The following is a 461373-nucleotide window of genomic DNA, read 5'->3' on the forward strand; positions in this document are numbered from 1 at the left end:
TTTTTATACCTCTACTTGCACTTTTGGTTCGCGAGGCATTCCAAGACCCCTCTCGGAAATAATATTTTTTTGAATTTGGTTAGTTCCACCCCCAATAATTAATCCAAGAAAATACATGTAAGTAAATTGCCATGATCCTCCGCCTCTTACATTAGGGTCATCTTCATATAATGTTCCAAGCTCTCCCATGATGTCTATAGCAAGACCTTCCAATTCATGTCGCAGTTCAGTTCCAACCAATTTTTGGATCATACCACCAAGTTTTACATTTTGGCCCGGATTAATTTTTGCAGAAAGCAATCTTAACGAGTTTGCTTGCACAGCTAAAACTTTTCCCTGGATTTGGAGCAATCTATCACGATAAGAGGCAACATCGATTAATCTTCTTCCGTCAATAGTTTCTTCTTTCATCAGATTTATTAAGGTGTTGAGTCTATTCAAGGTTGCGTTTGGGTTCGCTAGAGAGCCTCTTTCATGACCTAGAACCGAATTAGCTACTGACCAACCTTCGCCTCTTTTCCCAACTATATTTTCTTCTGGAACCGTTACGTTATCAAAAAAGACTTCGTTGAAGCCGGCTTTTAAAGTCATGTCAACAAGCGGCCTAATTTCTATTCCAGGTGTATCCATGGGGATTAAAATAAAACTTATCCCAGCATGCTTTGAAGCCTGAGGTTCAGTCCTCACCAAACAAAACATCATTTGTGAATATTGAGCAGTACTGGTCCATATCTTTTGACCATTAATAACCCAATTTCCATCAATCAACTCTCCTTTGGTTTGTAAGCTTGCTAAATCACTTCCCGCATTTGGCTCAGAATAACCCTGACACCAAATTGTTTCACCTAGTAATGTAGATTCTATGTGTTGTTGTTTTTGATCTTCTGTTCCCCATTCAAGTAAGGTTGGAACTAGCATGTCAATACCTTGGCCACCCATTGCATTTGGAACTTTATACTTTGCGAAAGCGCCTGCAATGATTCTACTTTTTATAATGTCAGGTTCGCCACCATATCCGCCATATTCTTTTGGTATTGATCTTGCAAAATAACCTTTTTCTATTAAAATTTTTTGCCATTCAGATCTGCCAACAGATTTTCCTTTTGAGCTTGAGACATTTCCAGACAAGGCGTCATGCATTTCAAATTTTTTATCATTTGTTGTGATTGTCGCTCCACTGTATTCTTTGCAAAAAGCTTCAACTTCATTGGTGAATTCATCATATTCGCTTCCAAATTCTAGATTCATATTTCCTCCAAGCAGTAAATTTATACAATTATTTTAAATTAAATTAACTCAGATATATTAAAACTTTAATATTAATTAGTTAAAAAAATTTTGAAATTTATTTAGCTTTAACTAGAATTAGTCTGATTTTAGTTATGGATACATTAGTAAAGGTTGTAATGGTATTTTTGTTATTGTTCACAGTGCCATTCAGTTTAATAAATTTGTTTTGGACCGATCTAAATTCTGTTTTCCCTCTTTCTGGATTTAATCAAGAGCAAATGTCTCTTTGGAGATTAAAAGTTATAAATCCTTCGGTTTTTTTAACTGTTTCTTATTTTATATATAGATATTTTGCCGGTCTAAATCCAACATCTACTATTTGGCCAGTTTATGTTGTTTGTTTATTCTTTTGCTTATCTCAATTTATTGGTTTCTTTACCGGTATTCCTGTTTCTGGATTTAGTATTGGTTGTTTCGTGATTTCGCTTTTGTTTCTATTCGTTTTGAGACATGCCCACGAAAAGAGAAAAAGAGAAATATCAACTTTTTAGGATATACTTCTTCTTCAAATTATGATTTGCGGGCATGGTATAATGGCTATTACTTCAGCCTTCCAAGCTGACGATGCGGGTTCGATTCCCGCTGCCCGCTCCATAAAAATAATTTAAATATCTATGAAAAATATAATTACAGTAGTTGAAGAAGCTCTTCGAAAAGAAAACATTCCTTTTGCCTCTTACGCACTAACTGATAAAAATGAAACAACTCTTTATGAGCACTTCGGCACGCAAGATTTAACTAAAGAATTACCTCCTACTAACGAAACACGTTATCGCATAGCCTCCATGTCTAAAGCGGTGACTACTTTAGCTGCTTTAAAATTATTAGATGAAGGAAAACTTAAGTTAAATACCAATGCTAAAGAATATTTTCCGGAACTCGGTGAGGTAAAGGTAGCTAAATTGCATGAAAATAATATTACTTATGATGAAATTGAATCAGACATTACGATCCATCAACTTTTGTCGCATACGTCAGGATTTGGATATGATTTTCATGATCCCGCTTTAAGTCATTTAGTTGTAAATCAAGAGCTTGCGCCTTTGACGAGTAAAGATGGATCTCAGCTCAAAGCTCCTTTAGTTTATCAACCTGGTACGAGATGGGAATATGGTATAAGTCTTGGATGGATTGGAAAAATAATTGAAAAGATATCAGGTCAGAATCTTAACGATTTCATCACTGAAGAAGTTTTTTTACCTTTAGGAATGAATGATTCAACTTTTGATGCTTCAACTTTTGATAAAAAAAATATTGCGGTTCTTCACGCAATGGAAGCAGAAAATTTTATTAACGTAGATGATTTTGTTGACGATTCAACCGATGGGTTTTATTATGGCGGCGGTGGAATTTATTCTACACCTGACGATTATTGCAAGTTTATGAGACTTTTCCTTAATGAAGGAAAAATTAACGGAAATCCATTCATCACTACCAATACTTTAAATCTTATGATGAAAAACCAAATTGGTGACTTAAATTATCTTCATCAACCTACTTTCAACCCAAGTTTAATTCACCCCCATGAATGGTATCCCGAAATTAAGAAGAAATTTACTTATGGTTTTTTGACTAATCTAGAAGATATGCCAGGAAGAAGAAAATCTGGCTCTCTAGCATGGTCGGGAATTTGTAATACTTATTTTTGGATCGATCCTGCTTCAGGCTTAGGTGGGACTTTAATGATGCAATTGTCTCCGCATTATGACAAAAAATGTATCAACGTTTTAGAAGCCTTAGAAAAAGCTGCTTACTCAGAGTTAGAAGTTTTGAATAACTGATCCGCAACGTAAGGATTTGTTTGCCTTTCTTGCCCAAAAGTTGAAACAGGTCCATGACCGGGAACAAAAGTTACGTCATCTCCCAAAGGCCATAGCTTAGTTCTTATTGCATTAATTAGATCCTCATGGTTACCTCTGGGGAAATCTGTTCTACCGATGGAGCCTTGAAACAATACATCTCCGACAATAGCAAATTTGGCTTCTTTGTTATGAAAAATTACATGTCCAGGGGTGTGACCAGGACAATGATATACATCAAAATTTATCCCATCCAATTCAAGTTGATCTCCGTCTTCGAGCCATCTATCTGGCAAAAAGTTTTTAGAATCCGAGAGTCCATACATTTTTCCGTGTTCTTCAAGAGCAGAAATTAGAAATTCATCCTCTTTATGTGGACCTTCAATAGAAATTTTATATTTTTGAGAAAGATTAAATGCTCCGCCTGCGTGATCCAAGTGTCCATGTGTTATAAAAATTTTTTTTAGCTTTAAGCCATTTGTTTCAAGATAACTTTCAATCTTATCTAAATCTCCCCCGGGATCAGTTACTGCAGCATTTTTTGTCTCTTCGTTCCAAATCACGCAAGAATTCTGCATCAAGGGTGTAACTGGTATTATTTTTGCCTTAAGATTACTCACTAGTGTATTTTACTATAAATAATGGAATTTAAGTTTATTGAAACTAATGGAATTACTCTTCGTGCCGCAGTAGAAGGTGAAGGGCCTTTGGTGATTATGGTGCATGGATGTCCAGAGAGCTGGTTTAGTTGGAGACATCAAATTCCGGTAATCGCTGAGGCAGGATACAAAGTTGTTGCAATTGACGTTAGAGGTTATGGCGGTTCTGATAAACCCCACGCAATTGAAGAATACACTCTTAAGAAGTTAAGCGATGATGTTGTCGGCGTTATAGATTTTTTTGGCGAAGATAAAGCCATATTATTTGGTCATGATTGGGGTGCGCCAATAGTCTGGTACACAAGTCTTTTGAATGAGAAAAGAGTTTCGGCAGTTGCAGGGCTTTCAGTGCCTTATTTTCCTCAAGGCGATGTTTCTCCCATGGATGCTTTCGAAGCAATTTTTGAAGATAAATTTTTTTATATGATCTATTTTCAAGAAGAGGGAGTAGCTGAATCTGAATTTGAACCAAATTTAAGAAAATATTTGGAATCAACTTACTTTTCAGCAGATGGAAGAGGTATGAAGAAACAATTTGAAAGCCCCTTTAATGTCAGTGATAAAGGGCCAGAGGCTAAGTATCTAGATAATGTTATTCAATTTGACGATTATCCAAAATGGATTAACCATGATGAAATGAATTATCTAATTAACGAGTTCGAAAACAGTGGTATGAGAGGCCCTCTAAATAGGTATAGAGCGCAGAGAAAAGATTTTGATGATTTAAAAGCTTACAAAGATAAAAAATTAAAACAGCCTGCAGCTTTAATGGTTGGATCTTTAGATCCAGTCAATTTTTTTGTTGGCGAAGGTTACAAAGATACAGCTGATTTAAAAGCAAATTTTGATCCTGTCTATGAAAATTTAGTTTCAGTTGAATTAATTGATGATGTAGGCCATTGGACTCAACAAGAAGCTCCAAAACAAGTAAATGAATTTTTATTAAATTTTCTCAAACAGATCTAGACTCAATACTGCTTGGATTCGAAAATCTTTCCAGATTCGCCTCAAACTCATGAAGTCTTTTCCAAATACTTCTAAGTTCGGTTATTGTGGTCCAATTGAATAAAAATAATGCGAAACCACTATGAACTCTATCAAAGGCGTTAGAAATTTGTATAACCACACCTAAAAGCGCTGCCCCAGTAAAAAGGCTAGGTCCAATAATTAGAAATGGAACAATCACCATAAATTGACCATAACTTTCAATCCATATATCGAAATATCCGTAATGTAGATAAAGTCTTTGATAATTAAATCTTATGCCAGTGAAAAGATACCAAAGGGTATCGCTTTGCGCATAATTTACTTTGTCGTCTTCTCCTAAAACAAGATCCTTTCTGAAAGCTGCCTCAACTTTCTGGTTATTGTATTCCAACCCAGGCAACTTGTATCCAACAAACCAAGAAATTACTAAGCCGCCAATAGAAACTGTAAGAGCAGTCCAAACTAGCGAACCTTCTATATTACTAAAAAATGGAATTGTAACCGATTCACTCAAACCCCAAAGCACTGGGACAAACGCAACTAACGTCATAATAGCCCTTACAACTTGAAGTCCAAGACTCTCTACTATTCTTGCAAACCTATTGCAGTCCTCTTGAATTCTTTGGCTTGCCCCTTCAATTTCTTCTTCAACACTTTGCCATCTAGGAATGTAATTAAAGGTAATAGCTTGTCTCCATCTTAACCCATAGATTCTGGTAAACCATGCTGTAAACGTTGCAAGCACAACATAAGGCATCGCAATAACTAAAAAACTAGGAGAGCCTTGAAATCCATTAAAGAGATAATCCGTCGAGATTAAAAAATCATAAAAAATGTCAATTCCTTCTTGAGGATTATCAGAAAAATCTGCTGCTATTTGTAAATGATCATAGAAACCACCATACCAAGTATTTATGGCTACAGTCATTTGAACCTGCATCCACAAAGAAGTTATGAGGAGCGCAAGACCTCCATAAGCCCAGTACGCCCATTCTCTAGTTCCATAAAATGCTCTCAACATAAAAAAATAAATATAAAACAGAAAGAAGTTTAAACTATTATATCTTCATGACTAGAACTAAAGAAAAAATCAAGAAAAAGTCGAAATCTCCATTTCTGATAAATCGAAAAAGCATTTATGGAGTTCTAGAGATAATTTTTAGCGAATTGAAAAATAGTATTTATAAGTCTATAGATAAGGAAAGTTCTAAAGAAAAAAAAGTATTGAATTATGTCAAGGAAAAAGCGATTAAAAATGATCCAGAAAGCGTTCTAAAAATTATTGATGACTGCGGTTACAATAAATTTTTTTTGATGAATATTGGAGACCATAAAGGAAAAATTCTGGACGATTACGTTTTAGAGAGCAAAGCACAAAAGATTTTAGAGTTGGGGGTTTATTTAGGTTACTCGACAATTCGAATAGCTCGAAACTTGTCTAAAAATTCTCATCTTTATTCCATAGATGCGAACAAAGATTTTCTAAAAATAGCAAAAGAACATCTAGAATTTTCTGGACTGCATGACAAAGTGACTTTTTATAACGGTAAAGCATCAGAAGTAATACCTAGACTAAATGAAAAATTTGATTTTGTTTTTATCGACCACTGGAAAGAAGCATATCTATCCGATTTGAAACTATTAATTGAAAATAATTGTTTGAATGATGGCGCTATAATTTTTGCTGACAACATTGTTCTTTTTCACCTTGAAGATTACTTAGAGTTTGTTCGAACAAATCCAAATTTCGAAAGCAAATTTATTCCTACCCTAAGAGAGTATTCGAGCTCACATCCCGACGGTATTGAAGTCTCTTATTTTAGAAAATGAAATTAAATTCTCTTGATCTACATGGAATAAGACATCATGAAGTTGATTTACTAGTTGAAAATTTTGTTTACCTTAATCAAGAAGATGTGCCCTTAAAAATAATTTGTGGAAATAGTCATAAAATGATTTCACTAGCAAAAGTAGTTTTGGATAGGATAGATTGTGAATATGAAGAAGGCATGGGAAATAATTATGGTTTAATCATAGTTAGGAAAATTTAATGATATTGAAAGAGGTAATAGTTTTGAGCGAGAAAGGAGACTTTCTTGAAGATTTTAAAGAGGGAGAATCTTTTTCTCTAATTATAGATTTAGTTTCCTTAAAAGCTTTAACAAAGGAAATCTTCTCATTTCAATATAAAAAATTATGGTTTTTAGTTACTTTTCTTCTCACAGCAACTTATATAAGAAATGAATCTGGACTTTCTAAAATATATTCAAAATCAATCTTCGAAATCTATGATACTTTCGAATCCATGTCCTCTAGAGTAGAATTTGAAATAGACAATAAACTAATCAAGAAGAAAATCTTATTGCTGTCCAACCCATTAATAAATGAAAGCTAGTCTAGTTTTAAAAAATTGTAATCTTATTAACGAAGGGGAAGTAAAAATTGTTGATATTGCTATCAAAGACGATCGAATTGAAAAAATTGCTTCTTCAATAGATTGTGAAGCATCACAAGAAGTAGATTGTTTGGGAAAATATGTTGCTCCTGGAATAATAGATGACCAAGTACATTTCAGAGATCCTGGATTAACAGAAAAAGGGGACATACGTTCTGAATCTCTTGCAGCGGTGCATGCAGGTGTTACTTCAACATTCGATATGCCTAATGTTGATCCAAATATGACAACACTAGAGTTGATGAACGAAAGAAATCAACTAGGCGCAGAAAAATCTTGGACTAATTATTCTTACTATTTTGGTGCCACTGAAACAAATCTTGAAGAGATTAAAAAATTAGATCCCAAAGAGACTTGTGGTTTAAAAGTTTTTATGGGGACTTCAACAGGAACATTATTAGTTGAGGATGATTTTGCGCTTGAGCAAATTTTTAAGCATTGCCCTGTAACTATTGTGACTCATTGTGAAGACAATGAAACAATGAAAAATAATTTAGAGAGAGTAAAACTTGAAAATGAAAAAATCGATGCACGTTTTCATCCTATAATTAAGGATGATATTTGTTGTTATCGTTCCTCATCGAAAGTAATTGAGCTAGCTAAAAAATATTCTTCTGACCTTCATGTATTGCACCTCACAACTGAAAAAGAAATAGCATTATTTGAAAATATTGATCTTAAAAAAAAGAAAATAACTTGCGAAGTTTGTGTACATCATCTGTGGTTCGATGAGAGGGACTATGATTCTTTAGGAAATCTTATTGTTTGTAATCCTGCTATAAAAAAAGAATCCGATAGGAATGCACTTCGACAGGCATTAAAAGATGGTTATATAGACTATGTTGCTACAGATCATGCTCCACATGTTTATGAAGATAAAAAGCTTCCATATTTGCAGGCACCTGCAGGAATTCCTCTCATAGAACATTCATTTCAAATAATGATAGAGCTGCATAAACAAGGTCATTATACTTTAGATGAAGTAATTTCTTACATGAGTCATAGAGTAGCAGATCGATTTTCAATCATAGATAGAGGATATGTAAGAGAAGGTTATAAGGCAGACTTGATGATGTTTGATTTAGAAAAAGAGGTATCAGTATCTAACGAGACTGAATTGACAAAGTGTGGGTGGACTCCATTTGATGGAAAAACTTTTAGTTCTTCTGTAACAGGGACCATAGTCAATGGAAAAATTATTGTTCTGGACAATCAACTTGTTGCAGGTTCAACTTCAGTAGAAAAAATAACTTTCGATAGATAAGATGTTTAAAGAATACAAAGAGTATGATGCATTAGGCCTCTCTGAGTTGCTTCAGAAAAAAGAAGTCTCTGCTAAAGAATTATTAGAAGAGGCAATTTTTTTAACCGAGACATTAGACCCTCTAATAAACGCAGTACCCCAGAAACACTTTGAGCTTGCCATGGTTCAAGCAGAAACAAATCTTAAAGGGCCTTTCTTTGGTGTTCCTTTTTTATTAAAAGATTTACATTCTTCTTTAGAGGGCACAATTACTTCTGACGGCTCAAGGTCAAGTGCAAAGAATGTGGCTGATTTCACTGATACTCTAACTCAAAGATGTCTTGACTCTGGTTTGGTAATTTTCGGAAAAACCAATTCTCCTGAATTTGGTTTAACAGTCACAACCGAACCGGTACTGTTTGGCCCAACAAGAAATCCTTGGAATTTAAATCATTCGGCTGGCGGCTCAAGTGGCGGTGCAGCTGCTGCAGTTGCAGCGGGCATTATACCAATGGCTCAAGCAACTGATGGGGGAGGTTCGATTAGAATACCAGCTTCTTGCTGCGGTTTAGTTGGTTTGAAACCGACTAGAGCAAGAACTCCAAAAGGACCAAAAGTTTTTGAAGGATGGGCCGGTCAATCTATCGCTCATTGCGTATCAATATCAGTCAGAGATAGTGCACTCCTATTGGATGCAACCTCAGGTCCTGAAATTGGCAGTCCATACTATGCGCCTTATCAAAGAGATTCTTTTCTTTCATCTCTAGAAAAGGAACCAATAAATTTAAAGATTGCATATATTGTTCCTGAAAGTATTTCAATTGATGCTGAAGTCCAAGACGTAATGACCAAAACCATTTCCTTATTAGAAAGTCTTGGCCATTCTGTTGAGAGTAAATCAATTGATCTGCCAACCGATGAAATAATGACAACTATAGCGGCAGTTATTTCTTCAAGTCTGGCAAATAAGATTGACGAGATGGAAAAACAAATTGGAGAAAACTTAGACAATACGATGCTAGAAAACGTTACGCTCCAAATGCAAAAAAACGGTAAAGAGGTATTGGCTAAAGATTACATACAAGCTGTCAAGACCAATCACAAAATAGGTTATGAAGTTGAAAAGATGTTCTTAGATTATGACATCTTGCTCAGCCCGGTTTTGGCTAAGCCTCCGGTTGAAATTGGTAATATAGATTTAAATACCACTGATTTTGCTGACTACGCAGAAAAACTTTCTACTTATACTCCATTTACGGGTATTTTTAACCAATCTGGACATCCATCAATTTCTATTCCTTTATACCGTACGCCTAAGAATCTTCCAGTAGGAACAATGCTCACGGCTTCGTTTGGAAATGAATCGTTGTTGTTCGGTCTAGCTAGACAACTTGAAGTCGCAGAACCATGGGAAGCAGCTATAAAAGAGATGAGAACTCAAATCGGATAATTATTCTTTTAAGGATTCGCGTGTTTCTTCTTCGAGGTTAGCTCTAAAGTCAGACCCTTGAATATACATTCCCAGCCCAGCCAGTAATGCAGTAATCAATGCGATGACAACAAAAAAAATGAATAGATTTTTTGTTATTTGAGAATCATTAAGATCGTTCGACATGTATGCATTATACTAATTTTGTTGATAGAAATGAAAAGAGAAAAAAAAATACTAAGTAAAGAAGTTATCTCCTGGGCGTTTTATGACTGGGCAAATTCAACATTTGCCACAACTGTTATGGCTGGGTTTTTTCCTTTATTTTTTAAAAGTTTTTGGGCAAGTAATTTAACTGACGCGGAAAGTACAGGCATGCTTGGGATAGCAAATTCTTTGTCAGGATTCCTAATTGTTTTAATTGCTCCTTTCTTAGGAGCACTTGCCGATATCACTTTTAAAAAAAAATACCTGTTAGTTTTTTTTATGATCATTGGAACCGGATCAACGGCTTCATTTTTTTTAGTTCAACAAGGAAGCTGGATCCTAGCAATGAGTGCATATATTTTTGCTTGCATAGGTTTTTCAGGAGGAAATATTTTTTACGATTCTTTGATCATCAATGTTTCTAGTGAGCGATCAAGAAATAAAGTATCAGCTTTTGGATACGCAATGGGTTACCTTGGTGGAGGATTATTATTCGTTTTAAATGTCTTTATGTATTTGCAACCAACAGTCTTTGGATTAACTTCTCAAGAAGATGCGATTTTATTTTCTTTTTTAAGTGTAGCTGTTTGGTGGTCTTTTTTTACTTTGCCATTGATAAGATATGTGAAAGAGAAACCAGGCTTATTTGAAAAAACTTCTTTAATAAATTTAATAAAAAAGTCCTTTTTTAGAGTCCTCCAAACTTTTAAAGAAATAAAAGAATATAGAAATCTTTTTTACTTTTTAATAGCTTACTGGCTTTATATGGATGGGATTGACACTGTCGTTAGAATGGCCCTGGCATTTGGTGCTGACATTGGCTTAGCTACTTCCGAATTGATAGTTGCCTTGATAATTACTCAGTTTGTTGGATTTCCAGCAACTATCGGATTTGGGTTTTTGGCAGATAAATATGGGCTTAAGTTATTGCTATATGTTGGTATAGGGATGTACATATGCATATGTTTCGGAGGTCTAGTTATATCCACTATTTATGGATTTTATATAATGGCAGCAATAATAGGCCTGGTTCAAGGAGGAGTTCAGTCAGTCAGCAGAGCTGTTTTTTCAACAATGATTCCAGAAGGGAAAGATTCTGAGTTTTTTGGATTTTATAATTTAGTTGGAAAATCCGCTGTCATTTTTGGTCCCGCAATGGTAGGAATCGTAAATTATTTATTCAATGATCCTAGAGCGGGAATCATAAGTTTGTTGATTTTATTTATACCAGGATTACTCATGCTAAGAATGGTACAAATCAGAGAGCAATAGAGTTTTCTAAAAGCACTTCTTTAAGAAGTTCGGGTTCGTCTGTCATTAATCCATCCACTCCTAGATCGATAAATTTTTGTATTTCCTCTCTATTATTTACCGTCCAGACATGAACTTTGAAACCTAAAGAGTGACTTCTTTGCAAAAGTTTCTTTGTAAAAACTTTTATGCCGTTCCAATTTTCTGGTATTTGTAAAATTTTCGACCTTTTATTTGGGATGTTTAAAAATTTTATTTTTATAATATCTCTGATTCCCATTGAAGTTAAAACTCTTGAATTAGCTCGTTGAATTTCATCTAGACGATTTGAATGAAAAGAACCAATGCAAATTCTATCCTCTGCTTTCATATCTTTTATAATTTTTAAGACTTTTAAACCAATTTTTGAAACCTTAAGATCGATATTAAAAAAATTCATTGGAAATTCTTCAAGTAATTCGTTAAAAGTAGGAGTATGTCCAGGTTGGTAAAAACTCAATCTATTTAAGTCCTTATAGTTTATGTCGGTTAATTGAATATTCTTTCCAGATGTTCTTAAAAGACTAGGATCATGAAAGGTTATTATTTTATCGTCTTTTGTTATCCTTAAATCTGTTTCTAAATAATTGAAACCAATTTCTTTTGCAGATTGAAAAGCCTCAATTGTGTTCTCTCTGAAAAACTTTGCATTTCCCCTGTGAACAAAGGCTTGAAAATTGCTTGCTAGAAACTCCCCCATCGTGTGTGTTATTTCACCAATTTTTAGTTTGGAAATAAGGTAATATTTTAATTATAAATGATCAATCCAGTTTCCAGTAAATTAGGTATCACAGAAGTCGTCCTTAGGGATGGAAACCAATCCCTTCTTGCAACGCGGATAAAAACTGAAGATTTACTTCCAATAGCAAGCGCCCTAGATGAAATAGGTTATTGGTCGATTGAATCATGGGGCGGAGCTACTTTTGACAGCTGTTTGAGGTATCTCAATGAAAATCCATGGGAAAGGCTTCGCCTTTTTAAAACCGCAATGCCAAAAACAAAGCAACAAATGTTGTTGAGAGGTCAAAATCTTTTAGGTTACAAGCATTATCCTGATTCTGTGGTTTCAAAATTTATTAATAAGTCATCTGAAAATGGCATTGATGTATTCAGAATATTTGATGCTCTTAACGATATTGAAAATTTAAAATTTTCTATCAAACAAGTGAAGGAAAATTCTAAACACGCCCAAGCTGCAATGGCTTATACGGTAAGTCCAATCCATGATACTGATTATTGGATCGATTTGGCAAAACGCATGGAAGATTTAGGAGTTGATTCTATAGCTATTAAGGACATGGCTGGCATTTTGAAGCCTTATGTCGCTTTTGAATTGGTTTCTAAATTAAAAGGAATTCTTTCCATACCCCTGCATATGCAAACACATGCTACTGCGGGTCTATCTACGGCAACAAATTTGAAAGCAGTAGAAGCTGGCATAGACAACATTGATACATCTATTTCTTCCATGAGTATGACTTATGGACATTCTCCCACTGAAAGTATCGTCGCAAGCTTGGAAGATCTTCCACGAACAACGAACTTAGATCTAAAGAAATTTAAAAAGATTTCAAACTATTTTAAACAAATTAGAAAGAAGTATTCTCAATACGAGGGCAGCTTGAAAGGTGCAGATACTCAAATGCTTATTAGTCAGGTTCCGGGGGGCATGCTTTCTAACCTAGAGTCTCAATTAAAGGATTTAAATAAATCAGATCTCTTAGAAGAAGTAATTAAGGAGATTCCAAAAGTCAGAGAAGATTTTGGCTTTCCTCCTCTGGTGACACCAGTTTCTCAAATTGTTGGCGCGCAAGCCTTAATGAATGTATCTGAAAATAAACCTTATGAAACTTTATCTAAAGAAACCATAAATTTATTGACAGGGCACTATGGCAGAGTTCCAGGTAATGTTAACAAAGAGATTTTAAAAAAGGCTGAAACTGAACAAGATTCAAATAGCCAAAGACCCGCAGATTTTATTCATGATGATTATGAGGAAAGAAAAAAAGATTTAAAGAATTTTTGTAAGCAAAATAAATTAAACGATTTCAGTTTGAACGAGGAAATGTTGCTGTGTTTTATTCAATTTCCTTATAGCACAACTGACTATTTAAAGAGTATTAAATAAAAAAAAGCCTCTCAAGAGAGAGGCTTTTTTTTTGGAAGGTTTTTTACATTCCAATGGAAACTACAAATGCATCTTGATCAGTTCCGGCTGTGTCGCCTTCATAATCTGTGTATGCAAGTGATAATTCAAAGTCCCCGACTGGTATTGCGTATCCAATTACGTAGTTAGTTCCAGAATCTTCATAGTCTCCGTAAGAGAGGCCAATTGATCCAGGTCCTGCATCTATGCCGTAAGAGATTTCAGCGTAATCACCGAATTCGTCTCCAGCTGAGTAAAAGAGACCAACACCCATAACATCAAGTCCTAGGTAAGTTTCTGAGAAGTCGCCTGAAGAACCAGGATAAGTAACTTCAATAAAACCAACGTCGTAACCAATGTCACCGATAGATCCAGCATAACCACCGTAGTAGTCAAGTTCTAGAGCTCCAGTATCACCGAAGTTAGCTGATCCAGCCCAAGTTCCAAGATAGAAACCAGAGTCAGTCTCTAAATCAAGACCACCGGATACAGATACTTCACCATTGTTTTGAGTCATTCCACGCCAGATATAATCTGAAGTAAGACCCATGTTTCCAGACACTGAAACCGCACTAGCAATTCCAGAAGAAACGATGAGCACTAAACTAATGACTAGTGTTTTAAGTTTATTCATATCATCTCCATTTATAAATTTATAAACTGTGGCAATTATATACTTTTACAAGCGGTTCTAAGCAATATTTAAAAAACCCTATATATGTATTTTTTGCTCTTTTCAAGCACAAAATGTAGGTTTTTTTTCGTTTTAGGGTTCATTTTGGTGCAAAAAAGTGCACTAAAAAATAAAAAAATTGTATTTTTTTAGGTTTAAAGTTTTAATTAGCTCCATGAAATTTAATGCATTAGTTTCTTCTGAGTTTGATAAAGAGTTTTCTCTTGAAATAAAAGAAAGAGATCTAGAAGAACTTCCAGAAGGGGAAATACTCATTAGAGTAAATTTTTCTTCGCTAAATTATAAGGACGCGCTTTCAGCTACAGGTAATAAGGGCGTATCGAGAAACTATCCCCATACCCCAGGAATTGATGTTGCTGGAATTGTAAAATCATCTTCTGTTGCAGAATTTTCAGAGGGAGAGGAAGTTATAGTTACTGGATATGATTTGGGAATGAACACCTCGGGTGGGTTTTCAGAATTTGTAAGAGTCCCAAAAGATTGGGTAATAAAAAAACCAGAGAGCCTAACATTGTCAGAATCTATGGCTTTAGGAACAGCAGGACTTACAGCTGGATTATGTGTAAGAAGACTCATTAATCATGGCATTACTCCAGAGATGGGAAAATTATTTGTAACAGGTGCAACAGGAGGGGTTGGCATTATTTCTCTAATGCTTCTATCAAAATTAGGTTATGAAGTTTCTGCAATTACCGGAAAAAAAGAATCCGAACAAATGCTGAAAAATTATGGAGCCAAAGAAATAATGATGAGAGATCAATTTGATGAGCCTTTAAAATCCCCTTTGCAAAAGTCAATTTTTATCGGAGGTGTTGACGCAGTTGGAGGAAAAGTACTTTCAAATCTTCTTACCTTCACTGGGCAAAGAGCTGCTATAGCTTGTTGTGGCATGGTCAATGGAGCAGAACTTAATACTAGTATTTTCCCCTTCATTTTGAGAGGAGTAACTTTGTTTGGAGTAGATTCAGCAGAGACAGAAATTGAAGTTAAAGAAGAAATTTGGAACAATTTTGCAGATACATGGAAACTTAAAAATTTAGAAGACGAAATAAAAGAAATAAGCTTATCGGAATTACCTTCAGAAATTGATACCATACTTAAAGGAAAACAAATTGGTAGGGTCAGAGTAAAAATCTAACTATGGAACAAAAAGAAAATAAGTTTAATGAAAAAATAGCTAATTCGGATAGTAAAGCAGATGCAGTAGTTGCTGTCGCTGCAATAATTATTGTCACTGCTATAATTGTTTTCTGGGTCTCAACTCAGTAATTAATTATGACTAAAGCTTCTGATTTAAAAAAACAACTTAGACTACCAGTAATAGGAGCGCCTCTTTTTACTGTTTCTTATCCAGAACTAGTCACTGCTCAATGCAAAGCTGGAGTAGTTGGATCTTTTCCAGCCTTAAATGCCAGGCCTCAAGAAGAACTCGAAGTCTGGATTAATAAAATTTCTGAAGAACTTAAAAAATATCAAGATGAGAATCCTGATAAGAAAGTAGCTCCTTTCGCTGTTAACCAAATTTGTCATCATTCTAATGATCGGCTTCAACACGATGTAGATATTTGCGTGAAGCATGAAGTTCCACTTATCATTACGAGCCTTAGAGCTCCAAAGTTTGTTACCGAAGCTGTTCATAGTTATGGCGGGATAGTAATGCATGACGTAATTAACATTAGGCATGCGAAGAAAGCGATTGAGGAGGGCGCTGATGGATTAATTTTAGTTTGTGCAGGAGCCGGAGGGCATGCCGGTACCTTGAGTCCTTTTGCTTTGGTTAGAGAAGTTAGAGAATTTTTTGACGGCCCAATTGCTCTTTCTGGAAGTATTTCTGAAGGTTCTTCGATTTTATCTGCTTTAGCCTTAGGTGCTGACTTCGCATACGTGGGAACAAAATTTATTGCGACTTCTGAAGCCAATGCATCGCCTGGTTATAAACAGATGATTGTAGATAGTAAAGCTGATGACATTATGTACAGTGCAACTTTTACAGGGGTTCACGGAAATTATCTTCGACCTAGTGTTGAAGCTGCTGGCTTAAATCCTGAAGATCATATGACGGGAAGCAAAGATTCAATGAATTTTGGATCTTCTGCAACGAAAGCTTGGAAAGATATTTGGGGTTCTGGCCAGGGAATTGGAAACATCAATCAAGTTAAATCGGTTAGTGATGTAGTGGATGATTTAGAGCAAGAATACAACGCTGCTAAAACTAGATTATCTAAAGTTGGTTAACTAAATCTTCTCAGGACTCTTCTAGAAACTTTTGCGCATCTAGTGCCGCCATGCAACCAAATCCAGCGGAAGTTATAGCCTGCCTATAAATCGAATCTGCGACATCGCCTGCCGCGAAAACTCCGTCCACACTAGTTTGAGTTACATTTCCACTCAACCCACTATTGATCGAGATATAACCATTTTTCATATCTAGCTGATCAATGAACATGTCTGTATTTGGTTTATGGCCAATCGCAATGAAAACTCCTTCCAAATTTAGTTCTTTTCCGGAATCTAAAATTATTTTGTTTACCAACTCGTCACCGACCACTTCTTGAAGTTGTGAGTTCCAATGAATTTCAATTTTCTTTTCTTTTGCTTTATTAAAAATTCTATCTTGTAAGATTTTTTCGGCTCTGAGACTGTCTCTCCTATGAATCAGATGAACTTTTGAACAAATATTACTCAAATAAAGCGCTTCTTCTGCCGCTGTGTTTCCCCCGCCAATTACTGCCACTTCTTTATCTTTGTAAAAAAAGCCATCACAAGTTGCGCAAGCGCTTACACCTCTACCTAAAAATTTTTCTTCAGATTCAATCCCTAAGTACTGGGCGGATGCTCCAGTTGCAATAATTAAAGACTCAGTTAGATAAGTATCATTTCCTTTTAACTCGATTGGTTTATCTTTTACATTCACCTGCTCAATATGATCATTTATGATTTTGACATCAAACTTTTGGGCGTGATTTTTCATTCTTTCCATCAAATCAGGTCCTTGTAAATCATCATGATCGCCTGGCCAATTTTCAACATCTGTTGTGGTAGTGAGTTGACCACCGATTTCCAGACCAGTGATAAGAATAGGATTTAATCCCGCGCGAGCGGCATAAATTCCAGCACTGTATCCAGCAGGTCCTGAACCTAAAATAATTAATTTTCTTAATTCGCTCAAAGTAGTTTTGATTTTTTCACATTTTAAAGTAAATAAAGTGAAAGAGACAGTTGCTTTAAAAGCCAACTGTCATTAACTCAGAAGGGAAGATATAATAGTATTTTATTTGAAAAAATTGACTAAAAATAAATCAAATCTATTTTCAAAAATTTTCAATCCAGCTTTCTCGCTGAGCACTGCTACCAAAACTCTCACTTTAGACTTATTTAATCTTTTTTTAGTGATTTTAGGGATTATTCTTTTAATCTCTCTTTGGACGTTTGAAATTTCTGATCCCAACTGGAAAGAGATTTCTTCATCAGAGACTAATTTAACAAACAGCATTGGGATTGTCGGTGCTTGGTTGAGTAGTTTTCTTTACGAGTCTTTGGGAATTACTGCATGGGCAATGATTATTCTATTTTTTTATCCTGCCTTTATGTCTTATTTAAGGAACACGGAAGAAAAACCTGCCCAAAATAATTATTTTTTTTCTATCTTTGGATTTTTTATTTTTTGTTCTTCTTTATGTTTATTAATCGATCTTCACATTAATGCATTTGAATCTTATTTTCCTGAAACTAGTTCAGGGATTTTGGGCACTATTATTTCAGTAAATTTGTATCCTTACTTAAGCTTAGTAGGTTCAACTCTTTTCGGAATTTTCTTTTTGATGGTCAGTTTTAGTCTGATGGTCAATTTAAGTTGGAAAAACACTTTTATTGGATTGCAAGATAATTTTAAAAATCTTGTTTATGTTTTCGATAAATACTCTAAAAATGGATTTGAATATTTAAAAAAATTAAGACAAAAGAAACAAGATCAGAAAAATAGACAGGCATTTTTAGATTCCCATAAAGAAAAAATTAGGTCAATGCCTAAACCGGAAATAAAGAAGGTTGATAAACCGATAGTTGAGGGGAAAAAAGTTCACCAAGAAAAACAAGTTGAACTATTTGAGGAAAAAATTCCAGGAGAAATGCCAAAAATTTCACTTCTTGATGAGAAAAAAAATGATCCTCAAGTTATGAATTCACAGCAACTTTATGAGCTAGACATACTAAAAGAAGCATTAATTACAAAACTTGCCGAATTCAAGATTACTGGTCCAGAGGGAGAATACGCGATTGTAAGAGAGACGATGCGTGGACCAGTAGTAACGCGTTTCGAAGTTGAATTGCCAAAAGGAATCAAAGTCTCTCAAGTATCTAACTTAAACAAAGACCTTGCTAGGTCCTTAGGTGTTGGAAGTATAAGAATTGTAGAAGTCATTGAAGGAAGAGAAACTATAGGAATAGAGGTACCTAATGCTGACCGGGAGGATGTATTTTTAGGAGAAGTGATAGCTTCTAAATTATTTGAGGAATCAAAAAGTCCACTTACTTTAGCTTATGGTAAAGACATAGAAGGAAAGCCCGTTTTAGAAGATCTTGCTTCTTTACCACACCTACTAATTGCTGGAACAACTGGCTCAGGAAAATCTGTTGCATTGAACGCTATGTTGATGAGTATTTTATACAAAGCAACACCTCAACAAGTCAGATTGGTTTTAATTGACCCAAAAATGTTGGAACTTTCAGTTTATGAAGATTTACCACATTTATTGTGTCCCGTTATTACAGATATGGCTCAAGCTGCTTTTGGTTTGAGATGGTGTGTTAATGAAATGGAGAGGAGATATAAACTAATGGCGGCTATGTCTGTGAGGAATTTGAACGGTTTTAATGCAAAAGTTAAAAAAGCCAACGAATCTGGAAATCCTATTAAAGATCCAACTTTTAAAATAGATGAAGAAAAAGGCATTAGTGAAGCAGACATACCTAACCTCCAGGAGCTTCCTCAAATTGTTATCGCTGTTGATGAATTAGCTGACCTCATGATGGTGGTGGGAAAAAAAGTTGAGCAATTGATAGCAAGATTAGCTCAAAAAGCTAGAGCGGCAGGTATTCACATGCTTTTGGCTACACAAAGGCCTTCGGTTGACGTCATTACAGGACTAATAAAGGCTAACATCTCAGCAAGGATGGCATTTAACGTAGCATCATCGATGGACTCAAGAGTTGTGTTGGATCAAGTTGGGGCTGAGCAGTTATTAGGAAGAGGTGATATGTTGTACGTTGGTTCTGGTACTTCTGTTCCTTTGAGAGTTCATGGAGCTTTTGTTGGCGAAGAAGAAATAATAAGAGTAGTTAAAGATTGGAAAGATAAAGAAACTGTTAGCTATCTTGATGCTGTTACTAAAGCTCCAGAAACTGGTGAAGATTCAGAAGGCTCTGAAGATTCAGAAAAAGATGAATTTTATGATCAGGCAGTGGCGTTTGTCGTTGAATCAAGAAGAGCCTCTATTTCAGCTGTTCAAAGAAAATTTAGGATTGGATACAATAGAGCAGCTCGTTTAATTGAGGCTATGGAATCGGCAGGTTTAGTGAGCGAGATGAATTCTAACGGAAATCGAGAAGTGCTTGCTCCAAGCAATGCAGAATAGATTTCTAATTCTTGTTGTATTTTTTTCCAATTTATTTTTTGGAGAATGCAATTTAAATTCAAATTTGTTAAGTAATTTTTTTGAATCAAACTCTTCTTTTCAGTCCGAATTTATTCAAGTTTTTGAAGAAAAGGAAAAACCAAACGTTTCTGGTGAGATTTTAATTAAAAGGCCAAATCATCTAAAAATTTTTTTAAAACCACCTTTAAATTCAGAATTGATAATAAATCAAGATTATATTTTTCAAACAGATTTTGACCTTGATCAAACTATAAGATACGAGAAGGATGCAATGATTGATTTTATTCCAGCAGGATTTTTATTACTTTCAAAAGAAGAGTTCTGCGAGGGGTTTATAATGGATATTTGTGACAATAAAGAATGTGTAATTCGTCAAAAAAATAATGACAATAAAATTGAAATATTTTTTAAAGATTTAAAAATTGAACAATTAAATTTTAGCGGTCCTAAGTATGATGAAACTAAAATTTTGTTTGGAAACATGACCTTGATGAATGATATCAATGAGTCTGCATTTAGCTATAATCAAGAAGTTAATGATTTGCTAATAATAGATAAAAAATGATCGATTTAGATAATCTAAGAAATAATTTAAAAGAGGTAAGCTCTAACTTGATGAAAAGGGGTTTTAAGCTGGACGAAGTTTTATGGACCTCTTTGGAAGAAAATAGAAAGCACTATCAGGTAAAGATGGAATCTTTGCAGGCGGATCAAAACAAGATTGCTAAAGAAATTGCTCAACTTCAACAAGATGGCAAGGAAAGCAATGAGCTAAAATCAAAAGCCACTGAAATATCCAAAGAATTAAAGAAGGTTAAGGAAAAGTTTCAAGAAAATAAAGTTGAGTATGATAATTTCTTGCTTTCATTACCAAATATTTTATCTGATTCAGTTCCATCAGGAATTGACGAAAATGACAATGAAATAATTTTTGAAAGGGGAAAAATTCCGTCTTTTGATTTTTCTCCTAAAGATCATCAAGAGTTGGGTATTTTAAATGGAGGAATGGATTTCGAAGCCGCTGCAAAAATAGCTAAATCGAGATTTATTGTTTTTAAAAATTCCGTAGCTGAACTCAACAGGTCTTTGATTCAATTTATGATCGATACTCATACAAATGAACACGGATATTCAGAAATCTATGTTCCATTTATAGTAAATAAGGAATCTTTGATAGGGACTGGACAGCTACCAAAGTTTAAAGATGAGCAATTCCAAATTAAAGATGAAGAAAATGAAATGTATTTAATACCGACCGCAGAAGTTCCAGTAACCAATTATCATAGAGATGAAATTTTAGATGTTTCTGACTTAACTTTGTCTTACGTTTCACATACTCCTTGTTTCAGGTCTGAAGCTGGAAGTTATGGGCTAGATACCAAAGGCATTATAAGACAACATCAGTTTGAAAAAGTTGAATTAGTTAAGATTTCACATCCTGACGATTCTGACGAAGAGCTTGAAAAATTAACCTCTGATGCGGAAAAAATTTTAGATTTACTTGAACTTCCTTTTCGAAGGATAAAATTATGCGCTGGTGATATTGGATTTGGTGCAGCGTTAACCTACGATTTAGAGGTATGGATGCCGAGTCAGAGTTCTTATAGAGAGATTTCATCCTGCAGTAATTATCGTGATTTCCAATCACGAAGGTTAAAAATAAGAACAAAAGAAAATGAAAAAACAACTCTTTGTCATACTCTTAATGGCTCGGGCCTGGCTATTGGAAGAACAATCGCAGCAATTTTCGAAAACTTCCAAAATAAAGACGGAACAATTTCGATTCCTAATATCCTAAGACCATACATGGGAAATAAAGAAATTCTATGAGCTTTAGTCTCATTGCTGATAGAATCCACTTTCACAAATAATACAAGCCTATGGAAATGATAATAGAATTTGCTTTCTTTTTGCTAAAAGCACTAACAATAACTTTACTAATTTTTATTCCAATTTTTCTTATAGCTTCGTCACTTAAAGGTAAATCCGAAGCAACCGATACCTTGAGAATAAAAAATCTCTCTAAAAAATACATGTCCATGGCCGATTCCTTAAAAGTCTTAAGCTTGAATAAAGAAGAAACTAAAAAATTTGTTAAGGCCTCTAAAAAAGAATCAAAAATTTCCTCAAAGCAAGCATCTAAGACTAAAAAAAAGCCAGTTTATGTAATTGATTTTTACGGTGATATTGAAGCTTCGAATGTGGAGAGTTTAAAAGAAGAAATAAATGCAATTTTAAATAGTGAAACCAAATGTGAAGAAATTATCTTGAGACTTGAAAGTAGGGGCGGTACGGTCATTGGCTATGGATTATGTGCTGCACAACTGCAAAGACTAAGAGAAGCTAAAATTAAAGTAACAGCCTGTGTAGACAAAGTTGCTGCTTCTGGCGGTTATATGATGGCATGCGTCGCCGATAAAATTATTTCTGCACCTTTTGCTGTAATTGGTTCTATTGGAGTGGTCGCCGCAATTCCTAATTTTCATAAAATCTTGAAAAAAAATGATATTGATTATGAGCTTCATACCGCGGGCGAATTTAAGAGAACTATTACAACTTTTGGAGAAACTACTGAGGAAGGAAGAAAAAAATTTAAAAAAGACTTAGAAGATATCCATAGACTGTTCAAGGATCATGTGAGTAAATTCAGGCCAAATCTAGATATAAGTAAAATTGCCACTGGTGAAGTCTGGGAAGGTATTGAAGCTCTCGAAGTAGGCTTAGTAGATGAAATAAAAACAAGCGATGAATATATTTTAGAATTTATAAAAAAACACGACGTCTATAGTATAAAATTCGAACCGAAGAAAAATCTTCAAGATAAATTTAGTAAATTTTTTAAAGCACTTTTATTTGATTCTTTAGGATCGGTTGAGGACTTTTTTGATAGAAGAAAATACAAATAATTAACTTAAATTTATGAAACTTTTATCTTACGCGCCTTTACTTCCGGCCATCTTTTTAGCCCTAATTGCTCTCAATTGGATCTTTAACCCAGAGGCCGCTGCATCTTCTTTAGGATTGATAATTAGTGATCCTGTTGAGAAAAACACTTTAATCAGAGACTTTACAGCCTTTTTTCTAGGAACTAGTATTTTTTGTTTTCTTGGGTTTATTACAAAGAGACCTGAATGGTATTTTGCTTCAGCGATAATTTTTTTAATAGCTTTGCTATTTAATTTGTTGGCTTATATTTTTCATGAAGCTTCCTTTGTCTTGGAAACTTTCATAGTTGAACTAATTTTAGCTTTGGCGTGCTTCCTTTCTGGAAAATATACAAATAGAGTTTCGGGGAAACATAATGTTTAGTCATATTATGATCGGTGCAAATGACATAGAAAAATCAAAAATATTTTATGATAATTTATTAGGTGTTTTAGGCGCTAAAGAAGGGGTATTCGTTCCTAACTTAACTGGGCAAACTAGATATTTTTACTTTTTAAATAAGAATACTTTTTGCATAACTGAACCAATCGATGGTAATTCCGCTGTTCCAGGGAACGGCAATACAGTCGCTTTTAATGTTCCGGACGAGGAAACTGGAAATAAATGGCATCAAACTGGATTAGATCATGGTGGTGTTTCTACTGAAGATCCGCCGGGAATTAGAGAATATGAAAATATGAAAATGTATCTTGCTTATTTAAAAGATCCTTCTGGAAATAAAATTTGTGCTATTAAAGTTTTCTCTTAGTCATACGAAATTTATTTATGAAAGAAGACATTAGAATTTTTTCTTATCTCCCCAATCCTAGAGTGTGGAAGTCTTTGATCACCGCAAAATTGATTAGCGTAAACGTTAATGTAATTGGTGATAAACCCAGAAATTTACCAGAATGGCTTTGGGATTTTGATGCAAGAAAATTAAATGATATCGATTCCAAAGATTTAACTAAATTTAAACGTCAAAGCAAAAGAGGCTTCAAAGTAGACCTTTATAAAACCGACGACTTTTTGGTAAAGCATCCTTTTGGAACTGTTCCCGCAGGGTTTAACTTTGATGGTTCTGTTGGCATTTTTGAATCGAACAGCATTATGCGCGCGGTTGCTCGTTTATCAGATGATCATAATCTTTACGGCGGCAGTAATAGAATGCAACAATCAAGAATTGATAGTTTTTTAGATGCTAATCTTGGGTTTGCAAGAGAATTTCAAGTTTATGTCCTAGAGCTTGATGAGCTTAATGATTATTTATATAAAAGAATGACTTCTGCTTATCAGTTTTATTTAGACGGTGTTGAAAAAGCTCTTCTCTCGAGCGCTTATATAGTTGGTGATGAGATAACAATTGCTGATATTTCTTTCGTATGTGATTTAGCTCAATTTCTTAGAGAAAGAGACCACAAAAATCATTTAAGAAAACAAGGATTTGAGTTAATTTCAAAAAATTTCGAAAAAGAGTATCCTCTTTCGTTTAATCATTTAAAAAAACTTTATCAAACAAAAGAATTCAAAGATGTTATGCAAGATTATCTCGAAAAAGTATTAACATTAAAATAAATTGTAAAAAGATTAAAAAAGTATTTCTTTTTTCTTAAATTAGTATTCAATACACTCTTTGAAAATAATTAGGAAAAATTTATGAAATTATATGTAGGCAACCTTCCTTGGAGCATAGGCGATCAGGAATTAGAAGATCTGTTCTCTGACTATTCTGTCGTTTCAGCAAAAGTAATTAAGGATAGAAATACAGATAGATCCAGGGGTTTTGGTTTTGTTGAGCTAGAGTCAGGTGGCGAAGAAGCTATTGAAGCTCTCAATGAATCAGAAGTCGAGGGAAGACAGCTTAAAGTCAACGAAGCTAGGCCCAAATAAACTTTTTTTTTGAACAAATCCTTTTAAAATAGTATTTTTGGAGGGGTGGCAGAGCTTGGTTGAATGCACCGGTCTTGAAAACCGGCAAGTCAGAAATGGCTTCGTGGGTTCGAATCCCACCCCCTCCGCCAAAAAAAAACTTTTTAATTCTTTTTATAAATCAAAAAATTTTTTTTTATAAAAACTTAGTCTAAAAAAGCGCAATTTTGCTATTGATCGATTTCATATTTAGGTTAATATAAATTCATCTACTAGAGGACGTTTTAGCAACTCGAGACGATAAAAAAGAGAATAGTAGAAAGAAGGAGAAGGGTGAAAAGCTGAAAGAAATTTCACCACATGATGGACACGGGGTAAAGTCCAACACTAGGAAGCCCGCTAGGCCCCTTCAACTTCGCTAAAAAAGAAACACCACTCAGTGGTGTTTTTTTTTATACTTACCATATGTCTATACTACTTACAGGTATTACTACCAGCGGGACTCCGCATTTGGGAAATTATGTTGGGGCAATAAAGCCATCTATCAAAGAATCTAAAAAATTTAAAGATACCTTTCTTTTTCTTGCTGACTATCATTCATTGATTAAAAATCAAGATCCAAAACTGACTTTTCAATCTTCTTTACAAATTGCCTCCGCTTGGATTGCATGTGGTATAGATCTTGATAAAGTAAATTTCTACCGACAATCAAGTATTCCTCAGATTCTCGAGTTGAATTGGATCTTGTCTTCCGTGACACCTAAAGGCATTTTAAATAGAGCACATGCTTACAAAGCAGCTGTTGATACCAACGAAAGTAACGATCCAGATAAAGGCATTAACGCGGGTTTGTTCAATTATCCGATATTAATGGCTGCGGATATATTATTATTTGATGCAAAATACGTTCCTGTAGGAAGCGATCAAAAACAACATATCGAAATGACTCGAGATATTGCTGGAAGGTTTAATAATACTTATGGAAAAACTTTTGATCTGCCAGAGCCAATTATTTCTGAAGATATTTCTCTTCTTCCAGGGTTGGATGGAAGAAAGATGAGTAAATCTTATAATAATTTTATTGAACTCTTTTCTTCTGAAAAAAAATTACAAAAATCTTTAAACCAAATTATTACAGATTCATTACTGCCTGGTGAGCCAAAGGAGACAAAAGACTCAATTCTATTTGAATACTTCAACGCTTTTCTCAGTAAACATAAAATTTATGACATAGAAAAATCATTTAAGGAAGGTGCTGGATGGGGAGACTTGAAGAAAATGCTTTTCAACATCATTAACGAAGAAATTAAACCTCTTAGAGAAAAGTTTGATGAGCTCGTCAGCAAACCAGAACTTGTCGAAGAGATATTAATTGAGGGTGAAAATAAAGCTAGAAAAAAAGCTGAAATAAAAATAACAGAAATAAGAGAAAAAATAGGAATAAAAGCTTTAAATGGATAAAAAAAAAGAGCTCTTAAAATACCCAATCAAAAATAAGTACACCTTGCTTGGTATGGAGTTTTTGAGACTCCACAATCACGGCCAATCTTTAATTATAAGAACAAAATTTTCTGATTCGTTTAAGAAACATAACTATGATTTTTTAATAGACAGTCTTTTGAAAGAGGAATTCGTAAACTTTCAGTTGACGGATTTTATGTTTGCTAGGGCTAAAGGATTCCATGGTCCTTTTTCAACGAAGAAATTAAGTAGTAAATCCTATATTAAAATTCAATCAAACGATTTTTTGTCTTTTGTGACAGAAATCGTAACTTCTGAGAGACAACAAACCCCAAATATTTCAAAAGACATATATGAAAAATTAGAATCTTTTTTATCAATAATTTTACAAGAAAATTCAATCACCTTTTTTTTAAAACAGAACAAAATTAGAAAATCTAAAGACAAAAATGAATTTGATCATGAATGGTCTCATGCATTAAACGAATACTATGAATTTTTGATATTTAATCCTTCTTCTGATGAGTTATTTGTTTTAGTTTTAGCCTATGACTAATTTCTTACAAAAACCAGATAAATCTATTTGGTATTTAGCAGCTGCAGTTGCGTGTATTGGAGCTGGGCAATCAACAATCTTTATTTTGATTCCAGCAGAGGTAAGAGCAATGGGCTTTAACGAATTTCAAGTGGGTATAATTTTTTCGATCTCTGCAATCGCTTGGATGATTTTTAGTCCTTTTTGGGGGAGTTTGAGTGACAAGTTTGGCAGAAAGTGGATTTTTTTAATCGGAATTTTTGGTTTTTCTTTATCTATGATTTCTTTTGCTGCGATTATTTCATCCGCGAATAATAACTTGATACCCTTTGTGCTAATTTTACCACTTTTGATTGCTACTAGATTAATAAATGGATTATTCGGCAGTGCAGTGAGGCCGGCTGCTGGAGGAAGAATAGCAGACATAACTTCTCCTGAAACTAGAGCGGCAGGATTCGCAAGATTTGACGCTGGCTGGCAGCTTGGCGTTGTCACCGGACCCATTCTTATTGGCATTCTCTTATCAATTTTTAATAACAACCTTTTTATTCCGTTTCTTTTTGTAGCTTTGCTTGGAATTTTTATAGGTTTTTACAATTTCGCTCAAATGAGTGAAGCTGAAGAAGTTTTGAATGAAGAGAAAATCGAGTCACAAAAAAAAATAAATATGTTTGATCCAAGAGTCTGGCCTTCTCTTGTAGTTGCGTCTTTCATGGGATTATCAAACGCAGGATTGGTATTGACCAGTTCAATATTTGTTAAAGATGTAATTTTAACTAATCAATTAGAAATTTATTCTACTGTAGCCATTGGATTTTCAATCGTAGCTCTATCTTCTATGTTTTCGCAGTTAGTGATTGTGCAAAATTATCGAATATCTCCATTAAGTCTAATTAAGTGGGGGCTTTTTATAGTTTTTTTAGGATTTTTGACTCTTTCTCAAGCTTCTTCCATTCCCGGATTATACTTAGGATTAATGCTCAAGGGCCTTGGCATGGGGTTAGCTAGAGCCGGAAATGTAACGATGCTTTCCTTGTCTGTTTCAAAAGATGAACAAGGAACAGCAAATGGACTGTTAAATATGGTTTTTCCTATTGGGCATATTTTGGTTCCAATTGTAATCATGCCTTTATATATAATTTCTCCTGAATTTCCTTATCTTTTACTTTCTTCTCTGGCAATCCTTTTAATTATATTTATACTTTCTAATCAAAAAAAATATTACAGCGTGGAGAAAATTAATGTTTGATAAAAATTTATTTAGTGGAAAAAGAATCCTGGTAACAGGTGGCGGAAGCGGTTTAGGAAAGGAAATGTCAAAGCATTTTCTTAATCATGGTGCAGAGGTCATTATCTGTGGAAGAAGGGATGAGGTCCTACAAAATACTGTCAAAGAATTAACAGGTGAAACTAAAGGAAAAATTTCCTCTCACAGTTTAGACATAAGAGATTCTATGGCGATAGAAGACACAGTTAGTAATATTTTTGATGAAGCCCCAATTGATGGATTGGTTAATAACGCCGCTGGAAACTTTATTAGCAGAACTCAAGATCTTTCACCAAATGGATTTAATGCCATCGCTTCAATTGTATTTCATGGAACATTCAATATGACTAACACCGTTGGAAAAAAATGGATCGAATTGAAAAGACCTGGAACTATTCTATCAATTACTACAACTTGGGTTTGGACAGGCTCACCTTTTGTTGTGCCTTCAGCAATGTCCAAGTCTGGAATAAATGCAATGACCAAATCACTTGCAGTAGAGTGGGGTCCGCATAATATTAGGTTGAATTGCATAGCGCCTGGACCTTTTCCGACAGAAGGCGCCTGGTCAAGACTAAGTCCTGAAACAAAAAGTACAGAAGGTGCTATGGATCAAAGCTCAATGTCATCCAACCCAATGGGTAGAGTTGGGGAAATGAATGAATTAGGAAATTTAGCTACTTTTTTAATGGCAGATGGATGTGACTATTTGACCGGTCAAACCATTGCTATCGATGGAGGAGCTTACCTTTCCGCAGGAGGGACTTTCTCTAGTTTAGGGAAACTTGGCGATGAGGACTGGACAAATATAAGAGAAACCATTAAAAAAACTAATGAAAAAGACAAAAAAATGAGGTCTTAGAAAAAATAGGAGAAAAATCATGTCAAATGAAACAATTCAGGAAATGGAAAATATTCTCAAACTTCAAAAAAAACTTTATGTTGAAGAAGGAATTCCAAGCGCAGAACTAAGAAAAGATAGATTAGCTAGGTCTATAGACATGCTTAAAAAATACCATGAGGAAATACTCTCAGCAATTACAGCAGATTTTGGTAGCAGAGATCCCAGAGCGGGCTTCATGTCAGAAATTATGAGCACGATCGGTTCATTAAACTATGCTAGAGAAAATGTAAAAAATTGGATGAAAGACGAAAAAAGAAAAAGTAATCCCTCCCAACCGTTTGTTGTGAGAACTTTAATGGGATTGCTAGGAGCTAAATCAAAAATTAAGTATCAACCATTAGGTACTGTCGGTGTTATCAGCCCTTGGAACTTCCCTATAAATTTAGTACTAGCACCTCTTGGTACAATTTTTGCGGCGGGTAATAGAGTAATGATCAAGCCTTCTGAATTTACCCCAGAAACTTCTGAACTAACAAAAAAAATGTTTCAGGAGTATTTTGATCCTGCTGAAGCTGCAGTTTTTACAGGTGGAACAGACGTCGGGGCGGCATTTAGTTCTCTTCCTTTTGACCACCTTTTGTTTACTGGAAGTACTAATACAGGGAAACTGGTTATGAAATCTGCTGCCGAAAATTTAGTTCCCGTAACTCTAGAATTGGGTGGAAAATCACCTGTGATAGTTGACGATGATGCAGATATGAAATCAGCAACTACTAGAATAATGAGAGGAAAGACAATGAATGCTGGTCAGATTTGTTTAGCTCCAGATTACGTAATGGTGCCCAAAGGTAAATCAGAAGAATTTTACGAAAAATCGAAAGAAGCAATAGAAAAATCTTTTGAGACTTTAAAATATAATCCTGACTATACTTCTGTCATCAACGAAAAACATTATGAAAGGCTAAATGATTTAATTGAGGATGCAAAAGCGAAGGGTGCGGACGTAAAAGTAATTAATCCCGCCGATGAGGATTTTTCTCAACAAGAAGTTCACAAAATTCCTCCCACTCTCATCATGAACCCAACAGACGATATGCAAATCATGAAAGAAGAAATTTTCGGGCCAGTGTTGCCTGTAAAAGAGTACGAAAATTTTCAGGAAACAATTAATTACGTCAATTCCAAAGACAGACCGTTAGGGCTTTACTACTTTGGAAAGAATAAAGAAAGAGAAGAAAAGGTACTAAACAATACTATCTCTGGAGGAGTTACTATTAATGATGTAATTTGGCACATCGGTCAAGAGGACTTGCCCTTTGGAGGCGTAGGACCAAGTGGAATAGGTAACTATCATGGATTTGATGGTTTTAAAACTTTTAGTCACGCCAAAGCAATTTATCGACAGTTTTCAGCAGACCTCTTGGCTCCAATGATGCCGCCTTACTCTGGTAAGCAGTTTGAATCCACTAAAGAACAAACTCTGAAATAGTAGATTTAAAAAAATCTAATGATGTCGAAAGATTTATCTTTTTTCATAGCCATTAGATTTCTAAGATCTCGAAAGCAAGGATTTCTTTCTTTTGTTACAGCATTAGCATTTTCATGTGTTGCACTTGGAGTTGCAGTCTTGATTATTGTGACCTCTGTAATGAATGGATTTGAAACAGAATTAAGAGAAAGAATCTTAAAAACTATTCCACATGCTTCAATTGAGGGTATTCAGCCAATAAAAGACTGGCAATCTATATATTCAGAATTAAAAAAAAATGAAGATATTATTGGCTTGGCTCCCTATATTGAAAGCCAATCTTTGCTATCGAATAAAGGAGAAGTTTTTGGAACAAAAATCTTTGGGATTCTTCCAGAATACGAAACGTCGGTTTCAGTGGTCGAAGATTTCATGTTGCAGGGTTCTTTTGATTCATTAAAAGAAAATTCTTTTAATATTGTTTTAGGTCTTTCTCAAAGTAGAAAACTAAATGTAGGCATTGGCGACGAAATAGCTTTAATGATTCCAGACGCTAACGCAACATTTGCGGGGTATTTCCCTAAGATTAAAACTTTTACCGTTTCAGGAATTTTCAGAGTTGGTTCTCCAGAGTTGGATCAAACTAATTCATTTATAAATCTAAGTGATGCAGCAAAATTAATGTCATTGGACCAGAAGGTCCATGGAATAAGATTAAAGTTTAATGATTTATTTAAAGCAACTTCACTATCTTGGATCGCATTAGGAGAGGCCGAAACGCAAACGAACGAATTATTAATTTCTAAAGATTGGACTAATACTTATGGATCACTTTTTGAAGCAATTATGCAGGAAAGAGTTCTAGTGGGACTTCTTCTTTTTTTAATAATAGTTGTTGCTGCCTTCAACATCATTTCTATGTTGGTAATGATGATAAATGATAAAAGATCACAACTCGCTATTCTTAAAACAATTGGAATGTCGAATTATGAAATTCAAAAAATATTTGTTTATTTAGGTTCTATAATTTCTTTTATTGGTACATTCATTGGGTTGATTTTAGGGCTATTGCTTACCTATTTTCTTTCAACTGATTATATGGAAGCTTTAATGAGCTTTCTCATGAGAGATTCTTATTTTATAGATTATTTTCCTACAGATGTAAGGTGGTTCTGGGTATTTATGATTTTGTTAGCATCTTTGATAACCACAATTTCTGTTTGTTTGTATCCAGCTAGACTTGCATCAAAAATTTATCCATCTCAGGTATTGAGAAATGAATAAAGTATTTGCTGTGGAGCAATTAAGTAAAACCTTTGATCCAGATACATCTCCAATACATGCAGTAAAAGACGTAAGTCTTGAAATTTGTGAAAACGAAATAATCGTTTTAACCGGCAGATCTGGCTCAGGTAAATCAACATTGCTTCATCTTTTGGCTGGTTTGGAAAAAAAAACTTCTGGTTCTATATTCTTTAAAGAAAATGATTATGACAAACTAAAACCTTCTGAATTAACTGGTTTGAGGAGAACTGAAATGGGGTTTGTTTATCAATTTCATTATTTATTAAACGAACTTTCAGCTCAAGAAAATGTTTCTTTGCCTTTAAAATTAAATAACGTAAATCAAGACAAAGCAAACGCGGCCTCTATTGAGATTTTGGATTCACTTGGTTTGGGGCATCGAATAGATCATAAACCTAGTGAATTATCGGGCGGAGAAAAACAAAGAGTTGCAATAGCAAGATCACTAGTTCATTCGCCAAGTTTAGTAATTTTAGATGAACCTACCGGAGATTTAGACACGCAAACATCACTAGAAGTCATAAACTCCCTTAAAAAATTTGTTAGTGATAAAAAATCTTCTCTATTAATTGCAACTCATGATGACAATTTTCAAAAAATAGCCGACCGAAAATTAATGATGGATTCGGGCATAATAGAATAAATGAGCTATATAATTTTATCAGGTGGCGTAATAATTTGGCCTATTATTTTATTGTCAATAATTTCTTTAGCCATTGTTTTTGAAAAAACTTGGAATTTAGCTAGAGACATTATTTTGCCAAAGAATCTCAGAGAAAATTTAATATTTCAAATTTCTGAGAATGCTATTTCAGAAATAAAAATAAAAAAAATGTCAAACGACTCGGTCCTTGGAAATATTTTTGCAAGCTTACTGAATGAAAAGGTTAGAGATAAATCAAATTTGAGAATGAGAGCTGAGGAAGCTGGGAGGTTCGAGATAAACCGACTAGAGCAATATTTATCTCTTCTTGGAACTATTGCTACTGTCTCACCTATTTTGGGTTTATTGGGAACAGTTGTTGGCATGATAAATATTTTTAGTAATCTTTTGGAATCAAATATGGGATCTACTAGTCCATTGGCTGGAGGTATTGCTGAGGCACTTGTAACTACCGCAGCAGGTTTGATTGTTGCTATTCCCTCCTTGATCTTTTATAGACATTTCACTCGAATTATTGAAAATTATTCACTTGAGTTGGAAGAAGAGGCTAATAAATTTATTGATTACCTGATTAAAGAATGAAATTTTTAAGAAAGAAAAATTCAGAGATTTCTTTAGAAGTTACTCCATTGATAGATATAGTATTTTTGTTACTTATTTTTTTTATTTTAAATAGTCAATTTGAAAAGTTAACATCCTTGGAATTAAATCTTCCTAAGGTAAACAGTGAGCAACTTGATGAAATAAATGGTAAAAATCTTGTAATTGAAATCACTGCAATTGAGGAAATCATCCTCAACGGACAAAAACTTTCAGAAATAACTTTCAATTCTCTGAATAATTATATTAAAGAAAATTTTTCTCAATTTAGCTCGGCTGTGATTTCTGCAGATTCAAATACAAAATATAAATATTTGGTTACTATTATGGATGTTCTTAACAGAAACAACTTTGAAACAGTTGAAATAAACGCAACAGAACTCAGATAGTATTAATGGCTAAAAAAAAATCTAATTATTCCAGATTAATTGGTTATGTTTTACCTAGTTATGGTTTTTTTCTAATCAGTTTTATTGGATTTTTTATTTTTGCTGGCTCCCAAGTAGCAATTGCCGAATGGTTTAGACAAATAGTTGATTTCGTTTCAAACCCAAAATCGGATCAATATTTATTTTTGCCTATTGCCTTGGTGGCGCTGGCACTTATTAGAGGAATTGGATTTTATTTAGGCTCTTATTTTATGGCATTTGTAGCCACAAAACTTGTTCATGATTTAAGATCAGACTTATTTGTAACTTTAGTCAATTTGCCATCAAAATTTTTTGACTCAAATACTAGCGGTCATCTTTTATCTAGAATCACATTTAATGTCTCTCAAGTTAGTGAGGCAGGCACAGAAGCTATAAAAATTATTTTACGTGAAGGATTAATTGTAATCGGCTTACTCAGTTATTTAATTTATTTAAATTGGCAACTAACTTTGGTTTTAATTTTTACGAGTCCATTTATCGCAGGAATAGTATATTTGGCTGGAAGAAGACTAAGGAGAGTGAGCACTAGAATTCAAAACGCAATGGGCGATGTTACTCATTTAAGTTCAGAGTCTATTAGCGCCAATAAAGAAGTAAAGTTATTTGGGCGACAAGAATCAGAATTTAAAAAATTAGTCTCGGCCAGCGAACATAATAGGATTCAGACTTTGAAACTTGAATCGACGAATGCGATTTCTTCTCCTTTGATTCAAGTTATTTTATCAATTGCTTTAGCAACTATTACTTGGTTCGCCATTGACGCTTCTGTTATAACCAATATGTCTTCCGGAACGTTTATTGCATTTTTTGGAGCTGCTGCAATGCTAGCAAAACCCATAAGACAATTGTCTACAACTAACTCCATGATTCAAAGAGGTTTAGCAGCTGCCGAAGCAATATTCAGTCAAATAGATGAAAAAGACGAATTGGACGAGGGTAAGAATGAATTAAAAGACATAGATGGAGAAATTGAATTTAAAAATGTAAATTTTCAATACGATCAAGCGGACAAAAGTTCTCTTGAAGAAATAAATTTTTCTGTTTCAAAAGGATCTACTTTAGCAATTGTAGGATCATCCGGAGCGGGCAAATCAACACTTGTTAACTTGATACCAAGATTTTACGAAGTGACCAACGGAGAAGTCCGAATTGATGGAAAGAATGTAAAAGATTTTAGTCTTAAATCTTTGCGTTCTGAAATTTCTTTTGTCAGTCAAAATACAGTTTTATTTAATGATTCCATTTATAACAATATAAGTTTTGCTGATCCTGAAGCCAATAGAGATAAAGTTATAGAGGCCGCTAAAAAAGCACATGCAAATGAATTTATTGAGCGTTTACCACAAGGTTACGATACAAAAATAGGAGATGATGGAACCTTATTATCGGGTGGGCAAAAACAAAGAATAGCTATAGCCAGAGCTTTGCTAAAAAATTGTTCTATTTTAATTCTAGATGAAGCTACTTCAGCTCTTGATTCTGAATCAGAGAAATTAGTTCAGGCGGCAGTAGATAACTTAAAACAAGGAAAAACGACAATTGTTATTGCTCATAGATTGTCCACTGTGGAAAGTGCAGATGAAATTTTGGTGCTTGGACAAGGGAAAATACTTGAGAGAGGTTCACACGAATACTTAATTGAAAAAAAAGGCGAATACTTTGAACTATATAAAAATCAATTTGTTGATAAAGAGCCCTTAAAGGAAATTCAAAAACCTTTATTCATTCCTAAGTTAAAGATAGATGAATCTTCACATGCCAATTTTATTGAAACAGCTTGGTATAAAAATAAATTGTGGATTAAATTATTTTATCCTTTGTCAGTCATTTTTAATTTAATAAGTGGTTATAGAAGAAAGCAGTTATCAAAATCCTCTTGGAAACCAAAAATTAAGACTATTGTTGTCGGCAACATTACGGTTGGCGGTAATGGTAAAACACCTTTTGTAATCTGGCTAGCAAACTTGTTAAAAAAGAATGGTTATAAACCAGGAATTGTTTCAAGAGGGTATAAAAGTGCCTCAAAAAACTTCCCTTTAGAAATAGATTCTGAAACAGATGTTTATAGCTCGGGAGATGAGCCAAAAATTATTTTTAATTCAACTAAATGTCCTGTCGTAATAGGACCTAATAGAGTCAAATCTTCAAAATATTTATTAAATAAACATGAATGTGACGTATTAATAACTGACGACGGCCTTCAGCACTATTCTTTAGGAAGGGATGTAGAGATTGCTATGGTCGATGGAATAAAAAAGTTTGGGAATAAATTGACTCTTCCCTCAGGACCATTGAGAGAGCCAATCAATAGACTTGAAGAAGTTGATTTTGTTGTAAACACGAATTCTTTTTTAAAAAAAGAAGATGAAAGAAAAAATAATGAATTTTTAATGACTTATAAACCTATTTCGTGGATAAACATTAATTCAAAAAAACAAATTGAGATTCATGAATGGCCTTATCAAAAGATAGTTCATGCGGTGGCTGGTATATCGAACCCAGGCAATTTTTTTTCATCGTTAAGAAGCTTAGGGTTTGAGGTAGTCGAACATATTTTTCCTGATCATTACAATTTTTCAAAAAATGATTTTGAAAATCTTTTAGACTTGCCGGTCATAATGACAGAAAAAGACGCAGTAAAATGTGAGTTCTTGGATGACAACTTTTGGTATTTAAAAATCGAAGCTCAAATTTCTGAGGGTATGGAACAAAAAATTATTGAGCAAATAAAATCTTGAAGAAGGTTATTTTAATTCCCTCTAGACTTCAATCTGAGAGACTACCTGAGAAACCTCTTAAATTGATTGGAGACAAAACCATGATTAGACTGGTTTATGAAGCTGCTAAAAAGTCCAAAGCTGACAATGTTGTCGTTGCGACAGATGCTGAGAAAATATACGAAGAAGTAAAAAATTTTGGTGGCACAGCTTTGATGACAAAGTCAGACCATAGCAACGGAACTGAAAGAATTTTTGAGGCTTCCGAAATCCTTGGTTTGAAAGATGAAGATTTCGTGGTGAACCTGCAAGGTGACGAACCTTTCACTGATCCAATCGACTTAAATAAGATATTTTCCGCATTGGAGAACAGTGAGTGTGAAATAGTTTCGTTATTTACAGATTTTAAAAAAGAATCTGATCTTGACGATTTGAGTAAAGTGAAGGTTGAATTAAATGGCTATAGGGCAAAACTATTTTATAGAGCTTTTGATGATAGATCGGTTAATCCTTATCTTCATCTTGGAGTCTATGGATTTAGATATGAAGCGTTGAAAAAGTTTGTAGCTTTGCCCAAGACCGAAAATGAAGTGAATTTAAAATTAGAACAGTTGAGGGCTTTAGACAACAATATACAGATACACATGGTTAAATCAGAAGCTAAAATCCATCTAGGTATAGATACTGCTAAAGATTTAGAACAAGCAAACAAACTAATAGTAAATGATTTCGAATAAAAATTTAAAAGATCTAAATTCTTTGAAACTTGAATATTCATGTGAGAATTATTTTGAGTTAAACAACCATCAAGATTTATTTGAATTATCAAGAGAGATTAGAAACTCAAGCACCAGATTTTGGATACTAGGCGAGGGAACAAATGTGATTATTTTAAAAAACTTAGAAGGTTTAGTGATAAAAAATAATCTATTGGGAATTTCTTACCAAGATAATTTTGTTAATTGTGCCTCTGGAGAAAATTGGGATAATTTAGTAAAGAGATGTTTAGATCAAAAGTTGTATGGATTTGAAAATCTTTCTGGCATTCCTGGTAGCGTTGGAGCTGGGCCCATTCAAAATATTGGAGCCTACGGGGTAGAGATTTCAAGTTTTATAGAGTATGTGGAAGCGTTCAACTTGATGACGGGAAACTTTGAAGTATTTGATGTGAATGATTGTAAATTTTCTTATAGAAACAGTATTTTTAAAGATTTGCCTAATCATTTAATTACAAACATTAGATTTTCGCTTAGTAAAAATTTTCAACCAAATTTATCTTATGAATCAATTCCTAAAAACTTAGAGATAAGTTCTGCTGAGGAGTTAAGAGATGTAATTCTAAGTATTCGAAACGAACGACTAGTTAATCCTAATCAAGATCCAAATGTGGGTAGTTTTTTCAAAAATCCAGTAGTTTCTGAGTCTAAACTAAAAAAATTAAAGAATAGTTTTCCAGAAATTAAATTTTACGATGTCGAGCAAGATCTTTATAAGATTTCAGCTGCTTGGTTAATTGAAAATATAGGTATGAAAGGAAAACAAAATAAAAGTTGTGGGGTATCTAAAAAGCATTCCTTGGTGCTAGTAAATTTTTCTAATAAATCAGAAAGTATTGTCAATTTATCTAATAAAATAAAATCTATGATCAAAAGTAGATTTGACTTAGAACTTGAAATTGAACCAACCTTTATTCATTAATTATGGTGTCAACAGTTAGTCTTTTTCAAAGTATTTTAGAAGCCCAAGAGAAAAACGGAGGGCTTCCGCCAGTAGAAAAGTGGAACCCTCCACTTTGTGAAAATGTAAACATGCGGATATCTCGTGACGGCAAATGGTATTTCATGAACTCGATAATTTCTAGAGAGAAAATGGTTAATCTATTCAGTACGGTCATAAGATTTGATGATGATGGGTTTTATTATTTAGTAACACCTCATGAAAAGATTAAATTAGTTGTAGAAGATAAACCCTTTGTAGTAACAACTTACAATAAAGAAATTGTAGACGGTCAAGAGACTTTTCTTTTCAAAACGAATGTTGGTGACATAGTTCCGTTGAATTCAAGCCACCCTTTAAGAATAGAAATTTCTGAATCCGATGAGCCCTCTCCTTATTTATTGGTCAGAAAGAACTTAGAAGCACTATTGACTAGAAACGTTTTTTATCAGTTAGTAGAGGAAGCAAATTCAGACGAAATAAATAGAGAACTTTTCATTACAAGTTCAAAAGAGAGATTTAGTCTTGGAAGTTTCGAATAAAGAAACTAAATTTATTTAGTTCCGTTGAATTCAAGCCACCCTTTAAGAATAGAAATTTCTGAATCCGATGAGCCCTCTCCTTATTTATTGGTCAGAAAGAACTTAGAAGCACTATTGACTAGAAACGTTTTTTATCAGTTAGTAGAGGAAGCAAATTCAGACGAAATAAATAGAGAACTTTTCATTACAAGTTCAAAAGAGAGATTTAGTCTTGGAAGTTTCGAATAAAGAAACTAAATTTATTTACATATTAGGGTAGTTGGGACCACCCATGCCTTCTGGTGTTACCCAAACAATGTTTTGGCTTGGATCTTTAATGTCACAAGTTTTGCAGTGAACGCAATTCTGAGCATTAATTTGAAATTTGTTTTCACCATCTTTTTCTACGACTTCATAAACTCCTGCGGGGCAGTATCGTTGAGCAGGTTCGTCATATTCAGGCAGGTTCACCGAAATAGGTATAGAAGAGTCTTTAAGCGTTAAATGACAAGGCTGATCTTCTTCGTGATTAGTATTTGAGAGAAAAACAGAAGATAACTTGTCGAAACTAATTTTGCCATCAGGCTTAGGATATTCTATTTTCTCGCACTCAGAAGCTTTCTTCATGCAAGCGTAATCTGGAGTTTTGTGTCTCCAAGTGTAAGGAAATTTACCTCTAAAAAAGAACTGCTCTAAAGCCATAATTATTCCACCGACTAAGGCCCCATATTTGTGAAGTAAGGCAGTCATATTTCTTGATTTGTAAAGGTCAGTTTCAATCCAAGAAGATTTAAGTTTTTCCTCGAAATCTATTAGATCTTCACCAATCTTATTCTGACTAATCGCCTCGAATGCACTCTCAGCTGCGAGCATTCCCGATTTCATAGCTGTATGAGAACCTTTGATTTTAGTGAATACCATCAATCCTGCATCACAACCAACTAAAATTCCGCCAGGGAAAGTCATTTTTGGTCTTGAATGGTAACCGCCTTTAGTTAAGGCTCTTGCTCCGTAAGCAACCCTTGTACCGTTTTCTAAAAGTTTCTTAATGTCTTTGTGATGTTTCCACTGTTGAAATTCATCGAAAGGACTTAGGTGCGGATTAGAGTAGTCCAATGGCACTACAATACCTAAATAAACCTGATTATTTTCTCCATGATAGCAATAAGATCCAGAGTTCGATTTACTCGGCCAACCGAAAGAATGCATAACGGTGCCTTCTGAATGAACTTCTTTTGGTACATCCCAAACCTCTTTAAAACCAATGCCATAGTGTTGAGGGTCGCTATTAGCATCTAACGCATATTTAGAAATCAATTTTTTTCCTAAATGACCTCTGCATCCCTCTGCAAAGATAGTATATTTTGCTCTTAGCTCCATTGGCGGTTGGTAAGAAGGCTTTCTTTCACCTTCTTTGGTTACACCCATTTCTCCAGTTAAAATTCCTTTTACGGTATCGTTTTCGTAAATAACTTCTGATGCTGTGAAGCCAGGAAAGATTTCTACTCCTAGATTTTCTGCCTGAGTCGCAAGCCAACGACAAAAGTTGGCCAAGCTCATGACATAGTTTCCATGGTTATTGAAATTGGGGGCAAAGAAAGAGGCAAAAGGGATACCAAAAGAAAGTTTTTCGGTTAGAAAAAATTTAACAATATCCTTTTTGGCCGGAGTATTTAAAGGGGCTCCTTTCTCTTTCCAATCTGGTATCAGTTCGTCGAGCGCTGTCGGCTCAAAACAATTACCTGATAAAATATGAGCGCCAATCTCAGACCCTTTTTCAATCAAACATACGCTTAATTCTGAATTGTTCTCAGCCGCTAATTGCTTTAATTTTATTGCAGTAGATAATCCAGAAGGGCCTCCTCCAACGACTACAACGTCATATTCCATTGAATCTACAGCTACATCCTCACTCATTTTTTACCCTCAGGCTATATAATTATATATTCTAATGTTTTGATGTTACGCAGTATATCTTTTAGAATGCGGTTTTTTTGAATTAATTCAAATATAATATACTTATAAATATGAAGATTCTTATTCCAATTAAGAGAGTTGTCGATTACAACGTTAAAGTCAGGCCCACTTCCGATGAGTCAGGTGTTGATTTAAATAACGTTAAAATGGCAATTAACCCATTTTGTGAGATTGCTGTTGAAGAAGCAGTAAGACTTAAAGAATCAGGTGTAGCTGAGGAAATTGTTGCTGTAACTATAGGGTCTTCAGCCGCTCAAGAACAACTTAGAACCTCATTGGCTTTAGGAGCAGACAGAGCAATTTTGGTTGAATCTGAAACAGAACTAGAACCCTTAGGAATAGCAAAATTGCTAAAAGCAGTAGTTGAAAAAGAAAGTCCAGATCTAGTTATCCTTGGCAAACAAGCCATCGATGGCGATAACAACCAAACTGGCCAAAAATTAGCCGCACTATTAGGCTATCCTCAGGCAACTTTTGCTTCGGAACTTTCTATTTCTGACGGTAAAGCCACAGTTACAAGAGAAGTTGATGGAGGTTTGCAAACCGTGTCAGTTAATCTTCCAGCAATCGTCACCACAGATTTAAGACTTAATGAACCGAGATACGCGTCTTTGCCGAACATTATGAAGGCAAAATCTAAACCTCTTGATGTTATGCCTGTCGCTGATTTCGGAATTGATATTACTCCTAGAATTTCAACTTTAAAGGTTTCTTTACCTCCGGAAAGAGAAGCTGGAGTAATAGTTGAAACCGTTGACGAATTAGTCGACAAATTAAAAAACGAAGCAAAGGTGATCACATGACAGCGTTAGTAATTTCTGAACACAACAACGAAGAGCTAAAATCAGTAACTTTAAATACTATTTCGGCAGCAAAAGAACTCGACAGCGACATTCACGTTTTAGTGGCTGGAAAGGAATGTGCGGGAGTAGCTGAAACATCCAGTAAAATTGATGGAGTTACAAAGGTTCTTTTGGTAGATTCAGCAGAATATGAGCATTTTTTGGCTGAAAATATCTCTACTTTGATTTCAAAAATTGCCGATGATTATGATTTTATATTGGCTCCAACTACTACAAGTGGAAAAAATTTCATGCCAAGAGTTGCAGCTTTATTGGATGTAAGTCAAATTTCAGATATTTCTGCAGTTGAAAGTACCGACACTTTTCAAAGACCAATATATGCTGGAAATTGTATTGCTACTGTTAAGACTACTGACAAAAAGAAAGTAATTACGGTAAGAACAACTGCATTTGACGCTGCTCCATCCGAAGGTGGTTCAGCTGATATAGTTTCTTTAGAAGAGGTTCACAATTCAGGAATTTCCGAATTTATAAAAGAAGAGCTCGCCCAATCAGACAGACCTGAACTTACTGCTGCTGATGTTATTATTTCTGGCGGAAGAGGGATGCAAAACGGGGATAATTTTTCTCTCTTAGAAGGTATAGCAGACAAGTTAGGTGCTGCAATAGGCGCCTCAAGAGCAGCTGTAGATTCTGGTTTCGTCCCGAATGATTATCAAGTTGGTCAAACAGGAAAAATAGTAGCTCCAAATTTATACATTGCAGTAGGAATTTCAGGTGCAATTCAACATCTTGCAGGCATGAAAGATAGCAAAGTTATAGTTGCCATCAATAAAGACGAAGATGCACCTATTTTTCAAGTCGCCGATTACGGTTTAGTTGGAGACTTATTTGACGTTGTTCCAGAGCTAGAAAGTAAAATCTAAATAAGTCATGGATAAAATAGATATCACTGATTCTGCTCAGGAATATTTATCAGAACTTCTTTCAAAACAAGAAGATCCTACAAATATCAAGATCTTTGTCTCCGAACCCGGCACTCCTAAAGCTGAAACTTGTATTGTTTATTGCAAAGAAGGAGAACAAGAGTCAGACGACTTGTTCTTAGAATTGGAAAAAATTAATGTTTTTTTAGAGAAAGCTAGTTTACCTTTCCTTGAGGAAACCGTAGTTGATTATCATCCGGATAAATTTGGTGGACAGCTCACGATACGAGCGCCAAATGCCAAAATGCCGAACTTAGATGAAGACAGTTCAATTGAAGATAAAATAAATTATTTCTTATACAGCGAGATTAATCCTTCTTTAGCATCTCACGGTGGCGAAGTACACTTAGTTGAAGTTCTTGAGCAAACTAAGGCAGTGCTAAGGTTTGGCGGAGGATGTCAGGGTTGTGGAATGGTAGATTTAACTCTTAAGGATGGTGTTGAGAAAACTCTTAGGAACAATATTCCAGAATTGACTGAAATTATAGATTCTACTGATCACAGTCAAACAGAAAACGCTTATTACAAATAAAACCCTACGACAATCAACTATCTTTGATTCGAGTATAATTTACTGAATGAAAGATAAAGCTTTCGTATTTAACGACACTGAGACCACAGGCTTAAATACCTGGTTTTCTCAAATAATCCAAATAGGCTCAGTTCTGACCGATAGCGAATTTAATGTCGATGAAGAACTAAATATCAGTTCAAAAGTTTTACCTTGGGTTGTTCCCACTAAAGGCGCTTATGAAACTCATAAACAAGTTGAAAATTTATCGGATGGAATGTCTCATTACGAAATGATGCATTTTCTAAAAGACAAATGGTTAAATTGGGGAAAATCAAAAGAACTAGTGCACGTTACTTACAATGGCATGAGTTTTGATGAAGAATTATTCAGACGACAATTTTATTGGAATCTCATTGATCCTTATTTAACAACCAATAGAAACGGGTCCTCTAGAATTGATCTCATGGTGATACTTTTCATTATTGCCAATTTTTATCAAGAAAAAATCAATATGCCTAAAGATGAAGACGGAAACATTAGATACAAATTAGGAATGGTGGCCGAGGCAAATGGGATTTCATCTTTAAATGCTCACGACGCGGTAGTAGATTGTTATTTGATGATTAATCTAGTGAGATTAATCAATAAGGTAGCTCCAGAAGTTTGGCAGTCTGCTATACAGGCGTCTTCAAAAAAAGGTTTGATTTCAATGTTAAATGAAGGCCCGTTTTCGATGTTTGCAGAGATTGTTAAGGGGAAATGTTTTAATTATCCAGTTTATCCTTGTGCACAAAATCAAAAAAAACCAAACGAATTACTTTTAGTTGATCTTTATTTTGATCCAAACGAATTATTTGAGATGTCATACTCAGAATTGAAAGGACAATTTGGAAAATCTGGAGCCTTTAGAAAAATTGCTATTAATAAAACTCAGCCATTAATAAACGCAAGCGCAATTTCAAATGCAGACTCTTTTTTAGATTTATCAATTGAAGAATTAACTAAAAGAGCTGAGCAAATTAAGGGCAATGAAGATTTTAAAAACAATTTATCTCAAATTTTGGAAGATGATGATAAAACCTGGCCGGAAAAAACAATTGTTGAGCAAAAAATATACGATGGTTTTAGTTCTGATGCAGACAAATTATGGATGGAAAGATTTGAAATAAGTACTTGGGACGAGAAAGTTAAATTAGTAAATGGTTTTGAAGACGAGAGATATAGAGAACTTGCTGAAAGAATCATTTGCTATCAAAAGCCTGAATTCGCAAATGAAGAAATGTTAGAAAATTTTAATAATCTTGTTAGGTCTAGGCTCTATTCAAAGGGTCCCTGGAATAATCCTGGAGAGACTCTAGACCAAGCCATACACAACGTGGAAATTGCTCTAAAAGAATCTGAAGACGATGAGAAAAAAGAAATTTATAAAAAGTTATTAGAGCACTACAAATCTAAGACGGTTCAATTTTCTCAGTCTTGACTATTCGATAAATGATGCCAAATTTTGGATGGTCAATGTAATGCAATTCTCCTGATTTTAATTTTCTTGATTGATTAATCTGAAAAGTTACTTTCATTGAATCTTTTTCACTTAGTACCTCATAACCTTCATTAGTTTCTGCCTCAAGAGGGATCTTTAGAATTTGAAAATCTGAATCCATTGTTGTTTCCGCTAAGAAAAAATTAAAATCAGTGTGTAAAAATCTTTTTTTGTATATTTTGAGACTTCCGAATATTTTGTTGTCTTTGTAGACTTCGGAATCTATCAAAAGAGGCTTAGCTGATTCTTCAATTGAAACTGGTTGAAACCATGAATAATGCCCAATGACTCGGTAATCTCTACTTCTCTTAAATAAATCTACTTCTTCGCTGAGAGAGAACTTCTCTCCCGCGTCAATTTGAAAGAAATCTCTGTTTTTAGGTTTCCTAATAAGCTCTGATTCAATTTCTTCTTCTACTTCAACTTGCGGTGAGTTCACGTTTATAAAAAAATCTTGAAAGGGGTATTGCAAATCCAAAGCTGGCGGCTCAAGAAATTCTGGATATTGCAAAGAGGATAAAAATGCTAAATCGTTTCCCAAGTCTAAAACGGGTTCTTCAAAAATTTCATTGGAATCTAAATCAGGTAAAAATTTAAAAAGAATAATATCGATTCTGTAGATTTCTTCGTCGGTTGACAAAGAAAAGTTACTGAAAAGTAACAAGCTAAAAGCAAACCAGTAACTAGTCTTTTTTTTAAACACTAAATGATTTTAACTTATTTAAAACAAATTCTGATTTTGAATTTATTTCTTGAGGATAATTAAAGGAAATTTCTTTGATTTTTGAATTTTTGGAAACTAAATTTGAATTTTCATTCAGTGCCAAAGTACATTTAATCCCGTCGCCTTTAATTTTGTTTATAAGAAGGTTATTGGCTTCAATTCTTATAGAAGTCTGATTGATAAGGATTTGGAGATCTTCTGGAAGAGAGCCAAACCTGTCTTCTAGTTCTTTTATATACGTTTTTAGATTTTTTAGATCTTTGATTGCAGAAAATCTTTTGTATATCTCAAGCCTTACTTCAGCCTGAGGAATAAAAGCTTCGGGAATGAAACCATTTTCACCAATTTTTATTTCAAATTCTTCATGAGTCTCATCAAAGCCTTCGAGTAATTTTATTGATCTATTTATCATGGATGAGAATAAACTTAGCCCGACATGATCAATCAAGCCGCTTTGCTTTTCTCCGAGGATCTCACCGGCACCTCTTATTTCTAAATCTCTCATTGCTAAATTAAAACCCGAGTTAAGAGAGTCACTAAATTTTAGTGCCTCAAGGCGTGCAAGGGCATTTTTATTTAAACTCTTATCAGGGGAAATAAAAAAATATGCATACGCTTGGCGACTCGATCTGCCAACTCGTCCTCTAATTTGATGCAACTGAGACAAACCAAAATTTTCAACGCCTTCAATTATTAATGTATTGGCGTTAGCGATATCAAGTCCGTTTTCAATAATCGTTGTGCAAAGAAGGATATCAATTTTTTTGTTAGAAAAATTCACCATAATTTCCTTCAATGACTTTGGTGACATTTGACCATGAGCAATTTCAATTTTTGCGGCCGGAATAATTTGACTTAATTCTTTCTTTTTTTCTTCCAATTGAGCAACATTGTTTACTAAATAAAAAACTTGTCCGGATCTGATGAACTCTCTTTCCATCGCTTCTTTTGCTAAGGTTTTTGAATAAGTTGCAACGAGGGTTTCTACTGCTTTCCTACCGGGCGGAGGAGAGCTAATTATAGAAATATCTCTTACTCTGGATAGAGCAAGGTTCAACGATCTCGGAATAGGAGTAGCCGACAAAGAAATTGAGTTTATACCTTTTGAATATTTTCTAAGTTTTTCTTTCTGTCTTACGCCAAATTTATGTTCTTCATCGATGACTAAAAGACCTAAATTTTTAAATTCGATTTCAGCACCTAAAAGAGAGTGAGTTCCTATAATTATGGAAATTTTTCCTTTCTTTAAGTTTTCAAAAATTGAAGCTTTTTCCTTTTGAGTTTTTTCTCTTGAAAGAAACTCTACCTCGTGATCGGTTTGCAAAAATCTGTCTTTAAATAGCTCATAGTGCTGCCTTGCCAAAATAGTCGTTGGAGCGAGTACAGCAACCTGTTGTTCATTTTTTGCACAAATAAAAGCAGCTCTCAATGCTATTTCAGTTTTGCCAAACCCCACTTCGCCACAAATTAATCTGTCTTGAGGTTTTTCCGAAGCCAAATCGCTTATAACTTCATTGATCACACTGGCTTGATCATTAGTTTCTTGAAAACCAAATCCATTGGAAAATTCTTCAAAATCGTTTGCATTTACAATTAATGGAATTGATTTGTCTATCTTTCTTGTTGCTTCTGCTTCCAAAAGCTCAGCAGCAATATCAAAAGCTTTTTTTCTTGTTTTCTCCTTTTTTAACTTCCAATTGTTTTTGCTCAGAGAATCTAATTTAATTTCGCTATTACCTAAATATGGCGTAAGTAAATTCATTGAGCTAATTGGGACATAGAGGGTTTCGCCCTCGGCATACTCAATTGCAAAACATTCTGTATTACTTAGGTTTTTAAGACCTTTGAAGATGCCTATTCCAAAATTTGAATGTACAACTTTATTGTCTATCTTAAATTCATATTGATCTTCTTGAGAAAAGACTTTTTGAGAAGATTTTTCAAAAATATTCTTAGAAAGGTTTTGTTTTTTTTGTAGTTCTATATTTGACGATGCTTCTTTGTCTTCAACGATGATATGAATTTCTTTTTCTAGGAATTCTTTTGGCTCATTAAAAAGTTTCGAAGGAGGTAAGGGCGGTCTGTCTAAGTTGCTAATAAATTCTTCGTACCTTTCTTCGATTAATTTCCAATATGAATTAGATGAATCCTTTATATTTCCATATGAAAAAATATCAAAATCGTTAAAAAAAATATCAAAGTTTGGTTTTGATTCATAAAATAAAGGGAAATAGGATTCAATTCCCTCTGTAAATTTCCCTTTTGAAACAGCGTCAAAAATTTTTCCGTCGTTAGGAAAAACTGATCGCCAATTTTTTTTAAAAATAGAAATAGATTTTTCGTCAAGCACAAAACCTCTGGATGCTTTGCATTCATACTTATTTACTTTATGTTCACTTAGCTGAGTTTCTTCATTAAAAGTTCTAATTGATTCAACTATATCTCCGTCTAGATTAATCCTGATGGGCCTAGATGAATTAATTGGAAAAATATCTATAACAGAACCTCTAATTGTGAATTCACCTCTAGTTGAGACAAGTTCAACTGATTCGTATCCAGAAATAGTTAACTTTTGAATTAAATCATTTCTATCAATTTGGTCTGATAATTCAAATGAGTAAGAGAAATTATTAATTGAAGTCTTATTAAAAAGCGGCTGAATAAGAGCATTTGTTGTTGTAACTATAGTTACTTCTGCGTTTGAGGATTTTGATAAAGTTTCAATACGGTTGGAAAGATTGTCCATATGTGGAGAGAAATGATCATATGGAAGTGTTTCAAACTCTTTAAAAATACAAAAACTCTCTTTAGAGTTTCTTTCTAAGAAATCCGATATTTCAACTAATTTATAGTTATTTTCACAGATTATTAGGCTTTTTTTCTTATCTAAAATTCTATGCATATGAAAAAGATTCTACTTTTGATCGATTGAACTGAGTGTATAATACCTCTTTCATAAATATTTCAAATTGATAAGTAAGAGGTATAAAAAATGAATCTATCTTTTTCACCAGAAGATCTAAAATTTCAAGAGGAAGTGAGATCCTTCTTAAAAGAAAACTATCCAGCAGATACTAAAAGGAAAATGGACAACGGAATTCCGTTGCAGAAGGAAGACATCCAAGAATGGCAAAAAATCTTAAGTAAAAAGGGTTGGTTTGCTATCAATTGGCCGGAAGAGCATGGTGGGACTGGATGGTCTATCACTCAAAAACACATCTTCCAAAACGAATTAGCAGCATTTAATACGCCAACTATAGTTCCTTTCGGAGTGAGTATGTGTGGACCAGTAATCTATACCTTTGGTAACGAAGAGCAGAAAGAGAGATTTCTTCCCGCCATAAGAGATAACGACGTCTGGTGGTGTCAAGGCTATTCGGAGCCTGGTTCGGGTTCAGACTTAGCCTCGCTTAAAACTAAAGCAGAGAAAAAAGGTGACAAATATATCGTCAATGGAACCAAGACATGGACCACAATGGCTCAACACGCAGATTGGATTTTCTGTCTTGTTAGAACTGATTCTTCAGGAATTAAACAAGAAGGAATCAGCTTTTTGTTGATTGACATGAAAAGTCCAGGCGTTGAGGTAAAACCAATCATTACTATAGATGGATCTCATGAAGTGAATATGGTTTATCTAGACAACGTTGAAGTTCCAGCAGAAAATCTTATCGGAGAGGAAGGGGCTGGTTGGAGTATCGCTAAATTTCTTTTAGCGCATGAAAGAACTGGAATTGGTGGAATTCCGCACTTGAAAAGAGAGATCAAAAGACTAAGAGACATCGCCGGGGAGTTACCTCTTAACGACGGCTTCCTTAAGGACGATGATATGTTCATGGACAAGTTAAATAAACTTGAAATAGATCTTTTATCAGCTGAATTTACTGAGTTGAGAACTTTAGCTGCAATGTCAGCTGGAGGTCATCCTGGACCTGAGTCTTCCATTCTAAAAATAGGTGGTACTGATTTACAACAAGCTTTATCTGAACTATATGTTGAAGCATTGGGTTACTATGCACACCCTTTTATGAGCGAGTCAGACTTGGCTTCCAATGAAAAGAGAATCGGTCCTGATTTTGCTGCTAACGTAATGCCACATTATCTTAACTACAGAAAAGTTTCGATTTATGGTGGAAGTAATGAAGTTCAGAGAAACGTCATTGCTAAAGCAGTATTAGGCTTATAGTTTTCTAGCCATGGATTTCTCTTTATCCGAAGAACAAAAACAAGTTCAGGATTTGATCAATCAGTTCATTGCGAAAGATTATCCTTTTGACGTAAGAGAAAAACTTGTTAAGTCTGAAGATGGTTTTAGTAAAGAATTCTGGAAAACCTTTGGAGAGTTTGGGTTACTAGCTATGCCATTTCCTGAAGACGATGGAGGTTTTAACGGCGGACCAGTCGATCTTATGGTAATTCTTGAAGCTTTTGGAACGGGTCTAGTAGTTGAACCTTATATCCCAAACGTGGTTTTATCAGGAAATCTAATTAGTAAATTAGGAAATAAACAACAAAAAGACGAAATACTCCCAAAACTTTTCTCGGGCGAACTTCAAATGAGTTTTGCATTTACAGAACCTCAAAGTAGATTTGATTTAAACGACGTTACCACTTCGGCAAAATTAGAAGGAGATAATTACATAGTAGATGGCTACAAAGCAGTAGTTATGAATGGACCATCTTCAGAAAAAATTATCGTCACTTGCAGAACGTCTGGTAGTCAACTCGATGAGGATGGAATTTCTTTATTAATTATTGATAAAGATTCTGCCGGTTTAAGTTCCAGAGACTATTCAAATGTCGATGGATCCAAAGCATCTGAAATTACTCTTGAAAACGTTTCTGTACCCAAAGAAAATCTTTTAGGTGAAGAGGGAAAAGCTTTGAATACCGTCTCTGAGGTAATTGATTTGGCAACATTAGCAATTTCTGCTGAAGCAGTTGGCATTATGCAAAAAATGAATGAGTTAACTTTGGATTACACCAAAACAAGAGAACAATTCGGCCAGGCTTTAAGTAAGTTTCAGGCTTTGCAGCATAGAATGGTAGATACCTTCATGGTTCACGAGCAAACTAAGTCTTTATTGCTTATGGTCGCTGCAAAAATGAACGATAAGGCTGCAGATACGTCTAAATCTATATCCGCTTTGAAATATCAAATCGGAAGTGCAGCTAAATTAATTGGCGAAGAATCAATCCAGTTACACGGCGGCATGGGTGTGACCGAAGAGATGAGCATCGGCCATTATTTTAAGAGATTGACAACTATTAGAACTATTTTTGGGAATTCTGATTACCATTTGAAAAGATATTCCTCTCTTTAAAAAATGACAGAGATTAAGTCTGATTCTAATCCAGACAAAAGAATAAGATCTAAGCCAGACAATTATTTAGACAACTGGATTGAGCGCCAGTCTCTGATCGAGGCTGCCATTCCTATCATTGGGAAAATGCATAGGAAAAATATAAGAATATTGTTGTACGGCTCTCCACTCATGACACTTTCGGTCATAGAAATTATGCAACTGCATAGAAAAGTGAGGGAAGCAGAGGAAAATGAGTTAAGTGAATTTGAAACTTCAAAAGTTTTAGAATGCTTGGATAAAATTGATCTTGGCCCTTGTCAGTTGGACATAGGAATACTGGCTGCTGGCTACATGTTCGATTCTAAAGACTTGTCTTTAGAGGAATTTATCAAAGAACAGGTTAAAGAAGTTATTGGTTTACACAATCCAATCTTAAATAAATCTCAAGACTTAGTTTTGTATGGCTTTGGAAGAATTGGGAGATTATTCACAAGATTATTATTAGAGGATACTGGAGCAGGTGAAACTTTGTGTTTAAAAGCAGTAGTAACCAGAGCAAGCTCAAGTGAAGATCTCTTGAAAAGAGCCGAATTGATGAGAAAAGATTCTGTTCATGGAAGATTTAAGGGGACCATTAGAGTCGATGAGGAACAAAATGCTCTCATTATGAACGGTAACATAGTTAAATTTATTTCAGCTAAAAGCCCAGACGATGTTGATTACGCAAGTTGCGGAATATCTGATGCGATATTGATAGACAATACTGGAATGTCATCATCCAAGGAAGGTCTAGAAAAACATTTAAAGAATAAAGAAATAAAGAAGGTTTTATTTACCGCTCCTGTTGCTAAGGAATTGAAAAATATTGTCTACGGTGTAAATCATGATGACATCGACGATAAGGATCAGATAATTGGTGCGGCTTCTTGTACTACCAACGCAATTGTTCCGGTTTTAAAGGCGATCGATGATGAGTTTGAAATTGATAACGGTCACGTTGAGACGATCCACTCTTATACTAATGATCAGAATTTAATCGATAATTATCATAGTAAATCCAGAAGGGGAAGAGCTGCTGCACTTAACATGGTCATTACTGAAACTGGAGCTGCAAAAGCTGTTTCACAAATACTGCCAAATTTAGAGGGCAAATTGAGTGCCAATGCTATTAGAGTTCCAACTCCTAATGTGTCTTTAGCAATTTTAAGTCTTTTTTTGAAAAAGTCTTCTGATCAAGAAAACTTTATTGAGTTCTTAAGAAATGCTGCTTTCCATAGTTTATTGAAGGATCAAATAGATTTTACTAAATCTGCCGAAGTTGTTTCTTCAGATATAGTCGGAGGAAGATATGCTGGCGTAATTGACGGCCAAGCGACAAGGTGCAGTAATAGAAATGCTATTGTGTACTTATGGTACGACAATGAAATTGGTTACTGCGCTCAGTTGATAAAAGTTGTTAAAAAGATGGCTGGAATCAAATACAAAAAACTTCCAAATTTCTTATAAAAAAATTCTGCTCTGCATAAAATGATTTTTAAAATAAAGAAAGGTCTAGAAATTCCTATCCAAGGGAAACCTGATCCCACTAAGGTGTATTCTGTAAATACAAGTACCGTTGGTATTTTAGGAAATGATTTTCATGGAATGAAACCGACTATGTTGGTAAAAGAAGATGATTCCGTAGTAAAAGGTCAGCCATTATTTGAAGATAAAAAAAATCCTGGTGTTATTTTTACTGCTCCTGTGTCTGGAAAAGTTTCTTCAATTAACAGAGGAGATAGAAGAGCATTTTTGTCTCTGGTAATAGAAAAAAATTTTAATGATAACAATCAAATTGAATTTTCTACGTCGCAGCATTTATCAGATCTAAATGACGATAATATAGTTAACCTTTTGGTCAAATCAGGCACTTGGACAGCATTCAAGACTAGGCCATTTTCTAAAGTTCCTAAAATTGAAGATCGTCCAGATGAGATTTTTATTTCCCTAATAGATTCAAACCCTTTGAGTGTTGATCCCGAGCAAATAATTGAGTCCGAAATTGATATGTTTAATGAAGGATTAGCAGTATTGTCGCGCTTGCCAAGAAACTCTTTAAATATTTCAACTAAACCTGAATGCTCAATTAAGAAACTAGATAAAGATAATGTAACTTATTATGAATTTTCTGGGCCTCACCCAGTTGGCTTAGTCGGCACACAAATTCATAATATTTCTCCAGCATCACTGAGTAATCAAATTTGGACAATTGGTTATCAAGACGTTGTCATGATTGGAAAATTGTTCAACACAGGCATTCTCGATAATTCAAAGAAAATAGCTTTGACAGGACCAATGGTAAAAGATCCGTCTATTATTGATTCAGAAAATGGAGCAAATTTGGACGACATTCTGACAGATAAGGTTATTGGAGAGAATAATAGAATAATCTCAGGTTCCGTCTTAACTGGATCAGAATCTGTTAACCCAGTTAATTTCTTAGGAAGGTACCACAATCAAATAACAGTCTTAAGAGAAGTGACAAAAAACGATAGAGAGTTTTTAAATTTTTTAAGGCCTGGTCTCTTGAAACACTCTTTTTTAAGAATTTTCTTTACAAAACTTAATGAAAAAAAATTAAATTTAAACTATTCAACTGCAATGAATGGCTCTGATCGAGCCATAGTTCCATTAGGAATATATGAGGATATTTTTCCTTATAAGATAATGATTACCCAATTGTTGCGTAGTATAGTTATCGGCGATACAGAGGCTGCTCAAAAGCTTGGTGTACTCGAACTAGAAGAAGAAGATTTAGCACTTTGCACTTATTCTTGTCCAAGCAAATACGATTACGGCTCTTTGTTGAGAGAAATGCTTACTAAGATTGAAGAAGAAGGCTAAATGAGTGACCCGTTAAGAGAGCTATTTGACAAATCCAAGCCATCCTTTGAAGGCAAGGGAAGATTTGCTCGCTTTTTTCCACTGTTTGACGTCTTTGAAAATTTATTTTATTCATCGGATAGGAAAACTTCAGGTTTAACCCATGTGCGTGATGGAAGTGATATTCAAAGAGTTATGGCAATTGTTTGGATGGCAACTTTTCCAACCATGTTTTTTGGAATGTACAATATTGGGTTTCAGGCTTTATCAGCTTTAGAAGCAATAAATCTCTCTGGTGCTGAGCATGCTAAAGATTGGCATTGGCCATTAATTCAATTATTTTCAGGGCTAAATCCAAATAATATTTTAGATTGCGTTACCTATGGCGCGATCTATTTCATTCCCATATATTTAGTAACTTTTTTTGTTGGTATTGCTTGGGAAATGATTTTTGCTGTGGTGCGACAGCATGAGATCAGTGAAGGAGCTTTTGTCACTACGGTGCTATTTGCTTTGTCTTGTCCTCCAGATGCTCCTTTATGGCAAGTCGCACTGGGTATTAGCGTTGGTTTAGTGATTGGGAAAGAAATTTTTGGCGGCACTGGGAAAAACTTTCTAAACCCGGCATTAACTGGAAGGGCTTTTTTATATTTTGCTTATCCCGCCTCATGGTCTGGCGATATGTCTTGGGTTGCAGTGGATGGTTATACTGCCGCGACAATGTTGGGAATTTCAGCACAAGATGGGTACGCCAGCATGCCCGAGAGTTTTTCTTGGAGCAACGCTTTTTTTGGATTTGTTCCTGGATCAATTGGGGAAACGTCTACTGTAGCTATTTTGATCGGTTTAGCTATTTTGCTCTTTACAAGAATTGCGTCATACAGAATTGTCGGCGGAATAATCATTGGAACAATCGTTACTTCTTACTTATTCAATATTGTCGGTAGCGATACCAATCCAATGTTTGCAATGCCTTTTTGGTGGCATATGGTTATGGGTGGATATGCCTTTGGTTTGGTTTTTATGGCAACAGAGCCTGTTTCGGGTTCGCATACAAATACTGGTCGTTGGATCTACGGATTAGTTATTGGTTTTATGGTAGTAATGATAAGAGTTTTAAATCCTGCTTACCCTGAAGGCATGATGTTGGCGATATTATTTGGAAATTTACTTTCTCCATTAATAGATCATTTTGTCGTTTCAAGAAATATTAATCTTAGAAGTCGAGTCTTAAATGCAAAATAAAGACAGTATTCAAAATACCGTTATCATTGGACTCGGTTTGTGTTTCGTTTGCGCCGCAATTATTTCTTTTATTGCCGTGGGCCTTAAACAAACTCAAAAACAGAACGTAATTTTAGACCAGCAAAAGAAAATTGTTGCCGCAGCAGATTTAGAAAGTTTTTATGGAAGTGTGACTAAAGCTTACGATTCAATAGAAGAAATAGTTGTGGATCTTGATACGGGGAAATTAACAGAAATTGACCCAAAAAATTATGATCTTTCTAAAGAGCTACAAGATAATTCTAAATTTATAAATCTTACTTCTTCGGAAGACATTGCAACTATCAAAGTAAGAGAGAATTTTTCCAAAGTTTTTCTTGAATACAGAGACGGCGAGTTGAATACAGTAATTTTGCCGGTTAGAGGGTATGGTCTTTGGGGTATTCTTTATGGTTATTTAGCTATATCCAATGATTTAAATACAATAGTAGGGTTAGAGTTTTATGAGCATAAAGAAACGCCTGGCTTGGGAGCTGAAATAGACAACCCAGCTTGGAAAGCTTTATGGAATGGCAAAAAACTATTTGATGAGGAAGGAAATTTGCTTATAGAGGTTATTAAAGGGAAAGTAGCTGCCAACGACATGGAATCAACTTACAAAGTTGATGGCCTATCTGGTGCTACTCTTACCAGCAACGGAGTAACTAATTTACTGGCTTTTTGGTTGGGAGAATTGGGTTATTCTAAATTCCTTTCAAGCCTTAAAGAGGAAGCCCAAAATGTCTAAAACTTCCGAAGTTTTATTTTCTCCTTTGTTTAAAGACAATCCCATTGCCTTGCAAGTTTTGGGAATTTGCTCTGCATTGGCTGTAACGAGCAAACTATATCCAACTTTAATAATGTGTGTAGCTTTAACGGCTACAATAACTCTCTCTAGCTTCTTTATTTCTCTAATTAGGAATTTTATTCCAAACAACATAAGAATTATCGTTCAAATGACGATCATTTCTTCTCTTGTGATTATAGTGGATCAACTACTCAAAGCTTATGACTACGAAACCAGTAAGACTCTTTCTGTATTCGTAGGATTAATCATCACAAACTGTATTGTCATGGGTAGAGCAGAAGCTTACGCGATGCAAAATGGTCCTGGGATGAGCGCCTTAGATGGTTTTGGTAATGGGCTCGGTTACAGTCTAATCTTAATTATTGTTGGTTCAATTCGAGAGCTTATAGGCAGTGGACAATTGTTAGGTTATCAAATTCTTCATATGACAACCGATGGCGGTTGGTACGTCCCAAACAATTTCTTTTTACTTCCCCCGGCATCCTTTTTAATAATTGGATTATTCATTTGGGCTCTAAGAGCATGGAAGACTGAGCAAGTAGAAGAAGCTGAATTTTCTATGAAACAAAATGCACCAAAAGAAATAAAGGTGGAACATGCTTGAGCAATACTTAAGTATTTTAGTTAATTCAATTTTTATCGAGAACATTGCCTTATCAGTATTCCTTGGTATGTGTACTTTCATTGCAATATCAAAAAAAATTGAAGCTGCCATTGGGTTGGGAATTGCCGTGATAGTTGTTATCGGAATTACCGTGCCACTCAATAATTTAATTTATACTTATGTGCTCAAAGAGGGCGCGCTAGCATGGCTTGGCTACCCCGAAGTATCATTAGAATTCGTCGGGTTAATTAGTTACATTGGCGTTATCGCTGCCGTGGTTCAAATTCTTGAAATGTTTTTGGATCGATACGTGCCTGTTTTATACAACGCTCTTGGTGTGTTTTTGCCCTTAATAACTGTGAATTGCGCGATTTTAGGCGCCTCATTGTTTATGGTAGAAAAGAGCTTGGCCTTTGGCGAGAGTGTAGTTTACGGTCTAGGCGCAGGAGTTGGTTGGGCGCTGGCAATTGCAATGCTAGCTGGAATCAGAGAAAAATTGAAATACAGTGACATTCCAGAAGGGCTTCAAGGCTTAGGAATTACTTTTGTCACTGTTGGTTTAATGTCTTTCGGTTTTATGTCTTTTGGAGGTATAAGTCTGTGATAGATACCATTGAAATTATTTTAGGAATAGTCTCTTTCACTATCATTGTGAATTTAATGATTTTTATAATTCTATTAGCAAGATCTAGACTTGTTTCAACTGGAGATGTTTTAGTAGAAATCAACGGCGATCCTGAGAGAACGATAAGTGTTCCTGCCGGCGGTAAACTATTACAAACTCTTGCCGATCAAAACCTTTTTCTCTCTTCTGCTTGCGGCGGAGGAGGAACTTGTGCTCAATGTAGGTGCCAAGTTTTTGAGGGAGGTGGTTCAATTTTATCTACCGAGGAAGCACATTTTAACAATCGTGAAAAAAAGAATAATTGGCGACTGTCTTGTCAGGTTCCTGTGAAAAGCGACATGAAAATAAAAATTCCTGATGAAGTTTTTGGGGTCAAACGTTGGGAAACCACGGTTGTTTCTAACGACAACGTCGCTACTTTCATCAAAGAATTAGTATTGAAACTACCCGATGGGGAAGACGTAGGCTTCGATGCAGGAGGTTATGTACAAATGGAAATTCCTCCTTATGAGGCAAATTATAAGTCCTTTAACATTCAAGACATTTACAAAGGCGACTGGGAAAAATTCAAGGTTTTTGAAAACGTTTCAACCGTAGGAGTCCCTGTCATTAGGGCTTATTCAATGGCTAATTACCCTGAAGAGAAAGGGATTATGAAATTTAATATTAGGATTGCATCACCACCTCCAGGAACTAGTTTTCCACCAGGTGAAGCTTCATCTTATTTATTCAACTTAAAACCCGGAGATAAGCTAACAATATTCGGTCCTTTTGGAGAGTTCATGGCTAGAGATACTCTCAATGAAATGGTGTTCATTGGTGGAGGAGCCGGCATGGCACCAATGCGTTCTCATATTTTTGATCAATTGCTCAGATTAGACTCCTCAAGAAAGATCAGCTTTTGGTATGGGGCTAGAAGTCTTAAAGAAATGTTCTACGTTGACGATTTCAACAAATTACAAGACAAGTACGAAAACTTCTCTTGGCATGCTGCACTTTCAGATCCTCTGGAAGACGATAATTGGCAGGGCGATACAGGATTTATTCACCAAGTTCTTTTAGAAAATTATTTGAAAGATCATCCGGCCCCTGAAGATTGTGAGTATTACCTCTGTGGTCCGCCAATGATGATGGATGCTTGCTTCAAAATGCTTGACAGTTTGGGAGTCGAGCCTGAAAACATTATGTTTGATGACTTTGGCGGTTAAACATTTTCTAAAATTACTTCTTCCATTAGTCTTATTTTCCTGTTCGGCAAATGACGAGCTCTCAATATTTCAAGGCGAAGCTTACGGAACGACTTGGCAAGTAAAGTTCTATGAGACTGAAACTAAGGTTAATAAGGATTATCTTTTGAAAACAATTCAACAAGAACTTAAAAGAATCGACTCTATTTTTTCTTTGTACGATGAAAATTCCACTATTAGTAAAGTTAATAGCGGGGCTTGGCCCAGTTGGACTTTTTATCCAGGACAAGAAGATTATGAAAAGTTATCGGACATATCGAAGAGAATAAAAGAAAAGTCTAACGGAACATTCGAAGTCTACTTTGATGGCAAATGGGATTTTAATTCGATAGCTAAAGGTTATGCAGTTGATAAGGTCAGCGAGATACTAAGATTAAATAATCTTCAAAATTTCATGGTCGAGATTGGCGGTGAAATTAGGTTTGAAGGAAAAAAATTGGATTCTAGCTGGAAGTTTGCGGTAATAAACCCTACTTTAGAAAAAAAACTTTATGGTGAATTTTTTGTTCCAGAAAGTCTTTCTGTCGCAACCTCAGGTAACTACAGAAATCCCGGTCACATAATAAATCCAATCAATAAAGTCGCAGTAGAATCTGATTTATTGTCAGTTTCTGTAATTGATATTTTATCTACCGCTAAAGCAGATGCTTGGGCAACTGCACTTTACGCATCTGAAAATGACTGGTTGAAAAAAGCTAATAATGAAAAAATAGCAGCTTTTTTTATATACAAAGATACTAACGAGATTAAATCTATTAGTTCTGAAAAATGGTTGGAACTGATAAACTAACACCATGGCAACAGTTGTATTTTCACTTATAGTAATTAGCCTTTCGATAGGCGGAATGGCTATTGGCCTTATCCTTAAAAACAAACCACTTCAACCAAGTTGTGGTGGTATTTACTTAAACAAGGGTGATACTTGCGACGTTTGCGGTAAGATTAAGGAATAAGTCTTAAAACTGATTCATAGTATTATCTGCACCACCAGCTTTCAAAGCGTTGTCTCCAGAAAAATATTCCTTATGAGTATCCCCGACAGTTGATCCAGCAAGATCCTGATGTTTAACAGAAGACATATCTCTTCTAATTTCTTGTCTTTGGATTTCTTTCACATAAGCAAGCATTCCTTTTTCACCAAAATAGCCTTCAGTTAGCACAGCGGTTCCAAGAGCCGTTTCATGATAAGTCGGCAAAGTAATTAGGTGATGAAAGATTCCTGCCTCTCTAGATGCATCTTTTTGAAAATTTTGAATAAGTAAATCTGCTTCCGCAGCTAATTCACTGTCATCGAATTTTTCATCCATTAAACCTCTAGGATTTTCAGTTGGATTAGGATAATCGGTTAGATCTTTTCCAGCCTCAGTCCACTCGTTATAGACCTGTTCTCTAAAAGCAAGAGTCCAATTAAAGGATGGAGAATTGTTGTAGACTAATTTTGCACTGGGCTCAACTTCTCTAATTTGTTTCACCATAGAAGCAATTTGTTCGACGTTGGGTTTTTCTGTTTCAATCCATAATAAGTCGGCACCATTTTGCAGACTAGTGATACAGTCTAGTACTACTCGGTCCACTCCAGTTCCGTCTTTAAATTTATACAATCCGTTTGGCAGTCTTACCGGTTTGACTTGAACTCCTTTTTGGTGGATTGCAATATCATTTTCTGCAAGTTCTTCAAGATTATGTATTTCTTCAGTTTCTAAAAAAGAATTGTATTTATCCGCTAAATCACCTGGCTCTTTTGAGACTGGAACTTTTTGGGTAAGTCCAGCTCCTAAGGAATCAGTTCTGGCGACAATTAGGCCATTTTCAACGCCAAGTTCTAAGAATGCATATCTCACCGCGTTAATCTTTGATAGAAAGTCTTCGTGAGGAACGGTTACTTTTCCATCTTGATGTCCACATTGCTTTTCATCAGAAACCTGATTTTCAATTTGAATGCAACACGCACCGGCTTGAATCATTTTTTTAGCTAATAAATAAGTTGCTTCTTCATTTCCAAAACCTGCGTCGATATCGGCGATAATAGGTACCACGTGAGTTTCGAAGTTATCTATTTGATTGATGATTTCTTTCGTATCAGAGTTATTTTTGTAAGCTTCATCTAATTCGTTGAAGTGATGTTGAAGCTGAACTGAGTCGGCTCTCTTAAGAAATGTATAAATCTCTTTGATGAGATCTGGTACAGCAGTTTTTTCGTGCATGCTTTGATCGGGAAGTGGTCCAAACTGTGACCTTAGAGCCGCTACCATCCAGCCACTTAAGTAAACATAAGATTTGGAGGTAGTTTTTTGAGATTTCTTGATTTCCATCATCATTTGTTGAGCTGTAAATCCGTGCCAACAACCCAATGATTGAGTGTAGACTGCAGGATCATTATCGTAATCTTTCATGTCCTTGTGCATGATGTCTGCTGTATATCTAGCAATATCTAAACCACTGTGAAATCTGTTCTGTAAACGCATTCTTGCTGCGCTTTCAGCATTAATGTGTTTTAAAAGATTTGGTTCTTTTTCTCTCAGTTCTTTGTAATGAGAGATCATTTCTTCATATTTGAGCATTTCTTCTCCTAAAGTGGTCAAAAATTTTAAATTTCTTTCGCAAGTTTTTCTGCCAAGCCGACGTAGTCAAAAGGCGTTAATTTAGTGAGCTTGACCTTGTCCTCTTCTTTAATATCTAAAGCGGCTATCATAGCTAAATAGGAATTTTTATCAATTGATTTTCCTCTAGTTAATTTTTTTATTTTCTCGTAACTGTTTTCCACCTTATTCTTTCTTAAAATTGTCTGAACAGCTTCTGTAAGGACCTCCCAACTATTATTCAAATCATTTGAAATTATTTCTTTGTTTGGTTCAACTTTCGAAAGACCTGATCTGAGAGAATTGATAGCCAAATATGAATAAGAAAACGCAGACCCTAAATTACGCAGTGTTGTTGAATCAGATAAATCTCTTTGCAATCTTGAAATTTGAATTTTTTCTTTGATGGAAACTAAAAAAGAGTTGGCTAATTTAAAATTTCCTTCAGCATTTTCAAAGTCAATAGGATTTACCTTATGTGGCATAGTAGAAGATCCGACTTCATTTTTTTTCGTTCGTTGTTTTAAATAACCTTTTGAAATGTATATCCAGTTGTCTTGCGATAAATCAATCAACACATTATTTAGGTTTTCAAGGTGTGAAATAATGCTAGAAAAAACATCTTTAGGTTCGATCTGAGTAGAATATTTTGTCCATTCTAAGCCTAACGATTTTACAAATTTTTTTGAAAGGTCGGGCCAGTTAAGTTTTTCGCTAACGAATTGGTGTGCGTTGTAATTTCCTACAGCTCCATTAATTTTTCCAGAAGGCTTTATAGAATTTAATAAATCTAAATGGTACTCAAGTCTAGCGTAGAAATTTGCGAATTCCTTTCCTAGTGTAGTGGGAGAGGCAGACTGACCATGCGTATGAGAAAGCATAGATAACTTGGCCCATTTCTTGGCCAAGGACTTTAAATCTTTCTTTAAATCTGTCGTGATTTGTTTAAATTCGATTGATAGGTAATCTTTTACCATCAAGTTATAGGCTAGGTTATTAACGTCTTCTGACGTGCAAAACAAGTGAACAAACTCCTTGTAATTATTAAGTTTTAGCGAGTTTAACTTCTTGATTAAAAATAACTCAACAGCTTTAACGTCGTGGTTAGTAACCGATTCTATTTTTTTTACATCTTTAGCGTCTTTGAGTGAGAATTTTTCATAAAGTAATTTTAGATTAACGATACTTTTTTTACTGAGTGGTTTAATAAAATTTAATTCTTTTTTGGAACTCAAAAAAATAAGCCATTCAACTTCAACTTGAAGTCTATATTTTATTAAAGCGAATTCACTAAATCTGTCTTCTAGAATTTGAAGCTTCTTAGAATATCTGCCATCTAAAGGAGATATAGATCTGAGGTTGTCTTTAAGCATTAAGCTTAAGAATTATACATTAATTTATAATTCTATTTCGCCTCCGCCAAGACAAAAATCATCTTTATAAAAAGCAATTGTCTGTCCAGGAGTAACAGCTCTTTGCGGTTCATCGAATTGCACTAACCAAGCATTGTTTTGTTTCTTAACAGAGCAAACCTGATCTTTTTGTCTATACCTAATCTTCGCAGAAATATTTTCTAAGTTAGGTATTTCTTTTGTGAGCCAATTAATTTTTTTGACCAACAATTCAGATTTAAATAAAAGCGGATGATTATTATCTTGTACAACGGTAAGCGTGTTTTTTTTGTGATCTTTTTTAGCTACATACCATGGCTTTTCTTTAGCATCTTTGACGCCTCCAATACCCAAACCTTGTCGCTGTCCGATTGTAAAAAAATGAGTTCCTTTATGGACACCGATTTTTTTTTGATTCTCATCCAAAATTATTCCTTCTTCTTCAGGCACATATCTTGAAAGAAAATCAGGAAAGGGTCTTTCACCAATAAAACAAATACCAGTACTGTCTTTTTTGTTGAAGGTAATTAGATCTTTTTCCTGAGCTATTTTTCTTACATCTTCTTTCAATAGTTTGCCAAGAGGAAACAAACAATGATTCAGAACCTCTTTTTTTATATCGCATAAAAAATATGTTTGATCTTTATTTAGATCAGTCGCTTTACACAAAGCTAATTCTTCAGAGTCTGTAGTTTTTAAATCGCAATAATGTCCAGTAGCAATGTAATCGAATTTATTTTCTAAAGCGTATTGATAAAACTCTTTAAATTTTATGAAAGTATTACAAAAGATGTCTGGATTTGGAGTTCGACCATTTTCTAAACCATCAATAAAATGTGAAAACACATTTTCTCGGTACTCTTTCGAGAAGTTTAAATCAATCAAATCAATATCCAATTTTTGACATACAGAAGCAGCATCAAGGAAATCTTCTTTTACGCTGCAATAGGGAGTCCCATCATCGTCTTCCCAGTTTTTCATAAAAGCTCCAGTGACCTCATAGCCTTGATCTTTTAATAAAGCAGCAGCAACAGAGGAATCTACGCCCCCAGAAACACCGACCAAAACTCTTTTAGATTTGCCCATTTGTACTTACTCTTAAGTTAATCTCGTTAAAATGATACAATAGGATTTTCTCGAATTTTCAAAAATATGTAATGAAATATAAAAATATAATTACCCCTAAAGCTGGAGAAAAAATTTCCTTTGATAAAAATGGAAAAATTAATGTTCCTGACAACCCAATTATTCCTTTCATAGAGGGTGATGGCATTGGCACCGATATTTCGCCGGCTACAATTAAAGTCGTCGATCATGCGGTAAAAACAGCTTATGGCGATAAGAGAAAAATTGAATGGATGGAGATATATTGCGGTGAAAAGTCGGTCAAAACTTACGGAGATGATGTTTGGATGCCAGATGAGACAATTGCCGCTATCAAAGAATTTTCAGTAGCAATAAAGGGGCCTCTCACTACACCAATAGGTGGGGGGATACGTTCTTTGAATGTAGCGTTGAGACAAAAACTGGACTTATATCTTTGTCAGAGACCCATTAAATATTTTGAAGGGGTTCCTTCTCCAGTGAGGTATCCTCAAAATACTGACATGATTGTTTTTAGAGAAAACTCTGAAGACATTTACACCGGTATAGAGTTTGCAGCCGATTCGGAAGAAGCTAAGAAAATTATAGACTTTCTGACAAATGAAATGGGTGTTGAGAATTTAAGATTTGAAGACAATTGCGGCATCGGTGTTAAAAATATTTCTAAAGAAGGAACCGAAAGGCTCGTTAGAAAAGCCATTGACTATGCCATCGACCACGACAGGGCATCTGTCAGCATTGTTCATAAAGGCAATATCATGAAATTTACTGAAGGCGCATTTAAAAAGTGGGCTTACGATTTAGCCGAAAGAGAATATGGCGCTACCTCACTTGATGGCGGAGAGTGGATGTCATTCGTTAATCCAAATACAAAAAAACAAATAATCCTTAAAGATATTATTACCGATAATTTTTTACAACAGATTTTGATAAGACCCTTGGACTACGACGTCATCGCCACGATGAATTTAAATGGAGATTTTATTTCCGATGCCCTGGCTGCAAAAGTTGGCGGGCTAGGACTGGCTCCGGGAGCTAATATAGGAGACAAAGTTGCTCTTTTTGAAGCAACCCATGGAACGGCGCCAAAATACGCTGGGCAAGATAAAGTAAATCCTTCCTCTTTGATTTTGTCTGCGGAAATGATGATGAGATATCTGGGCTGGACAGAAGCCGCAGATAATATTCTTAAAGGAGTGACTTGGGCAATAAAGAATAAGTTAGTAACTTATGATTTAGAAAGATTGATGAAAGATGCGACTTTATTAAAATGTTCTGAGTATGCCGATGAAATAAATCATGGTATGACTACTGAATATTTTAAATATATGGAATCTTAATATGATTTTTAATGCGTCAAACTCAGAAGATAATGATTTTGAGGAAGGTTCATCATTAGCGACTAAGACCGCCGATCCAATAGTAAAAAAACCATCTTTGTATCGAGTGATACTTTTAAACGACAATTACACCCCAATGGAATTTGTGGTTCATGTTTTGCAAAATTTTTTTGGATTAGACAAAGAAAAGGCAACGCAAATCATGCTTGCTGTGCACACCAAGGGCAAAGGAGTTTGTGGTATTTTTACCAGAGAGGTTGCAGAAACAAAATCAATGCAAGTAAACAATTTTTCTCAGCAAAACGAGCATCCATTGATGAGTGAAATAGAACCTGTGGAGGAGGACGATTAATGTTAGAAAAAAACTTAGAAACTTGTTTGAACAACTCTTTCAAAAAAGCTCATGCCGATGGTCACGAATTTGTCACCACAGAACATTTACTATTGTCACTACTAGACAATGAAGATGCTCTGAATCTTTTAGCCTCTTGTGACGTTGACGTTGAATCGCTAAGAAAAGAATTAATTGATTTTATAGAAAATCATGCGCCAAAAGGAAAGACTGACGATAAAGAAATTCAGCCAACGTTAAGTTATCAAAGAGTAATTCAAAGAGCAGTTTTTCATGTTCAGTCGACCGGAACGAATGAAGTTTCTGGCGCCAATGTACTTGTTGCTTTATTTAGCGAAAAGGAAAGTCACAGCGTTTTTCTTCTAAAAAAACAGGGCATGACTAGGCTTGATGCAGTTTCTTATTTAAGTCATGGTGAAACTGGAAAGCTCAGCGAAGATGCAGCTAATACTAGCGAAGAACAGGTTAACGAAGAAAAAACTGAATCCAATATTTTAAAATTCGCACTAAATTTAAACGAAGAAGCGAAAAATGGAAGAATCGATCCAATTATAGGAAGAGAGAACGAATTAGTTCGTATTACCCAAATTTTAGCCAGAAGAAGTAAAAATAATCCAATTTTAGTTGGAGAATCTGGAGTTGGAAAAACTGCTCTAATCGAGGGCCTCGCAAAAAATATTGTCGAAAACAAAGTTCCAGAAACTCTAAAAGATTGCCAAATCTTTTCGCTCGATATGGGCTCGCTTTTGGCCGGCACTAAGTACAGAGGTGATTTCGAGAAAAGATTGAAAACAATTTTGCATGAACTCTCCAAGATAGAAAACTCGATTTTGTTCATCGATGAAATTCACACAATAATCGGTGCGGGTGCAACCTCTGGCGGAGTCATGGATGCTTCAAATCTACTTAAACCAGTGCTCGGGAAAAATTCAGTCAAATTTATTGGTTCTACAACCTTTAAAGAGTACCGAACAGTCTTTGAAAAAGATCGAGCGTTGTCAAGAAGATTTCAAAAAGTCGACTTAGACGAACCTTCTGTTGCCGAAACCATTAAAATTTTGGAGGGTTTGAAACCTAAATTTGAAGAGCATCACCAATTAAAATATTCAGGCGGTTCGATAAAAGCTGCTGCAGAACTTTCTGCTAAGCACATCCGCGATAAGTTTCTTCCCGACAAGGCTATCGATGTAATAGACGAGGCCGGAGCAAGAATTCGTCTGTCTTCGAGCAAAAGAAAAACTGTCTCTGAACAAGACATACAAAAAATTATCTCGCAAATGGCAAAAATACCTGAAAAGAGTATTTCCGTTAAAGATCGAGTTTCTTTAGGCAAACTCGAAGAGGATCTTAAAAGAGTAATTTTTGGTCAGGATACAGCGATTGAAAAACTCGCTAGCGCCATCGTGCTTTCAAGAGCCGGCTTAGGAAACGATGAGAAGCCCATGGGATCATTTTTGTTTTCTGGACCTACTGGGGTTGGAAAAACCGAAGTGTCAAGGCAACTGGCTTCTTTATTAGGAGTTGAGCTTATTCGTTTTGACATGTCCGAGTACATGGAAAGACACACCGTCTCTAGGTTGATTGGAGCGCCCCCAGGTTACGTTGGCTACGATGAGGGAGGGCTGTTGACTGAAGCCATCACGAAAAATCCTCACTCGGTGATTTTGTTGGATGAAATCGAAAAAGCGCATCCTGAAGTTTTCAACATTCTTTTGCAGGTCATGGACCATGGAACCTTGACCGATAACAACGGAAGAAAAGCCGGTTTTAGAAATTGCGTCATCATTATGACCACTAACTCGGGTGCACAAGAAATGGCCAGAGAGTCAATGGGTTTTCAAAAACAAGACAACACTTCGGATGGAACGGAAGCTATTAAAAAAACTTTTAGCCCCGAATTTAGAAATCGTCTCGACGCAATTGTTCAATTTGATGCTTTGAGTAAAGAGGTTATTCACACCGTTTTAGATAAATTCTTGACAGAACTTCAAGCGCAGCTCGACGAGAAGAAAGTAACTCTAGAAGTTGATAAAGACGCTCGAGAATGGCTCGCTGAAAATGGTTACGACTCCAAACTCGGAGCTAGACCTATGCAACGATTGATTCAAGATAAAATTAAAAAAAATCTTGCCGAATCAATTCTCTTTGGCGATCTTTCAAAATCTGGTGGGGTTGTTACGGTGAAACTTAAGGATAATGATATTAAAGTTTCTTTCTCTGAACACGAGAATCGAAAAGTACCAGTCAAACCGAAAAAGTAGGTTATTTGGATCTAAACGTAATCCTTCCTTTAGTAAGGTCGTAAGGAGTCATTTCTACTTTGACTTTATCTCCAGTTAGAATTCGAATGTAATTTTTTCTCATTTTTCCAGAAATATGGGCAGTAATTACATGGTCGTTTTCTAATTTAACTTTAAAAGTAGTGTTGGGCATGGTGTCGATAACCTCGCCTTCCATTTCAATCAAATCTTCTTTAGCCATATAAATATTTAATGTTAATGTAGTTCATTATGACAGATAGAAATGAGGATAAGAAATTTAACCTGAAGGGATTAATGATTTTATTGATTTCGGTGACAGTTTTTTTAGCTGTTATAAGCTACTTAATAGACTATTTTTTTTAATGCTCCTAACCTTAGTCAGGCATGCAAAATCTTCTTGGTCAGATCCTTCATTAAATGACTTCGATAGACCCTTGAACGAAAGAGGCAATAGGGATGCACCAAAAATGGCTCAGTGGTTTTTTGAGAATATTCATGAGACTCCCGTTCTTTTTACGAGCCCAGCCAATAGAGCTTTAGCAACCGCAAAATATTTTGAAAAAGAATTTTCTCCGATTGAATTAAACATAGTCGATAATTTGTATCACGCAAATTTACAAGATTACGAAAGTATAATTTTAGAAAATAATCATTTGAAACATATTGTTATTTTTGGACACAATCCAACAATTTCTTACGTTGCAGAAGAGATGCTTAAATTAAAGAGTATTTATTTAAAGACCTGTTCAATCTGTCAAATAGACTTAATTGATCCTGACGTTTTATCTGGGGAGTTAAATTTTATTAAAAGCCCGAAAGAGGTAATTTAGGTTCTAAAACTTATAGAAAAATTTTAGAATAAACTGTTTTAAACAATCGGAAAGTATTTCTAGTAAAATTCTAATAATGATTAAAGATCAAATACTATTAGTCGAAGACGAACCTGATTTACTTCAAACCCTTTCATTTAATTTTGAGAATGAGGGTTATAAAGTTTCAAAAGCAAGTAACGGTGAAAAGGCGCTGAAATTACTCGAGGAAAATAATTCCATTGGTTTAGTTGTTCTTGATTTAATGCTACCAGATATTAGTGGTTTAGATATTTGCAGACATATTAGATCTTCAGATAACTTAAAAGACATCCTAGTCATTATGGTGACTGCTAAGGGCGAGGAAGTAGACAGAGTGGTGGGTTTTGAAATAGGTGCTGACGATTATGTCGTAAAACCTTACAGTGTTAGAGAGTTAATGCTTCGAGTCGGCGGTTTGCTTAAAAGATCTTCGAAGAAAAAAGACGAAAGCAATGATGAAGTTCAGATTTATGAAAATTTAAAAATAGATACCAGTAAGCACAAAGTTTCCATAGCCGATAAAAAAATATCTTTAACTTCAAAAGAATTTAAACTTCTCAAACATCTTTTATTAAAAGCTGACAAAGTTCAGACAAGAGATAATCTTCTTGAAAAGGTTTGGGGTTATAACAACGACGTCACGACAAGAACAGTCGATACGCATATCAAAAGATTGAGATCAAAAATTGGAAAATATGGAGATAGAATAGAAACAATTAGAGGAGAAGGGTATCTCTTCAATAAATCAGACTAAATGAAATTAACCGTAAAAATAAGACTATTTTTAATCGTATTATTGGTTGTATGTCTAGTTACTTTGGTCGGATCTATAATTTATAGAGGAAATACTTTTCTAAGTGAAAACCTATTATTAGGATTTAGTTTATTATTTCTCACTTCAATTGTTACAACTTATTTCATTTATCAATACTTTAAAAGACTAGTAAATTCAGCTGCTCAGCTGATTGCAAAAAAAATTGTAGATGATCCTTCGGTTGCTTCTGAAGAAATTTTTGATGAGCTTATTAAGGAATCCAGTCAGGTTAAAAACGATCTAGCCTATTTTACTAAACAAACTGAACAATTTAGTTCCGTGTTATCAAAAATGGGACAGGGAGTTATTTTGGTTGATAAAAACTATCGAGTTTTGTTTGCGAATAAAACTATCAATTCAGAATTCTTTCCTGACTTAAATATCGGCGATAAGCTTTTTGAAAAAATCAGTTATCCTCAATTTAAAAAATTTATCGAAAAAGCCTGGAATAAAAAAGACTTAGTTAGAGAGATTTCCGGCCCTATATCAGTTAAGACTGTTTATCTGGTGAGTGCTAAAAAAGACGACTTTAGGGATGAAATGTTGATTGTTTTTAGCGACATATCTAAATCTAAAAATCTTGAAAAAATGAGAGAAGATTTTATTGGCAATGTCTCTCATGAATTGAGAACACCAATAAGTGTTATCAAAGCTAATGCTGAAACTTTGATTACAAATAAATTAATTAAAGATGATGAAAATGCTAAATCATTTACAGAAGCAATATCTTCTCAATCAGAACGTATGACAGCCATAGTTAATGATTTGCTTAAAATTTCAAGTATGGAAGCAGGGGAATATCCGATCTCAATTGAGTCTATAGATCCATTTTCAATTGCCAAAAGTTTAATTAAAGAATTCAAACCCGGTTTAGAAGAGAAAAAATTGGTTATTCAAAATAATTTGAATAAACAAACTAGGGTAATGGCTGACGGAGCAGCTTTGAAAATTATTCTGACAAATTTCCTAAGCAATGCCATCAAGCACTCACCTAAAAAAGCTTTAATAAATCTGGAAGAATCTTCCTCTTCTAAAGGTTTTATAAAAATATCCGTATCAGATCAAGGAAAAGGCGTGCCAAAAAAATATAAAGAAAGAGTTTTTGAAAGATTTTACAGAATAGACAAAGGTCGATCGACAAAACTAGGCGGTACAGGTTTAGGCCTCTCCATCAGCAAAAATTTAGCTTTGATGATGGGCTACTCGGTTGGAGTCGAGTCGAATGCGCCTAAAGGAGCAACTTTCTTTATTGATATAAAACTCGATGAAGCAAAATCCTTTCAAGCTGCTTGAATATTTTTATTTCCCTGCAATTCTTTTTCCATTACTCCATCAACAATATTCCAAGAACTATCAAATAGGTAAGAGTTAGGAAAAAATTCCATGATCTCTGCAAAAATAGCAATAGCGTATTCAAGAATGTCAGCTCTATCCTCGGGTAGAGAATAAAATGACACTTTTTCTTCAAAATTCTTGTTTTCCAGTTCTTTTTTTAAAGCTCTCAATTCATCTAGGGAAGATTTCCTATCTTGTTTATTGATAATCTCATTGATAAGTCTGGCATTACCTCCTACACCAATTATATTTTTTATATTTTTAGACGGAATTTTAGTGAGCCACTCTTTTAAATTATCCCAATGCTTGGGCGAGTCTTTTTTTTCTAAAATTCTAACCGCCCCAAGAGGAAAAGATTTGGCAAGATTTTTTCCACTGCCTTGATAAAAAATCTCAGTACTGCCACCGCCGATATCTACAACTACCGTTTCTTCTTTTTTAAAACTTTTGTAATTAAAAAAATTTAACAGCTGCGCCTCTTCGTTTCCGGATAATATTTTAATTTCTATATCAGTTTTTTTTGTTATTTTTTTACAAATTTTATGTCCATTAGAAACCGTTCTCATAGCGGAGGTAGCTACTCCAGATATTATTTTTATATCTTTTTTATCAGCTTTGTCTTTGAGTTTAATTATGCTTTCTAATAACTTCTGCTCAGTTTCGGAAGAAATTTTCTTGAATTTGAAGGCATCGGTGCCTAGCCTAACTGAGATTCTTTTAAAAGTATCCAATTCAGCAAAAACTTTTCTTTTTTTTGTTGCTATACGGTATTGACGATATTTAATCGCGTTTGAACCAATATCAATACAAGCTAGGCGCTGATTTTTATTCTTCATCTGCCAAAACTTTTAAAATCTTGTATTGCTGATAACTCAAGTTATTAAAAGGGACTTTATTTATAGTTAAAGAGTAATCGTTAATATTCTCCGTCCAAATTTTTGGTTTTGGCAGGTCTTTATTAGGATAATCAAAGGTTCCCAAAATGTAACGTAAAGCATGAAGCACTGCTATCTTTTTATCATTAGCATTTAAAACTATCCAAGGCGCTTCAGGATGGGAGGTTTTCTTAAACATTTGCTCTTTGTAAAGAGTAAAAATATCCCATCTGTCTAAACCTTTTAAGTCGTTTTCACTTATTTTCCAATACACCAATGGACTATTCTTACGTTTCTCTATTCTCATCTTCTGAGTTCCTTTTTCTATGGATAAATAAAACTTAAGTATTTTTGTGTCATTTTCCATAAATCTTTCTTCCCAAGGGATAACTTTTTTCATAAAAGATTTGTACTGTCGTTCTGTGCAATAGCCCATAGTTGCTTCTACTAAAGCCCTGGTATACCAAGATCTGTCAAAAAAAACTAACTCACCAGTCTCTGGCATTTGTTTTTCATATCTTTGAAACCAATTTTTAGATTCATTTTCAGTAGGAATGCCTAGTTTAACAAGCCGGCAATGTTTGGGTATTAGATACTTAGACAAAACGGAAATACTCCCAGTCTTTCCAGCTGTGTCTCTTCCTTCAAAGACAACTGCTATCTTCTTTTTCTCTTGTATGATCCAATCCTGGAGTTTGACAAGCTCAATTAAAAGCTTTCTCTTCTCTTTTTCATAAAGCTTAGAATCAATTCTTCTGTAGTTTGGTATATCAAATTCAATCATATTTTTTTGGCGAAAATCTATTCTAGCTAAGTTTTTATGGAAGATTAAATTATTTACTGTAAACAATTTTATTTTCTCTTCTCACAAATTAATAAGCTATTCTTAATGTTTATGGCCAAATAAATATGGCTGCTAATGACCGTAATGGCAATGGTGATTATTTTATCAATGCACCTAGATAAGGAGTAAAAGGAATTTTGGGTTTTAACGGATTGACTGAAATTTACTAAGTTCAATAAGAATTAAATTCTACCGATGGTTCTGTATGAGATGAAGTTAAAAATTCCAACGGTGTTGTAACGGACTAAGTTTGAAAAGATCTTATATATATAAAAGGGCTAAAACTTTGCCCTTTTATAACTTACTCATATCTATTAATTAAATGCCAAGAATTTATTTCGTTTAATTTCGTTACAATGATTAGAAAAAAGATCTGCGAGATCATTTTGCTTTTCCTCTATTAGATAGTTAACTTGCAAATCACAAGTCAAAGAACTGTCTATTAATCCAATATTTGAATGTTGAAGATAATCGCTATATAGACCAAAAATCACAACATCATGATACGTTTTCGATAAATCATTTTCTACAAATATTCTACCCATGTCAGCAGATATATAGCAGCCTACTGATTGTTTTGGACAAAAGTCTTTAACTAGATTTAAATCATATTCAATCTCTATATATTTTGAGTCTAAATTTAAATGGTTTTGAGCACTTTCGAAAATTACTTTATTAGCCATGACAGTTGTACTAGCTAAAATAATTGATAAAAAAATAATACTTTTAAAGTATTTCATAACAATTCTCCCTCTTTTAAATGTAACATAAATGTAACATTTATGTAACATTTACGTCAAATTAGATCTTTTTAGTAAAAGTTTTTAACCGTAACTAAATGTCTCATATTTCAAAACAAAAATTTTTTTTAAATAATTTTTTTTAGACTTTTTTTCGTAATAATTTTCATTATCTTCAAAAAGACGTAACGGTTTCGTAATATTTCTGTAACTATCCCTTTGTAAGATCTATTTTTTATTAGTTAAAGAGGAAATCTTATGAACCCAAAATCAATTAAATACTTATTGTCAGTTCTTTCAATCTTCGTTTTAGTCTCTTGTGGTGGTTCCGGTGATACCAATATTGCTTCGCCAGGTGAACTAGGACAACTAACTGCCCCAAGTGGTAATGATAATTTTGCAGCTACAACTAGCACCTTATTAACAGGAACGTGTCCTACTTCCCCGTTTATTGCTGATGCTGCAACTCTTGGTGGAAACACATTATGTGCAATCACGGGACCAATTACTTCAGATCTTACTTTGACAACTGATGTAATGTATACGTTGTCTGGTAAAGTTGATGTCGGAAATGATATGGGCGGAGATGGTACAAAAGCTGGAGGAGTTTCAGCAACATTAACAATTCCAGCCGGTGTAACGCTTGCTCAAAAAACAACTGATGATTACCTTGTTGTTCAAAGAGGTTCGAAAATTATTGCTAATGGAACAAGATCTGCACCTATCAGATTTACTGCAGCTTCTGCTATTGATGGATCTTTAACTAATCCGGAAACTGCAAATAGTCTTTGGGGAGGAGTAGTAATTTTAGGAAAAGCACCAATTAACAAGTGTGCTGCCGCTGATATAGGCTCTGCTGCTTGTGAAAGAGTGGTTGAGGGTTCGACTACTGCTATCATGGGTGGAAATACTCCAGCTGATAACTCTGGTGTTTTAAACTTTGTAAGAGTTGAATATGCAGGTAAAGAAATATTTAAAGACAACGAATTAAATGGTATTACTTTTGGTGGTGTTGGTTCTGGTACCTTAGTAGACTACATTCAAGTCCATAACAACAAAGATGACTGTGTAGAGTTTTTTGGTGGAACTGTAAATGTCAAACATTTAGTTTGCACTAATGCAGGTGATGATAATCTTGATTTTGATTGGGGTTATCAAGGAAAAATTCAATTTGTTGTTATTAAACAAAAAGTTGGCGCAGGTGATCACATTGTCGAATCAGATAACACAAACGCTGATGCGTCAGTAGGCTACCTTACAGAGCCTAGAACACAACCAATGGTTGCTAATTTTACCTTTATTGGTGGGACTGACGAACCATTTAAAATTAGAGAAGGTGTATCTGGAATTTATATCAATGGTATTGTTGCAAACCAACAAGCACAAAAGCTCATAGATGGTGCCAATTCAGAAACTGTGCAAGATGGGGCACTAACAGATAAAATTGCTTTTCATTCCGTATTTTTTGATTCAGCTCTAACAGGACAAACTGCAGCGGTTAATACTAACTTAGATAGCACACTATTAAATTATGATGACACAGTAACTGTTGCAGATTTTGCAACATCACTTAATTCAAGAAAAACTAATTTAACCGTTGGAACCAATACTTTGGTGGACACATATTTCTTGGGTACTGCAGAGTCTGCTGTTCCTAGCGCTTTTTCTGTAGGATCAAAGAACGCTATGTGTGAAATTGGAACTCATGATAAAGCAAACGGTGCTCAACCAAAATCAGGATTGTGTAGTGTAGGTAAAAACACTGCTGATGCAGGAGAAACTGCTGACTATACTTATACAGTCAATGGATTCTTCAATGCTACAGATTATATTGGTGCATTTTCACCTGGGTCTGATGCAGAAAATAACTGGGCTGCAGGTTGGACAATCGGTTTATTTACCGATCCTGCATGTCCAGCTGGAACTCTTGAATCAGAAATTCTCTTAGGTAGAAAAGTCTGCGACTTAAAAGGAGTTATAAAAGATGATCTAACTCTAGTTGCAGGAAACTATTATAAGCTTGATGGTAAAGTTGAAGTCGGTGTTGATGCAGGAGCTGATCCCTTAAACCCTGCTGCAAATGCTGATACAGCTATACTAACTATTAATCCTGGCGTTACAATTTTTGGTTTATCAGGTAATGACTATTTAGTTATCAACAGAGGATCTGATATTAATGCTGTTGGAACAAGATCAGCTCCAATTGTGATGACTGGAAAACAAGAGATTCTTGGTCAAGTAGATGTTGACCGAACACGAGGACTTTGGGGTGGATTAGTCATTCTTGGTCAAGCACCTATCAATAAGTGTACATACACAGGAACAGTAAAAGCTGTCCCTTGTGAAAAAGCCGTTGAGGGAACAGTTGGAAATGTAATGGGTGGTGAAGTTCCTGGTGACAGCAGTGGAGCACTCAAATATTTAAGAGTTCAGTATGCAGGATATGAGGTATTTTCAGGTAATGAGCTAAATGGAATTACTTTTGGTGGTGTTGGAAACGGTACTTCGGTTCAATATGTCCAAGTGCATAACAATGTTGACGATTGCGTTGAGTTCTTTGGTGGAACAGTCGATGTGAAACATTTGATATGTACTGGAGCAGGTGATGATAACTTGGACATTGATTGGGGTTATCAAGGAAGACTTCAATACGTAATAGTTCAACAGGCCAACGATAAAGGCGATCATATTGTAGAATCAGACAACGTTAGTACCACTGCAGTAGGCTACCTAACAGAGCCTAGATCAAACCCCATTGTTTCTAACTTTACTTTCATAAGTAGAGGCCATGACGAGATATTCAAGTTAAAAGAGGGTGTATCAGGTCAATATTACAATGGAGTTGCTGCAGTCCTTAACGCAGCTTCTGGCTTAACAAAGGGTTGTATTGAAACAACATACGCGGAAACTATTCAAGATGGAGCTAGCACTCCTAAGTTCTCAATGAATTCCGTTGCATTTGATTGTCCTACTTCAGGTAGTGCTGGAAGCAGCACTATGGTCACAGTAGATTCGGAGACTTCAGGAAGTGTAACAGTAGCAGATGTAGAAGCGATCGTTAAGGCAGGAACAAACAATCTCTATGCAGCTAGTTCTGGTGGAGGTTCATATGTAAATACACTTAGTGGAGTTGTTAATGGTTCTGCAGAGGCTGCAGCTACTCCGACATCAACTTTACCAGACAATGCCGATGGATTTTTTGACACTCCTACATATATAGGTGCAGTTAAAGATTCTACTGATGATTGGTACAAAGTATGGACATTACCTGGATCAATAAAACTTAACTAACACCTTTTTAAAACCTATTTTGGAGTCAAAATGAAATCTACAAAAAAAATAAACAAAAGCATGGGTTTTTTAAAGTTTGCTTTACCCTTCATAATAGTTCTTCCATTATTTATGAATGCTCAGGAAACTGAACAAGCTCAGGATACTGAAGAATTAGTTGTAAGTGGATCTTTTATACCAGATGCAAAAAGGAATACATCTGAGATTTCTGCAATATTAGATTCGTCAGATATCGAAAGAACTGGTGATGACAATATTGCTATCGCCCTTACAAGACTTGCGGGTCTTAGTCTAGTGCGAGGTAAATACGTATATGTAAGAGGTTTAGGTGATAGATATTCATCAGCTTCACTAAACGGTCTTACTCTTCCAAGCCCAGAACCTCTCAAAAGAGTTGTACCACTTGATCTTTTTCCAACAAGCATCATTGAATCGTCTGTAGTACAAAAAACCTATTCAGCTGACATGCCTGGTGAGTTTGGCGGAGGCATGGTTGAGATAAAAACAAAGACTGTGCCTTTAGATAGAATCTTTGAATTTTCAGCTTCAACAAGCTTAAACTCCGCTACTTCGTTAAAAGATGATGGGTTGATGTACGAAGGCGGAGAGGATAGTTTTGGGTACGATGATGGGATCAGATCAATTCCAAGTAGTGTTCAGGCCGCTATCAATAGCAACCTTAAACTTGATAGATCTAACTTTAATACAACACAATTGGCTAACTTTGGTCGAGAGTTTGAAAATTCAAAGCTATGGGTCATACAATCAGGAGAAGTTCCTCTAGATGAATCTTATAGTTTAACTTATGGAGATAGTCTTGACGGTTTAAGAATTGATCAAATCATTAATATTCCAAGTGCAACAATGGGATTTATGGTTACAGGAGGTTACAAAAATTCTTGGAATACACAAGAAGGACTTAGACAAACCGGTGATTTACAAAATCAGAGTGGAACTGTCAATGTAATAGTTCAAAATGACAAAACTTTTAGAAGCACAACGAATGACATTACAGCATATGCAATGGCTGTTCTTGGGGTTGAAACGGATTTATCTGAATTAAAATACACCGGATTATATATTCATAAAGGATCAAAAGAAGCTCGTATCTTGCAAGGGTATGATTCAAGTGATTCGGCTAATGTTCGAGAAGATTTTCTAGAATTTTATGAAAGAGAATTAACAAATCATCAGTTAAATTTTAATAAGACTTTTGTAAATGGCTGGAACTTAAATGTAGGTTTGAGTGATGGAGATGCAGAGAGAGATTCTCCATATGAAAGAGTTGCTTTCTATGAAGATGGAAATAATGACGGAGTTTACTTATACGATGTTAATACAGGTAGGAACCAAACCCAGTTTAGTATGGTCGAAGACCAAACTACAAATGTTATTATAGATTTAGAGATACCCTTTGGTTCTTCAACATTTTTAAGAGCTGGAGTTGAAAGTCTTGAAAATGACAGATCGGCTGAAGTTAGAAGTTATAGATTTCTGGATGCTGGCGGTTCCATACCTCGAGATGGTCTAGATAATAGAATAGATTATATTTTTGCTGATCAAAATTTTGATCCTAATAGATTGATGGTAATTGAGAATACGGCAAGTTCATCGCCAGCTGGGTACTTAGGATTATTGGAAGTTGATTCAGCATATATTAGCGTTGAATCTGAAATTGGAGATAATTTTGAAATTACTGCCGGAATTAGGCAAGAAGATGGCCTTCAGCAAGTTAATACATTTGATTTATTTACAGGCATTGACTCTACTATTGATAAATCAATAGAAGAAGATTATACGCTACCTTCAGCGACACTAACTTATCTTCCTGAATTTGATGAAAACCTTCAATTTAGATTGGGTCTTTCTCAGACAATTGCTAGGCCAACCTTCAGAGAGCTTTCTCCGACACTATTTATAGATGTTGATACTGACAGAGTAATAGCTGGTTCACTTTATTTGCAAAATAGTGAGATTGACAATATTGATTTAAGAGCTGAATACTATTTTGGTTTAAATCAATTTTTAACAGCTGGAATTTTTTATAAGGATATTCTTAATCCTATCGAAGAAACTGTTAATGAGTCAGGTGATTTAATTATTACTTCTTACCAAAACGTTCCTTCGGCTGAAATCACTGGTTTTGAAATTGAATATGAGCAAATATTTGAGGCGATTAGGGATTCTAGTAACGACTTAATCGTTAAGTTCAATTATACGGATACTGACTCTGAAGTAATTGTGAATCCTGGAGATACTTATATAAATAATCTTGGTACTTCAGTAAATGCTCAAAATCTTCTAGCGAATGGAAGAGATACCAGATTACAGGGTCAATCAGATACAATTGCAAACTTTCAAATTGGTTTAGATAATTTACAAGATCAATCTGAAGCCACCCTAATCTTTAACTACGTTAGTGATAGAGTAAGAGCTAGAGGTATTGATGTTTTACCAGATATTATTGAAGAACCTCCGTTATTGGTTGATTTTACATATTCAAGAGTTTTATCTTACTCCAATTACGATTTGAAATTGTCGCTTGAATTAAGAAATTTACTTGACGAGGAGTACTATGCTTCTATGAGAAATATTGCAATATATGATCAATATGATCTTGGTCAATCAGCTTCATTAGGATTTAAAGTCTCCTTTAAATAAGAGGTTTATTTCTATGAATCGAAGTTAAGTTTTTGTTTTTTCTCTGTTTATAATAAAAACACTTCAAAAAGGCCATATTTAAATATGGCCTTTTCTAATATGAGTATTAAATTAATTTAATTACTGTTAAAGATAAAGAGAGCTACTTAACGAAATGAATTTAAATAAAACACAAGAAGTAGTTTTCTTAATATTGATGTAAAAATATAAATTAAAAACAGGGAAATTGTATGAGCTTTTATATTAATTTAAAGAAAAAAGTTTGATTTAAGAATTAATGAAAATAAAAAAATACATTGCTGAATTTTTAGGAACCTTTTTTTTAGTGGCTACAGTCATTGGTTCCGGGATCATGGGTGATAATTTATCTTCTGGTAATGTGGCAGTGGCTTTATTAGGTAATACGATTGCAACCGGAGCAATTCTTTATGTCATCATTAAATCTTTTGAAGATTTATCAGGAGCTCACTTTAATCCAATTGTCTCAATAGTCTTTTATTTTTTAAAAGAGATCAACTTAAAAGATTTACTCTTCTATTTAATTATTCAATTCATTGCAGGATTTTTCGCAGTAATATTTATCCATTTCATATTTGAACTTAGTTTGCTTCAAATTTCATCCAAACCCAGGATGGGAATCAGTATGCTTTTAAGTGAAATAATTGCATCATTGGGATTAATTTTAACTATCTTAATGGTTAGAAAAAATAATAAGTCTAATGTAGCTATTTCAGTGGCTTTATTTATTACAGCGGGTTACTGGTTTACATCGTCTACCTCATTCGCAAATCCAGCAGTAACTCTAGCTAGGACATTTACGGATACTTTTACTGGAATTTCACCAGAGTCGATTATTTATTTCTTTTCAGGCCAATTAATTGGTCTGTTCATTGCTTTGTATATTTATAAATTTTTAAGATGAGAGAATCGAAGAAAATATTATTTCTCTGCACTGGAAATTCTTGTAGATCGCAAATGGCTGAAGGTTTTGCAAAAAAATTTACTACTTTTCAGGCTTATTCAGCTGGCACTAGAAAATCTAATTTAAATTCATATGCAATCAAAGTAATGTCAGAAGTCAAAATTGATATATCTGATCAATTCTCTAAAACCATAGACGAATTGGAAGACAAAGATTTTGATTATGTTTTTACTTTATGTTCAGATGCTGAAGAAAACTGTCCAGTCTTATTCAAAGGGAAGACCATACACAAAGGTTTTGAAGATCCTCCTATGCTCTCAGAAAATATAAATGACGATGAAAAAATATTAAATATTTACAGAAGGGTAAGGGATGAAATTCTTGATTTCATTCTAAATATCAATCATGACATTTAAATTTAGTCATTCTGGGACAATAGTTTCACAACAATTTTATCGTGTATTATTTTTCAATTTAGAGAAATAAAATATGGAATCTTTTTTTAAACTGCTTTCCAGCTAGAATGTTCTCATTAAGTTTTTTATTTGTAACATTTCTGTAACATTTTTTGTATACATTAACTCTAAGTTTATTGAGGGACTCCTATGAAAAAAATATATTTATTTCTTTTAATTTTTGCAAACCCTTTTGTATTTTCTCAAGAAGACTCAGAAAATATTGAGGAACTATTTGTAGTTGGAACAAAAGCTAGCATTATCTCTGCTATAGAAAAGCAAAGGGAATCCGATCAGATTATATCTGTTATAGATTCAGATGCATTAGGTGAATTTCCAGATACTACCGCTGCAGAGGCTTTAAGAAGAATCTCAGGTATTTCAGTTGAAAACGACCAAGGTGAGGGCCGTTATGTTACTGTTAGAGGTCTTTCTGGAGACTTAAACAATATTTCTGTCAATGGCGCAACTATTCCAGCACCAGAAGGTGGAAGAAAAGTGATGCTCGACGGTCTACCAACAGAACTTCTAGATTCTATTGAAGTATACAAATCTTTAACTCCTGATCAAGATCTTGATTCTATTGGTGGAAGAGTTGAGTTTAATACGAAAAGCGCTCTAGACTTGGATGGCACGTATTTCAAACTAAAAGCAAATACCCAATACAACGATCAAACATATAATAATGATAATCCTAAAATCTCCCTCACCTACGGAGATCTGATTAGTGAAAATGTGGGACATATAATTGGTCTTACTTATTCTAAAAAACAAGTAATTACTTACAACAATGAAACCGGTTTTCCTGCTTGGGCTGCCACTGGTGGAAACTATGCAATAGATGATGATTTTGAAAGCAGATATTATGATTTAACCAGAGAAAGATTAGGTATTACTTACGACATTGACTATAGGATCAATGATGAATCATCTATGTATGCAAATATTTTATGGAATGAATACGTGGATGATGAGCTCAGATATAAAGATGAGTACGGGAAGTTAAAAAACAGTAATGTTACTGCTGTAGGAAGCACTATTACAGAAATAAGAAGAGATGCAGAAGTAAGAGTTAGGGAGGAAGTTAGAACAATCAGAACATTCATTCTAGGTGGTAACACAATAGTCAACGGTTGGGATGCAGAGTTTGCATTTTCGAATTCTTTTGCTGAAGAAGATGATACAGACAATGTTGATGCAAAGTTTAGAAGCAGTACCTTTAAGGCAGCTGCTTGTGGAGGACCTTGTGGATCTTTTGATTATTCAAATCCTCAAATACCACGTATGACTCTAGCTACTGCAATTACTACTGGGGCTGGAAATATTTATGATCCAGCAAGCATGGGAGTAGATGAGATTGAAGAGGAAGATTCTGTAATTGATGACACAATATCATCATTTCAGGCTGATTTTACAAAAGAAGGTTTTACGGTTTCTGATATTCCAACGACTTTAAAATTTGGCTTCAAATATAGCACTCGAGAAAAAGAAAAAACTGTTTCAGGTTTCGCTTCGGATCCTGGTACTTCTCAATCAAATTACAATCCAATCACTACACCAGTTAACTGGCCTTGGCCAAATGTATTTGGTCCCATGGCAGATCCTGCAACAATCTTCGCTCTTCAGGGCACATTTGGTTCATTAACAAATAACTATGCAAAACCTAACTTTGACAAAGATTTTGTTTCTGAAGAAGATATCACAGCACTTTATTTAATGGGCACAATGGAATTTGAAAATGCAGTTGTGATTGCTGGTCTAAGGGCAGAGGACACTTCATTTGATACACTTGGATACAATAAAGAAGATGACTCTACTATTAGAGCATCTAAAAATTACACATTCGTATCACCAAGTGTAAACGTAAAATACTTCGTCAATGACGACACAATAGTTCGTGGTGCAATTTTTCGATCTTTATCTAGACCTGGATTTGGTGAAACTGCTCCCGTAGCAGACTTTAAATCGGATGGAACTGCAGCGGATGGAAGTACAATTTATAAGGGAGAAATGGGTAATCCTGACTTAGAACCATATGAATCTACAAATCTAGATCTTAGTTTTGAAAGATATTATGAAAATGGCGCAGTATCAATAGGTTATTTTAGGAAAGATGTTAAAAATGCTATTTATCCTCAAGTTACAGCAGGTGTTGTTGGAGGGATTAACTTTAGCGAATTAGAAACATACATTAACAGTGAAAAGTCAACAGTTGATGGAATTGAATTCAATTTTTTCAGTGAATTTGTGAATCTTCCTGAACCATTTGATGGTTTATTCATCTCATTAAATTTAACTGAAGTTGACGCTGAAAGTGATGTTCCTAGCGCTGCCGGTGTGTTTACCGTTCCATTTAGAAAACTCGCTGATAGCACAAGAAATTTATCAATTGGGTACGACAAAGGAAAAGTTGACATGAGACTCTCGTTAGCTCAAAGAAGCGATTACTTAGATTATCTTGCTGATGATGATATAGAAACTACTGTAGATAATCTAAATTATGACAATATCAGATTTACTGACGATCATTCGCAAATAGACTTTACAGCCAAATATTATTTGGATGATAATTTAACTCTTAAATTAGACTTAATTAATATAAATGACGAACCAGAATTCTATTATTGGGGCAATCCTTCAAGACTTTCTCAATATGATGAATATGGTAGAAGTGCGACAATTGGTTTCACTTATAAGTACTAAAAATTATTTTCCCCCAAAAAAGGCAAGTTTCATACTTGCCTTTTTCTTGTCTACTTTTGCTTTTGCAGATTATGTTGAGGTTGAGGCAATTTACGAGACACCGCCAGTTATAACTGAGGGAGATGCAGCTGATGATCCTGCAATATGGGTAAATAAAAATAATCCTTCAAATTCAATTATCTTTGGAACTGATAAAAAAAGCGGAATTTATAGTTACAATCTTCAAGGACAAGAGTTGAGTTATACAAATCTTGGCAGGATTAATAATGTTGATACAAGAAGTATGAATCTTGGAGACGATGAGAATGTCTCTGATTTTACTTTTCTTTTTGGGTCTAATAGAACATTAGGATCGGTAGATTTATGGGTATTTGAAGATAATAAAACAAGACAAAAACTTAAAAATAATTCATGGGAAGTCCCATCAAAACCATCATTTAGAGGTAAATCAAATATTATCGTATATGGTATATGCGCTGGAATCGATCCAAAGTATGGATTAGTTGCTTTTTTAACAGAAGACACTGGTCCGCGAGTTGAAGTATGGAACCTGACTGATAATGGCCTCGATCTTATAACAACTTTTAATAATGGTGGAGAATCGGAAGGGTGTGTTTATGATGATTTCAATAGAACTCTTTTTATATCAGAAGAAGAAGTAAGAGGGGTTTTAAAAGCTTATAGACTCGATGACAGTTTTGATTTCTCTGAGCCTTATATTGTCGATTCTAGAGAAGGTCAAATTGGTGGCGACCCAGAGGGAGTATCTTTATATAAAACATCAAACAATTCTGGTTATTTAATTTTGTCCTCTCAAGGCGATAGTAAATTTAATTTGTATGATAGGAATTATCCATATGATTATATAACCAGTTTTAGAATAGGTTCTTCAAAAAGTATAGACAATGTTACTGATACTGACGGTATAGAAACAATCAACTTTAAACTGAGTGATGAGTATCCAGAAGGTATTATGATTGCACAAGATGGTCTTAATAAAGATGGGTATAAAACTAAAAGGCAAAACTTTAAAATTGTCTCTTTCAAAGATGTACTTGATGCTTTAACTGTTCCTAGATAATATCTAGGGTTTATATCAAATAATTCAATCACTCATATGCATTAATTCTTACCTTTGCCTTTTATTGTTCTGGATAAATCTATTTCTTGTCAGCCTAAGGACTAAACTGAAATAGGAATCGAATTAAATTTTTAAATATTTAAATTTAAAGTTTTGAAAAAAATGCTAGTTTTTTTTATAAAATTCATCTATTGTGTCAATTATGTGACATAAAAGTGTCAATAATGTTACAAATAATATGAATACTAAAACCGTTCTTAAAGATCAAAGATTAATACCTGCAAAGTCTCAAGTGCAAGAGATGGTTATATTTGGTTTTATTTCTTTATGGATAGTTTTAGTGGCAGTTCTTTATTTTTCATAAATATCTCTGAAAAAAAAACCTAAGTCTTTTTATTTATCCATAAATTGCAAGGATTTGAATCATTCACTATTTCATCTAAATTTTACTTTTATATCTAAAATTAAGTTTCATTAAGGCAACAGTTTCTTAACAATCTTGTAGTAAAATTATTTTTAATTTAGAGACTCTCAATATGGAAACTTTGTTTTTGGATCCTTTTAACATACTTTTGATTGCAGGATTTATTGGTTTTTTTATGGCTTTCGGCATTGGGGCTAACGATGTTGCAAACTCCATGGGGACTTCTGTAGGAAGCAAAGCTATAACCCTTAAACAAGCAGTAATAATTGCGGCTATTTTTGAATTTTTAGGAGCTTTTTTAGCAGGTGGAGAAGTAACTTCTACAATTAGAAAAGGCATCGTAGATCCAAATCTCTATGCCAATGATGTAAATATATTTGTAATGGGCATGATATCAGCTCTTTTAGCAGGAGGTACTTGGTTGTTTATCGCGAGTTTAAGAGGCTGGCCTGTTTCTACTACTCACTCAATAGTGGGAGCTATTATTGGTTTCGTACTAATTTCTAAGGGAGTAGATGCCGTATCTTGGGGTAAGGTTGGTAATATAGCAATGAGTTGGGTAACTTCCCCTTTATTTTCTGGAACTTTAGCCTTTGGACTTTATATTTCTGCAAAAAAATTAATCTTAGACAGAGCCAATCCTGGAAAAGCAGCTATCACTTTTATTCCATTTTATAGTTTTCTAGTAGCAGTCGTTATTTCACTCGTCACAGCAAGGAAAGGTCTTAAACATGTAGGAATAGAATTTTCAGAAAATGAAATTTATTTATTTACTTTAATTTTTAGCATTATTGTTGCAACTGGAACAGCATTTTTTTTAAGAAGGAATAAAGATCAAATAATGAGAGAAGGCGGCATTGAATTTGCATTTGGATTGCTGATGATAGTTTCTGCTAGCGCCATGGCTTTTGCCCATGGTTCAAATGATGTTGCAAATGCAATTGGACCTTTAGCAGCAGTTGTAAGTGTTGTGGATACTGGCGAAATAGGATCTAAATCTTTAATCAGCCCATGGGTGTTACTTGTTGGAGGTATTGGGATAGTTTTTGGTTTAGCAACTCTAGGTTCCAGGGTCATCTCAACAGTCGGAAAAAAAATTACAGCTCTAACTCCTAGTCTTGGCTTCTCCGCTGAAATGGCCACAGCGTCTACTGTTGTTGCTGCAACTTATCTTGGGTTTCCTATTTCAACTACACATACACTAGTTGGTGGAGTTATAGGTGTTGGTCTAGCTAAAGGCGCAGAACACTTAGATTATGCTTCCATAAAGAGAATAATTGCTTCATGGTTAGTAACTATTCCAGCTGGAGCAGCTTTTACAATTTTATTCTATATTTTATTAAGAATAATTTTTAGTGTGTAAAGTCTTTTATTCAAAGAATAAATAACATCCAAATCCCAGACAAAGCTATGTGCGGACCAAAAGCAATTTCAAAGTTTCTTTTGTTTTTGATATACGTCATAACAACATAAAAAAAAATTCCTGACACTGATGAAAATAAAATCAGTAAAGGAATTTTTTCTAGTTCAAATAAACCAGATAAAAAAGAAATTAACAGTACATCGCCCATTCCAAGACCCTCCCTGGAACGAAGAATCTTAAAAACAATACTGACAAATAATAATGCTAAAAAGGTAATTAAAATAAATAATAGTGTTTGGAAAATAGTATCTGAATTAATTAAACAAACATTAAATAAGATCAATAAATTAAGAAAAAAGGGTATTTTAAAAAAATTTAGATCAATTTTTGAAATAAGTATGAGGTTCAAAAAAAGTATTAAGTGTAAATAAAAATTTATGCTTAATAAGCCAAATTTAAAATAAAGGGCGATAAATAGTAAAGAACATATAATTTCTGTGAAGGGATACTCTAGTGTTATTTTTTTTTTACAAAAATTACATGATCCTCTTTGCCTTAAAAATCCATAAACAGGTATTAAATTTATCCATGAGATTTGCCTTCCGCAACTTGAACAAAAGGATCTAGGCCAAAAAAGGTTTAACGACGGTAAATGAGGAGATTTTCTTTCATAATTGAGAATTAAGGGCAATCTGAAACCTATGCTATTTAAGGAGCTCCCAAAAATTAAGCCCAAAAGCATGACTAGTAAAATATCCATAAACACTTAAAAACTATAGAATATTTTTTTGAGTAATTAAAAAATAAATTCATAAAAGTTACAGATTCGTAACAAATCTTATTGAATGTTTTTAGTTAAATTGAGCAAATTAAAGTAAAATTTTCAAACTTTAATGAAAATAAACACGATTTACTTACAAAAAACAAAAGACTTAATCTTTTATATGGATCAAAAGAGAAGACTCGTCTTTGTTTCGATTTTATCTTTAGTTCTTGTCCTCGAGCTATCGAATCTAATTTTAAATATTTTTTTTTCTGAGAAGGTAAATTACCAGATCGCTCAAGGATCCGGAGCTTCAACCATTGAATTATTTAAAGATCCTTTTTCTTCTTCTCTTGATAGCAATGCCAACCAAATTTTGGATTTTATAAAAGCTCCCGAGACTAATCTTTCTTTGAAACTTTTTGGAGTAACTTCGTCAGACGATAAAAATTTTGCCACTATAGGGGTTAATAACAAAGATCAAAAAGCTTACGTTCCAGGCGATTTAATTCAAGACAACGTTTATTTAGAATCGATTCAAAAAGATTTTGTAACTATATCAAGGTCAGGAATTTCGGAGAGTCTATCCTTTGATAAAAGTTCTGTAATTACTGGAATTGAATTAGCAGAAACAAAGAAAGAAAAGAAAAATTTTGAAAATTGGCTTTCCGGTCAATCCGTTGACGATCTTTTATCATTCACTCCCATTATTGAGAACGGACTTTTAATAGGTTTAGAAGTTTCGCCTGGAGAGGATTCAAGATTGTATGATGAATTGGAGCTAATTCCTGGGGATATATTGATTTCAATAAATGGAATGAACATTTCCGAGCTAAATATTGAAGACAACGATTCAATTGAGTCATTTTTAGAATCAACGAATGCTTTAAATTTTTTGATCAAAAGAGGAGAAGATCAAATAAATTTAAATTTTGATGTAGGTAAAATATGAATTCCTTGGCAAGAAAATTTCTCGTTGTATGTTTTGTAACTTTGTTTTCCGCTCATTCACTTTCAGTGACAATAAATATGAGAGATGCAAATCTCAAGGCTTTTATAACCGACATATCTTCTATCACAGGTAAAACATTTATTATCGATCCTAGGGTGAATGCTAACGTTACGGTAGTTTCAAATGAGGATTTAAGTATCGACGAAGCTTATGAAGTCTTCCTCTCGGTTTTGAGTGTTCATGGATTTTCTGCAGTCGAGCAAGATTCCGCAGTAAAAATCATTCCTGAAATTAATGGTAGACAAAATTACACCGAATTACTTTCGACCACTACGCCAGACGATAAACTTGTAACAACCACTGTAAGACCTCAGCAGACATCATCAGTTGCATTGGTAACAATACTAAGACCTTTGATTAATTCTCAAGGTCATCTAGCGATTTATGAACCTTCAAATACATTAATCATTGCAGATCGAGCTTCCAACGTAAGAAGAATTGAGAAGCTTATCGCAGAGCTGGATAAAATTCCTGGCGACAGATATGAATTGGTTAACTTAAAACATACTTCGGCCTCTGAAATTTCTTTATTGGCAAAACAAATATTTAATGAAAACAATGCTGGACTAAACGCCAATCAGTTCAATGCTTACGCTATTGAAAGGAACAATTCACTTCTTCTTGTTGGGGAAGATTTTATTGTCGCTCGTATGCTCGATTTGATAAAAAGTTTAGACGTGGAACAAAAAGGCTCTAGCACCTTGAGAGTTTTCTATCTTAAATATGCTGAGGCCATTGCGCTTCAAGAGGTTTTATCTTCAATGTCAGCAAATATATTAAGCTCCAACCAATCCAATCAGATAAAAACTAGTATTACGGCTCATCAGGAGACAAATTCGTTAATCATTTCGGCGGAACCTGATGTCATGATAGCTATTGAAGACTTGATCTCGCAATTGGATATAAAAAGAGCTCAAGTATTGGTGGAGGCTATCATAGTAGAAATTTCGGATACTTTGTCTAAAGAATTGGGTGTGCAATTCTTATATTCTGGAGACGGTACAGATACACCCATTGCTTCTCAAAGATTTGGGAGCCCTTCACCTGATTTAACAGCCATCGTAGGCGGGGAAGTATACGATACAACTTCTGGTTCAACTTCAATTCCAACTGCGGCAGGATCTTTGTTAACACTGGATGGCTTCGCTGCTGGAGTCGGAAAATATACTAAAGGTCAAGAAAGCTTTGCACTAATTCTTAGCGTTTTAAGAAAGGATACCGACTCAAATGTCTTGTCCACACCTTCGATTTTAACTATGGATAATGAAGAATCCTCCATCATCGTTGGACAAGAAATACCGATTACAACTGGTGAATCTTTAGGTGCTAACAACACTAATCCTTTTAGAACCATCGATAGGCAAGAAGTTGGCGTGAAGTTGAGAGTGAAACCTCAAATCAACGAAGGCGATTCAATTAAGTTAGACATTCAACAAGAGGTCTCAAGTATATTGGGGCCAGTAGCGGTTGGTGCTTCTGAAATTGTTACCAACTTAAGATCTTTAGAAACGGTCGTAATGGTTGAAGACAACCAAACAATCGTCTTGGGAGGATTAATCGATGATGATGTGCAAGAAGCAGAAAGAAAAATACCTCTTTTAGGAGATATTCCGCTTTTGGGAAGACTCTTTAAATCAACTACAACTTCAAGAACCAAAAAAAACTTGGCTATCTTTTTAAAGCCTTCAATAATTCGAGACATTGGCGATATGTCTGAAATCACCAACAGTAAATATAATTTTTTAAAAGCTGAACAAATGTTAAGAGAAAATAAAGGAAGACCAACACCAAATTTAGATATTCTTGAAGACTTAATTTATCCAATTGAGAAAGATGAAGAATGACGAAACTTTTTTAGATTATAACTATTCTAAAGATCATCAAATTATTCTCAGTAAGAATAAAGAGTCTTCGGTTCTTTTTTATACCGAGGACGCCGAACTAAGTTTAATCGCCTATATACAAAAAAAATATGATGATTCATTCGTATTGAGCAAGCTTGAGTTTAGCGATTTCAATAAAAAACTTTCGGATATTTTTACTGAAAATTCATCTAATTCATCAGATTTAGTTCAGGGCGTTGATGAGAGTATTGATTTAGACACACTTGCCTCAGATTTGCCTAAAACAGAGGATTTATTAGACGACAGTAACGAAGCGCCTGTCATTAAACTTATTAATGCAGTTCTTGCTGAGGCTATCAAAGATGGAGCTTCGGATATTCACATAGAGCCATACGAAGAATACTTATCGATTAGATTTAGAGTTGATGGGATATTGAAAGAAAAATTAAAACCTAGTTCTAGAGTTTCCTCCCTTTTAAATGCTCGAATTAAAATTATGTCCAATCTTGATATCGCGGAAAGAAGGGTGCCTCAAGACGGAAGAATGTCTCTAAAACTTGGAGAGAAGTGGGTTGATATAAGGGTATCAACTTTGCCCTCAAGTTATGGCGAAAGAATTGTTTTGAGATTGCTAGATAAAGCAGAAGCAAGCTTAGATTTAAAAGAATTAGGGATGAATGATCAAATCATGCAAAATTATTTGGATCAATTAAAAAATACTAGTGGAATTATTTTGGTAACTGGGCCAACCGGCTCGGGCAAAACAACAACATTGTATTCAGGTTTGAGTTATTTAAATGACAACACAAGAAATATCCTTACAGTTGAAGACCCCATAGAATATGCTCTGAATGGCATTGGGCAAACACAAGTAAATCAAAAAGTAGGCATGTCTTTTTCTAAAGGATTAAGAGCAATTTTAAGACAAGACCCTGACGTGGTTATGGTCGGAGAGATTAGAGATAAAGAAACTGCAGAAACTGCCATTCAAGCAAGTCTAACTGGACACTTGGTTTTATCTACTGTTCATACCAATGATGCAGTAGGTGCAATTACACGATTGTATGACATGGGAGTCGAACCATATTTACTTGCAAGCACTTTAAAGCTGGTAATTGCACAAAGGTTGGTTAGAAAGTTAGACGAAAAAAATGAATTTTCAGGAAGAACAGGTATTTATGAATCTTTGGTAGTTGATGACGAAATTAAGAATTTGATTCATGAGAATAAAAGTGAAAATGAAATAAAAAAAATATCCAATAAAAAATTTGATTCCATTTATCAAGATGGATTGAAAAAAGTTGAAAAAGGAATAACGAGTGAAGTTGAGCTAAAAAGGGTGCTAAAGGAAAGCGAATAGACAATGGCAAATTTTTCTTATGATGCTTTAGACAATTCGGGCGAATCTGAATCGGGATACTTAATTGCCGATTCCGTCGAAGAAGCAAAAAATGAGCTTAAAAATAGAAAATTAATACCTTTAAAAGTAAAAGAAACTAAAAAATTTTTTCATTTTCCCTTTTTTAATTCGATAAGTCTTTCGCAGCTTTCTCTTTTTTCTAGACAGCTGTCTACCTTAATTAATAGTGGCATGCCGATTGATCAATCTTTGGATTCGGTGGCCTTACAAACAGGGTCTGCTAACTTTTCAAATGTTATAAAACAAGTTTCTAGTAAGGTGAAATCTGGATTTAAATTGTCTGAATCCTTAGGTGAACATCCCAAAGTATTTGACAATCTTTTTTGTTCTCTGGTAAAGGCTGGAGAAACTTCAGGAGAGTTAGGGTACATATTGAATAAGACTTCAGATTTTTTAGAGGGCAGAGCAAAAATGTCTCAAGAAATTCTTGGAGCTTTAACATATCCAATAATTTTATTTTTAGTTTCAATTGGTGTGATTGGTCTTTTGATGGTTTTTGTTGTGCCAGGAGTTGTCTCCCAATTTTCAGGACTAAATCAAGAATTACCTTTGATAACTAAAATTTTCATTGCAATATCAAATGCGCTTTCGAGCTATATTTTTTACTCATTCCTCGTTTTAATTGGCTTTGGTTTAGTAATTTTATCTAGAATTTATGGGCTAAAAAAAATCAAAAGAAGCTCAGACAAATTTTTTTTAAAAATACCTATTATTAAAAACTTTTTATTAGATGCCGATCTTTCTAGGTATACCAGTTCGCTTAGTATGTTGAGAAGTGGTGGAGTCTCAATAATAAATGCTTTAGAAATTTCTGCTGAAACCATTTCAAATTTGTATTTGAAAGATCAACTAAAAAAGATTTCAGATAAAGTTAAGGAAGGAGAATCCATTACAAGCTCTTTGACTTCAATACCAGAAATTCCTCCAATGGTTATTCACATGATTGATAACGGAGAAAAGAGTGGCAAGTTAGAAGAAATGCTTGAAAAAGTGTCTGAGTATCTCGAATCACGTTTCGAATCGTCAACAAAAATTGCAATGAATATGCTGGAGCCAATAGTGGTAATTTTTTTGGGTCTATTTGTTGCTTTAATTGTATTAGCTATTTTGTTACCTTTAGTTCAATTGAATACGCTTTCTTCGTCGTTATGAAAAAAATTAAGAATCTTAAAGTTTTAATCGAAAAAGGATTTAGCCTTATTGAAATCTTGGTAGTACTCATGATCATCGGTCTTTTAACCGCAGTAGTCGCAATAAATGTTTTGCCAAGCCAAGATAGGGCTAGAGTCGATAAAGCGACCGCAGACATAAGAATCATGGAGCAAGCATTAGAATTATATCGTTTGGATATGTATTCCTATCCAACTCAAAGAGAGGGTTTAGAGGCCTTGATATCGACCCCTGAAAATCACCGCTTCAAAGATAGATATCGCCAAGGTGGATATATAAAGAGACTCGAAGCAGATCCTTGGGGAAATCCTTATCAGTACAAACGACCGGGTAAAAATGGATCATTTGATCTTTTTTCCTTTGGAGCCGATGGCTCTATTGGAGGAGAAGGTTTGGATTCTGACATTACAAACTGGGACTAAAAGTAATGAAAGGCTTTACGCTAGTAGAGTTACTTATAGCTTTGCTCATTTTAGCTCTAGTTACCACGGCGGGTATAAGCAGTCTCAATTTTTCTACAAAAAACTCTATTGAACTGCAAAGCGATTTTTATCTTCGAACAGTTGCTGAAAATTTACTGTTGAAATCTTATTTAGATCAAAGTTTTCTGACCAACAATCAAACTTCTGGAGAAGTCAATATGATGGGTAAGCGAATAATTTGGAAGAGGGCTATCAGTTTAAATAAAAATCTTAATTCACTTAACATCAATTTAACTGCTGAGAATCCAGCAACTAAAAAAATAGTAAGTTTAGAAATATACAAAGCTGTCAAATGAATTTAAACAAAGGGTATAGCTTAATCGAGATACTTGTGGTCTTGTCAATTTTTAGTTTGATGAGCCTCTTAATTTTATCTTTTACAAATATATCGGTTAACAGCTCTTTGTTAGTTTCGGAAGAAACTAATAAGTTAAGAAGGTTAATAAATACTTCTGAAATTATCAAAGATGATTTGATTCATTCTATTAATAAGCCATTAAAAAATACTAATACTAATTATAGTTCGTCATTTTTTGCGCAGAATGATTGGCTTGAAGGAGAGCCTTTCTTAGAGTTTACAAGACATTCTGAAAGCGAAGGAGTTCAGGAAACTGGAGTGTATCAAAGAATTAAATACGTTCTAGAAGATGGGAGAATTGAAAGATATTCTACGGATAGTTTATTGTCAGAATACAATACCAGCCCCATTACACTTCTAGTTGAGGTAGATTCGGTAAATGTCATTGCATTCAAAGAAAGAAATTATAATTTTTGGCCAATTGATGAAAGTTTAAACTTACCAAAATTCCTTGAGATAACCTTGCAATTTAAAGACGATGTTTTTCAAAAGACTTTCTTAGTTGATGATTAAAAGAATATTTTTTTCCTCTCAAAATGGAGTTGCTCTGTTAATGGTGTTATTCATTACCAGTATTATTTCTATAGTAGGTTATGGATTGTTTTCTTTAATAATTAATACTTCCGAAGATCAAAAAAGATACGTTTCTGAGCAATCAAGTTTAATCACTATTTTAAGTCTTGAATCATTTGCGCTTAATTATTTGAACGATGAGGCAAATAGAAAAAAGTTATTGGTGACAAGCTCAGATAATTCTAGCCCGATTAACTTTCCTTTAGATAGAGGCGCGCTTGATGCCAGAATAAAAGACATGAGCTTCTGCTTTAATTTGAATTTATTGGTAACAAATGATTATTTATCCCAATCAAAAACCATTGATCAAGACGCGCTAAATATTTTTGAAAATCTATTGAAAAGTTTTAACATTGCAGAAATAACGATTTCAGAAATTTCATCGTCGCTAATAGATTGGGTCGATCTAGACAATTTCCCCGATAAATTTGATGGTGCTGAAGATGATTACTATCAACGTTTAGAAAAAAATATTCTTACCCCAAGTTCAGATTTAACTAATGTTGCTGAACTGAGGAAAATAAGAGGTGTTACTGAAGAAATTTTTAATTTAATCAAACCTTATATTTGTGCTCTGCCTAAGACAATTAACACCATTAATATAAACAGCATGAACGTTGGTAAGCCCAATTTACTAATAGCTTTAAGCAACAATGAACTTTCAACGTTTGAAGCCGAAATGATCATAAAGGAGATTCCTCTAGGCGGGTACCAAAAAATAGACCAATTTTTAAACCAAGAGATTGTTAACCAGAAGATAAACTCTAGTTATTCGAGGAAAATTTTATCCACTGAATCAGATGTTTTTTTATTAAAAACAAAAATTACTTACGATGAGTTCAGCTTTATAATGCGTAGTGAAATAATTGATGACGGAATAAATTTTAGTGTTGTATCTAGAAAAAAGGGTGAAGAGTTGTGAGTCCTGAAATAGTAATTTTCTATTTAGAGGAGCAAGACCGTTTTCTCTATTATATTTTTGATGGCAAGTTAAATCTCCTCGAAGATTTTGACTCTAAAAAATATGAAGATTTTAAAAAAAGTCTATATCTAATTTCTGATAAATTTAATTCGTTTAAAATTAATCTACCCGATACTTCAAAAAGAAATATATCGAAAGCCGCGCCTGTTTTATTGGAAGAAAAGCTTTTAGATAATGTTAATTCTTTCGTTTGGAATCTAAATAAAAATGGCAAAAATATTGTCTGTATTTCAAAGCATAACTTAGAAAGTTTTATAACGAAATTTGAGCATTTAAATTTATCTTCTTTAAAATCGTTTGAGAACATTGAGATCACCAATCCATCAGTTTTCATATTTGGAGAGAGCGTTATTCTCACAATTTCAGAAAACTATAACTTCAACACCAAGATTCATCAGTTAGAAAATTTTTTAATAGACATACAAAATAAAGAAAACTTCGACACGATAGATTGCTATTTAGATGAAAATTCAAAATTTGATGTTTCAAAATTTGAGATTTTGAATCCAAAGATATTTAAAAAAGAATCTGACATATTTTCTGATTTGAATATTAATTGGACAACGGCTACAAATAACTTTCTTGTAAACGAATACGAACCGAAGATCTTGTGGTCAAAGATATTTAATAAATTTAGTTTTTATTTTTATTCTGCTACTGCAGTAATTTCTATTTTTATTTTTTCTAACTTAATTCAAGTTTTCTCTTTGATTATTTCAAATAGCTATCTAGAGGAAGAGCTTCTAGCCTCGTTTAAACAGAAATTTCCGAATCAAGAAATTAAATCGGATTTAATTAGACAAGTGAATAGTTTGATAAATATTGAATCAACATCTGCCGACCAACTGAGAAAAATTGGAATTATTTCTGAGAGCATTACGCTGTCAGAGGACATCAATTTGGTATCGATTAAATTTGATAGAGATAATTTTAATCTTGAAGTTGAAACTTCTTCGTATGCAGAAATAGAAAATCTTATTAACTTAATAAGTTCTATGGGAGTAGAAAGTCGAGCGGGAGCATCGAGAAGGTTAAATAATAAAATTTTAGGTGAAATAAATGTTCAGCAATTTTAACCTTTCAAAAATACCAAATATTTACCAATTCTTTTTTGCAGGGTTTACGATTGCTGTCTTTTTTTACGTCATATTAGAATTTAATTGGTTTCTAGATAGACAAGCTAGTTTTTATGCAAACGAAAAATCTAATGTCATATCCAGAATTGAATTTCTAAATTCTATTCCAATGGATAATGGAGAAAATAGAAAAATTTTTTCCGGCAACTTAAGTTCATTTCTAAATGAATCTTCAAAAAGTTTTGATGTGATTATTGATAGAACACAACCCCTGCCAGATGGAAATATCTCTGTATTAATCAATCAAGTAAGATTTTTGGATTTATATAATTGGATAATTTCTATCAGTAAAAACGGCATAGACATTGACCAGCTAAACCTAAGAAAAAGCTCAAAAGATTTTATTTCAGCTCAAATAATTTTAGTTTCAGATTAAAGTGAAAACTTTTTTTTATTTATTTTTTGTAGTGATTGTTGTCACTTTAAGCATAATCTTAATTAATTTGCCTCTAAGAACAATTCAACCTCTTTTGACAAATTATTTCCCGCAAATTACTTATTCAGATGTAAGTGGGACAATTTGGTCTGGAAAAATATCAAACTTAACTTTTGCTAATGAGAAACTCGGAGATTTGATTACGGAAATGGATCTTAGAAGCCTTGAATTCAATTTAATTGATTCCCAAGTTAAAATTTCTGGGAAACTAAAATTAGTTGACTATCTTTTTACTAAAAAATTTGAAATGTATGACTTAGATTTTGAGATCGGCTCAAGAAGATTTATAAAAAATTTACCAACTTTGTCTAAAATAAATGGCGAAAAAATTAATCTAACATTTGACTTGAACGGTTGTTATGAAGCTTCAGGCAAAACAAGCGCAACCATTCTAAGAAAAAGCCCACTAAACATTCAATCCGACAGTAGCTTGGTAGCGGAGCTAGAATGCAGAGACGCTAAACTTTATGGTGAATTTGAAAGCTACCCTGATAAAAATTTCCTTTCAGGTTTTTTTTATATAGATAATGAATTGAATTATAATCTTTCTGCTAATTCAAAAAATATATTCTCTAGGCTTTCGAAAATATTTAAAGGCAATATTTCTGAAAATCCCGACGTTAAAATTAAGGGAAATATCTATGAATTATTTTATGAATAATAAAAATGTTAATCGGTAAAAATCCATTGAACGAAGCTCCAGAATGGTTCAAAGAATACATCGAAATAGAACCACAGAACAAATCTGTTGAAGTAGAAGGTGCAAAAATTAACTTTAATGTTTGGGGAGATACTTCTCTTCCAGGCTTAGTTTTGCTTCACGGATTCAACGCGCACAGTCTTTGGTGGGCTCATATTGCGCCAGCTTTTATAGAAGATTACTGCGTTGTAGCTCTTGATTTTAGCGGCATGGGAGATAGTGAAAAAAGAGACTTTTACTCTCAAGAAATTTATAGTAAAGAAGTAAAAGGCGTTATCAACGAAATGGGCTGGGATTCAGCAAAATGTCTTGCACATAGCATGGGAGGAGCTGTTTCAATTTACTCCACTTCTTTGTTTCCTAATCTATTTAAGAAACTTATTTTATTAGATTCCATCATTGTAATGCCTCCTGAAAAAGCGGCCTTGATGAGTTCAAGAAGACCTTCTTCAAGATTCGCCGTTCATTCTGAAGATTTAGAATCAGCAATTTCTAGATTTAGATTAATGCCGCCTCAACCTTGTGCCAAAGATTATGTTCTCAGATACGTAGCTAAAAATTCTTATAAAGAAACTACTGAGGGATGGGTTTTAAAATCAGATCCTTTAATTCCAAAAACTTATCAATACAATGATTTGCATGAAATGTTTATGAATGTTTCAGTAGATTTGGAACTTATTTATGGAGGTTCCAGTCAACTTTTTACGCCGGATGTATTAGAGTACATGAAATATGTTGGAAATCTTGAAGAAAATAAAGTGCATCGCTTAAACGGCGCTATGCATCATTTATTTTTAGACATGCCTCAAGAATTTATCGAATTAACAAAAACTGTATTAACAAATGATAGCACCTAAAGTAGAAGGACATTGCGATCCAAAATTTTCAAAATTGGCAGATATTTTTTCCGCTTCAATAAAATCCGGGTTTGATGATGGTGGGTCTCTATGCCTTGAAATAGAAAATGAAGTGGTGGTTGACATGTGGGGCGGTTTTAAAGATCAAGAACATACTAAATCATGGGATGAAAACACTATTGCGAATGTTTTTTCTGTAACGAAAGCCATGACTGCTACTTGCGCATTGAAATTGTTGGAGGACAAAAAGATCAATTTAGGAGATAGAGTTACAAGATATTGGCCAGAATACGACTGCAAGTCAAAAGGCGATACGACTATTAAAGATTTTTTTTCTCATCGTGCCGGCATGTTTGGGTTTCAGGAACCTTTGCCTTATGAATGTTGGGAAGATTGGGATTTGATTGTAAACCAATTAGCCAAACAAGAACCTTTTCATAAACCTGGAACCGCGCAAGGTTATCACGCAATGACTTTTGGATTTTTGCTGGGTGAAATCATTAGAAGGGTGGACGGTAGATCTGTCGGTACTTTTTTCAAAGAAGAAATAGCAGATATTTTCGATGTTGATTTTAAGATCGGATTGCAAGAAAGTGACTTTGAGCGCTGTGCTGATTTAATTATGCAAGAAGCTCCGATAAACGTAATAAATTTCTTCAGGAGAATACCAAGATGGCTGTTGCCAAGTCGAATAAGAATGATAGGCGATACTTTATCTAGCACGGAATATAGAAAAGCTTTTATCGAGATTCTTCGCACCGAAGATCAAAAAGTGCAAAACGTTACCGCGTTCCCAAATACACCCCAATGGCGAAAAGCGGAAATCCCTGCAGCCAATGGACACGGTACAGCAAGAGGGGTGGCAAAATTTTTCAGCATCTTGTCGAATGGAGGCTCTCGTGATGGAAAAAGTTTACTTAAACAAGAGACGATTGATCTTGCAACTACGGAGTTTTCTACTGGACCTGATAAGGTATTGTTCCAAGGACCCTATAAGTTTGGTTTGGGATATATGTTGGATGCACCGCTGTCACCAATCGGATTGGAAAATACCATGTTTGGCCACACAGGAATCGGTGGAGCAGCAGGATTTGGAGACAAAGTTAATAAAATCGGATTTGCCTTTGTAAATAACAGGCAACATGGAATTGGTAAACTTTACAAAACAGCCAATAATCTAACTAAAAGTCTTTATAAAAGCCTTTAATTCTAAAAATGATTTCAGACCCGTATTTTTACGTTGTTGCGGTTTTATCAGTTTTTTTTCATGGGATGGGGAAAGCTGGTTTTGGGCTAGGTTTGCCTATTCTTGCTATTCCTTTAATGAGTTTGTTTATTCCGCCATTGCAAGCATTAGCAATTCTAGTCATTCCTTTGATTTTTATGGATCTGGTGACCATAAGAAGATTCTGGCGTTTATGGGACATAAATTTAGTTAAATCAATTATTCCTTTAACTTTAGTTGGGGTAATTATTGGAACTATTACTTATAGTTTTTTATCTGATAATTCTATAAGAATTATTTTAGGCGTTATCGCTTGCTCTTTTGGGGCAGAATATTTTATTAACAGTGGAAAAGAAAACAGTGCTTCTACAAAAGTATCTGGGTCAATTTGGTCGACTTTAGCGGGATTTACTAGCTTTACGATTCATGCGGGTGGATTACCTTTAAGTTTTTACTTGTTACCGATGAAGTTGGATCGAAGAAGATTTGTTGCAACATTAGCAATTGTTTTTCTATCTTTAAATCTTTTTAAAATGGTTCCATATGCTTATCTAGGTCAGATAAATTTTGACAATCTAATCACTTCATTACTTTTGTTGCCACTTGCTCCGCTTGGAGTATATTTAGGCGCTTATCTTACGGAAAGGGTCGGTCAAGAAATTTTTTATTCTATTACTCATTTTTGTTTAATTTTAACCGGTACAAAATTAATTTATGATGGTTTAACTTTAGGAACTGTATGAAATGACAAACTTAAGTGTAAACGTAAATAAAATAGCGCTTTTGAGAAACTCTAGGTTGGGTAATAATCCGTCGCCAATTGAATTTGCAAGAAAATGTTTGGAAGGCGGGGCACAAGGGATCACAGTCCATCCAAGATCTGACTTAAGACATATTAGACCAGACGATCTTCCAGGATTAGCTAAATTGACTGCCCAGTTTCAAACCGAATTAAATATCGAGGGTAATCCTTTAGAAAACAAAAACAATAATTATCCAGGATTTAATAATCTTGTTTTGCTAAACAATCCAGATCAAGTTACTTTAGTTCCTGATCATTCTGAACAACTCACCTCAGATCATGGCTGGGACCTAACTAAACTTAAATCCGTGGTCATGGAAAATTTTGAAATTTTCAGAGAAAAAAATATCAGAACCAGTATTTTTTTGGATCCGGACATACAACAATTAGAAATTGCAAAATCAATGAGTATAGATCGAGTAGAGCTTTACACAGGCCCTTTTGCTGAAGCTTTTAAAAGCGCAGATAATAAAGAGCTTAAAAAATATCAGGAAGCTATTCTTTTCGCAAACGACATAGATCTTAGCTTAAATGCTGGTCATGATTTGAGTTTAACCAACCTGTCGTGTCTGTTAGATTATGGAAAAATTGAAGAAGTATCTATTGGCCATGCTTTGGTAGTTGAAAGCTTAGAATTTGGAGTTTCAGAGACTGTAAATAAATATCTTAAAATATTACAATAATATTATGAGTATTGAAGAAAACATAAGAAAACAGATAGAAGATAATAAAATCTTGTTGTACATGAAAGGATCACCAGACAAACCACAGTGTGGTTTTTCTCAAAGGGCTACGCAAATTCTCATGGCGTGTGGTAAAGAATTTTCTTTCGTCGACATTCTGTCTAATCAAGATATTCGAGAAACTCTGCCATCGGTCTCAAATTGGCCTACTTTTCCGCAACTCTATATTGAAGGAGAGTTGATAGGCGGTAGCGACATTATGATGGATATGTATCAAAGTGGAGAACTCAAAAAAATTATCGACGAAGTAGAAATATAAAAATACTTTTTTTTCGAGAACTTCAAACATCAAAAGCAGTCTTATAATTTATATCTTGAGCTCATAATTCTCATGATATTATTCTCTCGATTATGTCGCAAAAGAAAGTTGTATTAGCCTACTCAGGAGGACTGGATACCTCTGTTATTCTCAAATGGTTGCAGGAAGAAAAAAATCTTGATGTAGTGACTTATACAGCAGATATGGGTCAGGGAGACATACCTGATGATTTAGAAGAGAAAGCCAAGAGTTTTGGAGCTTCTAAAGTTATTATTGATGATTTATCAGAAGAATTCGTATCAGACTATGTATATCCAATGTTTCGATGCAACACTCTTTATGAAGGTGAATATTTACTTGGAACTGCGATCGCTAGACCACTAATAGCAAAACAATTGGTAAGAATTGCTGAATCCGAAAACACAAATATAATTTCTCACGGAGCTACGGGTAAAGGCAATGATCAAATAAGGTTTGAAATTGGCGCACATGCTTTGAACTCTGACATTCAAGTTATAGCTCCCTGGCGCGAATGGAATATGTCCTCTCGAACAGATTTGATGAATTATTGTAAGGAACATCAAATCCCTATGCCTGCCAGCAAAGCTGAGGAGCCACCTTTTTCGATGGATGAAAATCTATTGCACATTTCCTACGAAGGAGGAGTTCTGGAAGATTTATCAACTCCACCTCCTGAAGATATGTGGTTAAAAGTTAAATCCATTGAAGACGCAAAAGATGAAGCTGAAGAAATAAAAATTACTTTTGAAAATGGCGATCCTACAGCTGTCGACGATGAAAGTCTAAGTGCAGCTGAAATATTAAAAAAATTGAACTTACTTGGCGGAAATCATGGAATTGGTAGAATTGATATTGTGGAATCTCGAGCAACTGGAATGAAATCTAGAGGCTGTTATGAAACGCCTGGCGGAACTATCTTATTAAAGGCTCGAAGAGCCATGGAATCTTTATGTCTTTCCAGAGACGAAATAGTTAAAAAGGATAGTCTGATGCCATCTTATGCAAAACTTATTTATGATGGGCTTTGGTGGAGCAATGATAGGGTTAGTTTGCAAAAACAGATCGATAATTTTGCAACAAAGGTATCGGGCTCGGTAGTGATTAAACTCCTAAAAGGGAATGTAATTTCTTTGGGCAAAGAAAGTAAGAACTCTCTTTATGATGAAAATAAAGCTAGTTTTGAAGAAAGCGGAGGATTCTCAAATCAAGACATGGAAGACTATATAAAAGAGAATATTCTAAAATTTGATAGATAAATCAAACATCCAATAAGCTAGTTTTTTCAATATCCTTAATCTTTCTGGCCATGTTGATGATGGTTTTACCAGGACCTGAATCAAATACGTGTTGAACGTTATTTTCCAGCAAATAAGTCAGAGTTTCTCTCCATCTGACAGTACTAGTGAGTTGGTTTATCAAAGAACTTTTGATTACAGAAACATCATTAGTTGGCTTTGCTAGTACATTGGGAATGACAGGGATTTTAGGTTCTTTAAATTCAATTTTGTTAAGCAATTTCCCTAGTTCTTTTTGAGCGTCTTCAAGCAAATAACAATGGGAAGGAACAGACATTTGAACCTTTTGAGTTTTCACTCTTTTAAAATCATTTTTTGAAATGTAATCTTTACAAGCTTCTATCGCTGAATTTTTACCCGCTAAGACAGACACACCATTCGCATTGTCTGTAGAGAAATTAATTTCCTCATCCGAGGAGTTAATGATTTCAATCATTTTATAAACTTCTTTTAAGTCCATATTCAATACAACTAACATCCCTGCAGTGCCTTCTGGCACAGCGTTTTGCATTAGCTTGCCTCTATAATTTACAAGTCTTAAAGCATCTGAAAATTCAAGACAATCTGCGTACACCAACGCAGAATATTCTCCCAAAGACAACCCAGCCGTATAGTCTATTTTGTTATTAATTTTTTTCGACTTCGTAATTGCTATGCTCGCGGCAAGAATTGCTGGTTGAGCAAATTCTGTTAAATTTAATTTTTCTTCTGGACCACTCGTAATTAATTCAACTAAATCAAAATCCAAGTCATCAGCCGCGGATTTTATAAAATCTTTAGTTCCATCTTCGATATCAAATATTTCGCTGAGCATGCCAACTTTTTGTACACCTTGACCAGGAAATAAGAGGGCTTTCATATTTTTAAAGAAAAAGTTTTCTCTAGTTCTTCAATTATATTAGAGGTTTCTTGCATCGATTTAATCCCTCCGTAAACGTATCTATCAGGTCTAATCAAGATTAATTCATAGATATCAAAGATTTTCGCCATTCTTTTTTCTTCATCATCTTTGTCTTCGATTTTTATAATTTGAATTTCTAAACTAGTCACTATTTTCTGAGCTTTTTCACTTAATTCAGGGATTTCATTTTTGGTTAAAATACAAAACTTTGAACCCACAATTCGATCAGATAAAGTTTTTTTACCTTCTCTATAAAGCAATGGTTGAGGGCAAGGATAACCAGAGATATCATCTGAAGCATCTTGGCTTTCATATTTTTAAAGAAAAAGTTTTCTCTAGTTCTTCAATTATATTAGAGGTTTCTTGCATCGATTTAATCCCTCCGTAAACGTATCTATCAGGTCTAATCAAGATTAATTCATAGATATCAAAGATTTTCGCCATTCTTTTTTCTTCATCATCTTTGTCTTCGATTTTTATAATTTGAATTTCTAAACTAGTCACTATTTTCTGAGCTTTTTCACTTAATTCAGGGATTTCATTTTTGGTTAAAATACAAAACTTTGAACCCACAATTCGATCAGATAAAGTTTTTTTACCTTCTCTATAAAGCAATGGTTGAGGGCAAGGATAACCAGAGATATCATCTGAAGCATCTTTATAAAGACCCGAAGGTAGGTGAGGAAATTTCACTCCGTAACCATCTCCTTCATCTGGGATAAACTCTTTCCCTTCTTGTTGAGCACATAACCCTTCAATAATCTTACCTATTGAAACAGATTGAGCCACTGTCCATTTTGCGTGCGGATATCTCTCTTCTTGGTAAGTGTCTAGGATAGATTCTTTTGCTGTTCCAGATAAAATTAAATCCAATTTCCAAAATAAATTCATAGCGTCTCTAATGCCTGTTCCCATCCCTGCACCCATGAACGGAGGCATTTGATGTGCTGCATCGCCAGCAATTAAGCATCTTCCCACTCTCCAATCTTTAGCTAATGCGGCATGGAACTGATAAACGTCAGCTCGCTCCAGTTCAGCATTTTCTGGATTCACCCAGGGAGATAATAATTCCCAAACTTTTTCGTCCTTTTCAAGTTCCTCTTTTGTTTCACCCGGCATTAACTTAAATTCAAACCTTCTATGACCTCTTCGACCAGGTACATACGTAGCAGGCCTACTAGGATTACAAATTTGTTTGGCATGATGTTTTGGGATGTCGGTAGTTTTTGTTAAGTGCGCGTCAGCAACTAACCAATCTTGATCATAACCTAAGTCATCTCTTTCAATTTTTAAAATTTTTCTGACACTACTACTTGCTCCATCACATCCAATTAAATATTTTGCTTCAAATTCTAATGACGTACTTTCTTTTTTACATTTAATAAAAACTTTATCTTTTTCACTAGAGAAACCTTCGAGCACCGTAGATTCATGAATAGTTATGTTTTCTTTAGATTCAACGGAAGTTCTAATAATTGTTTCTAGCTCAGGTTGATAAAATAGCAATTGGGCTGGCCAACCCATTGCGCCTACTTCCAAAGGCTGATCTTGAGTGATAATTTCGTTTAATTCAGCATCAGTAAAAGAAACCTTATCAATATAACCAGTATTTTTTACGACTTCATCTGCAAAACCTAGAAGATCAAAGACCCTGCATTGCTCTCCATCGGTGTTAATGGCTCTAGCAGTTGGACTAGTTCCTTCGTTTTCATCAATTATGAGAACTTTATATCCTTTAGTGGCTATAAGATTAGCCATTACAGATCCCACTGGACCATAGCCAATTACCGCAACATCAAACATAAGTTTTGATTGTAACTTATTTTAATCTTAAGATTTATTGAAAATCTAGATCAAATATACTTACTTTTTGTCGGCTTAATTCTCTTGATTAACCATCCAAGACTGATTAAGATTTTTGCACTAGGAGGTTTTATGGATCCAATAATTAAAGCAGTAGATGTTCAATATTGTACTTTGCAATGTCCAGACTTAGATGTTCAAGAACAGTTTTTAATTCATTTCGGAATGCACACTGTAGAGAAAACAGACAACATGCTGTTGATGAGAGGCGAAGGCCCTCAACCATTTATTGAAAAATGTATTAAAGGTGAAAAGAAATTCTTATCGGCGTCTTTTCTAGCAGCGTCAATGGACGATTTGCACAAATTAAGTGAATCAGAAAGTTTCTCTAAAGTTGAAGAACTCACCACTCCTGGAGGCGGTTTTGTAACTAGAGCGATGGATCCTGATGGAATTGGCGTTGAAGTAGTTTATGGCATAGAAAATAGACCTGATTATGATGAGGTTGCCCCTTATCCAACCAACGAAGGCACGAACGTTAATAGAGTTAATCAAATCAAGAGATATCCTAAAGGCTCTTACCCAAAGATAATTAGATTTGCTCATTATGGTATTAATTCAAATAACATTTCTGCAGCATTAGAATGGTATAACAATCACCTTGGGATAATTCCAAGCGATAAATTATGGTTTGGAGATTCCGGAGACTCAAACACTCCACTAATGGGTTGTTTCGCACGTTTGGATAGAGGATCAACTCCAGCTGATCACCATTCCATATTTTGGCTTGACGCTAATAAGCAATCAGAAGGAATACCTGGTTTAAATCATGTTTCTTTTGAGATGTTAAATATTGATGATGTTTTCATGGGACATGAAATTCTTCAGCAAAAAAAAGATGAGTTTGATTATGAGCTTGAATGGGGCGTAGGCCGACATTATCAAGGCAGCCAAATTTTTGATTATTGGAGAAGTCCTTTTAAGCAAACTCACGAACATCAAACAGATGGTGATTTGTTAGACAATACGATTTCTTGTAACGATATTAATATGATTGAAAATACAGGAGGAATGCCAGGTGACGATCCTGGTCCATCTCAATGGGGGCCACCAATAAACTTAGGTACTTTTGGAGACAAAAGAGGAATCTAGTTGGATCTTAATATTTCGAAAAAAAAAGCAATTGTTTGTGCTTCTAGTAGAGGATTAGGCAAAGCTTGCGCAGAATCTCTTGCAAAAGAAGGGGTAGAAATAATTATTAATGGGGTAAACGAGGAAAATTTAAGAAAAACTGAAGAAGAGTTTAAATCTAAAGGATACAAAGTAAGCTCAGTCTTAGGAGCTATGGAAGACGAATCTACTAGAGAAAACTTATTAGAAGCTTGTCCCGAGCCTGACATTTTAATTAATAATAGTGGGGGACCCCCACCAGGAAATTTTTTTGATTGGAGTGAAAATGATTTTTTGGCTGCAATCAAATCTAATTTCACTCAATCAGCAATGCTTATGCAGTCAGTTTTACCTGGAATGAAAGAGAGAAACTTTGGCAGAATTGTTAACATTCTTTCGGCAATGGTGAAAAACCCTCATGCCATCATGGGTCTATCAACTTCTGCAAGATCAGGATTGCTAGGATTATCAAAAGGTCTTTCAAGAGAAATGGCACAATTTAATATTACGATTAACAATCTTCTGCCGGAAAGAATTGATACCGATCGTCAAACTAGAGTCATTGAATTTCAAGCAAAGCTCGCAAAAATTACTTTTGATGAAGCAAAGAAAAATATGGAAGATGAGTTAACTGCAAAAAGAATGGGTACCGTAGAAGAGTTTTCTGATTTAGCAGCTTTCCTTTGCTCAGAACAAGCAGCTTACATCTCAGGACAGAGTATATCTATTGATGGTGGGAATAGTACTAACTTTTATTAACTTTTAGTTTTTCTTGAAGACCTTTGTTGGAAGTTGTGTATCCAAAGGGTACTCGTTCTCCTGGATGAATTCTTTTGAAAGCTTCTTGCACTGCAAGAGTTGTTTCGTGAAATCCACATAATATTAAATCCAATTTGCCAGGATACGTATTAATGTCACCTACAGCAAAAATTCCTTCTTTATTAGTTTGGAAATTTTCAGTATTGACCAAAATTTTCTTTTCTTCTAATTCTACTTCCCAATCCAGAATTGGACCTAATTGTTTGTTAAGACCAAAAAAGAAAAGGGCTTCATCACAATTTATTGATTCTATTTCTTTAGATTCAAAATGCATTAAATCAACTCCATTAAATTTTTCGTCACCATTAATTGACTTAATAACATATGGAATTTTTAATTCAATTTTTCCTGATTTAACCAATTCTCTCATTTGCGATTCGGTATGTTTTGCTCCTCTAAACTCGTCGCGACGGTGAACTAGGTAAACTTTTTTCGCCGTTTTAGCTAACTCAACCGACCAGTCTAAAGCACTGTCACCACCTCCAAAAATTGCGATCTCTTTGTCTTTGTATTTTTTAATATCCCTTACGGCATATTCAATTCCATTTTCTAGGAATTTATCTGGATTTTCCACAGGAGGTCTTCTGGATTCAAAAGAGCCTGCACCGGCTGCAATAAAAATATTTTTTGTCAAAAAGCTTAGGTCATTGTTGGTTTTAACAATCCATTTATCTTTCTCTTTTTTAATGGATTCAACTCTAGTATTAAGGTTTACCTTATAATTGAAGGGTTTAATTTGAGCCAGTAATGCCTCAATGTGTTCACGACCAGTTTGATTAGCCACTCCTGGAATATCATATATCGGTTTATCGGGGTAAAGCTCAATGCACTGACCCCCAATTTTATCTAGGTTATCTACTAATTCGCATTCAAGACCTAACAATCCAGCTTCAAATACAGTGAATAGGCCCACAGGGCCTGCACCAATTATTAAAATATCTGTCTCTTTCATAACTAACTAATCTTGTCTCCCGGTTGACTTTCATTTGATGCGTCAATCAAAAAAACTCCTGAGTCACTACTGGAGGCTAGTATCATTCCTTCAGAGGTTCCGAATTTCATTTCTCTATGTTTCAAATTATTGACACAGACCACATGTTTACCAATTAAATTATCGGGCTCGTAGAATTTTTTAATTCCTGCAAAAACAGTTTTTTTTCCAACCTCTCCTAAATCTAAGTTAAGTTTCAATAACTTGTCTGCATCTTCAACATTTTCAGCATTAATAATTTTGGCAACTCGTAAGTCGATTTTTAAAAAATCTTCAATATTTATTTCATCCATTTTGACTTATTCCTATTAACTTATTGATTTCTTCATCTTCTATTCTTGTTAACAAGGGTTTAAATTTCTTAAGCTCATGATTTGTAAGATGTATAGACAATTCATTGAGATTGCAATCTGATTGTAAATAATTTTTGATCCTTTCAGAAGTCTCGGGAATTACTGGTTCTAAATATAGATTCAAAATCCTAAAAAGGTTAATAGAAGTCGAAGCAATTTTTTTTACTTTCAAAGAATTAGAAGAATCTTTATTTAATTCCCATGGTTTATGAGAATCGATATATTGATTTGCCTTATCTGCTAAAAGCATGATTTTTTGTATAGCTTTTGAATACTCTCTATCGACGTATAAATTGAAGATTACGTCCTTTTGTTCAACGAATTCATTAATAATAGTCTCGTCGAGTTCGTCACCAATTTTATTGTTATCTTTTTTTAAAAATCCTTGGCTTCGACTTGCAATGTTAATAAATTTTCCCACTAAATCAGTATTTACTTTTTTTTGAAAATCTTTGAAATCCATATCAAGGTCATCAACTCCCGCAGATAGTTTAGATGCTAAATAGTACCTAATGAGATCAGGTTTCATAATCTCTAAATAATCGTCTACAAGAAGAAAATTTTTTTTTGATTTAGACATTTTTTTTCCGTTTAAACTCATGAAGCCGTGAACAAAGACATTTGTAGGTCTTTTAAAACCTCCAGCTTCCAACAAACAGGGCCAGAATAATGTATGGAAATTCATTATATCTTTTCCGATGAAGTGGTAGATCTCTGTATTACTGTTCTTCCCCCATAATTCTTCCGAATTTTTTGATGAATTTACACGTTTCAAGTAATTTTCTAAGCTCGCAATATAACCAATGGGCGCATCCAACCATACATAAAAGTATTTGTCTTCATAGCCAGGAATCATAAAGCCAAAGTAAGGTTTGTCTCTGCTAATATCCCAAGGCTTTAAACCGTCGGTAAACCACTCTTTTATTTTATTTTTGACAGCTGATTGAAGACCGGTTTTATTGATCCAATCTTTAAGGCTTTTGCTACAAGACTCCAGATCAAAAAATAAATGTTCACTTTTTTTTACAGAAGGAGTGTTACCCGTAAAGATTGATACTGGTTCAATAAGTTCTGTTGCTTCATATGTTGCGCCACAAACTTCACAATTGTCCCCATATTGTTCTTTTGCCCCGCATTTGGGACAAATGCCTTGGACATATCTATCTGCTAAAAATAATCCTTTCTCATCATCAAAAAGTTGTTCTATTTCTTTTCTCAAGATTAATTTTTTAGAATCTGCTTTATTGAAAATTAACTCGCTAAAATATTTATTTTCTTCTGAGTGAGTCGTGTAGTAATTGTCATGAACTATATTGAAATTTATTAAAGATTGTTTTTGCTCACTTGTAATTTTCTTTATAAGAGTTTCCGGAGCTGTATTTTCTTCTTCAGCCTTAAGCATTATCGGAGTACCGTGCGCATCGCTTGCGCATAAGTAGATACACTCTTTATCAAGCGATCGATTTGTCCTTACCCAAATATCAGTCTGTATGTGTTCAAGCAAATGCCCAAAATGAAGTGGTCCATTCGCGTAAGGGAGAGCAGAAGTTACGATTAGAAGATTGTTATTATTTGACATATAATTTTGAGATGAAAATCTGCTTCTCAAGCATTAGATTTTACTTCTCTTGTTTACTAATCTCTACTCTAATTGGATGTGTTTCAACAACTAATATTGATGGAGAGATTTACGACCCCTATGAAAATTCCAATAGAAGAGTTCACGATTTTAACACTTCTCTAGATAATTTATTTTTTAAACCCATAGCAGAAATTTATGACACCGGAACGCCAGAGTTTATTCAAATTGGAGTATCAAACGTGTTTGGTAATTTAGCCGATGCTAGTTCAGCAGCAAATAACGTTTTGCAATTAAAACCAGTAGCTTTTTTTACAGATTTATCGAGATTCTTGGTAAATTCAACTATAGGAGTTTATGGTCTATTTGACGTTGCCTCTTCTTTAAATTTAGATAGCTCTAATGAAGACTTTGGTCAAACTTTAGGTTACTGGGGTGTTTCACCAGGAGCTTACGTTGTAATACCTTTTTATGGGCCAAGTAGCTTGAGAGATTCGTTTTCTATTGTTCCAGACTTGTATTTATATCCAAATGTTCCAAAAGATGATTCGGCTAGAATTGCGACCGGTGCGCTTAATTTGTTAGATACTCGATCTGATCTCTTAGGAGTTACCGAGATTACTGGTTCAGATCAATACACTTTTTATCGGGATGCTTATATTCAAAGAAGAGAATATCAGATTAATGATGGGCAACTAGATGATGAAGAGATCCTCTTTGATGATTTTGATTAATCTAAGAAAGCGCTATAAACCATCGACTGCATTTGCACTCTGATAGGGTAATATCCCGACGGCATAAGTTGCGTCATTAAAATACATATTAATTCTTCTTTTGGATCCACCCAAAAAAAAGTACTTGCTGCACCACCCCAATTATAACTTCCTGTTGAGCCACTATTTTGAGTTCCTGCCAAATCTATATTGACTCCGACACCTAAACCAAATCCCACACCACGATATCTGACTTCACTGAAACTTCCTTCCGAGCCCATTGAGATCATATCTTGATTTTCAGGAAGATGATTGATGGTCATTAATTCAACGGTCTTTCTGGATAAAATTCTTTTCCCTTCGAACATTCCCTTGTTCAGTAACATTAGACAAAAATTATGATAGTCACTGGAAGTCGATACAAGTCCTCCACCTCCTGAAAGAAAATTTGGTTCTTTTGAAAAAGAACTTTTTTCGCTAGCATCGTCATTAAGTTTTAAATAGGTTTTCGCTGTTCTCTCGTAACAAGACGAAAATCTTTTTAATTTTGATTTTTTTACGTAAAAATCTGTATCGACCATTTTTAAAGGCGTAAAAATATTTTTTTGAAAATACTCTGATAAAGACATGTTACTCAACACTTCAATAAGCCTTCCACAAATGTCAGTTGACACACTGTAATTCCATTTGTCGCCTGGACTGAATTCTAAGGGCAGCCCAGCTATTGTTTCAGAAAAGTTTTTCAAGTCCATTGGTGGAAAAGAAAAATCTGAATTTTCTCCTCTCGGACCACTCCAAACTTTTCTGTACGCATGATCAATATTTGTTCTGTAATGAAAGCCATAAGTTAGACCAGATGTATGACATAAAAGATCTCTAATTGTTATTTCTCTTTGAGGTGGCGTGGTTAAAAAATTTGGATAGCTACCAGATTGAAAAACAGAGCTTTTCTTAAATTCTGGTAAAAATTTACCAACTGGATCGGCTAACTGAAAAAGACCTTTTTCAAATAATTGCATCAAGGCAACACTAGTTACAGGTTTAGTCATTGAGTAAATCCTAAAAATTGTATCTTCAGTAATTTTCTTTGAGTTCTCTACGTCTCTGTAACCATGAGAATTGAAATGAATAATTTTTCCCTTCCTCGAGATAAGGGTTTGCGTACCAGCAAGCTTTCCTTTATCGGTGTAATTATCTTTAAAAAACTTTTCCATTTCGTTAAGTTTTTTTGAACTTAAACCTAATTTTTCTGCTTTGTTAATTTTCATTTTTTACTTCCAGTTTTGCTTTTATAAAATCTTCGTTAGAAATATAAATTAAATCTGATACTTTCCTGATAACGTATTCTTCGTATTTATCAATGTTTCCATCAGCAAAAGCAATTTCCCACATGGATTTAATTAATTTAAATTTTTCCTCAAAACTAAAATCATCATTAATTACTCTTGTGAAGTCATACAAAGAAGTAGATTCTTTTTGTGTTTCTTTACCCTCGTTAATCAGATTTTCAATTTCAGAGCCTTCGACATTAAATTTTTCTGAAAGGGTCCTTTTAAGACTTTCTATTTCTTCATCATTTATGGATTGATCTGCCATGCTAACCTCAATCATCAGCGATATACAAGCTGAGATTACTTTATCCGTCTCTTTTTCGAGCTGTTCTGTTTCTTTTTTAAAAAATTTGCTAAAAATATTTTTCATGCAGCTTTAATTATGTCTTTTTCTAAAATTGATAAGATTTGATTTTTAGATTCTTCTAGATAATTACTATTCGAAAGAAGAATTCTAATTTTTTTAGCATGTTTATGTCCTGTGTATAATCCATGCATGTGCAGAAGACCTTTTTTAATAGAAGAGGGTTTATTTAGAGTTTCAAAATAATCAAACATACTTTTCGTAACTTCGAAAAGGGAAATTTCAGGAAAAGTTTTATTTTTTACTATTGAATCAATATTCTTTAATATCATTGGATTCGAATAAGCCTCTCTTCCAATCATTATCCCGTCGAGTTTTTCTAAATTTTCTTTCTTTTGGAAAGTTAAGTCTTTGATGCCTCCGTTAATTATTATTTTAAGTTCAGGAAAACTTTCTTTAAGTCTTCCAACTCTTTGATGTTGCAGTGGTGGTATTTCTCTATTTTGTTTTGGGCTCAATCCATTAAGAATTGCCTTTCTTGCATGCACATAAAAAACATTTATCCCTGCAGATTTTACAATTTCAACAAACCTGTCTAAAGTTTCTTCGATATCGTTGTCGTCTACTCCTAATCTTATTTTTACTGATACTTCTTTATTGAAATTTTCTACCATTGCCTGGACGCATTCTTTCGTTAAGTTTGGCTCTTTCATTAATGAGGCGCCAAAACCTCCACTTTTAACTTTTGGGCTGGGACAACCAATGTTTAGATTTATTTCATCATAGTTAAATGAATTCATCATGTTTGATACTACGCCTAAACTTTCTGGATCATTGCCACCCAGTTGCAAAACAATAGGATTTTTATTGTTAGTAAATTCTTCAAATATTTTTTTATTTCCAAATAAAATAGCATTGGAATGGATCATTTCAGTAAAAAGCACAATTTCTTTTGAAATTTTTCTGACGAGATACCTAAATTGAGAATCAGTTTTTCCCATCATTGGCGCTAGTACGAAATCTCTATTCATTTTTATAAGAAATAAATCACAGAAAATAACCCTACAACTGTTAAAACGAAAGTGTATGGTAAAGCCATCAAAATCATTCTTAAATATGACAAATTAATCAAAGGAGCTATCGAAGAGGTTAGTAAAAATAAAAATGCTGCCTGACCATTCGGAGTAGCTACGCTGGGTAAGTTTGTTCCAGTGTTGATCGCTATAGCGAGTAAATCAAACTGATTTCTATCAATTATCCCAGAATCAAGAGCATTTTTTACTTCACTAATATAAATTGTAGCTACAAAAACATTATCACTAATCATCGAGAGTATACCGTTGGCTAAGAAAAACATCGGCACTTGCAAATCTAGATTTAGAGACAAAACGTAATTTATAACGGGACTAAATAAATATTGATCATGTATCACTGAGACAATTACAAAAAATACTACTAAAAGAGCTGTAAAAGGAAGGGCTTCCTCAAAGGCTTTTCCCAACTGATGTTCTTCAATAATTCCATTAAATGCAGTGAGAAGAATAATTACCATCAAACCAATTAGTCCTACTGCAGCTACATTAAATGCTAAAGAAAAAATTAATACTAGAGCAACTAGAAATTGAATAATTAGTTTTGTCTTTTGTGCAGAAGTTCTCTTAGCATCTTCTCTAGCACCATAATCATTTATAATATCTCTTATTTTTGGTGACAATTCAGCGCCGTAGCCAATAATTTTAAATTTCTCTATTAGGTAGCAAGTAAATATTCCAAAAATAAAAACTGGTAAAGAAATGGGCAACATTCTTATAAAAAACTCGATAAAATCCCATCCAGCCACAGAACCAATAAGTAAATTTTGAGGCTCACCAACAATAGTACTCACGCCACCTAGAGCAGTCCCAACAGCTCCATGCATCAAGAGATTTCTTAAAAATCTCTTGAACTCTTCAGTTTCTTGATTAATGTCATCACTTTCCAGAGAAGCTTTATTGTCCTGATAAAGAGAGTAAAAACCTACTGCAACAGCAATGAGAACTGCGGTTACCGTAAGTGCATCCAAAAAGGCTGACAATACTGCAGAACTAATTAGAAATAAGAGAGATAGTAGTTTCTTATTTTTTACATTAATTAAAAGCTTTGTAAAAATGAATAAAAGAAAATCTTTCATGAAATATATTCCGGCAACCATAAAGACAAGCAGTAAGATTACTTTTAAGTTAAGAACAACTTCTTGATAGATATGTTTAGAAGTTGTTAACCCTAAAATAACTGATTGAATTGCAATCAATCCTCCAGGTTGAAGAGGATAACATTCTAAAGCCATTGCAAGTGTCACAATGAATTGGCCTAGAATTATCCAACCCAAAATGAAGCCAGCATCCAAGTTGGTGTTTAGTAGAAAAAAGTAGAGGATTGGATTAATCACTAAAAACCCAATAATCAGATTCTTGTACCAATTTGCAGAGGATCCCAAAAAATTGTTATAAAGGTTATAAATCATGGAAATTAATCTTGAATATTTTTAATCCTGCTAATTCTATTGAAAAAGACACACAAGAGTCAAAATACTTTGTGATTAATTCGCAACAAATTTTGACTTTTAAAAATGAAAACTTCGTTAGACCAATCAGTGCAGATGAATTGAATTGGTCTGGACTTGAGATTAAAAAGAAACATTTTTTAGGCTATTTAAACGACAATGCTTGCTTTGCCGTCTCTACTCAGGGAGATTGTGTGCTTGAAGATACAGTTTTTAGTGATTTAAGATCTTTATTGGGACGAATACCTGATGATTTATTTTCTGTGATTTCTAGAGCAATTCAAATTCAGAATTGGCATGAAACTCATAAATTTTGCGGCAAATGCGGAGCGAAGTTGGTAGAAGACAAGAAGGAAAGGGCAATGATTTGTAATAGCTGCGACGCTCCACCTGCATACCCTAGAATTTCACCTTGCGTAATAACATTAATTCATCGAGATGATGAAATTTTATTGGCACATAATGTAAATTTTCCAGAAAATTTTTACAGTACTTTGGCAGGTTTTATTGAACCTGGAGAATCAGTTGAGGCAGCTTTGGAAAGAGAGGTTAAAGAAGAAGTAGGAATAGAAGTAAAAAATATTAAATACTTTGAAAGTCAGTCTTGGCCTTTTCCAAGTCAATTGATGCTTGGATATTTTGCTGAATACTCTAAAGGCAATTTAACTCCAGATTTAGTAGAAATAGACAAAGCAGATTGGTTTAACATTAATCAACTTCCTAATGTTCCTCCTGGAAGTATTTCTATTTCTGGAAAGTTAATAGAATATTATGTAAAAAATTATAGCTAATTTTTGTTTCTAGGGTCGTTAGAAGCCCTTTCTCCAGTTCTTCTGGGAGCTATCGTCTTTTCTTTTTGTTTTGTGCTTTCAACTTTTTTAGGCCTACTGAGTTTTCGAGGAGTTATTTTCTCTTCAATTTTATTAGTTGTTTTCTCAATAACTTTAGCATTCTGTTTCTTTTCAAAAGGCTTTTTATTTTTTTGATGGTTTTCTTTTTTAATATTTCCCTTGGGAGTATTTTTTCCTTTGTTATCAAATCTTTTATTTTTATTAGAATGCCTCGTATTTTTGGGTTGAGCCTTTTTTTTCTGTACCGATTTTTTTTTGGCGATTTTATTTATTTGACTCTTTGGTTTAAACAAATTCACTATTTTACTAAGCACACCTTTTTTTGGTTTTGCAGAAGGGATCAACTTAACTGCTGCTTCCTCATTAATTCTTTTTGTTTTTTTTGATTTCTTCTCAAATTGTTCTGCGGCAGAGATAGAAGATTTTGACTTGTCCGGGTCTTGAACTTTTCCATCTTTTATCCTGATTACTTCAAATCTGGAATCAGGTCTTGTTGCGTCAGATATAACTACAACTTTTACTCCTGATCTTGCTTCAATATCATTCAACCTGATTCTTCTTTCATTCAGAAGAAGCGCTGACATGTCTGGAGAGACAACTGCTCTCACTTCATTAGTATTGGACTTACTGGTTTCTTCCTCGAGCAACCTCAATACAGACGTAGATAATGTATTAACATCCTGCGTCCATCTTTCAGACAATGAGGATCTCATTCGCTGTCTTGAAAGCTCCATCAAACCAAATCTTGATATTCGTCCAATTTGAACTCTTGCTCTGTCCACAGAAAGAGCTTTTCTCATTTCTTCTTCTACAGCTCTTTTGTTTTCTAATTTCATCATGTCTATGAAATCAATGACCACTAATCCACCAATATCTCTGAGTTTAAACTGCCTAGCTATTTCCCTACTAGCTTCAAGGTTTGTGTTTACAGCTGTTTCTTCTATATCTTTTCCTTGAGTTGCTTGAGATGAGTTAATATCTATTGCAACGAGAGCTTCGGTATCGTCTATAACTATTGCTCCTCCTGAGCTTAATCTGACTTCTCTTTGATAGGCTGTTTCAATTTGTGATTCAATTTGATATCTAGTGAAAAGTGGGAGAGTATTTTCATACTTATTTAAAATTTTCAATTGCTCTGGCATTACACTGCTAATGAATCCCTCTGCTTGCTCATAAGCTTCATTAGTATCTATCCAGATTTCATTAATATCCTCTTTAAGATAATCACGAAGGGTTCTGATGATAATGTCACTTTCTTTGTAAATTAAAAAAGGTGCTGTTTTTTGTGCATTCGCCTCTAAAATGGCCTCCCAAACTTTTATAAGATAAGAAAGATCCCAATCTAAATCTTCTTGTTCTCTTCCTTCTCCTGCAGTTCTTACAATAACTCCCATTCCTTCTGGCGCATTCAAGTCTGATACTTTCCTTTTAAGCATCTCTCTTTGTTCAGGATTTAGTCTTCTAGAAATACCTGAAGCTTTAGGATTATTGGGCATTAGAACTAAAAATCTTCCCGCAATACTAATGAGGGTTGTAAGGGCTGCGCCTTTATTTCCTCGTTCTTCTTTCTCAACTTGAACAATTATTTCTTGATCTTTAGTTAAACAATCTTTTATTGAGATTCTTTCATTACCCTTTCTATCTTTGGGTAAAAATTGTGGAGCTAACTCTTTGAATGGTAAGAATCCATGTCGATCAGCACCAAAATCTATAAACGCAGCACCAAGGCTTGGTTCAATCCTGCTGACTTTTCCTTTGTATATGTTGCCCTTTCTTCTTACTTCGGCAACATTTTCTATATCAAGATCAAATAAGTCATTGCCATCAGTTATAGCTATCCGAACTTCTTCAGGTTGAGTGGCATTAACAAGCATCCTTTTCATGAGGATATCTCCAGTAATGCTTTTAAATAAAAATTGAACCAGTAAAGGTCCTTTTAAATTTTTTGAGTCAGGATTTACGTCTCTTTACCTGGCCAAAAATAAATTATGTATTAAAAGCTGTTATAAATTCTTAGTTAAATAGGGATTGTTTATTCATTCAAGAAACCTGTTTAACATTAACGAAAGCTATTCTAAATTAGAATATAGAAAAAAAACAAACTTTTTTTCAAATGTTTAATAAAAGCCACAAAATAAAAGTCTCAAAAGAAGTTTTAGGCCAAAGAATTGATAATTTTTTAATTAACTATCTCAAAGGCATCCCTAGATCTAAAATTTACTCAATTATAAGAAAAGGAGAGGTAAGAGTTAATGGGTCGAGAAAAAAACCTTTGTATAAAATATCTGAAGGAGATGAAATAAGAATTCCTCCCTTAAATATTGACGAAAAAAAAGAATTATTTATACCTGAAAACTTTATCAAATTGCTCAAAGAAAGAATTGTTTATGAGAACCAAAACTATTTAATTATCAACAAACCATCTGGTGTAGCTTCTCACGGTGGAAGTGGAATTAAACTGGGTTTAATTGAGTCTGTTAGAAATTTTGGAAAGTCTTATAGAGACTGCAAATTGATTCATCGATTGGACAAAGATACTTCTGGTTGTCAAATAATCGCAAAAAAACAAAGTTTCCTGAGAAAATGTAATGAAGAAATTAGATTGGGAAGAAGTTATAAAGAATATATAGCGATTGTGAATGGTAGATGGCCAAAAACTAAATCGAAAGTGGTAAGTTCAATTTTAAAAACAAAAAATGAGAGTGGAGAACACAAAGTTATATCAAGCTCTTTTGGAAAGGAATCGGTTACAAATTTTGAAGTTTTAACATCATCAAGAAATTATTCTAAATTGAGATGTGAATTGGTAACAGGGAGGACTCACCAAATTAGAGTACACGTATCACAAGAGGGTTATCCTATAGTCGGAGATTTAAAATATGGATACAGAGCAATTGAAAATAAACAAAAAAAAATAAAAAAGTTGTATCTTCATTCCCACGTATTAAAAATTCCTGATTTAAAAGTGTCTTTTAAAGTTGAAGAACCTGAAGAATTTGATATTTTATTAAAAAATGATGAAAATTTTTAATTTTTGAAATAGAATCCTCCTTCTCAAGTTATGGCAGTACAAAAAAGTAAAGTTTCTAGGTCAAGAAGAGGCGCAAGGCGTTCACACAATAAGTTGAAATCTCCTGCTTTGTCTATAGACCAAACCACTGGAGAGGTGCACTTACGTCACCACATGACAGAAGATGGTTTTTACAAGGGGAAAAAGGTCATGGAAGTAAAAACTAAAAGGGAAGATCCAGACTCTTCAGAAAATTAAGTGTCACTCAAAAAAAAAGTTCTTATTACTGGCGCTTCAAGAGGAATTGGCAAATCTATTTTAGAAGCATTTTCAGATGAAAACTGCTTCCTAATTGGCACGGCAACCTCGAAAGTTGGATTGGAAACAATACAAAATTTTCTTTCCGGAAATAAAATTGAAGGAAAAGCCTTAATCCTTGATTTATCAAAGGATGAATCAATAAATAATTTTTTTATTACCCTCAAAGATAACGATCTTTACCCAGATGTCCTAATAAATAATGCAGGTGTGACGAGAGATAATATTTTTCTACGAATGAAGGACGAAGAGTGGTCAGAGGTTTTAGACATCCATTTAAATTCTCAATTTAAAATTATTAAAAATCTTATCAGGCCAATGTTGAAAAAAAAATATGGAAGGATAGTAAATTTATCTTCGGCTGCTGCAGCAATAGGAAATAAAGGTCAAGCAAATTATGTTGCAGCTAAGTCGGGGATAGAAGCGATGTCTAAAACTCTCGCCAGAGAGTTTGGGTTAAAAAATATCACTATAAATTGCGTAGCCCCGGGGTTTATTGAAACAGATATGACAAAATCATTAGAAGAAAATTATAAAGAAGAAATAGCTTCGCAGATTCCTCTTCAGAGATTCGGTAGGCCAGAAGAAGTTGCTGATCTGATAAAATTTTTAACATCATCCGAAGCAGATTATATAACTGGACAAACCATTCATATTAATGGTGGGCTTTTTATGTAAAAAATTTCCTATCTAGTTTTTTTATAAATTAGATATATAATTAGCGAACTTTGGAGAGGTTCTTATGAGTAGTACTGAAGATAGAGTAAAGAGAATAGTTTGCGAACAATTAGGTGTTGGTGAAGAAGAGGTTACACTTGAAGCTTCATTCATTGACGATCTTGGAGCTGACTCTCTTGATACAGTTGAGTTAGTTATGGCTTTTGAAGAAGAGTTTGAAATAGAAATCCCTGACGAAGAAGCTGAAAAAATCGCTACTGTTAAAAATGCAGTCGATTATATTGATTCATCATCTTAAAATTATTTAATGGCTCAAGGAAGACGAGTAGTTGTCACTGGTCTTGGTACTGTATGCCCCAATGGAAATGACGTTTCCTCAGCTTGGAAAAGCGTGGTAAATGGAAAAAGTGGTGCAGAGTTAATAGATAAATTCGATACTTCTGAGTTTTCAACAAAATTTGGCGCCACTGTAAAAGATTTTGAAAACAACCCTAATATAGATGCTAAAGAATCCCGAAGAATGGATCTTTTCATTCAATTTGGTCTTGCAGCCTGCGCAGAAGCAATTACAGACTCAGGAATAAATTTTGAAGATCACGACGTTGATAGAATTGGTGTGTCTATAGGTTCTGGTATTGGCGGACTTGAAACAATTGAAAAAAATGCTTTAGCTCTTTCTCAAAAAGGGCCTAAAAGAATCTCACCTTTTTTTGTTCCTGGTTCTATCATCAATATGGCTTCAGGCACAGTTGCAATTAAATACGGGTTAAGGGGACCGAATTTATCAATGGTATCAGCATGCTCTTCCGCAGGGCACAGTATAGGCTACGCAGCAAGAAGTATAGCTTATGGAGAAGCCGATATTATGGTAACTGGAGGAGCTGAAGCGGCAATGAGCCCTTTGGGCATTGCTGGATTTAATGCAGCCAAAGCTTTGTCGACCAGGAATGAATCTCCAGAAGAAGCTAGTAGACCTTGGGATAAAGATCGAGATGGTTTTGTGCTTGGAGAAGGTGCTGGAGTTCTTATTTTAGAAGAATTAGAAATGGCAAAAAAAAGATCAGCTAAAATCTATGCTGAAATTATTGGATTTGGTATGAGCGATGACGCTTACCACATTACTGCTCCAGCAGAAGACGGGAAAGGAGCAAAGCTTGCAATGAAAAATGCGCTTATTGATTCTGAAATTAATTTTTCTGAAATTGATCACATTAACGCTCATGGAACATCAACTCCCTTAGGAGATGTTGTTGAGTCAAAAGCAATAAGAGAATTATTTCAAGAAAGTGCTGACAATATCTATGTATCATCGACAAAATCAATGACCGGTCATTTATTGGGCGCAGCTGGGGCGATAGAATCAATTTTTAGTGTATTGGCAATAAAAGATAAAGTTATTCCCCCGACAATTAATTTAAATAATCCTGATAATGAAGCAAAATTAAAATTAGTTGCAAATAATTCAATCGAAGAAAAAGTAAGCTTTGTTATGAATAACACTTTTGGCTTTGGTGGAACCAATGTTTCTTTGATATTTAAAGAATTTGAGTGAAAATTTTTTCTCTAATTATTTTATTCTTCTTTTTTTTCATTTTTTCAGTAGCTTTAGTAAATTTTAAAAATGATGAATTTATATTCAAAATTGAAAAAGGAGATTCTTTCTCTGACTTAGAAAAAAATCTCCTTAGAGAAGGCATTGCCCTGCCTGTAATTACCAGAATATTTTTTTTATTTTTTGGCAAAGATCAAGATTTAAGAGTGGGAGAATATTTTGTAGATAAATCAGTGAACCTTAAAGATATAACTTTTACTATCTTTTTTGAGAACGTTCATTACAGAACAATATCTATACCGGAAGGATCAAAAATCACTAATTTTTTGTCAAAAAGTCAGATTGAAAATTTTTGCAAATACAAAAATATTCCAAAATGTAATTTAGAGGGTTATTTCCACCCAAATACTTATAAATTTGAATTTTTTGATGATTTTAATGAAGTCCTAAATACGGCTTTTAATATGCAATTATTATATTTAGAAAAGTATTTTAGTGAAAAAGAAGATGACTCGATAAAAAGTGAGGCCGATTTTCTAACAATTGCATCAATTGTAGAAAAGGAGAGTTGTAAAAATGAAATGTCTCTGGTCGCAGGAGTTATCTATAATAGATTGCAGAAAAAAATGAAATTACAAATAGATTCAACTGTTATTTATGGAATAGATAATTTTAACGGAAACCTGACAAAAAAAGATTTAAGAAGAAAGTCTGTTTACAACAGTTATCTGAATTATGGGCTTCCTCCTACGGCAATTAGCAATCCTTCTGAACAGGCTTTAAAAGCAGTTGCTTTCCCAGATAAACATGACTATTTATATTTTGTGAAAAAAGATAAATGTTTGCATGAATTTTCAACTAATTATGAAGATCATTTAAAGGCAGTGCAAAAGTATCAATTAAATTAATGTTTATTACTTTTGAAGGAATTGAGGGATCCGGTAAAACAACCCAAATAAATTTTCTAAAAGATTTTTTTAAAGAAAAATCAATTAAAGCTGTATTTACAAAAGAACCCGGATCATCAAAAATTGGCGGTGAAATAAGAAATATCTTATTGAATAAAAATCTAAATTTATCACCCTACGCTGAACTATTTCTAATTTTTGCTGATAGATCACAACATGTTGAAGAAATAATTAAACCAAAATTAAGTGCAGACTTCTTAGTTGTCTCTGATAGATATATTGATTCGACATTTGCTTATCAAGGCGAGGGCAGGTCTATAGGACATGAAGAAATATCAAAAATAATCAAAAAAATGAATTTACCCTTGCCCGATAAGACCTTCTTATTAGATCTTCCTGTTTCTGAAGGCCTAAGGAGAGCAAAAAAAAGAGCGGAGTTTGACAGATTTGAGTCTGAGGAATTAGCTTTTCATGAGAAAGTTAGAAACGCTTATCTTAAAATTTATGAAGAAAATAAAAATAGAATTATAAAAATTGACGCTACGAAATCTCCAAATAAAATATTCGATGAAATCGAAAAAAATTTAGAAATTGAATGAATTAAAAGAAAAAATTAATCCTTTATTAAAAGAGTATTTAGATTTTTTTAATAAGGATTCACTTTCACATGGATACTTAATATCTGGTGAAAATGGACTAGGCAAAAAAGATTTAGTTAGAGTCTTAAGTGAGTCAATCCTTTGCAAGAATAGTAACGAGTTATTTGAGGCTTGTGGCGAGTGTAATGCTAGTAAATTAATGCAATCTGGCAACCATCCTGATTATCATTTTATTGAGGAGGAAGCTGGTTCAAAAATAATTAAAATAGGTCAGTTAAGGGGAAATAAGAAAAAAAATGATTCACATGAAGGAATTGTTAACTCAATATTTGAGACTCCTCTAGTATCATCATCAAAGGTATTCGTAATAAATAATGCACATTTAATGAATGACGAATCACAAAATTTTATCTTAAAAATTCTGGAAGAACCTCCAAAGGAATCATTTATTTTTTTGATCTCTTCAAATCCCTTTCTTTTGAAAAAAACTCTTCTAAGTCGTCTATCTCATTTACAAATTAAATTTCCAGATATATCAAACTTAAAAGAATATTTTTCTGAAAAAAGAATAGAAATTGACGAAAGAGATTATGAATTATTAAAAGGAGAAGATCTTGTTAATTTTTCCGCTGCCAAATTAGAAGATTTAAGAGAAAGTTGGGAAGATTTCACTAAGGATTTAGTAAATATAAGTTCGTATAAGGAGATCGAAAAAATTTCTTCAAAATGGGATGACGATTCAGTACAAGATAAATTAATTTGGCTATCAAAAATTATTTTAGAGTCATTTAAAAAAAGACTCGATTCAAATTTTAAAGCTACTTTTTTATCTTCTGATTTAAATCTAGACAGAAAGTCTTTGATCGATCTTTCAGAAATTTTTAAAAATATTCAAAATATATTGATTGATCTAAATTCAGGAGTAAATCTTAATAATAAAATTCAAATTAAAAGCTTACTTTCAAATCTAAATTAGATCGGATTTACCTTAATTATTTTTGCATTTGCTTTATCGGTTAGAAGGTAAATGTCGCCATCAGGAGATTCAAAAATATTTCTAATTCTAGAATTAAGTTCAGAAAAAAGAATTTCTTCATCCAAATTACCATCTTCAAGAAATTTTATTTTTCTTACATCTCTTGAAACAAGTGCTGATACGAACAAAGAATCAGTCCAACTTGGAAATCTTGTTCCTTTGTAGATCATCATACTTGATGGTGCTATTGAAGGAGTCCAATGCAAAAGGGGCTGTTCCATTCCTTTCATCTCTGTAAAAGGTGAAATTAATGCTCCTGAATAATCAATGCCATAAGTAATTACAGGCCAACCATAATTTTTTCCTGCTTCGATCAAATTAATTTCATCTCCACCTTGAGGCCCATGTTCATGTTCAATTATCCTTCCATCGGAAAGCACTACTAAACCTTGCATATTTCTATGACCAAATGAAAAAATATCTTTGAGATTTTCTGTCTCAAAAAAAGGATTGTCTAACGGAATTTGACCATTATCTTTGATTCTTACTATTTTACCAAAATGATTATCAAGATCTTGAGCCTGCTCTCTGTAATCAAAACCATCTCCACTTGTTATTAATAAAGAATTATCATCAAGAAATGCCATTTTTGCTCCGTAATGAACCGGCGGATTTCTCAGAGCTTTAGCTGAAAATATATTTTCTAAGTCTGTTACAGAATTATTTGTGATTCTTAGCCTATCAACAACGAGGGTATTTTGATCGTTGGCTACTTTTTTCGAATAACTAATGTATATCCAACCATTCTGCGAATAATTTGGATGCAAAACAATCCCAGAAAGTCCACCTTGTCCTCTAAATAAGACTTTTGGGACATTTTCAATTTCTATAATTTTTTTAGTCTTAAGATTTATTTTTTTTAATTTACCAGGAAGCTCTGTGAGTAAAATCTCTTCTTTTGAAATAAAAACTGCTTCCCATGGGAAGTCCAATTTCTCAATAACAGTTTCTAATTTATATTCGGCGAAAATATTTGAAGAAACAAATAAAATTAATAAGGCAATTGTCTTTTTCATATTAATATTATAAAAATAATTTAAATTTTTTATATTTTATGCTTTTTACAATTAAATTAGTTAGCATTTTTCTTTTTAGCACATTAGTAGCGGTTTTTTTATCTGTGCCAATCACAAGTGTTTCTTATTTATACTGGTTGAGCTCAAGGGAGATATCAATTGGCATAGATATTTTATTTAAAAGTTTATCTCATGATTGGCTATATTTTTCACCTATTCTTTTCATAGTTTATTCAGTAGGGTTTTTTGCAGCTTTTATTGTTTCTAAACTTGCTCTATCAGTAATAAAGATTGATAAAAGAATTGCTTATGGTCTGGCAGGCGCTGCTTCTGTCGCAACAGTTTTATATCTATCTGTAGCGTTATTGTTTGAAACACAGATCATCGCTGGCAATAGATATTTTTTTGGATGGATCTTCCATATAATCTTTGGTTTTTTTGGAGGATATATTTTTGCTTCTTTACTAAAAAAGATATAATTAAATAATGAGTAAAACAGCTAAATTTACAGAAATGACAAAAGGAACTGCTGAAGACTACGTTCCAATTGTTGAAGCAGCAATGGTTCATACATCTGAACTTCCACAAAGGATCTTAGAACATCTTGAAATGTTGAAAGGCGATCATGGAGGTTTCGCAGTTGATAGATATACCCATTGTCTTCAAACAGCAACAAGAGCTTATAGGGATGGAAGAGACGAGGAATATGTAGTCTGTGCATTGCTTCACGACATCGGAGATATTCTTGCACCTGCAAATCATGCTGACTTTGCTGCGACTTTACTTGAACCCTATATCTCAGAAAAAAATTTCTGGATTCTCAAACACCACGGCATTTTTCAAGGATATTATTTTTTTCATTTCTTGGGTCTTGATAGAGACATGAGAGATAAATATAAAGATCATGAATATTGGAGAGACTGTGCTGAGTTTTGCGCAAAATACGACCAAAATTCTTTTGACCCTAAATATGACACTCTTCCGATAGAAACCTTCATTCCAATGTTGGAAAGAGTTTTGTCTCAAACTAAGAAATCAATTTATAAAGCTGAATAAAGCTTTAATTTCTAGTTTAATTCTTCTGTGACGAAATTCGTTTCTAATCTATCTTTAATTTTATATTCTTCAGGCTCTGGAGTTATTGGAATTAATGCCGTAATTTTTGGAACTTGGGTCTTAATTTTTTATAACCAAGTTTTAGGTTTAAATCCTATTTTAGCCTCTTTGGCTTTGGGTATAGCTCTTGTCATCGACGCAATTTCAGATCCATTGATAGGAGCCTGGTCAGATAGGTTTAGGTCGAAATGGGGTAGAAGACATCCTTTTATTTACTCAAGCATCTTGCCTTTATGCATTAGTTTTTATCTTTTATTCACCGAACCAAATAGTTATTCACAATCTTATCTCTTTTGGAAACTTTTGATTTTAGTTTTAATTATTAGAATTTCTTTGACATTTTATGAAATTCCTAGAGCTTCTCTTGGACCAGAACTTACCAAAGATTATGATAAGCGAAACTTTGTAAATGGTTGGGCATATGTTGCCGCAGTGGTTGCAGGGACGACAGTTACTTTTGTTATGTATTCTTACTTTTTAATTGAAACTGAAGAGTTCACTGGCAATAAAGCTTTTTTAAACCCAGATGGATATAGGTACTTTGGTTTATTATCCGGATTTTTAATTGTAATTTTCGGTTTAATTTCTGCGGCGAGTACTCACCGTTTTATTCCTTATTTACACAAAGCTGAGTCACAAGCTAGCTTTTCTATAAATAATTTTCTAAAAGAATTATTTGAGTGTTTTTCTAATAGATCGTGGCTAGTGATGCTTTTAGCGGGCGGTTTTTATGGACTGAATATTGGTATTACCAGTGGAACCTCAACTTATGTAAATACTTATTTTTGGGAATGGACACCCTCAACTATCTCTCTTTTTCCAGTCATTGCAGGAGCTGCAACTATTGTAGGTGCAATTTTAGCAATTGTTATAACTGCTGGAAGAGAAAAGAAAAATATTGCTGTTACAGTCTTCTCACTTGGTTTGATAATTGATCCATTGCCAATTTGGTTGAGATTGCTTGATGGGGTTTTCCTTATAGATTTTTTTCCTCTAAATGGAACTGACTCATTATGGTGGATAATGATAATTCATACTTCGATAGTTGATGCATTGCGAGCAATGGGCTTTGTTTTGGTAATTTCAATGATCTATGACATTGTTGAAGACAGCCAAATTAATACAGGTAGGAGAGATGAGGGAGTTTTCATGTCTGGACCAAATTTAATCCAAAAAATTCTTTCTGGATTTGGAATTTTTCTCTTAGGAATAGTCATGCAATTTTTTGGCTTTGATAACACTAATATGTCTCAAATAGAGATTGCCCAACCTATAAGAGAATTGGTGATTTTCCAATCTATAATTGGACCAATTCTTTCATTGGCGGGTATTTTTTGTCTTTTATTTTATAATATTACTCGAGAGAAATTTCACAGAGCTATTGATGATTTAGGTTATAGAGATAATTAATGTTTTTTCCAATTTCTGACGAAAATCCAAGTAAAAATAAACCTTTTATAACTTATTGTTTGATAGGTCTCTGTATTTTCTCATTTGTTTTGCAATATCTAGCTCAGATGAACCAAGAGATGTTTGTAAATCTCGGGTTTGTTCCAAATACCTTTTTTAATTCAATTCTATCAATAGAAGCATATATTCCAATAATTACTTCTATGTTTCTCCACGGCGGTTTAGCTCATATTGGAGGCAATATGCTCTACCTTTGGATCTTTGGAGATAACGTAGAAGATTCTATGGGGAGGACTAGATTTATATTTTTTTATTTTTTATGCGGAGGTATTGCAGCAATTTCACAAGGCTTAGTTGACCCAACTTCTAACATACCAATGGTTGGTGCAAGTGGGGCTATTGCGGGCGTTCTTGGGGCATACTTAATTCTATATCCGAGAGCTAACGTAAAGTGTCTAATTTTTATAATAATAATTATTCAAATGATTAGAGTACCTGCTTTTATTGTTTTAGGTTTTTGGATATTTGGTCAATTTTTTAGCGCTCCTTTTTCTTTAGATTCCGAAGGTGGAACAGCTTATTTCGCCCACATTGGAGGATTTATTGCAGGTATGATCTTGATTCCATTTTTTAAAAAGAAAGAAACGAAACTATTTAATCATAAGGCTAGCCCAGCATGGACTGTTTTTAGTGACAAAGATAATATAAATAATTCAGGTAAAAATTTTTTACAAGACTTTATAAATAAATCAGAGAATGAGATAAAGAGAAGAAAATGATTAGAAGAATTTTATTAAGGTTTTTATTTTGGGGAGTAGGTTTGTTCCTCTCTTTTTTATTGATTGCCTTTTTATATTTTTTTGCTTTTTATTTTAATTTTTTTGGTTCTTTGGAAGACTCAGGTATGAACATCAAAACTTCTTATCCTGACGAATTAGTTCAATCGAGAATTCAGTCGCAAATAGAAGTGTCTCACAGCGATACTCAAATTTTATTTGGCGATACCCATGTACATTCTACTCATTCTCTTGATGCATTCTTGTGGAGCTTGCCGAACAGTCAAGGCGAAGGACCCCATTTAATGGCAGACGCTTGCGATTATGCAAGATTTTGTTCAGCAATAGATTTTTGGGTAATGACAGATCATGCTGAAGGAAGTACCCCAAGGAAGTGGGGTGAAACTATTAAAGCTGTTCAGAATTGCAACAAAGTAAATCAGAATAAAAATTTGAAAGATACTATAAGTTTTGTTGGATATGAATGGACACAAATCTCACCAGACATTGATGAGCATTATGGCCATAAAAACGTTCTCTTCTTAGAAACAGATAATGATTTATTGCCAGGAATTCCATATGGAGCTGCAGGTTATGCATCTGATGGATTTAGAGATAATGATAATTTACCCACGGTAAAACAAAATATGGTTGCTTCATCCGTGGTTGATTTTTCAAACAGACAAAGATACGCGGATTTTATTAGCTTTGTTGAAGAGGTACTTGCCCACCCAGATTGCGATATGTCGGATCCTGACCCAAGAAATTGTTACCGCTCTGTAAGATCTCCTAAAGAGCTATTTGAAGTATTAGATGACGTAAAATCTGATTCTATTGTTATACCTCATGGGAATTCTTGGGGATATTACACACCCGCTGAGTCAAATTGGGATAAACAATTATCTGATCAGCATGATCCAAATCGTCAAATTTCTATAGAAATTTTTTCAGGACATGGAAATTCAGAAGAATACAGACCTTGGTCGGCGACAAAAACCGAAAATTCTATTGCAATATGTCCACCACCATCTAAAAATTATTTACCTTCATGTTGGCGCGCTGGAGAAATAGTTTTAGAAAGGTGTCTAGCTGAAGATTTAGATGAGAGCCTTTGTTTAGAAAAATCTGAACTAGCAAAAAAAAATTATATTGACGGAGGTAACTTCGGACATTGGGCGCTTAGTGGTGTAGAACCTGAGGATTGGCTGAATTCAGGACAATGCAATGATTGTTTCGTTCCAGCATTTAACATGCGTCCAAAAGGATCAGTTCAGTATGCATTGGCTTCAAGAAAATTTTATGAAGATAAGATAGTGCAATTTGATTTTGGATTTATCGCTTCAAGCGATAACCATCGATCTAAACCAGGTACCGGTTACAAAGCGATTGATAGATTACTTACCACTGAAGCAAACGGTGCAGCTTCACCATTTGTAAGATCAAATTTCTTTCCTTACGAAGAAAAAACTATAGACTCCAGAAAAGTTATTCCAGAAGAAATTAACACTCCTAGCGAACTAACTATGTATGAAGCAGAAAGACAGTCTTCTTTTTTTACTACGGGCGGACTAGCTGCTGTGCATGTAAATTCAAGATCTAGAGAAGGAATATGGGAAGGATTTAAAAATAAAGAAACTTACGCTACAAGCGGCCCACGAATTCTTTTATGGTTTGACTTAATAACTACTGCAGAAACTTTTCCAATGGGAAGTAAAATAAGTTCTGAGAGAAACCCCGTCTTTGAAGTTAAAGCTGTTGGTTCATTTAAACAAAAACCAGGTTGTCCTGAATTCAATTTATCCAATGCTGATGCGACAAGATTAAAAAAAATATGTAAAGGTGAGTGTTATAACCCTTCTGAAGAAAGACGGAACATCACAAGAATTGAAGTAGTTAAAATTACACCACAAAATTATAATGATGAGCCAATTGGACCTTTAATCAAAGATGCTTGGAAGGTTTTCGAATGCGAGCCAAGTCAAGAAGGTTGTAAGATAAGATTTACTGACAAGGATTTTTTAAAGGATGGAAGAGATAGCGTTTATTATGTAAGGGCAATTGAAGAACCTTCTCTCAGAGTAAACGGAGATAATTTAAGATGTGAATACGATGATGAAGGAAATTGTGTCAAAGTAAATATTTGTCATGGAAGTTATTTAACAGATAAAAATGATAATTGTCTTGCCCCCTCTGAAGAAAGAGCTTGGTCTTCTCCGATATACGTGAATAGAATATAACTTATGAAAGATACAAAATTGCCAGTTTCCACCAAACTTTATTATGGTTTTGGATCAATGGCATTTGGAATTAAAGACAATGCTTTTGCTTATTTTTTACTTTTTGTTTATGTGCAAGTATTTGGATTGTCTCCAGATTTAGCCGGATTAGCTATTCTTTTGATGTTAATTTTTGATGCTATTTCTGATCCTCTCGTTGGTTATTTTTCTGATAATACAAAAACAAAATGGGGCAGAAGGCATCCCTACATTTATTTGTCAGCGTTACCAGTATGTATTTCTTTTTTTGTATTGTGGATTCCTCCATTGGATTTAACGCAGTTTCAATTATTTTCATACTTACTTTTAGTTGGAATTTTTATTAGAACGGCTATTACTTTTTACGAAATTCCTAGTATGGCCTTAGGACCCGAATTGTCTAAAGATTACATTGAAAGAAGTTCTTTGCTTGCTTATAGATATTGGTTTGGATGGTGGGGAGGTCTTGCAGTTTGGTGTTCTTTATGGATTTTTGTTGTTTATAGCAGCTACACGGGCACAACAGACGCCAGGTATCTACCTTCAACATGGCAATCATATGGGTTAGCTTGTGGAGTGGTCATGTTTATTGCAATCATGGTTACTGCTTTAGGAACTCACCGTCACATTAATGATTTATTCACGCCCGAGCCAAATAAACTTTCTTTAAGAAATACCTTGAGCCAGTTATGGGAGACCTTAACCGTAAGTAGAGATTACTTAGTTTTATTTTTGGCGGGAATTATTACTGCAGTTGCATCTGGAATCTCTACAAATCTTACTTTGTTCTATTACAGTTTTTTTTGGGAATTCACTCCCTTAAATATTTTGACAATAGGTTTAGCTTTATTTCTAACGCCTTTTGTAGGCATTTTAATTTCTCCTTATCTGGCTGGAAAATATGGAAAAAGAAACACAATAATATTTATGTTTTTAATTGCTTTCGTTGCAGAAAATATTGCAATTTTTATGAAAATCTTTGATTTGATGCCTTCTAACGATACTCCTTATGTTCTTTTTATTGTTCTAGCTTGTCACTGGATAGGTATTGCTGCTCAAATAATTTCATACACCACTTTAGGCTCGATGGTATTTGATACAGTTGAAGAAGTTGAAAAAATTACTGGAAGAAGAATGGAAGGTACTTTATTGGCTGCTAGATCTTTTGCAGCAAAATGTATGAGTGGAGCAGGAGCATTCTTAGCTGGAATAGTATTATCCTTATCTTCTTGGCCGTCAGGAGCCGTAGCTGGGGAAGTGGACAACAGCACAATAATTAGCGTAGGTATTTATGCTTTATCTATTTCAACTTGTTTATGGCTTTTAGCGCTATTTATTTTTTCCAAAGTTAAAATGACAAAGGCTTCTCATGAAGGAAATTTAGATAATTTAAATTACTCTGAGACATGATAAAAGACGATATAGAGCTAAATTTGAAAAATAATTTGGAAATTTACTTTTTAGAAGTAATAAACGAAAGCAATATGCATAACACGCCTGATGGAGCTGAATCGCATTTTAAAATAACAGTTGTTTCCGATTTTTTTGAAGAAATGCGAGCAGTTCAAAGGCACCAAAAAATATACCAAATTCTATCGGAAGAAATGAAGAAAATTCATGCCATCGCGATTCATCCATTTACACGCAACGAGTGGAAAGATATTTCAGGAGATGACTTAAAATCTCCAAATTGCCTTGGTGGAGAGAATGCAGAAAAGTAAAAAATTTTTTATAGCTACATTCTACAAATGCTTTAGCTTTGAACAGATTAAATTATTAGAAAATCTTTTAAAAAGGCAATTTAAAAAACTTAAAATTGTGGGCACTGTCATCCTCACCTCTGAGGGAATTAATTCTACAATTGCATCCCAAAATTCAGTTTCTTTAAAAAAAGGAATAGCATTAATTGAAAAATACTGCGGAAATTTAGAGATAAAAAATTCGATATCCGATAAGCAGCCTTTTAAAAAATTAAAAATAAAGCTTAGACAAGAGATTGTTCCATCCGGAATAAATCTAAGAATTGATAATCACAAAGGTAAATACGTTGATCCAGAAGATTGGCATGATTTTATTTCTCAAAAAGACGTTCAAACAATAGATGTCAGAAATGAATACGAAATTGAAGTTGGAACTTTCAAAAATTCTATTTCTCCAAAAACAAAAAATTTTAGAGAATTTAATAAATACATCGTAGATAACAAAAAGCTCTTGAATAGAAAAAAAATTGCTATCTTCTGCACGGGAGGCGTTAGATGCGAAAAGGCTTCTGCAATGTTTTTAGAAAACGGAGTGGAAAATGTTTTTCAACTAAAGGGCGGAATTTTAAATTATTTTGAAAAGTCTAAAAATACTGACAAATGGGAAGGAGAATGTTTTGTTTTCGATGATAGAGTTACACTTAAAACTAATTTGGAGCCTGGCAATTTTTATCAATGTTTTGCATGTAGAAGACCTTTGTCTAATAAAGATCTGTTAAAGCCTGAATATCTTAAAGGAGTTTCTTGTCACAAATGTTTTGATGAAAAAACAGATGAAGACAGACTCAGATATAAAGAGAGACATAAACAATATAAAAATCAGCAATTATGATATCCGCTAACTTAATTACTGAAAGCCCAAAATTAGTTTTATTTATTATTTTCTCTTTACTTATTCTAATTGGAGCAGGAGCTTCTAATTTCGATTTAGATGCATCTTCAGAGACTTTACTTTTAGAAAACGACCCTGATTTAAAACTTTATAGGGACTCAGCAAAAACTTATGGCTCAACAGATTTCTTAGTAGTAACCGTAACTCCAGACGAACCTATTTTTAAAAAATCTTCAATTGAAACCTTCAAAAAACTTATTTTTGAGCTATCCAACGTCGATGGTATTGAAAGCGTTCTAAGTTTGCTTGATGCGCCATTAATTGAAGCAAATAAAAATTTGTCGTTGTCTGAAGTTGCGGATCAAGTTTCAACTCTTGACTCAATTGATCCTGACATAGAAAAAGCTAAACGAGTTTTCAATACAAATGAGGTTTATAAAAACTTATTAATTAGCGAAGATTTAAAAACTACTGCCATACAACTTACTTTAAAAAGAAATATAACTTACGAAAATTTAATCAACGAGAGATATTCCATCAATGATCAATTAAATCCTGAATTTAATTCAAGGCTTGAAATAGTAAATGAGGAAATTCAAAAGGAAAGGGAGTTAATATCAACTAAAGAAGAAAAATTAGTTGAAGAAATAAGAAGCATTCTTAAAAATTATAGTTATTTTGGCGAACTCTTCTTAGGAGGGGCAGCCATGATAACCGTAGATACTATTAATTTTATTTCACAAGATTTATTAACTTTTGGGTCGGCTGTTTTTTTGATTTTTATTCTAGTTTTAGGCGTTATTTTTAAGCAATTTAGGTGGGTGGCAATTCCATTAAGCGCGGCTTTATTTTCTTCCATTATCTCAATAGGGGTAATAGGTTGGCTCGAATGGAAAGTAACAGTTGTATCCGCGAATTTTGTTTCGATAGTAATGATAATAAGCTTGTCTTTGGCTGTGCATCTTATTGTTAGATACCAAGAGCTAAACCATAAACTTGACTTAGATCAGAAAGCTTTGGTAAGTGAAACTTTGAGACAGATGTTCTTACCATGCCTTTATACAGCTTTGACGACCGTTGCTGCTTTTGCTTCACTTGTTATAAGTGATATCAAGCCACTTATAGATTTTGGATTCATGATGGTGATTAGTATTGTTTCTATTTTTATTTTTACATTTATTTATTTTGGATCTTTGAACGCTTTATTATCCAAAACTAACGTAAGTCTAAAACCAGTGTCTGAAAGCTTAACTAATAAGATATTTTCTTGGGTAGAAAAAAGAATCAATACAATTCTTATTCTTACATTTTTTGTAATTTTTTTATCTGTAGTTGGATTTAATAAATTAACCGTAGAAAATAAATTCATCGACTATTTCAAATCTTCATCTGAGATATACAAAGGATTATCCTTGATAGATAAAAAACTTGGTGGCACTGCTACTTTAGATGTAATTATTGATGCTCCAAGCATGGGTCAAGAAGCAGATTTTGCATTTGAAGATGATTTTGATGAGGGTTTTGGTGACTCCTTGGCGGATGAAATTCAGGAACAGGGTTATTGGTTTACCTCTGAAAACCTGATTTTTTTAGAATCGATTCATGATTATTTAGAAGGCAGAAATGAAATAGGAAAGGTCTTATCAGTTTCAAGTGGAGTAAAAATTGCTGAAATAGCAAATAATAATAATAGGCTTTCTGATGTTGAACTGGCTTTATTGAGAAGTTTATTACCAGAAGAAATAGAGTCTCAACTTTTAAGTTCCTATATAAGCAGTGATGACAATCAAGTCAGATTGACAGCTAGAGTTATAGAATCGCTTGAAGGATTGAATAGAAAAACTCTTATTGAATCCATAGACGCCGATTTACAAAACGTTTTTGGTCTAGACGTTAATCAATATTCTTTAACAGGCATATCAGTTATTTACAGCAATTTATTACAAAGTCTATTTGGTTCCTTGTTTGGGAGCATGAGCATAGTATTTGTATCAATTTTTTTGATGTTTTTGATACTTTTTAAATCCTTAAACTTAGCTTTATTAGGAATGGTTCCAAATTTTTTATCTGCTGGAGCAGTGATAGGGACAATCGGACTGCTAGGTATTCCGTTAGACGTTATGACAGTTACTGTTGCAGCTGTAAGTGTGGGAATGGGGGTAGATAATACAATTCATTATATTTTTAGATTTAAAAAAGAATACTTAGCATCAAATAATTATCTAATGGCGTCAAAAAATACACATACGACGGTAGGAAAAGCGCTTCTTTACACCTCTTTAACCATAATATTTGGTTTTTTATCTTTAACAATTTCAAATTTTAATCCAACAGTCTATTTTGGGCTTTTTACTGCATTAGCTATGATCATGGCTGTTATAAGTTCTTTAGTGCTTTTACCTGCTTTGCTGATTAAACTTAAACCTTTGAAAGTATAAATGGGACCTTTATCTGGAATAAAAATAGTTGAATTTGCCGGTCTGGGCCCAGGACCTTTTTGTGGAATGATTTTGGCTGATATGGGCGCTGATGTCATAGTAGTCGACAGAATCGAAAATTACGGCAAAGCAAAAACAAATGATCTCGCGAGCAGAGGGAAAAAATCAATTGCAGTCGATTTAAAAAATCCTGAATCAAAGGATTTGATTCATTCTCTTGTAAAAAATGTAGATGCACTGTTAGAAGGTTTGAGACCAGGAAAAATGGAAAAACTAGGTTACGGACCAGATGATTTACTATCAATAAATCCAAAATTAATTTACGGCCGAATGACAGGGTGGGGTCAAACAGGAAGTTTTTCTCCCGAAGCAGGTCATGACATTAATTATATTGCTCTCACAGGAGCTTTGGGAGCCATGGGCTCAAAAGACACACCACCTTTCCCTCCATTGAATTTAGTCGGAGATTTTGGCGGCGGCGGAATGTTATTGGCTATGGGTATATGTGCAGCTTTAGTTGAGAGTTCTAAATCGGGAAAAGGCCAAGTGATTGATGCAGCAATGACCGATGGATCTGCATTGCTTATGACAATGATGTATGGAATGTATAGCGCTGGCCAATGGAAAGATCAAAGAGATTCAAATTTATTGGATGGAGCTGCACATTTTTATGGTTGTTATGAATGCAAGGATAATAAATACATATCAATCGGCTCTATTGAGCCTCAGTTCTATGCTGCTTTAATTAGATGCATGCAATTAGATGAAACTACTTTTAATAATCAATTTGATCAAAAACAATGGCCAGAACTAAAAAAAATAGTTTCTGAAAGATTTAAAACTAGGACTAGAGACGAGTGGTGTGAAATTTTTAAGGGAAATGATGTTTGTTTTGCTCCAGTTCTTTCTTTACAGGAATCAGTAAATTATCAGCACAATAAAGATAGAAAAACTTTTGTAGAAATTGCAGGAATTAATCAACCAGCTCCAGCTCCAAGATTTTCCAGAACTGAGAGCGAAGTTAAACATCCTCCTCTTAAAGTAGGAAGTAATACGCAAGAAATTATAGATGGATTGAACTTAACTATGGATACTGACTTTTTGATAAGTCAGAATATTATCCGTTTAGATTAAAGAAATTTAAGCTATTTAAATAAATCTGGTTTTGTATTTCTTCACTAGTCTCACTTCTTAAAGAAACTATTTTATTAAAAATTTCTGGTAAAAACTTTGGTTCATTTCTTCGACCTTTAACTTTTAAATTTTTTGGAAGTAAATACGGAGAGTCTGTTTCAATCATGAGTTTGTTCAGGGGAATTTCTTTAATAGCTTTTTCTAAGTCTTTTCCTCTTATAGGATCACATAGCCATCCAGTTATACCTATAAATAAATCCATATTTAAATATTCATCTAATTCTGAAATATTTCCAGTAAAACAATGGACAACGGCTTTTGATTTTATTTTTACATTATTAATACATTCTAAAAATAATTTATGAGCATCCCTCTGGTGGAGAAACATTGGCATGTTTAAATCATTAGCAATTTCTATGTGTGTATGAAATGATTCAATTTGTTTTTCTTTTGAAGAAAAATTTCTATTGAAGTCTAATCCGGTTTCGCCTATTGCCTTAACGTTTTCACTTGAAGCCAATTTTTTTAACATTGGTTTGGAAGATTCATCAAAATTATCAGCATAGTGAGGGTGAATACCTACTGTAGAAATTAAATTTCTATGGAACTCTTTTGTAATTTCAATACATTTTTCGCTATCTTCAATTGAAGTACCAGTGAGACAAATTCTATCAACACTATTTTTAAAGGCATTTTCAATAACATTCTTATAATCATTATTGAACGACTCATGTGTTAAATTAACCCCGATATCAAAAAATCTTTCTTGCATATAAAATATTTATAAATTTTTTATCATTTAATTATGAAAACGCCTTTCGAACACTTTAAATCAGATATATCTGTTGTACAAATCGATAAAAATCATTACGAGGGAAACGTTTCAGATATGTGGAGTATAGGAAAAACACCTAATGGTGGTTACACCATGGCTTTAGCTGCTAAGGCTATTTCTGAAAGCCTTGAACATAAGGACCCGCTAATAGTTACAGCAAATTATTTAAATAGATTAAATTTTGGAAAAATAGATATAAAGGTTGAGACTCTTCCAAGCACAAGAAGTTTGAGCTCTGCAAGAGCTACTATGATTCAAGACAATGAAATAAAAGTAATTTTCACAGCAACCTTTACCGATCTCTCGAAGGCAACAGGTCTAAATAAAGCTTTTAAAAAAGAACCTATTTTTGAAAAATATGAAGATTGCCATCTTCACGCTTTCAAAGAAGGGTTTAATCCTGGTTTAGAAAAATTTATAGAAAAAAAATATTGTTCTGATTCAATTTGGTGGAAAGCAAAAGATAATAATCAAAATAAGAATGCAGTGTTAAATTTATATATGTCTTGGCCGGATAAAGAAAAAGCAGATTTATATAGTTTGATTTTATTTCTAGACGCTACTACACCGCCTATTTTTAACAATATGGGATCGGTTGGATGGGTGCCAACAATAAGCTTGACAAGCCACATACGATCTTATCCTTCAGAAGGACCGCTAAAAGTCACAGCTAAAACAGAATTTATTACTTCTGGATATATCGAGGAAGATAGAGAAATATGGGATTCAAAAGGAAATCTAGTTGGTCAATCGAAACAGCTAGCTAAATTAAGAATAAAGAAGTAATTTTTTTACTTTTTGATATTATAGATACTCTTTATTAGTCACGGAGACAAACTATGCAATTTAAAGGAACAAAAACATATATCTCAACAGAAGATCTCAGCTTATCTGTCAATGCATCTGTAAATTTAGAAAAACCATTATTAATCAAAGGAGAACCTGGGACTGGTAAAACTATGCTCGCTGAAGAAATTGCAAGTGCTCTGAAGGTTCCTTTAATTGAATGGAACATAAAATCTACTACTAAAGCCCAACAAGGACTTTACGAGTATGACGCAGTAACAAGATTAAGAGATTCTCAATTGGGAGATGAAAGAGTTAAAGACATATCAAACTACATCGACAAAGGTAAATTATGGGAGGCCTTTCAAAGTGATGAAAGGGTCGTTTTATTAATTGATGAAATAGATAAAGCCGATATTGAATTTCCAAACGATCTACTGCAAGAATTAGACAAAATGGAGTTTTATGTTTACGAAACAAAAGAAACTATTAAAGCAAAACATAGACCAATAGTTGTTATAACTAGTAATAATGAAAAAGAACTTCCGGATGCTTTTTTAAGAAGATGTTTTTTTCACTATATTTCTTTTCCAGACAGAGAGACAATGAAAAAAATAATTAAAGTTCATCATCCAAAAATAAAAGAAAAATTAGTCAAGGAAGCCTTAGACATATTTTTCGACGTTAGGAAAGTTCCTGGAATTAAGAAAAAACCATCTACTTCAGAATTGGTAGACTGGTTGAAACTTCTTATGGCAGATGACTTACCAGATGAGATATTGAAAAATAGAGATCCATCTAAAGCTATTCCTCCATTATATGGAGCCTTAATTAAAAATGAACAAGACGTGCAGCTTCTCGAAAGATTAGCTTTTATGACAAGAAGAGAATCAAACAACTAGATGCTAATAAATTTATTTAATACGTTAAAAGATACAGGAGTTCCATGCACTCTAAGGGAGCTTTTAGATTTATTGACTGCATTAGATAAAAGACTTGTTTTTGCCAATACCAATGAATTTTATTTTTTATCTAGAGCTATCTTGGTAAAAGATGAAAAAAATTACGATAAATTTGACAGAGCGTTTGATATTTATTTTAAAGGCCTTGAGACTTTAGATGATGTTATTCAGGCATTAATACCCGATGAGTGGTTGAGAAAAGAATTTGAAAAATTTTTGACTCCTGAGGAACTAGAAAAAATTAAATCTATGGGAGGCTTAGAAAAATTACTCGACGAATTTAAAAAGAGACTTGAAGAACAAAAAGAGAGGCATGAAGGCGGGGATAAGTGGGTCGGAACTGGTGGAACCTCTCCTTATGGAAATTCAGGAATGAATCCAGAAGGTATTAGAGTTGATGGCGAGGGCAAGGAAGGTAAAGCAGTAAAAGTTTGGCAAAAAAGAGATTTTAAAAATTTAGACGATTCAATTGAATTAGGAACAAGAAATATCAAAATCGCTCTTAGAAGATTAAGAAAATTTGTTAGAGAATCTCACAACGAAGAATTTGATTTAGATGGGACTGTTAAATCTACAGCAAAAAATGCAGGATTATTGGATATTAAAATGGTTCCTGAAAAAGCTAATGCTGTAAAGGTAATCGTTTTATTTGATGTAGGCGGCTCAATGGATCCACACGTAAAAATTTGCGAAGAATTATTCTCCGCATGTAAGACAGAATTTAAAAACTTAGAATATTTTTATTTTCATAACTTCATTTATGAAACTGTTTGGAAAGATAATAGCCGAAGACATAATGAGAGAATTGAGACAACTGAGTTATTTCAAAAATATTCTCAAGATTACAAAATTATATTCATTGGTGATGCAACCATGGCTCCTTACGAAATCACCAATGCTGGTGGAAGTATAGAACATTGGAATGAAGAACCAGGCTCTTTGTGGATGAAGAAATTTTATTCAAACTTTGAAAAGTTAATTTGGTTAAATCCTGTTCCACAAGATCATTGGGACTATTCAGCTTCTATAGAGCTCTCAAGGACATTGATTGATGATCAAATGTATCCTTTAACTATTAAGGGATTAGAAGACGGAATGTCTTTTCTCACTAAATAGTAATCTAATTCATCTTTATTTTGGAAAAAGTAGCTATAAATATACAAAATCTTTGCAAGGTTTACCCTAAAGATCTTAGGGCATTGAATGAAGTGAATCTTAAAGTAAATTCAGGAGACTTTTACGCGCTACTAGGGCCAAATGGAGCAGGAAAATCTACATTAATCGGAATAATAAGTTCAATCGTAAACAAAACAAGTGGGAAAGTTGAAATTTTAGGAATAGACATAGATAAAAATCATGCTCTAGCGAAGAAGAAAATGGGAATAGTTGGACAGGAAGTAAATTTTAATCAATTCGAAACGGTTTATCAGATTCTTACTCAACAAGCAGGATATTACGGATTGAATAAAAAGGTCATAAAAAATAATAGTGAATATTATTTAAAAGCTTTGGATCTCTGGGATAGAAGAAATGAGCAAGGAAGATCTTTGTCGGGAGGTATGAAAAGAAGATTAATGGTTGCTAAAGCTTTAGTTAATGAACCTGAATTACTGATTCTTGACGAACCAACTGCTGGAGTCGACATTGAATTAAGAAGATCTCTTTGGGAGTTTTTAGAAGAAATAAATAACAAAGGCACAACAATAATTCTTACGACTCATTATCTAGAGGAGGCTGAAAAACTCTGTAAAAATATTTCAATAATAGATCAAGGAAAAATAGTTAAGGAATCTTCAATGAAATCCTTGCTAAGCGAGTTAGAATCAGAAATATATATTTTTGAGACTAAAGAGAAGATATCTGAGGACATTGATTTTGATAAATTGAAAATTAAACTTTTAGATGATAATAGTTTTTCTGTTCAAGTTCATAAGTCCGTAGGGGTCAATGAGATTTTGAAAGAATTTCAATCAAAAAATATTGAAATAAATAGTATTCATAATGAAACTAATCGTTTGGAAGAACTTTTTCTTAAATTAACTAAACAAGAATGAATACCAGAGAATTATTAAATTCATTGAACACTCTTTCCTTGAAAGAGATACGAAGGTTTATGAGAATTTGGCAGCAAACACTAATACCTTCAGTCATAACAACTGTTTTATATTTCATCATCTTTGGAAGTTTTATCGGTTCGAGAATTGGATTAATGGGAGGCTTTGATTACATGCAATTTATGGCTCCTGGGTTAGTCATGTTGGCTGTAATTACAAATTCTTACAACAATGTTGTGTCATCATTTTATGGAGTTAAGTTTCAAAAAAGTATTGAGGAATTACTAATATCTCCTATGCCTACCTATTTGATTCTTTTAGGCTTTGTAATTGGCGGTGTCGTCAGAGGAATTATTGTTGGCTTATTAGTAATGTTGACGTCATTGTTTTTTACTGAAATTACTATTCAGTATTATTTCATAACTGCATTAGTTGTAATTTTGACATCTATTCTCTTTTCTTTGGCAGGGTTGCTGAATGCTATTTACGCAGATAGTTTTGATGATATTACGATCATACCAACTTTTGTTTTAACACCCCTCATATACTTGGGAGGAGTTTTTTATTCTATAAGTCTTCTCACAGAAACTTGGCAAATAATATCTAAGCTAAACCCGCTTTTGTATATGGTTAATGCATTTAGGTATGGGATGTTAGGTGTTTCTGACATCAATGTTACCTATGCAATTTCAATGATTCTCGTGTTTATTTTAATTTTTTATTTAGTGGCTTTACGTTTATTAAAAAAAGGTGTTGGTATAAGAAGTTAAAAATTTTTTTTAAATATAAAATCTATAAAATAAGTTATTATTTTGGGAGAGATGGCAGAGTGGTCGAATGCGCACGCTTGGAAAGCGTGTAAGGGGGAAACTCCTTCAAGGGTTCGAATCCCTTTCTCTCCGCCAATGACGATATGGAATATATAGAATCAAAATATTTCAGTTACGCAGATCCTGATGATCCTATTGTAAGAAAAATTCTTATCCGCTCCATAGAATATTGTTCGGGTCAGCCAACCATTTATAACCTTTATAGAAAATATCAAGAAAATCCGTCGAATTGGATAAGTTTTTGGGATGGATGTGTAGATTTATTAAATCTTGACATTGATATCGCGAAGGAAAGCATTAACAACATACCAGAAGGAGGCCCTACAATTGTTGTTGCTAATCATCCTTTCGGAGTTTTGGATGGAACAGTCTTAAGCTGGCTTGTGAGTCAGAGGAGAGACGACTTTAAATTACTGGTTCATTCTTTATTGCTTCGTGCACCAGAGACAAAAAAGTATTTGTTACCAATTGATTTTAGTGGCGATAAAAAAGCGCTTTTAACAAATATTGAGACCAGAAAAATTGCAAGAAAACATTTAAGTGATGGCGGTTCAATTATAATTTTTCCATCAGGAGCTGTTTCTACAACCTCAAGAATTCATCAAAGCAAAACTAAAGCTTTCGATCCTGCCTGGAAGAAATTCACATCTAGATTGATTAAACAAACAGATGCGAAAATTGTGCCAGTATATTTTTTTGGTTCAAATTCAAGCCTTTTTCAATTCGTTAGTCATTTTAGTCCAATATTAAGAGCATCCTTACTATTTCACGAAATAAAGAGAAGAATCAATACTAAGGTACCTTTTATCGTTGGCTCTCCTTTTAAGTATTCGGAGTTGAACAAAGACCTTTCGAATGACGAACTAGCTGATTTTTTAAGAACAAAGACCTATTTGCTTAATCCAGAAAATAAAATTCCTCCTCCTTTTGGATACGAACCTCCAGATAATTGAGGTATACATATACGGTTTTTCTGTGCTAAGTTCTTAAAAGGGAGAATTACATTGCTAGTTTTAAGTAGAAAAGAAACACAGTCTTTAATAATAGGTGAAAATATAAAAGTTACAGTTTTGGAAGTGAAGGGTTCGCAAGTAAGACTAGGAATTACTGCTCCGGAATCCATCAGCGTAAATAGAGAAGAAATTCATTATAAAGCTGAGCAAAAACTGTAAAATAAAGTCGTTGCGCCCGTAGCTCAGCTGGATAGAGCACGTGGCTACGAACTACGGTGTCGGAGGTTCGAATCCTTCCGGGCGCGCCAGTATTAATTATTAATTTTTAGAAAAAAATGGGATTGGAATTAAATAGCGATAAACAGCCTTACGTAAAAATAGCTGCACCTAAATTTAAGAAAGCCTATGAATTTAATAGGGAGTTTGATTTAACTGATCTGATACTTTTTACAAAAGGCCAACCATACAATCATTTTAAAGATTTAAGGGAAAATGCTCCTGTTTATTTTCACGAAACAGGTCCTGAAGACAGCGAGCCAGGCTTTTGGGTTCTTACCAGTTACAAAGACATTGAACACGTGTCAAAAAATCAACAGACTTTTTCTTCTCAATTAGCTGGGGGCACTTCCTTAACTCATGGCTTTGAGCCTCCTGAAAATGATTTACTCTACAGATCTACCATGGATCACATGTTGAGCCTTGATGGCATGCTGCATTTAAACATTAGAAATCCTCATATGTCGTTCTTCAATCCTAAATACGTAGAAAACTTAAAGAAAAAAGTGGCGCTCAAGGTCGATCAATTATTAGACGAAATAGCTCCCTTAGGCAAATGTAATCTAGTTGATTCAGTGTCCGCTGAGTTACCTTTATTTACGCTATGCGAAATGCTTGGAGTTCCAGAAAGTGATAGACCAAAAATAATAGAGTGGATGAAACTTTTAGAAATGGCTCAATTACTAGCAGCAACTCAACAGATGCAAAATCGTGGCGAAGAATTTTCTGAAGAACAAAAGGCTCATGCTCCCGATCCGGCTTTAATCGAAGCGTTTAATAATATGGTTCAAGAAATGTTCGATTATGGCAGATCGATATTAATGTCTCGAAGAAAACATCCAAAAGAAGATTTATTGTCAGTCATAGCTAATCTAGAAGTTGAAGGAGAAAAACTACCTGGAGAATATTTAGATGGTTCTTGGCTCTTAATTATATTTGCGGGTAATGATACGACTAGAAATTCAATTAGTGGCACAATGAACTTACTCTCAGAAAATCCAGCTCAAAAGGAGCTAGTGATGAACAATAAAGATTTATTGCCAAACATGGTCCATGAATCCATAAGAATGGTCTCTCCAGTCATATATATGAGACGTACCACGAAAGAGGAGGTGCAAATAAGAGATCAAATAATTGGCCCAAATGAAAAAGTGACCTTATGGTATGGCGCCGCCAACAGGGATCCAGAAATTTTTGAAAATCCTGATATTTATGACATTACTCGAGAGAATGCAAAAAAACATTTAGCCTTTGGTTATGGCAGACATCTTTGTTTAGGGAAGCATGTAGCCAATATGCAACTAGAAGTTGTGTATCAAAAGATTTTTGAAAGATTTCCTGACATGGTCCAAGACGGAGAAATGGTTTTAACTCCCAATAACTTTGTTAACGCCATTCAAGAAATGCCTGTAAAATTCACTCCACAAAAATAGACACGTAGCTCAGTTGGTTAGAGTATCACCTTGACATGGTGGGGGTCCCCGGTTCGAGTCCGGGCGTGTCTACCAAGTTTCTTAGGTAAAATTCTTGAATTAAATATTTTAAATTTTGTGAAATCTTTGATTTAATTTTTGCATTCATCTGTGATTACTTACTCACAAGCATTAACACAAAAACTCATTATTACTGCTTTATTATTGGCACTATCGGCTTAATTCCAAAAGTTCATTATTTATTTTTTGCAGAACTGTGGTGGTTATTAGCTTTCATGCAAATCTGGGCTTACAGCAAATACATTAGAATAGTAAATAATTATAGAATATACAAAAAGACTAAAGTTGTCTGAAAGCTTTATTGATTTTTTCCGGTGTAATTAATGTGAATCCAGCCCTTTTTTATAGCTTCCACCGCAGCATCATTTATATATCTTCTCTCAAGAGTATTGAGATCTTTTTGCGTGATATTAGAAACCGTTTCTAGAATTTCTTTTTTAAAAATTTTAATTCCAAATACTTCTTTGTAATGATAAATGATAAGAGAAGATCCATGGTATGTACTCGGCGACGGTCCTGTGCAATCTGAGTCCTGGCCGACATAAATAAAATTTTTACTTTCAACCTTAAAAGTTACTTGATAAATTTCAGCTTGGCTAACAATATCAGTAGCCTTTCTGCCCTTACCATTTCTTTTACCAGGTTTGAAATCTCCTTTACTCTTAAGTGGCGAAAAGCCTTTTTTTCTTTTAACTGGAGATAAAGTAATTGTCGATTGAGAATTCCCTGCATTAATTAAGATATCTTGTATTAATTTTTTTCCTTCACCAGTGAGCTCATAAGAATCAACATGTTTTATATAAGGCACTCTTTCAACTAATCCTAACCCTTCTAAAAATATTCCCACGTGACCAACTGATTTTGTATCTTTAATCTTATTATCGTAATCAAAGAATTTTTTCCTAGATTTTTCGACCATAATCATGTCTTTGTTAGTACGAAATTTTTTTTGAGCAGGTCTATCTTCTTTGCTTGTTATATATAGTTCGCCATGAAGGGATGCATTTAAAGCACAATAAAAAGCCTTCAGAAGAAATTTTTTTTCAACACCAGTATCCAATGAAATCTTAGAAAATTGAAGGTTCTTTATGTAATCTGTGTAGTAATTTCTTACATAATTAGGCAACAAGGGGTTGTCTCTTTTATTCCAATCATTGAGTTTTTGATTAGTTTCATTTGATGTGTAATTTTTTAAGTAATCTGACTTAATCTTCTTAAGTAAATTCTTTCCTGATTTTGTAAGTGAAATCTCTGTTCGACTAGAAGCATGCTCGGCTAGGCCAAAATTTGTTAAATATCTATAGACTTGTGCCCAACCAGAACTTTCCTGGTATCTATTTATCCTCTTACCATTCCTGTATCTTACTTTGCCATATTTATTAAATGCTTTTATAGCGTCATCTTTGGTAACTGTGTATTTATTATGAGATATAAATACACCAAAAGCCCACATAATTGCTGCGTAGTTTCTATATATTTTTGTTCCACCAAGAAAAAATTCTTCTCCAGAGGTTTTATTTCTAATGTTCAAAACATAATTATCAAACTGCTTACTCATTTTTATTTAGCTTATGCTATTTAATGTTTTAATTATAACTATAATGAGTTTTAAAAAATCTATTTATTAATGAGAGTGCTAGACCTTTTTTGCGGTTGCGGTGGGCTAAGTGATGGTTTTAAACAAGCCGGTTTTGAAATTGATACAGGTATAGATATTGATGAAGATTCTGTTGCTACATTTAGAAGAAATTTCTCAAATTCAGAAGCAATTTGTAGAGACATTACAAATTTTTCAAAAAAAGAAATAAAAAAAAATTTCGCAAATAGAAATATCGATGTTTTAGTAGGTGGTCCACCATGTCAAGGTTTCTCTAGTGCAAATAGATGGGATAAAGAAAAAAATGACCCTAGAAATAAATTGTTCCTTGAGTATTTTAATTTTATCGACGCTTTGAAGCCTAAAGTTGTTCTTATAGAGAATGTCAGAGGTATTTTGACAATGAACAATGGTTATACAAAAAATAAGATCATTGGTCTATTTAAAGACTCAGGTTACAAGCTAACTCATGCAGCCACACTTAATTCAGCTGACTTTGGTGTGCCCCAGAATAGAATAAGAGCTTTTTTTATTGCAGTTCAAGAAAAAAATTTTGATAAGAAAATTGATATCTTTAACTCATCTCAAATTAAAGGATTAAATGTAAAGGATGCTTTAGGAGAACTTTACATACTAGAGAAAAAAGTACTGAAAGAAGACTTTTATATTTTAAAAAATAGTCCTGACACATCCTATAGGCGATATTTAAGATCCAGACATAATAAAATATATAATCATGAAGTGAAGTATCCTGCTGAAGTTACTCAAAAAAAAATAAGTTATGTACCACAAGGGGGAAACTGGAGAGATATTCCTAATCATATTTTAAAAAGTAATAGAACTAATAGACATTCGTCAGCCTATAGACGCTTAAATGAGGAAAATCAATCTGTAACTATTGATACAGGAAATTCTCATAGCAATTACTTTCATCCTAAATTCAATCGAATACCTAGTGTAAGAGAAGCAGCAAGAATTCAATCTTTTAAGGACAATTTTATTTTTTATGGCACCAGAGGAAGTCAATATCGCCAAGTAGGTAATGCAGTGCCTCCGCTATTGGCCAAAGGCATTGCCAAGGCCATAAAGAAGGAGTACTTCGATTGAAAATAATTGATCTATTTTGTGGAGCTGGAGGTCTTAGTTTGGGTTTTGAGCAGAGTGGGTTCCAGGTAGTTAGAGCAATTGATAATTGTAAATCATCAATTGAAACGTTTAATGAAAATCATCCTGAAAAGCCTGGAAAGTGTATGGAAGTCTCTGAATTTAATAAAAAAGAGCTTTCAAAGATCCTTTCTCAGGAAAAAATTACAGGAGTTATAGGCGGCCCACCTTGTCAAGGTTTTAGTTCCGCTAGACTTTCTGACTTCAAGAATGAAGCTATAAAGCTTAATGAGAAAAGGAACAAACTTTATATTGATTTCTTCAATTGCGTGAAAAAATCTAAACCAAAGTTTTTCCTCATCGAGAATGTTAAAGGTATGGCCAAGCTGAATGACGGAGCTTTCTTGAAAGATATTGAGCAAAGATTTGGCAAGTTGGGTTACTTTATTTATCCATCTATTCTCAATGCATCAGAATATGGAGTTCCACAACGGAGAGAGAGAGTTTTTATAGTTGGTATGACCAAAGAAGGTTTTCTTTTTCCTCAAAAAGACTTTGAACAGATTTCCTCCTCTGACGCAATAAGTGATTTGCCTTCAAAACCCAAGGACAAAGTTCTAGCTAAATTTAGATCCAACCCAAAGAATGATTACCAGAAAAGACTTAGGGGCAACGTAACTCATGCATATAATCATCAAATAACAAATCACACCAATCAAACAATTAATATAATTTCACAAGTTCCCGACGGTGGAAATATTAAATCTTTGCCAGAAAAATACTGGAAAGTAAGAAAATTTAATAAAGCCTTTCAAAGGATGAATAGCAAAGAACCGTCTCTAACCATTGATACTGGTCATAGAAACTATTTTCATTTTAGGGAAAATAGAATTCCTACAGTGAGAGAGTGTGCCAGATTACAATCCTTTCCAGATAATTTTAAATTTTTAGGAAATAAATCTGAGCAATATAGGCAAGTTGGTAATGCTGTGCCTCCAATTCTTTCCTTTAGAATTGCAAGCGAAATAAAAAAAGCTCTCTGAAAGAAAAATAGTAAGATATAGCTTAAATTGTCTTTTACTTTATTAAAAAAATCTTGAATTTAGCAAAAAATGTTTCAAAGCCCCATCTCGACTCTGAGTCCATCAATCGTTTTAGAATTATCTTATAAGACAAATAACAGATATCATAATTATATGAATAAATTGCTCGAATCTTTCCTTCGTTCCGATCATGCTGGCGAAGTGGGTGCCGTTTACATCTATAAAGGAATTTTAACCATTGCAAAAGATCCCGAGTTATTAGAATTTTCAAAAAGGCATCTTAGTACTGAACAAGAACATTTAAGAAAAATAGAAGAAGTTTTACCTAAAGCTAAGAGAAGTAAGCTCGTTTTTCTCTGGAAAATTGCCGGTTATCTTTTAGGATTTCTTCCTGCTTTATTTGGACCCAAGATAGTTTTCGCCACAATTGAAGCCGTTGAGTCTTTTGTTGAAGATCATTATGAAGAACAGCTAATTTATTTAAGATCTCAGAGCGATCCCAATGAGCCTTTAATCAATCTCTTACAATCTTGTCAGGACGATGAAATTGAACACAAAATTGAGTCCGGTCATAAAAAAAACCTTTCTGCAGGCTTTTTTCTCAGCCTTTGGGTAAAGCTTGTTGGTGGAGGTTCGGCTTTTGCGGTGAGAGTTGCCAAAGTAATTTAATTTTAGTTGCATTTTTTGGATGTGATAATATACTGTATATATATACAGTATAAATTATTTACCTTAAATGAAAATTAAAAATTTAGGGGGTTGTCTTGACCCTGACGGAAACACTACAAAAGTTCCAATATTCACTGAAAAAGTCCAGGTAGGCTGGCCAAGTCCGGCAGACGATTACGTAGAGCGATCGATAGATCTAAATGAGTTTTTAATTAGCAATACTGCTGCAACTTACTTAGTTAGAGCAAAAGGAGATTCAATGTTAAATGTTGGTATTAACGACGGTGCGGTGCTAATTGTTGATCGCAGTATAGAACCTCAACATGGAAAAATCGTAATTGCAGCCATTGACGGCTCTTATGCTTGTAAAAAATTGCAACTCTATCCTGAACCAAAGTTGCTCTCGGCAAATATTAAGTATCCTCCAATCAAGATTGACAAAGAAGAAGACTTAGAAATTTTAGGAGTAGTGACTGCTGCTATAAATCAATTTTAAAAAATGTTTGCTTTGGTGGATTGCAATAGTTTTTATGCCTCTTGCGAAAGAGTTTTCCGACCAGACCTAAAAGATAAACCTATAGTGGTTTTATCAAACAATGATGGTTGTGTAGTTGCTTTAACCAAGGAAGCCAAAGCAATAGGTGTAAAAATGTGTGATCCTTGGTTTGAAATCGAAAAAGAGTATACAAAAAATGGAGGAGTAGTTTTCTCCTCGAATTATGAGTTGTACGCAGATATTTCTTCGAGAGTCATGGACGTTTTGGAGCAACTTGCTCCACGTCTAGAAATTTATAGCATTGACGAAGCTTTCTTAGACTTATCGGGAGTAAGCAATTGCGTTGATCTTCAAGACTTTGGAGTTGATTGTCAGCAAAAAATATTTAAATGGATTGGTGTTCCGGTAAGAGTTGGAATTGGACCTACTAAAACTTTAGCTAAGGTTGCAAGTTATGGCGCTAAAAAGTATCCCGCAACAAATGGTGTGGTAGATTTGTCTAGTAAAGAACGACAAGAAAAACTCTTAAAAATAACACCTATTGGAGAGATTTGGGGGGTTGGGAGAAGATTAGAAAAACATTTGAGCGCCATAGGTATTCAAAATGCATATCAATTAACTCAGTTAGATTTAAGTTATATTCGAAAACGTTTCAACATAGTCTTGGCTAAAACGGTCAGAGAGTTAAAAGGAGAAACTTGTATAGATTTAGAAGACCAACCAGCAACAAAAAAACAAATTGTGGTGAGTCGTACTTTTAGCCAGAGAGTAACTGATCAAAATTTACTAAATGAAGCAGTTAGTGATTATGCCGCACGAGCTGGAGTTAAACTGCGAAGAGAAAGACAAGCCTGTAAATTATTATCAGTTTTCATCAGAACAAATCCGTTTAGAAAACAAGACATTCAGCATAGAGAGACTGTTTCTATACCCTTTATAAATCCAACCAACGATACGAGAGATTTAATGTTTGCGGCAAGAATGGCTATGACAAAAATATTCAGATCAAATTTTCAATACAACAAGGCTGGCATCATGTTAAGCGATTTTTATGATGAAAAAGTTTGCCAACTAGACATGTTTAAACCCAAAGATAGAAATAGCGTTGACAAGAAATTAATGCAAACCATTGATAAAATAAATAAAACAGAAAATGGACCAGTAACATTTTTGGCTCAAGGGATAAAAAAAGAATGGTCGATGAAAAGAGAACTACAATCCCCCAAATATACGACGAATTGGAATCAATTGCCTCGTGCTAATTAATTTTTATTGGAATACCAAGAAATGGAAGATGCAGACTCATGTAAGCGATCTGTGATCCCCAAAATTAGAGAAAATAGAGCCATTCTGATTAGCAAACCATTATCAGTTTGACGGTAAATAGCTAAATTAGGATTTTGATTTAGATCAGAATCTAATTCGTTAGCATCGTTTCTGGAATCTCTGGGAAGGGGATGCATAATTACGGTGTTAGGCTCACAATTCTTAGTATAAATTTTTTCATTGAGAGACATTAACCCTTTGTACTTATTTGCTTCCTCAGCACTTTCAAACCTCTCTTCTTGAATTCTGGTAACGTATAAAATATCTACATCTGAAATTCCTTCTTGAATATTATCTGTTTCAATCAGGGAGACAGATTTTTCTTCGAGTTCATTAACAAATGAATTTGGTAGTTTTAATTTGTCAGGAGAAATAAGTTTTAAAGATATGTTTTTATAAAGGCTGAGAATCTTACATAAGGAATGAACTGCTCGACCATATTTTAAATCTCCAATTAAAGCAACCCTGGCGCTATCAATTGATTTACCTCTAGATTCTAGTTCTTTCTTAATTGTATAGAGATCTAATAAAGCCTGGCTTGGATGCTCATTATCACCATCACCTCCATTTATTACAGGAACTCTTGAGGCTTCTGCAAACTCTTCTACTGATCCTGCTAGGGGATGACGCATGACTATAATGTCACTATAACCACTTAAAACTCTTGAGGTGTCATAAAGTGATTCACCTTTTTTCAGTGAGGTCGCGTCGATTTCTGTTGTCTCTCTTACCGAGCCACCAAGGATATTGAAGGCACTACCAAAACTAATACGAGTCCTAGTACTTGGTTCAAAAAACATATTGCTCAAAATGGCACCATCGAGAGCTTTGGTTAACTTTGTTCTATTAGCGAAAGGGATGAGATTGTCAGCTGTTTCGAAAATTAATTCTATGTCAACTTTTTCAAATTGATTTATGGAGATGATGTTGCTGCCTAAGAACTCCATGCTTGCGCATAATAACATCAAGGTTTAAACGAACATAGTATTTAATTTTGATAAAGTAAAATTTTATTTTTAAAAAAAAATAAATTTCATAGTATTATTTATCTATGTCTAAGGATTGCTTAATTTTAAATGGAAACGGAAGGCCGTTAAGTTATTTCCCACTTTCGGCTGTAGATTGGAAGACTGCAGTTAAGCTTGTTTTTACAAGAAACGTAATCATCGTCAAAGAACATTCAGATTGGGTAGTTAGGTCTCCTTCATTAAATTTCAAAGTTCCAAGCATTGTTATGCTCAGGAAATATCATAAATTTTCTAGCACAATTAAATTTTCTCGTTCAAATGTCTTTTTAAGAGATATGTATACTTGTCATTACTGTAAAAACGTCTTTGAAAAAAAAGATCTAACAATTGATCACGTCATTCCTAAGAGTAAAGGAGGGACAACTAATTGGGAAAATGTAGCTACATCATGCAAATCTTGTAACATTGCTAAAGCTGATAAAATTCTTGAAAATCTGCCAAAAATTTCTAAACCTACTTTTAGAGAACTTCTAAAAGGCCAAGAGCATCTAATTAAAGATAAAATAGTTGAAGATTGGGAAGAATATATTGTCGCCTAATAACTCTTCTCTAGATAATTCTCTAATATAGATTTATTTAAAATTTCGGGGAGAATAATTGGTCCATATTCCTCATATGGGTAGAAAACATAAAGTGGAATGCCAGATCTTCCATAACTTTCTATTAATCTATTGATATCGGAATCTTTATTAGTCCAATCAATTTTTAAGTACGAAATATTTTCCGATTCTAAAGTCTCTAGAAAGTAATTAGTGTTAAGTGCTACTTGTTCATTTACCTTGCAAGTAATACACCAATCAGCTGTGAAATTTATAAATAAAGGCCCTGATTTTGATAACTCTTCGATTTCTTTTAACGAAGTTACATCATTATTATTGATTTTATCATTATAATCATATGGTAGTAAGAAAATTGATCCTGAAATAAAGGCTACAAAAACGGGCAAGAGTGTTTTTTTGGAAAATTTAAAAAAGTTAATAATTTTTTCTGAATAACATAGAAAAATGACAAATAAAATTCCAATAAGAACTCCAATAAGACTATCCAGAGATATTTGATTACTCAATATCCAAAATAACCATAAGACGGTCAAAAATATTGGGATTGCCATAACTTTTCTAAAGGTTTCCATCCAATTTCCTGGCCTTGGTAGATATTCTAAAATTCTTGGGAACATACTAATGGTTAAGTAAGGCGCACTAAAACCCACACCCAATGAGAAGAAAATTAAAATTGAATAGAAGTTTGGTTGCGTCAAAGCAAGACCTAAAGCAGAACCCATAAATGGAGCCGTGCAGGGGGTCGCAACAGCAACTGCTAAAATGCCTGTTGCAAAGGAATTATTATAAGAAGTTGTTCTTGCTTGCATTCCAAAATTTCCAAGAAAATTTGGAAAACTAAAAACACCTAGAAAATTCAAAAATAAACCTACAAATAAATACATTAACAGAGTTACAAATATCGGAGACTGTAGTTGAAATCCCCAGCCTATCTCTTCGCCTAAAATTTTCAGAAACAAAATAAAAATTCCAATAAGAAGAAAAGATAAAGTAGAACCAAAAGAAAAAGACAATCCGTGTAAAAAAACTTGTCTTTTATTGTTTGCAATTTCAATAAAATTAAATATTTTCAGAGCAATCACTGGAAAAACGCAAGGCATTAAGTTCAATAATAATCCTCCCAAGAAAGCAGAAAATAAAGTGATTATTAGACTCAAGGAATTTAAACTATCAGAAGTTAAAAATGAATTTGTGGAAAAATAATACGACTCTAAAATATTTTCGTCCTTAAATGTAATCACTCCCTTAACGCTTGAATTAGAGTTATTTAATTTAGATTTTTCTACTGCGTGATAAAAAGAATTTTCTTCAAATTTAGTTTTTTGTTCCGCAGTGTGATTTATTAGATTTTGATCATAAGGAAAGAAATAAACCTCTGTATTAATCAACTTAGAATCTACTTTTCCTGTAAGTAATATTTCTCCTTTTTCTTCCAATACTTTGATTGAAGAGGGAAGTTTTTTTGGTAACTTTTTTTGTTTTTCTAAAAGCTCAGAATTTTTATTACTGAGTTTGTAATCATCGATTTTTAAAAATGTTGTTTCTATTGAAGCAGATTGTGGAAGGCATACATCTTCACAAGCCAACCAATTAGATTTTAAAAAAATCTGCTCTGAAGATAATAAATCTCTTTCTACAGTAAGATTAAATAGCACTGTTACTTCTTCATTGTAACCATATGTCATTAAAGGCGGATAAGGGATAATTTCTGGAGAGGGCCATTTCGGGTTAGAAATTTTAACTCCTTCAGGTAATTTCCATTCAAAACTTGCCTTTTCTCCTGAATCTCCAGGATTTATCCAATACGTATGCCATCCTGGATCTAATCTGAATTTAACTCCCACAAGGTAGGTATCTTCAGAAGTTTTGATGATGTCCTCAGCAAGAATCTCTATCGTAGAGTTTGATGCAGTTCCTATTTGACTCCCAAAAATTAAATTTGGAAATAATAAAAAAAATAAAAGAAGATTTTTATGAACTGCCATAGTTTGAACTAACAGTCTGTAGATTAAAACCAGCTAGTTTGGAGACTTTATTTATTTTTTGGTCATTAGGAGTATTAAAAATAATTTCCTTGGACGAAGGGGTAATTAACCAATTTCCAGAGAGGATTTCGGTTTCTAATTGTCCCTCACTCCAACCAGTGAAACCAAAAGATACTAAAAATTTTTCTGGTCCATCATCATTTAGAATTGATTTGATTAACTCTACGTCTTGAGAAACAGAAATTTCATCATTAATCTTTATGAGTGGCTTGAACCTATCGTCTTCAGAATAAAGGACGTAAACTGACATAGGTTGGACAGGCCCCCCAAGAACGATTTTTCCAGAATTGAGTTTGGCTTCCAATTTAGAGCTTATTGAAGAAAAAAAATCAGTTAATTTAATTTCCACAGTCCTATTGATTATTAGCCCATAAGATCCTTTATTATCATTTGCACATAAATAAATTAGACTATTGTTAAAATAATCATCATCACTTTCAGGCGCGCAATAATAAAGAAATTTATCTTTGAGGGAATTATTCATTATGAGTATGTTAGATTTCTAATTATAAATGTCTAATATCTTTTTTAATTGATATTTATATATATGATTTCTTGTAAAATTATCAATATTAAAAAAATTAATGAGAAATATAATCCCTAATCATTTGTTAGAGAAACATCAGGCTAAATTACTAAAGCGTAAAGTCTATGATGCACACGATTTAAAGCTGTTAAAGAAATCCATCAAGTCATTATTGGATGAAAAAAACGGGGTCTTAATTTCTCATTACTATGTCGATAAAGAAATACAAGAATTAACAGAAGATTTGGGCGGTTGCGTTTCAGATTCGCTACAAATGGCTAAGTTTGGACAAAACAGCGAAGCAGACTTACTCGTGGTTTCTGGAGTAAAGTTCATGGGGGAAACGTCAAAAATTTTAAGTCCTGAGAAAACCATTCTTATGCCTACTCTTGAAGCCACTTGTTCTTTGGATCTAGGATGTCCCGAGGAAGATTTTAAGAAATTTTGTGAAGAACACCCAGACCGAGAAATAGTTGTCTATGCCAATACTTCAGCTGAAGTAAAAGCATTAGCAGATTGGGTAGTTACATCTAGCATTGCATTAGAAGTCGTCGAACACTTGCATAGTCAAGGAAAAAAAATCATATGGGCGCCCGATAAGCATTTAGGAAAGTACATCGAAGATTATACTGGTGCAGATATGATTTTGTGGGATGCATCTTGCATAGTTCACGATGAGTTTAAGTATCAAGGCTTATCAGATATGAAGAAATTACATCCCGATGCCGGAGTATTAGTTCATCCAGAATCACCCATGGAGGTCATAAAGTTAGCAGATGCAGTTGGCTCTACTTCTCAAATTTTGCAAGCCGCAAAAAACTTAGATTTTAATAAATTTATTGTTGCTACTGATAAAGGTATTTTTTATCAATTAGAAAAAAATAATCCTAAAAAAGTTTTTTTTGAGGCACCAACTGCGGGAAATGGTGCACAATGTAAGAGTTGTTCTCAATGCCCTTGGATGGGTCTAAATTCATTAGAAAATCTAGAGAAAACTCTTCTTGATATGAAAAACATTATTAATGTTTCAGAAGAAACAATTCAAAAAGCACAAATATCTTTAAATAGAATGACTTCCTTTAAGTAATGAATCTAGATGCAGTAAAAAAGAACGTAAGAGTTGCGCTCAAAGAAGATAGTGTTAGACAAGATCTATCTATAAAAGCAATAACGAAGTTTTCAAAGAAGATTGTTTCAGCAGAACTTATCATCAGAGAAAAAGCGATTATTTCTGGAAAGGCCTGGCTCGAAGAAAGCTTTAAACAAATAGACCCAGCAATAAAGATTTCCTGGAGATTTAAAGAGGGTAAAGAGGTTCCAAAAAATTCTATAGTCGCTAAGATAACTGGAAATCCTAAGGCAATACTTTCAGCAGAAAGAACCGCTCTTAATTTCTTACAGTTTATGTCAGGAATATCGACAAAAACTGCTTTAGTTAAATCTAAAATAAAAAACAAAAAAATCAAATTATTAGATACAAGAAAAACTATCCCAGGGATGAGAGCAGAACAGAAATATGCAACCAAAGTTGGCGGTGCAACAAATCATAGATTTGATTTGTCGGACGGTTTGATGATTAAAGATAATCATATTTTTGCCACAGACGGACTTAACAATATCTCTTTTAAAAAAAATTTTATTAGAGGTAAATTTCTTGAAATTGAAGTTAAAAAACTATCTCAATTGAAAGATGCTTTGAGATTGAAGCCAGATGTTATCATGTTAGACAATTTCTCTAAGACGTCTATTGAAAAAGCTTTGAAAATAATTAACGCCCAAACCAAAATAGAAATTTCTGGAATAAAAAATGAATCTCATTTAAAAGAGGTTTCAAATATGAATGTTGATTTTATTTCCCTAGGAGATCTAACTAAAAATATCAAGGCTATAGATTTCTCATTAAACTTCATTAAATGAGAATCTATTTAATTTTTTCTCTACTGTTTATTTTTTTTTCATGTTCTGATGATCAAATTTCTCAAATAAATTTTCCTAACAAAACTTTTATAGAATTTGATTGGTGTATTTATAAGAGTAATTATGATGCCGATGATTTAGTAGAAATATTTATAGATTACAAAAATATTTTACAAAATAGAAATTTGAGTAGTTCATATTTAAATCCTCTTTTTAATCCTGAAGATTATAATTTTATTAAAATGGATGGATTTGAAAATAAAAAAGATTATTTAGAATTCATGAATTTTAAAGATAAAAATCCATATAGGAGATGGCAAAAAAAATTTGATGAGGTGGCTTCTTGTAGTGAATCAGGAAAACAATTTTTTTATGATTTTTCTAATAAAAAGATAGATGCTTTAAAGCATAAAAATAAAAGTATGGAAATGTCATTTTGTAAAAAATTACCCAACATAGAATTGAGCCAAATTGTTGATAATTTAGAAGTTTTAGAAACAAATAATGAATTAGATATTTATATCCTTGCTCCTGAGATTTCAAACGATTATTACGATTATCTATTTTTATTATTGTTTAAAAATGACAGGGCAATTGATGAGGATTTTCTATCTGAAAATTTTGGTTTTTTAATAAATTGCCAAACTCCATTTACTAAATTAAATGAAAAAAAAATTGGTTTTGATAATTATCCTTTAATTTAAATTCAGAATTGAAAAAACAAATAGCCAATGAAGATATAAGATTAAAAATTATGAATTTACTATCAAGGAGAGAGCACTCTGAAAAAGAAATTTATATGAAATTAATTAAATTTGTTGAATCTAAAGGCAGACTAAATGATGAAATTGAGAAGCTAAAAAAAGATGATCTGTTATCAGATGCACGGTTTTCAGAAGCTTATATGAGATCTAGGTTTAACTCAGGGTTTGGACCAGTTAGGATTAAATACGAATTAAATAGAAAAGGTGTTGACAAAATATTCATTGAGCGCGCTTTTATAGAAACGGATTTAGATTGGGACAAAAAAATGATTGAAGAATATGAGAAAAAATATGATTCAAACAAGACAAAAGATCAAAACTTTTTAAAAATTTCAAAATTTCTCTTGTACAGAGGTTTTGATCTTGAAAAAATATCTAAATTAAAAAAATAAATTGAGTTATCTAGTTTTAGCAAGAAAATGGAGACCAAAATCTTTTACGGAAGTTGTTGGTCAAGATCACATCGTTCAAGCGTTAAAAAATTCTTTAAAAAATGATATGCCTCACCAGGCATTTTTATTTACTGGAACGAGGGGAGTTGGTAAAACCTCGTTAGCTAGAATTCTTACTAAAGCTTTAAATTGTGAACATTTGAAAGATGGCGAGCCATGTAATAAGTGCGATTCCTGTCTCTCGATTAACGATGGATCCTCAATTGATTTTCAAGAAATAGACGCAGCTTCTAGAAGAGGTATTTCAGAAACTAAGGAATTACTTGAAACTATTCCATACCTACCATCATCTTCAAAATTTAAAGTTTATCTAATAGATGAAGTACACATGCTTACAAAAGAAAGCTTTAATTCTCTCCTTAAGACCCTTGAAGAGCCTCCACCACATGTAATTTTCATGTTTGCAACAACTGAGGTATCACAAATTCCTGCGACAATCTTGTCTAGGTGTCTCCAGTTAAATTTAAACTCCGTATCCAATGAAGATTTGATGTCACAACTTGCAAATATTTTCTCTAAAGAAAAAGTAAAGTATGAAGAAGGCGCACTGCAACTTATATCTGAGGCCGCCAACGGAAGCATTAGGGATGCTTTAACTATTTCTGAAAAAATCATTTCTTTTACAGAAAAAGACATAAGGCAAGCCTCGGTTAGGCAGATTCTAGGGATTCCTGATAATGAAATAATTCAAGAAATTTTAATCAATTTAAAAAATAATGATCCAAAAAAGCTTTTTGAGGTTTTAGAAAATATTACCAAAGATACCCCGATTAAAAATATCTTTCTGGAAATTATGGAATTAATTAAAAATATTTCATTGAGACAATTTAGTCAAAACAAAAAAATTGACTTTAACAAAGAGCTCCTTGAACTTGAACCCCGCTCATTGCAAATTTTTTATCAATTATGTCTTGTCAATTTGGAGTACATTGAAGAATCTCCAGATCCTAAAGGAGTTTTGGAAATGACCCTTCTTAAAATGTTGGCTTTTGATATAGAAGAAAAAAAAAATTTAACAATTAATCAGAATTATTCTGTCAACTTAAATTGGCCTGAATTGATAAATAAATTAAATTTAAATAAGGTTTTCACTCAACATCTTATGCACACCAATGCGATCTTAAAAGGAAAGGATTTTGTTATTTCACTACCTAATGAAAGAGAAGAAATGATTGGAGAAGATAATAAATTTACTTTGGAAGCTAAACTAAGAGACTATTTTTCAATACATGACTTAAAAGTTAAATTTAATTCTGATTATGATGATTCAATTTCTCCCTCAAAAATAAATGAAGAAATTAAGAAAAAAGAAAGTGAAATTGTTGAATCTAGAATTAGCGAAAGTGACTCTTATAAAAAGATTGTTAATGAATTAAATCCAGAAATTAAGAAATTCGATACCAATTCGTGAAAATTAGTAAAAATATTGAAAACCTTATGATGAATTTACAAATTCTTCCGGGGGTCGGTCCAAAGACTGCAAAAAGGTTGGCTCTTTTTTTACTTGGAGAAAATAAAAAAGATGCCAGAAAACTGTCATGCTCTATTGATGAAGCGTTGGATTCTATAAAAGAATGTCAAATCTGTGGTGTGCTTAATGATTTAGAAATTTGTTCAATCTGTTCTGATCCTGCCAGAGATAATTCTAATTTATGCGTTGTAGAGACAACCTCAGATCTTTTTGCAATTGAAGATACAAAAGAATTTAATGGAAAATATTTTGTATTAAACGGTTTATTGTCACCTATTGATGGTATTGGCCCAGACGAATTAAGGATAAATAAACTTATGGAAATCTGTAATACTAGAAAAGTTAAAGAAATTGTAATAGCTTTGAATTCAACTTTAGAGGGAGAAGCAACAGGTTATTTTTTATTTGAGAATTTTAAAGGAATGGATATTAAAGTTTCAAAATTAGCGGAAGGCGTTCCTGCGGGAGGAGACTTAGATTATGTTGACAATAACACCCTAAAAAGAGCTTTTTCATGGAGAAGAGAGCTAAGTAAAGATTAAGTTTATGAGCATAAAATCGGACAGTTGGATTAAAAGGAATGTTTTAGAATCAGAAATGATAAATCCCTTTGAACCTAATCAAGTTAGAAAAAATAAAGATAACAAAAAATTAATTTCTTATGGACTATCTAGTTATGGATACGATGTTAGATGCTCTGAAAAATTTAAAATTTTTACCAACATAAATTCAGCAACAGTAGATCCAAAAAATTTCGATCCAGATAGTTTTGTAGATTTTGAAGGTCCTGAATGCATTATTCCTCCTAATTCGTTCGCTTTAGCAAGCACGATCGAATACTTTAAAATTCCAAGAAACGTTTTAACTGTGTGCTTAGGAAAGTCTACTTATGCTAGGTGCGGTATCATTGTAAATGTGACACCTCTTGAACCAGAATGGGAAGGCCATGTAACTTTAGAATTTTCTAACACAACTAGTTTACCAGCCAAAATCTATGCAAATGAGGGAGTTGCTCAAATGTTATTTTTCGAATCAGATGAGACTTGTGAAGTCAGTTACAAAGATCGAGGAGGCAAATATCAAGGACAAAAAGGAGTTACTCTTCCAAAGGCCTAGATTGGTCAAGCTTCCAAACCGCAGTTCTAGATCCAAAATCATTGAAAATCTTGTAGGTTGTTAAATATTCATCGTCCTTAAACCACAGACTGTAAGCTCTATCATCATCTCTAATTTCTGTTATTTTAAACGACGGTGGATCGTTTTCTTCATCGTTAAATTCCGTCGTGAACTTTTTTGATTTTATTATTCCTTTGTCCAAAAAATAATAATTATTGATTAAAGGAATTTTATTTGTATCCAAATCAAATTTTAATTGAAGTTGGAGAGTTAAATTTCCATGCAAAGGATTATCAAAACTAAACTTTCCTGATTTTTTATTAAAGACGTATTCAACTACTTTATTTTCGTGATTAATTTTATACTCTTGTTTTTCTTTTCTTAATCCACCTAAAGCTCTCAAGTTCCTTTGCATCTCAATCAGATAAATCTGATCGTTTTCTATGTAAAAGACTGATTTTTGGTAGAAATTAAATAGCGAATGTTCAGCTTTCGATTCCATTGACCAATATTTATTGTCAATTTTTTCTAACGACTCTACAACTTGTGCTCCGTCGGTGGAATAAAAATTTTTATACTCAGTTAATGAAAAACCTAAAGCGTGCAAATTAAAAACTAACAAGAGATTAAAAATAAAATTCTTTACCGTCAGGATATTCAATATTGTCGATTTTAAGCTCATTATTTTTAAATTCTAGACGTTTGTTTTTTATTAGACTACAGATTAAAGGTAAAAGTTTGTGTTCTATTTTGTGAACTTTTGCTTCTAAAAGGTTAATTTCATATTCTTTTATTTTGAATTTACTAAATCCAATTATTTGTCCTGTATCCAGACCCTCATCCACAAAATGCACTGTAGCTCCATGATGAGAGTCTTTATTTTCAATAACTTTTTGATGCGTATTTAAACCAGGATACTTTGGGAGTAAAGAAGGATGAAGATTTATTATTTTTCCCTCAAATTCTCTTAAAAATTCTTTGCTTAAAATTCTCATATATCCCGCTAAAACGATTAAATCAAAATTGAAAGTTTTTAGCTTATTTAAAACAGCAACATCAAATTTTTTTCTATCATCGAAAGAAGCGGGATTAATAGAGAAAAATGGTATGTTACTTTTTTCAGCTCTTTTAAGAGCATAGGCATCAAGTTTATTTGAAAATACAACTGAGACATCAATAGAATCTTCATTATTCAACTTTTTAGTATTTAAAAGACTTTGCAAGTTAGAACCGTTACCAGAAGCAAAAACTGCAATGTTAAAAGAATCCATTTTCTTATTAAATAAATTTAATTTTTGGTTCTTCTGTTTTTCGCGTCACATTCCCTAAAACACGAAATTTTTGTTTAAGTTTATTCAAATTTATTATTGTTTTCTTTAAGTCTTCTTGTCCAATTATAATAATCATTCCATATCCGCAATTAAAAGTTCTTAACATTTCAATATCTGTCAAAGCCGACTTTTCCATTAAATAGGAGAACAATTTTTTATGAAAGAAGAATAAATCTTTTTTAGATAATTCAAAACTATATTTATTTGGCAATATTCTTTCTAAATTACCTATCAATCCACCTCCGGTAATATGTGCCATATTTTTAATCTTAACTTTATTTGAAAGTTTTAAAATTTCATTAACGTACAATTTTGTTGGTTTCAAAAGTGTTTGTCCTAAAGAGGAGGAGCCAAATTTATCATTTAAAAAAATTTTTTTACGCTTTATGAGTTCTCTAACTAAAGAAAAACCATTTGAATGAAGTCCAGAAGATTTTAGTCCTACTAAAATATCTCCTGACTTTAATTTTTCTTTTTTTAAATTCTCTTTCTCAATTATTCCAACAGAAAAGCCTGCTAAATCGTATTTACCTTTAGGAAAGTTTTTTGGGTGTTCCGCTGTTTCTCCTCCAATAAGAGAACAATTAGACTCTCTACATCCATTTGCTATGCCAGAAATTATCTCCTTAGATTTTTGCAAATTAATTTTATCAGTTACTAAATAGTCTAAAAAAAACAGTGGTTCTGCTCCGGAAGTTATAAGATCGTTTACACACATTGCCACTAAATCAATTCCTATTGTTGTATGATTTTTCATCATTTCAGCTATTTCAATCTTTGTGCCAACTCCATCAGTAGAACTCACTAGAACAGGATTTTTATATTTTTTTGGTATTGACATTAAGGAGGAGAATCCACCAATTTCGTTTATAACTTCTTTTCTAAAAGTAGCTTTGGCTATTGGTTTTATTTTTTCTACTAGCTTGTCTCCCTTTGCTATATCAACGCCAGATTTTTTGTAGGAGATTTTTTTTCGTGAGGACAATTTAAATTAAACTAACGGTTTATTTAATCATTATAATTGAAACTAAGATGTTTCAATTAAATATTTCATTTAGGATTTTTTTATTTGTTATTTTCTTCTCAGGAATTATTCATTCATCTCTTCCAGATCAACATGAATTCATAATAGATGTTTCTGATACAAATCAAACTTCTTACTTTGACGAAGCTTTAAGTTCTTCCATCCTTAAGATTCTTGGAAATCAAGAAACTTATGTAAAAAATAAACAGTTTTTTAATTCTATCAACTCAAAAGAATTCATAAAAGAATATAGTTCTTTTGAAGAAGAGGGCATAAAAAAAAATAGAATATTAGTAGACGCAAAGTTATTGAGAAGTTTTCTTATATCAAATAATTTCAATGTCTCATCAGAAATTCAAACCACTTTAACCGTTTGGTTTTTATGTGATAGGGACTTAACTTCATTAAGCTCATTTAATAAAGTCAGTAAAAAATGCAGTTCAATTAAGGACAAGTTGACCCAAGTTTCTAATGAAAGAAACGTGAAAATTATCTTTCCAATATTAGACTCTAAAGATTTAGTTTCATTTAAAATAGCTGACAAAGCCAAAGATAACGATTTTCTATATCTTTCTAAAAGATATGTAGGAGATAGTTTTTTTTACTGCAGAGTAACAATAGAAAAGGAAAGTTGCTATGTGCCAATCAAATCCCAATTAAATTCAAATTTAGATTTTTCAAAAAGTTTAAATCCAGTTAAAGCTTTGAATATGGTGATTGATGGAGTATTGAAGCAATATATTTTAAAAATTAACTCCAAAGATCCTATTCCTTACAATATCAATATCAAAAATATATCTAACTTAGATGAATATAGATTTGTATTAAGTGAACTTGAAAAGATAATAATTCTTTCAGATTTAAAAATAAATTATTTATCATTTAACGAAGTTAACTTATCTTCCTTGTTAATCGGTAACTACAAACAATTAGAAAAACTTTTTTTCAATTACCCATTTCTTAGATTGGAAAGTCTCGAGTCTGATAAATTATCATTAATTCTTGAATAGATGCTTAATTTCCTTCCTAATTTTATAACTCTTTTTCGTTTTTTTTTGGTTTATCCCATAGTGATAAGTATTATTGAAAATCAGTTTTTATTAGCAATTATTTTTTTTATACTTGCCGGAATATCAGATTTTTTTGATGGTTATCTAGCCCGAAAATTAAAAGCTACATCAGAATTTGGTATGATTGCTGATCCCATTGCCGACAAAACGTTAATCATTGCAACTTTAATTTCTTTAACCATTGCAGGTAGAGTTGATCTTTGGATTGCCTACTTAGTATTAGGAAGAGATATGATTGCTGTAGTTGGCTTCATATTAGCTACAATTCTTCTTAGTCCATACAAGGTTAAAACTCATTTCTCAGGAAAACTTTATACAACTTTTTTATTAATTTTTCTGGGTTTAGTGATTCTTTCTTCTGCTAATTTATTTAATAATTCATTTGTAAATTTAATAGTAATTTTTGTACTTATTATTTCTGTCTTTCTTAGTTTATTTGACTATTTTAGAGATCCAGGATTTAGTCTTTATAAAAAGATTTTTTAATAATGGAACAGCAAACTTTAAGTCTAAAATTTGAGGAATCTATGCAGCTAGATGATCTGAAATCATGTAGTTTCTTTCGAGAGATCTCAATCAGATGTGAAAATTTTTTAAAAGGCGATGATCATTTAGCTATATTTTTGGGAAAAGAGGATATTGCAAAATCTTTTTTCTTTTTTGCCTTTTACAATTATTTAAATATTAAACACAAATGTATTTATTTCTCTCTAAAAGAGAGCATTCTGCCGATAAATCTTAAAATTGAAGATGGAGAGATAGTTTTTATCGATGGATACAACCACCTTTTTAACTCAGAAGAAGGGGAAAAAAAACTTTTTAATTTATTTAACTCATCTAAAGAAAAAAATATAAAAGTTTTCTTTAATAATTCATTGCAAGGACCTCAAGAAATGAAGTTAGAAGATTTAAACTCCCGATTATCATCGAGTTTGCAAATAGATTTCCCTGTCTTATCAGATAACGACAAAAAAATTATAGTCATTAACTTTTTAAAAAAAAGAGGTCTATTGATGAACGAGCAGTCGATCGATTATATTCTTAAACGATACTCAAGAAATCTAAATGATTTGATAGAACTTTCCATTAAACTTGACAAAATTTCATTAGAACAAAAGAAAAATATAACTATTCCTTTAATAAAAGAATTTACAAGCCTTTAATGCATTCTAAGCATATGAGGTTTAATTGAAATGGAAATGGCTTCTGTTTATTCAGAATATTTTTCATAGTGTAACCAAATTTTTCAGTGTTAAAAAAGTTTGCGTAATTAAAAAAAATACCTGAAAAATACTTTTCAATCTGATCAAAATAGTTTTTTTCACTCTCAATAATTTCAATAGAATAATCTTTTACATTAGCCAATTCGGCCAGTCTATCTAGTGCATTTCTTTGAGAACCTATTTGATCAATTAATCCTATTTCTTTAGCATTATTAGCATCCCAAACTTTTCCCTGCGATATTGAATCTGTATAGGTTCTATCAAGGGCTCTTCCTTTAGAAACCAAATCTAAAAAATCTTGATATGCAGAATCTACAAGGTTCTGCAGGAGTAAATTAGAGTTTGCATCCGGCTTCTTGATCAAAGATGGATTGAAACTTGTAGTACTTATCCCATCATAATTTATACCTACTTCGTTCAAACTTTGTTCGAAATTTGGAACTGCAGTCCATACGCCAATTGACCCCGTTAAGCAAAAGGGAGATGCCCAAATTTCATTTGCGTCAGCAGATATCCAATAACCACCAGAAGCTGCAATGTCCGCCATGGATATAATTATTGGTAGACCATTTTTTTTAAGCTCAAGAATTTCTTGCCTTATACTTTCGGAGGCAAAACCACTTCCACCAGGTGTGTTGAGTCTAATCAATAACCCCGCAAAATCTCCATTCTTAACTTTTGAAATTAATCTAGCAAAATGTCCATTGGAGAGATTATTTTCATCATAGTCACCATCTACGATTTCTCCTTCTGCATTGATAATAGCTAACTTATTTGAACTTTCAGGCAAGGAAATTTTTTCAAAATAATCTAAGAAGTTTAAATAATACTTTCGATTACCATCTGATAGGTTGAGAAAGTAATCTTCTAGTTCAATTCTATTAAGAACTTTATCAGCCAGTCCCAAAGAAACAGCCAACTCTGATCCGTTCTTAGCAGAAGAAACTAGACTACCAATATCATCAATATAATTTTGGATACTTATTTTTAATAAATCTTCTCTATTCAAAGAAACAATCTTTACCCAATTCTCCCAGAGAGATCCAAGAAATCTTTTTGACTCAATCTTTGTTGATTCGGTCATTGAATCATTCGTAAATATTTCTGAAGCAGATTTATATTCACCCGCGACATAAGTATTAATGTCTATTTTGTATTTCTCTAATGCATCTTTGAAATAAAGTCGAAAATCTTTATAGCCTTCAATGTAAACTAGTCCAAACGGATTGATTAAAATTTCATCAGCAAAGGATGCCAATAAATATTGATGTTGGAAGAAAAAGTCTCCATAACTAATTACTTTTTTCCCAGTCGCTTTAAAGTTTTCTAAAGCCTGACCAATCTCTAGAGCATCAGTTGCCGATAGACTCATCATCGAGGAATCTATCAAGATTATTTCAATCTCGTTGTCTTCTTGAGCTGTTTCAATCACATTTATGATTTGAAAAGTCGATAAACCGGTATTGAAATCAAAAAAATTACTATTACTAGAAGATTGAGAAGTGCCATCGAGAACAAGAATTGAGCTTTTTTTATCGATTGAAGAGTTTAAAAAGGGCGCTATTAAAAGTCCTAAAAAAACCAATAATAAAATAATTACGAAAATTGAATTGACTAGTACTTTTCGAAAAAAATCAATTCTATTTAGAATATTTGTGAACATATTAAATATCTTACTACTTAGTTAGGGTAAAATTTATCAATAATGAGAAATTTTATTATCTTAGTCACTTTTATACTTTTTGTCGGATGCGGTGCTAATGATTTAACTTTCCACAAAATTAGTGGAAAAAATATTAATGATTTGTCAGGCAAATGGACGGTTATTAATTACTGGGCAGATTGGTGCCCTCCATGTATAAAGGAAATTCCTGAATTACATGAACTCGATAAAAATTTTGAAAAAATACAAGTTTTTTTGTTTAACTTTGATAGATTACAAGGAGATGAGTTAGAGGAGCAATTGGTGAGATTCAATGTAAGCCTCCCAGCACTTATAACCGATCCTAGTAATTTTTTCGATATTGATGTTCCAGACGCGCTTCCAGTTTCTTTTATCATAGATCCGAATCTGAGTTTATCTTTAACTCTCAAAGGACCGCAGACTAAGGAATCTATTTTAGAAGCTATAAATTATTCTGAATAAAAACTTCTGGATCTAATTTTTTATTAAGCAATAAAACTTCAAAGTGAAGATGTGGCCCGGTAACTCTTCCTGAACTTCCAACAAAACCGATTAAATCTCCTTTCGATACCTCATCATCTTTTTTAACAATAGATTTATTAAGATGTGAATATGAAGTTTTTAGATTTTGAGCATGCCCAAGAAGAATAAAATTCCCCCTGTAAAAAAAATTTTCTGAGAGAAGGACTTTCCCATTAGCAGCTGCATATACCGGTTCTCCTAACTTTGCAGCAATATCTAGACCTAGATGAGGGTTTTTTCTAACATTGTTTATAAATCTCTTTACACCATATTCGCTTGAGACAATTCCTTTTGTTGGTGAAAGTAGAGGTAAATTTAGTTTTGACGAGGAATATTTTTTTTTAAGTGCATTAATATAAAGATCTCTTTCAAGATTAATTCTTTCTAAATTTTCTTTACTAAGTTGATTAAATTTTTTTTCTTTTATTACAATTCGAGACTCTCTAAATTCTTTATTTTTTATTGTTAATCCAATATTTTCTATATCTCTCATATCAAAGTTGTAAGCAATTGGCGCTATTATTCTTAAGTCTTTACTTTGACCACATTCAAAATATTCAAAATCAATTAAATCTAGGTTCACATTTTTCTTTTTAATATTTATAAGACCACCAGGTACAAGATTTTGCTCAGGGAAATTACAATTTTGATAAATTGGTATCAAGGAATTACAGCCAACTATTAAAAAAGAAACTACAAAAACACTAATCAGTTTTTGTAACTTTGGATTCAAAAGAAATCTCAGAAGCTTTAGTTGAAATGACATCACCTAGATTTATATCCTTTTTTGATCTAATAATTTTATCAGTTTTTTTATTTTTGGATATTGAGTACCCTCTTGATAGAACATTGAGAGGGCTTAAAGAGTTCATTTCACCCACAACACTTGAAAACTTTTCTAGTCTTAGTTCTACAAAAGATTGCATTGCTTTATTCATTAAATTTATGTTTCCCTCTAGTTCTTTTTTAATAACAAGGATTTTATTTGCAGGGTTTGATTTCAGTAGGTCAGAAAAAGAAAAATCAATAACATTTTTATAGTTAAGAAAATTTTGAAACATTTGCTTTTTTAGGAGATTTTTTAGTTCGTCCAGTTTTTGATTATTCTGATAAATCTTTGTCTTGGGGTTAATGAGACTTTTATTCACGACATTTAATTTATTTTCATAGTATGAAATTTGATTTTTCAACGAATTGACTAAAATTAAAATTCCATCTTTCAAGTCAGATTTTTTTTCTACAAAACCTTCACTGATAATCTCTGCCGCAGCAGAGGGCGTAGGAGCTCTTAAATCCGAAACAAAATCACATATAGTGAAATCTGTTTCATGACCTATAGCACTTATAGTTGGTATGTTTAATTTAAAGATTTCCTTAGCTAATTTTTCTGAATTAAATGACCATAGATCTTCTAAGGAGCCGCCACCTCGAGCAAAAATTATGATATCGAGACTTTTTAATCGATGTAATTCATCTATTTTTAAAATTGCATTAAGAAGACTGTCTTCTGAACCGTCGCCTTGAACTAGCGAGGGTATTAAAGATACTTCTATCAATGGCGCTCTTCTACTCAATACGTTTCTTATATCTTCTATTACAACTCCACTAGTAGAAGTAATAACTCCAATATGCTTTGGAAGGAGGGGGATCTCAAGTTTATGAGATTCTTCAAAGAAACCTTCTTTGTTAAGTTTATTTTTTAAAATCTCGAAATTTTTTAAAAGAACTCCTTCTCCAGCATATTCGATTGAATCGACTTGGAATTGATAAGTACCTTTTGCGAGATACATGGAGATTGAACCATTTAAAATTAACTGGTCACCATCGATGGGCTGCATATTTGCGGAACTATTTCTAAATCTAAACATAACGCACTGAATTTCTGAACTATCATCTTTAATTTTAAAATACCAATGACCTGAATCGTAAGACCTAAAATTACTTACTTCGCCTTTTATCCATACTGCAGAGTAATTTTTTTCGAGAAGTCTCTTTGCAGAGTTATTTAGTTCAGATACAGATAAAATATTAAAATTATTTTGATTAGAATTCGGCATTAATGCAGTATAAACAATTCATATTTTTTTTATCAAATGAATAGTAAATTTTTACCAATTCTTGCAACTTGCATTGGTGGTTGTCTCATAGGGCTTGCTCCAATTTTTGTTAGATTTAGTGAAATAGGACCTTCCCTTACAGGATTTTATAGATTTGTATTTGCAACAACTTTAATTTTAATTTATGGACTTATTTCTGGAAAATTAAAATTTTTAAAATTTAGAGAACTTTTAATTGTTGCTATTCCTGGATTATGTTTTGGAATTGATATTACATTTTGGCATTCTTCAATAACTATGACGTCAGTTGCCAATGCAACTTTGTTCATAAACACTGCACCTTTGTATGTTTGTTTATTTGCTTTAATTATTTTTAAGGAAAGATTAAATTTCTTATTTTTAGTTGCTTTAGTTTTATCTTTTTCCGGAATTTTAATTATGACAACTTCAGCCTCCTCATTTTCAGGTGATTTTTATTCACTTGGAAACTTCTTGGCCCTTCTTGGCGCTTTTTTTTATGCTGGATATCTATTATCAGTTAATAAGTTATCTGATCGATATGATATTTTTAATCTAATTTTTTATTCTTCTCTATTTGCTTGTATTCCATTAGGTATGGGAAGTTTATTAGAATTAGATAGACCATTTCCAAGCTCCTATTTAGGCTGGAGTAACTTTTTAGGGCAAGCAATATTCGTTCAAATCATGGGGCAAGGACTAGTAATTTATGGTCTTTCTAAAATTAAACCTCAAATATCTTCTTTACTCTTACTATTTCAGCCAGTGACGGCAACAATTTTAGGAGTTTATTTTTTTTCTGAAACTTTATTATTAGGCCAATTCATAGGTGTTATCATTCTTTTGATAGGCATTTATTTTGCTGGTTTGAGTGAAAGATTAAATAGGGGTAATCAATGAGTAAAGAAATGATAAGAATCGCAAATTGTAGTGGTTTTTATGGAGACAAATTATCGGTTGCTAAAGACATGGTTGAAGGAGGACCTATCGATGTTTTAACTGGCGATTACTTAGCCGAACTAACAATGACAATTCTTTACAATCAAAAAATGAAAAGAGGAGAGAATCATGGTTATGTTGGAACCTTTATAAAACAGTTCAAAGACGTAGCTAAAATAGCTCAGGACAAAAATATAAAAATTGTTACTAATGCTGGCGGACTTAATCCAAAATCGATGGCTCATGAAATTGAAAATGTTATAGAAGAATTAAATTTAAATTTAAAAGTTGCATACATAGATGGCGACGACTTAATTCCTATGATGGATAAGTTAACTGACCTTGGCGAGAAGTTCTCAAATTTAGACAAAGATTTAGAATTAAAAGATTATTCAAAGAAACCCATTACGGCTAATGCATATTTAGGAGCCTGGGGAATTAAAGAAGCTCTTGATAATGGGGCTGATGTTGTTGTTTGTCCCAGGGTAACAGATGCGGCAGTTGTGATCGGCCCTTCTGCATGGAAGTTTAATTGGTCAAGAGATCAATATGATGAATTGGCTGGAGCACTTGCAGCTGGTCATATTATTGAGTGCGGAGCTCAAGCTACAGGAGGAAATTATTCGTTTTTCCAAGAAGTACCAACATTTGACAATATTGGATATCCCATTGCAGAAGTTTATGAAGACGGAAGTTTTGTAATAACTAAACATGAAAATACTGGCGGATTAGTTTCAGTTGGAACTGTTACAGCACAATTACTTTACGAAATTGGCTCACCTGCATATTTAAATCCCGACGTTATAAGTCATTTTGATACCTTAAAGATTACCCAGGAATCTCAAGATAGAGTCTTGGTTCAAAACGCAAGAGGTAGTAGCCCTCCGAATACGCATAAAGTTTGCGTTAACTTAGTCGGCGGTTATAGAAATGGAATTGAATTATTACTTACTGGATTGGATATTAATGAAAAAGCAGAGCTAATAACTGATCAAATTTTCAAATCTGTTGGTGGTAAAGAGCAATTTGATAAAGTTGACATTCAGTTACACAGAACAGATAAAGAAAATCCTAACTCAAATGAAGAAGCGCAAGCATTTCTCAGAATTGATGTGATGTCCTCTAACCCGGAGCTTGTGGGAAGACTCTTCAATGCAAAAATAATTGAACTTGCATTGGCTAATTTTCCTGGTTGGACTGGAAGAAGTGGGGTAGTACCCAATGGACCTTACATAGAATATTGGCCAACTTTAGTTAATAGTAAATATGTTAAAGAGCGTATTCACATTGGGGATAAAGTTATCGACATTACTCCAACAAGTCAGTTAGGTCTAGAAGAAAAGTACTATCAAAAAGTACCTTATGAAAATCCAGAACTTGAGATTCAAAGCTTTGAAGAAGATTTTTTTGGAAAAATTTTTGGAACTAGATCGGGAGATAAAGGGGGTTGCGCTAATTTAGGTGTCTGGGCAAAAACAGAAGATGCATACTCCTTTTTATTTGATTTCTTAACAGTCGAAAAATTAAAAGAACTTCTACCTGATTTAGAAAAATTTGACATAGATAGATATGAATTACCAAATATATTCTCTTTAAATTTTTACGTTCACGGGATTCTTCAGGAAGGCGTATCTTCTTCAACTAGAATGGATGGCCAAGCTAAATCATTAGGAGAATACTTGAGGGCCAAAAAAATTAATTTTCCCAAACAATTACTAAAATAACTATGACTGAAAAAAATCTATCTTTAAAAGGCTTAAATTTTCAGGCCACTAAAATCGAAGAAAAAAACAACATACTGACTATTACCCTTAGTCGTCCAGAAAAGAAAAATGCGTTAAACAATGTAATGATGAATGAAATTTGTTATGCGCTAGCATATGCAAAACAAGAAAGATCTATAAGAGTAGTAATAATTGCTGCTGAAGGAGATATATTTTGCGCTGGAGCTGATTTAAGAAGGGAGGAATCAGAGTCAAACGTTCCAAAACTTGAAGGTTCAGATGATATTAGTTTGATGTTAAGACATTTGTATAAACCTGTAATTTGCAAAATCCAAGGCTCTGTCTTGGCTGGTGCGCTGTTAATGGTTACTAACTCAACTCATGCAGTTGCAGTTCAAGAAGCAAAATTTTCTGCACCAGAAATTTTAAGAGGTTTATGGCCTCATATGGTTATGGCTGGATTATTTAGAGTCATGCCTAAAAGGGCGGGACTAGATTTCGTGATGAGAGGCCAGTCTATAGATGCAAAACAAGCAAAAGAATGGGGTCTAATAAACGAATTTGTCAGAGCCGAAGAACTAGATGATTATGTAAATAAACTTTCAGAAGAATTGGCAAGTCTCGCACCTGGAACTATGTCATTTGGGTTAGAGGCTTATGAGAAACAAGACGCTATGGCATTTGACGAAGCTTTGCCTTTTTTGCAAAAACAAATAGCAAAAACTTTTGAAGGTCCTGATGCCAAAGAGGGCATTGCAGCATTTTTAGAAAAAAGAAAACCTGATTGGGATAAATAAAAAAATGAGAGTTTTAGCGCTTGGCGGCAGCGGAGGAATGGGAAGGTTCTCATCATTTGCTATTTCTTCTAACCCAAAAATCACAAAAGTGACCATAGCTGATTTAAATGAATTAAGTGCTATAGAGTACGCCAGTAATTTTGACGAAAGGTTTTCAGGCGTCGGAATAGATGTATCTGATAAAGAAAAATTGGAAAAGCTGATGCAAAATCACGATATTGTTTTAAACACAACCGGTCCATTTTTTAAACTTGGTGTTTCAATTTTGAAGTCTGCCATAAATTGTAAATGCCACTATTTAGACATTTGTGATGATTGGGAGCCGACACTAGAAATGCTCAATCTTAATGATGCGGCTTTGAAAAATGGCGTAACTGCCATCATCGGCTTAGGAGCAAGTCCAGGCATAAGCAATTTATTAGGTTTGAAAGCAATGAAAGAACTTGACTCTGTTAGTTCTATTATTACTGGATGGGATATGAGCAGTGCTAAACCCGAAGACGAATCTTCTCAATCTGGAACTAATGCAGCAATGGAACATGGATTGCAACAAGTTACTGGAGAAATCAAAATTTTTAAAGAAAAAAAATTTCAGAACACTAAACCTTTAGAGAAAATGTCTATTAATTACCCTGGTAGAGGTAACTTCAATGTTTATCTTTTTGGACACCCAGAAGCTATTTCTTTCCCTCATCATTATAAAAATATAAAAGATTCATTTAATGTTTGCCATGGTTCTAAAGAAAGTAACATTTACATTATAAAAATCTTGAGGTGGTTTGTGGATAGAAAAATTATTAGTTTTAAATCCGGAGCACTTTTTTTAGAATGGCTAGAGAGAAATTTTGGAACAACACCATCAATTGAGAAACAAACTAAAGGATTGCCAGCAATTTATGGACTAGCGCAAGGAACTAAAAACCAAAAAGCTGCAACAGTAGCTGTTACTTTATCTAAAGAAGAATTAATTAATCCATGGGGAATGGGAGCGATAACGGGTTTTCCTCTTGCTTTTGGGTTAGAGCTATTCTTAGAGAACAAAATCAATCAAAAGGGTGTTTTAGCGCCAGAAGGAGCTATAGAACCTGATGAATTTTTTTCTTTATTAACTGATCACCCACTCGAAATATCTAGATCGTGGGAGTATTAATCTAAAACAACTAAAGTTGCTCCATTCTCTACTTGTTCATCCTTTTGAATTAAAATTTCTTTTACCTTCCCATCGCTTGGTGCTACCACTTTATGTTCCATTTTCATTGCCTCAAGAATAACCAAGGTATCACCTTTTTTAATTTTTACTCCTTTTTTTATTTTGATATCAACCACTTTACCGGGCATCGGAGCGTTTAGACCTCCCTCTATAATTTCTTTTTTGGAAGTATTGAATTTTGGAAGCACTTTGAAAAGAACATCACCACTTTTAGATTGAATTAATAGCAAACCGTTTTCAAAGGTAACTTTGCTTCTTATTCTATTTTCATCAATTTCTACGTCTATAAAATTTCTATCCCAAGAAATCATTTTTACCAAATTGCCTTTATCGGTTTCAAAAAATCCTTTTTTGTTATTTTTATACTTTATTGATAAGTTCTCTTCTCCATATTGAAGCTTTACTTCTTGCATTGGAAGTTTGGCGTTGCTCCATCCAGAAGACAAATTTGAAAGCACTTCAGACTCATGCCTATTTTTTCCTTGAATCCACATTGAAGCAGCGATGGCCAAATAATATATTTCTTCTTCGCTTAAATTAATTTCATCATTAATTTTAACTCTTTCTAAGAAATCAGTTGTTGTATTTCCTTTAAGGAATTCTTCTGATCTAAGTATTGAAGTTAAATAATCTCTATTGGTTTTAAGCCCACCAAAATGACTATTTTCCAAAGCCAAAGCTAATTTATTTGCGGCTTCTATTCTAGTTTCTCCGAAAGAAATTATCTTTGCTAACATGGGATCAAAATTCGGAGTAATTTCAGAACCCGCTTCAACTCCTGAATCCCATCTTACGAGCGGATCTTCTGTTGGTTCAAAAGCAATAAGTTTTCCAGTTACTGGTAAAAAGTTATTTCCAGGATCCTCTGAATAAAGCCTAACTTCTATTGAAGACCCAAACCATTCAATATCTTCTTGTGAAAAATCTAATGGTTCTCCATTTGCAACTTTTAATTGTTCTCTCACTAAATCTATGCCTGTAACTTCTTCAGTAACAGGATGTTCTACTTGCAATCTTGTATTTACCTCTAGAAACCAAAATTCTTTAGTTTTTTCATCAAATAAAAATTCAACAGTTCCAGCAGATTCGTATTTAAGTATCGAAGCAATTTTAATTGCTGCTGCACCCATTTTATTCCTAAGTTCTCTGTCGACTACAGGGGAAGGAGACTCTTCAACAACTTTTTGATGACGTCGTTGTATGGAACATTCCCTCTCTCCTAAATGAACAATGTTTCCAAAAGAATCTCCTAAAATCTGAATTTCGATGTGTCTAGATTTAGCAATAAACCTTTCAATAAAAACTCTTTTATCTCCAAATCCTCCTTCAGCTTCTCTTTGTGCTGAAATAATAGACTCTTTCAAATCTTTCTGGGTCTTTACGATTCTCATGCCTTTACCGCCCCCACCTGCAGCAGCTTTTATCAAAAGAGGATAACCAATTTTTTTTGCTTCTTTTGGATCATTTGTCATTGGCAATGTTGGAACATTAGCCTTTTCAGATAATTTCTTTGCTGTTAATTTATCACCCATCTTTTTAATTGCATTGGCCGAGGGACCAACCCATTTAATACCCGATTTAGATACTAAATTTGCAAAATTTGAATTTTCAGATAGAAAACCATAACCCGGGTGAATTGCATCAACATTTGCAGAGGTTGCAATTTTTACTATCCTTTTTGCATCTAAATATGAAGTTTCAAGCCTAAAGGCTTCTTTTGCTTCTCTCACATACGGTGAATTAGCATCTGCATCGGTATAAATTGCAACGGTCCCAATCCCCATTTGATGAGCAGATTCAATAATCCTAGAGGCAATTTCTCCTCTATTGGCAATTAATAATTTTTTAATCGTCATAATCTGAATACACCAAAACCATCAGATCCTTTAACTTTTTTGTTATTTACAACCGATAGACAAATTCCAAGCACATCTCTGGTATCTCGTGGATCTATAATGCCATCGTCACTTAGAACGCTTGTCGCCTTTAAGGCAACTGAAGCCTTGTCGTGTCCTATTTGTTGATTTTTAACAATTTCAGCATCTTTTTTTTCATCAAATTTAATACCTTTCCTAGCAGCTTGGCCTCTTCTCACAATGGACATCACACCAGCAATAACTTCTCCTCCCATGACTGCAATTTTTGCAGTAGGCCACAAGAAGGTAAATGAGTTACCAAATTCTCTTCCAGACATTGCATAAGTTCCAGCGCCATAAGAATTACCAACAATTACTGTTAGATGGGGAACTTCTGAATTAGACACTGCATTTAGCATTTGAGCACCTTTTTTTATAGAACCGTCTTGCTCGTAATCTTTTCCAACCATAAAACCTGTAATGTTTTGTAAGAAAACTAAAGGAAGATTTCTTTTATTACATAGTTGAATAAAATGAGCCGCCTTTTGAGAGGCGTTAGGAAATAACATTCCATTATTTCCTAAAACTCCAACTGGATATCCATGAATAGATATAAAACCACAAATAATTGTCGGACCAAAAAGGGGTTTAAATTCCTCAAATTTTGATCCGTCAGCAATTCTTCCAATGATTTCTCTTATATCGAAAGGTGTTTTTAAGCTTGGCTCAATTAAACCTAAAAGATCTTCCTGATCATGAATTGGTTCTTCAATAGAAAATCTTGGCTTTGTTCCTTCTTTATACCAATTTAAATGAGACATAACTTCTCTTGCAATTCTAATTCCATCTAAATCGTCTTCAGCAAGATATTCTGCAAGGCCTGATTTTTCAGCATGCATCTTGGCACCGCCGATATCTTCTCTTGAAGAAATCTCTCCAGTTGCCATTTGAACGAGAGGAGGTCCCGCAAGAGCAACGTCTGCTTGATCTTTTACAAAAATATTATAATCAGACATTCCAGGTTGATAAGCACCACCGGCAGTAGCGGTCCCAAAAGTAACGGTCACAGTGGGGATGTTTAGTTTGGAAAGTTCAGTAATTTCATAGAATTGTCTTCCAGATTCTGCAAAATGAGTGGTTCCACCTACAACGGCGTTGCTTCTTGGTCTCAAGTCACCACCCGCGGATTCAACAAACTGTATAAAAGGTAATCTGCTATCTCTAGCAATTTGCATGGCGCGCATCCACTTTTTCACTGAATAAAAATGCATGGCTCCCGCAAGCACAGTTGGGTCGTTTGCAAAAATTATGCATTCAATTCCAGCACTAACACCAATTCCTGCAATTGCTCCTCCTCCGACAGGATAATCTGACTTAAATGCCGCAAGTCCACTTATTTCGAGAAATGGACTGTCAGGATCTAAAAAATGAAAAACTCTTTCTCTAACCGGAAGCTTACCTCTTTTGGCTAATCTCTCTTTATGGTGCTCTCCACCTCCAAGTTCAGCTTCGTCAAGCAGAACATCAATTTCTTCTAGCATGGAAAGCATAGAAGATTTATTCTTTTGAAATTGCTCGCTCGATCGGTCTAATTTTGATTCAAAAGGCTGTGACTCAAGTTTAGGCATATTAGTTAAATTGATAGAAAAATATGCCTGAAAAAACTATTTATGTCCATTTAGATTTTATTAAGTCTGGGTATAATACACTCCTCGCAGGGCGATTAACTCAATTGGTAGAGTGCCACCCTTACAAGGTGGAAGTTACAGGTTCAAGTCCTGTATCGCCCACCATAAAAATTTTCTTTTAATTTTTCTATATTTCAAACATTCATCACAATTAAATGTTAGATTTCTCCAATGAATAGATATAGAAGACATTTCCTTAAATTTTTATTGTTATTTTCTTTTGCGCTTCCTTTTAGAATTTATCCTCAACTAGTAAATGTTAATAATGTTAAATTTAAATTCGGAGTCGCAAGCGGAGATCCTACCAATACGCATGTAATTCTTTGGACAAAATTAAATCTAAATATAAAAACAAATGTAAACGTTGCTTGGGAAATTTCTAATGAAAAAAGTTTTAAGAACTTAATATCTTTTGGAAATATTGTTACTGACTATAAAAGTGATTATACAGTGAAGGTCGATGCAAAAATTCCCCCCAGATTTAATGGTAAGAAAGTCTATTACAGATTTAAAGTTGGAAACTCAATTTCAGATGTTGGTATAACTTCAACTTTGCCAAAAGAGAACCCGGAAAAATTTAATATTGCTTTTTGCAGCTGTTCCAATTATCCAGCGGGTTATTTTAATGCTTACCGAGAAATGGCACTAAATAAAGATATAGATTTAGTTCTTCACCTTGGAGATTACCTGTACGAATACGCGTGGGATGGATACGCTTCAGAAAGAGCGATCCAAATGAACAGAGTTGTAGATCCTAATCATGAAATATTGTCTCTTGACGATTATCGAAGACGCCATGCCACGTATAGAAAAGATCTAGACCTTAAATTACTCCACGCAAGTAAACCGATGATTGTGGTATGGGATGATCATGAAATAACTAACGATACTTGGAAGGAAGGGGCACAAAATCACTCTTCAGATGAAGGGTCTTTTAAGAAAAGAAAAGATTTTGCGACTCAAGCGTATTTTGAATGGATGCCGATAAGAGAGAATAAGAATAAAAAACAAATCTGGAGAAATTTTACGGTAGGGAATTTAATTAATTTATTGATGCTTGATACAAGACATTACAATAGAGATAAACAACTCGATATTGAAAAATATTTTGAGACAGATGATTTTAATGAAAAAAAATACAAGAATGACCTCAAAAAACCAAGAAATTTATTGGGTAAAACACAATTAAAATGGGTTAAATCCAAAACCAACAATAAATACAAATGGTCTATATTTGGGCAACAGATTTTAATTGGTCCCAAATATCTTCCTGCAATTTTAAAATTTGTAGATCTCGAAACCATACCCTCATATGTACATAAATATGTAATGCTCGCAGGAAAAAAAATTCCTTACAATACTGATCAGTGGGACGGGTATCCTAAAGAAAGAGAAAAGTTCTTTGAAATCATAAAAAATTCTCAGTCAAATTTGATTTTAGCTGGCGATTCACACATTCATACTATGTATAATTGATTTTCTTTTAAAGGACCGGTAGTTCAGTTCTGGTTAGAACGCCGCCCTGTCACGGCGGAGGTCGCGGGTTCGAGCCCCGTCCGGTCCGCCATAATTTCACTATTTCTAACTTATTTCCAAGCAGGAAATGGATCTTCGAGCGTATCCCAATAAGACCTTCCCTTAAGCACTTCTTCTTCTTTCAGAAGGCAATCGTCGAGTGCTGCTATTATTTTTTCTTTTTGTAATTCTTGGCCTATAAAAACAAGTTCTTGTCTCATGTCGCCAAAAGGCTCGACCCAAGTTTTTTTAATATTTTCAAGGTACTCTTCATCTGTTGGCCAATCTTTTTTTGGCACGGCCTTCCAAAAAAGACCCGCAAATCCATATCGGGCGATTCCCCCGGCCTGACTCCATTGTCCTGCATACTGGGGACGTGTTGCGAGCCAAAAATAACCTTTCGAACGAATTAATTTTCCAAATTGTTGAGTATTGTGCAAAAAGTTATAGAATTTTTCTGGATTAAACGGTCTTCTTGCTTCGTAACTAAAGCTGCTAATTCCATATTCTTCAGTTTCTGGAACATGTTCTCCTCTCATTTCTTTTAACCATCCGGGCGCTTGTTGAGCTTTTTCAAAATCAAATTTTCCAGTATTAAGAACTTCATTGAGATCAACATCACCATTAGAAATTGGTATGATTTTTGCATCAGTATTGAGAGTTTTTATTATTGCTTTTAGACGTTCTATTTCTGAATTAGCAACTAAGTCAGTTTTGCTAATTAAGATAACGTCTGCAAATTCAATTTGATCTACTAAAAGGTCAGCAACACTTCTTTCATCGTCTTCACCTAAAGATTCACCTTTATCTTTGAGACTCTTTGCTTCGTCATAATCTTTTAAAAAATTAACCGCATCGACAACTGTGACCATAGTATCGAGGTCAGCTACATCAGACAAAGAAACACCATTTTCATCAGCAAAAGTAAATGTCTCTGCAACCGGAAGAGGTTCTGAAATTCCTGTGGATTCTATGACCAAATAATCAAATCTTTTTTCTTTAGCAAGCTTCGTTACCTCTTCTAATAAATCCTCTCTAAGGGTGCAACAAATACAGCCGTTGCTCATTTCTACCAGTTTTTCTTCACTTCTACTCAGTGAAACTTCATTTTGAATAATTGCAGAGTCAATATTAATCTCACTCATATCATTTACAATTACGGCAACTTTTTTGTTTTGTCTATTTGAGAGAATATTACTTAAAACTGTAGTTTTGCCAGCTCCAAGAAACCCTGACAACACAGTAACAGGTAATTTTGAATCAATTGAATTGTTCACAAATTTAAAATTTTATTAAGACTTACAAGATAAATTATAAATGAATTTTAAAAAAAAAATAATTCATCTAAAATTTTCTCTCAAAATATATATAATTGCGGATAATTTTTTTTATGAAAATAACAGTTCTAAAATCAAAAATTCATAGGGCAATCGTTACTGATACTCAATTGGAATATGATGGTTCTTGCGCTATAGATTCTAATTATTTAAAAGAGGCTAACATTAGCCCTTTTGAACAAATTCATATTTATAATTTAACAAATGGCGAACGCTTAATAACTTATGCAATTGAAGCTGAGGCTGGTTCAAAAATTATTTCAATGATGGGAGCTGCAGCGCATAAAGCTTCTAAAGGTGATTCTATAATTATCGTTGCTTACGGAAGCATTGAAGAAACTGAAGCAAAATCATTCGAACCTAAAATTGTGAGACTTTAATTATGACTATTTTAAAAGATGAAGTTCAGCTTCCTTGCGGAGCAAAAATAAAAAATCGTATATGCAAGGCAGCTATGACGGAGAGAATCGCTTTCGGGGATAATTTTACAAATCAAAGGCATTTGAATCTCTATAAAACTTGGGCAGAAGGAGATATCGGAATTTTATTAACGGGAAATGTTCAAGTGGACAGAAATCATTTAGAAGGCCCTGCAAATGTTTGTATCGAAGAAACCTCCTATAAAGACCAGCTACCTATGTTGAAAAAATGGGCAGATGAAGGAACAAAAAATGATACACATTTATGGATGCAAATAGCTCATGCCGGTAGACAAACTCCGGGAGAAATTAACCAGTCTCCTAAAGCACCTTCCTCGGTTCAATTAAAAATTCCAGGAAGAAATTACGGAGTTCCGTCTGAACTTACTCCAGATGAGATAGTTGAAATAATTAAAAAATTTACATTTGTTGCAAAAATAGCAAGAGAAACTGGATTTACGGGTATTCAGATTCACTCTGCACATGGCTACTTACTCTCTGAATTTCTTTCTCCGGATATAAACTTAAGAAAAGACGAGTGGGGCGGATCAGTCGAAAATCGTTCTAGAATTCATGTAGAAATTGTCAAGAGTATAAGGTCTGAAGTTGGAGATGATTTTCCAATCTCAATAAAGATGAATTCTGCAGATTTTCAAAAAGGGGGTTTTTCGCCAGAAGATTCAATTGAGGTAGCAAAGATAATTGAATCCGCAGGAGTAGACAATATAGAAATTTCTGGCGGAACTTACGAACAACCAAGATTATTAGGCTTAGATAATGTAAGTATTAATCCCGATAGAAGTGAGTTTAGAAAAGAAAGCACCATAGCTAGAGAAGCTTATTTTCTGGATTATGCCGAAAAAATTAGAAAGAATACTTCTATTCCTTTGATGGTTACTGGAGGGTTTAGAACTAAAGAAGGAATGGAGAGCGCCATTAATAGCGGAGCTTGTGAAATAATTGGAATAGGAAGGCCTCTGTGTGCAAATCCTTTGGCAATGAAAGAATTATTTGAAGGAAAAATTGATAAATTACCCAGTTATGAAAAAACGCTTTCTTTAGGTCCTTGGGTACTTTCCCCTTCTAGTCCATTTAGACTTATACAAGCACTTAATGCTTTTGGAGCACAAGCGTGGTTTTACCAACAAATTAAAAGAATGGGCGATGATAAATTACCTGATTTATCTTTGGGACTATTCTCTGCTTTCAGGAAGGATACAAACGAAGATAAAAAAGCTTTCAAAGAATTTAATAATTAAATAGGGAGAAATTAATGAAAATTGATCAATTGTTTGATGTGAAAGGAAAAGTAGCTCTGGTTACAGGCGGCTCTAGAGGAATTGGGGAAATGATTGCGGCTGCTTTCTTAGCTAATGGAGTAAAAGTATATATCTCTGCAAGAAAAGCAGATCCTTGTGATCAAAAAGCAATGGAATTATCTGAATTATATGGATCGGAATGTATTTCTATTCCAGCTGATGTTGGATCAATGGATGGTATAGTCAAACTAACTGATGAAATAAAAGCTAGAGAAGATAAATTAGATTTTCTTATTAATAATGCTGGCGCTGCTTGGGGAGAGAATATTGACGATTTTTCTGAATCGGGTTGGGATAAAGTCATGGACTTAAATGTCAAGGGAATGTTTTTTACTACTCAAAAACTTTTACCTCTGCTAAGAAAATCTGGAACACAAGAATTACCTGCAAAAGTCATAAATATTGGTTCAATCGATGGAATCAATACACCGGCTTTTGAAAATTACGTTTACAGTGCTTCCAAAGCAGCAGTTCACCAGCTCACCCGACATTTGGCTTCAAAATTAGTAAGAGAAAATATTCTTGTGAATGCTATCGCTCCAGGACCATTCCCTAGCAGGATGCTCGGTTCGGCTGTAGCCCATGATTTCAGTCCATTAGAAGAGAGAAGTCCAGTTAAACGCATTGGAACCAAGGAAGACATTGGAGGACTTGCAATATATTTATGCTCCAGAGCTGGTAATTTCACAATAGGTGAAACCATTACATGCGACGGTGGACTTACAGCTTGTTCAGGCCATAATCTTTCCGTATAAAAAAACCCTGCCTCCGAAGAGACAGGGTTTCAAGATAAAGTATCTCAACTTAAATCTTTCTAGAAGCGGCCGAAGCGTCTTCTAGTCGGAATAGGGATAACCCTAGTCAGGCGGTCCTCCCTGATATTCCTGTTAAATTGTTCGTATTAATTTTGGATCACCTCCTGTCAGGGATTGTTGGAATTAGCAAAAATAGAGACCCTGTTTTAAATTCTATAATTTGCGACTAACATTTTAATTTTACTACTTTTTAAATCGCTTTCAATCTTCAAAGCAAAGTAGGAATAAACAAATAAGCCAAAATAAAAATAAAGAAGATACTTATTAGATTAATAAAAATTCCAGCTCTAACCATGTTTTGAATTGGTATTAAGCCAGATGCATAGACAATTGAGTTTGGGGGAGTCGCCACTGGCAGCATAAAAGCGCAACTCGCTGATAATGTTAAAGGCAACACTAGCAACATGGGATCAATTCCTAAATTTATTCCAACACTTGCTACAACAGGAAGAAAAGTAACAGTCGTTGTGAGATTACTAGTTAATTCAGTAAGCAATATAACCATTGTTATCACGATCAAGAGTATTATGAAAAAATAAGTTTGTGATGGTATTAAGGAAGCTAACCATAAGGCTAAGCCTGAATCATTTACGACAAAAGCTAATGCCATTCCTCCGCCAAATAAAAATATTAGCCCCCATGGGAAACCTGTTTGAGCATCATCCCAATTAAGAAGTTTTTCGGAGTTATTTTTTTGAGCAAGAAAAAATAATGATAAGCCTCCTAGCATTGCAATTACAGAATCATCTAAAAGTGATAATCCAGGAATATCATCAAGAATTTGTCTAAAGACCCAACAAAAAGCTGTAAATCCAAAAACTATTGCTACTTTTTTTTCTTCATTTCTCATTTTGCCTAGATCCAATAACATAGAATTCAATTGATCTTTTGCTTCTTTAGATGCCTGAAAATTTATAGGATAAATAAATTTAGTCAGCAATATCCAAACAATGGGACCAAGTCCTAAGGTCACAGGCAAACCAAAAGCAATCCAATTTGCAAAACCAATATCCTTGCCAAAATTATCACTAGCAAATTGAATCAATACACCGTTAGGGGAGGTTCCAATTGGAGTTGCTATACCGCCAATAGAAGCACTATATGCAATACCAAGCAGCAAACACAATTGAAAGTTGAAAGACTGCTTATTATCGATTTCTTTCACAGTATCGTTAATTACTTTAATAACTGACACTGCAACGGGAAGAAGCATTATTGCTGTAGAAGTATTCATTACCCACATACTTAGCAAGGCACTTGCTAGCATGAAAGAAGCTATTATGCCGCTTGCATTCAAGCCACTTAACTTCAAAATATTTAAAGCAACTCTCTTGTGAAGACCCCATTTTTGAATTCCTATAGCTATTAAAAAACCTCCAGCAAAAAGAAATTGAACTTTGTTCATATATTCCTTACTGATAACTCCAATTTCTATAACTCCTAGTAAGGGAAAAAATACCAATGGCATCAAAGCAGTTACTTGTAAAGGTAGTGCCTCAAAAGCCCACCAAACTCCCATTAAAAGAAATACCGCTAAAGTAAGTCTGCCGTCATTCGTCAAACCTTCTGGATTAGGGATTAAAATAACAGTGATAAAAAGAATCAGTCCTATCCAGAACCCAATAGATTTTGCGTTGAAAGAATCCATAAGAAATTATAAGTTAGACTATAATTTTTTTTTCTAAGAAACAAAAATAAAAATTTAATGATCAATCGTTTTTCTATTCTAGGTTCGGGCTCTTGGGGAACAGCTCTTGCTAATTTATTGGCTAATAATGGTGAAGAGTGTCTTATATATACCAAAAACAATGAGGTTTTTGATTCAATTTCAAAGGATAAAGTTAATAAAATCTATCATCCAGATTTCAAATTAAACAAAAATATAAAAATTACTAAAAATTTAAGTGAATTTAGTATTTTTTCTGATTTATGGATTATAGCGATTCCTTCGAAAGAGATTTCATCTGTCTTCAAATTAGTCAATGCAGAAATTTTAAAAAAAAAGGAGTTTATAATTGCTTCAAAAGGAATTGATAAAAATTCTCTTTATACAATTTCAGATGTTCTTATCAAAGAATTTAATGTTGACTCTTCAAAGATATTTTCTATCTCAGGACCTAATCTAGCTAAAGAAGTGATGGAACAACAAGTTTCCGCATCAGTTTTAGCTGGAGATGATCTCTCCAGGGCAGAAAAGATTTCGAAAAGTTTTAATAATAATTTTTTTAAAGTTTTCTTATCTAACGATAAAAAAGGAGTTGAATTATCAGGGTCTTTAAAAAATATTTATGCTATTTCGGCAGGCATAGCCGATGGTCTAGGAAATAAATTTAACACTAAGGCCATGATTCTTACCAGAAGCCTTCATGAAATGTCAGAATTATTAAAATCTTTAGGAGCAAGTTCCGAAACTTTAATGGGATTGGCTGGAGTGGGAGACCTTATAGCTACATCTAGTTCATCCAATAGCAGAAATTATTCTTTTGGGTACTATTTAGGTCAGGGTATGGACGTAGAAACGTCGTTGAAGAAAGTAAATCAAGTTGTCGAAGGCATAGGAACTTTGGAAATAATTTTTAAAAAAAAGAAGGAGCTTAATTTAACAATGCCAATTGTGGATATTTTAAATAAAATAATTTTTGAGAAAGAAAGTCCAAAAGATTGTTTTGCAGATATTTTGATTGAAGGTGATAATAGGGATACTTAATAATGACTAAAAGTAAGGTAAAAAAGGAAACTATTCAAGAAGTGGTATCTGTGAACACAGAAGAGGTAGTCGAAAACATCAAAGAGACCTCAATTTGGTTAAGATTAATTTTGGTTGTTATTTTTTTATTTGTTTTTACCTTTACCGACATCATTCTTTGGTTTATTGCCGGTATTCAATTTTTGTTTACAATTTTTACAAAAAAACCGAATGAAAATTTATTAGGTTTTTCAATCAAGTTAAGAAATTATTTAAGTCAAATTATTGATTTTGTTACTTATAGTTCTGATTTAAAACCTTTTCCTTTTAGCCCCTTTCCTGATTAATAAAATTCATACCCTAATAAGAATTAGTCTAATTAAGGAAATTCAACTAAGAATCTGGTAAATTACGAACAATATTATGAAGAAAAACGAAAAAATAATTAATTTCAGGCCTTCAAGAGACCAAGCTATGGAGGCAGTAAAAACTCTTCTTGCTTACACAGGCGATGATCCCACAAGAGAAGGTTTAGTGGATACCCCAAAAAGAGTTATTAAAGCTTACGATGAATTTTTCGCTGGATATCATGAAGATCCAAAAGAAGTTCTTGCAAGAACTTTTGAACAAGTTGAAGGTTATGATGAAATGGTTATTGTCAAAGGCATAAGGGTCGAATCTCATTGTGAACATCATATGGTTCCAATTATTGGCGTAGCTCACGTAGGGTACATCCCAAATAAGAAAGTAGTAGGAATAAGTAAGTTAGCAAGAATGGTTGATCTCTTTGGTAAAAGACTACAAACTCAAGAAACGATGACTGCACAAATTGCTGACACTATTGAGGAAGTCTTAAATCCTAAAGGTGTAGCAGTTGTTATTGATGCAGCTCACATGTGTATGACTACTAGAGGAATTCACAAAACTGAAACCAGCACTGTAACCAGCAGAATGCTTGGGGCTTTTAGGAAAAATGCTAATACTAGAGCTGAGTTTATGAATTTAATTAGTACTGACAATTAATTTGTCTTCTGCTCAAAAAAGACTTCTTAAACCCTTAATATTCGCAACTGCTTCTTCCATCAGGAGGGAAATAGTTAAATCTCATGGAATAAATTGTGAATTTGTTAAATCAGATGTTGATGAAGAGTTAATAAAACTTAATTTCAAAGGAATTGAATTTAACAATTTAGCCATGCAACTGGCTACAGAAAAAGCATTAACCGTGAGTGATATTAAAGAAAACTATTACGTTGTGGGAGTTGATCAAGTATGTGCTATTGATGACGAAATATTAAATAAACCTGAAAATTCAGAAAACGCTTTTAAATCTTTAAAAAAACTTTCTGGAAGATCACATTTTCAGAATTGCGGTATGGCTATTTGTCTCAACGGAAAAATTTTATGGCAATCTTTTTCAATTGCAGAATTAACTATGAAATCTCTATCCGATCAAGAAATCCATGATTACATAAAATTAGATGAACCTTTTAGTTGCAGCGGTAGTTATAAATTTGAGTCTTATGGAAAAGAGTTATTTACAAACGTTTCAGGCACTGAATATACTATTCAAGGTCTGGACATTGATAAATTAATGGATGTTTTTGTCGAGGAGGGAATAATTGAATAATGAAAGATTTTAAAAATAAAGTAGCTGTTATAACTGGCTCAGGATCAGGCATGGGAAGAGAATTAGCTATAGAGTTAGCTAATGCCGGAGCTAACATTGCTTTAGTTGAAATAAACGAAGAGACTCTCAATGAGACCGCAGAATTATTAAAGAAATACAATGTAGGCGTTTCGAAACACATTGTGGATGTTGGAAATAAACAGGCTGTATTTGATCTACCTGAAAAAGTTATCGAAGAACATGGATCAGTAGATATGGTTTTTAACAATGCAGGCGTAGCACTTTCTTCGACGGTAGAGAATTCAACAGATGAAGATTGGGAATGGGGATTAGGCATACTACTTCATGGGGTTATAAATGGTACTAGAGCATTTTTACCTTTTTTGAAAGACCGCCCTGAGGCAGCAATTATCAATACTTCCTCCATATTTGGTTTGTTAAGTGTTCCAAATCAATCTATTTATCATGTTGGAAAATATGGTGTAAGAGGTTTTACAGAAAGCCTTGCCTTAGAAATGAAAATGGAAAAATCAAATGTAGAGGTTTATTCAGTTCACCCAGGCCACATTGGGACTAACATAGCGAACATTGGAGCTAAAAATGGAAAGTTCGACTTTGATGAAGATGCTGAAGACGGACCAAATCTTTTTGGTGCGCAAGCAAAAACTGTTGAGGAAGCTGGGCAACTTTTTAAAGACAAGGCGCCAATTAATGCTAATACCGCGGCTAAAATCATTTTAAAAAATATAAAGAAAAAAAATAAAAGAATTCTTGTAGGCTCAGATGCCTATGCATACGATCTCATTCAAAGGATTTTTCCCAAATGGTACATTTATCTTTTACCATTAGTATTTCTTGTAAGAAGATTATTCCCAAAAGACAAACCTTTGAATAGATAAGTCATCTCCAAATCTGTCTCAGGATTTAAAATTTCTTCGTTAGCTCTGTATATGAGGTTGAAATTTCCTTCTAAACAATTTGAATTATATACAAGTTTATTTTCTCTAGTTTTTTCTAATGCAGTTTCATAAGCATTAAGCTTGGATTTAGAAAATAAGTTTGGGAGTATTTTTGTTACAAAGTCAGATTTATAAATGCTCGTGGTAGCATTATTTCCTCCAAACCCTTTTGCATTTAAGAAAAATGCGTCCAATTCAGATGTATCTATTTCTTCGTGTTTCATACAAAAATTTAAGTTTTTGGTGATCACGTCATTGGCGAGTTTTGGAGTTGAATTTAGCCCTGGAATAATTCCATGATCAAAAATTCCTAAAGAGCATGCTAATTGATCACCACCAGCGGGCCCCATTGTGTGGCCTAAATATCCTTTTAATCCTGTTACTCTTAAGTCCTTCATCCCCATAGATGTCGCACATTTACTTAACACGTCAGATTCAGTGCTTCTATTTTGAAAAGTTCCTGTGCCATGAGCAATCACACAGGAAAGTTTAGGTTTTTCATGATCTTTGAGATATTTTTTAAATGCTTGCCCCATAGTTAAATAATTTCCTATTCCCGGAGAGCTGATTGATTTTTTAATTCCATCAGAATTTATAAAGACGTTTGGAACGGCACATAAAATTTCTGCGCCAATTTCAATTGCAAATTCAAGGGATGTAACAATTGCAAATTGAGACGATTCTCCCAAAACAAGTCCACAGTTATCTCCAAATGGTCTACACGCTTTGGAAAAATCTACTTTGTCAAAAGGTTCTCCATGCCTTTCTTGCATAGCTAATATTTTTTTATCATCAGCAATACCTGTTGTAGCAAAAAATCCGTCAGTGACTTCAGGATTTATAGGAGCTTCTGCAGATCCTATTACAGCAAAATCAACTTCGTTAGATTTTATTAACGTAGTAGCTGCATTAAGGTTGTAAAAGAAAGTTGCACATGCTCCTGCTACTTGACCACTTTTCCCAACTGAACCAAGAATGTATGCATTAATGAAGTCTGCTGACATTTCTATTAATGACATAGATAGGTGTTTAGAACTCGCTCTTTTCTCTTGTAATCTAGACTGCATTAAACCTCCAAGACCTTTTTCATCTAACTGACCAATTGCAGGACCAGCAAATACAGCTACTCGGTTTGGATCCAATAAAGGTTGAATATCTTCTCTCCAATTTATTCCCAAATTATAGAGAGCATCATTAACTCCAAATACAGTCATTTTTATCCCTCGAGGATGTTGTTTCGAGTTATATAAATTATCAATTTCGTAATAATCAGGGAGTTTGGCCCCAGCATTCACGCCTATCTGTTTTGTCATCAAACCTTTAGGATCCAGAAAATCATCAATCTGCCTAATCAGTGTTCCAGATAAAATCTCTTTTTCTGTTTTCTTTTCTTCGGATAAAGAAATTAAATCTTTTAATACTTGTTTCTTCTCTTCATTTGATAAATTTTCATAGACTAATCTCTTGTAAGATATGTTCCCAGAAGTTCTACCTCCAGAATTTAATCCTCCCATAGAACATATCACGGGGAGTCTTTTTAAATTTTCCATTGTTATTTTTAATCAGATTGAATTAATATTTTATATCAAATAGAGGAGTAAAAATGCATCCGGGAGTAAATGGACCAAAATTTAAAGACAAACCAGCAATTATTATGGCCGGGAGTGGAGAAATACTTACCCATCAAGAGGTAAATGAATTATCTAATCAAATGGCACACCTTTTTAGATCTTTAGGCTTAAATGCAGGCGACAGTATGGCTTTTACGATGGAAAATCATAAATACTTTCTTCCCATTGCTGCAGCGGCTTACAGAAGTGGTTTGATTTATACTGCCATAAGTTGGAGACTACAACCAGAGGAGGTTGAATACATTGTAAAAGATTGCGGTGCTAAGGTTTTTATAACCTCTAAATTTTTAGAAGAAAATGCAAAATTATTAACTCCTTTATTGAAAGACGTTAATAAATTTATGATCGATGGAGAAACAGAAGATTATTTATCTCTTGAAAAATCTATCTCGGAGTTCCCATTAACTGCAATAAATGACGAATGTCAGGGATCTTCAATGTTGTATTCCTCTGGAACAACTGGAAAACCAAAGGGGGTAAGTAGAGAAATTAACTTAAGTCCTCTGCCTTACACTCCAGAAGAGGAGGATCTTGGCCTCACTAGAGTTGTTGAGGGAATGTATGCAGCAAGTTCGGATTCAGTCTATCTGTCTCCTGCTCCACTGTATCATTCTGCACCTTTAGGATTTAATACTGGATTTCAAGCATTGGGTGCAACTTCAATAATTATGGAAAAATTTGATCCTGAAGAAGCTTTAAAACTTATTGAGAAATATAAAATAACTCACTCACAGTGGGTTCCAACAATGTTCGTAAGATTTTTAAAGAGTGATCCTGAGATTCTCAATAAATATGATCTAAGTTCTCACAAAGTGGCTATTCATGCAGCGGCACCATGTCCAGTTGAAGTAAAAGAAAAAATGATAAATTGGTGGGGGCCAATTATTCATGAATATTATGCTGGAACTGAATTCAATGGGTTTGTTGCATGTAATTCTGAAGAGTGGTTAGCTCATAAAGGCACCGTTGGAAAATCTTTATTAGGCCCAATTCATATTTTAGACGACGATGGAAATGAAGTGTCAAAGGGAGAAGAGGGCACTATTTACTTTGAAGGACCAACTTCTCAAAGTTTTAAATATCATAATGATCCAGAAAAAACCAAAGGATCTAGATCTAAACAGGGTTTTTCGACACTTGGAGATGTTGGTTATTTAGATGATGACGATTATTTATATTTAACTGATCGTAAAGCTTTTATGATTATTTCTGGAGGAGTAAATATTTATCCAAAAGAAACAGAGGATATATTAGTAATGCATCCCAAGGTTGCTGATGTTGCCGTTTTTGGAGTCCCCAATGAAGAAATGGGTGAAGAAGTTAAAGCTGTAGTCCAACCACAGGATATGAATGAAATTGAAAATAATTTAGAACAAGAACTTATGGCTTACTGTAGAGAAAAAATCTCACATGTTAAATGTCCCAAATCTATTGATTTCAGGCCAGAATTGCCGCGTCATCCTACGGGTAAATTATATAAAAGACTTCTTAAAAACGAATATTGGGAAAAATAAAAAGGTTATTTTAGAGTTGTTTCACAACTTTCAATAGTTTGCAGAATTAGCGTGTTAATAGTCATAGGTCCTACACCCCCTGGAACTGGAGTGTAGGCTTTACATCTACCAATAATAGAATCTAGCTCAATATCTCCACATTTTTCAGGATGATAACCAGCGTCAACCACAATCGCATTGTCTTTTATCCAATCTCCTTTAATGAATTTTGGTATTCCCAATGCGCCAATAACAATGTCTGCTTTATTAATCTCATCTGAAAGATTTAATGTTTTTGAATGGCACACAGTTACTGTGCAGTTTTTATTTAAAAGCATCATTGCCATAGGTTTGCCTAAAATTGGACTTCTTCCAACCACAACGGCTAATTTACCTTCGAGTTCAATTTTATATTCTTCTAAAAGTCTCATAATTCCATATGGCGTGCATGATCCAAACGCATTTTCTTGCATACTCATTTTTCCAAATCCAAGACTCGTTACGCCATCAACGTCTTTATGAACATCAATGGAATCAAAACATTTTCTCTCGTTTATGTGTTTAGGAACTGGATGTTGAAGGAGAATTCCATGAACATCTTTATTTTTATTTAGTTTTTCTATCTCAGTTATTAGATCGTCTGTTGATGTATTTTCTGGAAGTTCAATTTTTAAAGATTCCATGCCAACTCTTTGGCAAGCATTTCCTTTCATTTTTACGTATGTAGCAGAAGCAGGATTATCACCTACTAGAATTGTTGCCAAAATTGGTGTGGATCCAGTACTTTTTTTAATTACAGAAACTCTTCTTTTAAGATCTTCTTCTGATTTTTCAGATAACTTTTTTCCGTCAAGTACTATAGTCATTATTATTTCCTATGATAACATTCCTCAAAATTTTTTTCGGGGTGTAGCGCAGCCTGGTAGCGCGCCTGCTTTGGGAGCAGGATGTCGGGGGTTCAAATCCCTCCACCCCGACCATATGCCTGTAAATTTTTGTATAATTTACTTTGGGGAAGAGGAAACGGAGTTCCTCTCGGTGTTTTATTGGAAAACATTTGTTTTACGACAAGGAAGTTATCAAACAAGTTTAGGTTCGAATCCTAACCGAGAGCCAACACTTGATCACAAGACTATTTCAAACCTTTTAGTTAGAATACTTCCATAATTATTCTCTCGGTAGCTCAGTTGGATAGAGCATCTGCCTTCTAAGCAGAGGGTCGCAGGTTCGAATCCTGCCCGGGAGGCCAAAATATGGTGGGCGTAGCTCAGTTGGTAGAGCGCTGGTTTGTGGTACCGGTTGTCGTGGGTTCGAGTCCCATCGTCCACCCCATATGGAGAAAAATATGTTTGGATTAGGAAAAAAAGACAAATTACAAAAAATTAAATTTAAGATTCTTTCAAAAGATATGTTGCAAGAATTTAAAGTTAAGCTCTCTAAAGAACAAGCATCATCAAATCTAAAAGGATATAGAAAAGGAAAAGCTCCTTTAGAAGTAATAGAACAATATTATGGTGAACAACTTAGGGCTAGAGTTATTTACGAAACTATGACAAATGAATTCTATAAATTGATTACAGAAAAAAAGATTTCTGTGGTGGGTCAGCCTGCTATTAATCCGTTATCTATGGATATTAATAAAGATATAAATGTAGAAGCATCCTATGAGGTCTATCCTGAATTTAATTTGAAGAAATTTTCTAATTTAAAAATTAAAAAACCTGTATGTGATCTTTGTGAGGAAGATATAAAGAACACAATTACTAAAATGCAAAAGAGATTTGGCAAGCTTGAAAAGATTGACAAAGAGATATCTGAAGGATGCTTTGCAAAAATTGATTTTGAAGGATTCTTAGAGAATGAAAAATTTGAGGGTGGTGAGGCAAAAGACTATCTTATAGAAATTGGGTCTAAGAATATGATTCCAGGTTTTGAAGATGGCTTAATTGGATTAAAGATTGGGGAAAAGAAAGACTTAAATCTGAAATTTCCTGATGACTACCATGCTGAAAATTTAAAAGGTAAAGAAACATTATTTAAAATTACTGTTAATGAAGTTTTAGAAACTCTACCAGCTGAATTAAATGAGAGTTTTTTTGAGCAAGCTGGAATTCCATCAAAATCTGAAGAAGAATTTAAAGATAACTTGAAAAAACAACTAGAAAAGGATTTAAGAATTACAGAAAAAAGAAAATTGAAAGAAAGGATTTTTGATGCTGTAGAGGCACAAAATCCCATAGAAATACCTTCAGCAATGGTTTTAGCAGAAGCTCAAAATCTTAGAAACTCAGCAGCCCAACAAATGGGAATGGATCCTGCGAAGCTGAAGGATGAAGAATTACCAATCAGCACATTTGAAGAAAATGCCACTAAAAGGGTTAGATTAGGTGTGATTCTCAATAAAATTATAGAAGAAAGAAAAATTGAAAAAGATGATGATCTCATAAAAGAACTTATTGAAGAGAGAGCTAGCGGATTTAAAGATCCTGAACAATATAAAAAATGGATTTTTAGTAGCGAAGAACAATTAAAAAACATTGAGTCCATAGCTTTAGAGGAACAGGTTACAGAACTTATATCTGCAGAAGCCAAATGTGAATCTGAAAAACTAAACTTTGAAGAAATTATGTCAATGAGTTAAATTAATTGAATGGAAACTTTCAACCAACTGGTCCCAATGGTAGTGGAACAAACTCCAAGAGGGGAGAGAGCATTCGATATTTACTCGAGACTTCTCAAAGAAAGAGTAATATTTATCACCGGAACAGTTGAAGACCAGATGGCAAATTTAATTGTTGCTCAACTCCTATTTTTGGAAGCAGAAAATCCTGATAAAGATATTAATCTTTACATCAATTCTCCTGGAGGATCTGTGACTTCAGGCCTTTCGATATATGACACAATGACTTACATCAAGCCTGACATAAGTACTTTATGTATCGGACAAGCTTGCAGTATGGGAGCAGTGCTTCTCGCTGGAGGTTCTAAGGGCAAGAGATTTGCTCTTCCAAATTCTAGAATAATGATTCATCAACCTATGGGTGGCTTCCAAGGGCAGGCAACAGACATTGAAATTCAAGCCAAAGAAATGTTAAAAATAAGAACTAAATTAAATGAAATTTTGTCAAATCATTGCGGTCAATCACTTGACAAAATTTCTGAAGACACGGAGCGTGATAATTTTATGTCGGGTGAAGAAGCTTGTGAGTACGGTCTTATTGATAAAGTTTTGAGTGAAAGAATAGAAAAATGACAGATACTGAAAATAAAGAGAAACAATTATTTTGCTCATTTTGTGGGAAGAATCAAAGTGAAGTTAAGAAACTTATTGCCGGTCCATCAGTTTACATTTGTGATGAATGCGTTGCTCTTTGCAATGACATCATAAAAGAAGATTCCAATGACGACAAAAATGAGGACAAAAAAGAAAATCTTCCTATCCCCGCCGAAATAAATGCAATTCTTGATCAATACGTTATAGGTCAAAGCGATGCAAAAAAAATTCTTTCAGTTGCTGTTTACAATCACTACAAGAGATTAAAAAATACAAACTTAGCCGATGATGTCGAACTGGGAAAAAGTAACATCTTGCTTTTAGGTCCAACGGGGAGTGGTAAAACTCTACTAGCACAAACTTTAGCAAGACTTCTTGATGTACCCTTTACTATCGCCGACGCAACAACTTTAACTGAAGCAGGATATGTTGGCGAAGATGTAGAAAATATTATTCAAAAGTTGTTACAAAAATGCGATTACGACGTTGAAAAAGCTCAATTGGGCATCGTTTACATTGATGAAATAGATAAAATTGCCAGAAAATCTGATAACCCATCCATTACAAGAGATGTTTCTGGTGAAGGAGTACAACAAGCATTGCTTAAGTTAATTGAAGGCACAACTGCGTCTGTTCCTCCTCAAGGAGGAAGAAAACATCCTCAACAAGAATTTCTTCAAGTAGATACATCAAATATATTGTTTATTTGTGGTGGAGCTTTTTCAGGACTAGATGAAATCATTAGAAGTCGTTCGGATGAGAAAGGTATTGGCTTTGAGGCATCGGTTACTAGGAAACTTGAATCCAAGAGTGCAGCTGAAACAATCAAAAAAGTTAAACCAGAGGATTTGATTAAATATGGATTAATTCCCGAATTCATTGGAAGGCTTCCCGTTACGGCTTGTTTAGAAGAACTTGACGAAGAAGCTTTGGTTACAATTTTGACTGAACCTAAAAACTCATTGACTAAACAGTTTAATAAACTTTTCGAAATGGAAAATGTTGAATTAGATATTCGTGATGACGCATTAAATGAGATAGCTAAGAAAGCAATTTCTATGAAAACCGGTGCACGAGGGTTGAGATCAATAATAGAAAATATACTTCTAGACACTATGTATCAGGTTCCATCAGAAAATGAATTGGAAAAAGTAGTTGTTGATTCTTCTTGTGTTAATGGAGAATCAGCACCTCTTTACGTTTATAAAAATGAATCAAAAGCTAAAGAAGAAAAAAATTAGTTACTTGTTTTTTTAACTTCCGTCCTTATTATAAAAGTATATAAAAGAAAAGTATGTTATTACCTTTAGTCCCATTAAGAGATGTTGTGATTTTTCCAGGAGTTGTTACTCCCTTATTTGTTGGAAGAGATAAATCTATCAATGCTCTTCAGAAAGCAATGTCTGAAGATAAATCTGTGATGCTTATCGCCCAAAGGAATGCTAATGACGAAGATCCATCTATTGACGAGATGTATAAGATCGGAACAGTTTCTACTATCTTACAATTAATTAAGTTACCAGATGGTACTTTCAAAGTGTTAGTCGAAGGCATTAAAAGAGCTAGTTTAGAAAAGATTAAGGACAAGAAGGATTATGTTGAATCAGAAGTTGAAATTTTGAATTCAAAATCTATGGATGATGATTTACAGCAAAGTTACTTAAATACACTCAAATCCCAATTTAAGGATTTATCTAAATCTTCAGCGAAAATAAGACCAGAAGTTCTAAGTCAAGCACGTTCAATCGAAAGGTTAGATAAACTTATTGATACTTTAGTTGGACATTTATCGCTTTCTTTAGAAGACAGACAAACTTTACTAGAAGAAATAGATTTAGAAGAAAGATCAAAAAACCTGGTTTCATTACTAGAAAATCAACTTGATTTGACTCAAATGGAGAAAAAAATTAGAGACAGAGTCAAAAAGCAAATGGAAAAAAGCCAGAAGGAATACTATCTAAGCGAACAGATGAAAGCTCTAAAAAAAGAAATGGGTGAAGGCGAAGATGTTGATGATGAAATAGAAGTTATTGAGAAAAAAATTAAAGATTCAGGTATGCCTGAAGAAGCTGTAGAAAAAGTTAATACTGAATTAAACAAATTTAAACTAATGCCGCCAATGTCAGCTGAAGCTTCAGTTGTAAGAGGTTATATAGACTGGATGATCAGCATTCCTTGGAAGAAAAAATCAAAGATTCAAAAAAGTATTACAAAAGCTTCTGAAATTTTAGAGAATGACCATCACGGTCTTGAAGAAGTAAAAGAGCGAATATTAGAATTTTTATCAGTTCAAAAAAGAGTAAGCAAGATCAAAGGACCAGTTTTATGTCTTGTAGGCCCGCCTGGAGTTGGAAAAACCTCTCTTGGAGAATCTATTGCAAGAGCTACAGGCAGAGAATTTATAAGAGTCGCTCTGGGAGGAGTTAGAGACGAGGCAGAAATTAGAGGACATAGAAGAACTTATATTGGCTCAATGCCTGGAAAAATTTTACAAAAAATGTCTAAAGTTGGCGTTAAGAATCCTTTATTTTTATTGGATGAAATAGATAAGATTGGAGCTGACTATCGTGGTGATCCTTCTTCAGCTCTATTGGAAGTCTTAGACCCTGAACAAAACCATACATTTAACGATCATTACCTAGAAGTTGATTATGATCTTTCGGATGTAATGTTTGTTTGCACTGCTAATTCTTTAAACATTCCTGGTCCACTGTTAGACAGAATGGAAATTATTAGACTTCCTGGCTACACAGAGGATGAAAAATTAAGTATAGCCAAAAATTATTTAGTCCCTAAACAATTAGAAAATAATGGTCTTAAAGAAAATGAAATATCTTTTGAAGATTCTGGAATTTTAGATGCAATCAGGTATTTCACGAGAGAGGCTGGTGTGCGAGCTTTAGAAAGAGAAATAGCAAAAATCTGCAGAAAAACTATCAAAAAAATCGCTGATCTTAAAAGAAAAACGAAACAGAAAATTTCATCAAAAAACATTGAAGATTTCCTTGGAGTTAAAAAATTTGATTTTGGTGAAGCCAAAGAGAAAGACAGAATCGGCCAAGTTACTGGGTTAGCCTGGACCCAAGTAGGCGGCGAATTATTAACTATTGAAGCTTCTGCCTTCAAAGGAAAGGGAAAAATCATAAAGACTGGTAAACTTGGAGACGTCATGCAAGAGTCTATACAGGCTGCAATTTCCGTAGTTAGGTCTAGATCTGAAGGATTAGGTATAAATCCGGACTTTCATGAATTAAATGATATTCACATTCATGTGCCAGAAGGAGCCACACCAAAAGACGGTCCAAGCGCAGGAATTGCAATGGTTACTGCTGTAACTTCCGTGTTAGCTAACTTACCAGTTAGAGCCGATGTAGCTATGACTGGAGAAATTACCCTTAGAGGTGAAGTATTAAAAATTGGTGGCTTAAAAGAAAAGTTACTCGCTGCTAGAAGAGGAGGAATAAAGACAGTTTTAATTCCTGACGGTAATCTCGGGGATTTAAAAGAAATACCTGAAAAAATAAAGGATAATTTACAGATTAAGCCAGTCAAATGGATAGATGAAGTATTTAAGGTTGTATTTACCGAAGAACCTAAACCTTGGGTAAGTGAAAAAGAAGAAAATTCTAAAACTCAAAAAATTTCAAAAAATAAAAAAAATAAGCTTGAAACTCATTAAAATTTTAATTAAGAGTTAATCAGATCCGCTTGACATCCCTCAAACTTAGGATATAAATGAACATAGTTATTAATCATTATTAATAATTAATACATTTTTTTAATTTTAAATAGAGAGAGTTATGAATAAAGCAGAATTAATTGATTCAGTAGCATCCGCAACTGACATGTCAAAAGCTGAAGCGGGGAGAGCTCTGGATGCTGTGTTAGACGGTATATCTGGTGCATTAAGTAGTGGTGACCAAGTTGCTTTGGTCGGTTTTGGTACTTTTCTGGTAAGGGAAAGAGCAGCAAGAATGGGAAGAAATCCTCAAACAGGAGCAACTATTCAAATAGCTGCTTCTAAAGGTGTTGGTTTCAAGCCAGGAAAGGCTCTTAAAGATAGTCTATAATAATTGTATAATTAAAAACGCGTCGTAATGGCGCGTTTTTTTTTGGGATTATGTCTGCGATATCAAATATAAGAAAAAATTTATCTTCAACTGGATCTTCAATCATTGTGGGTCTAATTGTTTTCGTACTAGTAGCAACTTTTGGAGGATTCATTGGTAATTCGAATATTTCAAGTAATGAAATATTTTCTGTGAATGGCAAAGGTATTCATATAGGTGAATATAATTTAGAAGCAAATAGAATATCTTCAAATTTTGATGAATCTCAAAACTTTACTGAAGAAGATATAGAAAGCTTTACAAGAGAATCAATAATTTTCAAAGAGATGTTTTCTCAACAGGCTGAAAGTATTGGTTTAAAAATATCTGAAAAAAATATTAATGATTTAATCAGAAACGATCTTAGTCTTTATTCAGAAGAAAAATTTGATGCAGATTTATTTAGAGGGCTTTTAACAAGATTGGGAATGACGATTGACGATTATAGAGAGCTAATCGAATCTAAATATTTAGCGTCAAGATTACTGGATTTTTATGACAATACTGCATTTGTATCCACTAACGAAGCCAAAAATTTTATTGCAAACTCTAAACAGAAACGGGATTTAAGATTTAGAAAAATATCTTTGGAGGAGTTAGCAACTTTGCAAGAAATATCTAATGAAGAAATAGAAAATTATTACAATAACTATCCCAGCGAATTTAAATCTTTAAAAAAAATAAATTTTAGATCTGTATTTTTCTCTAAAAACAATTTTATGGAAAGTTTTCAAGTTACAAGTGATGAAATCGAAAATGAAAAGATAGCAATAAAATCTTCCGAAAACCTTAATGGGCAAATAAGAGCAAGCCATATTCAATTATCTTATGATGATGAACAAGCAAAAGAAGGAAAAAGAATTATTGCAAACGAGATCGTATCTAGAATTGATCTAGGAGAAGAATCATTCGAAGAATTGGTTTTGCTTTACTCAGATGATATTGGAACAAATAAGATTGGTGGAGACCTTGGTTTCACAGACGGAACTGTGTTTCCAGAAGAATTTGAACGAGAATTAGCTACTTTGAATCTTCAAGAGGTTTCGCAAATAATTGAACTAGACGATTCATTTCATATTCTGAAAGTTACACAAAAAAATATTTTTGATCTATCTGATGAACAAGTTGCTGAAAGAATTTTATCTGTTAAATCCGAAGAGGAACTTCAAAACATTTTAAATGAAATATACGAAAATTTAGATAACACAACTTTAAGTGAAATTTCTGAGTCTTATGATTTTTTAATACAAGACAATAAGAATTTATCCATAACTAATCTTGTTACTGAGTTCGAGGGTTTAGAATTTATAGACGATTTTGATAGAAATAATATCTTTATAAATGAACTATATGGCCCATATAATTTCAATGGGGGATATATACTAATTGAGCCTTATGAATTTTTTCCTAGCACTTTGAAATCTCTGAGCGATGTAAAAAATGAAATCGAAGAAACTCTAAAATTAGCTTCTGCTCAAATTATAATGCCTGAAAAAATCAATGAAGAAATTTCTAATTTACAAAATGTAGTGAATCTAGAAAGATTTTCGTCCTATTCTGACGTTGAAAGAAACACAAGTTTGTTTCCTCAAGAGGTAACAAATTTAATTTTTTCTATTTCTCAATTAAAAGGTGATAATTCTATAATTAGTACGGTTCATCTTGGTGATGCTTACATCATACAATTATTAGGTGTTACAGATTTTGAAGGAATAATTTCCTTAGAAGAAATAACTGAGACAAAGAATGCCTTAAACCTTGCTCTGAACGAAATTGAAAAAGATAATTTTTATGGAAAATTAAGAGAAGAAGCTTCTATAAATTAATCTGCTTCGGAAAGATCTCCCATCGCTGTAATATTGAATCCAGCGTCTACATATAAAATCTCTCCAGTAATTCCACTGGCTAAATCAGAACAAAGAAAGGCAGCAGCATTACCAACTTCCTCAGTTGTAATATTTCTCATTAATGGAGCTCTCGAAGCATTATAAGAGAGCATTTTTCTAAAGCTTTTTATTCCTGAAGCAGCCAGAGTTTTAACAGGTCCCGCAGATATGGCATTCACTCTAATGTTTTCTTTTCCTAAACTATTGGCTAAATATCTAGTAGTAGATTCTAATCCGGCTTTTGCAACACCCATGACATTATAATTTGGCAAGGTCCTTACTGCTCCAAGATAAGATAATGTTAGTAAGGCAGCATTTCTATCTTTCATGAGTTTTCTTGAGGCTTTTGCAAGAGCAGTGAAGCTAAAGACACTAATGTCATGAGCTATTTTAAAACCTTCTCTGGTGGCAACCTCTGTAAAGTCTCCTTCTAATTCATTTGCGGGAGCAAATCCCACAGCATGAACTAAACCATCCAAATAACCCCATTTTGATTCTACTTCATTTATTAAATTATCAATGGATTTGTCATCGGAAACGTCGCATTCAATGTAAGCTTCACAATCAATTTTACTTCCAACTTGCTCAACTTTCTTCTTTAGTCTATCAGATTGATAGGAAAGAATAATGTTTGCACCTTGAGAATGCATGGACTCAGCAATGCCAGCAGCAATAGAAAATTTGTTGGCAACGCCAACGATCAGTATCTTTTTATCTTTTAAAAAACTCATTTCATAATTTTATCACGTTAAGTATAATCTCACGTTTATGAAATATAGCCATTTTCTGTTTCTTTCTTTATTCGCTCTTTTAAGCTTATCGAGTCATGGATTTGAGCACGAGCATGAGCAAGACTTTCATGAAGGAGAATCTGAGCAACATTGCATTTCTTGTCATCTTCTTGAATTTTCTATTGAAACTCATAAATTAGATGCAAATTTTATTTCTACACAAAGTTTTTATTTCTTTTCAAAAAAAGAAAATCTAAATAATTTTAAAATACAAAATTCAGATGTAAGAGCTCCACCAATTAGTTAAAACTTTTTTTTTAACTAATTAAAAACAGGAGTTTTTATGAAATTTATATATATTTTTTTTACAGCTTTATTGGCTGTATCAAACTTCTTGCTCGCACAAGAAGATACTGAAGAACTTATTGTTACTTCAGCTTTTATTGAAGGCGATGCATCTTCAATTAATAATCCAATTCATGTGGTTGGATACGCAGAAGTTTCTAAAAGAGGCATCTCAAATCTAGGTGAGTCAATTGACTCATTATTAGGTGTGTCTAACCAAGATTTTGGTGCTTCCGTAGGGCAACCGATTATTCGAGGAATGGCTGGAAATCGAGTTAAGGTTTTAAACAATGGCTTGGTTGTAAGAGACGTTGCTTACATGGGTGCAGATCACCCAATCGAAATAGATCTTAATGCAATTGAACAAATTGAGATTGTAAAAGGACCATCTTCAATTCTTTATTCAAACGGAGCAATTGGCGGAATTGTCAACGTTGTGGATAAAACGATTGCAAAAGAAGATATTTTAGAAACGTCTATTAACGTTGGATTTGAATCTCAATCAGTTAATGACGGCGATAGCTATAATATTAACCTTTCAAGTAATGTTTCAGGATTCAATATTTTCCTGTCACATTTAGACAAAAATCTTGATAACTTTGATATACCGGATCATGCAATAATCCATGAGGAAGAGGAAGGACATGAAGGAGAAGAGGAAGAAGAAAAAACTTTCTTATCTAATTCTGATTCCAAATTAGCTGCAAGCAGAGCTGGAATATCTAGAACAGGAGATTGGGGGTATTACGGCATTTCTTTTATAAATTCTGATCAACTCAATGGCGTTCCATTTCATGGCGAAGAACATGGAGAAGAGGAAGGTGGAGAACACAAAGAAGAAAGAATTTTTGCGACAACTAATTCAAGTGTAATAAATATTGAGGGTGAACAACTTCTCGATGGCCCTATCAAAGGCATTACTTATTTTGTTCGTGAAACTGATTCTGTTCTAACTGAACAACATGCCGAAGAAGAAGGTCATCACGAAGAAGAGGAAGGACATGAAGAGGAAGGTCCAACCACCTTCACAAATAATGCAGAAGAGGTTCAATTTATATTCGATATTTCAAATGAAATTGGCGAACAAAAAGTTGTATTTAATCATGCTGATCAGGAATCATCTGTAATTGGTTCTGAAGCTTTTATGCAACCTACTGATAGTACCGAAACTACAATTGGTTATTATTTAGGTACTTCCTTAAATGAAATTGATGTAGATTTCGGTATAAGGTTTGATGAGATCAACAGAAAAGGTTCTATCAAACCAGCTACTGGGAATGCTGTTGCACATGACCTTGATTTTGATGGATTGAGCTATTCTGCCTCTTTTGGCACTAGTTTCGCAGATAATGTATCTGCAGTGTTGGGACTTTCAGCAGTTGAGCGAGCGCCTTCGCCAACTGAATTATTCATGAATGGTAAACATTTAGTTATTCAAAGATACGAGATAGGTAGTGTTGCTCTAGAGACAGAAGAATCACAAAATATTGACCTTCAATTCAATTTTGACTTTGACGGCTTTGAGATTTCAGCATTATTTTTCAAAAATGATATTGATAACTATATCTATCTTCTTGATACTGCCATTAAAAAAGAGAAAGTGTTGATTGCGAATCACTCTCAACGTGATGCAGAATTTGAAGGATATGAGTTAAGTATTGGTTCTTCTTTTGATTTATATCAAGGTGAGCTAGCAGTATCTTTAGGAACAGATTCTGTTGAAGGAAAATTCACAGATGGAACGTTTATTCCAAGAATAACTCCTTCTAGGTTTATATATTCATTTGAATATGCTCAAGACGATTTACTTATTGATATATCTTTAACCGACGTAGATTCACAATCTGACGTTGCTTCAGGAGAATCTGTAACCAATGGTTTTGAGTTACTGGATTTGTCAGTATCTAAGAGCTTTGATCTTTACGGCGAAGAAGATCTTACTTTGGGAATATTCGGAACCAATTTACTTGATGAAATAGCGAGAAACCATAATTCGTATGTTAAAAATGAAGTCCCATTGGCTGGAAGAAGTATTGGTTTGAGATTTAATCTTAGTCTTTAAGTAGATATCGAATATCATCTTCAAAACATATAGAATGGAGGAGTTTTTAACTCCTTCATTCGTATGTCAAAGATAAATTATTTATTCTTAATTTTATTTTTCTCTTCCCTAATTTTTTCTCAAGAAAATTTAGGTTTAGAAGAGATAACTGTAACTGGGAGTTTAATAAAATCTAATAATTTAGAAACCGCTAATCCAAGATACTCAATTACTAAAGAGGATTTGGATAAAAGTGGAACTTTTAGATTAGAAGACTATTTATCGAAGCTACCCCAGATAGCACCAGGCAATTCCGCACTGCAGTCTGGCTTTTCTACTGGAACTGCGTCAGTGAGTTTAAGATCTTTAGGCGGAGATAGAACCTTACTATTAATTGATGGAAAACGTCTTTCTCCAGGAACTCCCTTTGATGGTCATGCGGAAGCCGATATAAATCAAATTCCTGATGCATTAGTTAAAAGAATTGATGTTGTAACTGGTGGAAAATCAACCATTTATGGATCTGATGCAATTGGTGGAGTTATAAACTTCATTTTGGATAGATCTTTTGAAGGGATAAAAGTTGATTTTCAAGGAGGCTTTTACAATCATAAAAATAATAATACTTATTTACGAGATATCCATTCAGCAAAACCTTATGATCTTGCTCCAAAAAACATAAGAGATGGCGATCAAGGCAATCTATCAGTGGTCATAGGAAATAAAATTTTTCAAGACACCCATTTCACGACCTACATAAATTACAGAAAAGTAGACCCAATCAGATGGTCACAGAGAGATATAAGCAATTGCGCACTGTCTGCCAATTCAGTTTGTAGAGGTTCAAGCGCTAGTAAGGAAGGCTTATTCAAAATAGGAGCTTCGACTTTTTATTATGTTGATGACACAGATTTTATTGCAGGAAGGAAAACTTACAATTTTGCTTCTTATAATTTTCTTCAAAGGCCAGATAATAAATTGAGCACGGGCTTTTTATTGGATCATAAAATTAATAAAAACCATCAATTGAAGAGTAGTTTTTTTCACGTAACCGATAAAACCACCGCGCAAATAGATTACTCACTCCTATTCCGTCAATCTGTATCTATTCCTTGTTCCCATCCTTTTTTGTCTGCACAACAAGTAGAAAAGCTTTGCTCAGATTTTGGTCTTATATCCAGTGATTCACAAACGGTTACTTTAAGCCGAAGAAATTTTGAAGGTTTACCAAGACAACAAGAATTTAATCTTCAAAATAATCGCTTTATCCTTGAATTGGAAGGCAAAACATTTGCAAATTGGGAATATCAGTTCTTTCTGCAAAGATCCATAACAGACCTTGAGTATATTTATTTTAATGACATATCGAAATCTAAAACTGCAAATGCGTTAAATATTACTGGTTCAGCTTTAAATCCAATCTGTGTTTCTAATGATCCTGGTTGTGTTCCTTGGAATATATTTATTAATAATGGAAACCAAATTGTAAATAATCCTGCTTTAGGGATTACACAAGATGCTTTGAATTATATAAATTTGAATCTATCGATAACGGGTTCAAGCAGTGAATCTCAACAGGTTTTATTTTTTTCAAAGAAACTTAATTTAGAGAATTCTTTAATTTTTAATCCTTCGATAGTGATTGGTTTAGAAAAAAGAAAGATTTCATTACTTAAAAATCCTGACGAGAACTTCGAAGGAAATGATGGAGCTGGTCAACAGGTTGAGCAACATCAACTTTCTGGAACGATCAAAGTTGACGATTATTTTATTGAAGGTTTAGTGCCATTTAAAAACTCGACCAAACTATCGGCTAGCTATAGATTTTCTGATTACTCGCTTTCTCAAAAATCTGAAGCTTTCGATGTTGGTATAAATTATAAAATAAATGAATTAATTTCCTTAAAAGCTTCAATACAAAAAGCCATTAGAGTTGCAGACATTCATGAATTATTCGAAGAAACTCATGCAAAATACGTAGCTCTTAGTTCTGATCCTTGTTCTGGATCCAATCCAGAAAGATCTCTATCTGAATGTTCAAGAACTGGCGTAACATCTTCACTGTATGGTTTGATTGAAGCTCCAGCTAGTTCAATTGCTACAACTACAGGAGGAAATAAAAATTTACTTCCAGAAGAAGCAATTACCTCGAGCTTTGGGTTTGTTTTTAATGGTCTTATAAATTTTGTCGAAATTGATTTCTACAATATAGATTTGGATGATCAAATAGACACCTCAGATGCTGATACTGTCCTAACTAAATGTTTGGAAACAGGTGCGTCAAAATGGTGTTCACTTATTACTAGAAACCCTTCAACTGGAACTTTTCATGAAGGTTCTGGAAAAATTAATACGCCTCTCTTAAATTTTGTTTCAAATGAGACTTCAGGATTAGATTTTTTATATAAACGTAGTTTTGATACTTCAGTAGGCCAAGTCAATGTTTCAAACTTTTCTAATTTTTTATTTAAAAGAAGAATTCATCAAGCTTCAAGCGATTTTGCCACAGATTGTCGAGGAAAATATGAAAATATCTGCGGTCTCCCTTCACCTAAATTCCAAAACATCTTAACCATTGATATAGAAAGTGAGTGGCAAAATATGCCTCTTAGTACTTCCTTTAAATTTAGATATTTGGGTTCAGTTAAAGACGTAAATTTAGATAAATCTAACACTTCATATAATGAGAATGTTCCTTTCAAAAGTTTCACTTATTTCGACATCTCTCTAAATACTACTTTTGAAAACATAGACTTAAGATTTGGTGTAAATAATTTATTTGATATCGATCCTCCAGTAAATGGACAAATAGGTTATGTTCCAGGAAACGGAAATATTTATCCTTCTTTTTATGATTCCTTGGGAAGATTTATTTTCTTCAGATTATCTACTGAATTGTAATTAATGGAAAAAGTTTTTTTATTAGACATAGGTGGGACTAATGTCAGATATGCTTTGGCAGAAAAGGGTAAGACTTCAATTGAAAAAATATTTAAAAAAAATATAGGTAGCGAAAGTCTAGACAAATTATTGGAAGATCTTTTGACAACAGAAAGAGGAAAAGTCTTAAACATAGTTATTTCTGCGGCTGGTCCAAAATTAGACGGAATTATTAAAATGACTAACAGATCTTACAAAATAGATCCTAATGAAATAAAAGAAAAATTTAGTCTGAAAGAATGTCATCTGCTGAACGATTGGGAATCAATCGCATATGGACATGCTTATCTTAATCAAAAAGATTGCATTAATTTAATAAACAAAGAAGTAAGTTCATATAATAAAAATTCTTTATATTTTGGCCCAGGCACGGGATTGGGTGTATCAATTTTGTTAGACGATCAAATTGTAATCTCTTCTGAATATGGCAACACAAACATAGGTGTTGAAGAATTAATTGGGGAGGATTTATCCAAGTTCCATCATTTTAAATCCATCGAAGATACTCTCTCCGGAAAAGCAATTTCAAAAATTTATGAAATTAAGACAAGAAAAAATTTAAGTGCAGAAGAAATTTTTTCGCGAGCTAAAAATGATGATCTAGTAGCAAAAGAAATCATACAAGATTTTATTGAGAGATTAGCGATAATTCTATCTGATCTGACTTTGTCCTTTCTTCCAGGAAGAGGTATTTATTTAGCTGGAAACCTCACAAGAAGTTTGAAAGATTTTATTAACACCAAAACTTTTGAGGAGAAATTTCTTTCAAATAAAGCTGGCCCTCACTTAGAAATATTAAGAAATACTCCTATAAACATAATAACGAAAGAGCATTCACCGTTATATGGGAATTTAAATTATTTTAATTTATCTCAGAAAGATTAAGTTTAATTATATCTCCTGGATAAATAAGACTTTCGTCTTCAATATCATTCCATTTTAGAATCCAATCTTTAGTTATCCCAAAACGCAAAGATATCTTATTAATAGTGTCGCCAGTTTTTACTGGATATGAAATATTATTTCTATTTATTTTTGGAGCAGGTCTGGGTTTTAAATATTTAGGATAAATTAAAATTTTAGTTCCCGTGAGGAGAAAATTACTTGGATTGAGATCGTTCCAAATAGATAAGTCTCTAATAGTCACTTCGAATTTCTTTGCTATTGACCAAAGACTATCTCCTCCCTGAACATAGTATATATCGGGCCTATTTAAATAATCTTTTATCCAGCTTGGACCTCTTGGAACAATTAATTCTTCTGATTCATAGATCGTGTCATCTTTCAGTCCATTTATTTCTTTGAGCAGTTCAAAATCAATCAGATAGCTCTCTGCAATCGAGGTCAAAGTATCGCCGCTAGAAACTAAATATTTATCCCATTGAACTAATTCGTTGGGATCAATATCTTCAAGAATGATTTGAAATCTGTCTGCAATTCCAACTGGCAACAAAATATGAAAAGGACCATTAGGGTCAGTAGCCCATTGATTAAATCCAGGATTTAATTCATAAATTAACTCAAGTTTAACTCCTGAAAGATTAGAAACTTGCATCAAATCTACTTGAGAGGGTAATTCTATGACACTAAAATAAGGGCGATTGGCTAGATAAGGCAGCTCAATATTATATTTTTCGGGCTCGCGAATAACTTCTACTATTGCAAGTATTTTTGGAACATAAGCTTTGGTCTCTCGGGGAAGATTTAATGACCAAAAATCTGTAGGTAATCCATTAGATTTATTTTTTTCAATTTCTCTTCTTATTCTAGATGGCCCAGCGTTGTAAGCTGCAATTGCTATTAACCAGTCATCATATTTTTCATACAAACTTGTTAGAAAAGTATAGGCGGCCTCTGTTGAAGCAAGGATGTCTCTCCTGCCGTCATACCACCAATTTTTTTTTAAGCCATTTTCTTTTGCTGTGCTTGGTATAAACTGCCAAATTCCAGATGCTCCTGTTGAAGATTGAGCATACGGATCAAATTGACTTTCTACAAATGGAATTAAACTTAATTCTACGGGCAATCCTTTTTTTAAAGCCTCCTTGACTGTGTAATACAAATACCTTTGCCCATTCTTTGAAAGACGGTTTATGAGGTATTGATGACCATCATATTTGTCAGCAGCACTAATTATCTCACTTCTAGTTGAATCAAATTCTAGGTTGCTGTTTCTTCTAATTTCATCCCACAAGGAATTTAGATCTCTTGTATTTTGAGTAAAAGCTAGAGACGAATAAATTAATAAAACAGCGATAAAAGATTTCATTAGAAATTATCTTTCCATTCTCGGATTGTTTTCAAAGTTTCAATTTCATTGGAGATAGAGATTGATGCATGTTTGCTAGCGTTAAAAATAATATTCTTTGAATTTAATCTAAGAAAAGGATTAATTTGTAATTCTTTTTTAATTGAAGAAGGTAGAGTTATTTTATCTTGCTCCCTAAGATTTTTTACCTTTAAAGAATAATCTTTTAAGTAATCATTTTGATCATCAACAACAAGAGCAAAATCTAAATTGTTTTCGGTGTATTCATGAGTACAAAATACGAGCGTTTCGGGATGAAGATTTTTTAGTTTATTCAATGATTCATGCATTTGATCTGGAGTTCCTTCAAAAAGTCTACCGCAACCTCCAGAGAATAAGGTATCTCCGCAAAAAAGAAGTTTTTGATTTGAGTCGGAATAGTAAGCAATATGATCAAGAGTATGTCCAGGTACTTCAAATATTTTAAAACTTTCTCCCAAAATGGTTATGCAATCATTTTCAACCAACTCATTTGTAATTCCCTCAATATGTCCTCCCTTAGGACCATAAACAGGAACTTCAAATCTATCTACTAACGTTTTAATTCCTCCAGTGTGGTCAAAATGGTGATGAGTAATTAAAATTCCTTCTAGATTAAAGTTATTGTTTTCTATAAAGTCTATAACCGGATTTGGATCACCAGGATCTACTACATAAATTGATTCTTTACTAACTAAAGCCCAGATATAATTATCAGTGAATGCTTTTAGTGGATGAACTTCGATCATACTTAATTTTATCATTAGGAAGTAATTTTGGTTAAGACTTTAAAATGAAAATAATTAGAATATATACTGATGGCGCTTGTAGAGGAAACCCAGGTCCTGGAGGGTGGGGAGCTTTAATTTTAAAGGACAATGAAGAGATTAAATTAAATGGCGGTCAAAACGTAACCACTAATAATCAAATGGAACTTACTGCTGTTATAAAAGCTTTAGATTTTTTTTCTGAATCTACGGAAATAGAAATTTTTACTGACTCAAAATACGTTATGGACGGAATTACAGAATACATAAAAAAATGGAAAGTAAATGGATGGAAAACTGCATCAAAGAAACCAGTTAAAAATTCAGATTTATGGAAACAATTAGATGTTTTAAATGCTCAGCATTCAATAAGATGGAATTGGGTAAAGGGGCATAGTGGTCTTAGAGAAAATGATATTGCAGATGAATTGGCAAATTTGGGAATAGACAACCTTTGAGATGAAACAAATTATTCTAGATACTGAAACGACGGGTTTGGATTACAAATCCGGTCACAAACTTATTGAAATAGCCTGCGTTGAAATTGAAAACAGAAAATTTACCGGGAATGAATTTCATTCATATCTTAATCCTGAGAGATCTATAGATCCTGGAGCGGTTAAAATTCATGGTCTCTCAAGAGATTTTTTATCAGACAAACCAAGATTTTCTGAAATTTATAATGAGTTATTTGATTTCATTAAAGACTCTGAACTATTAATCCATAATGCAGAATTTGATTTGGGATTTTTAAATAATGAATTGCAACAAATCAACGTAAACCAAAAAATCGAAGATCATGTAGAAAAAGTAATAGATACTTTATTAATGGCAAGGCAAATGCATCCTGGACAAAGAAATAGTCTTGACGTTTTAACAGACAGATACAATATACAAGGATATGACAGAAGCTATCATGGTGCATTAATTGATTCAAAAATTCTTGGTGAAGTTTATCTTTCTATGACCGGTGGTCAAACCGATTTAAATCTCCCATCAGGCATTACCAAAAAGACGATAAATGAAACTAAAGTGTCTCAATCGTCGTCTTTGATTAAAATAAGTGCTTCAGCTGAAGAAAATTTAGCTCATCAAAATTACTTAAAATCTATTCATGAAGACAATAACTAGGTTTGCTCCAAGCCCAACAGGACATTTACACATCGGAGGCGCTCGAACCGCATTATTTGCCTGGCTGCAAGCAAAGACCTCGGACGGTAAATTCCTTTTGAGATTTGAAGACACTGACCAAGAAAGATCTAGCAAGGAATTTGTGACTTCTATTAATGCCAGTTTGGCTTGGCTAGGGATAGAACCTGATGAACCTCCGATTTTTCAAAGTAAAAATTTAAAAAAACATAAAAAAATTGCATTTGAATTACTCGAATCTGGAAATGCTTATTCTTGTGATTGTTCTCAAGAACGACTTGAAGAAGTAAGGAAAGCACAAATTGAAAAAAAATTAAAACCCAAATACGATGGTTTGAATAGAGACAAAAACTTGTCTCATGAAGAGGGTAATGTCATTAGGTTCAAAATGCCCCAAACTGGCACGACATCATTTCAAGACGAAATCTTGGGCAATATTTCTGTTGAAAATAAAGAATTAGATGATTTTATAATTTTAAGATCAGATGCCTCACCGACATATAATTTTTGTGCCGCTATAGATGACAAAGAAATGAACATATCAACGGTCATTCGTGGCGATGATCATATTACTAATACCCTGAAACAAATAAACATTCTCAATGCTCTTGATTCTACTATTCCAAATTATGCTCATTTACCAATGGTTCTTTCTTCTGATGGAAAGAGATTGTCAAAAAGAGAAGGGGCTGTTGATATAAACGAATATCGAAAATTAGGTTATTTAAAAGAAGCGATGATAAATTATTTAATGAAATTAGGCTGGTCTCACAATAGCAAAGAAATTTTTACACAAAAGGAATTAATTAAAAATTTTAAAATATCGGATGTCAATTCTTCTGCAGCTAAATTTTCTCAGGAATTATTAGATTTTTATAATAATCATTATTTGAAGGAGTATAAAATTAATGCTTTATACGAGTACATAGACAATAATTTTTCGTTACCAGATAAATTTGTAAAAAATCCCAAAAAGTTAGAGATCATTAGTTTGTTAAGAGAGAGCGCAAATAATATTCTGCAAATTATTGACAGTTTATCCATTTTTTATTCAGAGCCAAATTTTAACAGAGAATTAATATCTCAAATAAAAATTGATCCAGATTTGCTTTTAAAATTTAAAAAAGAACTTAATGAAGTAAATTTTAACGATAAACTTCTTATCGGTGTTTTCATTGATAATTTTCTCAACGAAAATAATCTTAAATTCCCTACATTAGGCAAACCATTACGATTAATATTGACCGGTAAATCTCAAGCCCCCTCTATAACTGACTTACTTTTTTTAATTGGTAAAGATAATTGTTTAGCCCGTATAGAAAATTTTTTAAGTATCTAACACTCTTTCTTTCGTTATCGTTTTTAAGTTGTGGAGGAGGCGGAGGAAATGTTGCTTCTGAAAGTAGAAACATTCAACTGCAATCTACCGCACAGCAGTCATATAGTTATTCTTGGGAAACCGCCTTACCCGAGACGGTTGGCCTATCAGCATCAGCGGTTCAAAACGCATTAGACTACGCAACATTTGATGGACTCTATACTCAATCCGCCATAATTGTAAAAGATGAAAAAATAGTTGGTGAAAAATATAGATCAATATCAGAATTGGAGAAATATAATTTAATCTCAGCCCATCCTTCACTGACAAAATCTTTTCTAGAGGCAAAATTAGGGTCACAAGACTCAGATTCCTTAGTAAATAGTTGGTCAGTAGGTAAATCTTTTACGAGTATTCTTTTCGGTATTGCAGAATCAAAAGGACTTTTATCCATCAATTCAAATGCATCTGATTACATTAATGAATGGATAGGCGACGAGAGAAAAAATATAACAATTAAGAACCTACTTGACATGAGATCTGGACTCCACCAAGGATGTTTCAATGCTTCTGAACCTGACGAGATTGGAAATTGTGCAGATTTACCAGCATCTTCAAGTATAGGAGGTGGAAATATAGCTAGGGCAACAAATCAACTCATAGGTTGTATTAATCAAACTTTCAATGTTCCATTACATGGTCAATATAATCCCTTAGATCAAAATTCTTATTCCCTTTATTCAAATTGTGACACTATGATATTAGGAGAGATTTTTTATCGTGCTACTAGCCAAAACATCAAAGATTTTGCCCAAACACACCTTTTTTCAAAATTAGATATTACCGTTTATTGGTGGAAAGATAATTCAATCGGTGGACAAAATAATGGGAATTACTTAACTTATTGTTGCATTGATATGACGGCCAGAGATTTTCTAAAAATAGGTCAACTACTTTTAAACGATGGATTATGGAACGGCGAGAGAATATTATCATCTGCTTACGTGCAACAAATAAAGGATTTAACGACCTATGGACTAAAATTCTGGCACACACCAGAAGCAACATTTTCTTCTCCAAATCCGTCATTCAATAAATTGATCTTTGCTGCGGGTTTTGATGGTCAATATGTGTTTATAGATTTTGAAAATAAAATTTTAATTTCAAGAAATAGCTTATACTATCCATCACTAGATTTATCCGAGGAAAGAAAAATGTCCGCTGGAACTTTAGGATCAACAAATTTTACAGTAACCGCTCCAACAATCATTACAACTAATGGCGAAACTAGACTTACACAAGTTTTTAGCCCTACACAAATGATTAATTTTCTTTATACGCAATGATTGATAAAAAATTATTAAATATCCTAGTTTGTCCGGAATCAAAAACTGGGTTAATTTTAATTGGAAATGAATTGATTTCTATAGAAAGCAAACTGGCATATCCAATAAAAGATGGAATTCCTATTTTATTAAAAAAAGAAGCTAGAAAAGTTTCCTCGGAGGAAATAGACAAAATCAATTAATCTAATTCTGCCAAGTCTCTTTTTAGTTTATCGCTGGCCAAGCTTGCGTGGTTAAGAATATTTCTTGCCATTGATGATTCTTGTTTTTCAGAAAATCTTTTAAATATTATTTTTCTAGCTTCATGTACTTTTATACTTTTCATATCTGCGTAAAAAGCTGATTCTATTAGATGTGCTGCTAACTCATGTTTTCCATCGTTACTACATTCTAAAGCCTTTGAGATAATCGGATCGATGCCTCCAGATAATTCTTTCCAAATTATAGCTTCTTCGCTTCTTGGTGAGGGTAGAAGTCTGTCATATTCTCCATCCCACCATCCACCATACCTTCTCCAAACCATTCTTATGAGAAATTGAGGATCGTCATAAACCGGTCTCAACCAAGCATGTTTCATTAAACTATCAGAAAATTTAACTTCATGAAGTATTTCATTAAGTCTTTTGCCTTTATTCATGAAAGCGAGAGTTTGATCTTCAATTGACCTGAGAAACTCAGAAGTTGTAGTCAAGGCAATTTCTATTCTTTCCTTACCAAATATTGGAAAGCCATGCCCGGGAAGAAGAATCTCTGACTCTAACTCATTCATTTGATCTAATGCATCAGCCCAGTCAGAAATATATCTTTGAACTTTTTGAGGATTTCCTCCATTGGGTACAGCCCAAATAAATAAATCACCAGGAGCTAAAATTTTTGCTTCTGGAATATGCACCCAAGTATGATCATCTGTCTCACCTCTAGCGTGGAATAAATTGAAAGTAAAATTACCTTGCTTAAATGACATCTCAGTTTCATAAGTTTCGTCAGGATATCTATACGATGAAGGCCAGGAAAAATTTTCTGAATCAATTGCAAACTGTCTCCTATTTATTGCCGTGTTCCAACCTTGTGTTTTTATATATCTATCGAAGTGTTTTGGAGTTAAAGAATGTGAATAAACTTTTGGAAGTGGTAAGTTTTTTTCTTTGCACTCCTCATCAAATTTTTGAACAGCAAAAACATGATCGACGTGATGATGGCTGAATATTGCTTTTTTAAGATAATCGTTTGGCCTCCATTTTTTTATTTCTTGATAACCCGTTTCGATATCTAGTTGACTGCCTGCATCAAGCATAACTAATCCATCGCCAGTATCTATCGCATAAAAACCTCCAATTCCTTTTATACCAAGTACGAAAGAATTTATTTCTGTAGATCCTTCATAAAAAGTATGAACTGGATGATGTTTAAATTTTGTATCTAATAATCCTTTCCAGGCTAATTCAGATAATTCCCTTAAATCGTTCAAATCAAAACCCCCATTGTATAAACTGTTAAGACCAAGTATCTTTTATTATAAGTCAAAAGGGAGGGATTAATGGATAACCAACTACCGTTAGAAGGAATAAAAGTATTAGAAATTTCTACAATAATTACAGCCTCACTTGCCACAATGATGATGGCAGATCAGGGGGCTGAAGTTATTAAAATTGAACAGACTGGTATCGGTGATCCTATGAGATATTTAGGCACTCAAAAAGGAGGAATTTCAGCATTATTTGCCAATTGTAATAGGGGCAAGAAATCTATCGATTTAGATTTAAAGGTCGATGAGGATCTAACTGTCGCAAAAAAACTAATATCTAAAGCTGATGTCTTAATTAATAATTTTCGTCCAGGAATAATGGATAAAATAGGATTAAGTGAATGTGATTGTAAAAAATTAAATAAAAAATTAATTTATGTTTCAATAAATGGCTTTGGAAATCAGGGTCCTTATTCAAAGGCGCCAGCTTATGATCACGTCGTCCAGGCAATGTCTGGAGCTACCGACATTCAATCTGACTTAGAGAAACCTCAATACATTAAAACTCTTCTATGTGACAAAATCACTGCTTATACTGTCACTCAATCTATATTGTCAGCGCTGTTTAAAAGAGAAAGAACAGGAGTAGCTGATCGAATAGATTTATCTATGATTGATTCAGCTGTATTTTTCTTATGGCCAGATGGAATGATGAATCACACTTTATTGGATGATGATGTAGAAATCCTTGCCCCTTTAACGAAATCTTATAATCTTTATAAGTGTAAAGATGGTTACATATCAATTGCTGCTCTGTCCGATGCGCAATGGTTTGGAATCTTTAGAGCCTTAGACGAACCTAACTTAACCGAGGATGAAAAATTTAATACCGCAACGGCGAGAAGTGAGAATTTAGTAGAACTAATGAGTTTGCTATCAAAATTTGAAAATCTTTCAACTACAGAGGCTTTAAAAAGATTAAGAAAAGAAGATGTGCCTTGTGCAGAAACTACTACTTTAAAAGAGTTAATGGAACATCCTCAACTTCAAGCTAATGAGTTATTTAAAACTATCGAAAGTGATCACCAAGGCAAGGTAAGAGCCTTAAGATATCCGGCAAAATTCAACGATCAAGAACTAAAAAATCATAGTCCAGCGCCAAAATTGGGTGAGCACAAAGACGAAATATTAAAGAGTATTTGAAATTATTTTTCCAATACAGCATACATGCTGTCACTTAAAGGTTGTCTATCAAGAAAGCCCATGGAAAAATTATTAAAGCCTGATCTCAGAGAAATATCTTTTAATGTTTTAGGAGTGAAATAGTTGACATGATCAGGGTGGCGAAAACCACACCATTTTTCTTTTCTTAAATGACGATTCCAACTGTCAAAATTAGGAACCTTAATAATTACATTCCCTTTATCTTTAAGTTTAATGAATGTATTTTTTAATAGACTTAGCGGATTAATTTCATGCTCAAGAAAAGATGAAAGGACCACAACATCAAAAAAAGAATCTTGAAATTCTAGCATTCCATCGACTGCATTATTGTGAATCCAAATTCCTCTTTTAGCATTGATTTTTGCCTTATTTGCTAGTTCAGCAGAGATCTCTATCCCATTCGGTATACATTTTGAATGATAAGAACTCGGAAGCTCAGAAATTATAGCTTCTAACGCTCCTCCGTCAGCACAGCCAACGTCTAAAAGTTGGATATTCTTTTGATTTTTCTTTTTTAAAATACATTTCTTTAATAAGTTTTTTACTTTATTTCTTTTTAAAACTTTATGACGATACTCTTTAGCATAAGAACTGACCTTATATCTCAATGGCTCAGCATTTTGTTTTGATTCAACTTCAGATTGATAAGTTTTTTCCCAAGCAAATTCTTCTTTAAGAGCTTCATAACCTGGAGGGTTTTCCAAAAAAACTATATCTGTTTCAAGGCATTTCAGTATTTTCCATGGCTCTGGAGCAAGATTTAATAATTCTGTTTCAGTTTCCCTTTCTAGTATAGGACTTACTCTTTTAAGATTCATTTTGGTTATCTAAATAAAAAAACTTATAATGCTCTTTAAATGTTACAGGAAATAACCACTAAAATTAAGGATCCTAAATCTAACCTAGGAGTTGAAATAAGCGGTTTGGATTTAAATCAAGAATTGTCAGATGATGAAGTTAATTCCATTAGAAATTCATGGCTGAAAAACGGTGTTGCAATATTTCCTAACCAAGAACTCACACATGAAAATTATGAAAACTTTTGTTTAAAGTTTGGAGCTTTTGGGGACGATCCATATCTTGCAGGGTTAAAAGATAAGCCAAACATTGTCGAAGTAAAAAGATTGGCTTCTGAAAAAGCTCCTCCTTTTGGTGGAACTTGGCATTCTGATTGGTCATTTCAGAAAAATCCTCCGGCAGCGACTTTTCTACTTTCAAAGATTATTCCTCCTGTAGGCGGCGATACTTTATTTGCTAATACTCAAAAAGCGTACGAGGAACTTGATTCCGGCTTAAAAGAACAAATAAAAGATTTAAAGGTAGTTCATAGCGCTAAGCTTCCCTATGCAGATGATGGATTTTACGCCACAGAGAAAGAAGAAAGGGCAATGGATATAATTACATCGAAAGAAGCGAAAAAAGAGGAAATCCATCCTTTAGTAAAAATTCACCCAGAAACCAATCAAAAATGTTTGTTTGTGAATCCTGTTTATACATCCCATATTCATGGAATGGATGAAGAAGAATCATTTTTATTATTATTGAAATTGTATGATCACATGACCCAAGAGCGATTTATATATCGTCATAAATGGTCAGAAAATATGCTGCTGATGTGGGACAATCGAACCGTCATGCATATGGCAGATGGTGGGTACGATGGATATGATCGATTATTGCATCGGATCACGATTGCAAATTAATTTTATTCAGCAGTAACTAATCCTTGAAGCTTATTGTTTTTTCTCCAGCTATCTAGAAGCTTAAAATACTCTAAAGCGCCGCCCCCATAAGAATTGTTTTGAGGGTTTGTATTTGGTTTTCCTTCGTTATTGTAATAACCAGGCGTACAAGCTTCTTGAAAACTTTCCATATTTCTTGCTTTCGTGATTATTGTTTCATTCCATTTTTTTTCAGCATCATCAGAAGCTTCAACAAAATTTAATTTTTTATTATCTAAATATTTTAAAATATAAGCCACATGAGAGCTTTGCTCATCTAATGAGTGAGTAAAATTAGCTGTAAATGGGCCTTGTCCTGGACCGTAAAAAAAACAATTTGGGAAGCCTCTGGAGTGAATCCCATGAAAAGTAGAAAGACCATTTTTCCATTTTTCGCTGAGAGTTATTCCATCAACTCCAGTTATTTGATAACCACATCTTCTTGAATAATCCGTTCCAACTTCGAAACCCGAAGCGAAAATTATGCAATCAACTTCGTATTCTTTTCCATCATGAATAATTCCTTTGGCGTTAATCTCTTTTACCCCTTTGCCGTCGGTATCAACTAACTCAACGTTATCGTTATTAAAGGATTGTAAGTATTCATCATGAAAACATGGTCGTTTGCACAACTGCCTGTAATAAGGCTTTAATGACTCAGCTGTTTGAGGATCGTTAACAATTTCTTCCGCTCTTTTTCTAACTTTTTCCATTTTTTGAAAATCTATCATTTCTACTTTCTGACTGATGTCTTTCCTACTGATGAATTTCATGAATTCATTTCTGATGTAAGTTTTCATGCCAAGTTTATAAAAATCACTATAGAAAGGAGCAGAAATAACCCAAGAAAATATTTTTAACTTACTTGGACCATTATTCATTAGGCCTCCAAGAATAGTTCTGAATATTTCAGTCCAGCCATCATTTACCAAATCTCTATTTGAAAAAGATCCTGTTAAAAATCCTTCAAAATTTTCTCTACGATCATTTTGCCAACCTTTTTTTTGTGATTTAAACCATTTTTCATCTGTATCTGAATTGTTTCGCTCGTCAATAGAAGAGGGCGTTCTTTGAAAAACGTAAAGTTTTTTTGCACTCGCTGCTAAATGCGGCACGCATTGAACCGCAGTAGCTCCAGTACCTATGATTGCTACCTTTTTATCCTTAAGATTTTCTAAATTTCCGTTTGAATCACCACCAGTGTAATCATAATCCCATCTACTCGTATGAAATGTATGGCCTTGGTAATCGTTTATTCCATTCATCGCTGGAAGTTTTGGTCTATTTAAAAAGCCATTAGCATGAATCACGAACTTAGCTTTAATTGAATCTTGTCGATTAGTTTTGATGCACCAAAGTTTTTCATCAGATAACCACTTAACTTCATTAACTTCAGTCTGAAATAGCGCGTTCTCTTTTAGAGAGAACTTTTCTGAAATTACATTGAAATAATCCAATGTTTCAGGCGCATTGGTATATTTTCTTTTCGGAATAAAATTAGTTTCTTCTAATAAGGGGAAATAAATATAAGATTCAATATCACAGGAAGCGCCAGGATATCTATTCCAATACCATGTGCCACCAAAGTCTCCACCTTTTTCAATAATTTTAAAATCATTTATACCTTGTTCTCTAAGTCTCGCTCCACTCAAAACTCCTCCGAATCCACCACCGATGACAATAGTGTGATAGGTGTTTGTATTGGGTTCTCTAGAAATACTTTCTGTTACGTAAGGATCTTCAACAAAATAAGAAAAGTCGCCTTTGACTTCTACGTACTGATCATTACCATCGGCTCTAACTCTTTTGTCTCTTTCTTGAAGATACTTTTCTCTTAATATCTCAGGATCGAAGGATAAATTTTCTTTTTCTTCACTAATCATTTGAAAATTGTAAAAAAAATACAGATATAAGCAACAGAAATCTCAAGAAAATTAGTACAATACAAATCTAATTTTGGGGCTATAGCTCAGTTGGGAGAGCGCTTGCATGGCATGCAAGAGGTCGTCGGTTCAAGCCCGACTAGCTCCACCATTAAAGGTTAATAAATATAAAGGTTCATAAAGAGAAGGGGGAGATATGAATAATTTATCAATTTTAAAAATTACGTTAAGGATATTCGGTGTAGCATTCATTTTAATAATGCCGATGATGAAATTGGATCCACTTGGAGGATGGGCTTGGAGTCCAGGACAATGGGAATATGAAATGATGATTCAAGGGGTGTATATGACCCTTGGGATTATGATGCTAATCGCTGCTAATGATCCTTTAAAAAATCCTTTATTTGTTTGGTTTGTGGTTTGGAGTAGTTTGGTACATGGTGGGATTATGTCTTATCAGGCGATAATCGATACCCATGAAATGGGCCACTTCCTTGGCGATATCCCAGCTTTAATTATTCTTGCGATTATTGCTGGCTATAATTTAAGAAAATTACAAACGAGTTCATAAATACAATGAATAAAAAACTTTTTAGAAACGGTCCGTATTCAGATTTTTTTTCTCAAGGTGTGCAAACAGGAAATATTCTTACTTTGGCAGGTCAATTGGGGGACGATTTAGCAGGTAATGTTCCAAATGATCTGCAAGGTCAGATGGAAAATTGCTATAAAAATATCGAAACCATTTTAAAAGAATTTAATGCAACATTAGACAATATTATTGACGAAACCTGGTTTGTAACAAATATAGAAGAATGCATGACAAATGTCGGAGAAATTTTTGATTCAAGGGAGAAAATTTATGGCTGCAAACCAGAGGTCTCCCAAACCTTAATTGGAGTTTCTGCTTTAGTGGATCCTAAGTATAAAATTGAGATTAAGTGTATTGCATTCTTAGAGAAAGTTTAAGTGAATAGCAAATTAAAAAACTTACCTTTAAATCAGGTCACATATACTTGGTGGTTTGGAATTATTCTTTTTTCTTTAATATGGCCTATGTTTGTCGGCCCTTATATAGCTTTAACAAATCCATCTTTTTTCGGAGGACCTGAAGTTACGAATTTAACTTTAAGCTCGGCTTTGTATGTCGCAAGAAATCTAGCTGTGGGGCTTGCCTTTCTTTTAGCTATTTATTTAAGAAATGCATCGATGTTATTTATTTTAATCCTAATTAGATTTATAACCGATTTAATTGATGCACCTGCATTTTTTTCTTTTCGTGATCCTGATTTGCTTGGTTTAATCATAATTTTTAGTCTTTGTTGCTACTTGCCAGCATTATTTGGGTTAAGCTTTCTTTGGAAACATATTAGAAATAAAACATAAATAATATAGAACAAGTTTAAATATGGATTTTATAACCTCTATTTATTCATCGCTTACAACCACTCTTTTTTTTGGTTACGTTATTGGAAGTCTTTTTATCATTACTCCCCTATACCTTTACACTAGGCTCTACGAAAGATTTACGAATAAGACCTCTTATTTCAATAAAAAGGGAAATTTATTTGAAAAACTTCTCTGGATTTTGTTTGCTATTTATTTTGTTGGTTTCTTTTTCTATTCAATTTTTTACGTTTTTATCGTCAGATAATTGGTTTCAAAGAAAAATAAACTTTGATACAAAAACTAGAGTTAAAAACCAAGCGCCTAAACTAATTTTATTAATTTCGCCATATCCTATTTTTAATACGATATAACAAAGAAATCCCAAAGCTATACCGTCTGCTATAGAAAAAGTTAAGGGAATCATAATGATGATAATCAGCGCTGGCAGTAATTCCACCATACTTGACCAGTTTAGTTTCTCCATTCCACTCAGCATCAAAATTGCCACATATAGTAAAGCTCCCGCAGTAGCGCAAGCTGGGACTATAAGAGCGATAGGCGATAAGAAAATAGATAGTAAAAAGAACAATCCAATAAAAACCGACGTAAGACCTGTTCGACCACCTGCTTCAACTCCTGCTGAGCTTTCAACGTAACTGGTTACAGGAGAGCAACCAAAAAAAGCCCCCATAAAACTCATACTGCTGTCAGCTTTGAGAGCTTTATCAAGATTTTCTGCATTTCCTGATTCGTCAACTAGATTTGCTCGATTAGCTACCCCAAGCAAAGTTCCAGTGGTATCAAATAAATTAACGAAAAGAAACGACATAACGATTGTAATCATGGAAACATCGAGAGCTCCATAGATATCAAGTTTAAATAGAACTGGATCGATCGAGGGAGGCGATGAAATAATGCCATTAAACTCAACTATGTTGATTAATAAAGAAATGAACGTCACTGCAAGGACACCTATCAAAATAGATCCTGGTATTTTTCTTACCGCAAGAACTGAAATAATAAGAAATCCAAGAGCAGCTAACAACGTTTCAATATTTGCAAGATTTCCAAGTTTCAAGAAAGTCGCCTCGTTACTAATTATAAGGCCACCACTTTTCAGTCCAATGAAACCGATAAACAGTCCAACTCCTGCGCCCATTGCAATTCTTAGATTTAACGGAATGCTATCAATCATCCAACCTCTTAATTTAGTAACACTTATCAAGAAAAATAAAACGCCAGCTAAAAAAACAGATCCTAGGGCTATCTCCCAAGAATAGCCCATTTCTCCAACTACTGTAAAAGTAAAGAAGGCATTTAATCCCATGCCTGGCGCTAAACCTATTGGCCAATTCGCAAACAAACCCATCAAAATACAAGCCAAGGCAGCTGCTAAGCAAGTTCCTACGAATACTGCTCCTTGATCCATGCCAGCTAGTGACATAATTTGAGGATTGACAAAAATTATATAAGCCATGGTCACAAAAGTTGTGAAGCCAGCTAATAATTCTTTTTGGATATTAGTTTCAAATTCTTTAATTTTGAAAAAATTTTCTAAAATTGCTTTCATAAATCTTATTTAATGTTCACATCTTAGTATACACATACACCAAGTTGTAAAAATCATAAAGGTCTGCATCTTTTGTTTTAACTTTGAACACTTGAAAACTTAATTTGTGACAAAGTAGGGCAAATAATAAGGTTTTGGTAACAATATTTTTAATTAATGCTACTTTTTCAATATTGGATAATTAAATATGGAAAACACTAAATTTATCAAACGCTTTTTTATATCTTTTTTAATTATTACTTCCAGTAATTTTGCTGTTTCCCAAAGTGGGGGTTTTTTAGAGGAAGTAATAGTTACTGCAGAAAAAAGATTCGAAGGTCTTCAAGACGTATCTCAAGCTGTTACAGCTTTAACTAGTGATGAAATAGAAGCTAAAAATATTACTTCTATGGTGGACTTAAGTGCTATTGTGCCGGGAGTTACCGTTGCAAAAAACGAGGGTTATAAAACTGTAATATCAATAAGAGGGGTAGGTAATGAAACTAACCAAAACGCTATTGCGGCTCCTTCAGTTGCGTTCCACTTAGATGGAATTTTTATAGCCTCACCATTCGCCCTTCAAACTGATTTTATCGACATAGACAGGATTGAAGTTATCAGAGGTCCACAAGGAACGCTTTTTGGACAAAACTCAACTGGTGGAGCAATTAATGTCGTTAGTTCGATTCCCTCATTAACAGAATCATTTAACGCTGCTGAATTCACTGTGGGAAATTATGGACTTAGAAAAGGAAAATTTATTTCAAGTATTCCAGTTTCTGATTCAGTTTCTACTAGACTTTCTTTGACTTCTACAACTAGAGATGGTTTCTCAAAAAATATCACAAACGGTCAAGAACTAGATGACGCAGAAAATTTTGGAATAAGAAACGATTGGTTTTTTGACTTAAGCGACAGTTCAACATTTAGATTTTTTGCTCAATACTTTGATGTAAACAGAAATGGTGCAGCGATGAAGGGTATAGACGATACTACTGCAGGACCGAGATACCTTTCTCAAGATACTTTATCAACTCAATCTTTAAGTTCTTTAATAACCGCAGGTATATTTGAAACCGATTTAGATTTTGCTAATTTAAAAATTTTATTCAGCTATCAACGAGACGAAATTTCTGTTGATAGAGACAACGATAGACACAATACTGGGGTAGCTGCGTCTTCCATACCTGGAGTTTCTGCCTATCAAAGTGCTGAATTTAGACCAGAAACTTCTAAAGTAGATACCAATACGGTTGAGTTTAATTTGGTTTCAAATGAACCTCTCTTGAACGGTAAATTAGATTGGACTTTTGGTATGTTTTTCCTAGATCATGAAATTGAAAATCATATTAGAGAATATATTGATTTCAACGGTAACGGTCATACTTATATTTGTTCTGAACCTTTTGCAAATACAACAACTCCTGGTACCACCTGTTTTGTAGTTGGCGGTTCAACAAGTCCTTACGCGGCTGAATTTGGTTTTGTTTCAGATGCTTTTCCCGTAAGACGTTCTTTATCGGCTTATGGACAAACAACTTATAGTTTCAATGATGATCTAAGACTTATCACTGGTTTAAGATTTACTAGGGACAACTTTGCTACCAACGTTTCAAATTTCTTTGGATTTGAACCTTATGATCTAGATGAAACAGCTAATGAGAATACTGGAAGAATTACTTTTGAGTATGACGTGCAAGATGAAATCATGGTCTATCTATCACAAACAAGAGGGTTTAAACCAGGTGGATCAAATCTAACTTTTGGTTTTAAAACTCGTGCGGAATTAGACGCTGCTTTTAGACAATCTTCTCAGTTAGCTCCTACACTTGTCGAAAGGACTTTCTTACCCGAAATTGTAGATTCAACTGAGATTGGCTTGAAAGCTGACTTTTTTGACGGAAAAGCTAGAGCAAACTTAGCTTTATTTAATTACACCTATGAAAATCTTCAATTACAAGGAACAGATCCAGATGTTTTTAGAGGCGGGGTTGTAAATATTCCTGAATCTGAAGTAGAAGGAATGGAGCTTGAATTTACAGCTCTATTAACAGACTCTTTAACCCTCGACGCTAATTTGGCTTATTTAGATACAGAGATTACATCCTCCTTTGTATTCTTAGATAATGTTGTGGCACAACAACATTACTTTGGTTCTGAGCTCGCTAGATACGCTCTTAGAGAGGATATTAAAGGTAATGAATTAGCAAAAGCGCCTGATTTTAACGTTGATTTAAGCTTGAACTATTTTGTAGCCTTGCCAAATGGAACCGATTTATCATCTTCTTTGCAATTTATTAAGAGAGGTGAATTTTTTCAAAGAGTTGCCAATAGGCCAGCCCAAGATGCAATTCCAGCTTATGAAATCTTTAATTTAAAGATCGGATTAGCTTTTACTGATAATTCCAGCGTCGATTTCATATTAACTAACCTCACTGACGAAGACGGAATTAATTCAAGCATGACCGATGTATTTGGAGTAGCTGGAACAGGGGTAGAATTAATACCGCCAAGACAGTTAATGACTCGTTACAGTATAGATTTCTGATCTATACTGTTCTCGAGTATTTTTGATTGCAAAACTTTTTGTATCAATGTAAAACCTTAGCCCATGGAAAAATATTTCATCGGAGCTGACCAACTACTAGAAGACTCTTTTAATCTAGCTTGGAATATTTATGAGAGCGGGTACAAACCAAATTATATTGTAGGGGTTTGGCGAGGAGGTGCGCCAGTAGGAATTGCTGTTCAGGAATTTCTAAAAGTCTTAAAAATAGATTCTGATCACATTGCTATCAGAACCTCTTATTACAGCGGTATAAATAAAAGAAAAAAGAAAGTTAGAGTTTATGGATTGAATTATGTTACGAAGAAATTCGAATCGGATGATAAATTATTAATTGTTGATGATGTTCATGACACAGGAAATTCAATCAAACAGATAATTTTAGATATCAACAAAACTTGTAAAAAGAATACTCCTGAAATAAAAGTAGCAACGCCTTATTTTAAGCCTGATAAAAATGAAACTGACTTAAAACCAGATTTTTACATTCACAAAACCGATAAATGGCTTATTTTTCCTCACGAATTGCAAGGACTTGAATTCAAAGAAATTTTAGAAAACAAACCACAATTAAAAGCTTTATCTTCAAAAATTAAGTCGCTGATTAAATGAAAGAGTTAATAAATTCGATTAGAATTTTTTTAATTTATCGTTTCTATAATTTAGGAGTAATCCTAGAACGTATCTCAAATAAAGGTTTCGCGTTAGATATTTTTTCCTCCTCTTTTCAAAACAATCCATACGAGACATATTCTAGGATGAGGTCAATAAATCCTATCTATCACTCAAAACCTACTTTCCTCAGATGGGTAACTAAAATGGACCTTGTCCAGGAAATGATAAGAGATGATCGATTTAGTGTAGATGATAGAAAATTTCCAATAGCAAAATTAAGAAGAAACGAGTTGAGAAGAGATGGTAGAGATATTATGTTGGATCAGTTTGAGAATCCAAGCATTTTAAAACTTGATCCACCAGACCATTCAAGGATAAGAAAACTTGTTTCTTATGGGTTTACCAATAGATACATAAAATCTCTAGAAACTGAAATTAACGACACCATTAATCAATGTTTAGATAAAACTCATAACTTAGAAAGTTTTGATTTAATGAATGTATTAGCGAAACCTCTGCCAGCAATTGTTATTGCCAAAATGATGGGTCTCCCTGATTCAGATCTTAATCAGTTTCAAATATGGTCTGAAAATCTTTTAAAAGAAGTTGGCGGTATTGGTTCTTCGGTAAAAAAAAGAAAGCTAGCAAGAGATGCTTATGAGGATCTAATTCGATATTTTGAAAAAATAATTTTAGAACGCAAAGACAATCCTGGAGATGATTTTATTGGAAAATTAATACTCGCAGAAGAAGAAGGAGATAAGTTAAATGTAAAGGAAATGTATGGCACTTGTTTGCTTTTGTTAATAGCAGGACATGAAACAACCACTAGATTGGTAGGGAATGGATTGTTTGCTTTATTGAAACATCCTGATCAATTTGAACTTTTAAAGCAAGATCATTCCAAAATACCTAACGCCATAGAAGAAATGCTTAGATATGAGCCTCCTGTGCACGCTACAGTTAGATTTGCCAATGAAAATATGACCTATAGAAACAGATATTACAAAAGAGGAACACCTTTTGCGATCAGTATTGCAGGAGCAAATAGAGATCCAGAAGCCAATAAGGATCCAGACTCTTTTAATATCCTTAGAGAAAATATTAAACATGTTTCATTTGGCTATGGACCGCACATGTGTATTGGCGCAAATTTAGCAAGAATCGAAACAAGGCTTGTGTTTGAGAGATTATTAGAAAGGTTTCCTAATATGAAGCTTGGCGATAAGAACCCTGAATGGCAAAAGAATTTCATATTTAGAGGGTTTGAAAACTTAGAACTTAAAGTTTAAAAAGATGTTAAAACTTTTCTTAGGGATATTCGGAGGGATCTTTACGATTATCTCCATTTTGGCAAGTATTTTTGTTCCTGTAAGTTTTCTAAAACCTAATTCAACTTTTTTTGATTTTGTCTTAACTCTGTTTTTTGCTTATTTTACCTATCTATGTATCAGGGTGTTAAAGACTACTGATCGTACAAAATCATTTCCTGGAATGATTTTTCATTATGATTCACAAAAATATTATTTTTCAAAACGATGGTTTGCTTCAATTGGAACTTTATTTTTTGGTTTATCTACATTATTCAAAGTTCAAAGTTTTATCGTTCTATGAGTAGCTTTTTAATTTTCTTGTCATTTTGGGTAATGTGGAGTTTGATAAGCTATTTCATAATTCAAGTGTATTCAGAATCTAGAATTAATATTGCAGACAGAAATTTTTTTTATGAAATCATAGGATCGATTGGATTTGGATTGTTAGTAAATTCTATTCTTTTTGTTTTATATTAAAATCTTTTTATGAAATATCTATTGATTGGCCTTTTTACTCTTTTTCTTTTAGGTTCTTTATACATTTATTACTCTGCTCAACATGAGATGCTTGAAGCTGTTGGTTTAGAATTTGGTGGTCACGATCATTAACCATTATGAATGAATCAAAAACTTTAAACGAAGTAATAATAGTAAATTCTTCTTTAGGTAATTTAATAAACTTAAATGCGAATGAAATATTTTCAGAATTTAAAGAATTAGTTTCTTCAACTAGTGCAGAGATAATTGATGAATTTAATTTTCATCAAAAAACTATTAACGCAAAGTATTTTATTGGAAAGGGAAAACTGGAAGAAATTAAAAATACTTTAATCCAGCATAATTGTTCTTTAGTTATCTTCAATCATGACTTATCTCCTTCTCAAGAACGTAACATTGAAAGTTTTTTGAATTCAAGAGTATTGGATAGAACGGGTTTAATTTTAGATATTTTTGCACGCAGAGCTTCTAGCCATATTGGGAAAATGCAAGTTGAATTAGCTCAATTATCACACCTTTCAACGAGATTGGTTAGAGGCTGGAGTCATTTGGAAAGACAAAAGGGGGGTATCGGACTTAGAGGCCCAGGAGAAACACAGTTAGAAACTGACCGTAGACTTATTTCGAATCGAATAAAAGGTATAAAAAAAAGGCTGATAAAAAGTCATCAACAGAAAAACTTGAACAGATACTCCAGGAAAAAGGGCAGAAACCATATCGTTGGAATTGTTGGTTACACAAATGCTGGAAAAACTACACTTTTTAACCAATTGACTGGCTCTAGCGAATTTGAAGCAGATAAGATGTTTGCAACATTAGATACCGTTACAAGAAAAAATCTTACGCCTGGATCTGAGTCCATAATTTATATTGACACGGTGGGTTTTATTTCTGATTTACCGACTTCTTTGATTGAATCCTTTAAAGCTACGCTAGATGATTTAAAATCTGCAGATCTTTTGCTTCATGTGGTTGATGTAAATGACAGAGCTTTTGAAAATAAGATTTTTGAAGTAAATAAAACTTTAGTTGATATAGGAGCTGAAAATATTCCTCAAATATTTGTTAAAAACAAAGTCGATTTGGTAGAAAAAATAGATTTCGAAATTAACAATGTAGTGAATTCAGTGAATGTATCTGCTAAGGAGGGCATTGGCATCGAATTATTAAAAGACCTAGTTTCTAGTCATGCAAATAGAGGATTATTTAAAGGAAAACTTTTTATCGACTTTAAAAATCCAAACATTAGAGCTAAATGCTTTAAAACAGCCAAAATTATCAAAGAAATTTCTACAAATACTGGTTGGGAGATTGAATTAATTATAGGTAATTATGATCTCAAAAAACTATTAAATAGCGATGATATAAAAATCATTAATTCTGAAGAATATTTACAAGAAAAATTATAAAATTTAACAATGGCTACTTTAAAACATTTAAATTCCGATTGTTCTATAGACGAAGTTTTGTCTTTATTAGAAAGTGATGCAGGACTAATTATCGATAATTTAATAACTTCAGAAGAAATTGACAAACTCAATTCCGAATTAAGTCCTTATTTAGAGACCGATTCTTATGGCAGAGATGATTTTACTGGGTTCAAAACCAAAAGAATTGGTGCATTAATTGCAAGATCAGATTCTTGTAGAAAATTAGCTTTAAATGAAAAAATTAATAAAGTCTCGAAAGAATATTTAGATCCGTTTGGAGATGGCTATCAACTTCATTTTACTTCTGCTGTTTGTATAGGCCCAGGAGAATCAAAGCAAATCTTACATCGAGACAGAGGAATATGGGGAGGCTATTTGCCCAGAAAAGTAGAACCTCTTATGAGCACCATTTGGGCTGTTACAGACTTTACGAGAGAAAATGGTGCTACTCAAATAGTTCCTGGCTCACATAAATGGGATAAAGACCGATTACCAAATGAAGATGAGATAGCTTATGCTGAAATGACTGCTGGATCTGTTTTACTTTACACTGGGACCGTTCTTCATGGAGGTGGAGAAAATATTACCTCTAGTGAAGCAAGAACCGGAGTATTTTTGCACTATGCCCTAAATTGGCTGAGACAAGAAGAAAATCAATATTTGTCATGTCCACCAGAGATTGCAAAAGATTTGTCTCCAGAAATAAGGTCTCTGATTGGCTATTCAAAAGGAGGTTACGTGTTAGGTTTTTATTCAGATCCTAACGATAAAAGTGCTGTTTATGAATCTGTTTCTCCTGAAAATATGTTTAAGGCTGAAGTAGATGACGACTTTAGCTTACTACCAAATCCTGAAGAATTAGTTTCTAAATCAAATAAATAAATTCATGCTTATCGAATTATTTGTTACAGCTTCTATTTCTCTCTTGTTGGCATTAATTTCTTTTTTGGCTCATGGAAGAATGACTTCTTATAATTTAGCTATAAGAACATTATCATTTTTAGTAGTTGTCTCTACTTTGTGGTGGACCTTTGGACTAAGTATTGTTTTTGAAGGGAATTCTGTAATGTTGAAATTCTAGAATGTATTTTATTAATTGGATTATTTTATCGATTATTTATTATTTTGTTTTGAGACTTTACTTAAGTTCAAAGTATTACAAAGGGAGTAGAAGTAATATTCAAGAAGTTCTTTTAGCTATTGTATTTGGTTCCATTACTTCTACATTTATTATTTATGGATTTAATGTTTGATTGATATGCTCAAAGAATTTCTTAGAAATTCTGTTTATCCGGTTTTTTTCACTGGAGCAGGCATTAGCACCAATTCAGGAATACCAGATTTTAGAGGTCCTAAAGGATTTTGGAAAAACAATACGCCAATTTATTTTCAGGATTTTATCGATTCAAAGATTTCAAGAATAAAGTATTGGGAACAAAGCATTAACTTTAAAAGCAATTTTGGTTCTTTTAAACCCAACGAGGGTCATTACGCAATCAGTAAAATTATACAAACGAAAGGGCAAGGCCATTGCATTACACAAAACGTTGATAATTTACATCAAGCTGGGGGGTTAGCAGATGAAAATGTGACGGAAATTCATGGCAATGCAACTTATGCAGTGTGCCTTGAATGTAAAGATAAATCTCAATTAGAAGAAATTCATAAAAGTTTTAAAAGAAATTCTGAACCGCCTTTATGTAAAAAATGTGGAGGTTATATAAAAACAGCTACAATTTCTTTCGGCCAGCCAATGCCTCTAATAGAAATGCAAAGGGCTCAAGAGGAAGCTTTTAAAGCCGATCTTTTTGTTGTGGTTGGTTCCTCTCTTGTGGTTTACCCAGCTGCATCATTACCCTTAATTGCAAAGGAAAATGGAGCTAAGTTTGTCATCATAAATAATGAGGAAACTGATTTTGATAATCTAGCAGACTTAGTTATAAATGATGATATTTCAAAAGTATTTAAGGAGGCGCTAAATTGAGAAGGATTTAAAGTTTTAGCTTCCTTTTAAAAGAAATTAATTAAATGACTCAAAAAGACTATCTAATTCTTCTTTTTGATTCAAACTAAATTGTTTCAAAGCATCTATTAAAGGCATTGGAAGATAAGATGTTATTTGTTTTTCATAGAAGGGAAGTTTTTTAATCTTGTTAAACCAATTATTAATATGTGGGTGTGTAGACTCACTGCAGTAATTCATGAGAGACAATTGCTCCCATCTCAAGACGTAAGGAAATACAGCTGCATCTGCTAATCCAAACTTTGATCCCGTAAACCAATCTGAATTTTTAAAATTTTCTTCCAATGAATCCATAAGGATTTTTGATTGTTTTAATCCTTCGATAACGCATTCTGCTTTAAGTCCATTTTCAATGAGATCTCTACGATTATTTCTTTTAATTAAATCTGGAATATCATTTATTTCTTTTTCTAATTCATCTTTAGGTTTTTGAATCAATATATTTCTAACCGCTATGCCATAGGTTATCGAGCCTCCATGAAGATGATACGCATCTGTTGTTTTTAACCAAAGGCGCATTGAATGAATCTCCTCTGCTGTAGAAGGCCTCGCAGATATTTCTGGAAATTCATCCTCAAGAAATTCTAAAATCAGGGACGATTCGATAAAAATTTTTCCCTTGTAGACCAATGTAGGCACGACATGATTAGGATTTATTTTTACATAATCAGGATCGTGTTGTTCTCCTGCTTGTAGATCGATCAATTTAGATTCGTAGGCAAGGTCTTTTAATCCAAGTATTAGTCTTATTTTTTGTGAACAAGTTGAAGGACCGTTGTGGTAAAGAATCAAATCAGGCATGTCTAATTCTAAAGCTTATATTTATAAAAAACTAATAAGTATGTTAACTAAAATCTTTTAGCATTTTTCTAAGCTCAAGTTGATGTTGTTCCTCTTGACCAATTAAGTTCCTAGTATATTCTTCGAGATAAATTGATGATCCTTCAACAATCATTAATAGCTCTTTATACAAGTCTAACGCTGCCATCTCATGTTCTAAACTTTCTTCCAGAATCCCTTTAATACTATGATCATTTGTTTCTAGAATCTTAGAAATTTTTTGGCTTGGATGACCATCCAAACCGGTTAAAAATTCACCAGCAGTTTGTGCATGCGTAAGGGATTCGGAGGCTTGTTCTTGTAGAAATTGAACAATCGGAATTCTATGAGGTCCAACCACCATCAAGGAAGAATGGGTGTATCTTACAACTCCTGCAAGTTCAAACTCCATAATTTGATTTAATACATCACAGACTTTTTCTTTGTTTAACTCTTTCAATTCCATAAATAACCTCTTTTATTTACAGATTTTAAATCATTTTTCATAAAAAATATTTGATGAGAATTGAGAAAACAATGATTCTCATTTACAAAAAACTCCTAAATTGAAATAATTAATTTATTAATCTCAAGGAGGGATTTATGAGTACAGAAATTTTCTTACCAATTTTTTATATGCTGATTTTAACTTCAGCTGTTTTTTTATTTAATACCATCATTAGATTTAAAGACGTTTTAATTGATAAAGGGCATAGAGGCTCTGAGTTATATGGATTATCTCTTCCTTCGTCAGCAAGCAACATAACTAAACAAGGGGATAGAAATTTAGTAAACCTTTTTGAATTCCCAATATTTTTTTATACGGTTTGCGTTTCGATTTATATAACCGGAAAAGTTGACGGTTATTTTGTCTTATTAGCTTATTGGTTTGTAGGCTTTAGAGTGTTGCATAGTCTTTATCACATTTTTATAAATGGATTCTTAGGAGCATTACCCATAAGAGCTTTATTTTTTGTTCCCAGTTGGGCAATAGTAGTGTGGATGTGGTTTAGATTTATTCAGATGCTTTGATTCCTCGAAAAACAAAAAAGAGAGGATACGCAAGTATCACCATTTGAAAGTAGGATAAAAGGGTATTTATACTAATATTTATTAAATAAGGAATTTGAGTTGCTCCTTCAGATATTAAAAAAGCTGATACGACGCTCAGTACTAAAAAGTAGGGCATTAATAGAATAAACCAATAAAAAAGCACGAGATATATAAACTTAATTTGGTTGCTCTTTGTAACGTTCCACGATTTATCAAGCGCCTCAGTTATAGAGGAGTTTTCGATGATCAAGTAGAAGGGCGCCAAGATTAATCTTGAAGCTAGATAAATTCCTGGAATCACGAAAAGAATTAGCCCAACTAAAGTGATTAAACTTAAAACTAGAGTCAGTAAAAATGCTTTAAAGAAAAGTTGAAAAGAAATTAAGTAGTAACCAATGGTTTCCTTAAGATTTTCTGATTTTAAGTCATTTACTAAAAGAACAGATAGAACCAAAATAAACGGATTCAAAAACATATTTGTAAAGATAAAAAAAATTGCTCCCCAAGAGAAAAAATTTTCATTATTTAACAAAATCTCACCAGTTGCAGTGCAAAGTCCAATTAGAATAAATACTGGAAAAGTTTTTAAGGTAAAAGAAACGAACGTGTTTGCGTAAAATTTAAAACCCTCAGAAACAAAAGAAAATGGCATAATGTGTATTTTATAACTTAAGTGAAAAATTATGATAGAAATTTGGTCAAAACCTCAATGTCCTTTTTGCGATAAAGCTGAAAATCTTTGCATACAAAAAGATCTAGAGTATAAAAAATACATGCTAGACGTTGATTTCACTAGAGATGAATTCATGCAAAAATTTCCTACCGCAAGAACTTTCCCTCAAATATTAGTTGATGGAGATTTAGTTGGTGGTTATACAGAGTTTGCTGCAACCTTTTAAAGGATTTATTGCAAGTTTACTTTTACACCGATAGCAAAGTTACTGAGAGTGTTTGAAAGGTTGATTCCGAACCCGTAATCTACTCGATCGGCTCTGTATATTAATTCTGCTGCAACTTGAAACAAGTCCTCAAAAGAATCTTCAATATTTATTTGGAAACTCCCTAAGTTTTTATCAATATAAGAGTTTCTGCTACCTAAAGAATTTGTAAAATTTAAATTTAAAGAAGAAGTAAAAAATAAATTTGGAGAATTAAATATATTTTCTTTATAGGAATAAGCTGAAAAACCTATTCCAAGAAAGATATTATCAATTGATTCATAAGTTATATCTAAACCATTAGGGTGATTATTTTCGGAAAAGCCAGGTGCATCCAGATTGTTTACTGAAAAGCTAAAAACTGATTTATAGCTCCATCCATTATCTTCATTTTCTCTTAAATTAGATTTTCTTGAATAGTCGAAAGTGAATGACGTTAAGGATAAATCATAATTATTAACTAAGTAGATATTATTTAATCCAGAAGTGGTTATGTTTTGAAATGTTCTTGATCTAATTTCCTCTACATCAGCATTTGTGTGAATCAAATTGATTGAAAAATCATTGAATTTTCCAAATAAATATTTTCCAAAAAAAGAAATATTATCACTTTCAAATTCTACTAGACCGCTCGAGTCCGTTTGGTCAATATTTATTCCTAGTAAAAAGGGATTTATTCCAAAGGATAAAAACATACTTTTAGAATTTGCTTCATTCATATTTGATTGGTTTATATTTTTATAAGAAATATTGCTAGAGAAACTATCCGTGTTAACTTTTTCTAAATTATTTTTTAAAAAAATAAAGTTAGTTAGTTCAGCGCCTATTGAATGATTTAAATTTGGAGCAAAGAAACTAAGACCATTATTCAAATTATTAAGATTTTTGCTTAAATTAATTTCATCCAATAAACTTTGGATGTTATTTTTCAAAGACAAATTACTACCTTCGATACTAGAAATATTATTCAACTGTTTGGCTACTTCTATATTGGCAGGACCATCGGCTAAAGTTAAGTAATTAGGATTCGAATAAGTAAAACTTTTTTTATCAGTAGATAATTCAGCGGCAAGATAACCAGCAATTCTATTAGTGTCATTAAAAATTAAATTATTAAAAGTTCCAATAATGTTTGAAGATTGCAAAAAATCAACTTTAAGTCCTTTTTTAAAAAAGTTAGATCCATCTTGAAGAGGCTTAATTGTCAGGGTTCCAGATAAAGAAATTTGTCCATCTACAATTAACAAATCAGAAGAACCTAATGGGTTATGTTCAACAATTAATTCTGAATTTTCGTCAAAAGTAGTATTTCCATTAATTTTTAAAGTTCCAATACTATTGCCTGGATTTATTTTTGAACTATTTAATTTAAGCTCTTTAGTATTAATTTGTCCTATTCCAGAAAGAACGCTTTGATTGTTTAAAATTACTTCTCCGGTTAAATTAGAAATAGTTCCATCGCCAATAGTCGATAAACCCGTCGTTGAGGAAGACCCAAAATTTATTACTAGTTCACTAGAATTAGAATTTAGATTTCCTGATAGAGTTAGATTATTATTTAGAATTAATTTTCCATTGCTTGAAAGAAACACGTTGTCAGCAATTGATATGGAGTCAAGAGTTACAGTATCCGAAATATTTGCGTTGTAGTATTTTTTGCTGGTCTTATGAAAACTTGAATAACATTCGTAACCGCTGCACGAAGAATTTGAAGATCCAGAGGCGCTCATTGAAAAAGGGAGTTTATTAAAACCTAATTGATTTAATGAGTAGGAACCATCTCCACTAGAGCTTACAACTTGTAAAGGTAAATTTGTATTGATCCAGTCAAGTAAATCGTAAGAGGAGCTAAAAAAAGCATTACTGTCATATATTCCGTGGTTTGAGCCAGGTGTATTCCCGCAACAAGTTGCTCCAAGCAATACATATTCAATAGTTGAATTGGACTCATCGATTAAAAAAATTGGACCACCGCTATCGCCTCTACCGACAAATCCTTCCTTAGGTAAAAAATCGCTAGAATCTTCTTTATCAAATTTTATGCTTAAAGAGTTTATAGATTCACCGGTATCTATAAAAACACCTGAAATTTTATTCTCAGCTGATCTTCTTTTGTAATCGGCTAAATTTTCATCAGCTGGATTATCATAATCGTATCCACTGCTTCCATAACCAATTATTCCATAACCAACTATTGCCACTTTATCTCCAACTTTCGGAGTCGAATTTGGTAAAGATGGAAAAGAATCCAAATATATCGGTGTATCCAACGACATGATAGTTAAGTCGTATGCGGAACCACCTCTGCCTCCATTTTCAAAATATTTTTCATTGAAAATATTACTTCCAGCAGTAACAGCTTTGTCCGGTCTAATCGTTGCAAGATTTCCGTATAGAGGTTGAGAAGCATCTCTTAAATCATTGCCGAGCATAAAAACAGAATTATATGTAGTTCCATTGGTAGATGTCTCAGGTATGCAGTGAGCTGCAGAAATAACGGTTCTGGGATTTATTAATGTAGCACTACATGACGATATGGCATTCTCGCCATAATAAATAACATTAAGACCTACATATGGAAATTCGTTGTCAGAATTAAATGTGGTTTTAACATCTCCCATGGAATCATTGAAAATTATTGCTAGAGAAAAATTACAATTTAAAATAGCAAAAATAATAAGAATTTTATTTGTTATCTTTTTCATACAATTTCAAGAAGAAAGCATTGTCTTGAGCAGATTCTTCAAGTGCATTAAGCCTTCCACTCTTTCCAGCATGACCGCCTATAAGATTCATCTTCATGATTATAGGGTTTTCTGATGAGCTGTTCTCTCTTAATTTGGGGACATACTTTGCCGGCTCATAATATTGAACTTGAGAATCAAATAAACTACTTGTAACAAAAACAGTAGGGTAATTTTGCTTTTTTATATTGTCGTATGGCGAATAAGACTTTATGTAGTCGTATTCTTCTTTATTTTTTGGATTTCCCCATTCTTTGTATTCAAAAGTAGTCAATGGAATTGATTCATCGGACATCGTGGTCAATACGTCGACGAAGGGAACAGCAGAAATTATTCCTTTATATAGTTCTGGCTCATAATTAATTACAGCTCCCATGAGTAATCCTCCAGCACTTCCGCCTAAAGCAAAAATATTTTTTGGATCTCCAATGCCTTTTTGAGTTAATCCTTTTGTGGAATCAATAAAATCATAAAAAGTATTTTTTTTCTTGAACATCTTCCCATCCTCATACCACTGACGGCCCATTTCTGAGCCTCCTCTAATATGTGAAATACAAAAAATAAATCCTCTGTTCAGTAGCGGTAGCATAGTTTTTCTAAAACTTGCATCAATAATGCTTCCATAAGAACCATAACCGTACATTAGGATAGGGGCTTTTTTTAAATCTATACCTTTTTTATAAACTAAAGAATTAGGAACTTTTATTCCATCTCTCGAAATAATCTTTTCTCTTTTTATTTCAAAAAGATTTTCATCAAAATTCAAAACTTCTGACCGCCAAATTTCCTTTTTTTCAAAAGTTTTTAGATTCAGAGAAAATACCGAACTCGGTTTTCTTAGGCTGGTATAACCGAACAAAAATTCATCAGAATCGTATTTTGGGTTTGCTGAGATATAACAACTATAGGCTTCATCGGGAAAATCTATTAGATCTTGAGATAAATCCTCCACATTAAGTTTAAGAATTTTCGGCAATCCATCTTCTCTAATGTCCAGAAAGATCAAACCTGGAAAACAAACAAAATCTTCCAATAATATTTGATCATTGTGCTCAAGAACTATTTTCCAATCAGAATAATTACCAAAATTTTCTTTTTTAAAATTCAAAAGACAAAAATTTATGCGATCATTTTTATTGGATAAAGCATAGAAAGATTCAGGTGTATCTTCTACATAATATAAATGCTTATCAGACCTTTCTAGAAGACATTTAGGCTCTTCTAGAATATTTTCAAGATCAATGATCCATATTTCATTAGATTCAGTCTTGCTTGAATTGATATAAATATAGCGGTCGGTGCGTGATTTTGAAATTGATAAATTGAATTGATCATCTAATTCCTCATAAATAAGAAAATCATCCTTTTGGGACTCGCCAAGTTTGTGACGAAAAACTTTGTTGGAAATAAGAGTTTTGGGATCTTTCAGTGCGTAATAAATGTATTCATCATTCCCCCAGGAAATATTACCGGAAGTATTTTGTAATTCATCGATAAGTAAACTATCGGACCTTAGATCTTTAAATTTAACGGTATATTCTCGTCTTCCGTTTTTGTCTTCACCATAAGCAATTATATTGTTGTTTGGGGAGGGCGAAACACCAGAAATTTGATAGTAATCTAAATCTTTTCCTAGTTCATTAACATTTAATATTTCTTCTTCTACAGTTTCTTTTTCACGAAAATAAACAGGATATTGTTCGTCTGACTTCATTTTTGAAAAATAATAAAAATCATTTTTCTTAATCTTAAGAGAAATTTCTTCTTTGGGTATTGAGTTAACTAATTCGTCATATATTTCTTTCCTGTAATCAACTCCATTAACAAACCACTCTTCGCAGTATTTATTTTCTTCTTCAAGATAACTCAATATTTCTGGATTTTTTCTAGTATCGTCTCTTAACCAATAATAATTATCAGTTCTTAAATCTTCATGAGCTTCAAGAATTTTAGGTATTTTCTTTGGTTTGGGTGCTGGCATTTTTTTTATAATAACTTAATTATTGCAAAAACATTTTATTCAAATATATTAACTATCAAATACATCTTAGCAATTTCTATAAATCTATAAATGTCACAAAAAATAATTTATTTTTTTATCAGCATATTATTAATTTCTAATGCCTTCAGTATTACTATTGATGGAGATCTATCCGATGACGAATGGTCAAACGCAGAAACTTTAGAAGGTTTTCTAACCGTTTTCCCTGATACTTTAGAAAAACCTAAGTATAAAACTGAAGTTAAATATTTTACTGATAACAAAGGCATATATTTTGGGATAACTAATTATCAACCAAAAAGTACCCAGGTTATCGAAAGACATCAAAGAGATAGTTTTTACGCAAATGCAGACAGAAACTATGTGATGATTGATTTTGATAATAATGCCAGTGTGGGTTATGAATTCACCGTTACTTTAGGAGATTCCATAAGAGATTCAATTTTTGTAGATGAAAACGAATTTTCTGATAATTGGGATGCTATTTGGTATGCAAAAACTAAAAGTTATGAAGATTTTTGGATTTCTGAATATTTTATCCCTTGGGGCGTGGCTCCGTTAATTGCTGAAGATGGTCCATTTCGAAACATTAAAATATCAGTTGCTAGATGGGCTTTTGGCCAGAATGAAGTCTACAACACACCAGGATTAAACCTTTTTAAATCGCCTTTTTTATCTAAATTCACAACGATAAAAGTTAAAAATTATAAAAATCAAACAAACAAATTAGACTTTTTTCCTTACGCCAGTTTAACGAACAACTTTATTGAAAATAATAGAAAAATTAATATTGGAGGGGAGATTTTTTGGGATTTAGATCAAAAATCAAAAATCGACCTTACTCTTAACCCAGATTTTGGACAAGTAGAGAGTGATGATGTAATTGTAAATTTTTCTGCAATCGAAACTTTTTATCCTGATAAAAGACCTTTTTTCATTGAAAATCAAACTTTGTTCGATGTAACAGGCTACAACTTAAGATTTATTAACACCAGAAGAATTGGTGGAATCCCTGATAAATGTTCAGAAACTGCGGAAAGTCATAAAGGAGAATGCTCAGATAGTTTAATCGACACAACAGATATAAATTATGCGCTCAGATACACTCGCAGAGATAAGGTAAATGAATTTGGCATTTTTAGTGCCTTTGAAGACGATTCTCTTTATTCTGATGGAAGAGATTTTCTTGCTTTAAGGTATAGACTCAACAGAGATTATTTAAATACCAAATTAGGTTATCTCCATACCTCTGTTGATAGGCCTAGTATTGATAGAAAAGCACACACTCACACTCTAGACTACGACTTAAAACCAACTAAATCTTCAAGATTTTATGGTTGGATCAGTCAAGTTGATACGTCCGAAAAAAATATTGATAAGACTGGATACGGAGTTAGAACAATTTTTACAAATAGATTTTCCGAAAGGTTGTTTACTTTATTTTTTTTAAATTATTTAGACGAGGATTTCAATATTAATGACATGGGTTATTTAGAACAATATGGAAACACCTACCTTGGCGGTGTATTAACTTATAACCTTCCAAATAACAATCCGAATTCAGCCATATCTCAACAAACTTATTTTCTTCAAATAGGTTATGGAAGATCTACTCAGGGCTATGGGGGAGGTACAGGTTTTAATCTTAAATATGAATTAAGTTTCAAAGATAGTTCAAGATTAGAAATGGAATGCAAATGTTCTTTAATCAGAGGAAAAGACTACGTTGAAACCAGAAATTATGTTGAATCTCCCTTTATAGAATCTTTAGGAGATAACGAATTGATTCTAAATTATTCGACACAAAGAACAGGGATGTTTCAACATAGATTTAAAGTTGGCTATTTAACTGGGGGATATGAGTCAATAAGTAAAAGTTTTGATCTTCGAGAGGAAGGCCATACATTGGGATACAGTTTTTCAGTGAAATTTTCCGAAAATCTAAAAATTTTTGTCAGCCCAATAGAATATCAACGTCAATCAAATTGGAATATTTGGAAGAGAGAAAATCTTTTCGCATACTACGATAAAGAAATGATCAGTTCAGGCTTAAATATAGATTGGTTTATTGGCGATCGGCAGGAGATAAGAGTAAAAGGTAAGATCTATGGAATAAAAGGGAAAAGACCTAGACCTTATAGGGTAAATGTTAACGGATACTTAGGTTCTTCAGAAGATGAGATAAATTCACTTGAGTTATCGGAGACAGCTTTTCAGGTTAGATACAAATATCAATTTGCACCTTTATCAGATCTTTACGTTGTCTATACCAGAGGTGGAAAGTATGCAAATCTTCAAACCAATCAATTTGAAAAGATATATTCTGGCGCCTGGTCAAATCAAAATTTAGATAAATTTATCATTAAATTAAGATATAAACTTTAGTCTTCTGAAATTTTAGATTTGTATAATACCTATCCACAAGTAGAATAATCTTTCTTAGAAGAAATATTTATTATGGATTTTATTCTAACTTATTTAAACACTTTGATTGCTTCTTTGGCAGCACTGGCAGGGATTGTTTCGATCTATTACTTGATAAGAGAAATGCAAGAACAGAACAAAGTTGCTAGAGCCAATGCTAGACAAAACGTTTCAGACAGCCATCAGGAGATAGCTTTAAAAGGCATGACTCCAAGAATGGTAAAAATCAAAATGAAGCTCAGAAACAATGAAGAACTTACGCCAGAAGAAGATGCAGCGTATCTCACTTATTTCAGCATTATGCTGAGATCAAGAGAAAATCAGCATTATCAATATTCTATCGGAATGATCGATGCAGGAGAGTGGGATAATTATCTGAAATCCTTCAAAACCTTATTTAAGTCTGAGTATCATCTAAAACTTTGGAATTTTATGAAGGAAACCTTTAATGAAGATTTTGTTAAAATTGTGGAAGGAATTATAAATGAGAATAATTGAAGCAGAACAAGCTAAATACTTAATCAAATCTCTTCAGCATCATCCAAGTCCCTATATTATTTTTGATAAATCTAATGGGGTTGAGTGGCTTAATAACTCAGCACAATACATATTTAGCCTTGAAAACGACGAATCTATTTCAATTGGGAACATCAGTAGCATTAATAAGAATTCTGTTAATAACGAGATTGCTAGCTCATTTGATACTGACATAGAGATTAAACTAAGAAATATAGAGTTTTATTTGAGAACTAGAATTCATGAGATTCCTTTTGATACAAATTCATCTTTTTTTCTTATTGAAGCTCTTGCAAATTCTGAAGCTGCTTTAGATGCACTAAAAGAAACAATAAGCTGTCTAGAAAACGATCGCATCAGCATGGCCTTTCAAAAACAAGTAGATATAGAAACAGGAAAAATTGTTGGAGTTGAGTCTCTTTTAAGGTTATTAGATGAAAAGGGAAATATTATTTCAAATGATAAATTAATACCTCTCGTTGAAGGAGAACATTTGTTTTCTTTGGTTGTCCTAGCTTCGTTAAAAAAACTTAAAGAGTTTTTTCCAAAGGAGCAGAAAAAATTCTGTTGGCACAGATAAAACAAGAATTTTCAGCTCCAGCAGAAGCTATTGAACATTACATAGAAGTTGTTGAACAGTTTGCAAAAGAAAATCATCTAAATGTTGCTTCTGAGATAGGTCAAATAAAAGACGCGGAAAAGAAGCTTTTGAGTCAATATGAAGACGCTTTCAATGAAAATACTTCACTAAATAGCGAAAAAAAATCTTCAGAAGAATATTCTGTATTGCGCCATAATCTTAGAACGCCATTGAACGCCATAATAGGATATAGCGAAATTCTAATGGAAGACTTTGAGAATGATTTATCTGACGAAATAATTAAAGATCTTGAATCGATTTTAAATCTTTCTAGAGACATCGAAAAAGCAATTGAAAGATTTGTAGATTTCATTAGAGGTGAGCTATCTGAAACAGAGACAAGTGATTCAGATCAAGGACAGATAGAAAATGCTGAATCTCTCTTTAAGTCTTTGGGTGACATTGACTATAGTTTAGAAATCGATGAGCATCTTCAAAACTCTGATGTTTTAATTGTTGATGACAACGTTACTAATTGTGAAGTTCTGGCACGAAGATTAAGTCAAAATGGTTTAAATTGCAGAATGGCTTATGACGGAACTACTGCTATTGAAGAAGTTGAAAAGAAGACACCTGATCTGATTTTATTAGACGTAATGCTGCCAGATATAAATGGCTTAGAGTTGCTAAAAAAATTTAGAAAAAAAAATAAAATTGATTCACTGCCGATAATTATGGTTTCTGCCTTCAATGATGTTGATAGCGTTGCCAAATGTATAAAACTAGGAGCATCGGATTATTTGCCAAAACCATTGAACGGCACAATCTTAATGGCTAAATCCATCGCGAGTTTGGAGGCAAAATATTTCCGTTCGAGGGAGCAAGAACTCCTTAAAGAATTACATGTGCGAGCAACAACCTGTCCCTTGACTGGAATTTCTAATAGAAAAGTGGTTTTTGATAAAATTAATAAAGCTTTTAGAAAAACTAAGAAGAAAGATGATTACGTTTTTAACATTCTTTCAATGGATATAGATTTCTTTAAATCCATCAACGATACTTATGGACATCCTGGAGGAGATGAGGTTTTGATAGCAATAGCAAATAAATTAAAGAGCTCTTTTAAACCCAATCTTGTAGGAAGAGTAGGAGGAGAGGAATTTATTGCGGTTATAGATAAACTTGAAAATCTTTCAGTCATTGATTTCTGTGAAAATATTAGAAAAGAAATAGTTGATTTATCTATAAAATTTCAAGATCATAATATAAAGGTCACAATGAGTGGAGGTCTCGCTGCTTCTGATGAGATTGACAACTTAGAAGATTTAATTAATTTAGCTGATAAGAGACTTTATAAGGCTAAAGAAGGTGGACGTAATCAAATTATTTTCAAAAAATAGGAGATTGAAATGAAAAAAATACTGTACGTCGAAGATAATGAGATGAATCGCGACATGTTAGGACGCAGACTCACGAGACGAGATTACGAAGTAATTTTTGCTTTTGATGGCCAAGAAGGTTTGGATAAAATGAAATCTGAATCACCCGATGTTGTCCTTATGGATATGGGTTTACCAGTTATGGACGGCTGGGAAGCTACCACTAAAGCTAAAGCTGATCCTGAAATTTCTGACATACCCATAATTGCTCTAACAGCACACGCTATGGAAACAGACAAACAAAAGGCTCTTGATTGCGGAGCTGATGACTTTGATACGAAGCCAGTAGATTTTAAAAGACTTTTAGAAAAAATCGAATCTAATATTAACTAATCGTTTAAAATTTTAGAAATTAAATTCGGTAACTGATTTATCGATACTTCGTCTTTTTTTAACAATCCTTCAACATTGGCATTTAATAAATCTTCTTGAACTTCGTTTAATTCTTTCCCTGAATAAACTATTACGTTGGGTTTAGATTTAAATTCCATCGTCACAAATTTTTCTAAAAATTCAAATCCATCCATTCTAGGCATTTCTAGATCAAGAACTATTAAAGTAGGGTCATTTGATAGTTGTTTTAATCCCTCGTTACCATCTTTTGCTGTTATGGCTTTAAAGCCATTGTCTTCTAGCGCACGGGATAAAATGTCTCTAGTATTTTCATCATCGTCCACTATTAAAATAGTATTGTTATTTGATTCTTTTGAAACGAATTTTTTTACTACATCTAAAAACTTATTTCTTTCGATAGGCTTTGTTAAATAGTCATCGGCTCCAAGAGAAAAAGCCAATGATTCTTGAGACATCTGAGAAACCATTATGACTGGTATGTCTTTAATAGATTCGTCTGATTTGCATTCTTTAAGGATAGACCAACCGTCTCTTCCAGGCATAAGAACATCTAATAGAATAAGTTTTGGCATTGTTTCACGGATCATGTTTAAACCTTGCTCACCATTTGTGGCTCCCAATAAGGTCAATCCCGCTTTCTTTATCGTTCTTTTTACTAGATCATGCATAGCAATATCATCGTCGATGAGGACGCATAAATTTTCACCTGCTAAAGCACTTACTTCCTCATTTTCTAAATCCTCAGCTTCTTCGCAGATTCTAGGAATAAAAATTGTAAAAATAGATCCTTTACCTTTTTCAGATGAGACTGTCACTCCTCCGCCCATAAGCTCGGCAAATCTTTTTGAAATTGGTAGACCCAGACCTGTACCACCGTGAGTTGCAGATGTCGATCTTTCTGCTTGCTCATATTCTTCAAATACCTTAGAAACGCCTTCTTGGCTCATCCCTTCACCATCATCTGTGACTTTGAATTCAATCATCTCTACACCGTCTTTATCGAAGGTGCTTACATTTAGAGTTACTAATCCACTTTCAGTAAATTTAAATGCATTGCTTAAAAAATTTGTAACACATTGTCTTAATTTTGTTTCATCTTGAGTCATTGAACCGATAGCTTCCTGAACTTCAATCTTAAATCCATTATCATTCTTAGCAGCTAAAGGAGCATTTATATCTCTTAGAGTTTCAACAACTTTCTCAATTTCGAAACTAGTGAGATACAATTCCATTTTTCCTGATTCAATTTTTGATAAATCAAGAATATTGTTAATGAGAGAGAGTAAATGTGTTCCAGATGTAGTTATCTTTTTTAAATCAGGCATTAAATCATCGTAGCCCAAGTCTTCACACTCTTCATACAACATTTCCCCGTAACCTAAAATAGCATTTAATGGTGTTCTTAATTCATGACTCATATTTGCAAAAAACTTACTTCTTTGCTCATTTGCTTCTAATGCTTCGTCTCTAGATTCTTCCATTTCTTTTGTTCTCGTGTCGATAAGTACTTGAACCTCTTCAGCCATTCTAGTGAAAGCTACCGTCATTAATTCTATAGAGGCTTCTTCTCCTTCTTCATCAGAACTTTCTTTTGCTAAAGACTTCATTTTATTTATATCATTTAAAATTAGTGTCCTGGAATCACCTTCTAATTCATCAGCTAAAATAGTCATTTTTTCTATGATTGCTGTGTCTCTCTCTTTTCTTCTATTCGCTTGTTTAGCTCTTATATCTTCCATTTCATTCAAATGGCCTCTATAGATTTCTAAAGCTTTAGCTAATTCTCCAACTTCATCGTTTTCCGATCTAAAAATACCTTTTCTTTGTGGCATTGTTTTAGAGAGATCTCCGCTTGTTAAAGCTTGTAATACTTCAATAGCTTTATTAACTGATCCAAATATATTTGCCGAGATCGTCGAAGTTATCGCAATTACAAAAATCATTACAACTATTATTAGAACCAATATGTAGGATAAGATAGAATTTTCTTGATCAATACTAGCTTTCTCATTTCTGAAGATAAAAAACTGAGCTTTATCTGAAGATAAGTATGAACTTAAAGGTAAAAGGGTAATTGAAGAGCCTAAAGAGGCGTCACGAGCAGAAGTTCTATTTCCATAATCATTTAGGTTAACATTAGCTTTATCTACATGGGCTTTAAGATTAGATATTCCATAATTTGTTGTTTCATAGGATCCTAAATCAGTTTCAAAACTTGCGTAATCATCTCCTAAAGAAATAACTCCGTCTTTTGTTTGAACTGCTGTTACTAATTCAAATTCATCACCAAAGGTTTCCATGGACTTTCTTATATCAATTCCTAAAACTACAATTGCTTCTGCATCCCTTGAGAAGGCTCTGACAGGAAATGCCATGATTTGATTTAATGTACTAATTTCATTACCTGTTGTGTCTTCAATGATTTGCAACGATCTTCTAGGTCTAGAAGAAGCATCCGATAGATATTTATCTAAATCATTAAGGTATTCTGGTTTAGCGCTTGGATTACAAGCATCAACTCCAGATAGATCTAAAGCAGAACTACAATAAAATCTTTTACCATCAGGATAATAAGCTTTAACAAAACTCAAATTACCCTCGTCTAAATCAAATTCGAACATTAGATCTAACAAATACCCTGATTCACCAATATTTTTATCAGAAATAAATTGAATCAATGGATTGCTGTATTGATGGTCTGGAGAAGAAAGCTCTTCTTCTGGAAAAATTTCAATTTCAGGATCCCAAAAATTACCTCTTTCACCTGTTTGAGGTAGCCAAGCATTGATAGAATCAAAAGAAGTTTCTAATGTCTGAAACCAGGCAGATTCATAGGTTGAGACGAGAGACTCACTTGAGAATGTTCTTTGGATATTTTCTCTATAGTTGTATAAAAAAATAAGAGAAAGGGCAAGTATTACATTACCTATTAAACCAATTAAAATTAATGTGGTTCTTATACGCATGATTGCGTATTATCTTTATTCGGCCGCGGTCAAGTTAAAATTAATTTTTACTTGAACATCATTGACTTGGACTGGAACACCATCATAAGTGGAAGGTTCGTAAATCCATTTCCTTATTGATTTCATGGCAGCTCTGTTAAACAAACCTGCTGGCTCACCTTCTAATACGTAGGGATCAATTACTGAACCATCTTGATCCACATCAAATTCTATTATCACGTATCCTTCTCGTTCGAGACGTAAAGCTTTTCTTGGATAAGTTGCTGGTGTTTGGTATGACCTAGAAACTTCAATTTCTATTGTCTCTCCGTCAACTGTTATGTAACCAGTGTCAGCAAAAAGAATAGAGGGAAGAGCTAAACTTAGTGAAACTATCAAGAATTTTAGTTTGGATAATCTTCTGTGGAAATTCATTTTTTAAACTCCTTAAAATGGATTATTATAGTGCATAGGGTAATTAATTCCACTTTTATAAAAAATGTCTTTAATATCAGAACTTCTTTTAAATCAGAGGTATTGGGAAATATTTTCAATTTCAGAAAATTCTTCGATAGAGGATGCTTGTAAAATCTTGCATAAAAATAAAATTGGAGCTTTATTAGTTTATTGTGGTAAATCTGATGACCCAAATAATCTAGTAGGGATCATTACAGAAAGAGATGTTATAGAAGATATTTCTATGAAAGGAGCTGCACACCTCCAAAGTCAAATTAAGGACATTATGTCTTCTAAAATAATTAAAGTTTCTCCAGATAACTCCACAGATGAAGCAATGGATTTAATGATAGACAATCAAATTAGACATCTTGCTGTTATGGAGAATGAAAAGTTGCTTGGTGTTGTTTCTATGAGGGACATTGTAAAAAAGTCCAACTAGTTTTTAAGTGAACGCCTCAGACGCATTAATAAAAACATTGGTTGCCAATGGCTTAGAAGTTATTTTTGCCAATCCTGGCACTTCTGAAATGCATTTAGTCGCTTCAATAGACAATAATCCAGAAATAAGACCTGTACTAGGATTATTTGAAGGAGTTGTTACTGGCGCTGCAGATGGTTATGCACGAATGGCTGAAAAAAGTGCAGCAAATCTCTTACATCTCGGACCAGGATTAGGAAATGGTTTTGCCAATATACACAATGCTAAGAAAGCGAGATCGCCAATGCTTAATATTGTTGGGGATCATGCTACTTATCATCTTAAGCATAATGCTCCATTAACCTCTGATTTAGATAGTTTGGCAAAATCTGCATCCGATTGGGTCGGGAGGGCAACTAGCTCAAATGATCTTTGTGATTTGGGAAACACTGCTTGGCAAAAAGCAAACTCTTTCCCAGGACAGGTAGCAACTCTGATTGTTCCCGCTGATTCGGCATGGGGAAACTTTGAATCAAAAATTCCAGCTCCTTTGGAAAAGTTGGATCTTGCCCCAATAGATGAATCGCAAATAAAAAAATCATGTGAAATCTTACAAAAAGATAATTCAATACTTTTCATAGGAGGAAAATTTTTAAATGAAGAATGCGTTACTTTAGCTGCAAAGATCTCAAGTAAAACCGGATGTAGACTAGTTACTGATACTTTTGTCTCTAGAATAAGAAGGGGAGAAGGCCTTCCTATTATCGAACAAGTACCTTATTTTGCAGAATCAGCAACGGAATTTTTAAAAAATACTTCAGGAATAGTTTTTATTGGAAGTAGACCACCAGTTTCTTTTTTTGCTTACCCAGATAAAGAAAGTTTTCTAACTCCTAAATCTTCAGAAATTCTTATCTTATCCACCCCTGAACAAGATGGACTTAAAGCTTTAAAAGCTCTAGTAGATGAATCAGATGCAAAAGAAATAACCAAATCTTTATTACAAAGTAAGATAGAAGATATGCCCACGATAGGGGATTTAAACATAAATAATTTAGGACTTTTAATTGCTAATTTAATGCCAGAAGAATCAATAGTTTCTGATGAAGCAGCTACTTCAAGTTTTTTGGTAACGCCACAAGCTCTAAAAGCAAAACCTCATGATTGGCTAACCCTTACTGGAGGTTCAATAGGGCAGGGACTTCCCTTAGCAGTTGGAGCAGCAATTGCCAAACCTGATAGACCTGTTATTACTTTGCATGGAGACGGAGGCGCTATGTATACAATTCAAGCGCTGTGGTCTCAAGCAAGAGAAAACTTAAACATAACAAATATAATTTTTGCTAATAATTCATATGAAATTCTTAAAATAGAGCTGTCCAGAGTTGGAGCAATAAAAACAGGTAAAAGAGCTGATTCCATGCTTTCTTTGGAAAATCCCCCTATAGATTGGATGAGCTTGTCTAAGTCTATGGGAGTACCATGTTACGAACCCAAAAAAGTAGAAGACTTTATAAAGATTTTTTCTTCTGCTGTTAAAGAACCCGGTCCAACAACCATCGTAGTAAAGTTATAAAATAGAGGATTTAAATGAAAATAATAATAATGTTTTTCGTTTCTTTTTTTCTGCTTTCATGTACTGAATCAATTTCAGTTGAGATTGACACTGACGGTTTGAATATAGTTTCCCCAGGCATAGTAAGAACTCCTGACGAACGTTTTGACAATTTGCAAGATTATCCCTTTGAACCAAATTATTTAGTGGTAGATGGAATGAGAATTCATTATCTTGATGAAGGGCCAAAAGATGCAGATCCCGTCTTTCTTTTACATGGCGAGCCTACTTGGAGTTATCTTTTTAGAAAAATGATTCCAATTCTTGTAGAAAATGGACATAGAGTAATAGTCCCAGATTGCGTAGGATTTGGAAAATCAGATAAATTTATATCGAAGTATGACTATAGTTACATTCATCATGTTGATGTAATGAAAGAATTAATTGAAACGTTAGATCTGCAAAATGCTACATTTTTTGGACAAGATTGGGGCGGGCTTGTTGGATTGAGAGTAGTTGCAGAAATGCCTGAGAGATTTGGAAACATAGTTGTATCGAATACTGGATTTGCTGCTGCCAGTCAGCTCCCAGCATGGTTTATAGAAAATTTAATAAAATTAGTAGTTTGGTGGAATGGGCAAATTACATTTGACGAATTATCCGAAGCTGCTGAGAGGGCTTTATCTTCAGGCGAACCATCTCCTATGACAGGAGCTTCTATGTTTACCAAATGGATGGCTTATTCATACTATTCAGAAAATATGAACATAGTAGGAATTATAGAAAATTTTGGAGGAATAGATCTTACAGAAGGAGAGGCATATGCATATGAAGCACCATATCCATCAGGTTTATATAAGGCGGGAGCACATGTGTGGCCTTATTTGATTCCAACTCAATTACCAGAGAATGAAAAATTATGGAAAGAAGTTTATGAGAAATGGGATAAACCTTTTTTGGTAGCTTTTGGAGAAAATGAAAGAATAACCTTAAGATTAAAAGATGATTTTATGAATAGAATTCCTAACCCTGTTGAAATTACTTTGGGTGGAGCAGGGCACTTTGTTCAAGAAGAGGTGGGACCTGAGTTAGCTCAAATAATTAGTGATTTTATTAATGGCAGGCCTGTAACTGATTTAATTAGATAAAAATTGTTTATGAGGAAATTCTTTATCTTTTTTTTACTAGCTATTAAAATAATTTAGAAATATGAAAAAGTTAACTTTTCTCTTGATTTTGACTGTATCTATTTCATGTGGAGGTGGAGGGAGTAGCTCATCGATAGCTTCAAATAATTCAACCCCTTCGAATAATACCCAACAACAAAATTCACAACTTGTTAGTATTACTTATAAAACTGTTCCAGAAAATATAGGTATTTTTGATTAAATTATGAGGTTTTTCATTTGGATTTTGTTTCTTTCTTGCTCTCTTCACGCTTATGACATCAATACAATCCCTAAGACTAAAGCGGTACATTTAGGAGCAAAAATTTTTCTCAATCATCAATTCCAATTAATGGTTGGATTTGGTAGAGCCAAAGATTATTTATGTCTTTTTAGAAAATCTGACTATACAAAATATAGTAATTTAGAAGAATCCGGTGTTGATATTGGTTTTAAAACTATTATAGACGCCACAGAATGCGGGACAACTGAGCTAAATACGCCATGGATTTTCAAGTCTAAACAAGCCACTACAGAAAGTAATCTTGAAATAGAAATGTTTAGAACAACTACTAATACTGATACTAGGGCCAAATTAATTCTTGAGGAAGAAACATCTGTAGCCAATCCGTATGGAGTTCTAACACTGGATTATAATTATGTTTTCGGGTCAGATAGCGCTAATCAATACAATGCAACTTTTGAATCCAAAAAATTAGAAAGTAACGATATTGAATTTAAATCTTCTGTCTGGGTTGACGGTCACGTGATTTCAGGTACAACTGCTATAGGTGCTAACTGTGAATTTTACTCATCAAATGTGATTCATACACCAAATTCCGGAGGAAGGGGCTCCGTAACCTCAATGTATTTTGTTAATTCTATATCAGCTTATCCAGATGGAACGCCTCTTACAGTATCAACTACAAATTTCGTTTATGACGATAATTACGTTCGTTACAAGATGATAGAAGGCAAAACAGGTTCAGAAACATCAGATAGATGCATAAGCAGATCAGAAAGTTGGTCTTATATACCAGCTTGGTTTGGATATGGTATTTATGATGAAAATGGAGATCTAGTTACAGGAACTCCAAATATTCTTGTAAGTTACACTGGACCTATTCAAACGAAAAATAATGAATCTTGGACAGGTAATATTATGATTAGCTCTGGCTCAATGATTGGAATGCCATATATTTGTAAAAAAGTTAAGGATGGAACACATTGGAGCGGTAACAATGTGTGTCCAGGAACAATTGGAAGTCCTCATATTCCTGTAGAAATAGACGGGGAGAGCTACGAAAATTTTCCTTTGTTAGATGTTCTAGAAGGAACGGTGTTAACAGATCCTGCTAATGGGAATAAATATTATGTTAGACAATTGAGACCAAGAAAAGTTTTTTCTGAAGTTTCAATGAGTAATTGTTCTGGATTAACAATCCAAGCATCCCTTGAAACACCTGATCATAAATTTTTTAATTATCCAGTAATGTCATTACCACGCTCTGGAGCTATTTTAGTAAATGAATTTGTAACAGATTCTTCTAGAGACTTTGCGTTTGATAAACTATGGTTGAAGGATTCTGATTCTGATTCAGATGGTATTGTTAATTATCTAGATTTTTATCCAAGTGATTCTAATAAAAGCAGAGATGATGATTACGATGGCATAGATGACGCTGAGGACACTGAAATAAGAGCTTTTCAACAAACCTGGACTAAGTACTTAGATAAAGACCTATTTTCTTCTTACATTAAATAATTTCCACAATATTATATTCGTATAATATATATTATGTTAAATAATATATTTGTGATTCAAATAATGAATATCTATAATCTTTAAGGGCAATTATTGGGGATTAATGGAAAACAATGAAATATATTACTTAGGGATAGTAATTTTTGTCTGCTATGGCTTTAATCTTGCGCAAGGTTTAAGAGCAGCTATTAATAGGAATGAGACAGTAAGAACAATACCAAAAATTTTTTGTTCTATTTATTGTATATCTGCATCATTAATTGGAATTATGATACTACCCTCTTCTTACCAATTAATATCCTACTTGCATTTATTTATTATACTATTCCAAATGGCAATGATTTGGTTTCCGAAGCCTAATGAATAACTTGGAGAAAAAATATGACTGTTAAATATTATGATTGGGTGGAATATCAATCTAACTTTAGACCTGAAAAAATAGCAATTAAAGAAATTTCTAATGGTAAAGAATTATCTTATAAAACATTAAATAACAGATCAAAAGCTCTTGCTGGATGGCTTCAGAAAAATGGAATAGAAAAAGGAGATAGAGTGGCAATTTTATCCCATAATTGTGCTGAAGTATTTGAATTAGAATTTGCTTGCGGGAAAATTGGGGGTATCGAACTGCCATTAAACTGGAGACTAACTAAGCCTGAATTAGAATATATTCTTAATGATAGTTCTCCAAAAGTACTCATTTATTCAATTGAATTTAAAGAGATAGCTGAAGCTCTCTTAAAAGATTGTGATATTAAAAATTCTTTAGAAATAGAAGAGAATAATTTTAGTAGTAGTTATGAATCTGCAATTTCTGAAGGCAATGATTTCACTTCTGTTGAATCTACTCATGACGATTTAATAATGTTGATGTATACCTCTGGAACTACTGGACATCCTAAAGGTGCAATGATCACTCATAGAATGCAGTTTTTTAATATTGTAAATTTGGCTTCAACTGCAAGGATTACTGATAAAGCAGTTCAATTAGTATCATTGCCTTTATTTCATACTGGCGGAATGAATTGTTACGCGAATCCTGTATTACATAACGGAGGCCAAATTATTTTAACCAAAGAATTTGATCCAGGAAAAGCCTTAGAAATTATCAACGATCCGGATTACGGAGTTACTCATTTATTCGCTGTGCCGGCGCCCTATCAATTTATGATGCTGCATCCAGATTTTGATAATACTGATTTTTCAAGAATTCAAAGTGCTGGTGTTGGAGGCGCACCATGTGCTGAAGTAATACTTAAAACTTGGCAAGACAAAGGTGTAGAGTTTTCTCAAGGCTGGGGAATGACTGAAACAAGTCCAGCGGCAATAAGTTTATCTGGAGATGATGCAGCTAGAAAAATAGGATCTGCTGGAAAACCCCTACTACACACTGCAGTAAAAATAGTAGATGAAAAAGGAGAAGAAGTTGAAAAAGGAGAAGTTGGGGAAATTCTCATAAAAGGACCAAACATTACCCCAGGCTATTGGAATAACGAGGAAGCTACTAAAAAATCTTTTATAGATGGATGGTTGAAAACTGGCGATGCCGCTCAAATGGATGACGAAGGATTTATATACATTGTAGATCGACAAAAAGATATGTATATCTCTGGAGGAGAAAATGTCTACCCTGCTGAGGTTGAAAATGTAATTTATCAAATACCTCAAATAGCAGAAGCAGCAATTATTGGTGTTCCTGATGAGAAATGGGGTGAAGTCGGGTTTGCTTTCATAGTTGTAAAGAAAGATGAAAGTTTATCGGAAGAAGAGATAATTGATCATTGTCTTAAAAACCTAGCAAAATTTAAAATTCCAAAAGGCGTAGAGTTTATTGACGCACTTCCTAGAAACGCAACTGGAAAAGTTTTAAAGAGAACTCTAAGAGAAGAAAAATTAGGCGCCTCCGCACCGGCAATTTCATGAGATAAAAATAAAAAAATCCTCTTTATCAAAAAGAGGATTTTTTTAGTGTTTAATTTGCTTCAAATACGGTTTGTCCATGCACCACTGAAGGATTACCATTGTTAATAATACCAGTTGTCGGCTTAATACCTATATAGTCAGACGAACTTGATGATTGCGAATTATTTTTTAGAAGAGAAAACGATGCACTTGTTTCTAATGCTGCTTTATCTAAAGTATAAGTAGTAGCCAGGGTGGCGGTCTCACTGTCAGTTTTTTTAGTAATAAAATCGTCGCCCCGTAAACCTAAGACTTTAATATTAGGTTTCGTTTCATCGGAATTTACAAGAATAGTTCCATCAGGAATTACAAAGTCATGAACGTATCTATAACATTGATTCCAATTGCCATTGTAATATTTTCCTACCTCAACACCGGTACAAGTGTTGATAACTCTTCCAGGAATATTGCGCAACTCTCCATAACCTTCAAATTTTAGTAAAAACTTTTGACCAGAATAATCTAGTCCTGAAAAATTATATCTCACGTTTGTAGCTGGAACTTTGAAAGTTAAGGTTTCTGGTGGAGAAATACTAATCTCAGCACCAGTAGTTGCGTTACTCAAGCTATATTCAGGTCTTTGCATAACTCCTATTCTATAAGTGGTAGTTAATGCGCCTCTATGAAGCTTATCAGAACAATAATATTTAGAAGTCGCTATGTTGACCATATAAGAAGTATTGTCACTAACTTTTTTGATCTCTGGTGCATAGCCCTGATATTCACCATCATCTCGTTTATCACACTCAACTGCGTTTAAGTTAAGAGTGGTATTTTCAAAGACTTCCATATCGAACCAGTGTCCAGCCCTTCTTGTGTAATTATTAGTTGTTCCAAGGCTGTAAGGTTTCTCGTAATAATTAAAATTTCTTATCGTATCCTCTAACTGTCTAGACGCAGAACTTATTTTTGTTAATACATCTACCGAGCTAGTCGATGGAATCGAAATACTAACTCCATTAGTCCAAGTAAGAGCAGTAGAACTATCTAAAATGCTACCGCTATTTACCGTATAAGTAACTACCTCAGCAGCTTTAGTTCCCCCAATCCACATGTGATCGCCCGGAGACATTTTAAATTCTCCGTTAGCTGCATTGAATTCGCCGTTAGTATTCCAATCAGTATAAACTTCCTCTTTAAACCAGCTTCCAACATTTTTATATGGAGAAATATTTAAAGTACCCCCGGTAGAACCATTAGTTATAGAGGCAAATATTCCGCCCATTGTTTGATTCATTTTTGTTGCATCTATGCAGTTTCTTAGACAAGCAAGATTGTTTGGTAGAGAATTTACTGCGATTTTTTTCTCCGTTCTAGACTTGGTTAGATGTGCATCAGTAGTGCTGACTGGGTTTGAAAAAGCTTCAAAAGGAATCTCGTACCCTCTTCTATTAGTATCATCCCATAAATGCCAACCTTGACCCCAGTTTTGTCCAGCTTTTTTCAATTGTGTAGCCCAATCACTTGCTGTAAAGGAAAAAGAAGTATTTAAATCAAATGGACCATTTCCTGAATTCCAATCGATGCCTTTAGTGATAGTAAAAGTAACCACAGTACTCGCACCCGTACCCGAAACTGTAACTGTTCCAGCGTATTCATCGCAATTACCATCAGTAGCGTTACAAGAGCCGGTAGTAGGAAACCCTAAATTCGACATTCCTGATGACCAATCATTATCTCTTTTTAACCATCCTACATAACCAAAAAAGCTTACTTTATCTAGATCAGCTAATTGTCTTTTTTCAGTAGTGATTTCGAATACCTGTAAAAAATTTTGTTTTAGATTGTAAGTGTTTGTATCGGTTGAACTGCTGTTGTTTCTAAAAATAGTAGTATTGCTCACTAAGGGTCTATCAGTGCTGTTGACGTGAGTACCCCAGTAACTTGCATGTGCATAAACTTCTCTACCATCAGGGAAAGAGACATTGTCTCCTTTTGTAGCCCTTAAGGACATAGATCCTTGAGCAGCATCGTATTTTTTATCGGCATCAGCGGTAACTAAATTACCAGCGTTGTAAGTCCCATATTGATAGACGGTTCTTTTGGTATCTGCAGCTGCTGTACCCCAGCAATTTTCTCCAGTTACATTAGCACCGCCTCCAAATGCTTGAACTTCTTGTGCTGCATCAGCAATTGTTTTAAAACTTGCTGCATTAAGTGGGTTACCAACATTTTGTGGTCCAGAATTAGTAAATTGAATCCTTTGCGCTTCTACAAGATTTTGACAATAAACATTAGTCGTATCATTGAAATAAAACTGATGCACAAAAGTATACTGTTCTACATTATTACTTATATCAACAACTGAACCTGCTGTTCTCATAATTCCTTGAGTAACACCCGTAGATGAATTTTTATTTAATTTAAGTTGTATTGGAGGTCCACTTCCTCTTTCGACAAAAGTTATTTCATCTCCTGAAACTCCAACATAACCTTGTGCCATTTGGGTATTCGCTGAGATTGTTGTTTCTGGATCAGTTGAAAATTCTTCATCATTAACTAAATCATAGGTAAAAGTAAAAGTTCCCAACTGGTTCTCATCACTTACATCTTCTTGAATATCCATTTTTACAAATGCTGTAGCGGGACCCCTAAAAGATTCTTGACCAAAAAAGTCAATCTCTAGCTCAACCCATGATTTACCATCAATAGAACCATCGGTTGCAGTAACAGCAACAACGGTTTGTGTTGTGTAATCAACATTATCCACAGTACCTGTAGTGGTAGTAGTTTTAGAAGATTCTGCACTCGTTGCTTTCGCCGCACTCGCTTCCGCAGTAGAATCTGAACCATCCGCTTTTTCACAAGATTTCTCATCGATTAAAGCTTTGTAAGTACCTTTGTCTATGAAATCACTTACATTGGTGTTTTTCATAAAACAGATTAAAAAATTTAAACTTTGTAATCCGTCGTTGGCTAATAATCCATTCACGTAAAAATCTTTTTTGCTTAAATCTGCTGTATAAGTTTGAGCGACCGCAAAAGAACTTATAAGCAATGCAATTAAAAATGTTATTTTTTTCATTTTCTCTCCTAAATTAGTTTACTCGGCTTCGACAACTTCTATTTTTTCTGGAATTGATCCAGTTGCACTATAAGTGGATGATGAACTGCCTCCTGAACCAGAGCCGCCTCCAGAACCAGAACCGCCTCCAGAAGAAGCTGTGCTGCCTCCCCCACCGCCACATGAGACAAAAAAAATGGAAATAACAAAAATTAGAATCGTAAAAGGTTTCAACATAAACTCTCCTTAAATGTATGAATAATTTAAGTATATATAAAGTTAAAGAAAATTATATAACTTGGTAAAAAAATATTTTTTAATCTACTAGGCTTCTACTTCAATCCAAATTTTTCGATATTTGATTTTGACTTTGTTAAAAATTTTGTGAACTTTTTAAACGCTTTAGAAAAGTTTTTATAGTCATAAAATTCAGTAACTCCATAGCCATCCCAGTAACATACCCTAAAATATTCTTTAAATAATTGTATGGAAATTTCAATCGGATCGGGATTACTAGTATTGAAAGAAATGCTAGTGAAATCATCATCACAGATTAGTTCTACTTCAAACCCTTCATTTCTCAAAAGAGATATTAATTGCGTAAATCTATCTTTTTTTGATGTTAATTTTTCCTTGACGGTAACACCTGTGTCTTCCAACTAAATGCCCTCTCAATTTAATATGTTTAGTTTTTCTTCCTGAGACCCTTTGTCGCCACAACTTAAAACTTCTAGGTTTTAAATTATTTCTCATCAAAGCAATCAATTCATTGTGAGTTAAATCAAACTCAGAATGAATAACTTCAAATGGAGTTCTATCCTCCCAAGCCATTTCGATGATTCTATTTTTATCCTCTTCACTTAGCATTTACTTTTAAATAGTAATAAACTGTAAATACAATTTAATTTAATACAAACAAAAGACAACCTAAATCATAATCTTTACTATGAAAATTCAAAAAAAATATATAGAAGTTAGAGGAAAAAAAATGGCTGTAATCGATGAAGGTGTCGGTGAACCAATTATTTTTTTACATGGAAATCCAACTTCTTCTCATCTTTGGAGAAATATTGCTCCAAATTTTCTTAATACAAACAGGATAATTGTGCCTGATTTAATTGGTATGGGAGATTCAGAAAAATTAGATGGAATAGATAACCCTGAATACAGTTTCATAGGTCATTATGATTTTTTATCTCAATTATTAGAAATTTTAGATCTTGGAGAAAATCAGCATTTAGTTATTCACGATTGGGGTTGTGCTTTAGGACTTATGTACGCAAGATTAAATTCAGACAAAATAAAATCAATTTCTTTTATGGAAGGTATAGCAGTGCCGCTTACTTGGGAAAAATGGCCTGAAGTTGCAAGAAAAATATTTTCGCTTTTGCGAACTGACGCTGGAGAAGAATTGGTTTTGCAAAAGAATTTTTTTGTTGAAAGATTACTTTTTAACGATCCAATAACTCCCATGAGTGATAGTGACAAGGAAGAATACTTAAAACCTTATTTAGATGAGGGGGAAGGAAGACGACCTACTCTAACTTGGCCCAGAAACATACCTCTCGATGGTACTGAGCCATCTGAGACTCTAGATGAAGTTATCTTGAATGCTGAATTTCATAGTTCATCTGAAATTCCTAAACTTTTTATTAATGCTAATCCAGGACTAATTCTTACTGGAGAGCAAAGAGATGAAATAAGAAAATGGAGCTCAATTAAAGAAGTAGAAGTCAAAGGCAATCATTTCATTCAAGAAGATTCTTCAGAAGAGATTACTAATCATCTTAAAGATTTTTATAACTCTCTATAAAAAAACTCCCTTAAATTTAAGGGAGTTTTTTTAATCAGAAATCAAATTTTACGATGATGGATCAAAAACCACTGTACCGTGATTGACTGCAGTATCACCATTATTTATCAACGTACTCTTCTCTGGAACCGCACCAATTGAGTCAGACCCACCAGGGCCCATATCTTTTAAAGTGTCAGCATCTGGAAGGATTGCTTTGGTTAGGCCAGTGTAATCTAAACCTTTCGCGGTTATTGGCGAAAGCAGTTCGTCTCCTGCAAGAGCTTTGACAATGTAAGTATTAGAAGTCGCTTCGTCGGTTAACTGAGCTCCATCTGGAATAGTAAATCTAGGAAGATAACGCATGCATTGATCGTCCCATTGTCCAAAATAATATTCGCCAAGATCTGTTCCGGTACAAGTATTATAAATTGATCCTGGAATATTTAAGTATGAACCAAAGCCATTGTAAAAAAATCTATAATCTTTTTTGGCATCTTTAGCAGTAATTCCAGAAGCTGCAGTTTGTGCCGAAGTCCAGCTATCTGGGTCTAGAATCAAATAAGAGGGTGCAGAAAAAACAATCTTCGCACTGGAAGCAGCATTTATTAATTCCCATTGAGGTCTTATCCTCATTGAAATTCTATAATACTCAGTAACTTTTCCTTCCCAGATATTTTCTTGACAATATCTTGTTTTACCTTCATTTCCTGTACCTGTCCATTTGGTTCGAGGCGCATAACTTCCATCAATTTTTTCACATTCAAGATTAGATTGTTGAGAGGCAGGAACTAATGGGCCAGTTTCGGCTGCCCAATCCAAATAAGCAGTGTACCAAGTTCCAAAAGTCGCGTCGTAATCAGGTTTTTTCATTTGAACTTGCCTCAAAGCATCAGCTGCACTCATATTTTTCGCAGAAGCCAATGCAGTAAAAGCCGCTTGAGTATTCGACGTTGCGCCCGAACCATGAATGTTCATCTCATTATTAACATCCGCAGAAGTATCGTATATTTTTCCTCCAGACTTAACGTATCGTACTTCATTGTCGACAATATTACCTTGACCACACTCCTGCCAATCGTCAGCAGCATTGCCACCTGTTCCATTATCATTGATCACACAATCTGAAGTCGCTGCAAAATAACCGCTATTAACGAGTTGATCATTGCCGCCGCCTGCTAAAGAATTAGCAGTAGAGGTAAGGACAGCATTGAACACACTTGCATCAATGCAATCAAAATAACAATACAAAGTATCTGGAACATCTGTCATATCTTTTACAATTGTCATGGTTTCTTTTTTAATACCGGCAGAAGCTGTTGCAGATGTTGGAGCATTTATCGCTTCTGGTGAAATCTGATAATAGATTTGTGTTTCCGGAGACCAACCGTCTAGTCCTCTTCTATTAGTCCATCCGCCCTCACTTTTAGTCATCGTGCTATACCAATTAGCTCCCGAAATAGTGATCGGTGTCGATAATTCAACTTCAGGATTTTGATTGTTTCCAGTCAAGGCCCATTTCATTGCATGAGTAAAGACAAAAGATGCTGATGCTTTGTCCCAGTAACCTTTGTATTCTTCGTAACAAGCCGTGTTACTAGCATCTGAATAATGAGTGTAGTCACATTGTGTGCCACCATTAGAAGCAGTAGAACCAAACATATTGGCAGCACCGTATTCTGCCCCCCAATAAGGATCTCCAATATAAAGATTTATCTGAACTTGATCTAAAGAATCTAATGACGAGTATGAAGTAACGAATTTTAAGATTTCGAGATGATTTTTTTGTACTTTGTATTGAGTAGTATCAGTTGAACCATCGTCTCGAACCCAAGTAGCTCCTATAAGACTAGATTCTGGGTTCATGTAATCATCGACCCAAGTGCCGTAATAATCAGCCCAACCAAACATGTCGTCTTTACCAGAAACTGGATTGTCTGCTCTGATTGGGAAACCGCCGCCAGTCGTTTCATGTCTCGCTCCAGTGGTTGAATCGTAAACGCCATATCTGTAAACATCTTTTTTTGCTGTTGCTATATCAGAAGAATAACAAGTCTCGGCCGTGGAATAACCTTGACTAGAAATTTGGGCGTCGGTAAGAGAAACTGCAGTAGGTTCTTCTCCATCACCATAACCATCGGCATCATAATTTATTTGTAGGAAATCGGCACCAACTAACTTTGTGCAGTAGTATTTCAGGCTGTCGTTCACTTTAAACGCATAGAATTTATTGTATGGACCCCAAGTATTAGCATCTGTAGGACTAGGCCCCCAACCTTCTGAGCTGACATAAACTCCCTCTGAACCAGTTGAATTGAAAGTTACAGAAACTTCAAGCGCTCCAAAGATATTGTCTTTGTAACTGATAGTATTACCACTAGCAGCTAAGTATCCATTTCCAATGTTAAAAGTAGCATTGGTTGCAATCCCAGCTGCAGTGTCTGTGGCAGCGGTACCTACAGAAGCTCCAGCAACAACGTCTGCAATAGTGCTTGGGGGAGTTAAACCTCCACCTGTTCCAGGTAAATATACTTCTCCAGGATTTGCATAAATAGAATAATTAGCAGTAAAGTCTCCAAATTTTGAAGTTGGCGTACCATCTCCTTTCAAAACGGGATTCGGATTAGCGGTTTGAGAGAAATTAAAATAGACAACTTTGTCCATTGCGTCAAATGGATCTCCGCCAGCATTTGAATCAGCAGCACCAGTTGCACCGCCTGCCCCGCTTCCGCCTCCTTTTTTTGGAAGAAAAACCCAAGACTTAACATTCATTGCCCCTGCCGAATCAGTTTGTGTGGCTAAGTTATAAGACTTTGTTAATTGGGTTTCAGAACCTTTTGATTTACTAGCTGCATCTTTAGATGAACTTCCACCGCCCGAACCACCACTTGATTGCTGAGAAGCTTGAGAGGTTGAGTTCTTATTAGAATCTTTAGACGTATCCCTAGCTGCGTCACATAAATTTTCATTTATAGCAGCAACAAAAGGACCTGAAGTGTTTAATAAACTTTCAGGTCTAGTGTTGGATATAAAACATAATAGAAAATTAACCTGTCCTAATGAATCGTTTAAAGCATTACCCCCAACGAAGAAATCGGTTTTATCAGTAAAGTAGGCAGAACCTGCTTGAGCTGTCACGTTTTGTCCGTAAGCAAAAGCCGGAATTAAAGTAAAAAGTATAATTAATTTTTTCATAATCTTCTCCGTTCCTTGTTATTGAGTATCTATGGGTTCTACTTTAGATGGAACGGAGTAACCTGAACCACCGGATGTTCCAGAAATATTTGCGGTGCCTCCCATCCCTGAATGATTTGTGCAGAAATAGTAAAGTGGAGTAGGAGCATTAGATGCAGGAGTAAATGTAGTTTTTCCAGTGCTACCCGCAGTTCCTGTCGGTGAAACTCCCGTTGTGTATGCAGTACCCGAAGCGTGCGTTCCATTTGCAGTTTCAGAAAAAGCAAGCGGATGATTTGCATTGGTAGAGTCAGTCTGATCAAAGGTATAGGCAGTACCAGCAGTTAAAGTTAAAGTTTTTTGTGTAACTCCATCTATTGAATACTTATTTCCGCTAGCGGTAGAAACTACTTTCACACAAAAATTGGTTGCACTTGAAACACACCCAGATGCTGATCCCCCTTCATAACCAGAACCTCCTCCAGAAGAAGCTGAACCGCCTCCTCCACCACAAGCGTATAATAAAAATAAAGTTAAAATCGATAAACTGAACTGTTTCACAAACCCCCCTTTTTTAGTTGTCTAGCAAATATACATTCCGCAAATATCCCCACCTGTAGATTCACAAGCCATTAAACATAAAACAACCAATGTATAAAAAAATTTTTTGGATATTATTTTTGTCTTTGAAAGGAATTTATTCACTTGAAGCATTTGAATTATATTAATACCTTATTCTATTTAATCAAAGCAATAAAAGGAAAATAAATATATTAATTTATTTTGGTGCCATTCTAATTCCTCCATCCAAACGGATTGTTTCTCCATTCAAAAAGGGATTCTCAATTATTTGAGCCGTTAAGAGAGCAAATTCAACAGGATCTCCTAAACGCTTAGGAAACTGAGTCATCTCAATAAGCGGCTTTCTTACTTCGTCAGATGCCATCGCCATAAGAGGTGTGTCAAATATTCCTGGAGCAATAGTATTTATTCGAATTCCCATTCTTGCTAAGTCTCTTGCAATTGGAAGTGTCATTGCTGTCACCCCGCCTTTACTGGCGCTATAAGCAGCCTGTCCAATTTGGCCATCAAAAGCAGCAACCGATGCGGTATTGATAATCACTCCACATTCGTTGTCGGCTTCTGGTTCATTCTTGCCCATCTCTTCGGCTGCAAGTCTAAGGGTGTTAAAAGTACCGACCAGATTAACGTCTATAACAATTTTAAAAATATCTAAAGGGTGCGCACCATCTCTGCCGACTGTTTTTGAGGCGCTACCGATGCCCGCACAATTAACTAAAATATGTATCGCGCCGAATTCGTCGATTGCACTTTTAATAGCGTTTTTCACGCTTTCTTCATCTGCTACATTAGTCACCACCCCTGTGACATTAGTTTTTAATTCTTCTTGTGCACTCTTGAGATTGTCTTCATTTAAATCCAATAAAACTAGTTTTGCTCCCTTTGCATGTAAATTTTTAGCAGTTGCTAAACCTAAACCGGAAGCACCTCCGGTAATGAGTGCCACTTTATTTTCTATATTCAATTTCCTTCTCCTATTTATTTTTTAGAAATATAATTTATCATAAGATGACATTCAATTCTTAAATGATCCAGGACAAAAAAGGCCTTTTATTTAAGATAAGCAATAAAGAGGAGAATATGAAAACTGATTACGAATTTTTAACAACTGAAATAGATGGTCATATTTTGACCGTTACCATCAACCGACCTGAAGTTATGAACGCTTTGCATCCACCTGCTCATGCTGAATTTGATGAAGTGTGGAATGAATTTGAGAAAGATGAAAATTTATGGGTCGGAATAATCACTGGAGCTGGAGACAGAGCCTTTTCCGCAGGTAATGATTTAAAATTCCAAGCGCAAAATGGCGGTAAAATGGACATCAATATAGCGTCTTCGGGATTCGCTGGTCTAACGTCAAGATTTGATTTGAAGAAGCCTATCATTGCTGCTGTAAATGGAGTTTCAATGGGTGGCGGGTTTGAAATTGCTCTGGCATGCGATCTAATAATCGCATCTACCAATGCAAAATTTGCTTTGCCTGAACCAAAAGTTGGATTGGCTGCATTGGCAGGAGGAATGCAAAGACTACCGAGACAGATAGGCATGAAAAATGCTCTGGGAATGATGCTCACAGGTAGACATGTACCAGCTGAAGAAGGTATGCGATTGGGATTTGTCAATGAAGTTGTAGAACCTGAAAATCTAATTTCTGCAGCAAAAGCTTGGGCTAAACAAATTGAAGAATGTTCTCCGATGTCTATTAGAGCTACTAAACAAGTTGCTTATGAAAACTTCAATGAACCGGAACTAGAAAAATCAATGGGCGTTCATTATTCAGCGGTAAAAGAATTGTTTGGAAGTGAAGATTTTATTGAAGGTCCTGTTGCATTTGCCGAGAAAAGACTTCCTAATTGGAAAGGCAAATAATGTTTGATCTCAGGGGGAAAAATGCGGTCATAACAGGCTCCTCAAAAGGATTGGGCAAATCTATTGCTACGGCCATGGCACTTCACGGAGCTAATGTAGTAATTTCTAGTAGAAAAGCTGACGTGTGCCAAGCTACTGCAGATGAGATTAATAATTTAGATACTCCGCCTTTATATGGCGAGAAAGGAAAAGCGGTTGTTATTCCCTGCAACATTTCAGATAAAACGGCCCTTGAAATGCTTGTTGAGGAATCTAGATCTCAATTAGGAAAAATTGACATACTTGTTTGTAACGCTGCTACAAATCCCTTTTTTGGCTCAATAAAAGATATTCCCGATGATGCTTTTGAAAAAATTATGAATAATAATATTAAAAGCAACCATAATTTATGTCAGATGGTCATTCCAGAAATGATGGAAAGAAAAGATGGTTGTATCATAGTTATTTCTTCTATTGGCGGTTTAAATGCAAGTCCTGTCATAGGTGCCTACAATATTTCCAAAGCAGCTGACTTAATGTTAGTGAAAAATTATGCTTTGGAATTTGGGCAACATAACATTAGGACTAATGCTATTGCGCCTGGTTTATTTAGAACCGACTTTGCCAAAGCCCTATGGGAAAATCCTGAAATCCTCAAGCAATCCACAGCAACTTGTCCAATGAAAAGAATCGGTGAACCAGATGAAATTGGTGGCGCTGCTGTATTTTTAGCGTCAGAGGCAGGAAGTTTTGTTAACGGTCACACTCTGGTAATTGATGGAGGCACAATAATCTAAATGGAATCAAAACTTTTAACACCTGATGGTAGATTAGAGCTTCTTAAAGAGGTTACAAAGGAAGGGTTGCTAACTCTCTCTAAAGCTGAAATTCGAGGTAATGAATATCATGTCTTCGAAAATGCACCCCAAAATCTTAGAGATTATTATCAACTTGGTTTCATGCATGGAGACTGGACTCACATAGTTTACGAAGACGAGAGATATCAATTTAAAGAAACTATGGAAAAAGCTAATCAATTAGCTAATAGATTAATTGATAAATTTGATATTAAAAAAGGCGATAAAGTTGCTTTTTCAATGCGTAATTATCCTGAATGGATGTTTGCCTATATTGCTACGACTTCAATCGGTGCAATTGCAGTTCCTTTAAATTCCTGGTGGAAAGGAGATGAATTAGAATATGGTTTGGTAAATAGTGAAGCAAAACTTTTCATTGCAGATGAAGAGAGGTTGGATAGAGTAAAAGATATCTTGCCAGATCTTTCAAGAATTGCAGTAAGAGCATCAAAACCTGAATATATCAAAATAAATTTTGATCAAATAATTGATGGTGCAGACACAAAATTACAAAAAATTGTTGATATTAATCCAGAAGATGAAGCTTCAATCATGTATACCTCAGGTAGCACTGGACATCCAAAAGGTGTTGTCTTAACTCATAGAGGAATTATTTTTGCTCCATTGTATTGGATAACAATTACTACTATGGGAAGACTCGCGGAGATTAGTGAGGATACATCTTCTGATGATCAACTTGCCGAAGAGAAATATCAACCGGCAACCTTACTAAGCGTTCCTCTTTTTCACGTCACTGGCTGTCATGCCATTTTTCTCCTATCAATTGCTGTGGGAAGAAAAACTGTATTGATGTATAAGTGGGATCCAGAAAACGCTTTAGATCTTATCGAAGCAGAAAAAATCTCTGCATTTACCGGAGTCCCAACGATGTCCTCTGAAATTGTTGAAGCTCAAGCAAAGAATCCTAGAAATATTGAAACCTTAAAAGATTTGTTGGGTGGAGGATCAGCAAGGCCTCCAGAACAAGTAAGAAAACAAAAAAAACATCTTCCAAATACAAATCCTGGAATTGGTTATGGAATGACAGAAACAAATGCATTGGGTGCAAATAATGCTGGAGAAGTATATGTAAAAAAGCCAGCCAGCACTGGTTTTGGCTTACCATTACTTATGGAGTTAAAAATTATCGACGATGATGGTAATGATTTAAATACGAATGAAACCGGCGAAGTTTGTATAAAGTCTGCTTCAACATTTAAAGGTTATTGGAAAAATAAAGAAGCTACCGATGAAGCGCTTACTAAAGATGGCTGGGTTAAAACTGGGGATATTGGATATCTTGATGACGATGGATTTCTGTATATTAACGATAGAAAAAAAGATTTAGTCATTAGAGGTGGAGAAAATATATCTTGTATTGAAGTTGAGGCTGCTATTTGTGAACACCCTTCCGTTCTCGAAGCTTCTGTGTTTGGTGTTCCTGATGATAGATTGGGTGAAATCCTAGCGACATACATATGTATTCGTGAGGGATCTGCTTTAAGTGAAGAAGAAATTTCTAGCTTTTTGGGAGAAAAAATTGCAAATTTTAAAGTACCCTCTCACTATAGGTTTCAGACAGAAAAATTGCCTAGAATAGCTTCTGGAAAAATTGCAAAGATAGATATGCGAAAAGAAGCTGTGGAACTAATTAAAGCTAATGGAAATATCAGGTAAAAATGTAGTAATTACTGGCGGTGCTAGTGGAATAGGTAAAGCATTAGCAAAAGCTTTTAAATCGGCAGGAGCTAATTATGTGTTGATTGCTGATCAGAACGAAGAAAGTGGTAAAGCTGTTTCAAAGGAATTAGGCGTGAAGTTCACAAAAACAAATGTAGCAAAAGAGAGTGAAATAATTGGATTAATCGAAACTGCAAATGAAGATTCTGGAACTATCGATATTTTTTGCTCGAATGCAGGAATAGGTGGAGAACCAATGTTGCTTGATGTTTCGACAGATGACTGGCAAAACATTTGGGAAATAAATGTTATGAGTCATATTTTTGCTGCAAAAAACGTATTACCTCAAATGCTAGAACAAGGTAGTGGTTATTTAATGAATACATCTTCAGCTGCCGGACTGCTTACTCAAGTTGGACTAGCGCCCTATTCAGTTACTAAAGCTGCTGCTTTGAGTTTGGCTGAATGGATCAAAATTACGTACGGAAATAAAGGTATTGGAGTTTCTTGCCTCTGTCCTCAAGCAGTAAGAACGCCTATGACAGAAAATGGTGCTGGGACTGCAGGCGTCGATGGCATGATTGAGCCCGAAGAATGCGCCGCTGCTGTCCTAGAAGCAATTGAAAAAGAACAATTTCTAATCACTCCCCATGAGGAAGTTTTAGAATATATAAAAAGAAAAGCTACAGACTATGATCGATGGATTGGAGGCATGCAAAGACTTCAAAGTAAATTTGAAGATTTTTATGGCGATCTTTTCAAAAAAACTTAATCATTTTAAATGAATGGTTATAGTGAGTTCAAAATCTTCGGAATTGATCACATCCTGGCTATATTTTTTCTGATAATAATATCTATTTTTATTCCAATGCTTTTAAAAAGAAAGTCACGCAATGATCTTTATTTATTTACATCAATTTTAGCTCTAGTAATAATTGCTAATGAATTTGCGAAACCTTTTTATTACCCTTATCTATTTCCCGAAAGATACGAGTTCTTTTCAATGCTGCCCTTTCATTTGTGTAATTTGTCATCCTTCCTGATAGCTTTTCATTTATTGTTTAACAATAAACTTTTATTTAACATTTCTTTTTTCTGGGGCATTGGAGGCTGCTCTATGGCACTCACTCAACCAGATATTTCATATACCTTTCCTCATCCTCACTTTTTGCTTTATTTCTTTTCGCACGGTATGTTATTTTTTGCGATTTTTTTATCATCAATAACCTTCAGAGAAAGACCTAATTTTCAGGATTTGATAAAAGTCATTCTGATTAGTATGCCTACGGTTGCTGGTATTTATACAATTAATTTAACAATTAATTTCTTTGTGGAAAGTGCTCCTGCAAATTATTGGTATTTAATGGAATTTCCTATTGGAGCCAATTTAACAGCATTTATGCCAGAGCCTCCAGCGCACATTCCGGTCTTCGCAATAATTGGTTTAATATTATTTGGATTGATTTATCTACCTTTTTTTATTTACGATAAAGTTTCTGCTCGAGCTTAATGAAAATTTTTGTGCAAGAAAAAATCATACAGGCACCAAGAAACAGAGGATTTTGAAAAATAAAAAACTATAGAAATGTTTGAGACAAAATTGATTTTTTTATCGCAAATGATTTAAATGATTATATCGGAGAAGTAAATGAGTAATTTAAAATGGAAGCTTTTGGGGATTTATGAGGATCTATACTATTATACTCTAGGCCTGCCTAGACTTCTTTTCACTTGGAAAGACGATGCGAATTTAACAATGTTAAATTTTTTTGATAAGAATGTTAGGTCTTATCCCAACGATGTAGCTTTAATTTTTGAAGGAGAAGAATTGACTTGGAAACAAGCCAATGATCAGGTTAACAACTATGCAGGCTTCTTAAGTTCTCAAGGTGTTAAAAAAGGAGATTGCTTTGCTATGCTGATGGATAATAGTTCAGACTTTATCTTGCTTCTTCTTGCTTCTTTTCGAATTGGCTCCATTGCGGCATTGATAAATACTACTGTTGCCGGTGATGGCTTAAAACACGTAATTAGTATTTCAAATGTAAAAATGATAACTGTTGGAGCGTCTCATTTAAAAAAACTGAATAAATCATTAGAAAATAGTAATTTAAAAGATCTGCCTGTTTTCGTTATTGAAGACTCTGAAAAAGTCTCTAGTGATTCTAAGAACCTAAAAAATCTTTCAAAAACTTTCTCTTCTTTTGAGCCAGCGGTTCACAAAATGAAAGACGTAGCTGCCTATATATTCACTTCAGGAACAACAGGACTTCCAAAAGCTGCATTAGTGGATCACGCTAAATTTGTAAAAGCTTCTTTTGCTGGCCATTATTTATGTTTTGGATTTAAAAAAAATGATCGTCTTTACTTAACTTTGCCTTTATACCATTCAACGGGGTTACTTTTGGGATGGGCAGCAAGCCTAAGATCTGGATGTGCAAATGTTATTAAAGCAAAATTTTCAGCAACTGACTTTTGGGAAGATGTTAGAAAATATAAAACCAATAAATTTATCTACGTTGGTGAGCTTTGCAGATACTTAATGAATATGCCTCCCTCGGATAAAGATGCAAAAAATCCAATTTCAAGAATTTCTGGAAATGGCCTAAGGCCAGACATTTGGGAGGCATTTCAAAAAAGATTCAATATTAATCAAATTAGAGAAATATATGGAGCTACAGAAGCGGTAGGAATGACAATTAATTATTTTAGTCGCGCTGGAATGATTGGAAGAAAAAGATCTGATTCAACAATTATTGAATGCAACAAAGAGGATGGATCTCCGATTCTTAATGCTCAAGGTTTTTGCACGAAAGTAAAACAAGGAGAAACAGGTCTCTATATCCAAAGAATAAATTCTGTTGCTAAATTCCAAGGATATCTAGATGCTCAAGCTTCAAATAAAAAAATATTGCAAAATGTTTTTAAAGAAGGCGACCGTTTCTTTAATACTGGCGATTTAATAACTCTACATGACAATAATTGGTTATCTTTTGCCGATCGAGTTGGAGATACTTATCGGTGGAAAAGTGAAAACGTTTCAACAATGGAAGTTGCTGCAATTCTTAATAAAGCTTCAGGAGTTTTAGATTGTAACGTTTACGGAGTTCAAGTTGACTCTGCTGAGGGCAAAGCTGGAATGGCGACTATGAGTGTTTCAGAAGAATTTTCTTTTGAGTCATTCACTCATCATGTAAACGAAAATTTAAATAGTTTCCAAAGACCTTGTTTCCTCAGATTATCAAACGAAATGAAAACAACAGGTACATTTAAACACCAAAAAGAAGATTTAAAGAAGCAAGGATTCAACCCAGAATCAATAGATGATAAATTATTTTTTTATCAAAAAGATAACTATGTTGAAATTGATAGTTCTCTTTACCAAAGAATTCAATCAGGAGAGGAGAGATTTTGATTGCGAAGGCCATTAGGAATTTCATTGCGCGAAGAACTTTCGCACATAAACTCAGAAACAAAACTATGAATATGTTTTCAAATTATGAAAACTTTAAGGCAATAAGAAATAAAGCCGAATCCGATAGAATTAAAGAAAAAAGAGAACATGAAATTTTATATTTTCATAAGGTGGATGATCCTTACTCCCATTTAACAATCCAATTTATAGATAAACTTATTGACGAATATTCAATAAAATTAAGCCCAATTTTAGTGGGTGATGAAAATCCAGAAACACTGCATGAGCCTTCCTTGTACAGCAATTATTGTTTGGAAGACGTAAAAAGAATTGCTCCCTATTACGGTGTTGATTTTGGTGGGACTTCTTATCCAAATAAATCTCTGATAAACCTGGCTAATTCTGTTCTTGCATCTGTTCCTCCAGAAAATTTCACTAAAGTCGCTAAATTGGTAAGTGATTTTCTCTGGCAAAACAATAAGAATGAACTTATTAATTTGTCTAGGAATTATTCTTCTTCTCCTGAAAAGGTCAAAGAGATATTGAAAGAAGGAAATAATAAAAGAGATGGAAGTGGTTATTATTTTGGATCAGCTTTTTACTACGAAAAAGAACTTTACTGGGGGGTAGACCGATTAAATCATTTAGAAGAAAGACTTACTGAGCTTGGAGTAAAAAAAACTTTGTCAAATGAATCTGTAGCGCCATTAATATTGTCAGCTCCTAATGAGCTAATTTCCAAAACAAAGCTAAATTTAAGCTTCTACCCTTCTTTGAATAGCCCATATACTTTCATAAGCGCAAAGAGAGTTAAAGAGTTATCTGAAAAATATCCTGTCAACTTGATAACTAAACCAGTATTACCGATGCTTATGCGAATGATGACAATTCCTACGTTTAAAGCAAAGTACATTATTTCAGATGCAGCAAGAGAAGGAAGAAAATATGATTATGAGATGAAATCAATATATTCACCAATTGGAAAACCGGCAAGAAAAGCTTATTCACTTTTTCCAGAAATAAATAATCATGGGAAAGGATTTGAATATATTGAAGGATTGTTGAAAGCCTCTTTTCAAGATGGTATCAACATAGGCGAAGAGAGTTTTTTGGAAAATCTCGTATCTGAGCTTGGGCTTAATTGGAGTGAAATTAAAAAGCATCTAAATACATCAGCTTGGAAAAAAATTCTTAATGAAAACTGTGAAGACATGTATCGTGGAAATTGTTGGGGTGTTCCTAGTTTTAAAATAACTAATGCAGACGGCAGCAATCCTTACTATGTCTGGGGACAAGATAGAATTTGGTTGGTAAAAGAAGAAATTAACAAACGACTAAATTCATAAAATATTTTGATGCGTTCCAATGTAGTCATTTCTAGAAATGGTAACAACTCGCTACATCAACATTGGCTTTCTAATGACTACGCTAATCGGAACTGGGATTTGATATTATTATTTTATGACAGAAAAGCTTTTGAAAATTTCCACACTTCAGAAGGTGTGTCGAAGTTTTACATTGAAGGAGGAAAATGGACGTCAATTTATAAATTTTTTCTTAACAATAAACTTGAAGAATACAACTATTATTGGTTTCCCGACGACGATTTGGAAATCGACAGCATTTCGATAAATAAACTATTTCAAGCAATGGATGAACATAATTTATTTGTTGCTCAACCTTCCCTAACAAAGGACAGTTTCTACACTTTTCTTCTGCTCATTCAGAACGAAGCCTTTATTTTAAGGTACTCAAATTTTATTGAAGTAATGGCTCCTTGTGTAACCAGAGAGGTTCTTCAGAAGGCCTTGGAAGATTTTAAAGAATGTGAGAGTGGAGTTGGTTTAGATCATCTTTGGGGTAATTATTTCAACTACGAATTAAAAAAAATGGCTATTCTTGATGAAATTTCCATGAAACATACTAGGCCTATTGGGGGTCCGTTGTATGATTACTTGAGAAGCAAAAATATAGATCACATGGATGAGTTAAGGAAGTTATTGAAAAAATATTCACAACGACCAATAAGGCCATATGTTTATGAAGCACTTTCCAAAACGAATAAAATTGTGAAAAATAAATACTTATTAGGATATCTTCATTTGAAAGAATATTATTCAAAAAGAAATGAATTTAATAACCTTAAAATGACTCTAAAAAAGTTATTGAGATTATTTAAATACTATTTCATTTATTTCATAAAAACCTAAAAGTGAAAAAAAAAATTACAAGAAAAAAAATAAATCCTGTTGCTAAGCACGCAAGAAAATTTAACAAGTCTAGTGTTTTCGCTGACAAGAAAAAATATAATAGAAAGAAAGAAAATCTTCCAAACGATGAATAAAATTTATTCAAATATTTTAGATATGGTTGGAAATACTCCAATCTTAAAAATTAACTCAATAGATACAGGTTTATGTGAACTTTACGTAAAGTTAGAAAACCTAAACCCAGGAGGCTCTATAAAGGACAGAGTTGGTCTACAAATGATTACCGATGCAGAAGATAAAGGTCTTTTAAAAAAAGGTGGCGTAATAGTTGAGTGTACTGCAGGAAATACCGGTTTAGGTTTAGCACTCGCTGCAAAGTTGAAAGGTTATAAATTAATCTTAGTAATACCAGACAAAATGAGTAAAGAAAAAGTTATGCACCTTGAAGCTATGGGTGTTGATATTATATTTACAAGATCAGATGTTGAAAAAGGTCATCCAGAACATTACCAAGATTTAGCAGCAAAAATTGTTTCAGAAACTCCTGGTGCATTTTTCACAGATCAATTTAATAATCCCTCTAATCCAAAGATCCATGAAACAACAACAGGACCGGAGATTTGGGAGCAAATGGAAGGAAATATTGATGCATTTGTGGCTGGTGTTGGGACCGGAGGAACAATAAGTGGGGTTGGAAAATATTTAAAATCCAAGAATGCAAAAATAAATATTGTTATTGCAGATCCAGTTGGCTCTGTTGTTGCAGATGCTGTTAACACTGGATCTTATAAATATGAAAATGGTTCTTGGCTTGTGGAAGGAATTGGTGAAGACCATATTCCTGGTAACTTAAATTTAGATATTATTGACGAAGGTATTTATGTTTCAGACAAAGACGCCTTTGAAATGTTGAACAAACTATTGCAAGAAGAAGGAATTCTTGCAGGAACATCATGCGGAACACTTGTTCATGCCGCAGTTGAATGGTGTAAATTGCAAAAAACTCCAAAAAAAGTTGTTACATTGATTTGTGATACTGGAAATAAGTATCTTTCAAAAGCTTACAATAAAGAGTGGCTTGAGGAAAATTTTTAAAATGACAAAAAAGAAAAAAAAGAATTTCGAAACTTTGGCTATACATGCTGGTCAAAAACCTGACCCAACTTCGGGCGCTGTAATGACTCCAATAGTCATGGCATCAACCTTCGAACAATCTAGTCCAGGAGTACACAAAGGGTATGATTATTCCAGATCAATAAATCCTACCAGAGAAGCATTTGAAGAATGCATTGCAAGTTTAGAAAATGGTATTAAAGGGTTTGGATTTTCTTCTGGTGTTGCAGCAATCTCTGCATGTGTTGAATTACTAGAACCAGGCGATCACATCATTGCAATGGACGACCTTTACGGAGGATCAGTTAGATTATTTAATGAAATCAAAAGCATTTCTCAAGGAATTAAAATTTCCTATGTTGACATGAGCAATATTGAAAACATAGAAAAAGAGATTTCAGATAATACAAAGATGTTATTTATTGAAACTCCTACAAATCCATTATTAAAAGTATCAGATTTGCAAAAAATTTCTGAATTAGCAAAAAATAGAAAGATACTAACTGTTTGCGATAATACTTTTGCATCGCCCTTCAATCAGAAGCCATTAAATTTTGGAATTGATATTGTGATTCATTCAGCTACAAAATATTTGGGCGGACATTCAGATTTAATTGCTGGTGCAATGGTTATAGGAAAAGATGATCTAAATTTGATAGCGAGGATGGAAAACATCCATAATTCTCTTGGGCCTATTTCTGGAGCTTTTGATAGTTATTTACTTTTAAGGAGTTTAAAAACACTTGTGGTGAGAATGCAACGACACAATGAAAATGCAATGAAATTAGCTCAATATTTTGAGGGGCATAATAAAATTTCTAGAGTAATTTATCCAGGTCTCGTCTCACATCCGCAGCATAGTCTAGCTAAGTCGCAAATGGAAGGTTTTTCCGGAATTGTCTCATTAGAGTTAAACGGAAATTTATCAACTGCAAAGGAACTTTTAGAAAAAACTTCTATATTTACTCTTGCCGAAAGTCTTGGAGGTGTAGAAAGTCTGATTGAACACCCAGGTTTAATGACTCATGCATCTTTACCAAAAGAACGAAGAGAGAAATTAGGAATTTCCGATACTCTTATTCGTTTATCAGTTGGATTGGAAAATATTGACGACTTAATTGATGATATTGAGAGTTCTCTTAATTAGACATCAAAATTAAAAAAAGTTAACTTATTTCCATCTAGATCGTGAACGTATGCACCATAAAAAGCTCCCGCTCTTTGACCAGGCTCTCCATCATCGCTAGCACCTAACTCAATTGCTTTGGCATACATTGCATCTACTTCTTCTTTGGTATCCAATGCAATTCCTTTCATTGTTCCATTTCCATTTGAGGCTTTTTCTCCATCATATGGAACTGCAATTGCGAGCAAAACAGAATTATCTTCGGACGACATCCACATAGTTATACGATCATTTGCAGGAAATTTTTTAGCATTTACCAGAGACAAAAGTTCATCATAAAACTTTTCTGCTACTTCTTTATTGTTAGTACCTATTGTCGAATAGTGTTTTAGCTTTGTTCCCATTATTTAAATATCACCGTTTTGTTATCATTCAAGAAAATTCTCTGTTCAGAATGATATTGTACAGCTTTTGCTAAGGTAATCGATTCAATATCCCTTCCAATAACTTCCATATCTTCTGGCGATTTTGAATGATCAATTCTATCAACCGTTTGTTCTATGATAGGCCCTTCATCTAGTTCACTTGTCACATAATGAGCTGTAGCTCCAAGGATTTTAACCCCCTTTTCATAAGCTTGATGGTAAGGTTTTGCCCCTTTAAAACTTGGGAGAAAAGAATGATGTATGTTTATTATTTTACCAAAATATTTATTACAAAAATCTGTAGATAGGATTTGCATATATCTTGCTAGAATAATTAAATCTACATTGTCATCTTCAATTATTTTCGACATTTTCATCTCTACTTCAGATTTATTATCTTTAGCTACCTCAATGTGGTGAAAAGGGATTCCGTAATCTGAAACTATCTTTTCTAAATCTGGATGATTAGAAATAACAGATTTAATATTAATTTTTAATGAATCAACACTTGTCCTGTAAAGAAGATCCTGCAAACAATGACTATATTTTGAAACAAATATTGTAGTGCTAGGTTTTAAAATGGCATTCTGAAAAGACCAATCCATGGAAGCTTCTTCGGCCAAAACTGAGAATGTTTTATTAAAATTTTCTTTATTAATTTCTTGATTAGGCGAGATTACTTTTACCCTCATAAAAAACTTTTTAGTTATTGGATCGCCATAATGAGCTGAATCTTTAATAAAAAGGTTTTGTTCATTTAAAAAATTTGAAACTTTTGCCACCAACCCAAGTGAGTCAGGACAAGTAACTCTTAAAATAAATTCTTGATCATTCATTTTTTCTATAATAAAACTTTATTTTCCCAGTATTTTTTTCGAGAACGTTAATTTCTCTTATCAATTCGCCGCCATCTTTATATATTTTTTGTTCTATGTCTACAGAACCATTTAATCTTTGTACCAAGAAAGATTTAGGCAGAGCATTTAAGTCTAATTCTTCGCCATACCAGTTCCGAAAAGAATTCCAAATTATATTTCTTTCTGAGACATTACATTCGATAGAAACTAAAATTTGGCTGTTGGATAAGAGTAATGGATAGAAATTTTTAACAAGAAATTTTACAAGAGGCTTTTCATCATAAACATCTATTCCATCTATCAATCCAGAAAAATTGTCTACCCGGTTTAAATTCCAAACTTCTTTAAGTTCACAATCATCTGCTATTGGAATGGGTGAAAAGGTCAGTAACCTAAATACTAAAATCGATGATATTGCCAATAGAAATATAAATGACAGTTTTGTCATAGATTATTTATCTAATGAATTTTCAAAATATATTGAACTTGATGGGTAAGCGAAATCAGAACCATTTTCTAAAACTATGGACTTGGTCTTTAAAAGAAGATTTTGTTTCACATCTGAATATTCAGTATAGGAATCTTTATTTGTGTAGCATAGAATTTCTAGATCAATTGAACTTGCTCCAAATTCTACTGCTTTTGCAAAGGATTCCTGACCAGGATTTATACAAAATCCTTGATTTTCATCATTAATAAACTGCTCTATTTCCTGACAGATCTTATTTATTTGATCAACAGAGGTAGAATAAATTAGATTTATACTCCATCTGATTCTTCTGAACTTATTTAATCCATGATTTATAACGCTAATATCGGAAAGATCCTTATTCGGGATTATCATTGGAGATGTGTCAAATAGCCTTACAGTTGTAGATCTAAAGCCAATACTCTCAACAATGCCGTGAAATTCACCTGGAACTTCAATCCTATGACCAGGTTGAAACCTATTTTCTCCAATGATCAACATTCCAGATATTAAATTTTTAAATAAATCTTGCGCTCCCAAAGCTATTGCAACAGAAAAAAGACCTAGTCCAGCGATTAACGGCCCTATTTCAATACCAAAAATATCAAGGATGATCGCAAGTCCTATCACCCAAACCAGAACTTTAGAAGATCTTTCAAGCCAAACTGACATCGCTGTGGTTAGCCAAGTGTTATTGGATAATATAGAAAATAATGGACTCACAAGATTCGATAATGCGCTAAAGATTGTGTAAACAATTAAAGCCTTAACAAGATTGGTAGCAATTAAATCAATTAAACCAGATAAAGGTAAAAAAATTGTTATTAGATATATACCTATCGTGATTGGAATAAATCCTAAAGGTTTTTTAAGCGAATCTAATAAAATATCATCCAGTTCTGTTTCGGTTCGAGAAGTTAATTTTTTTAAAGAATTAACTCCTACATTTGCGAAAACGCCTCTAAAAATTAGAGAGACTATTAAGATGAACAATGAAATTAGAACTTCTGACATACTGATACCTAAAAAACCAGAGGTCCAAACTTGATTTAGCAAATCCAAGAAATCTTCCATGTGTTGAAGGATACTATTTATAGTTAATTATTAAAATAACTCTTACTTATAATTTGATCGATTGAAGAAATTCTCTTTTGCGTGTTTTCAATGAATTCATGAATTTTTTTATCGTCATACCTGCCGACTCTAGATGAGTCTAAGGATTTTAAAAATTTTTCCGTAGATGCCAAAGCTAGATTATTTTTTGGAAGACTCAAAAAGCTCTTTTTTAGAATAGTCAAACATCTATAAATGGAACGCGGAAAATTATCATCTTTGAATAAAAAATTTATGACACTTTCTTTTTCAATGTCACCTCTAGAAACTTTTCTAAAGGCTTGATGAGCAGAGAGAGTTTTAAGTAAATTTACCCACTCCAAAGTAGACAGATCTACTGTTCCTTCCTTTTTTTTTGCAGAACTAATCGAATCAATTATTCTTGAGATCATATCTGCACGCTCTAAAAAACGGCCAAGTTTTAAAAATTCAAAAGCATATCCCCTTGAAAAATTATCAGAGATAATTCCAAAAAATCTCTGAGAAGATGAAATTACCTCATAAATATTTTTTGCTCTTTTTCTCTTGCTTGCTTTCAAAGTCATTTCTTTTTGAAAAAACAATTGAATATTATTTAGTTCTTCAACTGATGATCTAGGTAAATCGTCTTTGATAAATTCAGAGTTATAAGTGGCTCCTTTCAGACAAGAAATTATCGAATTTGGATTATTTTTTTCAATACTTAAAAAATTTATAACATTAGATTCTTCAAAGTTTGAATAAATTTTATGAAAATCTTTTTTTGAATCCATAGACTCAATGATGGACTCCCACCCTAATGTGTCATCAACTGGAAAATCTAACATCATTTCAACATTTACATTTATCATCCTTGCAGTATTTTCAGCACGTTCGATGTAACGAGCCAACCAATATAAATGTTCTGCGTCTCTACTAAGCATCTAATCAATTATCCATGTATCTTTACTTCCTCCTCCTTGAGAGGAATTAACAATCGATGTTCCCTTTTTCAATGCCACTCTAGTGAGGCCTCCAACAGTCACGTAATTTTTTGTTCCGCTGAGTATAAAAGGCCTCAAATCTAAATGTCTGGGTTCAATCTTTCCTTCAGAGAATGTTGGGGAAGTGGAGAGGGAAATAAATTTTTGAGCCACGTAATTTCTAGGATTATTTCTTATCTTTCTGAAGGTTGCTTCGACGTCTTTAGAGTTTTTTAAATTTTTCCCTATAACAATTCCATATCCGCCTGATTCAGATACTGGTTTTATCACCATCGATTTAATATCTTTTCTTACTTTATCTCTGCTTTTTTTATCATTCATAAAATAAGTCTTTATATTCTTTAAAATAGGCTTCTCCTTCAAATAGAATTTGATCATTTTGGGGACGTATGAATAAACTGCTTTATCGTCTGCAATGCCACAACCAGGAGCATTTACAATCGAGACCTTTTTTTGCGCCCAGCTTTTAATTAATCCTCTAACTCCCAACGTTGAATCCGGATTTCCTACATCCGGATCTAAAAAATCGTCATCAATCCTTCTATAAATAACATCAACCTTTTTTAAACCCTCAATAGTTTTTTTAAAAACATATCCATCTTTGCCAATTTGAAGATCGCTTCCTTCTACCAAATCTATTCCCATCTGTTGGGCAAGATAAGCGTGTTCAAAATATGCTGAATTATAAATACCAGGGGTTAATAAAACTATTTCGGGATGCTTTGCCTTAGAAAAACTTATTGAAGCGAGAGTTTCATAAAGCTTGCTTGGATAGTCGTCTACTGGATTTACTCCGTATCTTCTAAATAATTCAGGCAGAACTCTTTTCATGATCATTCTATTTTCAAGCATGTAAGACACACCAGAGGGAACTCTTAGATTATCTTCCAATACATAAAACTCTCCATCTTCACCTTTGATTAAATCTGAACCGCAAATATGGGACCATACGCCTTCTTTTAATTTAATATTTTGGCAATACTTTTTATACGCCGATGTTTCGATAACTAAGTTATCTCCAATATCAAATTCTTTTAAAAACTTTCTTTCGTTGTAACAGTCTTCGATAAAAAAATTTAATGCCTTTACTCTTTGAATTAATCCTTTTTCAACTAGCTTCCATTCATCTTTTTTTATTAATCTTGGAATAAAATCTAAAGGCCACGATCTATTATCGCTGGTGTTTGATTCATTTTGGTAAACTCTAAATGTAACTCCCATTGATTGTATTGCAGAAACTGTTGCAGAATTTATATCTTGCAAATCATCTAAAGAAAGTGACTCCAAAAAATTTATAACTTTTTGAGCATGTTTTCTATGCTTTAAAGAATCGCTAAAAAATTCATCATAGGATGGACCCTTTTCAAGATAGTTTATTAAACTAGCTTTTTTCATGATTAATAATTATCCCTATATATATTGTGTGCTTTTAAATACATTTTTATCAACTTAGTCTAACGAAATGCACTAATTTAATGCAAAATAATCGTTTAATTTGATCTACAGGTAACTAATGAATTATGTTATTTTTATTTAAAATTAGTTTATGACGTATTGTTTGGGTATTAAGGTCAACGAAGGTTTGGTTTTTGCATCAGATTCAAGAACCAACGCGGGTCTTGATAATGTTGGTTCTTACACGAAAATGTTTACCTATAACGTAGGAGACAGAGCTTTTGTCATAATGACTGCTGGAAATTTAGCTACTTCACAGGCTGTTTACCATAAAATTCAAAAAGATCTCGATGCTGAATCTCCAAAAATTAATTTAAATCTTTGCCAAGATCTAGAAGAAGCAGCTGAATATATTGGAGAAATAAGCTTAGAGTGTCAAAAAGTTGGTCAGGATATACCAGTTCAAGAAAGTTCTTTGTTGGGATCTAGCTTTATTCTAGGAGGGCAAATTAAAAATCAAGAACCTAATATTATTTTAATTTATCCAGAAGGAAATCATATTCACGTTTCAGATGAAAGTCCTTTTGTTCAGATCGGAGAAACTAAATATGGAAAACCTATTTTAGACAGGACAATTGAGCAAGATACACCATTAGGAGATACAGCCAGAGCAGCCCTATTATCTCTCGATTCAACTATGAGAAGTGATCTTACCGTAGGTCCGCCCATCGACTTTGTAGTTTTTAAAAAAGATCAAATAAATTTAGACTTCCAAGATCGATTGAAACTAGATTCACCCTTCTTCCAACAATTTTCTAATATATGGCACGATCAATTGCTTAAGGCTATAAATCATTTACCCAGATTTAATTGGGAAGACGTTGAATCTCTCGAATAACATTGTATTGGTGAATAGATCTTTGAGTTCTTTCGGCAAAAATTTTTAATAATAAATTTCTCAAAAAAACAGCTATTTTATTGGACAGATGATTTACTTTGCCTTGTCTTTTTGATCTTGCTTGAACTTTATTCCCTCGCGCTACTCTGAGGATTTCATATTGTTTGAGGAATAAATCAATTTTTTTGTTTTTTAATAAATGTGAAAAAGTGAATGCGTCTTCAATAGCCAAACACGAGCCTTGCGCTAAAAAGGGCAACATTGGGTGAGCCGCATCGCCCATTAATATGATATTTTTATTAATTAAAGTTTTTGTGGCTTTTCTCTCAAATAACCCCCACTTATTGATTTTTAATGATTTATTGAAAAGCTCTTTAATTTCGCTATTCCAATTATTAAATTCAATCAGCAACTGATCTCTTTTTCCTTCAAGAATCCAGGATTCCTCTTCCCAAGTATTTTGTTGTTTTATAGCGACAAAATTTATTCTTTTTCCATTAGAAATAGGATAATGAACAATGTGACCGCCAGGACCTAAATGAATATTTATTTCTGTCCAAATTTTCTTTTTTGGTAACTTTTTTAAATCTACAATTCCTCGCCAGGCAATTAAACCAGTAAATTTAGGGGATTCTTCATTAAAGTTATTTTCTCTTATCTTTGACTTTATGCCATCACAAGCAAGAGTTAAGCTTGTTTCATAAGATGAATTATCTTTAAAGAAAATTTTTGAAGAGTTTACTTGTTCAAGCTCATGATTAAATTTTATTTCTCCACCCAAATTAATGTATTCACTTGCTAAGACTCTTATTAAATCTTTTCTATTAATACTAATGAAATCAGAATTATCTTTGTTTAACTGAAGCGATTTAATAACTGAGCTGTTATGGAAAGAACGAAAAATAACTTTATTAGGAAAATAAGCGTATTCAGATAATTTTTTTAATATGCCAACTTCTTTAAGTAATATGGTTGCATTCCTAGATAAATTTACACCAGCTCCATAATCACTTAATGCCTTATCCTTTTCATAAATAATTGGATTAAAACCATTTTTTTTTAAACAATAGCCAAGGAATAATCCACAAACTCCCGCACCGATAATATTTATCTTATTGAGCATTGAGATTTAATGACTCAATTTGCTGGTTTATTCTTTTTTTCCTACTAGTCTTGTCTTGAACCTGTCCTACCAACTGACCACAGGCAGCCATGATGTCATCGCCTCTAGTTGAACGAATAGTCGTAATAAATCCTTTTTTGACCAAAAAATCTTTAAAGGCTCTCACTCTATTGTTAGACGGTTTGGTATAGTTTGATAAGGAAAATTCATTGAAAGGGATAAGATTGATTTTACAAGGATAGCTCTTGAGTAAATTTGCAAGCTCTTCAGCTGTCTCTAAACTGTCATTAACTTTATTGATTAGAATATATTCAAACGTCGTAATTCTTTTATCATTAAATGAATCAACATAATTCTTAACAGATTTTAATAACTTTTGTATAGGATACTTTTTATTTATAGGAACTAAAATATCTCTTAAATCATCATTTGGTGCATGCAGAGATATAGTTAATGAAACATCAGAAACCTTAGAAAGCTTATCTATTTCTGGTATCAGACCTGAAGTACTAAGAGTTACTTTTCTTTTGGACAAGTTATATCCACAATCGTGTCTCATAATTTCCATTGCGTTTACAACATTATCGAAATTCAATAAAGGCTCTCCCATTCCCATCATGACTATATTTGTAATTTTTCGATCTTCTGAGTTTCGAGGGGTGCCAAAAGAATTTTCAGCGATAAATACTTGACCAATAATTTCACTCAAAGAAAGGTTTCTTGAGAATCCTTGTTTTCCTGTTGCACAGAAACTACAATTTACAACACAGCCTACTTGAGAAGATACACATAAAGTATTTCTCCCCTTTTCAGGAATAAGTACCATCTCTACAGATTCATTTTCACCAACTTCCAAAAGCCATTTTTTAGTTCCATCTTCCGAATACTCTTTATGTGAGATCTTAGGCAGCTCGATTACACAATTTTTATTTAAATAATTCCTTAGGGGCTTTGAGAAATTTGTCATGTTTTCAAAATTAATGACACCATTTTGATGAATCCATTTAATCAATTGAGTTGTTCTAAATTCTTTTTGATCTATGGACAGGAAAAAAGAATTTAGTTCTGATATAGATAAATTTAATAAATTTACCCTTTTTGAATTAGAGTTCATTTATATTTGATTTTTAAGAACTTCACAGGAATAAGTCCTTGAAGAATTTCTTACCGATTTATTTAAAAAATCGTAACTGAAATCCATATCTAGAGAAACTTTATTAAAACTTATAGATCTTTGAATCTCTTGGTTAGTTTCATCTGACCATTCTAAAAAAAGTTTATCAAACACATCAATTTTTGTTTCCGATTCAGTAAAATTTTCTGACATATAATATTCATCATCTGAAAGATCGCTCTTCCAACCAATTCTTTTATTAGTTTTATCTAGGGTAAGCAATCCAGTATTTCCTTCGAATATCAAATCACCGTTTGGATCTTTGACATTACTTTTAATAGAACAACTGAAGGTGCTGATGTTCTGACCTGAACATGCCATTAAAATTAAAGCAATTAAAGAAGGAAGAGCTTTATTCACAAGAATTAATCTCTAGAAAAAATTAGATTTCCGTCCTCAAGTTTTGAAAATTTAACGTCGATCCAATCTTTGATGTAATCCTGATAGTTTACCCAAGGTTTTTTGCTTCCTTGTTGTGGGTGAAGATTAATTGATCTTTGTATGTAGCCTGAAGAAAAATCTTTCAACCAATCATAAGTCTCATCAACATCAAGAGGTTTACGTGGACAAGCTGAAGAATATTGATTTTTATCCATATGTTTAATTAATCTACACAAATAAACGCTTGTTAAGTCTGCTTTTAGTGTCCAGGAAGCATTGATGTAACCGAATGAATTTACAAAATTAGGGATATCACTATACATCAAGCTTTTGTAAGTCATAGTTTCTGAAACATTCACTGGATTATTATTAATTGAGATCGTCACTCCGCCAAAATTTTGTAATACCAAACCTGTGGCAGTAACGATAATATCTGCATCTAAAAAATCTCCTGACTTCAATTTAATCCCCTTCTCCTCAAAGGATTCAATATGATCTGTTACTACTGTTGCAGTTTTATTTTTAATCGCTTCAAAGAAATCACTATTAGGTATCAAGCACATTCTTTGTTCCCAAGGATTGTATCTAGGAGTGAAATGTTTATCGACATCAAAGTCAGGAAGTTCTTTTTTAACTTGATCTATCAAGAATTTCTTTGATCTATCAGGGAAAGCTCTAACTCTTTTGAAGAGTGATTGTTGTAAATAGACATTTTTAAATCTTATTAACGCATAGACCAAAGATTTAGGAAGAAATCTCTTTAAGAACAATGCAATGCTGTCTTCATCTGGTCTAGAAACAAAGTAAGTCGGAGATCTTTGTAACATAGTGACTAAATTAGCTTCTTTTGCTATTTCAGGAACAATAGTGGCCGCTGTAGCGCCACTTCCAATTACAACGACATTTTTTCCTTTGTAATCAAGAGACTCGGGCCATTTTTGTGGGTGAATTATCTGCCCCAAAAAATTATCACTACCCTTGAATTCAGGCTCGTACCCAGATGAGTACCTGTAATAACCAGCACACATGTAAAGAAATTTTGATTTATAAAGAAATTTTTCAGAAGATTTTTTTTCAGTTACGTTTACTTCCCACAGGCCTTCTGACTCATTCCAATTGGCAGACTCAACATGATGATTGTATTTGATTTTTTCATCAAGGCCATACTCCTCTATTGTTTCTTCAAGGTAATCCATAATGAGAGGACCAGTGGCAATAGACTTTTTATGATTCCAAGGTTTAAAGGAAAAGCCTAAAGTATGCATATCTGAATCGGACCTAATACCGGGATACTTAAATAAATCCCAAGTGCCGCCAAAATTTTCTCTTCCTTCGAAAATTGCATACGTTTTATCCGGACACTTTGTATTCAAGTGTGCACCAGCCCCAATTCCCGAAATACCGGCTCCAACCACAATAACGTCTAGATAATCTTGCTTCATCTCTTAATTATATTAACAATTGATGATTTAATAAATTATTCTTTTAATTTAAACCCGGTTTCTATCCATTCAGTAATTCCACCTTTCAACGAAAATACTTTTTGATAGCCCATGTCTTGAAGAGTTTTTGCTCCAACTATAGATCTTACTCCTCTAGCGCAATACAGGACTATTTCCTCAGTTGGATCAGAGATATGTCCTTCGATATCTCTATCTAAAACACCTCGACCAATATGAATTGAATTTTCTATGACTCCAGTTTTAATTTCATTATCCTCACGGATATCTACCAATGAAAAATTGTATTTACTTTCTATTAAATGTTTTAGCTGGAAAATATCAATTTCTTGAACTTCTTTCGCAGCCTCGTTAACTAAATCGGAAAAACTTTTTTTCATATCAATTAGAAAAATATTTTTTTTTCGCAATTCTCACTAAAAAATAAAAAGGCGAAATAATTAAAATACAAACGAATAATTCTGCCCAAAAACTTAAATCGATTCGTGCCCGAATAAATGCCGCGATGTAAACACTTCCGAAGCCCATAATTCCATAAATTATAAAGAGAGGTACATCAATGTGAGATATTATTTTTTTCAGAAATTCCATTGGATAATCTATATTATTACAGATATTAATACTTAGGATTTAACAGAATGGATGATTTAAAAGATATTGTCTTTACTTATAAAGAACACACGGGTTATATAAAAATAAATAGACCTCCAAATAATTTTTTTGATTCTGATTTAATCCGTCAGATAGCAGATGTGCTTGAAGAGATGGATAAAAAACAAGATTGTCGCTCCATAATTCTTTACTCAGAAGGTAAACATTTTTGCGCAGGAGCTGATTTTTCAAGATCAAATTTTAAGAATGAGTCAGATGCTTACTCAGCTTTATATGATCAAGCTGTTAGATTATTTAGAACTAGTAAGCCAATAATTGCTGTTATTCAAGGTGCTGCAGTCGGTGGAGGCCTCGGAGTAGCTCTTGCTGCGGATTTTAGAATTGCTTGTAAGGAATCAAGGTTTAGTGCTAATTTTTCAAAGTTAGGATTCCATCAAGGATTTGGCACCACAATTACTTTGCCACGAGTCGTCGGTCATCAATTTGCTAAAAAAATGCTTTTAACGGCAACTCGTCTCAAAGGCGAGGAAGCAATGGCTTGCGGTCTCGCAGATTATTTAGTTGAACAAAAGGATTTAATGACTACTGCAGAAAATCTTGCCAAAGAAATTAATAGCTCTGGACCCTTAGGGGTTCAAGCCATTAGATTTACTATCAATGAAGGAATAGCCGACGAGATAGCTAAAATTGTGAAGTGGGAATTAGCAGAACAAGACAGGCTTAGAGAAACCTCAGATTTTAAAGAAGGTATCAAGGCTTCGCTTGAAAGAAGAGAGCCTAATTTTAAAGGCAACTAATTTTTTATTTTGAGTCTTAATTCGAAGTCTAAAGGACCTAAAGCTTCGTGTTTTTCTTTTAATTTTTTTACACGCTCAAAAGTTTCATCTGGCATAGGCGCAGATTTTCTTAGTTTCATATCAATGTGAATAAGCAAACATTCTGAAATTGCTGAAAGCTCTTTTTTCTCATTGAGTAAAATTGCTGCGTGGTGAATAATTTTTCGATTCACGTTAACAATTCTAAAACAAGGATAAATTTTATCGTTTAAGAGGTTTTCTTTTACATATCGTATATTTTCTTCAAGCGTAAATGTTGAATATGTCTCTCTAATTGTTTCTTCGTCCCAAGAGAACCCAAGGTCTTGATACAAGGGACCAGAACCTTCATCGAATATTTTCGAATAAAAAGCAACATTCATATGACCATTCATATCGCACATATCCTTAGATACAGTAACTAGATTGCCTTTATAGGGGAATTTATTTTCCATACAATAATTTTATGGCAGATGATAACTTACTTATTATTCTTGGCAACCAATTATTTCCTTTAGAAGAGATAAAGAAAACTGGTGCAAAAAAAATCTTCATGAAAGAAGATTTGGGTCTGTGTACAGATTTTAAACACCATAAACTCAAGATTTTATTTTTTTTAGGAGCTATGCGTGAATACAAGAAAAGTCTTGAAGCTAATGGTTTCGAAGTTTTTTATTTTGACATCGACACAAAAGAATTTGATACGTCCTACCTAGAATTATTAAAAAAAACGCTTCAAAAAAACTCGATTAATAATATTTTACATTTTGAAATTGAAGATAAAACTTTTGCAACTAAATTAGATAAATTTATTTCTTCAAACCAGATTAAATCAGTAAAAATTCCTACGCCTATGTTTTTGTGTGATAGAGAAGAATTCAAGGACTTTTTTGGAAATAAATCACTACGAATGGTTTCTTTTTATCAAATGATGAGGAAAAAATTAAACGTTTTAATGGAAAATGAAAAACCGATTGGAGGTAAATGGTCGTTTGATGACGAAAATAGAAAGAAACTTCCTAAAGAAATAGATGTTCCAATGCTTCCTGTATTTAAACATTCGAATGATATAGAAAAATTAAAAAACCAAATATCTTTAAAATTTAAAACACATTATGGAGATCTAGAAACGGTTTGGTTCCCAATGAATAGAAAGGATTCATTATTATGGCTAGACAATTTTCTTTTCTACAGATTTCATAATTTTGGAACTTATGAAGACGCGCTGCACACTGAGCATAATTTTATTTTTCACAGCGCCCTTAGCCCACTTCTTAATATAGGTTTATTGACTCCAAAAGAAGTTTTAGAAAGATCCATTTCATATGCTGCAAAAAATAAAATTCCTCTAAATTCACTCGAAGGATTTATAAGGCAAATAATTGGCTGGAGAGAATTTATTAGGGGTACTTATCACTTGAAAGGAAAAGAAGAAGAAAATTCAAACTTTTTCAGTCATTCAAAAAAACTGACAAAAGAATGGTATACAGGTGAAACAGGAATTCCGCCCTTAGATGATGCGATTAAAAATTGCCTGAAATTTGGCTTTACTCATCACATCCCGAGATTAATGATAATAAGTAATTTAATGACTTTGGCCCGAATAGATCCTAAGGAAATCTATAAATGGTTTATGGAAATGTTCATAGACTCCTCTGAGTGGGTAATGACTCCAAACGTTTTTGGAATGGGAACATTTGCAGATGGAGGAATTTTTGCTACCAAGCCGTATTCCTGCGGATCAAACTATCTTCTTAAAATGAGTAATTATAAAAAAGGAGATTGGTGTGATGTTGTAGACGGTCTTTACTGGAAATTTATGGAAGATAATATAGATTTTTTTAGGTCAAATCCGCGTCTATCAATCATCCCCAGATCGCTAGATAAAATGAAACCTGAGCGGAAAAAGAAAATCTTCAAAGAGGCTAATAATTTCTTTGAAACTTTTACAAAATGAAAAAAAATACCGCAGAAAAGATTTGTCCAGTCTGTGAAAAACCTTTCAGCTGGAGAAAAAAATGGAAAAAAAATTGGAGCGAAGTGAGATATTGCAGTGAAAGATGCAGAAGAAATAAAGCTAAGAAATAGAAATTACTACCTTTCCTATCAATTTTCTATCTTTTAAGTATTTTAAAGCCTCAAGCGAACGTTCAAAGCTAAAGATTTTGCAAATGTGAGGTTTCAATTTTCCTTCATTTGCTAAATTGTTAATGATGTCGATGTTTTCTTTTCCTAGATCTGGATTTTTTCTACCGTACTCTCCTGCTCTTACACCGATAACTGAAAAACCTTTGATAAGAGGATAATTTACTGGAAGATTTGAAATTCTGCCTCCCGCAAACCCTATGACCAAAAGTCTTCCACCCCAGTTAATACATCTTATTGATTCATCAAACACATCACCGCCTACGGGATCATAAATGACATCTGCTCCATTACCATTTGTTAATTCCTTTACTTCTTCTCTAAAAGAAGTTTTACCAGCTTCCAAAGTATTCACAATCTCGTCAGCCCCCCAAGATTTTACAATCTCTAGTTTTTCATCTGAAGTTCCAGTAGCTATCACTCGTGCACCGTAAAGTTTTCCAAGTTCTACAGCAGCCATACCTACCCCTCCAGTAGCTCCATGAACTAAAAGATTTTCTCCTTCCACTAAATTTCCTCTCCTAATTAAACCTACAAAAGCTGTTAAATAAACTGTTTTAAAAGCAGCAGCTTCTTCAAAAGAAAAAGATTTTGGTTTCTGTGAAAGCATAGATTCTGGCAGAACAATTTCTTTCGCAATCGCCCCATGCCCCCAACTTCCAAACATGACTTCATCCCCCTCCTTGAAAGTGCAAGATTGTGAACCAACTTCAGAGACAATTCCTGCCCCTTCCATTCCCAAAGCAAAAGGTAATTTGGGTTTATTTTGATATTTTCCCTGAGTCATTAATAAATCTGGGAAATTTAAAGAAGCGGCTTTTATTGAGACTTTTACAGAATTTTCTTCTACTGAAGAGATAGGTATTTTTTTAAAAGACAGTCCTTCAAAGTTATCTGAAAGATTTGAGCAAACAAATCCCTCAGTTAACTTTTGACTCATTAATCAGCAAGAAAAAATTATCCTTGCGCTGATTTTGATTTGATATTTTCTACGTTAGATTGAGCAGCCTGATGTTTACTTAATTCTATACGAGCCACTGTTCTTCTATGAACTTCGTCTGGACCATCAGCTAATCTTAAAGTTCTCATCCCTGCATACATTCTTGCTAAAGGAGTGTCTTGTGAGACACCTCCGCCGCCATGTATTTGAATTGCTTTATCAATTACTGAAAGTGCCATTTTAGGAACTGCTACTTTAATTTGAGCTATATCAGATTTAGCGATTTTATTTCCTAACTTATCCATGCGATCAGCGGCTCTATAAGTTAGTAATCTGCACATTTCTATTTCCATTCTACAATCCGCAATGATGTCGTAGTTTCCGCCTAACTCAGCTAATTGCTTCCCAAATGCAACTCTTTCAAGAGATCTTTTGCAAAGCAAGTCTAATGCTCTTTCGGCAACACCGATAGTTCTCATACAATGATGAATTCTTCCTGGGCCTAATCTTCCTTGAGCAATTTCAAATCCCCTTCCTTCACCTAAAATCATATTTGATTTAGGAACTCGGACGTTGGTAAATTTCATGTGAGCGTGTCCATGTGGAGCATCGTCATTGCCAAAAACCGTCATCATTCTCAAAATTTCAACTCCAGGAGTGTCCATTGGCACTAAAATTTGCGATTGTCTTTGGTGTTTTGGATTGTCTGGATTTGAAACCCCCATGAAGATAATAATCTTACATCTTGGATCTCCAGCTCCAGAAGTCCACCATTTTTCTCCGTTGATGACATATTCATCGCCATCTTCAACAATAGAGCTCGAAATATTGGTTGCATCTGAAGAAGCTACATTTGGCTCAGTCATTCCAAAAGCAGATCTTATTTCACCGGCAAGTAGAGGCTCCAACCATTCTTTTTTTTGTTCATCCGTTCCATATTTATCAAGAACTTCCATATTTCCAGTGTCTGGGGCCGAACAATTGAAAACTTCTGAAGCAATTCCTACAGTTCCCATTAACTCTGACAAAGGTGCATACTCAAGATTAGTCAAACCATAGCCGTATTCTGATTCTGGTAAAAACAAATTCCACAGGCCTGCCTTTTGAGCTTTCGCCTTTAATTCATCTAAAATAGGAGGTTGTTCCCATCTTTTACCGTTAGCACTCATTTCTTCGTGTTGCTGATGATAAGTCTTTTCACCTTCATAAAGGTGATCGTCCATAAATTGCTGGATTTTGCTTAATAATTCTTTAGTTTTGTCTGAATGTTCGAAATTCATAGTTTATTCTCCAATTGTGTTAGAAATTTTACACATTTCCTTAAAAATTAGTATATTTATTAAGTTATAAAACCATACTAAATGATTAATTCTCTCGATCGAATTTCTGTCGCGACAAGTGATCTAGAAAGATCCAAAAAAATTTTTAATGATTTCTTTGATTCTTCACCTGCATTTGAGGTGGAAGAGAAAAATATTGGTTACAAAAGTTTAATTTATAATTTTGAAAATACTCGACTTGAATTAATAAGTCATTTAGAAAGCAAAGAAAACTCAGAGTTATCTAATTTTTTTTATGATAATCCAAATGGTGGCTTGTTTGGATTTTCTCTTAGATGTGAAAATAAAGAAATCTTTGAAAAAATGAAAGAATCCTCGACCATTGAAGTTGTAGAAACAACCGAAGGAAACAAAATAACTTTTCAAACAAATGATCTAAAGCAATCAAAAAAATTTAAGCTTTCTTTAAATCATTACGATTCTCCATTACCAAATAAAAACATAGATTCTGATTTATTCGCTTTAGACCATTTAGTAGTCACAACCAATAATGGAGATAACTTGATCAATTTATATAAAGAAAAATTAGGAATTAGACTTGCGCTTGATCAAATGGTAGAAGAATGGGGAGGTAGAATGTTATTTTTCAGAACAGGCCACGCAACCATAGAAGTTATTGATAACAAAGTTCCAGGAGAAGATAACTTTTGGGGTCTTGCTTGGAAGACAAAAAATATTGAAAAGACTTGTGAGAGGCTAGCTGAAAAAAATCTAAATGTAAGTGAAGTTAGAAAAGGCAGAAAAAAAGATACCTTAGTAGCGACAGTTAAATTTGATGAAATTAAAATACCCACCCTTTTAGTTGAACATTTAGAATAATTTACTTTTTAATTAGGTATTTTTTAAAGCTTCTCTCCGCTAATTTACCTCTCATTAAACTAACTTCATAAGAGTTCTTATGCTCTCTAAAACTTACTGACTTAAAAATATTTTCATTTTTGATATGTAATGCCGCTCCTCCATCAACGGCAAAGATTTTTTTTACTTTCTTAGACATAATCATTTTTTTTACTGTCGGCCTTCTTTCTGGTTCCTCATCGTAGTGGGGACAGCAAGTTCCTTTAATAATATTCATGCAGGGCATTATTTTTAAATTTGAACTCCATGAATCAGTAATTCCGTTTTGAAACCAGCAAATGGCGCCAGCACTCACGCCGCTCATCACAATTCCATCTTTATATCCTTTCTTTAAAATCTTATCCAAACCCCATTCTCTCCATACAGCTAACATACTTTTTGTGTTTCCGCCGCCGACAAAGATTGCATCTTGATTTGAAATTAATCTTTTTAAGTCGGGTGTTCTTTTAAAAAAATCTAAATGTGAAGGATTACATTTTAGTTTTGAAAAAGTTGCATAAAAATTTACTTTATAGGCTTCATTGTCACCAGTTGCAGTAGGAATAAAGCAAATATTAGGATTCTTTTTTTTTGTTTGCTTGAGAATGTATTCTTCAATGATACCTTCGCCTGGATCACGGCCAAAACCACCACCTCCAATCGCAACGATATTTCGTTCTCTAACCATAATTACTCATGGTGCGGATAGAGGGAGTCGAACCCCCACACCTTTCGGCACTGGTACCTAAAACCAGCGTGTCTACCAATTCCACCATATCCGCATAAAAGGATTGCTAAATTAATCTATTCTGGACTGCTATTCAAGTCAGAGGAATTTAATTCTTTGTCTATATCAAGTAATCGCTGATTTATCTGAATTCTATAAGCATCTATTGAGTCGATGGCTTCAAAAAGTTCATTAAATTTCTGATCATAGATGCCTGTGCTTAATTCAAGAGAAGACAATTTTGCCAATCTACCCTGAACTTCTGAAATTGAAACGTTTAACTTCTCCATTCTATTTTTTATTTCATCAAAATTTTGGTTGGTAGTATTAGTAGCTTCCGTGATCTCGTTCACTCTTGTTTCTAGCAAAGAAATATTTTTTTTATTTCTTTTATTACTCAGGTCCCATAATTTTCTAATTTCTGAATTAAGCAACTTAATATCTTGCAAAATACTTCCAACTCTCTCTTCGGAACTATTATTTTGATTTAATACACTTTCTTCAATACTAATTAACCTAGAATTAATTTGATTTAAGTTTTCTTGTTGTTGCGTTAATCCACTATAAAACCAATAAAAGAAGAAAATAAATAGCGATAGAAAAATCAAAGGCAATACTAATGATCGCGGTGGTACTTGAGAAGATGCAAATATTTTTCTGGTGACTAAGCCCCTATCTGATAGCTTATTTGCTTTTAATTTGTCCTGATTCATTGTAGATTTGTATTTTATAGAAATAACATTTCAAAGGGAGAAAAAATGAATTTTGAATTTTCAGACGAACAGATGGCGATGAAAGAGGAAGTTAAAAAACTTCTCGACAAAGAAAATTCCTTAAAAAGAAATAGAACAGTACTTGAAGGTGAGGAAAAATTTGACAAAGAGTTATGGGACTCTTTAGTTGCAATGGGTTTGACAGCAGTAACTATTCCTGAGGAATACGGCGGTATTGGTATGGGCTATCTAGAACTATGTGTCATTGCTGAAGAATTAGGAAGAGCGATCGCTCCCGTGCCCTATTCCTCAAGTGTCTATTTAGCAACTACAGCTATTTTAAATTGCGCTGATGAAGAGCTAAAAAAAGAATATTTACCTAAACTTGCGTCAGGAGAGATCATTGGTACATTTGCCCATGCTGAAAGTTCTGGATTCCCACTAGAAAAAAGTATTAATTGTAAATATACGGCAGGAAAAATTTCTGGTTCAAAAGCAGCCGTTCCAGATGCTGACATTGCTGATTTTGTAATTGTTTCTGCTAAAAATGAATCTGGAGTGGGGTTGTATTTAATTGATTTAAATACAGATAAAATAAAAATTTCATCTCTAGATACTTTTGATCCATCAAGATCACATGCAAATTTAGATATATCTGAAGCTGATGCAAAAGAGCTTGTTTCAGATGGTTGGCTGGAAATTGAAAAAATCCTTGATCAATCAGCAGTTTTGTTTTCATTTGAACAAATCGGTGGTGCAGAAGCGGCAATGAATATGGCAAAAGATTATGCTCAAGGGAGGTATGCTTTTGGGCGATCCATTGCTTCATTTCAAGCCATCAAACATAAGGTTGCTGATATGTATATTTCTTTGCAATTGGCTAGATCAAATTGTTATTTCGGAGCTTGGGCTTTATCTAATGAAGCTGCCGAGCTTCCCACTGCTGCTGCAACTGCTCGAGTAAGTGCCACAAAGGCATTTTATGAATGTTCCAAAGAAAACATTCAGACTCATGGCGGTATGGGTGCGACTTGGGAATTTGATTGTCATTTGTTTTATCGAAGATCTAGACTACTTGCTAGTAACATAGGTAGCCAGGGAGTTTGGAAAGAAAAGCTCATTTCTTCGATAGAAAAAAGTAATTTACAGATATAATGTTCAGTTATACAGCTAGTAATTATTTTAATAAATTGTTTAACTAAGTTTTAAAAGAGGAAATTATGGATTTTAACGATACTCAAGAAGAAGCAAAATTTAGAAAGGAAGCCTCTGAATGGCTTAAAACAAATTTCGAGAAATTTGACAGTGAAAGATCAGCCACTGACAAATCTTCAAAATCTTCTGCAGAACCTAGCAAAACACCTATGGACGAGAGTAAGTCTCTCGAATTAGCAAAAAAATGGCAAACCATAAAGTACGATGCAGGATGGGCTTGTTTACATTGGCCCAAAGATTATGGAGGTAGAGATGCAACTCCGATTGAAAGAGTAATATGGTCTCAAGAAGAATCTAAGTTCCCTATCCCAGGAGGCTTCTTCGAAATTGGTCAAGGTATGGCTGGCCCAGTAATGATGATGTATGCCACTGAAGAACAAAAGAAAGAACATTTACCTCCTATGGCTAAAGGAGAAAAAATATGGTGTCAATTATTTAGTGAGCCTGGCGCAGGTTCAGATTTAGCTGGTATCAAAACAAAAGCAGAATTAGATGGCGACACTTGGACAATAAATGGTCAAAAGGTTTGGACTTCAGGAGCACACTACTCAGATTGGGGTATTTTGGTTACTAGAAGCGACTTTGACGCTCCTAAACACAAAGGTCTAACCTATTTCTTTCTTGATATGAAATCTCCAGGAATAGAAATTCGCCCGATTAAACAAATTAATGGTGGTGCAAACTTTAATGAAGTTTACTTTACCGATGTTAAAATACCTGATTCACAAAGACTTGGAGATGTTGGAGACGGTTGGCGAGTAGCATTGACTACACTTATGAATGAACGTCTCGCTGTTGGCGATGCTTCTGGTGTAGACTTTAAAGAAATCTTCGAACTAGCAAAAGAAAACGATTTTTATGGCGAACCAGCAGTTAAAAACTCAGCTGTTAGGGAAAAACTTGCCGATTGGTATTGTGAATATTCGGGCTTAAAAAATACAAAGATGAGAAGAATTTCTGCTTTGTCTAAAGGAGAAACTCCTGGACCAGAGGCTTCGATCACAAAGATTGTGAGCGCAAACAAGCTTCAAGATATTGCAAATTTTGGAATGGATATTCTTGATCAAGCTGGAATTAATAGTGATGGCAATATGAAATATCACGGTAGTCTTCTAGGCGCCCCTTTGATTAGAATTGCGGGCGGTACAGATGAAATATTAAGGAATATTATTGCTGAACAAGTCCTTGGCATGCCACAAGACGTTAGATTGGACAAAAACGTGCCATTCAACGAAATTCCTACTGGCGACAAATCTAATTAAATAGAAAATAGAAAGGATTTCGTAATCTATTTTTGCAGCCTCTAAATTGCTGCTTGTATCTATCGGCTGAGCGTTGGACCTTATCTCCAATATCAGTTAGCCAAGGTTTAGATTTATAAGATCCTCGTTTAAAACCACCCGGTCCTTCGTGATACGCTAAATAGAGCAATCTAGCGTTATCAATGGGTATACCAAGATTTTTACTATTTCTTTTATTGTACCAACCAATGAAGTCTACAGAATCCGCAAAATTCGTTCTTGATACAAAGTTTCTTCCTGTTTCTTTTTTGTATAGATCCCAAGTACCGTCTACAACTTGGGCGTAACCATAAGCGCTACTCTTTCTTTTCCAAGGAATTAATCCAAAAAATATTCTTTCCCTTTCAGGTTTAGCTCCTTGTTGAAATCCTGATTCTTGCTTGATAAAAGCCATAGTAATTGAAGGAGCGATATCCCACCTTTTATAAGTCTTAATAGACGCTCTATACCAGCTTCTTTTTTCATCAAATATTTCACATATGTTATTTGGACTTTTGGGTGGAGAAGTTACGCAAGAACTCATAACTAAAATTACTAAAAATAATTGAAATATTCTCATGTTTTATCAATAAATGATTCTAAGTTTTCGTCAGAAATAATCTTAATATTTAATTTATTCGCTTTCGATAATTTGGAACCTGAATCTTCTCCGGCAATGAGGAAGTCAGTTTTTGCTGAAACGCTGTTAGTTACTTTAGCCCCCATTAATTCTAATCGCCCTTTTAAATCCTCTCTAGAATACTGTGACAATTTGCCAGTGATGACAATAATCTTATTTGTTAAATGACTTAATGTAGGTTTATTTTGCAATTTAAGTTTTAAACCAAGCTTCAAAAATTCATTTAATATTTTTTTATTATCGGTGTTAGAAAAAAAATTTTCTAGATTTGTAGCAGCGACTTCACCCACATCATCAACCTGTATAAAATCATCGTACTTAGCCGTTTGAATTGAATTTAAATTATTGAAGTATTTTGATAAGTTTTTAGAGGTTTCTAACCCAATTTCCTTAATGCCTAAAGCATAAACAAATCTATGTAAGTCGGTTATCAAACTACTATTAATTGAATCCAATAACTTATCGGTAGACTTGCTAGCAAATCCCTCTAAATCGATAATTTGCGATTTAGATAGTTTATAAAGGTCAGTAACTGATTTTAAAAAACCTTTTTCAACAAACACATCAATTGTTCTTTGACCAAGTCCTTCAATATCCATAGCATTCCTTGAAACAAAATGTTTTAAAGTTTCTTTGAACTGAGAAAATCCAAAACAATTTTGGTCTGTTGTTTTCAATTTATTGCAATCTAACAATGGTGTATTGGATTCAAAAAAGTTTATTGGTTCTTTACAAGTTGGACAATGACTTGGGGGAAGCACTTTTTTTGCAGCTGCTTTTCTCTCATTAATTAAAACTTCAGTAACCTTTGGAATTACGTCCCCAGCTCTTATTATTTTTACATAATCATTTTGTCTTACGTCTAATCTTTTCACTTCATCCATGTTGTGAAGAGTTGCATTTGATATAGTCACCCCTCCAATTTTAACTGGCTCTAAATTTGCAACTGGAGTCAATGCGCCAGTTCTTCCCATTTGGAAAGAAATTGAAATGATTTTGCTTTCTCCTTCTTCAGCAGCGAATTTTTTTGCAATTGCCCATCTTGGAGATCTTGAAGATGCTCCCAACCTATTTTGTAACAATTTGTCATTGACCTTAATTACTATTCCATCAATTTCATAATTTAATTTATTTCTTTTTGTGGTGAGATGACTTATATAACTATTTACTTCTTCAATATTTTTACAAAGTTTGTAATCATCAGAAGTTGGTAACCCCCAATCTTGAAACGTCTCGACCATATCAGCTTGTGTTTCGAAAAAACCTCCTTCTGAAATGAATCCGACGCTATGACAGTAAATGTTTAAAGGCCGTTTAGATGCAATGGATGAATCTAACTGTCTAACGCTTCCGGCGACAAAATTTCTTGGATTTGCAAATACCTTTTGGTTACTTTTTTTGAAAGTATTATTTAAGGATTTAAAGTCTGAAATATTAATGAAAATTTCACCTCTAATTTCAATTTTTTTTGGGATTTTTCTATTTTCAGAACTTAACTTAGTAGGTATGCCTTTAATAGTTAAGACATTATGAGTTACATCCTCTCCTATTGCCCCGTCTCCTCTTGTGCCAGCTTTTATTAAAACCCCATCTTCATAAAGCAAGCTTATCGCTATACCGTCAATTTTTGGTTCAACAATATAATCAAATAGAACCATACCTTTTAATTTATTTATATTTCTTTTTTCAAAGTCAAAAAGATCTTGTACATCAAAAGCATTGTCTAAAGAAAGCATAGGTAGTTCATGCACAAATTCTTTTAATTCAGATAATTTCACCCCTCCTACTTGGTTGGTAGGTGAATCAGATACATCTAAAAAAGAATGTTTTGATTCTAGTTCTTTAAGTTTTTTAAAAAGAAGATCATATTCTCTATCACTGATTTCCGGTGCATCATCGACATGATATTTATCGTTATGATAGGTTATTTCTTTTTTGAGATCAGTGTGTTGATTTTTGATATCTCGCTTAGATACCATTGATTAAGATAGGTTATTTAAGTCAAATTCTTCAGCCATTTGAGAATAATGCTCAACCATTTGTTGTGTCAATACATTTCTGTCGTAATCAAGTATTTGAGATGAGAATTGTTTTGCCACTAGTTCTGAAAATTTAATCAGCTCTGCTAGAGCATTTACTGAATTAGTCTTTGGTCTCATCGAATAAATCAAAGTCATTACATTGGTAGAAATTATGTCTTCTTCTAGTGAAAACTTTCCAGGATTTAGTCCGTTTACAAAAAGAAAATTGTTTTCCTCTTCTAAATTAATTTTGAACCATCCACCCTCATCTGAAAAATCAAAGTCTGAATTTTTAAGAAAGTGAATGAGAGGTTCATACTCGAAAACATTTTCCTCAGCTTCAAGGTGAATTGTTATTAAATCTGTCTTTTCATTGGATTTAAAAACTGAATCATAATTATCTGATTCTATCGATTCATCATAGTCATCTGATATTTCTTCATCAATGGACGCTTGGTTTTTGTCAATTTTTTCTTCTGATGTCTGAACTGGCTCAAATAACTCTCTGGAATTAACTTTTTTGTTTATTTCTATCGAAGCTTTTTTTCCAAAAAAAAGTCTTCTGAACATTAACAACAAGGTGATGGAAATTATGATTCCTAACAATAAAATTATAATTTCATTTATGCTCATTAAACTGCTGCCATTTTGATAGCTTCTTCAATATCTACTGTAACTAGTCTAGATACACCGGGTTCTTGCATTGTAACACCGATTAAATGCTTACTTTTTTCCATAGAAATTTTGTTATGAGTCACAAATATAAATTGAACTCTATCTGACATTTCTTCAACCATCGAAATAAATCTTGAAGTATTGAAGTCATCTAAAGGTGCATCTATTTCGTCGAGGATACAAAAAGGAGCTGGGTTTAAAGAAAAGAAAGAAAACACTAAAGCTATAGATGAGAGAGCTTTTTCGCCTCCAGAAAGTTGTGACACATTTACATTTTTTTTACCGGGAGGCATCGCTTTAAAGATAATTCCAGTATCTAAAATGTCGTCTGAAGTAGTTTCTAATTGAGCATGGCCGCCACCAAAAAGTTTAGGGAAAAGTTCTCCAATTTTGATGTTTAAGCTGTCATACGTATCTTTGAATAAAGTTTTAGACTCCTGATCAATTTTTCTTATTGCATTCTCTAAAGTTTTTAACGCACTCTCTAATTCTTCGGTTTGATTGTCTATTTCTTTTTTTCTTTCTTCTTCAAGTTTATATTCTTCTGTTGCTGCTAAATTAATTGGGCCAATCCTTTCAATTAAATGTTCAACTTTTGTAATTTGTTCAATATAGTTTTCTTCGGTATCTTCTGTGGTAATTTCATTAAGTAAAGTTTTAATATCATGACCGTCTTTTTCTAGTTGTTTCAGATATATTTCTGCCTCAGAAAGATAACCTTGTCTATTAATTTTTGAGTCTTGAGAGTCTCGTTTGATTTTCTCAGCATTTAAATCGCAATCATGGGAAGCTCTTTCTAGAGATCTAATCTCTTCAGACAACTTTGAGAATTCGTTTCTAATTTCCATTAAAGAATCCTCAACATTACTTCTTGACTCTAAGAGAGGTTTTATTTCCACCTCGAGGGTTTTAATGGGTACTTCCAAAGATTCGATTTCTTTTTGTGTATTAATTAAAAGCCTTTTTTTCATTTCTTCTTCTTTGTTCATAGAATCTTGATCACTTGTTACCTGAGCGATTTTTACTTTTAAATTAGTTATTTCAGAGCTGAGACTTAGCAATTTATCTTTTTGCACGACAAATTTTTCTTCTTGTTCTGATGTTTGATTTTCAATTGCATCAACTAGCTTTTTCATTTTGTCGTCGAATTTGATTATTGAAGAGTAAATTTGATCTAAAGAATTAGGGCTAAATTTAGAAAAATTATTTTTGTGGTTAGCCAAATTTGATTTTACATCCTCTAACTCTAAGAGGATCTGTTTAGCCAGAAATATTGGAGATAGAGCTCCATCTATCTCAGAAATGGAAGCATCCATTCTTTCAAGCAGCGGCTCCTTTTCTTTTAGATTTATTTTAAGCTCATCTAAAGCTTTACTGTTAACATCTTTTTGACTGGTAAAAGTTTTTAATTCATTTTCAAGATTTTCTTTTTGAATAGCCAACTCGTTTTTTTTATTTTTTTGAAAAATTAATTCTTGCTCAGATTTAGAGAGTTTTGCGCCGCTAGAATAAAACTCCTCTTGTGCTTTATTTATTTCAGTCTGAATTTCATCTTGCCTTACTTTTGATTTATCAATTTTGGTTTGAATTTCTTGTTTTTTAGAATTTATTTTTTCAATTTCCAAATCCGTTTCCTTAATCGAAATGTTTAGTTTGGCAGCGGCTTCATTTTTTTCTTGCCAGTTGAAAGCTTTCAACAATGAATTCAATTTCTGTTCCTTCTTTTTTAAGTCGTTGTATCTCTCTGCTGATTTTACTTGCTGCTTTAGTTTTAATAATTGACGATCAATTTCATCACTTATGTCTGAGACTCTGTTTATATTTTCTTTCGTTCTTTTAATTCTGGATTCTGTTTCTTTTCTTCTTTCTTTGTAAACAGAGATACCTGCAACTTCTTCTATGTATGCTCTAAGTTCTTCTGGCTTCGAACTAATCAATTTAGTAGCCATTTCTTGCTCTATGACAGCATAGCTTCTTGGTCCCAATCCAGTTCCAAGAAAGATATCGGTTATATCTTTTCTTCTACACTCAGAATTATTTAAGTAATAAGTAGATTTACCATCTATATCTACAGTTCTTTTGACGCTAATTTCTGAATAGGACGAAAACTCGCCACCAATTCTTCCATCTCCATTATCAAACAATAATTCGACGGAGGCCCTTGCAGAAGGTGCTCTTGAGGAGGATCCGTTGAAGATAATGTCTGCCATTGAGTCTCCTCTTAAATTTTTGGCAGATATCTCCCCCATTACCCATCGAACTGCATCAATAATATTTGATTTACCGCAACCATTTGGACCAACAACTCCTGACATTTCGCTGGGGAAGGAAATCTTCGTTGGATCAACGAAAGATTTAAAACCAGATAGGCTAATGTTTTTTAACCTCATATTTATATGAAAGTCTTATTTTATACGATTTCTACAAATCAATCATGCAAAATTATTGTTCCAGCTGTTTTATTGCCGCGTTCATGACAATTATTAATGCTTTTTTTTCATCTTCTGACTCCACATTATCAAGAGCTAACGCCCAATTATTAAGAGCCTGTTTAAAGTTTTGTTTACCGTAAAGATTTAATCCATTTAAGGTAAGAGCTTTATAGTTCGATGGATCCAAAAATAAAGCATTATTAATTGCTAAAATTGTATTTTCGTTAAATGTCTTATTATTTTTTAAATATAACGACTCTGCATATCTAGCATAGATGTCTGAATCTAGTAGATTAGGAAACTTGCTTATGAATAACGAAAAAACTTTTGAAGCTTCTTCGTAGTGTTGATTTGACATTAAGTCTGAAGCTAGTAGATAAATCTGCTCTGATGATAAATCTAAATTTAATAAATTATCTAAATTACTCTGCAGTTCGTAATTAGGTATTTCGTGATCTAACTTCTCATAAAAACTTTTAAACTCTAAGGTTTTAAAATTTATATTCCCAAAAAAAATAAAATAAATAATCAGACAACTACAAATTGCAGTAATAAGGCTTAAGGAAAAATTCATTTATTTTCTTAGCCTCAATAGCAAAATGATTGAGAAAATTATTAAAATGATTGGAAAAAAATAAAGTAGAAATGTTGATGCATTTCTTGGAGGAGAAAACAAAACTTCGTCACCAAATTTTCCTGATACCTTTTCCTTAATAGTTGATTCTGTTGCACCACTTTTGATTTCATCGTAAATAAATTGTTTTATATCCAAAGCAATTGGTGATGAAGAGCCACTGACATTAGAGCCCTCACATAAAGGACATCCAATTTCATAAGTTAGTTTGTTAAATAAATTTTGCTCTACTGTCGAATCAAATTTATAAAGTTCTATTTCACCAAAAGATAGTGAATTGAAGAAAATTAAATACCAAATTACTCTAATCATTCAAAAAAGATTGAAATTTATCTAGCCAAATCTTGTCATTCATAATGCCAATGTGTTTAACCAAAATCTTATTTTTCTTACTCACTAAATAGGTTTCGGGTGCTCCTGCAACACCTAACTCAAATCCTAAATTCCCAAGCGGATCGAAGACGTTCTCATAATAGGGATTACCAAATTGGATCAACCACTTTTTTGCTTTTTCTAAATCATCTTTGTAATTAAGGCCGATAATTTTTATATCTTGATCTTTAAGATTCATAAGAAAACCGTGCTCTAATTTGCAGTTAATACACCAGGTTGCCCACACGTTTATTAACTTAAATTCACCTTCTTCAAAAATACTTTGGTCAATTTTTCTTTTTTGTAGAGTTTGAAGTTCAAATAAAGGGATGTCAGAAACAATCAACGATTCTTTTTCTTCAAAATTCAAATTTAAAAGAAACATGCCCGAAATGAACACAATAAAAATTAAAGGAATACTGATTAAGTAGGTTTTATTCATCTAATTAAAACCCTTCTAGTAAATGCAAAGACTCCTCCCAAAGTCATTAACAACGCGCCTAGCCAAATAAATCTAATAAAAGGCTTTGTTTGTATCTTTGCAATCCATTCGCCAGTATCTAAGCGCTCGCTTAAACTAATATAAACATCTTCTTTTAAATTTATTGAAATTGCAGATTCAGTCATAACGCTCTTTGAAGCAGGATAAAAAGCTTTTTCTGGCTTTAAATTAAATGTTTTACCACTAGCTAAATTTTCTACTTCAAAGTGAGCAATCTGGGAAAAGAAATTAGACTCTTTTCTGGTATCTTCTTCTAACAGTGTAAATTCATAATTATTTAATTTAACGCTTTCACCAATGTCTAAAATAACTTCTTTTGAATCAGAATGGCTTGAGACTACACCTATTCCTAAAATAGTTACTGCGATTCCAAAATGCGCTAGATTCATACCGAAAGAATTAAAGAAAAGTTTTCCTTTATTAAAATTTCTGAATGAAGAAAGAAAAACACCGGCTAAAATAAGACTCAACATAATTATTCCTGCAAGATTAAACAAGCTAAGATCATTGAAAATTAAATAAGAAAAAAAGATCGACAGGCCAAAAAGAAAAAGAAGAATAATCAAAAAAGGTTTTAATTCTAAAGGAGATTCTTGCCACTTAGTTAAAACTCCATAGCCTTGAAAGAAGGCTAAAAAGAAAGCAATGGGAACAGTCACTAGGTTAAAATAAGGAGCTCCTACGGTAATATTTTTTCCATCGTTAAAAATTTCGTAAAAAATTGGATAGATTGTCCCAAATAAAATTATTGCCGCCAAAATTACTAAAAATAAATTATTTATTAACAAAAAATATTCTTTTGAAATTAAGGAATAATTAATCGTATTTTCATCATTTACGTCCGATCTAAAAAATACGTAAAAAGAATAGAGAGTTATTCCAAAAGTTAGCAGCAGAAGAATCAATCCACGCTCAGGATCTAAAGCAAAAGAGTGAACAGAGGTAAGAATACCTGAGCGAACTAAAAACATGCCAATAAAACATCCTACGATACATAAAATTGAAAGCAAAATTGTCCAATTATTAAAAATTTTTCTTGAATTACTTACAATTGCAGAATGAAATAAAGCGGTAGCTAACAGCCAAGGCACTAAAGAGGAATTTTCAACGGGGTCCCAAAACCACCAACCGCCCCAACCCAATTCATAATAAGCCCACCAACTTCCTAACGCAATTCCTAGGGTTAAAAATGACCATGAAAAAACAGTCCAATTCCTTATTTTTGAAGTCCATCCTTCTTTGACGTTTAAACATCTACCTAAAGCTATAGAAAAAGGCACAACTAATCCTGCATATCCTAAATAAAGCATTGGCGGATGAATAGTAAAAGCAAAATCTTGCAAAAGTGGATTAAGATCGGTACCGGATAGTGACGGTATTGGAAGTAATCTCTCAAAAGGATTAGAAGAAAATATTATAAATCCTAATAAGCATGAAAGGATTAGATGAAAAAAAGAAAGAACAATATTCTTATCTCTAATTTTTGAATAATCATTCATGAAATTGAATGCAATCATCCAAAAACTGAGAATTAAAACAAATAAAAGAAGAGAGCCTTCATGTCCTCCCCAAAGAGCAGAAAACTTATAGTAATTTGGTAAATTTGGATTGGAATTATTTGCTACGTATAAAACGCTAAAGTCATCGTTTAAAAAAGCGAACTCGAGGAATAAAAAACTTCCAAGGAGTAGAAAGAAAATTATGTAAACATTTTTCTGAAGGTCATAAAATTTAGTATCAGAGTAATACGAATAGGAAGTACTTATAAAGCAAACCGATGAAAGCGTAAAAGCCAAAATTAAAAAAATATTTCCTATTTCTGGGAACATAGTTACTCTAGAGCCTTTTCAACTTCTTTCGGTACATAATTTTCATCATGCTTGGCTAATATTTCGTAAGCTTGAAACTCATTTTTGCCTGCAAAAAAATAGCCTGTTGCAACGACACCTTTGTTCTCTTTGAATAAATCAGGAAGCAATCCATTATATGTAACTGCAATTGTATTTTTTAGATCAGTTATTTCAAAGTAAATCTCTAGTGAGTCGATATTTCTCATAAGAGATTTTTCTTTAACCAACCCCCCTGCTCGAATAGAACGATCGGAAGCTGGAGGATTATTTTTTAAATCAGTTGGAGAATAAAATAAATTAATGTTCTCTTGTAATGCTGACATTACTAGTAATAAAGATATAAGGATCGAGACCCCTACGAACAGAATTATGTAGATTCTATTTTTTCTATGCGGTTTCAATTTTCTTCACTTGCTTTTTAATTCGTTTCAATTTCCTCAAAGGTATAACTAAGTTAATTAAAATAATAAAAAAAGTTAATCCTAAAACTAACGAGAGGTGCAAAGAAATATTCACTAGATCAATCATTACCAAGGATAAGATCTTTGAACCAGCTTTTATTGAGCTCCCTCTTTGCTATTTCAGCTCTCATTGACATTAATCCGAACAAAAAAACTAAGATATAAAAGGAAAAAATACATATTAAAAGTGGGTACAACATTTCGTTAGCTATAGAAGATTCTGAAAAAACTTTAATTGTTGCGGGTTGATGCAGAGTATTCCACCAATCTACAGATTTTTTAATTATAGGTAAATTAATTGCCCCTACCATAGTTAGTATAGAGACTGCTTGATCCGCTGATTTTTTATTATCAAAGGATGAATATAGCCCAATGATTACTAAATAAAATAAAAGCAAAACCAAAGTTGAAGTTAATCTAGCGTCCCATATCCACCAAGTTCCCCATGTTGGTTGACCCCAAATAGCTCCGGAAATAAGCGCAAGAACTGTAAATGAGGCGCCTATTGGAGCCATAGCAAAGATAAACAAACCTGCCATTTTCATTTTCCAAACGACGGAGACAAATCCAGCAATTGCCATCGCAAAATAAACAGACTGTGCAACTGATGCTGCAGGAACATGCAAATAAATTATGCGATAAATTTCGCCTTGAGTGGCGTCTGTAGGTGAAAAGTAAATTCCCCAAATTATCCCTAAGAAAAAAATAGAAAATCCTAAAATAAAAGCTACTGGTATAAATTTTCCAGAAAGCTTATAAAACCATGGGAAAGAGCCAAGCTTGTGATAAAAAGATTTAATTGAACTTAAAGTATTATTCATAATGCAGCCTTATAGCCCCCATACAAGCTAAGGAAATAACTGGAATAGTTAAAAACAATAAACTTAAAAGTAAAAGCAGAAAAAAACTGATGTTTTCGCTTGAATAAGTAGAAGCGCTGGAACCAAGGATCAATACCGGTAGACTTAGAGGCAACATAATAGCGGAAGCTAAAATCGAATTTTTACCTAAAGACAATGCACCAGCTAATGCGCCAAAGAAAGAAATTATTATTGTGCCAATTAGTAGAGAGCTCAATAGATTCAAAAGATTCGACAATGGAAAATATAATAGAAATACCATTGACGATGACAAAACAATTAATGGAAGCGCTGAGAATATCCAATTAACAATTATCTTAACCAGTATAATTTGCAATATCGAAAAGTCCTTTGCGTAAAAAAGATCCAACGAACCATCGTCAAAATCCTCTTTAAAGATAGTTTGAATAGATAACATTCCAGACAACAAAATACAGATCCAGATTAATCCTGGAGCTAACCTGGAGAGTTGAATCGGATCATTTGAAACAGCTAAAGGGAAAAAAGTAATGCAAATTAGAAAAAAAACTATTGGACTAATAATGTTCGAAGATTTTTTTGAGTAAACCAATATTTCTCTAGAAAAAAAAGTTTTAATAAAATTCATAACTTGTAATCATTGAGGTTCAATTCAATGCTATTTTTTATATTTTGATCATGGGAAGTAAAAATGACAGCGGCCCCGTTATGGATTTTAGAATCCAAAGCTTCCATAATTATTTCTTGTGAATCTACATCAAGATTAATGAAAGGTTCGTCGAGAAGATAAATCGAACTATTCGAAGCCAAGCAACAAGCCAAAACAATTTTTCTTTTTTGCCCTTCCGATAGCTCAGATACTCTAGTAAATAAAAATTCTTTTAAATTTAATTTTTCTAAATAACTATCTAATTCATTTTTATTGGAATTTAATAACCTAAAGTCATGTTGTAAGTTTTCTTGAACTGTTAAATTTTCTTTTAAAGCATTTTTATGCCCCATATAAAAAATCTCATCGGATAAGTTTTTAAGAGATTTTTCCTCTTCATTTTTTAAAGAAATTTTGCCTTCATAATTTTTTAAAATTCCAGTTAAAATTTTAATTAAAGTAGTTTTTCCAGAACCATTGGCTCCTGAAATTTTAATTACTTCTCCTGAGTTTAAGTGAAATGAAAGATTTTTGAACAAAAATCTATCCGAATAAGCGTAAGATAGGCCTTGTATCGTTAACATATATATTAATATCGACTATTATAGCCAAATTATATAAGTAGGAATTTCTAATGACAGATGAATTTGGAAAGAGAATAAGTATAGAAGAGGTAGAAGAAGGAAAGTCTTTCACTCCTAAATTCGACGAAAACGGACTTATTCCAGTCATTACAGTTGAAGACTCATCAGGTGACATCTTGATGCACGGCTATATGAATTCGGAAGCATTAATCAAGTCAATAGAGTCCAGAGAAGCACACTATTGGAGCAGAAGTAGACAAAAATTATGGAAAAAAGGTGAAATTAGCGGCCTCAAGCAAGCTATTGTCAAAATCTTAGTTGACGATGATCAAGATTGCATGATTTTTAGAGTAAATGTAGCTGGTTCAGGAGCAAGTTGCCACGTTGGTTACAAGTCCTGTTTTTATAGAATTCTTGAAGATAAAGAAAACCTTAGTTTTATAGAGTCGGAAAAATTATTTGATCCTGCAGAGGTCTATGAGGGTGAAGATAATCCTACTATTCTCTGAAGCCCTTGTAGTTTAATTGGATAAAACGGCCGCCTCCTAAGCGGCAGCTCTAGGTTCGATTCCTAGCAGGGGCACCAAAAAGCCCTGATACATAGGGCTCTTTAATTGAAGATTAAATAACCGTCGATGATCTTAGAACAACCTGATTTACTAACTGTGCGCTTATAGGTTGTTTGACATTAAATGCTGCAAATTCTTCAGCAGCTGCGTCTTGAGCCTTTCCCATAGCCTCAAAACTTTCAAAACCCATTTGATATAAATATTGCCCTGCGTATCTTCCACCAAAAGATTGTAAAAGCCTGACTTTAGCACCGTATTTTTCATGAATTTCCATTGCCTCTTTACAAGACTTTAAGAATTGACCGGTCTTTCCTTGTTCCAGAATTGGCTGCCATGCAGTAGAAATACTTATTTCACCTTGAGTTTCAGCTCCTTTTTCAAAACCTGGAACTTCCACTAACTCCGAATTATCAATGGCTACTCCAGACCATCCAGTGATTACCTTGTAATAGTAAGCCTGCATGTCTGCATCGGTCATAATAGTATTCATCGCTTCGCCATACTTGGTCCAATTTTCAAAAAAATTAATTGAATAAAGCTCTAGGTTCGATTCCTAGCAGGGGCACCAAAAAGCCCTGATACATAGGGCTCTTTAATTGAAGATTAAATAACCGTCGATGATCTTAGAACAACCTGATTTACTAACTGTGCGCTTATAGGTTGTTTGACATTAAATGCTGCAAATTCTTCAGCAGCTGCGTCTTGAGCCTTTCCCATAGCCTCAAAACTTTCAAAACCCATTTGATATAAATATTGCCCTGCGTATCTTCCACCAAAAGATTGTAAAAGCCTGACTTTAGCACCGTATTTTTCATGAATTTCCATTGCCTCTTTACAAGACTTTAAGAATTGACCGGTCTTTCCTTGTTCCAGAATTGGCTGCCATGCAGTAGAAATACTTATTTCACCTTGAGTTTCAGCTCCTTTTTCAAAACCTGGAACTTCCACTAACTCCGAATTATCAATGGCTACTCCAGACCATCCAGTGATTACCTTGTAATAGTAAGCCTGCATGTCTGCATCGGTCATAATAGTATTCATCGCTTCGCCATACTTGGTCCAATTTTCAAAAAAATTAATTGAATAAACTTCTATAGTTTCAGTTCCAGAGTGACTTACTCTGACAACTGTATTTATGCCCTTAGAATTCATTAATTCTGCACCTTCTCTAATCATTGAATTAAATTCTTCGGTTTTACCTTCTCTAGCGGTAGAAGTTTGTACTCTTAAAATTGCCATACTTAATCTCCTTATTAATTTATTAATATCAATAAATAATATGTCAAAGAAAAAATTTAATTTCAATTAAATTTTTTATTGAATTTTAATTTATACTTTATTGACCAACATTTTAAATACTAAGGAGAGTATATGAAAAAATTAATATTACTAACTGCAATATTGTTTGCAAGTTATTCGTTTTCTGCAGATGGTCCTTTTTTAGGATTATTTGGAATTAAAACGGACAATCCAGCTGCTGTAGTTGCTGCAACTGACGTCTTAAACAAAGATTGTAAAAATCCTGAAGGGGTAACAGTAACATTGGTTGCAGAAGCTTTTAATGGTTCAGAGCCTACAACTCACACCTATCTAGTAGGTTTTCCAAATAATGCGGCTTACGTTGAGTGGAATAATCAAATTCTTACTTGTCCCGGTTGGACAAAATACTTTGAAACCATGAACCCAATCTCTGAGGAAACTGTTTCAGCTTTGGCTTTTCCACTAGCTGGTGGAGGAGATGCGACTAAAGATACTGTTTTTGTGAACTTTTTTGCAAATGTCTCAAGACCAGATAAATTTTTTCCAGCTTACGAAGACTTAATGGAAGTAGCTTCAACTGATGGTTCGTGTCCAGGTTCTTGGGGTTTATTCGCTATTGGCCCAGGAGTAACTCCGGATCAATTTGGAACTCACATAGCTTTCTGTGGTTATCCAGATCTTGCGACCTATATGGAGCAAGCACAAGTTAGAGTGCCTACAAAAGCATTTCAAAGGTTTATAAGAAAAACTTTTAGAATTTCAGAAAATAAAGGAGTAACAAATAGTTTTGTTGTAAAAAGATACGACTAATATCTTACTCAAAAAAAAGGGCTACAATTTGTAGCCCTTTTTTAATTAACTTTAGATTAACTCGCCTTGTCTAGCGCTTGTGTAATATCAGCAATAATGTCGTCAACATGTTCAATACCTATAGACAATCTTACATAACCAGGAGTTACTCCAGCAGATAATTGCTCTTCTGGAGACAGCTGACTATGTGTTGTAGTTGCTGGATGAATAGCCAAAGATCTGGCATCTCCAATATTCGCGACGTGATACAAAAGCTCCAAAGAATCTATGAATTTACTACCGGCTTCTTTGCCGCCTGGAAGTTCGAAACCTATTAAAGCTCCGTACCCCCCTGTCATGTACTTGTCAGCTTTTTCTTTAAGAGAACCCTCTGCAATTCCAGGATAGGTCACAGAATGCACTCTATTGTCCTTGTCTAAAAATTCAGCAACTGCCTGAGCATTTTTGGCATGCTCACGCATTCTTAAAGGCAAAGTTTCAAGTCCTTGAATAAAATGAAATGCACTTTGAGGACTCATGGCGCCACCTAAATCTCTCAAAAGAGTTGTTCTTAATTTCATGATATAAGCAATTGGACCCATAGGTTTAATTGCTTCATCCCAAACAATACCGTTATAACAAGGGTCGGGAGTATTCATGGCTGGTTGTCTATCCGCACCTGCTTTGCCCCAGTCAAAATTTCCGCCATCGATTATAGCTCCACCGATAGTGGTTCCGTGACCGCCAATATATTTTGTAGTCGAATAAGTAGTTACAGCCGCTCCATGATCGAATGGACGACATAAAATTGGTGCGGCAGTATTATCTACTATCAAAGGAATCCCATGTTTCCTACCTATTTCAGCAATTTCTCCTATCGGAAATACCTCAAGCTTAGGATTTGGTAAAGTTTCTCCAAAGTAAGCTCTTGTTTTTTCGTCGGTAGCCTTTTCAAAATTTGACGGATCGGTGGGATCAACAAATCTTACTTCGATTCCCATTTCTCTCATGTTATTTTTGAATTGATTGTAAGTACCGCCATATAGATGTGAGGAAGAAACTATATTGTCGCCAACTCTAGCTAAATTTTGAATTGAATAAGCTGATGCTGTTTGTCCTGATGCAACTGCAAGTCCTGCCGCACCTCCATCCAGGGCAGCTAGTCTTTCTTCTAACACAGCTGTAGTAGGATTCATTATTCTGGTGTAGATATTTCCTAATTCAGCCAATGCAAATAAGCTCGCTGCGTGCTCAGTATTATTAAATTGAAAACTAGTTGTTTGATGAATAGGTACTGCTACTGAACCAGTTGATTCATCTGCTCGCCAACCACTATGCAAAGCGATTGTTTCTACGTTTTTTCCTTCATATGCCATATTATTTCTCCATTAAAAAAAAATCTGCTCGCAAGATGCTAAACAGATTCCTAAAAATTCATGTTTAGCAATTTTTATATAGCGTTTGCAAGTCCGATTAAATCAACGCTTAGGGGCATATATAACCAAAATAATTTATAATTATCAACCCAAATTATGAAAAATTACGAACAAATAAAAACAATTGAAAAAAATAGTTCTTTAATAATTCAACTATCGAGACCTAAAAAATTAAATACTTTCACCGAAACAATGATGAGAGAGATCATTGATGCTCTAGACTGGGCTGAACAAAATAATCAAATTAGATCAATTATTTTTACAGGAGATGGAGATAAATTTTGTGCCGGAGCAGATCTATCTTCAGGAGAAGATTCTTTTGATTGGACTGAAAAGAAAAAGTCTGAAAAAAAAGTTGTAAGAGACGCTGGAGGTGTTTTAACTCTCAGACTTTTCAAATCAAAAAAGCCCCTTATTGCAGCAATTAATGGAGATGCTGTAGGAATCGGTGCAACTATGTTACTTCCAATGGACGTAAGAATTGCATCTGAAGAAGCAAGATTTGGTTTTGTGTTTGCAAAACGCGGAATAGTTCCAGAAGCTGCTTCAAGCTGGTTTTTGCCAAGACTGGTGGGCATTGATAATGCTTTAAAACTTTGTTACTCGGGCAAAGTAATTAATGCTAACGAAGCTAAAGAAATCAAACTTATTTCTGAAGTAACCTCAAGAGAAACTCTAATCTCGAGAGCTTTAGAATTAAGTGAAGAATTTACAGCTAAAACTTCTTCAATTTCCATCGCGCTTACAAGACAAATGATGTGGCGAATGTTGGGTGCTGATCATCCTATGGAAGCTCATAAAATTGATTCAAGAGCAGTTTATGCGCTTGGAAAATCGGGTGAGGCATCTGAAGGAATAAAATCTTTTTTTGAAAAGCGCTCCCCTAATTTTCCTGGGAAATTGACAGAAGATTTGCCAGATTTTTATCCTTGGTGGGATGAAAAAAAATTTGAATAGTTATGTCTTGGAAAAAAGAAATTAAAGAAATCTCTTTGAGAAAAAAACTTGCTTTAGGTCAAGGAGGTAAAGAAGCCATAGATCTTCAGCATGCAAAAGGTAGACTAACTTTAAGAGAGAGAATCAACCTACTTTTAGATGACAATAGTTTTGAGGAGGTCGGAAAAATTTCAGGTGGAATTGAGCATAAAGACGATGGATCTATTGAATCCTTCACTCCAGCTAATTTTATTTTAGGTTTTGGTGAGATTGATAAGAAAAAAGTCGTGATAGGTGGAGAGGATTTCACTGTTAAAGGAGGCTCTCCTAATGCTGCTGGAAATAGAAAAAGTGTATACACTGAAGAATTAGCTGTTCAGTATATGTTTCCTTTAATTCGCTTACATGAAGGCGGTGGTGGTTCTGTTGCAGGTCCATCGAAAGAAAAAAAAGGATATGGTGGTGACCCAGTATTTTCTAGATCGAGATTCAAGGCAGTTGCAACGAGTTTAAAAGTAATTCCTGTAATAAGCGCTGCTTTAGGTCCAGTGGCAGGATTGCCAGCATCAAGATTTGTCGCATCTCATTTTAGAGTTATGACAAAAAAAACAGCACAGATACTAGTAGCAGGTCCAGCCGTTGTTTCGAGGGCTTTTGGAAAAGAATTTACGAAAGAAGAACTAGGAGGGTCGGAAATTCATAAAATTAACGGCGTTGTAGATAATGTTGCTGACGACGAAAAAGACGCATTTAAACAAATTAAAAAATTTCTTTCTTATATGCCACAAAATATTTATGAAATTCCAAAAAGAATTGATTGTTCGGATCCAATAGATAGAGGTGAAAAAGAATTGGAATCTATTATTCCCAAAGATAGAAAAAAAACCTATGACATGAGAGCAATCATTAGATTGGTTTCTGACAACAATGACTTTTTTGAAATGACTAATTTTTATGGTAGGGGAATAATTACTGGTTTTATCAGAATAAATGGCTATTCAGCAGGGATCTTTGCAAATGACAGTAATTTTTATGCTGGTTCCATGACGGCTGATAATGCAAAAAAAACTTCAAGATTTATAAAGCTATGCGATCAGTTCAATATACCAATCATCTCTTTTGTCGACGAGCCTGGATTTTTAATCGGCCCAGATGCAGAAAAAAACGCAACTATCTTGCATGGAACCGAAGCAGTTTTAGCGGCAGTTGATTCAACGATTCCTTGGTGTTCAGTGTTAATAAGAAAATCTTTTGGAGTAGGTTCAGCTGCGCACTTTGGACCAGAAAGTTATGTTCTAGCATGGCCCTCTTCTGAGGCCGGACCTCTTCCATTGGAAGGAGGTATTGCAATTGCCTTTGGTAAAGAAATATCTCAAGCCGAAGATCCCGAGGCAAAACGCAAAGAAATTGAAGAGAGACTTGCAAAATCTCAAAGTCCTTTTCCAAGAGCCGAAGCTTTTTCTGTTCATGAAATTATTGACCCGAAAGAAACAAGAAAGTATCTTTGTTCTTGGATTGATAAAGTGCAAACAAATTTATTAACAAAAATTCATAATCCAATGTGAGGTAAAGATGAAAAATTATGAAAAATTTTATATTAATGGTGAATGGGTAGATCCAATTGACGGATTAAATCTTTTGGACGTAATAAATCCAACTACTGAAGAAGCCATTTGCAAAATTGCAATGGGTGGCGAGAAAGACGTAGATGCTGCAGTAAAAGCTGCTCAAGAGGCTTTTGTTTCTTTTAGTCAGACTTCGCCTGAAGAAAGATTAGTGCTTTTAGAAAAAATTGTTGCGCTTTACATGGAGAGAACCGATGAAATCGCTGAAGCAATTTCCAAAGAAATGGGTGCTCCAATTACCCTCTCTAAAAATGCGCAAGCCGCTTCAGGAATAGGTCATTTGGCAACTGCTGTGGCGACATTAAAAAACTATAATTTTGAAGAAATGATGGGTTCAACTTTAATAAGAAAAGAACCTATTGGAGTGGTTGGTATGATCACTCCTTGGAATTGGCCAATTAATCAAATCACATGCAAAGTTGGTCCAGCTCTAGCAGCCGGATGCACTATGGTTTTAAAACCTACAGAAATTGCGCCAGTGAATGCAATGATACTTGCAGAAATCATACATGAAGCGGGAGTTCCTAAAGGGGTTTTTAATTTAGTAAATGGTGACGGCCCTACCGTAGGTGAAGCTATGTCGGCTCATTCGGGTATAGATATGATGTCATTTACTGGTTCAACAAGAGCAGGGATTGCAGTTGCCAAAGGCTCTGCTGACACTGTGAAAAGAGTTCATCAAGAGCTTGGAGGTAAATCAGCAAATATTATTCTTGACGATGCTGATTTCACTGAAGCAGTTAAAAGAGGAACAAAACATATGTTTACCAACACCGGTCAATCTTGTAATGCTCCATCGAGAATGTTGGTTCCAGCCTCTAGACAAGATGAAGCAAAACAGGCCGCAAAAGAAGTTGCTGAAAAGACAGTTGTGGGAGATCCCTCCTCAGATGGAACTACTATGGGGCCTGTAGTTAGTGATGTTCAATTCAATAAAATACAAGGTCTTATCGAAAAAGGCATTGAAGAAGGTGCTGAATTAGTTGTTGGAGGACCAGGAAAACCTGATGATCTCAATCAAGGTTATTTTGTTAAACCGACTGTGTTTGCCAATGTTACAAACGATATGACAATTGCTAGAGAAGAAATCTTTGGACCGGTTCTTTGTATCCTTCCATTTGAAGACGAAGATGACGCAGTCAGAATTGCGAACGATACTCTTTATGGACTATCAGGCTATGTTTCCTCTTCAGATCCAGATCATGCTCTAGAAGTGGCAAGAAAAATAAGGAGTGGAAATGTGCATATTAATAACGCTCCAACTGGAATAAATGATCCGTTTGGTGGATTCAAACAATCAGGTAACGGAAGAGAGTGGGGAATATTCGGTTTCGAAGAATTTCTAGAAATTAAGGCCGTAATGGGTTACGCACAAGCAAAAAAATAGTGCTTAATGAGTCAAAGCAACAAAGTTTCTACGCTTTGGCTCAAAGGTAGAATAAGAAAAATAGATCACGTTTGCTTGGCCTCAATGGTAGCAAACAATCTAGACGTTTCTTTATACTGTTATGATGAATTATCTAATGTTCCCGATGGAATAAAATTAAAAGACGCTAATGAGATTCTTGACATATCTCTTCTTGAGCGCCTACAGTGCATAAAGAAAAAAGAAAATAATCCCTCTCAACCAATCGCAAACTTTAGCGATTTTTTTAGAATCTTTTTACAGAAATTTGAAAAAGGGCTGTGGTTGGATACAGATGTTTTTATTTTTAAGCCATTTACCTATGATACTGACAGAGTTTTTTTTGGATACGAAGGTAAAGGCAGAATTGGCTCTCCAGTTTTTTATCTCCCCAAAGATCATCCAATAATTTCAGAATACGAAAATTTAATTCAACAAGACACATTATTGCCAAATTGGTTGGGTTTTGTGAGAGGGAAAGTAAGACCATTCTGGTGGAATTTGATTGGACAAGAATTCTCTCCCCCAGATTTGGGAATAACAATTTATGGAAACGATGGTTTTACGAGACTAGCCAAACGACATAACTGTTTTAAAGAGGCCCAAAAAAAAGAATCTTTTTACAATTGGATTGGCGACGAAACAAATAAACTGTTCACAAAAAATGATTTTAGTCACTTTTTAAAAAACTCTAATTGTCTTGGGATCCACATTCACAGAAAACATTGGGAGAATCTTCCAGTAAATAAAGATAGTTTTTGGGAATGGGCGCTTAAAAAGTATGGAGAAAAAATTGAATATTAGACAGTTTTACATAGTTTTATTTATCTTCTCATTTTCATCGATTTCTTATAGTAATATCTGGGTTGAGCCTGAAGATGAACATTTCATTAAGCATCTTGAGTTGGCCTTCATGGATCTGAATTCAGCCGTCGATACGACTACCTACCCTATCTCATCTGAACTGCTTAAAAATGTAAATCAAAATTCATTTACTGATTTTGCCAATTTGACATCATATATATCAAAAATCGATGAATTTTTTCCAGACAAACCCAGTCAAAAAATTACTTTAAGATCCTCCTCTGATTTAATTGGTATCAGGGATATTAACGACGAATGGAAAGATAAAAATTCTATTTCCATCTCGACTAGATTTAAGACAAAAACATTTGCAGGAGAACTAAAATTTACAAAAGTAGATTCTTCACTCTCAAATAAAAAATATTATCTGGACGGGACGCACCTTTCTTTCACAACTTTAAACACTATTTTTGGAGTGGGAGTTTTTAATCGTTGGTGGGGACCAACACATGATAATAATCTTATTTTGTCTAATTATGCACGACCAAGCCCAGGTATCTTTTTATCTTCCTTGAAAGGTCTCGAGTTCACTAATTTTTTAAATATTTTTGGAAAAATTAATTACGCTTTTTTTATTAATAGATTGGAATCAAACAGAGCGATTCCTAAAGCGAATCTGCTTGGTGGTCGACTAACTTTGATGCCTTTAGATAATTTGACTATAGGTGTTTCAAGAACACTAATGTTTGGAGGGGGAAATCGACCAAATGACCTAGAAACGCTTTGGAAAGCAGTTATTGGTCAAGATAACGTTTATGCTGGAGAGGTTGATCCCTCCAATCAACTTGCAGGTTGGGATCTAAAATATGATTTTTTTCTAAAAGATAAAATGTTCACTACTTACGTTCAAAATATCGGAGAAGACGGTGATTTTGGAAGATATTTCATCTCTAAAGAAATTGTAGTTTTAGGTTTGGAATTGAAATACCTAAAAGAAGGGCTTTTAAAATCCTATGGATTGGAATTTTCAAACACTATTGGAGATTATGGTCTTTTATATAATGTGAACTATGAACATTTTAATTATAAGACAGGTTATCGTTACAGAAACCTTCCCATAGGAGCTTTTACGGATAATGACTCTTTGTTTTTAAATTTTAAATTTATTTCTGAAATCAATAGTAAATTCAGGTACTCATCAAATCTGTTTTATGGAAAATTAAACCGTGATGGATCGGGTCAAAATGTCTGGGGAAATCAGAAATCCAAAGTGCTAGGATTTAAATCAAAAATAAATTACTTGATTTCTGATAGTTTATCTCTTGAAACAAATGTAATCCTTAAAGATAGTGAATTATTCCTTCTAGATAATAAACTCGATAAAAATTCAATAAATCTTGCGTTACATTACAGTTTTTAATGTTGACATCGCTAACATAATACTTTTTAAAATACGTCATGGCATATCATAGAGAAAATTTAAAACAAAAATTAATCGATCAAGCTTACAAAGCCATTAAAAAGGACGGAATCGAAACAATAAGTCTCAGACAATTAGCAAAAAAAGCTAAAGTTTCTCAAACCGCCCCATACAGACATTTTCAATCAAAGGACCATTTGCTTATAGAGGTTTGTTTGCAAGCTTTAAGTAATCTTAGAGACCAAATCAATGCTATAGATTCTAAAAATCCGAGAACTAAAGCAATTAATGGAGCAATGGCATTTATTGACTTTGGGCTGAAAAACGAAAAAATTTATGATCTTATCCTTTCAACTATTTCAGGTGAATCTACTAAAGATCCTTTAAGAATCGCCTTGTTTGAATCAGCAGACTACACCTTCAACAATTTAAGAGATCGAATTACTGCTGTGAAAAAAAAGAATAATTCACAAGCACAACTTGATGGAATTAAGGTTCACGCATTTACTACTGGTCTGCTTCAAGTGCTTAGAACTACTAATAAAGTTAATATTTCTGGCGGTGGAGAGAGTTCGAAAGCTGTTCAAACTGCAAAATTACTAGATAAAAACTTAAAAAAAGTAATCTCAGAATTTATTGACGCACTATAAATTTTTAACACTCAACTTTAATGCCAATAAGCTTCAAAGCTTTGCAACTGCATCAAAAGCTTCGGAAGCTATTTTAATTATTAAATTAACTTCTTCTTCCCCATGCGCCATTGATAGAAAGTGATTATGGTAACTAGTCAAATAAATACCTCTCGACAGGCACTCATCAGACCAAATTGAATGTAATTTTTTATTTTCGTGTTTTATTCTAAAATACGGCATCGCAGGCACACCTGTAACTCTCAAGTCAAAACCGTGATCTTTTGCTATTGAAATTAACCCTTTTTTTAAAAGCTCACCATGATAATTCATACATTCAACAGCATTTTGTTTTTTTAATTCTTCTAAGGTTGCCTTTGAGGCTGCCATAGGAGCAGAATTAAAAAACTGAGTCCCACTAAAATAAACTTTATTAGCTGCATCTCTTAAGGAATCTTTACCGACCAAAGCGGAAATGGGATAACCGTTAGCAATTGCTTTTCCGAGACAGACAAGATCCGGAGAAAAATTAAAAGCTTTGTTGGATCCAGCTAAATTTATTCTAAAACCAGTTCTCACGTCGTCAACGATAATTAAAATATTTTTTTTATTACAAACTTTTTGAATATGCTCCCAGTAACCTTTATTTGGCAAAGAACTGTCTTTAGAAGTTGGATGATCGTATGGACTAGAAATAAAACAGGCAATTTCATCACCGAAGTTCGAAATTGCTGAATCAAAATCTTCAATACTGTTCCATGGAATTGAAATTACTTCAGCTCTATCTGAATCTATTGTGCCCGCACTTCCTTTGTCTTGCATCCAACCATTGGCTCCGTGATAGCCACCTGTAATTTTTAAAACTTTTTTTCTTCCAGTTTCTTCTCTAGAAATCATTACCGCTAATTGAGTACTATCACCACCGTTTTTTCCAAACAATGCCCAATCGGCTATATCCACCATATCAACTAGTGTTTCAGCTAAATCAATCATTACAGGAGAAGCAATACTTACTGTGTTGCCTGATGAATATTGAGACTGAGCTGCTTTATCAATAATAGGGTTGTTGTAACCGAGTATCATAGGGCCCCAACCACAAATTAAGTCAACGTATTTGTTGCCATCAACATCCCAAAAATAAGCGTCCTTAGCCTTTGAGAAGAATTTAGGCCCCTCTTCTCTTACAGCATATTTGTAGTGTCCAAATATCCCTCCGGGGATAATTTCTTTGGCTCTAGAAAATAATTTATCTGAGGCTTCCTGTTTTAATTTCATTAGAAGTTATTATATAAAATTATGGCGGAGAGGGAGGGATTCGAACCCTCGATGCGGTATTACCACATACTCCCTTAGCAGGGGAGCGCTTTCAACCACTCAGCCACCTCTCCTTAGATGCAATTCTAGTTTTTTTAAACAGCTTGTCTAATGATATCGGAGGCTTTTTCAGCAATCATAATTGAAGGAGCGTTAGTATTACCTCCAATTAAAGTTGGCATAATGGATGCATCAACTACCCTCAGGTTATCAACTCCTCTTACTTTGAGATTGTCATCAACAACAGCAAGATCGTCGCTACCCATTTTACAAGTCCCTACTGGGTGATAAAGAGTTTCACCAGTATTCTTAATCCAGGCATCTAGTTCATCATCGTTATCAACATTAACATCTAAACCTGGTTTTGATCGGTCTCCTCTATATTCATCAAAAGCTGCCTGCATAAAAACTCTTATAGTCTCTCTAGTTGCGTTTCTTGTATCGATTAGATCTTGTTCTTCAGAAAGATAATTAGGAAACATCAAAGGAGCATCATCTGGATTTGAGCTTTTTAATTCTAAGTGACCCCTACTTTGCGGTCTCAAAATGCATATAACTCCACTGAATCCATGATTCGAATCTATACCATCTCTTCCATGTAAATCGGTGGAATGAAAAGAAGCATAATGTATTTGAGTGTCTGGAATATCTTTTTCAGGACTTGATTTAAAAAATGCCCCTGCACTGGTGGGAGGAAAAGCAGCGTCTCCTGTCCCAAAAAGTAAATACTGTAAACCGGACAACTGTGTTTTTAAGAAACTTGCTGATTTATGCAAAGTTATGGGTTGCGTACAATTGAAAGAATTAACCACTGCGTAATGATCTTGTAAGTTTTTCCCAACTCCCTTCAATTCATGCAAAACATTAATGCCATGCTTATTTAATTCCAAGGAATCTCCGATACCGCTATTCATCAATATTTGAGGTGAATTAATAGCTCCAGCGGATAAAATTACTTCTGCATTAGCTTTTACTGAAAAAGTCTTGCCTTTTTTAGAGTATTCCACTCCAACAGCTTTTTTTCCTTCAAATAAAATTTTATTTACTTGAACATTTGTCTCGGTTGCAAGATTTTTTCTCTTTAAGGCAGGATGCAAATATGCTCGTGCAGAACTCCATCTTCTTGGGCCTCTTTTAGTGTCTGCCATCGTATGTTCATACCTTGAAAATCCTTCCTGATTTTTTCCATTGAAATCGTTCGTTAAAGGAAATCCTGCTTGTTCACCGGCTTCTACGAAGACATCTAATAACTTGTCATGAGTACTCTCAGATTTTTTTACACTTAAAGGACCATCAAAACCATGATAATCGCTATCTCCATCTCCATTGAATGATTCAGCTTTTTTAAAATAAGGCAGAACGTCTTCGTATGACCAACCTGTGTTGCCTTGTTGACGCCATAGGTCATAATCGTATGCATGCCCTCTTATGTAAACCATTGCATTTATTGATGAGGATCCACCCCATCCTCTTCCTCTGGGCCAATAAAGTTTTCTATTATTTGTAGTTTCTTCTGGCTCTGTTTCAAATCCATAATTGGTAGCGCTTTTATTTGGCACGATTTGAGAATAGCCAGCGGGCATGTGAATAAAAAAGTTAGTATCTTTCCCTCCAGCTTCTAAAATTAATACACTTTTCTTTCCGTCTTCGGATAGTCGGTTTGCCATAACACAACCAGAACTTCCTGCTCCAACAACTATATAATCAACCGTCCTATCCATTTTTAATACTCCTTGTTCCTATTTATCTAATTCGAATTCATCGTGTAAGGCAATGACAGCTTCTTCTGCTTTATCCTTTGCAACCACTACAGAAATTTTTATCTCAGAAGTGGATATCATGTCAATGTTTATTTTTTTATTCGCTAAGGCACCAAACATTTGAGCAGCCACTCCAGCATGAGATTTCATGCCAACTCCGACCACTGAAACTTTACTGACGTCTTTAACTAACTCAACTTCTCCGCCTCCAAAGCCTTCAGTTAAATCTTTTAAAATTTTTGCAGCTTTCTCAGATAAATCATTTTTAACAGTAAATGTGAAATCCGTAGATTTGTCAGAACCTACATTTTGAACGATAACGTCTACATCTATCCCTGCTTCACTAATTGGAGAAAGAATCTTTGCAGCTATCCCTGGAGTATCTGGAACATTTCTCAAAATAATTTTCGAATCATCATTACTACAAGTAATGCCAGAAATTACTGCACTTTCTAAGCTATTATCTTCTTTTGTAATCAAAGTTCCTCCGGATTTATTAAAACTTGAGAGCACCCTCAAAGGCATTTGGTACTTGCTTGCAAATTCAACCGATCTAATTTGTAAGACTTTAGCACCTAAACTCGAAAGTTCTAACATTTCTTCAAAACAAATCTTGTCTATTTTTTTTGCCTTTTTATAGACATTGGGATCGGTAGTATAAACTCCATCCACATCAGTATAAATTTGACACTCCTTGGCATCGAGTGCGACAGCAAGTGCAACTGCAGTTGTGTCGGAACCTCCTCTACCTAATGTAGTAATATCTCCTTGAGTATTAATGCCTTGAAAGCCAGTGATCACAGGAACTATCCCTGATTCGATATCATTTTTTAAAGAATCAATATTAATAGAATTAATTCTTGCCTTTCCATGAACGTTATCAGTTTTTAAACCTAGTTGATACGCAGTATAGGATTTTGACAAAAAATTTCTTTCTTTAAGTGCAATTGCCAATAGAGCTGCTGAAACTTGCTCGCCCGAAGAAACCAAAGCATCAAATTCTCTTGGATCAGGTTCTGCTTGAATCTCTTTTGCAAGATCAATTAATCTTTGCGTTTCTCCCGCCATTGCTGAAACTACTACAGCAACGTTTACTCCATTATTTATAGACTCAACAACAATATCTGCTACTGCCTGAAATCTTTCAGTGTTTGCAACAGAGGTTCCACCATATTTTTGTACTACAAGATTATTCATTTTTATTAAGAAGAGATTAACAATCGAACTTCTTCAAACACTCTATCCAAAACTTCTATTGAGTCTCCACCAGCTTGTGCGTAATCGTCTTTTCCTCCTCCTTTAAAATTAAATTTCGTTGAAAGGGAGTTTAAAATATCTTTGGCGCTATAAGTTCCAAATAAATCTTTAGTGACAGAAACTACAATCTGAGCTTTAGAATTATTTTCTCCAACTAAAATAATAATTGCTTTAGGTGTCTTATTCTTCAAGTTATCCAAATTTCCTCTTAATGAAGATAAATTTAATCCATCAATTCTTTGCATCAAAACATTCATTTCATTAATCTTTTCAAAATTTGATTCAAAATGTTTTTCAAGGTTCATATTATTTATATTTTCAAAATCTTTAAATTTTTTTTGAAATAGGTCAATTACCTTTTTACTCTCTTTAACTTTTCTATCTAATTCACTTACCGATACTCCAAAAGAATCAGCTATTTTTTTTATCTCATTACTTTCCTCTTTCAAAAGTAAATTTGCTTCATTACCTGTAACAGCTTCTATCCTTCTGACTCCAGAAGATATACTTGATTCGGATACAATTTTGAAATTTTCAATTTGGCCAGTTTTCTCAACGTGAGTTCCCCCACAAAGCTCAGTCGAATAATCTCCACCGATTTTTAATACTCTTACCGTTTCTCCGTATTTATCTCCAAAAAATGCTAAAGCTCCCATTTTGATTGCCTCATCAAAAGAGGTCTCAAAAATTTCTGTAGCAATATCCTTTTTTATAATTTCGTTTACTTGGTCTTCTATAAGTTTAATTTCATCGGAACTAACAGCTTTGGAGTGTGAAAAATCAAATCTAAGCTTTTCCTCATTTACTAATGAACCCTTTTGTTGAACATGCGTTCCCAAAACATTCCTTAAAGCAGCATGCATCAAATGGGTGGCTGAGTGATTTAAAACGATCTTGTCTCTTCTTTCTTTTTCGATTTCAATCTCTACCAAATCATTTTCAGAAAATGAACCATCTAAAATCCTACATAAGTGAATATGTTGACTACCCATTTTCTTAGTATCAAAAATTTCTCCGGAACCATTCGCAGCATAGACTTTTCCACTGTCTCCTACTTGGCCTCCTGATTCAGCATAAAAAGGTGTCTCATTAAAAATTATTGCACATTCACCCTCGGTAGCTAGTTTAGTTTGTATGCCATCTTGAAAGATAATTTTTATTTCAGCTTTTGCGCTATCATCTTCGTATCCTATAAATTTAGTGTCTTCAACAAGATCAATGGAACTTGGCAATAAAGATTCAAATGAACTACTTTCTTTTGCTCTAGTTTTTTGTTGATTCATTAACTCATCGTAACCCTTCACATCTACTTCTAAATTCATCTCTCTTGCAAAATCTAAAGTCATATCTAATGGAAATCCATATGTGTCATATAGTTTGAAAGCTAATTCACCTGAAATTGATTTATTTTTTGAATTTTTAATTTCAGTTTCTAGAAGATTCATTCCTTGATTCAAAGTGACGTTAAATTTTAATTCTTCTTCTACTAAAGCATCTCGTATTAATGATTCATTTTTTTTTAACTCAGGGTATAGTTCTTTGTAAAGATTAACCACAAAAGGAACTAAGCTCGACAAGGTATTAACATGTTTATCATTAAGCTTATATCCATGCCTTAAAGCTCTTCTTACTATTCTTCTCAAAACATAATTTCTTCCTTCATTTCCAATCGAAACTCCATCTGAAATCATGAAACAAGACGCTCTCAAGTGATCTGCGATTACTCTTAAAGAAGAATTTGATAAATCTTTTTCCGAACAAGCATTAGCTATTTCGTTTATAAGAGGTTTAAATAGGTCAGTTTCATAGTTATCCGGAGTGTTTTGCAGAACCGCGCAAATTCTCTCGAAACCCATTCCTGTGTCTACAGAAGGTTTTGGTAAAGAATTTAGATTGCCTTCGAGGTCTCTATTAAATTGCATGAAAACTAAATTGTAAATTTCAACAAATCTTTCGCCAGTTTCTTTGCCTTCTTCGGGAGAATTCCCTTCTAAATGCTCACCATGATCATAAAAAATTTCGCTGCATGGTCCACAAGGACCTGTCTCCCCCATTGACCAAAAATTATCCTCACTCAACTTTGAAAGTCTTGTTTTATCAATTCCAATTTTATTAATCCAAATCTTTTCTGACTCCGCATCGCTTTCATGTACTGTTACCCAAAGCTTTTCCTCAGGTAAATTGTAATGTTTCGTTAAAAGTTCCCACGCAAATGCTATAGCATCTTCTTTGAAGTAATCGCCAAAACTAAAATTACCCAACATCTCAAAAAAAGTATGATGTCTGAGAGTGTATCCTACGTTCTCAAGGTCATTATGTTTCCCGCCTGCTCGTATACATTTTTGAGCACTAGTTGCTCTTAGATAGTTTATTTTTTCTGCTCCCAAGAATACATCTTTAAATTGAATCATTCCGGCGTTAGTAAACATCAAGGACTTATCATTATTTGGCACGATACTGGAGCTAGGAACTAGCTTATGATTTTTCTCAGAAAAAAAATCCAAGAATGTTTTCCGAACTGAGAGAGAATTCATTTACTCAAAAAATCTCTTGAAGGATATCTTTTAGCATTTTCCAAGATCTTTCATCGGCTTCCTTTGAATATACTGTTCCAAAATCAGGATCGTTGGCTTCAGGATTAGTAAACGAGTGCATAGCGTTTCCAAAAATATGCAATTGCCAGTCAACATTTTTTTCGGTCATTTCGGTACTAAAAGAATCAATTTGATCTTGACCAACCATTGGATCTTGCAACCCATGAAGAGCTAAAACTTTTGCCCCTATTGAAGCATTATTTCCATTTTCTGGCCCAGCCAGAAATCCATGAAAACTTATGGCCCCTTTGAGATCCTCTTTTAATCTTGCCAAGTCCAGCGCTACTAATCCACCGAAGCAATAACCCATTATTGCTATCTCACTAGAATTTACTTCTTCGAGGCTCTGGACATATTCTGACGCCCCAAGGACTCTTTTAGCCAGTTCATCTCGGTCATCAAGCAAAGGTTGCATTAAAGCAGAATTTTCTTCCACTGATGAACCATTTTTTCCTTCGCCATACATATCTAAGGCAAAAGCATGATAACCAAGTTTTGATAATTCCTTTGCCTTGTTATTTACAAAGTCATCTCTACCCGCCCAAGCATGCGCTATCAAAACGCAAGGGGCGTTCTGTTCTCCAGAACTTGCAAAAAAACCTTTATAACTTTTTCCATCAATTTCATAAGTATGTATTTCAGACATATTTATTTCTCCATTAAATTTTTTTTAAAATTCTTATAATTGCTTACGTAATGACTTGCAGAGCCTTTCAGGATTTCTTCCATTTCGGGACCCAATTCTTTTTTTACTTTTGCTGGAGAGCCCATGACTAGAGAATTGTCTGGTATTTCAGATCCCTCGGTCACTAAACTATTAGCGCCAATCAAACAATTCTGTCCAATTTTCGCCCCATTAAGAATTACGCTATTAATGCCTATTAGACTATTGTCGCCAATAGAACATCCATGCAACATAACTTTATGACCAACAGTTACATTTTTTCCAATAATGAGTGGATGTCCTGGATCAGCATGAAGCACAGATAAATCTTGGATATTTGTATTTTCACCAATTTTAATATCTTCTACATCTCCTCTAATTACTGCTCCGAACCAAACACTTACATGTTTATCTAAAAAAACTCTTCCCATAACGCTTGCAGACGGAGCTATGAAAAAATCATCTCCAGCGGTTTGAACACTGTTGTCACCTAATTTGTAAATCATTTTTAAATTTTATTCCAAACAACTTCAAGAAATCTAGGGTAAACGCAAGAGTCAAACCCCATATTTCGTGATCTTCATAAATTATAACAGGCGTATCAAAAGTCTCTCCCTTAAAATTTGTCACACCCTGTTTTATTAAAGGATTGTTACCAAAAAATGAAACTGGTAAATGAAAAATTTCTGCAACTTCGCTTGGATTTGCTTTTAGATGGAATTCTTTATCTATTAAACCAACGAAAGGGGTTACGCTCAGTCCAAATCTGGATTCTAGTGGATTTAATTGCCCAAGGACTTTTACAGCATTTGGGTCCATAGATATTTCTTCTGCAGCTTCTCTCAAAGCTGTTTGCATTAAATTTTCATCTTGTTCCTCTTTTTTCCCGCCTGGAAAGGCTACTTCGCCTGGATGACTGGGCAAGGTGCTAGCTCTCTCAGTCATAATAAAAAAAAGATCATCTTGTTTTTGATAACATAAAATGATGACAGCAGCTTGTGGCAATTTTTGATCAGGTTTTCTTAGCTCAATGCTATTTAAACTTTGTTTCAATTTTTCTAACATTTGTAATACACCTTACATCAATTATACTTTGCTTCCTTAAGATAATTACCGAGATCAAAATTGAAATATTGTCCTGTTTGTGGTTCTTCAGAGATTAATTTAAAAATTCCCGAAGGAGATAATCGAGAGAGATACGTTTGCAATAATTGCGGAACCATACACTATTCAAATCCTAACGTTGTAGTTGGCACAATTCCGTCGTATGAAAATAAAATTTTACTTTGTAAGCGAGCTATTGAACCGAGATATGGCTTATGGACATTACCAGCTGGCTTTTTAGAAAATGGAGAATCTTTAGAAGATGGCGCAAAAAGAGAAACAAAAGAAGAAACTGAAGCTGACGTTAAAATGGGATCGATTTATACAATTTTTAACATTCCTCAAATAAACCAAGTTTATGTAATACATTTGGCTTCTTTGCAAGATCTATCATTCGGTCCTACAACTGAAAGTTTAGACGTAAAGCTTTTTTCTAAGGAAGACATTCCATATGATGAATTAGCTTTTCCATTTGTAACAAAAACAATTGATTATTTTTTTGAAGACCTTAAGAAAGATAGCTTTCCTTTAAGAGTGGGAGACATAATCAGAAAATAATCTAAAAATATTTTCTAGCATTGTGAAACATTTTTATCCATGGAGAAAAGCCCTCATCGCCTAAATCTGTCCAAGACAATTGAGCATTTAAAAATGCCCTTTCAGGATGTGGCATCATAATTGTTACTTTTCCATCTTCTGAACAGATTCCTGTTATTCCTTTCTCAGAGCCATTTGGATTGCCGGGATAAGATTCTGTTTCATTACCTGCGGTATCCACATAGGACATTACCAGCTGATTATTCTTTGATACCTTTTCAGGGTGCGAAAAAATCATTTTACCTTCACCATGGGCAACAGGAACAAGTAATTGTGAGTTTTCCATGTCGTCGAACAGCAAAGAATTTGATTTAAAGATTTTTATTTGGGTCAATCTTGCCTCAAATTGACCAGAACTATTATTTTTTAATTTTGGCCAATTATCGGTGCCAGGTATTATTTCTTTAAGATTGGATAAAACTTGACAACCGTTACATACACCAAGAGAAAAGCTTTCTTTTTTACTAAAAAATTCTTCAAATTGGTTCTTTAACAACGAATTATTTAAAATAAAATTGGCCCAGCCTTTTCCTGCCCCTAATACGTCGCCGAAAGAAAATCCTCCAGGAAAAATAATTCCTTGAAAATCTTTTAAATTAAACTTTTGAGACAACAAATCGTTCATGTGAATATCTGTCACTTCAAAACCTGCAGTACTAAAAGCAGCCGCCATTTCTGTATGTCCATTTACTCCTTGTTCTCTAATCACCGCTAAAGACGGCTTTGAAAAGTTATCAATCCTTTTGGGTATCAAAAAATTTATGTGCTGTTTTAGAATATTAGTTTCTTTATCAAGATATGATTTTTCCTCTTGCTCAGCATCAAGCGGATTGTCTCTCAATTTTTTTATTGAAATAGAAACTTTTGACCAATTAGTCATTAATTCTTTGAAGGAAAATTGATCCTTGTAATCAAGAGCTTCTAAAATCAGTTTGGTTTCAGAAATAGTTTCACCAACCTTACTAATCTTTGTAAAACTAATATCTTTTAAAAAATCTAAAAGTTCTTCGTAACTTTCGTTAGATAATTGAAGAATTAATCCTGGTTCTTCAGAAAATAAATTCTTCTTGAGATCGTCTAATGCATAATCTAACTTAATTTTTAAACCACAATTTCCAGCAAACATCATCTCGATTAAACTCGTTACCATTCCACCATCTGAAATATCATGCAAAGCTGATATCTTTTTTTTGTTAATTAACTCACAAATCTTATCGAAGACTTTAGGGAACTTATCTATTTCCTCTATGTCAGGAGATGACTTAAAATCTGAATTAATTACCTGGCTTAGAATTGACCCTCCAAGCCTCATTTCACTTGAACCAAAGTTTATTCTGACCAAAACTAAATCTTCAGAATTACTTAACATAGGCGTTATAGATTTAGTAATGTCTTTAATTGGAGAAAACGCTGATACGATTAATGATTCAGGACTAGTATTTTTATTTTTACCCCAATTAGTTTCCATTGAGAGAGAGTCTTTTCCAACTGGTATGGTCAAATGCCATTTTTGACAGATATCTTCACTTACTGTTTTAACAGTATTAAATAAACTTGAATTTGTTTCCATAGTATTTGGAGCAGCCATCCAATTAGCTGAAAGTTTAATCGAAGACAATTTTTGAACACCACTGGACAAAAGATTTAGCAACGCTTCAACAATTGCTAAGCGACCTGCAGCCTGAGGATTTATTAAAGCAACTGGTGATCTTTCACCCATTGCCATGGCTTCACCCGTAACTTCATTGTAATTGGTCATTGTTATGGCGTTATCTGCTACAGGAATTTGTAAAGGGCCAATCATCTGATCTCGAAATGTTAGGCCTCCAACATTTCTATCACCTATATTTATCAGGAAATTTTTCCTCGATACAGTCGGATGTCTTAAAACTGAGAGGAGCTCTTTTTTTATATCAAAATTTAAATTCTTTATTTTTTCTTTAGCTATTTTAAGTGGCTTTTTATAATCTCTAAATAAATTTTTGTTGGCTCCAAAAATAAAATTCATATCTAAATTTATGATTGATTGATCCCCTCTTGAAACAATTAATCTTTTTTCTTCTAAAAAATTCCCAACTACTGCAATGGGACAATTTTCTCTTAAGCAGATATTTTCTAAGGTTTTGAGATTGTCTTTTTCTATCGCCATTACGTATCTTTCCTGGGATTCGTTACACCAAATTTCCATCTCACTCATGGAAGGATCAGCGCAAGGTATTTTGGAAAAGTCTATTGCAGCTCCAAATCCACAATCATTAATTAGTTCTGGAAGAGCATTGGAAAGACCCCCTGCTCCAACATCGTGTATAAAACTTATGGGATTAGCATCTCCAAGTTGCCAGCATTGATCGATAACTTCCTGGCATCTTCTTTGCATTTCTGGATTTGATCTTTGCACTGAAGCAAAATCCAAAGCTTCTTCGGAGCTTCCTGTTTCAGTTGACGATGCTGAACCACCGCCCAATCCAATGAGGTAACCTGGACCACCAATCACAACAATTTTTGCAGTTTTCTTTACTTTGTTTTTATGTGTATGAATTGGACGAATATTTCCAATGCCGCCAGCAATCATGATTGGCTTATGAAATCCTGAATGAGTTTTATTATTTTCGTCATATTTTTCAAAAGATCTGAAATAACCCAATATATTTGGCCTTCCAAACTCATTATTAAAAGATGCAGCACCAATAGGTCCCTCGATCATTATTTCCAAAGGTGAAGCAATTCTTTTGGGCTTATTTTCTTTACCTTCCCAAGATTCAATTTGACTAGGTATCCTTAAGTGCGATACAGAAAAACCGCATAAGCCTGCTTTTGGTTTTGCGCCTCTTCCAGTTGCACCTTCATCTCTTATCTCTCCGCCAGAGCCCGTAGCAGCTCCTGGAAATGGAGCAATGGCGGTGGGATGATTATGAGTTTCTACCTTAATACAAAAATTATTGCCTTCTTTAAAATTTTTATACTTTTTTGAATTAGGATCTGGAAAAAATCTTGATTCTCCAAATCCTTCTATAACAGCTGCGTTATCGCTATAAGCCGATAATACATTTTCAGAATGGTTACGATAAGTATCTTTGATCATTGAAAATAAACTTTTTCCTTCGTCAACCTTATCCAATCCATTCCAATTGGAGTTAAAAATTTTGTGACGACAATGTTCAGAGTTTATCTGCGAAAACATCATTAACTCTGAGTCTTGAACTTTTCTTTCTATATTTTTTAATCCGAGGAATAAATAATTTATTTCATATTCATTTAAACCAAGATTTAAGTCTTTGTTTGCCTTAATGAAACTGTCTTTGGTTGCGCATTCAATTTCTCTACTAATTTTCTTGTCAGGCACAGAAAACAATTCTTTTATCTTGGCAAGTTCTAAAATTATTTCTTCCGTTAGGGGATCAAATAAAATGCTCAAATCTTTCACATTCAAATCTGTTTCTTTTGAAAAAGAGTATAAATTCAATTTCTCTATATTCAGCAAATCCATTCCGCACTTTGAAAAAATATCTTTGACCTTTGATGACCATGGCGACTGAATTCCTTTTTTTGGCGATATGAACACTGATTGCAAGGAAATTGATTGGTTATTTTTTCCTCCTAAAAGACTTAGAATCGTTCTTTTTTCAGATTCCGCAATTTCAGACCAAGGCTTTCTAGTCTCCAATATGAAAAAATCGCTTATTTCATTGAGGAATAATTTTCTCTCTTTTAATAAATTAGCTATTCTTAAAGTTTTGAAGTTAGAAAAAGATAAATCGCCTAAGATGCCAACAGTATTAGGAGAGAATTCATAAATATTTTGCATTTTTGCCTGAGATTTAAATATTATAAATCAAGAAGACTTTTTATTTCTCAAGTAATTTAAGCCGCAAAAAGCTTGTTCTTTAATGAAGTGATTTTGTCGCGGATATTTGCTGCTTCTTCAAACTCAAGTTTAGTAGCGTGATCCAACATCAATTTTTCAAGAGCATCAATTTTTTCAGCTAACTCTTTAGGAGACAGGTACTCTTCCTCAAATTTTTTGTCAACTTCTTCAATGAATTCTTTCTTCGTAAGATTTTTCGATCCTTCCATAACGTCCATAATAGGCCTTACAATACCTTCTGGTTTAATATTATGTTTTTCGTTAAAAGCCATTTGAATCTTTCTTCTTTCTTTAGTCGTTTTGATTGTTCTTTGCATTGAGCCAGTTTCTTTATCGCCATACAAAATAGCATGACCATTAATGTGTCTTGCAGCTCGTCCAATTGTTTGTATTAGTGAAGTGTCAGAACGAAGAAATCCTTCTTTGTCAGCATCTAAAATTGCTACCAAGGAAACTTCCGGTAAATCTAATCCTTCTCTTAAAAGATTAATACCTACCAATACATCAAAATTTCCAAGTCTTAAATCTCTTAAAATTTCCGATCGTTCAACAGTATCAATATCGGAATGAAGATATTTAACATTGATATCTTTTTCAAAAAGATATTGCGCTAAATCCTCTGCCATTCTTTTTGTAAGAACTGTCACCAAAACTCTTTCTTTTTTCTTTGTTTTTTCATAAATTTCTGAAATTAAGTCATCCACTTGATTGGTTGCGGGTCTTATCTCAATTGTCGGATCAAGTAATCCTGTGGGTCTTACTATCAAATCCACCATTTGATCTAAATTTTCATTTTCGTATTCTCCCGGAGTGGCAGAAACAAATATCTTTTGTCCTGACAAGATTTCCCATTCATCAAATCTTAGAGGTCTATTGTCGAGTGCGCTTGGTAATCTAAATCCATATTCAGTGAGTGTTTCTTTTCTAGATCGATCTCCCCGATACATTCCTCTTATTTGAGGTAAAGAAACGTGAGACTCGTCTACAAAAACTAAGGCGTCCTCAGGTAAATACTCGTATAAAGTTGGCGGTGCCTCCCCTTTTTTTCTTCCAGACAGATATCGTGAATAGTTCTCAATGCCCGAACAGAAACCTAATTCTTTAATCATCTCCATGTCGTATTTAGTCCTTTCCTCAATCCTCTGAGCTTCAATCAGTTTTTCATTTTTTTTGAAATATCGAACTCTTTCTTTCATTTCAGATCTGATTTTCTCAACTGCACTGAGCATAATGTCTCTGGAAGTTACGTAATGGGTTTTAGGAAAAATAGTCACCCTTGGAACGTCTCTAATTATTTCTCCGGTCAAGGGATCGAAGAATTTTAATGATTCAATTTCGGTATCAAATAATTCAATTCTTAAAGCCTCAAAATCTGACTCTGCTGGAAAAATATCTATTACATCTCCTTTAACTCTATAAGTTGCTCTTTTAAACTCAACATCATTTCTAGTGTATTGAAGTTCAGCCAATCGCATCAGCAGAACTTTCATGTCAATTTCGTCGCCCCGATCAAGATGCAAAACCATCTTTAAATAGGATTTTGGATCTCCAAGACCATAAATTGCTGAGACCGAAGCAACTATAATTACATCCCTCCTTTCCATGATTGCCTTTGTTGCAGACAAACGCATTTGTTCTATGTGCTCATTTATTGAAGCATCTTTTTCAATGAATGTATCTGAAGTTGGGACATATGCTTCAGGTTGATAATAATCATAGTACGAAACAAAGTATTCAACTGCATTCTCAGGAAAAAATTCTTTAAACTCACCGTACAATTGAGCGGCTAATGTCTTATTATGAGCCATCACTATAGCGGGCCTCTGAACTTCTTGGATGATGTTGGCCATAGCGAATGTTTTCCCAGAACCAGTAACTCCTCTTAGGGTTTGATTAAGAAGACCAGAATTTAAACCTTCTACAATTGTTTTGATTGCCTTAGGTTGATCTCCTGAAGGTTTGAAGTCAGATTTAATATTAAATGATTTAGTCATATTTCGTTTTTTTGCCTATAATACCTCGATTTCCGCGATAGCTCAGTTGGTAGAGCAAGTGACTGTTAATCACTGGGTCGCAGGTTCGAGCCCTGCTCGCGGAGCCAGAATTATAATGCCTATATATAATAAAGATAAATCGGATCCATACAAACTCAGTAGAACCAGAATAGAAAATTTTTGCAGATGCCCAAAATGTTTTTACTTGGAAGAAAAATTAGGTATTAGCAGGCCAAGTTCATTTCCATTCAATTTAAATAACGCTGTCGATGAATTACTTAAAGATGAATTCGATTCCTTTAGAGGAACTAAAGAAAATCATCCTTACATATTGAATTCGGGTTTAGACGCTAAGCCTTTTAGCCATCCGGAAATTGAAGATTGGAGAACAAGGAACAAGGGCATCGGTTTTTTAGATGCAGAAACAAATTTCTATTTATATGGTTTAGTTGATGATGTGTGGATAAACACAAAAACAGATCAATTAATAATTGTAGATTATAAAGCTACCTCCAAGGATGGGGAGGTTTCCTTAGATGCACCCTGGCAAATATCTTATAAAAGACAAGTTGAAATTTATCAATGGCTATTTCGAAATAATGGTTTCGATGTTCAAGACACTGCTTATTTTGTATATTGCAATGCAATTAGAAAAAATATTCCCTTTGAAAATAAACTCAATTTTAAAATTAAACTTATTCCTTACAAAGGTAATGATTCTTGGATACCAAGCGTAATAAGAAAAATGAAAGATTGTTTAGACGCTGAGTCACCTCCAGCTCCGAGTAAAAGCTGCGAACATTGCAGATATGTACTAAAGGCAAACATTTAACAATGGAATTTCTTTTACCCTCTTTATTACTCATTTTGGGATTAATTTTTCTAGTCAAAGGAGCTGATATATTTATTACAAACGTATCAAAATTAGGGAAAAAACTTGGCGTCAACGACATGTTACTTGGAATAACTGTTGTAGCTCTTGGCACGTCTATTCCTGAAGTTTTTGTGAGCATATCTTCAGTGATAAATTTAAAGCCTGAAATTGCTATTGGTAATTCATTAGGATCAAATATTGCAAACATTGGGATAGTTTTTGGGTTTTCATGCTTTTTTATCGCTAGATCTGAAATCTCTTTGAATCTTAGAGATATTTTCTTACTTATTCTAACCTCCTTAATTGCAGGATATGTTTTATTCGATTACAAAATTTCTGTCAGTGATTCTATTTTAATGATTGGTTTATTTTTACTTTTTCTCATGCATTTACTTAGACAAAAACCTCAAGAGATCAATAGTTCATCTGATTCAAATAATACTCTATGGTTAATTTTTCTATCGCTTTCAAGTCTTGTATTCCTGCTGATAGGTTCAGAATTGACAGTAAAATATGGATCTAGCATTGCTTCATTAATTGGTATATCAGATGTAGTGATTGGATTAACTATGGTTGCAATAGGAACTAGTCTTCCAGAATTAGCTACGTCTTTCGTCGCTTTAAAACAAAAAAAAGGAAATCTTGTTATTGGAAATATTGTCGGATCTAACATATTAAATATTGTTTTAGTTTTTCCAATAATAGGTATGTCGCTCTCAAAAATATTTGGCTCTGAAATTCTTACTAGAGATTTTTTGATGATGTCCATTCTGACCGCGATATTTGTTACTTATTTAAGTTTAGGTTCATTTGAAAACCGATTTAAGAAACTTACTGCGCCGATAGCTGGAATGAGTTTAATTTGCTACACCCTTTACTATTTTTTCAGTTTGTTTTGATTTATTTCTTCTTCCAATAAGTTTTCCCTTCTTTATCTTCAAGAGAAATACCCTTTTCTGAAAGTTCTTTCCTAATTGAATCAGCTAGAGCGAAATTTTTATTGGCTCTAGCCTCATTTCTCTCTTCAATTGCTTCTTGGATCTTCTTATCATCAAGCTCTAAGTCTCCAGAATACTTAAAATAATCTTCTGCGGAATTTAAAAGCAACCCAATTGAATTTGCAAAACTTCTTAGACTATTTTTAAGTTTTCTTAAGTCAGAATTATCTGTTGATACTTGCCTATTTATTTGTTGATTTATTTCTTGAAGAACTTTAATTGCTTTTGGAGTATTGAAGTCATCTTTTAAAGAGTTATTAAATTTTATAGAGAATGATTTATCTACTTCTAATTTGGATTCATCGAATCCTCTTATACTTTCGTAAAGTTTATCCAATATATTCTTTGCATCATTTATAGAATTTTCATTGAAGTTAATGGGTTTTCTGTAATGTGTTAAATAAAAAAACATTCTCAAAACCTCTGGATGATATTCTTTTAATACGTCTTTAATAGTTACAAAATTGCCTAAAGATTTCGACATTTTTTTTCCATTAACATTCAATGGTGCAACATGCATCCAATGATTAGCTAATGTTTTTCCCGAACAACATTCAGATTGCGCTATTTCATTTTCATGATGAGGAAACTTTAAATCTAAACCGCCCCCATGGATATCGAAAGTTTCACCAAGGAATTTTTTACTCATAGCAGAGCACTCAATATGCCATCCGGGCCTTCCTTTACCCCATTTAGAATCGAATAAAGGCTCTTCTTCTGATCTCTTCCAAAGAACGAAGTCATTTGGATTCTTTTTGTTTTCATCAATTTCTACTCTTGAACCAGATTCAAGTTCTTTTTGCTTTCTCTTTGAAAGTTTTCCGTAATCTTCATATGAATTAATATCGAAATACACATCTCCGCCATCGATTGAGTATGCAAATTCTTTTGCTTCTAATTCTTCAATCATCTCAAGTATTTCGGGTATGTTTTCAGATGCTCTTGGTTCAAATTTTGGTGACAAGAGATTCAATTTACTAAAATCATGATGCATGGAAAAAATAAATCTATCTGAGATTTCACTGAAAGAAACCTTTTCAAGCTTTGCTTTATCGATAATTTTGTCTTCGATATCAGTTATGTTTCTTACATAATTAACTCTGTAACCAAGATAAGAAAAAAACCTTACAAATAAATCGAAACTGATGAATGTACGTGCATGACCAATATGGCAATCATCGTAGACTGTCATGCCACAGACGTATAGATTGATCCTGTCTTTTTCAATTAAGACCAAATCTTCTTTTTTTGATGAAATACTATTAAAGATTTTCATTTTTTATTGACGTTTCGAGTATTATACTTGTTCATTATGAATGAAATTATAATTTTAGCTGTCACTACTAGCATGGGTAATTTTGATATTGAACTCTATCCAAAGGACGCCCCTATTACCGTTGAAAATTTTGTTGAGTACGTGGATGATAATTTTTTTGAAAACGTTTTATTTCATAGAATCATCCCTGGATTTGTAATTCAAGGCGGGGGTTTTGAAATAGGTATGAATCAAAAGCCGACTAAAGATCCTATAAAAAATGAATCAGATAATGGACTTAAAAACGAGAAATACACGCTATCGATGGCAAGAACAAATGAGCTTGATTCTGCTACATCTCAGTTCTTTATAAATTTATCTGACAATGAATTTTTAGACTATCCTAATTCTGGAGGATATGCAGTTTTTGGAAAAGTTATTTCAGGCCAAGAAGTTATTGATGAAATTGCTAAAGTAAAAACAACATTTGTTTCAGGTCATCAGGACGTTCCGGTAGAAGACGTCTATATGATAAGTGTTGAAAAAAAATGATACATGTCAGTTTTTTTTATATCTGATCTTCATCTTCAAGAAAGCCGGCCAGAACTTACTAAAGCTTTCATAAATTTTTTAACTAAAAAAATAAATTCAGAAGATGAACTTTACATTTTAGGTGATTTTTTTGAGCAATGGATTGGTGATGATCATGAAAATCAGTTCATTAACCTGATAAAAAAAACTTTAAGAGAAAAGACAACCTCAGGTAGCAAAATATATTTTATGCACGGAAATAGAGATTTTCTTATTGGGAAAAAATTTTGTAACGATGTGAATTCTATTTTGCTTGATGACCCACATGAATTAGAAATCTCGAGAAAGAAGATTCTACTGATGCATGGGGATTCTCTTTGCACTGACGATAAAGATTATCAAGAGTTTAGATCATTGGTTAGAAATAAAAATTGGCAAGAAGAATTTTTATCAAAAGATCTAAATGAGAGAATGGAAGTGGCTAAAAGCCTAAGAGAAGTAAGCAAACTTGAAAATAAATCTAAAGACGAAGCAATAATGGATGTTAATAATTTAGAAGTCCTAAAAATTATCGAAGAAAATTCTTTAGATTTATTAATCCATGGTCATACTCACAGGCCATTTGTTCATGATGAGAATGGAGTGCCCAGAATGGTTTTGGGAGATTGGGGCTCACACTTGTGGTACATCAAAAGTACTGATGGAAAGTTTGAACTAATGAAAGAAAATATTTAATAATTATTTAATCTTACGAATAGGCTCTACAAAATACCTATTAAAATGCGCCATAGATAAATCATAGAGTTCTTTCTCAATTTCTTCTTTCAGATCTATTAAACTTACATCTTTGTTGACTAATTTGATTCCAAATTCATTTAAATCATCAAAACTCTTACTAGTTAGCTTAACAATTTCAAAAGCCTTGGATAAATTATTTAGATCAGAGTTTATTTTAAGTTGAAGTTCTTCAATCTTTTCTTCCATTAATGATTCATTAGTTATAGAAATTTTTGATTGCATAATTAAGGTTTTTAATTTCTCTAATCTTTTCCAAACAGATTCTTTTTCCTCAGGATTAAATGAATTCCAGTTTATTACTTCGTGAATGAACCTTTTACAACCTCTACAAACATCATCTCCATATGTCGTTGAGCAAATCCCTACACAAGGAGTTCGTGTGCGTACAGAAGAATCTTCAGACATGTTAATATATTAACAATTTTTACTTCTTAATATGCTTGAAAATTACAAAAAATCTCTGAAAGAAAGGGCTGAGCTCGGCATCCCTCCTTTGCCTCTAGATGCAGAACAAACTTCAAGTCTTATTGAATTAATAAAAGAATCAAAAAAAGAGAATAAAGAATTACTAGATCTTCTTATCAACAGAGTTCCTGCTGGCGTTGATGATGCAGCTTATGTGAAAGCAGCTTTCCTTGCTGACTTGTCACAAAAGAAAATTGAATGTGAATCAATCTCTCCTAAGGAGGCAACCTTCTATTTAGGTACTATGTTGGGTGGATACAATGTTGAGCCGCTCATAAAATTAATTGATGATGAAGAATGTGGTGAGATAGCAGTCGAAGCTCTTTCTAAAACACTTCTTATTTTTGATGCATTTAATGACATTGCAGAACTCTCAAAAAATTCTAAAAATGCATTAAAAATTTTAAACTCTTGGTCAAATGCTGAATGGTTTTTATCGAAACCAGAAGTTCCAAGAGAAATAAAAGCAAGTATTTTTAAAGTTCCTGGGGAAACTAACACTGATGATTTATCGCCAGCTCCAGATGCTTGGTCAAGGCCAGATATTCCTCTTCATGCTTTAGCCATGTACAAAATGCCAAGAGAAGGAATAAAAAATCCAATCGAAACGATAAATAAATTAAAAGAAAAAGGGTTTCCTGTTGCATTAGTTGGCGATGTTGTTGGAACTGGGTCCTCAAGAAAATCTGCAACAAACTCTGTTCTTTGGCATATGGGCGAAGATATACCTTTTATACCAAATAAAAAGACTGGAGGAATTTGCATCGGAGGAAAAATAGCACCGATTTTTTTTAATACTATGGAAGATGCCGGAACAATTGTTTTTGAAGCAGACGTGGAAAAGATGAATACGGGAGACGTTATAAATATTCATCCTTATGAAGGTGAAATATTGACAGAACAAGGAGACGTAATTTCAAAGTTTGAATTTAAATCAGAGACATTTTTAGATGAAGTTAGAGCTGGAGGAAGAATACCTCTAATTATAGGAAGAAGTCTGACTGATAAAACAAGAGAATATTTAAATTTAGATCCCACCGATGTTTTTGTTAGGCCAGGAGATAACGATAGCTCGTCGGATGGTTTCACATTGGCTCAAAAGATGGTTGGCAAAGCGTGTGGAGTTGAGGGAATTAGACCCGGTACTTATTGTGAGCCAATCATGACTACTGTAGGCTCCCAAGATACTACCGGACCAATGACACGGGATGAGTTAAAAGAGCTAGCTTGTTTAGGATTTACTTCTGATTTAGTTATGCAATCTTTTTGTCATACAGCGGCTTATCCAAAACCTGTAGATATAGAAACTCAACATACTCTTCCTGAATTCATTAAAACTCGAGGTGGCATAGCTCTTAAACCTGGTGATGGAATAATTCACTCGTGGCTTAACCGAATGTTATTGCCAGATACTGTTGGTACCGGAGGAGATTCTCATACTAGATTTCCTATCGGAATTAGTTTTCCTGCTGGATCAGGTCTAGTTGCCTTTGGTGCTGCTTTAGGAGTAATTCCTTTGGATATGCCAGAATCAGTTTTGGTGAAATTTTCAGGAAAGATGCAGCCTGGGATAACCTTAAGAGATTTAGTAAACGCGATACCTTATGCTGCAATTCAAAGAGGATTATTGACCGTAGAAAAGGAAGGTAAAAAAAATATATTTTCTGGACGATGTTTAGAAATTGAAGGACTTCCAAATCTAAAAATAGAGCAGGCTTTTGAACTATCCGACGCTTCTGCTGAACGATCTGCTTCAGGATGTACGGTGTTACTTGATGAAGAGCCTATTACTGAATATCTAAATTCAAACATAATCTTGCTTAGGTGGTTGATTTCGGAAGGATATGGAGATGCTAGAACCCTGGAAAGAAGAGCAAAAAAAATGGAGCAGTGGCTTTCAAATCCGGTGCTTTTGAAACCAGATGTTAACGCGAAGTATGCTGAGGTTATTGAAATCGATCTTAATGAGATTAAAGAGCCTTTGTTAGCATGTCCAAATGATCCAGATGATGTTAAAAGTTTATCTGAAATTGGAGAGGATAAAATAGATGAAGTTTTCATTGGATCTTGCATGACTAATATTGGTCACTTTAGAGCTGCAGGGAAATTACTTGAAAAAGTTAATTCCTTGCCGACTAGATTATGGATTTCTCCTCCAACTAAAATGGATAAATTTCAATTAGAGGAAGAAGGCTTCTATAAGATTTTTGAAGACGCTGGTGTAAGAACAGAAGTTCCCGGATGTTCCCTTTGTATGGGAAACCAAGCGAGAGTGGAAGCTAATTCAACGGTAGTTTCTACTTCGACAAGGAATTTTCCAAACAGATTAGGAGATGGAGCAAATGTTTATTTAGCTTCTGCTGAGCTTGCGGCGATCTCTGCAATTCTTGGAAAACTACCAACCATTGAAGAATACCTTTCACACATGAGTGAGATAAACACCATGTCAGCTGAAATATTTCGTTACATGAATTTTGATCAAATAGAAGCTTATAGAAAAGCTGCTAACTCGGCTACCCTTCCGTCGGTCACCATTGAAACTAACTAGAAAGCTTTATTTGAATCTTTTCTTTCTATTTCAAGACTAGTTAAGTACTCTTTAGTTACAGAACCACAAACATAATTCCCATCAAAGATTGAAGTTTCAAAACTTGAAATTTTTTTATTTCCAGCAACCGCGCATTCAATTAAGTCATGTAAATCTTGATAAACCAACCAATCTGCTCCTATGAAATCTGCTATTTGTTCTTCATTTCTCTGATGAGCTATTAACTCTTCTGTTGCGGCCATATCAATTCCATAAACGTTTTGAAATCTTATTGGAGGCGCAGCAGAAGCGAAAAAGACTTTCTTAGCTCCTGCGTCTCTTGCCATTTCAACAATTTCTTTGCTTGTGGTGCCTCTAACTATTGAATCGTCGATCAAAAGTATATTTTTATCTTTAAATTCAAAAGGAATTGGGTTTAACTTCCTGCGAACTGATTTTTTTCGCATATCTTGTTTAGGCATTATGAAGGTCCTACCTATGTATCTATTCTTAACAAATCCTTCACGATAATTAACACCGAGATATTTCGCAACTTCAATTGCAGAAGAAGTACTGCTTTCAGGAATGGGAATTACAGCGTCGATCTTTGAGTTAGGATGAACTGAATTAATTTTTTTTCCCAGCTTTTGACCCATTCTTAGCCTTGATTTCAATACTGAAATTTCTTCGATCACTGCATCAGGTCTTGCTAGGTATACATATTCAAATATGCATGGAGAATGTTGGGGAGAGTTATGACAAATTTTTCTGCTCATCTTTCCCTCCAAAGAAACAAATACTGCCTCTGCAGGTTTGAGATCACCTAGAATTTCAAAATCTAAAGCATCCAATGCGGGGCTTTCTGAAGCAAACATATAATCCGTTTTGCCTAGCAAGTCGTTTTCTTTTTTTCCCATCATTAAAGGTCTTATTCCATTGGGATCCCTAATAGCAAGAAGTCCGACGCCGCTAATCATTAATACTACCGAATATGCACCTTTTAAACGTAAATGCATTTTTTCCACAGCAGAAAATATTTCTTCCGGCGAAGGTGACTGTGAATTAATTTTTTGCATTTCATTAGCAAAAATATTCAAAATTACCTCAGAATCTGAATCAGTATTTAAATGCCTGAGATCATTTTCATAAAGTTCCTGGGTAAGCTCTTTTGAATTTACTAAATTACCATTATGGCAAATGCTAATTCCATATGGTGAATTTACGTAAAGCGGCTGTGAAAACTCTCTAGTCACTCCCCCTGCGGTTGGATATCTTACATGTCCAATTCCAATTTTCCCCTTTAAATTTTGAATATGTTGGGCTCTGAAAACTTCTCTAACCAAACCTATTTGTTTTCTAACATGAAGCTTACCGTCTTCTAAAGTGGCCATACCAGCGGCATCTTGCCCACGATGTTGAATAACTGTTAAAGATTCGTAAATAGAAGAAGAAACCTCCTCTTCAGAAATAATTCCTATTATTCCACACATTTTTACAACAGCTGATTTGGTTCAATTTCAAAATCTTTAAAGTTTTCCATTTGGATATCTCCGATTATACGTCCAACTATTTTTGATGATTCAATAATGTAATACGATGTAGAACTTGAATTCCACCAAGCTTGTTCAATTATATATTCATCGGCAATTAAATATAAAATTATTACAAAAAGGTAAAATTTAAAAAAACCTACTAAAAATCCCATTAAATTAAATATAAAAAATCTTGGGTTAAACGCAAGAGAAAGAAATTTAAATAGAAATCTACAAAGAATAAAAAAAATAAGAAAAATTAAAACAAATGAGATTAATTCTAAATATGAACTATCGTAAATTGACTGAAAGTAAGATAAAGGAGTTTTTCTTATGCTCCATGCTAGGCAAATAGAAATTATCCATATAAAAAAAGAATAAATTTCCGCCATTAGTCCTCTAAAAAAACCTCTTAAGCTAAAAAAACCTAACAAACTCAGGAATAAGATATCGAAGAAACTCATGTAGTATTTTCTATTTTAATATTCAGTGCCTCGTAGAATTTTCCAACTAGCTTAAACGAACCGAAAGCAACAAATAACGTATTTTTATCGGTTTTATCAACTATGTCATTTATTTCAGAAATCTCATATCCACAGAAAACATTTTTACCTTTCCTGACTAGAAAATTTTCAATTTCTATATTTTTCATAATTTGAGGATGATTAAGTTCTGGTAAGTACCAATCATCAATAATATTTATGATAGGTTTTAGTATATTAGGTAGTTGCTTATCTTTATCACATGTGAAAATCGCATTTAACGTAAATTCAGAGTAATACTTATTTATAAAATTTTTTAAGTTTTCAATGCTGTCTGAATTATGAGAAACATCTAAGAGAAGATTTTTCGAAACTAAATGATTCCTGCCTAAAAATGCGTATTCGTTTATTTTTTCTAGCTCACTCTTTGCATCTATTTCTGGGAAGTGAAGTTCGAAGATTTTTTTTGATATACCCAAAGAGTTTTTGTGAAAATAAGCTGAATCCATATTTGTTTCATCTACTTTATGTAAATCCACATTTAATTTTTCAGCTATTTTTAAAACGCTGTTAGGCATAAATCCTTCTCCAAATATAACAGTTTGATTAGTTCTAAAAATACCAGCTTTTTCTCTTCCTATATTTTCGACCCCTTTACCTAAAATATTTTCATGGTCTAATGCAACTTTAGTAATTACTGAAATATCTGCATCGAAATAATTTGCAGGATCTAATCTACCTCCAAGCCCTACCTCAAGGATCCAAACATCTAATTTTTTTTTTGAAAAAAATAAAAAGGCCGCCGTAGCAATGATTTGGTAAAAATTTAATTCTTTTGATTCCTTTAATTTATCAACCTCCTCTAAACAATTCAGCAATGCTATGTCATCGATGTTTTCATTATTAATTCTTATTCTTTCATTAAATTTAACCAGATGCGGAGAAGTAAATAGGCCGACTTCGTATTTATTTTTTGCAAGAACTCGAGAAAGTATTTCTGCTGTAGATCCTTTTCCGTTGGTTCCTGTTATAGAAATAATTTTATTAGGTTTTTTTATTTTTAGATTTACAAGGACTTGCTTCAATTTTTTAAAGCTCTGCTCCCTAAATATATTTTTTTTTCTGATTATTTGATTTAAGTAATCTTCAAGATCTGACAAAATATTTATGTTCTCTTTAATTTCGATAAGAGATTTGAAATTTTTTCTTTCATTTCTGATCGATGCACAATCATATCTATAAGTCCATGCTCCAGCAGAAATTCGCTTCTTTGAAAGCCTTCTGGTAATTTCACCCTTACGGTATCTTCTATTACTCTAGGACCTGCAAAGCCAACCTGTGCTTTTGGTTCGGCAATATTTATATCGCCTAACATAGCTAAGCTGGCTGAAACACCTCCATAAATTGGATCGGTCATAACGGAAATATAAGGTAATTTAGCTTCTTTTAATTTATTAAGCACTGCAGACGTTCTTGCCATTTGAAATAAAGAAAAGAGAGATTCTTGCATTCTAGCCCCGCCACTAGTTGAAAAACAAATGAATGGACAATTTAGCTTAATTGCCCTGTTGACTGCATCAACAAATTTCTGACCTACAACTGATCCCATAGATCCACCCATAAATCTAAATTCGAAAACAGCAACTACAACTTCTTGAGAATTAAGTTTCCCGTGAGCACAAATCAATGCTTCTTTTTCTTCAATTTTATTTTTTGCTTCGCTTAATCTATCCTTGTATTTCTTAGAGTCTTTAAAAGAAAGCCAGTCTTTTGCCTCTGTATTTTTAGATATTTCTGAATATTTATTTTCATCAAATAAATACGTCAATCTATGTCTAGCACCTATCCTTATGTGGTGATCACAATTCATACAAACATATAAGTTTGATTCAAGGTCTGGGCCGTAAATAATTTCTTTACAATTTGGACAGCTTTGCCACAAACCTTGTGGCACAGGACTTTTTTTATCGTCTTTCTTATGAGCTCGAGCGAATGAAGGTAATATTCTATTAAACCAACTTTTAACCATTGGTTATTGTATCGAAGATTTTATGCCTTCAACAAATTTTGAGATTTGACTAAAAATATCCTGAAAAGGTAAATCTTGTTGATTACTTATAATATCTACAATTGCGCTTCCTACGACAACTCCATCTGAGAAAACGGACATTTTTTTTGCTGTTTTTCTATCTTTAATACCAAATCCTACGACGACTGGAATTTTTGAAAACTTTTTGATGCTCTCGACTCTCTCCTTCAAAGCGTTAAAAGAGTCAATTTCAGCGCCTGTAATTCCTTTTAGAGATACGTAATATATAAAACCAGAAGAGTTAGAAAGAATTTCATTAATCCTTAAATCATTGGTAGTTGGTGAAATTAACCTTATTAGATCTATATCAAATTTAGTTAATTTATTAAAAATTTCTTCACTTTCTTCGAAAGGAAGATCCACGATAATAAGTCCGTCAACTCCATGGTTTTTAAGTTCTCTGCAAATATCATCATTAATGTCATGATTTCCCTTCGCAATTTCTAGAGAATTTATAAATGTATTGAAGTATCCCATCAGCACAATTGGGGTTTTATTGAATTTTTTTTTGAGTCTTTTGCTTAGTTTTAGAATTTCTTCAAGAGAAGTTTTGTTTTTTAGAGACCGTTCATGAGACAATTGAATCACTGGTCCTTCAGACATTGGATCAGAAAATGGAACTCCAATCTCAATTATGTCAGCTCCGCTTGATATAATATTTTCAATAATTTTCTCAGATTCTTTCAGGTCAGGGTCGCCTGCAACAGTGTAGGTAACTAATGCTCTCGAATTGTTATTTTTTAACGCTTCAAAAGTTGAGCCTATGATGCTCATAGAGTAAGGCCTTCAACCTTTGCTACATTTGCCATGTCTTTGTCTCCACGCCCTGAGAGATTGACGACAATTATCTCGTCTTTTGACATTTTTGGAGCAATCTTTTTCGCGTGAGCTAAGGCATGAGCAGTTTCTAAAGCTGGCATAATCCCTTCCGTCTTTGTAAGCTCATGAAAACTATCTAAAGCTTCTTCATCAGTCGCAGAATCATATTCAACTCTTCCAGAATCTTTTAGATAAGAGTGTTCTGGGCCCACTCCAGGATAATCTAAGCCAGCCGAAACAGATTTAGTGGATAAGATTTGTCCAGACTTATCCTGCATAAGATATGTCTTCATCCCATGCAAAACTCCTATACTTCCATCGCTTAAAGGAGCAGCATGTTCTCCAGATTCAATTCCTGAACCACCGGCTTCAACTCCTATTAAATCAACAGAATTATCTTTTAAAAACGGATAAAAAATACCCATTGCGTTTGAACCACCGCCTACACAAGCAATGATTTTGTCGGGATATCTGCCAAAAAGATTTCGCGATTGTTCTTTTAGTTCAACTCCTACAATAGAATTAAAATCTCTAACAATTTTTGGATAAGGGTGAGGTCCTGCAACGCTACCAATTATATAATGAGTGTCATCGACATTTGTTACCCAATCCCTCATAGCTTCATTCATTGCGTCTTTAAGAGTTTTTGTTCCAGAAGTAACAGGAAATACTTCGGCTCCTAAAAGTTTCATTCGATAAACATTTGGAGATTGTCTTTCAATGTCTTCTTCTCCCATAAATATAATACATTCCAAGCCGTGCCTTGCAGCTACTGCAGCTGTTGCTACTCCATGCTGTCCCGCTCCAGTTTCAGCTATGATCCTTTTTTTACCCATATGTTTCGCAAGCAAAACCTGACCTACAGTGTTATTTATCTTGTGAGCACCCGTATGGTTCAAGTCTTCCCTTTTAAGATAAATCTGGGCACCAGATAATTGTTCTGTCCATCTTTTTGCAAAATACAATGGGGAAGGTCTTCCAACAAAATTATTTAAATCTTCATTAATCTCTTTTTTAAAATTCTCGTCATCTTTTAAAGTTTCGTATGTATTTTCAAGTTGCTCTAAGGCTGCCATTAGAGTTTCTGAAACATATTTACCTCCGTATTCACCGAATCTTCCTGCGGAATCTGGAAAGCTATAGTTGTCTTTATCTTTCATATTTCTTTACAAAATCTATAAAATTTTTCATCTTAGTAGTGTCTTTTACACCTTTTTTTGATTCAACTCCACTACATACATCCACTCCGAAAGGAATAAAATAATCTAATAGCCTAAGGATATTATTAGGATTAAGCCCACCGGCAATAATTAAATTATTAAAATTTGTTGGAATCTGATTCCAATCAAATTTTTCTCCTGTTCCTCCAGATAATTGCTCGGTACCAGAGTCTAATAAAATTTGTTCTGCAGATTCATAGTTTCTCAAGAAGTTTTCATGATTTGAAATATTGCTTACGTTGATAGATTTTATGTAAGGTTTGTTAAATTTTTCACAAAATGAACGAGTTTCAGACCCATGAAATTGTAATGTACTGTTTGGGAAGATTTGCAAAAAATTATAAACTTCTTCGTCTTCTGGATTAACAAATACTGGAACAACAGTAATCTCTTTGCTCAGAACCCTCTTGATTTTTAATAATTCTGATTCATCAACGTATCTCGGACTTTTTACAAATTGATTTAGACCAATTGCATCGGCCCCATATTTAATTGCTGAATAGGCATCTTTTTCGTTTGTGATTCCACATATTTTTACAAAGATACTCATTTTAAGTTAACTTGGCAGGACTGAATGTTTTACAGGAGGTTTTTTAATCTTAAACTCACTTGGATACTCAGGACCAATAAAGTATAAACCGCTAGCAGCTAAAGTTTTGCCAGAGAGATTTCTGTCGCGACTTTCAATAATACTTTTCATCTTTTTTGGGTCTTTATCATTCAGTCCAAAATCAAGTAATGTTCCAATAATAATTCTCACCATATTTAATAAAAAAGCATTTGCTGAGATTTCAATTGATATTAATTTTTTCTTTTTTGTGAAATTTATCTCGAATATTTCCCTAATTGGTGTTTTTGATTGACAACCAGAGGACCTAAAACTCGAAAAATCTTTTTCACCTATTAAAAATTTTGAAGCCTCCTTCATATTCTCAAGGTTTATTTTATCTTTAACCAAAGTAGTTTTATTTTTATAAAATATGGATGTACTGTCATCATTAAGAATGAAGTATTTGTAAGTTCTTTTAACGGCTGAAAATCTTGCATGAAATTCATTTGATACCCGCTTGACCCAAATTATTTTTATATCGTCAGGCAATATGGAATTTGCTCCGTCTTTCCAAGCTTTCAAAGTTCTTTTTTGCTGAGAATCAAAATGGATAACTTGCGAAAGTGCATTGACTCCTGAATCAGTTCTCCCCGCACAAATTGAGTTTATTTTTATATCAGCTATCTTTGTTAAAGCTTCCTCAACTTTAGCTTGGACTGTTTCATTTGTTGATTTTTGAATCTGCCAGCCTTTATAGTTTTTACCAAAATACTCTACTCCCGCGGCGTATCTATCAACTTCCATTAAAATTCTCTAATAACTGTTTTGCTTTACTCACAATATAATCGTCATCAGAATTTTGGATAATCTCTTCTGCTAATTCTTTAGCTTTATCAAAGTCTTTCATTTCAAAATACATTGTCGCAAGATTTAACCTAGCTTCGTTTGGATTTCCTATTTCTTCTAAACTTTCGTCTTCTTCACTTGATAAAGATGTTTTTGATAGATTGTCATTTTTAGGTGCATTCCTAAAATATGAAATTCCTAAAATAGCTAGGATAATGACTAAAACGATGATTACGATAAGTTGATAATCCAAAGAGTTACCAGATTGAATATTAGATAGATCTTCTTGAATTTCAGAGCCTGGATCTGAAATTAAATCTATATAATTTTGTTCAGCTGGAGCTTCTAACAATTCTTTTTGTAAAACAGTTTCTTCAGAATCAATATACGTCTCTTTCTTTTCTTCTTTCATTTCATTAGCTTCTGGAAATAATAAATCGTCTTCAATAGAATCGCTTATTTCAGTTATTTCACTAGCTAAAGAAAAGTTTGGTTCGGTGAGTATTAATACATTTTGTAAAACCAAATAATCAGTGTAATTACTATTAATTTTATAATTTTGTTCAGCTATGCTCCTTACAGACTCTGTCTTATCTGTCATTGCTAAGGAATTTGAGTCTGGAGATATCAAAAACTGACCTTTCTTTAAAAAGTTAACATTTGCTTCCCTAAAAGCCTCAGGATTTAAACTCTGAAGCGAAATCATGATTTGATAAACGGAATAATCTGGAATTTCTTTCTTTAATTCAATTGCGATAGACCATAAATTATCATAATCGTTAGTTGACCACCCCGCCTGCGCAAAGACTAAATTCGGACACAATAGAAAAAAAATTACTAATCTGAACATTTCTTATTTATCTAAAAGCTTTTTTAATATTTGAATACTGTTTAAGGCAGCGCCTTTTCTAAGATTATCAGCAACAATCCACATATTCACTCTATTTTTCTCCCACAAATCTGCTCTAACTCTTCCAACAGACACAGGATTTTTCCCAGCAGCATGCTCAATTGGATTGGGAGATAAAAAATCTTTAGAATCATGCCTAATCAAGCCATCTTGAGAACTAAGCTTATCTTCAAGCGCAATTTGATCGATGTCCTCATAAGTTTCTATATGAGCAGCTATCGAATGACCATAAACTACCGGAACTCTAACGGTAGTTGCGGTAATGTTAATGGAGTCATCTAGAATTTTTTTTGTTTCATTTGAAATTTTCATTTCTTCGTCAGTATAAAAATTATCTTCTAAATTACCGGCGGATATGACATTAAAAGCAATTTGAGAATCATAAACGCTTGGCGATATGTTTTCACCGTGAAGCAACTTTTCAGTCTGACTAAACAATTCATCTATAGCGATTTGTCCAGACCCACTCACTGCTTGAAAAGTTACTGCATCAACTCTTTTGATTTTAAATAGATCATGAACTGGCTTTAAAGCTACAAGCAACTGTGCTGTAGAACAATTTGGATTAGAAATTATCATTGGAGCAGAAACTTCATCTAAAACTGAACCGTTGACTTCAGGAATGACTAATGGAACATTCTTATCTTTTCTAAATCTTGAAGAGTTATCAATAACGCTGCACCCTTGTTCGACGGCTTTTAGAGCAAAATTTTCTGCAATACTCGCGCCTGCAGAAAAAAAAGCTAAATCAACTTCAGAAAAATCAAATTTTGAAAGGTCTGAAACCTTAAAAACTTGTGAACCACAAGCTAATTCAACTCCTTGAGATCTTTCACTAGCAAGAAGATAAAGTTCTTTCTCACCAGGAAAAAATTCGTCTAACAAATCTAAAAAGACTCGACCCACAGCTCCAGTTGCGCCAACAACAGCAATTTTTTTAGTTAAGGTTTGCAATTATTAGGTCTCCCATCTCCTGAGTTGAAACAACTTTAGAATTATTCACAGCAATATCTTTTGTAACATAACCATCAGAAATAACTTTTTTCACTGCATTTTCTATTTTGATGGAAATATCTTCTTGTGAAAAAGAATACTTAAACATCATTCCTATTGACAAAATTGAAGCCAAAGGGTTCGCAATTGATTTTCCAGCAATGTCTGGAGCTGTACCGTGAACTGGTTCGTAAAGTCCTTTAGAAGCAGAATTTAAGGAGGCCGAAGGGAGCATCCCGATTGAACCTGATAAAACAGAGCTGATATCAGAAAGAATGTCTCCAAAAAGATTAGAAGACACGATTACATCAAATTGTTTAGGATTTTGAACTAATTGCATAGCCGCATTATCAACTAGCATATGCTCCAGGATTACTTCTGGATATTTTTTTGAAACTTTGATCATTATTTTTCGCCAAAACTCAGAAACCTCAAGAACGTTAGCTTTGTCCACAGAACAGATTTTTTTATTTCTTTTCATCGCTGCTTCAAAAGCTACCTCAGCAATTCTTTCAACTTCATTTGTTGAATAAATCATGGTGTTAAGAGCAGATTCAGCATTTATTTCCCTAGGGTTACCAAAATAAATTCCCCCTGTAAGCTCTCTTACAATAAGAATATCCAAACTTTCAATTATTTCTTTTTTTAAAGAAGAAGAATCTTCTAAGCCTTCAAAAGACATGGAAGGTCTTAAATTTGCAAACAAATCTAACTCTGATCTTAATTTCAATAATCCTTTTTCAGGTTTAAGCGAAGGCTTCAGAGCGTCCCATTTTGGTCCGCCGACACCTCCCAAAAAAATTGCATCTGCTTTTTTTGCTATTTCAATTGTTTCTTTGGATATTGGACTCCCTTCCTGATCAATTGCTATACCCCCAATCAACATCTTGCTTATCTCTAAATCTATATGGTGAAGTCTAGAAATATGAACTAAAACTTTTTCAGCTTCCGCACTAACTTCTGGGCCGATACCGTCTCCAGGCAAAAAAAGAATATTTTTTTTACTTGTCATTTAAAATCCAAGGTCTGCTAGTTTTAAGTTTATTTTCATAATCAGTGATTCGATTCTCATATTTAAGACTAAAACCAATGTCATCAAGCCCTTCAAGAAGACAGGTTTTGCGAAAATCATCAATTTCAAATTTTATGGATTCTAAATTTGGAATTTGTATGTTTTGATTAATCAAATCAATTTCAATTTGTTTTTGAGAATTATTAATTTGTTGATCAAAAATTTGATTGACTACTTTTGTGTTTAACTTAATTGCAAGTAACCCGTTTTTAAAACAGTTATTGAAGAATATGTCACCGAAAGAAGGTGCAATTACCACGTTAATCCCGAAGTCTTTAAGTGCCCAAACAGCATGTTCTCTGCTTGATCCACAACCAAAATTTTCCCTAGCAATCAAAACATTAGAACCTTGATACTGATCAAGATTTAAAACGAATTCTGAATTTTTTACTCTCTCAGATACTTTCTTTCCGAGATAACCTTCGTCATTAAATCTCCAAGAATCAAATAGGTATGGTCCTAATCCGCTTTTAGAAATGGATTTTAAAAATTGCTTTGGAATAATTTGATCTGTATCTACATTTGCTTTATCTAAACAAACGTATTCTCCAGAATAAAGGTTAGAATTTTTCATTAAATATCTCTGACGTCTATGAACTTTCCTTCCAGGGAAGCAGCCGCAGCCATTATTGGGCTAACTAAATGTGTCCTACCTTTAAAGCCCTGTCTGCCCTCAAAATTTCTATTAGAGGTGGATGCACACCTTTCAAATTCTTTTAATTGATCAGGATTCATCCCCAAGCACATTGAACATCCAGCGTCTCTCCACTCAAATCCAGCAGATTTAAAAATCTCATCTAAGCCTTCTGATTCAGCTTGTTTTTTAACCAAACCTGATCCCGGCACGACAATAGCCCGTCTAATTTTTTTTGAAATTTTATTCCCATTTAATATCTCAGATGCTGCCCTTAAATCTTCTATTCTAGAATTAGTGCACGAACCAATGAAGATTTGATCTAGTTCGATATCTTTAATTTTGGTTCCAGGCTCCAAGCCCATGTAGCTCAATGCATCTAATAAATTTTTATTATCTTTTCCCACTTGAGGAATAGCGTCTTCAACATGGGTAACCATTTCAGGAGAAGTTCCCCAGGTAACTTGAGGTAAAATTTCTTCAGCACTGAATAAATATTTTGAATCAAACAACGCGTCTGAATCCGTAGCCAAGTCCTTCCAATAATCTACAGCCTTCTTAAATTCCTCTCCTTTTGGAGCAAATGGGCGATTTTCTACATAATTAAATGTTTTTTCGTCGGGGGCAACCATTCCGGCTCTCGCGCCTGCTTCAATCGCCATATTGCAAAGTGTCATCCTTCCTTCCATTGAAAGATTCCTAATGGCTTCGCCACAGTACTCAATCACATGTCCTGTTCCTCCAGCGGTCCCGATCTTGCCAATGATAAACATTGTCACATCTTTTGCCGTAACACCTTTTTGAAGATTACCTTCTATTTCAATCATCATGTTTTTCTGTTTTTGAGACACTAAACATTGAGTTGCAAGAACATGCTCAACCTCACTAGTTCCAATTCCCATTGCCAGTGAACCAAATGCTCCGTGAGTAGATGTATGAGAATCACCACAGACTATTGTCATTCCGGGAAGAGTTATACCCTGTTCAGGTCCAATTACATGAACTATGCCTTGACGCTCATCATTCAATTTGAATTGATTAATACCAAATTCGTCGCAATTGTCATTTAAGGTGACAACTTGAAGTTTACTAATCGGATCTTTAATTCCGTTAACATCTTTTGATCTATCAGTGGTTGGCACATTGTGATCTGGAGTGGCTAAAATAGTACTTATTTGCCTGGGATTTAAATTATTTTCTCGTAATCCATCAAAAGCTTGAGGAGACGTAACTTCATGAACTAAGTGACGATCAATATAAATTAACGAACTTCCGTCATCTCTATTCGTGACAAAGTGGTCATCCCAAATTTTATCGTATAAAGTTTTTGGAGACATGATATCTATTTTTTACTAGATGGAATTTTTTTGAATTCTTTTGGCTTATCGTGATTTTGTGCCCTATTTCTTAAATAATGGTCTATGAGAACAATTGATGTCATTGCTTCAACAATCGGAACTGCTCTTATTCCCACGCATGGATCATGTCTTCCTCTAGAAATCACTTCTGTTGACTCACCATCCTTATTCACTGAATTACCTTTGACTAAAATGCTTGAAGTCGGTTTAAGCGCTACCTTTGCAGATAAATTTTGACCGGTTGAAATTCCACCAGAAATCCCACCCGAATTATTAGACTCAAAACCCTCGGGAGAAATTTCATCCCTGTTAATTGAGCCCTTCAACCCAACTACTTCAGTGCCATTACCTATTTCGACAGCCTTAACTGCATTGATACTCATAAGAGCATGTGCTAAATCTGCATCTAATTTATCAAAGACTGGTTCCCCAAGTCCTAGTGGCATATTCGAAGCTTCCACAGAAATAGAGGCTCCGATCGAGTCGCCCTCATCTCTTAATTGATCAATATATTTTTCTAATTCTGGAACCAATGATTCATCTGGACAAAAAAAAGGATTTTGATCAATAAATTCTCGATCAAATTTTTTTATTTTGTACTCGCCTATCTGATTAATAAATCCAAAAACTTGTACGTTTAATTTATCTAATAAAAACTTTTTAGCTATTGCACCAGCGGCAACTCTCATTGCTGTTTCTCTAGCGGATGATCTTCCGCCTCCTCGGTGATCTCTGATTCCATATTTTTGAATGTATCCATAATCTGCGTGAGAAGGACGATAAACGTCTTTGAGTTGATCATAATCAGAACTTTTTTGATCTTTATTTTTTATCAATAAACCTATTGGAGTTCCAGTAGTCATGCCCTCAAAAACTCCTGACAAAATTTCAACTTTATCGTCTTCCTGTCTTTTAGTTGTATATTCATTAGAGCCAGGTTTTCTCCTATCAAGATCTTTTTGAATGACCTCTTCATCAATTTTGATTCCAGGCGGACATCCGTCTATTACGCAGCCCATAGCCACGCCATGACTTTCACCAAAGGTCGTCACCACGAAGCTTTTACCAATACTATTTCCTGACATTTCTCTATAAACTACTCAAATTATACGCTTTTATAGGCAATATACTTAAGTAGATGAATTTAGACCAATATAGTTCAATTTTTTGGGATTTTGGAGGAGTTATAACTTCTAGTCCTTTTGAAGCCTTCAACAAATACGAAAAAGCAAAAAATCTTCCTGAAAACTTCTTAAGAAAAGTAAATTCAACTAATCCTCATGTTAATGCTTGGGCTCTTTTGGAACAATCAAAAATTTCACTTACTGAGTTTGATGACCTTTTTTTTAAAGAAAGTTCTGATCTCGGTTATCCTGTAAAAGGATCCGAAGTGCTTAGCCTATTGGAAGGAAATTTACGACCTAAGATGATTGAAGCTATAAAAAAGTTGAAGAATTTAGGTTTTATTCAAGCCTGTTTAACAAATAATTTTATTCCCACAAATGAACTTCAACCAGACATGACTGATCAAGAGGAAAAAAATAATATTTTAAATCTTTTTGATTATGTATTTGAATCAAAAGAGCTTGGCTTAAGAAAACCAGATCAAGAATTTTATGATTACGTCATGGCAGAAGTAAAAATTTCTCCAGAAAAAATAATTTTTCTAGACGATTTAGGAATAAATTTAAAGCCAGCTAAATTGATGGGAATTACTACGATAAAAGTTATATCAGAAAGTCAGGCAAGAGAAGAACTCGAAAGTATTTTAGGAATTACTCTTTAATTAGTTTCAGGAATAAACAAATCAACGAATTCTTTAACTGGTAATGACAATAGTTTTTCATCATCTTCAAATAGCTTCATTACTTCGCTAACTCTTTTGTCAGAAAATTGAATTTTGAGGTTTTTTTTAAATTTATTTATCAGTATAGGAATTCCCTCGCTTCTTCTATTTTTGTGGCCTATTGGATAATGGACTTCCTCCACATCCGTACTAGTTCCATCTTTGAAAAAAATTTGTAAGGAGTTGGCAATTGATCTTTTGTCAGGGTCTAAATAGTCCTCAGAAAAAGTTTTGTTTTCTTCAACTTCCATCTTGTCTCTAAGTTGATCAATTAAGGGATTGCTTGCTACGTCGTCCTCGTAATCCTCAGCTATTAAATCTCCTTTCAGAAGACCAATGGCCGTCATGTATTGAAGACAATGATCCCTATCTGCGGGATTATTCAAAGCTCCTTCTTTGCTTATTATCCTAATAGCGGATTCATGAGTAATGATTTTTATTTTTTCAATCTCGTCAAATTTACCGTCTAATTTTTTATGGAGTTTTACTGCAGCTTCAACAGCGGTTTGAGCATGAAATTCAGCTGGGAAAGAGATTTTGAAAAGTACGTTCTCCATAACGTATGAATCAAATTCTTGATTTAAAATTAATTCATTTCCTTTGAACAAAACATCTTTAAAGCCCCAGGTTGGCGCAGATATAGCGCTTGGATATCCAATTTGACCTTTTTTTGTGAGCCAAACTAATTGCATCGCCCTGCTCGTTGCATCCCCTGCAGCCCAAGATTTGCGTGGGCCCGCATTTGGTGCATGTCTGTAAGTTCTCAAGCTTTGTCCATCAACAAATGCTTGAGACAAAGCGTCAATTGTTTGATCTTTCGTCAAGCCTAATATTACTGATATTACAGCTACTGAGGCAATTTTCACTAGTAAGACATGATCTAAGCCAACCCTATTAAAGCTGTTTTCTAAGGCTAAAACTCCCTGAATTTCATGAGCTTTTATCATTGAGAATAGAATTTCTTTAACAGTTATTTCCTTTTCAGGAAAATTTTGAGACATGTAATCGCAAGCAGCTAAAATACCTCCCAAATTATCAGATGGGTGGCCCCACTCTGCGGCTAGCCAGGTATCGTTAAAGTCTAACCATCGAATTATTGCTCCATTGTCCCAAGCCGCTTTTATCGGATCTAATTTATAGTTCGTTCCCAATACTCGGACGCCGTTCGGAACTTCTGTTCCTTCTATATGAGGACCTAATAAAGATTTGCACTCAGGAAACGTAAGTGCCAGAAGCCCGCAGCCGATGGTATCCATTAAGCAATATTTAGCAGTTCTTAGTGCTTCCTGGCTACTAATGTCGCAATCATGAACATATTCAGAAATTTTTATAAGTAATTCGTCAGGATTTGGACGAACATTAGTTTCGACGTTTGAGGACATATAAAGGGTTATCTACTTTCTATATCAACCCATTCGGAGCGATCAGGGCCAATGTATTCTTCGCTGGGTCTGATGATTCTATTGTCTGCTCGCTGTTCAAAAATATTTGCTGCCCAACCAGCTGTTCTGCCAATAACAAACAAAGGAGTAAATAATTTAGTTGGAATGCCAAGATATGAATAAGCAGACGCCATAAAAAAATCTGTATTGGCAAACATTTTTTTCTCTTCATCCATTGTTTTTTCTATTTGAGCAGAAACAAGGTAAAGGGTTTCGTCTCCATTTTCTTTACTAAGCTTTTCAGACCATTTTTTTATAATTGCATTTCTTGGATCTTCAGTGCTATAAACCGCGTGTCCGAAACCCATAATTTTTTCCTTATTCTTTAACATTTCTAACACTGCTGACTTAGCTTCTTCAGTGGATGAAAATTTTTCAATAAGCTCCATTGCCGCCTCGTTAGCTCCACCATGTAAGGGGCCTCTTAAAGTTCCAATTGCGCCTGTTATGCAGGAATGAATATCAGATAATGTTGAAGCGCAAGTCCTTGCCGTGAACGTAGAAGCATTAAAACCATGCTCTGCGTACAAAATTAAGGATGTGTCTAAACATCTAATTTGATCTTCATTTGCATCTTTGCCATGAAGTAAAGATAAAAAATGGCCGCCAATGGAAGTATTATCAGTTTCTGTATTAACTTTTACTCCTTCATGAGAATATTTATACCAGTAGACGATTATAGATGCCATTGTCGCTAATATTCGATCAGCAGATTCTTGTTGATTACTAAAATCTCCCTCTGGTTCTATATTACCTAACATAGAACAGCCAGTTCTCATAACATCCATCGGGTGAGCTTCCGCAGGAATTCTCTCTAAAACCTCAATCAAAGATTCAGGCAAAGCTCGCATAGAAATTAATTTATTTGAATATTCATTAAATTCTGTTTGATTTGGCAAAGCTCCATACATCAAAAGATATGCTACTTCCTCAAACTTTGCTTTTTCAGAGAGAATTTCAATGGGATAGCCTCTATAGGTTAAACCTTTCCCAGCCTTACCAACAGTTGAAAGAGATGTTTTTCCGGCTACTTGACCCCTTAAGCCTGCGCCCTCTAATTTTTTTTCGGACATGAATTTATTCCTTTGAAAATAGATCGTCTATTTTTTTTTCGTACATATGATAGTTCAGTACGTCATATAATTCATCTCGAGATTGCATTTTTTTTAATTTATTTTTTAAAGTCTCTTGTTCGGCCAATTCCTCATAAATCTCTTCCGCAGCCTTCGACATAGCCCTAAAAGCGCTCAGCGGATATAGAATCATTTTTACTCCAGAATTTTTTAATTCATTTGTTTCGAACATTGGAGTAAGTCCAAACTCAGTAATGTTAGCTAAAATTGGTGCATTTACATTTTTTGAAACTTCAAAATAATCTTCAAGTTTTGTTATTGCTTCTGGAAAAATTGAGTCTGCACCGGCTTCGACATAAGCATTTGATCGATCTATAACGGAATTGATTCCCTCTTTAGAAAAAGCATCAGTTCTAGCCATCAGCATAAAATTTTTATTATCAACTGAGTCTTTTGCTGCTTTTATTCTGTCTTCCATTTCATCAGAAGAAACGATTTCTTTACCCGGTCTATGTCCACACCTTTTTTCTGAAACCTGATCTTCTAAATGAACTGCATCAGCACCTGCAGTGATCATTTCTTTGATTGTTTTTGCGATATTTAAACCGCTACCCCAGCCAGTATCACAATCAACCAAAATGGGTAAATCGCAGACCCCTTTTATTCTTCTTAAATCTTCTAAAACATTATCCCTTGAAGTAAGTGCCAAATCAGGGAGTCCATAGCTGGCATTAGCCACTCCTGCTCCTGAAAGATATATTGCTTGGTGACCCTTTCTTTTTGCCAATAGAGCTGAAAAAGCATTTATTGTGCCCACGATTTTAAGTGGGTTTTCTTTTTTTAGTAATTGGAAAAAATTTTGAGACATGATTAAATTTTACTTTTTAGAATTATCTTAAGTTCTTCATGTGTGTCAGCAGTCATTAATTTAGGAAACTCTGTTTTTATATGCTCCGGAGCCTGAAAAAAAATTCCCAAATCAGCATTAGACAACATATTAATGTCATTATACGAATCTCCCGCAGCATAAACTTCGAATTTAAGAGATTTTAGAACTTCTACGACCTTTTGTTTATTGTTTTGCTGTCTTAATTGATAGCCTTCAATTCTATTGTCATTAATATTCAGGTGATGGCAAATAATATTTGGAAACTTTAACTTTTCTACTAATGGCCATGCTAACTCGTAAAAGGTATCTGAGACTATTGAAACTTGAAAATGAAATCTTGCCCAATCTAAGAAGTCTTCTGCGCCATCTAAAGGATTCATAGATTTAACAATTTCTTGAATATCACTAAGTTTAATATTTTTTTCATTTACGACTTTCATGCGAAGTTGCATTAATTCGTCATAATCCTTTAGATCTTGAGTTGTAAGCATAAGCTCCTTAGAACCTGTCTCTTTTGCTACGTATTGCCAGATTTCAGGTATCAAGACACCTTCAAAATCTAGACACAGATATTTCATCTATCTTCTTTGGAGTTTAAAACTGTCGAAGATTTTATCTAACTCTTTTTTTGATTTAGTCGCGCAACCCTTTGAAACTATCTCTTTAGTTAAGTGCGGAGCAAACATATTGATAAATTCGAAAAGGTGACTCCTAAGATAAGTCCCTCTTCTAAATCCCATGTAAGTGGTTCCAGAATCGAAAAGATGGTTAGCGTTTATTGCAACCAATTCAGAATCCTCTTCTGGGTTAAAAGCCATACTAGCAATAATTCCTACTCCCGTTCCCATTTTCACATAAGTTTTAATGACATCAGCATCAGTTGCCGTAAAAACTACATTTGCTTTGAGCCCTCTCTCAAAAAAGGCTCTATCCAAATCATTGCTTCCAGTAAATCCAAACACGTAAGTCACTATTGGAAATTGTGCAAGATCTTTAAGTTTAATTTTAGGTATTAAAGCGAGTGGATGTTTTTTTGGAACGATGATACTCCTAGACCATTTATAGCAAGGTAGTTTAATTAAATTTTCTCCTTTCTCATTGGTTTCAGTCCATAGAGCAAGATCGACTTCTCCCTTTGAGGCCATTTCCACAGATTCGTCTGGAGTGCACTGATGCATCTGGAAATGTACATTTGGATATTTTTTTACAAACTTGTCGACCACTTTTGGTAATGTAAATTTAGCTTGAGTATGAGTAGTAGCGATTGCAAGAGTGCCGTAATCTTCATCAGAAAACTCAGTAGCTGCGTGTTTAATTCCATCTACTAAAGCTAAAATTTCCTCAATTTGCTCAAGTATTTTTTGTCCTACAGGTGTAATACTCACTAAATGTTTTCCAGATCTTTCAAATAATTCGATACCTAACTCTTCTTCAAGAAGTTTTATTTGCTTACTGATTCCAGGTTGAGAGGTATAAAGAGTCTTTGAGGCTTGTGAAACATTTAGATTGCTTCTTGCCACTTCTCTTACATATAAAAGTTGCTGAAATTTCATAAATTCTTATTGCTTATCGCTATATATAAGTGATTCTAAACAAGTTTTTAGATATATCAAATAAAAAAATAGTGCATGACATTATAATTATACTGTATATAATTACAGTATGAACTCTCTTACAGTTAGGCAAAAAGAAATATTTGAATTTATAAAATCAAAAATATCAGATGAAGGTTACCCTCCAACAAGGATGGAAATCTCTAATTACTTTGGGTTCAAATCTCCAAATGCTGCTGAAGATCACCTTAAAGCTCTTAAAAAGAAAGGTTTTATAGAAATCCTTTCTGGAACTTCTAGGGGAATATCTTTAAGTAATATCGATGAAGGAATACCTGTTATTGGTTTGGTTAGTGCTGGAAGTCCAATGCTCTCAGAAGAAAATGTAGAAAAAAGAATTCCTCCTCATCCTATCTCTTCGCATGGCGTAGACTATTATCTTCGTGTTAAAGGCGACAGTATGATTGATGTTGGAATTTTTGAAAACGATCTCATTGCCGTCAATAAAGACTTAAACATAAAAAAAGGATCAATAGTAATAGCAAGAATTGATGACGAAGTTACAGTCAAAACTCTTAAAGAATTTTCAGCCAATAAAGTTATTCTCAAGGCTGAGAATCCAAACTACAAGGATATTATTGTTAATCCTAATAATATCACTTTTGATTTTGAAGGAACTTGCGTTGGTTTGATTAGAAACATTTCTTAGCTAATTAAACTAAATTTTTCTATACCAAAAGTCTTTTTAATTAAATCTATCTTTTCCTCATCTTCAAGTTTATAAAAATCATTTTGACATTCCACCTCAACGTCACCGCATTTTAGATATTTAACAAACTTAAAAGCTTTGCCGGGTTTTTTAATTTTAATTCCAATTGGTCTTGAAGAGTCGGGATGAAAACCTAAAATTCTTAAACTTTTCATAACAAAAATTTGCGTGTCTTTATTTATGTAGTCTAACTCGTGTGGATTATAGTAAGTCACTTTAGGATTTTTAGGTTTGTCTTCTGGGGGAAGTTTAGTTGCCTTATTAAAACCATCAAACTCTGTGTATTCTCCAAACCTACCATTCTTTAAAAGCACAGGTAGATTACTGTTAGGTTCTGTAAATAAAATATTTTCTCCTGAGTCTCGCTCTATTAAATCAACAGCTCTATTAAGACCTATCTCCATTAAATCTTCGTCTTCGTCTGGTGCTCCATATATTTTTTTTTCATCTTTAGTTGTCCAAACACAAGGTCCATTAATGCTCAAATCAGCAAAAATCATACTTCCGTAATCTGGATGCAGGCCTATTTCTTTTGGCAATTCTTGGTAAGTCTCCCATTTAATAGAGTTATCAAATGGTTTTTTGGTCCATTTACAAGACGAACATCCTACGAAATAACCCCATGAACCAGATTTCAAACTAACCTCTTCTCCACATTTAGGACATGACCTAGTCACAGTTCCATCCTCTTTGGTCGGAAAAACTTGATGAAATAATTCTTGATTCAGAATGTCAAGAACCTGTCTTGTTTTGAATTCTTCTTTATTGCTAATTTCAACTTCATCAACCTTTTTATTCAAATAACTTTGCAATAATTCCCAAAATTTATCCAAAACATCTGTCCAAGAGATTTCTCCTGAAGAAATTTTATCTAAATCTTTTTCCATATCTGCGGTGAATTTATCTTCAATAAAAAAATCTTTAAAAATAAATTTTAAATAAGAACTAAGAACTCTACCTAGATCTGAAGGAGTTATGCTTTTAGCCCCATAAGTATATTTTTTTTCTCTTAAATTTTTGAGAATTGAAGCATAAGTTGATGGCCTTCCAATGCCTTCTTCCTCCATCTTTTTAATCAATGATGCTTCTGAATATCTTCTTGGAGGGGTAGTAAATTTTTGCTCAAAATTAATTTCTTTCAAAATTAATTCTTCTTGCTCTTTAAGATTTTCAGGAAATTCAGTAGCAGTTTCATCTGCATCTTCTTCTTTTGTCAGCAATTCAAAACCTAAAAATAAATTCTTCCTTGACGATGCTCTAAAGATATATTTTTCATCCTTTGAGGAAATTATTAGAGTTTTTCTCTCATACTTAGAATTAGACATTTGGCTTGCTAAAGTTCTATTCCATATTAAGGAATAGAGCTTCATCTCATCTCCTGCTAATTTTGCTTTTGATGGTTTTATGGAAAAATCAGTAGGCCTTATAGGTTCATGAGCTTCCTGAGAATTTGCTGCTTTTGATTTATAAATTTTTGGTTTCTCAGATAAGTATTTTTCTCCATATTCGCTAGAAATGAAATTTCTTAAATCATTGAGAATGTCATTACTTATTGAAATTCCGTCAGTTCTCAAGTAAGTAATTAATCCATCTTCGTATAACTTTTGAGCCACTCTCATGGTTCTATCTGCCGTGAAAGATAGCTTGCTTGAAGCAGCCTGCTGCAGTGTCGATGTTCTAAAAGGTGCTTTTGATGAATTGCTTTGGGGTTTAGATTCTATTTCCTTTAAATAAAAAGATTGCGAATTTAATTCGTTTTCAATTTGCTTAGCCTCCGTTTCATTAGAGACTCTTTTTTTTTCTATTTTTTCACCGTTAATGCTTGTGAGATCTGCATCAACCTGAAAATCTTTATAATTAAATTTTCCACTAAAAGGCCAATACTCTTCTGGAATGAAAGCGTCAATCTCGTCTTCTTTTTCACAAACAATCCTCAAAGATGGAGATTGAACTCTTCCTGCTGATTTTGCTCTTGAAATATGTCGCCATAAAAATGGGGAGACTTTAAACCCTATCAAATGATCTAGGATTCTTCTAGCCAAATAAGCTTCAACTAGATTTTGATCAATCTCTCTAGGATTTTTTATAGCTTCTTCGATAGCAGAAGGTGTAATTTCAGTAAAACTTATTCTAGAAACAGATTTATCTTTTAATAGTTTTTTCTTTTCAAATTTATTATTTAAATGCCAAGCTATTGCTTCGCCTTCTCGGTCGGGATCTGTTGCTAGAAAAATTGAATCATTTTCTTTGCAAAGTTTAGTTAATTCTCTTATTACCTTCTTTCCTTTTGTGGTATCGGCCCATTTTAAATCCTCCCAGTTATCTGGATTAACAGCCTTTTCTTCATTGGGTAAATCGCAAATATGCCCTAGACATGCATTGACTTGCCAATTATCTTCAGGAAATTTTGAATCCAGATAGCCTTTTATCTTTGAAGCCTTGGCATTAGATTCAACTATAACTAAATTATTCATCCTTTTTTAATATGTGACAAATGAATATATCTTGTCAAGTTTATTGAATTTCAAGACTTTCTTTTAATAAATCAGTCCCTCGAAATATAAATCCTGTATAAAGCTGAATTAAATCAGCTGATAATTTGAACCTTTTTTCTACATCTTCTTTTGTCATAAGCCCTCCCGACGAAATTAAAGTTAAATTCTCGCCACAAATACTCCTAGCAAAGCTCAGATTTTTTTCAGAAAGATTCTTAATATAATTTCCGCTGATCCCACCTTTCACATCTTTATAATGATTAATAGAAGTATTGTTAATAATGAGGCCATCTACATTGGTTTCCATACTTTTTACTAAAATTTTTTCAAAATTTTCTTCAGATTCGTCAGGAGAGATTTTTAACAGTATAGGTTTTCCCGTATCAGCTCCTTTAGCTAGTTGCTCTCTTTTATTCATAACTTTTTCAATAAGACTTGAAAAATAATCACTTAAGGAAAGATTCCTTAAATTTTCTGTATTAGGAGATGAAATATTCACTGCAATATAATCGGCATGTTGATAGACGTAATCAATTAAGTGTAAGTAATCTTTGAAGGCATCTTCAATTTTTGTTTCTTTACTTTTTCCGATACTAATTCCTAAGATTCCATTAAAGGAACGTTTATTTTTTTCAATATTTTTTATACCTTCATAAACTCCTACGTTATTAAATCCTAGAGAGTTAACAATATTTTTCTCCTTCATAAATCTATGAATACGTGGTTTAGGATTTCCCTTTTGTGGTTTCAGAGTTAGAGTTCCCACTTCGATAAAACCAAAACCCAAAGCATTTAAGATATGAAAATATTCTGCATTTTTATCCAAACCACCGGCGATTCCGATTCTATTAGGAAAAGTTAAATCCATTTTTTGAATTGATTCAACACCTTTTTGATTAGTGCTCAAAGCACCATGCATACCAATTCGATAAAGTATTTCCAAACTCTTTAAACTTAACTTACTACTGATTTCAGGCGGGAAAAAATGGGCTAACGATAAACCTAATTTATTTAAAAACACTTTTATTAATCGCCAATAGCATCTATCGCAGCAAGCGAAGTAATCAAACTTGAAAAAATTGGAAGAACCGACCTCCAGAATGAAAGTCTTGAAAGACTTGTAGTATCCCTGTTAACAATTATGGTGGAACCAGGAAGAATTTTGTCTTGCTTGAATTTGAAAAATGATGAGGGTCTTAAAGCTTGACCATTAGGCAAAATAACTAAAAGTTGATCTTCAGCAGCTGCAGAAGTGAATCCTCCCGCTAAATCTATGTAATCATAAACGGATAGATTTTCTGAATGGACAAAAGTAGCAGGCGCAAGAACCTGACCGGTTACAGAAACTGTCGAGGATTTCTTTGGGATAATAATTTGATCTTGATCTAATAAAATTAAATCTAGATCATCGTTTCTGGCTAGTTGATTCAAATCAAAGGTTGCTACTATTCTTCCAACTGGCTCTGCTTCCTTGAGTCTTTTAATGATATTGCCTAAAAGGTCTAACGCTAAACTTGCATCTTCCATTTCTTGAAGTGAGCCGGTTGTAATAGATGAAACAATTCCATCTTCAAGTTGATCAGCTGTAGCAGACAAGGCCTTTTTCTCACTTTCTGCAACCTTTTGTCTTAAAAAAATTCCTGCTTCGATATAAGCTTGTTCATTAAATCCTCCTGCTTTTGTAATTAGGTCCGACAATCTCTCCCCTGGGTTAAGAGGATAAATACCAGGGTTTTGCACTTCACCTTTGATCGAAACTAAATTTAATTGATCGTTATTTGGGTCCAAGGCAACTAGACTTTTTTTGTGTATAAAAACTGAATCGCCATCACTCAATATTAAATTTTTTGCTTCTGAAATTGTTAGCTCCTCCCTTAAGGTATCTCCAATATTAGAGATTCTAGTAACAACAATTCTATTCTCATCTGCGTATAAGTTTAATCCCGAAGCAAAATTTAAAAGGTTAATAAAATTTTCGTCCTCTTTAAGTTCGTAAATTGCTGGTCTATTTACCTCTCCAAAAATTTTGATACTTTTGCGTATAGGATTGATTAATAGTGCATCACCAGATTGTATTTTTAAATTTTGGTTAGTATTTCCCTTGATAAAAAGTTCATAAAAATCATAAATGCCAACCAGTTTATTATTTCTTCTCAATTCAATATTCCTCAGAGAACCAGCATTAGTTGGACCACCAGAATTAAAAAGAACATTTGAAATTGTCGAAAGAGGATTCATTATGTAAGAACCAGGATTTTTAGCATTACCGGTCACAAAAATCTCAATAGATCTTAAGTTAATTAAGGACATTGATATCGAAGTCCCAATTAAAGTTGCCTCACTTATTTTAGAAAGTTCTTCTTTAGCTTCAGAAAATGACAAACCAGAAAAATTAATAGAACCTAACTCAGATACAAAAACTTCACCTTCTCGATCAATAGTTGAATCAATAGTTTTTTTTATACTTCCAGAAAAATTGAACCTTAACTCATCGCCAGGTCCCAAGATGTAATTTGCAGGAGCAGCCTTAACCTCTAAAGGAGTTTGATCTGAAATATCTTCAAATAAATCGTATCCAAAACGTTTTACAATTTCAGATCCATATTCATCAAATTCAATTTCTTCTTCAGATTTTAAATATTCTATATATTCGTCAATGTCGTCTTCTGAATCTTCTATTTTAGGAGAAATAGTTGAATCAATAATACTATTCTGTTTCTCCATTCTTTCTAGAACAGATTTTCTTATTTCAGGAGGAAGATTATCCAAATCTGCCATAGATTGAGAATTTAAGATTCCTATAAAACAAATAAGGAATATGAGTCTAAATTTATTCATCTAAGTTAATTAGTGGTTGCCCCCATGACAATTTGGTTCTACAAGCTTCAAAATAATCATAATCTAAAGGATGCATCAACGTATAGCTATTTTTATTTCTTGAAATAGTAATTTCAGACCCTTGATAAACTTCAAGATCTTCCCTGCCATCAACAACTATCGAAGCTTCGACAGAACTTTTTAATTTTATTTTTAAGTCTTTATCGTTGGGGAGCACGAGAGGATTTGAAGAAGAGCTTTGCGAAAACATTGGTAAAATTGCAAATATTTCTTCTGTTGGATAGATAATAGGCCCTCCTCCAGAAAAGAAATAACCTGATGATCCCGTTGCAGTGGATACGATAACACCATCTGATTTATGTTTAGAAATTAGCTTTTCTTCTTGAAAAATTGAAAAATTAAGCATCTTCGCAACAGTTCCAGAATGAAAGACTACCTCATTTATTCCTGTCAAAAAGTCGGAATTGTCTACTTTGATGCTTAACGAAGGTCTTTTTTCTAATAAATAATCGCCTGAAAATACTTTTGGTAAAGTTTTAAATATAGAATCTACGCTTAGGTCTGTTAAAAAACCTAATCTTCCAATGTTTATTCCAAGCATAGGAATTTCATTTTCAATCAAATTCGCAATAGTTCTTATCATTGTTCCATCTCCGCCAATGACTATAACCAAATTAGACTTACTACTTTTGATTGATTTGTCTATATCATTTTCATTGACTGGGTGAGTGCCTTTAACGTCAATGTTCATTGATTTAGCAGTTTTAAGACATTGATCTAAAGCCTCTTTGAAATTTCTTGATGCAGAATGAACTATAGAAATTGCTTTTATTGGTTCCATTACTTAATTAGACACTAAAATTTGATCTTTTCTTATATTTTTTACCAGATAAATAAAAAAAGTATCAACAATTGCTATAAAAAATTTAAACACATATTTAGTAAGAGAAATACCTAATGCGGTATAGAAATCTAGTTCTCCTGCTATAACCCATACAAAGGTATAAATAAAAGTATCTAACGCTTGAGATAAAAGAGTAGAAACATTATTTCTTAGCCAAAGCATTTTCTCGCCAGTTAAAGTACGAATTTTATGAAAAACCCATACATCAAAACTTTGACTTATCAAATAAGCAGTCAAAGAACCTATTACAAAAATAGGAGAATAAACTGCCAATGTAGAAATAGCGTCATGCACGGATGAAGCGGAACTGCTTACATTTGAAGGAGGGTATAAAGTGCTTAGAACTAGCGTAAGCATGACTACCACATTTGCTACAGCTCCTATGATCACTGCTTTGGTAGCCTCTGCTCTGCCATATTTTTCATTGAGTAAGTCGGTAGCAAAATAAATCCCTGAATACATAATGGCCCCCATACTAACGGTGAAAGTCATACCAAATACTTCTAAATCACTTACCTTCCCGCCTTGCAAATTTCCCAACACAATCCCTAGGACCACTGCAATATAAAGTCCTTCTTTGCCAAAAAAATAGAAAAGGAGAATAGCTAAGGTCAAGTCATAAAGAACAGTAAAGATCCATAAAGCCTCAGGATTATTGTAAAAAAATTCTAAGCTCATCAATTTTTTATTATGGGTTGATCAATTTACTGGCTTAGTTTAACTTATATTGTCTAAATTATTTAAGAGGTGTATTTATGGCAGATTTAGCTGTATTTAGAGATGAAACAAGAAATTGGTTGGAAGAAAATTGTCCCCCTGAAATGAAAAAACCTATGACTCCACATGGCATGACGTGGGGAGGAAGAAATTGCAAATTCACTCACCCAGATCAAGAGCTTTGGTTGAAAAGATTAGGAGAAAAGGGTTGGACTGCCCCAACTTGGCCTAAAGAATATGGTGGTGGCGGACTTAATTTCGATGAGAACAAAATTCTTGCAGAAGAAATGAATAAAATGGGAACTAGAATGCCTCTTGCTAGTTTCGGATTGTGGATGCTAGGTCCAGCTCTGCTTGAATATGCTTCCGAAGAACAAAAAATGGAACACATTCCGAAAATCATTAAAGGAGAAATTAGGTGGTGCCAAGGATACAGTGAACCAGGATCAGGATCAGATCTTGCATCTCTTAAGACTAAGGCCATTGAGGATGGTGATAACTTTGTTGTTAATGGTCAAAAGGTCTGGACTTCCTATGCCAATGAGTGTGACATGATCTTTACTCTTGTTAGAACAGGTCCGCAAGAACCTAAACATGATGGAATAAGTTTTTTATTAATTGACATGGATCAATCAGGAGTTGAAACCAAACCGATAAAGTTGATTTCAGGAAATTCTCCATTTTGCGAAACTTTTTTTACCGACGCTATTGTCCCCAAAAAAAATCTAGTGCATAAATTAAATAAAGGATGGGATGTTGCAAAAAACTTACTCCAACATGAGAGAAAAATGCTCGCCAGCATGGGGCTTGGTGGATCGAAAGCTGCTAGTAAAGGTAAAACGGGCTCTGGTTTAGCAACACTTTCTAAAAAGTATGTTGAAGTGAAGGAAGATAAGATTGTTGACGAAGGTTTAAGACAGAAGATTGCAAAATGCGATATGAATGCACATGCGTTTAGTCTTACTTTGAAACGTGCCTCCGAAGAAGCTAAAAATTCTAATCATGGTCCAAGTGCAGCTACTTCAATATTTAAATTGTATGGTTCAGAACACAATAAGCAAAAATATGAAATTATGCTTGAAGCAATGGGAACCCAAGGTTTAGGTTGGGAAGGCGGTGAATTTGGTCCTGAGGAACTCGCGATTACAAGAGAGTGGCTTAGAACTAAGGCCAATTCAATAGAAGGAGGAACTTCAGAAGTTCAGTTGAATGTAATTTCGAAACGTGTTTTAGATTTGCCTCAATAATGTCTCTGGTTTTAAACGAAACTGCATCATTTTTACAAGATCAAACTCAAAAATTTGCTAGGGAAAAAACTCCCACTTCGCATTTTAGATCAATTCGAGATTCTGAGAATCCTGATTGTTTTGACCGTGAAATTTGGAAACAAATGGCTGATCAAGGCTTAACCGGAATATTGATACCCGAAGAATTCGGAGGGTCAAATTTTGGATTATCTGGAATAGGTATTGTTCTTCAAGAGCTAGGAAGAACATTAACTCCCTCTCCTCTTCTTGCTACTGCTGTCATAGGAGCAAGTTTTGTTTCTAAACTGGGAACGGAAGAGCAGAAAAAAAAATATCTTCCTGAAATTGTTAAAGGAAATATAACCTGTTGTTTTGCACTTGAAGAAGGACCTAGACATAATCCAATTGTTTCCGAAACTAATGCTGAAAAAAAAGGAAATAAATTCATTATTAACGGGAAAAAAACATTTGTAATAGATGGAGGGTTTGCTGATCTAATTATAATTGCAGCCAAAACCAAGAATGGCGTGACTCTTTTTACCGCCGACAGAGAGTCAAATGGCATCGAGATTAATCAAACAAAAATGGTTGATAGCAGAAATGCTGCAAATATAACCTTTAAAAACCTAGAAATTAACTCTGATGCTATCTTAGGGGAGTTAGATTCAGCTCAAGACATAATTAATGAAGTTTTGGATATTTCCAGGGCCGTATTAGCTGCTGAAATGCTTGGTGGAGCACTAGAGGCATTTGAAATTACTTTGAACTATCTCAAAGAAAGAGAACAATTCGGTGTAAAAATTGGATCTTTCCAAGCTTTGCAACACAGAGCTGCGAATATGTTCACAGAATTAGAACTTTGTAAATCCTGCGTTCTTGAAAGCCTTTCAGCGTTTGAAGAAAAATCCAATGACATTCAAAGACTTGTTAGTTTATCGAAAGCAAAAGTTGGTGAAACCTTCCATCTCGTATCTAATGAAGGCGTTCAGATGCATGGCGGTGTTGGTGTAACAGATGAATATGATATTGGCTTATATCTCAAAAGAGCTAGAGTTGCAGAACAAACATTTGGAAATTCTGAATTTCACAGAAACAGATACGCAGAAATAACCGGCTATTAGATTATGGCCTCTAACGGTATTACAAAACTGCTTAAAGTCATGCGGCAGCTCAGAGATCCAAAAGATGGATGCGAATGGGATAAGTTACAAACTCATGAATCTCTAATACCTTTCCTTGAAGAAGAATCTCAAGAAGTCATAGAAGCCATAAAGAATAACGATCCGGAAAATCTCAAAGATGAGCTTGGAGATTTATTGTTACAAATTATATTTCATTCTCAAATAGCTGAAGAAAATAAATTTTTTAAATTTGATGACGTTGTAAAATCGATTTCAGAGAAACTTATTCGAAGACACCCCTATGTCTTTGATCAAAAACAAAAACATACTGCTGAACAGCAAGCTGCTATGTGGAGAGAAATTAAGGAGAAAGAAAAAAATGGCTAGTGCTAGAGAGTTTGTTGTTGGTTGTACAAGCTTTTCCATTTTATTGGTTAACACTTTTTTGTTAGCTCTTTTAATGATTCCCCTTGGGATAATTAAATTTTTAATTCCAATTAAAGCTTTAAGAGTTTCATTCACTAAAATAATAATAAAAATTGGAGAAGCATGGATTTCAATTAACTCGCTATGGGTAAAAAATCTTTTGAATCCTAATATTGAAATCATCGGTTTTGAAAGTCTAAATAAAAACGAATGGTATTTGACGACATCCAATCACCAGAGCTGGGCTGATATTTTTGTTGTTCAAGAATTAACTAATAAGAAGATTCCCATGTTGAAGTTTTTCATGAAGCATGTTCTAGTTTACGTTCCGGTCATCGGAATTTGCTGGTGGGCTTTGGATATGCCGTTTCTTAAACGTTACACAAAAGAACAGATTAAAAAAAATCCCCAACTTCAAGGCCGCGACTTCAGGGAAATGAGAAAATCTCTAAATCACTATTCTCTTCATCCTGTTTCAGTTTTTAGTTATGCCGAAGGAACTAGGTTCACTAAAGAAAAACATACCAAACAAAACAGTCCTTTTAAAAATTTACTCAAACCTAAAGAAGGTGGAATGGCTCTTGCGTTGTCAGTTATACCGAGTATTAATTTTTTAATAGATATAACAATAATTTATGAGAGCCCTAAAAGAAGTTTTTGGGATTACTTATGTGGTAGGCTAAAAAATATAAAGGTTTTTGTAAAAAAAAGGCATATTCCTGAAATTTTTTTAAATGAAATGTTAGCTGAAGATGATATTTTAAGGATGAAATTTAAGGAATGGATCAATGAAATTTGGAAAGAAAAAGATGAAATGATTTCATCAACAAATTTTAATTAAATTAGAATATGAAGAGATTTTCTTTTATTTGTATAACTGTCTTCGCATTATTTACTTTTAGTGAAGAATATAAATTCCCTTTATCTGATGATAAAAAGAATTTTTACGCGAATGTTTATGACGAAGCCAAATTTATTTTAAACAAAAATCACTTCAACAAAGAAATAGCTTTAATAAATTCTGAAGTACTCAAAGAATATATCAATACGATCGACAGTCAGAAAACTATATTTACTAAAAATGAATTTAATTCTTTTTCTTTAAAACCCACATTAAATTCCAATGATGAAATTGAACTAGCTTTTTTACTTTTCAACCACTACAAAGAAAGATCATTTAGTTTTTTTGAAACACAAAAGAAATTTATCAACGATATAAAAGATGAAGATGACCTCAATAACGCAGAATTTATATTCAAGGACAGAGAAAATGTTGAAAGATTTCGATCTTATTCCCAGATTCAAAATTACCAAAATAAATTGATTCTAAGTGAATTCATCTCGGTGTACCTAAAAGAAGAAGACATAAAAAAAACAAAAGCCAAGCTTATAAAACGAATTAGTAATAGAGAAAAAAGTTTAAGAAGAATATCTATGGATGAAGTATTTAGTTTATATCTAAATTCTTACACTAGTTTTTTTGATCCACATACAAATTATTTAACTCCAACTAATCAAGAAGATTGGGAGATAAATTTAAAAGCTTCTTTAGAGGGTATTGGAGCAATTCTATCTTCTGAAGAAGGTATTACTAAAATTATTAGATTAGTACCTGGCGGACCAGCTCAAAAATCTGGATTATTAAAAGTAACAGATAAAATTGTTGGAGTTGCTTCTTCTGTGAATGAAGAAATTACCGACGTAAGAGATTGGAGAATTGACGAGGTCGTGAAATTAATCAGGGGGCCAAAATCAACAGTGGTTAAATTAGAAATTCTTCCTGCTGCGTCAGACAATGAAGATTTAGGAAAAATAATTGAAATTACAAGAGATATTGTAAAACTTGAAGATGCTGCAGCGCAAAAAAAGGAAATAGAAATTAAAAGAAGCTCGAGAAACTACAAAATTGGAGTCATTGAACTTCCTACGTTTTATATGGATTTTGAAGCCTATAATAAAAATAGATTTGATTACAAAAGTAGTTCCAGAGACGTAAAAAAAATTCTTCGTGAATTAGACGAATCGAATATTGACGGCTTGGTTTTAGACCTTAGGGGCAACGGAGGAGGATTTCTATTTGAAGCCTATTCCTTAGCAAAACTTTTTATTGGGAGAGGCAACGTTGTACAGGTGATGGAAGCAAATGGCTCCCTTCAGTCTTTAGGACATAGCATGGGTAGACAGAATTATTCTGGTCCAATAGTTATATTAGTAGACAAATTGAGTGCTTCTGCTTCTGAAATTTTAGCTGGAGTTATTCAAGACTACGATAGAGGATTGGTAGTGGGCAGTCAGACATTTGGAAAAGGAACCGTCCAACGAATGGTTGAACTTTCCCACGGGCATATAAAATTTACTGAGCAAAAGTACTATAGGGTTTCTGGTGAGAGTACTCAGAACAAAGGTGTTGAACCAGACATAAATTTACCTTTAGTCTTTAACGATGATGAAATTGGTGAGAGATCTTATGAAAATTCTTTACCTTATAATTATATTGATCCAATCTTCTATAGGTCTTTTGAGGAAATTCAAAATTTAGACTTAATTAGAACCACATCGTCAAATAGAACTGAGGCAAACGAAATGAAAATTTACCTAGAAGCGCAAAAAGACTTTTATAAAAATGAAAAAAAGCTAAATCAGATTCCCTTGAGTCTTGAACAAAGAAAAATTCTTAAATTTAAAAGAGAAGAATCAATCTTAAGTATGGAGAACCGATTGAGAGTTTCGCTAAAGTTAATGCCTTTTGAAACATATGATGATTTTGTGAATTCTGATCCGGAAGAAATCTCTGATTTGAGGGAAGAAATTGTTCTAAAAGAAGCAGCTGAAATATTAGTGGACTCCTTAATATTGAACCAAAACCCCTCTAGACTAAGTTATATATTATCGCCTCAATGAAAATATTTTCCTTCAACGTAAATGGTATTAGGGCTAGATATCATCAGTTAGAAAAATTAATCTCCATTCATAGTCCAGAAGTATTTTGTCTGCAAGAAACGAAAGTTCATAATGATGATTTTCCTCACGAAGAAATAGATAAGCTTGGTTACCATAAAATTATTAACGGTCAAAAAGGTCACTATGGAGTAGCAACTTTTTATAAAGATAATTTGATCTCATCAAGCCTTGGTTTTGAAACAGATACCAATGAAGCACAATGTCGATTGATAACTTCAGAACATAATTTTAATAAAACTAAAGTACATATAATCAATGGCTATTTCCCTCAAGGTGATAACAGAGACCACCCAACTAAATTCCCATACAAAGAAAAGTTTTTTAAAGATTTGATGAAACATTTAGATAAAAATTTCAGTAAAAATGACAATATTATTATCCTAGGCGATTTAAATATATCTCCTGAGGATATCGATATTGGGATAGGAGAAGAAAACAGGAAAAGATGGCTAACTTCAGGTAAATGTAGTTTTCTTCCAGAAGAGAGAGAATGGTTAAAAAAAATCAAAGATTGGGGATTTCAAGATTCCTATAGAAAATTTTATCCTGAAACTAATGATAAATTTAGCTGGTTTGATTATAGAAGTAGAGGCTTTGATGATTCTCCTAAGAGAGGTTTAAGGATTGATCACCTTTGGGTTACCAAAGATTTATACGATATTGCTCAGAGCTCTGGTATCGACTATGAAATAAGAGGAATGGAAAAACCATCTGACCACGCACCAGTTTGGACTGAATTTAACTTTTAGACCTTTTTTCTCTAAAGAAGTCTGTAAGTAAAAGACTCGCCTCTTCCGCCAGCACTCCCGATGTAATTTTGAATTTATGATTCAATGAGGACGAATTTGAAAGATCGTAATAAGCTTTTGAAGCGCCAGCCTTGGGGTCGTCAGCTCCAAAAATAAGTCTATTTAATCTAGAATGGATGCAAGCACCAAAACACATAAGACATGGCTCAATAGTGACATAAAGATTGCATCCATTAAGTCGATAGTTATTTAAATACGACGAGGCTTCTCTTAGGGCAATTATCTCTGCATGCGCTGTAGGATCAGAATTTCTAACGCTTTGATTAAATCCTCTGCCGATAATTTTATTTTCATAGGTTACCACAGCTCCTATAGGGACTTCTCCCGACAAAAGCCCTTCTTTGGCCATGTTCATTGCCTCAGTCATAAAGAAAATATCATTTGTTGATGAAATCATTGATTAGTCTATAAGTTTTTCTTCCGAAATATCATTAGCATCGTCCTCAAAAATTAAGTCTTTAACCGAATTTAATCTATCGACATACAAGTAGCCGAATAAATGATCTAATTCGTGTTGAAAAACTGTAGCTAGAAAATCTTCAACTATTATTTCATTTTGAATTGCTTCTTCATCTAAATAAGTTATTCTTAATTTTCTAGGTCTCTCAACAAACCCCCTCAAACCAGGAACGCTAAGACAGCCCTCCCAGAAACCCTGCTTTGTTTTATCTAATATTTCTAATGAAGGATTAATAATTACAAATTCATCTGAATCTTCTTGAATTTCGTATCTTTTAGATTCACTATCCAATTTAATTACAGCTACTTGTTTTAAGATTCCAATTTGAGGAGCTGCCAATCCTATTCCGCCGGCTTCTGCCATAATATTCCACATTTTTTTTATTAATTTCTTTGTATCTTTAGATAAAATTTCTTTCTTTAGAAGAGGTTTGGAAACTTCTCTAAGCAAGGGATTACCCATTTTTAATATGGCTTTATGACCGATCATTCAAGATACTTAAGTTTTTTAGCTTTTCTGAGAAAGCAAAAGTTATCAAAAAAATACAGAACATACTTACCGTAACTATTAATTTTTGAGCAATGACATTAGGGATTAAATCATCTTTATTTTCAATAGGATTCCCACCAATATTTAAATAGATCACATATAAAAAGGTAGAGATAGTAAAAAAAGAAATAATGTATAGATAATTTTTTGAAACTCCACTTCTACCTAAAACTAATAATAAAAATAAAGATGCAGGAATCATTAAACGAAATGAGTTTTTGGCAAAGAAAACATGCTCATCGAAATAAAGATCATATGGTGTAAATCCTACAGCTGCAAAAAAAATTGAACCAACAAAAAATAAAATAGCTCCTATAAAAGACAAAATATAATTTAAATTATCGTCTTTGAAAATTTCAGGGATTATTAAAAAGGCCAAGCCAGCAAGAGAAAAAATAGACAAAGAAAGAGCAAAAAAAGTTGAAGATAAGAAATTTACTTCACCTGAATGAGATTTATATCCTCCCAAATCACTTAAAAAATTATTTATAAAGGAATATCCTATTTGAGAAGAATCATGAATGTTACCTCCGGGGTAAAAGTACATGGAAACTAATAATCCAACTAGAAAAAATACAGATGAATACCTTATTAAATTTATGGCTAGTATGATTTTCATTTTCTTAAATGATAGCAAAGATAAATTAGTTATAATCTAAAAGTTAATCATGAAAAAACTACTTTCTTCTTTTGAAGAGCTTTCTAAATTAAAACCCTCAAATTCTATTGAATCTTCTTATTCTGATCAATTCATAAAATTTGAATCACGAAATGTAATTTATTCAAATGAGGTAAAAGCGCTTTTTAATAAAATTGACATAGAGGTAGATGTCGATGGATCCATTAAAGAACTTATTTCTGGAAGTTTCATAAACAAATCTGAAAATAAAGCGGCTTCACATCCAAAACTTAGAAATAATTCTGAAGAGTTCTTAAAAACTGATTTTCCAAAAATAATAAAACTTAAACACGAATTAATAGCAAATAATAAGAAAAATATAGTGGTTCTAGGAATTGGAGGTTCTTATGAAGGACCAAATCTTCTACTTGAAGCTTTAAAAAATTTTTCAAATGAGATCTTTAATTTTTATTTCATAAATGGTTCTGATGAGAAAGAGTTTCATGAAGTAATAAACGGCTTGCTAGCGAGCGAAACTAATTTCATTGTTTCATCAAAATCTCTGAACACTCAAGAAACTTTAGAAAGTTTAAAACACGCAAAAAAATGGCTTAAAGAAAACTCTGACGAGGAATCTTTAAAATCAAATATTGTCGTCTTAACTGCAAATGAAAAGAAAGCTAAAACTCTCTTCAAAGAAAAAAATATTTTTTTAATCGATGATGAAATTGGAGGGAGATACTCTGTTTGGAGCAATATTTCGATTCCCGCAATTTTAGATCTTGAAGAAAACTATATTAAATTTCTTGAAGGAGGCAATGAAGTCGATAAATTAATAACATCTGATAAATCTTTTAAAGAATTTATTAAAGATCTAAGTTACAAAGACATATGGGAAAATAATTTTCTTAACTTCAATAACAGAATTTTACTATCTTATTCTTGGCCGCTTAGGTCTTTTCCTAATTACGCACAACAACTTGAAATGGAATCCCTTGGAAAACCAGCGAATCCAAAATCTATTTTTAAAAAAACTAGTCAAACTATATTTGGGGGTTTTGGGCCTAAAGCACAACATTCTTATTTTCAACAATTACATCAGGGAACAGAAAACTATAGTATTGATTTGTTTTCTACCAGTAAAGACCGAATTGATGAAAAACTTATATCAAAGCAATTACAGGCTCAATTAACTCTTTTTAAAAACTGTCCAGAGGAATTAAAGGGCTCAAAAGAGGAGGTAAAAGCTAATGTAAACTTTAACCACTTCGAATTAGCCAAAATTGATCCTTTTCATTTAGGTTACTTAATAGCCTTATGGGAATATAGAACTTTTATAACGGCTAAGATATTGGAAATAAATCCATTTGATCAATTTGGCGTAGAGGCAGGAAAAAAGCTTACTGAAAAACTTTAATTAACTTCCAGTTGTTGTTGCTTTTACAAAAGCGGGTCTAGCTTTAATTCTTTCAACGTAACCCTTCAAGTTTGGCATTTCATCGGTTACACAACCTAAATCTGAAAGTTTTGTGCAACAATGACCTGTCATAAACTCTACACCAGAAAAATCACCAATCAGGTATTCTTTACCTTCGAGAGCAATTTCTATGGCCTGTAATGATTTTGTAGCAAGTCTTTGAGCTTGGCCGAGAACTGTTTCATCTCTTCTTTCAGGCGGCAAAAGAATTGTATGAACAACGATAGTATTCATTGGTTGAGCAATCATGCCCTCACAAAAGTGAAACCATTGTAAATAGTAAGGAAATTCAGAAGAATCTGTGCTTGGTTTTAGGCCACCATTCTTATGTTTTTCCAATACATAATCAATAATTGCACCTGACTCGTAAATGCTTATATCACCATCTTCAAGAACTGGAATCCTTCCTAATGGGTGACGTTTTCTGTGCTCTTCAGATTTCAAAGCCTCTGGATGAAATGGCATGAGGTTTAGTTCGTAAGGTAACTCAAGTTCTTCTAAGAGCCACAAAATCCTTTCTGCTCTTGACGCGGGTGCAAAGTGAAGTTTTAGCATTTTTCTCTCCAGTAAATTTAAAACTACTTTAATACATTGTTCAAAAGTTTCCAACGGATAATAGAAATTGAGTGATTTGCACTAACTTAAGTCAAAAATTCTATATTCAAATAATTACAAGTTCTAATCGTGCTAATTTTTATTGTTTAACATATCCTTACGAAAAATTATATTCAATCATTCATATTATTTTTTAAGGTATATCCAGTGTTTGCTGTTAGCTTTTTTATGGGCGGATATTTCATCGGATTAGTTTATTTTTAGAAATTTCTCAACCTCCCTTAAAACAGAATAAAATATTTAGCTATTTAAATAGACATATAGCTCTAACTTCTATGCTTTCACGAGGAGAAACATTTTTTCTCAATGAAGACTCATCAAATGCACTATGTAAAGTAGGCAAGAAAGGTTTCTCAAGAGAATCAAAAGTTTTAAACATTAATACTTCGTCTTTCTTCATCTCAGGATAGTAATACCATTGATGCTGATCGTTAAAACTTGATTGGTAAATCTCAACTGTAAATCCTTCTTCGCCATCTAAATAATTGTAAAGATCCGTAGGTATTAGCTCCTGTTCAGATACAGTAGATGAATCACAAACAGCAAAAGGAGCATCGAGTCCATCTTTATCAAATCTTCTCCAAAGATTAAATACAGAAATTTTTGACGGTTTGAAAGTTACATTCTCAATTATAGGTTTCACAGTTTGGCTAAAATTTGGCGTGAAGTCGTTGTGAACCAGCCTATGCGCGCCAAGCCTTTTTCCATTCTGCGCCTCTAATTCGTTTCTTGTGATGTGAGACACTATATAAACTTCATCCGCATTGGTTTCTTTTTTTGCCAATTCTTGCATTTCTAGGTAATAAGCTGAAGCAACAGATTGGTCGTCATAGAAATCTTCTACGGAAGATTTATGATTGAGTAATTTAAATCCTTCTCTCTTGAAAGAGGTTGCTTTTGATCTTGCGTTAATTACTTCTCTTTCAAAGCTTTTATGATCAGGTCTTTGTGGATCAGGTTCTGCTAGCCCAAAAATTGGTTTTGACTCCCCTTTTTTCAAGGGCTTTCTATAGAAAAAATCTGCTTTTACTGAATTCATTGTAAAATTATCTCATATTTTATTAAGTAGTTAGTCAAAATGAACAAATCAAAACTTTTATGAATTTAATATATTTTAAAAAAAGTATTTTATTCCTCATTATATTCTCTGGTAATTTATTTTGTCTCCAACCAGAAATTAAAGGCATTGATTCATTCAAACCAAAAAATATTCTCATGGTTGGTAATAGTTTTATTTATTTTAATAATGGTATGCACAACCCTTTAGAAGCTCTTGTTAAAAAAGATTTAGAATTAGAAAAAAATTTTAAAATTAGAAAAATTACAATCAGCGGAGCATCCTTATCTTGGCATGAAATAAAATCTTACGTAAGTAACCCCAATATAGGTTCTTTTACTTTTGACAACGAAAATAATTTAATTAATCTTTCTGTGGAACCTTTCGACGTTTTGATAATGCATGATTGTAGTAGGTGCCCAATTAACAAAAAAAATGATTTTCATAGAATGATTAAAAAGCATTCTAATGATTTGAAAGAAGTTGGAATTGAGCCTGTTCTTATGATGACTTGGCCTTACAAAGATGAACCAAAAATGATTGAAGCACTCTCTAATGAATACATAAAAGCCGCTAATGAAAATCAAATACTTGTTATACCTGTCGGGCTCGCTTTTGCAAAAGCAAATGAAAAGTTTTCAAAAATAAATCTTTACACCTCTGATAATAGACACCCCAGTAAGGCTGGGACATATTTGGGAGCATGTGTTATTTTTTCAGCACTGTATAAAAAATCTCCCGAAAATAATCCTTACCATTTTGGTCTTGAACCAGAGATTGCAAAAAACTTACAAAAACTTGCTTGGGAAGTTACTGAAAAATTTTACAAATAGTTTTTTTGGAGGAAGTTAGTTAGTTAGTTAGAATTTTCCTTAAAACTGGTAAATAACCTTTGGAAATTTCCATTTCTCTTATAAAACCCTTTCTCGCAAGGAATCTATGGGCTTTAGGCAAGTTGTACCAAGGACAGAAAGTAAATAAATGATGTTCAATATGATAATTGACGTTTAAAGGGGCTAAAAAATATCTCAAGTACCATGGTACTAAGGTAGTTCTTGTAAAAGTGAAGTCATCACTTCCTTTAAGACCAGAATGCTCAGTAATACTTCTTATCCTGTAAAACAAACTAAAAAAAGTTAACATCGGAACCCACCACAAAAACAAATAGAGCCAGCCATATCCAAAAATAAATAAGATCCCAAAAATTGCTAAGTTAGTTAAAAAGAAGCCTTTTAGTTTAGATACAAATCTCGAGAAGCTTTTAAAAATAGAGTCTTCATTGCCCCATGCTGACAATAAAGCAGCAGAATATCTTCTAAAGCCAGCGACTCCAGTCAAATCCCGAATGAATTTTCTTGCCAAACTTTTCCAAGAAGTTGGAAAAGCAGCCGTTAGGCTTAAATCTGGGTCCTTTTCCGTATCTGTAAATTTATGATGTTGTGAGTGTACTTTTCTATAAGGGATCGTATCAGTCATTACTGGGTAAGCGCATAACCATTGTGACGCTAAGTCATTTAATTTTCTATTTTTAAAAATCAAGCCGTGAGCACCATCGTGCATAAATACGACCATCTGAAACTGTTTGGCAGCTATGATAATTGCTGAAATAAAAAAGGTAATTAGATTTGGGAATAAAATATATAAAATAAATGCAAGAATCACCTGACTCCACATAGAAAAAAGAGTGAAAACATTAATTAAATCTTTTTTTTGCTTCAACTCATTCAATTCAGCGGGATTTAATAGATTTTCTGAGAACATTAGATATTTTAATTTGTTTTAAAGATTTTTAAACTTTTACTCCAGCTTTTGTTAATTCTCTCTTTAAATTACCCGTTAAAAGTAGATAAACCATATGATGATCACCTCTTAAAGACCAAAGAGGATAAGAGAAAGTTGCAGGTTTATTTTTTTCATAAAAAAAATGTCCAATCCAAGCTGGACCGTATCCTGCAAGAAGAATCAAAGGGAGCAATAAAAAATTTTGTGAGAAGATTAGTGTCAAAAAAAGTGCCTGATAGCCTATTGTTCCAAAGTAATGGAGCATGCGAGTACTTTTTCTACTATGTTCTCTCAAATAAAAAGGAAAGAAATCTTTGTAGTTTTGATATCTTTTATTATTTTCCACACTTGATTATATCAATTTTTTTAGTTCATCATCCATGGTTCAAGATTAGATTGATCGCCCATTTAGCTATTTTAGGATTTTTTTCTACGTCTAAGATAAATTCCTGACCAAACCCTTTGTAAGAAACCTTTAAATTTTTTTTGTCATGCCATTTCAACCGATTAAGGAAAATGTTCTTGCTACTTAAAAAGTCGATTGGAAGCTTCCAATTTGACCTTGTCATCTGTGGTTCAGTTAAAATTAAATCTGTATGAGTTTTTTTGAACAAGCCAGATCCATTACAATTAAAAATTTTTTCATCAAAAGACAGTTTTTTTGCACCTATATACAAAGTATTATTTTTATACCTACTGACGTCTTTGTAACCATGTGGATGCAGTAAATTATTTTCTAAAAGAAATTTTTTTATTTTTTTTTCACCTTCAATGATTTTATTTATTTGCAACCATCCAAATATGTGATGAAGGTCCTTTCCATATCTTGAATAATCTTTAAACCAACCAAAAAATAAAAATAAATCTCCAATTTGGATATCCCTATTTTTCAGCTCAGTTTGCGCAGCATTCGCTTGACCAAAAACACCTATTTCTTGATCAAGTCTTGGATCAAAATGACAAAAAGTCTCAGGCAAAACTGAACATTTAATTTTTTTTATGAAATCTTCTCCATTGAATTCATCAAATTTTAAATCTGAGTATCTGTGTGGAGATTTTTCTTTTTGTGGGATTGGTAAAGAAAATATCCTCCCATCGTCTAAAATTGGAGAAGGACCTCCGCCAGCGCTTGAATCAAAGCCTTTACGACTTAAAATTAGCCTCTTCAAAACTTTTTATTAGTTATTGTGGTAGTCGTAAAGAATAGGTATAAACTTTTCGCTTTCTCCTGACTCCTCAATATTGTGTTGCATCCAAGCTTTTAGCATCTCTTCTGAAACTAAAAACTTTGTAATCAACCAAGTAAATAATCTGCCTATGACTGGTATGTTGTTTCCTATGGTCAACTCAGTAAAAAACAAAACGCCCTCAGGGCTATCTTTGTAGGCATGTATTAACTCCCCCCCCTTAAAACCAAACATGCCCAATTGAAAATTGTATTCTTCATTATCGAACCTTGTAATGAGCACGCTCTCATTTATTAAATGGCCCCCAAAAGTTTCTTTTATGTGCATTTTTGAACCCGGCAAAACTCTTCCATCGTCATCTAATAACTTCTTTTTCCAATAAACTTTAATATGGTCGTGAGGGTGCCAAAGATGATACCTTGGAACTTCTTGGCCATTGAAATCTAAACCGTTGTAAGTTGTATTTTCATCAATGTGTTCAAACCACCATCTAAGATGTTTCACAGAAACGCCTTTCATCGGTGAATGATGAATTGTTGCTTTCAATCCACCATTTGATGTCTTCTCAAAAAAAGTTTTAGCAGAGTTAAAAGGCTTCATAGGCCCAAAAAAACCTATTTTTTGTTTGGAATTTTCTATCTCTATGTTTTTCATTTTATCTGGAAGGGTTAAATTTAGGTGTAGTGATCAGATAAGCCCAATAAAATATCCCAAACTGTAAGACCAAACGAAAATATAGCAGATATAAAGGGTAATCAGGAAAACTTTCTGGGGAAAGAGCCATGTAAATATTTGCTGGATAAACCGCAACAATCAACGCTGCTAACCCCCATGCAGCAAATTTTCTTATTCTTGAAATTAAAATCCCAACTCCGCCGAGAATCTCAAAAAATCCGCTTATCAATACCGCTTCTAAGTGAAAAGGGAATCTTGGAGGCATTATATTTAGATAAAACTCGGGGTTAATGAAATGATCAAATCCAACATAAATAAAAATAAAAGAAAAAATTAATAAGGCGAATTTTCGCCAGATACCTTTAGGTAAATCCATTGATTCAGTTAGGAAGTCAATTCCAATATTCTTTTAAAACCTGTAATGTTCGCTTTTGCAATATTTTCCATGGATGGAGGATTCTCGCTGATATCGCCTAGCTCTTTTAAGACTAGATGAGCATCGTCATGGCCTTCTACATTTGTCATATCTTCAATCCAACGCTCAACGTTCTTCAGAGGACTAAAATCATAAAGATTCGTATAACAATCTCGCAATTGACCAATTTCAACATAGGCTGCTAAATCTGCTAATGTCACTTGATCTCCAGTGATAAACCTGTTCTTTTCTAACCAGTTGGTATCTAAAGCATTTAATGAGTCTTTAAAAGACCTTTTAGCATTTCCAATTAAAATTTCAGGAAGATTTAAATCGGTTCTTACCTTTGGAGCAAAATAAGCTAAAGAAGCCTCCTTAACTTTTCGATGATGATAATGAAGAAAATCATCAACTTTTGCACGTTTTTCGTTATCTTTCGGATAAAAGTCGAACCATTCAAATTTATTACATAGGTAACACATAATTGCGTGAGATTCAGAAAGCAAAAAACCTGTGTTTGGATCTTCCAATGCAGGAATTGTTGCGTTTGGAAACTTTTCTAAATAAGTTGGATGACGAGTTCCATTTTCTTTTTTGGATCCTGGCATTGTTAAAACTAATTCAAAAGACATTTTTTTATTCAAAACTAACCATATTAGGGACCTACAAGCTTGAGACATAGGGACGCCATAAATTTTTAAAAGGCTACTCATAATTAATCTAAATCACTGGCATCGTGACGTTCAAGTATTGCATTATCTTTTAATTGATCTGGAGATCTATTGACTCTAGCACCCCTTTTGTAAGCTACACGATCTGAAACTTCAGATGCCCAGCGCACAACATTTTCATAAGAAGCAACATCTAAAAACTCTGCAGCATCATAAATGTTCCTAAGTACTAGAGTGCCATACCAAGGTGAAATAGCAATATCAGCAATAGTGTAGTCGTCTCCACAAATAAATTTCCTCTCCGCTAAATTTTTATCTAACACGTCTAATTGTCTTTTAACTTCCATAGCAAATCTATCGATGGGATATTGAAATTTTTCTGGAGCGTATGCATAAAAATGCCCAAAACCACCTCCAAGGTATGGGGCACTCCCCATCTGCCAAAATAACCAAGACATGCATTCAGCTTTTTTCGATGGATCGGTTGGTAAAAGTTCTCCAAATTTTTCTGCCAAATAAACCAACATTGCACCAGATTCGAAAACTCTAGTATGTGGATTAGTACTTCGATCAAGTAATGCAGGAATTTTTGAGTTTGGGTTAATCTCTACAAAGCCACTTCCAAATTGGTCGCCTTTACCAATATTAATCAAGAAAGCGTCATATTCAGCTCCTTCGTGACCCAAAGCTAGAAGTTCTTCTAACATGACGGTTACCTTTATCCCATTTGGTGTACCTAAAGAGTACAATTGAATTGGATGTTTGCCAACAGGTAATTCTTTCTCGTGTGTTGATCCAGAAATTGGTCTATTTATGTTTGCAAATTTACCGCCATTTTTGCTGTCCCACTTCCAGACTTTTGGTGGAATGTATTGTGAATCTGACATTTTTTCTCCCGATTAAAAAATATAAATTATCTTTTTTTATTATTCATTGCTAGCGAAATCTGATCATAGAAGGATTTAAATCACTTATTTTTTTTACTCCCATTAATTTCATATCTCTTTCGATTTCACTTTTCATATTTCCAAGGGCTTTTTCAACTCCTTCTTGTCCTGCAGCAGCTAGCCCAAATAAATACATTCTTCCCCCTGAGCAAGCTGTTGCGCCCATTGCCAACGCTTTTAATACATGTGTCCCTCTTTGTATACCTCCATCGAGAATCACCTCAATTTCTCCACCCACTTCTTGCAGAATTTCATCAAGTTGATCGAAAGAACTTCTTCCCCCATCAAGTTGTCTTCCCCCATGATTTGAGACCATAATTGCATCAGCCTTCATTTCTACTGCTCTTCTCGCATCCTTTGGACTCATTATGCCTTTGAGACAAAATTTTCTTCCCCAGTTTTCTTTGAGCTTGATAACTTCGTCCCAAGTCATACTCTGATCAAGCATAGTCGTAAAATAATCTCCAACAGATATAGAAATATTTGTTCCTTCCTTTACGTGACTTGATAATTGAGAAAGTTCAAATTTTTCTCTGAATAAATAATTTAAAGCCCAAGCAGGTTTCATGCCGAACTGAAAAATGCTTTTCGGTGTTAATTTTGGAGGCGTAGTAAAACCTGTTCGCAAGTCTCTTTCTCGATTACCCCCAGTGATGGTATCAACTGTTAAGGTTAAAATTTCAAAGTTAGCTTCCTGAGCCAGGGTAATCATTGAATCATTTAAACCTCTGTCCTTATGAAAATAGAACTGAAACATTTTAGGAGTATTGATCAGTTCATCTATATCTTTAAGTTTTACCGTTCCTAAAGATGAAACGCCAAACAAGGTATTGAACTTCTCAGCAGCTTTGGCCACCGCTCTTTCGCCTTGATAATGGAAGAGCCTTTGTAGAGCGGTCGGAGAACAAAAAATTGGTATTCCTAACTCATAACCCATTACTTTCACTGACATGTCAATATTTTCTACGCCGGCAAGCACATTCGGAACTAAATCAACATCCTGAAATGCTTCTGTATTTCTTTTATAGGTTGTCTCATCTTCTGCAGCTCCATCAATGTAGTGATAAATTGGACCTGGCAGTCTTCTTCTTGCCAAGTCTTTTAAATCTTTGAAGTTGTTACAGTTTTTAAGTGATCTAGGCATATTAATTTTAGAAAATCTTATTTAGGCAAAAAAATTCAATCTTTTAAGCATATTTAACTTAGAAGGATGAGATTTAAAGATTTCTCGCAAACTCCTTTACCTTGTTCATATGATTATCGAATTCTTGATTGCTCATATTTGGAAGAACTGAAAAAAATCTTAGATACTTAGTTTTTAGGCCTCCAAGTTGAAAAACTGTCTTCTTTAATCTCCTAAATGGGATGTTTTTAAAAAAAGAAAAATTAAAATAGCTCACCATTGGTCCTCCATAGGTTATCGAAACAATTCCTATTTTATTTTTCATAGCACCTGGGACTGGATAACCATAGTTTTTAAAGAATTTGTTATCCGGTAGAATTGATTTGTACGAAAAAAACCACGTTGGATGCAAAACCCAGTCTATCCAATTCTCAATGATTACGTTCATTCTCAAATTATGACAGGCTCCCATCAAAAACATTGCATCTGATTTTTCTAACCTTTCCCTGTAATCTATTACTAATTTTGGTGGAGGATTTATATCGCTTCGATAAAAAGGCAATTGCTCTTTCTCATCATATAAATTGATTAAGTCTATTTCATGTCCATTTTTTTTTGCTTCTTCAATAAAAGTATCTCTTACGGCAGCATTAAATGAGTTAGAGGTATTAAAATGACCAAAAATTAAGCAAATTTTCATAAATTTTTATATTTCATTTAATTTTAAAAAAGATTTTATCTTTCTAACGAATTTTTGAGCAATTTTTATTCGTTTCCATAAATGGTGTTATGTGTATTGTTAACTCGAACAAAGGTTGTGCATTTAGAAAGTGTTTTGAGACGATTTGCACCTACATAAGTACATGCAGATCTGATTCCACTTAAGATATCTTTGATTGTATTGTCCGCTTTGCCTCGATATTGAACTTCAACTGTTTTGCCTTCTACCCCACGGTATTCATTATGATTGTGATGTTTATCCATTGCAGATTCAGAGGCCATTCCATAAAATTTCATTAATCCATTTTCTACTTCACCTTCACATTCATCATGTCCAGCAAGCATTCCGCCTATCATCACAAAATCAGCGCCGCCAGCAAATGCTTTGACAATGTCACCAGAATTTACACAACCTCCATCAGCAATGATGTGTGCTCCGAGGCCATGAGCAGCATCGGCGCATTCTATTACTGCGCTTAGCTGAGGATAGCCAATTCCAGTTTTTATTCTCGTGGTACATACAGATCCTGGACCAATACCTACTTTTACTATATCTGCTCCTGCAAGTATTAATTCTTGAGTCATATCTGCAGTAACAACATTACCTGCAGCTATAGTTGCTTTTGGACATTTTTCTCTTAATTTTTTTACTGCATCTACGAATCGTATGGTGTAGCCATTTGCAACGTCCAAGCCTATAAAACCAGTTGAGGTTTTAGAGAGGCTAGAAATATCTTCAATGCCTCCAAACCAACAGATATTACTTTTTCCCTTTTTAAACTTCTCTGTTTCTTTTTTAAGATATTGTTTGGCGGGACAAGTGATTAGATTATATCTAGATAGGACTTTATGCATTGCAGGGGTTCCAACTGTATCCATATTTGCAGACATAATAGGTATTCCTGTCCACTTCTTTTTACTCCATAAAAACTGATGTGTTCTCTCTAGATTGACTTCTCCCCGAGAGCTCATAGTTGACCTTTTTGGTCTTATGAGCACATCTGAATAATCAAGTTTTATGTCTTCATTTAATAACAATTAAAGCCTCTGGATCAGATGTAATCTTAAATCATTCACAAGTCCATTAAAATATTTTTTTGTGTATAGTATAAATACCTAAGAAGTCTTGTATTTGTTGTGATTACTTTAGAAAAGAAAAATCATGTTTACCTTTTGAAAATGAATGCTGGCGAAAATCGCTGGAATACCTCATTTGTAAGAGAATTTTCAGATGCTTTGGATGAAGTTGAATTGGATGATGGTCCTGGAGCATTAGTTACCTCTTCTACGGATGAAAAGTTTTTTTCAAACGGGTTGGATCTAGATTGGGTTAAAAATCCAGAGAAATATCCTCAAAGCGGAGACAGAGAAGTTTTCAGTGAAGAATTCATGTATCTCATGGGCAGAATGATTACTCTGCCAGTTCCAACTATATGTGCAATCAATGGTCACGCTTTTGGAGCTGGTTTCATGCTTAGTTTATCGCATGATGTAAGAGTAATGAGAGAAGATAGAGGTTTTATTTGTGCCAATGAGATTCAATTAGGAATGAAAATACCTAGACCAGAATTAGCTTTATTCCGACATAAAATTCCAGCTAATTCTTTTTTCGAAACAGTGCAGTTATCCAAACGATGGACTGGTCCTGACGCACTAAATGCTGGAATTGTTCAAGCAGTGGGAAGTATTGATGAATTACAAGAAATGGCTTTGCGAAAAGCAGTAGAATTAGCTCCTTTAGCAGCTGACCGAAAAAATTTTGGAGCTCATAAAGAAATGCTTTATGGAGAGAATGCCGCAATCAATTTAAATCATGGCCCAGCCCATATGCTTAAAAATTCCAAAGAATTTGACGTATGAATTTAAAACTTAATAATTCTCATTCAATTTAATGTACGAAAAAGAATTCGAGCTTTCAAAAAATAGTTTTTTTGGTCATCCAATAGGTTTAAGAACTTTATTCTTTACAGAACTTTGGGAGCGCATGTCTTATTATGGAATGCGCGGATTGTTAGTTCTTTACATGACTATTGGCGTAATTGGGAATCCAGGATTAGGATGGTCGAATTTAGAAGCCAATGCAATTTACGGGATTTATGCGGGAATGGTTTATTTCTTAGCGTTACCTGGCGGTTGGCTTGCGGATAACCTACTAGGCTATCAAAAAGCTGTCCTTTATGGAGCATTGATTATAATGCTCGGACACTTCACTTTAGCTATTCCTTTGGAACAAACTTTTATCTTAGGCTTGGCTTTTGTAGCCATCGGTACCGGGTTATTGAAACCAAATATTTCATCGATCGTTGGTCAACTATACTCTGATCTAGACGAGCGAAGAGATTCTGGTTTCACAGTATTTTACATGTCCATAAATATTGGAAGTATGCTAGGTTTTGCTATTTGTGGTTATTTGGGAGAGCGTATTGGTTGGCATTGGGGTTTTGGAGCAGCAGGTGTTGGTATGTTATTTGGAGTAATGCAATTTATTTATTTCAAGAAAAATTTAGGTGACGCAGGTTTGTATCCCAATGAAATGTCTGAGAGTAAAAGAAACACTTTTAAATTTTGGTCTATTATTTCAATAATTTTTTTCTCTGCTGTAGTTATAACCGGAATGCTTGGATTATGGAGTATAGATCCAGTTTTTTTTGCTGAACGTTTTAGAGATTTTCTAGTGACTGTTTCTTTTATTTACTTTGGTTACTTATTTTTCTTTGCAGGTTTAACAAGTTTTGAGAAGAAAAACGTTTTGATGCTTCTATTATTGTTTGTTGGTGCCGCAGCTTTTTGGTCAGGATTTGATCAATCCGCTGGTTCTTTGTCTATTTTCACTAGAGATTATGTGAATCTTAACTTCGGAGCATTTCAAGCACCAGTAAGTTGGACCCAATTTCTAAATCCACTTTTTGTGGTTATGTTTGCTCCTTTTTTTGCTTATCTTTGGATTATCCTTGGCAAAAAAAACCTTAATCCAAACACTCCAATCAAATTTGCTATTGGTTTAATTTTTATGGGTTTAGGCTTTATTGTGATGCTTTATGCAGTAGAGTACGCCATGGTTTCAGCCCCTGTCGGAGTTCAATGGTTGCTTTTAACTTATTTGTTGCATACTTTTGGAGAATTGACATTATCGCCTGTAGGACTATCGGCTTTTTCTAGATATTCACCAAAAAGATATCTTGGCCAAATGATGGGGCTATGGTTTTTAGCTTCCTCCTTAGGTGGAGTATTAGCCGGATTATTTGGTGGAGAAGCCACAGAATCTGGTTTGAGCAGTATGACACCAATTTTTACTGAACTTATTTATTACTATCTGATTTTGGCAGCAGTTTTGGTGGGTTTATCTTTTTTTGTAAAAGGTAAGATCAGTTCTTCATAGCCAAGTTTTCTATTTTTGGAGCGGTTGGTGTATTTAAAAAAGTGATTGCCCAATGCAAGATTATTAGTAGAGCTAAATCTTCTGTTGATTCCAATACTCTGCTAAAAGCCATTCCACCAAGAAAAGCCAAAATACAAGCTCTAATCTTCCAACGCAAAGTAAAGTAATGAATACTTGCGAAAAATATGTTGCTCAAAAAAACATAAAACCAAAACAATTCGGTTCCGAAAACTTCTGTCGCTATTAATGGTATCGACAATCTAAAGGCAATTTCTTCAACTAAAGAAATAATAAATAAATAAATTATCCAAAATATTTGTCGAAGATTTAAATCCCTATTTGTACTTTTTAAAAAAATAAGAATCATTATGCCCACGCAAAAACTCCAAAAAAAATATTTATTGGGCGCAATAAACAAATTAGATAATGAAGAAAATAAAACTGAAGGGATGAAAGGAACGCATATGCAGATAACAGCAATTAAAGACATGGTCAAACCATGTCTTAAAAGTACCTGACGAAATTTTGAAATGTATATTTCTGAATTCAAGCTCCCTCTTTGAAGCCGCCCTTCTTTAATCACGTATTATTCTTTATAGAGAGATGCGAAAAAGTGATCGTTCCAGTTCACCTGAAATATACAAATAGTCGTCTTTAATGGCTAGGCCGTTAAATACCATTGAAGGGGGTTGGAATTCTGATTGAGCTGGGCTTCCTGACATTACTTTAGTAATTACCGAGGTTTTTCCATCTTGATATTTTTTTATTTCTCCAGTATTACCTTCAAAAATATAAATTGCATCATCTTTGATAGCGATACCTTCAGGAGAATTTAAACCTTTAACCAAAATTTCTTTGTTTCCATTTTTTGAAATCTTAACTATTTCTCCTTTTGATCTATCTGAAACCAAAAGATCTTCCTTATAATTTATTACATGCGTTGGAGCAGAGAACCCGTCAGCCAATATCTCCCCTTTTCCTGTAGAAAAATCATAAAGAGTTATTGATCCATTTCCTTGAAGAGCAACTGCAACTAATTCTCCATATTTTGTTGCCGACACAGGTATGTTGAGGCCTTCCAGGCTTTTTAATATTTCACCTGTATTAGGATTCATTATTTTTACGTGATTATCCAACCAGCTCGATAGAATTATATTTTCATTAAAATTAGACACAGATGTATTTGCTCCGTGAGGAGAAATTCGAAATACGTTCTTATAGTTCCAAGACTCAGATCCATCATCTAAGCTATACGCCTTTACAGATTGTATGTCTGCTACAACTATGTTGTTACCTAAGATTGTCAATCCTCCTGCATGCGAAATTCCTCCGGGTAAAATTTCTTCATTTGCTTCTGGAGAGACTTTCAACACACTTCCCTCTGAGTAACTTGAAACATAAATTTCGTCTTGATTATTTATGGCCAAATTATCTAATCCTAATTCTATATAGGCAAAATCAGACTTTAATCCATCAACTACTTTAACCACTTTGCCGGCACCAGTATCTAAAACAAAAAGCTCGCCTTTAGAATTGAAGTTTACAGCCGCAGGAACATTCAGTCCTTCTACTTCTTTTCGTATATCTCCTGTATCAACGTCAACACTTACTACTTCGTTATTGAACCACCTTGGTCCATAAAGCCTTCCATCTGGTCCCCAATCCATACCGTTTAGGCCACAGAATTCGTCTATCTCTTCAAAAATAACTCTCGGCGCTTCGTCTCCAGAAGGATCCATCTCAAAAAGCCCATTATCAAAGAAACATTGCGCAACGAATAATCTGTCGTCATCAGAAAATGTAATTGGGTTAACTCCTGGTCCAGGATTACCTGAAAACACCTTATTTCCATTGACATCAAATCCTGAAACTTCTCCTGTAAGAATAGATGTCCAATAAAATTCCCCTTTTGAATTGAAAGCAACATCATCAGGTCCAATAACTCCATCTGATAAACCGAATCTTTTAAGAATAACCTTACTTTCTGTGTCGATGACTGATATGTCAGATCCTATGACTGAAGCAGCATATAAATAACCATCAGGCCCAAAATGCATTCCATTAACACCAGCAATTTGAGCGCCTGAAACAAATAGTTCTAATCCATATTCTTCTGAAGATCCACAGCTTATTAAAAAAGAGACAAATAGTATTTTTAATAAACGTTTAAACATTTTCAATTATTAACTTTCTATTTCTAAATAATAACAAAAGTTTTCGAATAAGTTCTACTGCAAAATTTTTAGATTTTTATTACAAAAGAGGCATATGCAACTTTATAATTTGTTGAAATTTACTCAACTTTAAATACTTCTGCTTCCATTTCTCCTGCTATAAGATCAATAGTCCCGCTCAAGAAATTTATACCATCAGTAACGCTATCAACTGACTTCACATTTATCTTTGTTCCGTCCATCGTCCATACACCCATTAAATCTCCTCTAGAGAGAACGCCATCTGGACTTATACCTCTGCCATAGCCAATCCATGTTCCCGAATTAGGTATGTTAGGATTCGATGTCAAAGTATAAGAGAGGTAGACTTTTCCATATTGACCTGTATCTGCGCTAGACATATTAATGGTACTCTCCAATTTTCCTACGGTTACTGAATCAATTGACCATTTGGCTGTAAAGCTTTCTCCTGTAACTTCAAATGCAAATGAAGAAATTGAAAACATTAAAATAGATGCAAAAATATATTTTTTCATATTTACTCTCCTAAATTATTAATAAATATAATTACAAACATTTTAACCTTTTTTTCACCCGTTCCATAAAACGGAACATATATTAAGGATTGGCTTGTATGAATTGATGAATTAGAGGCACTAAAATTTCTGGAATATCTTCCTGACAAAAATGACCAGCTTGTTCAAAAGTATTAATAGGAGCTATTGGAAACAGACCCCTAAAATCAGCGATCTGATTTTCTGGACGAATTGCTCGATCTTTAAGACCCACGGCAAGCATTGCAGGTTTCGTCTTTAAAGCATCAATGTTTCCTGTTTCCACTCCTTCAATAATGTATTCAAATGCTCTTTGCAGATGAATATCAAGTGGAAATTCAATCCCCCCTTTACAAGAAGCACGATTAGGAAATGGTGATGAGTAAGCTTTTATCCAATCCGAATTTATAACAGAAGAGTTTTCAAACCCAATGATTTTCATAACTGATAAAATTGTTGAACCAAGTTCGCCTAAAATACCCTCAAGAGTTCCAGCTTCATGATGCTTAGCAATCCACTGGAACCATTCTGTAGGCTCAGAATTAGCTGGTGGGCCGCCAAAGCCAAAAAGAGTATTCAAAAGAGCAACCCTTTTCACTTTATCTGGATATCGAATTGCATAGGCACCGGTAATTGGTCCACCCCAGTCTTGGCAAACAAAAGTTATATTCTTCAACTCAAGTGATTCAACCAATGCAACAAGATTTTCTACGTGTGTTTTTAAAGTGTAGATTTTGTCTTGTGGTGTTTCGCTTTTACCAAAACCCATATGGTCGGGAACAACCACTCGGTAATGTTTAGATAAATGGGGTATAAAATTTCGATATAAATATCCCCAAGTTGGTTCGCCATGCAAACAAACTATTACTTCTCCGTCTCTGGGACCTTCATCAACATAATGCTGTTTAAAGCCGGCAGATTCACAGAAATTAGCTCTATATGGCCACGTACCTCCAAAAGTTTCATTTTTCTCAATCATAGTTGTCCGTTATTTAAAAAATTACATTTAAAACATTATATAAGCAACAGATGTCTATTATTTAAAATTATTCCCACTCAATTGTTGCTGGTGGTTTACTAGAAATATCATAAACCACCCTAGAAACTTTCGGGATTTCATTGATAATTCGATCAGATACTTTGTTTAATAAATTGTGTGAAATTTTTGATGCTTTTGCAGTCATAAAGTCAATTGTTTCGGCCGCTCTGAGTGCTATTACATACTCATATCTTCTAGCATCGCCTACAACGCCAACACTTTTTACAGGAAGAAATACTGCGAAAGCCTGACTAACTTTATTATATAAATTTGCATTAATTAATTCGTCAATAAATATTTGATCTGCCTCTCTTAGTACTTCTAATTTTTCCTTAGTAATCTCTCCTAACATTCTGACAGCAAGCCCTGGTCCAGGAAAAGGATGCCTTCCGATCAAAGTCTTCGGCAGGCCTAATGCTAAGCCAATGTTTCTAACTTCATCTTTAAATAGAGAGTTTAGAGGCTCAACTAAGGGTAATTTTAAATACTCAGGCAAGCCTCCCACATTATGATGTGACTTAATCACATGGGCTTTTCCTCCTTTGATACCAGAAGATTCTATAACGTCAGGATAAATAGTTCCTTGGGCTAAATATTCGACCTTTTTTAATTTTTTAGCCTCTTTTAAAAAAACATCAACAAAAGTTTTACCAATTATTTTTCGCTTTTCTTCGGGATCAGTTTTCCCTTTTAAGTTTTTCAAAAAAAGTTTTTCTGAATCTGCAAAGTTTATTTTCACACCTAAAGCTTTTTTTAAATCTTTTTTAACTTGCCTCGCTTCATCTTTTCTTAAAAGACCATTGTCTACAAAAATACACTCAAGCTTAGATCCAATTGCTTTGTGCATTAAAGCTGCTGTAACAGAAGAATCAACGCCACCCGATATTCCTAAAAGCACTTTGCTGTTTCCGACCTTTGTTTTGATTTCTTGTACTAATAACTCAACAATATTTTTTGATCGCCATTTTCCGGAACAACAACAGATTTCCTTAGTAAATACTTCTAAAATTTTTGAACCTTTTTCAGTATGAGTCACTTCCGGGTGAAACTGTAACCCGTATATTTTTTGTTTTTGATTTTCTATTGCGGCAATTGAACAATTATTGCTAAAAGCAACTCTCTTAAAACCTCGCGGAAGTTTTGTAACTTTGTCGCCATGGCTCATCCATACGTTAAGCTCTTTTGTTGAGATTTTTTTGAATATTTTTCCTTTGTTAAGTTTCACTTTAGTGTCGCCAAATTCACTCTTATTAGAGGTTTTTACTTTACCTTTGAAATGTTGAGCGATTAATTGCATGCCATAACAGATGCCAAGTATTGGAATATTACTCTCCAAAATTTTGCTATCTATTTTTAAAGTTTTTTTTGTGTAGACCGATTCAGGTCCTCCCGAGAGAATAATTCCTTTGGGATTAAATTTAAGAATTTCTTTAAATGAAATTTGATGGGAAACAATTTCTGAAAAAACACCTATTTCCCTTACTCTTCTTGCAATCAATTGAGTATATTGAGATCCGAAATCTAAGATTAAAATTTTTTCAGAATCTATACTGTTTTTCACTTTTAGCGAATTCTATAATTCGGAGCTTCTTTAGTTACATTTACATCGTGAACATGGCTCTCATTGATTCCTGAAGCAGTAATTTTGACAAATTTAGTTTTCGTTCTCATAGATTCAATATCTTTATTTCCTGTATAACCCATGCTTTGTCGCAAGCCTCCAAGCATTTGATGAAGAGTCGTTTCGACTGAACCTTTAAAAGGAACTCTTCCTTCAATGCCTTCTGGAACTAATTTTTCAGAAGTTGAGACATTTTCCTGAAAATATCTATCTCCAGAATTGCTTTCTCCTGACATTGCTCCGACCGAACCCATGCCTCTATAAGATTTGTAACTTCTACCTTGATACAGTTCTACCTCTCCAGGCGCTTCTTCAGTTCCGGCTAAAATACTTCCAAGCATAATGGAGTTAGCCCCAGCTGCAATTGCTTTAGCTATATCTCCGGAAAATCTAATGCCGCCGTCGGCTATGACTGGAACGTCTTGTTCTTTTAAAGCTGACACTACATTAGCTATTGCCGAAATCTGTGGAACTCCAACTCCAGTAACGATTCTCGTCGTACATATGGAACCTGGACCAATTCCAACTTTTATGGCGTCTGCACCAGCTTCCACTAATTTCAAGGCTCCTGCTCCGGTTGCAACATTTCCTGCGATCAATTGCAGATCAGGATAGTCTTTTTTTATCAACTCAACTCTTTCAATAATGCCTTTCGAATGTCCATGAGCGCTATCTATTACAAGAACATTTACCCCTGCATTTACTAAAGCATCTATTCTTTCTTCAGTCTCTTCCCCATTACCAACTGCAGCGCCAACCATTAACCTTCCTTCGCCATCTTTAGTAGCTAACGGAAAATCTTTAGTTTTATTTATGTCCTTAAGGGTCACTAAGCCTTTGAGAGAAAAATTTTTATCGACTAAAAGAATTTTTTCTATTCTATTTTTGTACAGAAGATCTTTAATCACGTCTAAACTTTCTTTTTCAGTGGCTGTTACCAACTTCTCCTTAGGAGTCATAATATTGGATACTGCTAGAGTTGAATCAAGAACATTCCTAAAGTCTCTTGAAGTCACAATCCCAACCAAATTTTCATTTTTGACAACGGGCATACCTGAAATATTGTATTCCTGAGTTAACCTTATAAGTTCTCCTACAGTTTTGTCTGGAGAAATTGTAATTGGCTCTCTGACGATTCCGCTTTCAAATTTTTTTACAGAATTAACTTCTTTTGCCTGCTCTAAAATTGGCATATTTTTGTGAATAATTCCTATCCCTCCAAGTTCTGCCAAAGCAATAGACATTTTGCTTTCGGTGACTGTATCCATAGCAGCTGATACCACAGGAATTTTTAAATCTATGGCTCGAGTCAATTTTGTGCTTAAATCGGTGTCTTGAGGTAAAACTTCGGAATAATCGGGGAGCAGAAGCACATCATCGAAGGTTAAAGCTTGTTCTTCAATATGCAACATCTTCAAATTATACAGAATGGTTTAAAAAAACAAAGGCAATTAGAAATATGAGTTTTAAGGGTTGGAATATGGTGAGTATCGCAGTTCTCATGGAATTCTCTGTAATTGGTTTTACATTTTATTGTTATCCACTAATGTTTACTTCCTTAGAAAAAGAATTAGGTGCTTCTCAAGCTCAATTGTCTGGTGCCTTATCTTTGTTTTTTATCTGCTCCGCCGCAGCCTCCATAGTTTTAGGTAGGCTTTTAGACAAATACTCTGTAAAACATATTATGTTGATTGGTGGACTTATTTTTAGCTTAGGATTAATTTCAATTGCTTATGTCGAAAGTATTTTTTTCTTACTTTTAATATATGCGACCTTAATTGCTGTTGGTGGTCCAGCTCTAGGCAACTTATCTGTCACTAAACTTGTAGCAAATTGGTTTGACGCAAAAGCGGGAATCGCGCTTGGAATTGCAGCGATAGGTATATCTTTTTCTGGGGTAATGTTACCTATTCTCGTTGATCCGCTAATTAGCTTGATCGGTTGGAGAAATGTGTATCTTGTTTTTGCGGCTATAGTTATTTTTCTACTTCTACCAATAATCTATTTATTTGTTGTAAACACTCCTGAAGAAATAAATCAATACAAAGATAATGATACCAATCCCAATATTGAATCAGTGGCCGAAGAACCTCTGCCAATGATGGATTTTTTTAAACATAGTAGTTTTTGGTTTATTTCTATGGCCTTTGCTCTTCAATTTTTTTCTATGGGAGGTGTATTACTTCATTTAATACCTCATGCCGAAAATTTAGGATTTGAAGAAATTTGGGAGGCTTTTGGATTTCCTTTAAAACAAACTGTTTTTGCTTACTCTCTTGCTGCTTTTGGAGGAGTAGTTGGAAAAGTTTTATTTGGATATTTAATTGATAGGATGTCTGCAAATCGTCCCGTCATGATTATGATGACTATGCAGGCAGCAGGAATTTTTGGTTTAACAATTGTTGAAAGCTTCGATATGTTTTTAATATCATGTTTTATTTTTGGTTTGGGTTTTGGCGGAGCTATGGTTTTGATGAGCGCTTGTTTCTTAAAAGCTTTTGGTTCTCACAATCTAGGATCTGTAAGAGGTATTTCTGCACTTATAATTGTTCCAGTGCAGCCTCTAGGAATTTTAATAGTTGGTCAAGCATTTGATGCTGGCATTTACATAGAGTCTTTTATGCTGATGGGTGCTGCAAGTATTTTAGCTCTATTAGTCTCGTCAAGAATTTCTATCGAGAAAAAAGATTATCCGTCTTTGCAGCCGCAATAAAATCGTTTCTGTGAAGGCCTTTTATTTTATGGGACCACCAAGATACTGTTACTTTGCCCCACTCCAAGGTAATTTCTGGGTGGTGATCTTCCTCTTCTGCCAAATTTGCAACTTTAGAAACAAATTCTAATCCGGCCAGATAGTTATCAAACGAAAAAGAGCAAATCAGGCGATCAATACCGTTTGTTTTTTGAATTTCCCAAGCTGGAATTTGTGGCTTTAATTCTTCAATTTCTTCTTGTGTTACAAGAGGAGCATCTTCTCGACAGGCTACACAAGAACTTTCAGTAAGTTTTTCTAGACTCATTTAATACCCCCTTTAGTTAGTTTCTTTGGATCTAAATATTTATTTAATTGAGCTCTGGTTAAATCTGTTTCTTCAAGAGCTACTTCTATTATTGGTAAGTTTTCCTTGTATGCTTTTTTGGCTATTTCGGCTGCCTTCGCATATCCAATCACAGGGTTTAGAGCGGTGACAAGAATTGGATTTTTATTCAAAACGCTTTCTAGGGCTTTTTTATTGACCTTAAAAGATTTAATAGTTTTATCAGCCAAGACTTTCATGCCGCCTGTTAACAAAGCCATGCTTTTAAGAAGGTTGTAAGCTATGACAGGAAGCATTACGTTTAGTTGAAAATTTCCTGACTGTGCTGCAATTGTTATCGTTACGTCATTTCCAATAACGTCGGCAGAAGCCATGGCAACTGCTTCAGGTATAACAGGATTAACTTTACCTGGCATAATACTGCTGCCAGGTTGCAACGCTTTCAGCTCTATTTCTGATAGTCCTGCCAAAGGTCCAGAATTCATCCACCTAAGATCATTAGAAATTTTCATTAAAACCACTGCAAGATTCTTAAGCTCCCCTGATACCTGAACCGCTGTATCTTGAGCGCTTAATTCATGAAAAAAATTTTCACTAGAAATTGCTTTGCATTTACCTCCCATTAAAGTAGATAACTCTTTAGCAAAAGTTTTAGCAAATCTTGGATGTGCATTTATGCCTGTTCCTACCGCAGTACCACCCAATGGCATTTCTAAAAGTCTTTTCTCTAAAAAAACTAATGTTTTTTTAGAATTTTTGAGCTGAGAAGACCATGCAGACAATTCTTGAGAGATTTCTAAGGGCATAGCATCCATTAAGTGAGTCCTTCCTGTTTTAATAATCCCTTTAAGCGATGCTTCTTTTTTTTCTATTTCAATAATTAATTTTTCTAAAGCAGGATAAAGCTTCTCAGTTAAATCTTTGTAAGCACTAACTTTAATAGCAGTTGGAATTACGTCATTACTACTTTGACTCATATTTACATCATCGTTTGGATCAATTTGGACGCCACCCAATTTAAAGGCCAAATTAGCAATCACTTCATTTGCATTCATATTTGAGCTCGTTCCAGAGCCGGTTTGAAATACGTCTAAAGGAAATTCTTTATTATGTTTACTTTGCCAAACTTCTCTGGCGGCTTTTGAAATTGCTAAAGCTTTTTTTGTGCTCAAAAGGCCTAATTTTTTATTTGCTTTAGCTGCTGCGTCTTTAATTAATCCTAAAGTATCGACAAAAGAATTTGTAAAAGGAAAATCCATTTTTATGCCACTGATTGGAAAATTTTCTACAGCTCTTTGAGTTTGAGCTCCGTACAAAGCATTTTTTGGAACATAAACCTCTCCGAGACTATCTTTCTCTATTCGAAATCCTTTTTTTATTTTTGCCATAACTTTTCTGAGTGTTTAAAATATAATTGTACAAAATATTTATTTAAATAAACGATTTAAATTTTTTAAATCTCTGCTACTGGGAGCAATTATGTCAGAAAAAGAAATTCAATTACCTATCGATACAACTTTAGGGAAATTGCCTCAAAAAGAAAAAGGCTCATTATCACCAATAGAATGTAAATCGCCCGAAGAGCTCAGAAGACACCAATTGGAAAGGCTTGCTGCTGGCTTTAGGATGTTTTCACATTTTGGTTACGATGAAGGAATTGCAGGTCATATCACTCTAAGAGATCCAGAGTACCCTCATTATTTTTGGGTAAATCCTTTTGGAATGCATTTTGGACAGATATGCATTTCTGATTTAATTCTTGTCGACAGAGAGGGGAATATTGTTCAAGGCGAAGGTAAAATGTTGAACACAGCAGCTTTTGCTATCCATTCGAGGCTGCACGAAGCAAGACCAGACGTGAATGCAGCGGCTCATTCTCATTCCATGTATGGTAAATCTTTTTCTAGCCTTGGTAGATTATTGGAACCAATTACACAGGATTCATGTGCTTTTTTTGATAATCATGTTTTATTTGATGATTTTACTGGAGTTGTCTTAGAGACAGATGAGGGAGATAGAATAGCTAAAGCTCTTGGAGATAAAAAAGCTGCAATTTTAAAAAATCATGGGCTTTTGACAACTGGTGAATCTGTGGATGCAGCTTTATGGGCTTTTTTATCGATGGACAGATGTTGTCAATCTCAGTTGATAGCAGAATCAGCAGGTCAAATGGAAAGAATCTCGGATGAGGTTGCAGAATTAACAAAATCGCAAGTAGGATCTGAATTTGCAATGTGGGCTAGTTTTCAACCTATTTATGATTTGATGCTTGAAAAAGACGATAGTTTCTTGAATTAAAAATTTAAGGACATTCAAAGATGTTCTCATCCTATTTATTATTTTTGTTGGTGGGTTCTATTATTCACTTACTCATCCGTCATTTGTTTAAAAAAAGAAACTTCGTTGATGCGCCTGATGGCATTAAAAAACAACACAAGCTAGCATTACCAATTTCAGGGGGATTGTCATTTGGCTTAAGTTACTGTCTTTTCGTTTTTGTCGTTATCTTAATATTTTATTTCAACCTAAATGATGCTTTAAATATTCAATTACCAGTCATTGGCTATGGACCAAATTTTCCTTTTTTTTCTTTCATAATTTTGCTTCTACTTTCTTTTGTTTTATTAATCATTTGTTTAATTGATGATCTTATAAGCTTGCCAGTGTGGGTTAGATTGTTTGCGCAAATAAGTTGTTCTGTCTTATTTATACAGCTAGGAGGTGTAAGCCTGATAAATTTGGGATCTTTGCTGGGAAGTGGGGAGATCGTTTTGCAAGAATATGTTGCTTTTATCTTTACTATTTTTTGTATTGTGGGTGTGACTAATGCATTTAACTGGATTGATGGGATCGACGGTTTCTTTGGCTCACAGGTTTTGTTAGCACTTTTGGGGATGATAATCTTAAGCGGTAGAATATCTCTCTTTCATATTGCCTTTTTATCAGCTATTTCTCCTTATATTGTCATGAATCTTGGACTTTTAGGCGATAAATTCAAAGTGTTCATTGGTGATCACGGCGCCATGATGATTGGATTTCTTATTGCTGGTTCTTTAGTTTTGCTTTCCCAAGCTACTGAGGGTATTTATGTGGAAGGAATTAGACCAGTGGATGCTCTGTGGTGTGTAGGTCTAGTGCTGCTAAATGCGCTCAGAGTAATTTGGAAAAGATTAATTAAAAAAACTTCGATTTTTAGTTCCGATAGAGAACATATTCATCATTACTTTCTCGATTTAGGTTATTCAACAGAAAAAACTCTTATTATTGTTTCCTCCGTAAGTTTAATAATTTTTTCCGTAGGCATTGCATTTGCATTGCTTAAAGTTCCTGAATGGATTTCCTTATTAACTTTTCTAGGGATTTTTTTATTTTGGAACTTTTTTAGTAAATCTATTTACAGCAAACTTATGAAGCAGTAAGAATCTCTTCAATCATCCAAATAGTATCTTTTCCAAAATACATCTCATCATCGATAAAAAACGTAGGAATCCCGAATAATCCTCTTTTTACTGCGTCTTCGGTGTTTGAAATCAACTTAGCTTTAACGTCTGGATCCTGCATTTGCCCCAATAATTTTTCTGAATCAAATCCTGATTCCTCAAAAGCAGCTTTTATTACTTCGGGATCATCCATTTTTTTTGGTTCTTCCCACATGTGAACAAGGACTTTTTCAATGTAATCTTCTAAATATCCATCCATTTCTGCGGCAATAGCTCCACGAACAATTTGGAGACTAATCACTGGAAAATGGGGGTTCATTTTAAATTTTGTTAATCCATGACGATTAACAAATCTTTCTATTTCTAAAGATTGGTACTCGTTTTTATTCAAAACTCCAAAAAATTGTTCCATTGGAGGTTTATTATTCGTGGCTTTAAAAATTCCCCCCAATAGAACTGGAATGTAATTTATTTCACAATCATATTTCTCGGGAAATTTTTTCAAAACATTAAACCCAAAATATGCATTTGGGCTTGCAAAATCAAAATAAAAATCTATTTTTTTCATCAAGTCTCCTCTTCATTATCAATTGTAATTCTGGTTCTATCCGCATTAATAATCTCTATAGTGCGAGTATAGTTAATATCGCTGCAAAATCCATCCATAAACGAGTTAAAAATTTTGTCAGATACCCCAGTTCCGTCATCATAAGAAATTCCGAACAAAGTCTCACATTTTTCTACATCGGAAAGTCTGTCATCTTCTGCAAGTCCGTTTAGTAAAAAATCCACAGTGTACTCTTCATCAGACATTCGGATTCCTTTATCCAGACTAGAGTCTAAAATTAAATATTTATCGCCAGTTTCTGACCAGCTACTCCAAAGTGGCAGATTTTTTTCTCTACCCTTTCCTGGTTTTCCTGTGTAAGCAAATTCAGCCCAATATGACTGAATATCTTTTGAGAGTTGAACTGCAGGAGCATAAGAACCTCGGCCAAATAAAAAGCTTCTAATTATAAAATTTTCAAAAGTTCCAAAAACAAACAAAATTTCCAATGCATGCGCTGCGCCAACTAATTTAGACAATTCAACTCCATTTATTTCTTTCAATTCGTCCCAGTCGAAACGATAGGCATAAGTGTCTAAATGTCCGCTTTTGACGAGACTACTAGCAGGAATGTCTACTGCAGAGTTTTTCCAAAATCCTGATCCATAAAAGTTGATTGCATCATAATAATCTGGATCAATTATTTTCGTGGGCATTAAGTCAATACCGGCTGTTTTGAATAGTCCTTTTGCGGGTTTCCATTCTACAAAATTGGGGTTCATGGAATTGAAAAACTTATTTTCGTCTTTATTGGTTCCAAAAATAATGGGTACTTTATTGAAATTTGAATCGGAGTAAGCTTGTTGAAAACCACCTTTTAAGATTACGTGACCATCTGGAAATACTCTGGGCATGCCAACTTTTGCTGGTCTATTATTTAAAAGTGCTTGAGTTAATTCTTCTGGTGATGCTTTGTAAAGAAATTCTTTTTGTTGAGCCTCACTCATACCTTCTTGAACAGACCTAGCTTCTTGTAAGTTATCGGCTAATTTTTGAGAAACAACTATTTTATTAAAAATGTCTAATGAACTATCAGTGGGAGCTTCTCTATTTTCTGGCAAGTAGCTTTCACTTGCTTTTATAGATGACACACTTGAGACTCCGCTTTGAACAATAACTTTGTGAAATAATCCTGCTGCCAATGGTGAAGCAAACAGCGCAGTCACATTATGACCGCCAGCAGATTCTCCAAAAATTGTTACGTTATTAGGATCTCCTCCAAAAGCGTCTATGTTTCTCTTTATCCATTTGAGGGCAGCGATTGTATCCAGTGTTCCGAAATTACCAGATTTCTCTTCGAGTGAGGAATTTTGATCTACTAAAGAAGGATGTCTGAACCATCCAAGAGCTCCCATTCTGTATTGAATTGTGACAACGATCACTTCTTGTTCAGAGACTAACATGCTTGGATCATAAATCTTTGCATCCCCAACAATGTTCCCACCTCCATGAATCCACATCATGACGGGTAGCGGTTTATCCATTTCATTTATTTCTTGCTCTGATAATCTAGGAGACCATATATTCAAATATAGACAGTCTTCACTACCGATGAATTTTTCTTCTGCAAAAATTATTTCTCTTTGGAAGCATTCATCTTTAAATTCATTTGCCTGCAACAGCCCATTCCAGCTTTCTGCAGGTTCTGGCGTTTTCCACCTAAGATTTCCTATAGGTGCTTTAGCGAATGGAATTCCTTTCCATGCAAAAGTATTATTATCGTAATTTGTTCCGATCACTAATCCTTGAGAAGTGTCACGAATTGAGTCTTCATTAGATACGTTGCTGCAGGAAACAACAATGAAAACCATAATTGCGTAAACTAAGTACTTCATATTTTTTATTTTGATTTTATTTTAGAAATTTCTTAGCTATCATTATCCAAGAAATTAACTAAATAAGACAATAAAAATTATGCAAATTGCTCCAATACCTACTCTTTCAAATGAAATTAATGACATCCGAACAAAGACAGCAAATATAGTCTCCGAGCAAATAATTCCTAACGAATCCAAAATTTACAAAGGTGGAGACAATGCGAAATCTATCAGGTCAGAAATTAGAGAAACAGTAAAATCTGAAAATCTTTGGGCACCCCATTTACCTCAAGAGTATGGGGGCATGGGAATTGGTTTTATGGCTCATGCTTACATGAATGAAATTTTAGCTTGGTCGCCTCTTTCAAATAGGTTGTTTGGAGTAATCGCACCCAACTCAGGCAATCAAAAAGTTCTATTGAAATACGGAACCAATGAACAAAAAAAGAAATGGTTAGAACCCCTAGTTGCCGGTGAAATGGAATCCGCCTTTTCGATGACAGAACCCGATAGTGCTGGTTCCGATCCTAGATCTATAAAAACAACTGCAGTTAAAGATGGAGATGAATGGGTAATAAATGGTCATAAAGTGATGACTTCCAATGGAATAAGAGCAGATTTTGCAATTGTGATGTGCAGAACTGAAGAAGAATCTGATTCTGGAGAAGTAAATTCCAAGATGACTCAAATTATAGTCCCCACAAATTCTCCTGGATTCAATATCATAAGATCAGTACCAATTTGGGGTCATACTGGAGGCGACCACGTAGAAATCAAATATGAAAACGTGAGAGTTCCTTTAGAAAATCAACTAGGTGCAAGAGGATCTGGTCATGCTGCAGCTCAAGATAGATTGGGTGCTGGAAGAGTTTTTCATTGCATGAACAGTATAGGTCAAATGTGGCGTGCTTTTGATCTTATGTCTAAGAGAACTACAACTAGAGAAGTTCATGGTGGTCTTCTTGAAAGCAAGCAAATGATTCAAGGTTTTATTGCCGACTCATACATAGACATCCAAACTGCAAGATTAATGACAATACATTGTGCTGAAGTTATGGACTCTGACGGTGATCCAAGAGTAGATATATCAGCAATCAAAATTTATGTTCCGGCAGCCATGCATAGAGTTGTTGATCGAGCTATCCAAGTTTACGGTTGGAAAGGTGTTTCTGCAGATTTACCTTTATTTGGAATGTATCAAGGAGCAAGGACATTGCGTCTAGCCGATGGTCCAGATGAAGTTCACAGAATTTTAATCGCTAAACAAATTCTCAAAAAATATAAAGACGGACTTTCTTGGGATTTCGGAGTTTAAAGTTTTATCTTATTATTTTAACGTTTTTACCTATCGTGTCGTCGATCCAATTTCTGGATTCAAAGTCTTTAAGTTTAATTGACGAACTAGCGGTTGCAATAAGCTCATCATCTTGAAACAAATCGGCAGAAGAGAATGCAATTGATTTCCCTATTTTATTAATTCTCGCTACTGCAATTGTCAACTTTGGTCCGCCAGAAGATAAAAAATTTACGTTTACGTCTATTGATAAGGGAACTTTCTTAAAATCAACCAATTGCATGACTAGAAAAGCCATACTGGCATCTAGCATAGTTGTAATGAATCCACCTTGAAGAATTGTGCCATCTGAATGACAAAAAAATTCATCGGGGTTAAATGACATTTTTAACGTCTGTTCCTTGAAGTTCATTTCTAAAACTTCAGCATCCATCTTTTCTAAATAGGCTGGAAGGTTTTTATTTTTGCTCATCGTTAAATATTGGAAAAAGCTTCTAAGGCTCTTTTTCTTGATTCTTTTAAATCAACTATCATTTTAGGGTAGCTTATATTTAGCCTAAAATCATTAGGAGGGTTATGAATTAATTTTTCAGGCACATCTTTAAGAACTGGTATAAATTTTTTTATAAACTCGCCCTTCTTATCGAATTTTTCTGACTGAGTTATTGGATTAAAAATTCTGAAATAAGGAGCTGCATCCACGCCAGTTGAAGCGCTCCACTGCCACCCTCCATTGTTTGAAGCATGATCTCCATCTATGAGCCTTTTCATGAAATATTGTTCGCCTCGCCTCCAATCAATGAGTAAATTTTTTGTTAAAAACATAGCAACTACCATTCTTAATCTATTATGCATCCAACCCGTTTCGTTCAATTGAGTCATAGCGGCATCAATTAATGGTATGCCCGTTCTTCCTTTACACCAATCTTGAAAATCTTTTTCATCATCTCTCCATTTCATAAGATCATATTTTTCGCTAAAGGATTTATTTTGACTGACTCTTGGAAAGTGAAAAATAATATATTTGTAAAACTCTCTCCATAGAATTTCATTCATCCAAGCATGCTGCCCTGTTCCCGGGGAATCATCAAAAGTTTCAAGTAATTTATTTAGACAATATTTTGCTGAAATCATACCCGAAGTTAAATAAGGAGAAAGCTTGCTAGTTGAATCAAGTGAAGGAAAATCTCTTAGTTTTTTATAATCCGAAACTTTATCTTTAACAAATTGTTCAAAAATATTAATTACAGTTTCAGAACCAACTGGGTACTTAGAAATTGCGTTTAAAAAATTCTCATCGGTTAATTCATAATTTGGTATGTCGTCGCTGTCTTCAACTAACAAATTTTGATCTAAAGGTTCGGGTAGAATTGCTAAATCCTTTTCGGTTAGTTCCGCTCTAAATACTTTTGAGTAAGGCGTAAAAACTCGGAAATAATTTCCAGTGCCTGTTTTTATCAACTCAGGATTAATTATAGAAGAATCAAAAATATTTAAGTTAACATTGATTTCTCCTAATTCACTTTTAAGGTTTTCGTCTCTTAATCTTTCATTGCAACCATATTCTCGATTAATAAAGACTTCGTTGATTTTGTATTCGCTGACAAAATTTAGAATCTTATCAACCTCCGTTTTAATTCCATCTGCATGAATTACTTTAAAGCTGATATTTTTCCTTATTAATTCGTCTTTCAACTGATGTAGATGATTTAGCTGAAATTTAATTTTTAAGGGACTGTCATTATGATTTTCCCATTTTTTCGGATTAAAAATGTATGCCGCGATTAATCCATTTTTACCTAATGAAGCATTATAAAGAGCAATGTTGTCTTGTAATCTGAGATCGTTAGAAAATATAAAAAGTTTTTTCATATCTGGTGACAAGATGATGGTAACGCTTTGCCCAAAACTTTAATTTAACATCATCCTGTCATTAAAATGGGTTGATGCTAGTTACACCAACCCGATAAATCTGAGATAGGAGAGATTTCTGGGGAGAAAAGAATCTCAGATTTGTTGTAATATTACTCTTACTCAGTGAGTAAACGGGTTATAAATATAAAAAAATTAGTTATTAAAAGTTATAAGAAAATTTGCCTTAATGGAATATTATTCCAGCGTTTTTCAACCTTTCAATTAATGGTTGGCCAAGACCTGATGCAGGTGTTAAAAACCCACCAAAATTTTCTCCTCCAGGAAGATCATTGCAAAGTGCAATCGTTAAAGCTGATTCACATACCATTTTTGAAGTGGATTTATAGCCCGGGTCTCCATCTCCATAAATTGTTGAAACCTGCTTTTCTCCATCCTCTGCTTCTGCAATGAATACACCCTTAAACCAACCTTTTTCTTGAATTTCTGTTGAAGGCCCTTCTCCTGGTTTTGGCAAAAACCTTCTTACTAAGTGTTTTAAAGGCGTTGAAATTATTAAAAAAGCCGCGATTAACCCGAATGTAGCTAGCCTAGCTGCTGATTTAGATGAATATGCTCCATGCTCTTTAAAGGTAAAATTAGCTCCATACGGTTTTTGACTCATCTCCATCAATGCCGCAGACCTTCTTACAACTCTTGTATTAGCAACGGCAAACAAACCTAATCCAGACCATTTTTTGGCTTCATCTATCCATTTTATTTTTATCGAATCTTTACCACTTTCTCTTTGGAGCTCAGAAACTGAGCCCTTTGGATTCAATAGGAATGGATCACGCATCTCTTTTGGCAATCTTCCCATAGTGAAAATTGATTCAATAGTTCCTCCAGAAGCACCTCCAAAAGCTGAATGGAAAACATCTACTTTTTTAACTGCTTTGTTCATTTTATTTATTGCAAACAAAGTTCCTAAATCAGAGGGTAAAGAATCATAACCACATGAGGGAATAATTCTTACTCCTCTAGCAACAGCTTCTTCATGATAAAGATCCATTTGCTTTTTTACCCAATGGTTCTCTCCGGTAATGTCAACGTAATGAGTATTCTCGAAAACACAGGCTTTCATTAGTAATGACCCATACTTGGCATAAGGACCAGCAGTGGTCAACAAAACTTTCGTCGTCTTCGCTATATCGCGTAATTCTTCGTAATTATTTGCATCGGCAATTAACATGTCACAATCTAGATCTAGCTCCATTTTTACCTGTTTTAATTTATCTTCATTTCTTCCAGCAATTGCCCAAGATAAATCAGGATAATTTTCTTTTAAATATTTAGCACAAAGTTTTCCTGTAAAACCGGTAGCTCCAAAGACTAAAACTTTATATTTTCTTTCCATAATTTTCTCAAATAGATTTTTAAATATATTATATTGTGAGAGTATTTAAAAATTAATTGGAGATATTATGATCAATAAACAGTTTAATTTAGCGAAAAGACCAAATGGAATGCCTGAAGATGATTGTTGGGAGCTGCAAGAAAATGAAATACCTGATTTACTTGAAAATCAAATATTAATTGAAGTTAATTACCTTTCTGTTGATCCTTACATGAGAGGGCGCATGAACGATATGAAATCATATGCCGAGCCAGTAAAGATAGGTGGCATTATGGTTGGAGAAAGTGTCGGAAAAGTTATTCAATCTAGATCTGAAAAATACAATATTGGAGATTTCGTAACTGCTCATTTAGGATGGCAAACACATATAGTTGCTGACGATAACAGTTTATTTGTTAGAAGAATTTATCCTGATCTTGCACCAATACAGGCATTTCTTGGAGTAGCTGGAATGCCTGGTAGAACGGCGTATTTTGGTTTATTAGATGTAGGAAAATTAAAACCTGAAGATACCGTAGTCGTTTCAGCGGCATCTGGAGCTGTAGGCTCAGTAGTGGGTCAGCTTGCTAAATTAAAAGGATGTAAAACAATAGGAATCGCTGGAGGCAAAGAAAAGTGTTCATTTGTTAAAGACGAAATGGGATTAGATCATGCTATCGATTATAAATCTGGAGATCTTGAAAAGAGTCTTAACGATGCTTGTCCAAATGGTATAGACATCTATTTCGAAAATGTTGGTGGTGAGGTCTCGAACGCAGTAGCGCCTTTAATTAACCATGGAGCTAGAGTTCCTATTTGTGGTTATATTTCTGCTTATAATTCTTTTAATCCTGATATGGATAGCAGAGATGACCTTCCTGAAACCCCCTTTGATGTTTTTGGTTCTTTAGATCCAGTTCCAGAGCACAGATTTTTTGTAGTGACTGAATTTATGGACAAATGGGATATGGCTACCAAAGAACTTACAGAATGGATTAGAAAAGGCGAAATAAAATATAAAGAGTCTGTTTTAGAAGGATTTGAAAATATGCCTCAAGGTTTGAGAAACGTGCTCTCGGGTAAAAATTTTGGAAAACAGTTAATTAAGGTTTAGGTATTTAAAGATAAAAATTTAAGAGTTTATTTCCTCAAAAATAGCTTTACCTATTTCAGCTGGGCTTTTTACAATTCTTACTCCGGCAAGCTCCAAAGCTTTAAATTTATCGATTGCTGTTCCTTTGCCACCCGAAATGATTGCTCCTGCGTGCCCCATTCTTTTTCCTGTAGGCGCGCTTACACCTGCAATATAAGATACTACTGGTTTATTAATTTTTTCTTGGATATATTCAGCTGCTTCTTCTTCTGCTGTTCCTCCTATTTCACCAACCATAACAATCCCTTCTGTTTGCGAATCTTCTTCAAACATTTTTAAGATGTCTATAAAGCTCGATCCTGGAATTGGATCTCCTCCTATACCCACACAACTTGATTGACCTAATCCAATTTCGGTTGTTTGATCTACTGCTTCATAAGTAAGGGTCCCTGACCTAGAAACAATTCCTACTTTTCCTTTCTTGTGAATTTCCACAGGCATTATCCCCAATTTTGCTTCTCCCGGGGTTATTACCCCAGGACAATTTGGACCAATAATCTTGACTCCCATTTCATCTGCCTTTGCTTTTAAATACAGCATATCAAGTGTTGGAATTCCTTCGGTGATTACAATGACTAACTTTAAACCAGAGTCTAAGGCATCATTTATTGAATCTTTACAATATGGAGCTGGTACAAATATTATCGAAGTATCTGCACCTGTGCTTTCAATTGCCTCTGAGGCATTTTCAAATACGGGGCGGTCAAGATGTATTTGCCCTGCCTTTCCTGGAGTCACTCCACCAACAATTTTAGTTCCATATTCAATTGATTGAGAACAATGCAACGTAGCTTGAGAACCAGTAAAACCCTGACAAATAGCAATTGTATTTTTGTTAATAAGGATACTCATTTAGATAGTTCCACAGCTTTTTTTGCTGCTTTAGATAAATCTAATTCTGTGAAGACATTCAATTTGCTCTTCTCGAGAAGGCTCTTTGCAATTTCTGAGTTATTACCTTTTAAACGAACAACAACTGGTATCTTGATACCAACATCTTTAATAGCGGAAATTATTCCTTCTGCAACGACATCACATCTCACAATTCCGCCAAAAACATTAATCAAAATTGATTTAACTTTTGAGTCTGAAATGATTATTTTGAAGGCCTCAGTTACACTTTCTTTATTCACAGCCCCGCCTACATCAAGAAAATTTGCTGGAAATCCTCCTGCTAATTTAATAATGTCCATTGTGCCCATTGCCAGCCCTGCTCCATTGACCATACATCCAACACTTCCATCCAAAGTTACATAATTTAATCCCCACTTGGAAGCCTCTAACTCCAGAATATCTTCTTGGGACTCATCTCTCATTTTTTTTATCAAATCTTGTCTGTAAAGTGCATTGCTATCTACATTAATTTTTCCATCCAAACACTTTAGCTTTCCTTCTTTATCTATGACCAACGGATTAATTTCAATTAAAGAAAAATCTTTTTCAGTAAATAGATTGATAAGGTTTTTTAACATTAAACTAAAATCTGATTTTTGAGAGTTATTTAAATTTAACCCCATAGAGAGCGAATCAACATCTTCCTCTTTAATTTGGTTAGATGAGTTTAAGAAAACTTTAAATATTTTTTCAGGGCTGTTTGTTGCAACTGTTTCAATATCTACTCCTCCTTCAGGTGACGCGATCAAAGCAATAGATCTTGTCGTTCTATCAATCACTAATCCTAAATAAAGCTCTTTTTCTATATCGGTACATTCTTCTAAAAGAATGCAAGAAACTGGTTGTCCTTTAGCATCAGTTTGATAAGTTACTAGATTTTTTCCTAACCATTTTTTACAAAACTCTCTTATTTCTTCGGGTGATTTGGTAAGCAAAACCCCTCCTGCTTTCCCTCTACCTCCAGCATGAACTTGAGCTTTTACAACATATTCTTTTACTTTTAAGTTTGTAGTGGCTTGTTCAATATCATCAATCGAAAAAATCAATTCTGATTTTGAAACTGGAAGACTGTAACTTTTAAATAAAGACTTTGCTTGATATTCGTGTAAATTCAAAGTGCCTGAATGGTAGCAAGAAAGAGAAAATAAAAAAAGAAGTTAGATTGGTAAATTTATACCGCTCTCTTAATGAGCATTTTTTTTATCTCGTTTATCGCTTTGTTTGGGTTTAACCCCTTAGGACAAACTGATACACAATTCATTATTCCATGACATCTAAAAACACTGAAAGCATCTTCCAATTGGTCTAATCTCTCCTCAGTCGCAACATCTCTGCTATCTGAAATAAATCTGTATGCTTGAAGAAGTGCAGCTGGACCCAAAAATTTATCAGGGTTCCACCAAAAAGAAGGACAGGCAGTCGAGCAACAACCGCACATTATACATTCATACAAACCATCCAATTTATCTCTATCCTCGATAGTTTGTGGAATCTCTTTTCCATCATTTGCTTTTTCAGTGATTAAATAAGGCTGAATTTTTTTGTATTGATCGACAAATTGAGTCATATCAACAATTAAATCTTTAACAACTGGCAGTCCTGGAAGTGGTCTAAGTTCCAATTTGTTTCCTTTAACTGCTTCTGATAGTGGAGTGATGCATCCTAAACCATTTTTTCCGTTAATGTTCATTCCATCTGAACCACATACACCTTCTCTACAAGATCTTCTAAAAGAAATTGTTGGATCAACCTCTTTAGCAATTTGAAGAGCGTCTAAAACCATAATGTCTTTATCCTTGGGGATATCGATATCAAGGGACTGCATATAAGGTTTGTTGCCCACATCAGGGTCATACCTATAAATACTTATTTTCAGAGTTTTTAATTGTTCTGCGGCAATAGAATTCATTAGTAAGTTCGGGTAAAGGGTTGAAAGGCTTGAACAATCTTTGGTCTAAAATTTACGTCTCTCTTAGAAACTTCCTTTGAACCTTTAAAATAAATAGAATGTTTCAGCCAGTTTTCGTCATCTCTTTCTGGATAGTCGTCTCTGGAGTGAGCTCCTCTGCTTTCTTTTCTTTCGTAGGCACAAATTGCAGTAGCCTCCGCAACTTCGAGAAGATTTAAAAGCTCTAAAGCCTCTACCCTTGCAGTATTAAATTTAGATGATTTGTCTGCAAGATGGAGACCTTCTGATCTTTCGCGAATCGTATTTATTTCTTCAATCCCTTGCTTCATATTTTCTTCACTTCTAAATACACCAAAACTCATTTGCATAACTTCTTGAAGATCTTTTTTAATTTTTGGTGAGTTTTCTCCTTCGAGACTAGAATTGACACGATTGATATTTTTTAAAGATTCATTTATGTTTTCGCTGCTAGGCTCGGCTATTCCAATTCCCTGTTTAAAGGAATCTTCAATATGTAGTCCTGCCGATCTTCCAAACACAACAAGATCCAAAAGTGAATTTCCTCCCAGCCTATTTCCTCCATGAACAGAAACACAAGCCGCTTCTCCAGCAGCATAAAGTCCTTCAACCACTTTGTCTGAACCATCGGCTTGTTGAGTTAAAACTTGACCATGTACATTAGTAGGAATTCCTCCCATTGCATAATGGCAAGTAGGAACTACGGGTATAGGATGGTCTGCTGGGTCAACGTGAGCAAAGGTTTTTGAAAGTTCTGTTATACCAGGAAGTCTTTTGTGAAGTAATTCGGCTCCCAAGTGATCAAGTTTTAAAAAACAGTGATCTTTTTCAGGTCCACAACCTCTCCCTTCGATAATTTCTAGCATCATTGATCTAGCAACAACATCTCTACTAGCTAAGTCTTTTGCGTTAGGAGCATAACGTTCCATAAACCTTTCACCATCTTTGTTTATCAAATATCCCCCTTCTCCTCTACATCCTTCCGTAACAAGCGTTCCTGCACCATGTATTCCAGTTGGATGAAACTGCCACATTTCCATATCTTGAACAGCTAAACCTGCCCTTAAAGCCATTCCTGTGCCATCTCCGGTATTAATAAGTGCGTTAGTTGTAGATTTATAGATTCTTCCAGCTCCGCCAGTTGCTAAAACTGTAGCTTTAGCTTTTAAAAAGTAAGCCTCCCCAGATTCGATCTCAAACGCGATAACACCTGTGACCTGTTTTGAGTCATTGAGGACTAAATCAACGGCAAACCACTCGCTTAAGAAATTAGTTCCAGCCTTAATATTAGCTTGATATAGAGTGTGCAAAAGAGCATGGCCAGTTCTATCAGCAGCCGCACAAGTTCTTTCTGCTTGCCCGCCTTTTCCATAATCTTTCGATTGTCCCCCGAAAGCTCTTTGATAAATTTTTCCTTCTTCTGTTCTTGAAAATGGTAGCCCCATATTTTCGAGTTCGAAAACCGTAGCAGGACCTTCTTGGCACATATATTCAATAGAATCTTGGTCTCCAATAAAATCTGAACCTTTAACTGTATCGTACATATGCCATCTCCAATCATCGTTGGGATCAGCACTTGCAATGGCACATGTTATACCTCCTTGAGCAGAAACTGTGTGCGATCTAGTAGGAAATACTTTGGAAACAACAGCGGTATTCATGCCGGATTGAGCCAATTGTAGACCTGCCATAAGTCCCGAACCCCCACCGCCGACAATTATTCCATCGAATTCTTTGACGGGAAGACTTGACGCTTCTAAATATCCTTTTCCATTCATTGCCATTTTAAATTCCTAAAATATTATAAAAATAGTACAAACAAAGGCTCCTAAGATTTGCAGATAACTAAAGGCTAAAACTGAAATCTGAAGAAAATTAGAAGATTTTCCTACTCTAGCTACAGTTAGATAATCTTCAATAATATGATGAATACCTTTTATAGAATGGTAAGAAATCGAAACTAAAACCAATAAAGTTCCTATCTTTATCCATAGGATATCAAAAAAACTTACCAGTTGAGCGTAATTTAAAGGCATATACATCAACCAATAATAGGTTATAACTGAAAAATATAGTGCTTGAATAACGGCTGAAAGTCTTACCATCAGGTAATCAAAAATACCTGTTCTTTTGAAAGTATAGACCTTTGTTACCATATCAAAATTGAAAACCAAGCAATTAATAAGCCGCTAACTAAGAAAGTTCCATAAGCACTAAAAGAACCGGATCTTAAAGTCTCCCAGTATCCTAGGTCCATAATTAAATGTCTTATTCCAGCAACATAGTGGTAAGTAATGCCTGCCACAAACAAATTGAAGGCCAGTTTTATCACAATTAAATCTGATAACTGAACAATTTGGTTAAAGCCTTCCTGTGAGCTAGTTGCTATAAGCAAGGCTGCTAAGAAGGGAAAAAGAAGAAAAAATACTCCAATTGCAGAGATTCTATGTGTAATAGAGGCCTTGGCAGTTATTGGCAGTCTAATTTTAAGTAAGTTTAAAAAAAGAGGTGGTTTGGACATATTTACAAAGTTTTAGGCATTATATTAAGTTAAAACTAAGGTTCAATGGCTTCTGACCCTTTTTCTCTTAGCATATTGCCTTTTTGTAAGTTGATTTTTTTTATCTTTAAAAGGATTAACGTTAGTTTTGTAAACAAATTTGATAGGAATGCCTTGAAGCTTTAACTTTTTTCTCAGAAAATTTTCTAAAAACTTTTCATAATTTTTATTTATACCCTCAAGTTTGTTTCCATGAAAAATGAAGGTTGGCGGAAGAGAATTGCCTAAACTTACAAATTTTATAATTGGTCTAAACCTACCTATCATAGAAGGTGGATTGAGTTTTTGGGCTTCCTCTATAAGAAGATTTAAATGTTTAAGATTGAATTCTTTTCTACTTTTTTTGATGGTTTTTAGAAGCTTTGTAAGAATATTACTCGTTCCAATTCCTTTCAAAGCAGAAATATAATCAACCTCAATGTGACTTAAAAAATTTAATTTTTTATTAAGATTTCTTCTTAAAAGCGATTTTTCATAATTACTCAAAGTTTCAGATTTATTTATACCAATAATTAAGGGTTTGCCGGAAGAAATAATTAAAGATAATAAATGGAGATCTTGATCAGTTACTAATTCTCTTCCGTCTATTAGGTAGATAATTGCGTCTGAGCTCCTTATTGAACTTATGGCTTTCTTAGAAGAATATACTTCGTTATCTTTTTTAATTTTTCCTTTTTTCCTCAACCCAGCTGTGTCTGTTAAAAGTAAAGATTCTTGTTTAAAAATTAAATTTTCAGAAATAGAATCTACAGTTGTACCAGGAACGTTTGAAACTATTGCTCTTTTATCTTTTAAAACTGTATTAAAAAAAGTAGATTTTCCTGCGTTCGGTTTCCCCAAAATTGAAATATTGTACTTATTTACTTCCTTTGATTTTTCAAGATCTGGTGAATAATCTGAGAGGAAAATCTTCTTAATTTTATTTTTCAACTCGGATAATCCATTTTTGTTTTTTGCAGAAATGGGCAAAGAATGTTCTACACCAAGTTCATAATAGTCTTGAAGGTTTAGTTTTGAGTTTTTTTTGTCTGATTTGTTGATACAAAGGAGATAGTTTTTACCTGATTTGCGAAGGATTTTGTTTATTTCTTCATCTAGAGCGCTCAACGGAGAAGTTGCATCGACTAAAAATAAAAATCCATCAGCTTCTTGTATTGCTTTATTTGTTTCTAAAAGAATCAGTTTTTCAAAATCGTCATCTGTATTACTAATACCCGCAGTGTCTATAAAAATATAAGATGAATTTTGTATATTGGTTGAACCGTATTTTCTATCTCTTGTCAGACCAGGAAAATCGGCAACCAAGGATAAATTTTCGCCAATAAGAGAGTTGAATAATGTTGATTTACCTACATTAGGTCTTCCGATGATTGCAACTAAAGGTCCCATAGCAAATTATCACTTAATTTACCTCAAGGTAAGTCAATCTACCTGCGTTGTCTAGACTCGCTAAAGTATTTTCGAAAACCTTGAGCTCAACAATTTGAGATCTTCCTGCTCTGAATCTTCCCTCAGTTTTACCGTTTTCAATATTTAAAAAGTGCAAATAACCTTCAAAGTCTCCAACCACTAAGTAATTGCCAATCTTAACGGGAGCGGTTAAATCTCTTTTGCGATAATCTTTTGACTTCCAGAGACTTATTCCAGTTAACCCTGAAAAGGCTTTTACTTCACTATCTTCATCTACAAGAAATACGTTTCTATTAGATTCCAAGATATTTTTGGTCGAAGAAATATTTTCTCTCCATATAACTCCCCCACTTCTTACATTTATTGCTGAAATATCTCCTTGATAACTTACAGCAAAAGCTATTCCTGAAGATATTGAGGGCCTTGAATCAACATCAATTAACCTTTCTATTTCCGAGGCACCTTTAGAAATAGTTATTGGTACCTCCCATTGAACTACCCCTGACCGTGGCTCTATCTTGGCCAAATTTCCATTGGCAAATCCGACATATAGATCCGAGTTATCAAATACAGGAGTACTTGTTCCTCTCAAAGATAAACTAGGCAAAACACTTACATATTCCCATCTAAAATTTCCGTCTCTTAAATTCAATGCAGTTACCTTCCCATTGGTTGTTTGAACCGCTACTATGTCTCCATTAGAACTAGGAACTGATAAAATCTCTCCATCCACAGATGATGACCATTCTAAATTTCCATTATCGCTGTTCAAGGAATAAACCCCGCCATCTAAAGTTGTAACAAATAAGGACCCAAAACTTTTTCCTATCCCTGCAGATAGATTTATCTTTAAATCGGTCTCCCAATTTGACTTTCCAAGATGAGAAAAAGAATTTACCCGACCATTTGATGAAAAAGAAAAAATTCCATCTGAATCGACTACTATTTCTTGTCTTCCTAGAGAAATATCTGAAAATACTTTTTTAGACCATTTTTGATCTAAATCTATTTTAGAATCTATCCTTAACAGTTCTGCTGGCTTTTCTACTATTTCATCATCTGACTGACAGCTAATTAAAAAAATTAGTACGAAACAAAAAAAAGATAACTTTATAAATCTAATTAACATTGCTAGATGATGCCAAACTGGACAATTTAAAATTTAATAAATTTATTTGCGTTTGATTATCTGAAAGTTCGATGGCCTTATTATAGTAGTCCTCGGCCTTCTTGGGGTTCAAATCTTCTTTTTCTAAGTCACCCAATTTTTCTAATCTTAAAGAATCATAATAATCAAAATTTCTAATTAAAACCTCTCTTGCTTCATCAAACCTATCGAAATTTATATAAATCGAAGCTAATCTAATTCTAGATAAGTCTCTTAAAAAAGACTTAGACGAATTTTCTCGTTCAAGAGTAGAATTTAGTTCCAGAATTGTATTCAAAGCTTTTTCTTCTTCTCCATTTTCAAAATAAATTTTCACTAAATAAAAATCAGCCATTAAGGAATAAGCTGATTCGTCATATATATCTTTTAATTTATATGACAAATTTTCTAAAGCTTCGATATCAATTTCCTCAAAAGAATTAATTTCCTCCAAATATTCTTCATAAACTTCTTGAGATTCATAAATCTTATTTCTTTCATTAGTTTTATATACAAAAAAGGATCCAAAAATAACGGCTAGTAAAAGAAAACCTATTAAAAAATAAAAATAATTATTTTTTAAGAATAAAAGGATGCTTTCTAAGTTAAAACTATTCATATTTTTAAATTTTTTTCTAAAATTTTAAAAATTTCTTGTTCTGGAAGTGATACTTGGTTATCACTTTTTGTTAAATCTTTGAATGAAAGTAATTTATTTTTTATCTCTTCCTTACCAAGAATAATTACAAAATCATAATTTTCCTTTATCAGTTTTTTTAATTGAACTTTAAGATTGGACTCAAAGCCATCGTATCTTACAGATAATTGTTGGAATTGACTTCTTAATTTATCCGCAAGACTAGCCCCAAAAGAATAAAAACTATCCTCTAAAATTATGATCATAATTTTTTTCTTTAACTTCTTAAAAGAGTCGTCAGGGATCACGAGCATTAGCCTATCTAGACCAATTGAAAAACCTGCTGCAGAGATATCTCTTCCCCCTAATTTTTTTGATAAGGAATCATATCTTCCCCCAGCACAAAAAGTATTTTGACTCCCAAGTTGATTGGATTTCCATTCATAAACTACATCATTGTAATAATCTAATCCTCTGACTAAATTTTCGTTAATGATAAAAGGTATGTTTTTTTTGGAGATTTCTTCTTTTAATTCTTCAAATTTCTCTAGAGAATGAGTTTCAATAAATTGAGAAAGTTTTGGTCCCTTTTTTAATAATTTTTGAGTTTCAGGATTCTTTGAATCTAAAATTCTTAAAGTATTTAATGATAGTCTCTTTTGACTATCTAGGTCGAGTTTATCTTTAAGAGGTAATAGATACTCTTTTAAAGCATCAGAAAATTTTTTTTGACTGGCTTCCGATCCCAATGAATTAATTTCTAAAATCGGTTCGAATAAATTTAAATGAGAAAATAACTTATAAGATAAATCGATCATTTCTAATTCGATATTGAATTTCTTAAATCCATAAGCTTCGATACTTAATTGATAAAATTCTCTATTTCTCCCTTTCTGCGGTCTCTCATACCTATACATTGGACCGTGATAATAAAGTCTTTGAGGTCCTAAATCGGTAAGACCCATTTCAATGGCGGCTCTTAGGCAACTTGCTGTTCCCTCGGGTCTAAGAGATAAAGATTTCCCGCTTTTACTCTCAAAGCTGAACATTTCTTTGTTCACAATGTCAGTTTCTTCCCCTACTGATCTTGAGAATAAATCCGTATTTTCAATAATTGGTAATCTTATTTCTTCGTAGGAATAGGATTCAAAAAAACTAATTATTTTTTTGGTTGTTTCACTCCATTTTTTTGCTTCGCTGGGATTTATCTCGTGAGCACCTCTTATTTTTTGTATTTTTTTCATGATTTAGGAGCTTGCAATTAATTTTTCTTTTTTTGAAGCCATTTCCTTAATCTTTATCCTTACTTTTTTTTCTATTCGATCAACTATTTGATCATTACTTATTTTCTCATCTGGAGTTCCATCAACATAAATTAAACTTTTCGGACTCGCCCCGGTGAGGCCTACATGAGCCGCCTTAGATTCGCCAGGACCGTTAACATAACAGCCTATGACTGCGACATCGATACTTTCTTTTATATCTTCAAGCCTCACTTCTAACTCATTCATCGTTTTAATGACATCAAAGTTTTGCCTAGAACAACTTGGACAAGCAATAAAATTTATTCCTTTTTTTCTTAGTTTTAAAGATTTGAGTATGTCAAATCCAACTTTTATTTCATTGACTGGATCTGAGGCTAAAGAAACTCTAAGCGTATCTCCAATTCCTTCTTTTAATAATTGGCTGATTGCTATTGTTGATTTAACGGTACCAGACCTAAAGCCTCCTGCCTCTGTTAAACCAAGATGTAGTGGTTGATCTATTTCTTTTGCAATTAAACGATAACTTTCGGTCATTAAATCTATATCGGATGCTTTGATACTTAACTTAAAGTTTTCAAAGTTATTTTTCTTCAAAATTTCAACATGGCCCATAGCCGATTCAACTAAGGCTTCGGGGCAAGGTTCTCCGTATTTCTTTTGGAGTTTTTTTTCAAGCGACCCTGCGTTTACTCCTATTCTTATTGGGATATCATGATCTTCGGCACATTTTATTACAGCATTTACTTTTGTTTCCGATCCTATATTTCCTGGATTAATTCTCAAACAATCAGCTCCTGCCTTAGCGACTTCCAATGCAATTTTATAATCAAAATGAATGTCAGCTATCAAAGGGACGTTTGTTAATTTTTTAATTTCTTTAAAAGCCTCTACCGAAGACATTGTAGGCGTAGAAACTCTAATTAAATCGGCCCCGGCGGTTTCAAGGGAGGTTATTTGGTTTACTGTGGCTTTAACATCTTCGGTATCAGTATTTGTCATGCTCTGAACTGAGATGGGAGAGCTGCCACCAACCGCTACCTTGCCAACGAAGATTTTTTTCGATTTTCTTCTTTTAATTTCAGTTTTTTTCGACATCATATCCATTTATTGTATAGAAAGAAGCAAAATTTGAACTTCTATTTATAAATTTTTTAAAATTCAATTCTTTGTCAGAAATAAATATTTTCACTGCCGGAGCATATCCTACTTTAAAGGAGAATGGCGGAACGCCTCTAAGCTCATAGGAACCTGTTTGCATAAGTTCGTAAAGCAATCTTTCATTTTTATCTTCTAATACAATCCAACTTTCTCCTACTATCTCTAAGTTTAGCTTCAAAGGTATATCTTCTAGGGGAGTAAAATTAGAGTACTTTTCCTCGGAATCTTCCTGAATTAGCTTTTCTGGTAAAGACTCATAAATTTTTGCTTCTTGATCAGAGCTTAAATCAAAATTTTCTAAAAGTAATTCTTCACTATTTATATCCGATGAAGTTATTTCAGTTGAAGGGTTTGAAAAAATAAAAAATAAAAAAAGTCCAACTGCAAAAAGAGATCCAAAAGAAACTAGAAGGTAGTTATTCAAATTTTTAGATTCAAGAGCTTCTCTTTTTTTTGTATCCTTATCTTCATTTTTTTTCTTTTTTTTAGAAATATAACTTTCGTAATCCTTGAGACATTCATCTGCATTGACTTCAAGAAGATCAAAATATTTTTTTATATGAAATTTCGTATAAACCGCTGGAGGAAGCTTTTTGAATTTTTCTTTTTCTAAATTTTTTAAGAAGGCTACAGGAACATTAATAGCCTTAGAAGCTTCCTCTATTGATAAATTTTTTATTTTTCTGACCTCTCTGATTTTAGAGATCCAAGCTTTTTTCATATTTAGTCGAAAATTTTCGACATTATATCAATTTCTCTTATCGCTGAGTCAGGTGAATCTGAACCATGAACTGCATTTTTAGATAGAGATTCTGCAAACTTTGCTCTTAGAGTCCCTTCTTCGGCATCTTCTGGATTAGTGGCTCCCATAAGTTTTCTATATCTTGAAATCGCATCTTCTCCTTGTAATATCTGAACAACTGAAAAATCTGAAGTCATAAATTCAACTAGTTCAGAAAAGAATGGTCTTTTTGCATGCTCCGAATAAAAATCTTCTGCAATTTTTTTTGATAATTTTATTCGTTTTGAATTAATAATTTTTAAGCCATTAGATTTAATTAACTTATTGATATCCTCAACAAAAAAATTTTTTACAGCGTCAGGCTTTATTATGCAAAGTGTTTTTTCCATTGTTTAATCTAATTCATCTATCCATGTTGCTTGGATTGCTTCTAAGATTCTCTCATTACATTTTTCAAAGTCATCTTCAAACCCTTTAATATTAAAAACTAAATATCTTAAGTCTGTGAAAAGAATTTTCTCAGGATCTATGTCAGAGTGGTTCTCGATTAACTCATCGACAATCTCATACGTATCGGTCCATTTCATTATTTAATTAAGAATTAAGCTTTTTGAAAAAGCTCTTGATCAATGCTGAAACTTTCTCCACAACCACACTGAGCTGAAATGTTAGGATTATTAAAAATTAGCTCAGAATTTAGTCCATTTTGGACATAATCAAGTTCTGTTCCCTTCAAAAAAATAAAACTTTCTTTGCCTATGAATAAATTTATATCAGAAAAGTTACCAGAGTAGTCATCTTGCTCTCCTTCTTTTACTAAACTGAGATCATAAGCATACCCTGAACACCCAGAAGTTTTAACCGTAATCCTTACTCCAGTAGATTTATCTTTCTTTAGTAATTTTGTAATATGATTAACTGCGCTTTCCGAAAAACTAAAGTCATTATTTGAAATAGTATTTTGCATTGAACCAGTATCCTTTTCTTTCTTTGGGTGAATTTCAGAAACCATATTAATTGTATATTTCGGAATTTCAATAGTTAAATCTTTGTCACCTACCAGAGTTTGACAGCTCAGTCTTGAATTAGGCTCCAATCCCCAAGCCTTATCTAAAAGATCCTCTTCATCGTCTGTTGATTCATTTAAAGTTTCAAAGCCTTCTCTAAATATTACATGGCATGTAGTACAAGCACATGATAGCTCGCATGCGTGTTCAATATCTATTGAGTTATCGAGAAGGTTTTCACAAACAGATTTTCCCGCTACAGATTCAAACTCTGCTCCGTCAGGGCAAAGTTCCTCGTGAGGTAATATTTTTATTTTGGGCATTAATCATTATTTCTTCGACTTTTAAAATCATCTATAGCACGATGAATAGCTTCTTCTGCTAGAACGCTACAATGAATTTTAATTGCCGGAAGTTCTAAAATATCAACAATTTCTTGATTAGAAATTTTTTGAGCCTCTTCCAAAGTTTTGCCTTTAAGCATATCAATCAATTGACCGCTGGATGCTATTGCAGAGCCACATCCATAAGTTTTGAACTTTGCATCTACAATTACATTCTTGTCATCAACATTTTCACATTTAATTTGAAGCTTCATTACATCACCACAAGCAGGAGCTCCAACTATCCCTGTCCCTACCCTATGGAAGTCTTTGTCGCCGGGCTTCCACCTGCCAACACTAGCTCCTTCTGGATTCTTTAATGTTTTTTCAAATTTATCTACAACTTTTTGCGAATAAGCCATATTTACCTCACCATAATAATTCTTCTACGCCCACTCTATTTTATCTAAATCTACGCCATCTTGATACATTTCCCATAGAGGAGATATTTCTCTAAGTTGGGAAACCGAATCTTTAACAAGGTTAATTGTAAATTCAACTTCCTCTTTTTTAGTGAACCTTCCGAAAGAAAACCTAATAGAGCTATGAGCTAATTCATCAGGTCTACCCAAGGCTCTTAGGACATAAGACGGCTCTAGGCTTGCCGAAGTGCAAGCAGAACCAGAGGAAACTGCGATGTTCTTTAAAGCCATTATTAGAGACTCCCCTTCAACAAAGTTAAAAGAAAGATTAAAAATTCCAGGATATCCAGTTTCCAAGCAACCATTAATGTAAATTTCTTCCATGTCTTTTAATCCGTTCCACAAAAGATCTCGAAAAGAAGAAATGGTTTTAAAATCATTTTTCATTTCTGAATTAGCTAATTTGAAGGCCTCACCCATACCAACAATTTGATGTGTTGGTAATGTTCCTGCTCTAATACCTCTCTCCTGACCTCCACCATGAAAAAGTGGTTGTAATCTTATTCTAGGCTTTCTTCTAACATACAATGCGCCGATCCCTTTGGGACCATAAATCTTATGTGCCGAGAAGGACATAAGATCTATTTTTAATTTTGAGAGATCAATGTTAACTTTTCCTGCGCTTTGTGCCGCATCGACATGAAATATAACTCCCTTATCTCTGCATAATTCTCCAATTTCATCTATGTCATTCAGAACGCCAATTTCATTATTAATGTGCATCAAACTTACTAGCGATGTGTCATCTCTTAGGTTGTTTTCAATAGATTCAAGAGAAACTAGACCCTTTTCATTTGTTTCAAGATATGTAACTTCGAATCCTTCACTCTCAAGCTGTCTGCATGTATCTAGGACAGCTTTATGTTCTATTTTTGAAGTAATAATATGTTTACCCTTATCCTTATAAAAATATGCTGCACCCTTTATAGCTAGGTTATCCGACTCAGTAGCACCAGAGGTCCAAATTATTTCACGAGGATCGCAATTTAAAAGTTCAGCAACATTAATTCTAGCTTCTTCAACAAGCTCTTCTGCCTGCCATCCAAAAGCATGAGATCTTGATCCAGGATTTCCAAAATTACCATCTATAGATAAGCAAGACTTCATTTTTTCTATTACCCTTTGATCAACAGGGGTAGTAGAGGCGTAATCGAAATATAGAGGTTTCATTGTCATATTATGTTGCTTAAAAAGTTAAATACAATAGAAGGTACATCATTAATATTCAAAATAATAACCTTATTATATCATCGAATTAAGGTACAATCTAATTAAATGGTTTTTTTTTAAGAGCCATTTAATATCTCAATAATTATTGAAATATAGGGGTTTTTAAGTATATAATCAGATTTTAACTCTGTAATTAAAGGTACATAAAAAAAATAAATTATTGCTATGGATAAGAAATATTTATTTAAAAGGAACAATATTTGGTGGGTTAAAGTCGCTGTACCCAAAAGATATAGAGAAGAATTAGGTTACGATCTAAGACAAACTACCGGTGAAAAAGACTTAGAAAAAGCCCTTCTTGTTAGAGATAAAATAGTTTCTGAACTCAAATCTCATTTCGAAAAAAATCCAAAATTTGATACTGATAATAAAGATTTTTTACAAAAAACAGACATATCGGACCCTCAATATTTTCACAAGGTTGTAGATTGTCAATATGCATGTCCGGCACACACCAATGTCCCTGAATATATAAGATTAATAGCTCAACAAAAATACACTGATGCTTATATGTTGAATTGGGAATCGAATGTTTTTCCAGGAATTTTAGGAAGAACATGTGATAGACCTTGTGAGCCAGCTTGTAGAAGGACAAGAACACATGACAAACCGGTTGCAATTTGCAGACTTAAGAGAGTTACTTATGACAATAAAGGCGACATTGAAGATTTATTGCCAGAAGTCCCAGTTGTAAAAAATGGAAAAAAAATTGCTTTAATAGGTGCGGGTCCTGCATCTTTAACTGTGGCTAGAGATTTGCTGCCGTTAGGATATGAATGCACAATTTTTGAAAAGGATTCAAAACCAGGTGGTTTGATGAGGACTAACATACCCTCTTTTAGATTACCTGAATCAGTTTTAGATGAAGAAGTTTACAGAATTGTAAAAATGGGCGCAGAATTGAAAACTAATTCTTATATAGATGATCTTGAGCCTTTAATAAATAAATACGATTCAATATTTATTGGAACAGGCGCTCCAAAGGGAAAGGACTTAAATCTCCCTGGCAGAAAGGAAGCTTCTGAAAATATTCACATTGGTATCGATTGGCTAACAAGTATTGCTTTTGAACATACAAAAGAAATAGGTAAAAGAGTTTTAGTTATAGGAGGGGGTAATACTGCTATGGATTGTTGCAGATCCGCAGTTAGATTAGGTGCTAAAGATGTAAAAGTAACTGTAAGAAGTCCCTTTTCAAGAATGAAAGCTTCTGACTGGGAAATTGAAGAAGCTATGGAAGAAGGTATTCCAATTTTGGACAATACAAGCCCTAAAGAATTTCTTCTAGATGAAAATGGAAAATTAACAGGTATGAAGTTTGACAAAATGGTTGAAAAAGACATTGATGGTGTTTCTAAACTAGTTCCAAGTGGAGAAGAAGTAGTTTATGAATGCGATGATGTACTCTTAGCGATTGGCCAAGATAATGCGTTCCCTTGGATTAGAAAAGACATTGGTATTGAATTCGGTGAATGGGACATGCCTGTAGTAGATAAAACTACTATGCAGTCTTCTCATCCTAAAGTTTTCTTTGGTGGAGACGCAGCTTGGGGTCCTGAAAATATTATTTGGGCAGTAGCTCACGGACATCAGGCAGCAATTTCTATAGATAATTTTTGTTCAAATGTTGATTTGCTTAACAGACCAGACCCTATAACAAACTTGGTTAGCCAAAAAATGGGAATTCACGAATGGTCTTATGATAATGACATATCGCAAGCTAAGAGATTCGAAGTGCCACATGCAGATCTTTCTAAAGCTCTTGATGATTTAAAAATGGAAGTCGAGCTTGGGTTTGATGAAAAGCTTGCTCTAGAAGAAGCGCAAAGATGCTTAAACTGCGACATGCAAACCGTTTTCGAGGATGACTTATGTATCGAATGTGATGCTTGCGTAGATATTTGCCCCACAGATTGTATTAATTTTATCGATAATGATACTGAACAAGAGATCAGAGGTAAGTTAAGGGTGCCAGCATTAAATCTTGATCAAAGTCTATACGTGTCCGGTGAGCTGAAAACTAAAAGAAGAATGGTTAAAGACGAAGATATGTGCGTTCACTGTGGCCTTTGTGCTGAAAGATGTCCAACCGGTGCTTGGGATATGAAAAAAAATACTTATATTGAAGGGCACACTTTGAATAATAAGATTAAGGTCAAAGAAGTAGCCTAATGTTCAATCCTAAAGTACTAGATTCAATACAATCTACTAATGATTTTGTAATTAAATTTGCAAACGTTAATGGAACTGGCTCAGCAAGTGCAAATCAAATGTTTGCTAAGGCGATTTTTAGAATGGGCATTCCAGTTAGTCCGAAAAATATTTTTCCTTCTAATATTCAGGGATTGCCAACATGGTTTGAAGTTAGAGTAAGTGAAAAAGGATACTTGGGGCAAAGAGGTGGAGTTGATATTTCAGTAGCAATGAATCCTCAAAGCTACTCCAAGGATATAGAAGAAATATCTGAAGGTGGCTATCTTTTATATGACTCAACTTGGAAAAGAAATTTCAACAGAGATGACATTAACATTATTGAGATTCCATTGACTCAGCTATGTGTCGATACCTTTAAAAATCCAAAACAAAGAGCGCTTTTCAAAAATATTGCTTATGTTGGTGCATTATCTGCTTTGATGGAAATTGAATATGAAGTTTTAGAATCAATTATTTCAGAACAATTTATTAATAAACCTGCCTTGATAGAACCAAACATCAAGGCATTAAATTTAGGAAGAGACTATGTTCTTGAAAACTTGGATTATCCAATTGGAATAAAATTATCAAGAAAAAATCTTCTGGAGAATAAAATTCTTATATCTGGAAACGAAGCAGCCGGTCTAGGCGCAGTATATGGTGGAGCAACATTTTGTTCTTGGTACCCTATCACTCCCTCCACTTCTCTTGCTGAAGGTTATGAAAAGTATGCAAAAAAATACAGAGTTCATGAAAAAAGTGGGAAAAACCTTTATGCAAGTGTACAAGCTGAAGACGAGCTTGCTGCTGTTGGAATGGCCATAGGGGCTAACTGGAACGGTGCTAGAGGTTTTACAGCCACGAGTGGTCCAGGAATTTCTTTAATGAGTGAATTCTTGGGTTTAGCTTATTTTGCTGAAATTCCTCTAGTAGTTTTTAATGTGCAAAGAGGTGGTCCCTCCACAGGCATGCCAACAAGAACGCAACAATCAGACGTTTTAGCCTGCGCATATGCTTCTCATGGAGATACCAAACATGTGTTACTTTTTCCAGCAGATCCTAAAGATTGTTTTGATTTTTCTGCGAAAGCATTTGATCTTGCTGACCAACTTCAAACTCCAGTATTTGTTGTCAGTGATTTAGATATGGGTATGAATGATTGGGTTTGTGACAAGTTTGAATGGGACGATACTGTTTCTTACAACAAGGGAAAAGTTTTAGATTATGAAGCGCTTGAGAAAATTGACTCTTTCGGAAGATATCTGGACTCTGATAATGATGGTATTTGTTACAGAACCTATCCGGGCACCCACCCTGAAAAAGGAGCTTATTTTACTAGAGGAACTTCACATGACGAATATGCTAGATATACTGAAGATGGAAATATAAACGCTCAAACCCTCACAAGATTGATGAGAAAATTTAGAACTGCTACTGATTTAGTTCCTGAGCCAATAATTGAAATTAATGGTGAAGACAGTTGTGGGGTGATTTACTACGGCAGTTCAAAACCTGCTGTATTAGAAGCCAAAGATATATTGAAAACTAAAAATATTAATTTAGATCTGATGCAAATTAGGTCTTTTCCTTTTAATCTAGATGTTTGGGAGTTCATTGCTAATCATGATCGAATTTATGTTGTGGAGCAAAATAGAGACAGTCAAATGAGAACTTTAATCATGGCTGAAGGAGGAATTTCAGCAGAGATTTTAAGGCCTCTGGTTCATTTCACTGGAGACCCTATTGAGGCTTCATACATTGTGAATAAAATTTCGGAGAGAGAAGTTAATTACAAATCTCATAAGAATATTAAAGAAAGATAAAAATGTCATTTAAAAAACCAATTAATCATCATCCTAGACTTGAGGTAAATCAACTTGGGCTAACTAGAAGAGACTATGAAGGCGCCATATCTACTTTATGTGCAGGTTGCGGTCATGATTCTATCAGTGCATGTATTATTGAAGCTTGTTTTCAGTTAAATATTGAAGCTTATAAAGTTGCAAAATTATCTGGCATAGGTTGCTCTTCAAAAGCTCCTGCATATTTTCTAAATCAATCACATGGATTCAACTCAGTTCATGGCCGAATGCCATCTGTTGCTACTGGTGCAAATTGTGCGAATGGAGATTTGCTTTATTTAGGAATATCAGGCGATGGTGATAGTGCTTCTATAGGCATTGGTCAGTTTATCCATGCGATTAGACGTCAGATTAATATGGTCTATTTTGTAGAAAATAATGGTACCTATGGTTTAACTAAAGGACAATTTTCTGCAACTAATGATCTCGAATCAAAAAATAAATATGGAGAAGATAATCTTTTCAAGCCAATTGATTTAGCGTCTATGGCGATTCAATTAGGGGCAAGTTATGTGGCAAGAAGTTTTTCTGGTGACAGAGATCAACTCATTCCCCTTATAAAAGGAGCTATTCAACATAAAGGGTTTGCTTTGCTGGATATCATAAGCCCATGTGTAACCTTCAATAATCATGATACTTCGACAAAAAGTTATGATTACATCAGAAACCATAACGAAGCAGTTGGAAAAACGGATTTCGTTCCACTAGGTGAAGAAATTACTACTTCTTATGCCTCAGGATCATCGGTTGAAGTTAACCTTCATGATGGTTCTAAAATTTCTCTAGAAAAAGTAAATTCTAAATTCGATCCAACCGATCAAGGAAAGTCACTGAGTTATATAAGAGAAAAAAGTGAAGAAGGTAAATTATTAACTGGCCTTCTTTATTTTGACGAAAACTCAAATGATCTTCATGAGACTTTAAATCTTACAAAAAAACCATTAAATCAGCTCACTCAAGAGGAACTTTGTCCTGGGGAAGAAATACTTAGAGAAATTAATAATGGCTTAAGTTAGCTCGATTCCTAATCTGTGAGCAATTTCTTGATAAGATTCAACTACATCGCCAAGGCCTAATCTAAATCGATCTTTATCGAGCTTCTTTTTTGTTTCTTTATCCCAAACTCTACATCCGTCTGGGGTAAATTCGTCACCCAAATAAATTTTTCCATCTGAAAGTCCAAATTCAATTTTAAAATCCACTAAAATTAAATCAGCTTCATCAAAAAGAGAAACAAGAATTGAATTAGTCTTGAGGGTAAGATCTTTCATAATTTCAATGTCAGAATCTTTTGCCCATCCAAATGCCGTAATGTGGCAATCATTGATAAGTGGATCTCCAAGGTCATCGTCTTTATAAAAGAATTCAAAAATTGGAGGCTCCATTTTCATTCCCTCTTCTAATCCAAGGCGCTTGCAAATACTTCCTGCTGCGAAGTTTCTAACTACACATTCAATTGGAAACATATCTAAAGACATCACTATGCTTTCATTGGGACTAGATACTTCTAAATGATGATTGGGAACATCATTGTCATTTAAATGTTCCATTATGTGGCTATTGAACCTATTATTAACAGTGCCTTTTCCCGCAATTTGTTCAATCTTCTTTCCATCAAATGCCGAAGTATCATCTTTGTATTCCATAACTAATTTTTTAGGATCTTCAGTAATGTAGAGTGACTTGGCTTTACCGGTTTTAAGTAATTCTTTTTTTTCTAGCATGATCTATGTAAGGACTTGATTTAATTGCGAAATGATCTCTCTCGAAATCTCAAGATCTTTATTTTCCATGAAAACTGAAATTATTGAAATATCTTCTTCCATTTTCTCTACTTTTACTTGAATCAATCTATCGCTTTGATTTCTTCCAAAAAAAGACGATTCGCCTTTCCAAGAAAGGTAAAATTTTCCTTCGTCTCTATTTTTATCCACCAGTTCAAAACCAGCGATTTTTATTGATCTCTCTACAGCAGCCCAAGCTCTTGGATAACTTATCATCACTTTAATTTTGGTATCACCGTCTTCATCATCCTCAAAAACAAATGCTTTATCTTCATTATTTAAATTCAGCGCTACCAGAGATGTGCCGCTTACTGGATCCGAATTACTAAAAAAATCTAAGATTTTTTTTACATTGTTCTCTATTAAATCTGTTTCTGTTTCTTCTTTAGCCCATGTGTTATCTTGTAAGACAAGATGAGAAATGAATAGCTCGGAACTTTCTCTTTGCAAACCCCTTTCAAGTTTAAATTGTATTTTTGACCTTTTTCCGAAATGATCAAATTCTTGACTTTCCATTGTCCCTAAATTTGCGTTTATATTTTCTAAGGTTACAAAAGAGTCAGTTTCAAAATACTCTCTCATAATTGGCCAAACTTTACTTGGTTCTAGACCTAAGTAAATCCACCTTATTTCTCCTAGAGAATGAAGTCTGATTTCGTTCGAATTATCTGCCGAAAAAAATTGCTTAGGCAAGGGTAAATCGTAAACTAATTGAGGAGATTTAATATTTGTAGCGGGAATTGGAAACAAGTCTATAGAATTATTTACATCTATATCAATTAGATCTTCTAAACTCTCATTATCCTTTTCTGAAAGATAAACGTTTGCTTTTGAATTGGAAGGATCAGAAGCGCAACCAATCAAAAAAACTAAAACAAAAATAGCGCAATAAATTTTCATTCAGATTAAATCAAGTTTATTTAGTTCCTCTTTTATTTCATGGTGAAATTTATGATCTAGCCAAGTTAATGGAAGTCTTATTCCTTCATCAATTAACCCCATGTTTTTAAGGGCAAATTTTACTGGAATCGGATTAGATTCAACAAATAAAAGTTTATTTATTTTCTCCAATCGTTTTTTTATTTCCTGTAAATCATCTGAATTATTGCTGGCAGCTTCACACATTTTGGCAATCATATTCGGCAGGATATTGGAAGTTACAGAAATTGTTCCGTGCCCTCCTCTAGAAATAAATTCAAAAGAAGTTTCATCGTCTCCTGAAAATAAAGAAAAATTATCTGATTCTATTTCTTCGATACATTTATGTTTTATCTCATCAAAGACTTTTAAATCTCCAGTAGCATCCTTTACACCAATAATGTTCGGATTTGAACAAAGTCTCTTGATCGTATTGACATCAATATTGCTTGCTGTCCTTGAGGGTACATTGTAAATAATTTGAGGAATATCAACTTGATTTGCTATTTCTGTAAAATGTCTAAACAGGCCTTCTTGAGTAGGCTTATTATAATAAGGCGAAACTAAAAGAGCAGCATCTGCACCAAGGTCTCTAGCTTCTTTAGTCAGCTCAATAGCTTCTTTAGTTGAATTTGCTCCAGTACCAGCAATTATGGGCACTCTATTATTAGAAATTTTTATGAAAAAACTAATTATTTCTAAATGTTCTTCTACATCGACTGTTGCGGATTCTCCGGTCGTTCCTACTGCTACCAATCCATTAATGCCTTCGGATATCTGAAACTCAATTAATTTTTCTAAAGATGAAAAATCTAGAGACCCATCCATTTTCATGGGAGTAGCTAAAGCTGTGATGGCGCCTTTAATATTCATTAAAAACTTTATTTTATCTTAAATTTCATTAATAATTTAACGATAAAAATGAAAGTTAAAATTAATAAAAAAGTTCCAAATTTTAATGTCTCTGTAACAGGAAAGGATCGATTGAATTCTAAAGATTTACTGGGAAAAAAAGTTGTCATTTACTTTTATCCAAAAGACAACACACCGGGCTGCACAACTGAAGGTGAAAATTTTCGTGACTTCTATCCTCAATTTAAAAAATTAAATACTGAAATTTATGGTGTTTCGAGAGAAAGCATTAAATCTCATGAAAATTTTATCGATAAATATAGTTTTCCTTTTGAATTGATTTCTGACCCTGACGAGTCATTATGTAATTTATTTGATGTGATTAAAGAAAAAAGCATGTACGGAAAAAAATACATGGGGATAGAAAGGAGTACATTTCTTATTGATGAAAAAGGAAAGCTAGTTAAGGAATGGAGAAAAGTAAAGATTCCTGGTCACGTGGAAGAAGTTCTAGAATCAATCAGTTCCAGCAGCTAACTCATTTTTTGGCCAAACCCTAAATATCGCCCTAATAAATGTAGCTATAGGAACCGCTAATAGTAGCCCCCAAAAACCCCAAATACCTCCAAATATTAATATTGCTAGAATAATTAATACTGGATGGAGATTAACCTCTCGGCCTAGCAAGAGTGGAAAAAGAAAATTTCCATCTAAAGTTTGGATTACTAAATAACTTCCTAAAAAAATAAAAAAAGTTGTGTCTAAACCATATTGAAAGAGTCCAATAGCTACAACTGGAATCGTCACAATTATTGCTCCAAATAAAGGAACTAACTCATTTTTTGGCCAAACCCTAAATATCGCCCTAATAAATGTAGCTATAGGAACCGCTAATAGTAGCCCCCAAAAACCCCAAATACCTCCAAATATTAATATTGCTAGAATAATTAATACTGGATGGAGATTAACCTCTCGGCCTAGCAAGAGTGGAAAAAGAAAATTTCCATCTAAAGTTTGGATTACTAAATAACTTCCTAAAAAAATAAAAAAAGTTGTGTCTAAACCATATTGAAAGAGTCCAATAGCTACAACTGGAATCGTCACAATTATTGCTCCAAATAAAGGAACTAAAACAGATAGTCCAACCATAATACCAAGCAAAATAGAATAATTTACTCCTATTAGCTCGAATACAATTGATGTCACAACTCCAACAATAATCATCTCAAGAGCTTTTCCCCTCACGTAACCAAACAACTGAACATTTAAATCTCTCCACAAAGTAGATAAAAGTTTAGAATTTTTTGGCAAGAAATAAGTCGCATAACCAATCATTTCTTTTTTATCTTTCAAAAAAAAGAAAACAAAAAAGGGAATCAAAATAATATAAATCAATGCATTCATTGCTGCTGAAAATCCTGCGTTCATTTGAATAAGAATTTGTTCAGCTATAGTCGGAAGAAAAGAAGTGACACTTCCAGCTAAGCTATCTACTTGACTCTGAGAGAACAATTCTGGGTACTCAAGAAGCAACCCTTGAGCAAGTTTTTCAACATAACTTGCTATCGCTGGTAACTCGTTTATTAGAGATCCAATCTGGGAAGTTATGAGAGGTAAAATCAAAAAGATTGAAACATAAAATACTGTAAATATTAAAAAAGCCAAAAATAAAGATAAATTATTCGATACGCCTCTATATTTAAAATAATTCATCGCTCCATTGAGTAAATAAGCTATTAATAAAGCTACAAAGAAAGGTGTTATAAGGCTGCCAATAAAATAAATTAAAACAAGAGATATGATTATAAGCAGAAGAGCTACGTATTGTTCTTCTTTGAAAAAGTAAGTATCAAAGAAATTTTTCAAAAAATTAAACATGTAAATTCTCAGAATATTTAACTAAAATATCAACGTTTAAGAATTATACTTTTTTAAATGAAATATTTTTATTTATTTTTACTTATATCTTTTTCTACGACTTCTTTTAATCAGACTGAAGATAATCTGCCTTTATTGGGGGATCCTTCGTCTGCAGCAATTTCATTATCTGGTGAATACGAACTTGGTCGACTTTGGCTTTCAATCTTTAGATCTTCTGTAAAAGAGTATGAAGACCCATTAACGACTACTTATTTGGAAGACCTGATATATAGAATTTCTGAAACTAGTGAAGTAAGAGATAGAAGGTATGAATTTGTAATAGTAGATGATGAATCTATAAATGCTTTCGCCGCTCCTGGTGGAATCATTGGTGTTAATAAAGGTATGTTTTTAAAAACTGACTTTGAATCTGAGTTTGCGTCTGTGATGTGTCATGAATTGGCACATTTGAGCCAAAGACATTTCGCAAGGTCTCAATCTCAAATGACAGCCCTAGGTAATGCCCTGCTTATTCTAGGTAGTGTTGCCGTTGCTGCAGCTTCAGGAAGTCCCGAAGGGATTTACTTAGGCCCCGCTTTGATCCAACAACTCTCGATTAACTACACTAGAAGCAATGAAAGAGAAGCGGATAGAATTGGTTTTAACAATTTAGTTAGAGCAGGTTTTGATCCAAAAGGCATGTCAAGCATGTTTCAGAAACTTCAAAAATCTAGGGGTAATAATGATGAAGAATATTCTTATTTAATGAGTCATCCGCTTCCAAAAGAGAGAATAACAGATGCTAGACTTAGAGAATCAGAAATCAAAAAAGAAAACGAGTACAGAGATTCGCTAGATTTTTATTTAATAAAAGCTAGATCAATCGTTTCCTCCTCATCTAACGTAAGAGATCTTATCAAAGGATATCAGAATATTCTTTCTTCAAACCTTGATCAAAAATCAATAATTGCAGCAGAGTACGGACTTGTACTTTCTTATAAAAAATTAAAAAATTTTCCAGTTGCTTTTAAAGCGTTAAGAAATTTACTTGATCAACTTCCCGATAATCTAATTTTTCAGACAACACTTATGGAGTTACATTTAGCTGAAGAAAATAATTTCGAGGCCGTATCTGTCGGCGAGACTTTACTTGGTTTAAATCAAGATAATTATGCCATTTCAAAAATTTTAGCTAGAGCTTATTTACAAAACAACCAACCAAAAGACGCTGAAGGCATTTTAATAGAATTAAGTAGAAATAAGCCTTCTGATCCTTCAGTTTGGTACGAACTTGCAGAAGCACAAGGTTTATCCGGCAATATTCTTGGTTTACACAGATCCCGTGCTGAGTTTTTCATGTTAACAGGAAGATATGACGCAGCAATTTTCCAGCTAAGAGAGGCTCTGAAACTTTCAAAAAATTTTTTTGAAATTAGAGAATCTATCGTTAGTAGGCTCGAAGATATATTTGAAACAAAAAAAGCTTTGAGAGAATTATCTTAAAAAGTTAGTTTGTTTTTAAATCATTAGGAATTTCTATATTTCCGCCTCCAAGCAAATGAATATGAAGATGGAAAACAGTCTGGCCCGCTTTTTCCCCATTATTAATGATTACATTAAAAGCTTCATCAATTCCTTCTTTTTTAGCCATATTTCTAACAATTTTTAATAAATGCCCTAAAAGCTGGGTATCTTCATCTGAACTCTCTGATAACTTCGATATAGGTTTTTTTGGAATAATTAATAAATGAACTGGGGCTTTAGGTGCGATATCTTTAATGACAATACATTGGGAATCTTCAAACAAAATTTCAGAAGGAATTTCTCTATCAATTATTTTTTCAAAGATTGATTTATCCATAACAATTAAAAAAATTTATAGCTTACATAGCTTGCTAGTAAACAAAAAACGATACTCATCATAAAGTATATGATACTTGCAAAAACTCCAATTTGTTCGTAGAAAAGAATTGCCTCTTTCGTGAAAGCAGAAAAAGTCGTAAAAGAACCGAGAAATCCAATTCCAAAAAAAAACTGTATATGTTTTGAAAAATTGAGGTTGTCATTCATCAAAAAACCTATGAGAAAACAGCCCAATATATTGATAATCAATGTACCTGAAGCGAACCCAAGAATTGAGAAGTTATTGAAAAGGTTAGTTAAGAAAAATCTCGATCCAGCTCCAAGACCTCCTCCAACAAATATCAACAAATAACTCATAATTCCTGGTGGGTCGTATAGGATTCGAACCTATGACCAATTGATTAAAAGCCAACTGCTCTACCAACTGAGCTAACGACCCAAAAGGAAAGAATTATAACAAATCAATTATTAAGTTTAACTAATTCTTGTTCGGAGAGAATAGCTGCAGTCGAATCAGGATAATTTTGTATAACATTATTAAAATTACTTATAGCCTTTACTTGATCTTCTAATTCAAGAAAAATTAATCCAATTTTATAAAATGATTCCGGTGCCCTTTCATTTTCAGGAAAATTTATTAAAAGGGAATTGAAGGTTTCTAAGGAATCTTGAAACATTTGTTGCAAGAGATAAATATCAGCTAAATAAAAATAAGCTTCAACTACATATTCCCCTTCAGGATAAGACATTATCAATAGCCTTAAATTTTCTGCTGCTTCGGAGTATCTAGAGTTTTCTATTAACCTTAAAGAATTTGACCAGAGCGCGAATTCTTCTTCAGTTTCGGTATTATCTGTAAGTCCTGAAAGAGGATTTTCATCTCTTGTTTCACTTTCTTCTAAAACTTCAGAGTCTGCTTCGGATAATAAAATTAATGTTTCAAGTTGATGTATGCGTCTATCTAAATCAATATATCTAAGTTGATTCGCTTCTTCTATTCGTGACAACTCATAAGAATTTTGATCGATACTATTTGATAAATTAGCGATTTCCTCTTCGAGTTTAATTAACTTTTCTAATAAAATTTCAAAAGATTCATTTTTCTGTTGAGCTAAGCCTAAACTCGAAAGAGTAAATATAGAAAGGATCAATATAAGATTTTTTATCACGTGATTTAAATTACTAGAATAAGGCTATTTCAACTCTTCGGTTTTGTTTCCAATCGTCTTCAGTTGAGCCAAAACTTATTGGCTTCTCTTCTCCATAACTTATGATTTTTATTTTTGATGAGGGAACTCCTTGAATTATTAGATAGTTTTTTACTTCTATCGCCCTTTTTTCTCCTAAAGCTAGATTGTATTCCCTAGTTCCCCTCTCATCACAATGTCCTTCTAATCTGATAATACTGGCTTTTTTTGATTCTTCGACGTATTTGGAGAGAACTTCTTTAGTAGAGTTACTCAAAGCACTTTTATCGAAATCGAAATAGACTTTTTCTTGAAGACTTGTTTTTATTTTATCCGCTTCGTCATAGTCAATACCATCAATTCCTAGATAATCTGTTGTGCTTACAGTATCACTCACTGTGGTAGCACAACCTATAAAAAAGGTTATAAAAAATAGCATTAAAAAATTCTTGTTAATTCTCATTAGATTTCCTCCAGATATTGTAAATTAAAGCATATAAATATTAGACAATTTTAAAAATCATTAGTTCAAAAAAGGAGACCAAGCAGGCTCTCTAATAGAGCCTAATTTTACAGGAAGCTGAAATTTAGATTTTTTATCCACAGTAATTCCAGCTAAATATCCTTGCTCATCTTTTTTGGCAGAGTAAATAATAATATGTCCATTGGGTGAAATTGTTGGAGATTCATCTAAAGAAGTTTTTGTAACAATATTAATAAACTTATTTTTAAGATTTTTTGTCGCAATGTGAAAGACTCCATTATTCCCATGTACCAGAACAATATTATTTCCATTTGGAAAAAATCTTGATCTTGCATTGTAATTTCCTTCCATCGTCAATCTTTTGACTCTTTTATTAGAGATCTTAACTTCAAAAATCTGAGGACTTCCTGATCGATTTGAAGTAAACAATAGTCGCTTTCCATTGGGAGACCATGCCGGCTCAGTGTCGATACCATAATGATCAGTAAGGCGAGTTATTTTTTTAGTCTTTAAATTATAAATATAAATATCTGGGTTTCCTGACATTGAGATTACAAATGCTAAATATTTAGAATCTGGAGACCAAACGGGAGCACTTTTACTCATTCCAAGAGTTGGAATTGTTTCTCTTTGGCCAGTGACAAGGTTTTGAATAAATATCTCTGCAAAACCTTTTTCAAAAGACACGTAAGCAAGTTTTTTTCCATCCGGTGACCAATCTGGCGACATTAAGGGTGAATTAGATGAAAATAAAATTTCTTCATTTTTCCCATCTATATCAGATACGCAAATACTGTATTCCTCTGGACCAGGATTCAAAATATAAGCTAGTTTTGTATTGAATATGCCTTTCAGGCCTGTAATGCTTTCATAAACTCTATCACTTATAATTTTTGTAATGAGTTCAATTTCTTCTTTGCTGCCGTTTACGTCTCCATTTAAGACAATTCTTTCTAAATTAATGTCTGAAACAAAGTAATTAATGTTAACGGTTTTATCTAAAGAAGTAATATTTCCAAAAACAACATAGTCTGAAGAGAGAAGTTTCCAGTCTCTAAAGAAAAAATCCTCTACTTTTGTGGGATAAGAAAGCATCTTCTCGGATGGTAATAATTCAAACTCTCCAAAAAGATTTAATTTTTCGTTAATTAAATCTCTAATTTGGAAATTAAATTTATTATTCTCAATATTCATAAAAGGTACTACGGCAATATTTGGAAGCTTTTCAGTCCCTTTGATGATTTCAATCTGCAATTTAGCTTGTACGTCGAAAGAAGCAAAATAAATTAAAACAAAAAAGGAAAATTTTACAATCATGACTTAAATACCAAAGTTATTTCCCTAAAGTATTTTTCAAAGTCAGTCCTTTTTATTTCCGATAACTCAGTTAAAAAATTAACTTTTGAGACTGCCTTTAAAGCAGATTCATCAAATTTTTTATTTCCACTTGAACTTATTAAAGATGATGAAAGTATTTCTCCTGAAGGAGACAAAGTAAGTTTGATTGAAGCCTGGATATTTTCATTCAAAACAGATGGTTTGTTCCACAGATTAATAAATTTTGCTTGAATCAAATTTATAGTCTTGAGATTTTTATTTAATTCAAGATTTTCGAGGGTTTCTTTCGCTGAAATCGATAAATTAGAATTATTAGGCTGACTCTCTAAGTTTTTCTTAAAAGGAGTATTTATTTCTTTTTTTTCTAAATCTAATAAAGAAATTATTTCGGAAGAACCTTTGATTTTATTTTCTTCTCTTTTTTCTTGTACAAAACCAATTGGAATTACTTCGAAAATCTTCTCCTTAGGGAGAAAAATTGAAAAATCTAAAGTTATGACCAGCAAAATGAGTACATGTCCTAATAGAGAGAAAACAAAACCTAACTGATAATTAATCATTTTCTGGTTCTGTGAGAAAATTAATTGAGTTAGGTTTTAACTTTTGCAAAGAAGACATTAATTTTGCTACATCATCAAAAATTACTTGAGAATCCGCTCTTATAAAAACTTCGATTTTATTACTAGTTATAATTTTTTTTAATTCGTTTTCAATTTTTTCTAAAGTTAACTCTTGATCTTTGAAAGTATCAAGCTCTAAATAATATTTGCCTGAACTATTGATAGATATTGTCAAAGAATTATTTTCAAAATCGTCTATTGGTGCTGAATCTACTTTTGGCAGATCAACATTTATTCCCTGAATAATAAAAGGCGCAGTCACCATAAATATAAGAAGTAAAACCAACATGATATCTACATAGGGAATCACATTAATTTCGGCAAGATATTTCTTAGGGTTATTGGCTCTCATCAATTTGGTTAGAAAAAATAATAATTAATTCTTCGGAGAAATTACTGTACTCGTTTACAAAGGAATTAATCTTGTTCAAATTCCAATTGTATGAAACCAAAGCTGGAATAGCTGCAAATAAACCCAATGCAGTCGCTATTAAAGCTTCAGAAATTCCTGGTGCTACAACAGTTATTGAAACTTGCGTTAACTGAGATAAACCTCCAAAGGCATTCATGATACCCCAAACAGTGCCAAATAATCCTATATAGGGGCTCACTGAGGCAGCGGTAGAGAGAAAAGGTAGCCTTTTAGAAAATTCTTCTTCGCATCTAGAAATAGTTATTTCTAAAATTTTTTTAATTTGATCAAGATTTGGAGGTTTTTTTGCTTTTTTACTAAATTCTTTAAATCCAGATACAAAAACTTGCTCTAAACCTATTAGTTTTTCTTTTCTCTGAAGTTTAGTAAAAATTTTTTCAAGATCGTTGTTTGTCCAAAAAATTTTATTGAATTCATATATATCTCGCTCTGCTCTCTTAAAAGTTATATATTTTTCAACAATGAACCACCAAGATACAAAAGAGATAATTAGTAAAGTTATTAAAACAAGTTTGACAACCAAACTTGCTTGAAAAAAAAGAGAAATTAAATCTATTTCAAATGCCATTACTTTTCTCCATCATTGAATTAAGAAGCTTTGAAGGTACTTTAGTAGGTTTTTTGTTATTTGTTTCCAAACATCCACATTTGACATCAGCTGTTAAAATTTTAAGACCATTGGAATCTAAAACCTCTTGATAAAAGGAAAAAGTGACATTTTTTACTCCAAAGATTTTACTTCTAACCTCTATTATGTCGTCTAGTTCAGCTGGTTTTATAAAATCTAGGCTAACTTTTTTCACTACAAAAATAATATCATTATCTAAAAGTTGTTTTTGATCGTAGCCAATTTCTCGTAAGAATTCGGTTCTACCTCTTTCTAAAAACTTTAAGTAATTTGAGTTGTAAACTACTCCTTGTGCATCAGTGTCTTCAAAATAAATTCTTATTTTTAATGACGACATTATTAGCTTTTGTGAGACTTTATATCTTCTTGGTAGAGAGTTTTTATTAAATAAACAAAATCCTTCCACAATAAATCACACGTATTGGAATTGTCTTTGTCTAATGAAGGATTTACAGAATACAAAGGAACTCTAACTTTAATAGGTCTATTGTTAAATTTATAAATTAAAGCAGGTAATTCTCTTTCTTTTATCGAATCCAAAACTTGATTCCACCAATTTTCAATTGGCTCATTACCTTGGCCGTAACGTTTACATTCTAGGTGCCATCTACCAAGGATTAGGTCAGGTAAAAATTTTTCTCTTGTCTGTTCTAAGATTCGTTTTAAAGGAATTGTTAATTCAAGTTCTTCGTTTAATAAATTTGCGATTTCCCGCTCAAAGGCTGCTCCTTTATTTCTAGAATTTGTCATTTTAATTTATACCCTCTAGAGAAAATTCTGCGTTAGAAAAAACATTCTGCACATCATCTAAATCCTCTAAGCTTTCAATTAGATTTAAAACTTTTTCAGTTTCTTCAGAGTTTAATTTTATACTTTGACTCGAATCCATAATAATTTCAGTTTCTATCACCTCAATACTTTCTTTGAGTAATGCATTCTTTGTATTATGAATACTATTTGGATCGGTATAAATAATTGTTAATTCTTCATCGGATGATTCAATATCTTCTATCCCCTCTGAAATTAATAAATCTAGTAATTTTTCTTGATTAGATTCTCTAACAATTATTTGGCCTTTTTTCTTGAACAAATAACCTACTGAACCATCAGTTCCGAGGCTGCCTCCTGCTTTTGAAAAAGCATGTCTTATTTCAGCTACTGTGCGATTTTTATTATCAGACATTGCTTCAATAAATACCGCAACGCCATTTGGTCCGTATCCTTCGTATGAAATCTCCTCTAAATTTCCCGAATCATTGTCTCCTGAACCTCTAGCAATTGCTCTTTCAATTGTATCTTTAGGCATATTTGCCCCTAAGGCTTTATCTAGAGCTAACCTTAATCTTGGATTATCAGCAACTTCTGAACCGCCAAGCTTTGAAGCTACCGTAAGTTCTCTGATTAACTTAGAAAAGATCTTTTGTTTCTTCTCATCTTGCCGCCCTTTTCTATGCTTTATATTCGCCCATTTGGAATGGCCAGCCATTTATTCTTTCTCCTCAAATGTAGACTTAATTGCCAAATCGTCTAATTCTTCTTCCGAAACTTTATCTGGAGCTTCAGTCATTAAACACATCGCTGATTGAGTCTTCGGGAAAGCGATGACGTCTCTTATTGAATCTTCGCCTGCCATCAGCATAACAATTCTATCCAATCCAAAAGCAATCCCTCCATGAGGTGGGCAACCATATTCTAAGGCTTCCAGGAAAAATCCAAATTTTTTATTTGCTTCTTTCTCTGAAATTCCGAGGATAGAAAAAATCTTTTTTTGCTCCTCAATGTCATAAATACGCATTGAACCGCCTCCAAGTTCGTATCCATTTAAGACCAAGTCATAAGCCTCGGAAAGAGCCTTACTTGGATTCTTTTCTAAAATTTCTAAAGAACTTAAGGATTTTGTAAATGGGTGATGTGAAGGTGTTAAAGAGCCGTCAGGGGTCTCTTCAAATACTGGAAAATCTGTAACCCATACTGGCTTCCAATCCGACTTATCAATCAAGCTCAAATCAAATCCGAGTTCTTGTCTTAGTGCTCCTAAAGAATCAAAAACTATCTTTTTATCTCCAGCACCAAAGAAAACCGTATCGCCCTCTTTTAAATTTAATCTAGAAATTAATTTACTTATTTCTTCTTCTGATAAAAATTTAACTATTGGAGATTGAAGACCATTTTTTAGATCACTTAAATCATTTATTTTTATGTAAGCCAAGCCTTTTGCTCCAAAATTTCCTACGAATTTTGTATACTGATCAATTTGACTCCTTGAAAGCTCTTTATCAATTTTTAAAGCCAATAATTTACTTTTCTCATCATTTGCCGGATCTTTAAATACTTTAAAATCAGATTCGAAAAAAATATCTTTTACGTCCTCTAAGACGAGTGGATTCCTTAAATCCGGTTTATCTGATCCATACTTCTCCATAGCTTCTGAGTAGGATATTCTTGGAAATTTACTTAATTTTACTCCTAATATAGCTTTAAATAGATCTACCATTAATTTTTCAGAAATACTCATTACTTCTTCACAAGAAGTAAAAGACATTTCAATATCAATCTGAGTAAACTCTGGTTGTCTGTCCTTACGCGTGTCCTCATCTCTAAAACATCTAGCTATTTGAAAATACTTATTAAATCCACTTACCATGAGCAGTTGCTTAAAAAGTTGTGGTGATTGTGGAAGAGCATAAAATTTACCTTGGTTCACTCGACTGGGTATCAAAAAGTCTCTAGCTCCTTCTGGTGTTGCTTTGGTCATCATTGGAGTATCTATTTCAATGAATTCTTTTTTAGCTAAAAAATTTCTGATGAAATTATTTATATTTGAGCGCATAACTAAATTATTATGCATTTCAGGTCTTCTAAGGTCTAAATAACGGTATTTCAATCTAATTTCTTCTCCAGCCTTAGAATATTCATCTAACTGAAATGGAAGAGGTTTGCTTTTAGAAAAAATATTTAATTTATTTGCATAAACCTCAATTTCACCTGTTGCCATTTTTTTATTCTGAGTTCCATCAGGCCTTGCTTTAACCTTCCCAGTAATTTCGATGACAAATTCATTCCTAATTGTTTCAGCAATATTAAAAATTTCTTTTTCATCTGGCTCAATAACTACTTGAACTATCTCTAAATCTTTTCTTAAATCTATAAATATAACTCCACCGTGATCTCTTATTTTTTCCACCCAACCATTAATGGTAACGATTTTGTCTTTATCTGATAGGGATAAATTAAAAACTGAAGAACTCATTTAAGTATCTGATTTTGGCTGATCTTTTTTAATAGATTTTTTGTTTTGATCCTGTTTCTTTTGATTAGGTTCTTTAGATTGTACTAAATTTTTCTTCTTTCCAGTTTTAAAGTCTGTTTCATACCAGCCTTTTCCATCAAGCCTAAAGCTAGGAGCTGATACAACTCTTTGTAAGTTAGATTTTTTTTCACAATCACATTTTATTTTTTTGTTTGCTTCAGAAATACTGAGTATTTTTTCAAACTTTTTATTGCATTTTAAACACTGAAATTCATAAATTGGCATAATTGATCTCTTCGATTAACAAATTAAACGATGATTAAATCAAATATGATTAAGCCAATAGCTTCTGGTATTTATAGTTGGCTTCCGTTGGGAACCTTAATTTTAAAGAAAGTAGAAAATATAATAAGAGCCGAACTTTCTAATGGTGGTTGTCTAGAAATAATTATGCCTTTAGTTCAGCCTAAAGATCTTTGGGATCTATCAGGAAGATCAAGTGAATATGGTCCAGAATTACTTGGGTTTAAAGATAGAAATGAACGAGACTTTTATCTCGGTCCTACTCATGAAGAAATAGTTACCGAATTAGCTAAAAAAGAAGTTAAAAGCCATAAGGATCTACCAGTAACTTTTTTTCAAATACAAAATAAATTTAGAGATGAAATTAGACCAAGATTTGGGGTTATGAGGGCTAGAGAATTTCTTATGAAAGATGCCTACTCATTTGGAAGTGATGAAAAATCTATGAATGATTCCTACTCTAAAATGAAAAAAATATATAAAAATATTTTTGACAGAATTGGTTTAGATTACAAAATTGTATCTGCTGATTCTGGTTCTATAGGTGGAGACAAATCAGAAGAGTTTCATGTACTTGCTGATTCTGGTGAAGATACTCTTGTTTTAAGTAACGAAAGCGAATTTGCCTGCAACATAGAATTAATGGACGAAAAAGATCCAAAAAAAATAGAAGGAACGAAAAGCCCAGATGGCAAAGGAACTTTAAGTTTAAAAAAAGGAATCGAAGTAGGTCATATTTTTGAGCTTGGTACGAAATATAGTAAATCTATGGGTCTTTCTATACAAAAAGATAATAAGCTTCAAGATGTCTTTATGGGCTGCTATGGGATAGGAGTCTCTAGGATTGTAGCCGCAGCTATAGAACAAAATTATGACGAAGAAGGAATTATATTTCCTGAATCAATCTCTCCTTTTAAATGTTACATAATTTTAATAAACCAGAAAAATAATACCGATTTAAGTAAAAAAGCAGATGATTTATATCAAAAGCTAAAATCGAATAACATTGATGTTTTTTTTGATGATAGAGATCAAAATCCTGGAGTAAAATTCAGAGACGCAAATCTTATGGGTGTCCCTTATCAAGTAGTTTTGGGTGAAAAAACGTTAAGTGATGGTACTGTGGAATTGATCTCGAGAAAGGATCAAAAAAAAGAGATCCTTGATTTTACTAAAATAGTTAAGAGATTTAAGGTGTGAATATCTTAATTTAATTCAGATTCTTTGATTGCCTTATAGATTTTATCCTCAATTTCTTTCATCAATTTTGGATTTTGTTTTAAAAACTCACTAGCATTTACCTTTCCTTGACCAATTTTCTCGTCATTGTAAGAATACCAAGCACCTGATTTTTCAACTATTTTGTGTTCAGCTCCTATATCCAAAAGTTCTCCAGCCTTATTAATTCCTTTCCCATATAAAATTTGAAATTCTGATTGTCTGAATGGAGGGGCAACTTTATTTTTAACTACTTTAACTCTTGTTTCATTTCCAGTAACCTCATCTCCGTCTTTTACCGTTCCAATCCTTCTAATGTCTAATCTAACAGAAGAATAAAATTTTAGGGCATTACCGCCAGAAGTAGTTTCAGGATTACCAAACATCACGCCTATTTTCATCCTAATTTGGTTAATAAAAATTACTAATGTATTGGATCTCTTAATATTTCCGGTAATTTTTCTTAAAGCTTGAGACATTAATCTGGCTTGTAACCCCACATGATGATCACCCATTTCACCTTCGATCTCTGCTCTTGGCGTTAATGCCGCAACAGAGTCTATTACCAGTACGTCTACACCACCTGACTTCACCATAATATCTGCAACTTCTAGAGCCTGTTCCCCCGTGTCGGGTTGTGACAAAAGAAGATCATCAACTTTTACGCCCAACTTAGCTGCATAAATCGGATCTAACGCATGTTCGGCGTCTACGAAGGCTGCAGTTCCTCCAAGTTTTTGGCACTCAGCTATAACTTGAAGTGTAAGTGTGGTTTTTCCTGAAGATTCGGGACCGAATATTTCAACCACTCTTCCTCTCGGAAGACCCATTACGCCGAGCGCCAAATCTAGTCCTAACGAACCAGTAGAAATACTTGGGATATTTTCGACCTTTTTATCCCCCATTCGCATAATCGTGCCACTTCCAAATTGACTTTCAATTTGGTTGATTGCTGAAGCTAAATTTTTAGATTTATCTGGAGAAAGTTCTTCTTTTTTTGTATTTTTAGTTGCCATAATAGTTACTGTATAAATTTACAGTATTATAACTATATTTAGCATTTCAATGCAATGAATTTAAATTATTAATAATCTCTTCTAATATAAATTTTACGCTAGATCTTCTGACATCGTCTCTATCTCCTGAGAATAATTTTTCAAAACTTTTAGTTACTTTTTCGTCGGCATAGGCAAAACAAACCGTACCTACAGGTTTATCTTTAGTTCCTCCTGTGGGTCCAGCTATACCGCTTATGGAAATACTAACATCCGATCGACTTATTTTTCTTGCCCTTTCGGCCATTTCCTCAACTACTGTTTTGGACACTGCACCATGGTTAATTAAAGAATCTTTAGAAACGTTCAATAAATTGTGTTTAGCTTGATTTGAATAGGTAATAAAACCTGTCCCATACCATTTTGAACTACCAGGAATACCTGTAAATTCTTTACCAACCCATCCCCCTGTGCATGATTCTGCTGTAGAAATTGTTAAATTATTTTCTAATAATAAGGTTGCAACTTTTTCTGCTAAGGAATTTAAATCGCTCTCTGATATAGACATAAATAAATTATAATTTGTTTATGACTTTTATTGTTGGCCAAGCTTGTATTAATTGCAAGCACACTGATTGCGTTGAAGTTTGCCCTGTTGATTGTTTTTACGAAGGAGAAAATACTTTAGTTATCGACCCTGAAGAATGCATTGATTGCGGGCTCTGCGAGCCTGAGTGTCCAGTAAATGCAATATATGCTGAAGATGAAGTTCCTGCAGATGAGATTGAATTCATAGAAATAAACGAAAAATATTCAAAGATTTGGCCTAATATTTCAGAAAAAAAAGACGCACTCCCCGACGCAGAAAAATGGGCGGAATCAAAAAATAAAATTGAAGTCTTAATTTTAGAATAAAATTAATTCCGAGGAATATATGGAAATAAAGTTAGATTGGTTGAATAAAATTAAACCCGGTAACACTATGAAGTTTTTAAATTTGGAATACGTAGAAACTGATGGAGACATTTATAAGCTTAAAGCTACATTTCCACCAGAAACTACTAATCCTATGAATATGGTGCAAGGAGGTATGATAACAGCGGCGCTTGATGATGCAACGGCAATGGTAGTGATTTCGGCTTACGATTTTAAAATAGGTCCGTTGACAACGGATCTTCATGTTCTGTTTCATAGACCAGTAGAAGTTGGGGAGGCAATGATTGAAGTAAAAATTATTAAGCTAGGAAGAAAGCTAGCTACGGTTGAGGGTAAGTTATATAACGCTGAAAATAAACTTGCAGCGACCTTATTGCATACTATCCAACCTTCCGAACCACCAGAAGGGGCAAATCCGTTTGATACTAATTAAGCTGAATTTAAACTTGTTAAGGGATTGTTCGTAATTCTCTCGGGAATTTTCTCAGCGCCAGGAATACCTCTAGCTATCATAAATGGTCGCAATGCTTCAATGGCTTTAGGTTCGTCATGATGACAAATTTTTGGGTACATGTGATGCATCGCGTGTATTTGCATCGAATGGTTAAAAAATCTACTGATTCCATTAGCCCAAAATCTTGTATCTGCATGTCTTCCAACGGGTAAATCACGATGAGGCATATGAGAAAAAATTACTCCTAAATACGAAACGGTAAATTTTCTAGGCAACCACCACAAAAATAAAGTTTCTAAGGGAAAATTAATTGCCATTACAATTTGAATCACAAAAAATCCCAAAGAAAATAAAGTTCCTCTATCAATAGCCTCTTTAAATTTAGGTTCAGTATCTATCCAAGTTTCTATCATTTGATTGATACTCTCACTTCTATCTCCGGTTTGATTATGAACTATAAGTGCTGATTCAAACCAACTTCTTGTATGAGTATGTGTATAGTCAGGATCACGACTAGGGTCGTTGGTGTGTGCATGATGTTTTAGATGGGTAACTTTTAATATGTCATGGGATTGAGCGAGCGGAATTAAAGAAATTTGACCAACTACAAAATCTAACCACTCTAAATTTTTTTTATTACCAGAAAGATGTCCATGCTGACCAGCATGAGAAGGTAGATATGCAAAAGTAGCTGATATCAATAAAATGAAAAAGCCGAGCCAAAGAGGCATTAACCCATTTAGAACTAATCCCCAGACTCCAAGCCAAACAATAAATTGAGAGAGACCAATTACAATCATCTCCCATTCAATTCTTCCCATGAAAGATCGAGCTATTTTCTTCTCCGCCTCCAAAGAAAGGTCGTGATCTTGAATAAAATCTTGCTGATTTAAATTTTCTTGAAATGCTAATTTATCCATGACCATTTATTAATTTTAGAAATAATTCCAAATAAAAATCCAAAAAAATAACCAATTGCGTATAAAAAATTATTGTCTATATTTTGAAAAAATAATATTAAAAAAGCGCTAAAAATACTTCCCCAAAAGAGAAACCCAAACCAGACTAAGGCCCACTTTGAAAGATGGTCTTTAAAAAAATTGTTTAAACGTTGCATATTGGTTTATTTTACAATTCACTTCATTAAGTTTCTACACTTTATTTTTTGACTTTATCCTCATTTACAATTCCTGGAAGCATTGGTACAAATAAAACTGGGTCCAAAACTTTTCTAATTATTTCTTTTTTTTCTTTTTTTTCAATTAACACTAAATTTTGATTTTTTTCATTTCCTACTGGGCAGATTAGCTTTCCAGAAACATTTAATTGTTTTATCAACGGTTCAGGAACATTATTAGAGACAGCAGAGCAAATTATCGCATCGAATTTTTTAAATGTTGGCCAACCTAATGATCCGTCAGCACATCTAATAAGATAGTTTTTTATGCCAGCAGATTGCAAGTTAGCTTTAGCTCTTTCGGCCAGAGGGGAAATTCTCTCAATAGAAAAAACTTTTCTGCAAAAATTTGAAAGAATAGCAGTTTGATACCCACATCCTGTACCAATTTCAAGAATTGTACCTAAAGGAGCCTTATCAAAGATATTTCCTTTTAAAATTAATTCAATCATTCTTGCAACCACAAAAGGTTGTGAAATAGTTTGATGATATCCTATTGGCAAAGACATATCTTGATAAGCTCTTGAAGAAAAAGCTCCATCGACAAATAAATGTCTTGGGGTCTTAAGAAATGCATCTAGGACTCTCAGATCTGAAATTCCTTTTGATGAAATTTCATCTACTAAAGCTTGTCTAGCCCTTTGGTAAGTAAGATCAGTGTTCTTTTCAAGACTCATCAAAAAGATTTGATAAACTTTTTAAATTTTCTGTTGAAATTGCTTCTAAAGTAATCGGAGATAAAGAAATTGAACCCTCCTCTAAACAGCTAAGATCGTCTATAAAATTTTCTCTTTTGCCTTTATATTCATCCAAATAAGTTTTGGTTATTTTTATTTCAGGATTTTTAAATTTTTTGTGATCTGGAACATTCAAATTCAAAATTGAGCTTGGTTTTAAATGTATTTTTTCCATATTGTCTAAAATCATACAAACTGTTTCAGAAGCAAAACTATAATCGCTTATTTCAAATGATGCGACGGAAACAGCTATGGGTGGATATTTTAAATTTCTTCCTTCAAATGCAGCGCCTACAGTCCCTGAATAAAGCAATACGGGACCTAAATTTGGTCCAGGATTTATTCCAGAAACTACAATGTCTGGTTCAAAAGGACAGTGAAATTCCAACGCATTCTTAACGCAATCTACTGGGGTTCCATCAAGACTAAAGACATTATCAGCCAGTTTTTTTTCTTTTACTTCGGTTAAAAAAGTGACGGCACTCCCGAAGCCACTTCGGTTTCTATCGGGAGCCATAGTAAAAACATTGTGTTTTTTTGAAAGGGCTAGAAGAAGCGTTTGTAGTCCAGGATGGTCAATTCCATCATCATTTGTCAATAAGATATTCATTTTGCAGATTTTTCTATTAAGACGTTAGTGAGACAAGAGATTCCTTCTTTTTTTCCCATAAAACCCATTTTATCGGTCGTTGTTGCTTTGCAAGAAATTTTTTCAGAATCGATTTTCAGCATATTTGCTAAATTTTGTAAAATTTCTGACCTATGTTTTTCAATTTTTGGAATTTCGCCTATATAAGTAATATCAATATTTATTATTTCGTAATTTTTAGATTTGAGCTCATTTAAAACTATTTTTATCATTTCAGCTCCAGAAATATTTTTAAATTCATCCGTGTTAGGAAAAAACTGGCCTATGTCGCCTAAACTTGCCGCACCTAATAAAGCATCACAGATTGAGTGAGAAATAATGTCGCCATCGGAATGAGCTATGATTGAATATTCACAGGCGATATAAACACCGCCTAAAATCATTCCATCCCCTTTTTTTATTTGGTGGGCATCAAACCCGTTACCGATCCTTATTGTCACAACCGACCAGAAAGCTTGAGATATTGCTCGACAAGAACTAAATCTTCTTTTTTTGTAACCTTTATATTCATTCGATCAGATAAAATCGGAGTAATAGTTCCGTCAAAAAAATTTAAAGCCGCACCAACCTCATCAGAAAAAACTTTTTTTTCTTCCTTAGCGTTGTCGATAGCCCTTAAAATATCTTCTAAAAAAAAGACTTGCGGAGTCGCTGAAAGCCATACTTTTGAACGGTCTAAGGTTTTTGTGATCTTATTTTTATTACCTAAACTCACACTTTCTGGAGGTTGATGTGCCAACAACACTCCTTGGCCTTCATCTTTCATTTCTTCTGAGGCGAAATCCATTAATTTCTGCAAATCTTCTTTGATTAAACAAGGCCTAGCAGCATCGTGTATAGCTACAAGTGAACCTTTATCCTCTTGTTCCATCAAAAATTCTAACCCTTTAAGAACTGATTCCATTCTAGTATCGCCGCCAATGCATGAAACTATTTTTTCATGATTTGATATGGCTAACGAATTCCAAACATCATTTTCTTCCTGAGTAACGACACAGATTTTTTTGCAATTTTCATCTAGCAGAAATGGGTCTATTGCGTATTCAATTATGGTTTTACTGCCAATTTCTGTGAACTGCTTTGCTAATTTTAATTTGGCCCTTGACCCTATACCTGCTGCTGGAATTAACGCTAAGTAATCTTCACTCATGATCTAATCGCTTTTATTGTCATTAATGTTTGAGTATTTTTCAAATAGAATTTTATTTTCCTTATTTATTTTCTCATTAGAACTTTTTAAGTCCTTTAAATCTTTTTTAAGTTCTCTAATTTCTGAAAAACTGTATTCACCGTAAAAGATATTAATCGTATAGTAAAAAAAAATTATCGTCATTGTGATGAATAAAAATAAAAAAAAATTTTTTTTTATAAAAATCATCTAGGAATAATTTATTGTTTTCCTTCAAATTTTAGGTTTTCTAAAGCGTCTATATAAATCAAACGATTGTATTTTGCAGTTCTATCAGATCTAGAAGGCGCACCGGTTTTAATTTGCCCAGATCCAGTGCCTACAGCTAAATCTGCAATGAAGTTATCTTCAGTCTCACCAGATCGATGAGAAATAACACATTTATAGTTATTTTCTTTAGCCAATTTTATGGTTTCAATGGTTTCGGTTAAAGTTCCTATTTGATTTATCTTTATTAAAATTGAGTTTCCGGCTTTCAGATCAATTCCTTTCTGAAGAAAGAGTTTATTTGTTACAAAAAGATCATCTCCAACGAGCTGCGTTTCCTCTCCCAAAACATTTGTTAAATTTATCCAACCATCCCAATCATTTTCATCCAAGGCATCTTCAATTGAAGAAATTGGAAAAGTATTTTGAAGTTCAGCAAGGTGAGAGATTATCTCTTCTGAAGTATTTTTTTTGCCATTTAAATAATAACTGTCATCTGAAAAAATTTCTGTTGCAGCACAATCAAGGGCAAAGCTTACTTCTTCTCCAAGTTTATATCCTGACGTCAGCACCGCTTCTGATATTAATTCAAGGGCATCTTTTGAAGAATTAACATTAGGAGCAAACCCACCTTCATCGCCAACAGCGGTAGAGAAACCTTTTTTGGCCAATGTTTGTTTTAACTCACTAAAAATCTCAACACCACAAATTAAACTTTGTTTAAAAGAATTAAACCCATGAGGTTGAATCATAAATTCTTGAAAATCTAAACCGTTATTAGCGTGCATTCCGCCATTTAAAATATTCATCATTGGAAGTGGAGCTTTGATCTCAGTTTTAACACCTAATGATCTTGAGATTTCAAAAATATATAAATACAAAGGTTTTTTTTGTTGTGATGCAGATGCCTTACAAGCCGCTAAAGAAAGAGAAAGTAAAATGTTAGCTCCAAAGTTTTCTTTATTGTCTGAACCATCTAACTCTAATAGTTTGTAATCAAACTCTGCTTGATCTTTTAAATCGATATTTATTAATTCTGGAAATAAATTTTCCTTTGCATTTTGAATTGTAGTTTCTACTCCCTTGCCTTCAAAACTGCTTCCACCATCTCTTTTTTCAATTGCTTCTCTTGATCCTGTGGAAGCTCCAGAAGGTACGTACCCAAATTCAAGAGTTCCGTCCTCTAACTCAATTGAAGTCATTACCGTTGGTGTGCCTCTAGAATCAAGAATTTCAAAAGAATCAATATTTCTAATTTTCATTTTAGGATTTGATAAAAGTATCTAGTGCTGAAACTTTATTCAAAATTAATTCTAATTCATCTAGCTTCGTAGCGGACGGACCATCGCACTTTGCATTCTCAGGTGACGGATGAGTTTCAATAAATAATGCAGCTAACCCTAAAGATACTCCAGAAAGGGCAAGATCAAGTGCCTGCCCTGATCTTCCGCTAGCAGAATTTCCTTGGCCGCCAGGAATTTGTAAAGAATGAGTGACATCAAAGACTACAGGGCTCCCCATTTTTTTCATTAAGGAAACTCCCAACATATCAACAACAAGATTGTTGTAACCAAAAGAAGTGCCTCTTTCACATAGCATTATCTTTTCATTACCAAACTTTTTACATTTTTCGATAATATTTATCATCTGGTCTGGAGCCAAAAACTGACCTTTTTTTATATTAATAGGCTTTCCTGTTTCACAAGCAGCTTGAATTAGATCAGTTTGTCGACAAAGAAATGCGGGAATTTGAATAATGTCAATAACATCATTAATTGAAGGAATTTGATTTATTTCATGTACATCGGTAATGATCTTCAAATCATGTTTTTTTAGCTCTTTAAAAATTTCTATTCCTTTTTCGATTCCAGGCCCCCTAAAAGAATCAACAGAAGACCTGTTAGCTTTGTCAAAAGAAGCTTTAAAAACCAAGTGATTACCTATATTTTCTGAAATCTGTTTAAGTTTCAATGCAACTTCAATTGCTTGTTCGCTAGATTCTAAAACATTCAGTCCAGCAAAGAAGACGATTTTTTCTTCGTTTCCAATTTGGACATCATCAATAGTTATTGTTGTCATTTTTTTAGCTTAGCAGCTCTTACAAAACCATTAAATAAAGGATGTCCAGATCTTGGATCAGAAGTAAATTCTGGGTGGAATTGACAGCCCACAAACCACTTATGTCCTTTTAATTCAATTGCCTCTACTAAACTTTTATCTTTTGAGCGCCCCACTATTTTCATCCCTTTTCCTTTAATTTTCTCTAAATAATTATTATTAAATTCGTATCTGTGTCTGTGTCTTTCAGAAATCTTCAAAGATTTATACATTTTCGACATATTACTATTTTTTTCTAAAAAACAAATTTGACTTCCAAGTCTCATAGTTCCTCCTTTGTCAGAATATTCATTTCTTCTTTGTTTTAGACCCTTCTCGTCCATCCACTCAGTTATTAAAGCTATAACAGGATTTTTTGTATTTTTTTCAAACTCCGTGCTATTTGCAGGTATTTTCAAAACATTTCTTGCAAATTCAATTACTGCAACTTGCATACCGAGACATATTCCAAAAAAAGGTATGTCTTTTACTCTCGCAAATTTTGCTACGTTTATCATTCCATTTATTCCTCTGCCTCCAAATCCTCCTGGTATAAGTATTCCATCAGGTTTAAAGTTCTTTACTTCTTTATCGAAACCTTGAGAATCATAATATTCTATTTCAACCTCAGTTTTATTATGAATTCCTGCATGCACAAGAGCTTCATTTACTGATTTGTAAGAATCTGCCAATTCAGTATATTTCCCAACCATAGCAATCTTTGTTTTGCCCTTTCTATTTTTTTCTAATTTGGTAACCTTTTTCCATCTTGAAAGATTTGCTCTTTTGGATTTCAATCTTAATTTCTCAGTAACCTGTCTATCTAAGCCTTGAGAATTCAGAAGCTCGGGTATCGAATGTATAGATTCAACGTCAGGAATAGTAAATACACATTCTTCTTGAACGTTGGTAAATAAAGCAATCTTTTTTGAATCATTTTTATGCAAAGTATTTTCGGATCTACAAATCAATAGGTCTGCCTGAATTCCATGCGAAAGTAAGTTTTTAATAGAATGTTGAGTTGGTTTAGTTTTTATTTCGCCTGATGATGCTAAGTAGGGAATTAGTGTCAAATGAGCGAATAATGCTCTATTCCCCCCTAGTTCTAATTTCATTTGCCTAATGGCTTCCAAGAACGGTTGCGATTCAATATCACCTACTGTGCCGCCGACTTCCACAATTGCTAAATCATGTCCTTTTGCACAATTCACTATTCTTTTTTTTATTTCATCAGTTATGTGAGGAATTACTTGCACTGTTGATCCAAGAAAATCTCCTCTTCGTTCTTTTTTTAGAACGTACTCGTAAACCTGACCTGCAGTGAAGTTGTTCAATTTAGACATTTTTGAATTTAAAAATCTTTCGTAATGACCAAGATCAAGATCGGTTTCAGATCCATCCTCAGTCACAAATACTTCTCCATGTTGAAAAGGAGACATTGTCCCCGGATCAAGATTTATATAAGGGTCTAATTTTTGAATTGTAACCTTCAGGCCTCTACTTTCTAGAATTGCTCCCAATGAAGCAGAAAATATGCCTTTACCCAGAGAGGAAACTACTCCACCAGTTACAAATAGATATTTCGGATCAGATGCCATCTTTTAAACTTAAGATGGAACATCAGGTTAGCAAAAAAATGCTAATGCTTCAATGTAAATATTTTTAGGCTGTTTCTGATAAATCTAAGGGTTGTTTCAAAGAAGCCCAATCTATGTCTCCGTCAGTGGGCCAACTTTCATAATCTAAAACTCCTAATTCATCGTATAAAGGTCTCACCTTATCAGTGATCAAACCAATTCTAGATAAATTCGGAACCACTCTAGTGAATAAAAGATGCTGAAAGTTATTTGTAACATCGGTTTTTGATTGAAATTCTAAAGATTCTTCTACATTCCAGCCAAATTTTTCATAAACTTCAGCTGAAAGGAGTCTCCCTCTCATAACTACACAAGCTTCGTAAGCAAACATAGCTCTTTCTTCAAGTTCATCTTTCGAAAGGTTTTTTAGATACTCTTCCAAGTAATTAACTCCAAAAGTAACATGTCGAGCCTCGTCACGAATAATTAAATAAAGCATGTCTCTAAAGACAGGGTCATTTGATGTTTGCTTAGCCAAATTGAAGGCCGCTAATGCAAGACCTTCTATAATAATTTGCATTCCGATAAATTTTAAATCCCATCTCGGGTCAGTAAGTATTTTATCAAGCAAGGATTTTAAACCTGTTCCAACTGGATACATTAATTTTTGGCGAGTTTGAAGATATTTATTAAAAGCCTCAACGTGTCTTGCCTCGTCAAAAGTTTGAGAGGCTGCATAAAGTTTCGCATTAAAAGTTGGTGCACAAGATACCAATTGAGAAGCAACTAATAACGCACCTTGCTCACCATGAAGGAATTGACTTAAAGACCATGAGGCTCTGTGTCTCAAAAATTCAAATTTTTCGTTATTTGATAGTTTTTGATAGGGTTCGTATGCATCCCAAAAAATTTCCGGTGGGGTTTCTTCTCTTTCAGGCAAAGGACGATCCCAATCTATATCTTTTTCAACATTCCAATTTAATTCTTTGCCTAATTCGTAAAGCTTTTTTATTCTATTGTCTTGAACCGTGTAATCCCAATTGTAAGCTCCAGTTAAAGGCGTATTGAATATTTCGGCTACATCAGTAACTTCTTGCTCTGAGAGGTCTAATTCATTTTCAACAGGAAATTCTTTGAGCTTCCTAGGTGTTTCGTCTAAATAATCAATTTTCATAGGATAATTATCTGCTATTTAGTTGTTAAATGTAAACTTTTTGAAGCTTTATAATTTTTATAGATATCCTTATTTTTCTATGTACTTACGCTTTACTCTTTTTGAAACTGAGGTCATCAATTCGTAAGAAATGGTGTTAGAAAATTTTGCAACTTTATCAATTTTCAAGTTTGATCCCCATAAAATTACTTCCGAATTGAAATTTGCTTGAACACATCGACTTAGATCCACCGCGGTGAGATCCATGGATACTCTACCGATAACTTTAGCTTTTTTATTATCAACTAAAACATATGCAGAATTTCCCATACCAGTAGGATACCCGTCGGCATAGCCGATAGGTAAAATACCAACTTTTGTATCTTTTTTTGCTCTCCATGTGCCTTCATAACCTACTAGCTCTCCTTTTTGCACTTTCTTAATAGATATGAACTTTGATTTTAAAGTCATTACTTGCTCAAGATCTAAACTAGACTTTCCTGAATCTTCTTGACATCCAAAAATACTTATTCCCGGTCTGGAAATACCCATATGAGAATTTTTAAAATTTATTAGGCCTCCAGAATTACAAAGACTCGATATCAAATTAGGCTTAATTTTTCTTAACTTAGATTCGTATTTTTTAAATAGCTTAATCTGATCATTTGATTGCTTTTTAGCTTTTGTATTTGCAGAGGCTGAAGAAAAATGACTCATCAAAACAATTTTTTTCTTAGAAGAATTAATTTTTGTAAAAGCTTTTAAGATTTCATTTCCCTTAAAGCCCAGTCTATTCATACCGGTGTCAATTTTTAGCCAGATTTTGTTATTTCCTGACAAGTCTGAAGATTTTATTTCCTCTAAAAAAGAAATTTGCCTATTAGAGTGAATGACATAGTCGATATTCAATTTTTCAAGATTTTTTAGTTCTTCTAAATTATAAGGTCCTTCCATGCAGACGACACTTTTGCTGGTCAATCTTCTTAGCTCTATTGATTCTTCAAAAGTCGCTACACAATAACCTGATATATAAGCATTAATAGTTTCAATTACTCTCTTCAATCCATGTCCGTAAGCGTTTGCTTTAACAACAGGATAAATTTTCGATCGAGTAATTTTTTTTAGTTTTTTTACATTTTTTTTTAAAGCTAAAAGATTTATCTCAGCTACGGTAGGTCTGCTCAATTTTTGTTACTAAATGCTGGATTGTCATACGCCGGGTCATTTGGAGCGAGATTTTCAAATGAAGTATATCTTGCAGCCCAATGCAAAAGGCTTTCTCCAGTTTCACCATTTCTGTGTTTAGCGACTATAATTCTTGCAATTCCTTTATTTTCTGGAGTTGGCTCATGGAATTCTGGTCTGAAAGGAAAAATCACCAGATCAGCATCTTGCTCCAATGCTCCAGAATCTCTCATGTCAGCTAAAATTGGTACTTTATTAGTTCTTGTTTCAGAAGCTCTATTTAATTGAGAAAGAGCTATGACAGGAATGTCCAGTTCCTTTGCTAAAGCCTTAGTTGCTCTAGAAATTTCGCTGATTTCATTTACTCTGCTTGGGTTGCTTTGATCTGCTTTCATCAATTGAAGATAATCTATTACGATTAAACCAAGTTCGGGTTGTTCTCTTTTTAATTTTCTTGATCTAGAAAGAATTTCTGAGGGACTTAAAGCAGAAGTATCATCTATAAAAAAGTTACTTTTTTCTATAAGTTCAACAGCCTTTCCTATTTTCTCAAAATCTGAATCGGTTAGCTCTTTTGCTTGAAATATTCTCTTAAGCTCTACTTTAGACAAAATTGAAATAATTCGGTACATAACAGATCTTGAAGACATTTCTAGGCTGTAAAAAACTGAGGGAATATTATTTTCAATAAAACTTGCTGCAATACTTAATCCAAATGCAGTTTTCCCCATACTCGGTCTTCCGGCAACCAAAATTAAGTCACCATTTTGTAATCCCAAAGTCATTTTATCTAAATCTCTAAACCCTGTTGAATGACCAATTAAGGGAGTAGTCGAATTAAGATTTTCCTCTATATTGTCATAGACAGGTTTAATTAGATCTTTAGCCAACACAGGTCCTTTTTTTCTCTCAATTGAATCTCTGAGATTTATTAATTTATTTTCTGCTTCACTGAAGGCGCCCTCAATTTCAAAAGAATCTGATTCTTTCGCAATACTAGAAATATCTGAGGCTGTGGAAATAAGCTTCCTTAAACTTGAAGTTTGTTTAACAATGTCGGTGTAACTAAGAAAATTTGCTGTTCCGGGAGTATCGGATGCAAGCTTTTTAATATACTCGTTTTGGTTAAAATTAGATAAAGATGAAATATCTGGATCGTTAGTGAGAGATTCTATAAGAGTTACAGTGTCTACCTCGTTGCCATGATCTCTTAAACGTCTTATAGATCTGTAGATGAGCTTATGCTCTACAAGCATAAAATCGTCTTCTTCTACCTCAACAGAGACTGTATCCCATAATTCAGGCTCTAATAACAAACCTCCTAAAACAGCTTTTTCTGCTTCAATTGAGGAGGGTTGATCAAATTCTTTTTTCATAAATCGGTCTGATATTTTCACATCTAAGACCGCTTAAGACAAATGTGAATTAGATTATTCTGGTTTTAGGACTATCTTTATTTCTGAGATAACTTCAGGGTGTAATTCCACATTCAAATCGAATTCGCCAAGTTCCTTTAAAACTCCTTCAGGTAATCTTATAAACTGTCTATCTATTTCAAAACCAGATTCCATTAATTTATCCGAAATTTCTTTTGTTCCGATTGATCCGTACATTGTTTCTTCTTCAGTAACTGCAACATTGATCTCAAAAGACAATCCATTCAACTTATTATTCAATTCTTTCGCAGTTTCAATTTTTTTATTCTCTGCTTCAATTAGTTCTGCCTTATCTGCCTCATAAACCTTCATATTTTCTTCAGTTGCTGGAATGGCTTTGCCTGTGGGCATCAAAAAGTTTCTTCCATATCCTGATTTTACATTTACAAGGTCGCCAGGAGACCCCAAGCCAGTTATAGATTCTTTTAATATTACCTTCATTTTTAACTTCTATGACTATCAGTATATGGTAACAAAGCAAGTTGCCTGGCTCTTTTAATGGCCTTCGTAAGTTGCCTTTGATATTTTGCACTCGTTCCAGTCATCCTTGCCGGTGAAATTTTACCCATTTCATTAATAAATTTTGATAAAAGCTCTATGTCTTTGTAATCAATTTCTTCAACATTAGCAGCAGTAAATTGACAAGTTCTTTTAGTTTTAATTAAAGACTCTTGATTTTGATTATTTTTTCTTTTGTCAGTTTTTTTTCGCATATTTACTCGTTATCTGATTTTTGTTCTTCTTCTTTTGGAGAGTTTTCAGGAATAGTATCAATTGACTTATCAATCTCAGGCTTGTTTTTTGCAGATTTATCAGTGTCTATTTTAGAGTCTATTTCTGAAGCATCCTCATATTTTTTTTGATTTTTTGTCTGAGACAGAAGAATTGAAGGCTCTGTTTCAGCCCTGTTTTTCTTAACTAAAGAAGATCTCATAATGGATTCATCAAATTTAAATAATGACTCTATTTCTTTTAGATTTTTAGGATCGCACTCGAAATTCAATAAAAAATAATGACCAGTATTTTTATCATTAATTGGATAAGCGAGAGTTCTCAAGCCAATATCTTCTGATCTATGAGAAATACCGTTAATAGACTTTATTTTTTCTAGACATTTTTCAAAAAGCTTAGACTCTTTATCTAATTGTGGATCCACAACAAAAACGATTTCGTAATGATTCATATTTTTTTAGTCTCCTTATGGGTTTGAATCCTTATGTAGACTCAAGAAAACTCAGCAATTCTACATTTTGATATCTTTCTTATCAAGAGAGGATTGAACAATTTTCATTACCAATTGATTAAATTCAACTCCTGCAAATGAAGCAGCTTTAGGGACTAAACTTGAGTCGGTCATACCAGGCACGGTATTCAATTCGAGAAAGTAAAATCCTTTTCCATCATCAATTAAATCTATTCTTGACCAACCTGTGCATCCAAAATCTTTGTTTATTGTCTTCGAATATTCAATAAGTTCTTTTTCCCTTGATGGTTCAAAAATAGCTTTTTCATAGGAAGTATTTTTAGAATTATATTTTGAATTAAAATCATAAAATCCATCATCAGGAATTATTTCCACTGCAGGGAAAATATCTTCTCCAACCATAGCTACAGTGATTTCCTTTCCCTCAATAAATTCTTCTATCATGAACTGGCCATATTTTTTTGCTTCTCTAATGCCCTCTTCAATCTGCTGAGTATCATTTTCTACAATTGAAACACCAATACTAGAGCCTTCTTTAGTTGGTTTGATAACGATTTTCTTAGTTTTTTTATCTTGACCGATTAAAATTTTTTTTGAATCGTCCCAATCATATTGCTTAGGGGTTAAGATTTCTTTTGAAAGATATTTTTTTGAACTATTTTTGTCGAATGTTTTTTCACATGCGGAGGAATTACTTCCAGAATAATTTAGGCATATTTCTTCAAAAAAATTTTGAAGCTCCCCGTCTTCTCCCCCGGCTCCATGAATGAGAATAAAAACAAAATCTAAACCTTTATAAGTTGATTTAGAAAATAGTTGAGTTTTATCATGTATTTCAATTAATTTAGACTTAAGTCCTTCGTTAAAAAAAGCTTCGTTGACAGCTTTTGCACTTTTTAAAGAAATATTTTTTTCGTTAGAATATCCTCCTCCTAATACTCCGAATTTTATTTTTTCAATTTTCTCCATTTATTTGAATCTCAAGGCTAGCGTTGAGGTATTACCTGCACCTTGAGTAAGAAAAATATATTTTTGATCACTAAAATTTTTGAATTCGTCATAGGCTTCTTCTATACCATTTACCAAGACGATGTTTTTATTATTTTTTTTAACTTCGTAAAATAAGTCTTCACTAGAATAGTTTTTAATCGGAAGTTCGCTTGCCGGATATATTTCCATAAGAATTAAGTTATCTATTTTAGATAAAATATTTACAAAATCATGAAATAAAGCCTTAGTACGAGAATACCTGTGCGGTTGAAATGCCATCACGACTTTCTTATCAGGCCAAATTTCTTTTATAGTTTCTATTGTCGCTTTTAGCTCCGAGGGATGATGACCATAATCATCTACTAAAGTGATTTTTTTTCCAAATACATTA

The 461373-nt window shown here is 33.7% G+C and carries 453 protein-coding genes, 16 tRNA genes and 3 pseudogenes (2 of these 472 cut by a window edge); 253 read left to right on the forward strand and 219 right to left on the reverse strand.

The window, feature by feature from the left end:
• Together M9C82_01720 and M9C82_01725 are read right to left on the reverse strand one after the other, a co-directional pair.
• Position 1: a 1-nt sliver of an acyl-CoA/acyl-ACP dehydrogenase gene (locus M9C82_01720; GenBank protein ID URQ73876.1), read on the reverse strand. Its footprint begins 1097 nt before the window's first position; only 1 of the gene's 1098 nt is visible here; its start codon straddles the left edge of the window (only 1 of its three bases is visible, at position 1); its stop codon lies off the left edge, out of view.
• Between the two features lie 2 nt (positions 2-3).
• Entirely contained in the window at positions 4-1248 is a 1245-nt protein-coding gene (locus tag M9C82_01725; GenBank protein URQ73877.1) for an acyl-CoA dehydrogenase family protein, read from the reverse strand.
• Positions 1249-1382: 134 nt separating this feature from the next.
• Here M9C82_01725 and M9C82_01730 point away from each other — a divergent pair, with 134 nt between their 5' ends.
• From M9C82_01730 to M9C82_01740, 3 genes are all read left to right on the forward strand, one after another.
• On the forward strand, positions 1383-1781 hold the full coding sequence (locus tag M9C82_01730; GenBank protein ID URQ73878.1) for a hypothetical protein: 399 nt from the start codon (positions 1383-1385) through the stop codon (positions 1779-1781).
• A 28-nt stretch (positions 1782-1809) separates the two neighbouring features.
• Positions 1810-1884: transfer RNA gene (locus M9C82_01735), tRNA-Gly, on the forward strand.
• Between the two features lie 20 nt (positions 1885-1904).
• Complete coding sequence (locus tag M9C82_01740) at positions 1905-3071, forward strand: beta-lactamase family protein (GenBank protein URQ73879.1); 1167 nt, start codon at positions 1905-1907, stop codon at positions 3069-3071.
• On the opposite strand, the gene M9C82_01745 is transcribed toward M9C82_01740, so the two are convergent.
• A complete protein-coding gene (locus M9C82_01745; protein ID URQ74109.1) occupies positions 3041-3667 on the reverse strand; it encodes an MBL fold metallo-hydrolase in 627 nt (208 codons plus the stop codon). The two genes, M9C82_01740 and M9C82_01745, sit on opposite strands and share 31 nt — an antisense overlap.
• Positions 3668-3730: 63 nt before the next feature.
• On the opposite strand from M9C82_01745, the gene M9C82_01750 reads away from it, so the two are divergent.
• On the forward strand, positions 3731-4714 hold the full coding sequence (locus M9C82_01750; protein URQ73880.1) for an alpha/beta hydrolase: 984 nt from the start codon (positions 3731-3733) through the stop codon (positions 4712-4714).
• Here the strand turns inward: M9C82_01750 and M9C82_01755 are convergent.
• The gene (locus M9C82_01755; GenBank protein URQ73881.1) at positions 4701-5756 is read right to left on the reverse strand and encodes a putative transporter; all 1056 of its coding nucleotides are present in this window, start codon (positions 5754-5756) and stop codon (positions 4701-4703) included. The genes M9C82_01750 and M9C82_01755 overlap by 14 nt on opposite strands.
• 47 nt (positions 5757-5803) lie before the next feature.
• On the opposite strand from M9C82_01755, the gene M9C82_01760 reads away from it, so the two are divergent.
• The 5 genes from M9C82_01760 to M9C82_01780 are packed head-to-tail and all read left to right on the forward strand — an operon-like array spanning position 5804 to position 9883.
• Positions 5804-6565 carry a class I SAM-dependent methyltransferase gene (locus tag M9C82_01760; protein ID URQ73882.1) on the forward strand — a complete coding sequence of 254 codons (762 nt, stop codon included), beginning with the start codon at positions 5804-5806 and terminating at the stop codon, positions 6563-6565.
• Positions 6562-6786, forward strand: coding sequence for a hypothetical protein (locus M9C82_01765; protein ID URQ73883.1), 225 nt, complete (start codon positions 6562-6564; stop codon positions 6784-6786). Before M9C82_01760 ends, M9C82_01765 begins: the two co-directional genes overlap by 4 nt.
• On the forward strand, positions 6786-7130 hold the full coding sequence (locus M9C82_01770; GenBank protein URQ73884.1) for a hypothetical protein: 345 nt from the start codon (positions 6786-6788) through the stop codon (positions 7128-7130). The genes M9C82_01765 and M9C82_01770 overlap by 1 nt, the downstream gene beginning before the upstream one ends.
• A complete protein-coding gene (locus M9C82_01775; protein URQ73885.1) occupies positions 7120-8454 on the forward strand; it encodes a dihydroorotase in 1335 nt (444 codons plus the stop codon). Before M9C82_01770 ends, M9C82_01775 begins: the two co-directional genes overlap by 11 nt.
• 1 nt (position 8455) lies before the next feature.
• Positions 8456-9883 (forward strand): amidase family protein, encoded by a 1428-nt coding sequence (locus M9C82_01780; GenBank protein ID URQ73886.1) that lies wholly within the window; start codon positions 8456-8458, stop codon positions 9881-9883.
• Here the strand turns inward: M9C82_01780 and M9C82_01785 are convergent, their stop codons facing one another.
• Positions 9884-10048 (reverse strand): hypothetical protein, encoded by a 165-nt coding sequence (locus M9C82_01785; GenBank protein URQ73887.1) that lies wholly within the window; start codon positions 10046-10048, stop codon positions 9884-9886. It abuts the gene before it with no gap.
• Positions 10049-10078: 30 nt separating this feature from the next.
• Here M9C82_01785 and M9C82_01790 point away from each other — a divergent pair, with 30 nt between their 5' ends.
• Positions 10079-11341 carry an MFS transporter gene (locus M9C82_01790; protein ID URQ73888.1) on the forward strand — a complete coding sequence of 421 codons (1263 nt, stop codon included), beginning with the start codon at positions 10079-10081 and terminating at the stop codon, positions 11339-11341.
• On the opposite strand, the gene M9C82_01795 is transcribed toward M9C82_01790, so the two are convergent.
• Positions 11328-12059, reverse strand: coding sequence for a hypothetical protein (locus M9C82_01795; GenBank protein URQ73889.1), 732 nt, complete (start codon positions 12057-12059; stop codon positions 11328-11330). The two genes, M9C82_01790 and M9C82_01795, sit on opposite strands and share 14 nt — an antisense overlap.
• A 57-nt stretch (positions 12060-12116) precedes the next feature.
• On the opposite strand from M9C82_01795, the gene M9C82_01800 reads away from it, so the two are divergent.
• Positions 12117-13487: a pyruvate carboxylase subunit B gene (locus tag M9C82_01800; GenBank protein ID URQ73890.1), complete on the forward strand. Its 1371-nt coding sequence runs from the start codon at positions 12117-12119 to the stop codon at positions 13485-13487.
• 43 nt (positions 13488-13530) lie between these two features.
• Here the strand turns inward: M9C82_01800 and M9C82_01805 are convergent, their stop codons facing one another.
• The gene (locus M9C82_01805) at positions 13531-14139 is read right to left on the reverse strand and encodes a TorF family putative porin (GenBank protein ID URQ73891.1); all 609 of its coding nucleotides are present in this window, start codon (positions 14137-14139) and stop codon (positions 13531-13533) included.
• Between the two features lie 214 nt (positions 14140-14353).
• Between M9C82_01805 and M9C82_01810 the strand changes: the two genes are divergently transcribed.
• Positions 14354-15337: a YhdH/YhfP family quinone oxidoreductase gene (locus M9C82_01810; GenBank protein URQ73892.1), complete on the forward strand. Its 984-nt coding sequence runs from the start codon at positions 14354-14356 to the stop codon at positions 15335-15337.
• 137 nt (positions 15338-15474) lie between these two features.
• Entirely contained in the window at positions 15475-16434 is a 960-nt protein-coding gene (locus tag M9C82_01815; protein URQ73893.1) for a nitronate monooxygenase family protein, read from the forward strand.
• A gap of 10 nt (positions 16435-16444) precedes the next feature.
• Here the strand turns inward: M9C82_01815 and trxB are convergent, their stop codons facing one another.
• Complete coding sequence (trxB, locus tag M9C82_01820; protein URQ74110.1) at positions 16445-17368, reverse strand: thioredoxin-disulfide reductase; 924 nt, start codon at positions 17366-17368, stop codon at positions 16445-16447.
• Positions 17369-17483: 115 nt separating this feature from the next.
• On the opposite strand from trxB, the gene M9C82_01825 reads away from it, so the two are divergent.
• The 23 genes from M9C82_01825 to M9C82_01935 all read left to right on the forward strand — a co-directional run bounded on the left by M9C82_01825 (position 17484) and on the right by M9C82_01935 (position 38425).
• Positions 17484-19832 (forward strand): DNA translocase FtsK 4TM domain-containing protein, encoded by a 2349-nt coding sequence (locus tag M9C82_01825; protein ID URQ73894.1) that lies wholly within the window; start codon positions 17484-17486, stop codon positions 19830-19832.
• Positions 19822-20418: an outer membrane lipoprotein carrier protein LolA gene (locus tag M9C82_01830; GenBank protein ID URQ73895.1), complete on the forward strand. Its 597-nt coding sequence runs from the start codon at positions 19822-19824 to the stop codon at positions 20416-20418. Before M9C82_01825 ends, M9C82_01830 begins: the two co-directional genes overlap by 11 nt.
• A complete protein-coding gene (gene serS, locus M9C82_01835) occupies positions 20415-21683 on the forward strand; it encodes a serine--tRNA ligase (GenBank protein URQ73896.1) in 1269 nt (422 codons plus the stop codon). The genes M9C82_01830 and serS overlap by 4 nt, the downstream gene beginning before the upstream one ends.
• 50 nt (positions 21684-21733) lie before the next feature.
• Entirely contained in the window at positions 21734-22759 is a 1026-nt protein-coding gene (gene sohB / locus M9C82_01840) for a protease SohB (GenBank protein ID URQ73897.1), read from the forward strand.
• A gap of 13 nt (positions 22760-22772) precedes the next feature.
• Positions 22773-23162: a DUF2254 domain-containing protein gene (locus M9C82_01845; protein ID URQ73898.1), complete on the forward strand. Its 390-nt coding sequence runs from the start codon at positions 22773-22775 to the stop codon at positions 23160-23162.
• On the forward strand, positions 23155-23547 hold the full coding sequence (locus M9C82_01850; protein ID URQ73899.1) for a VOC family protein: 393 nt from the start codon (positions 23155-23157) through the stop codon (positions 23545-23547). The genes M9C82_01845 and M9C82_01850 overlap by 8 nt, the downstream gene beginning before the upstream one ends.
• A gap of 17 nt (positions 23548-23564) precedes the next feature.
• Positions 23565-24353: a glutathione S-transferase gene (locus M9C82_01855; GenBank protein ID URQ73900.1), complete on the forward strand. Its 789-nt coding sequence runs from the start codon at positions 23565-23567 to the stop codon at positions 24351-24353.
• Between the two features lie 81 nt (positions 24354-24434).
• Positions 24435-24668: an RNA-binding protein gene (locus M9C82_01860; GenBank protein ID URQ73901.1), complete on the forward strand. Its 234-nt coding sequence runs from the start codon at positions 24435-24437 to the stop codon at positions 24666-24668.
• 39 nt (positions 24669-24707) lie between these two features.
• Positions 24708-24799, forward strand: a tRNA-Ser gene (locus tag M9C82_01865).
• Positions 24800-25112: 313 nt separating this feature from the next.
• The gene (gene trpS, locus M9C82_01870; GenBank protein ID URQ73902.1) at positions 25113-26108 is read left to right on the forward strand and encodes a tryptophan--tRNA ligase; all 996 of its coding nucleotides are present in this window, start codon (positions 25113-25115) and stop codon (positions 26106-26108) included.
• A complete protein-coding gene (locus M9C82_01875) occupies positions 26101-26664 on the forward strand; it encodes a hypothetical protein (protein ID URQ73903.1) in 564 nt (187 codons plus the stop codon). The genes trpS and M9C82_01875 overlap by 8 nt, the downstream gene beginning before the upstream one ends.
• Complete coding sequence (locus M9C82_01880) at positions 26657-27892, forward strand: MFS transporter (GenBank protein ID URQ73904.1); 1236 nt, start codon at positions 26657-26659, stop codon at positions 27890-27892. The genes M9C82_01875 and M9C82_01880 overlap by 8 nt, the downstream gene beginning before the upstream one ends.
• A complete protein-coding gene (locus M9C82_01885; GenBank protein ID URQ73905.1) occupies positions 27885-28772 on the forward strand; it encodes an SDR family oxidoreductase in 888 nt (295 codons plus the stop codon). The genes M9C82_01880 and M9C82_01885 overlap by 8 nt, the downstream gene beginning before the upstream one ends.
• Positions 28773-28791: 19 nt before the next feature.
• Positions 28792-30243, forward strand: a complete 1452-nt coding sequence (locus tag M9C82_01890) for a coniferyl aldehyde dehydrogenase (protein URQ73906.1) — start codon at positions 28792-28794, stop codon at positions 30241-30243.
• 18 nt (positions 30244-30261) lie between these two features.
• Positions 30262-31506, forward strand: coding sequence for a lipoprotein-releasing ABC transporter permease subunit (locus M9C82_01895; GenBank protein URQ73907.1), 1245 nt, complete (start codon positions 30262-30264; stop codon positions 31504-31506).
• A complete protein-coding gene (locus tag M9C82_01900) occupies positions 31499-32170 on the forward strand; it encodes an ABC transporter ATP-binding protein (protein URQ73908.1) in 672 nt (223 codons plus the stop codon). The genes M9C82_01895 and M9C82_01900 overlap by 8 nt, the downstream gene beginning before the upstream one ends.
• Complete coding sequence (locus M9C82_01905) at positions 32171-32773, forward strand: MotA/TolQ/ExbB proton channel family protein (protein URQ73909.1); 603 nt, start codon at positions 32171-32173, stop codon at positions 32771-32773. It abuts the gene before it with no gap.
• On the forward strand, positions 32770-33180 hold the full coding sequence (locus tag M9C82_01910; protein URQ73910.1) for a biopolymer transporter ExbD: 411 nt from the start codon (positions 32770-32772) through the stop codon (positions 33178-33180). The genes M9C82_01905 and M9C82_01910 overlap by 4 nt, the downstream gene beginning before the upstream one ends.
• A 5-nt stretch (positions 33181-33185) precedes the next feature.
• Positions 33186-35960 carry a lipid A export permease/ATP-binding protein MsbA gene (msbA, locus tag M9C82_01915; GenBank protein ID URQ73911.1) on the forward strand — a complete coding sequence of 925 codons (2775 nt, stop codon included), beginning with the start codon at positions 33186-33188 and terminating at the stop codon, positions 35958-35960.
• On the forward strand, positions 35957-36676 hold the full coding sequence (gene kdsB, locus M9C82_01920; GenBank protein URQ73912.1) for a 3-deoxy-manno-octulosonate cytidylyltransferase: 720 nt from the start codon (positions 35957-35959) through the stop codon (positions 36674-36676). The genes msbA and kdsB overlap by 4 nt, the downstream gene beginning before the upstream one ends.
• A complete protein-coding gene (murB, locus tag M9C82_01925; protein URQ73913.1) occupies positions 36663-37637 on the forward strand; it encodes a UDP-N-acetylmuramate dehydrogenase in 975 nt (324 codons plus the stop codon). The genes kdsB and murB overlap by 14 nt, the downstream gene beginning before the upstream one ends.
• Positions 37638-37639: 2 nt before the next feature.
• Positions 37640-38197: a DUF1285 domain-containing protein gene (locus M9C82_01930; GenBank protein URQ73914.1), complete on the forward strand. Its 558-nt coding sequence runs from the start codon at positions 37640-37642 to the stop codon at positions 38195-38197.
• A 24-nt stretch (positions 38198-38221) separates the two neighbouring features.
• Positions 38222-38425, forward strand: coding sequence for a DUF1285 domain-containing protein (locus M9C82_01935; protein URQ73915.1), 204 nt, complete (start codon positions 38222-38224; stop codon positions 38423-38425).
• A gap of 15 nt (positions 38426-38440) precedes the next feature.
• Here the strand turns inward: M9C82_01935 and M9C82_01940 are convergent, their stop codons facing one another.
• The gene (locus tag M9C82_01940) at positions 38441-40093 is read right to left on the reverse strand and encodes an electron transfer flavoprotein-ubiquinone oxidoreductase (GenBank protein ID URQ73916.1); all 1653 of its coding nucleotides are present in this window, start codon (positions 40091-40093) and stop codon (positions 38441-38443) included.
• Positions 40094-40203: 110 nt separating this feature from the next.
• On the opposite strand from M9C82_01940, the gene M9C82_01945 reads away from it, so the two are divergent.
• Genes M9C82_01945 through M9C82_01960 form a run of 4 tightly spaced genes read left to right on the forward strand, consistent with a single transcriptional unit; the run spans position 40204 to position 43936 of the window.
• Positions 40204-40956: an electron transfer flavoprotein subunit beta/FixA family protein gene (locus tag M9C82_01945; protein ID URQ73917.1), complete on the forward strand. Its 753-nt coding sequence runs from the start codon at positions 40204-40206 to the stop codon at positions 40954-40956.
• Entirely contained in the window at positions 40953-41882 is a 930-nt protein-coding gene (locus M9C82_01950) for an FAD-binding protein (GenBank protein ID URQ73918.1), read from the forward strand. Before M9C82_01945 ends, M9C82_01950 begins: the two co-directional genes overlap by 4 nt.
• A 7-nt stretch (positions 41883-41889) precedes the next feature.
• Positions 41890-42474: a Fe-S biogenesis protein NfuA gene (gene nfuA, locus M9C82_01955; GenBank protein ID URQ73919.1), complete on the forward strand. Its 585-nt coding sequence runs from the start codon at positions 41890-41892 to the stop codon at positions 42472-42474.
• Between the two features lie 46 nt (positions 42475-42520).
• Positions 42521-43936, forward strand: coding sequence for an exonuclease domain-containing protein (locus tag M9C82_01960; GenBank protein ID URQ73920.1), 1416 nt, complete (start codon positions 42521-42523; stop codon positions 43934-43936).
• Here M9C82_01960 and M9C82_01965 read toward each other — a convergent pair.
• Positions 43908-44699, reverse strand: a complete 792-nt coding sequence (locus tag M9C82_01965; protein URQ73921.1) for a peptidoglycan binding protein CsiV — start codon at positions 44697-44699, stop codon at positions 43908-43910. The genes M9C82_01960 and M9C82_01965 overlap by 29 nt on opposite strands.
• Positions 44692-47622, reverse strand: coding sequence for a DEAD/DEAH box helicase (locus M9C82_01970; GenBank protein ID URQ73922.1), 2931 nt, complete (start codon positions 47620-47622; stop codon positions 44692-44694). The genes M9C82_01965 and M9C82_01970 overlap by 8 nt, the downstream gene beginning before the upstream one ends.
• Positions 47623-47712: 90 nt before the next feature.
• Here M9C82_01970 and M9C82_01975 point away from each other — a divergent pair, with 90 nt between their 5' ends.
• From M9C82_01975 to M9C82_02025, 11 genes are read left to right on the forward strand one after another with little or no spacing between them, the layout of a single operon-like run.
• The gene (locus tag M9C82_01975) at positions 47713-48906 is read left to right on the forward strand and encodes an acyl-CoA dehydrogenase family protein (protein URQ73923.1); all 1194 of its coding nucleotides are present in this window, start codon (positions 47713-47715) and stop codon (positions 48904-48906) included.
• A 10-nt stretch (positions 48907-48916) separates the two neighbouring features.
• The gene (locus M9C82_01980; protein URQ73924.1) at positions 48917-50044 is read left to right on the forward strand and encodes an acyl-CoA dehydrogenase family protein; all 1128 of its coding nucleotides are present in this window, start codon (positions 48917-48919) and stop codon (positions 50042-50044) included.
• A gap of 3 nt (positions 50045-50047) precedes the next feature.
• A complete protein-coding gene (locus M9C82_01985) occupies positions 50048-51532 on the forward strand; it encodes a glyceraldehyde-3-phosphate dehydrogenase (GenBank protein URQ73925.1) in 1485 nt (494 codons plus the stop codon).
• A gap of 21 nt (positions 51533-51553) precedes the next feature.
• The gene (locus M9C82_01990; protein URQ73926.1) at positions 51554-52909 is read left to right on the forward strand and encodes a Na(+)-translocating NADH-quinone reductase subunit A; all 1356 of its coding nucleotides are present in this window, start codon (positions 51554-51556) and stop codon (positions 52907-52909) included.
• Positions 52910-54133 (forward strand): NADH:ubiquinone reductase (Na(+)-transporting) subunit B, encoded by a 1224-nt coding sequence (locus M9C82_01995; GenBank protein URQ73927.1) that lies wholly within the window; start codon positions 52910-52912, stop codon positions 54131-54133.
• Positions 54123-54899 (forward strand): Na(+)-translocating NADH-quinone reductase subunit C, encoded by a 777-nt coding sequence (locus M9C82_02000; protein ID URQ73928.1) that lies wholly within the window; start codon positions 54123-54125, stop codon positions 54897-54899. Before M9C82_01995 ends, M9C82_02000 begins: the two co-directional genes overlap by 11 nt.
• Positions 54892-55563: an NADH:ubiquinone reductase (Na(+)-transporting) subunit D gene (locus tag M9C82_02005; GenBank protein ID URQ73929.1), complete on the forward strand. Its 672-nt coding sequence runs from the start codon at positions 54892-54894 to the stop codon at positions 55561-55563. Before M9C82_02000 ends, M9C82_02005 begins: the two co-directional genes overlap by 8 nt.
• Positions 55556-56167 carry an NADH:ubiquinone reductase (Na(+)-transporting) subunit E gene (nqrE, locus tag M9C82_02010; GenBank protein URQ73930.1) on the forward strand — a complete coding sequence of 204 codons (612 nt, stop codon included), beginning with the start codon at positions 55556-55558 and terminating at the stop codon, positions 56165-56167. The genes M9C82_02005 and nqrE overlap by 8 nt, the downstream gene beginning before the upstream one ends.
• 56 nt (positions 56168-56223) lie before the next feature.
• On the forward strand, positions 56224-57396 hold the full coding sequence (gene nqrF, locus M9C82_02015) for an NADH:ubiquinone reductase (Na(+)-transporting) subunit F (protein URQ74111.1): 1173 nt from the start codon (positions 56224-56226) through the stop codon (positions 57394-57396).
• Positions 57380-58225: an FAD:protein FMN transferase gene (locus M9C82_02020; protein URQ73931.1), complete on the forward strand. Its 846-nt coding sequence runs from the start codon at positions 57380-57382 to the stop codon at positions 58223-58225. The genes nqrF and M9C82_02020 overlap by 17 nt, the downstream gene beginning before the upstream one ends.
• 4 nt (positions 58226-58229) lie before the next feature.
• Positions 58230-58388, forward strand: a complete 159-nt coding sequence (locus tag M9C82_02025; GenBank protein ID URQ73932.1) for a hypothetical protein — start codon at positions 58230-58232, stop codon at positions 58386-58388.
• Between the two features lie 3 nt (positions 58389-58391).
• Here the strand turns inward: M9C82_02025 and M9C82_02030 are convergent, their stop codons facing one another.
• Genes M9C82_02030 through mnmA form a run of 3 tightly spaced genes read right to left on the reverse strand, consistent with a single transcriptional unit; the run spans position 58392 to position 62491 of the window.
• Entirely contained in the window at positions 58392-59978 is a 1587-nt protein-coding gene (locus M9C82_02030) for an isocitrate lyase (protein ID URQ74112.1), read from the reverse strand.
• Between the two features lie 44 nt (positions 59979-60022).
• Positions 60023-61387, reverse strand: a complete 1365-nt coding sequence (purB, locus tag M9C82_02035) for an adenylosuccinate lyase (protein URQ73933.1) — start codon at positions 61385-61387, stop codon at positions 60023-60025.
• A 24-nt stretch (positions 61388-61411) separates the two neighbouring features.
• A complete protein-coding gene (gene mnmA / locus M9C82_02040; protein URQ73934.1) occupies positions 61412-62491 on the reverse strand; it encodes a tRNA 2-thiouridine(34) synthase MnmA in 1080 nt (359 codons plus the stop codon).
• A gap of 71 nt (positions 62492-62562) precedes the next feature.
• Here mnmA and icd point away from each other — a divergent pair, with 71 nt between their 5' ends.
• From icd to clpA, 3 genes are read left to right on the forward strand one after another with little or no spacing between them, the layout of a single operon-like run.
• Positions 62563-63849, forward strand: a complete 1287-nt coding sequence (icd, locus tag M9C82_02045; GenBank protein URQ73935.1) for an NADP-dependent isocitrate dehydrogenase — start codon at positions 62563-62565, stop codon at positions 63847-63849.
• Between the two features lies 1 nt (position 63850).
• Positions 63851-64201: an ATP-dependent Clp protease adapter ClpS gene (clpS, locus tag M9C82_02050; GenBank protein URQ73936.1), complete on the forward strand. Its 351-nt coding sequence runs from the start codon at positions 63851-63853 to the stop codon at positions 64199-64201.
• On the forward strand, positions 64201-66462 hold the full coding sequence (gene clpA, locus M9C82_02055; GenBank protein URQ73937.1) for an ATP-dependent Clp protease ATP-binding subunit ClpA: 2262 nt from the start codon (positions 64201-64203) through the stop codon (positions 66460-66462). The genes clpS and clpA overlap by 1 nt, the downstream gene beginning before the upstream one ends.
• Before the next feature lies 1 nt (position 66463).
• Here the strand turns inward: clpA and infA are convergent, their stop codons facing one another.
• Complete coding sequence (gene infA / locus M9C82_02060) at positions 66464-66682, reverse strand: translation initiation factor IF-1 (protein URQ73938.1); 219 nt, start codon at positions 66680-66682, stop codon at positions 66464-66466.
• 142 nt (positions 66683-66824) lie between these two features.
• On the opposite strand from infA, the gene M9C82_02065 reads away from it, so the two are divergent.
• From M9C82_02065 to M9C82_02075, 3 genes are all read left to right on the forward strand, one after another.
• Complete coding sequence (locus M9C82_02065; protein URQ73939.1) at positions 66825-67292, forward strand: histidine phosphatase family protein; 468 nt, start codon at positions 66825-66827, stop codon at positions 67290-67292.
• Positions 67293-67368: 76 nt separating this feature from the next.
• The gene (locus M9C82_02070) at positions 67369-68067 is read left to right on the forward strand and encodes a response regulator transcription factor (GenBank protein URQ73940.1); all 699 of its coding nucleotides are present in this window, start codon (positions 67369-67371) and stop codon (positions 68065-68067) included.
• Complete coding sequence (locus tag M9C82_02075; protein ID URQ73941.1) at positions 68068-69420, forward strand: HAMP domain-containing histidine kinase; 1353 nt, start codon at positions 68068-68070, stop codon at positions 69418-69420.
• Here the strand turns inward: M9C82_02075 and M9C82_02080 are convergent.
• The 3 genes from M9C82_02080 to M9C82_02090 all read right to left on the reverse strand — a co-directional run bounded on the left by M9C82_02080 (position 69408) and on the right by M9C82_02090 (position 71921).
• On the reverse strand, positions 69408-70298 hold the full coding sequence (locus tag M9C82_02080; protein ID URQ73942.1) for a hypothetical protein: 891 nt from the start codon (positions 70296-70298) through the stop codon (positions 69408-69410). The genes M9C82_02075 and M9C82_02080 overlap by 13 nt on opposite strands.
• Positions 70288-71121 carry a polyphosphate kinase gene (locus tag M9C82_02085; protein URQ73943.1) on the reverse strand — a complete coding sequence of 278 codons (834 nt, stop codon included), beginning with the start codon at positions 71119-71121 and terminating at the stop codon, positions 70288-70290. Before M9C82_02085 ends, M9C82_02080 begins: the two co-directional genes overlap by 11 nt.
• 374 nt (positions 71122-71495) lie before the next feature.
• Positions 71496-71921 carry a hypothetical protein gene (locus tag M9C82_02090; GenBank protein URQ73944.1) on the reverse strand — a complete coding sequence of 142 codons (426 nt, stop codon included), beginning with the start codon at positions 71919-71921 and terminating at the stop codon, positions 71496-71498.
• Positions 71922-72179: 258 nt separating this feature from the next.
• Between M9C82_02090 and M9C82_02095 the strand changes: the two genes are divergently transcribed.
• From M9C82_02095 to M9C82_02125, 7 genes are all read left to right on the forward strand, one after another.
• The gene (locus tag M9C82_02095) at positions 72180-75212 is read left to right on the forward strand and encodes a hypothetical protein (protein ID URQ73945.1); all 3033 of its coding nucleotides are present in this window, start codon (positions 72180-72182) and stop codon (positions 75210-75212) included.
• A 30-nt stretch (positions 75213-75242) separates the two neighbouring features.
• The gene (locus M9C82_02100; GenBank protein ID URQ73946.1) at positions 75243-77873 is read left to right on the forward strand and encodes a TonB-dependent receptor plug domain-containing protein; all 2631 of its coding nucleotides are present in this window, start codon (positions 75243-75245) and stop codon (positions 77871-77873) included.
• 277 nt (positions 77874-78150) lie between these two features.
• On the forward strand, positions 78151-78795 hold the full coding sequence (locus M9C82_02105) for an aquaporin family protein (GenBank protein ID URQ73947.1): 645 nt from the start codon (positions 78151-78153) through the stop codon (positions 78793-78795).
• Positions 78792-79211, forward strand: coding sequence for an arsenate reductase ArsC (locus M9C82_02110; GenBank protein URQ73948.1), 420 nt, complete (start codon positions 78792-78794; stop codon positions 79209-79211). The genes M9C82_02105 and M9C82_02110 overlap by 4 nt, the downstream gene beginning before the upstream one ends.
• Positions 79212-79400: 189 nt before the next feature.
• The gene (locus M9C82_02115; GenBank protein URQ73949.1) at positions 79401-81953 is read left to right on the forward strand and encodes a TonB-dependent receptor; all 2553 of its coding nucleotides are present in this window, start codon (positions 79401-79403) and stop codon (positions 81951-81953) included.
• Complete coding sequence (locus M9C82_02120) at positions 81913-83034, forward strand: phytase (protein URQ73950.1); 1122 nt, start codon at positions 81913-81915, stop codon at positions 83032-83034. Before M9C82_02115 ends, M9C82_02120 begins: the two co-directional genes overlap by 41 nt.
• A gap of 536 nt (positions 83035-83570) precedes the next feature.
• A complete protein-coding gene (locus tag M9C82_02125; GenBank protein ID URQ73951.1) occupies positions 83571-84821 on the forward strand; it encodes an inorganic phosphate transporter in 1251 nt (416 codons plus the stop codon).
• 10 nt (positions 84822-84831) lie between these two features.
• Here the strand turns inward: M9C82_02125 and M9C82_02130 are convergent, their stop codons facing one another.
• Positions 84832-85563 (reverse strand): prepilin peptidase, encoded by a 732-nt coding sequence (locus M9C82_02130; GenBank protein ID URQ74113.1) that lies wholly within the window; start codon positions 85561-85563, stop codon positions 84832-84834.
• Positions 85564-85714: 151 nt separating this feature from the next.
• Here M9C82_02130 and M9C82_02135 point away from each other — a divergent pair, with 151 nt between their 5' ends.
• The 17 genes from M9C82_02135 (at position 85715) to M9C82_02215 (ending at position 100860) form a co-directional block, all read left to right on the forward strand.
• Positions 85715-86536, forward strand: a complete 822-nt coding sequence (locus tag M9C82_02135; GenBank protein ID URQ73952.1) for a hypothetical protein — start codon at positions 85715-85717, stop codon at positions 86534-86536.
• A 5-nt stretch (positions 86537-86541) separates the two neighbouring features.
• Positions 86542-88440, forward strand: coding sequence for a type II secretion system secretin GspD (gene gspD / locus M9C82_02140; protein ID URQ73953.1), 1899 nt, complete (start codon positions 86542-86544; stop codon positions 88438-88440).
• Entirely contained in the window at positions 88430-89800 is a 1371-nt protein-coding gene (tadA, locus tag M9C82_02145; GenBank protein URQ73954.1) for a Flp pilus assembly complex ATPase component TadA, read from the forward strand. Before gspD ends, tadA (M9C82_02145) begins: the two co-directional genes overlap by 11 nt.
• A 3-nt stretch (positions 89801-89803) precedes the next feature.
• On the forward strand, positions 89804-91012 hold the full coding sequence (locus M9C82_02150; protein ID URQ73955.1) for a type II secretion system F family protein: 1209 nt from the start codon (positions 89804-89806) through the stop codon (positions 91010-91012).
• Positions 91009-91452, forward strand: a complete 444-nt coding sequence (gene gspG / locus M9C82_02155; GenBank protein URQ73956.1) for a type II secretion system major pseudopilin GspG — start codon at positions 91009-91011, stop codon at positions 91450-91452. The genes M9C82_02150 and gspG overlap by 4 nt, the downstream gene beginning before the upstream one ends.
• Positions 91453-91457: 5 nt before the next feature.
• The gene (locus tag M9C82_02160; GenBank protein URQ73957.1) at positions 91458-91808 is read left to right on the forward strand and encodes a type II secretion system protein GspI; all 351 of its coding nucleotides are present in this window, start codon (positions 91458-91460) and stop codon (positions 91806-91808) included.
• The gene (locus M9C82_02165; GenBank protein URQ73958.1) at positions 91805-92383 is read left to right on the forward strand and encodes a GspJ family type II secretion system protein; all 579 of its coding nucleotides are present in this window, start codon (positions 91805-91807) and stop codon (positions 92381-92383) included. Before M9C82_02160 ends, M9C82_02165 begins: the two co-directional genes overlap by 4 nt.
• On the forward strand, positions 92376-93365 hold the full coding sequence (gene gspK, locus M9C82_02170) for a type II secretion system minor pseudopilin GspK (protein ID URQ73959.1): 990 nt from the start codon (positions 92376-92378) through the stop codon (positions 93363-93365). The genes M9C82_02165 and gspK overlap by 8 nt, the downstream gene beginning before the upstream one ends.
• Positions 93362-94501, forward strand: coding sequence for a hypothetical protein (locus M9C82_02175; protein ID URQ73960.1), 1140 nt, complete (start codon positions 93362-93364; stop codon positions 94499-94501). The genes gspK and M9C82_02175 overlap by 4 nt, the downstream gene beginning before the upstream one ends.
• The gene (gspM, locus tag M9C82_02180; protein URQ73961.1) at positions 94485-94937 is read left to right on the forward strand and encodes a type II secretion system protein GspM; all 453 of its coding nucleotides are present in this window, start codon (positions 94485-94487) and stop codon (positions 94935-94937) included. Before M9C82_02175 ends, gspM begins: the two co-directional genes overlap by 17 nt.
• Position 94938: 1 nt before the next feature.
• Positions 94939-95658: a type II secretion system protein N gene (locus M9C82_02185; GenBank protein URQ73962.1), complete on the forward strand. Its 720-nt coding sequence runs from the start codon at positions 94939-94941 to the stop codon at positions 95656-95658.
• 5 nt (positions 95659-95663) lie between these two features.
• Positions 95664-96554, forward strand: a complete 891-nt coding sequence (locus M9C82_02190) for an alpha/beta hydrolase (protein ID URQ73963.1) — start codon at positions 95664-95666, stop codon at positions 96552-96554.
• Complete coding sequence (locus M9C82_02195) at positions 96541-97761, forward strand: beta-lactamase family protein (protein URQ73964.1); 1221 nt, start codon at positions 96541-96543, stop codon at positions 97759-97761. Before M9C82_02190 ends, M9C82_02195 begins: the two co-directional genes overlap by 14 nt.
• 8 nt (positions 97762-97769) lie before the next feature.
• Complete coding sequence (locus tag M9C82_02200) at positions 97770-98522, forward strand: sulfite exporter TauE/SafE family protein (GenBank protein URQ73965.1); 753 nt, start codon at positions 97770-97772, stop codon at positions 98520-98522.
• A 1-nt stretch (position 98523) separates the two neighbouring features.
• The gene (locus tag M9C82_02205; protein ID URQ73966.1) at positions 98524-99264 is read left to right on the forward strand and encodes a pyridoxine 5'-phosphate synthase; all 741 of its coding nucleotides are present in this window, start codon (positions 98524-98526) and stop codon (positions 99262-99264) included.
• 1 nt (position 99265) lies between these two features.
• Positions 99266-99583, forward strand: coding sequence for a Grx4 family monothiol glutaredoxin (gene grxD / locus M9C82_02210; GenBank protein ID URQ74114.1), 318 nt, complete (start codon positions 99266-99268; stop codon positions 99581-99583).
• Between the two features lie 89 nt (positions 99584-99672).
• Positions 99673-100860 carry an argininosuccinate synthase gene (locus M9C82_02215; GenBank protein ID URQ74115.1) on the forward strand — a complete coding sequence of 396 codons (1188 nt, stop codon included), beginning with the start codon at positions 99673-99675 and terminating at the stop codon, positions 100858-100860.
• 1 nt (position 100861) lies between these two features.
• Here M9C82_02215 and M9C82_02220 read toward each other — a convergent pair whose 3' ends face one another.
• Genes M9C82_02220 through M9C82_02230 form a run of 3 tightly spaced genes read right to left on the reverse strand, consistent with a single transcriptional unit; the run spans position 100862 to position 103603 of the window.
• A complete protein-coding gene (locus tag M9C82_02220; GenBank protein ID URQ73967.1) occupies positions 100862-101758 on the reverse strand; it encodes an ACP S-malonyltransferase in 897 nt (298 codons plus the stop codon).
• Entirely contained in the window at positions 101755-102060 is a 306-nt protein-coding gene (locus M9C82_02225; protein URQ73968.1) for a hypothetical protein, read from the reverse strand. Before M9C82_02225 ends, M9C82_02220 begins: the two co-directional genes overlap by 4 nt.
• A 49-nt stretch (positions 102061-102109) precedes the next feature.
• Entirely contained in the window at positions 102110-103603 is a 1494-nt protein-coding gene (locus M9C82_02230) for a bifunctional 3-(3-hydroxy-phenyl)propionate/3-hydroxycinnamic acid hydroxylase (GenBank protein URQ73969.1), read from the reverse strand.
• A gap of 132 nt (positions 103604-103735) precedes the next feature.
• Here M9C82_02230 and M9C82_02235 point away from each other — a divergent pair, with 132 nt between their 5' ends.
• Together M9C82_02235 and M9C82_02240 are read left to right on the forward strand one after the other, a co-directional pair.
• The gene (locus M9C82_02235; GenBank protein URQ73970.1) at positions 103736-104755 is read left to right on the forward strand and encodes a VOC family protein; all 1020 of its coding nucleotides are present in this window, start codon (positions 103736-103738) and stop codon (positions 104753-104755) included.
• Positions 104756-105532 carry an SDR family oxidoreductase gene (locus tag M9C82_02240; protein URQ73971.1) on the forward strand — a complete coding sequence of 259 codons (777 nt, stop codon included), beginning with the start codon at positions 104756-104758 and terminating at the stop codon, positions 105530-105532.
• Here the strand turns inward: M9C82_02240 and M9C82_02245 are convergent.
• Positions 105519-106544: an NAD(P)/FAD-dependent oxidoreductase gene (locus M9C82_02245; GenBank protein ID URQ73972.1), complete on the reverse strand. Its 1026-nt coding sequence runs from the start codon at positions 106542-106544 to the stop codon at positions 105519-105521. The two genes, M9C82_02240 and M9C82_02245, sit on opposite strands and share 14 nt — an antisense overlap.
• A gap of 2 nt (positions 106545-106546) precedes the next feature.
• A pseudogene (metG, locus tag M9C82_02250) lies at positions 106547-108515 on the reverse strand (methionine--tRNA ligase).
• A gap of 11 nt (positions 108516-108526) precedes the next feature.
• Between metG and M9C82_02255 the strand changes: the two are divergent.
• Positions 108527-109249, forward strand: a complete 723-nt coding sequence (locus tag M9C82_02255; protein URQ73973.1) for a VacJ family lipoprotein — start codon at positions 108527-108529, stop codon at positions 109247-109249.
• Here M9C82_02255 and M9C82_02260 read toward each other — a convergent pair.
• Genes M9C82_02260 through nhaB form a run of 4 tightly spaced genes read right to left on the reverse strand, consistent with a single transcriptional unit; the run spans position 109246 to position 113366 of the window.
• Positions 109246-110496, reverse strand: a complete 1251-nt coding sequence (locus M9C82_02260) for a beta-lactamase family protein (protein URQ73974.1) — start codon at positions 110494-110496, stop codon at positions 109246-109248. The genes M9C82_02255 and M9C82_02260 overlap by 4 nt on opposite strands.
• A complete protein-coding gene (locus M9C82_02265; GenBank protein URQ73975.1) occupies positions 110486-110929 on the reverse strand; it encodes a TerB family tellurite resistance protein in 444 nt (147 codons plus the stop codon). Before M9C82_02265 ends, M9C82_02260 begins: the two co-directional genes overlap by 11 nt.
• Entirely contained in the window at positions 110926-111894 is a 969-nt protein-coding gene (dusA, locus tag M9C82_02270) for a tRNA dihydrouridine(20/20a) synthase DusA (protein URQ73976.1), read from the reverse strand. The genes M9C82_02265 and dusA overlap by 4 nt, the downstream gene beginning before the upstream one ends.
• 2 nt (positions 111895-111896) lie before the next feature.
• Positions 111897-113366, reverse strand: coding sequence for a sodium/proton antiporter NhaB (gene nhaB / locus M9C82_02275; protein URQ73977.1), 1470 nt, complete (start codon positions 113364-113366; stop codon positions 111897-111899).
• Positions 113367-113377: 11 nt separating this feature from the next.
• On the opposite strand from nhaB, the gene nudC reads away from it, so the two are divergent.
• On the forward strand, positions 113378-114196 hold the full coding sequence (nudC, locus tag M9C82_02280) for an NAD(+) diphosphatase (protein ID URQ73978.1): 819 nt from the start codon (positions 113378-113380) through the stop codon (positions 114194-114196).
• 557 nt (positions 114197-114753) lie between these two features.
• Here the strand turns inward: nudC and M9C82_02285 are convergent.
• Positions 114754-116139, reverse strand: a pseudogene (locus tag M9C82_02285) (Rne/Rng family ribonuclease).
• 230 nt (positions 116140-116369) lie between these two features.
• Between M9C82_02285 and M9C82_02290 the strand changes: the two are divergent.
• From M9C82_02290 to M9C82_02325, 8 genes are all read left to right on the forward strand, one after another.
• Positions 116370-117287 (forward strand): RluA family pseudouridine synthase, encoded by a 918-nt coding sequence (locus M9C82_02290; GenBank protein ID URQ73979.1) that lies wholly within the window; start codon positions 116370-116372, stop codon positions 117285-117287.
• A 30-nt stretch (positions 117288-117317) separates the two neighbouring features.
• Positions 117318-117524, forward strand: coding sequence for a 50S ribosomal protein L32 (gene rpmF, locus M9C82_02295; protein URQ73980.1), 207 nt, complete (start codon positions 117318-117320; stop codon positions 117522-117524).
• The gene (gene fabG / locus M9C82_02300) at positions 117525-118262 is read left to right on the forward strand and encodes a 3-oxoacyl-ACP reductase FabG (GenBank protein ID URQ73981.1); all 738 of its coding nucleotides are present in this window, start codon (positions 117525-117527) and stop codon (positions 118260-118262) included.
• A 64-nt stretch (positions 118263-118326) separates the two neighbouring features.
• Complete coding sequence (acpP, locus tag M9C82_02305; protein ID URQ73982.1) at positions 118327-118560, forward strand: acyl carrier protein; 234 nt, start codon at positions 118327-118329, stop codon at positions 118558-118560.
• Between the two features lie 9 nt (positions 118561-118569).
• Positions 118570-119814, forward strand: coding sequence for a beta-ketoacyl-ACP synthase II (gene fabF / locus M9C82_02310; GenBank protein URQ73983.1), 1245 nt, complete (start codon positions 118570-118572; stop codon positions 119812-119814).
• Entirely contained in the window at positions 119811-120722 is a 912-nt protein-coding gene (gene mltG / locus M9C82_02315) for an endolytic transglycosylase MltG (protein ID URQ73984.1), read from the forward strand. The genes fabF and mltG overlap by 4 nt, the downstream gene beginning before the upstream one ends.
• Positions 120722-121321: a dTMP kinase gene (tmk, locus tag M9C82_02320; protein ID URQ73985.1), complete on the forward strand. Its 600-nt coding sequence runs from the start codon at positions 120722-120724 to the stop codon at positions 121319-121321. The genes mltG and tmk overlap by 1 nt, the downstream gene beginning before the upstream one ends.
• Positions 121314-122297 carry a hypothetical protein gene (locus M9C82_02325; GenBank protein ID URQ73986.1) on the forward strand — a complete coding sequence of 328 codons (984 nt, stop codon included), beginning with the start codon at positions 121314-121316 and terminating at the stop codon, positions 122295-122297. Before tmk ends, M9C82_02325 begins: the two co-directional genes overlap by 8 nt.
• Here M9C82_02325 and M9C82_02330 read toward each other — a convergent pair.
• Positions 122294-123373, reverse strand: coding sequence for a PQQ-dependent sugar dehydrogenase (locus M9C82_02330; GenBank protein URQ73987.1), 1080 nt, complete (start codon positions 123371-123373; stop codon positions 122294-122296). The genes M9C82_02325 and M9C82_02330 overlap by 4 nt on opposite strands.
• Positions 123374-123411: 38 nt before the next feature.
• Here M9C82_02330 and M9C82_02335 point away from each other — a divergent pair, with 38 nt between their 5' ends.
• Genes M9C82_02335 through M9C82_02380 form a run of 10 tightly spaced genes read left to right on the forward strand, consistent with a single transcriptional unit; the run spans position 123412 to position 135094 of the window.
• A complete protein-coding gene (locus tag M9C82_02335; GenBank protein ID URQ73988.1) occupies positions 123412-123852 on the forward strand; it encodes a hypothetical protein in 441 nt (146 codons plus the stop codon).
• Between the two features lie 7 nt (positions 123853-123859).
• Entirely contained in the window at positions 123860-124429 is a 570-nt protein-coding gene (locus M9C82_02340; protein URQ73989.1) for an HD domain-containing protein, read from the forward strand.
• A 27-nt stretch (positions 124430-124456) separates the two neighbouring features.
• A complete protein-coding gene (locus M9C82_02345; protein URQ73990.1) occupies positions 124457-125899 on the forward strand; it encodes an MFS transporter in 1443 nt (480 codons plus the stop codon).
• Positions 125899-126678, forward strand: a complete 780-nt coding sequence (locus M9C82_02350) for a rhomboid family intramembrane serine protease (protein URQ73991.1) — start codon at positions 125899-125901, stop codon at positions 126676-126678. The genes M9C82_02345 and M9C82_02350 overlap by 1 nt, the downstream gene beginning before the upstream one ends.
• Positions 126675-128912, forward strand: a complete 2238-nt coding sequence (locus M9C82_02355) for a DUF3604 domain-containing protein (protein ID URQ73992.1) — start codon at positions 126675-126677, stop codon at positions 128910-128912. The genes M9C82_02350 and M9C82_02355 overlap by 4 nt, the downstream gene beginning before the upstream one ends.
• A 3-nt stretch (positions 128913-128915) precedes the next feature.
• Positions 128916-130340: an MFS transporter gene (locus tag M9C82_02360; GenBank protein URQ73993.1), complete on the forward strand. Its 1425-nt coding sequence runs from the start codon at positions 128916-128918 to the stop codon at positions 130338-130340.
• Positions 130337-130651, forward strand: coding sequence for a BolA/IbaG family iron-sulfur metabolism protein (locus M9C82_02365; GenBank protein URQ73994.1), 315 nt, complete (start codon positions 130337-130339; stop codon positions 130649-130651). Before M9C82_02360 ends, M9C82_02365 begins: the two co-directional genes overlap by 4 nt.
• Positions 130638-131522: a rhodanese-like domain-containing protein gene (locus tag M9C82_02370; GenBank protein URQ73995.1), complete on the forward strand. Its 885-nt coding sequence runs from the start codon at positions 130638-130640 to the stop codon at positions 131520-131522. Before M9C82_02365 ends, M9C82_02370 begins: the two co-directional genes overlap by 14 nt.
• Positions 131519-133960 carry an MMPL family transporter gene (locus M9C82_02375; GenBank protein ID URQ73996.1) on the forward strand — a complete coding sequence of 814 codons (2442 nt, stop codon included), beginning with the start codon at positions 131519-131521 and terminating at the stop codon, positions 133958-133960. Before M9C82_02370 ends, M9C82_02375 begins: the two co-directional genes overlap by 4 nt.
• Positions 133961-135094, forward strand: a complete 1134-nt coding sequence (locus M9C82_02380; protein ID URQ73997.1) for a CoA transferase — start codon at positions 133961-133963, stop codon at positions 135092-135094.
• Here M9C82_02380 and M9C82_02385 read toward each other — a convergent pair.
• A complete protein-coding gene (locus M9C82_02385) occupies positions 135078-135866 on the reverse strand; it encodes a TatD family hydrolase (protein ID URQ73998.1) in 789 nt (262 codons plus the stop codon). The two genes, M9C82_02380 and M9C82_02385, sit on opposite strands and share 17 nt — an antisense overlap.
• A gap of 33 nt (positions 135867-135899) precedes the next feature.
• Here M9C82_02385 and M9C82_02390 point away from each other — a divergent pair, with 33 nt between their 5' ends.
• The 11 genes from M9C82_02390 (at position 135900) to M9C82_02440 (ending at position 143298) form a co-directional block, all read left to right on the forward strand.
• Positions 135900-136715, forward strand: a complete 816-nt coding sequence (locus M9C82_02390) for a thioesterase family protein (protein URQ73999.1) — start codon at positions 135900-135902, stop codon at positions 136713-136715.
• Positions 136716-136768: 53 nt separating this feature from the next.
• Positions 136769-137617, forward strand: a complete 849-nt coding sequence (locus M9C82_02395; protein ID URQ74000.1) for a MoxR family ATPase — start codon at positions 136769-136771, stop codon at positions 137615-137617.
• Entirely contained in the window at positions 137618-138793 is a 1176-nt protein-coding gene (locus tag M9C82_02400) for a VWA domain-containing protein (protein ID URQ74001.1), read from the forward strand. It abuts the gene before it with no gap.
• Positions 138794-138813: 20 nt separating this feature from the next.
• Positions 138814-139731, forward strand: a complete 918-nt coding sequence (locus tag M9C82_02405; GenBank protein URQ74002.1) for an ABC transporter ATP-binding protein — start codon at positions 138814-138816, stop codon at positions 139729-139731.
• The gene (locus tag M9C82_02410) at positions 139728-140501 is read left to right on the forward strand and encodes an ABC transporter permease (GenBank protein URQ74003.1); all 774 of its coding nucleotides are present in this window, start codon (positions 139728-139730) and stop codon (positions 140499-140501) included. Before M9C82_02405 ends, M9C82_02410 begins: the two co-directional genes overlap by 4 nt.
• Positions 140502-140546: 45 nt before the next feature.
• Positions 140547-140636 (forward strand) — tRNA-Ser (locus M9C82_02415).
• 8 nt (positions 140637-140644) lie between these two features.
• The gene (locus M9C82_02420) at positions 140645-141514 is read left to right on the forward strand and encodes a lysophospholipid acyltransferase family protein (protein URQ74004.1); all 870 of its coding nucleotides are present in this window, start codon (positions 140645-140647) and stop codon (positions 141512-141514) included.
• A gap of 51 nt (positions 141515-141565) precedes the next feature.
• Entirely contained in the window at positions 141566-141733 is a 168-nt protein-coding gene (gene csrA / locus M9C82_02425) for a carbon storage regulator CsrA (GenBank protein URQ74005.1), read from the forward strand.
• A gap of 12 nt (positions 141734-141745) precedes the next feature.
• Positions 141746-141822, forward strand: a tRNA-Arg gene (locus tag M9C82_02430).
• 27 nt (positions 141823-141849) lie between these two features.
• Entirely contained in the window at positions 141850-143223 is a 1374-nt protein-coding gene (locus M9C82_02435) for a cytochrome P450 (protein ID URQ74006.1), read from the forward strand.
• Positions 143222-143298 (forward strand) — tRNA-Val (locus M9C82_02440). The genes M9C82_02435 and M9C82_02440 overlap by 2 nt, the downstream gene beginning before the upstream one ends.
• 283 nt (positions 143299-143581) lie before the next feature.
• Here M9C82_02440 and M9C82_02445 read toward each other — a convergent pair.
• Positions 143582-144841 (reverse strand): hypothetical protein, encoded by a 1260-nt coding sequence (locus tag M9C82_02445; protein URQ74007.1) that lies wholly within the window; start codon positions 144839-144841, stop codon positions 143582-143584.
• Between the two features lie 69 nt (positions 144842-144910).
• On the opposite strand from M9C82_02445, the gene M9C82_02450 reads away from it, so the two are divergent.
• The 5 genes from M9C82_02450 to umuC all read left to right on the forward strand — a co-directional run bounded on the left by M9C82_02450 (position 144911) and on the right by umuC (position 149458).
• Positions 144911-145987, forward strand: coding sequence for a DNA cytosine methyltransferase (locus M9C82_02450; protein ID URQ74008.1), 1077 nt, complete (start codon positions 144911-144913; stop codon positions 145985-145987).
• Entirely contained in the window at positions 145984-147027 is a 1044-nt protein-coding gene (locus tag M9C82_02455; GenBank protein ID URQ74009.1) for a DNA cytosine methyltransferase, read from the forward strand. The genes M9C82_02450 and M9C82_02455 overlap by 4 nt, the downstream gene beginning before the upstream one ends.
• Before the next feature lie 153 nt (positions 147028-147180).
• Positions 147181-147696, forward strand: a complete 516-nt coding sequence (locus tag M9C82_02460; GenBank protein ID URQ74010.1) for a demethoxyubiquinone hydroxylase family protein — start codon at positions 147181-147183, stop codon at positions 147694-147696.
• Between the two features lie 67 nt (positions 147697-147763).
• On the forward strand, positions 147764-148192 hold the full coding sequence (umuD, locus tag M9C82_02465) for a translesion error-prone DNA polymerase V autoproteolytic subunit (protein URQ74011.1): 429 nt from the start codon (positions 147764-147766) through the stop codon (positions 148190-148192).
• A gap of 3 nt (positions 148193-148195) precedes the next feature.
• On the forward strand, positions 148196-149458 hold the full coding sequence (umuC, locus tag M9C82_02470) for a translesion error-prone DNA polymerase V subunit UmuC (protein ID URQ74012.1): 1263 nt from the start codon (positions 148196-148198) through the stop codon (positions 149456-149458).
• Here umuC and M9C82_02475 read toward each other — a convergent pair.
• The gene (locus M9C82_02475; GenBank protein URQ74116.1) at positions 149455-150465 is read right to left on the reverse strand and encodes an aspartate carbamoyltransferase; all 1011 of its coding nucleotides are present in this window, start codon (positions 150463-150465) and stop codon (positions 149455-149457) included. The two genes, umuC and M9C82_02475, sit on opposite strands and share 4 nt — an antisense overlap.
• A 104-nt stretch (positions 150466-150569) precedes the next feature.
• On the opposite strand from M9C82_02475, the gene M9C82_02480 reads away from it, so the two are divergent.
• Positions 150570-151085 (forward strand): HNH endonuclease, encoded by a 516-nt coding sequence (locus tag M9C82_02480; protein URQ74013.1) that lies wholly within the window; start codon positions 150570-150572, stop codon positions 151083-151085.
• Here the strand turns inward: M9C82_02480 and M9C82_02485 are convergent.
• The gene (locus M9C82_02485) at positions 151082-153091 is read right to left on the reverse strand and encodes a thioredoxin family protein (protein URQ74014.1); all 2010 of its coding nucleotides are present in this window, start codon (positions 153089-153091) and stop codon (positions 151082-151084) included. The two genes, M9C82_02480 and M9C82_02485, sit on opposite strands and share 4 nt — an antisense overlap.
• Positions 153078-153635 (reverse strand): YqgE/AlgH family protein, encoded by a 558-nt coding sequence (locus M9C82_02490; GenBank protein URQ74015.1) that lies wholly within the window; start codon positions 153633-153635, stop codon positions 153078-153080. The genes M9C82_02485 and M9C82_02490 overlap by 14 nt, the downstream gene beginning before the upstream one ends.
• A 100-nt stretch (positions 153636-153735) precedes the next feature.
• Here M9C82_02490 and nadA point away from each other — a divergent pair, with 100 nt between their 5' ends.
• Genes nadA through dcd form a run of 7 tightly spaced genes read left to right on the forward strand, consistent with a single transcriptional unit; the run spans position 153736 to position 159397 of the window.
• The gene (gene nadA / locus M9C82_02495; protein ID URQ74016.1) at positions 153736-154764 is read left to right on the forward strand and encodes a quinolinate synthase NadA; all 1029 of its coding nucleotides are present in this window, start codon (positions 153736-153738) and stop codon (positions 154762-154764) included.
• On the forward strand, positions 154764-155594 hold the full coding sequence (gene nadC / locus M9C82_02500; GenBank protein ID URQ74017.1) for a carboxylating nicotinate-nucleotide diphosphorylase: 831 nt from the start codon (positions 154764-154766) through the stop codon (positions 155592-155594). The genes nadA and nadC overlap by 1 nt, the downstream gene beginning before the upstream one ends.
• Positions 155591-156298 carry a hypothetical protein gene (locus tag M9C82_02505; GenBank protein ID URQ74018.1) on the forward strand — a complete coding sequence of 236 codons (708 nt, stop codon included), beginning with the start codon at positions 155591-155593 and terminating at the stop codon, positions 156296-156298. The genes nadC and M9C82_02505 overlap by 4 nt, the downstream gene beginning before the upstream one ends.
• Positions 156299-156306: 8 nt before the next feature.
• Positions 156307-156750 carry a recombination regulator RecX gene (locus M9C82_02510; protein ID URQ74019.1) on the forward strand — a complete coding sequence of 148 codons (444 nt, stop codon included), beginning with the start codon at positions 156307-156309 and terminating at the stop codon, positions 156748-156750.
• 1 nt (position 156751) lies between these two features.
• The gene (gene dnaX / locus M9C82_02515; protein ID URQ74020.1) at positions 156752-158221 is read left to right on the forward strand and encodes a DNA polymerase III subunit gamma/tau; all 1470 of its coding nucleotides are present in this window, start codon (positions 156752-156754) and stop codon (positions 158219-158221) included.
• A gap of 26 nt (positions 158222-158247) precedes the next feature.
• Complete coding sequence (recR, locus tag M9C82_02520) at positions 158248-158823, forward strand: recombination mediator RecR (protein ID URQ74021.1); 576 nt, start codon at positions 158248-158250, stop codon at positions 158821-158823.
• Positions 158824-158827: 4 nt separating this feature from the next.
• Positions 158828-159397: a dCTP deaminase gene (gene dcd, locus M9C82_02525; protein URQ74022.1), complete on the forward strand. Its 570-nt coding sequence runs from the start codon at positions 158828-158830 to the stop codon at positions 159395-159397.
• Here the strand turns inward: dcd and M9C82_02530 are convergent.
• The 3 genes from M9C82_02530 to purM are packed head-to-tail and all read right to left on the reverse strand — an operon-like array spanning position 159378 to position 161713.
• Positions 159378-160079 carry a hypothetical protein gene (locus M9C82_02530; protein ID URQ74023.1) on the reverse strand — a complete coding sequence of 234 codons (702 nt, stop codon included), beginning with the start codon at positions 160077-160079 and terminating at the stop codon, positions 159378-159380. The genes dcd and M9C82_02530 overlap by 20 nt on opposite strands.
• Complete coding sequence (gene purN / locus M9C82_02535; protein ID URQ74024.1) at positions 160024-160668, reverse strand: phosphoribosylglycinamide formyltransferase; 645 nt, start codon at positions 160666-160668, stop codon at positions 160024-160026. Before purN ends, M9C82_02530 begins: the two co-directional genes overlap by 56 nt.
• 7 nt (positions 160669-160675) lie before the next feature.
• Positions 160676-161713 carry a phosphoribosylformylglycinamidine cyclo-ligase gene (gene purM, locus M9C82_02540; GenBank protein URQ74025.1) on the reverse strand — a complete coding sequence of 346 codons (1038 nt, stop codon included), beginning with the start codon at positions 161711-161713 and terminating at the stop codon, positions 160676-160678.
• Between the two features lie 47 nt (positions 161714-161760).
• Here purM and M9C82_02545 point away from each other — a divergent pair, with 47 nt between their 5' ends.
• Genes M9C82_02545 through M9C82_02555 form a run of 3 tightly spaced genes read left to right on the forward strand, consistent with a single transcriptional unit; the run spans position 161761 to position 163985 of the window.
• A complete protein-coding gene (locus M9C82_02545; GenBank protein ID URQ74026.1) occupies positions 161761-162762 on the forward strand; it encodes a hypothetical protein in 1002 nt (333 codons plus the stop codon).
• Positions 162763-163308, forward strand: a complete 546-nt coding sequence (locus M9C82_02550; GenBank protein ID URQ74027.1) for a CDP-alcohol phosphatidyltransferase family protein — start codon at positions 162763-162765, stop codon at positions 163306-163308.
• Positions 163309-163310: 2 nt separating this feature from the next.
• On the forward strand, positions 163311-163985 hold the full coding sequence (locus M9C82_02555; GenBank protein URQ74028.1) for a DnaA/Hda family protein: 675 nt from the start codon (positions 163311-163313) through the stop codon (positions 163983-163985).
• On the opposite strand, the gene sppA is transcribed toward M9C82_02555, so the two are convergent.
• Entirely contained in the window at positions 163972-165708 is a 1737-nt protein-coding gene (sppA, locus tag M9C82_02560; GenBank protein URQ74029.1) for a signal peptide peptidase SppA, read from the reverse strand. The two genes, M9C82_02555 and sppA, sit on opposite strands and share 14 nt — an antisense overlap.
• A gap of 42 nt (positions 165709-165750) precedes the next feature.
• On the opposite strand from sppA, the gene M9C82_02565 reads away from it, so the two are divergent.
• A complete protein-coding gene (locus M9C82_02565; protein URQ74030.1) occupies positions 165751-166191 on the forward strand; it encodes a TlpA family protein disulfide reductase in 441 nt (146 codons plus the stop codon).
• Here the strand turns inward: M9C82_02565 and M9C82_02570 are convergent.
• Both M9C82_02570 and xseA read right to left on the reverse strand, forming a co-directional pair.
• The gene (locus M9C82_02570) at positions 166172-166984 is read right to left on the reverse strand and encodes a peptidoglycan DD-metalloendopeptidase family protein (GenBank protein URQ74031.1); all 813 of its coding nucleotides are present in this window, start codon (positions 166982-166984) and stop codon (positions 166172-166174) included. The genes M9C82_02565 and M9C82_02570 overlap by 20 nt on opposite strands.
• On the reverse strand, positions 166956-168308 hold the full coding sequence (gene xseA / locus M9C82_02575) for an exodeoxyribonuclease VII large subunit (protein ID URQ74032.1): 1353 nt from the start codon (positions 168306-168308) through the stop codon (positions 166956-166958). The genes M9C82_02570 and xseA overlap by 29 nt, the downstream gene beginning before the upstream one ends.
• A 36-nt stretch (positions 168309-168344) precedes the next feature.
• Here xseA and M9C82_02580 point away from each other — a divergent pair, with 36 nt between their 5' ends.
• Genes M9C82_02580 through M9C82_02595 form a run of 4 tightly spaced genes read left to right on the forward strand, consistent with a single transcriptional unit; the run spans position 168345 to position 172936 of the window.
• Positions 168345-169226 (forward strand): DMT family transporter, encoded by an 882-nt coding sequence (locus tag M9C82_02580; GenBank protein URQ74033.1) that lies wholly within the window; start codon positions 168345-168347, stop codon positions 169224-169226.
• Positions 169223-170989 (forward strand): DUF1446 domain-containing protein, encoded by a 1767-nt coding sequence (locus tag M9C82_02585; protein ID URQ74034.1) that lies wholly within the window; start codon positions 169223-169225, stop codon positions 170987-170989. The genes M9C82_02580 and M9C82_02585 overlap by 4 nt, the downstream gene beginning before the upstream one ends.
• A 2-nt stretch (positions 170990-170991) precedes the next feature.
• Entirely contained in the window at positions 170992-171786 is a 795-nt protein-coding gene (locus M9C82_02590) for an enoyl-CoA hydratase-related protein (GenBank protein URQ74035.1), read from the forward strand.
• A 4-nt stretch (positions 171787-171790) separates the two neighbouring features.
• Positions 171791-172936, forward strand: a complete 1146-nt coding sequence (locus tag M9C82_02595) for a saccharopine dehydrogenase NADP-binding domain-containing protein (GenBank protein ID URQ74036.1) — start codon at positions 171791-171793, stop codon at positions 172934-172936.
• Here the strand turns inward: M9C82_02595 and M9C82_02600 are convergent.
• Complete coding sequence (locus tag M9C82_02600) at positions 172933-174852, reverse strand: ATP-grasp domain-containing protein (GenBank protein URQ74037.1); 1920 nt, start codon at positions 174850-174852, stop codon at positions 172933-172935. The two genes, M9C82_02595 and M9C82_02600, sit on opposite strands and share 4 nt — an antisense overlap.
• A complete protein-coding gene (locus M9C82_02605) occupies positions 174849-176480 on the reverse strand; it encodes an acyl-CoA carboxylase subunit beta (GenBank protein URQ74038.1) in 1632 nt (543 codons plus the stop codon). Before M9C82_02605 ends, M9C82_02600 begins: the two co-directional genes overlap by 4 nt.
• Before the next feature lie 89 nt (positions 176481-176569).
• Here M9C82_02605 and M9C82_02610 point away from each other — a divergent pair.
• From M9C82_02610 to M9C82_02620, 3 genes are all read left to right on the forward strand, one after another.
• A tRNA-Val gene (locus M9C82_02610) sits at positions 176570-176645 on the forward strand.
• Positions 176646-176711: 66 nt separating this feature from the next.
• A complete protein-coding gene (locus tag M9C82_02615) occupies positions 176712-178016 on the forward strand; it encodes an alkaline phosphatase D family protein (protein ID URQ74039.1) in 1305 nt (434 codons plus the stop codon).
• Positions 178017-178028: 12 nt separating this feature from the next.
• Positions 178029-178107: transfer RNA gene (locus tag M9C82_02620), tRNA-Asp, on the forward strand.
• Between the two features lie 19 nt (positions 178108-178126).
• Here the strand turns inward: M9C82_02620 and zigA are convergent.
• Positions 178127-179332, reverse strand: coding sequence for a zinc metallochaperone GTPase ZigA (gene zigA, locus M9C82_02625; protein URQ74040.1), 1206 nt, complete (start codon positions 179330-179332; stop codon positions 178127-178129).
• 113 nt (positions 179333-179445) lie between these two features.
• Here zigA and M9C82_02630 point away from each other — a divergent pair, with 113 nt between their 5' ends.
• From M9C82_02630 to M9C82_02640, 3 genes are read left to right on the forward strand one after another with little or no spacing between them, the layout of a single operon-like run.
• A complete protein-coding gene (locus M9C82_02630; protein ID URQ74041.1) occupies positions 179446-179772 on the forward strand; it encodes an aspartate 1-decarboxylase in 327 nt (108 codons plus the stop codon).
• A gap of 2 nt (positions 179773-179774) precedes the next feature.
• Complete coding sequence (locus tag M9C82_02635) at positions 179775-181070, forward strand: NADH:flavin oxidoreductase (protein URQ74042.1); 1296 nt, start codon at positions 179775-179777, stop codon at positions 181068-181070.
• Positions 181071-181084: 14 nt separating this feature from the next.
• Positions 181085-181885 (forward strand): SDR family oxidoreductase, encoded by an 801-nt coding sequence (locus M9C82_02640; GenBank protein URQ74043.1) that lies wholly within the window; start codon positions 181085-181087, stop codon positions 181883-181885.
• 268 nt (positions 181886-182153) lie between these two features.
• On the opposite strand, the gene M9C82_02645 is transcribed toward M9C82_02640, so the two are convergent.
• Positions 182154-183593, reverse strand: coding sequence for a DASS family sodium-coupled anion symporter (locus tag M9C82_02645; protein ID URQ74044.1), 1440 nt, complete (start codon positions 183591-183593; stop codon positions 182154-182156).
• A gap of 57 nt (positions 183594-183650) precedes the next feature.
• On the opposite strand from M9C82_02645, the gene M9C82_02650 reads away from it, so the two are divergent.
• From M9C82_02650 to M9C82_02670, 5 genes are all read left to right on the forward strand, one after another.
• Complete coding sequence (locus M9C82_02650; protein URQ74045.1) at positions 183651-184652, forward strand: NAD(P)-dependent glycerol-3-phosphate dehydrogenase; 1002 nt, start codon at positions 183651-183653, stop codon at positions 184650-184652.
• 2 nt (positions 184653-184654) lie between these two features.
• Entirely contained in the window at positions 184655-184978 is a 324-nt protein-coding gene (locus M9C82_02655; protein URQ74046.1) for a DUF4389 domain-containing protein, read from the forward strand.
• 76 nt (positions 184979-185054) lie between these two features.
• The gene (gene folE, locus M9C82_02660) at positions 185055-185654 is read left to right on the forward strand and encodes a GTP cyclohydrolase I FolE (protein ID URQ74047.1); all 600 of its coding nucleotides are present in this window, start codon (positions 185055-185057) and stop codon (positions 185652-185654) included.
• Position 185655: 1 nt separating this feature from the next.
• Positions 185656-186261 (forward strand): Maf family protein, encoded by a 606-nt coding sequence (locus tag M9C82_02665; GenBank protein ID URQ74048.1) that lies wholly within the window; start codon positions 185656-185658, stop codon positions 186259-186261.
• Positions 186261-187160, forward strand: coding sequence for an SDR family oxidoreductase (locus M9C82_02670; protein ID URQ74049.1), 900 nt, complete (start codon positions 186261-186263; stop codon positions 187158-187160). Before M9C82_02665 ends, M9C82_02670 begins: the two co-directional genes overlap by 1 nt.
• Here M9C82_02670 and M9C82_02675 read toward each other — a convergent pair.
• On the reverse strand, positions 187094-188770 hold the full coding sequence (locus M9C82_02675; GenBank protein URQ74050.1) for a beta-ketoacyl synthase: 1677 nt from the start codon (positions 188768-188770) through the stop codon (positions 187094-187096). The two genes, M9C82_02670 and M9C82_02675, sit on opposite strands and share 67 nt — an antisense overlap.
• Before the next feature lie 53 nt (positions 188771-188823).
• Here M9C82_02675 and M9C82_02680 point away from each other — a divergent pair, with 53 nt between their 5' ends.
• Positions 188824-190365: an acyl-CoA synthetase gene (locus tag M9C82_02680; GenBank protein URQ74051.1), complete on the forward strand. Its 1542-nt coding sequence runs from the start codon at positions 188824-188826 to the stop codon at positions 190363-190365.
• 5 nt (positions 190366-190370) lie between these two features.
• On the opposite strand, the gene folD is transcribed toward M9C82_02680, so the two are convergent.
• Positions 190371-191216: a bifunctional methylenetetrahydrofolate dehydrogenase/methenyltetrahydrofolate cyclohydrolase FolD gene (folD, locus tag M9C82_02685; GenBank protein URQ74117.1), complete on the reverse strand. Its 846-nt coding sequence runs from the start codon at positions 191214-191216 to the stop codon at positions 190371-190373.
• A gap of 31 nt (positions 191217-191247) precedes the next feature.
• On the opposite strand from folD, the gene M9C82_02690 reads away from it, so the two are divergent.
• The 9 genes from M9C82_02690 (at position 191248) to M9C82_02730 (ending at position 199553) form a co-directional block, all read left to right on the forward strand.
• Positions 191248-191324, forward strand: a tRNA-Pro gene (locus tag M9C82_02690).
• 192 nt (positions 191325-191516) lie between these two features.
• Positions 191517-191593 (forward strand) — tRNA-Arg (locus M9C82_02695).
• 7 nt (positions 191594-191600) lie between these two features.
• Positions 191601-191676, forward strand: a tRNA-His gene (locus M9C82_02700).
• 13 nt (positions 191677-191689) lie between these two features.
• Positions 191690-192985, forward strand: coding sequence for a trigger factor (gene tig, locus M9C82_02705; GenBank protein URQ74052.1), 1296 nt, complete (start codon positions 191690-191692; stop codon positions 192983-192985).
• Between the two features lie 9 nt (positions 192986-192994).
• On the forward strand, positions 192995-193597 hold the full coding sequence (gene clpP, locus M9C82_02710; protein URQ74053.1) for an ATP-dependent Clp endopeptidase proteolytic subunit ClpP: 603 nt from the start codon (positions 192995-192997) through the stop codon (positions 193595-193597).
• The gene (gene clpX, locus M9C82_02715; GenBank protein URQ74054.1) at positions 193594-194859 is read left to right on the forward strand and encodes an ATP-dependent Clp protease ATP-binding subunit ClpX; all 1266 of its coding nucleotides are present in this window, start codon (positions 193594-193596) and stop codon (positions 194857-194859) included. Before clpP ends, clpX begins: the two co-directional genes overlap by 4 nt.
• Before the next feature lie 53 nt (positions 194860-194912).
• On the forward strand, positions 194913-197297 hold the full coding sequence (gene lon, locus M9C82_02720) for an endopeptidase La (protein URQ74055.1): 2385 nt from the start codon (positions 194913-194915) through the stop codon (positions 197295-197297).
• A 121-nt stretch (positions 197298-197418) separates the two neighbouring features.
• Complete coding sequence (locus tag M9C82_02725) at positions 197419-197688, forward strand: HU family DNA-binding protein (GenBank protein ID URQ74056.1); 270 nt, start codon at positions 197419-197421, stop codon at positions 197686-197688.
• Between the two features lie 50 nt (positions 197689-197738).
• Positions 197739-199553, forward strand: a complete 1815-nt coding sequence (locus tag M9C82_02730; GenBank protein ID URQ74057.1) for a SurA N-terminal domain-containing protein — start codon at positions 197739-197741, stop codon at positions 199551-199553.
• Here M9C82_02730 and M9C82_02735 read toward each other — a convergent pair.
• A complete protein-coding gene (locus M9C82_02735; GenBank protein ID URQ74058.1) occupies positions 199550-200344 on the reverse strand; it encodes an enoyl-ACP reductase in 795 nt (264 codons plus the stop codon). The two genes, M9C82_02730 and M9C82_02735, sit on opposite strands and share 4 nt — an antisense overlap.
• A 37-nt stretch (positions 200345-200381) precedes the next feature.
• On the opposite strand from M9C82_02735, the gene M9C82_02740 reads away from it, so the two are divergent.
• The 4 genes from M9C82_02740 to M9C82_02755 all read left to right on the forward strand — a co-directional run bounded on the left by M9C82_02740 (position 200382) and on the right by M9C82_02755 (position 206555).
• Complete coding sequence (locus M9C82_02740; protein URQ74059.1) at positions 200382-200651, forward strand: hypothetical protein; 270 nt, start codon at positions 200382-200384, stop codon at positions 200649-200651.
• A gap of 36 nt (positions 200652-200687) precedes the next feature.
• Positions 200688-202751: a TonB-dependent receptor gene (locus M9C82_02745; GenBank protein ID URQ74060.1), complete on the forward strand. Its 2064-nt coding sequence runs from the start codon at positions 200688-200690 to the stop codon at positions 202749-202751.
• A 63-nt stretch (positions 202752-202814) separates the two neighbouring features.
• Entirely contained in the window at positions 202815-205631 is a 2817-nt protein-coding gene (locus tag M9C82_02750; GenBank protein ID URQ74061.1) for a TonB-dependent receptor, read from the forward strand.
• A gap of 3 nt (positions 205632-205634) precedes the next feature.
• On the forward strand, positions 205635-206555 hold the full coding sequence (locus tag M9C82_02755) for a glucokinase (protein URQ74062.1): 921 nt from the start codon (positions 205635-205637) through the stop codon (positions 206553-206555).
• Here the strand turns inward: M9C82_02755 and M9C82_02760 are convergent.
• Both M9C82_02760 and gloB read right to left on the reverse strand, forming a co-directional pair.
• Positions 206533-207939 carry a LysM peptidoglycan-binding domain-containing protein gene (locus M9C82_02760; GenBank protein URQ74063.1) on the reverse strand — a complete coding sequence of 469 codons (1407 nt, stop codon included), beginning with the start codon at positions 207937-207939 and terminating at the stop codon, positions 206533-206535. The genes M9C82_02755 and M9C82_02760 overlap by 23 nt on opposite strands.
• Positions 207939-208703, reverse strand: a complete 765-nt coding sequence (gene gloB / locus M9C82_02765) for a hydroxyacylglutathione hydrolase (protein URQ74118.1) — start codon at positions 208701-208703, stop codon at positions 207939-207941. The genes M9C82_02760 and gloB overlap by 1 nt, the downstream gene beginning before the upstream one ends.
• A gap of 47 nt (positions 208704-208750) precedes the next feature.
• Between gloB and rnhA the strand changes: the two genes are divergently transcribed.
• Genes rnhA through M9C82_02790 form a run of 5 tightly spaced genes read left to right on the forward strand, consistent with a single transcriptional unit; the run spans position 208751 to position 212719 of the window.
• Complete coding sequence (rnhA, locus tag M9C82_02770; protein URQ74064.1) at positions 208751-209182, forward strand: ribonuclease HI; 432 nt, start codon at positions 208751-208753, stop codon at positions 209180-209182.
• 1 nt (position 209183) lies between these two features.
• Positions 209184-209855: a DNA polymerase III subunit epsilon gene (gene dnaQ / locus M9C82_02775; GenBank protein ID URQ74065.1), complete on the forward strand. Its 672-nt coding sequence runs from the start codon at positions 209184-209186 to the stop codon at positions 209853-209855.
• The gene (gene gltX / locus M9C82_02780) at positions 209839-211212 is read left to right on the forward strand and encodes a glutamate--tRNA ligase (GenBank protein URQ74066.1); all 1374 of its coding nucleotides are present in this window, start codon (positions 209839-209841) and stop codon (positions 211210-211212) included. Before dnaQ ends, gltX begins: the two co-directional genes overlap by 17 nt.
• On the forward strand, positions 211176-212537 hold the full coding sequence (locus tag M9C82_02785) for a beta-lactamase family protein (protein URQ74067.1): 1362 nt from the start codon (positions 211176-211178) through the stop codon (positions 212535-212537). Before gltX ends, M9C82_02785 begins: the two co-directional genes overlap by 37 nt.
• Complete coding sequence (locus M9C82_02790; protein URQ74068.1) at positions 212534-212719, forward strand: Trm112 family protein; 186 nt, start codon at positions 212534-212536, stop codon at positions 212717-212719. Before M9C82_02785 ends, M9C82_02790 begins: the two co-directional genes overlap by 4 nt.
• On the opposite strand, the gene M9C82_02795 is transcribed toward M9C82_02790, so the two are convergent.
• Positions 212716-214005 (reverse strand): MBL fold metallo-hydrolase, encoded by a 1290-nt coding sequence (locus tag M9C82_02795; GenBank protein ID URQ74069.1) that lies wholly within the window; start codon positions 214003-214005, stop codon positions 212716-212718. The genes M9C82_02790 and M9C82_02795 overlap by 4 nt on opposite strands.
• Before the next feature lie 69 nt (positions 214006-214074).
• On the opposite strand from M9C82_02795, the gene M9C82_02800 reads away from it, so the two are divergent.
• On the forward strand, positions 214075-215205 hold the full coding sequence (locus tag M9C82_02800; protein ID URQ74070.1) for a CoA transferase: 1131 nt from the start codon (positions 214075-214077) through the stop codon (positions 215203-215205).
• Between the two features lie 2 nt (positions 215206-215207).
• Here the strand turns inward: M9C82_02800 and M9C82_02805 are convergent, their stop codons facing one another.
• Positions 215208-216044 (reverse strand): class I SAM-dependent methyltransferase, encoded by an 837-nt coding sequence (locus M9C82_02805; GenBank protein ID URQ74071.1) that lies wholly within the window; start codon positions 216042-216044, stop codon positions 215208-215210.
• 39 nt (positions 216045-216083) lie between these two features.
• On the opposite strand from M9C82_02805, the gene M9C82_02810 reads away from it, so the two are divergent.
• On the forward strand, positions 216084-216929 hold the full coding sequence (locus M9C82_02810; GenBank protein URQ74072.1) for a TauD/TfdA family dioxygenase: 846 nt from the start codon (positions 216084-216086) through the stop codon (positions 216927-216929).
• A 2-nt stretch (positions 216930-216931) separates the two neighbouring features.
• Here the strand turns inward: M9C82_02810 and M9C82_02815 are convergent, their stop codons facing one another.
• Positions 216932-218830 (reverse strand): NAD(P)/FAD-dependent oxidoreductase, encoded by a 1899-nt coding sequence (locus M9C82_02815; GenBank protein ID URQ74073.1) that lies wholly within the window; start codon positions 218828-218830, stop codon positions 216932-216934.
• A 75-nt stretch (positions 218831-218905) separates the two neighbouring features.
• Here M9C82_02815 and M9C82_02820 point away from each other — a divergent pair.
• The 4 genes from M9C82_02820 to M9C82_02835 all read left to right on the forward strand — a co-directional run bounded on the left by M9C82_02820 (position 218906) and on the right by M9C82_02835 (position 220216).
• Positions 218906-218981: transfer RNA gene (locus M9C82_02820), tRNA-Ala, on the forward strand.
• Between the two features lie 45 nt (positions 218982-219026).
• Positions 219027-219401 carry a hypothetical protein gene (locus tag M9C82_02825; protein ID URQ74074.1) on the forward strand — a complete coding sequence of 125 codons (375 nt, stop codon included), beginning with the start codon at positions 219027-219029 and terminating at the stop codon, positions 219399-219401.
• Between the two features lie 5 nt (positions 219402-219406).
• Positions 219407-219799, forward strand: coding sequence for a RidA family protein (locus M9C82_02830; protein ID URQ74075.1), 393 nt, complete (start codon positions 219407-219409; stop codon positions 219797-219799).
• Complete coding sequence (locus M9C82_02835) at positions 219800-220216, forward strand: hypothetical protein (protein URQ74076.1); 417 nt, start codon at positions 219800-219802, stop codon at positions 220214-220216.
• Positions 220217-220490: 274 nt separating this feature from the next.
• Here the strand turns inward: M9C82_02835 and M9C82_02840 are convergent, their stop codons facing one another.
• Positions 220491-221789, reverse strand: a complete 1299-nt coding sequence (locus tag M9C82_02840) for an NCS2 family permease (GenBank protein ID URQ74077.1) — start codon at positions 221787-221789, stop codon at positions 220491-220493.
• A gap of 187 nt (positions 221790-221976) precedes the next feature.
• Here M9C82_02840 and M9C82_02845 point away from each other — a divergent pair, with 187 nt between their 5' ends.
• The 9 genes from M9C82_02845 to M9C82_02885 all read left to right on the forward strand — a co-directional run bounded on the left by M9C82_02845 (position 221977) and on the right by M9C82_02885 (position 230174).
• On the forward strand, positions 221977-224316 hold the full coding sequence (locus M9C82_02845) for a TonB-dependent receptor (protein URQ74078.1): 2340 nt from the start codon (positions 221977-221979) through the stop codon (positions 224314-224316).
• 63 nt (positions 224317-224379) lie between these two features.
• Positions 224380-224946, forward strand: a complete 567-nt coding sequence (locus M9C82_02850; protein ID URQ74079.1) for a hypoxanthine phosphoribosyltransferase — start codon at positions 224380-224382, stop codon at positions 224944-224946.
• 206 nt (positions 224947-225152) lie between these two features.
• The gene (locus tag M9C82_02855) at positions 225153-226241 is read left to right on the forward strand and encodes a cytochrome P450 (GenBank protein URQ74080.1); all 1089 of its coding nucleotides are present in this window, start codon (positions 225153-225155) and stop codon (positions 226239-226241) included.
• Between the two features lie 4 nt (positions 226242-226245).
• Positions 226246-226563, forward strand: a complete 318-nt coding sequence (locus M9C82_02860) for a hypothetical protein (GenBank protein URQ74081.1) — start codon at positions 226246-226248, stop codon at positions 226561-226563.
• On the forward strand, positions 226560-226739 hold the full coding sequence (locus tag M9C82_02865) for a hypothetical protein (GenBank protein URQ74082.1): 180 nt from the start codon (positions 226560-226562) through the stop codon (positions 226737-226739). The genes M9C82_02860 and M9C82_02865 overlap by 4 nt, the downstream gene beginning before the upstream one ends.
• Before the next feature lie 137 nt (positions 226740-226876).
• A complete protein-coding gene (gene hflX / locus M9C82_02870) occupies positions 226877-228169 on the forward strand; it encodes a GTPase HflX (protein ID URQ74083.1) in 1293 nt (430 codons plus the stop codon).
• 9 nt (positions 228170-228178) lie between these two features.
• Positions 228179-229072 (forward strand): phytanoyl-CoA dioxygenase family protein, encoded by an 894-nt coding sequence (locus M9C82_02875; protein URQ74084.1) that lies wholly within the window; start codon positions 228179-228181, stop codon positions 229070-229072.
• 4 nt (positions 229073-229076) lie between these two features.
• On the forward strand, positions 229077-229271 hold the full coding sequence (locus M9C82_02880; GenBank protein ID URQ74085.1) for a hypothetical protein: 195 nt from the start codon (positions 229077-229079) through the stop codon (positions 229269-229271).
• Positions 229272-229448: 177 nt separating this feature from the next.
• A complete protein-coding gene (locus M9C82_02885; protein ID URQ74086.1) occupies positions 229449-230174 on the forward strand; it encodes a Sir2 family NAD-dependent protein deacetylase in 726 nt (241 codons plus the stop codon).
• 36 nt (positions 230175-230210) lie between these two features.
• Here the strand turns inward: M9C82_02885 and M9C82_02890 are convergent, their stop codons facing one another.
• Together M9C82_02890 and M9C82_02895 are read right to left on the reverse strand one after the other, a co-directional pair.
• Positions 230211-231014: a glutathione S-transferase family protein gene (locus tag M9C82_02890; GenBank protein URQ74087.1), complete on the reverse strand. Its 804-nt coding sequence runs from the start codon at positions 231012-231014 to the stop codon at positions 230211-230213.
• 43 nt (positions 231015-231057) lie between these two features.
• Positions 231058-231492, reverse strand: coding sequence for a bacterioferritin (locus M9C82_02895; protein ID URQ74119.1), 435 nt, complete (start codon positions 231490-231492; stop codon positions 231058-231060).
• Positions 231493-231635: 143 nt separating this feature from the next.
• Here M9C82_02895 and M9C82_02900 point away from each other — a divergent pair, with 143 nt between their 5' ends.
• Positions 231636-232064, forward strand: a complete 429-nt coding sequence (locus M9C82_02900; GenBank protein URQ74088.1) for an MAPEG family protein — start codon at positions 231636-231638, stop codon at positions 232062-232064.
• Here the strand turns inward: M9C82_02900 and M9C82_02905 are convergent.
• The gene (locus M9C82_02905; GenBank protein URQ74089.1) at positions 232048-232737 is read right to left on the reverse strand and encodes a hypothetical protein; all 690 of its coding nucleotides are present in this window, start codon (positions 232735-232737) and stop codon (positions 232048-232050) included. The genes M9C82_02900 and M9C82_02905 overlap by 17 nt on opposite strands.
• A gap of 31 nt (positions 232738-232768) precedes the next feature.
• Between M9C82_02905 and M9C82_02910 the strand changes: the two genes are divergently transcribed.
• Positions 232769-232984: a glutaredoxin gene (locus tag M9C82_02910; protein ID URQ74090.1), complete on the forward strand. Its 216-nt coding sequence runs from the start codon at positions 232769-232771 to the stop codon at positions 232982-232984.
• 5 nt (positions 232985-232989) lie between these two features.
• Here the strand turns inward: M9C82_02910 and M9C82_02915 are convergent, their stop codons facing one another.
• Both M9C82_02915 and M9C82_02920 read right to left on the reverse strand, forming a co-directional pair.
• Positions 232990-235728 (reverse strand): trypsin-like serine protease, encoded by a 2739-nt coding sequence (locus tag M9C82_02915; protein ID URQ74091.1) that lies wholly within the window; start codon positions 235726-235728, stop codon positions 232990-232992.
• Entirely contained in the window at positions 235709-237748 is a 2040-nt protein-coding gene (locus M9C82_02920; protein URQ74092.1) for a S9 family peptidase, read from the reverse strand. The genes M9C82_02915 and M9C82_02920 overlap by 20 nt, the downstream gene beginning before the upstream one ends.
• Positions 237749-237838: 90 nt before the next feature.
• Between M9C82_02920 and M9C82_02925 the strand changes: the two genes are divergently transcribed.
• The 5 genes from M9C82_02925 to M9C82_02945 all read left to right on the forward strand — a co-directional run bounded on the left by M9C82_02925 (position 237839) and on the right by M9C82_02945 (position 243061).
• The gene (locus tag M9C82_02925; GenBank protein ID URQ74093.1) at positions 237839-240154 is read left to right on the forward strand and encodes a DUF5916 domain-containing protein; all 2316 of its coding nucleotides are present in this window, start codon (positions 237839-237841) and stop codon (positions 240152-240154) included.
• Between the two features lie 72 nt (positions 240155-240226).
• Complete coding sequence (locus M9C82_02930; GenBank protein ID URQ74094.1) at positions 240227-240691, forward strand: hypothetical protein; 465 nt, start codon at positions 240227-240229, stop codon at positions 240689-240691.
• Positions 240678-241289 (forward strand): EAL domain-containing protein, encoded by a 612-nt coding sequence (locus M9C82_02935; GenBank protein ID URQ74095.1) that lies wholly within the window; start codon positions 240678-240680, stop codon positions 241287-241289. The genes M9C82_02930 and M9C82_02935 overlap by 14 nt, the downstream gene beginning before the upstream one ends.
• Positions 241277-242689, forward strand: coding sequence for a diguanylate cyclase (locus tag M9C82_02940; protein URQ74096.1), 1413 nt, complete (start codon positions 241277-241279; stop codon positions 242687-242689). The genes M9C82_02935 and M9C82_02940 overlap by 13 nt, the downstream gene beginning before the upstream one ends.
• 9 nt (positions 242690-242698) lie before the next feature.
• A complete protein-coding gene (locus M9C82_02945) occupies positions 242699-243061 on the forward strand; it encodes a response regulator (protein URQ74097.1) in 363 nt (120 codons plus the stop codon).
• Here the strand turns inward: M9C82_02945 and M9C82_02950 are convergent.
• Together M9C82_02950 and M9C82_02955 are read right to left on the reverse strand one after the other, a co-directional pair.
• A complete protein-coding gene (locus tag M9C82_02950) occupies positions 243058-246048 on the reverse strand; it encodes a response regulator (protein ID URQ74098.1) in 2991 nt (996 codons plus the stop codon). The two genes, M9C82_02945 and M9C82_02950, sit on opposite strands and share 4 nt — an antisense overlap.
• A 15-nt stretch (positions 246049-246063) precedes the next feature.
• Positions 246064-246462, reverse strand: coding sequence for an energy transducer TonB (locus M9C82_02955; protein URQ74099.1), 399 nt, complete (start codon positions 246460-246462; stop codon positions 246064-246066).
• 64 nt (positions 246463-246526) lie between these two features.
• Here M9C82_02955 and M9C82_02960 point away from each other — a divergent pair, with 64 nt between their 5' ends.
• The 6 genes from M9C82_02960 (at position 246527) to M9C82_02985 (ending at position 253313) form a co-directional block, all read left to right on the forward strand.
• Positions 246527-246925, forward strand: a complete 399-nt coding sequence (locus M9C82_02960; protein URQ74100.1) for a CBS domain-containing protein — start codon at positions 246527-246529, stop codon at positions 246923-246925.
• A gap of 7 nt (positions 246926-246932) precedes the next feature.
• Positions 246933-248480, forward strand: coding sequence for an acetolactate synthase large subunit (locus tag M9C82_02965; GenBank protein URQ74101.1), 1548 nt, complete (start codon positions 246933-246935; stop codon positions 248478-248480).
• A 14-nt stretch (positions 248481-248494) separates the two neighbouring features.
• Positions 248495-249607 carry a haloalkane dehalogenase gene (locus tag M9C82_02970; GenBank protein URQ74102.1) on the forward strand — a complete coding sequence of 371 codons (1113 nt, stop codon included), beginning with the start codon at positions 248495-248497 and terminating at the stop codon, positions 249605-249607.
• Between the two features lie 61 nt (positions 249608-249668).
• The gene (locus M9C82_02975) at positions 249669-249848 is read left to right on the forward strand and encodes a hypothetical protein (protein URQ74103.1); all 180 of its coding nucleotides are present in this window, start codon (positions 249669-249671) and stop codon (positions 249846-249848) included.
• Positions 249849-249851: 3 nt separating this feature from the next.
• Positions 249852-251390, forward strand: coding sequence for a hypothetical protein (locus tag M9C82_02980; protein ID URQ74104.1), 1539 nt, complete (start codon positions 249852-249854; stop codon positions 251388-251390).
• 381 nt (positions 251391-251771) lie between these two features.
• Positions 251772-253313 carry a long-chain fatty acid--CoA ligase gene (locus M9C82_02985; GenBank protein ID URQ74105.1) on the forward strand — a complete coding sequence of 514 codons (1542 nt, stop codon included), beginning with the start codon at positions 251772-251774 and terminating at the stop codon, positions 253311-253313.
• Positions 253314-253362: 49 nt separating this feature from the next.
• Here M9C82_02985 and M9C82_02990 read toward each other — a convergent pair whose 3' ends face one another.
• The 4 genes from M9C82_02990 to M9C82_03005 form a co-directional block, all read right to left on the reverse strand.
• On the reverse strand, positions 253363-256377 hold the full coding sequence (locus M9C82_02990; protein ID URQ72936.1) for a hypothetical protein: 3015 nt from the start codon (positions 256375-256377) through the stop codon (positions 253363-253365).
• Positions 256378-256395: 18 nt separating this feature from the next.
• Positions 256396-256593, reverse strand: coding sequence for a hypothetical protein (locus tag M9C82_02995; GenBank protein URQ72937.1), 198 nt, complete (start codon positions 256591-256593; stop codon positions 256396-256398).
• 95 nt (positions 256594-256688) lie between these two features.
• A complete protein-coding gene (locus M9C82_03000; GenBank protein ID URQ72938.1) occupies positions 256689-257015 on the reverse strand; it encodes a hypothetical protein in 327 nt (108 codons plus the stop codon).
• The gene (locus tag M9C82_03005; protein ID URQ72939.1) at positions 256963-257223 is read right to left on the reverse strand and encodes a TIGR03643 family protein; all 261 of its coding nucleotides are present in this window, start codon (positions 257221-257223) and stop codon (positions 256963-256965) included. The genes M9C82_03000 and M9C82_03005 overlap by 53 nt, the downstream gene beginning before the upstream one ends.
• A 79-nt stretch (positions 257224-257302) precedes the next feature.
• On the opposite strand from M9C82_03005, the gene M9C82_03010 reads away from it, so the two are divergent.
• Positions 257303-258169 carry a haloalkane dehalogenase gene (locus M9C82_03010; GenBank protein ID URQ72940.1) on the forward strand — a complete coding sequence of 289 codons (867 nt, stop codon included), beginning with the start codon at positions 257303-257305 and terminating at the stop codon, positions 258167-258169.
• Positions 258170-258217: 48 nt separating this feature from the next.
• On the opposite strand, the gene M9C82_03015 is transcribed toward M9C82_03010, so the two are convergent.
• The 3 genes from M9C82_03015 to M9C82_03025 form a co-directional block, all read right to left on the reverse strand.
• On the reverse strand, positions 258218-261343 hold the full coding sequence (locus M9C82_03015; protein ID URQ72941.1) for a hypothetical protein: 3126 nt from the start codon (positions 261341-261343) through the stop codon (positions 258218-258220).
• Between the two features lie 18 nt (positions 261344-261361).
• Positions 261362-261883: a hypothetical protein gene (locus M9C82_03020; GenBank protein ID URQ72942.1), complete on the reverse strand. Its 522-nt coding sequence runs from the start codon at positions 261881-261883 to the stop codon at positions 261362-261364.
• A gap of 217 nt (positions 261884-262100) precedes the next feature.
• Positions 262101-262868 (reverse strand): 3-hydroxyacyl-CoA dehydrogenase, encoded by a 768-nt coding sequence (locus M9C82_03025; GenBank protein ID URQ72943.1) that lies wholly within the window; start codon positions 262866-262868, stop codon positions 262101-262103.
• 116 nt (positions 262869-262984) lie between these two features.
• Here M9C82_03025 and M9C82_03030 point away from each other — a divergent pair, with 116 nt between their 5' ends.
• From M9C82_03030 to M9C82_03075, 10 genes are all read left to right on the forward strand, one after another.
• Positions 262985-263776 (forward strand): enoyl-CoA hydratase-related protein, encoded by a 792-nt coding sequence (locus M9C82_03030; protein ID URQ72944.1) that lies wholly within the window; start codon positions 262985-262987, stop codon positions 263774-263776.
• Positions 263776-264552 carry an SDR family oxidoreductase gene (locus M9C82_03035; GenBank protein ID URQ72945.1) on the forward strand — a complete coding sequence of 259 codons (777 nt, stop codon included), beginning with the start codon at positions 263776-263778 and terminating at the stop codon, positions 264550-264552. Before M9C82_03030 ends, M9C82_03035 begins: the two co-directional genes overlap by 1 nt.
• On the forward strand, positions 264553-266289 hold the full coding sequence (locus M9C82_03040) for an acyl--CoA ligase (GenBank protein URQ72946.1): 1737 nt from the start codon (positions 264553-264555) through the stop codon (positions 266287-266289). It abuts the gene before it with no gap.
• Positions 266273-267064, forward strand: coding sequence for an SDR family oxidoreductase (locus tag M9C82_03045; protein URQ72947.1), 792 nt, complete (start codon positions 266273-266275; stop codon positions 267062-267064). Before M9C82_03040 ends, M9C82_03045 begins: the two co-directional genes overlap by 17 nt.
• A gap of 9 nt (positions 267065-267073) precedes the next feature.
• Positions 267074-267802 carry a TIGR02206 family membrane protein gene (locus M9C82_03050; GenBank protein URQ72948.1) on the forward strand — a complete coding sequence of 243 codons (729 nt, stop codon included), beginning with the start codon at positions 267074-267076 and terminating at the stop codon, positions 267800-267802.
• A gap of 138 nt (positions 267803-267940) precedes the next feature.
• Positions 267941-269707 (forward strand): long-chain-acyl-CoA synthetase, encoded by a 1767-nt coding sequence (locus M9C82_03055; GenBank protein ID URQ72949.1) that lies wholly within the window; start codon positions 267941-267943, stop codon positions 269705-269707.
• 65 nt (positions 269708-269772) lie between these two features.
• Positions 269773-271053, forward strand: coding sequence for a DsbA family protein (locus tag M9C82_03060; GenBank protein ID URQ72950.1), 1281 nt, complete (start codon positions 269773-269775; stop codon positions 271051-271053).
• A 9-nt stretch (positions 271054-271062) separates the two neighbouring features.
• The gene (locus M9C82_03065; GenBank protein URQ72951.1) at positions 271063-271917 is read left to right on the forward strand and encodes a hypothetical protein; all 855 of its coding nucleotides are present in this window, start codon (positions 271063-271065) and stop codon (positions 271915-271917) included.
• Positions 271918-272043: 126 nt separating this feature from the next.
• On the forward strand, positions 272044-273012 hold the full coding sequence (locus M9C82_03070; protein ID URQ72952.1) for a cysteine synthase family protein: 969 nt from the start codon (positions 272044-272046) through the stop codon (positions 273010-273012).
• Between the two features lies 1 nt (position 273013).
• Complete coding sequence (locus M9C82_03075) at positions 273014-274177, forward strand: PLP-dependent aspartate aminotransferase family protein (GenBank protein ID URQ72953.1); 1164 nt, start codon at positions 273014-273016, stop codon at positions 274175-274177.
• On the opposite strand, the gene M9C82_03080 is transcribed toward M9C82_03075, so the two are convergent.
• Genes M9C82_03080 through M9C82_03105 form a run of 6 tightly spaced genes read right to left on the reverse strand, consistent with a single transcriptional unit; the run spans position 274174 to position 279377 of the window.
• A complete protein-coding gene (locus M9C82_03080) occupies positions 274174-274560 on the reverse strand; it encodes a VOC family protein (GenBank protein URQ72954.1) in 387 nt (128 codons plus the stop codon). The two genes, M9C82_03075 and M9C82_03080, sit on opposite strands and share 4 nt — an antisense overlap.
• A complete protein-coding gene (gene purU, locus M9C82_03085) occupies positions 274560-275417 on the reverse strand; it encodes a formyltetrahydrofolate deformylase (protein URQ72955.1) in 858 nt (285 codons plus the stop codon). The genes M9C82_03080 and purU overlap by 1 nt, the downstream gene beginning before the upstream one ends.
• A complete protein-coding gene (locus M9C82_03090) occupies positions 275410-275886 on the reverse strand; it encodes a hypothetical protein (protein URQ72956.1) in 477 nt (158 codons plus the stop codon). Before M9C82_03090 ends, purU begins: the two co-directional genes overlap by 8 nt.
• Before the next feature lie 3 nt (positions 275887-275889).
• Positions 275890-276981, reverse strand: a complete 1092-nt coding sequence (locus tag M9C82_03095; protein ID URQ72957.1) for a mechanosensitive ion channel — start codon at positions 276979-276981, stop codon at positions 275890-275892.
• A 23-nt stretch (positions 276982-277004) separates the two neighbouring features.
• On the reverse strand, positions 277005-277922 hold the full coding sequence (locus M9C82_03100) for an alpha-E domain-containing protein (protein URQ72958.1): 918 nt from the start codon (positions 277920-277922) through the stop codon (positions 277005-277007).
• Complete coding sequence (locus M9C82_03105; GenBank protein ID URQ72959.1) at positions 277923-279377, reverse strand: circularly permuted type 2 ATP-grasp protein; 1455 nt, start codon at positions 279375-279377, stop codon at positions 277923-277925.
• Positions 279378-279528: 151 nt separating this feature from the next.
• On the opposite strand from M9C82_03105, the gene M9C82_03110 reads away from it, so the two are divergent.
• Positions 279529-280275 carry a 20S proteasome subunit A/B gene (locus M9C82_03110; protein URQ72960.1) on the forward strand — a complete coding sequence of 249 codons (747 nt, stop codon included), beginning with the start codon at positions 279529-279531 and terminating at the stop codon, positions 280273-280275.
• Here the strand turns inward: M9C82_03110 and M9C82_03115 are convergent.
• The 5 genes from M9C82_03115 to M9C82_03135 are packed head-to-tail and all read right to left on the reverse strand — an operon-like array spanning position 280244 to position 284793.
• Positions 280244-281398: an FAD-dependent monooxygenase gene (locus tag M9C82_03115; GenBank protein URQ72961.1), complete on the reverse strand. Its 1155-nt coding sequence runs from the start codon at positions 281396-281398 to the stop codon at positions 280244-280246. The two genes, M9C82_03110 and M9C82_03115, sit on opposite strands and share 32 nt — an antisense overlap.
• Positions 281388-282512: a 23S rRNA (adenine(2503)-C(2))-methyltransferase RlmN gene (rlmN, locus tag M9C82_03120; protein ID URQ72962.1), complete on the reverse strand. Its 1125-nt coding sequence runs from the start codon at positions 282510-282512 to the stop codon at positions 281388-281390. Before rlmN ends, M9C82_03115 begins: the two co-directional genes overlap by 11 nt.
• Entirely contained in the window at positions 282513-282932 is a 420-nt protein-coding gene (locus M9C82_03125) for a hypothetical protein (GenBank protein ID URQ72963.1), read from the reverse strand.
• 5 nt (positions 282933-282937) lie between these two features.
• A complete protein-coding gene (locus M9C82_03130) occupies positions 282938-284395 on the reverse strand; it encodes an NAD(P)/FAD-dependent oxidoreductase (protein URQ72964.1) in 1458 nt (485 codons plus the stop codon).
• Positions 284396-284430: 35 nt separating this feature from the next.
• Positions 284431-284793, reverse strand: a complete 363-nt coding sequence (locus M9C82_03135; GenBank protein URQ72965.1) for a rhodanese-like domain-containing protein — start codon at positions 284791-284793, stop codon at positions 284431-284433.
• A 258-nt stretch (positions 284794-285051) separates the two neighbouring features.
• On the opposite strand from M9C82_03135, the gene M9C82_03140 reads away from it, so the two are divergent.
• Positions 285052-285822, forward strand: coding sequence for an enoyl-CoA hydratase/isomerase family protein (locus M9C82_03140; protein URQ72966.1), 771 nt, complete (start codon positions 285052-285054; stop codon positions 285820-285822).
• Here M9C82_03140 and M9C82_03145 read toward each other — a convergent pair.
• Positions 285819-286295: a thioesterase family protein gene (locus M9C82_03145; protein ID URQ72967.1), complete on the reverse strand. Its 477-nt coding sequence runs from the start codon at positions 286293-286295 to the stop codon at positions 285819-285821. The two genes, M9C82_03140 and M9C82_03145, sit on opposite strands and share 4 nt — an antisense overlap.
• 11 nt (positions 286296-286306) lie before the next feature.
• On the opposite strand from M9C82_03145, the gene M9C82_03150 reads away from it, so the two are divergent.
• Together M9C82_03150 and M9C82_03155 are read left to right on the forward strand one after the other, a co-directional pair.
• Complete coding sequence (locus M9C82_03150) at positions 286307-287797, forward strand: cryptochrome/photolyase family protein (GenBank protein ID URQ72968.1); 1491 nt, start codon at positions 286307-286309, stop codon at positions 287795-287797.
• Positions 287794-287928 carry a DUF2256 domain-containing protein gene (locus M9C82_03155; GenBank protein ID URQ72969.1) on the forward strand — a complete coding sequence of 45 codons (135 nt, stop codon included), beginning with the start codon at positions 287794-287796 and terminating at the stop codon, positions 287926-287928. The genes M9C82_03150 and M9C82_03155 overlap by 4 nt, the downstream gene beginning before the upstream one ends.
• On the opposite strand, the gene M9C82_03160 is transcribed toward M9C82_03155, so the two are convergent.
• Both M9C82_03160 and M9C82_03165 read right to left on the reverse strand, forming a co-directional pair.
• On the reverse strand, positions 287918-288925 hold the full coding sequence (locus M9C82_03160) for an NADPH:quinone oxidoreductase family protein (protein URQ72970.1): 1008 nt from the start codon (positions 288923-288925) through the stop codon (positions 287918-287920). The genes M9C82_03155 and M9C82_03160 overlap by 11 nt on opposite strands.
• 17 nt (positions 288926-288942) lie before the next feature.
• On the reverse strand, positions 288943-290205 hold the full coding sequence (locus M9C82_03165; protein URQ72971.1) for an acyl-CoA dehydrogenase family protein: 1263 nt from the start codon (positions 290203-290205) through the stop codon (positions 288943-288945).
• Between the two features lie 81 nt (positions 290206-290286).
• On the opposite strand from M9C82_03165, the gene M9C82_03170 reads away from it, so the two are divergent.
• Positions 290287-291084 carry a VOC family protein gene (locus M9C82_03170; GenBank protein ID URQ72972.1) on the forward strand — a complete coding sequence of 266 codons (798 nt, stop codon included), beginning with the start codon at positions 290287-290289 and terminating at the stop codon, positions 291082-291084.
• A gap of 1 nt (position 291085) precedes the next feature.
• Here the strand turns inward: M9C82_03170 and M9C82_03175 are convergent, their stop codons facing one another.
• From M9C82_03175 to M9C82_03185, 3 genes are all read right to left on the reverse strand, one after another.
• Positions 291086-291790 carry a peptidase E gene (locus tag M9C82_03175; protein URQ72973.1) on the reverse strand — a complete coding sequence of 235 codons (705 nt, stop codon included), beginning with the start codon at positions 291788-291790 and terminating at the stop codon, positions 291086-291088.
• A gap of 9 nt (positions 291791-291799) precedes the next feature.
• A tRNA-Leu gene (locus M9C82_03180) sits at positions 291800-291884 on the reverse strand.
• Positions 291885-291906: 22 nt separating this feature from the next.
• Entirely contained in the window at positions 291907-292542 is a 636-nt protein-coding gene (locus tag M9C82_03185; protein URQ72974.1) for a hypothetical protein, read from the reverse strand.
• Positions 292543-292587: 45 nt separating this feature from the next.
• On the opposite strand from M9C82_03185, the gene M9C82_03190 reads away from it, so the two are divergent.
• Positions 292588-293697, forward strand: a complete 1110-nt coding sequence (locus tag M9C82_03190; GenBank protein ID URQ72975.1) for an acyl-CoA/acyl-ACP dehydrogenase — start codon at positions 292588-292590, stop codon at positions 293695-293697.
• A gap of 65 nt (positions 293698-293762) precedes the next feature.
• Complete coding sequence (locus M9C82_03195; GenBank protein URQ72976.1) at positions 293763-295019, forward strand: acyl-CoA dehydrogenase family protein; 1257 nt, start codon at positions 293763-293765, stop codon at positions 295017-295019.
• Here M9C82_03195 and M9C82_03200 read toward each other — a convergent pair.
• From M9C82_03200 to ccmA, 12 genes are all read right to left on the reverse strand, one after another.
• Complete coding sequence (locus M9C82_03200; GenBank protein URQ72977.1) at positions 295012-295581, reverse strand: transglycosylase SLT domain-containing protein; 570 nt, start codon at positions 295579-295581, stop codon at positions 295012-295014. The two genes, M9C82_03195 and M9C82_03200, sit on opposite strands and share 8 nt — an antisense overlap.
• Positions 295582-295613: 32 nt before the next feature.
• Positions 295614-297656, reverse strand: a complete 2043-nt coding sequence (gene ligA, locus M9C82_03205; protein ID URQ72978.1) for an NAD-dependent DNA ligase LigA — start codon at positions 297654-297656, stop codon at positions 295614-295616.
• A gap of 3 nt (positions 297657-297659) precedes the next feature.
• Positions 297660-298268: a hypothetical protein gene (locus tag M9C82_03210; protein ID URQ72979.1), complete on the reverse strand. Its 609-nt coding sequence runs from the start codon at positions 298266-298268 to the stop codon at positions 297660-297662.
• A gap of 62 nt (positions 298269-298330) precedes the next feature.
• Positions 298331-300763, reverse strand: a complete 2433-nt coding sequence (locus M9C82_03215; protein ID URQ72980.1) for an AAA family ATPase — start codon at positions 300761-300763, stop codon at positions 298331-298333.
• Positions 300764-300815: 52 nt separating this feature from the next.
• Positions 300816-301379 (reverse strand): hypothetical protein, encoded by a 564-nt coding sequence (locus M9C82_03220; protein URQ72981.1) that lies wholly within the window; start codon positions 301377-301379, stop codon positions 300816-300818.
• Entirely contained in the window at positions 301380-301751 is a 372-nt protein-coding gene (locus tag M9C82_03225; protein ID URQ72982.1) for a cytochrome c-type biogenesis protein CcmH, read from the reverse strand. It abuts the gene before it with no gap.
• A complete protein-coding gene (locus M9C82_03230) occupies positions 301744-302253 on the reverse strand; it encodes a DsbE family thiol:disulfide interchange protein (GenBank protein URQ72983.1) in 510 nt (169 codons plus the stop codon). Before M9C82_03230 ends, M9C82_03225 begins: the two co-directional genes overlap by 8 nt.
• Entirely contained in the window at positions 302250-304142 is a 1893-nt protein-coding gene (locus M9C82_03235; protein ID URQ72984.1) for a heme lyase CcmF/NrfE family subunit, read from the reverse strand. Before M9C82_03235 ends, M9C82_03230 begins: the two co-directional genes overlap by 4 nt.
• Before the next feature lie 2 nt (positions 304143-304144).
• Positions 304145-304564: a cytochrome c maturation protein CcmE gene (gene ccmE, locus M9C82_03240; GenBank protein ID URQ72985.1), complete on the reverse strand. Its 420-nt coding sequence runs from the start codon at positions 304562-304564 to the stop codon at positions 304145-304147.
• 119 nt (positions 304565-304683) lie between these two features.
• Positions 304684-305445 carry a heme ABC transporter permease gene (locus M9C82_03245; protein ID URQ72986.1) on the reverse strand — a complete coding sequence of 254 codons (762 nt, stop codon included), beginning with the start codon at positions 305443-305445 and terminating at the stop codon, positions 304684-304686.
• On the reverse strand, positions 305438-306091 hold the full coding sequence (locus tag M9C82_03250) for a heme exporter protein CcmB (protein ID URQ72987.1): 654 nt from the start codon (positions 306089-306091) through the stop codon (positions 305438-305440). Before M9C82_03250 ends, M9C82_03245 begins: the two co-directional genes overlap by 8 nt.
• The gene (gene ccmA, locus M9C82_03255) at positions 306088-306696 is read right to left on the reverse strand and encodes a heme ABC exporter ATP-binding protein CcmA (GenBank protein ID URQ72988.1); all 609 of its coding nucleotides are present in this window, start codon (positions 306694-306696) and stop codon (positions 306088-306090) included. Before ccmA ends, M9C82_03250 begins: the two co-directional genes overlap by 4 nt.
• Positions 306697-306746: 50 nt before the next feature.
• Between ccmA and hisI the strand changes: the two genes are divergently transcribed.
• On the forward strand, positions 306747-307205 hold the full coding sequence (gene hisI / locus M9C82_03260) for a phosphoribosyl-AMP cyclohydrolase (GenBank protein ID URQ72989.1): 459 nt from the start codon (positions 306747-306749) through the stop codon (positions 307203-307205).
• A 1-nt stretch (position 307206) separates the two neighbouring features.
• A tRNA-Arg gene (locus M9C82_03265) sits at positions 307207-307282 on the forward strand.
• 35 nt (positions 307283-307317) lie between these two features.
• On the opposite strand, the gene M9C82_03270 is transcribed toward M9C82_03265, so the two are convergent.
• Positions 307318-307755 (reverse strand): hypothetical protein, encoded by a 438-nt coding sequence (locus M9C82_03270; protein URQ72990.1) that lies wholly within the window; start codon positions 307753-307755, stop codon positions 307318-307320.
• Between the two features lie 113 nt (positions 307756-307868).
• Positions 307869-308504, reverse strand: coding sequence for a hypothetical protein (locus M9C82_03275; GenBank protein URQ72991.1), 636 nt, complete (start codon positions 308502-308504; stop codon positions 307869-307871).
• A gap of 132 nt (positions 308505-308636) precedes the next feature.
• Here M9C82_03275 and M9C82_03280 point away from each other — a divergent pair, with 132 nt between their 5' ends.
• On the forward strand, positions 308637-309335 hold the full coding sequence (locus M9C82_03280; GenBank protein ID URQ72992.1) for a hypothetical protein: 699 nt from the start codon (positions 308637-308639) through the stop codon (positions 309333-309335).
• A gap of 56 nt (positions 309336-309391) precedes the next feature.
• On the opposite strand, the gene M9C82_03285 is transcribed toward M9C82_03280, so the two are convergent.
• Positions 309392-310690, reverse strand: a complete 1299-nt coding sequence (locus M9C82_03285; GenBank protein URQ72993.1) for a PLP-dependent transferase — start codon at positions 310688-310690, stop codon at positions 309392-309394.
• Between the two features lie 156 nt (positions 310691-310846).
• Between M9C82_03285 and M9C82_03290 the strand changes: the two genes are divergently transcribed.
• Genes M9C82_03290 through M9C82_03315 form a run of 6 tightly spaced genes read left to right on the forward strand, consistent with a single transcriptional unit; the run spans position 310847 to position 317590 of the window.
• The gene (locus M9C82_03290) at positions 310847-311707 is read left to right on the forward strand and encodes a crotonase/enoyl-CoA hydratase family protein (GenBank protein ID URQ72994.1); all 861 of its coding nucleotides are present in this window, start codon (positions 310847-310849) and stop codon (positions 311705-311707) included.
• 2 nt (positions 311708-311709) lie between these two features.
• A complete protein-coding gene (locus M9C82_03295; protein ID URQ72995.1) occupies positions 311710-313251 on the forward strand; it encodes a propionyl-CoA carboxylase in 1542 nt (513 codons plus the stop codon).
• Positions 313252-313258: 7 nt separating this feature from the next.
• Positions 313259-314698, forward strand: a complete 1440-nt coding sequence (locus M9C82_03300) for an aldehyde dehydrogenase family protein (protein ID URQ72996.1) — start codon at positions 313259-313261, stop codon at positions 314696-314698.
• 6 nt (positions 314699-314704) lie between these two features.
• Positions 314705-315520 carry a hypothetical protein gene (locus tag M9C82_03305; GenBank protein URQ72997.1) on the forward strand — a complete coding sequence of 272 codons (816 nt, stop codon included), beginning with the start codon at positions 314705-314707 and terminating at the stop codon, positions 315518-315520.
• Positions 315510-316940 (forward strand): capsule assembly Wzi family protein, encoded by a 1431-nt coding sequence (locus tag M9C82_03310; protein ID URQ72998.1) that lies wholly within the window; start codon positions 315510-315512, stop codon positions 316938-316940. The genes M9C82_03305 and M9C82_03310 overlap by 11 nt, the downstream gene beginning before the upstream one ends.
• A 38-nt stretch (positions 316941-316978) precedes the next feature.
• On the forward strand, positions 316979-317590 hold the full coding sequence (locus tag M9C82_03315; protein ID URQ72999.1) for a TetR/AcrR family transcriptional regulator: 612 nt from the start codon (positions 316979-316981) through the stop codon (positions 317588-317590).
• 33 nt (positions 317591-317623) lie between these two features.
• On the opposite strand, the gene M9C82_03320 is transcribed toward M9C82_03315, so the two are convergent.
• The 8 genes from M9C82_03320 to M9C82_03355 form a co-directional block, all read right to left on the reverse strand.
• Positions 317624-318844: an aminotransferase class III-fold pyridoxal phosphate-dependent enzyme gene (locus M9C82_03320; protein ID URQ73000.1), complete on the reverse strand. Its 1221-nt coding sequence runs from the start codon at positions 318842-318844 to the stop codon at positions 317624-317626.
• A 22-nt stretch (positions 318845-318866) separates the two neighbouring features.
• Positions 318867-318957: transfer RNA gene (locus tag M9C82_03325), tRNA-Ser, on the reverse strand.
• Positions 318958-318978: 21 nt separating this feature from the next.
• Positions 318979-320604, reverse strand: coding sequence for a choline dehydrogenase (locus M9C82_03330; protein URQ73001.1), 1626 nt, complete (start codon positions 320602-320604; stop codon positions 318979-318981).
• A gap of 18 nt (positions 320605-320622) precedes the next feature.
• Positions 320623-321840: an aspartate kinase gene (locus M9C82_03335; protein ID URQ73002.1), complete on the reverse strand. Its 1218-nt coding sequence runs from the start codon at positions 321838-321840 to the stop codon at positions 320623-320625.
• 5 nt (positions 321841-321845) lie between these two features.
• Complete coding sequence (gene alaS, locus M9C82_03340; protein ID URQ73003.1) at positions 321846-324404, reverse strand: alanine--tRNA ligase; 2559 nt, start codon at positions 324402-324404, stop codon at positions 321846-321848.
• Between the two features lie 34 nt (positions 324405-324438).
• The gene (locus M9C82_03345) at positions 324439-325140 is read right to left on the reverse strand and encodes a dienelactone hydrolase family protein (GenBank protein URQ73004.1); all 702 of its coding nucleotides are present in this window, start codon (positions 325138-325140) and stop codon (positions 324439-324441) included.
• Positions 325141-325142: 2 nt separating this feature from the next.
• Positions 325143-325664: a gamma carbonic anhydrase family protein gene (locus tag M9C82_03350; GenBank protein URQ73005.1), complete on the reverse strand. Its 522-nt coding sequence runs from the start codon at positions 325662-325664 to the stop codon at positions 325143-325145.
• On the reverse strand, positions 325645-326223 hold the full coding sequence (locus M9C82_03355; protein ID URQ73006.1) for a CoA pyrophosphatase: 579 nt from the start codon (positions 326221-326223) through the stop codon (positions 325645-325647). Before M9C82_03355 ends, M9C82_03350 begins: the two co-directional genes overlap by 20 nt.
• A 60-nt stretch (positions 326224-326283) precedes the next feature.
• On the opposite strand from M9C82_03355, the gene M9C82_03360 reads away from it, so the two are divergent.
• Complete coding sequence (locus tag M9C82_03360) at positions 326284-326820, forward strand: NUDIX hydrolase (protein ID URQ73007.1); 537 nt, start codon at positions 326284-326286, stop codon at positions 326818-326820.
• Between the two features lies 1 nt (position 326821).
• On the opposite strand, the gene purL is transcribed toward M9C82_03360, so the two are convergent.
• Positions 326822-330664, reverse strand: coding sequence for a phosphoribosylformylglycinamidine synthase (gene purL, locus M9C82_03365; protein URQ73008.1), 3843 nt, complete (start codon positions 330662-330664; stop codon positions 326822-326824).
• A 56-nt stretch (positions 330665-330720) separates the two neighbouring features.
• Positions 330721-332718 (reverse strand): excinuclease ABC subunit UvrB, encoded by a 1998-nt coding sequence (gene uvrB, locus M9C82_03370; GenBank protein ID URQ73009.1) that lies wholly within the window; start codon positions 332716-332718, stop codon positions 330721-330723.
• Between the two features lie 31 nt (positions 332719-332749).
• On the opposite strand from uvrB, the gene M9C82_03375 reads away from it, so the two are divergent.
• The 3 genes from M9C82_03375 (at position 332750) to M9C82_03385 (ending at position 334491) form a co-directional block, all read left to right on the forward strand.
• Positions 332750-332825 (forward strand) — tRNA-Asn (locus M9C82_03375).
• A gap of 8 nt (positions 332826-332833) precedes the next feature.
• Positions 332834-333550, forward strand: a complete 717-nt coding sequence (locus M9C82_03380) for a PD-(D/E)XK nuclease family protein (GenBank protein URQ73010.1) — start codon at positions 332834-332836, stop codon at positions 333548-333550.
• Positions 333551-333552: 2 nt separating this feature from the next.
• Complete coding sequence (locus M9C82_03385) at positions 333553-334491, forward strand: calcium/sodium antiporter (GenBank protein URQ73011.1); 939 nt, start codon at positions 333553-333555, stop codon at positions 334489-334491.
• A gap of 1 nt (position 334492) precedes the next feature.
• Here M9C82_03385 and cysS read toward each other — a convergent pair whose 3' ends face one another.
• Entirely contained in the window at positions 334493-335866 is a 1374-nt protein-coding gene (gene cysS / locus M9C82_03390) for a cysteine--tRNA ligase (GenBank protein ID URQ73012.1), read from the reverse strand.
• Positions 335867-335902: 36 nt separating this feature from the next.
• On the opposite strand from cysS, the gene M9C82_03395 reads away from it, so the two are divergent.
• Positions 335903-336397, forward strand: a complete 495-nt coding sequence (locus tag M9C82_03395; protein ID URQ73013.1) for a peptidylprolyl isomerase — start codon at positions 335903-335905, stop codon at positions 336395-336397.
• Between the two features lie 3 nt (positions 336398-336400).
• Entirely contained in the window at positions 336401-337111 is a 711-nt protein-coding gene (locus M9C82_03400) for a UDP-2,3-diacylglucosamine diphosphatase (GenBank protein URQ73014.1), read from the forward strand.
• Positions 337112-337114: 3 nt separating this feature from the next.
• Here the strand turns inward: M9C82_03400 and M9C82_03405 are convergent, their stop codons facing one another.
• Entirely contained in the window at positions 337115-337579 is a 465-nt protein-coding gene (locus M9C82_03405; protein URQ73015.1) for a DUF1289 domain-containing protein, read from the reverse strand.
• 31 nt (positions 337580-337610) lie between these two features.
• Between M9C82_03405 and acnB the strand changes: the two genes are divergently transcribed.
• On the forward strand, positions 337611-340187 hold the full coding sequence (acnB, locus tag M9C82_03410; GenBank protein URQ73016.1) for a bifunctional aconitate hydratase 2/2-methylisocitrate dehydratase: 2577 nt from the start codon (positions 337611-337613) through the stop codon (positions 340185-340187).
• Here the strand turns inward: acnB and purF are convergent.
• From purF to aroC, 14 genes are read right to left on the reverse strand one after another with little or no spacing between them, the layout of a single operon-like run.
• Entirely contained in the window at positions 340184-341656 is a 1473-nt protein-coding gene (gene purF, locus M9C82_03415) for an amidophosphoribosyltransferase (GenBank protein URQ73017.1), read from the reverse strand. The two genes, acnB and purF, sit on opposite strands and share 4 nt — an antisense overlap.
• 2 nt (positions 341657-341658) lie before the next feature.
• Positions 341659-342162, reverse strand: coding sequence for a CvpA family protein (locus M9C82_03420; GenBank protein URQ73018.1), 504 nt, complete (start codon positions 342160-342162; stop codon positions 341659-341661).
• The gene (locus tag M9C82_03425; protein URQ73019.1) at positions 342159-343340 is read right to left on the reverse strand and encodes a Mur ligase family protein; all 1182 of its coding nucleotides are present in this window, start codon (positions 343338-343340) and stop codon (positions 342159-342161) included. The genes M9C82_03420 and M9C82_03425 overlap by 4 nt, the downstream gene beginning before the upstream one ends.
• 5 nt (positions 343341-343345) lie before the next feature.
• Positions 343346-344209, reverse strand: coding sequence for an acetyl-CoA carboxylase, carboxyltransferase subunit beta (gene accD, locus M9C82_03430; protein ID URQ73020.1), 864 nt, complete (start codon positions 344207-344209; stop codon positions 343346-343348).
• A 3-nt stretch (positions 344210-344212) separates the two neighbouring features.
• Positions 344213-345043, reverse strand: a complete 831-nt coding sequence (trpA, locus tag M9C82_03435) for a tryptophan synthase subunit alpha (protein URQ73021.1) — start codon at positions 345041-345043, stop codon at positions 344213-344215.
• Positions 345040-346248 (reverse strand): tryptophan synthase subunit beta, encoded by a 1209-nt coding sequence (gene trpB / locus M9C82_03440; GenBank protein URQ73022.1) that lies wholly within the window; start codon positions 346246-346248, stop codon positions 345040-345042. The genes trpA and trpB overlap by 4 nt, the downstream gene beginning before the upstream one ends.
• On the reverse strand, positions 346238-346858 hold the full coding sequence (locus M9C82_03445) for a phosphoribosylanthranilate isomerase (protein URQ73023.1): 621 nt from the start codon (positions 346856-346858) through the stop codon (positions 346238-346240). The genes trpB and M9C82_03445 overlap by 11 nt, the downstream gene beginning before the upstream one ends.
• 6 nt (positions 346859-346864) lie before the next feature.
• On the reverse strand, positions 346865-347662 hold the full coding sequence (truA, locus tag M9C82_03450) for a tRNA pseudouridine(38-40) synthase TruA (protein ID URQ73024.1): 798 nt from the start codon (positions 347660-347662) through the stop codon (positions 346865-346867).
• Positions 347652-348554 (reverse strand): hypothetical protein, encoded by a 903-nt coding sequence (locus M9C82_03455; protein URQ73025.1) that lies wholly within the window; start codon positions 348552-348554, stop codon positions 347652-347654. The genes truA and M9C82_03455 overlap by 11 nt, the downstream gene beginning before the upstream one ends.
• A gap of 3 nt (positions 348555-348557) precedes the next feature.
• Entirely contained in the window at positions 348558-349568 is a 1011-nt protein-coding gene (locus M9C82_03460; protein URQ73026.1) for an aspartate-semialdehyde dehydrogenase, read from the reverse strand.
• On the reverse strand, positions 349552-350619 hold the full coding sequence (gene leuB, locus M9C82_03465) for a 3-isopropylmalate dehydrogenase (protein URQ73027.1): 1068 nt from the start codon (positions 350617-350619) through the stop codon (positions 349552-349554). Before leuB ends, M9C82_03460 begins: the two co-directional genes overlap by 17 nt.
• On the reverse strand, positions 350609-351253 hold the full coding sequence (gene leuD / locus M9C82_03470; protein URQ73028.1) for a 3-isopropylmalate dehydratase small subunit: 645 nt from the start codon (positions 351251-351253) through the stop codon (positions 350609-350611). Before leuD ends, leuB begins: the two co-directional genes overlap by 11 nt.
• Positions 351253-352650 carry a 3-isopropylmalate dehydratase large subunit gene (leuC, locus tag M9C82_03475; GenBank protein ID URQ73029.1) on the reverse strand — a complete coding sequence of 466 codons (1398 nt, stop codon included), beginning with the start codon at positions 352648-352650 and terminating at the stop codon, positions 351253-351255. The genes leuD and leuC overlap by 1 nt, the downstream gene beginning before the upstream one ends.
• Before the next feature lie 5 nt (positions 352651-352655).
• Positions 352656-353756, reverse strand: coding sequence for a chorismate synthase (aroC, locus tag M9C82_03480; protein ID URQ73030.1), 1101 nt, complete (start codon positions 353754-353756; stop codon positions 352656-352658).
• 53 nt (positions 353757-353809) lie between these two features.
• Here aroC and M9C82_03485 point away from each other — a divergent pair, with 53 nt between their 5' ends.
• Positions 353810-354457 (forward strand): HAD-IA family hydrolase, encoded by a 648-nt coding sequence (locus tag M9C82_03485; GenBank protein URQ73031.1) that lies wholly within the window; start codon positions 353810-353812, stop codon positions 354455-354457.
• Here M9C82_03485 and M9C82_03490 read toward each other — a convergent pair.
• The 5 genes from M9C82_03490 to cysB are packed head-to-tail and all read right to left on the reverse strand — an operon-like array spanning position 354454 to position 359474.
• Positions 354454-355899 (reverse strand): bifunctional 2-methylcitrate dehydratase/aconitate hydratase, encoded by a 1446-nt coding sequence (locus tag M9C82_03490; GenBank protein ID URQ73032.1) that lies wholly within the window; start codon positions 355897-355899, stop codon positions 354454-354456. The genes M9C82_03485 and M9C82_03490 overlap by 4 nt on opposite strands.
• A gap of 8 nt (positions 355900-355907) precedes the next feature.
• The gene (gene prpC, locus M9C82_03495) at positions 355908-357032 is read right to left on the reverse strand and encodes a 2-methylcitrate synthase (protein URQ73033.1); all 1125 of its coding nucleotides are present in this window, start codon (positions 357030-357032) and stop codon (positions 355908-355910) included.
• A gap of 4 nt (positions 357033-357036) precedes the next feature.
• Positions 357037-357900: a methylisocitrate lyase gene (gene prpB, locus M9C82_03500; protein URQ73034.1), complete on the reverse strand. Its 864-nt coding sequence runs from the start codon at positions 357898-357900 to the stop codon at positions 357037-357039.
• 2 nt (positions 357901-357902) lie between these two features.
• A complete protein-coding gene (thrH, locus tag M9C82_03505; protein URQ73035.1) occupies positions 357903-358499 on the reverse strand; it encodes a bifunctional phosphoserine phosphatase/homoserine phosphotransferase ThrH in 597 nt (198 codons plus the stop codon).
• Positions 358500-359474, reverse strand: coding sequence for an HTH-type transcriptional regulator CysB (cysB, locus tag M9C82_03510; GenBank protein URQ73036.1), 975 nt, complete (start codon positions 359472-359474; stop codon positions 358500-358502).
• Positions 359475-359583: 109 nt separating this feature from the next.
• Here cysB and lexA point away from each other — a divergent pair, with 109 nt between their 5' ends.
• Positions 359584-360183: a transcriptional repressor LexA gene (gene lexA / locus M9C82_03515; protein URQ73037.1), complete on the forward strand. Its 600-nt coding sequence runs from the start codon at positions 359584-359586 to the stop codon at positions 360181-360183.
• On the opposite strand, the gene topA is transcribed toward lexA, so the two are convergent.
• The 5 genes from topA to M9C82_03540 all read right to left on the reverse strand — a co-directional run bounded on the left by topA (position 360180) and on the right by M9C82_03540 (position 367158).
• On the reverse strand, positions 360180-362717 hold the full coding sequence (gene topA / locus M9C82_03520) for a type I DNA topoisomerase (protein URQ73038.1): 2538 nt from the start codon (positions 362715-362717) through the stop codon (positions 360180-360182). The two genes, lexA and topA, sit on opposite strands and share 4 nt — an antisense overlap.
• Positions 362718-362757: 40 nt before the next feature.
• Positions 362758-363681: a quinone-dependent dihydroorotate dehydrogenase gene (locus M9C82_03525; protein URQ73039.1), complete on the reverse strand. Its 924-nt coding sequence runs from the start codon at positions 363679-363681 to the stop codon at positions 362758-362760.
• An 83-nt stretch (positions 363682-363764) separates the two neighbouring features.
• Entirely contained in the window at positions 363765-365516 is a 1752-nt protein-coding gene (locus M9C82_03530) for an SLBB domain-containing protein (protein URQ73040.1), read from the reverse strand.
• A gap of 52 nt (positions 365517-365568) precedes the next feature.
• Complete coding sequence (locus tag M9C82_03535) at positions 365569-366417, reverse strand: NAD(+)/NADH kinase (GenBank protein URQ73041.1); 849 nt, start codon at positions 366415-366417, stop codon at positions 365569-365571.
• Between the two features lie 3 nt (positions 366418-366420).
• A complete protein-coding gene (locus M9C82_03540) occupies positions 366421-367158 on the reverse strand; it encodes a queuosine precursor transporter (GenBank protein ID URQ73042.1) in 738 nt (245 codons plus the stop codon).
• Between the two features lie 77 nt (positions 367159-367235).
• On the opposite strand from M9C82_03540, the gene M9C82_03545 reads away from it, so the two are divergent.
• The 6 genes from M9C82_03545 to xthA are packed head-to-tail and all read left to right on the forward strand — an operon-like array spanning position 367236 to position 373701.
• The gene (locus M9C82_03545; protein ID URQ73043.1) at positions 367236-368444 is read left to right on the forward strand and encodes an acyl-CoA dehydrogenase family protein; all 1209 of its coding nucleotides are present in this window, start codon (positions 367236-367238) and stop codon (positions 368442-368444) included.
• Entirely contained in the window at positions 368444-369565 is a 1122-nt protein-coding gene (locus M9C82_03550) for an acyl-CoA/acyl-ACP dehydrogenase (protein URQ73044.1), read from the forward strand. The genes M9C82_03545 and M9C82_03550 overlap by 1 nt, the downstream gene beginning before the upstream one ends.
• A 3-nt stretch (positions 369566-369568) precedes the next feature.
• Positions 369569-369952, forward strand: a complete 384-nt coding sequence (locus M9C82_03555) for a MazG family protein (protein URQ73045.1) — start codon at positions 369569-369571, stop codon at positions 369950-369952.
• Positions 369945-370832 (forward strand): acetyltransferase, encoded by an 888-nt coding sequence (locus M9C82_03560; GenBank protein ID URQ73046.1) that lies wholly within the window; start codon positions 369945-369947, stop codon positions 370830-370832. The genes M9C82_03555 and M9C82_03560 overlap by 8 nt, the downstream gene beginning before the upstream one ends.
• Positions 370833-370840: 8 nt before the next feature.
• Positions 370841-372892: a carboxy terminal-processing peptidase gene (locus tag M9C82_03565; protein URQ73047.1), complete on the forward strand. Its 2052-nt coding sequence runs from the start codon at positions 370841-370843 to the stop codon at positions 372890-372892.
• Positions 372889-373701 (forward strand): exodeoxyribonuclease III, encoded by an 813-nt coding sequence (gene xthA, locus M9C82_03570; protein URQ73048.1) that lies wholly within the window; start codon positions 372889-372891, stop codon positions 373699-373701. The genes M9C82_03565 and xthA overlap by 4 nt, the downstream gene beginning before the upstream one ends.
• On the opposite strand, the gene tadA (M9C82_03575) is transcribed toward xthA, so the two are convergent.
• From tadA (M9C82_03575) to M9C82_03585, 3 genes are read right to left on the reverse strand one after another with little or no spacing between them, the layout of a single operon-like run.
• Entirely contained in the window at positions 373691-374158 is a 468-nt protein-coding gene (tadA, locus tag M9C82_03575; GenBank protein URQ73049.1) for a tRNA adenosine(34) deaminase TadA, read from the reverse strand. The genes xthA and tadA (M9C82_03575) overlap by 11 nt on opposite strands.
• Positions 374159-374161: 3 nt before the next feature.
• A complete protein-coding gene (gene def, locus M9C82_03580) occupies positions 374162-374710 on the reverse strand; it encodes a peptide deformylase (GenBank protein ID URQ73050.1) in 549 nt (182 codons plus the stop codon).
• Positions 374697-375389, reverse strand: coding sequence for a hypothetical protein (locus M9C82_03585; GenBank protein URQ73051.1), 693 nt, complete (start codon positions 375387-375389; stop codon positions 374697-374699). The genes def and M9C82_03585 overlap by 14 nt, the downstream gene beginning before the upstream one ends.
• A gap of 49 nt (positions 375390-375438) precedes the next feature.
• On the opposite strand from M9C82_03585, the gene M9C82_03590 reads away from it, so the two are divergent.
• The gene (locus M9C82_03590) at positions 375439-376806 is read left to right on the forward strand and encodes a hypothetical protein (protein ID URQ73052.1); all 1368 of its coding nucleotides are present in this window, start codon (positions 375439-375441) and stop codon (positions 376804-376806) included.
• Here M9C82_03590 and M9C82_03595 read toward each other — a convergent pair whose 3' ends face one another.
• On the reverse strand, positions 376807-377421 hold the full coding sequence (locus tag M9C82_03595) for a glutathione S-transferase family protein (GenBank protein URQ73053.1): 615 nt from the start codon (positions 377419-377421) through the stop codon (positions 376807-376809). It lies immediately after the preceding gene.
• A 304-nt stretch (positions 377422-377725) separates the two neighbouring features.
• The gene (locus tag M9C82_03600) at positions 377726-378520 is read right to left on the reverse strand and encodes a hypothetical protein (GenBank protein URQ73054.1); all 795 of its coding nucleotides are present in this window, start codon (positions 378518-378520) and stop codon (positions 377726-377728) included.
• Between the two features lie 59 nt (positions 378521-378579).
• Here M9C82_03600 and M9C82_03605 point away from each other — a divergent pair, with 59 nt between their 5' ends.
• Positions 378580-379371 carry a hypothetical protein gene (locus tag M9C82_03605; GenBank protein URQ73055.1) on the forward strand — a complete coding sequence of 264 codons (792 nt, stop codon included), beginning with the start codon at positions 378580-378582 and terminating at the stop codon, positions 379369-379371.
• Positions 379372-379390: 19 nt separating this feature from the next.
• On the opposite strand, the gene M9C82_03610 is transcribed toward M9C82_03605, so the two are convergent.
• From M9C82_03610 to M9C82_03655, 10 genes are all read right to left on the reverse strand, one after another.
• The gene (locus tag M9C82_03610) at positions 379391-380299 is read right to left on the reverse strand and encodes a fatty acid desaturase family protein (GenBank protein URQ73056.1); all 909 of its coding nucleotides are present in this window, start codon (positions 380297-380299) and stop codon (positions 379391-379393) included.
• 28 nt (positions 380300-380327) lie between these two features.
• Positions 380328-380666 carry a DUF962 domain-containing protein gene (locus tag M9C82_03615; protein URQ73057.1) on the reverse strand — a complete coding sequence of 113 codons (339 nt, stop codon included), beginning with the start codon at positions 380664-380666 and terminating at the stop codon, positions 380328-380330.
• 28 nt (positions 380667-380694) lie between these two features.
• The gene (locus M9C82_03620) at positions 380695-381489 is read right to left on the reverse strand and encodes a hypothetical protein (GenBank protein ID URQ73058.1); all 795 of its coding nucleotides are present in this window, start codon (positions 381487-381489) and stop codon (positions 380695-380697) included.
• 9 nt (positions 381490-381498) lie between these two features.
• Complete coding sequence (locus M9C82_03625; GenBank protein ID URQ73059.1) at positions 381499-382161, reverse strand: hypothetical protein; 663 nt, start codon at positions 382159-382161, stop codon at positions 381499-381501.
• A gap of 1 nt (position 382162) precedes the next feature.
• Complete coding sequence (locus M9C82_03630; protein ID URQ73060.1) at positions 382163-382558, reverse strand: DoxX family protein; 396 nt, start codon at positions 382556-382558, stop codon at positions 382163-382165.
• 8 nt (positions 382559-382566) lie between these two features.
• The gene (locus M9C82_03635; protein ID URQ73061.1) at positions 382567-383310 is read right to left on the reverse strand and encodes a glutathione S-transferase family protein; all 744 of its coding nucleotides are present in this window, start codon (positions 383308-383310) and stop codon (positions 382567-382569) included.
• A 2-nt stretch (positions 383311-383312) separates the two neighbouring features.
• Positions 383313-384155: a glutathione-dependent disulfide-bond oxidoreductase gene (yghU, locus tag M9C82_03640; protein ID URQ73062.1), complete on the reverse strand. Its 843-nt coding sequence runs from the start codon at positions 384153-384155 to the stop codon at positions 383313-383315.
• A gap of 49 nt (positions 384156-384204) precedes the next feature.
• The gene (locus M9C82_03645) at positions 384205-385359 is read right to left on the reverse strand and encodes an alpha-hydroxy-acid oxidizing protein (GenBank protein ID URQ73063.1); all 1155 of its coding nucleotides are present in this window, start codon (positions 385357-385359) and stop codon (positions 384205-384207) included.
• 73 nt (positions 385360-385432) lie between these two features.
• The gene (locus M9C82_03650; GenBank protein ID URQ73064.1) at positions 385433-386038 is read right to left on the reverse strand and encodes an NAD(P)H-dependent oxidoreductase; all 606 of its coding nucleotides are present in this window, start codon (positions 386036-386038) and stop codon (positions 385433-385435) included.
• A 65-nt stretch (positions 386039-386103) separates the two neighbouring features.
• Complete coding sequence (locus M9C82_03655; protein ID URQ73065.1) at positions 386104-387096, reverse strand: GMP reductase; 993 nt, start codon at positions 387094-387096, stop codon at positions 386104-386106.
• A 99-nt stretch (positions 387097-387195) separates the two neighbouring features.
• Between M9C82_03655 and M9C82_03660 the strand changes: the two genes are divergently transcribed.
• On the forward strand, positions 387196-387918 hold the full coding sequence (locus M9C82_03660; GenBank protein ID URQ73066.1) for an enoyl-CoA hydratase-related protein: 723 nt from the start codon (positions 387196-387198) through the stop codon (positions 387916-387918).
• Between the two features lie 31 nt (positions 387919-387949).
• Positions 387950-389437 carry a peptide MFS transporter gene (locus M9C82_03665; GenBank protein ID URQ73067.1) on the forward strand — a complete coding sequence of 496 codons (1488 nt, stop codon included), beginning with the start codon at positions 387950-387952 and terminating at the stop codon, positions 389435-389437.
• On the opposite strand, the gene M9C82_03670 is transcribed toward M9C82_03665, so the two are convergent.
• Complete coding sequence (locus M9C82_03670) at positions 389424-389804, reverse strand: CPBP family intramembrane metalloprotease (GenBank protein URQ73068.1); 381 nt, start codon at positions 389802-389804, stop codon at positions 389424-389426. The two genes, M9C82_03665 and M9C82_03670, sit on opposite strands and share 14 nt — an antisense overlap.
• 1 nt (position 389805) lies before the next feature.
• Here M9C82_03670 and M9C82_03675 point away from each other — a divergent pair, with 1 nt between their 5' ends.
• On the forward strand, positions 389806-389955 hold the full coding sequence (locus M9C82_03675; protein URQ73069.1) for a hypothetical protein: 150 nt from the start codon (positions 389806-389808) through the stop codon (positions 389953-389955).
• Between the two features lie 75 nt (positions 389956-390030).
• Here the strand turns inward: M9C82_03675 and M9C82_03680 are convergent, their stop codons facing one another.
• The 5 genes from M9C82_03680 to guaB all read right to left on the reverse strand — a co-directional run bounded on the left by M9C82_03680 (position 390031) and on the right by guaB (position 396237).
• The gene (locus M9C82_03680) at positions 390031-391611 is read right to left on the reverse strand and encodes a hypothetical protein (GenBank protein URQ73070.1); all 1581 of its coding nucleotides are present in this window, start codon (positions 391609-391611) and stop codon (positions 390031-390033) included.
• A gap of 119 nt (positions 391612-391730) precedes the next feature.
• Positions 391731-392147, reverse strand: coding sequence for a hypothetical protein (locus M9C82_03685; GenBank protein URQ73071.1), 417 nt, complete (start codon positions 392145-392147; stop codon positions 391731-391733).
• Positions 392148-392229: 82 nt separating this feature from the next.
• Complete coding sequence (locus M9C82_03690) at positions 392230-393144, reverse strand: alpha/beta fold hydrolase (protein URQ73072.1); 915 nt, start codon at positions 393142-393144, stop codon at positions 392230-392232.
• 67 nt (positions 393145-393211) lie between these two features.
• Positions 393212-394765, reverse strand: coding sequence for a glutamine-hydrolyzing GMP synthase (guaA, locus tag M9C82_03695; protein ID URQ73073.1), 1554 nt, complete (start codon positions 394763-394765; stop codon positions 393212-393214).
• A 2-nt stretch (positions 394766-394767) separates the two neighbouring features.
• Entirely contained in the window at positions 394768-396237 is a 1470-nt protein-coding gene (gene guaB, locus M9C82_03700; protein URQ73074.1) for an IMP dehydrogenase, read from the reverse strand.
• 134 nt (positions 396238-396371) lie between these two features.
• Here guaB and M9C82_03705 point away from each other — a divergent pair, with 134 nt between their 5' ends.
• Positions 396372-397538 carry an MFS transporter gene (locus M9C82_03705; GenBank protein ID URQ73075.1) on the forward strand — a complete coding sequence of 389 codons (1167 nt, stop codon included), beginning with the start codon at positions 396372-396374 and terminating at the stop codon, positions 397536-397538.
• On the opposite strand, the gene M9C82_03710 is transcribed toward M9C82_03705, so the two are convergent.
• Positions 397498-397845, reverse strand: coding sequence for a 4a-hydroxytetrahydrobiopterin dehydratase (locus M9C82_03710; protein URQ73076.1), 348 nt, complete (start codon positions 397843-397845; stop codon positions 397498-397500). The two genes, M9C82_03705 and M9C82_03710, sit on opposite strands and share 41 nt — an antisense overlap.
• On the reverse strand, positions 397842-399251 hold the full coding sequence (locus M9C82_03715; protein URQ73077.1) for a class II fumarate hydratase: 1410 nt from the start codon (positions 399249-399251) through the stop codon (positions 397842-397844). Before M9C82_03715 ends, M9C82_03710 begins: the two co-directional genes overlap by 4 nt.
• A gap of 91 nt (positions 399252-399342) precedes the next feature.
• Between M9C82_03715 and M9C82_03720 the strand changes: the two genes are divergently transcribed.
• Positions 399343-400161, forward strand: coding sequence for a class II aldolase/adducin family protein (locus tag M9C82_03720; protein ID URQ73078.1), 819 nt, complete (start codon positions 399343-399345; stop codon positions 400159-400161).
• A gap of 20 nt (positions 400162-400181) precedes the next feature.
• The gene (locus M9C82_03725) at positions 400182-401282 is read left to right on the forward strand and encodes a hypothetical protein (GenBank protein URQ73079.1); all 1101 of its coding nucleotides are present in this window, start codon (positions 400182-400184) and stop codon (positions 401280-401282) included.
• On the opposite strand, the gene M9C82_03730 is transcribed toward M9C82_03725, so the two are convergent.
• Both M9C82_03730 and M9C82_03735 read right to left on the reverse strand, forming a co-directional pair.
• Positions 401269-401871 (reverse strand): 2-hydroxychromene-2-carboxylate isomerase, encoded by a 603-nt coding sequence (locus M9C82_03730; protein ID URQ73080.1) that lies wholly within the window; start codon positions 401869-401871, stop codon positions 401269-401271. The two genes, M9C82_03725 and M9C82_03730, sit on opposite strands and share 14 nt — an antisense overlap.
• Positions 401871-403745 carry a carboxylesterase family protein gene (locus tag M9C82_03735; protein URQ73081.1) on the reverse strand — a complete coding sequence of 625 codons (1875 nt, stop codon included), beginning with the start codon at positions 403743-403745 and terminating at the stop codon, positions 401871-401873. Before M9C82_03735 ends, M9C82_03730 begins: the two co-directional genes overlap by 1 nt.
• Before the next feature lie 79 nt (positions 403746-403824).
• On the opposite strand from M9C82_03735, the gene M9C82_03740 reads away from it, so the two are divergent.
• Entirely contained in the window at positions 403825-405042 is a 1218-nt protein-coding gene (locus tag M9C82_03740; protein URQ73082.1) for an acyl-CoA dehydrogenase family protein, read from the forward strand.
• Between the two features lie 4 nt (positions 405043-405046).
• On the opposite strand, the gene M9C82_03745 is transcribed toward M9C82_03740, so the two are convergent.
• The 3 genes from M9C82_03745 to M9C82_03755 all read right to left on the reverse strand — a co-directional run bounded on the left by M9C82_03745 (position 405047) and on the right by M9C82_03755 (position 408289).
• Complete coding sequence (locus M9C82_03745; protein ID URQ73083.1) at positions 405047-405493, reverse strand: PaaI family thioesterase; 447 nt, start codon at positions 405491-405493, stop codon at positions 405047-405049.
• 2 nt (positions 405494-405495) lie between these two features.
• Positions 405496-406893 (reverse strand): DNA photolyase family protein, encoded by a 1398-nt coding sequence (locus M9C82_03750; GenBank protein URQ73084.1) that lies wholly within the window; start codon positions 406891-406893, stop codon positions 405496-405498.
• A 226-nt stretch (positions 406894-407119) separates the two neighbouring features.
• On the reverse strand, positions 407120-408289 hold the full coding sequence (locus tag M9C82_03755; GenBank protein ID URQ73085.1) for a saccharopine dehydrogenase NADP-binding domain-containing protein: 1170 nt from the start codon (positions 408287-408289) through the stop codon (positions 407120-407122).
• Positions 408290-408356: 67 nt separating this feature from the next.
• Here M9C82_03755 and M9C82_03760 point away from each other — a divergent pair, with 67 nt between their 5' ends.
• On the forward strand, positions 408357-409382 hold the full coding sequence (locus M9C82_03760; protein ID URQ73086.1) for an NADP-dependent oxidoreductase: 1026 nt from the start codon (positions 408357-408359) through the stop codon (positions 409380-409382).
• A gap of 18 nt (positions 409383-409400) precedes the next feature.
• Here M9C82_03760 and sucD read toward each other — a convergent pair whose 3' ends face one another.
• From sucD to M9C82_03850, 18 genes and pseudogenes are all read right to left on the reverse strand, one after another.
• The gene (gene sucD / locus M9C82_03765) at positions 409401-410273 is read right to left on the reverse strand and encodes a succinate--CoA ligase subunit alpha (GenBank protein URQ73087.1); all 873 of its coding nucleotides are present in this window, start codon (positions 410271-410273) and stop codon (positions 409401-409403) included.
• Positions 410270-411430, reverse strand: a complete 1161-nt coding sequence (sucC, locus tag M9C82_03770; protein URQ73088.1) for an ADP-forming succinate--CoA ligase subunit beta — start codon at positions 411428-411430, stop codon at positions 410270-410272. Before sucC ends, sucD begins: the two co-directional genes overlap by 4 nt.
• A gap of 56 nt (positions 411431-411486) precedes the next feature.
• The gene (locus M9C82_03775; protein URQ73089.1) at positions 411487-412224 is read right to left on the reverse strand and encodes a succinate dehydrogenase iron-sulfur subunit; all 738 of its coding nucleotides are present in this window, start codon (positions 412222-412224) and stop codon (positions 411487-411489) included.
• On the reverse strand, positions 412224-414020 hold the full coding sequence (gene sdhA, locus M9C82_03780; GenBank protein ID URQ74120.1) for a succinate dehydrogenase flavoprotein subunit: 1797 nt from the start codon (positions 414018-414020) through the stop codon (positions 412224-412226). Before sdhA ends, M9C82_03775 begins: the two co-directional genes overlap by 1 nt.
• Positions 414021-414035: 15 nt before the next feature.
• Positions 414036-414398 carry a succinate dehydrogenase, hydrophobic membrane anchor protein gene (gene sdhD / locus M9C82_03785; GenBank protein URQ73090.1) on the reverse strand — a complete coding sequence of 121 codons (363 nt, stop codon included), beginning with the start codon at positions 414396-414398 and terminating at the stop codon, positions 414036-414038.
• Positions 414392-414763 (reverse strand): succinate dehydrogenase, cytochrome b556 subunit, encoded by a 372-nt coding sequence (gene sdhC, locus M9C82_03790; GenBank protein URQ73091.1) that lies wholly within the window; start codon positions 414761-414763, stop codon positions 414392-414394. Before sdhC ends, sdhD begins: the two co-directional genes overlap by 7 nt.
• Positions 414764-414805: 42 nt before the next feature.
• Complete coding sequence (gene der / locus M9C82_03795; protein ID URQ73092.1) at positions 414806-416191, reverse strand: ribosome biogenesis GTPase Der; 1386 nt, start codon at positions 416189-416191, stop codon at positions 414806-414808.
• A 13-nt stretch (positions 416192-416204) separates the two neighbouring features.
• Positions 416205-417341, reverse strand: coding sequence for an outer membrane protein assembly factor BamB (gene bamB / locus M9C82_03800; GenBank protein URQ73093.1), 1137 nt, complete (start codon positions 417339-417341; stop codon positions 416205-416207).
• Complete coding sequence (locus tag M9C82_03805; protein URQ73094.1) at positions 417331-417978, reverse strand: tetratricopeptide repeat protein; 648 nt, start codon at positions 417976-417978, stop codon at positions 417331-417333. The genes bamB and M9C82_03805 overlap by 11 nt, the downstream gene beginning before the upstream one ends.
• Positions 417975-419240 (reverse strand): histidine--tRNA ligase, encoded by a 1266-nt coding sequence (gene hisS, locus M9C82_03810; GenBank protein ID URQ73095.1) that lies wholly within the window; start codon positions 419238-419240, stop codon positions 417975-417977. Before hisS ends, M9C82_03805 begins: the two co-directional genes overlap by 4 nt.
• Before the next feature lie 3 nt (positions 419241-419243).
• Positions 419244-420356, reverse strand: coding sequence for a flavodoxin-dependent (E)-4-hydroxy-3-methylbut-2-enyl-diphosphate synthase (ispG, locus tag M9C82_03815; GenBank protein URQ74121.1), 1113 nt, complete (start codon positions 420354-420356; stop codon positions 419244-419246).
• A complete protein-coding gene (locus tag M9C82_03820) occupies positions 420340-421140 on the reverse strand; it encodes a helix-turn-helix domain-containing protein (GenBank protein URQ73096.1) in 801 nt (266 codons plus the stop codon). The genes ispG and M9C82_03820 overlap by 17 nt, the downstream gene beginning before the upstream one ends.
• Before the next feature lie 2 nt (positions 421141-421142).
• Complete coding sequence (gene ndk / locus M9C82_03825; GenBank protein URQ73097.1) at positions 421143-421550, reverse strand: nucleoside-diphosphate kinase; 408 nt, start codon at positions 421548-421550, stop codon at positions 421143-421145.
• Between the two features lie 3 nt (positions 421551-421553).
• The gene (iscX, locus tag M9C82_03830; protein ID URQ73098.1) at positions 421554-421748 is read right to left on the reverse strand and encodes a Fe-S cluster assembly protein IscX; all 195 of its coding nucleotides are present in this window, start codon (positions 421746-421748) and stop codon (positions 421554-421556) included.
• A 14-nt stretch (positions 421749-421762) separates the two neighbouring features.
• Positions 421763-422128 (reverse strand): iron-sulfur cluster assembly accessory protein, encoded by a 366-nt coding sequence (locus tag M9C82_03835; GenBank protein URQ74122.1) that lies wholly within the window; start codon positions 422126-422128, stop codon positions 421763-421765.
• 42 nt (positions 422129-422170) lie between these two features.
• Positions 422171-422491 (reverse strand): annotated as a pseudogene (gene fdx, locus M9C82_03840) (ISC system 2Fe-2S type ferredoxin).
• On the reverse strand, positions 422491-422913 hold the full coding sequence (locus M9C82_03845) for an iron-sulfur cluster assembly scaffold protein (protein URQ73099.1): 423 nt from the start codon (positions 422911-422913) through the stop codon (positions 422491-422493). The pseudogene fdx and the gene M9C82_03845 overlap by 1 nt, the downstream one beginning before the upstream one ends.
• Positions 422914-422937: 24 nt before the next feature.
• Positions 422938-424143 (reverse strand): IscS subfamily cysteine desulfurase, encoded by a 1206-nt coding sequence (locus M9C82_03850; GenBank protein ID URQ73100.1) that lies wholly within the window; start codon positions 424141-424143, stop codon positions 422938-422940.
• A gap of 225 nt (positions 424144-424368) precedes the next feature.
• On the opposite strand from M9C82_03850, the gene M9C82_03855 reads away from it, so the two are divergent.
• The 3 genes from M9C82_03855 to M9C82_03865 are packed head-to-tail and all read left to right on the forward strand — an operon-like array spanning position 424369 to position 429274.
• Complete coding sequence (locus M9C82_03855; GenBank protein URQ73101.1) at positions 424369-426375, forward strand: FAD-dependent oxidoreductase; 2007 nt, start codon at positions 424369-424371, stop codon at positions 426373-426375.
• Positions 426375-428219, forward strand: coding sequence for a 2-oxoacid:acceptor oxidoreductase subunit alpha (locus M9C82_03860; protein ID URQ73102.1), 1845 nt, complete (start codon positions 426375-426377; stop codon positions 428217-428219). The genes M9C82_03855 and M9C82_03860 overlap by 1 nt, the downstream gene beginning before the upstream one ends.
• A gap of 2 nt (positions 428220-428221) precedes the next feature.
• On the forward strand, positions 428222-429274 hold the full coding sequence (locus M9C82_03865) for a 2-oxoacid:ferredoxin oxidoreductase subunit beta (protein ID URQ73103.1): 1053 nt from the start codon (positions 428222-428224) through the stop codon (positions 429272-429274).
• Here the strand turns inward: M9C82_03865 and M9C82_03870 are convergent.
• From M9C82_03870 to dapA, 3 genes are read right to left on the reverse strand one after another with little or no spacing between them, the layout of a single operon-like run.
• Positions 429266-429982 carry a phosphoribosylaminoimidazolesuccinocarboxamide synthase gene (locus M9C82_03870; GenBank protein ID URQ73104.1) on the reverse strand — a complete coding sequence of 239 codons (717 nt, stop codon included), beginning with the start codon at positions 429980-429982 and terminating at the stop codon, positions 429266-429268. The genes M9C82_03865 and M9C82_03870 overlap by 9 nt on opposite strands.
• Before the next feature lie 3 nt (positions 429983-429985).
• Positions 429986-430942 (reverse strand): outer membrane protein assembly factor BamC, encoded by a 957-nt coding sequence (bamC, locus tag M9C82_03875; protein ID URQ73105.1) that lies wholly within the window; start codon positions 430940-430942, stop codon positions 429986-429988.
• Complete coding sequence (dapA, locus tag M9C82_03880) at positions 430943-431833, reverse strand: 4-hydroxy-tetrahydrodipicolinate synthase (GenBank protein ID URQ73106.1); 891 nt, start codon at positions 431831-431833, stop codon at positions 430943-430945.
• A 48-nt stretch (positions 431834-431881) separates the two neighbouring features.
• Between dapA and M9C82_03885 the strand changes: the two genes are divergently transcribed.
• The gene (locus tag M9C82_03885) at positions 431882-432349 is read left to right on the forward strand and encodes a peroxiredoxin (GenBank protein ID URQ73107.1); all 468 of its coding nucleotides are present in this window, start codon (positions 431882-431884) and stop codon (positions 432347-432349) included.
• Here M9C82_03885 and M9C82_03890 read toward each other — a convergent pair.
• Positions 432329-433690, reverse strand: a complete 1362-nt coding sequence (locus tag M9C82_03890; protein URQ73108.1) for an AI-2E family transporter — start codon at positions 433688-433690, stop codon at positions 432329-432331. The genes M9C82_03885 and M9C82_03890 overlap by 21 nt on opposite strands.
• A 57-nt stretch (positions 433691-433747) precedes the next feature.
• Between M9C82_03890 and M9C82_03895 the strand changes: the two genes are divergently transcribed.
• Entirely contained in the window at positions 433748-435175 is a 1428-nt protein-coding gene (locus M9C82_03895) for a M48 family metalloprotease (GenBank protein URQ73109.1), read from the forward strand.
• A gap of 4 nt (positions 435176-435179) precedes the next feature.
• Here the strand turns inward: M9C82_03895 and M9C82_03900 are convergent, their stop codons facing one another.
• The 14 genes from M9C82_03900 to M9C82_03965 form a co-directional block, all read right to left on the reverse strand.
• A complete protein-coding gene (locus M9C82_03900) occupies positions 435180-435533 on the reverse strand; it encodes a histidine triad nucleotide-binding protein (GenBank protein URQ73110.1) in 354 nt (117 codons plus the stop codon).
• Positions 435534-435538: 5 nt separating this feature from the next.
• A complete protein-coding gene (locus tag M9C82_03905) occupies positions 435539-435892 on the reverse strand; it encodes a CrcB family protein (GenBank protein ID URQ73111.1) in 354 nt (117 codons plus the stop codon).
• A 6-nt stretch (positions 435893-435898) separates the two neighbouring features.
• Positions 435899-435974 (reverse strand) — tRNA-Lys (locus M9C82_03910).
• 22 nt (positions 435975-435996) lie between these two features.
• On the reverse strand, positions 435997-436686 hold the full coding sequence (locus M9C82_03915; protein URQ73112.1) for a tetratricopeptide repeat protein: 690 nt from the start codon (positions 436684-436686) through the stop codon (positions 435997-435999).
• 31 nt (positions 436687-436717) lie between these two features.
• Positions 436718-437185 carry an OmpA family protein gene (locus M9C82_03920; protein URQ73113.1) on the reverse strand — a complete coding sequence of 156 codons (468 nt, stop codon included), beginning with the start codon at positions 437183-437185 and terminating at the stop codon, positions 436718-436720.
• 60 nt (positions 437186-437245) lie between these two features.
• Positions 437246-438523, reverse strand: coding sequence for a Tol-Pal system beta propeller repeat protein TolB (gene tolB / locus M9C82_03925; GenBank protein ID URQ73114.1), 1278 nt, complete (start codon positions 438521-438523; stop codon positions 437246-437248).
• Positions 438520-439104, reverse strand: a complete 585-nt coding sequence (locus tag M9C82_03930) for a TonB C-terminal domain-containing protein (protein ID URQ73115.1) — start codon at positions 439102-439104, stop codon at positions 438520-438522. Before M9C82_03930 ends, tolB begins: the two co-directional genes overlap by 4 nt.
• Positions 439097-439516 carry an ExbD/TolR family protein gene (locus M9C82_03935; GenBank protein URQ73116.1) on the reverse strand — a complete coding sequence of 140 codons (420 nt, stop codon included), beginning with the start codon at positions 439514-439516 and terminating at the stop codon, positions 439097-439099. The genes M9C82_03930 and M9C82_03935 overlap by 8 nt, the downstream gene beginning before the upstream one ends.
• On the reverse strand, positions 439503-440165 hold the full coding sequence (gene tolQ / locus M9C82_03940) for a protein TolQ (GenBank protein URQ73117.1): 663 nt from the start codon (positions 440163-440165) through the stop codon (positions 439503-439505). The genes M9C82_03935 and tolQ overlap by 14 nt, the downstream gene beginning before the upstream one ends.
• Positions 440155-440562 (reverse strand): acyl-CoA thioesterase, encoded by a 408-nt coding sequence (locus M9C82_03945; GenBank protein ID URQ73118.1) that lies wholly within the window; start codon positions 440560-440562, stop codon positions 440155-440157. Before M9C82_03945 ends, tolQ begins: the two co-directional genes overlap by 11 nt.
• 2 nt (positions 440563-440564) lie before the next feature.
• The gene (locus M9C82_03950) at positions 440565-440975 is read right to left on the reverse strand and encodes a hypothetical protein (protein URQ73119.1); all 411 of its coding nucleotides are present in this window, start codon (positions 440973-440975) and stop codon (positions 440565-440567) included.
• Between the two features lies 1 nt (position 440976).
• Positions 440977-441711 (reverse strand): YebC/PmpR family DNA-binding transcriptional regulator, encoded by a 735-nt coding sequence (locus M9C82_03955; GenBank protein ID URQ73120.1) that lies wholly within the window; start codon positions 441709-441711, stop codon positions 440977-440979.
• Positions 441712-443475, reverse strand: coding sequence for an aspartate--tRNA ligase (aspS, locus tag M9C82_03960; GenBank protein ID URQ73121.1), 1764 nt, complete (start codon positions 443473-443475; stop codon positions 441712-441714).
• Positions 443476-443760, reverse strand: a complete 285-nt coding sequence (locus tag M9C82_03965; protein URQ73122.1) for a zinc ribbon domain-containing protein — start codon at positions 443758-443760, stop codon at positions 443476-443478.
• A 30-nt stretch (positions 443761-443790) separates the two neighbouring features.
• On the opposite strand from M9C82_03965, the gene proS reads away from it, so the two are divergent.
• On the forward strand, positions 443791-444978 hold the full coding sequence (gene proS, locus M9C82_03970) for a proline--tRNA ligase (GenBank protein URQ73123.1): 1188 nt from the start codon (positions 443791-443793) through the stop codon (positions 444976-444978).
• 5 nt (positions 444979-444983) lie between these two features.
• Here the strand turns inward: proS and recA are convergent, their stop codons facing one another.
• Positions 444984-446012 (reverse strand): recombinase RecA, encoded by a 1029-nt coding sequence (recA, locus tag M9C82_03975; GenBank protein ID URQ73124.1) that lies wholly within the window; start codon positions 446010-446012, stop codon positions 444984-444986.
• Positions 446013-446058: 46 nt separating this feature from the next.
• Positions 446059-446553: a CinA family protein gene (locus tag M9C82_03980; GenBank protein ID URQ74123.1), complete on the reverse strand. Its 495-nt coding sequence runs from the start codon at positions 446551-446553 to the stop codon at positions 446059-446061.
• 26 nt (positions 446554-446579) lie between these two features.
• Here M9C82_03980 and M9C82_03985 point away from each other — a divergent pair, with 26 nt between their 5' ends.
• A complete protein-coding gene (locus M9C82_03985) occupies positions 446580-446906 on the forward strand; it encodes a ferredoxin family protein (protein URQ73125.1) in 327 nt (108 codons plus the stop codon).
• A gap of 19 nt (positions 446907-446925) precedes the next feature.
• Entirely contained in the window at positions 446926-447360 is a 435-nt protein-coding gene (locus M9C82_03990; GenBank protein ID URQ73126.1) for a PaaI family thioesterase, read from the forward strand.
• Here M9C82_03990 and M9C82_03995 read toward each other — a convergent pair.
• The 17 genes from M9C82_03995 to murC all read right to left on the reverse strand — a co-directional run.
• Positions 447357-448301: a fatty acid desaturase gene (locus M9C82_03995; protein ID URQ73127.1), complete on the reverse strand. Its 945-nt coding sequence runs from the start codon at positions 448299-448301 to the stop codon at positions 447357-447359. The two genes, M9C82_03990 and M9C82_03995, sit on opposite strands and share 4 nt — an antisense overlap.
• Before the next feature lie 238 nt (positions 448302-448539).
• A complete protein-coding gene (locus M9C82_04000) occupies positions 448540-449235 on the reverse strand; it encodes a protein-L-isoaspartate(D-aspartate) O-methyltransferase (protein ID URQ73128.1) in 696 nt (231 codons plus the stop codon).
• A complete protein-coding gene (gene surE, locus M9C82_04005; protein URQ73129.1) occupies positions 449225-449905 on the reverse strand; it encodes a 5'/3'-nucleotidase SurE in 681 nt (226 codons plus the stop codon). The genes M9C82_04000 and surE overlap by 11 nt, the downstream gene beginning before the upstream one ends.
• Positions 449902-450384, reverse strand: coding sequence for a 2-C-methyl-D-erythritol 2,4-cyclodiphosphate synthase (gene ispF / locus M9C82_04010; GenBank protein ID URQ73130.1), 483 nt, complete (start codon positions 450382-450384; stop codon positions 449902-449904). Before ispF ends, surE begins: the two co-directional genes overlap by 4 nt.
• Entirely contained in the window at positions 450381-451094 is a 714-nt protein-coding gene (locus tag M9C82_04015) for a 2-C-methyl-D-erythritol 4-phosphate cytidylyltransferase (GenBank protein URQ73131.1), read from the reverse strand. The genes ispF and M9C82_04015 overlap by 4 nt, the downstream gene beginning before the upstream one ends.
• A 3-nt stretch (positions 451095-451097) precedes the next feature.
• Positions 451098-451277, reverse strand: a complete 180-nt coding sequence (locus tag M9C82_04020; GenBank protein ID URQ73132.1) for a septum formation initiator family protein — start codon at positions 451275-451277, stop codon at positions 451098-451100.
• Between the two features lie 56 nt (positions 451278-451333).
• The gene (gene eno, locus M9C82_04025; protein URQ73133.1) at positions 451334-452602 is read right to left on the reverse strand and encodes a phosphopyruvate hydratase; all 1269 of its coding nucleotides are present in this window, start codon (positions 452600-452602) and stop codon (positions 451334-451336) included.
• Position 452603: 1 nt separating this feature from the next.
• Entirely contained in the window at positions 452604-453419 is an 816-nt protein-coding gene (kdsA, locus tag M9C82_04030; GenBank protein ID URQ73134.1) for a 3-deoxy-8-phosphooctulonate synthase, read from the reverse strand.
• On the reverse strand, positions 453416-455035 hold the full coding sequence (locus tag M9C82_04035) for a CTP synthase (protein URQ73135.1): 1620 nt from the start codon (positions 455033-455035) through the stop codon (positions 453416-453418). The genes kdsA and M9C82_04035 overlap by 4 nt, the downstream gene beginning before the upstream one ends.
• Before the next feature lie 64 nt (positions 455036-455099).
• Positions 455100-456188 (reverse strand): diiron oxygenase, encoded by a 1089-nt coding sequence (locus tag M9C82_04040; GenBank protein URQ73136.1) that lies wholly within the window; start codon positions 456186-456188, stop codon positions 455100-455102.
• 69 nt (positions 456189-456257) lie between these two features.
• Positions 456258-457352: an alanine racemase gene (gene alr / locus M9C82_04045; protein ID URQ73137.1), complete on the reverse strand. Its 1095-nt coding sequence runs from the start codon at positions 457350-457352 to the stop codon at positions 456258-456260.
• On the reverse strand, positions 457349-458728 hold the full coding sequence (gene dnaB, locus M9C82_04050; protein ID URQ73138.1) for a replicative DNA helicase: 1380 nt from the start codon (positions 458726-458728) through the stop codon (positions 457349-457351). The genes alr and dnaB overlap by 4 nt, the downstream gene beginning before the upstream one ends.
• Before the next feature lie 54 nt (positions 458729-458782).
• A complete protein-coding gene (gene rplI, locus M9C82_04055; protein URQ73139.1) occupies positions 458783-459229 on the reverse strand; it encodes a 50S ribosomal protein L9 in 447 nt (148 codons plus the stop codon).
• Positions 459230-459231: 2 nt separating this feature from the next.
• Positions 459232-459501, reverse strand: a complete 270-nt coding sequence (gene rpsR, locus M9C82_04060) for a 30S ribosomal protein S18 (protein ID URQ73140.1) — start codon at positions 459499-459501, stop codon at positions 459232-459234.
• A 2-nt stretch (positions 459502-459503) separates the two neighbouring features.
• A complete protein-coding gene (gene rpsF / locus M9C82_04065; GenBank protein URQ73141.1) occupies positions 459504-459971 on the reverse strand; it encodes a 30S ribosomal protein S6 in 468 nt (155 codons plus the stop codon).
• Positions 459972-460031: 60 nt separating this feature from the next.
• Positions 460032-460961 (reverse strand): D-alanine--D-alanine ligase, encoded by a 930-nt coding sequence (locus M9C82_04070; GenBank protein URQ73142.1) that lies wholly within the window; start codon positions 460959-460961, stop codon positions 460032-460034.
• Positions 460962-461373: the 3' portion of a UDP-N-acetylmuramate--L-alanine ligase gene (gene murC / locus M9C82_04075; GenBank protein ID URQ73143.1), read on the reverse strand. It continues 959 nt past the right edge of the window; the window shows 412 of its 1371 coding nt (coding positions 960-1371); its start codon lies off the right edge, out of view — the gene reads right to left on this strand; its stop codon occupies positions 460962-460964.

This window comes from SAR86 cluster bacterium (genome assembly GCA_023703675.1).
Taxonomy (GTDB): Bacteria; Pseudomonadota; Gammaproteobacteria; order Magnimaribacterales; family AG-339-G14; genus AG-339-G14.

Bases quoted from the DNA above. Each gene is read 5' to 3' on its own strand.
- M9C82_02090 (URQ73944.1), bottom strand. From the start codon at position 71,921: ATGAAATACTTTAAAAGTATTATTTTTTTATCAATTATTTTAGCTAGT.
- truA (URQ73024.1), bottom strand. From the start codon at position 347,662: ATGGAAGTTGATAGATACGCCGCGGGAGTAGAGTATTTTGGTAAAAAC.
- M9C82_02260 (URQ73974.1), bottom strand. From the start codon at position 110,496: ATGAAAATTAACAAAGCAGAAAAATTAGGTTTAAGTTCAAAAAAACTT.
- M9C82_03985 (URQ73125.1), top strand. From the start codon at position 446,580: ATGACTTTTATTGTTGGCCAAGCTTGTATTAATTGCAAGCACACTGAT.
- M9C82_03595 (URQ73053.1), bottom strand. From the start codon at position 377,421: ATGCTAAAACTTCACTTTGCACCCGCGTCAAGAGCAGAAAGGATTTTG.
- M9C82_01730 (URQ73878.1), top strand. From the start codon at position 1,383: ATGGATACATTAGTAAAGGTTGTAATGGTATTTTTGTTATTGTTCACA.
- M9C82_02530 (URQ74023.1), bottom strand. From the start codon at position 160,079: ATGAGCTTAAAATCGACAATATTGAATATCCTGACGGTAAAGAATTTT.
- M9C82_02505 (URQ74018.1), top strand. From the start codon at position 155,591: ATGAGAATCTATTTAATTTTTTCTCTACTGTTTATTTTTTTTTCATGT.
- M9C82_02605 (URQ74038.1), bottom strand. From the start codon at position 176,480: ATGCCTAAACTTGAGTCACAGCCTTTTGAATCAAAATTAGACCGATCG.
- M9C82_02025 (URQ73932.1), top strand. From the start codon at position 58,230: ATGGCAACAGTTGTATTTTCACTTATAGTAATTAGCCTTTCGATAGGC.
- M9C82_01725 (URQ73877.1), bottom strand. From the start codon at position 1,248: ATGAATCTAGAATTTGGAAGCGAATATGATGAATTCACCAATGAAGTT.
- M9C82_03090 (URQ72956.1), bottom strand. From the start codon at position 275,886: ATGACAAAACTGTCATTTATATTTCTATTGGCAATATCATCGATTTTA.
- nhaB (URQ73977.1), bottom strand. From the start codon at position 113,366: ATGATTTATAACCTTTATAACAATTTTTTGGGATCCTCTGCAAATTGG.
- M9C82_02290 (URQ73979.1), top strand. From the start codon at position 116,370: ATGTTTAATAAAAGCCACAAAATAAAAGTCTCAAAAGAAGTTTTAGGC.
- thrH (URQ73035.1), bottom strand. From the start codon at position 358,499: ATGAAATATCTGTGTCTAGATTTTGAAGGTGTCTTGATACCTGAAATC.
- M9C82_03065 (URQ72951.1), top strand. From the start codon at position 271,063: ATGCGTTCCAATGTAGTCATTTCTAGAAATGGTAACAACTCGCTACAT.
- M9C82_03935 (URQ73116.1), bottom strand. From the start codon at position 439,516: ATGAGAGCCAATAACCCTAAGAAATATCTTGCCGAAATTAATGTGATT.
- M9C82_03865 (URQ73103.1), top strand. From the start codon at position 428,222: ATGTCATTTAAAAAACCAATTAATCATCATCCTAGACTTGAGGTAAAT.
- gspG (URQ73956.1), top strand. From the start codon at position 91,009: ATGAAAAAAATTAAGAATCTTAAAGTTTTAATCGAAAAAGGATTTAGC.
- purN (URQ74024.1), bottom strand. From the start codon at position 160,668: ATGGATTCTTTTAACATTGCAGTTTTTGCTTCTGGTAACGGTTCTAAC.
- kdsA (URQ73134.1), bottom strand. From the start codon at position 453,419: ATGACAACAATAACTATTGATGATGTCCAAATTGGAAACGAAGAAAAA.
- M9C82_03130 (URQ72964.1), bottom strand. From the start codon at position 284,395: ATGAAGCAAGATTATCTAGACGTTATTGTGGTTGGAGCCGGTATTTCG.
- M9C82_04035 (URQ73135.1), bottom strand. From the start codon at position 455,035: ATGGCATCTGATCCGAAATATCTATTTGTAACTGGTGGAGTAGTTTCC.
- iscX (URQ73098.1), bottom strand. From the start codon at position 421,748: ATGAAATGGACCGATACGTATGAGATTGTCGATGAGTTAATCGAGAAC.
- M9C82_03080 (URQ72954.1), bottom strand. From the start codon at position 274,560: ATGGGAACAAAGCTAAAACACTATTCGACAATAGGTACTAACAATAAA.
- M9C82_02130 (URQ74113.1), bottom strand. From the start codon at position 85,563: ATGCTTTTGGGCTTAATTTTTGGGAGCTCCTTAAATAGCATAGGTTTC.
- M9C82_02830 (URQ74075.1), top strand. From the start codon at position 219,407: ATGAATAAAAAACTTTTTAGAAACGGTCCGTATTCAGATTTTTTTTCT.
- ccmA (URQ72988.1), bottom strand. From the start codon at position 306,696: ATGTTAACGATACAAGGCCTATCTTACGCTTATTCGGATAGATTTTTG.
- M9C82_02385 (URQ73998.1), bottom strand. From the start codon at position 135,866: ATGCAAGAAAGATTTTTTGATATCGGGGTTAATTTAACACATGAGTCG.
- M9C82_02435 (URQ74006.1), top strand. From the start codon at position 141,850: ATGGGATTGGAATTAAATAGCGATAAACAGCCTTACGTAAAAATAGCT.
- M9C82_03605 (URQ73055.1), top strand. From the start codon at position 378,580: ATGAATTTAATATATTTTAAAAAAAGTATTTTATTCCTCATTATATTC.
- M9C82_02390 (URQ73999.1), top strand. From the start codon at position 135,900: ATGAAAACGCCTTTCGAACACTTTAAATCAGATATATCTGTTGTACAA.
- M9C82_02135 (URQ73952.1), top strand. From the start codon at position 85,715: ATGAAAATAAACACGATTTACTTACAAAAAACAAAAGACTTAATCTTT.
- M9C82_03545 (URQ73043.1), top strand. From the start codon at position 367,236: ATGGCAGATTTAGCTGTATTTAGAGATGAAACAAGAAATTGGTTGGAA.
- M9C82_02165 (URQ73958.1), top strand. From the start codon at position 91,805: ATGAATTTAAACAAAGGGTATAGCTTAATCGAGATACTTGTGGTCTTG.
- clpP (URQ74053.1), top strand. From the start codon at position 192,995: ATGGAAACTTTCAACCAACTGGTCCCAATGGTAGTGGAACAAACTCCA.
- M9C82_01985 (URQ73925.1), top strand. From the start codon at position 50,048: ATGACAGAGATTAAGTCTGATTCTAATCCAGACAAAAGAATAAGATCT.
- M9C82_03330 (URQ73001.1), bottom strand. From the start codon at position 320,604: ATGGATAGGACGGTTGATTATATAGTTGTTGGAGCAGGAAGTTCTGGT.
- guaB (URQ73074.1), bottom strand. From the start codon at position 396,237: ATGTTGCATATTGAAGAACAAGCTTTAACCTTCGATGATGTGCTTCTG.
- M9C82_02595 (URQ74036.1), top strand. From the start codon at position 171,791: ATGAGAGTTTTAGCGCTTGGCGGCAGCGGAGGAATGGGAAGGTTCTCA.
- hisI (URQ72989.1), top strand. From the start codon at position 306,747: ATGACAGATGAATTTGGAAAGAGAATAAGTATAGAAGAGGTAGAAGAA.
- M9C82_03950 (URQ73119.1), bottom strand. From the start codon at position 440,975: ATGACAAATTCTAGAAATAAAGGAGCAGCCTTTGAGCGGGAAATCGCA.
- sdhD (URQ73090.1), bottom strand. From the start codon at position 414,398: ATGGTAACAAAGGTCTATACTTTCAAAAGAACAGGTATTTTTGATTAC.
- M9C82_02680 (URQ74051.1), top strand. From the start codon at position 188,824: ATGCATCCGGGAGTAAATGGACCAAAATTTAAAGACAAACCAGCAATT.
- der (URQ73092.1), bottom strand. From the start codon at position 416,191: ATGGGACCTTTAGTTGCAATCATCGGAAGACCTAATGTAGGTAAATCA.
- M9C82_03010 (URQ72940.1), top strand. From the start codon at position 257,303: ATGAAAATTCAAAAAAAATATATAGAAGTTAGAGGAAAAAAAATGGCT.
- nfuA (URQ73919.1), top strand. From the start codon at position 41,890: ATGGATAAAATAGATATCACTGATTCTGCTCAGGAATATTTATCAGAA.
- M9C82_02555 (URQ74028.1), top strand. From the start codon at position 163,311: ATGGAACAGCAAACTTTAAGTCTAAAATTTGAGGAATCTATGCAGCTA.
- M9C82_03220 (URQ72981.1), bottom strand. From the start codon at position 301,379: ATGAATTTTTCCTTAAGCCTTATTACTGCAATTTGTAGTTGTCTGATT.
- M9C82_02355 (URQ73992.1), top strand. From the start codon at position 126,675: ATGATTAGAAGAATTTTATTAAGGTTTTTATTTTGGGGAGTAGGTTTG.
- M9C82_01990 (URQ73926.1), top strand. From the start codon at position 51,554: ATGATTTTTAAAATAAAGAAAGGTCTAGAAATTCCTATCCAAGGGAAA.
- eno (URQ73133.1), bottom strand. From the start codon at position 452,602: ATGAAAATTAGAAATATTGATTCTTTTGAAATTCTTGATTCTAGAGGC.
- M9C82_03905 (URQ73111.1), bottom strand. From the start codon at position 435,892: ATGAGTTATTTGTTGATATTTGTTGGAGGAGGTCTTGGAGCTGGATCG.
- M9C82_03555 (URQ73045.1), top strand. From the start codon at position 369,569: ATGGCCTCTAACGGTATTACAAAACTGCTTAAAGTCATGCGGCAGCTC.
- sdhA (URQ74120.1), bottom strand. From the start codon at position 414,020: ATGAATGGAAAAGGATATTTAGAAGCGTCAAGTCTTCCCGTCAAAGAA.
- M9C82_02865 (URQ74082.1), top strand. From the start codon at position 226,560: ATGAGTAGCTTTTTAATTTTCTTGTCATTTTGGGTAATGTGGAGTTTG.
- M9C82_01775 (URQ73885.1), top strand. From the start codon at position 7,120: ATGAAAGCTAGTCTAGTTTTAAAAAATTGTAATCTTATTAACGAAGGG.
- M9C82_03680 (URQ73070.1), bottom strand. From the start codon at position 391,611: ATGTTTAAACGTTTATTAAAAATACTATTTGTCTCTTTTTTAATAAGC.
- M9C82_03105 (URQ72959.1), bottom strand. From the start codon at position 279,377: ATGAAAAAAGCTAGTTTAATAAACTATCTTGAAAAGGGTCCATCCTAT.
- tadA (URQ73049.1), bottom strand. From the start codon at position 374,158: ATGATTTCATCAACAAATGATATTTTCTTTATGACTGAGGCAATGAAC.
- M9C82_02900 (URQ74088.1), top strand. From the start codon at position 231,636: ATGAGTACAGAAATTTTCTTACCAATTTTTTATATGCTGATTTTAACT.
- sohB (URQ73897.1), top strand. From the start codon at position 21,734: ATGGAAATGATAATAGAATTTGCTTTCTTTTTGCTAAAAGCACTAACA.
- M9C82_02205 (URQ73966.1), top strand. From the start codon at position 98,524: ATGACAAACTTAAGTGTAAACGTAAATAAAATAGCGCTTTTGAGAAAC.
- purB (URQ73933.1), bottom strand. From the start codon at position 61,387: ATGCTTAAAGACAACCTCAGATCTATATCTCCTTTAGATGGCAGATAT.
- M9C82_03150 (URQ72968.1), top strand. From the start codon at position 286,307: ATGGCAGATGATAACTTACTTATTATTCTTGGCAACCAATTATTTCCT.
- M9C82_03045 (URQ72947.1), top strand. From the start codon at position 266,273: ATGGAAATATCAGGTAAAAATGTAGTAATTACTGGCGGTGCTAGTGGA.
- M9C82_03335 (URQ73002.1), bottom strand. From the start codon at position 321,840: ATGAATAATCTTGTAGTACAAAAATATGGTGGAACCTCTGTTGCAAAC.
- M9C82_03530 (URQ73040.1), bottom strand. From the start codon at position 365,516: ATGGCAGATTTGGATAATCTTCCTCCTGAAATAAGAAAATCTGTTCTA.
- M9C82_02475 (URQ74116.1), bottom strand. From the start codon at position 150,465: ATGGAGTTCTTAGGCAGCAACATCATCTCCATAAATCAATTTGAAAAA.
- leuD (URQ73028.1), bottom strand. From the start codon at position 351,253: ATGAAAAATTCTAACCTTTATTCTGGAGAATACGTTTGTTTAGATAAA.
- M9C82_02100 (URQ73946.1), top strand. From the start codon at position 75,243: ATGAAATCTACAAAAAAAATAAACAAAAGCATGGGTTTTTTAAAGTTT.
- M9C82_02340 (URQ73989.1), top strand. From the start codon at position 123,860: ATGAGTAAAACAGCTAAATTTACAGAAATGACAAAAGGAACTGCTGAA.
- M9C82_02975 (URQ74103.1), top strand. From the start codon at position 249,669: ATGAAAAAGTTAACTTTTCTCTTGATTTTGACTGTATCTATTTCATGT.
- M9C82_03145 (URQ72967.1), bottom strand. From the start codon at position 286,295: ATGGAAAATAAATTCCCCTATAAAGGCAATCTAGTTACTGTATCTAAG.
- M9C82_03990 (URQ73126.1), top strand. From the start codon at position 446,926: ATGGAAATAAAGTTAGATTGGTTGAATAAAATTAAACCCGGTAACACT.
- M9C82_02730 (URQ74057.1), top strand. From the start codon at position 197,739: ATGTCTGCGATATCAAATATAAGAAAAAATTTATCTTCAACTGGATCT.
- M9C82_03690 (URQ73072.1), bottom strand. From the start codon at position 393,144: ATGATTGAGAAAAATGAAACTTTTGGAGGTACGTGGCCATATAGAGCT.
- infA (URQ73938.1), bottom strand. From the start codon at position 66,682: ATGGCTAAAGAAGATTTGATTGAAATGGAAGGCGAGGTTATCGACACC.
- M9C82_03490 (URQ73032.1), bottom strand. From the start codon at position 355,899: ATGTCCTCAAACGTCGAAACTAATGTTCGTCCAAATCCTGACGAATTA.
- M9C82_02825 (URQ74074.1), top strand. From the start codon at position 219,027: ATGAATAATTTATCAATTTTAAAAATTACGTTAAGGATATTCGGTGTA.
- recR (URQ74021.1), top strand. From the start codon at position 158,248: ATGATGAATTTACAAATTCTTCCGGGGGTCGGTCCAAAGACTGCAAAA.
- M9C82_03190 (URQ72975.1), top strand. From the start codon at position 292,588: ATGAATTTTGAATTTTCAGACGAACAGATGGCGATGAAAGAGGAAGTT.
- M9C82_03650 (URQ73064.1), bottom strand. From the start codon at position 386,038: ATGAAAATTTGCTTAATTTTTGGTCATTTTAATACCTCTAACTCATTT.
- M9C82_03315 (URQ72999.1), top strand. From the start codon at position 316,979: ATGGCATATCATAGAGAAAATTTAAAACAAAAATTAATCGATCAAGCT.
- M9C82_03300 (URQ72996.1), top strand. From the start codon at position 313,259: ATGAAAAATTATGAAAAATTTTATATTAATGGTGAATGGGTAGATCCA.
- gspK (URQ73959.1), top strand. From the start codon at position 92,376: ATGATTAAAAGAATATTTTTTTCCTCTCAAAATGGAGTTGCTCTGTTA.
- M9C82_04015 (URQ73131.1), bottom strand. From the start codon at position 451,094: ATGAGTGAAGATTACTTAGCGTTAATTCCAGCAGCAGGTATAGGGTCA.
- M9C82_03740 (URQ73082.1), top strand. From the start codon at position 403,825: ATGCAAATTGCTCCAATACCTACTCTTTCAAATGAAATTAATGACATC.
- dnaQ (URQ74065.1), top strand. From the start codon at position 209,184: ATGAAACAAATTATTCTAGATACTGAAACGACGGGTTTGGATTACAAA.
- M9C82_03705 (URQ73075.1), top strand. From the start codon at position 396,372: ATGTTTACTTCCTTAGAAAAAGAATTAGGTGCTTCTCAAGCTCAATTG.
- M9C82_02150 (URQ73955.1), top strand. From the start codon at position 89,804: ATGGCAAATTTTTCTTATGATGCTTTAGACAATTCGGGCGAATCTGAA.
- M9C82_02265 (URQ73975.1), bottom strand. From the start codon at position 110,929: ATGAAAAATATTTTTAGCAAATTTTTTAAAAAAGAAACAGAACAGCTC.
- M9C82_03730 (URQ73080.1), bottom strand. From the start codon at position 401,871: ATGAAAAAAATAGATTTTTATTTTGATTTTGCAAGCCCAAATGCATAT.
- folE (URQ74047.1), top strand. From the start codon at position 185,055: ATGAAGAAAAACGAAAAAATAATTAATTTCAGGCCTTCAAGAGACCAA.
- M9C82_03835 (URQ74122.1), bottom strand. From the start codon at position 422,128: ATGCAAAATACTATTTCAAATAATGACTTTAGTTTTTCGGAAAGCGCA.
- M9C82_03380 (URQ73010.1), top strand. From the start codon at position 332,834: ATGCCTATATATAATAAAGATAAATCGGATCCATACAAACTCAGTAGA.
- rpsR (URQ73140.1), bottom strand. From the start codon at position 459,501: ATGCGAAAAAAAACTGACAAAAGAAAAAATAATCAAAATCAAGAGTCT.
- gltX (URQ74066.1), top strand. From the start codon at position 209,839: ATGAAGACAATAACTAGGTTTGCTCCAAGCCCAACAGGACATTTACAC.
- proS (URQ73123.1), top strand. From the start codon at position 443,791: ATGATTAAATCAAATATGATTAAGCCAATAGCTTCTGGTATTTATAGT.
- M9C82_03850 (URQ73100.1), bottom strand. From the start codon at position 424,143: ATGAAACCTCTATATTTCGATTACGCCTCTACTACCCCTGTTGATCAA.
- M9C82_02400 (URQ74001.1), top strand. From the start codon at position 137,618: ATGCTAATAAATTTATTTAATACGTTAAAAGATACAGGAGTTCCATGC.
- M9C82_03775 (URQ73089.1), bottom strand. From the start codon at position 412,224: ATGAATTCTATTGCCGCAGAACAATTAAAAACTCTGAAAATAAGTATT.
- M9C82_02910 (URQ74090.1), top strand. From the start codon at position 232,769: ATGATAGAAATTTGGTCAAAACCTCAATGTCCTTTTTGCGATAAAGCT.
- purU (URQ72955.1), bottom strand. From the start codon at position 275,417: ATGAATGATCAAGAATTTATTTTAAGAGTTACTTGTCCTGACTCACTT.
- M9C82_03720 (URQ73078.1), top strand. From the start codon at position 399,343: ATGTCAGAAAAAGAAATTCAATTACCTATCGATACAACTTTAGGGAAA.
- M9C82_02800 (URQ74070.1), top strand. From the start codon at position 214,075: ATGGATAACCAACTACCGTTAGAAGGAATAAAAGTATTAGAAATTTCT.
- M9C82_01800 (URQ73890.1), top strand. From the start codon at position 12,117: ATGATCAATCCAGTTTCCAGTAAATTAGGTATCACAGAAGTCGTCCTT.
- M9C82_02125 (URQ73951.1), top strand. From the start codon at position 83,571: ATGGAAACTTTGTTTTTGGATCCTTTTAACATACTTTTGATTGCAGGA.
- M9C82_03675 (URQ73069.1), top strand. From the start codon at position 389,806: ATGCCCACGCAAAAACTCCAAAAAAAATATTTATTGGGCGCAATAAAC.
- sppA (URQ74029.1), bottom strand. From the start codon at position 165,708: ATGTTCACAAATATTCTAAATAGAATTGATTTTTTTCGAAAAGTACTA.
- nqrE (URQ73930.1), top strand. From the start codon at position 55,556: ATGCTTGAGCAATACTTAAGTATTTTAGTTAATTCAATTTTTATCGAG.
- M9C82_03805 (URQ73094.1), bottom strand. From the start codon at position 417,978: ATGAATAGTTTTAACTTAGAAAGCATCCTTTTATTCTTAAAAAATAAT.
- M9C82_02790 (URQ74068.1), top strand. From the start codon at position 212,534: ATGATTGATAAAAAATTATTAAATATCCTAGTTTGTCCGGAATCAAAA.
- M9C82_02070 (URQ73940.1), top strand. From the start codon at position 67,369: ATGATTAAAGATCAAATACTATTAGTCGAAGACGAACCTGATTTACTT.
- M9C82_03645 (URQ73063.1), bottom strand. From the start codon at position 385,359: ATGCCTAGATCACTTAAAAACTGTAACAACTTCAAAGATTTAAAAGAC.
- M9C82_03710 (URQ73076.1), bottom strand. From the start codon at position 397,845: ATGAGTCTAGAAAAACTTACTGAAAGTTCTTGTGTAGCCTGTCGAGAA.
- M9C82_03485 (URQ73031.1), top strand. From the start codon at position 353,810: ATGAATTTAGACCAATATAGTTCAATTTTTTGGGATTTTGGAGGAGTT.
- M9C82_02755 (URQ74062.1), top strand. From the start codon at position 205,635: ATGGAAAAAGTTTTTTTATTAGACATAGGTGGGACTAATGTCAGATAT.
- leuB (URQ73027.1), bottom strand. From the start codon at position 350,619: ATGACAAGTAAAAAAAATATTCTTTTTTTGCCTGGAGACGGTATCGGC.
- M9C82_03670 (URQ73068.1), bottom strand. From the start codon at position 389,804: ATGATTCTTATTTTTTTAAAAAGTACAAATAGGGATTTAAATCTTCGA.
- M9C82_01745 (URQ74109.1), bottom strand. From the start codon at position 3,667: ATGCAGAATTCTTGCGTGATTTGGAACGAAGAGACAAAAAATGCTGCA.
- M9C82_03250 (URQ72987.1), bottom strand. From the start codon at position 306,091: ATGAATTTTATTAAAACTTTTTTTTCTAGAGAAATATTGGTTTACTCA.
- M9C82_03965 (URQ73122.1), bottom strand. From the start codon at position 443,760: ATGCCAATTTATGAATTTCAGTGTTTAAAATGCAATAAAAAGTTTGAA.
- dusA (URQ73976.1), bottom strand. From the start codon at position 111,894: ATGAATAGAGATTTCGTACTAGCGCCAATGATGGGAAAAACTGATTCT.
- M9C82_01860 (URQ73901.1), top strand. From the start codon at position 24,435: ATGAAATTATATGTAGGCAACCTTCCTTGGAGCATAGGCGATCAGGAA.
- M9C82_02650 (URQ74045.1), top strand. From the start codon at position 183,651: ATGATCAATCGTTTTTCTATTCTAGGTTCGGGCTCTTGGGGAACAGCT.
- M9C82_02380 (URQ73997.1), top strand. From the start codon at position 133,961: ATGGGACCTTTATCTGGAATAAAAATAGTTGAATTTGCCGGTCTGGGC.
- M9C82_02725 (URQ74056.1), top strand. From the start codon at position 197,419: ATGAATAAAGCAGAATTAATTGATTCAGTAGCATCCGCAACTGACATG.
- M9C82_02005 (URQ73929.1), top strand. From the start codon at position 54,892: ATGTCTAAAACTTCCGAAGTTTTATTTTCTCCTTTGTTTAAAGACAAT.
- surE (URQ73129.1), bottom strand. From the start codon at position 449,905: ATGAATATCTTATTGACAAATGATGATGGAATTGACCATCCTGGACTA.
- M9C82_01790 (URQ73888.1), top strand. From the start codon at position 10,079: ATGAAAAGAGAAAAAAAAATACTAAGTAAAGAAGTTATCTCCTGGGCG.
- M9C82_02945 (URQ74097.1), top strand. From the start codon at position 242,699: ATGAAAAAAATACTGTACGTCGAAGATAATGAGATGAATCGCGACATG.
- tig (URQ74052.1), top strand. From the start codon at position 191,690: ATGTTTGGATTAGGAAAAAAAGACAAATTACAAAAAATTAAATTTAAG.
- M9C82_03140 (URQ72966.1), top strand. From the start codon at position 285,052: ATGGATGATTTAAAAGATATTGTCTTTACTTATAAAGAACACACGGGT.
- M9C82_03860 (URQ73102.1), top strand. From the start codon at position 426,375: ATGTTCAATCCTAAAGTACTAGATTCAATACAATCTACTAATGATTTT.
- M9C82_02655 (URQ74046.1), top strand. From the start codon at position 184,655: ATGACTAAAAGTAAGGTAAAAAAGGAAACTATTCAAGAAGTGGTATCT.
- M9C82_03290 (URQ72994.1), top strand. From the start codon at position 310,847: ATGAAAAATTACGAACAAATAAAAACAATTGAAAAAAATAGTTCTTTA.
- M9C82_01975 (URQ73923.1), top strand. From the start codon at position 47,713: ATGAATCTATCTTTTTCACCAGAAGATCTAAAATTTCAAGAGGAAGTG.
- M9C82_03920 (URQ73113.1), bottom strand. From the start codon at position 437,185: ATGAGAATTAACAAGAATTTTTTAATGCTATTTTTTATAACCTTTTTT.
- M9C82_02085 (URQ73943.1), bottom strand. From the start codon at position 71,121: ATGATTGAATTTGATATACCAAACTACAGAAGAATTGATTCTAAGCTT.
- M9C82_02190 (URQ73963.1), top strand. From the start codon at position 95,664: ATGTTAATCGGTAAAAATCCATTGAACGAAGCTCCAGAATGGTTCAAA.
- M9C82_03225 (URQ72982.1), bottom strand. From the start codon at position 301,751: ATGATTAGAGTAATTTGGTATTTAATTTTCTTCAATTCACTATCTTTT.
- xthA (URQ73048.1), top strand. From the start codon at position 372,889: ATGAAAATATTTTCCTTCAACGTAAATGGTATTAGGGCTAGATATCAT.
- M9C82_02160 (URQ73957.1), top strand. From the start codon at position 91,458: ATGAAAGGCTTTACGCTAGTAGAGTTACTTATAGCTTTGCTCATTTTA.
- M9C82_02565 (URQ74030.1), top strand. From the start codon at position 165,751: ATGAGAAATTTTATTATCTTAGTCACTTTTATACTTTTTGTCGGATGC.
- M9C82_03995 (URQ73127.1), bottom strand. From the start codon at position 448,301: ATGGATAAATTAGCATTTCAAGAAAATTTAAATCAGCAAGATTTTATT.
- M9C82_02065 (URQ73939.1), top strand. From the start codon at position 66,825: ATGCTCCTAACCTTAGTCAGGCATGCAAAATCTTCTTGGTCAGATCCT.
- dcd (URQ74022.1), top strand. From the start codon at position 158,828: ATGAGCATAAAATCGGACAGTTGGATTAAAAGGAATGTTTTAGAATCA.
- lon (URQ74055.1), top strand. From the start codon at position 194,913: ATGTTATTACCTTTAGTCCCATTAAGAGATGTTGTGATTTTTCCAGGA.
- M9C82_03635 (URQ73061.1), bottom strand. From the start codon at position 383,310: ATGAGTAGCCTTTTAAAAATTTATGGCGTCCCTATGTCTCAAGCTTGT.
- M9C82_01875 (URQ73903.1), top strand. From the start codon at position 26,101: ATGGATAAAAAAAAAGAGCTCTTAAAATACCCAATCAAAAATAAGTAC.
- M9C82_01750 (URQ73880.1), top strand. From the start codon at position 3,731: ATGGAATTTAAGTTTATTGAAACTAATGGAATTACTCTTCGTGCCGCA.
- M9C82_02195 (URQ73964.1), top strand. From the start codon at position 96,541: ATGATAGCACCTAAAGTAGAAGGACATTGCGATCCAAAATTTTCAAAA.
- tmk (URQ73985.1), top strand. From the start codon at position 120,722: ATGTTTATTACTTTTGAAGGAATTGAGGGATCCGGTAAAACAACCCAA.
- M9C82_02480 (URQ74013.1), top strand. From the start codon at position 150,570: ATGTCTAAGGATTGCTTAATTTTAAATGGAAACGGAAGGCCGTTAAGT.
- M9C82_03855 (URQ73101.1), top strand. From the start codon at position 424,369: ATGGATAAGAAATATTTATTTAAAAGGAACAATATTTGGTGGGTTAAA.
- M9C82_03295 (URQ72995.1), top strand. From the start codon at position 311,710: ATGTCTTGGAAAAAAGAAATTAAAGAAATCTCTTTGAGAAAAAAACTT.
- M9C82_03245 (URQ72986.1), bottom strand. From the start codon at position 305,445: ATGAATAATACTTTAAGTTCAATTAAATCTTTTTATCACAAGCTTGGC.
- nadC (URQ74017.1), top strand. From the start codon at position 154,764: ATGAATCTAGATGCAGTAAAAAAGAACGTAAGAGTTGCGCTCAAAGAA.
- M9C82_02350 (URQ73991.1), top strand. From the start codon at position 125,899: ATGTTTTTTCCAATTTCTGACGAAAATCCAAGTAAAAATAAACCTTTT.
- M9C82_01830 (URQ73895.1), top strand. From the start codon at position 19,822: ATGCAGAATAGATTTCTAATTCTTGTTGTATTTTTTTCCAATTTATTT.
- M9C82_01785 (URQ73887.1), bottom strand. From the start codon at position 10,048: ATGTCGAACGATCTTAATGATTCTCAAATAACAAAAAATCTATTCATT.
- dapA (URQ73106.1), bottom strand. From the start codon at position 431,833: ATGAATATTAAAGGCGCCATCACAGCTTTAGCTACTCCCATGAAAATG.
- M9C82_04000 (URQ73128.1), bottom strand. From the start codon at position 449,235: ATGAGTCTTGAAAAGAACACTGATCTTACTTACCAAAGGGCTAGACAA.
- M9C82_03275 (URQ72991.1), bottom strand. From the start codon at position 308,504: ATGGCAATTTTAAGAGTACAAACTTCTACCGCTAGAGAAGGTAAAACC.
- M9C82_03560 (URQ73046.1), top strand. From the start codon at position 369,945: ATGGCTAGTGCTAGAGAGTTTGTTGTTGGTTGTACAAGCTTTTCCATT.
- M9C82_03610 (URQ73056.1), bottom strand. From the start codon at position 380,299: ATGTTCTCAGAAAATCTATTAAATCCCGCTGAATTGAATGAGTTGAAG.
- M9C82_02365 (URQ73994.1), top strand. From the start codon at position 130,337: ATGATAAAAGACGATATAGAGCTAAATTTGAAAAATAATTTGGAAATT.
- M9C82_03625 (URQ73059.1), bottom strand. From the start codon at position 382,161: ATGAAAAACATAGAGATAGAAAATTCCAAACAAAAAATAGGTTTTTTT.
- M9C82_01980 (URQ73924.1), top strand. From the start codon at position 48,917: ATGGATTTCTCTTTATCCGAAGAACAAAAACAAGTTCAGGATTTGATC.
- M9C82_03060 (URQ72950.1), top strand. From the start codon at position 269,773: ATGAATATGTTTTCAAATTATGAAAACTTTAAGGCAATAAGAAATAAA.
- trpA (URQ73021.1), bottom strand. From the start codon at position 345,043: ATGAGCATCATAGGCTCAACTTTTGAAGCGTTAAAAAATAACAATTCG.
- M9C82_02550 (URQ74027.1), top strand. From the start codon at position 162,763: ATGCTTAATTTCCTTCCTAATTTTATAACTCTTTTTCGTTTTTTTTTG.
- nadA (URQ74016.1), top strand. From the start codon at position 153,736: ATGAGAAATATAATCCCTAATCATTTGTTAGAGAAACATCAGGCTAAA.
- M9C82_03565 (URQ73047.1), top strand. From the start codon at position 370,841: ATGAAGAGATTTTCTTTTATTTGTATAACTGTCTTCGCATTATTTACT.
- M9C82_02675 (URQ74050.1), bottom strand. From the start codon at position 188,770: ATGGAAAATTTAAAAAGACTCCCCGTGATATGTTCTATGGGAGGATTA.
- M9C82_03110 (URQ72960.1), top strand. From the start codon at position 279,529: ATGACGTATTGTTTGGGTATTAAGGTCAACGAAGGTTTGGTTTTTGCA.
- M9C82_03175 (URQ72973.1), bottom strand. From the start codon at position 291,790: ATGGTTAGAGAACGAAATATCGTTGCGATTGGAGGTGGTGGTTTTGGC.
- rlmN (URQ72962.1), bottom strand. From the start codon at position 282,512: ATGAACTCTAATTCAAAAAGGGTAAATTTATTAAATTTATCTATATCA.
- aspS (URQ73121.1), bottom strand. From the start codon at position 443,475: ATGAGTTCTTCAGTTTTTAATTTATCCCTATCAGATAAAGACAAAATC.
- M9C82_02460 (URQ74010.1), top strand. From the start codon at position 147,181: ATGAATAAATTGCTCGAATCTTTCCTTCGTTCCGATCATGCTGGCGAA.
- M9C82_01960 (URQ73920.1), top strand. From the start codon at position 42,521: ATGAAAGATAAAGCTTTCGTATTTAACGACACTGAGACCACAGGCTTA.
- clpX (URQ74054.1), top strand. From the start codon at position 193,594: ATGACAGATACTGAAAATAAAGAGAAACAATTATTTTGCTCATTTTGT.
- M9C82_03750 (URQ73084.1), bottom strand. From the start codon at position 406,893: ATGAAAAAACTTTTTATATTTTCTAACGATCTCAGATTACAAGACAAC.
- M9C82_01740 (URQ73879.1), top strand. From the start codon at position 1,905: ATGAAAAATATAATTACAGTAGTTGAAGAAGCTCTTCGAAAAGAAAAC.
- murB (URQ73913.1), top strand. From the start codon at position 36,663: ATGATTTCGAATAAAAATTTAAAAGATCTAAATTCTTTGAAACTTGAA.
- M9C82_02600 (URQ74037.1), bottom strand. From the start codon at position 174,852: ATGACGATTAAAAAATTATTAATTGCCAATAGAGGAGAAATTGCCTCT.
- clpS (URQ73936.1), top strand. From the start codon at position 63,851: ATGATTTTTAATGCGTCAAACTCAGAAGATAATGATTTTGAGGAAGGT.
- M9C82_02845 (URQ74078.1), top strand. From the start codon at position 221,977: ATGGAAAACACTAAATTTATCAAACGCTTTTTTATATCTTTTTTAATT.
- ndk (URQ73097.1), bottom strand. From the start codon at position 421,550: ATGGAAAAAACACTTTGCATAATAAAGCCTGACGCTGTAAAAAATTTT.
- M9C82_02810 (URQ74072.1), top strand. From the start codon at position 216,084: ATGTTACAGGAAATAACCACTAAAATTAAGGATCCTAAATCTAACCTA.
- M9C82_03170 (URQ72972.1), top strand. From the start codon at position 290,287: ATGATTAATTCTCTCGATCGAATTTCTGTCGCGACAAGTGATCTAGAA.
- M9C82_01810 (URQ73892.1), top strand. From the start codon at position 14,354: ATGAAATTTAATGCATTAGTTTCTTCTGAGTTTGATAAAGAGTTTTCT.
- M9C82_02445 (URQ74007.1), bottom strand. From the start codon at position 144,841: ATGAGTAAGCAGTTTGATAATTATGTTTTGAACATTAGAAATAAAACC.
- M9C82_04040 (URQ73136.1), bottom strand. From the start codon at position 456,188: ATGAAAATTGATTATTTAGACGAAACACCTAGGAAGCTCAAAGAATTT.
- M9C82_02220 (URQ73967.1), bottom strand. From the start codon at position 101,758: ATGAAAGCCCTCTTATTTCCTGGTCAAGGTGTACAAAAAGTTGGCATG.
- lexA (URQ73037.1), top strand. From the start codon at position 359,584: ATGAACTCTCTTACAGTTAGGCAAAAAGAAATATTTGAATTTATAAAA.
- M9C82_03895 (URQ73109.1), top strand. From the start codon at position 433,748: ATGAAATATTTTTATTTATTTTTACTTATATCTTTTTCTACGACTTCT.
- aroC (URQ73030.1), bottom strand. From the start codon at position 353,756: ATGTCAGGAAATAGTATTGGTAAAAGCTTCGTGGTGACGACCTTTGGT.
- M9C82_02920 (URQ74092.1), bottom strand. From the start codon at position 237,748: ATGCCAGCACCCAAACCAAAGAAAATACCTAAAATTCTTGAAGCTCAT.
- M9C82_03760 (URQ73086.1), top strand. From the start codon at position 408,357: ATGATCAATAAACAGTTTAATTTAGCGAAAAGACCAAATGGAATGCCT.
- M9C82_03070 (URQ72952.1), top strand. From the start codon at position 272,044: ATGAATAAAATTTATTCAAATATTTTAGATATGGTTGGAAATACTCCA.
- yghU (URQ73062.1), bottom strand. From the start codon at position 384,155: ATGTCAGATTCACAATACATTCCACCAAAAGTCTGGAAGTGGGACAGC.
- M9C82_02980 (URQ74104.1), top strand. From the start codon at position 249,852: ATGAGGTTTTTCATTTGGATTTTGTTTCTTTCTTGCTCTCTTCACGCT.
- M9C82_03445 (URQ73023.1), bottom strand. From the start codon at position 346,858: ATGAGTATCTTTGTAAAAATATGTGGAATCACAAACGAAAAAGATGCC.
- M9C82_02245 (URQ73972.1), bottom strand. From the start codon at position 106,544: ATGAAAGAGACAGATATTTTAATAATTGGTGCAGGCCCTGTGGGCCTA.
- leuC (URQ73029.1), bottom strand. From the start codon at position 352,650: ATGTCTCCAAAAACTTTATACGATAAAATTTGGGATGACCACTTTGTC.
- M9C82_01795 (URQ73889.1), bottom strand. From the start codon at position 12,059: ATGGGGGAGTTTCTAGCAAGCAATTTTCAAGCCTTTGTTCACAGGGGA.
- M9C82_03945 (URQ73118.1), bottom strand. From the start codon at position 440,562: ATGTCGTCATTAAAAATAAGAATTTATTTTGAAGACACTGATGCACAA.
- M9C82_03195 (URQ72976.1), top strand. From the start codon at position 293,763: ATGGATTTTAACGATACTCAAGAAGAAGCAAAATTTAGAAAGGAAGCC.
- M9C82_03405 (URQ73015.1), bottom strand. From the start codon at position 337,579: ATGTCTGAAGATTCTTCTGTACGCACACGAACTCCTTGTGTAGGGATT.
- M9C82_02615 (URQ74039.1), top strand. From the start codon at position 176,712: ATGAATAGATATAGAAGACATTTCCTTAAATTTTTATTGTTATTTTCT.
- M9C82_02590 (URQ74035.1), top strand. From the start codon at position 170,992: ATGACTGAAAAAAATCTATCTTTAAAAGGCTTAAATTTTCAGGCCACT.
- M9C82_01905 (URQ73909.1), top strand. From the start codon at position 32,171: ATGAGCTATATAATTTTATCAGGTGGCGTAATAATTTGGCCTATTATT.
- sucD (URQ73087.1), bottom strand. From the start codon at position 410,273: ATGAGTATCCTTATTAACAAAAATACAATTGCTATTTGTCAGGGTTTT.
- M9C82_03590 (URQ73052.1), top strand. From the start codon at position 375,439: ATGAAAAAACTACTTTCTTCTTTTGAAGAGCTTTCTAAATTAAAACCC.
- M9C82_03725 (URQ73079.1), top strand. From the start codon at position 400,182: ATGTTCTCATCCTATTTATTATTTTTGTTGGTGGGTTCTATTATTCAC.
- M9C82_02925 (URQ74093.1), top strand. From the start codon at position 237,839: ATGTCACAAAAAATAATTTATTTTTTTATCAGCATATTATTAATTTCT.
- M9C82_02490 (URQ74015.1), bottom strand. From the start codon at position 153,635: ATGAATAATTCCCTCAAAGATAAATTTCTTTATTATTGCGCGCCTGAA.
- M9C82_02960 (URQ74100.1), top strand. From the start codon at position 246,527: ATGTCTTTAATATCAGAACTTCTTTTAAATCAGAGGTATTGGGAAATA.
- M9C82_02950 (URQ74098.1), bottom strand. From the start codon at position 246,048: ATGCGTATAAGAACCACATTAATTTTAATTGGTTTAATAGGTAATGTA.
- M9C82_01885 (URQ73905.1), top strand. From the start codon at position 27,885: ATGTTTGATAAAAATTTATTTAGTGGAAAAAGAATCCTGGTAACAGGT.
- M9C82_03395 (URQ73013.1), top strand. From the start codon at position 335,903: ATGAATGAAATTATAATTTTAGCTGTCACTACTAGCATGGGTAATTTT.
- M9C82_01755 (URQ73881.1), bottom strand. From the start codon at position 5,756: ATGTTGAGAGCATTTTATGGAACTAGAGAATGGGCGTACTGGGCTTAT.
- M9C82_02640 (URQ74043.1), top strand. From the start codon at position 181,085: ATGAAAATTGATCAATTGTTTGATGTGAAAGGAAAAGTAGCTCTGGTT.
- M9C82_03385 (URQ73011.1), top strand. From the start codon at position 333,553: ATGGAATTTCTTTTACCCTCTTTATTACTCATTTTGGGATTAATTTTT.
- M9C82_02485 (URQ74014.1), bottom strand. From the start codon at position 153,091: ATGGCAGTTCATAAAAATCTTCTTTTATTTTTTTTATTATTTCCAAAT.
- trpS (URQ73902.1), top strand. From the start codon at position 25,113: ATGTCTATACTACTTACAGGTATTACTACCAGCGGGACTCCGCATTTG.
- M9C82_03345 (URQ73004.1), bottom strand. From the start codon at position 325,140: ATGTCTGAAATACATACTTATGAAATTGATGGAAAAAGTTATAAAGGT.
- M9C82_01930 (URQ73914.1), top strand. From the start codon at position 37,640: ATGGTGTCAACAGTTAGTCTTTTTCAAAGTATTTTAGAAGCCCAAGAG.
- M9C82_01850 (URQ73899.1), top strand. From the start codon at position 23,155: ATGTTTAGTCATATTATGATCGGTGCAAATGACATAGAAAAATCAAAA.
- M9C82_03235 (URQ72984.1), bottom strand. From the start codon at position 304,142: ATGTTCCCAGAAATAGGAAATATTTTTTTAATTTTGGCTTTTACGCTT.
- M9C82_03055 (URQ72949.1), top strand. From the start codon at position 267,941: ATGAGTAATTTAAAATGGAAGCTTTTGGGGATTTATGAGGATCTATAC.
- rnhA (URQ74064.1), top strand. From the start codon at position 208,751: ATGAAAATAATTAGAATATATACTGATGGCGCTTGTAGAGGAAACCCA.
- M9C82_02850 (URQ74079.1), top strand. From the start codon at position 224,380: ATGGAAAAATATTTCATCGGAGCTGACCAACTACTAGAAGACTCTTTT.
- M9C82_02335 (URQ73988.1), top strand. From the start codon at position 123,412: ATGCTTTTTACAATTAAATTAGTTAGCATTTTTCTTTTTAGCACATTA.
- M9C82_02235 (URQ73970.1), top strand. From the start codon at position 103,736: ATGGATCCAATAATTAAAGCAGTAGATGTTCAATATTGTACTTTGCAA.
- M9C82_04020 (URQ73132.1), bottom strand. From the start codon at position 451,277: ATGACGATAATTTTTTTTTACTATACGATTAATATCTTTTACGGTGAA.
- M9C82_01940 (URQ73916.1), bottom strand. From the start codon at position 40,093: ATGAGTGAGGATGTAGCTGTAGATTCAATGGAATATGACGTTGTAGTC.
- M9C82_01900 (URQ73908.1), top strand. From the start codon at position 31,499: ATGAATAAAGTATTTGCTGTGGAGCAATTAAGTAAAACCTTTGATCCA.
- M9C82_02635 (URQ74042.1), top strand. From the start codon at position 179,775: ATGACTATTTTAAAAGATGAAGTTCAGCTTCCTTGCGGAGCAAAAATA.
- nqrF (URQ74111.1), top strand. From the start codon at position 56,224: ATGATTTTTATAATTCTATTAGCAAGATCTAGACTTGTTTCAACTGGA.
- clpA (URQ73937.1), top strand. From the start codon at position 64,201: ATGTTAGAAAAAAACTTAGAAACTTGTTTGAACAACTCTTTCAAAAAA.
- M9C82_03355 (URQ73006.1), bottom strand. From the start codon at position 326,223: ATGTTAGAAAAATTGAAACAAAGTTTAAATAGCATTGAGCTAAGAAAA.
- M9C82_02395 (URQ74000.1), top strand. From the start codon at position 136,769: ATGCAATTTAAAGGAACAAAAACATATATCTCAACAGAAGATCTCAGC.
- M9C82_02230 (URQ73969.1), bottom strand. From the start codon at position 103,603: ATGTTTGATGTTGCGGTAATTGGCTATGGTCCAGTGGGATCTGTAATG.
- M9C82_01805 (URQ73891.1), bottom strand. From the start codon at position 14,139: ATGAATAAACTTAAAACACTAGTCATTAGTTTAGTGCTCATCGTTTCT.
- M9C82_03100 (URQ72958.1), bottom strand. From the start codon at position 277,922: ATGCTTAGTAGAGACGCAGAACATTTATATTGGTTGGCTCGTTACATC.
- M9C82_02120 (URQ73950.1), top strand. From the start codon at position 81,913: ATGGTAGAAGTGCGACAATTGGTTTCACTTATAAGTACTAAAAATTAT.
- purL (URQ73008.1), bottom strand. From the start codon at position 330,664: ATGCAAAATATTTATGAATTCTCTCCTAATACTGTTGGCATCTTAGGC.
- M9C82_03535 (URQ73041.1), bottom strand. From the start codon at position 366,417: ATGGAACCAATAAAAGCAATTTCTATAGTTCATTCTGCATCAAGAAAT.
- M9C82_03820 (URQ73096.1), bottom strand. From the start codon at position 421,140: ATGAAAAAAGCTTGGATCTCTAAAATCAGAGAGGTCAGAAAAATAAAA.
- M9C82_02750 (URQ74061.1), top strand. From the start codon at position 202,815: ATGTCAAAGATAAATTATTTATTCTTAATTTTATTTTTCTCTTCCCTA.
- M9C82_02885 (URQ74086.1), top strand. From the start codon at position 229,449: ATGCTCAAAGAATTTCTTAGAAATTCTGTTTATCCGGTTTTTTTCACT.
- M9C82_02935 (URQ74095.1), top strand. From the start codon at position 240,678: ATGAGAATAATTGAAGCAGAACAAGCTAAATACTTAATCAAATCTCTT.
- M9C82_04070 (URQ73142.1), bottom strand. From the start codon at position 460,961: ATGGAGAAAATTGAAAAAATAAAATTCGGAGTATTAGGAGGAGGATAT.
- M9C82_03015 (URQ72941.1), bottom strand. From the start codon at position 261,343: ATGAAAAAATTAATTATACTTTTTACTTTAATTCCGGCTTTTGCTTAC.
- M9C82_02855 (URQ74080.1), top strand. From the start codon at position 225,153: ATGGACCTTGTCCAGGAAATGATAAGAGATGATCGATTTAGTGTAGAT.
- M9C82_03075 (URQ72953.1), top strand. From the start codon at position 273,014: ATGACAAAAAAGAAAAAAAAGAATTTCGAAACTTTGGCTATACATGCT.
- msbA (URQ73911.1), top strand. From the start codon at position 33,186: ATGGCTAAAAAAAAATCTAATTATTCCAGATTAATTGGTTATGTTTTA.
- M9C82_03890 (URQ73108.1), bottom strand. From the start codon at position 433,690: ATGTTTAATTTTTTGAAAAATTTCTTTGATACTTACTTTTTCAAAGAA.
- M9C82_03215 (URQ72980.1), bottom strand. From the start codon at position 300,763: ATGAGGTTAAAAAACATTAGCCTATCTGGTTTTAAATCTTTCGTTGAT.
- M9C82_03955 (URQ73120.1), bottom strand. From the start codon at position 441,711: ATGGCTGGCCATTCCAAATGGGCGAATATAAAGCATAGAAAAGGGCGG.
- M9C82_02105 (URQ73947.1), top strand. From the start codon at position 78,151: ATGAAAATAAAAAAATACATTGCTGAATTTTTAGGAACCTTTTTTTTA.
- M9C82_03135 (URQ72965.1), bottom strand. From the start codon at position 284,793: ATGAAAAAAAGTTTTTCCGATTTAGTTAACGAGGCTGCGAAAGAAGTT.
- M9C82_02545 (URQ74026.1), top strand. From the start codon at position 161,761: ATGTTTCAATTAAATATTTCATTTAGGATTTTTTTATTTGTTATTTTC.
- M9C82_03230 (URQ72983.1), bottom strand. From the start codon at position 302,253: ATGAATAAAACCTACTTAATCAGTATTCCTTTAATTTTTATTGTGTTC.
- prpC (URQ73033.1), bottom strand. From the start codon at position 357,032: ATGTCCGAAAAAAAATTAGAGGGCGCAGGCTTAAGGGGTCAAGTAGCC.
- M9C82_03210 (URQ72979.1), bottom strand. From the start codon at position 298,268: ATGTTCAGAAGACTTTTTTTTGGAAAAAAAGCTTCGATAGAAATAAAC.
- M9C82_03165 (URQ72971.1), bottom strand. From the start codon at position 290,205: ATGAATTTCGAACATTCAGACAAAACTAAAGAATTATTAAGCAAAATC.
- M9C82_01760 (URQ73882.1), top strand. From the start codon at position 5,804: ATGACTAGAACTAAAGAAAAAATCAAGAAAAAGTCGAAATCTCCATTT.
- M9C82_03735 (URQ73081.1), bottom strand. From the start codon at position 403,745: ATGAAGTACTTAGTTTACGCAATTATGGTTTTCATTGTTGTTTCCTGC.
- M9C82_02360 (URQ73993.1), top strand. From the start codon at position 128,916: ATGAAAGATACAAAATTGCCAGTTTCCACCAAACTTTATTATGGTTTT.
- M9C82_03845 (URQ73099.1), bottom strand. From the start codon at position 422,913: ATGGCTTATTCGCAAAAAGTTGTAGATAAATTTGAAAAAACATTAAAG.
- M9C82_01845 (URQ73898.1), top strand. From the start codon at position 22,773: ATGAAACTTTTATCTTACGCGCCTTTACTTCCGGCCATCTTTTTAGCC.
- M9C82_02995 (URQ72937.1), bottom strand. From the start codon at position 256,593: ATGTTGAAACCTTTTACGATTCTAATTTTTGTTATTTCCATTTTTTTT.
- M9C82_03270 (URQ72990.1), bottom strand. From the start codon at position 307,755: ATGAATACTATTATGACCGATGCAGACATGCAGGCTTACTATTACAAG.
- M9C82_03455 (URQ73025.1), bottom strand. From the start codon at position 348,554: ATGTTCAGATTAGTAATTTTTTTTCTATTGTGTCCGAATTTAGTCTTT.
- M9C82_03630 (URQ73060.1), bottom strand. From the start codon at position 382,558: ATGGATTTACCTAAAGGTATCTGGCGAAAATTCGCCTTATTAATTTTT.
- M9C82_02020 (URQ73931.1), top strand. From the start codon at position 57,380: ATGACTTTGGCGGTTAAACATTTTCTAAAATTACTTCTTCCATTAGTC.
- uvrB (URQ73009.1), bottom strand. From the start codon at position 332,718: ATGACTAAATCATTTAATATTAAATCTGACTTCAAACCTTCAGGAGAT.
- M9C82_02880 (URQ74085.1), top strand. From the start codon at position 229,077: ATGCTTATCGAATTATTTGTTACAGCTTCTATTTCTCTCTTGTTGGCA.
- M9C82_02740 (URQ74059.1), top strand. From the start codon at position 200,382: ATGAAATATAGCCATTTTCTGTTTCTTTCTTTATTCGCTCTTTTAAGC.
- M9C82_02585 (URQ74034.1), top strand. From the start codon at position 169,223: ATGAGTAAAGAAATGATAAGAATCGCAAATTGTAGTGGTTTTTATGGA.
- M9C82_02410 (URQ74003.1), top strand. From the start codon at position 139,728: ATGAATACCAGAGAATTATTAAATTCATTGAACACTCTTTCCTTGAAA.
- M9C82_03040 (URQ72946.1), top strand. From the start codon at position 264,553: ATGGAATCAAAACTTTTAACACCTGATGGTAGATTAGAGCTTCTTAAA.
- M9C82_03200 (URQ72977.1), bottom strand. From the start codon at position 295,581: ATGAGTTCTTGCGTAACTTCTCCACCCAAAAGTCCAAATAACATATGT.
- M9C82_03585 (URQ73051.1), bottom strand. From the start codon at position 375,389: ATGAAAATCATACTAGCCATAAATTTAATAAGGTATTCATCTGTATTT.
- M9C82_01770 (URQ73884.1), top strand. From the start codon at position 6,786: ATGATATTGAAAGAGGTAATAGTTTTGAGCGAGAAAGGAGACTTTCTT.
- M9C82_01855 (URQ73900.1), top strand. From the start codon at position 23,565: ATGAAAGAAGACATTAGAATTTTTTCTTATCTCCCCAATCCTAGAGTG.
- icd (URQ73935.1), top strand. From the start codon at position 62,563: ATGAAATATAAAAATATAATTACCCCTAAAGCTGGAGAAAAAATTTCC.
- dnaB (URQ73138.1), bottom strand. From the start codon at position 458,728: ATGAAAAAAGAATTTGATCAACCCTCCTCAATTGAAGCAGAAAAAGCT.
- M9C82_03005 (URQ72939.1), bottom strand. From the start codon at position 257,223: ATGCTAAGTGAAGAGGATAAAAATAGAATCATCGAAATGGCTTGGGAG.
- recA (URQ73124.1), bottom strand. From the start codon at position 446,012: ATGGCAACTAAAAATACAAAAAAAGAAGAACTTTCTCCAGATAAATCT.
- def (URQ73050.1), bottom strand. From the start codon at position 374,710: ATGATCGGTCATAAAGCCATATTAAAAATGGGTAATCCCTTGCTTAGA.
- M9C82_02670 (URQ74049.1), top strand. From the start codon at position 186,261: ATGAAAGATTTTAAAAATAAAGTAGCTGTTATAACTGGCTCAGGATCA.
- M9C82_02630 (URQ74041.1), top strand. From the start codon at position 179,446: ATGAAAATAACAGTTCTAAAATCAAAAATTCATAGGGCAATCGTTACT.
- M9C82_02075 (URQ73941.1), top strand. From the start codon at position 68,068: ATGAAATTAACCGTAAAAATAAGACTATTTTTAATCGTATTATTGGTT.
- M9C82_02000 (URQ73928.1), top strand. From the start codon at position 54,123: ATGCAAAATAAAGACAGTATTCAAAATACCGTTATCATTGGACTCGGT.
- M9C82_03900 (URQ73110.1), bottom strand. From the start codon at position 435,533: ATGGATAAATCAATCTTTGAAAAAATAATTGATAGAGAAATTCCTTCT.
- sdhC (URQ73091.1), bottom strand. From the start codon at position 414,763: ATGTCCAAACCACCTCTTTTTTTAAACTTACTTAAAATTAGACTGCCA.
- M9C82_01945 (URQ73917.1), top strand. From the start codon at position 40,204: ATGAAGATTCTTATTCCAATTAAGAGAGTTGTCGATTACAACGTTAAA.
- hflX (URQ74083.1), top strand. From the start codon at position 226,877: ATGAATGAATCAAAAACTTTAAACGAAGTAATAATAGTAAATTCTTCT.
- M9C82_02875 (URQ74084.1), top strand. From the start codon at position 228,179: ATGGCTACTTTAAAACATTTAAATTCCGATTGTTCTATAGACGAAGTT.
- M9C82_01890 (URQ73906.1), top strand. From the start codon at position 28,792: ATGTCAAATGAAACAATTCAGGAAATGGAAAATATTCTCAAACTTCAA.
- cysB (URQ73036.1), bottom strand. From the start codon at position 359,474: ATGAAATTTCAGCAACTTTTATATGTAAGAGAAGTGGCAAGAAGCAAT.
- M9C82_02115 (URQ73949.1), top strand. From the start codon at position 79,401: ATGAAAAAAATATATTTATTTCTTTTAATTTTTGCAAACCCTTTTGTA.
- bamC (URQ73105.1), bottom strand. From the start codon at position 430,942: ATGAAAATTTATTGCGCTATTTTTGTTTTAGTTTTTTTGATTGGTTGC.
- fabF (URQ73983.1), top strand. From the start codon at position 118,570: ATGGCTCAAGGAAGACGAGTAGTTGTCACTGGTCTTGGTACTGTATGC.
- M9C82_03350 (URQ73005.1), bottom strand. From the start codon at position 325,664: ATGATTTACAAATTAGGTGACAACAGTGTTCAAACCGCTGGAGATGAT.
- M9C82_03540 (URQ73042.1), bottom strand. From the start codon at position 367,158: ATGAGCTTAGAATTTTTTTACAATAATCCTGAGGCTTTATGGATCTTT.
- M9C82_03160 (URQ72970.1), bottom strand. From the start codon at position 288,925: ATGAGTCAAAAGTTAACTGAGGGATTTGTTTGCTCAAATCTTTCAGAT.
- M9C82_02955 (URQ74099.1), bottom strand. From the start codon at position 246,462: ATGAATTTCCACAGAAGATTATCCAAACTAAAATTCTTGATAGTTTCA.
- acpP (URQ73982.1), top strand. From the start codon at position 118,327: ATGAGTAGTACTGAAGATAGAGTAAAGAGAATAGTTTGCGAACAATTA.
- serS (URQ73896.1), top strand. From the start codon at position 20,415: ATGATCGATTTAGATAATCTAAGAAATAATTTAAAAGAGGTAAGCTCT.
- M9C82_03870 (URQ73104.1), bottom strand. From the start codon at position 429,982: ATGCTAGAAAAAAAAGAATTACTTAAAACCGGTAAAGCCAAGTCACTC.
- M9C82_02735 (URQ74058.1), bottom strand. From the start codon at position 200,344: ATGAGTTTTTTAAAAGATAAAAAGATACTGATCGTTGGCGTTGCCAAC.
- M9C82_01780 (URQ73886.1), top strand. From the start codon at position 8,456: ATGTTTAAAGAATACAAAGAGTATGATGCATTAGGCCTCTCTGAGTTG.
- M9C82_01765 (URQ73883.1), top strand. From the start codon at position 6,562: ATGAAATTAAATTCTCTTGATCTACATGGAATAAGACATCATGAAGTT.
- M9C82_02450 (URQ74008.1), top strand. From the start codon at position 144,911: ATGAGAGTGCTAGACCTTTTTTGCGGTTGCGGTGGGCTAAGTGATGGT.
- M9C82_01995 (URQ73927.1), top strand. From the start codon at position 52,910: ATGAGTGACCCGTTAAGAGAGCTATTTGACAAATCCAAGCCATCCTTT.
- M9C82_02080 (URQ73942.1), bottom strand. From the start codon at position 70,298: ATGAAGAATAAAAATCAGCGCCTAGCTTGTATTGATATTGGTTCAAAC.
- M9C82_03115 (URQ72961.1), bottom strand. From the start codon at position 281,398: ATGCTCAATAAGATAAATATTATCGGTGCGGGAGTTTGTGGATTATTC.
- M9C82_03030 (URQ72944.1), top strand. From the start codon at position 262,985: ATGAAAACTGATTACGAATTTTTAACAACTGAAATAGATGGTCATATT.
- M9C82_01815 (URQ73893.1), top strand. From the start codon at position 15,475: ATGACTAAAGCTTCTGATTTAAAAAAACAACTTAGACTACCAGTAATA.
- purF (URQ73017.1), bottom strand. From the start codon at position 341,656: ATGTGTGGAATAATAGGAATTATTTCTGAAGAGGAGGTTTCTTCTTCT.
- M9C82_02930 (URQ74094.1), top strand. From the start codon at position 240,227: ATGGATTTTATTCTAACTTATTTAAACACTTTGATTGCTTCTTTGGCA.
- tolQ (URQ73117.1), bottom strand. From the start codon at position 440,165: ATGGCATTTGAAATAGATTTAATTTCTCTTTTTTTTCAAGCAAGTTTG.
- M9C82_03745 (URQ73083.1), bottom strand. From the start codon at position 405,493: ATGAGCAAAAATAAAAACCTTCCAGCCTATTTAGAAAAGATGGATGCT.
- M9C82_01880 (URQ73904.1), top strand. From the start codon at position 26,657: ATGACTAATTTCTTACAAAAACCAGATAAATCTATTTGGTATTTAGCA.
- M9C82_02915 (URQ74091.1), bottom strand. From the start codon at position 235,728: ATGAAAAAGATAACAAATAAAATTCTTATTATTTTTGCTATTTTAAAT.
- M9C82_02030 (URQ74112.1), bottom strand. From the start codon at position 59,978: ATGATCTCTCATTACAAAGAACTGAGAGAAAAAGAACCAAATCTTTTA.
- M9C82_02200 (URQ73965.1), top strand. From the start codon at position 97,770: ATGATTTCAGACCCGTATTTTTACGTTGTTGCGGTTTTATCAGTTTTT.
- M9C82_03035 (URQ72945.1), top strand. From the start codon at position 263,776: ATGTTTGATCTCAGGGGGAAAAATGCGGTCATAACAGGCTCCTCAAAA.
- M9C82_02985 (URQ74105.1), top strand. From the start codon at position 251,772: ATGACTGTTAAATATTATGATTGGGTGGAATATCAATCTAACTTTAGA.
- gspM (URQ73961.1), top strand. From the start codon at position 94,485: ATGTTCAGCAATTTTAACCTTTCAAAAATACCAAATATTTACCAATTC.
- M9C82_03885 (URQ73107.1), top strand. From the start codon at position 431,882: ATGAAAGTTAAAATTAATAAAAAAGTTCCAAATTTTAATGTCTCTGTA.
- M9C82_02375 (URQ73996.1), top strand. From the start codon at position 131,519: ATGATATCCGCTAACTTAATTACTGAAAGCCCAAAATTAGTTTTATTT.
- M9C82_03320 (URQ73000.1), bottom strand. From the start codon at position 318,844: ATGAAATTAAAACAGGAAGCCTCAGATAAATTATTTTCTAGAGCCAAA.
- M9C82_02255 (URQ73973.1), top strand. From the start codon at position 108,527: ATGAAAATCTGCTTCTCAAGCATTAGATTTTACTTCTCTTGTTTACTA.
- M9C82_03095 (URQ72957.1), bottom strand. From the start codon at position 276,981: ATGGAAGATTTCTTGGATTTGCTAAATCAAGTTTGGACCTCTGGTTTT.
- M9C82_03550 (URQ73044.1), top strand. From the start codon at position 368,444: ATGTCTCTGGTTTTAAACGAAACTGCATCATTTTTACAAGATCAAACT.
- M9C82_02805 (URQ74071.1), bottom strand. From the start codon at position 216,044: ATGAATCTTAAAAGAGTAAGTCCTATACTAGAAAGGGAAACTGAAACA.
- M9C82_02110 (URQ73948.1), top strand. From the start codon at position 78,792: ATGAGAGAATCGAAGAAAATATTATTTCTCTGCACTGGAAATTCTTGT.
- M9C82_03400 (URQ73014.1), top strand. From the start codon at position 336,401: ATGTCAGTTTTTTTTATATCTGATCTTCATCTTCAAGAAAGCCGGCCA.
- ligA (URQ72978.1), bottom strand. From the start codon at position 297,656: ATGGTATCTAAGCGAGATATCAAAAATCAACACACTGATCTCAAAAAA.
- umuC (URQ74012.1), top strand. From the start codon at position 148,196: ATGTTTGCTTTGGTGGATTGCAATAGTTTTTATGCCTCTTGCGAAAGA.
- M9C82_03050 (URQ72948.1), top strand. From the start codon at position 267,074: ATGAATGGTTATAGTGAGTTCAAAATCTTCGGAATTGATCACATCCTG.
- M9C82_03420 (URQ73018.1), bottom strand. From the start codon at position 342,162: ATGAGTTTCTTCGATATCTTATTCCTGAGTTTGTTAGGTTTTTTTAGC.
- M9C82_03755 (URQ73085.1), bottom strand. From the start codon at position 408,289: ATGGAAAGAAAATATAAAGTTTTAGTCTTTGGAGCTACCGGTTTTACA.
- umuD (URQ74011.1), top strand. From the start codon at position 147,764: ATGAAAATTAAAAATTTAGGGGGTTGTCTTGACCCTGACGGAAACACT.
- rplI (URQ73139.1), bottom strand. From the start codon at position 459,229: ATGAAGGTAATATTAAAAGAATCTATAACTGGCTTGGGGTCTCCTGGC.
- cysS (URQ73012.1), bottom strand. From the start codon at position 335,866: ATGAAAATCTTTAATAGTATTTCATCAAAAAAAGAAGATTTGGTCTTA.
- M9C82_01895 (URQ73907.1), top strand. From the start codon at position 30,262: ATGATGTCGAAAGATTTATCTTTTTTCATAGCCATTAGATTTCTAAGA.
- prpB (URQ73034.1), bottom strand. From the start codon at position 357,900: ATGTCTCAAAATTTTTTCCAATTACTAAAAAAAGAAAACCCACTTAAA.
- accD (URQ73020.1), bottom strand. From the start codon at position 344,209: ATGGTTAAAAGTTGGTTTAATAGAATATTACCTTCATTCGCTCGAGCT.
- M9C82_02580 (URQ74033.1), top strand. From the start codon at position 168,345: ATGAATAGTAAATTTTTACCAATTCTTGCAACTTGCATTGGTGGTTGT.
- mnmA (URQ73934.1), bottom strand. From the start codon at position 62,491: ATGGGCAAATCTAAAAGAGTTTTGGTCGGTGTTTCTGGGGGCGTAGAT.
- rpsF (URQ73141.1), bottom strand. From the start codon at position 459,971: ATGAATCATTACGAAATCGTTTTTGTTGTGGATCCACAATTAGATAAA.
- M9C82_03155 (URQ72969.1), top strand. From the start codon at position 287,794: ATGAAAAAAAATACCGCAGAAAAGATTTGTCCAGTCTGTGAAAAACCT.
- M9C82_02860 (URQ74081.1), top strand. From the start codon at position 226,246: ATGTTAAAACTTTTCTTAGGGATATTCGGAGGGATCTTTACGATTATC.
- tadA (URQ73954.1), top strand. From the start codon at position 88,430: ATGAAGAATGACGAAACTTTTTTAGATTATAACTATTCTAAAGATCAT.
- M9C82_03930 (URQ73115.1), bottom strand. From the start codon at position 439,104: ATGATTAATTATCAGTTAGGTTTTGTTTTCTCTCTATTAGGACATGTA.
- M9C82_02370 (URQ73995.1), top strand. From the start codon at position 130,638: ATGCAGAAAAGTAAAAAATTTTTTATAGCTACATTCTACAAATGCTTT.
- M9C82_02760 (URQ74063.1), bottom strand. From the start codon at position 207,939: ATGAAATCTTTTATCGCTGTTTTATTAATTTATTCGTCTCTAGCTTTT.
- M9C82_03185 (URQ72974.1), bottom strand. From the start codon at position 292,542: ATGAATCAGGACAAATTAAAAGCAAATAAGCTATCAGATAGGGGCTTA.
- M9C82_02970 (URQ74102.1), top strand. From the start codon at position 248,495: ATGAAAATAATAATAATGTTTTTCGTTTCTTTTTTTCTGCTTTCATGT.
- M9C82_02905 (URQ74089.1), bottom strand. From the start codon at position 232,737: ATGCCATTTTCTTTTGTTTCTGAGGGTTTTAAATTTTACGCAAACACG.
- M9C82_03715 (URQ73077.1), bottom strand. From the start codon at position 399,251: ATGGCAAAAATAAAAAAAGGATTTCGAATAGAGAAAGATAGTCTCGGA.
- M9C82_03305 (URQ72997.1), top strand. From the start codon at position 314,705: ATGAGTCAAAGCAACAAAGTTTCTACGCTTTGGCTCAAAGGTAGAATA.
- M9C82_03280 (URQ72992.1), top strand. From the start codon at position 308,637: ATGAAAAAATTAATATTACTAACTGCAATATTGTTTGCAAGTTATTCG.
- M9C82_03685 (URQ73071.1), bottom strand. From the start codon at position 392,147: ATGAAAAAATATATTTTTGCATCTATTTTAATGTTTTCAATTTCTTCA.
- rpmF (URQ73980.1), top strand. From the start codon at position 117,318: ATGGCAGTACAAAAAAGTAAAGTTTCTAGGTCAAGAAGAGGCGCAAGG.
- M9C82_02840 (URQ74077.1), bottom strand. From the start codon at position 221,789: ATGAAAGCAATTTTAGAAAATTTTTTCAAAATTAAAGAATTTGAAACT.
- M9C82_01910 (URQ73910.1), top strand. From the start codon at position 32,770: ATGAAATTTTTAAGAAAGAAAAATTCAGAGATTTCTTTAGAAGTTACT.
- M9C82_03600 (URQ73054.1), bottom strand. From the start codon at position 378,520: ATGAATTCAGTAAAAGCAGATTTTTTCTATAGAAAGCCCTTGAAAAAA.
- M9C82_01950 (URQ73918.1), top strand. From the start codon at position 40,953: ATGACAGCGTTAGTAATTTCTGAACACAACAACGAAGAGCTAAAATCA.
- acnB (URQ73016.1), top strand. From the start codon at position 337,611: ATGCTTGAAAATTACAAAAAATCTCTGAAAGAAAGGGCTGAGCTCGGC.
- hisS (URQ73095.1), bottom strand. From the start codon at position 419,240: ATGAAAAAAATACAAAAAATAAGAGGTGCTCACGAGATAAATCCCAGC.
- M9C82_02095 (URQ73945.1), top strand. From the start codon at position 72,180: ATGAACCCAAAATCAATTAAATACTTATTGTCAGTTCTTTCAATCTTC.
- M9C82_03665 (URQ73067.1), top strand. From the start codon at position 387,950: ATGTACGAAAAAGAATTCGAGCTTTCAAAAAATAGTTTTTTTGGTCAT.
- M9C82_02815 (URQ74073.1), bottom strand. From the start codon at position 218,830: ATGATTAGTGAAGAAAAAGAAAATTTATCCTTCGATCCTGAGATATTA.
- M9C82_02645 (URQ74044.1), bottom strand. From the start codon at position 183,593: ATGGATTCTTTCAACGCAAAATCTATTGGGTTCTGGATAGGACTGATT.
- topA (URQ73038.1), bottom strand. From the start codon at position 362,717: ATGAATAATTTAGTTATAGTTGAATCTAATGCCAAGGCTTCAAAGATA.
- M9C82_02990 (URQ72936.1), bottom strand. From the start codon at position 256,377: ATGAAAAAAATAACATTTTTAATTGCATTGCTTATAAGTTCTTTTGCG.
- M9C82_02330 (URQ73987.1), bottom strand. From the start codon at position 123,373: ATGAAAAAGACAATTGCCTTATTAATTTTATTTGTTTCTTCAAATATT.
- M9C82_02745 (URQ74060.1), top strand. From the start codon at position 200,688: ATGAAATTTATATATATTTTTTTTACAGCTTTATTGGCTGTATCAAAC.
- xseA (URQ74032.1), bottom strand. From the start codon at position 168,308: ATGCCGAATTCTAATCAAAATAATTTTAATATTTTATCTGTATCTGAA.
- M9C82_02420 (URQ74004.1), top strand. From the start codon at position 140,645: ATGGAATATATAGAATCAAAATATTTCAGTTACGCAGATCCTGATGAT.
- trpB (URQ73022.1), bottom strand. From the start codon at position 346,248: ATGAAAGATAAAGACAACTATAGCTTTCCAGATTCCGCAGGAAGATTC.
- tolB (URQ73114.1), bottom strand. From the start codon at position 438,523: ATGATTGTAAAATTTTCCTTTTTTGTTTTAATTTATTTTGCTTCTTTC.
- M9C82_02890 (URQ74087.1), bottom strand. From the start codon at position 231,014: ATGCCTGATTTGATTCTTTACCACAACGGTCCTTCAACTTGTTCACAA.
- M9C82_01970 (URQ73922.1), bottom strand. From the start codon at position 47,622: ATGCATAGAATTTTAGATAAGAAAAAAAGCCTAATAATCTGTGAAAAT.
- bamB (URQ73093.1), bottom strand. From the start codon at position 417,341: ATGTTAATTAGATTTATAAAGTTATCTTTTTTTTGTTTCGTACTAATT.
- M9C82_03285 (URQ72993.1), bottom strand. From the start codon at position 310,690: ATGGCATATGAAGGAAAAAACGTAGAAACAATCGCTTTGCATAGTGGT.
- ispG (URQ74121.1), bottom strand. From the start codon at position 420,356: ATGTCGAAAAAAACTGAAATTAAAAGAAGAAAATCGAAAAAAATCTTC.